This is a genomic window from Ignavibacteriota bacterium, assembly GCA_016713565.1.
In the GTDB taxonomy this organism is placed as follows: domain Bacteria; phylum Bacteroidota; class Ignavibacteria; order Ignavibacteriales; family Melioribacteraceae.
In genome coordinates, this window is sequence record JADJOX010000007.1 from 173,014 (window position 1) to 634,386 (window position 461,373).

Annotated in this window: 423 protein-coding genes, 16 tRNA genes, 1 other RNA gene and 12 pseudogenes (1 of these 452 only partly in view); 129 read left to right on the forward strand and 323 right to left on the reverse strand. The window is 31.3% G+C overall.

Annotated elements, in window-relative coordinates; genetic code table 11:
* The 6 genes from IPK06_07785 to IPK06_07810 all read right to left on the reverse strand — a co-directional run.
* On the reverse strand, nucleotides 1-700 hold the 5' portion of the coding sequence (locus IPK06_07785; GenBank protein ID MBK7979894.1) for a nodulation protein NfeD. It extends 533 nt beyond the left edge of the window; the window shows 700 of its 1,233 coding nt (coding positions 1-700); its start codon is at nucleotides 698-700; its stop codon lies beyond the left edge, outside the window.
* A gap of 235 nt (nucleotides 701-935) precedes the next feature.
* Nucleotides 936-1,250 (reverse strand): preprotein translocase subunit YajC, encoded by a 315-nt coding sequence (gene yajC, locus IPK06_07790; GenBank protein ID MBK7979895.1) that lies wholly within the window; start codon nucleotides 1,248-1,250, stop codon nucleotides 936-938.
* Complete coding sequence (gene tgt, locus IPK06_07795) at nucleotides 1,251-2,399, reverse strand: tRNA guanosine(34) transglycosylase Tgt (protein MBK7979896.1); 1,149 nt, start codon at nucleotides 2,397-2,399, stop codon at nucleotides 1,251-1,253.
* Between the two features lie 77 nt (nucleotides 2,400-2,476).
* Nucleotides 2,477-2,551 (reverse strand) — tRNA-Glu (locus IPK06_07800).
* A gap of 94 nt (nucleotides 2,552-2,645) precedes the next feature.
* Nucleotides 2,646-2,810 carry a GIY-YIG nuclease family protein gene (locus IPK06_07805; protein MBK7979897.1) on the reverse strand — a complete coding sequence of 55 codons (165 nt, stop codon included), beginning with the start codon at nucleotides 2,808-2,810 and terminating at the stop codon, nucleotides 2,646-2,648.
* Nucleotides 2,811-2,834: 24 nt separating this feature from the next.
* Nucleotides 2,835-2,924, reverse strand: a tRNA-Glu gene (locus IPK06_07810).
* A 109-nt stretch (nucleotides 2,925-3,033) separates the two neighbouring features.
* On the opposite strand from IPK06_07810, the gene IPK06_07815 reads away from it, so the two are divergent.
* The 16 genes from IPK06_07815 to IPK06_07890 all read left to right on the forward strand — a co-directional run bounded on the left by IPK06_07815 (nucleotide 3,034) and on the right by IPK06_07890 (nucleotide 16,343).
* Nucleotides 3,034-3,930 (forward strand): DUF2156 domain-containing protein, encoded by an 897-nt coding sequence (locus IPK06_07815; GenBank protein ID MBK7979898.1) that lies wholly within the window; start codon nucleotides 3,034-3,036, stop codon nucleotides 3,928-3,930.
* 67 nt (nucleotides 3,931-3,997) lie between these two features.
* The gene (locus tag IPK06_07820) at nucleotides 3,998-4,432 is read left to right on the forward strand and encodes an NADH-quinone oxidoreductase subunit A (protein MBK7979899.1); all 435 of its coding nucleotides are present in this window, start codon (nucleotides 3,998-4,000) and stop codon (nucleotides 4,430-4,432) included.
* A 2-nt stretch (nucleotides 4,433-4,434) separates the two neighbouring features.
* On the forward strand, nucleotides 4,435-4,923 hold the full coding sequence (locus tag IPK06_07825; GenBank protein ID MBK7979900.1) for an NADH-quinone oxidoreductase subunit B: 489 nt from the start codon (nucleotides 4,435-4,437) through the stop codon (nucleotides 4,921-4,923).
* Nucleotides 4,920-5,450, forward strand: a complete 531-nt coding sequence (locus tag IPK06_07830) for an NADH-quinone oxidoreductase subunit C (protein ID MBK7979901.1) — start codon at nucleotides 4,920-4,922, stop codon at nucleotides 5,448-5,450. Before IPK06_07825 ends, IPK06_07830 begins: the two co-directional genes overlap by 4 nt.
* Nucleotides 5,451-5,620: 170 nt before the next feature.
* The gene (locus IPK06_07835; GenBank protein ID MBK7979902.1) at nucleotides 5,621-6,736 is read left to right on the forward strand and encodes an NADH-quinone oxidoreductase subunit D; all 1,116 of its coding nucleotides are present in this window, start codon (nucleotides 5,621-5,623) and stop codon (nucleotides 6,734-6,736) included.
* Nucleotides 6,736-7,806 (forward strand): NADH-quinone oxidoreductase subunit NuoH, encoded by a 1,071-nt coding sequence (gene nuoH, locus IPK06_07840; GenBank protein MBK7979903.1) that lies wholly within the window; start codon nucleotides 6,736-6,738, stop codon nucleotides 7,804-7,806. Before IPK06_07835 ends, nuoH begins: the two co-directional genes overlap by 1 nt.
* Before the next feature lie 3 nt (nucleotides 7,807-7,809).
* A complete protein-coding gene (locus IPK06_07845) occupies nucleotides 7,810-8,403 on the forward strand; it encodes an NADH-quinone oxidoreductase subunit I (protein ID MBK7979904.1) in 594 nt (197 codons plus the stop codon).
* 8 nt (nucleotides 8,404-8,411) lie between these two features.
* On the forward strand, nucleotides 8,412-8,909 hold the full coding sequence (locus tag IPK06_07850; GenBank protein MBK7979905.1) for an NADH-quinone oxidoreductase subunit J: 498 nt from the start codon (nucleotides 8,412-8,414) through the stop codon (nucleotides 8,907-8,909).
* Nucleotide 8,910: 1 nt separating this feature from the next.
* Nucleotides 8,911-9,222, forward strand: a complete 312-nt coding sequence (gene nuoK / locus IPK06_07855) for an NADH-quinone oxidoreductase subunit NuoK (protein MBK7979906.1) — start codon at nucleotides 8,911-8,913, stop codon at nucleotides 9,220-9,222.
* Nucleotide 9,223: 1 nt separating this feature from the next.
* Nucleotides 9,224-11,320, forward strand: coding sequence for an NADH-quinone oxidoreductase subunit L (gene nuoL, locus IPK06_07860; GenBank protein ID MBK7979907.1), 2,097 nt, complete (start codon nucleotides 9,224-9,226; stop codon nucleotides 11,318-11,320).
* A gap of 32 nt (nucleotides 11,321-11,352) precedes the next feature.
* The gene (locus tag IPK06_07865; GenBank protein MBK7979908.1) at nucleotides 11,353-12,957 is read left to right on the forward strand and encodes an NADH-quinone oxidoreductase subunit M; all 1,605 of its coding nucleotides are present in this window, start codon (nucleotides 11,353-11,355) and stop codon (nucleotides 12,955-12,957) included.
* 36 nt (nucleotides 12,958-12,993) lie between these two features.
* Nucleotides 12,994-14,499: an NADH-quinone oxidoreductase subunit N gene (locus IPK06_07870; GenBank protein ID MBK7979909.1), complete on the forward strand. Its 1,506-nt coding sequence runs from the start codon at nucleotides 12,994-12,996 to the stop codon at nucleotides 14,497-14,499.
* A 66-nt stretch (nucleotides 14,500-14,565) separates the two neighbouring features.
* Nucleotides 14,566-14,973: an Rrf2 family transcriptional regulator gene (locus tag IPK06_07875; GenBank protein MBK7979910.1), complete on the forward strand. Its 408-nt coding sequence runs from the start codon at nucleotides 14,566-14,568 to the stop codon at nucleotides 14,971-14,973.
* Nucleotides 14,974-14,985: 12 nt separating this feature from the next.
* Nucleotides 14,986-15,300 carry a hypothetical protein gene (locus IPK06_07880; protein ID MBK7979911.1) on the forward strand — a complete coding sequence of 105 codons (315 nt, stop codon included), beginning with the start codon at nucleotides 14,986-14,988 and terminating at the stop codon, nucleotides 15,298-15,300.
* The gene (erpA, locus tag IPK06_07885; protein ID MBK7979912.1) at nucleotides 15,284-15,637 is read left to right on the forward strand and encodes an iron-sulfur cluster insertion protein ErpA; all 354 of its coding nucleotides are present in this window, start codon (nucleotides 15,284-15,286) and stop codon (nucleotides 15,635-15,637) included. Before IPK06_07880 ends, erpA begins: the two co-directional genes overlap by 17 nt.
* Before the next feature lie 97 nt (nucleotides 15,638-15,734).
* A complete protein-coding gene (locus IPK06_07890) occupies nucleotides 15,735-16,343 on the forward strand; it encodes a superoxide dismutase (protein MBK7979913.1) in 609 nt (202 codons plus the stop codon).
* 54 nt (nucleotides 16,344-16,397) lie between these two features.
* Here the strand turns inward: IPK06_07890 and IPK06_07895 are convergent, their stop codons facing one another.
* The 16 genes from IPK06_07895 to lipA form a co-directional block, all read right to left on the reverse strand.
* A complete protein-coding gene (locus IPK06_07895) occupies nucleotides 16,398-16,814 on the reverse strand; it encodes a F0F1 ATP synthase subunit epsilon (protein ID MBK7979914.1) in 417 nt (138 codons plus the stop codon).
* Nucleotides 16,815-18,221 (reverse strand): F0F1 ATP synthase subunit beta, encoded by a 1,407-nt coding sequence (gene atpD / locus IPK06_07900; protein MBK7979915.1) that lies wholly within the window; start codon nucleotides 18,219-18,221, stop codon nucleotides 16,815-16,817.
* Between the two features lie 76 nt (nucleotides 18,222-18,297).
* Nucleotides 18,298-19,536 carry a T9SS type A sorting domain-containing protein gene (locus IPK06_07905; protein MBK7979916.1) on the reverse strand — a complete coding sequence of 413 codons (1,239 nt, stop codon included), beginning with the start codon at nucleotides 19,534-19,536 and terminating at the stop codon, nucleotides 18,298-18,300.
* A gap of 2 nt (nucleotides 19,537-19,538) precedes the next feature.
* Entirely contained in the window at nucleotides 19,539-20,636 is a 1,098-nt protein-coding gene (locus tag IPK06_07910) for a hypothetical protein (protein MBK7979917.1), read from the reverse strand.
* A gap of 6 nt (nucleotides 20,637-20,642) precedes the next feature.
* Entirely contained in the window at nucleotides 20,643-21,623 is a 981-nt protein-coding gene (locus IPK06_07915; GenBank protein ID MBK7979918.1) for a PorV/PorQ family protein, read from the reverse strand.
* 46 nt (nucleotides 21,624-21,669) lie between these two features.
* A complete protein-coding gene (locus IPK06_07920) occupies nucleotides 21,670-24,474 on the reverse strand; it encodes a TonB-dependent receptor (protein ID MBK7979919.1) in 2,805 nt (934 codons plus the stop codon).
* Nucleotides 24,474-25,997 (reverse strand): hypothetical protein, encoded by a 1,524-nt coding sequence (locus tag IPK06_07925; GenBank protein ID MBK7979920.1) that lies wholly within the window; start codon nucleotides 25,995-25,997, stop codon nucleotides 24,474-24,476. The genes IPK06_07920 and IPK06_07925 overlap by 1 nt, the downstream gene beginning before the upstream one ends.
* Nucleotides 25,998-26,044: 47 nt before the next feature.
* A complete protein-coding gene (locus IPK06_07930; GenBank protein MBK7979921.1) occupies nucleotides 26,045-28,192 on the reverse strand; it encodes a T9SS type A sorting domain-containing protein in 2,148 nt (715 codons plus the stop codon).
* Nucleotides 28,193-28,202: 10 nt separating this feature from the next.
* On the reverse strand, nucleotides 28,203-30,281 hold the full coding sequence (locus IPK06_07935; GenBank protein MBK7979922.1) for a hypothetical protein: 2,079 nt from the start codon (nucleotides 30,279-30,281) through the stop codon (nucleotides 28,203-28,205).
* Between the two features lie 454 nt (nucleotides 30,282-30,735).
* Nucleotides 30,736-31,290, reverse strand: a complete 555-nt coding sequence (locus IPK06_07940) for a 2-oxoacid:acceptor oxidoreductase family protein (GenBank protein ID MBK7979923.1) — start codon at nucleotides 31,288-31,290, stop codon at nucleotides 30,736-30,738.
* Nucleotides 31,291-31,292: 2 nt separating this feature from the next.
* On the reverse strand, nucleotides 31,293-32,117 hold the full coding sequence (locus IPK06_07945) for a 2-oxoglutarate oxidoreductase (GenBank protein MBK7979924.1): 825 nt from the start codon (nucleotides 32,115-32,117) through the stop codon (nucleotides 31,293-31,295).
* Nucleotides 32,114-33,184 (reverse strand): 3-methyl-2-oxobutanoate dehydrogenase subunit VorB, encoded by a 1,071-nt coding sequence (locus IPK06_07950; protein ID MBK7979925.1) that lies wholly within the window; start codon nucleotides 33,182-33,184, stop codon nucleotides 32,114-32,116. Before IPK06_07950 ends, IPK06_07945 begins: the two co-directional genes overlap by 4 nt.
* A complete protein-coding gene (locus tag IPK06_07955; GenBank protein ID MBK7979926.1) occupies nucleotides 33,181-33,468 on the reverse strand; it encodes a ferredoxin family protein in 288 nt (95 codons plus the stop codon). The genes IPK06_07950 and IPK06_07955 overlap by 4 nt, the downstream gene beginning before the upstream one ends.
* Nucleotides 33,469-33,858: 390 nt before the next feature.
* Nucleotides 33,859-35,247: a Gfo/Idh/MocA family oxidoreductase gene (locus tag IPK06_07960; GenBank protein MBK7979927.1), complete on the reverse strand. Its 1,389-nt coding sequence runs from the start codon at nucleotides 35,245-35,247 to the stop codon at nucleotides 33,859-33,861.
* Nucleotides 35,248-35,270: 23 nt separating this feature from the next.
* On the reverse strand, nucleotides 35,271-36,386 hold the full coding sequence (locus tag IPK06_07965; GenBank protein ID MBK7979928.1) for a DUF5009 domain-containing protein: 1,116 nt from the start codon (nucleotides 36,384-36,386) through the stop codon (nucleotides 35,271-35,273).
* A gap of 220 nt (nucleotides 36,387-36,606) precedes the next feature.
* Nucleotides 36,607-37,506 (reverse strand): lipoyl synthase, encoded by a 900-nt coding sequence (lipA, locus tag IPK06_07970; protein ID MBK7979929.1) that lies wholly within the window; start codon nucleotides 37,504-37,506, stop codon nucleotides 36,607-36,609.
* A gap of 113 nt (nucleotides 37,507-37,619) precedes the next feature.
* Here lipA and IPK06_07975 point away from each other — a divergent pair, with 113 nt between their 5' ends.
* From IPK06_07975 to IPK06_07985, 3 genes are all read left to right on the forward strand, one after another.
* Nucleotides 37,620-38,015, forward strand: coding sequence for a zf-TFIIB domain-containing protein (locus IPK06_07975; protein MBK7979930.1), 396 nt, complete (start codon nucleotides 37,620-37,622; stop codon nucleotides 38,013-38,015).
* A gap of 120 nt (nucleotides 38,016-38,135) precedes the next feature.
* Nucleotides 38,136-38,690: a LemA family protein gene (locus IPK06_07980; protein ID MBK7979931.1), complete on the forward strand. Its 555-nt coding sequence runs from the start codon at nucleotides 38,136-38,138 to the stop codon at nucleotides 38,688-38,690.
* A 125-nt stretch (nucleotides 38,691-38,815) separates the two neighbouring features.
* Complete coding sequence (locus IPK06_07985) at nucleotides 38,816-40,030, forward strand: M48 family metallopeptidase (GenBank protein MBK7979932.1); 1,215 nt, start codon at nucleotides 38,816-38,818, stop codon at nucleotides 40,028-40,030.
* Here the strand turns inward: IPK06_07985 and IPK06_07990 are convergent.
* From IPK06_07990 to IPK06_08030, 9 genes are all read right to left on the reverse strand, one after another.
* Nucleotides 40,027-41,571 (reverse strand): 2-oxo acid dehydrogenase subunit E2, encoded by a 1,545-nt coding sequence (locus IPK06_07990; GenBank protein MBK7979933.1) that lies wholly within the window; start codon nucleotides 41,569-41,571, stop codon nucleotides 40,027-40,029. The genes IPK06_07985 and IPK06_07990 overlap by 4 nt on opposite strands.
* Before the next feature lie 176 nt (nucleotides 41,572-41,747).
* Nucleotides 41,748-43,802, reverse strand: a complete 2,055-nt coding sequence (locus IPK06_07995; protein MBK7979934.1) for a dehydrogenase E1 component subunit alpha/beta — start codon at nucleotides 43,800-43,802, stop codon at nucleotides 41,748-41,750.
* Between the two features lie 52 nt (nucleotides 43,803-43,854).
* Entirely contained in the window at nucleotides 43,855-44,559 is a 705-nt protein-coding gene (lipB, locus tag IPK06_08000; GenBank protein MBK7979935.1) for a lipoyl(octanoyl) transferase LipB, read from the reverse strand.
* 100 nt (nucleotides 44,560-44,659) lie between these two features.
* A complete protein-coding gene (locus tag IPK06_08005; protein ID MBK7979936.1) occupies nucleotides 44,660-45,364 on the reverse strand; it encodes an endonuclease III in 705 nt (234 codons plus the stop codon).
* A 66-nt stretch (nucleotides 45,365-45,430) separates the two neighbouring features.
* Nucleotides 45,431-46,465, reverse strand: a complete 1,035-nt coding sequence (locus tag IPK06_08010; protein ID MBK7979937.1) for a PorV/PorQ family protein — start codon at nucleotides 46,463-46,465, stop codon at nucleotides 45,431-45,433.
* A gap of 56 nt (nucleotides 46,466-46,521) precedes the next feature.
* Nucleotides 46,522-47,505, reverse strand: a complete 984-nt coding sequence (locus IPK06_08015; GenBank protein MBK7979938.1) for a hypothetical protein — start codon at nucleotides 47,503-47,505, stop codon at nucleotides 46,522-46,524.
* Entirely contained in the window at nucleotides 47,468-50,062 is a 2,595-nt protein-coding gene (locus tag IPK06_08020) for a hypothetical protein (GenBank protein MBK7979939.1), read from the reverse strand. The genes IPK06_08015 and IPK06_08020 overlap by 38 nt, the downstream gene beginning before the upstream one ends.
* Before the next feature lie 42 nt (nucleotides 50,063-50,104).
* On the reverse strand, nucleotides 50,105-52,945 hold the full coding sequence (locus IPK06_08025; protein MBK7979940.1) for a TonB-dependent receptor: 2,841 nt from the start codon (nucleotides 52,943-52,945) through the stop codon (nucleotides 50,105-50,107).
* 98 nt (nucleotides 52,946-53,043) lie between these two features.
* Nucleotides 53,044-55,038, reverse strand: a complete 1,995-nt coding sequence (locus tag IPK06_08030; protein ID MBK7979941.1) for a VCBS repeat-containing protein — start codon at nucleotides 55,036-55,038, stop codon at nucleotides 53,044-53,046.
* Between the two features lie 175 nt (nucleotides 55,039-55,213).
* On the opposite strand from IPK06_08030, the pseudogene glmM reads away from it, so the two are divergent.
* A pseudogene (gene glmM, locus IPK06_08035) lies at nucleotides 55,214-56,561 on the forward strand (phosphoglucosamine mutase).
* Between the two features lie 174 nt (nucleotides 56,562-56,735).
* Here the strand turns inward: glmM and IPK06_08040 are convergent.
* The 9 genes from IPK06_08040 to IPK06_08080 all read right to left on the reverse strand — a co-directional run bounded on the left by IPK06_08040 (nucleotide 56,736) and on the right by IPK06_08080 (nucleotide 62,080).
* Entirely contained in the window at nucleotides 56,736-57,641 is a 906-nt protein-coding gene (locus tag IPK06_08040) for a DUF58 domain-containing protein (protein MBK7979942.1), read from the reverse strand.
* Nucleotides 57,642-57,647: 6 nt separating this feature from the next.
* Nucleotides 57,648-58,151, reverse strand: coding sequence for a tetratricopeptide repeat protein (locus IPK06_08045; GenBank protein ID MBK7979943.1), 504 nt, complete (start codon nucleotides 58,149-58,151; stop codon nucleotides 57,648-57,650).
* Nucleotides 58,152-58,230: 79 nt separating this feature from the next.
* Nucleotides 58,231-59,187 carry a radical SAM protein gene (locus tag IPK06_08050; GenBank protein MBK7979944.1) on the reverse strand — a complete coding sequence of 319 codons (957 nt, stop codon included), beginning with the start codon at nucleotides 59,185-59,187 and terminating at the stop codon, nucleotides 58,231-58,233.
* Between the two features lie 430 nt (nucleotides 59,188-59,617).
* Nucleotides 59,618-60,559 (reverse strand): LD-carboxypeptidase, encoded by a 942-nt coding sequence (locus tag IPK06_08055; GenBank protein ID MBK7979945.1) that lies wholly within the window; start codon nucleotides 60,557-60,559, stop codon nucleotides 59,618-59,620.
* Between the two features lie 236 nt (nucleotides 60,560-60,795).
* Nucleotides 60,796-61,599: a 1-acyl-sn-glycerol-3-phosphate acyltransferase gene (locus IPK06_08060; GenBank protein MBK7979946.1), complete on the reverse strand. Its 804-nt coding sequence runs from the start codon at nucleotides 61,597-61,599 to the stop codon at nucleotides 60,796-60,798.
* Nucleotides 61,600-61,721: 122 nt separating this feature from the next.
* Nucleotides 61,722-61,793 (reverse strand) — tRNA-Glu (locus tag IPK06_08065).
* 13 nt (nucleotides 61,794-61,806) lie between these two features.
* Nucleotides 61,807-61,883: transfer RNA gene (locus tag IPK06_08070), tRNA-His, on the reverse strand.
* 37 nt (nucleotides 61,884-61,920) lie between these two features.
* Nucleotides 61,921-61,994, reverse strand: a tRNA-Arg gene (locus tag IPK06_08075).
* A gap of 8 nt (nucleotides 61,995-62,002) precedes the next feature.
* Nucleotides 62,003-62,080 (reverse strand) — tRNA-Pro (locus tag IPK06_08080).
* A 227-nt stretch (nucleotides 62,081-62,307) separates the two neighbouring features.
* Between IPK06_08080 and IPK06_08085 the strand changes: the two genes are divergently transcribed.
* From IPK06_08085 to IPK06_08095, 3 genes are read left to right on the forward strand one after another with little or no spacing between them, the layout of a single operon-like run.
* Nucleotides 62,308-63,528, forward strand: coding sequence for an ABC transporter permease (locus IPK06_08085; protein ID MBK7979947.1), 1,221 nt, complete (start codon nucleotides 62,308-62,310; stop codon nucleotides 63,526-63,528).
* Nucleotide 63,529: 1 nt separating this feature from the next.
* Nucleotides 63,530-64,756 carry an ABC transporter permease gene (locus IPK06_08090; protein MBK7979948.1) on the forward strand — a complete coding sequence of 409 codons (1,227 nt, stop codon included), beginning with the start codon at nucleotides 63,530-63,532 and terminating at the stop codon, nucleotides 64,754-64,756.
* Nucleotides 64,757-64,762: 6 nt separating this feature from the next.
* Nucleotides 64,763-65,434, forward strand: a complete 672-nt coding sequence (locus IPK06_08095) for an ABC transporter ATP-binding protein (protein MBK7979949.1) — start codon at nucleotides 64,763-64,765, stop codon at nucleotides 65,432-65,434.
* Between the two features lie 74 nt (nucleotides 65,435-65,508).
* Here IPK06_08095 and IPK06_08100 read toward each other — a convergent pair whose 3' ends face one another.
* From IPK06_08100 to IPK06_08130, 7 genes are all read right to left on the reverse strand, one after another.
* Complete coding sequence (locus IPK06_08100; protein ID MBK7979950.1) at nucleotides 65,509-67,173, reverse strand: T9SS type A sorting domain-containing protein; 1,665 nt, start codon at nucleotides 67,171-67,173, stop codon at nucleotides 65,509-65,511.
* Between the two features lie 141 nt (nucleotides 67,174-67,314).
* Entirely contained in the window at nucleotides 67,315-68,805 is a 1,491-nt protein-coding gene (locus IPK06_08105) for a leucyl aminopeptidase (protein ID MBK7979951.1), read from the reverse strand.
* Nucleotides 68,802-69,815, reverse strand: coding sequence for a bifunctional oligoribonuclease/PAP phosphatase NrnA (locus IPK06_08110; GenBank protein MBK7979952.1), 1,014 nt, complete (start codon nucleotides 69,813-69,815; stop codon nucleotides 68,802-68,804). The genes IPK06_08105 and IPK06_08110 overlap by 4 nt, the downstream gene beginning before the upstream one ends.
* A gap of 68 nt (nucleotides 69,816-69,883) precedes the next feature.
* On the reverse strand, nucleotides 69,884-70,924 hold the full coding sequence (locus IPK06_08115; GenBank protein MBK7979953.1) for a 2-oxoacid:ferredoxin oxidoreductase subunit beta: 1,041 nt from the start codon (nucleotides 70,922-70,924) through the stop codon (nucleotides 69,884-69,886).
* Nucleotides 70,917-72,767: a 2-oxoacid:acceptor oxidoreductase subunit alpha gene (locus tag IPK06_08120; GenBank protein MBK7979954.1), complete on the reverse strand. Its 1,851-nt coding sequence runs from the start codon at nucleotides 72,765-72,767 to the stop codon at nucleotides 70,917-70,919. Before IPK06_08120 ends, IPK06_08115 begins: the two co-directional genes overlap by 8 nt.
* 84 nt (nucleotides 72,768-72,851) lie before the next feature.
* Nucleotides 72,852-74,627 (reverse strand): protein-disulfide reductase DsbD, encoded by a 1,776-nt coding sequence (gene dsbD / locus IPK06_08125; protein MBK7979955.1) that lies wholly within the window; start codon nucleotides 74,625-74,627, stop codon nucleotides 72,852-72,854.
* Between the two features lie 15 nt (nucleotides 74,628-74,642).
* Nucleotides 74,643-76,280, reverse strand: a complete 1,638-nt coding sequence (locus tag IPK06_08130) for an NAD+ synthase (GenBank protein ID MBK7979956.1) — start codon at nucleotides 76,278-76,280, stop codon at nucleotides 74,643-74,645.
* A 279-nt stretch (nucleotides 76,281-76,559) separates the two neighbouring features.
* On the opposite strand from IPK06_08130, the gene IPK06_08135 reads away from it, so the two are divergent.
* Entirely contained in the window at nucleotides 76,560-77,039 is a 480-nt protein-coding gene (locus IPK06_08135) for a PspC domain-containing protein (GenBank protein MBK7979957.1), read from the forward strand.
* Nucleotides 77,036-77,944, forward strand: coding sequence for a hypothetical protein (locus tag IPK06_08140; GenBank protein ID MBK7979958.1), 909 nt, complete (start codon nucleotides 77,036-77,038; stop codon nucleotides 77,942-77,944). Before IPK06_08135 ends, IPK06_08140 begins: the two co-directional genes overlap by 4 nt.
* Nucleotides 77,945-78,012: 68 nt before the next feature.
* Here the strand turns inward: IPK06_08140 and IPK06_08145 are convergent, their stop codons facing one another.
* The 6 genes from IPK06_08145 to IPK06_08170 all read right to left on the reverse strand — a co-directional run bounded on the left by IPK06_08145 (nucleotide 78,013) and on the right by IPK06_08170 (nucleotide 82,846).
* Nucleotides 78,013-78,387, reverse strand: coding sequence for an MGMT family protein (locus IPK06_08145; protein MBK7979959.1), 375 nt, complete (start codon nucleotides 78,385-78,387; stop codon nucleotides 78,013-78,015).
* 31 nt (nucleotides 78,388-78,418) lie between these two features.
* Nucleotides 78,419-79,526 (reverse strand): peptide chain release factor 2 gene (gene prfB / locus IPK06_08150; protein ID MBK7979960.1). Its coding sequence is split into 2 segments (ribosomal slippage): nucleotides 78,419-79,462 and nucleotides 79,464-79,526, totalling 1,107 coding nucleotides; the frame shifts between segments, so codons are not numbered across the junction.
* 47 nt (nucleotides 79,527-79,573) lie between these two features.
* Nucleotides 79,574-79,888: a hypothetical protein gene (locus IPK06_08155; GenBank protein MBK7979961.1), complete on the reverse strand. Its 315-nt coding sequence runs from the start codon at nucleotides 79,886-79,888 to the stop codon at nucleotides 79,574-79,576.
* Nucleotides 79,889-81,256, reverse strand: a complete 1,368-nt coding sequence (locus IPK06_08160; GenBank protein ID MBK7979962.1) for a DUF1446 domain-containing protein — start codon at nucleotides 81,254-81,256, stop codon at nucleotides 79,889-79,891.
* Nucleotides 81,257-81,302: 46 nt separating this feature from the next.
* The gene (gene miaA, locus IPK06_08165) at nucleotides 81,303-82,223 is read right to left on the reverse strand and encodes a tRNA (adenosine(37)-N6)-dimethylallyltransferase MiaA (protein MBK7979963.1); all 921 of its coding nucleotides are present in this window, start codon (nucleotides 82,221-82,223) and stop codon (nucleotides 81,303-81,305) included.
* Nucleotides 82,214-82,846, reverse strand: coding sequence for a protein-L-isoaspartate(D-aspartate) O-methyltransferase (locus IPK06_08170; protein ID MBK7979964.1), 633 nt, complete (start codon nucleotides 82,844-82,846; stop codon nucleotides 82,214-82,216). Before IPK06_08170 ends, miaA begins: the two co-directional genes overlap by 10 nt.
* 117 nt (nucleotides 82,847-82,963) lie before the next feature.
* Between IPK06_08170 and IPK06_08175 the strand changes: the two genes are divergently transcribed.
* From IPK06_08175 to IPK06_08185, 3 genes are all read left to right on the forward strand, one after another.
* On the forward strand, nucleotides 82,964-83,482 hold the full coding sequence (locus tag IPK06_08175; protein MBK7979965.1) for a DUF2179 domain-containing protein: 519 nt from the start codon (nucleotides 82,964-82,966) through the stop codon (nucleotides 83,480-83,482).
* A gap of 64 nt (nucleotides 83,483-83,546) precedes the next feature.
* Nucleotides 83,547-83,619, forward strand: a tRNA-Gly gene (locus tag IPK06_08180).
* 119 nt (nucleotides 83,620-83,738) lie between these two features.
* Nucleotides 83,739-83,811: transfer RNA gene (locus IPK06_08185), tRNA-Cys, on the forward strand.
* A 343-nt stretch (nucleotides 83,812-84,154) separates the two neighbouring features.
* Here the strand turns inward: IPK06_08185 and IPK06_08190 are convergent.
* Together IPK06_08190 and IPK06_08195 are read right to left on the reverse strand one after the other, a co-directional pair.
* The gene (locus IPK06_08190; protein ID MBK7979966.1) at nucleotides 84,155-84,460 is read right to left on the reverse strand and encodes a hypothetical protein; all 306 of its coding nucleotides are present in this window, start codon (nucleotides 84,458-84,460) and stop codon (nucleotides 84,155-84,157) included.
* Nucleotides 84,461-84,752: 292 nt separating this feature from the next.
* On the reverse strand, nucleotides 84,753-86,267 hold the full coding sequence (locus IPK06_08195; GenBank protein ID MBK7979967.1) for a beta-N-acetylhexosaminidase: 1,515 nt from the start codon (nucleotides 86,265-86,267) through the stop codon (nucleotides 84,753-84,755).
* 455 nt (nucleotides 86,268-86,722) lie between these two features.
* On the opposite strand from IPK06_08195, the gene IPK06_08200 reads away from it, so the two are divergent.
* Nucleotides 86,723-86,920 (forward strand): hypothetical protein, encoded by a 198-nt coding sequence (locus tag IPK06_08200; protein MBK7979968.1) that lies wholly within the window; start codon nucleotides 86,723-86,725, stop codon nucleotides 86,918-86,920.
* Between the two features lie 61 nt (nucleotides 86,921-86,981).
* Nucleotides 86,982-87,884, forward strand: a complete 903-nt coding sequence (locus IPK06_08205; GenBank protein MBK7979969.1) for a metal-dependent hydrolase — start codon at nucleotides 86,982-86,984, stop codon at nucleotides 87,882-87,884.
* 16 nt (nucleotides 87,885-87,900) lie between these two features.
* On the opposite strand, the gene IPK06_08210 is transcribed toward IPK06_08205, so the two are convergent.
* The 5 genes from IPK06_08210 to IPK06_08230 all read right to left on the reverse strand — a co-directional run bounded on the left by IPK06_08210 (nucleotide 87,901) and on the right by IPK06_08230 (nucleotide 93,215).
* Nucleotides 87,901-88,164, reverse strand: a complete 264-nt coding sequence (locus IPK06_08210; GenBank protein MBK7979970.1) for a hypothetical protein — start codon at nucleotides 88,162-88,164, stop codon at nucleotides 87,901-87,903.
* 201 nt (nucleotides 88,165-88,365) lie between these two features.
* The gene (locus IPK06_08215) at nucleotides 88,366-90,069 is read right to left on the reverse strand and encodes an AMP-binding protein (protein MBK7979971.1); all 1,704 of its coding nucleotides are present in this window, start codon (nucleotides 90,067-90,069) and stop codon (nucleotides 88,366-88,368) included.
* A gap of 196 nt (nucleotides 90,070-90,265) precedes the next feature.
* On the reverse strand, nucleotides 90,266-91,720 hold the full coding sequence (locus IPK06_08220) for an aminoacyl-histidine dipeptidase (protein ID MBK7979972.1): 1,455 nt from the start codon (nucleotides 91,718-91,720) through the stop codon (nucleotides 90,266-90,268).
* A gap of 25 nt (nucleotides 91,721-91,745) precedes the next feature.
* Nucleotides 91,746-92,825 (reverse strand): redox-regulated ATPase YchF, encoded by a 1,080-nt coding sequence (gene ychF / locus IPK06_08225; GenBank protein ID MBK7979973.1) that lies wholly within the window; start codon nucleotides 92,823-92,825, stop codon nucleotides 91,746-91,748.
* A gap of 81 nt (nucleotides 92,826-92,906) precedes the next feature.
* On the reverse strand, nucleotides 92,907-93,215 hold the full coding sequence (locus IPK06_08230) for an ATP-dependent Clp protease adaptor ClpS (GenBank protein ID MBK7979974.1): 309 nt from the start codon (nucleotides 93,213-93,215) through the stop codon (nucleotides 92,907-92,909).
* Nucleotides 93,216-93,313: 98 nt separating this feature from the next.
* Here IPK06_08230 and IPK06_08235 point away from each other — a divergent pair, with 98 nt between their 5' ends.
* A complete protein-coding gene (locus IPK06_08235; GenBank protein MBK7979975.1) occupies nucleotides 93,314-93,916 on the forward strand; it encodes a bifunctional nuclease family protein in 603 nt (200 codons plus the stop codon).
* Here IPK06_08235 and IPK06_08240 read toward each other — a convergent pair.
* From IPK06_08240 to IPK06_08335, 20 genes are all read right to left on the reverse strand, one after another.
* A complete protein-coding gene (locus IPK06_08240) occupies nucleotides 93,913-95,379 on the reverse strand; it encodes a DUF2851 family protein (protein ID MBK7979976.1) in 1,467 nt (488 codons plus the stop codon). The two genes, IPK06_08235 and IPK06_08240, sit on opposite strands and share 4 nt — an antisense overlap.
* Before the next feature lie 72 nt (nucleotides 95,380-95,451).
* On the reverse strand, nucleotides 95,452-96,273 hold the full coding sequence (gene pyrF, locus IPK06_08245; protein ID MBK7979977.1) for an orotidine-5'-phosphate decarboxylase: 822 nt from the start codon (nucleotides 96,271-96,273) through the stop codon (nucleotides 95,452-95,454).
* A gap of 13 nt (nucleotides 96,274-96,286) precedes the next feature.
* Nucleotides 96,287-97,516 (reverse strand): rod shape-determining protein RodA, encoded by a 1,230-nt coding sequence (gene rodA, locus IPK06_08250; protein ID MBK7979978.1) that lies wholly within the window; start codon nucleotides 97,514-97,516, stop codon nucleotides 96,287-96,289.
* 2 nt (nucleotides 97,517-97,518) lie between these two features.
* Nucleotides 97,519-99,306: a penicillin-binding protein 2 gene (gene mrdA, locus IPK06_08255; GenBank protein MBK7979979.1), complete on the reverse strand. Its 1,788-nt coding sequence runs from the start codon at nucleotides 99,304-99,306 to the stop codon at nucleotides 97,519-97,521.
* A gap of 1 nt (nucleotide 99,307) precedes the next feature.
* On the reverse strand, nucleotides 99,308-99,793 hold the full coding sequence (mreD, locus tag IPK06_08260; GenBank protein MBK7979980.1) for a rod shape-determining protein MreD: 486 nt from the start codon (nucleotides 99,791-99,793) through the stop codon (nucleotides 99,308-99,310).
* Entirely contained in the window at nucleotides 99,790-100,626 is an 837-nt protein-coding gene (mreC, locus tag IPK06_08265) for a rod shape-determining protein MreC (protein ID MBK7979981.1), read from the reverse strand. The genes mreD and mreC overlap by 4 nt, the downstream gene beginning before the upstream one ends.
* The gene (locus IPK06_08270) at nucleotides 100,626-101,651 is read right to left on the reverse strand and encodes a rod shape-determining protein (GenBank protein ID MBK7979982.1); all 1,026 of its coding nucleotides are present in this window, start codon (nucleotides 101,649-101,651) and stop codon (nucleotides 100,626-100,628) included. Before IPK06_08270 ends, mreC begins: the two co-directional genes overlap by 1 nt.
* 8 nt (nucleotides 101,652-101,659) lie before the next feature.
* Complete coding sequence (purH, locus tag IPK06_08275) at nucleotides 101,660-103,180, reverse strand: bifunctional phosphoribosylaminoimidazolecarboxamide formyltransferase/IMP cyclohydrolase (GenBank protein ID MBK7979983.1); 1,521 nt, start codon at nucleotides 103,178-103,180, stop codon at nucleotides 101,660-101,662.
* The gene (locus IPK06_08280) at nucleotides 103,177-103,800 is read right to left on the reverse strand and encodes a phosphoribosylglycinamide formyltransferase (GenBank protein MBK7979984.1); all 624 of its coding nucleotides are present in this window, start codon (nucleotides 103,798-103,800) and stop codon (nucleotides 103,177-103,179) included. Before IPK06_08280 ends, purH begins: the two co-directional genes overlap by 4 nt.
* Before the next feature lie 73 nt (nucleotides 103,801-103,873).
* The gene (locus tag IPK06_08285) at nucleotides 103,874-105,361 is read right to left on the reverse strand and encodes a tetratricopeptide repeat protein (protein ID MBK7979985.1); all 1,488 of its coding nucleotides are present in this window, start codon (nucleotides 105,359-105,361) and stop codon (nucleotides 103,874-103,876) included.
* Nucleotides 105,358-106,986: a CTP synthase gene (locus tag IPK06_08290; protein ID MBK7979986.1), complete on the reverse strand. Its 1,629-nt coding sequence runs from the start codon at nucleotides 106,984-106,986 to the stop codon at nucleotides 105,358-105,360. Before IPK06_08290 ends, IPK06_08285 begins: the two co-directional genes overlap by 4 nt.
* Nucleotides 106,987-107,088: 102 nt before the next feature.
* Nucleotides 107,089-111,858, reverse strand: a complete 4,770-nt coding sequence (locus IPK06_08295) for an AMP-binding protein (GenBank protein MBK7979987.1) — start codon at nucleotides 111,856-111,858, stop codon at nucleotides 107,089-107,091.
* 91 nt (nucleotides 111,859-111,949) lie between these two features.
* On the reverse strand, nucleotides 111,950-113,269 hold the full coding sequence (locus IPK06_08300; protein ID MBK7979988.1) for a citrate (Si)-synthase: 1,320 nt from the start codon (nucleotides 113,267-113,269) through the stop codon (nucleotides 111,950-111,952).
* Nucleotides 113,270-113,381: 112 nt separating this feature from the next.
* Nucleotides 113,382-114,671 (reverse strand): oleate hydratase, encoded by a 1,290-nt coding sequence (locus IPK06_08305; GenBank protein ID MBK7979989.1) that lies wholly within the window; start codon nucleotides 114,669-114,671, stop codon nucleotides 113,382-113,384.
* On the reverse strand, nucleotides 114,656-115,510 hold the full coding sequence (locus tag IPK06_08310) for a phytoene/squalene synthase family protein (protein MBK7979990.1): 855 nt from the start codon (nucleotides 115,508-115,510) through the stop codon (nucleotides 114,656-114,658). The genes IPK06_08305 and IPK06_08310 overlap by 16 nt, the downstream gene beginning before the upstream one ends.
* 2 nt (nucleotides 115,511-115,512) lie before the next feature.
* Nucleotides 115,513-116,382: a squalene synthase HpnC gene (gene hpnC, locus IPK06_08315; protein ID MBK7979991.1), complete on the reverse strand. Its 870-nt coding sequence runs from the start codon at nucleotides 116,380-116,382 to the stop codon at nucleotides 115,513-115,515.
* Nucleotides 116,383-116,414: 32 nt separating this feature from the next.
* Nucleotides 116,415-116,498: transfer RNA gene (locus tag IPK06_08320), tRNA-Leu, on the reverse strand.
* A gap of 17 nt (nucleotides 116,499-116,515) precedes the next feature.
* Nucleotides 116,516-118,801 carry a PBP1A family penicillin-binding protein gene (locus tag IPK06_08325; protein MBK7979992.1) on the reverse strand — a complete coding sequence of 762 codons (2,286 nt, stop codon included), beginning with the start codon at nucleotides 118,799-118,801 and terminating at the stop codon, nucleotides 116,516-116,518.
* Nucleotides 118,801-119,523 carry a UDP-2,3-diacylglucosamine diphosphatase gene (locus IPK06_08330; protein ID MBK7979993.1) on the reverse strand — a complete coding sequence of 241 codons (723 nt, stop codon included), beginning with the start codon at nucleotides 119,521-119,523 and terminating at the stop codon, nucleotides 118,801-118,803. Before IPK06_08330 ends, IPK06_08325 begins: the two co-directional genes overlap by 1 nt.
* A gap of 64 nt (nucleotides 119,524-119,587) precedes the next feature.
* Complete coding sequence (locus IPK06_08335; GenBank protein ID MBK7979994.1) at nucleotides 119,588-121,297, reverse strand: M1 family metallopeptidase; 1,710 nt, start codon at nucleotides 121,295-121,297, stop codon at nucleotides 119,588-119,590.
* Between the two features lie 107 nt (nucleotides 121,298-121,404).
* Between IPK06_08335 and glgC the strand changes: the two genes are divergently transcribed.
* The 3 genes from glgC to IPK06_08350 all read left to right on the forward strand — a co-directional run bounded on the left by glgC (nucleotide 121,405) and on the right by IPK06_08350 (nucleotide 125,918).
* Nucleotides 121,405-122,640 carry a glucose-1-phosphate adenylyltransferase gene (gene glgC, locus IPK06_08340; GenBank protein ID MBK7979995.1) on the forward strand — a complete coding sequence of 412 codons (1,236 nt, stop codon included), beginning with the start codon at nucleotides 121,405-121,407 and terminating at the stop codon, nucleotides 122,638-122,640.
* A gap of 66 nt (nucleotides 122,641-122,706) precedes the next feature.
* Nucleotides 122,707-124,554: an excinuclease ABC subunit C gene (locus IPK06_08345; protein ID MBK7979996.1), complete on the forward strand. Its 1,848-nt coding sequence runs from the start codon at nucleotides 122,707-122,709 to the stop codon at nucleotides 124,552-124,554.
* Between the two features lie 101 nt (nucleotides 124,555-124,655).
* Nucleotides 124,656-125,918, forward strand: a complete 1,263-nt coding sequence (locus IPK06_08350) for a hypothetical protein (protein MBK7979997.1) — start codon at nucleotides 124,656-124,658, stop codon at nucleotides 125,916-125,918.
* A gap of 1 nt (nucleotide 125,919) precedes the next feature.
* Here the strand turns inward: IPK06_08350 and ffs are convergent.
* From ffs to IPK06_08420, 14 genes are all read right to left on the reverse strand, one after another.
* Nucleotides 125,920-126,016, reverse strand: an RNA gene (gene ffs / locus IPK06_08355) — signal recognition particle sRNA small type.
* A gap of 90 nt (nucleotides 126,017-126,106) precedes the next feature.
* The gene (locus tag IPK06_08360) at nucleotides 126,107-127,243 is read right to left on the reverse strand and encodes a glycosyltransferase (protein ID MBK7979998.1); all 1,137 of its coding nucleotides are present in this window, start codon (nucleotides 127,241-127,243) and stop codon (nucleotides 126,107-126,109) included.
* A gap of 57 nt (nucleotides 127,244-127,300) precedes the next feature.
* Nucleotides 127,301-128,260: a GNAT family N-acetyltransferase gene (locus tag IPK06_08365; protein ID MBK7979999.1), complete on the reverse strand. Its 960-nt coding sequence runs from the start codon at nucleotides 128,258-128,260 to the stop codon at nucleotides 127,301-127,303.
* A gap of 102 nt (nucleotides 128,261-128,362) precedes the next feature.
* A complete protein-coding gene (locus IPK06_08370) occupies nucleotides 128,363-129,259 on the reverse strand; it encodes a PorV/PorQ family protein (GenBank protein MBK7980000.1) in 897 nt (298 codons plus the stop codon).
* Nucleotides 129,260-129,297: 38 nt separating this feature from the next.
* Nucleotides 129,298-130,302, reverse strand: coding sequence for a hypothetical protein (locus tag IPK06_08375; protein ID MBK7980001.1), 1,005 nt, complete (start codon nucleotides 130,300-130,302; stop codon nucleotides 129,298-129,300).
* Entirely contained in the window at nucleotides 130,302-131,867 is a 1,566-nt protein-coding gene (locus IPK06_08380; GenBank protein MBK7980002.1) for a hypothetical protein, read from the reverse strand. Before IPK06_08380 ends, IPK06_08375 begins: the two co-directional genes overlap by 1 nt.
* 2 nt (nucleotides 131,868-131,869) lie before the next feature.
* Nucleotides 131,870-132,679: a hypothetical protein gene (locus IPK06_08385; protein MBK7980003.1), complete on the reverse strand. Its 810-nt coding sequence runs from the start codon at nucleotides 132,677-132,679 to the stop codon at nucleotides 131,870-131,872.
* A gap of 182 nt (nucleotides 132,680-132,861) precedes the next feature.
* Entirely contained in the window at nucleotides 132,862-133,716 is an 855-nt protein-coding gene (locus tag IPK06_08390; protein ID MBK7980004.1) for a site-2 protease family protein, read from the reverse strand.
* Nucleotides 133,717-133,838: 122 nt separating this feature from the next.
* Nucleotides 133,839-134,687 (reverse strand): DUF1207 domain-containing protein, encoded by an 849-nt coding sequence (locus IPK06_08395; protein MBK7980005.1) that lies wholly within the window; start codon nucleotides 134,685-134,687, stop codon nucleotides 133,839-133,841.
* Between the two features lie 62 nt (nucleotides 134,688-134,749).
* Nucleotides 134,750-135,739, reverse strand: a complete 990-nt coding sequence (locus tag IPK06_08400; GenBank protein ID MBK7980006.1) for a radical SAM protein — start codon at nucleotides 135,737-135,739, stop codon at nucleotides 134,750-134,752.
* A complete protein-coding gene (locus tag IPK06_08405; GenBank protein MBK7980007.1) occupies nucleotides 135,739-136,830 on the reverse strand; it encodes a glycosyltransferase in 1,092 nt (363 codons plus the stop codon). Before IPK06_08405 ends, IPK06_08400 begins: the two co-directional genes overlap by 1 nt.
* Nucleotides 136,809-137,453 (reverse strand): polysaccharide deacetylase family protein, encoded by a 645-nt coding sequence (locus IPK06_08410; GenBank protein MBK7980008.1) that lies wholly within the window; start codon nucleotides 137,451-137,453, stop codon nucleotides 136,809-136,811. The genes IPK06_08405 and IPK06_08410 overlap by 22 nt, the downstream gene beginning before the upstream one ends.
* Entirely contained in the window at nucleotides 137,450-138,580 is a 1,131-nt protein-coding gene (locus IPK06_08415; GenBank protein MBK7980009.1) for a glycosyltransferase, read from the reverse strand. The genes IPK06_08410 and IPK06_08415 overlap by 4 nt, the downstream gene beginning before the upstream one ends.
* Nucleotides 138,577-139,377: a flippase-like domain-containing protein gene (locus IPK06_08420; GenBank protein ID MBK7980010.1), complete on the reverse strand. Its 801-nt coding sequence runs from the start codon at nucleotides 139,375-139,377 to the stop codon at nucleotides 138,577-138,579. The genes IPK06_08415 and IPK06_08420 overlap by 4 nt, the downstream gene beginning before the upstream one ends.
* A gap of 294 nt (nucleotides 139,378-139,671) precedes the next feature.
* On the opposite strand from IPK06_08420, the gene bshC reads away from it, so the two are divergent.
* Both bshC and IPK06_08430 read left to right on the forward strand, forming a co-directional pair.
* Nucleotides 139,672-141,288 (forward strand): bacillithiol biosynthesis cysteine-adding enzyme BshC, encoded by a 1,617-nt coding sequence (gene bshC / locus IPK06_08425; protein ID MBK7980011.1) that lies wholly within the window; start codon nucleotides 139,672-139,674, stop codon nucleotides 141,286-141,288.
* A 2-nt stretch (nucleotides 141,289-141,290) separates the two neighbouring features.
* The gene (locus IPK06_08430) at nucleotides 141,291-141,953 is read left to right on the forward strand and encodes an alpha/beta hydrolase (GenBank protein ID MBK7980012.1); all 663 of its coding nucleotides are present in this window, start codon (nucleotides 141,291-141,293) and stop codon (nucleotides 141,951-141,953) included.
* A gap of 83 nt (nucleotides 141,954-142,036) precedes the next feature.
* On the opposite strand, the gene ettA is transcribed toward IPK06_08430, so the two are convergent.
* The 10 genes from ettA to IPK06_08480 form a co-directional block, all read right to left on the reverse strand.
* Nucleotides 142,037-143,719 (reverse strand): energy-dependent translational throttle protein EttA, encoded by a 1,683-nt coding sequence (ettA, locus tag IPK06_08435; protein ID MBK7980013.1) that lies wholly within the window; start codon nucleotides 143,717-143,719, stop codon nucleotides 142,037-142,039.
* A 104-nt stretch (nucleotides 143,720-143,823) separates the two neighbouring features.
* Nucleotides 143,824-145,101 carry a 3-phosphoshikimate 1-carboxyvinyltransferase gene (gene aroA / locus IPK06_08440; protein ID MBK7980014.1) on the reverse strand — a complete coding sequence of 426 codons (1,278 nt, stop codon included), beginning with the start codon at nucleotides 145,099-145,101 and terminating at the stop codon, nucleotides 143,824-143,826.
* Nucleotides 145,098-145,688: an RNA methyltransferase gene (locus IPK06_08445; protein ID MBK7980015.1), complete on the reverse strand. Its 591-nt coding sequence runs from the start codon at nucleotides 145,686-145,688 to the stop codon at nucleotides 145,098-145,100. Before IPK06_08445 ends, aroA begins: the two co-directional genes overlap by 4 nt.
* On the reverse strand, nucleotides 145,685-145,918 hold the full coding sequence (locus IPK06_08450) for a hypothetical protein (GenBank protein ID MBK7980016.1): 234 nt from the start codon (nucleotides 145,916-145,918) through the stop codon (nucleotides 145,685-145,687). Before IPK06_08450 ends, IPK06_08445 begins: the two co-directional genes overlap by 4 nt.
* Nucleotides 145,918-146,598: a deoxyribose-phosphate aldolase gene (deoC, locus tag IPK06_08455; protein MBK7980017.1), complete on the reverse strand. Its 681-nt coding sequence runs from the start codon at nucleotides 146,596-146,598 to the stop codon at nucleotides 145,918-145,920. The genes IPK06_08450 and deoC overlap by 1 nt, the downstream gene beginning before the upstream one ends.
* A gap of 197 nt (nucleotides 146,599-146,795) precedes the next feature.
* Nucleotides 146,796-147,674, reverse strand: a complete 879-nt coding sequence (gene folD / locus IPK06_08460; protein MBK7980018.1) for a bifunctional methylenetetrahydrofolate dehydrogenase/methenyltetrahydrofolate cyclohydrolase FolD — start codon at nucleotides 147,672-147,674, stop codon at nucleotides 146,796-146,798.
* 12 nt (nucleotides 147,675-147,686) lie between these two features.
* A complete protein-coding gene (locus tag IPK06_08465; protein MBK7980019.1) occupies nucleotides 147,687-148,673 on the reverse strand; it encodes a site-specific DNA-methyltransferase in 987 nt (328 codons plus the stop codon).
* The gene (locus IPK06_08470; GenBank protein ID MBK7980020.1) at nucleotides 148,670-149,476 is read right to left on the reverse strand and encodes a TIGR00282 family metallophosphoesterase; all 807 of its coding nucleotides are present in this window, start codon (nucleotides 149,474-149,476) and stop codon (nucleotides 148,670-148,672) included. The genes IPK06_08465 and IPK06_08470 overlap by 4 nt, the downstream gene beginning before the upstream one ends.
* 24 nt (nucleotides 149,477-149,500) lie before the next feature.
* Complete coding sequence (locus IPK06_08475) at nucleotides 149,501-149,770, reverse strand: hypothetical protein (protein ID MBK7980021.1); 270 nt, start codon at nucleotides 149,768-149,770, stop codon at nucleotides 149,501-149,503.
* Between the two features lie 284 nt (nucleotides 149,771-150,054).
* Complete coding sequence (locus IPK06_08480; protein ID MBK7980022.1) at nucleotides 150,055-150,303, reverse strand: hypothetical protein; 249 nt, start codon at nucleotides 150,301-150,303, stop codon at nucleotides 150,055-150,057.
* Nucleotides 150,304-150,386: 83 nt separating this feature from the next.
* On the opposite strand from IPK06_08480, the gene IPK06_08485 reads away from it, so the two are divergent.
* The gene (locus IPK06_08485) at nucleotides 150,387-152,048 is read left to right on the forward strand and encodes a GIY-YIG nuclease family protein (GenBank protein ID MBK7980023.1); all 1,662 of its coding nucleotides are present in this window, start codon (nucleotides 150,387-150,389) and stop codon (nucleotides 152,046-152,048) included.
* A 126-nt stretch (nucleotides 152,049-152,174) separates the two neighbouring features.
* On the opposite strand, the gene htpG is transcribed toward IPK06_08485, so the two are convergent.
* The 19 genes and pseudogenes from htpG to nth all read right to left on the reverse strand — a co-directional run bounded on the left by htpG (nucleotide 152,175) and on the right by nth (nucleotide 179,003).
* A complete protein-coding gene (gene htpG / locus IPK06_08490) occupies nucleotides 152,175-154,085 on the reverse strand; it encodes a molecular chaperone HtpG (protein ID MBK7980024.1) in 1,911 nt (636 codons plus the stop codon).
* Between the two features lie 139 nt (nucleotides 154,086-154,224).
* Nucleotides 154,225-155,874: a S41 family peptidase gene (locus tag IPK06_08495; protein ID MBK7980025.1), complete on the reverse strand. Its 1,650-nt coding sequence runs from the start codon at nucleotides 155,872-155,874 to the stop codon at nucleotides 154,225-154,227.
* Nucleotides 155,867-156,499 (reverse strand): dTMP kinase, encoded by a 633-nt coding sequence (locus tag IPK06_08500; protein ID MBK7980026.1) that lies wholly within the window; start codon nucleotides 156,497-156,499, stop codon nucleotides 155,867-155,869. The genes IPK06_08495 and IPK06_08500 overlap by 8 nt, the downstream gene beginning before the upstream one ends.
* A gap of 1 nt (nucleotide 156,500) precedes the next feature.
* Nucleotides 156,501-157,412 carry a YbbR-like domain-containing protein gene (locus tag IPK06_08505; GenBank protein ID MBK7980027.1) on the reverse strand — a complete coding sequence of 304 codons (912 nt, stop codon included), beginning with the start codon at nucleotides 157,410-157,412 and terminating at the stop codon, nucleotides 156,501-156,503.
* 71 nt (nucleotides 157,413-157,483) lie between these two features.
* Nucleotides 157,484-158,098, reverse strand: a complete 615-nt coding sequence (locus IPK06_08510) for a BMC domain-containing protein (GenBank protein MBK7980028.1) — start codon at nucleotides 158,096-158,098, stop codon at nucleotides 157,484-157,486.
* Nucleotides 158,099-158,106: 8 nt separating this feature from the next.
* Nucleotides 158,107-158,385 (reverse strand): ethanolamine utilization microcompartment protein EutM, encoded by a 279-nt coding sequence (gene eutM, locus IPK06_08515; GenBank protein ID MBK7980029.1) that lies wholly within the window; start codon nucleotides 158,383-158,385, stop codon nucleotides 158,107-158,109.
* Between the two features lie 94 nt (nucleotides 158,386-158,479).
* Complete coding sequence (ruvX, locus tag IPK06_08520; protein MBK7980030.1) at nucleotides 158,480-158,908, reverse strand: Holliday junction resolvase RuvX; 429 nt, start codon at nucleotides 158,906-158,908, stop codon at nucleotides 158,480-158,482.
* The gene (locus tag IPK06_08525; protein MBK7980031.1) at nucleotides 158,909-161,086 is read right to left on the reverse strand and encodes a bifunctional (p)ppGpp synthetase/guanosine-3',5'-bis(diphosphate) 3'-pyrophosphohydrolase; all 2,178 of its coding nucleotides are present in this window, start codon (nucleotides 161,084-161,086) and stop codon (nucleotides 158,909-158,911) included.
* Between the two features lie 3 nt (nucleotides 161,087-161,089).
* Nucleotides 161,090-162,115 (reverse strand): hypothetical protein, encoded by a 1,026-nt coding sequence (locus IPK06_08530; protein MBK7980032.1) that lies wholly within the window; start codon nucleotides 162,113-162,115, stop codon nucleotides 161,090-161,092.
* Nucleotides 162,102-162,728: a uracil phosphoribosyltransferase gene (upp, locus tag IPK06_08535; protein MBK7980033.1), complete on the reverse strand. Its 627-nt coding sequence runs from the start codon at nucleotides 162,726-162,728 to the stop codon at nucleotides 162,102-162,104. The genes IPK06_08530 and upp overlap by 14 nt, the downstream gene beginning before the upstream one ends.
* Entirely contained in the window at nucleotides 162,728-164,086 is a 1,359-nt protein-coding gene (locus tag IPK06_08540) for an FAD-dependent oxidoreductase (GenBank protein ID MBK7980034.1), read from the reverse strand. The genes upp and IPK06_08540 overlap by 1 nt, the downstream gene beginning before the upstream one ends.
* Nucleotides 164,087-164,122: 36 nt before the next feature.
* Nucleotides 164,123-165,436: pseudogene (der, locus tag IPK06_08545) on the reverse strand (ribosome biogenesis GTPase Der).
* Nucleotide 165,437: 1 nt separating this feature from the next.
* Nucleotides 165,438-166,304 carry a hypothetical protein gene (locus IPK06_08550; GenBank protein MBK7980035.1) on the reverse strand — a complete coding sequence of 289 codons (867 nt, stop codon included), beginning with the start codon at nucleotides 166,302-166,304 and terminating at the stop codon, nucleotides 165,438-165,440.
* An 8-nt stretch (nucleotides 166,305-166,312) separates the two neighbouring features.
* Nucleotides 166,313-169,396 (reverse strand): PD40 domain-containing protein, encoded by a 3,084-nt coding sequence (locus IPK06_08555; protein MBK7980036.1) that lies wholly within the window; start codon nucleotides 169,394-169,396, stop codon nucleotides 166,313-166,315.
* A gap of 11 nt (nucleotides 169,397-169,407) precedes the next feature.
* Nucleotides 169,408-172,353 (reverse strand): T9SS type A sorting domain-containing protein, encoded by a 2,946-nt coding sequence (locus IPK06_08560; protein MBK7980037.1) that lies wholly within the window; start codon nucleotides 172,351-172,353, stop codon nucleotides 169,408-169,410.
* An 8-nt stretch (nucleotides 172,354-172,361) separates the two neighbouring features.
* Entirely contained in the window at nucleotides 172,362-173,525 is a 1,164-nt protein-coding gene (locus tag IPK06_08565) for a PorV/PorQ family protein (protein ID MBK7980038.1), read from the reverse strand.
* 50 nt (nucleotides 173,526-173,575) lie between these two features.
* Nucleotides 173,576-177,547, reverse strand: coding sequence for a type IX secretion system sortase PorU (porU, locus tag IPK06_08570; GenBank protein MBK7980039.1), 3,972 nt, complete (start codon nucleotides 177,545-177,547; stop codon nucleotides 173,576-173,578).
* Nucleotides 177,548-177,801: 254 nt separating this feature from the next.
* Complete coding sequence (locus IPK06_08575; GenBank protein MBK7980040.1) at nucleotides 177,802-178,359, reverse strand: HDIG domain-containing protein; 558 nt, start codon at nucleotides 178,357-178,359, stop codon at nucleotides 177,802-177,804.
* Between the two features lie 2 nt (nucleotides 178,360-178,361).
* Nucleotides 178,362-179,003: an endonuclease III gene (gene nth / locus IPK06_08580; protein MBK7980041.1), complete on the reverse strand. Its 642-nt coding sequence runs from the start codon at nucleotides 179,001-179,003 to the stop codon at nucleotides 178,362-178,364.
* A gap of 63 nt (nucleotides 179,004-179,066) precedes the next feature.
* On the opposite strand from nth, the gene IPK06_08585 reads away from it, so the two are divergent.
* Genes IPK06_08585 through IPK06_08600 form a run of 4 tightly spaced genes read left to right on the forward strand, consistent with a single transcriptional unit; the run spans nucleotide 179,067 to nucleotide 181,175 of the window.
* Complete coding sequence (locus IPK06_08585) at nucleotides 179,067-179,903, forward strand: NHL repeat-containing protein (protein ID MBK7980042.1); 837 nt, start codon at nucleotides 179,067-179,069, stop codon at nucleotides 179,901-179,903.
* Nucleotides 179,904-179,905: 2 nt separating this feature from the next.
* Entirely contained in the window at nucleotides 179,906-180,367 is a 462-nt protein-coding gene (locus IPK06_08590) for a DUF2085 domain-containing protein (protein MBK7980043.1), read from the forward strand.
* A gap of 2 nt (nucleotides 180,368-180,369) precedes the next feature.
* Nucleotides 180,370-180,879 (forward strand): hypothetical protein, encoded by a 510-nt coding sequence (locus IPK06_08595; GenBank protein ID MBK7980044.1) that lies wholly within the window; start codon nucleotides 180,370-180,372, stop codon nucleotides 180,877-180,879.
* The gene (locus tag IPK06_08600) at nucleotides 180,876-181,175 is read left to right on the forward strand and encodes a hypothetical protein (protein MBK7980045.1); all 300 of its coding nucleotides are present in this window, start codon (nucleotides 180,876-180,878) and stop codon (nucleotides 181,173-181,175) included. Before IPK06_08595 ends, IPK06_08600 begins: the two co-directional genes overlap by 4 nt.
* Here IPK06_08600 and IPK06_08605 read toward each other — a convergent pair.
* The 11 genes from IPK06_08605 to IPK06_08655 form a co-directional block, all read right to left on the reverse strand.
* Nucleotides 181,150-181,839: an energy transducer TonB gene (locus IPK06_08605; protein MBK7980046.1), complete on the reverse strand. Its 690-nt coding sequence runs from the start codon at nucleotides 181,837-181,839 to the stop codon at nucleotides 181,150-181,152. The two genes, IPK06_08600 and IPK06_08605, sit on opposite strands and share 26 nt — an antisense overlap.
* Nucleotides 181,836-182,240: a biopolymer transporter ExbD gene (locus IPK06_08610; GenBank protein ID MBK7980047.1), complete on the reverse strand. Its 405-nt coding sequence runs from the start codon at nucleotides 182,238-182,240 to the stop codon at nucleotides 181,836-181,838. Before IPK06_08610 ends, IPK06_08605 begins: the two co-directional genes overlap by 4 nt.
* Nucleotides 182,241-182,247: 7 nt before the next feature.
* Nucleotides 182,248-182,904 (reverse strand): MotA/TolQ/ExbB proton channel family protein, encoded by a 657-nt coding sequence (locus IPK06_08615; protein ID MBK7980048.1) that lies wholly within the window; start codon nucleotides 182,902-182,904, stop codon nucleotides 182,248-182,250.
* Nucleotides 182,905-182,923: 19 nt separating this feature from the next.
* Complete coding sequence (locus IPK06_08620) at nucleotides 182,924-184,642, reverse strand: SPOR domain-containing protein (protein MBK7980049.1); 1,719 nt, start codon at nucleotides 184,640-184,642, stop codon at nucleotides 182,924-182,926.
* Between the two features lie 30 nt (nucleotides 184,643-184,672).
* Nucleotides 184,673-186,250: a hypothetical protein gene (locus IPK06_08625; GenBank protein MBK7980050.1), complete on the reverse strand. Its 1,578-nt coding sequence runs from the start codon at nucleotides 186,248-186,250 to the stop codon at nucleotides 184,673-184,675.
* Nucleotides 186,247-189,222: a tetratricopeptide repeat protein gene (locus IPK06_08630; protein ID MBK7980051.1), complete on the reverse strand. Its 2,976-nt coding sequence runs from the start codon at nucleotides 189,220-189,222 to the stop codon at nucleotides 186,247-186,249. The genes IPK06_08625 and IPK06_08630 overlap by 4 nt, the downstream gene beginning before the upstream one ends.
* 222 nt (nucleotides 189,223-189,444) lie before the next feature.
* Complete coding sequence (locus IPK06_08635) at nucleotides 189,445-190,215, reverse strand: hypothetical protein (protein ID MBK7980052.1); 771 nt, start codon at nucleotides 190,213-190,215, stop codon at nucleotides 189,445-189,447.
* Nucleotides 190,216-190,242: 27 nt separating this feature from the next.
* Nucleotides 190,243-190,329: transfer RNA gene (locus tag IPK06_08640), tRNA-Leu, on the reverse strand.
* A 126-nt stretch (nucleotides 190,330-190,455) separates the two neighbouring features.
* Nucleotides 190,456-190,935, reverse strand: coding sequence for a hypothetical protein (locus IPK06_08645; GenBank protein MBK7980053.1), 480 nt, complete (start codon nucleotides 190,933-190,935; stop codon nucleotides 190,456-190,458).
* Nucleotides 190,936-190,942: 7 nt separating this feature from the next.
* Nucleotides 190,943-191,551, reverse strand: a complete 609-nt coding sequence (locus tag IPK06_08650; protein MBK7980054.1) for a hypothetical protein — start codon at nucleotides 191,549-191,551, stop codon at nucleotides 190,943-190,945.
* Nucleotides 191,544-192,089 (reverse strand): sigma-70 family RNA polymerase sigma factor, encoded by a 546-nt coding sequence (locus IPK06_08655; GenBank protein ID MBK7980055.1) that lies wholly within the window; start codon nucleotides 192,087-192,089, stop codon nucleotides 191,544-191,546. The genes IPK06_08650 and IPK06_08655 overlap by 8 nt, the downstream gene beginning before the upstream one ends.
* Before the next feature lie 122 nt (nucleotides 192,090-192,211).
* On the opposite strand from IPK06_08655, the gene IPK06_08660 reads away from it, so the two are divergent.
* Nucleotides 192,212-192,739 carry a periplasmic heavy metal sensor gene (locus tag IPK06_08660; GenBank protein ID MBK7980056.1) on the forward strand — a complete coding sequence of 176 codons (528 nt, stop codon included), beginning with the start codon at nucleotides 192,212-192,214 and terminating at the stop codon, nucleotides 192,737-192,739.
* 52 nt (nucleotides 192,740-192,791) lie between these two features.
* On the opposite strand, the gene IPK06_08665 is transcribed toward IPK06_08660, so the two are convergent.
* From IPK06_08665 to IPK06_08695, 7 genes are all read right to left on the reverse strand, one after another.
* On the reverse strand, nucleotides 192,792-193,571 hold the full coding sequence (locus IPK06_08665) for a hypothetical protein (GenBank protein ID MBK7980057.1): 780 nt from the start codon (nucleotides 193,569-193,571) through the stop codon (nucleotides 192,792-192,794).
* Between the two features lie 78 nt (nucleotides 193,572-193,649).
* Nucleotides 193,650-194,351 (reverse strand): SDR family NAD(P)-dependent oxidoreductase, encoded by a 702-nt coding sequence (locus tag IPK06_08670; protein MBK7980058.1) that lies wholly within the window; start codon nucleotides 194,349-194,351, stop codon nucleotides 193,650-193,652.
* A 4-nt stretch (nucleotides 194,352-194,355) separates the two neighbouring features.
* Nucleotides 194,356-195,063, reverse strand: coding sequence for an SDR family oxidoreductase (locus IPK06_08675; protein ID MBK7980059.1), 708 nt, complete (start codon nucleotides 195,061-195,063; stop codon nucleotides 194,356-194,358).
* 2 nt (nucleotides 195,064-195,065) lie between these two features.
* Nucleotides 195,066-195,632: a GTP cyclohydrolase I FolE gene (gene folE / locus IPK06_08680; GenBank protein MBK7980060.1), complete on the reverse strand. Its 567-nt coding sequence runs from the start codon at nucleotides 195,630-195,632 to the stop codon at nucleotides 195,066-195,068.
* A gap of 5 nt (nucleotides 195,633-195,637) precedes the next feature.
* Nucleotides 195,638-196,045, reverse strand: a complete 408-nt coding sequence (locus IPK06_08685; GenBank protein ID MBK7980061.1) for a 6-carboxytetrahydropterin synthase — start codon at nucleotides 196,043-196,045, stop codon at nucleotides 195,638-195,640.
* Between the two features lies 1 nt (nucleotide 196,046).
* Nucleotides 196,047-196,508: a thioredoxin-dependent thiol peroxidase gene (bcp, locus tag IPK06_08690; protein ID MBK7980062.1), complete on the reverse strand. Its 462-nt coding sequence runs from the start codon at nucleotides 196,506-196,508 to the stop codon at nucleotides 196,047-196,049.
* 50 nt (nucleotides 196,509-196,558) lie between these two features.
* A complete protein-coding gene (locus IPK06_08695; protein ID MBK7980063.1) occupies nucleotides 196,559-196,756 on the reverse strand; it encodes a dodecin domain-containing protein in 198 nt (65 codons plus the stop codon).
* Nucleotides 196,757-196,894: 138 nt separating this feature from the next.
* Here IPK06_08695 and IPK06_08700 point away from each other — a divergent pair, with 138 nt between their 5' ends.
* Together IPK06_08700 and IPK06_08705 are read left to right on the forward strand one after the other, a co-directional pair.
* A complete protein-coding gene (locus IPK06_08700; protein MBK7980064.1) occupies nucleotides 196,895-197,344 on the forward strand; it encodes a transcriptional repressor in 450 nt (149 codons plus the stop codon).
* 16 nt (nucleotides 197,345-197,360) lie between these two features.
* The gene (locus tag IPK06_08705; protein MBK7980065.1) at nucleotides 197,361-198,083 is read left to right on the forward strand and encodes a ribonuclease Z; all 723 of its coding nucleotides are present in this window, start codon (nucleotides 197,361-197,363) and stop codon (nucleotides 198,081-198,083) included.
* On the opposite strand, the gene IPK06_08710 is transcribed toward IPK06_08705, so the two are convergent.
* The 9 genes from IPK06_08710 to IPK06_08750 all read right to left on the reverse strand — a co-directional run bounded on the left by IPK06_08710 (nucleotide 198,049) and on the right by IPK06_08750 (nucleotide 210,607).
* Nucleotides 198,049-199,326 (reverse strand): peptidoglycan DD-metalloendopeptidase family protein, encoded by a 1,278-nt coding sequence (locus IPK06_08710; GenBank protein ID MBK7980066.1) that lies wholly within the window; start codon nucleotides 199,324-199,326, stop codon nucleotides 198,049-198,051. The genes IPK06_08705 and IPK06_08710 overlap by 35 nt on opposite strands.
* 16 nt (nucleotides 199,327-199,342) lie before the next feature.
* Nucleotides 199,343-200,335, reverse strand: coding sequence for a MoxR family ATPase (locus IPK06_08715; GenBank protein ID MBK7980067.1), 993 nt, complete (start codon nucleotides 200,333-200,335; stop codon nucleotides 199,343-199,345).
* 2 nt (nucleotides 200,336-200,337) lie between these two features.
* On the reverse strand, nucleotides 200,338-201,609 hold the full coding sequence (locus tag IPK06_08720; protein MBK7980068.1) for a peptidylprolyl isomerase: 1,272 nt from the start codon (nucleotides 201,607-201,609) through the stop codon (nucleotides 200,338-200,340).
* Nucleotides 201,610-201,617: 8 nt separating this feature from the next.
* Entirely contained in the window at nucleotides 201,618-202,433 is an 816-nt protein-coding gene (locus IPK06_08725) for a peptidyl-prolyl cis-trans isomerase (protein ID MBK7980069.1), read from the reverse strand.
* Nucleotides 202,405-204,381: a peptidylprolyl isomerase gene (locus tag IPK06_08730; protein ID MBK7980070.1), complete on the reverse strand. Its 1,977-nt coding sequence runs from the start codon at nucleotides 204,379-204,381 to the stop codon at nucleotides 202,405-202,407. The genes IPK06_08725 and IPK06_08730 overlap by 29 nt, the downstream gene beginning before the upstream one ends.
* A 92-nt stretch (nucleotides 204,382-204,473) precedes the next feature.
* Nucleotides 204,474-205,415, reverse strand: a complete 942-nt coding sequence (locus IPK06_08735) for a site-specific DNA-methyltransferase (protein MBK7980071.1) — start codon at nucleotides 205,413-205,415, stop codon at nucleotides 204,474-204,476.
* 6 nt (nucleotides 205,416-205,421) lie between these two features.
* A complete protein-coding gene (metG, locus tag IPK06_08740; GenBank protein MBK7980072.1) occupies nucleotides 205,422-207,455 on the reverse strand; it encodes a methionine--tRNA ligase in 2,034 nt (677 codons plus the stop codon).
* A 138-nt stretch (nucleotides 207,456-207,593) separates the two neighbouring features.
* Nucleotides 207,594-209,411 carry a long-chain fatty acid--CoA ligase gene (locus IPK06_08745; GenBank protein ID MBK7980073.1) on the reverse strand — a complete coding sequence of 606 codons (1,818 nt, stop codon included), beginning with the start codon at nucleotides 209,409-209,411 and terminating at the stop codon, nucleotides 207,594-207,596.
* 83 nt (nucleotides 209,412-209,494) lie between these two features.
* Nucleotides 209,495-210,607, reverse strand: coding sequence for a DUF5009 domain-containing protein (locus tag IPK06_08750; protein ID MBK7980074.1), 1,113 nt, complete (start codon nucleotides 210,605-210,607; stop codon nucleotides 209,495-209,497).
* 141 nt (nucleotides 210,608-210,748) lie between these two features.
* Here IPK06_08750 and IPK06_08755 point away from each other — a divergent pair, with 141 nt between their 5' ends.
* On the forward strand, nucleotides 210,749-211,360 hold the full coding sequence (locus tag IPK06_08755; protein ID MBK7980075.1) for a DedA family protein: 612 nt from the start codon (nucleotides 210,749-210,751) through the stop codon (nucleotides 211,358-211,360).
* A 41-nt stretch (nucleotides 211,361-211,401) separates the two neighbouring features.
* Here IPK06_08755 and tkt read toward each other — a convergent pair whose 3' ends face one another.
* The 66 genes and pseudogenes from tkt to IPK06_09085 all read right to left on the reverse strand — a co-directional run bounded on the left by tkt (nucleotide 211,402) and on the right by IPK06_09085 (nucleotide 265,858).
* The gene (gene tkt / locus IPK06_08760) at nucleotides 211,402-213,402 is read right to left on the reverse strand and encodes a transketolase (protein ID MBK7980076.1); all 2,001 of its coding nucleotides are present in this window, start codon (nucleotides 213,400-213,402) and stop codon (nucleotides 211,402-211,404) included.
* Between the two features lie 127 nt (nucleotides 213,403-213,529).
* Complete coding sequence (gene fumC / locus IPK06_08765; GenBank protein ID MBK7980077.1) at nucleotides 213,530-214,921, reverse strand: class II fumarate hydratase; 1,392 nt, start codon at nucleotides 214,919-214,921, stop codon at nucleotides 213,530-213,532.
* Nucleotides 214,922-214,938: 17 nt separating this feature from the next.
* Nucleotides 214,939-215,571, reverse strand: coding sequence for a C40 family peptidase (locus tag IPK06_08770; GenBank protein MBK7980078.1), 633 nt, complete (start codon nucleotides 215,569-215,571; stop codon nucleotides 214,939-214,941).
* A 7-nt stretch (nucleotides 215,572-215,578) separates the two neighbouring features.
* The gene (locus IPK06_08775; protein ID MBK7980079.1) at nucleotides 215,579-216,433 is read right to left on the reverse strand and encodes a sigma-70 family RNA polymerase sigma factor; all 855 of its coding nucleotides are present in this window, start codon (nucleotides 216,431-216,433) and stop codon (nucleotides 215,579-215,581) included.
* 14 nt (nucleotides 216,434-216,447) lie between these two features.
* On the reverse strand, nucleotides 216,448-216,711 hold the full coding sequence (locus IPK06_08780; protein MBK7980080.1) for a EutN/CcmL family microcompartment protein: 264 nt from the start codon (nucleotides 216,709-216,711) through the stop codon (nucleotides 216,448-216,450).
* Nucleotides 216,712-216,713: 2 nt separating this feature from the next.
* Nucleotides 216,714-216,989, reverse strand: a complete 276-nt coding sequence (locus IPK06_08785; protein ID MBK7980081.1) for a EutN/CcmL family microcompartment protein — start codon at nucleotides 216,987-216,989, stop codon at nucleotides 216,714-216,716.
* Between the two features lie 95 nt (nucleotides 216,990-217,084).
* The gene (locus IPK06_08790; GenBank protein MBK7980082.1) at nucleotides 217,085-218,245 is read right to left on the reverse strand and encodes a phosphopentomutase; all 1,161 of its coding nucleotides are present in this window, start codon (nucleotides 218,243-218,245) and stop codon (nucleotides 217,085-217,087) included.
* A gap of 11 nt (nucleotides 218,246-218,256) precedes the next feature.
* Entirely contained in the window at nucleotides 218,257-220,134 is a 1,878-nt protein-coding gene (locus IPK06_08795; GenBank protein MBK7980083.1) for a GAF domain-containing protein, read from the reverse strand.
* 78 nt (nucleotides 220,135-220,212) lie between these two features.
* Nucleotides 220,213-220,794, reverse strand: coding sequence for a YihA family ribosome biogenesis GTP-binding protein (locus IPK06_08800; protein MBK7980084.1), 582 nt, complete (start codon nucleotides 220,792-220,794; stop codon nucleotides 220,213-220,215).
* A 51-nt stretch (nucleotides 220,795-220,845) separates the two neighbouring features.
* Nucleotides 220,846-221,604, reverse strand: a complete 759-nt coding sequence (rplQ, locus tag IPK06_08805; protein ID MBK7980085.1) for a 50S ribosomal protein L17 — start codon at nucleotides 221,602-221,604, stop codon at nucleotides 220,846-220,848.
* Between the two features lie 20 nt (nucleotides 221,605-221,624).
* Complete coding sequence (locus tag IPK06_08810) at nucleotides 221,625-222,620, reverse strand: DNA-directed RNA polymerase subunit alpha (protein ID MBK7980086.1); 996 nt, start codon at nucleotides 222,618-222,620, stop codon at nucleotides 221,625-221,627.
* 37 nt (nucleotides 222,621-222,657) lie between these two features.
* Nucleotides 222,658-223,269 (reverse strand): 30S ribosomal protein S4, encoded by a 612-nt coding sequence (rpsD, locus tag IPK06_08815; GenBank protein ID MBK7980087.1) that lies wholly within the window; start codon nucleotides 223,267-223,269, stop codon nucleotides 222,658-222,660.
* A gap of 19 nt (nucleotides 223,270-223,288) precedes the next feature.
* Entirely contained in the window at nucleotides 223,289-223,675 is a 387-nt protein-coding gene (gene rpsK / locus IPK06_08820; GenBank protein MBK7980088.1) for a 30S ribosomal protein S11, read from the reverse strand.
* 27 nt (nucleotides 223,676-223,702) lie between these two features.
* Nucleotides 223,703-224,083: a 30S ribosomal protein S13 gene (gene rpsM / locus IPK06_08825; protein MBK7980089.1), complete on the reverse strand. Its 381-nt coding sequence runs from the start codon at nucleotides 224,081-224,083 to the stop codon at nucleotides 223,703-223,705.
* A 24-nt stretch (nucleotides 224,084-224,107) separates the two neighbouring features.
* A complete protein-coding gene (rpmJ, locus tag IPK06_08830) occupies nucleotides 224,108-224,221 on the reverse strand; it encodes a 50S ribosomal protein L36 (GenBank protein MBK7980090.1) in 114 nt (37 codons plus the stop codon).
* Nucleotides 224,222-224,231: 10 nt separating this feature from the next.
* Nucleotides 224,232-224,450: a translation initiation factor IF-1 gene (gene infA / locus IPK06_08835; GenBank protein ID MBK7980091.1), complete on the reverse strand. Its 219-nt coding sequence runs from the start codon at nucleotides 224,448-224,450 to the stop codon at nucleotides 224,232-224,234.
* The gene (gene map / locus IPK06_08840; protein MBK7980092.1) at nucleotides 224,450-225,211 is read right to left on the reverse strand and encodes a type I methionyl aminopeptidase; all 762 of its coding nucleotides are present in this window, start codon (nucleotides 225,209-225,211) and stop codon (nucleotides 224,450-224,452) included. The genes infA and map overlap by 1 nt, the downstream gene beginning before the upstream one ends.
* Before the next feature lie 9 nt (nucleotides 225,212-225,220).
* Entirely contained in the window at nucleotides 225,221-226,558 is a 1,338-nt protein-coding gene (secY, locus tag IPK06_08845; GenBank protein MBK7980093.1) for a preprotein translocase subunit SecY, read from the reverse strand.
* The gene (gene rplO, locus IPK06_08850; protein ID MBK7980094.1) at nucleotides 226,558-227,019 is read right to left on the reverse strand and encodes a 50S ribosomal protein L15; all 462 of its coding nucleotides are present in this window, start codon (nucleotides 227,017-227,019) and stop codon (nucleotides 226,558-226,560) included. Before rplO ends, secY begins: the two co-directional genes overlap by 1 nt.
* Before the next feature lie 10 nt (nucleotides 227,020-227,029).
* A complete protein-coding gene (gene rpmD / locus IPK06_08855; protein MBK7980095.1) occupies nucleotides 227,030-227,215 on the reverse strand; it encodes a 50S ribosomal protein L30 in 186 nt (61 codons plus the stop codon).
* A 12-nt stretch (nucleotides 227,216-227,227) separates the two neighbouring features.
* A complete protein-coding gene (gene rpsE, locus IPK06_08860; protein MBK7980096.1) occupies nucleotides 227,228-227,734 on the reverse strand; it encodes a 30S ribosomal protein S5 in 507 nt (168 codons plus the stop codon).
* Between the two features lie 28 nt (nucleotides 227,735-227,762).
* Nucleotides 227,763-227,833: transfer RNA gene (locus IPK06_08865), tRNA-Gln, on the reverse strand.
* Between the two features lie 4 nt (nucleotides 227,834-227,837).
* On the reverse strand, nucleotides 227,838-228,191 hold the full coding sequence (locus IPK06_08870; protein ID MBK7980097.1) for a 50S ribosomal protein L18: 354 nt from the start codon (nucleotides 228,189-228,191) through the stop codon (nucleotides 227,838-227,840).
* A 15-nt stretch (nucleotides 228,192-228,206) separates the two neighbouring features.
* On the reverse strand, nucleotides 228,207-228,743 hold the full coding sequence (gene rplF / locus IPK06_08875) for a 50S ribosomal protein L6 (protein ID MBK7980098.1): 537 nt from the start codon (nucleotides 228,741-228,743) through the stop codon (nucleotides 228,207-228,209).
* Nucleotides 228,744-228,764: 21 nt separating this feature from the next.
* A complete protein-coding gene (gene rpsH, locus IPK06_08880; GenBank protein MBK7980099.1) occupies nucleotides 228,765-229,160 on the reverse strand; it encodes a 30S ribosomal protein S8 in 396 nt (131 codons plus the stop codon).
* A gap of 18 nt (nucleotides 229,161-229,178) precedes the next feature.
* A complete protein-coding gene (gene rpsN, locus IPK06_08885; GenBank protein ID MBK7980100.1) occupies nucleotides 229,179-229,448 on the reverse strand; it encodes a 30S ribosomal protein S14 in 270 nt (89 codons plus the stop codon).
* A 12-nt stretch (nucleotides 229,449-229,460) separates the two neighbouring features.
* Nucleotides 229,461-230,087 (reverse strand): 50S ribosomal protein L5, encoded by a 627-nt coding sequence (gene rplE, locus IPK06_08890; protein MBK7980101.1) that lies wholly within the window; start codon nucleotides 230,085-230,087, stop codon nucleotides 229,461-229,463.
* A 24-nt stretch (nucleotides 230,088-230,111) separates the two neighbouring features.
* Nucleotides 230,112-230,438 (reverse strand): 50S ribosomal protein L24, encoded by a 327-nt coding sequence (rplX, locus tag IPK06_08895; GenBank protein MBK7980102.1) that lies wholly within the window; start codon nucleotides 230,436-230,438, stop codon nucleotides 230,112-230,114.
* A gap of 11 nt (nucleotides 230,439-230,449) precedes the next feature.
* A complete protein-coding gene (rplN, locus tag IPK06_08900) occupies nucleotides 230,450-230,818 on the reverse strand; it encodes a 50S ribosomal protein L14 (GenBank protein ID MBK7980103.1) in 369 nt (122 codons plus the stop codon).
* Nucleotides 230,819-230,844: 26 nt separating this feature from the next.
* Nucleotides 230,845-231,102 (reverse strand): 30S ribosomal protein S17, encoded by a 258-nt coding sequence (rpsQ, locus tag IPK06_08905; GenBank protein MBK7980104.1) that lies wholly within the window; start codon nucleotides 231,100-231,102, stop codon nucleotides 230,845-230,847.
* A 26-nt stretch (nucleotides 231,103-231,128) separates the two neighbouring features.
* Nucleotides 231,129-231,335, reverse strand: coding sequence for a 50S ribosomal protein L29 (rpmC, locus tag IPK06_08910; protein ID MBK7980105.1), 207 nt, complete (start codon nucleotides 231,333-231,335; stop codon nucleotides 231,129-231,131).
* An 18-nt stretch (nucleotides 231,336-231,353) separates the two neighbouring features.
* Nucleotides 231,354-231,770 (reverse strand): 50S ribosomal protein L16, encoded by a 417-nt coding sequence (gene rplP, locus IPK06_08915; protein ID MBK7980106.1) that lies wholly within the window; start codon nucleotides 231,768-231,770, stop codon nucleotides 231,354-231,356.
* 21 nt (nucleotides 231,771-231,791) lie between these two features.
* Nucleotides 231,792-232,433, reverse strand: a complete 642-nt coding sequence (gene rpsC / locus IPK06_08920; protein MBK7980107.1) for a 30S ribosomal protein S3 — start codon at nucleotides 232,431-232,433, stop codon at nucleotides 231,792-231,794.
* On the reverse strand, nucleotides 232,434-232,793 hold the full coding sequence (rplV, locus tag IPK06_08925) for a 50S ribosomal protein L22 (protein MBK7980108.1): 360 nt from the start codon (nucleotides 232,791-232,793) through the stop codon (nucleotides 232,434-232,436). It abuts the gene before it with no gap.
* 17 nt (nucleotides 232,794-232,810) lie between these two features.
* On the reverse strand, nucleotides 232,811-233,101 hold the full coding sequence (rpsS, locus tag IPK06_08930) for a 30S ribosomal protein S19 (protein ID MBK7980109.1): 291 nt from the start codon (nucleotides 233,099-233,101) through the stop codon (nucleotides 232,811-232,813).
* 8 nt (nucleotides 233,102-233,109) lie between these two features.
* Nucleotides 233,110-233,937: a 50S ribosomal protein L2 gene (gene rplB / locus IPK06_08935; protein ID MBK7980110.1), complete on the reverse strand. Its 828-nt coding sequence runs from the start codon at nucleotides 233,935-233,937 to the stop codon at nucleotides 233,110-233,112.
* A gap of 23 nt (nucleotides 233,938-233,960) precedes the next feature.
* Nucleotides 233,961-234,254 carry a 50S ribosomal protein L23 gene (rplW, locus tag IPK06_08940; GenBank protein ID MBK7980111.1) on the reverse strand — a complete coding sequence of 98 codons (294 nt, stop codon included), beginning with the start codon at nucleotides 234,252-234,254 and terminating at the stop codon, nucleotides 233,961-233,963.
* Between the two features lie 15 nt (nucleotides 234,255-234,269).
* Nucleotides 234,270-234,896, reverse strand: coding sequence for a 50S ribosomal protein L4 (gene rplD / locus IPK06_08945; GenBank protein MBK7980112.1), 627 nt, complete (start codon nucleotides 234,894-234,896; stop codon nucleotides 234,270-234,272).
* Nucleotides 234,897-234,910: 14 nt separating this feature from the next.
* Nucleotides 234,911-235,534: a 50S ribosomal protein L3 gene (rplC, locus tag IPK06_08950; protein ID MBK7980113.1), complete on the reverse strand. Its 624-nt coding sequence runs from the start codon at nucleotides 235,532-235,534 to the stop codon at nucleotides 234,911-234,913.
* Nucleotides 235,535-235,546: 12 nt separating this feature from the next.
* Nucleotides 235,547-235,855, reverse strand: a complete 309-nt coding sequence (gene rpsJ, locus IPK06_08955) for a 30S ribosomal protein S10 (protein MBK7980114.1) — start codon at nucleotides 235,853-235,855, stop codon at nucleotides 235,547-235,549.
* Between the two features lie 59 nt (nucleotides 235,856-235,914).
* Nucleotides 235,915-237,123 (reverse strand): elongation factor Tu, encoded by a 1,209-nt coding sequence (gene tuf, locus IPK06_08960; protein MBK7980115.1) that lies wholly within the window; start codon nucleotides 237,121-237,123, stop codon nucleotides 235,915-235,917.
* Nucleotides 237,124-237,162: 39 nt separating this feature from the next.
* On the reverse strand, nucleotides 237,163-239,262 hold the full coding sequence (gene fusA, locus IPK06_08965) for an elongation factor G (GenBank protein ID MBK7980116.1): 2,100 nt from the start codon (nucleotides 239,260-239,262) through the stop codon (nucleotides 237,163-237,165).
* Between the two features lie 18 nt (nucleotides 239,263-239,280).
* Complete coding sequence (gene rpsG / locus IPK06_08970) at nucleotides 239,281-239,748, reverse strand: 30S ribosomal protein S7 (protein MBK7980117.1); 468 nt, start codon at nucleotides 239,746-239,748, stop codon at nucleotides 239,281-239,283.
* Nucleotides 239,749-239,751: 3 nt separating this feature from the next.
* Entirely contained in the window at nucleotides 239,752-240,129 is a 378-nt protein-coding gene (locus IPK06_08975; protein MBK7980118.1) for a 30S ribosomal protein S12, read from the reverse strand.
* 109 nt (nucleotides 240,130-240,238) lie between these two features.
* The gene (gene rpoC / locus IPK06_08980) at nucleotides 240,239-244,477 is read right to left on the reverse strand and encodes a DNA-directed RNA polymerase subunit beta' (GenBank protein MBK7980119.1); all 4,239 of its coding nucleotides are present in this window, start codon (nucleotides 244,475-244,477) and stop codon (nucleotides 240,239-240,241) included.
* 37 nt (nucleotides 244,478-244,514) lie between these two features.
* Nucleotides 244,515-248,291 (reverse strand): DNA-directed RNA polymerase subunit beta, encoded by a 3,777-nt coding sequence (gene rpoB / locus IPK06_08985; GenBank protein MBK7980120.1) that lies wholly within the window; start codon nucleotides 248,289-248,291, stop codon nucleotides 244,515-244,517.
* Between the two features lie 114 nt (nucleotides 248,292-248,405).
* The gene (gene rplL / locus IPK06_08990; GenBank protein MBK7980121.1) at nucleotides 248,406-248,789 is read right to left on the reverse strand and encodes a 50S ribosomal protein L7/L12; all 384 of its coding nucleotides are present in this window, start codon (nucleotides 248,787-248,789) and stop codon (nucleotides 248,406-248,408) included.
* A 41-nt stretch (nucleotides 248,790-248,830) separates the two neighbouring features.
* Nucleotides 248,831-249,352 (reverse strand): 50S ribosomal protein L10, encoded by a 522-nt coding sequence (locus IPK06_08995; GenBank protein MBK7980122.1) that lies wholly within the window; start codon nucleotides 249,350-249,352, stop codon nucleotides 248,831-248,833.
* 74 nt (nucleotides 249,353-249,426) lie between these two features.
* Nucleotides 249,427-250,128, reverse strand: coding sequence for a 50S ribosomal protein L1 (locus IPK06_09000; GenBank protein ID MBK7980123.1), 702 nt, complete (start codon nucleotides 250,126-250,128; stop codon nucleotides 249,427-249,429).
* A gap of 17 nt (nucleotides 250,129-250,145) precedes the next feature.
* Nucleotides 250,146-250,567: pseudogene (rplK, locus tag IPK06_09005) on the reverse strand (50S ribosomal protein L11).
* Nucleotides 250,568-250,581: 14 nt separating this feature from the next.
* Nucleotides 250,582-251,127, reverse strand: coding sequence for a transcription termination/antitermination factor NusG (nusG, locus tag IPK06_09010; protein ID MBK7980124.1), 546 nt, complete (start codon nucleotides 251,125-251,127; stop codon nucleotides 250,582-250,584).
* Nucleotides 251,128-251,129: 2 nt separating this feature from the next.
* A complete protein-coding gene (gene secE, locus IPK06_09015; GenBank protein ID MBK7980125.1) occupies nucleotides 251,130-251,312 on the reverse strand; it encodes a preprotein translocase subunit SecE in 183 nt (60 codons plus the stop codon).
* 20 nt (nucleotides 251,313-251,332) lie between these two features.
* Nucleotides 251,333-251,405 (reverse strand) — tRNA-Trp (locus IPK06_09020).
* Between the two features lies 1 nt (nucleotide 251,406).
* The gene (gene rpmG, locus IPK06_09025; protein MBK7980126.1) at nucleotides 251,407-251,574 is read right to left on the reverse strand and encodes a 50S ribosomal protein L33; all 168 of its coding nucleotides are present in this window, start codon (nucleotides 251,572-251,574) and stop codon (nucleotides 251,407-251,409) included.
* A 43-nt stretch (nucleotides 251,575-251,617) separates the two neighbouring features.
* Nucleotides 251,618-251,690 (reverse strand) — tRNA-Thr (locus IPK06_09030).
* 48 nt (nucleotides 251,691-251,738) lie between these two features.
* Nucleotides 251,739-251,811 (reverse strand) — tRNA-Gly (locus IPK06_09035).
* 21 nt (nucleotides 251,812-251,832) lie between these two features.
* Nucleotides 251,833-251,916 (reverse strand) — tRNA-Tyr (locus tag IPK06_09040).
* A gap of 164 nt (nucleotides 251,917-252,080) precedes the next feature.
* On the reverse strand, nucleotides 252,081-253,622 hold the full coding sequence (locus tag IPK06_09045) for a YifB family Mg chelatase-like AAA ATPase (protein MBK7980127.1): 1,542 nt from the start codon (nucleotides 253,620-253,622) through the stop codon (nucleotides 252,081-252,083).
* 46 nt (nucleotides 253,623-253,668) lie between these two features.
* Complete coding sequence (locus IPK06_09050) at nucleotides 253,669-255,330, reverse strand: T9SS type A sorting domain-containing protein (GenBank protein MBK7980128.1); 1,662 nt, start codon at nucleotides 255,328-255,330, stop codon at nucleotides 253,669-253,671.
* A 57-nt stretch (nucleotides 255,331-255,387) separates the two neighbouring features.
* The gene (locus tag IPK06_09055; GenBank protein ID MBK7980129.1) at nucleotides 255,388-256,626 is read right to left on the reverse strand and encodes an insulinase family protein; all 1,239 of its coding nucleotides are present in this window, start codon (nucleotides 256,624-256,626) and stop codon (nucleotides 255,388-255,390) included.
* A 76-nt stretch (nucleotides 256,627-256,702) separates the two neighbouring features.
* A complete protein-coding gene (locus IPK06_09060) occupies nucleotides 256,703-257,908 on the reverse strand; it encodes an aminotransferase class I/II-fold pyridoxal phosphate-dependent enzyme (protein ID MBK7980130.1) in 1,206 nt (401 codons plus the stop codon).
* A 129-nt stretch (nucleotides 257,909-258,037) separates the two neighbouring features.
* Entirely contained in the window at nucleotides 258,038-260,956 is a 2,919-nt protein-coding gene (locus IPK06_09065) for a histidine kinase (GenBank protein MBK7980131.1), read from the reverse strand.
* A 91-nt stretch (nucleotides 260,957-261,047) separates the two neighbouring features.
* Entirely contained in the window at nucleotides 261,048-262,388 is a 1,341-nt protein-coding gene (gene gdhA / locus IPK06_09070) for an NADP-specific glutamate dehydrogenase (GenBank protein ID MBK7980132.1), read from the reverse strand.
* 319 nt (nucleotides 262,389-262,707) lie between these two features.
* The gene (locus IPK06_09075) at nucleotides 262,708-264,036 is read right to left on the reverse strand and encodes a T9SS type A sorting domain-containing protein (GenBank protein ID MBK7980133.1); all 1,329 of its coding nucleotides are present in this window, start codon (nucleotides 264,034-264,036) and stop codon (nucleotides 262,708-262,710) included.
* A 192-nt stretch (nucleotides 264,037-264,228) separates the two neighbouring features.
* On the reverse strand, nucleotides 264,229-265,089 hold the full coding sequence (locus tag IPK06_09080) for a sugar transferase (GenBank protein ID MBK7980134.1): 861 nt from the start codon (nucleotides 265,087-265,089) through the stop codon (nucleotides 264,229-264,231).
* A gap of 7 nt (nucleotides 265,090-265,096) precedes the next feature.
* Nucleotides 265,097-265,858, reverse strand: a complete 762-nt coding sequence (locus IPK06_09085) for an ABC transporter permease (GenBank protein MBK7980135.1) — start codon at nucleotides 265,856-265,858, stop codon at nucleotides 265,097-265,099.
* A gap of 251 nt (nucleotides 265,859-266,109) precedes the next feature.
* On the opposite strand from IPK06_09085, the gene IPK06_09090 reads away from it, so the two are divergent.
* On the forward strand, nucleotides 266,110-267,177 hold the full coding sequence (locus tag IPK06_09090) for a branched-chain amino acid aminotransferase (protein ID MBK7980136.1): 1,068 nt from the start codon (nucleotides 266,110-266,112) through the stop codon (nucleotides 267,175-267,177).
* A 55-nt stretch (nucleotides 267,178-267,232) separates the two neighbouring features.
* Here IPK06_09090 and IPK06_09095 read toward each other — a convergent pair whose 3' ends face one another.
* The 5 genes and pseudogenes from IPK06_09095 to IPK06_09115 form a co-directional block, all read right to left on the reverse strand.
* Entirely contained in the window at nucleotides 267,233-268,477 is a 1,245-nt protein-coding gene (locus tag IPK06_09095) for a peptidase C1 (protein ID MBK7980137.1), read from the reverse strand.
* 273 nt (nucleotides 268,478-268,750) lie between these two features.
* Nucleotides 268,751-269,242 carry a GNAT family N-acetyltransferase gene (locus IPK06_09100; protein ID MBK7980138.1) on the reverse strand — a complete coding sequence of 164 codons (492 nt, stop codon included), beginning with the start codon at nucleotides 269,240-269,242 and terminating at the stop codon, nucleotides 268,751-268,753.
* A 53-nt stretch (nucleotides 269,243-269,295) separates the two neighbouring features.
* Nucleotides 269,296-270,264, reverse strand: coding sequence for an ATP-grasp domain-containing protein (locus tag IPK06_09105; GenBank protein MBK7980139.1), 969 nt, complete (start codon nucleotides 270,262-270,264; stop codon nucleotides 269,296-269,298).
* A gap of 13 nt (nucleotides 270,265-270,277) precedes the next feature.
* A pseudogene (locus tag IPK06_09110) lies at nucleotides 270,278-271,254 on the reverse strand (D-alanine--D-alanine ligase).
* Nucleotides 271,255-271,269: 15 nt separating this feature from the next.
* On the reverse strand, nucleotides 271,270-272,646 hold the full coding sequence (locus IPK06_09115; protein MBK7980140.1) for a KamA family radical SAM protein: 1,377 nt from the start codon (nucleotides 272,644-272,646) through the stop codon (nucleotides 271,270-271,272).
* 526 nt (nucleotides 272,647-273,172) lie between these two features.
* Between IPK06_09115 and lexA the strand changes: the two genes are divergently transcribed.
* The 18 genes from lexA (at nucleotide 273,173) to IPK06_09205 (ending at nucleotide 295,533) form a co-directional block, all read left to right on the forward strand.
* Nucleotides 273,173-273,799 carry a transcriptional repressor LexA gene (lexA, locus tag IPK06_09120; GenBank protein ID MBK7980141.1) on the forward strand — a complete coding sequence of 209 codons (627 nt, stop codon included), beginning with the start codon at nucleotides 273,173-273,175 and terminating at the stop codon, nucleotides 273,797-273,799.
* Between the two features lie 8 nt (nucleotides 273,800-273,807).
* Entirely contained in the window at nucleotides 273,808-274,047 is a 240-nt protein-coding gene (locus IPK06_09125; GenBank protein ID MBK7980142.1) for a hypothetical protein, read from the forward strand.
* Nucleotides 274,048-274,061: 14 nt separating this feature from the next.
* Nucleotides 274,062-274,460 (forward strand): hypothetical protein, encoded by a 399-nt coding sequence (locus IPK06_09130; GenBank protein ID MBK7980143.1) that lies wholly within the window; start codon nucleotides 274,062-274,064, stop codon nucleotides 274,458-274,460.
* 198 nt (nucleotides 274,461-274,658) lie between these two features.
* Nucleotides 274,659-275,453: an isoprenyl transferase gene (locus IPK06_09135; protein ID MBK7980144.1), complete on the forward strand. Its 795-nt coding sequence runs from the start codon at nucleotides 274,659-274,661 to the stop codon at nucleotides 275,451-275,453.
* Nucleotides 275,454-275,553: 100 nt separating this feature from the next.
* Nucleotides 275,554-277,944, forward strand: coding sequence for an outer membrane protein assembly factor BamA (gene bamA / locus IPK06_09140; GenBank protein MBK7980145.1), 2,391 nt, complete (start codon nucleotides 275,554-275,556; stop codon nucleotides 277,942-277,944).
* Nucleotides 277,908-278,492 carry an OmpH family outer membrane protein gene (locus IPK06_09145; GenBank protein MBK7980146.1) on the forward strand — a complete coding sequence of 195 codons (585 nt, stop codon included), beginning with the start codon at nucleotides 277,908-277,910 and terminating at the stop codon, nucleotides 278,490-278,492. The genes bamA and IPK06_09145 overlap by 37 nt, the downstream gene beginning before the upstream one ends.
* Nucleotides 278,493-278,597: 105 nt before the next feature.
* Nucleotides 278,598-279,110, forward strand: coding sequence for an OmpH family outer membrane protein (locus IPK06_09150; GenBank protein MBK7980147.1), 513 nt, complete (start codon nucleotides 278,598-278,600; stop codon nucleotides 279,108-279,110).
* A gap of 52 nt (nucleotides 279,111-279,162) precedes the next feature.
* Nucleotides 279,163-280,218 carry a UDP-3-O-(3-hydroxymyristoyl)glucosamine N-acyltransferase gene (lpxD, locus tag IPK06_09155; protein MBK7980148.1) on the forward strand — a complete coding sequence of 352 codons (1,056 nt, stop codon included), beginning with the start codon at nucleotides 279,163-279,165 and terminating at the stop codon, nucleotides 280,216-280,218.
* Nucleotides 280,218-281,618, forward strand: a complete 1,401-nt coding sequence (locus tag IPK06_09160; protein ID MBK7980149.1) for a bifunctional UDP-3-O-[3-hydroxymyristoyl] N-acetylglucosamine deacetylase/3-hydroxyacyl-ACP dehydratase — start codon at nucleotides 280,218-280,220, stop codon at nucleotides 281,616-281,618. Before lpxD ends, IPK06_09160 begins: the two co-directional genes overlap by 1 nt.
* 8 nt (nucleotides 281,619-281,626) lie before the next feature.
* On the forward strand, nucleotides 281,627-282,406 hold the full coding sequence (gene lpxA / locus IPK06_09165) for an acyl-ACP--UDP-N-acetylglucosamine O-acyltransferase (GenBank protein MBK7980150.1): 780 nt from the start codon (nucleotides 281,627-281,629) through the stop codon (nucleotides 282,404-282,406).
* The gene (locus IPK06_09170) at nucleotides 282,403-283,155 is read left to right on the forward strand and encodes a lipoate--protein ligase family protein (GenBank protein MBK7980151.1); all 753 of its coding nucleotides are present in this window, start codon (nucleotides 282,403-282,405) and stop codon (nucleotides 283,153-283,155) included. The genes lpxA and IPK06_09170 overlap by 4 nt, the downstream gene beginning before the upstream one ends.
* A gap of 12 nt (nucleotides 283,156-283,167) precedes the next feature.
* Entirely contained in the window at nucleotides 283,168-284,277 is a 1,110-nt protein-coding gene (locus tag IPK06_09175; GenBank protein MBK7980152.1) for a hypothetical protein, read from the forward strand.
* A 1-nt stretch (nucleotide 284,278) separates the two neighbouring features.
* Nucleotides 284,279-285,268, forward strand: coding sequence for a D-glycero-beta-D-manno-heptose-7-phosphate kinase (gene rfaE1 / locus IPK06_09180; protein MBK7980153.1), 990 nt, complete (start codon nucleotides 284,279-284,281; stop codon nucleotides 285,266-285,268).
* A complete protein-coding gene (gene rfaE2 / locus IPK06_09185; GenBank protein ID MBK7980154.1) occupies nucleotides 285,265-285,750 on the forward strand; it encodes a D-glycero-beta-D-manno-heptose 1-phosphate adenylyltransferase in 486 nt (161 codons plus the stop codon). Before rfaE1 ends, rfaE2 begins: the two co-directional genes overlap by 4 nt.
* Complete coding sequence (locus IPK06_09190; GenBank protein ID MBK7980155.1) at nucleotides 285,740-290,020, forward strand: hypothetical protein; 4,281 nt, start codon at nucleotides 285,740-285,742, stop codon at nucleotides 290,018-290,020. Before rfaE2 ends, IPK06_09190 begins: the two co-directional genes overlap by 11 nt.
* Nucleotides 290,021-290,057: 37 nt before the next feature.
* Entirely contained in the window at nucleotides 290,058-290,204 is a 147-nt protein-coding gene (locus IPK06_09195; protein ID MBK7980156.1) for a hypothetical protein, read from the forward strand.
* Complete coding sequence (rnr, locus tag IPK06_09200) at nucleotides 290,204-292,291, forward strand: ribonuclease R (protein MBK7980157.1); 2,088 nt, start codon at nucleotides 290,204-290,206, stop codon at nucleotides 292,289-292,291. The genes IPK06_09195 and rnr overlap by 1 nt, the downstream gene beginning before the upstream one ends.
* A 47-nt stretch (nucleotides 292,292-292,338) precedes the next feature.
* Entirely contained in the window at nucleotides 292,339-295,533 is a 3,195-nt protein-coding gene (locus IPK06_09205; GenBank protein MBK7980158.1) for a PD40 domain-containing protein, read from the forward strand.
* Here the strand turns inward: IPK06_09205 and IPK06_09210 are convergent.
* Nucleotides 295,530-295,799 carry a zinc ribbon domain-containing protein gene (locus tag IPK06_09210; GenBank protein ID MBK7980159.1) on the reverse strand — a complete coding sequence of 90 codons (270 nt, stop codon included), beginning with the start codon at nucleotides 295,797-295,799 and terminating at the stop codon, nucleotides 295,530-295,532. The genes IPK06_09205 and IPK06_09210 overlap by 4 nt on opposite strands.
* Nucleotides 295,800-295,902: 103 nt before the next feature.
* Between IPK06_09210 and IPK06_09215 the strand changes: the two genes are divergently transcribed.
* From IPK06_09215 to secD, 10 genes are all read left to right on the forward strand, one after another.
* Nucleotides 295,903-296,571 (forward strand): hypothetical protein, encoded by a 669-nt coding sequence (locus tag IPK06_09215; protein MBK7980160.1) that lies wholly within the window; start codon nucleotides 295,903-295,905, stop codon nucleotides 296,569-296,571.
* Nucleotides 296,572-296,654: 83 nt separating this feature from the next.
* A complete protein-coding gene (locus tag IPK06_09220) occupies nucleotides 296,655-297,602 on the forward strand; it encodes a ribose-phosphate pyrophosphokinase (protein MBK7980161.1) in 948 nt (315 codons plus the stop codon).
* Between the two features lie 32 nt (nucleotides 297,603-297,634).
* On the forward strand, nucleotides 297,635-298,276 hold the full coding sequence (locus IPK06_09225; protein MBK7980162.1) for a 50S ribosomal protein L25: 642 nt from the start codon (nucleotides 297,635-297,637) through the stop codon (nucleotides 298,274-298,276).
* Nucleotides 298,277-298,278: 2 nt separating this feature from the next.
* A complete protein-coding gene (locus tag IPK06_09230) occupies nucleotides 298,279-298,881 on the forward strand; it encodes an aminoacyl-tRNA hydrolase (GenBank protein MBK7980163.1) in 603 nt (200 codons plus the stop codon).
* Between the two features lie 4 nt (nucleotides 298,882-298,885).
* Nucleotides 298,886-300,952, forward strand: coding sequence for a sodium-translocating pyrophosphatase (locus IPK06_09235; GenBank protein MBK7980164.1), 2,067 nt, complete (start codon nucleotides 298,886-298,888; stop codon nucleotides 300,950-300,952).
* Nucleotides 300,953-301,026: 74 nt separating this feature from the next.
* Nucleotides 301,027-301,404 (forward strand): 30S ribosomal protein S6, encoded by a 378-nt coding sequence (rpsF, locus tag IPK06_09240; protein MBK7980165.1) that lies wholly within the window; start codon nucleotides 301,027-301,029, stop codon nucleotides 301,402-301,404.
* 35 nt (nucleotides 301,405-301,439) lie between these two features.
* Nucleotides 301,440-301,910, forward strand: a complete 471-nt coding sequence (locus tag IPK06_09245) for a single-stranded DNA-binding protein (GenBank protein ID MBK7980166.1) — start codon at nucleotides 301,440-301,442, stop codon at nucleotides 301,908-301,910.
* 11 nt (nucleotides 301,911-301,921) lie between these two features.
* Nucleotides 301,922-302,131 carry a 30S ribosomal protein S18 gene (locus IPK06_09250; GenBank protein MBK7980167.1) on the forward strand — a complete coding sequence of 70 codons (210 nt, stop codon included), beginning with the start codon at nucleotides 301,922-301,924 and terminating at the stop codon, nucleotides 302,129-302,131.
* Nucleotides 302,132-302,140: 9 nt separating this feature from the next.
* Nucleotides 302,141-302,584: a 50S ribosomal protein L9 gene (locus tag IPK06_09255; GenBank protein ID MBK7980168.1), complete on the forward strand. Its 444-nt coding sequence runs from the start codon at nucleotides 302,141-302,143 to the stop codon at nucleotides 302,582-302,584.
* Between the two features lie 124 nt (nucleotides 302,585-302,708).
* Nucleotides 302,709-305,738 carry a protein translocase subunit SecD gene (gene secD / locus IPK06_09260; protein MBK7980169.1) on the forward strand — a complete coding sequence of 1,010 codons (3,030 nt, stop codon included), beginning with the start codon at nucleotides 302,709-302,711 and terminating at the stop codon, nucleotides 305,736-305,738.
* Between the two features lie 84 nt (nucleotides 305,739-305,822).
* Here secD and IPK06_09265 read toward each other — a convergent pair whose 3' ends face one another.
* The 6 genes from IPK06_09265 to IPK06_09290 all read right to left on the reverse strand — a co-directional run bounded on the left by IPK06_09265 (nucleotide 305,823) and on the right by IPK06_09290 (nucleotide 313,552).
* Nucleotides 305,823-308,390, reverse strand: a complete 2,568-nt coding sequence (locus IPK06_09265) for a SpoIIE family protein phosphatase (GenBank protein ID MBK7980170.1) — start codon at nucleotides 308,388-308,390, stop codon at nucleotides 305,823-305,825.
* A 2-nt stretch (nucleotides 308,391-308,392) separates the two neighbouring features.
* Complete coding sequence (locus IPK06_09270) at nucleotides 308,393-310,057, reverse strand: PP2C family protein-serine/threonine phosphatase (protein MBK7980171.1); 1,665 nt, start codon at nucleotides 310,055-310,057, stop codon at nucleotides 308,393-308,395.
* A 2-nt stretch (nucleotides 310,058-310,059) separates the two neighbouring features.
* Nucleotides 310,060-310,497 carry an ATP-binding protein gene (locus tag IPK06_09275; GenBank protein ID MBK7980172.1) on the reverse strand — a complete coding sequence of 146 codons (438 nt, stop codon included), beginning with the start codon at nucleotides 310,495-310,497 and terminating at the stop codon, nucleotides 310,060-310,062.
* A gap of 2 nt (nucleotides 310,498-310,499) precedes the next feature.
* Nucleotides 310,500-310,853: an STAS domain-containing protein gene (locus tag IPK06_09280; GenBank protein ID MBK7980173.1), complete on the reverse strand. Its 354-nt coding sequence runs from the start codon at nucleotides 310,851-310,853 to the stop codon at nucleotides 310,500-310,502.
* Nucleotides 310,853-312,796: a SpoIIE family protein phosphatase gene (locus IPK06_09285; GenBank protein ID MBK7980174.1), complete on the reverse strand. Its 1,944-nt coding sequence runs from the start codon at nucleotides 312,794-312,796 to the stop codon at nucleotides 310,853-310,855. Before IPK06_09285 ends, IPK06_09280 begins: the two co-directional genes overlap by 1 nt.
* Before the next feature lie 171 nt (nucleotides 312,797-312,967).
* Nucleotides 312,968-313,552: a sigma-70 family RNA polymerase sigma factor gene (locus IPK06_09290; protein MBK7980175.1), complete on the reverse strand. Its 585-nt coding sequence runs from the start codon at nucleotides 313,550-313,552 to the stop codon at nucleotides 312,968-312,970.
* Between the two features lie 193 nt (nucleotides 313,553-313,745).
* Between IPK06_09290 and IPK06_09295 the strand changes: the two genes are divergently transcribed.
* From IPK06_09295 to ppk1, 5 genes are all read left to right on the forward strand, one after another.
* Nucleotides 313,746-314,081 (forward strand): STAS domain-containing protein, encoded by a 336-nt coding sequence (locus IPK06_09295; GenBank protein ID MBK7980176.1) that lies wholly within the window; start codon nucleotides 313,746-313,748, stop codon nucleotides 314,079-314,081.
* A gap of 124 nt (nucleotides 314,082-314,205) precedes the next feature.
* Nucleotides 314,206-315,474 (forward strand): adenylosuccinate synthase, encoded by a 1,269-nt coding sequence (locus tag IPK06_09300; protein ID MBK7980177.1) that lies wholly within the window; start codon nucleotides 314,206-314,208, stop codon nucleotides 315,472-315,474.
* Between the two features lie 94 nt (nucleotides 315,475-315,568).
* The gene (locus IPK06_09305) at nucleotides 315,569-316,789 is read left to right on the forward strand and encodes a HAMP domain-containing histidine kinase (GenBank protein ID MBK7980178.1); all 1,221 of its coding nucleotides are present in this window, start codon (nucleotides 315,569-315,571) and stop codon (nucleotides 316,787-316,789) included.
* Nucleotides 316,789-317,286: a dCMP deaminase gene (locus tag IPK06_09310; GenBank protein MBK7980179.1), complete on the forward strand. Its 498-nt coding sequence runs from the start codon at nucleotides 316,789-316,791 to the stop codon at nucleotides 317,284-317,286. The genes IPK06_09305 and IPK06_09310 overlap by 1 nt, the downstream gene beginning before the upstream one ends.
* Nucleotides 317,287-319,392, forward strand: a complete 2,106-nt coding sequence (ppk1, locus tag IPK06_09315; protein ID MBK7980180.1) for a polyphosphate kinase 1 — start codon at nucleotides 317,287-317,289, stop codon at nucleotides 319,390-319,392.
* Here ppk1 and IPK06_09320 read toward each other — a convergent pair.
* The 4 genes and pseudogenes from IPK06_09320 to IPK06_09335 all read right to left on the reverse strand — a co-directional run bounded on the left by IPK06_09320 (nucleotide 319,384) and on the right by IPK06_09335 (nucleotide 323,303).
* Nucleotides 319,384-320,811: a ferrous iron transporter B gene (locus tag IPK06_09320; GenBank protein MBK7980181.1), complete on the reverse strand. Its 1,428-nt coding sequence runs from the start codon at nucleotides 320,809-320,811 to the stop codon at nucleotides 319,384-319,386. The genes ppk1 and IPK06_09320 overlap by 9 nt on opposite strands.
* Nucleotides 320,808-321,610 (reverse strand): annotated as a pseudogene (locus tag IPK06_09325) (50S ribosome-binding GTPase). Before IPK06_09325 ends, IPK06_09320 begins: the two are co-directional and overlap by 4 nt.
* Nucleotides 321,611-321,612: 2 nt before the next feature.
* A complete protein-coding gene (locus IPK06_09330) occupies nucleotides 321,613-322,644 on the reverse strand; it encodes a metal-dependent transcriptional regulator (GenBank protein MBK7980182.1) in 1,032 nt (343 codons plus the stop codon).
* Nucleotides 322,641-323,303, reverse strand: a complete 663-nt coding sequence (locus tag IPK06_09335; GenBank protein MBK7980183.1) for a metal-dependent transcriptional regulator — start codon at nucleotides 323,301-323,303, stop codon at nucleotides 322,641-322,643. Before IPK06_09335 ends, IPK06_09330 begins: the two co-directional genes overlap by 4 nt.
* Before the next feature lie 139 nt (nucleotides 323,304-323,442).
* On the opposite strand from IPK06_09335, the gene IPK06_09340 reads away from it, so the two are divergent.
* The 16 genes and pseudogenes from IPK06_09340 to recG all read left to right on the forward strand — a co-directional run bounded on the left by IPK06_09340 (nucleotide 323,443) and on the right by recG (nucleotide 344,308).
* The gene (locus IPK06_09340) at nucleotides 323,443-324,294 is read left to right on the forward strand and encodes an Mrp/NBP35 family ATP-binding protein (GenBank protein ID MBK7980184.1); all 852 of its coding nucleotides are present in this window, start codon (nucleotides 323,443-323,445) and stop codon (nucleotides 324,292-324,294) included.
* A complete protein-coding gene (locus tag IPK06_09345) occupies nucleotides 324,294-324,530 on the forward strand; it encodes a NifU family protein (protein MBK7980185.1) in 237 nt (78 codons plus the stop codon). Before IPK06_09340 ends, IPK06_09345 begins: the two co-directional genes overlap by 1 nt.
* Before the next feature lie 11 nt (nucleotides 324,531-324,541).
* Nucleotides 324,542-325,297, forward strand: a complete 756-nt coding sequence (locus IPK06_09350) for a triose-phosphate isomerase (protein ID MBK7980186.1) — start codon at nucleotides 324,542-324,544, stop codon at nucleotides 325,295-325,297.
* A gap of 143 nt (nucleotides 325,298-325,440) precedes the next feature.
* Nucleotides 325,441-328,008: a hypothetical protein gene (locus IPK06_09355; protein ID MBK7980187.1), complete on the forward strand. Its 2,568-nt coding sequence runs from the start codon at nucleotides 325,441-325,443 to the stop codon at nucleotides 328,006-328,008.
* A gap of 12 nt (nucleotides 328,009-328,020) precedes the next feature.
* Nucleotides 328,021-331,607: pseudogene (gene smc / locus IPK06_09360) on the forward strand (chromosome segregation protein SMC).
* On the forward strand, nucleotides 331,607-332,338 hold the full coding sequence (locus IPK06_09365) for an MtnX-like HAD-IB family phosphatase (protein MBK7980188.1): 732 nt from the start codon (nucleotides 331,607-331,609) through the stop codon (nucleotides 332,336-332,338). Before smc ends, IPK06_09365 begins: the two are co-directional and overlap by 1 nt.
* A gap of 2 nt (nucleotides 332,339-332,340) precedes the next feature.
* Complete coding sequence (locus IPK06_09370; protein ID MBK7980189.1) at nucleotides 332,341-332,925, forward strand: isoprenylcysteine carboxylmethyltransferase family protein; 585 nt, start codon at nucleotides 332,341-332,343, stop codon at nucleotides 332,923-332,925.
* Nucleotide 332,926: 1 nt separating this feature from the next.
* On the forward strand, nucleotides 332,927-334,066 hold the full coding sequence (gene lpxB / locus IPK06_09375; protein MBK7980190.1) for a lipid-A-disaccharide synthase: 1,140 nt from the start codon (nucleotides 332,927-332,929) through the stop codon (nucleotides 334,064-334,066).
* A complete protein-coding gene (locus IPK06_09380; protein ID MBK7980191.1) occupies nucleotides 334,056-334,715 on the forward strand; it encodes a lysophospholipid acyltransferase family protein in 660 nt (219 codons plus the stop codon). Before lpxB ends, IPK06_09380 begins: the two co-directional genes overlap by 11 nt.
* A complete protein-coding gene (lpxK, locus tag IPK06_09385) occupies nucleotides 334,712-335,758 on the forward strand; it encodes a tetraacyldisaccharide 4'-kinase (protein MBK7980192.1) in 1,047 nt (348 codons plus the stop codon). The genes IPK06_09380 and lpxK overlap by 4 nt, the downstream gene beginning before the upstream one ends.
* Before the next feature lie 32 nt (nucleotides 335,759-335,790).
* Complete coding sequence (locus tag IPK06_09390; protein MBK7980193.1) at nucleotides 335,791-338,517, forward strand: pyruvate, phosphate dikinase; 2,727 nt, start codon at nucleotides 335,791-335,793, stop codon at nucleotides 338,515-338,517.
* A gap of 110 nt (nucleotides 338,518-338,627) precedes the next feature.
* Nucleotides 338,628-339,665, forward strand: a complete 1,038-nt coding sequence (queA, locus tag IPK06_09395) for a tRNA preQ1(34) S-adenosylmethionine ribosyltransferase-isomerase QueA (GenBank protein MBK7980194.1) — start codon at nucleotides 338,628-338,630, stop codon at nucleotides 339,663-339,665.
* Entirely contained in the window at nucleotides 339,665-340,342 is a 678-nt protein-coding gene (gene ispD, locus IPK06_09400; protein ID MBK7980195.1) for a 2-C-methyl-D-erythritol 4-phosphate cytidylyltransferase, read from the forward strand. The genes queA and ispD overlap by 1 nt, the downstream gene beginning before the upstream one ends.
* A gap of 87 nt (nucleotides 340,343-340,429) precedes the next feature.
* The gene (plsY, locus tag IPK06_09405; protein MBK7980196.1) at nucleotides 340,430-341,098 is read left to right on the forward strand and encodes a glycerol-3-phosphate 1-O-acyltransferase PlsY; all 669 of its coding nucleotides are present in this window, start codon (nucleotides 340,430-340,432) and stop codon (nucleotides 341,096-341,098) included.
* 2 nt (nucleotides 341,099-341,100) lie between these two features.
* Nucleotides 341,101-342,099, forward strand: a complete 999-nt coding sequence (locus IPK06_09410) for an NAD(P)H-dependent glycerol-3-phosphate dehydrogenase (GenBank protein ID MBK7980197.1) — start codon at nucleotides 341,101-341,103, stop codon at nucleotides 342,097-342,099.
* Nucleotides 342,100-342,127: 28 nt separating this feature from the next.
* On the forward strand, nucleotides 342,128-344,308 hold the full coding sequence (recG, locus tag IPK06_09415; protein MBK7980198.1) for an ATP-dependent DNA helicase RecG: 2,181 nt from the start codon (nucleotides 342,128-342,130) through the stop codon (nucleotides 344,306-344,308).
* Between the two features lie 3 nt (nucleotides 344,309-344,311).
* Here the strand turns inward: recG and IPK06_09420 are convergent, their stop codons facing one another.
* The 3 genes from IPK06_09420 to IPK06_09430 are packed head-to-tail and all read right to left on the reverse strand — an operon-like array spanning nucleotide 344,312 to nucleotide 347,604.
* On the reverse strand, nucleotides 344,312-344,803 hold the full coding sequence (locus IPK06_09420) for a thioredoxin family protein (protein ID MBK7980199.1): 492 nt from the start codon (nucleotides 344,801-344,803) through the stop codon (nucleotides 344,312-344,314).
* Nucleotides 344,804-344,820: 17 nt separating this feature from the next.
* The gene (locus IPK06_09425; GenBank protein MBK7980200.1) at nucleotides 344,821-345,705 is read right to left on the reverse strand and encodes an NAD(+)/NADH kinase; all 885 of its coding nucleotides are present in this window, start codon (nucleotides 345,703-345,705) and stop codon (nucleotides 344,821-344,823) included.
* Between the two features lie 39 nt (nucleotides 345,706-345,744).
* The gene (locus IPK06_09430) at nucleotides 345,745-347,604 is read right to left on the reverse strand and encodes an ABC transporter ATP-binding protein (GenBank protein MBK7980201.1); all 1,860 of its coding nucleotides are present in this window, start codon (nucleotides 347,602-347,604) and stop codon (nucleotides 345,745-345,747) included.
* Nucleotides 347,605-347,750: 146 nt separating this feature from the next.
* Between IPK06_09430 and IPK06_09435 the strand changes: the two genes are divergently transcribed.
* Complete coding sequence (locus tag IPK06_09435; GenBank protein MBK7980202.1) at nucleotides 347,751-348,752, forward strand: Stealth CR1 domain-containing protein; 1,002 nt, start codon at nucleotides 347,751-347,753, stop codon at nucleotides 348,750-348,752.
* Between the two features lie 3 nt (nucleotides 348,753-348,755).
* Here IPK06_09435 and IPK06_09440 read toward each other — a convergent pair whose 3' ends face one another.
* The 40 genes and pseudogenes from IPK06_09440 to infB all read right to left on the reverse strand — a co-directional run bounded on the left by IPK06_09440 (nucleotide 348,756) and on the right by infB (nucleotide 389,171).
* Entirely contained in the window at nucleotides 348,756-349,796 is a 1,041-nt protein-coding gene (locus tag IPK06_09440) for a CDP-glycerol glycerophosphotransferase family protein (protein ID MBK7980203.1), read from the reverse strand.
* Nucleotides 349,797-349,798: 2 nt separating this feature from the next.
* The gene (gene waaF / locus IPK06_09445) at nucleotides 349,799-350,860 is read right to left on the reverse strand and encodes a lipopolysaccharide heptosyltransferase II (protein ID MBK7980204.1); all 1,062 of its coding nucleotides are present in this window, start codon (nucleotides 350,858-350,860) and stop codon (nucleotides 349,799-349,801) included.
* A 2-nt stretch (nucleotides 350,861-350,862) separates the two neighbouring features.
* Complete coding sequence (locus tag IPK06_09450; protein MBK7980205.1) at nucleotides 350,863-351,312, reverse strand: glycosyltransferase family 4 protein; 450 nt, start codon at nucleotides 351,310-351,312, stop codon at nucleotides 350,863-350,865.
* Nucleotides 351,270-351,953: a glycosyltransferase gene (locus tag IPK06_09455; GenBank protein ID MBK7980206.1), complete on the reverse strand. Its 684-nt coding sequence runs from the start codon at nucleotides 351,951-351,953 to the stop codon at nucleotides 351,270-351,272. Before IPK06_09455 ends, IPK06_09450 begins: the two co-directional genes overlap by 43 nt.
* Nucleotides 351,934-352,698 carry a glycosyltransferase family 2 protein gene (locus IPK06_09460; GenBank protein ID MBK7980207.1) on the reverse strand — a complete coding sequence of 255 codons (765 nt, stop codon included), beginning with the start codon at nucleotides 352,696-352,698 and terminating at the stop codon, nucleotides 351,934-351,936. Before IPK06_09460 ends, IPK06_09455 begins: the two co-directional genes overlap by 20 nt.
* On the reverse strand, nucleotides 352,695-353,849 hold the full coding sequence (locus IPK06_09465; protein MBK7980208.1) for a glycosyltransferase: 1,155 nt from the start codon (nucleotides 353,847-353,849) through the stop codon (nucleotides 352,695-352,697). Before IPK06_09465 ends, IPK06_09460 begins: the two co-directional genes overlap by 4 nt.
* Nucleotides 353,850-354,566 (reverse strand): class I SAM-dependent methyltransferase, encoded by a 717-nt coding sequence (locus tag IPK06_09470; GenBank protein ID MBK7980209.1) that lies wholly within the window; start codon nucleotides 354,564-354,566, stop codon nucleotides 353,850-353,852. It abuts the gene before it with no gap.
* A complete protein-coding gene (locus IPK06_09475; GenBank protein MBK7980210.1) occupies nucleotides 354,559-355,572 on the reverse strand; it encodes a glycosyltransferase in 1,014 nt (337 codons plus the stop codon). The genes IPK06_09470 and IPK06_09475 overlap by 8 nt, the downstream gene beginning before the upstream one ends.
* A 222-nt stretch (nucleotides 355,573-355,794) precedes the next feature.
* Complete coding sequence (locus IPK06_09480) at nucleotides 355,795-356,739, reverse strand: hypothetical protein (protein ID MBK7980211.1); 945 nt, start codon at nucleotides 356,737-356,739, stop codon at nucleotides 355,795-355,797.
* A gap of 71 nt (nucleotides 356,740-356,810) precedes the next feature.
* Nucleotides 356,811-357,449, reverse strand: coding sequence for a site-2 protease family protein (locus tag IPK06_09485; protein MBK7980212.1), 639 nt, complete (start codon nucleotides 357,447-357,449; stop codon nucleotides 356,811-356,813).
* A 2-nt stretch (nucleotides 357,450-357,451) separates the two neighbouring features.
* Nucleotides 357,452-358,342, reverse strand: a complete 891-nt coding sequence (gene xerD / locus IPK06_09490; GenBank protein MBK7980213.1) for a site-specific tyrosine recombinase XerD — start codon at nucleotides 358,340-358,342, stop codon at nucleotides 357,452-357,454.
* A complete protein-coding gene (locus IPK06_09495; protein MBK7980214.1) occupies nucleotides 358,342-360,561 on the reverse strand; it encodes an HDIG domain-containing protein in 2,220 nt (739 codons plus the stop codon). The genes xerD and IPK06_09495 overlap by 1 nt, the downstream gene beginning before the upstream one ends.
* A complete protein-coding gene (locus tag IPK06_09500) occupies nucleotides 360,545-361,402 on the reverse strand; it encodes a Cof-type HAD-IIB family hydrolase (GenBank protein ID MBK7980215.1) in 858 nt (285 codons plus the stop codon). The genes IPK06_09495 and IPK06_09500 overlap by 17 nt, the downstream gene beginning before the upstream one ends.
* 25 nt (nucleotides 361,403-361,427) lie before the next feature.
* On the reverse strand, nucleotides 361,428-362,864 hold the full coding sequence (locus IPK06_09505; protein MBK7980216.1) for a sodium/solute symporter: 1,437 nt from the start codon (nucleotides 362,862-362,864) through the stop codon (nucleotides 361,428-361,430).
* 5 nt (nucleotides 362,865-362,869) lie between these two features.
* A complete protein-coding gene (locus tag IPK06_09510) occupies nucleotides 362,870-363,229 on the reverse strand; it encodes an STAS domain-containing protein (protein ID MBK7980217.1) in 360 nt (119 codons plus the stop codon).
* A gap of 29 nt (nucleotides 363,230-363,258) precedes the next feature.
* The gene (locus IPK06_09515) at nucleotides 363,259-363,789 is read right to left on the reverse strand and encodes a hypothetical protein (protein ID MBK7980218.1); all 531 of its coding nucleotides are present in this window, start codon (nucleotides 363,787-363,789) and stop codon (nucleotides 363,259-363,261) included.
* A complete protein-coding gene (gene ligA, locus IPK06_09520) occupies nucleotides 363,790-365,802 on the reverse strand; it encodes an NAD-dependent DNA ligase LigA (GenBank protein MBK7980219.1) in 2,013 nt (670 codons plus the stop codon).
* Nucleotides 365,792-366,775, reverse strand: a complete 984-nt coding sequence (locus IPK06_09525; protein ID MBK7980220.1) for a DUF4115 domain-containing protein — start codon at nucleotides 366,773-366,775, stop codon at nucleotides 365,792-365,794. Before IPK06_09525 ends, ligA begins: the two co-directional genes overlap by 11 nt.
* A 19-nt stretch (nucleotides 366,776-366,794) precedes the next feature.
* Nucleotides 366,795-368,159, reverse strand: a complete 1,365-nt coding sequence (gene rsmB, locus IPK06_09530) for a 16S rRNA (cytosine(967)-C(5))-methyltransferase RsmB (protein MBK7980221.1) — start codon at nucleotides 368,157-368,159, stop codon at nucleotides 366,795-366,797.
* A gap of 133 nt (nucleotides 368,160-368,292) precedes the next feature.
* A complete protein-coding gene (gene rpmE / locus IPK06_09535) occupies nucleotides 368,293-368,496 on the reverse strand; it encodes a 50S ribosomal protein L31 (GenBank protein ID MBK7980222.1) in 204 nt (67 codons plus the stop codon).
* Nucleotides 368,497-368,561: 65 nt separating this feature from the next.
* The gene (locus IPK06_09540) at nucleotides 368,562-369,236 is read right to left on the reverse strand and encodes a hypothetical protein (protein ID MBK7980223.1); all 675 of its coding nucleotides are present in this window, start codon (nucleotides 369,234-369,236) and stop codon (nucleotides 368,562-368,564) included.
* Between the two features lie 3 nt (nucleotides 369,237-369,239).
* Nucleotides 369,240-369,824, reverse strand: coding sequence for a sigma-70 family RNA polymerase sigma factor (locus tag IPK06_09545; GenBank protein ID MBK7980224.1), 585 nt, complete (start codon nucleotides 369,822-369,824; stop codon nucleotides 369,240-369,242).
* A gap of 66 nt (nucleotides 369,825-369,890) precedes the next feature.
* Nucleotides 369,891-370,910: a DNA polymerase III subunit delta gene (gene holA / locus IPK06_09550; GenBank protein MBK7980225.1), complete on the reverse strand. Its 1,020-nt coding sequence runs from the start codon at nucleotides 370,908-370,910 to the stop codon at nucleotides 369,891-369,893.
* 43 nt (nucleotides 370,911-370,953) lie between these two features.
* Nucleotides 370,954-371,457 carry a peptidylprolyl isomerase gene (locus tag IPK06_09555; protein ID MBK7980226.1) on the reverse strand — a complete coding sequence of 168 codons (504 nt, stop codon included), beginning with the start codon at nucleotides 371,455-371,457 and terminating at the stop codon, nucleotides 370,954-370,956.
* Nucleotides 371,458-371,586: 129 nt separating this feature from the next.
* On the reverse strand, nucleotides 371,587-372,435 hold the full coding sequence (gene uppP, locus IPK06_09560) for an undecaprenyl-diphosphatase UppP (GenBank protein MBK7980227.1): 849 nt from the start codon (nucleotides 372,433-372,435) through the stop codon (nucleotides 371,587-371,589).
* Between the two features lie 8 nt (nucleotides 372,436-372,443).
* Nucleotides 372,444-373,055, reverse strand: a complete 612-nt coding sequence (locus IPK06_09565) for a hypothetical protein (GenBank protein ID MBK7980228.1) — start codon at nucleotides 373,053-373,055, stop codon at nucleotides 372,444-372,446.
* Entirely contained in the window at nucleotides 373,052-374,149 is a 1,098-nt protein-coding gene (locus IPK06_09570; protein ID MBK7980229.1) for a flippase-like domain-containing protein, read from the reverse strand. The genes IPK06_09565 and IPK06_09570 overlap by 4 nt, the downstream gene beginning before the upstream one ends.
* On the reverse strand, nucleotides 374,112-374,696 hold the full coding sequence (locus tag IPK06_09575; GenBank protein ID MBK7980230.1) for an outer membrane lipoprotein carrier protein LolA: 585 nt from the start codon (nucleotides 374,694-374,696) through the stop codon (nucleotides 374,112-374,114). The genes IPK06_09570 and IPK06_09575 overlap by 38 nt, the downstream gene beginning before the upstream one ends.
* Nucleotides 374,693-377,152, reverse strand: coding sequence for a DNA translocase FtsK (locus IPK06_09580; protein ID MBK7980231.1), 2,460 nt, complete (start codon nucleotides 377,150-377,152; stop codon nucleotides 374,693-374,695). The genes IPK06_09575 and IPK06_09580 overlap by 4 nt, the downstream gene beginning before the upstream one ends.
* Nucleotides 377,153-377,878: a 2-phosphosulfolactate phosphatase gene (locus tag IPK06_09585; protein ID MBK7980232.1), complete on the reverse strand. Its 726-nt coding sequence runs from the start codon at nucleotides 377,876-377,878 to the stop codon at nucleotides 377,153-377,155.
* A complete protein-coding gene (gene gcvT, locus IPK06_09590; protein MBK7980233.1) occupies nucleotides 377,868-378,962 on the reverse strand; it encodes a glycine cleavage system aminomethyltransferase GcvT in 1,095 nt (364 codons plus the stop codon). Before gcvT ends, IPK06_09585 begins: the two co-directional genes overlap by 11 nt.
* Nucleotides 378,959-379,609: a fructose-6-phosphate aldolase gene (gene fsa, locus IPK06_09595; protein MBK7980234.1), complete on the reverse strand. Its 651-nt coding sequence runs from the start codon at nucleotides 379,607-379,609 to the stop codon at nucleotides 378,959-378,961. The genes gcvT and fsa overlap by 4 nt, the downstream gene beginning before the upstream one ends.
* 28 nt (nucleotides 379,610-379,637) lie before the next feature.
* Nucleotides 379,638-381,194: an Rne/Rng family ribonuclease gene (locus tag IPK06_09600; protein MBK7980235.1), complete on the reverse strand. Its 1,557-nt coding sequence runs from the start codon at nucleotides 381,192-381,194 to the stop codon at nucleotides 379,638-379,640.
* A gap of 191 nt (nucleotides 381,195-381,385) precedes the next feature.
* Complete coding sequence (dusB, locus tag IPK06_09605; protein ID MBK7980236.1) at nucleotides 381,386-382,438, reverse strand: tRNA dihydrouridine synthase DusB; 1,053 nt, start codon at nucleotides 382,436-382,438, stop codon at nucleotides 381,386-381,388.
* A gap of 44 nt (nucleotides 382,439-382,482) precedes the next feature.
* A pseudogene (gene pnp / locus IPK06_09610) lies at nucleotides 382,483-384,616 on the reverse strand (polyribonucleotide nucleotidyltransferase).
* An 11-nt stretch (nucleotides 384,617-384,627) separates the two neighbouring features.
* On the reverse strand, nucleotides 384,628-384,897 hold the full coding sequence (gene rpsO, locus IPK06_09615) for a 30S ribosomal protein S15 (GenBank protein ID MBK7980237.1): 270 nt from the start codon (nucleotides 384,895-384,897) through the stop codon (nucleotides 384,628-384,630).
* 52 nt (nucleotides 384,898-384,949) lie between these two features.
* Nucleotides 384,950-385,885 (reverse strand): bifunctional riboflavin kinase/FAD synthetase, encoded by a 936-nt coding sequence (locus IPK06_09620; GenBank protein ID MBK7980238.1) that lies wholly within the window; start codon nucleotides 385,883-385,885, stop codon nucleotides 384,950-384,952.
* Nucleotides 385,886-385,902: 17 nt separating this feature from the next.
* Nucleotides 385,903-386,610, reverse strand: coding sequence for a tRNA pseudouridine(55) synthase TruB (gene truB, locus IPK06_09625; protein MBK7980239.1), 708 nt, complete (start codon nucleotides 386,608-386,610; stop codon nucleotides 385,903-385,905).
* Complete coding sequence (gene rbfA / locus IPK06_09630) at nucleotides 386,579-387,013, reverse strand: 30S ribosome-binding factor RbfA (protein MBK7980240.1); 435 nt, start codon at nucleotides 387,011-387,013, stop codon at nucleotides 386,579-386,581. Before rbfA ends, truB begins: the two co-directional genes overlap by 32 nt.
* Nucleotides 386,943-389,171 carry a translation initiation factor IF-2 gene (gene infB, locus IPK06_09635; protein MBK7980241.1) on the reverse strand — a complete coding sequence of 743 codons (2,229 nt, stop codon included), beginning with the start codon at nucleotides 389,169-389,171 and terminating at the stop codon, nucleotides 386,943-386,945. The genes rbfA and infB overlap by 71 nt, the downstream gene beginning before the upstream one ends.
* Here infB and IPK06_09640 point away from each other — a divergent pair.
* Nucleotides 389,143-389,352 (forward strand): hypothetical protein, encoded by a 210-nt coding sequence (locus IPK06_09640; protein ID MBK7980242.1) that lies wholly within the window; start codon nucleotides 389,143-389,145, stop codon nucleotides 389,350-389,352. The two genes, infB and IPK06_09640, sit on opposite strands and share 29 nt — an antisense overlap.
* Before the next feature lie 11 nt (nucleotides 389,353-389,363).
* Here the strand turns inward: IPK06_09640 and IPK06_09645 are convergent.
* The 10 genes and pseudogenes from IPK06_09645 to IPK06_09690 all read right to left on the reverse strand — a co-directional run bounded on the left by IPK06_09645 (nucleotide 389,364) and on the right by IPK06_09690 (nucleotide 396,227).
* Nucleotides 389,364-389,612, reverse strand: a pseudogene (locus IPK06_09645) (translation initiation factor IF-2 N-terminal domain-containing protein).
* Between the two features lie 33 nt (nucleotides 389,613-389,645).
* Nucleotides 389,646-390,892 (reverse strand): annotated as a pseudogene (gene nusA / locus IPK06_09650) (transcription termination factor NusA).
* A 67-nt stretch (nucleotides 390,893-390,959) separates the two neighbouring features.
* Nucleotides 390,960-391,355 (reverse strand): hypothetical protein, encoded by a 396-nt coding sequence (locus IPK06_09655; GenBank protein ID MBK7980243.1) that lies wholly within the window; start codon nucleotides 391,353-391,355, stop codon nucleotides 390,960-390,962.
* 179 nt (nucleotides 391,356-391,534) lie between these two features.
* Nucleotides 391,535-392,354: pseudogene (gene proC, locus IPK06_09660) on the reverse strand (pyrroline-5-carboxylate reductase).
* 9 nt (nucleotides 392,355-392,363) lie between these two features.
* Entirely contained in the window at nucleotides 392,364-393,587 is a 1,224-nt protein-coding gene (locus tag IPK06_09665; protein MBK7980244.1) for a dicarboxylate/amino acid:cation symporter, read from the reverse strand.
* Nucleotides 393,588-393,592: 5 nt separating this feature from the next.
* Nucleotides 393,593-394,697 (reverse strand): annotated as a pseudogene (gene hemW / locus IPK06_09670) (radical SAM family heme chaperone HemW).
* A gap of 112 nt (nucleotides 394,698-394,809) precedes the next feature.
* Nucleotides 394,810-395,034, reverse strand: a complete 225-nt coding sequence (locus IPK06_09675) for a hypothetical protein (GenBank protein ID MBK7980245.1) — start codon at nucleotides 395,032-395,034, stop codon at nucleotides 394,810-394,812.
* Entirely contained in the window at nucleotides 395,031-395,318 is a 288-nt protein-coding gene (locus tag IPK06_09680) for a hypothetical protein (protein ID MBK7980246.1), read from the reverse strand. The genes IPK06_09675 and IPK06_09680 overlap by 4 nt, the downstream gene beginning before the upstream one ends.
* On the reverse strand, nucleotides 395,287-395,571 hold the full coding sequence (locus IPK06_09685; GenBank protein ID MBK7980247.1) for a hypothetical protein: 285 nt from the start codon (nucleotides 395,569-395,571) through the stop codon (nucleotides 395,287-395,289). The genes IPK06_09680 and IPK06_09685 overlap by 32 nt, the downstream gene beginning before the upstream one ends.
* The gene (locus IPK06_09690) at nucleotides 395,535-396,227 is read right to left on the reverse strand and encodes a hypothetical protein (protein MBK7980248.1); all 693 of its coding nucleotides are present in this window, start codon (nucleotides 396,225-396,227) and stop codon (nucleotides 395,535-395,537) included. The genes IPK06_09685 and IPK06_09690 overlap by 37 nt, the downstream gene beginning before the upstream one ends.
* 322 nt (nucleotides 396,228-396,549) lie before the next feature.
* Here IPK06_09690 and IPK06_09695 point away from each other — a divergent pair, with 322 nt between their 5' ends.
* The 3 genes from IPK06_09695 (at nucleotide 396,550) to IPK06_09705 (ending at nucleotide 398,065) form a co-directional block, all read left to right on the forward strand.
* Nucleotides 396,550-397,179, forward strand: a complete 630-nt coding sequence (locus tag IPK06_09695) for a hypothetical protein (GenBank protein ID MBK7980249.1) — start codon at nucleotides 396,550-396,552, stop codon at nucleotides 397,177-397,179.
* 68 nt (nucleotides 397,180-397,247) lie between these two features.
* On the forward strand, nucleotides 397,248-397,433 hold the full coding sequence (locus IPK06_09700; protein MBK7980250.1) for a hypothetical protein: 186 nt from the start codon (nucleotides 397,248-397,250) through the stop codon (nucleotides 397,431-397,433).
* A 17-nt stretch (nucleotides 397,434-397,450) separates the two neighbouring features.
* Nucleotides 397,451-398,065 carry a hypothetical protein gene (locus tag IPK06_09705; protein MBK7980251.1) on the forward strand — a complete coding sequence of 205 codons (615 nt, stop codon included), beginning with the start codon at nucleotides 397,451-397,453 and terminating at the stop codon, nucleotides 398,063-398,065.
* A gap of 22 nt (nucleotides 398,066-398,087) precedes the next feature.
* Here IPK06_09705 and recN read toward each other — a convergent pair.
* Nucleotides 398,088-399,801 (reverse strand): annotated as a pseudogene (gene recN, locus IPK06_09710) (DNA repair protein RecN).
* 141 nt (nucleotides 399,802-399,942) lie between these two features.
* Between recN and IPK06_09715 the strand changes: the two are divergent.
* Nucleotides 399,943-400,015, forward strand: a tRNA-Met gene (locus IPK06_09715).
* Between the two features lie 325 nt (nucleotides 400,016-400,340).
* On the opposite strand, the gene IPK06_09720 is transcribed toward IPK06_09715, so the two are convergent.
* The 10 genes from IPK06_09720 to IPK06_09765 form a co-directional block, all read right to left on the reverse strand.
* The gene (locus IPK06_09720; protein MBK7980252.1) at nucleotides 400,341-400,529 is read right to left on the reverse strand and encodes a helix-turn-helix domain-containing protein; all 189 of its coding nucleotides are present in this window, start codon (nucleotides 400,527-400,529) and stop codon (nucleotides 400,341-400,343) included.
* 1,333 nt (nucleotides 400,530-401,862) lie between these two features.
* On the reverse strand, nucleotides 401,863-403,206 hold the full coding sequence (locus tag IPK06_09725) for a right-handed parallel beta-helix repeat-containing protein (GenBank protein MBK7980253.1): 1,344 nt from the start codon (nucleotides 403,204-403,206) through the stop codon (nucleotides 401,863-401,865).
* Complete coding sequence (locus IPK06_09730) at nucleotides 403,197-404,963, reverse strand: hypothetical protein (GenBank protein ID MBK7980254.1); 1,767 nt, start codon at nucleotides 404,961-404,963, stop codon at nucleotides 403,197-403,199. Before IPK06_09730 ends, IPK06_09725 begins: the two co-directional genes overlap by 10 nt.
* A 26-nt stretch (nucleotides 404,964-404,989) precedes the next feature.
* Nucleotides 404,990-406,093, reverse strand: coding sequence for a T9SS type A sorting domain-containing protein (locus IPK06_09735; protein MBK7980255.1), 1,104 nt, complete (start codon nucleotides 406,091-406,093; stop codon nucleotides 404,990-404,992).
* 436 nt (nucleotides 406,094-406,529) lie between these two features.
* A complete protein-coding gene (locus IPK06_09740) occupies nucleotides 406,530-407,453 on the reverse strand; it encodes a hypothetical protein (GenBank protein MBK7980256.1) in 924 nt (307 codons plus the stop codon).
* 49 nt (nucleotides 407,454-407,502) lie between these two features.
* Nucleotides 407,503-408,258 carry a hypothetical protein gene (locus tag IPK06_09745; GenBank protein ID MBK7980257.1) on the reverse strand — a complete coding sequence of 252 codons (756 nt, stop codon included), beginning with the start codon at nucleotides 408,256-408,258 and terminating at the stop codon, nucleotides 407,503-407,505.
* Nucleotides 408,259-408,729: 471 nt separating this feature from the next.
* Complete coding sequence (locus tag IPK06_09750; protein MBK7980258.1) at nucleotides 408,730-409,200, reverse strand: hypothetical protein; 471 nt, start codon at nucleotides 409,198-409,200, stop codon at nucleotides 408,730-408,732.
* A gap of 178 nt (nucleotides 409,201-409,378) precedes the next feature.
* Entirely contained in the window at nucleotides 409,379-413,053 is a 3,675-nt protein-coding gene (locus tag IPK06_09755) for an RHS repeat-associated core domain-containing protein (GenBank protein ID MBK7980259.1), read from the reverse strand.
* A 6-nt stretch (nucleotides 413,054-413,059) separates the two neighbouring features.
* The gene (locus tag IPK06_09760; GenBank protein ID MBK7980260.1) at nucleotides 413,060-415,921 is read right to left on the reverse strand and encodes a hypothetical protein; all 2,862 of its coding nucleotides are present in this window, start codon (nucleotides 415,919-415,921) and stop codon (nucleotides 413,060-413,062) included.
* Nucleotides 415,922-416,080: 159 nt separating this feature from the next.
* Complete coding sequence (locus tag IPK06_09765; GenBank protein MBK7980261.1) at nucleotides 416,081-416,647, reverse strand: hypothetical protein; 567 nt, start codon at nucleotides 416,645-416,647, stop codon at nucleotides 416,081-416,083.
* Between the two features lie 697 nt (nucleotides 416,648-417,344).
* On the opposite strand from IPK06_09765, the gene IPK06_09770 reads away from it, so the two are divergent.
* Nucleotides 417,345-417,518 (forward strand): hypothetical protein, encoded by a 174-nt coding sequence (locus tag IPK06_09770; GenBank protein MBK7980262.1) that lies wholly within the window; start codon nucleotides 417,345-417,347, stop codon nucleotides 417,516-417,518.
* A 16-nt stretch (nucleotides 417,519-417,534) separates the two neighbouring features.
* Entirely contained in the window at nucleotides 417,535-417,780 is a 246-nt protein-coding gene (locus IPK06_09775) for a hypothetical protein (protein ID MBK7980263.1), read from the forward strand.
* A gap of 567 nt (nucleotides 417,781-418,347) precedes the next feature.
* Here the strand turns inward: IPK06_09775 and IPK06_09780 are convergent.
* Both IPK06_09780 and IPK06_09785 read right to left on the reverse strand, forming a co-directional pair.
* On the reverse strand, nucleotides 418,348-419,025 hold the full coding sequence (locus IPK06_09780; GenBank protein MBK7980264.1) for a response regulator transcription factor: 678 nt from the start codon (nucleotides 419,023-419,025) through the stop codon (nucleotides 418,348-418,350).
* A complete protein-coding gene (locus IPK06_09785) occupies nucleotides 419,015-420,133 on the reverse strand; it encodes a hypothetical protein (protein MBK7980265.1) in 1,119 nt (372 codons plus the stop codon). Before IPK06_09785 ends, IPK06_09780 begins: the two co-directional genes overlap by 11 nt.
* A 123-nt stretch (nucleotides 420,134-420,256) precedes the next feature.
* Here IPK06_09785 and IPK06_09790 point away from each other — a divergent pair, with 123 nt between their 5' ends.
* The 18 genes from IPK06_09790 to IPK06_09875 all read left to right on the forward strand — a co-directional run bounded on the left by IPK06_09790 (nucleotide 420,257) and on the right by IPK06_09875 (nucleotide 431,789).
* Nucleotides 420,257-420,538 carry a hypothetical protein gene (locus IPK06_09790; protein MBK7980266.1) on the forward strand — a complete coding sequence of 94 codons (282 nt, stop codon included), beginning with the start codon at nucleotides 420,257-420,259 and terminating at the stop codon, nucleotides 420,536-420,538.
* A 144-nt stretch (nucleotides 420,539-420,682) separates the two neighbouring features.
* Nucleotides 420,683-421,978, forward strand: a complete 1,296-nt coding sequence (locus IPK06_09795; protein MBK7980267.1) for a hypothetical protein — start codon at nucleotides 420,683-420,685, stop codon at nucleotides 421,976-421,978.
* Nucleotides 421,966-422,310: a type II secretion system protein gene (locus IPK06_09800; protein ID MBK7980268.1), complete on the forward strand. Its 345-nt coding sequence runs from the start codon at nucleotides 421,966-421,968 to the stop codon at nucleotides 422,308-422,310. Before IPK06_09795 ends, IPK06_09800 begins: the two co-directional genes overlap by 13 nt.
* A gap of 590 nt (nucleotides 422,311-422,900) precedes the next feature.
* Nucleotides 422,901-423,896, forward strand: a complete 996-nt coding sequence (locus tag IPK06_09805; protein MBK7980269.1) for a type II secretion system F family protein — start codon at nucleotides 422,901-422,903, stop codon at nucleotides 423,894-423,896.
* A 1-nt stretch (nucleotide 423,897) separates the two neighbouring features.
* Nucleotides 423,898-424,308 carry a prepilin-type N-terminal cleavage/methylation domain-containing protein gene (locus IPK06_09810; GenBank protein ID MBK7980270.1) on the forward strand — a complete coding sequence of 137 codons (411 nt, stop codon included), beginning with the start codon at nucleotides 423,898-423,900 and terminating at the stop codon, nucleotides 424,306-424,308.
* A gap of 2 nt (nucleotides 424,309-424,310) precedes the next feature.
* Nucleotides 424,311-424,571: a hypothetical protein gene (locus IPK06_09815; GenBank protein MBK7980271.1), complete on the forward strand. Its 261-nt coding sequence runs from the start codon at nucleotides 424,311-424,313 to the stop codon at nucleotides 424,569-424,571.
* 138 nt (nucleotides 424,572-424,709) lie between these two features.
* Nucleotides 424,710-424,877: a hypothetical protein gene (locus IPK06_09820; protein MBK7980272.1), complete on the forward strand. Its 168-nt coding sequence runs from the start codon at nucleotides 424,710-424,712 to the stop codon at nucleotides 424,875-424,877.
* Nucleotides 424,867-425,370, forward strand: a complete 504-nt coding sequence (locus IPK06_09825) for a prepilin peptidase (protein ID MBK7980273.1) — start codon at nucleotides 424,867-424,869, stop codon at nucleotides 425,368-425,370. Before IPK06_09820 ends, IPK06_09825 begins: the two co-directional genes overlap by 11 nt.
* Nucleotides 425,371-425,446: 76 nt before the next feature.
* Entirely contained in the window at nucleotides 425,447-426,853 is a 1,407-nt protein-coding gene (locus IPK06_09830) for a type II/IV secretion system protein (protein ID MBK7980274.1), read from the forward strand.
* A 28-nt stretch (nucleotides 426,854-426,881) separates the two neighbouring features.
* On the forward strand, nucleotides 426,882-427,256 hold the full coding sequence (locus IPK06_09835; GenBank protein ID MBK7980275.1) for a hypothetical protein: 375 nt from the start codon (nucleotides 426,882-426,884) through the stop codon (nucleotides 427,254-427,256).
* Nucleotides 427,241-427,756, forward strand: a complete 516-nt coding sequence (locus tag IPK06_09840; protein ID MBK7980276.1) for a hypothetical protein — start codon at nucleotides 427,241-427,243, stop codon at nucleotides 427,754-427,756. The genes IPK06_09835 and IPK06_09840 overlap by 16 nt, the downstream gene beginning before the upstream one ends.
* A gap of 20 nt (nucleotides 427,757-427,776) precedes the next feature.
* Nucleotides 427,777-428,397, forward strand: a complete 621-nt coding sequence (locus tag IPK06_09845; GenBank protein MBK7980277.1) for a hypothetical protein — start codon at nucleotides 427,777-427,779, stop codon at nucleotides 428,395-428,397.
* Nucleotides 428,331-428,753 carry a type II and III secretion system protein gene (locus IPK06_09850; protein ID MBK7980278.1) on the forward strand — a complete coding sequence of 141 codons (423 nt, stop codon included), beginning with the start codon at nucleotides 428,331-428,333 and terminating at the stop codon, nucleotides 428,751-428,753. The genes IPK06_09845 and IPK06_09850 overlap by 67 nt, the downstream gene beginning before the upstream one ends.
* A 20-nt stretch (nucleotides 428,754-428,773) precedes the next feature.
* Complete coding sequence (locus IPK06_09855) at nucleotides 428,774-429,796, forward strand: hypothetical protein (protein ID MBK7980279.1); 1,023 nt, start codon at nucleotides 428,774-428,776, stop codon at nucleotides 429,794-429,796.
* Between the two features lie 8 nt (nucleotides 429,797-429,804).
* Nucleotides 429,805-430,287, forward strand: a complete 483-nt coding sequence (locus IPK06_09860; GenBank protein MBK7980280.1) for a PilN domain-containing protein — start codon at nucleotides 429,805-429,807, stop codon at nucleotides 430,285-430,287.
* Nucleotides 430,277-430,807, forward strand: a complete 531-nt coding sequence (gene pilO / locus IPK06_09865; GenBank protein MBK7980281.1) for a type 4a pilus biogenesis protein PilO — start codon at nucleotides 430,277-430,279, stop codon at nucleotides 430,805-430,807. Before IPK06_09860 ends, pilO begins: the two co-directional genes overlap by 11 nt.
* A 301-nt stretch (nucleotides 430,808-431,108) precedes the next feature.
* The gene (locus tag IPK06_09870) at nucleotides 431,109-431,348 is read left to right on the forward strand and encodes a hypothetical protein (protein ID MBK7980282.1); all 240 of its coding nucleotides are present in this window, start codon (nucleotides 431,109-431,111) and stop codon (nucleotides 431,346-431,348) included.
* Nucleotides 431,349-431,495: 147 nt separating this feature from the next.
* Nucleotides 431,496-431,789, forward strand: a complete 294-nt coding sequence (locus IPK06_09875; GenBank protein ID MBK7980283.1) for a helix-turn-helix transcriptional regulator — start codon at nucleotides 431,496-431,498, stop codon at nucleotides 431,787-431,789.
* An 86-nt stretch (nucleotides 431,790-431,875) separates the two neighbouring features.
* Here IPK06_09875 and IPK06_09880 read toward each other — a convergent pair whose 3' ends face one another.
* The 5 genes from IPK06_09880 to IPK06_09900 all read right to left on the reverse strand — a co-directional run bounded on the left by IPK06_09880 (nucleotide 431,876) and on the right by IPK06_09900 (nucleotide 436,769).
* Nucleotides 431,876-432,307, reverse strand: a complete 432-nt coding sequence (locus IPK06_09880) for a hypothetical protein (GenBank protein MBK7980284.1) — start codon at nucleotides 432,305-432,307, stop codon at nucleotides 431,876-431,878.
* The gene (locus tag IPK06_09885; protein ID MBK7980285.1) at nucleotides 432,308-433,474 is read right to left on the reverse strand and encodes an RHS repeat-associated core domain-containing protein; all 1,167 of its coding nucleotides are present in this window, start codon (nucleotides 433,472-433,474) and stop codon (nucleotides 432,308-432,310) included.
* Nucleotides 433,475-433,794: 320 nt separating this feature from the next.
* The gene (locus IPK06_09890) at nucleotides 433,795-434,400 is read right to left on the reverse strand and encodes a hypothetical protein (protein MBK7980286.1); all 606 of its coding nucleotides are present in this window, start codon (nucleotides 434,398-434,400) and stop codon (nucleotides 433,795-433,797) included.
* A gap of 225 nt (nucleotides 434,401-434,625) precedes the next feature.
* Nucleotides 434,626-435,549: a hypothetical protein gene (locus IPK06_09895; protein ID MBK7980287.1), complete on the reverse strand. Its 924-nt coding sequence runs from the start codon at nucleotides 435,547-435,549 to the stop codon at nucleotides 434,626-434,628.
* Between the two features lie 512 nt (nucleotides 435,550-436,061).
* Nucleotides 436,062-436,769 (reverse strand): hypothetical protein, encoded by a 708-nt coding sequence (locus tag IPK06_09900; protein MBK7980288.1) that lies wholly within the window; start codon nucleotides 436,767-436,769, stop codon nucleotides 436,062-436,064.
* 248 nt (nucleotides 436,770-437,017) lie between these two features.
* Here IPK06_09900 and IPK06_09905 point away from each other — a divergent pair, with 248 nt between their 5' ends.
* Both IPK06_09905 and IPK06_09910 read left to right on the forward strand, forming a co-directional pair.
* The gene (locus IPK06_09905; protein MBK7980289.1) at nucleotides 437,018-437,176 is read left to right on the forward strand and encodes a hypothetical protein; all 159 of its coding nucleotides are present in this window, start codon (nucleotides 437,018-437,020) and stop codon (nucleotides 437,174-437,176) included.
* 151 nt (nucleotides 437,177-437,327) lie between these two features.
* Nucleotides 437,328-438,221, forward strand: coding sequence for a T9SS type A sorting domain-containing protein (locus tag IPK06_09910; protein MBK7980290.1), 894 nt, complete (start codon nucleotides 437,328-437,330; stop codon nucleotides 438,219-438,221).
* Nucleotides 438,222-438,277: 56 nt separating this feature from the next.
* On the opposite strand, the gene IPK06_09915 is transcribed toward IPK06_09910, so the two are convergent.
* The 7 genes from IPK06_09915 to IPK06_09945 form a co-directional block, all read right to left on the reverse strand.
* Entirely contained in the window at nucleotides 438,278-440,158 is a 1,881-nt protein-coding gene (locus IPK06_09915; protein MBK7980291.1) for an ABC-F family ATP-binding cassette domain-containing protein, read from the reverse strand.
* Nucleotides 440,159-440,259: 101 nt separating this feature from the next.
* Nucleotides 440,260-440,976 (reverse strand): monofunctional biosynthetic peptidoglycan transglycosylase, encoded by a 717-nt coding sequence (gene mtgA / locus IPK06_09920; GenBank protein ID MBK7980292.1) that lies wholly within the window; start codon nucleotides 440,974-440,976, stop codon nucleotides 440,260-440,262.
* 67 nt (nucleotides 440,977-441,043) lie between these two features.
* Nucleotides 441,044-442,009, reverse strand: a complete 966-nt coding sequence (locus IPK06_09925; protein MBK7980293.1) for an FAD binding domain-containing protein — start codon at nucleotides 442,007-442,009, stop codon at nucleotides 441,044-441,046.
* Between the two features lie 8 nt (nucleotides 442,010-442,017).
* On the reverse strand, nucleotides 442,018-444,303 hold the full coding sequence (locus IPK06_09930; GenBank protein ID MBK7980294.1) for a xanthine dehydrogenase family protein molybdopterin-binding subunit: 2,286 nt from the start codon (nucleotides 444,301-444,303) through the stop codon (nucleotides 442,018-442,020).
* Between the two features lie 13 nt (nucleotides 444,304-444,316).
* On the reverse strand, nucleotides 444,317-444,925 hold the full coding sequence (locus tag IPK06_09935) for a (2Fe-2S)-binding protein (protein ID MBK7980295.1): 609 nt from the start codon (nucleotides 444,923-444,925) through the stop codon (nucleotides 444,317-444,319).
* Between the two features lie 121 nt (nucleotides 444,926-445,046).
* Nucleotides 445,047-445,970: a M23 family metallopeptidase gene (locus IPK06_09940; protein ID MBK7980296.1), complete on the reverse strand. Its 924-nt coding sequence runs from the start codon at nucleotides 445,968-445,970 to the stop codon at nucleotides 445,047-445,049.
* Nucleotides 445,971-445,997: 27 nt separating this feature from the next.
* Nucleotides 445,998-446,297 (reverse strand): hypothetical protein, encoded by a 300-nt coding sequence (locus IPK06_09945; protein ID MBK7980297.1) that lies wholly within the window; start codon nucleotides 446,295-446,297, stop codon nucleotides 445,998-446,000.
* A gap of 392 nt (nucleotides 446,298-446,689) precedes the next feature.
* On the opposite strand from IPK06_09945, the gene IPK06_09950 reads away from it, so the two are divergent.
* From IPK06_09950 to IPK06_09960, 3 genes are all read left to right on the forward strand, one after another.
* Nucleotides 446,690-446,971, forward strand: coding sequence for a hypothetical protein (locus IPK06_09950; GenBank protein ID MBK7980298.1), 282 nt, complete (start codon nucleotides 446,690-446,692; stop codon nucleotides 446,969-446,971).
* Between the two features lie 100 nt (nucleotides 446,972-447,071).
* Nucleotides 447,072-449,036, forward strand: a complete 1,965-nt coding sequence (locus IPK06_09955; GenBank protein ID MBK7980299.1) for a phosphoribosylformylglycinamidine synthase subunit PurL — start codon at nucleotides 447,072-447,074, stop codon at nucleotides 449,034-449,036.
* 58 nt (nucleotides 449,037-449,094) lie between these two features.
* Complete coding sequence (locus tag IPK06_09960) at nucleotides 449,095-449,955, forward strand: YihY/virulence factor BrkB family protein (GenBank protein ID MBK7980300.1); 861 nt, start codon at nucleotides 449,095-449,097, stop codon at nucleotides 449,953-449,955.
* 10 nt (nucleotides 449,956-449,965) lie between these two features.
* Here IPK06_09960 and IPK06_09965 read toward each other — a convergent pair whose 3' ends face one another.
* Nucleotides 449,966-450,421 carry an STAS domain-containing protein gene (locus tag IPK06_09965; GenBank protein MBK7980301.1) on the reverse strand — a complete coding sequence of 152 codons (456 nt, stop codon included), beginning with the start codon at nucleotides 450,419-450,421 and terminating at the stop codon, nucleotides 449,966-449,968.
* Between the two features lie 17 nt (nucleotides 450,422-450,438).
* On the reverse strand, nucleotides 450,439-450,630 hold the full coding sequence (locus IPK06_09970) for a hypothetical protein (protein ID MBK7980302.1): 192 nt from the start codon (nucleotides 450,628-450,630) through the stop codon (nucleotides 450,439-450,441).
* Nucleotides 450,631-450,906: 276 nt separating this feature from the next.
* Here IPK06_09970 and IPK06_09975 point away from each other — a divergent pair, with 276 nt between their 5' ends.
* From IPK06_09975 to IPK06_09985, 3 genes are all read left to right on the forward strand, one after another.
* Nucleotides 450,907-451,098 carry a hypothetical protein gene (locus IPK06_09975; protein ID MBK7980303.1) on the forward strand — a complete coding sequence of 64 codons (192 nt, stop codon included), beginning with the start codon at nucleotides 450,907-450,909 and terminating at the stop codon, nucleotides 451,096-451,098.
* A gap of 89 nt (nucleotides 451,099-451,187) precedes the next feature.
* Nucleotides 451,188-451,934 carry an electron transfer flavoprotein subunit beta/FixA family protein gene (locus tag IPK06_09980; GenBank protein MBK7980304.1) on the forward strand — a complete coding sequence of 249 codons (747 nt, stop codon included), beginning with the start codon at nucleotides 451,188-451,190 and terminating at the stop codon, nucleotides 451,932-451,934.
* A gap of 8 nt (nucleotides 451,935-451,942) precedes the next feature.
* On the forward strand, nucleotides 451,943-452,902 hold the full coding sequence (locus tag IPK06_09985) for an electron transfer flavoprotein subunit alpha/FixB family protein (GenBank protein MBK7980305.1): 960 nt from the start codon (nucleotides 451,943-451,945) through the stop codon (nucleotides 452,900-452,902).
* 48 nt (nucleotides 452,903-452,950) lie between these two features.
* On the opposite strand, the gene IPK06_09990 is transcribed toward IPK06_09985, so the two are convergent.
* The 11 genes from IPK06_09990 to IPK06_10040 form a co-directional block, all read right to left on the reverse strand.
* On the reverse strand, nucleotides 452,951-453,637 hold the full coding sequence (locus IPK06_09990; GenBank protein MBK7980306.1) for a ribonuclease H-like domain-containing protein: 687 nt from the start codon (nucleotides 453,635-453,637) through the stop codon (nucleotides 452,951-452,953).
* Nucleotides 453,638-453,653: 16 nt separating this feature from the next.
* Nucleotides 453,654-454,103 (reverse strand): acyl-CoA thioesterase, encoded by a 450-nt coding sequence (locus IPK06_09995; GenBank protein ID MBK7980307.1) that lies wholly within the window; start codon nucleotides 454,101-454,103, stop codon nucleotides 453,654-453,656.
* 59 nt (nucleotides 454,104-454,162) lie between these two features.
* Nucleotides 454,163-455,191, reverse strand: coding sequence for an aminotransferase class I/II-fold pyridoxal phosphate-dependent enzyme (locus tag IPK06_10000; protein MBK7980308.1), 1,029 nt, complete (start codon nucleotides 455,189-455,191; stop codon nucleotides 454,163-454,165).
* A gap of 42 nt (nucleotides 455,192-455,233) precedes the next feature.
* Entirely contained in the window at nucleotides 455,234-456,871 is a 1,638-nt protein-coding gene (lnt, locus tag IPK06_10005) for an apolipoprotein N-acyltransferase (GenBank protein ID MBK7980309.1), read from the reverse strand.
* A complete protein-coding gene (locus IPK06_10010) occupies nucleotides 456,864-457,472 on the reverse strand; it encodes a DedA family protein (GenBank protein ID MBK7980310.1) in 609 nt (202 codons plus the stop codon). Before IPK06_10010 ends, lnt begins: the two co-directional genes overlap by 8 nt.
* On the reverse strand, nucleotides 457,472-457,960 hold the full coding sequence (locus tag IPK06_10015) for a 2-C-methyl-D-erythritol 2,4-cyclodiphosphate synthase (protein MBK7980311.1): 489 nt from the start codon (nucleotides 457,958-457,960) through the stop codon (nucleotides 457,472-457,474). Before IPK06_10015 ends, IPK06_10010 begins: the two co-directional genes overlap by 1 nt.
* Nucleotides 457,961-457,962: 2 nt before the next feature.
* Complete coding sequence (locus IPK06_10020) at nucleotides 457,963-458,247, reverse strand: acylphosphatase (GenBank protein MBK7980312.1); 285 nt, start codon at nucleotides 458,245-458,247, stop codon at nucleotides 457,963-457,965.
* Nucleotides 458,228-459,154 (reverse strand): DMT family transporter, encoded by a 927-nt coding sequence (locus IPK06_10025; GenBank protein MBK7980313.1) that lies wholly within the window; start codon nucleotides 459,152-459,154, stop codon nucleotides 458,228-458,230. Before IPK06_10025 ends, IPK06_10020 begins: the two co-directional genes overlap by 20 nt.
* Nucleotides 459,155-459,238: 84 nt before the next feature.
* Entirely contained in the window at nucleotides 459,239-460,138 is a 900-nt protein-coding gene (era, locus tag IPK06_10030) for a GTPase Era (GenBank protein MBK7980314.1), read from the reverse strand.
* A gap of 143 nt (nucleotides 460,139-460,281) precedes the next feature.
* Nucleotides 460,282-460,800, reverse strand: coding sequence for a hypothetical protein (locus IPK06_10035; GenBank protein MBK7980315.1), 519 nt, complete (start codon nucleotides 460,798-460,800; stop codon nucleotides 460,282-460,284).
* Nucleotides 460,797-461,363 (reverse strand): sigma-70 family RNA polymerase sigma factor, encoded by a 567-nt coding sequence (locus IPK06_10040; GenBank protein ID MBK7980316.1) that lies wholly within the window; start codon nucleotides 461,361-461,363, stop codon nucleotides 460,797-460,799. Before IPK06_10040 ends, IPK06_10035 begins: the two co-directional genes overlap by 4 nt.
* Between the last annotated feature and the right edge of the window lie 10 nt (nucleotides 461,364-461,373).

Below are 461,373 nucleotides of genomic sequence, written 5' to 3' on the forward strand. Positions count from 1 at the left end.
CAAAAAATAATGCCAAAGCAATTACAGCAGCGGTGCCCGGAAATCCCCAGCCGGGTGTTTTAATTTCTGTAAACAATCCAACTAATGCAACCATTAATAATAACGAAGTAATAATTGGATTATTTAAAAACCTAATAAAGTCTTCAGCCCAATTACTGTTGAAATTTACAATTTCAGCTTTTGCAAAATCTTCTGAATTCAAAAAGGTATTAAAATCGGAAAAAATTGAATCAGCAATTCCGTATTTAAGCGCTTCTGTGGAAGTCAATGTAATTAACTTTGTGCTGTCATCACCTAATTCGGAGACTACAATTCTTTCATCAACCATACCTTCAGCAATATCGGTTCTTCTGCCATTTTTTTCTGCAGTGGATCTCATTTCAGCGCGCATATAACTTTGTGCTTTTTCAGATTGTTTGCCGCCGGATTCATCAACAACGGTTGTTGCTCCTATTGATGATCCCGGGACCATAAAAATTTCTTCACAAGATAGTGAAATCAAAGCGCCGGCTGATATAGCTCTTTTATCAATAAAAGCAATTGTTTTAACTTTACTATTAATTATTGCATCTTTTATCTGCGTAGCCGCGTCTACTCTTCCGCCGAATGTGTTTATTTTAAAAATTATTGCATCCGCTGAATTATTTTCGGCTTCATGAACTACTCTCTTTACAAATGGCGCTAAACCTAAATCAATCATTCCATCAATTTCTGCCACATAAACTTTTTTTTGCGCAATATTTTCATTTGCAATAAACGCTAAAACAAAAAATAAGAATAATATCTTCTTCACTTTATCATCTCCGGAAAAAATTTAATGAAATATATAAAAAAGTTTGGAATGAATTTCAATGCGGTTGCATATGAATTAAAATTTGAATTGATTATTGAATAATTAAATCCCGATAAAAATCGGGATTTAAATTTATTGATGATTAACTTTCCTTTGAGGATACAACTTGACCAATTGCGCTTCTTTCCATTTTGATTTTTACGTTGTTGCCAACATCGACAAGAACTGTATTATCTTCAAGTCCGGCAACTGTTCCGTGAATTCCGCTTCCGGTAATTATTTTATCGCCTTTTTTCAAACTATTCAGCAGCGCGTCTCGTTCTTTTGCTTTTTTCTGCTGCGGTCTAATGATCATAAAATAAAAAATTGCGAAAATTGCACCAAACATAATTAAGGTGCTGATCATACTTCCGCCGCCGTTTTGTCCTTGAGGCGCCATGGCAAAAAGTAGGTTCATTTATTCCTCCATATTTGAATTTATATTTATTGATAATTTACTAATAATTTTTTCTTTCCACTTTAAAAAAGTACCTTCAATAATTTTTTCTCTGGCTGTATTTGTTAAATTTATATAAAAAGTTAAATTATGAATTGAAGCAAGCTCTAACGCTAAAATTTCTTTTGAAACAAATAAGTGTCGTAAATATGATTTTGAAAAATTTTGGCAAGTATAACAATTGCACTCTGGATCGATTATAGTAAAGTCATTTTTATGTATAGCGTTGCGCATGCTTAATATTCCTTGACTTGTAAACAAGTACGCATTTCTCGCGTTTCTTGTAGGCATTACGCAATCAAACATGTCAATTCCACGTTCAATTGATTCAAGAATATTTTCCGGTCTTCCAACACCCATTAGATATCTGGGTTTATTCTTAGGTAAAAAATCAGTGGTGAAATTTGTTATATCATACATTTGCTCAGCGGGTTCACCGACCGCCAAACCGCCGATGGCATAGCCGTCAAAACCTATATCTGTTAAATCTTTTGCTGATCTCTCTCTTAGATCTTTATATACACTGCCTTGCACAATTCCAAATAAGAATTGTTTATGTCCATATTTGGGATTTGAATTTACAAAAGCTTCTTTATTTAAAATTGCCCAATCAGAAGTAAGTTTGCACGATTTTTCGGCGTATTCATATTCACAAGGATAAGGAGTGCATTCATCCAAAACCATCATTATATCGGAACCGATTATTCTTTGTATCTCAATTACTTTTTGAGGTGTAAAAAAATGTTTAGAGCCATCCAAATGTGATTTAAACTCAACGCCATCATTTTTTAATTTCCGCAAATCTGACAAGCTAAATATCTGAAATCCTCCGCTATCGGTAAGCAAGGCATTTTGCCAGTTCATAAATTGATGAAGACCGCCGGCATTTTCAAGAATTTCCGTTCCTGGTCTTAAATAAAGATGATATGTATTTCCAAGAATTATTGATGCCTTAATTTCATCCTTTAAAATTCTTTGTGAAACAGCTTTAACGGTTCCCTGCGTTCCAACGGGCATAAATCGCGGAGTTTCAATAATTCCATGATCAGTTTCTAAATAACCGGCACGTGCTTTGGAGTTTTTATCTTCAGCTAGTAAAGTAAAATTCACTATTTTCCTAAAAATTTTTGTAAAAATAAGGAAATCTTAGATTAGATATTTATAGATAAAGAATTTATTTTAAGGAGTAGCGCGTACGGGATTCGAACCCGTGGTCTCCGCCTTGAGAGGGCGGCGTCCTAAGCCAACTAGACGAACGCGCCAAATTTTACTACAATTTCAAATTATTTTATTTTCCTTTAGCCACTTGTAACCATTTATCGTCTTAAAATATTTTTCCCTTTTCATTGCTTCTTTTCATGTCTCATATTTTTCAAAATAGTGTAAAACATATGGTCTATGCCCCTTTGTATATTTCACACTGCCAGAATTATGTACTAAAATTCTCGCATCTAAATTTTGAGTTGAACCATAATAAAACGTATTATCTTTTTGACTTTTTAAAATATATGTAAAGTACATATTTGAAAAATAATTTTTATTAACTTATGTACGGGATTCCTCCGAAGGAGTCCCTTTGGGAGAACTCGTGATCTCCGCCTTGAGAGGGCGGCGTCCTAAGCCAACTAGACGAACGCGCTAAATTTTATATAAGAAATATAATTATTATTGAAAATCATAACTACATTATTTTTGCATTTTAAATGCAATTTCTAAAATAAAAATTAATACTTATCTTCCAAATATGAATTATTTACCCTTAAGCTGGACAGTAAGCGAAAATTACTTATTTAATAATACAGTACAATCTACCAAATATTGCTGGTTAAGTGAAGTAAGTATTCAAAAAAACAAGGATATTACAACTTCATTTCAATCTATCTTTGAAAATTATTCCTCTAATGTTATTATAAAAGGATGCAATACAGAAATTAAAAATATTCTTGAAAAAAGAGGCTTTGCATCAATGCAATTAGGTTTAGAAGCAGTAATTGATACTAATTGTAATACTTTTGAAAAAAAGTCGCTACTAAAACTTGTAAACAGAGGATTAAAAAAAGGCGAAATTATCAAATTAAATTATTCTGAAGAAAACAAATCGCTTTTAAATGAATTTTTAAAAACATATCACCACGCAAAAGAGCCTCAGCTTAAAAATTTATTCATTACAAAATTCAACCCCGGAAATAAATTGTATGTTTTAAAGAAAGATAAACATTGGCTTGGCGCTGTTTTGGTTTCAAATAACTCAATTGATAAAATACATACTGAATTGATTTTACGTACGCACAATTCTCCAGTTGGCACAATTGAATCAATTATTTACGCAATATACAACGATACAGTCAAACAAAATATACGTTATCTAAGTCTTGGTGAAGTACCTTTCATAAATCAAATTAATTATTCAAGTGATAGCCTGTATACAATTCTTTCAACAATTAGCGGCCGATTTTTAAAATTTGCTTACAATTATAAAGGCTTGCAAAACTTCAAAGCAAAATTTAACCCAATGTGGGAACCTGTTTATATTTGTACGTCGAAAAAAATTTCATTTCGATTATTACTATTTTTATTGGTCGAATCAAATTTTCTACAATTAATTTATTATAAATTAGTTTCTAAAAATAACATATTTTAGATTTTTTTTTACAAACTTGACTTTAATAAGACCTAATTGTAATTTTATTTCAAAATTTATAAGTGATATGTTAACAGAATTTGGTAAAGTTTTTGTTTTTATTATATTGGCTGGTGCTTTCGTAGGTATTGCAATATTTGCCGCAATGTTAATCCGTCCAAAACGTCCTTCATATGAAAAAACTCAAATTTATGAATGCGGAGAAAACCCTGAAGGTTCGCCTTGGGTAAAGTTCAACATTAGGTTTTATGTCGTTGCCTTAATATTCTTAATTTTTGACGTAGAAATTGTTTTACTTTTTCCTTGGGCATTAACCTATAAAAATTTTGGATTTATTGGATTTGCTGCCGGTGCGGTATTTTTGCTTATTTTATTTTTGGGAATGATTTACGAGTGGAAAAAAGGTGATTTGGAATGGGCTCGTCCCAATATTGAAAGACTTGACCTTAAAAAGTTATTGGAAAATAAAGTTCAAAATACTTCTACAGAAAAAGAAATTTAATTATGGGTTTATTAGATCAAGAATTTAGCGACAGTAATATTGTAATTACGAAATCGGAAGATTTACTTAATTGGGCTCGTCTTTCCTCTCTATGGCAGTTAAGTTTTGGTTTAGCATGCTGTGCAATTGAAATGATGGCAACTTCCGCTTCTCATTATGATTTTGACAGATTTGGAGTTATTCCCCGACCTTCGCCGAGGCAAGCCGATGTAATTTTAATTTCCGGAACGGTTACGTTAAAAATGGCAACCAGAATAAAAAGATTATATGAACAAATGCCTGATCCAAAATATATAATTTCAATGGGAAGCTGCGCAAACTGCGGCGGACCATATTGGGAACATGGCTATCATGTGTTAAAAGGAATTGATAGAGTAATTCCCGTTGATGTTTACGTACCGGGATGCCCTCCAAGACCTGAAGCGCTATTGGAAGGTTTATTGAAGTTACAAGAAAAAATACGAAATGAAAGATTGAGAAAAACAGCATGACAACCGATGAAATTCTAGAGATGCTAAAAGCAAAATTTCCTGAATATTCTTTCAGTCTGGATAATTCTCTTCCTATCGATTCATTTATTATTGTTGAGGCATTAAACTTAAAGGAAGTTTGCAAATTTTTAAGAGATGATGAGAAATTACAATTTGATAACTTAATGAACTTATCGGGTGTAGATGATAACAATGCAAAAAAAGAGAAAGATGAAAACGGCATTGAAAAATTAGTAGGCAGAACCTTAAGTGTATATTATCATATTGAATCGATGCAGCTTAACCAAAAAGTTAATTTAAAAGTTTCGATGCCGATAGAAAAACCGGAAGTTGATTCAGTGGAATCTGTGTGGAAATGCGCCGATTGGCATGAAAGAGAAGCATTTGACATGTTTGGTATAATTTTCTTAAATCACCCTAATCTTATAAGAATTTTAATGCCTTATGACTGGGAAGAAGGAAGTTATCCACTTAGAAAAGATTTTGAAACGCCGGAATTTTACAACGGAATGAAAATACCGTATTAATTATAAAATTTAATTAAAGGCTTTGCAAAAGTTTAATAATGATTTTATAAAAAATAGATTTATAAAAATATTTAGGGCAAATTACTGAGATAAAAAATTGAAATGACTTTAAGGTTATAATTATCTTAAAATAAATATTTTCAGTCATTTATCTCACCTTTAACGAAAGAATGGCACTACGAACTGAAGAAATGGTTTTAAATATGGGACCTCAACACCCTTCAACACATGGGGTTTTGAGATTGGAACTTGAAATTGAAGGCGAACTTGTAAAAAACGTAATCCCTCATATTGGTTATCTGCATAGATGTTTCGAAAAGCATTGTGAAGTAATGACCTATCCTCAAGTTGTTCCTTATACAGATAGAATGGATTATTTGGCGTCAATGTATAATAATTTTGGATATGCCGTTGCCGTTGAAAGATTATTAGATATTAAAGTTCCCGATAGAGTTGAATATATTAGAGTAATTGTCGGTGAATTGCAGAGAATTGCATCGCATATGGTTGCACTCGGTACTTACGGCGTTGATATGGGGGCGTTTACTCCCTTCTTATTTTTATTTGCCGAACGTGAGAAAATACTTACAATATTTGAAGAAACCTGCGGCGCTCGACTTTTATATAACTACATTTGGGTTGGCGGACTATCACACGATATTCATCCTGATTTTGTTAGAAAGACAAAAGATTTTGTTAGAGATTTTAAACCAAGAATTGTTGAACTTAATAACTTATTATCTTATAACAAGATTTTTATTGAAAGAACTGCTAATATTGGAATTTTACCGGCAGATGTTGCAATTAATTACGGTATAACTGGTCCTAACTTAAGAGCCAGCGGAATAAAATGGGATCTGCGTAAAAACGATCCTTATTCAATTTACGATAAATTTGATTTTGAAATTCCGGTTGGTGAAGGTTTAAAAGGAACCGTTGGTGATTGCTGGGACAGATATTATATTCGTGTTCTTGAGATGGAACAAAGTTTAAAAATTATTGAACAAGCAATAGATAATATTCCTGAAGGAAATGTACAAGAAGCAATTCCCAAAAGGATTAAACCGCCTAAAGGTACAGTTTATTCAAGAGTTGAAAACCCAAAAGGTGAATTGGGTTATTTTATTATCAGCGATGGAAATGTAAATCCCTTTAGAGTAAAAGTACGTGCGCCTTCATTTGTTAATATGGAAGTTTTAGGCGAATTGTGTAAAGGTCATTTTGTTGCGGATGTAATTGCAATTTTAGGTAGTATTGATGTAGTATTAGGAGAAATAGACAGATAATGTACGATTTTTTAACTGATATTTTCGGAAATCAAATTTTAGCCTTTTTTATTGCAGCAGCTCTGCCGCTATTCTTATTTATTTTACCTTATGCTTTGTTGGCGGTTTTAGCTGAAAGAAAAGTTTCCGCACATATGCAGGATAGACTTGGACCCATGCGTACCGGTTATCATGGAATTCTTCAAACAGTTGCGGATATATTAAAACTAATTCAAAAAGAAGATATTGTAGCAAATTCTATTGATAAAAGATTATTCAACTTTGCACCCTACTTAGTTTTTATGGGAAGTTTTGCCGCTTTCGCAGTACTTCCTTTTTCAAGTTTCTTTATGGGCAGTTCAATTGATATTGGTCTTTTTTACTTTTTAGCTGTTTCAAGTTTTGTTGTTGCCGGAATTTTAATGGGCGGATGGTCATCCAATAATAAGTATTCTCTGCTCGGTTCAATGCGATCTGTCTCTCAAATTATCAGCTATGAAATTCCAACAGCCATTGTTGTACTTACTATGGTTATGCTTACAAGTACATTAAATTTAAATACAATTACAAATGAACAAACAGCTTATTTTTGGAATTGGAATATATTGGGCGGATCCCATCCGTTAATTGCAAAATTATTGTTAATTCCTTTAATGATAGGCGCTTTTATAATAATTTTTATTAGCACACTTGCTGAAGTTAATCGTACACCATTTGATATACCTGAAGCCGAATCTGAATTGGTGGCAGGATTTTTTACCGAATACAGCGGAATGAAATTCGCGATGTTTTTCTTGGCTGAATACGCCAATATGCTCGCTGTTTCATTTTTAATAACTGTATTATTTTTCGGCGGTTATCATTCTCCTTTTGGCTACCTTGGAAATACTTTGGGAGTTGAATGGTTAGTTCCTATTGAACAAGCATTTTGGTTCGCTTTTAAAGGATTAACATTTGTAATAGTTCAAATGTGGCTTAGATGGACTTTACCAAGATTAAGAGTTGATCAGTTAATGACAGTTTGCTGGAAATACCTAATTCCCTATTCAATTGCAATTTTATTACTAGTTGGTTTGATAACTTTAATTTAAGATATGAAAGAATATTTCAAAAATACGTTTGATGCAATTTACACCGTTTTGGTTGGAATGAAAATAACATTTAAACACCTTTTTGTTCCATCTGTAACAATTCAATATCCGGATGTAAAACCTCAAATGCCAGAAAGAGCAAGAAATAGACTTTTTGTTAATATGGATGATTGCATTGGCTGCGATCAATGCGCAAGAGCCTGTCCGGTAAATTGTATTTCAATAGAAACTTTAAAATCTACACCGGATGATAGTCCGGGCGAAACCTCACAAGGCAAGAAAAAAGCTTTATGGGTTACAAAATTTGATATTGATATTGCAAAATGCTGCTTCTGTTCACTTTGCGTCTATCCTTGTCCAACAGAGTGCATTAAAATGACTCAAGTTTATGAATTTTCCGAATTTGACAGAAATGATCTCTTATACAGATTCGCAGTAATGACACCTGAAGAAATTACAGATAAACAAAATAAATTTGACGTTTTTACCGCCGCAAAAGAAGCAGAAAAATTAGCCGCTGCCAAAGCAAAAGCTGATAAGCCGAAACCGGCAGCTGAAAAAAAGATTGAACCTAATACTGATAAAAAATCAGAGTAAATTATAGAATGGAATTATACGATTTAATTTTTTACTTATTTGCCATAATTACTATTGTATCGGCGGTAATTGTTGTTAATGCGCGCAATATCGTTCACGCGGCTTATAGTTTGCTGCTTACTTTTTTCGGAGTTTCGGGTATTTATGTTTTACTTGGCGCCGATTTTCTTGCCATAGTACAAATCATGGTTTATGTTGGCGGAATTCTTATTTTATTACTTTTTGGCGTAATGTTGACAAATAAAATTACAAATGTAGAGATCAGATCAGGATCGTTTCAAGTATTGCCAGCGGTTATTGGGTTGGCTGCTTTTGCCGCAATTTTATTCGGTGTTATGACATCAACTAATTGGAAATCGCAAAGTTTTGATATCCCAAATACAACATCTTTTGATTTAGGTAAATTACTTATTAGTGAATATATTCTTGTTTTTGAACTGCTTGGAATTTTACTTTTAGTTGCGCTTATCGGCGCAGCTTCAATCGCAAGAAGAGATAAGGAATAAAATAGTGGAAGTTGGATTAAATCATTTTTTAGCTGTTAGTGTTGCTTTGTTTTCTCTTGGACTTTACGGTGTTGTTACTAGGAAAAATGCCGTTATGGTTTTAATGGGAGTTGAGTTAATTCTAAATTCGGCAAATATTAATTTTGTTGCGTTTTCTAAGTTCGGAAATTTTAGTATTGACGGACAATTATATGCATTGTTTGTTATTATACTTGCCGCAGCCGAAGCCGCTATTGCTTTAGCAATTGTGCTTAATATTTATAAAAGATTTTCAAATGTTAATGTTGATGAAATAAATAACCTCAAAGAATAGTATGTCAGAATTTACAAATATTAATATTTCGCTAATTATACTTTTACTTCCACTTTTTGGATTTTTTATAGTCTTATTCTTTGGTAAAAGATTTCCAAAATTGTATTTAGCTGAAGTCGCTATAATAACATTAGCTTTCATTTTATCATTGGTTATAGGATTTTCTAAATTAACAACGTATCTGCACCAAGATATTTTGTTCTCTTTCACGTGGATCGATTTTGGAAACGTACCTAATATTGGAAAGCTTACATTTGATCTGGGAATTAAAATTGATAATCTGACCGTGATAATGCTGTTTGTCGTTAATTTGATAAGTATGCTCGTGCACGTATATTCAATGGAATATTTGAAGGGAGATAAAAGATATACAAGATATTTTGCATACTTGGGAATTTTTACATTTTCTATGTTGGGAATTGTCCTTACTGATAATTTACTTATGATGTACATATTCTGGGAATTAGTAGGATTATCTTCATATCTTTTAATTGGGTTCTGGTATGAAAAAAAATCCGCTTCAGACGCCGGAAAGAAAGCATTCCTTACGAATAGAATCGGTGATATTGGAATGTTCATTGGGATTTTAATTTTACTTACAAATTATCATACATTTTCTTTTGATAAAATATATGCGCAAATATCAAGCGGAATTTTACCTTTTGGTAGTGAATCTTGGTTAACTGCGGCGGGAATTTTAGTTTTCATGGGTGCGGTTGGAAAATCGGCTCAATTCCCTCTTCATGTTTGGCTTCCCGATGCAATGGAAGGTCCAACTCCAGTAAGCGCGCTAATTCATGCTGCAACAATGGTTGCGGCGGGCGTTTATTTGGTTGCAAGAATTTTTGTTATGTTAACTGCCGACGCTATGCTGGTAATTGCAGTGATTGGCGCGGTAACTTCTTTATTTGCGGCAACAATTGCATTAACTCAAAACGATATTAAAAAAGTTTTAGCTTATTCAACTGTAAGTCAGCTAGGTTACATGGTAATGTCTCTTGGCGTTGGAGCTTATACTTTCGCGTTTTTCCATTTAGTTACGCACGCATTCTTCAAAGCGTGTTTATTCTTGGGCTCAGGTTCTGTTATCCATGCAATGCATCATGAACAAGATATAAGAGAAATGGGCGGACTTAGAAAAAAGATGCCTATTACTTATTATACATTTTTAATTTCTACATTGGCTATTTCAGGTGTGCCTTTAACTTCAGGATTTTTAAGTAAAGACGGAATACTGGCGGGAACACTCGCTTTTGGTGAATTAACGGGACATTGGTTAATTCCTATTATGGGGTTTTTAGTTGCGTTCCTAACCGCATTTTATATGTTTAGATTGGTTATACTTACATTCCATGGCGAACCTAGGAATCATCATAAATACGATCATGCGCATGAATCGCCTTTTGTAATGGTTATGCCTCTTGTAGTTTTAAGCACATTGTCAATATTTTTCTGGTATACTCCAAATCCGGTTTCACCGGATACAGGATGGTTTGCAGGAAGTTGGATCACAACACCACATACAGTCGTTCCGGCTACTTCAAGTTTTGATTTTATGGTAAATGATACCGCAGAATCTGCAAGCATATCCGAGCACGGCAATATCATGCATTCGGAAAAATACATGCACGCGATGCACTGGGCACATTATCCAGCTATGATATTATCATTAGTGCTTGCATCACTCGGAATTCTATTAGCATTTACTATGTACCATTGGAATAAAATTTCTCCAGATAAAATTGCCGATAAAATTAAAAAACTTTATAACGGCTCGCTGCATAAATGGTATATAGATGAAATTTATAATGCCACATTCATAGGCGGAACTCTAAAATTAAGTGAAATCTTATCATGGTTTGATAAATGGATAATTGATGGGATTGTTAATGGTTCGGCTACCGTTACAAGATTTTTATCGAAACTAAGTAATTTATTTGATTCATATGTTGTTGACGGCTTGGTAAACGGTACCGCTTTATTTAGTGGTTTTATTGGATTTAATTTTAAGAAATTACAAACCGGAAAGGTTCAAACATATATCGTTTTGGTTGTTTTCTCAATTATACTTTTGTTTTTCATAATTGGACCTTTTTAGAAAAGTTTAAAAAAATAAGGTAACAAGTTATAATGAATGGAATTCCACTTTTATCATTAATTACTTTTCTACCAGTTATTGGAATGTTGATTATTTTATTCATTCCCGGAAAATTGGTAAAAGAAATTAAAATTACTTCATTGGTAATAACGTTTTTACAGATTATTATTGCCGTAATGTTGTTGGCAAATTTTAATTATTCTGCCGGCGGTGTTTATGACGCCAGTTCATTTCAATTCATTGAGAAGTTTAGATGGATTAAAATTACAGGATTATCATGGATTGGTACTGTAAAAGTTGATTATTTCTTAGGCGCAGATGGTCTTAGCATGCCGATGCTTCTTTTAACCGCGTTAGTATCTTTTATTGCTATAATATCTTCTTGGAATATTAATAAATCTGTTAAAGGTTTCTTTGCTCTTTTTTTACTGTTAGATACTGGAATGATGGGAGTTTTTGTCGCGCTAGACTTTTTCCTATTTTACATTTTCTGGGAATTAATGCTTCTTCCAATGTATTTCTTAATCGGAATTTGGGGCGGTCCAAGAAAAGAATATGCAGCTATAAAGTTCTTTATCTATACTTTATTCGGCAGTGTTTTTATGCTGTTGGTTATGATTGCTTTATATTTCAGCGCAAGCGAAACTTTAGCAGACGGAACAACTGTATTTACTTTCAACTTAATCGCTTTGATGGATCCGACAAATTATACAACAAATGGAATTTTATCTCCATTAAATCCAAACAATTTCCGATTCATTGCATATATCGCTTTGTTTGTGGGCTTTGCAATCAAAATACCAATGTTCCCTTTCCATACTTGGCTGCCTGATGCTCACGTTGAAGCTCCGACACCTATCAGCGTTATATTAGCCGGTGTTCTGCTTAAAATGGGAACTTATGGAATTTTAAGAATTAGTTATCCTATATTTCCAGAAATTACAAGAGAATTATCATTTTATATCGCCTTATTCGGTGTAATAAATATTATTTATGGCGCTCTTGTTGCTTTGGCTCAAAAAGATTTTAAAAAATTGATCGCATATTCATCTGTTTCTCATATGGGATATGTTTTACTTGGAATGGCATCAATGACAACTACAGGCATTACCGGAGCAATATTCCAAATGTTTAATCACGGTACAATAACAGCAATGTTATTCTTGATTGTTGGAGTAATTTATGATAGAGCTCATACGAGAGATATAAATGGATTCGGCGGATTGGCAAACAAAATGCCGGTATATACTTTTTTCGTAACTGTTGCATTCTTCGCGGCAATCGGTTTACCAAGTTTATCCGGATTTATTTCAGAAGCATTGGTATTCGTAGGCGCGTTTAGTGTTGCGGAATTAAGAGTTTTAACAATGATTGGTACATTGGGAATTTTGTTTGGCGCTGCTTATATGCTCTGGACATTGCAGCGAATTTTCTTTGGTGAGTTCAATAAAAAATGGGATGATGTTCTGACGGACATTACTTTTAGAGAATATGCAATGTTTATTCCTTTAACTATAATAATTGTGTTTTTAGGAATTTATCCTTCAGCAATGTTGGATATAATGAATACATCTGTTAATTCTCTTGTTCAATTTTTAAGCGAAAATTCGCGTGGATTTACATTAGGCGGAATGTAATAAATAAAATTATTTACTCAGAATTCTGATATAAAAATGTTTGAAAACTTATTTACAGATATTACGTTAATTAGACCTGAAGTAATTGTTTCAATTACTCTAATGGTATTAGTTTTAATCGATTTATTTTATCAAAAAGACAAATCCTTAATTCCATTGGTTGGAATGGTTGGCCTTATTTTAGCTCTATATTATTCGTTAACAGGAATCAATGTAAACTCTCATGCGTTTTTAACCAGTTCTGCAAATAATGATTACGGACTAATTTCAATAGATTCTTATGGAACATATTTTAAGATAATTATTCTGATAGCTTCAATACTTATTATATTGTTTGCCAAAAATTCAGCCGAAATTAAAAAGATTGAAGAAAGATCAGGTGAGTTTTATACTTTGATCTTTGGAATGATTCTAGGCATGTTATTTATGGTTTCTGCTACCGATTTAATTATGATCTATATTTCTGTTGAACTATTATCTTTATCATCTTATGTGTTAGCCGGATTTACTAAACTGCGCGATCGAGATACAGAAGCTTCTTTAAAATACCTTGTTTACGGAGCAACATCATCAGGTTTAATGCTTTTCGGCATTTCTATAATTTATGGGCTTACAGGCAGCACAAATTTGTTTATTATTAATGATATATTTAAATCAACCAGCGTAAATGTTTTAGCTTATTCTTTTTCAATGATTTTAATATTTACCGGAATCGGATTTAAAATATCTGCTGTTCCATTCCATTTTTGGACACCTGACGTTTATGAAGGAGCACCGATTTCAGTTACCGCTTTCCTATCCGTTGCCAGCAAAGCTGCGGGATTTGCGTTGCTGATAAGATTTATCAAAACCACTTTCATGCTCAAGGAAATTAATGGAGTTTGGGTTTTATTAGACGGATTTAACTGGCAGCATTTCATTATAGTTATTTCAATTTTGACAATGACTTTAGGTAATTTTGCCGCATTGTGGCAGGATAACGTAAAGAGGATGCTTGCCTATTCCAGTATTGCTCATGCCGGATATATGCTTTTAGGAATTGCAGTTCTATCCGATCAAGGCTTACTAGCTGTAATGATTTATTTTATGATTTATTTATTGATGAATATAGGTGCTTTTTATATTGTTATGCTTATCTCCAATAGAATTAATTCGGAAGACGTTAATGATTATAACCGTCTTGGTTATGCATCTCCTTTTTTGGGAATAGCTCTAACAATATTTTTAATTTCGCTTACCGGACTTCCGCCAACAGCAGGATTTATTTCAAAACTATATATTTTCTTGGCGCTGCTAGACGCAAAAATGATTTTTGTTGCTGTCATCGCCGTGTTGAATAGTGTTGTTTCGCTTTACTATTATATCAGAATTCTTAAACATATGTTTATTAGTGAATCTGAAAAAGAAATTCAAAAATTTACCATTTCACTTAATGAAATAGTTTTTATTGTAATTCTCTTAATCCCTACATTGCTCCTTGGAGTTTATTTTTCACCTATTGTGGATTTTGCCCAAAGCTGTTTAACTATGTTGGTTAGGTAATTTTTTTATCTCTTGCATAAACAATAATTCTTTGTTATTTTATATACGACAATTTTAGTCGTGTTTATGATAAAAATTTCAAAATCAGTTGAATATTCGATACTTGCGCTTAAATATATTTCCGATCATGGAGACGTTAAAATCAGCAGTTCTACTATTGCCAATGATCTGAATATCCCATATGATCTTTTAGCAAAACTACTTCAGAAGTTGGTTAAAAAAGGAATTATTAAATCAGAGCAAGGAAAGTACGGCGGTTACTCTTTAATTATACCGACTGATAAATTAACAATAATGGAAATCATTACCGCACTTGAAGAAAATATTCAATTAACAAATTGTTCTTTTCAAGAAGCGACAATTGAAAGCTGCGGAAGAATTAATAGTTGTAATATCAGATCCCCTTTTATGAATTTGCAAAACAGAATAAATGAAATGTTTGAGTCGATAACTTTATATGAAATTTCAAATTAACATAGAGACAGCATGAATCCTTTAGAGCATTTAAAAACAAACAAAAACGTTTTTTTCAATTTTATGAAAGAAGATTATCCTCTTTTCAAAAATTCAAATTTATTTTTAAGAGATCTTCAGTACGCGATTAAATCTTATTTTGATATGAAGGAAAACCCGATTAGCTATTCACAAGCGGAAAAAATTGCCAGAGAATTTATTAGTGAATTGAGCTTGACAAACGACTTGCAGCAGATTGACAACAAATCATGGAAATTAAATTTCGAGATTGGATCAAAACAAAAAATCAGTGAATTAGAAGGAAGGTTAAATGAACAACTTAACTGACACCAGTTCAACTATAACAATTTCAGAAAAAGCTCTTAAGCAAGTAAAACAAATTATGAGCGAAAACAATATTCCCCATAATTATGCGTTAAGAATTAGCATAAAAGGCGGAGGCTGTTCAGGATTTACATATAATCTTGGTTTCGACGGCGATGAAAAAGACGGTGATACATTTTTTGAGAATCAAGATCTTAGAATTGTTGTTGATGGAAAAAGCCTATTCTATTTAATGGGAACACAACTCGATTTCAGTGACGGTTTAAACGGAAGAGGTTTTATATTTAATAATCCTAACGCTGCAAAAACCTGCGGCTGCGGAGAATCTTTTGGAGTATAAAATGAAACGGAAACAATTTTTATTATCACTCGGCTTACTGCCATTTATAAATAAATTTTCAAGTAATAAAATGAATAATAAAATAAGGAGTAATAAAATGAGCAAATTTGAATTGCCTGCATTACCATATGATTTCAATGCACTTGAACCATATATTGATGCAAGAACAATGGAAATTCATCACGGAAAACATCACGCAGCTTATGTAAATAATTTAAATGCTGCTATTGCAGGTACAGATATGGAAGGCAAATCATTGGAAGATTTAATGTCGAATATTTCTAAATATCCTGCAGCAGTAAGAAATAACGGCGGCGGACATTTTAATCATTCATTATTTTGGACAATAATGGGAAAAGGCAAAGGCGGAGCGCCTTCAGGTAAATTATCAGAAGCTATTAATGCCGATTTTGGCTCATTCGATAGTTTCAAAGAAGCTTTTTCAAAAGCTGGCGCAACAAGATTCGGTTCGGGCTGGGCTTGGCTTATTGTATCAAATGGCAAATTAGTTGTTTCTTCTACTCCAAATCAAGATAATCCTTTGATGGATTTAGCAGAAGTTAAAGGAACTCCAATATTAGGTTTAGATGTTTGGGAACATGCTTATTATCTTCATTATCAAAATAGAAGACCTGATTATATAACTGCTTTTTGGAATGTTGTTGATTGGGATGCCGTTGCAAAACGTTTTAATGAAGCAAAGTAATTAGATTATTTATTTAAAGGGTTTAATTAAAAATTAAACCCTTTAATTTCATTCTTAATTTAACGAAAATTTGTTGGCTATCTTAAGTCTGTTTATTGCTCTTTTTAACGCAAATTCTGCTCTAAGCTCATCAATATTTTCACTTCTTTTGTTCTTTAACCTATTTTCCGCTCTTGATTTTGCGTCCTCAGCTCTTTTAACGTCAATATTATCAGAGCGTTCTAATGATTCAGCAAGTATAATTATTTTATTATTTGATAATTCTATTGTACCGCCGCTTGTTGAAAAATGAAGTTTCGAACCTTCGCTTTCTTCAATTTTAATTTCACCAATTTCTAAAGAGCTTATAATAGGCGCATGATTAAATAAAATTTGGAAATTACCATTTGTTCCCGGAACAGTAACTGAAATTACGTTTCCATTATAACCAATTTTGCTTGGCGTAATAATTTCTAAATGTAATTTTTCCATTTAAGCCATCTTCTTTGCTTTTTCAACGGCTTCTTCAATTGTACCGACATACATAAACGCCATTTCCGGAAGATTATCATGTTTCCCTTCAAGAATTTCTTTAAAGCTTCTTACTGTATCTTCCAATTTAACATATTTACCAGGAGTTCCGGTAAACTGTTCGGCAACATGAAATGGCTGACTTAAAAATCTTTGAATTCTTCTAGCGCGTCTAACAACTACTTTATCATCTTCAGATAATTCATCCATTCCTAAAATATTTATTATATCTTGTAAATCTTTATATGCCTGTAAAATTTCTTTAACTTGACTTGCAACTCTATAATGTTCATGACCAATAACACCCGGTTCAAGAATTCTTGAAGTAGAATCTAAAGGATCAACAGCGGGATAAATACCTAATTCAGAAATTTGTCGGCTTAATACGGTTGTTGCGTCCAAATGCGAAAAAGCTGTTGCCGGAGCAGGATCTGTTAAATCGTCTGCCGGTACATATATTGCTTGTACGGATGTAATTGAACCTTTATCGGTTGAAGTAATTCTTTCCTGCAATTCACCCATTTCCGAAGCTAAGTTTGGCTGATATCCAACTGCTGAAGGCATTCTTCCCAACAAAGCGCTAACTTCCGAACCAGCTTGTGTAAAACGGAAAATATTATCAATAAAAAGCAAAACATCTCTTTCTTCAACATCTCTAAAATATTCGGCAATTGTTAAACCGGTTAAACCAACTCTAAGTCTAGCACCTGGAGGTTCGTTCATTTGACCAAACACCAAAGCGGTTTTATCAAGAACTCCGGATTCTTTCATTTCACGCCAAAGATCATTGCCTTCTCTTGTTCTTTCACCAACTCCGGTAAATACCGAATAGCCTCCATGTTGAGAGGCAATATTATGTATAAGCTCCTGAATAATTACTGTTTTACCAACACCGGCACCGCCAAATAAACCTGTCTTTCCGCCTTTCGAATAGGGCTCTAACAAATCGATAACTTTAATTCCGGTTTCAAACATTTCCTGCGATGTGGTGAGTTTTGCAAAAGCCGGGGCATGATGGTGAATTGGAGCTTTTCTTTCTGTTTTAATTTCCCCTAATTCATCAATTCCTTCTCCTAGCACATTAATAAGTCTTCCTAATGTCTCCGGTCCAACTGGAACTGAGATTGGTTCCCCAGTATTAATTGCTTTCATTCCTCTTACCAAGCCATCGGTAATATCCATCGCAACGGCTCTTACTCTATTATCTCCAAGATGCTGTTGAACTTCAAGAGTTAAAATAGAATTTTCGCCATCTTTTTCAGTTGGAATTTGAATTGCATTATAGATTTCCGGAATCGTTCCGCCGGTAAAATCAATATCCACAACTGGTCCAATTACTCTGACAATTGTTCCTTCGTTGACTGCCATTTTTTTCCTAAATAATATATATCAATCTGTAAAATTAGTTATTATTGAAATATTTTTCAATTTATTTACAACTAATTTATTTTAATAATGTCATTTTTTTTATAATAATTTTATTATTCAATTTTAACACACAAAAATATATTCCTGTAGCGAGGTTTTCTGCATTGAATTGTACTTTATAATTTCCGGATGAATGAGTTTTATTCACCAGAGTTTCAATTTCTTTTCCAAGAATATTGTAAATTTTTATCGAAATATTCGAATTATGATCAATTTTCTCACTTGATACAGAATATTCTATTATAGTTGTTGCATTAAAAGGGTTCGGGTAATTTTGATATAATGTAATATCTTCGGGAATTTTGGTCGGATTTTTAATCGAAGTTAGGTTTTTAACCTCAAAATCCGCAAATACGGGTAAATGATCTGAAGAATAATAAAGCGCAACTGCAATTTCATCTGAAACATAGGAATTCGGCAGTTCATTTATTGCTTTGTTAAAATGATTTCCGTCATTCCCAAAAGATTTATAGGTTTTGGGAATATAAGATATTCCTCCGGAATCGATAACTGCTTGTGAAGCTAAAATCATATCAAATCTGTCATCTAATCCGCCTGTTGAGCCTTCATCGGAAAGATTTGACAATCTTGTAGATTGTGTATGAATGTCTCTATAAGTTGAACTGTTATGCCAGCTGCCAATTTTATTTAAAGGATCTATAAAATAACCACTTTGAGATTTGTTAATTAAACCTTGAAATGCGGGTTCATTAGAGTAATATAAATTTAAATCGCCAACTAATAAATAATATTTTCCAAGCGGCAATTTATTGGTAACTTCTCTCAACTTTTTAACTTCTTCAGATCTTTGAATTTCATTATCAGCGCCGTCACTTGCCTTTAAATGCGCCGAATAAATAATCAAAGTATCATTAGAATTTTTGTGCAATAGAGTAAGCTGCGAAATATTCCTTAAAGACGTTTTTATTGGTTGGTTATCGATAAAACTAAAAATTGAATCTTTATAAAAAAGAGCATTGTCCGTATCATATCCATCGACAAATTCTCCGGCAATATAATTTGAATCTAATACTTCATTCAAAAATAATTGAACACCGTATGCGCTTTCCATTTCTTGAACAACTAAAATATCAGGATCAATTTCTTTTATAACTTTTTTGAAATACGGATTTCGCGTAGTAGAAATTTTGCTTGGATAATTTAAAACATTGTATGTCATTACACGGAAAGTTTCTTGTGCAAAATAATTACTAATTAAAAGAAAAAACAAAATACCTAAAAACTTTTTATTCATTATTACTCAATTTCTGTTGAAAGTATGAAACGTAAAATTCTGTTGTTGTCAGTATCTAAAACATATAATGTCTTATCATAATGTGCTACAGCATGCGGAGATGACATTATTTCATTACCGCCGAACGATTCAAGTTCATCTCCAAACGTATTAAATTTATAAATGCTGTCCTTTTCAGCGTCGGCAACAAAAATATTATTTGCGTCATCAAACGCCACGTCTTCCGGTTTGCCGAATTTATTCACGTTCATTAAGTCGCAAGAAAATGCGCTTAACTTTGATAAATATCCTTCAAAATCTGAATTTGACACAAACTCAAGCCATTGCACCTTAAAACTGTTATTCCCTATTAAAGTTAAAACCACATCAGTATTTTTTTTATTAAATGATGTTAGTGAGCTTATTTGATTTGCGGATAAAATTCCGGTTCCTTCAGGTTCCAAACCGGGAATTTTACTTACTATCATTGAATCCTTTTCATTGAATTTAAGTTTGATTATTGTATTGTCTCTATCGACGGGATTTGAATTTGATGGACCTTTTCTGGATACATAAATTGAATTATCGTAAAAAGTACAAACGCCTGTATAAGCTCTGTCTATTCTATTAAATGCAAACGGATCAATTTTAGGATCCTGAGGTAAAAGTCTTTCCAATTTTGCATTTGTAATATTATGCACAGCTTCAACCATGTTAATTTTATACAAAGCGCTGAAAGCTAAATTCTGATCATTAATAAGTGTGTCAAATTCCGCTACAATAAAAAGATCAAGTTTATAGTTTTGAGCAACAGCTGTTGGACTTTTAATATTTATTTCACCTAAAATTTGTCCGGCAATATCAAGCATAACCAATCTATTATTGTCAGTATCTGCAACGTAAATAAATAAATCCTTTCCAATAATCATATCTTGAGGATTATTGAAACCTGTCCAATTTGGATACTGCGGAATATATGTAGTATCGCCTATATTGCTATTATCATCTTTATAATTTATGTCGTTTATATTAAATTTATTTGTACATGAAAAAGCAAAAATACAGATGAAAATTATTGTTAGTACCGCAATAAATTTAATTTTAAAGGAATTAAATATCATAATCTTTTAAATTCCAAGAATGATTGAAAATCTATGAGCCGAACCTAATCTTTCAAAATTTACAAAAGAATAATCCAAAGTAAATTCAGAAAAATCCAAATCCATTTTAACTCCAACGCCGAAAGATAAATCTTGTTCATCGGAGTTTATTTTATATCCGCCTCTAACAAAAAACATTTCATGCCAGGAATACTCGCTTCCGATTGAAACATTTTCGCTATTATCATTAGGATGATTAAGCTGAATTGAAGCCGTTATTCGATGATCTTCATTTTGATATGGTTCAAGAGCAAAACCGATTCTAAACATAGTAGGCGGCGAAAAAGACTGCCATTCACTTTTTTCTCTACCGCCGAATAAAATAACTTTACCATCGGGCGCAAGTTCATTTCCAAAATTTGAAATTGTAACTGCAAATCTGGTTGAGCCTAGTCCGGTCCAATAGAACGTTCCTAAATCGACCAATACTCCTCTCATTTTAAGTTTATCTAAAGTTTCTTCAATGTATCTAATTGTTGCACCAAAACTAAATTGTTCGGTCATCCTTCTTGAGTAAGACGCGGATACAGAAAAATCACCGAAAGAAAAATATTCTCCGGTTCCAAAAGGATTTACTTCAGTCGTAACTTTCATATCTTTCATATGAAGTGACATTAGTGAAAAACCCACCACATCATTATTAGAAATATGATAATTCGCACCTAAGAATTCATGTCCTATATCAACAATCCAATTATTATGCGAAAACATTATTTGGTCTTTATCAGATTGAACCAAGCCGGCAGGATTCCAATACAAAGATGACACATCATTGGCAACTGCAATATACGCGTCTCCCATTGCAGTTGCTCTACCGCCTACTCCAATTTTTAAGAATTGCGCCGTGGAAATGCCCGCTCTTTGTCCGCCCAAAGTTGGAAAAAGCTGAGCATTTGATTCAGCCGCGGAAAACGTTAATATTAAAATGAGAAAAATTATTTTATTCATAAACTTTTACAAAATCACGAAACTTTCTTTTAATAAATAACCCTAATTAAAATTTTAAACTAATTCCAAACTTTATATTTCTCCTGGTTAAATACCTTGCCGGATTATAAGGATATGGATTTAACGGAGCTTGAAGATCCGGATATTTCGGATCATTCCAAGAAGATGGTGTAGGATCTCCATTTTCATAAGCTTTTCCGGTTGTGGGATTAATAATGGCCGAATTTTTTGTATCAAGCAAATTATTTATTTCCGCAAATATCGAAAAATTCAAACCGGCAACTTTAAAATATTTTTCTATATTCATATCAATCCAAAACCAATTATCACCAATTCCTTCCAAAGCATTTTGTCTATCACTTATATATTCAGGTCTGCCGTCGGTATCATAATTTCCCGTAAATATATTTTCAGTATACCTTTTACCCGATTGATAAAACAATCTTCCGTAAATATTTATATCATCTAGAATTCCAGGCGCAAAACCAAATAATGGTTTACCCTTTTCTATATAAAAATTTAAACTGCTATTTAACGTAAAAGGTCTATCCCAAGACATATACTGCTCTTTAATTGATTCATCCAAATCGCCGCGCAATATTAAAACACCTTCTTCAGCCGAAGAACTCTTTCCCGTAACAATTGCATAAGAAATAGACAACATTCCGTTGAACCAATTTCCAATTCTTTTTTTATATTCCAATTCAAGTCCGCGGGATTTTGCATAATCTAAATTTGCATAAGTTGTAAATGATTGAGTGGCAAATCTTGGCGAAGTAATTTTTGCTGTTCTTGTTCTAACATAATCAAAGATATCTTTATAATCTGCCGTAACTGTGAGAACGTCATCTGTAGAAAACTGATTTTTCAATCCAAGCTCGTATGCGACCGTAGTTTCCGGATTTAAGTTCGGATTTCCAAAAGTTTGAAATGAAGATTTTGCATTTGTCGGATTAAGTTTTGCGTAAACATATTTAGGGTTTGGCCATTTACTAAAATGCCCGTAAGAAAAAAACAAAACTTGATTATCCGTAACAGGATGCGAAATACCCAGTCGCGGACTTAATCTGGCTTTGAATCTGTTTCCATTAAACCATTTAAATGTATCATCAATATATCTTTTTCTAATTTCATCGGGAATTGTTACAACATCAGGATTTTCAACAGCTCTATCCACATATTTCCCAGGGAACCAATAATCTAATCTTAGACCGAAATTTAATATCATTCCGCTGAAATTTATATTATCCTGTGCATAGAATGAACCTTTAGCAGGATGAACTTTATATATATCATTATTTAAGCCTAATTCGCCGATCCATGGTTTGTAAATATCTATGACCTGCATTTCTTGAAAAATTATATCAAACCCTGCTTTGAATTTATTCTTTTCGTCAAAAAAGTTTGTTACGTCGCCTTTAAAAGATAATTCATCAATGTAATGATCACGCCAAGTATAAGGATTTCCAATATCCCAAAATCCATCACCGGGAATTACGCCAATTGTATCAGTCTGCAGATTGTAATATTCGATTGGAAATGTGACAATATCTTTAGGCTCAATATATTCATTCCAATACTTGCCGTTTGCGTCCGCCCGCAGGTTGGAAAAGAATTTATTTATTTTCAATGTATAAAACGTACTTGAATTAAGGGTGTGTGTCCAAGTTATAGAATTATAAATGTTATTATGCGTAAATACGTTTGCTTCATCTAAATTATATTGAAACTCATATTGATAACCTGGACTTGGTTCAACATATTCTAAATTAGATTGTAATGATTGTGAATTTTGATTAATACCAATTGATTGATTGAACGAATAATCCAATTTCATTGTTGGCGAAATTGTATATGTCAATTTACCAAGCCAAAACCAGCTGTTCTCAGCACGCGGTGCGAATCTTGTACCATAAAATGTTGAAGAATAAAGCTGCTTTGCGGTTGGTTTAAAATATCCTTGCGTTATTCCATCGGTTATTCCCATATAAAAATTTGCAAAGAATGAGAGCCTTCCGGGAATCTGTAATCCCAATTGCGGAAGTAAATATGTCGTTATTGGTTCGGGTCCGCTCAAATTTGCTTCAGAAATATCAGTATTAAAAACATGCGGAGAAGATTTAAATCCAAAATTATCTCTTTTATAAGAAACCGCGCCGGAATATTTTTCACCGCCTTCACGTGTTTTTACATTTATTACTCCGGATGTTGCTTGCCCGTATTCAGCATTAAAACCACCGGTAATTACTTCAACTTCTTCAATTGCATTAGCACTTAATTGTAAGCCGAAACCTGTGCCGGCTAAAGGATCCTGTACCGAAACACCATCTAACAAAAATGCGTTTTCATAGGATCTGCCGCCTCTAATATGAATTGCATTATCTGACTGAACAACACCCGCTTGCTGTGTAACTATATCTTTAATGTTCTCTATTACGGCAACTTCCAAATCTTCTTTGCTTATCGATTTAATGCTTTGCGTTTCTTCCGCATCAACTAAAGGTTTATCGCCAATTACAACCACATCCTGCTCCATTGTTAAAACGGTTTCTTCCATTTTTATATCGAGACGTGTAGTTTTGTTGGGTAAAATTTCTATACCGGTAAAAACCATCTGTTTAAAACCAATTAGCGTTGCTTTAACAGTGTACTTGCCGGGTGTAATTTTATCGATTATAAAATTTCCATTATAATCAGTTGCAGCGCCGTAGTATGTTCCTTCAATAATAATATTAACACCCGGCAAAGGATCGTTTAAATTTTTATCTGTAATTTTACCTTGAATTTTTCCGGTATTCTGAGGTAAAACAATTGAATGAAATAATATGAAAATCAGTAGTATTTTTTTCATTATTCCATTCCAAACTCATTTACAAAAATTCGCTTTAATAATTCTGCGGCATTGCCGTTTGCGTCACATTGATGAATGGGAATTCCAATAAAGAATAAATTTTTTGTGTTGTTCATTAATGCAATGCTGCCATTGATTTGGCTGCTTGTAATATCGTAAGCTTTAGAAGCGGAAATTTCACTTACTTTAAATGTTCTCACAAAACCAATTGTGGAACTTGTTTTCAATAAAGGTAAATCATTGAACTTTGTGCCAGGTAATAAATTCGCGCCCGCAAACATAAATGTTAATGGTTTTTTATTGTCGAAGCTTTCAATCGGTAAAAATGTTTGTGCAATTTGATTTGAAAATTCAAAATTATCAGATGAATCTTGAAACGTCATTGAAAATGCTATTTTACCTCCGCTTTGTATATAATTTTGAGTTATTAAATTTGCAAGATCAATTCTTGGATTTGAACCCGAATACCAAAAGATATATTTAAATAAATTCAATGTACTTTTAAATGTAATTGCTTCATAAGGAAGCGATACACTTTCCAGATCAAGAATATTATACTTCTCATTAGCAAAGTTATTAAAACTGTTTTTGTAAAAATCAGCGGATTGTGTTCCTCCGGCAAAATTATCAATAATTAAAAGTTCCCCTTTTGGTTTTTCAATAAACCATTTTTTTTCCGAATCAGGTAACATTTCAAATTTTGATTTAGAACCGCTTATGTCAATACCTCTGACATAAAGTCTATTAAAATCATCTAATTTTAAATTCTTTAATTTATCTTGATGTATTTTATTTTCATCCGCATTTATAAAAATATTCATTTCATTGGATGATGAAGCAACAAGCGCAACCAATCTGGTTGAGCCGTTTAAGCTCACAAAATTTGTAGTATCATTGAGAGCAATTTGAATTTCTGTAATTGTTTCATTTCCGTCCAAGTCAAATGCGTTCCATCCAACTGTAATTGCCGGAAAAGTTTTTTCGGGAATTATACTGAGATCGTTCCAAGTAATTTCCGGAGGCGAGTTTTTTATCGGAAACTTCTGAATCGCCGGAGTTGCATCAATTGAACCAAAATCAATAAAAGGTTCAGATAAATCATATTTATTGTTTTTATTTAAGTCGGTAAATGGTTCATGGCCAATATTCACACCGTTGAGATAAACTTCATTGTCATAAATTCCATTACCTGAATTATCTATTGCCGATATATAAAAATTATATGATGTATCTACTGTTCCGATTGGAAGCGCAAAAACAGAATCATTTGATTTTGTAAATTCCCAATTATCATTTATTCCTTCCCACTTAAACAAATAGCCAATTACAAGTCCGTCTTTATCGTCACCCCACCAATGAACTTGGAGCTTACTTTTTTGCTGACTTACTAAAGAATCTGTATAGATAAATAAATGAGTTTCCGGAGGAAAATTTTCCACCGGATTGTCGTTTACTGTTTCATTACAACTTATAACAGAACTTACTATAATTATTAAAAGATATTTTAATATTTGTTTTTTCAATTTACATTTAACTCAAAGACTTAATTTATTACTTCTCCATTATTCAATTACTTTAATAGCATCATCTTCTTTGTTTGGAAAAATTCTCCTGCATTTAAAGTATAGAAATAAATTCCGGTTGATAGATTACTTCCGTCAAATCTTACTTCGTAGTTTCCCGGTGAATGAACTTTATTTACTAAAGTTATAACTTCTCTTCCAAGTACATCAAATATTTTAATAACTACTTTTGCATTTCTGCTTGAAATATTATTTGGAACCGAATAACTAATTAAAGTACTTGGATTGAATGGGTTAGGATAATTTTGTGACAGACTATAATTAACAGGAATTTCTAAATTGTTTTTTACATCGGTTTTAAATCCAGCAAAATCATCATTTTTTCTTGGCACTAATTTATAATTACTGAAAGAATAAAATAGAATTCCGGTAATACTTTCAAATGTGTTCCCGGTTTCAATTCTAATTCCTTTATTTTCCAATGATGTGTCCCAAAAATTATTATAATCATGAGTTCCGTCTTGAACTTCAACTCTCATTTGAACATTAGAAGTATCGGCGACAAACATTTCGCCAAAATTTCTATTTCCGCCGCTTCCCATATCAGGACCTGATTCTCCGTCTGCGTTATCATTTACCACAGTTACATTTTCCAATTTAACTAGAACACCTTCATAAGATTCGGCTGGTAGCAATCCGTCTCCCAAAGCGTTTATTTCCGAAGTTGAAATAACAGTTGGTTGAACACCTTCAAAATTATCCGCAAGAGATGTTTCAATTGTAACACCTTGATCTAATGTCCCTATTCTTGTAACACCAAAACTTTCATTAACAATACCGGTAACTTTAAGAATATCACCTCTTCTTACATCATTTGCCTCTACTCCGAATATTTGAATACCGCTCCAAGGACCGGTACCATTCTGAATATAAACTTGCGGTCCAATATTTGCGCCATCTCCTTGAATATCAGTTGTATCTGCCGAAACTTGTCCGCTTACTGTAACTTCATAACCATTATATCCGCTGTAACCGCTGCCAAATGGAGAATATTGAACATCTTGAATTTTAAGTTCTCTATCCAATGCTAAATAAAAGTAGCTTCTTTCAATATTTGAAGGACTGGTTGACGAAAAATTATTAGAGTCTACAGCGGAAATATAATATTTAATTAAGGATGAATCGCTGACAGATGGAATTGTTGCACTCCAAATAGAATCAGCCAAATTTGTTAAAGTCATATCTACGGCGACAAAATTCGCATTATTAATGCTATAATTTAGCTTAATGCTTTTTATTCCTGAAGTTTTATCTTCATCAACTACTTTTGCGCTAACCATAACTTCTTCATTAAATTTAACCACGCCTTTATCTCTAACAACATTACTAATATTTGGAGCGCTTTCACCATAAATAATATCATCAGGATAAACCGGATTCAACATAAACCAGCCGTATTGTCCGCCTGTTCTTGTTTCAATATAACCTCTAATTCTTGTAACACTTGTTCCCGCCGTTGGAGGAATAAATCCCGTTCGTATATAATTCCCTTTATTATAAATAACCATACTCGTATTGTTTTCATCAAAAATTTTAAATGTACCTGATCCTACAATTCCAGGATCAGAGGTATTTACATTTTGAATTTCTACATAAACACCTTCCCATTTTTCCGCTAAATAATTCGGCGTTGTTGTTCCTTTAACAAACAAAGAATCCAATGTAAGCACAACGGGTTTGGGTCTTGCAGAAATTCCAATCACATTTGAAGCGTCAAAGCTGATAACATCAGCTTCAGTTGTTGTAAAGTATTCAACTACTTCAACTGCGGCTTTTACTACCATTCCGGAATCTAAAACCGCAAAAACTTCATTTGTTAAAGAAGGATCTCTAAATAAAACACCGCCCCATTCAGGATTATTTTGATCTTGCAGAAATACTGAAGGTGCACCTGCGGCTAACATTTCTGCATTAGCCGGATCCGCATTGAAATATGGCGAATTCATTACTACGCCAGTAATAATAACAGTATCGCCGACAAGCAGAGATTTGGGTTCAGTATTCTTGCTCGCATAAAAAAGTAATGAATCGTTCGGCACAAAGTTTATATCTTTAATTGTAACTTCAGGATAGTTCTGCGCGAATAATTCAATGCTTAACATTAAAAGTAAAATGAGTAAATAATTAATTTTCATTTTATTCCCTTTATTTTATTACTAAAAATTTTCCTCTTTTTATATTACCGTTTTTATTATTCTTAACGGTAAACAAGTACATTCCAGTAGCAATTGCCTGATCATTGTCAGTAATTAGATCCCAAGCGTGTTCACCGCCTGACATTTTTTGCTTGCCGTCTTTTGAATAAGTCTCAAACCATCTCAAATCGGAGCCGTTACTGCTTGGATCATGATAAATTTTCTTTACAATATCTCCAGATAAAGTATAAATAATTATTTCACATTCTTCAGGTAGATTGAAAAAATAAATTTTCCTTAATCTTTCTGAATTTCCATCCCAATATGCTTCGCCATAATATGGATTTGGATAAACACCAATTTCAACATTTTCTTTATCAGTTGGAGCTGTTCCGGGTATAACTTTTTGCATATTTGCCAATGGACCGCTTTCCAAACTATTCAAACTATTCTCTTCATCACCTTGATCAAAAGCGGTAACAGAATAAATATATTGCCATCCATTTAATTGATTCTCAATTTCAAATTTATACCAATATTCTGTATCATCACCTTCGAACGTAATGGGAGATTCAAGTCTTATAAAATCAAAACCGGTATTAAAACCAATATTGTTGCCGGCACTATCAAATTCAGCTACTAAAACTAAAGATGAATTTATATTTTGCGATTCAGTAAGATCATAACCCGGATTTGTTCTATAAATCTTGTATCCTTCAAAATCCTTTTTTGCTGATATAGGATCTATTGAGTTTTCCGATCTTTTATCCCAATAAACTGCAACAGATTGATTTTGCGGAATTACTTTTATTTTCGGCGGCGTAGGCGGAGCCGGTAAAATATATCTTGTAATTTCTCCGTTGCCGTCTAAGTCTTCGTCTTGATCTAAAAAACCGTTTCCGTTTTTATCCTCACCGTTATAAGCTCTTAATGCCCAGCCGGCATTTAAATAAAATTCTGATTTTTGTTCTTCGGTATCAAATGACGGCAGATCATTTCCATATTTTTTTCCGGCAACAATCGCGTAAGTAACATTTACGGAATCCCCAGGAAGAAGTGAATTCTGAATTCCGGCAGAAATTAACATTGATCTGTTGCTCGGGGATTTTATTGTTTCTGGTTTAATTGCCTGATCTTTTCCAAATCTATTTGCACCGCCATAAAACCCAAGCATCTTTTGAAATCTTTGAATATCGTTTTGAGGGGCAAAGAAATTTGGATCGGTGGTATTTCGAAACTGCCAATTAACAAAATTTACTCTATCAATCTTCATATCAGAACCTAGATATTGTATTCCAATATAACTATCCGTAAATCCAACATCGCCCGCAGCATCAAATTCATAAGCTATTTTTAATGAATCGCTATAGCCGTTTCCTCCTTTGTTAAAAAATGCGCTTCCCGTTCGCGGTGAAGTAATATTGGTATTTCTAACAACGGTATCTGTCCAAAGTCCTACATGCAGACTATCTAATTTTTTATTAGAGGTGTTTTTAATCCAATAATTCATAATCACAAAAAAATCAGCAAATGGAAAATTCCATGCGTAAGTTTCCTGATGAATACTAATGCCAAGCGGATTGTGATCAACAATTAATTCTCCATTACTCAAAGTTCTGTTGGTATCAACAAAATTCATTACAAAATCTTGGTGTGATATTGCTTTCGGATCAAAAAATTTTGAATCAATTAAAGATGATCTTTCGGTTACAATTTCGCCGTCATTATTTGTAAATTCAAATCCGCCGCCTCTGGCAGAAACAGATGATGCGTCAACGGCTCCGGTCGTAACAAACGGACCTAATTTATTATTTCCATTTTCGTCACTAAGAAACGCTCCAACCCAAAGTCCGCCGTCAAAAATATTTTCAATACCGCTGCCAATTGGGTATTCGCAAGAAGGTTGTTCGGGCCATAAACTAAAGCCATGACCGTATGTTCCAAAATTTGTTATGGTAAGCGCAATATTGCCGATGTTGGTAAATTTTGAATTATCATCATCATTAATTTTATTAAGTGATTTTGTATCTGACTGGGATAAAATAATTGTGAAATTTAAAATAAAAAACAATAAAAGGGCTTTTTTCATAACATGTTTATTATAAAGGATTTTTTAAATGTGACTTAGATTTGACAACCTGAAAATAGTTTTTCCCATCTGATAAAAGTAGAAAATATTCACTTTTAAATACAGAAGAAATTTTTAAAAAATCCCAATAAGAAAAATTATATTTTATTTTAATGTTCAAAACAAATACTATTATGCCTAAACTTTAATTTACTTTAGCTAACATCTTATAACGAATTACAAAAAAAATTTTCAATACTAAACAACTACAACAAATTTTTCAACTTCAATTCATAAACAATTCATTTATTTATAAATTAAATTTTATTTACCATTTAGATATTCAAATAAATTTTTTAGTGAAAAACTTGTTTATTCAGATTTCAAGATACAATCAAACTTTATGAATTTCAAATTATAAATAAAAAACCCTTATTTTTCATAAGGGTTTAATTATTTTAATATAATAGTATATTTAAATTGAGATCGAACTTACTTCGGCCATTTCCATTCCGCGTTTTAATGCTTGTTCATTTAGCGGAATTAAATTATGATATCTTTCTGGAAGAACTTTTTTTAATCCTTCAAGAATATTTTTAATTTCAATAATTGGCCTTTTTTGTAGAAAACTTCCCAACATAATCATATTCATAATTTTTATGTTTTTCATCTTAGCGGCTTCTTTTGTCGCATCAATTCCAATAATCTCAATATCATTTCTTGTGGGAGGATGAATAACATTATTAGCTTCATAAAGAAGCAATCCGCCTTGTTTAACCGCTTTTTCAAATTTATCAACAGAAGGCTGATTAAGTGCAATAACCGTATCAAATTTTGAAATTATAGGAGAACTTATTTTTGTATCGCTGATAATGGCAATACAATTTGCGGTTCCGCCGCGCATTTCAGGTCCATATGAAGGCATCCAGCTTACTTCTTTATTTTCAATCATACCTGAATAACAAAGTATCATTCCCATTGAGAGCACGCCTTGACCGCCAAATCCTGCAATAATAATTTCTTCAGTCATAATTAACTCCTCCCATTTGGTAATTTAATATCGCCGAGCGGATAATACGGAAGCATATTTTCTTCAAGCCAATGATTAGATTCAATTGGAGTCATTTTCCAATTGGAAGGACAGTTACTAACTATTTCAATAAAACATGTGCCCTTATTATCTTTCTGAAATTCAAATGCTTTTTGAATTGCTTTTTTAGCCTTGCGTACATTACCGGGTTTATGAACCGATTGACGAGTAACATAGTAAGTTCCAGGAAGCATGGCAACTAATTCAGTCATCTTTAAAGGATTACCCATTGTATTAACATCTCTTCCAAATGGTGAAGTAGTTGATTTCATCCCGGGTAATGTTGTCGGAGCCATTTGTCCGCCCGTCATTCCGTAAATTCCGTTATTGATAAAAAGTATTAAAATATTTTCTCCTCTATTGCAAGTATGAATAGTTTCACCTGTTCCAATTGCGGCTAAATCTCCATCACCTTGATAAGAAAAAACATATTTATCCGGAAGAACTCTTTTAATTCCTGTAGCCGCTGCGGAAGCTCTGCCATGTGCGGCTTCCGAAAAATCAATATTCAAATAATTATAAGCAAGAACGGAACATCCAACCGGAGCAACACCAATAACATCAGATTGAATTCCCATTTCATCAATTACTTCCGCTAAAATTCTATGAACAACTCCATGTCCGCAACCCGGACAGTAATGCATATCGACATCCAACAAAGTACCGGGTTTTTCATAAACAATATTTTCAGGAGAAATTACTTCCGCGTGTTCACATCTTAAAGTATGTTCAAAATGTTCATCATCTATTAAAGCTTTTTCATTCATACGGCAACTCCTACTAATTTTTCTTCCAATGCTTTTAGAATTTCTTCTGGAGCGGGAACCACGCCGCCCATTCTTCCGTAAAATTCAACCGGAATTTTTCCATTTACAGCTAATCTTACATCTTCCACCATTTGTCCGGCATTCATTTCAACATCAAGAATACTTTTAATTTGACCGGCAAGTTTATTAATAATTTCATAAGGATATGGGAACAAAGTAATTGGTCTTAAAACGCCAACTTTAATTCCTTTTTCTCTTGCCAGGTGAGCTGCTTTTGTGCAAATTCTTGCAACCAATCCATAAGCCACAATTAAGTAATCTGCATCCTCACAGTCTATTAATTCATAAAGAATCTCATTTTTTTCTATTTCTTTGTATTTGTTTTGCAGATGAATATTTTGCATTTCCATTTCTTCTGCTTTAAGATTTAAAGAAGTTATAATATTATGATTTCTTGTTTGGGATTTTCCTGTTAAAGCCCAGTTGAATTCTTCAAATTTTCTCTCTTGCTGAGGAAATAATTCAACCTTTTCCATCATTTGCCCTAGTGCGCCGTCTGTAAGAATTAAAACCGGATTTCGATACTTAAATGCCAAATCAAAGCCGAATTTTACAAAATCAGCCATTTCTTGAACTGTAGCGGGAGCTAAAACTATTAATTTATAATCGCCATGACCACCGCCTTTCACGCTTTGGAAATAGTCACTTTGTCCAGGTTGAATTGTTCCTAATCCCGGACCGCCTCTATTAACATTAACGAGAAGGCAAGGCAATTCGGCACAAGCAATATACGAAATTCCTTCCTGCATTAAACTTATACCAGGACTTGAAGAAGAAGTCATAACTTTTTTTCCGGTGCCTGCGGCGCCATAAACCATATTTATTGAAGCAATTTCACTTTCAGCTTGAAGTACAACCATTCCGGTTCTGTTTTCGGCTTCGCGGCTTAAATACTCTAAAACTTCAGATTGAGGAGTTATTGGATAACCAAAATAAGCATCACAGCCGCAGCGTATTGCTGCTTCGGCTAATGCTTCATTGCCTTTCATTAATTGTAATTCTTTCATTCGTTCACCTCAATTGAAATATCGGAAGTGATATTTTTTACTTCGGCAATTTGCTTGTTGCCGCTATCTGTCTTTCTGTATACTGTTATTGCTCCTTCAGGACAAACAAGCGCACAGTTAACACAGCCTGTGCAATTATCAATAACTTTAACTATATACAAATAACCTTTATTATTTACTTGGCGGGCTCTTTGAAGAGAATCCTGAGGGCATGCTTCAACGCAAAGTTCGCATCCTTTGCATTTTTCAATATCAATAATGATATCGCCTTTAACTTTTGCCATAAATACTCCAATATATTCTATCAATAATTTTAATAGTATAATATTTATGCCAAAATATTTATAAAAATTCACAAAAAGAAGAAAAACAAAAAATTTGTTTAAGTTGTATAGGAGTAATTTAATATTAGATAATGGGTCTGTTTATTTTGATTTTATATTTATTCTTATCAGATTTGAGAATTATTAAACTTAAATGAGAAATGAAAATTTGTGTAAAGTGAAGTAAAAATGATTTCAAAATTGAAAGATATTAAAATGAAATGTAAACCCGATTTTGAATTATTTAAAAAGTTTGCAGTATGAAAAATTGGTTAAAAAAAAGATTCCATCTTTTTAATTATGGAATCTTTCGTAATAAAATGTGGATATATTACATCAAAAATCTAAAAATTACTCAATACCAAAAATTCGTTTATTTGTCATCCACTTGCCTCTAGTAAAATCCGGGAAATACTGGGGCATTCCATTATTTTGGATTGAAACTTCAGATAACGGAGTAATTACACTCCACGCGGCGGCATCATAAACATCAATAGGCGGTTCTTTTTCTTCTTTAACGGAATCAACAAATTGTTTTATTGTGAAATAATCAATTCCGCCATGACCGGCACCAACTGCATTTTTCTCTTCCTCACTCCATAAATGATGATCATACTTTTTCATATATTCATCAAACTTTTCATTTGATTCCCATTGATGTTGAGGTGACTTTCCTTCAATATAAATTCTTCGCCCTTCAAAATCACCGCACCAAACACCTTTTGAACCGTGCAAAGTAAATCCCCATGAATACGGTCGAGGCAAACTTGTATCATGATTTAAGATTATCGTTTCATCATTTGCCGTTTTAATTACAGAAGTAATAATATCGCCAAGTTTCCATTTTATTTTTGCATTCGGATGATCTTCTCCTCCTTGAGGATGATTAATTATATAATCTTTCAATCCAACGGCTTTTGTTGCTGTTGAAGTTAAAGTCACAAATCTATTTCCGCGGTTAATATCGAACCATGTAGCAACAGGTCCAAGTCCGTGCGTTGGATAAACATCGGCATTTTGATTTATATAATATTGAGTTCGCCATCTTGCTTCGCCCAACGAATTTTTACCGAATTCAACACCGCTATCGGATTGCTTTCCTCCATTAAAAAGCACTTCACGCAAATCATGTCGGTATCCGCAAGTCGCGTGTACAATTTCACCAAATAAACCTTCCCTTATCATTTTTAATATTGCCATCGATTCTCTTGCATAACATACATTTTCCAATATCATTAACGGAATTCCTGTTTCTTCATAAGTATTTACCAAATCCCAACATTCTTCCAAATTATTTGCGGCGGAAACTTCCACTCCGGTAAATTTTCCGGCTTTCATACTTGCAACCGACATTCTTGCGTGCCATACCCAAGGTGTTGCAATTATTACTCCGTCTACGTCATCTCGTTCCAATAATTTCATAAACGCGTAATCGTCGTTAGTATAAACAGCGGCTTCCTTTCGGTTATTTTCGCGTAATAGTTTTTGTGTTTTATCAATTGCTTCAGGATCAACATCGCAGATTGCTGTAATTTCGACATCTTGTCTTTGCGAAACTAATCCAACGTGAGAACGTCCTCTTCCGCCAACGCCGATAAAAGCAATATTTACTTTACCCGATGGTTTAGACCGCTTAAATTTAATTTTATCTTGCGACTTAATTAAATTTGGAGAAACGGCCAAACCCAAGCCGGCTACTGCAGCGGTTTTCAAGAAATCCCTTCTCTTAAATTGATTCATACAAACTCCTTTTAAAATTCACTTTATATTTTAAAGAATATCTTTCTTCTATATAGCCAATAACATAAATATAATTCCAATGAAAATACAACCAATGAATTTATAATATTAGAAAATTGAATTGGTACTGATAAAAATTGAGCGAAGCCGAATACAAAAATATTTACAAATTCATTAAACCATTGTCCACCTATCGACTGACTAAACAAATAAATAAATATTGAATTCATTCCAACGGCAACAATAATTGTAAATCCTTTATTTAATTTTTTAATATCTACTAAATAATAAAATATTGCCAAGGTTAATAAAGCCCATCCGCCCGATACAATTACAAATGAACTTGTGCAAATTCGTTTAATGACTGGTGTAATTCCTAACCAATCAAGACTATATCCGGTAATAATTCCAATAATTCCAGCAACGGCAATAATTTTAAATTTTTCTTGGTCAATTTTTTTACTGATTAAAATCTTACCTGCAATAACTCCCCAAATAGTATGTGCCGAAGTAGGAAGAAAATTTATCACAACCCATCCGCCGCCATTAATTTTATTCATTAAAATAAGGTCAATGTATGAACCAAAATTTTTTCCAATTACAAACGGTTGATCAAATCCGGCGATGTTAGTATATCTGTATAAAATTTCAGTTATAACTAATAACATTATTGAAAAAATAAATTGATATCTAATTCTTAAATTAAATAACGCATATGAAATTAAAATTGTAAATCCCAATTGAGTCAATACATTCCAAAGTTCCCAAACAAGTTTATGTGAATATCCGCAATGCAGAATAACACCAAGAAAAAAAAGCGTAATACTGCGGATTATAATATGTTTTGTTATTTGTGATTTTTCAACACCTTTATTTAATCTTTTATTAATTGAGAATACCATGGCAACGCCAACAATGAACATAAAATACGGCTGAATCAAATCCCAAAATCTTAAACCGTTCCATGGATGATGATGAAACTGCATAATAATATTATAGAAAAAACTTCCTTCCGTTGATGCTTCCTTAACGTAACCGTAAAATTCCGTCCCTTCCAAAACAAGAAAGAACATTGTTAAACCTCGAAATAAATCTAATGAAAGTAATCTTTCGCTATTGTGAGAATTAGTTGTCTTCATAAGTTGATTTTTTTTTTGTTGAAGTTTAGTTTAGAGAACCGTTAAATAAAAAATAGCTTTTAATTTTCTTGGGCTTAAAAAGATAATATTATTATCTATAAGTTTTCAAAAAAAATATAAAAAAAAGTTATTGTCTTTAAACTAATATTTTAAGAATTGATATATATTATAATTTATTTGAAATATACGCTATAAATAAAATTATTCATTAGATGAAAAATTATTTTGCGTGCTTTTCCGCATGATAAGAGCTTCTTACAAGCGGACCGGATTCAACAGCCGTAAATCCAAGTTTAGCACCTTCTTCTCTGTATAATTTGAATTCATCCAAAGTTACATATCTTTCAACGGGTAAATGATTTTTTGTCGGCTGCAAATATTGACCAATTGTCATAATATCACAATTATTATCCTTTAGATCTTTCATCAATTCCAGCACTTCTTCTTTCCGCTCACCAATTCCCACCATAATTCCGCTTTTAGTTTTCAATCCATTGTTTTTGAACCATTTAATCAAATCCAAGCTTCTTTGGTAATTTGCTTGCGGACGAACGGCGTGATATAATCTTTGAACTGTCTCCAAATTATGATTTAAAATATCAGGCGGGTTTTTCATAATTATTTCAAAAGAATTTTCATTTCCTTGAAAATCAGGAATTAAAATTTCAACGGTGCATTCGGAATTTTTTTCTCTAATTAATTCAACAGTTTTAGAAAAAATCGCAGCGCCGCCATCTTGTAATTCATCTCTGTTCACGGAAGTTATAACAACATGTTTTAATCCCAATTCAATTACTGAATCGGAAACCCGGTTCGGTTCGTCCCAATCCAAAAATGTTGGTCTTCCGCTTTTAACATCGCAAAAACCGCAAGTTCTTGTACATGTATCTCCAAGTATCATGTAAGTTGCGGTTCTATTATTCCAGCATTCGGCTAAATTAGGACATTTAGCTTCTTCGCAAACAGTATTCAGTTTTGATCTGCGCATCATAGAAAGAACTTCTCTATAATTATCACCGGAAGGTAATCTTACTTTTAACCAATCCGGTCTTCTTCCCAGATCAACTTTATCATTTTCAACTGTATCTTTATAATCTCTTTGATGTTTATTTAATTTCATTACAAATCTTTCAATAATTAAACTCAAAAAATACAAAAAAAATGAACGCTTTGTTAATAGATAAATGTTTCAACAATTTTGTTATATTTACTGATATTTGAATTGAGAAAATAATGTTTTGTCCCGTTTGCAATAATCCAATGATTGTGTTAGAATTTGAAGGAGTTGAAACCGACTACTGCACAAACTGCGAGGGCATTTGGTTAGATTCCGGTGAATTGGAACTTTTCCTTGATGATTCAAAAGATAAGCAGGAACTTTTGAATTCCTTTAAAAAAGGGAAAAAAGGAAGTGAGAAAAAAAGACGCTGCCCCATCTGTAATAAAAAAATGGGGAAAACCAGAGTAAGTGATGATAAAGATATTGTGCTTGATGAATGTAAAAACGGTCATGGTTTATGGTTTGATAAAGGTGAAATTTTAGAAGTAATTCGTGAAGGTTCAGTAGATAAAAATAATAGAATTATAAAAGTTCTTGAAGATATGTATCATAAAAAAATTAATGCCTGAATTTAATCATGGTTCTGACAAAAAATCTTTTTTGAGGAAACTATTTTTATTTTCAGATTATTTTTTGGTTCTAATTGATAAAGGTTAAATGATAAAATTTATATTTAAAATGGAGGATAAATGAGCGGATTTTTAATTTTTGTAATTGCAGTAGCCGTAATTGCAATGTACGTAGTTTCAATTTACAATTCATTAGTGAGAATGAGAAATCAAGTCAAAAACGCTTGGTCGCAAATAGACGTTCAATTAAAAAGGAGACATGATTTAATTCCAAATTTAATTGAAACCGTAAAAGGTTATATGAACCATGAAAAAAGTACATTGGAAAATATAACCAAAGCAAGAAGCGCTGCGGTTGACGCTTCTTCTGTTGCCGATAAATCCAAAGCTGAATCGGAATTAAGCGGCGCTTTACAAAAATTCAACTTAGTTGTTGAGAATTATCCAGATCTAAAAGCAAATCAAAATTTTCTTGCCCTTCAAGAAGAACTTACGGCAACAGAAAATAAGATCTCATTTTCAAGACAAAATTACAACGACCAAGTTTTATTTTATAATAATAAAGTGGATACTTTTCCATCCAATATTATTGCAGGAATGTTCAAATTTGTTAAAGAAACATTTTTCGAAATTCAAGTCGCGGCTGAAAGAGAAGTACCAAAGGTTCAGTTTTAATTTAATTCGTTCATTCAATTTTGATTTAGTAAAATTGCCGGTTTGGAGATACTTTATTTCTTTTAATCGGCAATTATTTTTTAATTAATTTTATTAAAAATTTTATTTCTTATTATTGATTTTATATGTGGGAATTAATTCAGGCAAATAAACGAAAATCTATAATCCTGTTTGTTGGAATGGGAACAATTCTTATTCTGCTTGGATTTTTCATTGGCGAAACATTTCTTGGAGAAGGCGGCGGTTCTTTAGGTATTTTAGCCGCATTTTTAATTTGGGTATTAATTTCTGCGGTAAGTTACTTTGCGGGAAGTTCAATTATACTTTCTATAAGTAATGCTACAGAAGTTACTAAAGAAGTTCAACCTCAACTTTACAACGTTGTTGAAGAAATGGCAATAGCCGCAAATCTTCCCAAAATTCCTAAAATTTTCATTGTAAATGAACAAGCGCCAAACGCGTTCGCAACCGGCAGAAAGCCTGAAAACAGCGTTGTTGCCGTTACGGCAGGATTATTAAGTCAGCTGAACAGAAATGAACTGCAAGGTGTAATTGCTCACGAAATTTCACACATTGTAAACAGAGACGTTTTATTTATGACTTTTGCTGGAATTATGCTCGGAATGATTGTAATAATTTCAGAAGTATTTACGAGAGGTTATTTTTACGGCGGCGGTTCATTAAACAGGTACAAAAATAAATCATCAAGCAATGGAAATGAGCAATTAATTTTAATTGTGTTTTCAATATTTTTTGCAATTACGGCGCCATTCTTGGCTCAGCTGCTTTATTTTGCAATTTCAAGAAAACGAGAATATCTTGCTGACGCAAGCGCGGTTAGGTTAACTCGTTACCCTGAAGGATTGGCAAACGCTTTGGAAAAATTGTCTCAAAACAGATTTAATTTAAATTCAGCTAATAAGGCAACAGCCGGAATGTACATCGTAAATCCATTGAAAAAAACGGGAATGCAAATTGAGGATTTAACTTCTACGCATCCGCCGATTTCAGAAAGAATTAAAATTTTACGCGGAATGATGCATGGCGCTGATTTTGCTGATTATCAAACTATTTACAATAAAATTAAAAATAATTCCGAGCAAATAATTCCTAATTCGGGATTAAAAAACAAAGCAAATATTCCAATAATTTCGCAACTGGAAGAATTGACTAAACAAAGTAAAGTTGAAGAAAAACGTAAACTTGGCGATATTGTAATGAACGTAAACGGATATAATTTTTATAATTGCAAATGCGGAGTTACAATAAAAGTTCCGCCAACATTTCAGGGTGATTCTGTGAAATGCCCTAGGTGCGGAGAAATTAACGTAAAAAATTAAACTTTACTTACATCATAATTTTCTAATGTATCTTTAATATATTTCAAAAACATTCCGCCTAACATTCCATCAACTAATCTGTGATCATGGCTTAATGTCAAATACATCATCGGCTTAATCGCAATTGTATCAATTCCATCTACTTCAATAACAACCGGTTTTTTAACAACTGCGCCGACTCCAAGAATCGCGACTTCCGGCTGATTAATAATCGGCGTTCCAAACAACGCGCCGAAAACTCCGTAATTTGTAATTGTAAATGTTCCTCCAATTATATCATCCGGTGTTAGTCCTTTGTTTCTTGCTTTCACGCTAATTTCAGAAATTGATTTTGCCAAACCTCTAACATTTTTTTCATCCGCGTTTTTTATATTTGGGACAACAAGTCCGTTTGGTTCCAATGCAACGGCAATTCCAAGATTTATATTATTTTTTAAAATAATGTTTTCACCTTCAATTGAAGAATTTACCAGAGGAAATTCATTTAATGCTCTAATTGCCGCGTCGGCGATAAATGATAAATAAGTTAGTTTTATATTTTCTTCCCTTTGAAATTTTTCTCTATTCTTATCAATAAAATTATGGATCTTCGTCATATCAATTTCCATCATTTCCGAAACGTGAACGGAAGTATCCCGACTGCTGATCATATGTTCCATTATTTTTTTTCTGATATTATCCATAGGAACAATTTCATCTTCTTCCTTAGTTGAAATATTTTTTTGAGTGAAAATTTTTGGCGCGGAAACGGTTGTTACAGTGCCTTTTGTTTTAATGTAATCAAGGATATCTTTTTTTGTTATACGTCCGTTTATTCCCGTTCCCGAAATTGAATTTAATTCGCTATGCGTAACGCCTTCTTTATTTGCAATTTGCATAACCACAGGAGATATAAAACTATTGGTATGTGTTTTCTGCGCGGACTTTCTTTCTATCTGAGAATTATCATTATCAATTGATACATCTTCTCTTATTGTTTCCTTATCGGCAATTTTTGTAATTCCGGTCTTTGTTGAAATTCTTGCAACAATATTTCCAACTTCCACAACATCATTTACTTTAAATAGAATTTCTGTAATTACACCGTCAACCGGAGAAGGCACTTCAGTATCAACTTTATCTGTACTTATCTCATAAATTATTTCATCTATTTTTACAGCATCGCCTACATTTTTATGCCATTTAATTATTGTACCCTCATTAATGCTTTCACCCATTTTTGGCATTGGTAATTCTATAATTGAACCGACTTGATCAGTAGAGTGATTGTCACTTTTATTTTCGATAATTGCTTCACTTTCGCCATTTGTTTCAATAACCGCAACAATTTCATTAATCGGAACAGTTTCATTTTCAAACGCTTTAATTTCAATCAATGTTCCATCGGAAGGAGAAGGAATCTCGGTATCAACTTTATCGGTACTAATCTCATAAATTATTTCATCTTTTTTAACTTTGTCGCCAACCTGTTTATACCATTTAATTATTGTACCTTCATTTATACTTTCTCCCATTTTCGGCATAATAATATTTACTTTCATTTCTTCTCCAATAATTGAGAATAATTATCTGAACGCTTAGATAAATTACTTTCTAAATTTTGCTTATAAATTCTCGTCTAAAGCGAATTCCCTAAACTTGTCCGGGATTACATTTGAGTTCTTAGAACGCAATTTTAATTTATAAAATTCTACTTCCGAAAAATATTTTATTAAAACTAATATTCTAATAATTTTTTTATTTCATTATATATTTTATTTCTTGATGGTAAAATTTCTCTTTCCAATTTTGGATGAAAAGCAATTGGCGTATCCAACGCCGCATAGCGTTTTACCGGACCATCTAAATATTCAAAACATTCTTCAGAAATTCTTGAGGCAATTTCCGCACCAAATCCGGCAGTTAATGTATCTTCATGAATCACAATAACTTTTCCGGTTTTTTTAACCGAATTAAAAATTGTTTCAGTATCCAAAGGATTTATTGTTCTAATATCTACAATCTCAACGGAATAACCTTCATCAGTCAATATTTTAGCCGCAAATTCAGTTTCATGAACCATCGCGCCGTAAGTTACAACCGTAAGATCATTACCTTCTCTTGTAATATTTGCCTTGCCAAAGGGAATTAAGTAATCAGCGTCGGGTTCAGGTTTTGTAGCGTAACTTTGTCTATATAATCCTTTATGCTCAAGAAATAAAACGGGATCATTTAATCTAAGTGATGTTTTAAGCAATCCTTTCGCGTCTGCCGCGTTTGATGGATAAGCAATCAGCAGTCCCGGCATATGCGCAAAGAAAGCTTCAATATTTTGGCTGTGATAAAGTCCGCCGTTAATATATCCGCCAACAGCAACGCGAATTACGACCGGCGCTTCAAATTTATTATTGGAACGATATCTCAGCATAACAAGTTCATCGCGTATCTGCATAAAAGCAGGCCAAATATAATCTCCGAATTGAATTTCAACACAAGGCTTTTTGCCCGCGATTGCCATTCCTATCGCAACTCCTAAAATACTTGCTTCGGCCAAAGGAGAATTAAAAACTCTTTCATTACCAAACTTTGTAGATAATCCTTTAGTCGCTGTAAAAACTCCACCTTTTCCATCAGCAACATCTTCACCGAAAATATAGATTTTATTGTTCCTCTCCATTTCTTCGCGCAAAGCATGATTTATTGCGTCAACCATTACTATTGGAATTCCAACTGATTTACTTTCATAATATTTCAATTTATTTTTTTTGCCGCTTTCATCATAAACATATTTTTTAACATTTTTCACATCAGGCTCTGGTCTAGAATATGCCCAATCAGCAGCATCATTTACTTTTTTTGAAATTTCCTTTTTTAAATTTTCAATATTTTCTTCCGTTATAATTCCATTTTTAATTAGATAATTTGAAAATTTATTTAACGGATCATTTTGTAAATCTTCTTCAAGAGAATCTTTGGGTCTATATTTACTTTGATCATCTGAAGTTGAATGAGAAAATAATCTTATAGTTTTTGCTTCAACTAAAACCGGACCTTTTCCGCTTCTGGCATATTCAAATGCTTGTTCAGCCGTTTCATGTGCTTTTAAAAAGTCAGTTCCGTCAATACAAAATTTTAACAAACTATCATATCCGTTCATCATAGCGGAAATAGAGGCATTTTTTCCCGCGGTTTGATTTTCTACAGGAACGGAGATTGCCCATTTATTGTTTTGAATGACAAAAATCACTGGAATTTTTTCTCTGCTTGCCCAGTTTACAGCTTCATGAAATTCACCTTCGCTCGTTGTTCCTTCACCGCCGCTAACATATGTAACAGAATTATTACCCGATTTTTTTTGAGCCAGTGCGGTTCCCACTGCTTGTAAAAACTGCGTGCCCGTCGGACTTGATTGAGTTGGAACATTATATTCTTTTGACGCCCAGTGACACGACATTTGTCTTCCTCCCGTCATTGGATCATCTTCTTTTGCTAATTGATGAAGTAATATATCTTCTATTTTAGTTCCAAGTCCAATCATAAAAGCCATATCTCTGTAATAAGGATACGCCCAATCAACTCCTTTATTCATCAGCATTCCGAAGGCAATTTGCGTGGCTTCGTGTCCGGATGACGGCAGATGAAAATATGATTTCCCTTGCTTCAACATATTCATAATTTTTATATCCATAGTTCTGGAAGTAATCATCATTTTAAGAACTTCAATCAAATTTTCGTCCGAAAGTTTTTTTGTTCCGTTATTATTTACCGATTGATTAACTTTATTTTCTTTCATTTTATTATCAACTGAAATTTTCACCTTAGTTTCGTTTTGCATTTTATACCTTTCAATTTTTAACTGAATTTTCTAATTCCTCATTCGAAATATTTTCAATTTGAGTATAAGAAAAAACCTGCTCAAAATTTTTTAGAATTTTTTGTTTAACTTCATTTATATCAAATTGCCTAACAATTTCTCTGCTTAATGATGTTACTTCTTTATCGGAAATTCCGCAAGGTATAATTCCGTCAAAATTACTTAAATCGGTATTTACATTAAAGGCAAATCCATGCATTGTTATCCATCGGCTAACCTTAATTCCAATAGCACAAATTTTTCTATCTTCAATCCAAACGCCGGTGTATTTTTCAATTCTAGAGGGAATCAAGCCATAATCAATGCAAGTCAGCATCAAAACTTCTTCCAATGCTCTTAAATATAAATGAGTGTCTTTTTTCCAATTGGCTAAATTAATTATCGGATATCCAACTATTTGTCCCGGTCCATGATAAGTAATATCCCCGCCTCGGTCAATTTCAAAAACGTCGATATTTTTTTCTTTCAACATTTTGTCATCGAGTAAAAGATTTTTTTTATCGGCAACTTTTCCTAAAGTGTAAGTATGCGGATGTTCGCAAATAAAAATAATATCTTTTATTTTCTCATGAGACCTTGCTTCAAAATATTTTTTTTGAATTTCCCATGCAGTTTGATATTTAATTAAACTTAAATCGCAAACCAATAATTTTCTTTCTGCGAAGTTATATTCCATATTATAAGTTCGAGAATTGTAACCGATAGTTGAATAATTGTTATCAAATATAATGAAGATTAACTACAAAACAAATTAGATGAAAAGACGTTTAAGTCCATTAAACATTGTCCAAAAGCATAAATGATCTGTCTTTAGATCTATTTTTTGGTAAAAATGACTTAGGTTCATATTTACATATTTTTTTAAGCGGACAAATTACGCAATTATAATTTTGGGGTTTACAAATTTCGCGTCCGAGCCTAATTAAATTTGTGTGCAAAGAATGAGCAATTCCTTCCGGCAGATTTTTATTAATTTCAAAAAATGTTTTATCGGGTGAAATGGTTTTAACAACACCGATTCTGTTTAACGTTCTGTTTACGTGCGTATCAACCGGACAAACATTTCTATCCATTGAAAAAAGCAAAACACAGCTAGCGGTTTTCACTCCAATTCCCTTAAATTTTGTTAAATAGTTTATCGAATCTTCAACGCTTAATTCAGCTAGCAATTTCATTTTATAATTGCTTTCACTTATATATAATTCTTCCAATAAATTTTTAATCGCTGATGCTTTTTGAAAGCCCAAGCCGGCAATCTTAATTGTATTTTCAATATTTGATATTTCCGAATTTCTAACTTCATTCCAACTATTAAAATTATTTTTCAAATTTTGAAATGCACGAAATGAATTTTTATCGTTTGTATTTTGTGAAAGAATTGTTGCGATTAAAAGATCAATTGTGGCAGGTAATTTTTTTGAGCGCGGTGGAACCCCAAAGTAATTAATTAAAAGTAAATTTATCTTTTCTAATAATTTCATTTTAAGTTTTATCAGACAAAAAAAATCCTCATTATTTTTTAATGAGGATTTTATTTAAAAACAATTTTAGAAAATCAAACCTATATCAAAATATTGAATATTTTTTAATCTTCCGTAATCTGCATAAGCATAATTAAATGTAAATTCCAAGTCCGAGGTAATACCGTAATTTATTCCAAACCCAAGTGTTAAACCCTGCTCGCTGTTTGGTAAGAACAATGACTTAAATCCTCCCCTTAAAAAGATCATGCTGTTATAAGAAAATTCAAGTCCGGTATTTAAATATTCTTTATTGTCGTTTGGATGAACAGCGTCGAGAGCGGCTTTAAGTCTGAAAAATCTTGTATCTACAACATTCATTGCTAAGCCTACTCTAAAATTCAAAGGAAGATCATTTTTTTCAGTTGAATATTCTCCGGGTATATTATTAGGTCCTGATTCCGGTAAATTTTCTGGATCAACATTTATTTGCAGATCTCTTCCATTAAGCTGCATTTTTGTCCCAAAATTGTTGAAGCTGGCGCCGATTACAAGATCATTGAAGGGTGTTACATAATAAGTTCCCACATCCATAGCAACTCCCGTTGCGGAAGAATTCCATATTGATTCTTGAATAAATTTAACTTGGAAACCTACTGAAAACCTATCCGTTAAACTTCTCGCATAACCTACACCTATAACCAACGAACTTGCGTCCCAAGTTCTTCCATCGCCTTCAGGATATTCAAATGTTCTAACCTCATCTTTTGGAACCTGAAGTGAGGAAAACGTCGCAAATAAAGTCCCAAGTCCATCAACATTTATAGAACCTGCCGCAAAATCATAATTTACATCAGCGAGCCATTCTGAATGATTGAAGGCAACCTGGCTGTTTCCCTTCGATCTGGTGATTCCAGCGGGGTTGAAATAAACGGAATAAATGTCGTCGCTAACGCCAACATAAGCGCTTCCCATACCAAGAGAACGGGCTCCGGGCGCAATTTTAAGTACTGAAGCAGCGGTTGTACCTACCCTGGAAATATCTTGATCAACTTGAGCAAATAATAAATTTGCGCAAAATACTAACGCCAGAAGTATTAAATTTTTTTTATTTATTGTCATTGTTTACTCCAACAATTCAGCATTATAAATTCTAACAGCTAATAATTTTTACCAATTTATTTTATTACACCAAATCTTCCAATTTTTTCTCCAACTCCTGGAGCGTCAATGTGGAAGATGTAAACACCATATGATATTCTCATACCTTCTGAACTCAATAGATCCCAATATGCAATACTTCCATTATCATCTTTTTCAATTGTATCTACCAATTCACCGGTTAAAGTATATATTCTGATAGTACATACAGGAGGCAGATTTCTAAATTGCAATTCGCGTTCACCGCGTTTTGTTAATGTTCTACCGGGATTTTCCGATTCGCTGTATGCTACATATGGATTTGGAACAACATAAACTTCATTTAATAATTTATCTGATTTATTAGCCGTAAATTCCGCCTTTTTGGAACTGAAAGTATATTCATCACCGGTTTCAAACGGTTTGTCTGTAACAAGTTTAAATATATCTCCGGCTTTAGGCAATATTTGCTCAGTAACATCAGACATTAATTTTAGATCTATTTGATATGTAGTTGTCGCATCAGTTACACCTTGCGGCTGCAGTGTAATTGCTTCTCCCCAATCCCATCGGCCATTAAAGTTTTCTTGATCTGTTACAAAAGTAGCATCCTCTTCCAAATAGTAATTGGGTTCTTTTTGAACAATATATTTTATTTTAAAAGGTGCAATTACAGGACCCAATAAAGTTTGAGTTGTATCTCCATGTGCCCAGCTTCCATCTGCTAATGTATCAGTATTGTTCCATCTTATTTCCCAATCAGCTCTAACTTTAATTTTATCACCACCAATTAATGGAGGATAAAGAATTTTACTATCAACAGTAATTGCCGAATTTGTAATAAATTTTGATTCACTTACGTTTGCGTTCAATTCATCTTCTTGAACAAAAATTCTCATTCCTTCAAAAACATTATTTCCATCTTCATTATTTATATAATTGCTTTCGTATATTGGATAATATTTATAACTTATAGTGTACACATTACCTTGCTGGAAGACTTTCTGCGGTGCTTCCGGCAATTTGTCCCTTTTCTGTACTAACCACATAATTGGAAGAAGGAATAATTGTTCCGCTTTTGTCTTTAACAACTATTGATTCCTCTACAATATTTTTATTTCTTAAAGCAACTAACACGGTTCCTTTAGAAGTAAAATCATAGCTGACTCCGGTTTCGTCTAAAACGCTGTATGAGTTTTCAGAGCCGAATTTCACTTTATAATTTTTATCCGGAACTGAAAGCTCATCCAATACTTCTATATTAATTTCACCGGTTGAATTACCAACAATTTGCGTTGGTTTGTTGCCGATTCCTACTTCCGATTCTTTAATTCCGCTTGCAATTGGACCTGGAATCACAGATAGTGTATTTACATCATAAATTAGTTCACCAGTTGTAGGATCCTGCTGAATAACTGCTTGAGATTCCGTTGGAGGAAGGTCTTCTGATCCTCTGTCATAAGCAACTACAGCGTAATAATATTTTATTCCGTTTTGAACGGTTGAATCCACATACTCATGAACCAGACCAGTATTGTTTCCAAGATTATATCTAATTCCTCTTCCAACATATTCTATTCCTGCAAGACCTGAATATTCATCAACCAAATCAAATTGTGCGGATTTTCCGGAATTAACGTCAAAAAGTGCCTGACCTAAATAAGGAATTCCATTTGCGTCAGTAATTGTAAATACATCAGAGAAATTATAATCACGGCTTCTATATATTTTATAACCTTCAAAATCTTTTTCTCCATTCAGCGGGTCAATTGATTCTTCAGATTTCGCGTCCCAATATAATGTAACTCTTCCGTCTCCGGGAACACCTGTTACTAACGGTTTATCAGGAGGTTGAGCGAATTGATAATCAGCTTCAAGAATTCTGACTGATGTACTTGCATTCAATAGAAGATCATTTAAATCTTCTCCAAGCAAAATTACCATTGAAAATCTTTGCGATTCTCCTTTTTCCAAATACATTGGTCCGGTTGAAAAACAAAAAATATTATCTCCTGCAGATTTTAAGAATTCCTGATTTGGATCAATCTCGGGTTTTGTAAGCCAGCTCCAAATAATTTCGTCATCTTTCGGGTCGACCAGTCCCCATCCGTTAACCGTAAAGCCAGTTAATCCTAACTGATCCGATTCGGATATATCTCTAAATCCAAAATTAGGTTCAGAACCCGCCCATTTTTTTCCATTGCTCCAATCATCTGTCAAAGTTCCGACTTCATCATCATCAAATAAACCATTGCTATTTAAATCTGAATACCAAGCTTGTGACGGAACTCCATCTCCTTCACCGTAATCTTTACCGGGATAATTTGGAGAATCAGGACCAATTCCATCAATACCAACGTCATTTTTTTCTGCATCCCAATCGCCGTCTTCATCACCCGACCATCTTGCTTTTGGCGCGCCATAAGTTTTTGTATATTGCTCAATATCGGAAACACCTGTGTTAAGCGGAACTATAGTGCCATCAATGTATTCGCCTTTATTATTAAACGGTGATTCGTCACTGACACCATCGTCGTCATTATCGACTAAATCATCATCAAGTGAAGGTGATTCAAGAAATTTCCAACCGAAATAGCCGGGTCTTTTTCCGCCTCTTCCTTTAAAATCTTGATCCCATCCGTAAACCATACTTCTTTCTCTTTGTTTAAATTTTTCGGCAAGTTCACCTTTAGGTGGAATAAAATATGCCATATCGTCACCTGTATCACTTGAACCGCCGATATGAGGATCGCCGAACATTCCCATATAAAATTTACCAAGATCATGATCGCTTGCGTTTGTAACCTGATAAACAGAGAAGATTAAATCTTCCGCTAATGGATTATTAAACTGTAGTATTCTTACATCGGCATCCAAGCCTAAACCGCCTTTTGTTTCATCTCCATTAAAGGGATGGTATTTTGTCAAAAATTCATAGTTTGAATAATCGTCAATGGCGAAATAAACTTCTTCATCGGGAGCCGTTGAAGCGTCGCCTAAAAATGCAGGCCACAAATATTTTCCGGCACCCGCGGAATACCAGCTTTCCGGCCATGAGTCAGGTTTTCCATCGCCGTCTTTATCTGCAGCCGTAAATGAAGCTACTTCATTTTGGTTGGGATCGCTGTAACCTGCTTTGGGCAGCCAACCCCATTTTTGTTTTCCTGAAGGATCGTAATCACCTTCCGATGGAGAAACATGGGAATCACTTATAATACTTACTGAATCTCCCTGCAAAGTGGGAACTCTTGCGCCAGAAATCAATCCAAATTCATAACCATAACCAAGACCGTTCCATACCAAATCTTCAATATCTGCCACACCGCCTGGTCTGCAAACAGAACCATAATTAAAAAGCTGAGTTTGAATTTTATTCCCTTTTATAATTATTGATTTTATTTCAGAGACCTCGCCAGTAATTTTGTTCAGCCTTGGGCCGAATAAATTTCCATAAAGTCTTTCAAATTCTTCAGGAGATGTTATCTTTGTCCTTGGCGCCTTTAGACTATCATTTGATTGAGCAAATAACTGAGCACACAAAAACAGCGTTAAAATGAAAACCAGCATTTTTATTTTCATTATTTTTCCTACGTTAAATTTCTTTATTCAAAACTTTTTATTCTAATTAAATATAATTGAAAAACCTATTCTTATTTCTCTCGGCAAACTTACTCTTTCTTCACGACTATAATAATTATTCAAATATGAAATATTGAACAATCCCGGATCTCTTAGAATTCTTTTTCTTAAGTCGTTAAATTGACTCGCATTAATTTTTTCTTCCGCATTATTCAGCGCTTCACCTGAGCTAGCCCAAACATACCTTTGATTTTCAACGTCAAATAAATTCATTACTTGAATGAATATTGAGAAATCAATTGGGTCAATTGTAAAAAATTTCTCAATTTTCATATCAACATTCCATTGGAACGGCTTAACGGATGAAGCCTGTTCATAAGTAATTGTTGACAAAGTTGGCGGCAGTGCCGGTGTATACGGAGTACCGGTCTGCAAAGTATAAACAATACCTGCTGACCAATCACGTGGTTCAGATAATGTAATAGTTCCATTTATCAAATGAGAACGGTCAAAACTTAAAGGAACTAAGTAAGTTTCAGTTTGCTTTCCCGCGGCTTCGCTGAAAAATAAGTCTTCGGTAGGTTCTGTTCTATTACCTTCAGCTGATTGGTATGTATAATCCAGAGTTGCTGAAAATAAACTTCCAGGTGATTGTCTTTTGATAAATGACAAAGTTATACCTTTAACATTTGCGTACGATAAATTAGTCAAAACCGCATATTCTCTGGCATTCAAAGAATATACTGTTTGAGTATAAATATAATCTCTAACATCTTTGTAAAATCCGGTTAAATCAAATTTGAAGTCGTCTGTTAATTGCTGCTGCAAACCAACTTCGTATTGAATTGATCTTTCAGGATTTACATTTGCGTTTCCAAATGTTGGAACCGTTGAAATATTTTCAACTTCCCAAATTAAATTTCTATATAAACTTGATAAAGAACCGATTTGATAAAAATGTCCGTAAGAAAATCTTATTACTCCTCTATCGGTAATTGGATATGATACGCTTAAACGAGGAGAGAACATATGTTTTGCTTCGGCATCGGTAATATATTGTTCCAAATTACCACTTTTTTGATCATCGATATTTTGGGAAAGATTATAGTTATATTTTGCTTTAGGATCAAAATATTCATAACGCAATCCTGCATTAAGAATTAACGTTTTTGCCAATTCAATTTTATCTTGTACGTATGCGGCAAATTGTGTAGGATCAACGTTAAAATTATCAACTTCAGGATCTAAAACTATTTGGTAATCAGTAACTCCGCCATAAATTAAATCGCTTCCGCTCAATGCGCTTCCGTCATTTTTCAAAAAGTCCAAGGTATAAGCGTATCTTTCCAACTTATGCAATCTTAATTCAAATCCAGCTTTTACTTCATGAACATTAAATAATTGTGAAACCAAATCGCCTTTTACACTATAAGTTTTTGTGGTTCTATCAGATCTGTAATTATCCGTTCCACCAGAATAATACAATGTTGTTCCAATAGTTTGACTGTAAAAATTTGGGAGATATCTTTTATCGTCATAATTTTCATACAAGTAATATTTTGAATTACTCCACGCGTAGGAAGCTTTTAATGTATAAAAAGTGCTGTTGCTAAGAGTATGTGTTAAATCTATTGACTGCACTAATCCGCTGCTGTAATCAGTTCCTAATCCATCGGGATTAAAAAGATATGATCTTCCTCTGGTTAAACTATAACCCGGACCAAATGCGCTTGAACGACCTTTATCATAAACTAATTCATACTTTACTTTTATTAGTGAACTAAAACTATGACTTAAATTTGCCTGAATATTCCAATCTTGAGAAGGATCCATAGCAACTAAGGCATTATCTCCGGTAGGCAAACCGTTAGAATTTGGAGAATAAGGATTAAACCAATAAGGTAAACTTGCGTCTCCGTGTCTTGGATCGGTACTTTCAAACGCCTCGGCAGTTAAATAGGAATCTGTCGGATTATAAATTCGTTGACCATAATAAAGTCCCTTATAATCTTCAAAAATTCCGGAAACAAAAAATTTCGTATCATTGCCTAAAGGAACTTTTCCGCCAAGGGTAAATTCCGCTCGTTTCCTATTTAATATGTCAAAATCCTCAACATTTCTAAATAATTCTTTGTTTGAAGATAAATATTCGCCTGTATAACCTCTTAAACTAAAACTTAACTTATCTCCGCCTTCTTTTGTAACATAATTTACAACGCCGCTTAAAGCGTTTCCGAATTCGGCGCTAAATGTACCTGTTGATACGGAAACTTCCTGTACCGCGTTTGTTGCAACTCCTACCGCTTTTGAATTTCCATATGGATCGTTTATTGAAAGTCCGTTTATTTGGTAAGCAACTTCATTTTCTCTTCCACCTCTTACATGAAGAGTACCGTCGTCATTCTGAACAACTCCCGCTTGAAGTTTGATTACTTCCGAAATATTATCGACCGGAAGAATATCCAAAGTTTCAGAGTTTATAGCAACCGTAGGGTTTGTTAAATCCTGCCGAATCAAGGGATTTCTTTCACCCTGAACAATTACTGCTTCCATTTCAATTGCACCTGAAGGAAGTGAAAAATCAATTGCCGTAGTAAAACCAACATTAACTCTCACATTTGTTCTTGTTACCTTTTGATAACCGATATACGAGGCAGTTACCGTATAAACAGCCGGCGGAACATTTAGAATTACAAAGTTGCCGTCAATATCGGTCGCGGCGCCAATTGAGGTTCCATCAATAAAAACATTAGCGAAAGGAATACCTTCACCGGTTGAGGCATCTAAAACTTTGCCCATAATTTTACCGGTAGACTGCGCAAAATTATTATTTAGAATTGAAATAAATAATAGTAGTAAAAAAAGTATGAATTTGTTTTTCATAGAATCTCCGGCTCAAGAAAAGTATAATTACTTTGAGTCTAGAAATAAAATTAAATAAAAATCCGCAACCAATAAAAATTCTGATTGCGGAACTTAATTTATTTTAAATACGTCATTTTAATTGATTTTGTAAAATCACCAAAAATTAATTTTGCAACATAATTTCCACTAGCTACAAAATTTCCGCTATTATTTCTTCCATCCCATATTACTTGATGATTTCCTTTTTTAAGATTCTGTAAATCAATGAGTGTTTTTATTTCTTGACCAAGCATGTCATAAACTTTTAAAGATATACGTTTATCAATTGGTAAAGAAAAATTGATAGTTGTAGATGGGTTAAATGGATTGGGATAATTTTGTTCTAATTTATAATCATCCGGTGTTACAATGTTATAATCTTTTTCTTTAAATCCTACAACATCGCCAGAATATTCAAGTAGCCTAATCGGTTGTCTGTAAGGGTTATAAATTTTATGAGACTGCTCTAAGTTAAGAATCCACTGTCCAACGCCTGATGTATCTATCCAATCGAAAATATTTACACTTACCGAATCATAGATACTTTGCTGAGCTAAAACTATTTCAAGGTTTCCATCTTTATCAAGGTCAACATTATCGGCAAAAATATAAGAAGTAAAAGGCGTTTCTTTTTTAATTGTATCAATTACGGAAGGATCAAATCCTATAGGAGTTTTTACGACTTCCATTGAGTCTGTTCCTTCATAAAGTGTATCTAATTTATATGTTACTTCTCCATTGTAAATTTCCCAAGTTGCAAATCCTTCATTGCCTTGTCCGTTATAAACAATGTTCATATCATATGAATTTCTATCAAGTAAACTTCCTTCACCTTTATATTGAATTGCAACCAAATTTAAACCCGTTCCGCCGCCGGTATAAAGTTCATCTTTCCCATCTTTATTCAAGTCGCCTTTCACAATTGGCCACAGTTCAACGGCTGTTTTACCTGCTAAAGCCGCAATTTCAGAACTCTTAATAATTTCCGCATAATTTTCTGTCTGCGACGTATTTGTCCATATATTTTGACCAGAAACAGTATCCGGAAAACTTATTACGGCAACTGCATGAGCGTTTCCGTATTGAGTTCCAAAAATTTCATCTTTGCCGTCACCGTCAACATCTGCGGCTCTTGCTCCAAAATAACTAACAGCATCTACTGCACAATATTCATGATAAACACCTTTAGCTTTAGCATCGGCATTATCAGCGGCAGTTGGATAATCATAAGAATTTGGACCGTTTACACCAATTGACCAAAATCCATAACTATTATACGTATGATTAACAATTTCTAATTTTCCGTCTCCGTTTATATCACAGGGCTCAGCATTCCAGAAAGATCCTCCGGCACCCCAATCTCCGCCATTTGCCTGAACTCCAGGTTTGCCGCCTTCAATTGAAATGTTAGCAAAACCAGGAAAAGAAAAAGTAACTCCGATAATTAAAACGTCTTGTCTTGGATCATTTCCATGAGGAATAATTTCAGTTCTACCGTCACCGTCAAAATCATAAACCGTTAAAACTTCTCTTGTAAATCTGGTGCCTTCTCTTCCGCCAGCTGCTTCAATCATTGTCGGCGTTATAGAAAAAGCTGGAGCGTCGCCCCAAGAAGTTCCATTCCATTCATAAATTGCAATTCTTCCTAAACTTCCGTCTTGATTTACAAAATTAGCTTGTTCAAAAATAATTTCTTTTTTACCGTCTCCGTCGCAATCACCTACTTGAATATATCTTGGTGTGGATCCACTGGAACTTGATGCGGCGGGTGAAGACCAAATTACTTCTAATAATGAATCTTGTGTTACTTGTAAAACATGAACTCTTCCGCCATTTATATAATCTGTAGCCAAAACTTCTTGAGTGCCATCACCATTGGCATCTGCAACAATTACTCTTCTAACACCAAGCTGACTGTTAATTCCAGGATATGGGTAATATGGCGATAATGTATCTTCTGAAGCAGCAACCGTATATATAGCAGTTTGTTTTGCAGCAATTGGAGTTGTTTGAGAATGAATCGATGAAAAAGTTAAGAAAATAAGTAAAATAGAGATAAAATATTTTTTCATATAGCCTCCGAAACTACTTTTTACATAAATAAATTTACTAAATAAGAAGATACAATCATTTATGTTTTTATGCAATATTAAAAACTTTTGTTGATTTAGAATATAAAATATTTTGAATTTTATTCGATATTCTCTTAATTAATATGCATAAAAAATATAATTACTAGGAGAATGAATGTCTACATTAATGGTAAGCGTTTCAGGCATAAGAGGTCTGGTCGGCAATGGATTGGATCCAAACACAATTGTTAAATATGTTTCAGCTTACGCGGATTTTTGTGGAATCGGTAAAATCGTAATCGGTTCAGATGGGAGAATTTCTGGCAATATGGTTAAGAACATTATTATTGGGACTTTAATTGCAAAAGGAAATGATATAATTGATATTGGAATTTGTCCAACTCCAACGGTTTTATATAATGTAAAAAAAACTCGGCGCGGTTGGAGGAATTCAAATTTCCGCAAGTCATAATCCTAACGAATGGAATGCGTTAAAATTGCTTAACGCAAACGGCGAATTTATGACTCCCGAAGAAAATAAAATAATGTTAAATAAACTTGAATCTTCAAGCAATTATAAAAAATGGAATGAACTTGGAAAACTTTCGACTTATGACGAAGGACTGAAAAATCATATTGAAAATGTATTGAAATTAGTCGACGTCGAATTAATAAAATCGAAAAAGTTTAAAGTTGTTTTAGATTGTGTTAATGGCGCCGGAAGTTATATGATGCCGAAATTCTTAAAAGATTTGGGCTGTGAAGTGATTGAATTAAACTGCGAGAAAACCGGAATATTCCCTCGTTTACCGGAACCGATCCCGGAAAACTTAATTGAAACAATGAAATTTGTTAAAGAAAAAAATGCTGATTTGGCAATTGTTGTCGATCCGGATGTTGATAGATTAGTATTGATCACCGATAAAGGCGAACCTTTTATTGAAGAAAATACAATCACACTTTCCGCTAAACACGTACTTTCAAAAACCAAAGGAAATGTTGTTGTAAATTTATCTACAACCAGAGCTGTAGATGATATAGCCAATGCGCAAAACTGCAAAGTATTTAGAGCGCCGGTCGGTGAAGCAAATGTTGTGAAACTAATGAAAGAAGTAAACGCCGTAATCGGAGGAGAAGGAAGCGGCGGCGTTATTTATCCTGAACTTCATTATGGACGTGATGCTTTGGTTGGAACGGTATTGACTCTTGAACATTTAGCAATGCAGAACAAAAAACTTTCTCAAATAAAAGACGAATTACCGCAATATTTTATCGCAAAGAAAAAAATTGAACTTAAAAATGTAAATCCGGATAAAATAATTGAGCAGGTTAAAGAAAAATATAAATCGGAAAAAATAAATACCGAAGACGGATTAAGAATTGATTTTGATAATCATTGGGTACATTTTAGAAAATCAAATACCGAACCAATTATCAGATGCATTGCCGAAGCCAAAACCGAAGCTGAAGCAAATTTATTTATTGACAAATATTTTAACGAAATAAAAGAATTGATGAAATAGTTTTTTTTAATATTAATTTTCAATCTTTGTGATTAACTTAAATGAAAATCACAAAGATTATATTGTTCAAATAATTTTGTAAATTACCAACTGAATTGTATGATTAAAATATGTTTTACAAACAAACGTTTATCATTATTGAATTTTAATCTTTCATTAAATCGTTTTACGTTCTCACTTCATTCTGCTTCGTTTCTTAAAAAAATTCATTAAAGCAATGTCATACGTAGAAGTTGTTTCAATTAAATTATAATCATAACCTAATTTGTTGCAGCCGTTTTTAATTGTTGTTAAATAATTTCGCATTGCTTCATAATATGATTTTTGTATTTGAATCGGCTGAGTGTTTAATTCTTCATTTGTTTCAAGATCAACAAATATCGAATCGTTCTTAAAGTTGAAATTAATTTCGGTGGGATCCAAAACGTGAAATATAATTACCTCATTTTTCTTGAAATAAAATTTTTTTAATGAATTAAGAATCTCCGCCGGCTCATCTAGAAGATCTGAAATAATTATCACTAATCCGCGTTTAGTAATTTTTTCCGCAATTGAATTTATTGATGTTGATGTTTTTGTTTCACTTTGCGCGTCAAACTTTTCAATTTCCGTAAGCAATTGTCTTAAATAAGTTCTTTTAGATTTGGGCTGCAAATAACTTTTCAATTCGCTTGAGTAAAGAGCCAAACCAACCGCGTCCTGCTGTTTTAAAAGCAGATAAATAAAACTGGCGGCAAGCACTTTAGAATATTCAAATTTTGAGACCGAGCCTTCATTTTTATATGACATTGATCTGCTAGTATCAAGTACGATGTGAGCTAATAGATTTGTTTCTTCTTCATACTGCTTAATAAAATATTTTTCGCTCTTTGCAAAAACTTTCCAATCTAAATTTTTTATTGAATCGCCCTGCATATAAGGCCGATGCTGACTAAATTCAACGCTAAAACCGTGGTATGGACTTTTATGATAACCAACCATAAATCCTTCCACAACGGTACTGGCTTTTAATTCAAGAGTCTTTAATTTCGCTATTACAGATGGATTTAAAATTTTTGTAAAATCATTCTGTTTTTTCATCAAATTTTAAAGAGTATTTTGATTTCTTAAAATATCTTCGGGTGATTTGCCCAAATTCTGCAATTCCATTTTCGCGTCATCAGCTAATTCACCGTTAGGATATTTTTCCAAATATAATTTGTAAGTCTTTTCGGCTAGCGGAAAATTTCTAATTTCATTTGCTAAAATAAAAGCCGACATGAACAAAGAACTTTCAGCTAACTTTGAGTTAGGATAGTTTTCATATATTTTCTTGTAAGAATCTACGGCTTTATTCAAACTTTCCATGTGTTTAACATTTTTTATAACTTGTCCTTGATACAATTTCGCAATTTCAAACAATGACGAATCGGCAACTGTACTTTTAGGATAATTATTTACGATTTCTTCAAACTTTACAACAGCTTCATCATACTTTCCGGATTTAATCAGATTTTTTGCTTCACTATAAATCATTTTCTCATCTTTACTGCTGCAATACGCTAAAGTTAGTAATACAATTAAGATTATAACATTTTTTAGATATTTCATATATTTCCTTAAAACAATTAATAATCGAAAAAATTACGGAATGAATTTTAATCAAGTTTTGAATTTTATGAAAGGAAAATCAATTTACAATTTTTCCTTTGGAAATTGAAGATTTCAAACTGGGATTTCCAGATTTGGTTTTATTTATAGAATGACCGGAATATTCCATTAGAAGCATATTTGCTCCAACATCGAACATTTGTCTTTTTTCATTTAAATTAAAAAAATCAACTGAGTCGGAAATTATAATATCTGATTTTTGCAGTAAAATTCTTGTAACTGCAATTATTTTCTTCATTAATGGAATTTCAACTTTAGAAGTATTTTGATATTTGCTGAAAAATCTTGGGACAAAGGGCGTGTTGAAAATCATTTCAGGTTCAAGAGATTTCAAAAAAAGAATGTCATCGGCTAATACATTTTTATTTTGATTTGGTAATCCGACAATATTTCCCGTGCAAATTTTATAACCGAGTCTTTTCAAATATTTAAGATGATTTATTCTATCGTCAAGTTTATTGTCTTTGTTAAAAAATGAAAAATTTTCTTTATTGGAAGAATTAAACTTTAGCAAATAATTATCGGCACCTGCAAATTTCCAAGCTCTGTATTCGTCAAAGCCGCGCTGCAAAAGATGTAAAGTAATTTGAATATCATGATCTTTTTTAATTCTGTAAATCAAGTAAGAAATCATATCGGTATCATAATAACTATCCGAACCGGATTGTAAAATAATGTTTGTAATGTTGTTCTTTATTATTTCCTTAATTTTTACTAGAATTTCATCTGGCGATAGTCTAAATCTTTCCGTTGAAATATTATCTTCTCTCAGTTCACAGTAAAGACAGTTATTTTCACAATTATTTGAGAATTGAAACGAGGCAATTTTATTATTGAATCTGCCGAAATAAAGTTCCTTAACCGCTTCAGATTTTTTAAAAAGGAGATTCAGATTTTCCATTTCTTCTATTTCTAAGAGAAATAAAATTTCTTCTTTCGTAAACTCTTGTTTATTTAATATTTCAGTTAAGTTCATTTATTAACAAATTTTTTCCTAAGTAAAAACAACAAGAAATATACCAGTTAAAGTTTTGTTTGTCATTATTTTAAAAATGGTAAAAATATGCTCAAAAGTAGCATAATGCATTTGAAATTGATTTTAGCAAACCGGCAGTAGAATTTAATTATTCTTTTTTTTCAGACTTTTCTATTAAGTGAAAATATCGATTTTAATTAAAAATGTTGATCTTATTTGCATTATTAAAATATTTTGACAAACAGATTGATTTTTGAAAAGATTTTTCAGTAATAATGAAATGAAATTTTAGATAAAGTAGAATGGAAAAATTAGAAAAATCTTCATTCCAAAAATTTTGAAAAACTCGAATTCATTTCCTAAAAAAGAGAATTTTAGACAGATAATCTTTTTTAATTAAGAAAATTAAGACATGTTTATACAAAAATAATTAAACTACCGCACTCTCTGTTAATTCAATAAATCCTCTTGACGCATTTAAATTACAATTTATACCAATAGGAATGGTTAAATTTTCTTTAATATGTCCGTGACTAACGCTGTAAATTACAGGAATTTTAAGCGTTCCGAAATAGTTCTCAATAACTTCATTTAATGTAATTGGGTTTTCTTCAGATTTTTTTTCGTAGCAATCCACAAATCTTCCCAAAATTACGCCTTTAACGTCTTTGAAGACTTTTGCCATTTTCAGCTGATTCAGCATCCTGTCAATTCTGTAAGGTTCTTCACTAATTTCTTCAATTAGAAGAATTGAATTCTTGAAAACCGGCAAATATTCTGTTCCCATTAAGGAAATAATCAAAGATAAATTTCCGCCGATTATTTTGCCCTCTGCTCTGCCTGAATTCAATATAAAAAATTTTTCATTTCGCGGATTGTAAATTTTACCAATTTTTCTGCTTGTAGTTAATACCTTCCAAAAATTTTCTTCTGCAAATTGATTTATTTCTTCAGAAAAATCGCTCGCAACCATTGGACCAGCAAAAGTTATTAATCCGGTTTTCTTGTAAATTGACATCTGAAGAGCAGTTATATCGCTATAACCAACAAATATTTTGGGATTATTCTTTATTAAATTAAAGTCAATTTTATCTAAAATTCTACCTGATCCATAACCGCCGCGTAGACAAAAAACAGCTTTTATTTCTTTATCGAAAAACGCATTGTGCAAATCATCCAATCGTTCATTATCGCTTCCCGCTAAATATCCATGCTTTTTACCAACATTTTTTCCGACTTTTGTTCTATATCCCAATTTTTCGAGATATTTAACTCCTCTTTCGATTTTATCTAAATCATTAGGTGTTGATGCCGGCGAAATTATACCAATTAAATCATTATTCTGCAGTTTTTTTGGTTTGATGTTTTTCATAAGTTGATTTTCATATAATTTTTTTCAAAAATTTTGCTGAATATATAAAAACTTGAATTTTAATGCAAAATTTGATTTCATTTATCTAAATAAAAGATACGAAATCCTTTAAAATTTCAGAATCTAAAGACAAAATAAGAGTTATCTGATCAAATTCGATAGAAAAATAAATTTGCTTAGAATTTATTGTCACTTGGAATTTTTATTTAAAATTTAATAGAAAACAGTAATTTTTCTTACAATACTAAATCCGCTCTTCCCCATTCTTTGAATTTGGTTTCAATAAAATTTAAAATAAATTCATGCTGATCATTTCCACTTCCTTCGACGGTAAGCGGTTTACCGAATTCAAAAAAAACTTTTTTCGAAACGTCTATTTTTCCCAATTCTTTGATGAGTTTTCCGTTTCCCCAAGCGTCGGTAATCAAAGCCAAAGGTATAACCGGAACGTTATTTCTTTTCGCTAATTTTACTCCCAGTGAATTGAAAGCAGATTTATCAAAAAATGAAGTTCTTGTTTTCTGCGGAAAAATTATTACGGATCTGCCTTTTTGCAGATTTTCCGAGCCTTCATCCATTACAATTTTCAAATCTTCTCTTGGATTTGTTCTGCCAACAATAATTGGATGCCGTGCCGCCGCAACTGGACCGAATAATGGAAAATCAACGAGTTCTTTTTTAATAACAAAAATCACGGATTTAATGGGCTGAATAAAAGAAGGCAGAAGCAGTGTTTCCATTGTACTCATATGATTTCCTATGATAACCGCCGGACCTTCAAAACCGGTGAGATTCTTCATACCTTTTACAGAAATTTTAATTCCTATGCTTTCAACGGCTCTCAGGACTGCAATGGAAGAAGCAACCCAATTATATCTGTCATATATATTTTTTTTTGTCTGTCCGTTTGCAAAGTTCACAATTTTAATTAGTTTGGCGTAAAATAAAAATGATTCAAAAAATGGTTTTTGAATTTTGGGATCTGTCTGATATCCATCATTATTTGCAAGAATTTCGGGATAGTTAGAATAGTTTTTCATTTTTGTTCCGTGAAAAAATAGAAATGAAATTACATAAAAAAATATGAAAATGAAAAGCAGATTTGTTGTGAATTCGTGAGTTTACAAAAACAAAAAAGCCTTGAAGTTATCAAGGCTTTTAGTGACCCCAAGGGGATTCGAACCCCTATTACCGCCGTGAAAGGGCGAGGTCCTAACCATTAGACGATGGGGCCAAAAAATTTATTTTGGGGTGAGCGAAGGGATTTGAACCCTTGACCTTCTGGGCCACAACCAGACGTTCTAACCAACTGAACTACGCCCACCATAAAATTTCCAAAGTATTTCAGTATGTATCTTAAGTACGCCCGAGTGGAATCGAACCACTAACCTACAGCTTAGAAGGCTGTTGCTCTATCCGATTGAGCTACGGGCGCATTAACTTTGGTCGGGGCGGCGGGATTCGAACCTGCGACCTCCTGCTCCCAAAGCAGGCGCGCTAACCGGACTACGCTACGCCCCGTTGTTGCCCAATATTAAAATTTTTTGCAAAATTTAAAGAACAATAAAAAAATAAGAAGATAAATTTATAAGTTTATTGCTTTAATGTCAATTATCTTAACAAATTTTTAGCAAATTTATCTAAAAATTATATCTATATTTAAGTGTTTTATTTCACTTTTTATTGATTTTATCAGCTTTTAATATTTTTTATTTAATTAAAAATCGAAACTCTTCAAAAATAATTTAATGAATTTTTCATTTCAAATCGCAAATAGATATATCAGATCTAAAAAAGGAGCAAAGTTTTTATCCTTAATTTCCGTAATAACAATTGCGGGAATTTCATTAGGTATTGCCGTTTTAATTATGGCAATTTCTATCTTAAGCGGTTTTGATAAAACTGTAAGCGAAAATATAATTAAATTCAATGCGCATATAAATATCAGCGGATTCAGTTCAAAGAATCTTCCTAATTATGATTCAAATTATAAAATCATTGAAAATGCATTGCGCGGTAAATATTCTTCAATTTCTCCTTATATTTCGCAAAAAGTGCTTATAACAAAAACAGATTTTACAGATGGAATTCTTTTAACCGGAATCGATTCCGGTTATGCAGAGCAATCTCTAAAAAAAATATTGGTCGAAGGAAATCTGAATTTAAATTCTAATGAATTTAATGTTATCATTGGTAAAAAATTAGCCGTAAATTTAAAGGTTATGGTTGGTGATTTCATTAATGTTATTTCAATGAGGAATGATGAAATTCCATCTTTATCAAATTTTCCAACTATTGAGCAATTTAAAATTACCGGAATTTATGAAAGCGGAATGGCAGAGTACGACGACATTTACGCATATGTAAATTTTGAAACCGCAAAATCAATATTCGAAATTAAAAATGAAGTAAGCGGATTTAATATAAATGTTAAGAATATTTCAGAGATAGATTCTTTAAAAGATAAACTTCAAAGTATTTTACCGTATCCGTATTATACAAGAGGTTACCGCGAAATAAATAAACACATTTTCACCTGGCTTGAACTGCAGCAAAAGCCAATTCCCATTGTACTTGGATTAATTATTATTGTTGCTATCTTTAATATTGTAGGTGCTTTGTTAATGTTGATTATCCAAAAAACAGAGGCAATCGGTGTTTTAAAATCAATGGGCGCAAATAGAAAACAAATAATTCAAATTTTTGTTTTTCAAGGTTTATTTCTTGCGGGAGTTGGAATTATTTTAGGAAACTTTTTAGCGTTTATACTCAGCTGGATACAAAACACTTATAAAATAATTTCACTTCCGTCACAAATTTATTATTTATCAAGCGTTCCGATTTTTATTGATGTAAAAGTGTATATATTAATTTCATTGCTTGGAATAATTTTAGCCTTTCTTGCTTCACTTATACCAAGTTTTATTGCGTCAAGAATTCAGCCTATTAAAGCAATTAAATTTAATTGATATGTTTGAATATTTTATAGCAAAAAAATACATACGAGCAAAACACAGCCTTAGTTTTATTTCGGTGATTTCAATTATATCAACAATTGGAGTAGCAATTGGTGTTGCCGCTTTGATTATTGTGCTTTCGGTATTTAATGGTTTTGGATCATTAGTGACAAAAATGTTAATAAATTTCGATCCGCAATTAAGAATTACAAGTACAAACGAAGATCAAACAAAATTAAAAGAAACTCAAAAATACTTGTCGAGTTTAAATTACATCAAATCATTCGCTCCTTATGCAGAAGGCAAAGTATTGTTGATGAATGACAGATCAATGGAAATTCTGAATTTAAAAGGAATTGATATTTCAGATTCTTCAAGTAAAAACAGAATTTTAGAGCAGGTAAAAATTGGTCATTTCGATTTAACAAAAGAAAATAATACCGATAAAATTATTTTAAGTCTGCCTATTGCGCTTCGTCTTTCGGCAAATATTGGTGATACTATATTTGCGACTTCGGCTAATCAAATAAAACGAACAATAACTAGAATGACAATTCCACAGACAAAAAAATTAATTGTCAGCGGAATTTATGAAATCAACAACAAACAATATGCATTGGAATATTCATTTTCTACTTTGGAATTTGCACAGCAAATTTTAAATATGAAAAAAAATATTTCCGGAATTGAAATAATTCTTGACGACTTAGATAAATCGGAAGAAATTAAAGAAAATATTATTTCAAAATTCGGCGAAGATAATTTAAATATATCTACCTGGTATGATATGCATAAAGATCTTTACAGAGTAATGCTGTTGGAAAGATGGGCAGCTTATTTACTTCTCTCGCTAATAATTGCAGTTGCTGTATTCAATATACTCAGCTCATTAACAATGTCTGTTTTTGAAAAGAAAAAAGATATAGGAATTTTACGCTCATTGGGAGCAACGAGTAATTCCATAAATAAAATATTTATGTTCGAAGGAATTTTAATTGGAATTGTTGGAACAACATTGGGATTAATTTTAGGTTTGTTCGTATGTTTTCTTCAAATAAATTTTAATTTATATACTCTCGACGCGAGTAAATTTGTAATTGATACACTTCCGGTTGAAATAAGAATCAGCGATATTTTTGCCGTATCGGTAATGTCTTTATTACTAACATATTTCGCTTCAAAATATCCGGCGAACAAAGCGTTAAAAACAAAAATAATTGACGCTCTAAAATGGGAATAATGATCAATGAAAATTTTAATTGCCGAACATTTATTTAAATATTTTAGAAAAGGTCAAGAAACCATAAAAGTTCTAAATGATGTTTCTTTATCTATAAATCAAAATGAAATTACGGTTATTGTAGGAGCTTCAGGCGCCGGGAAAAGTACATTGCTGCATATACTTAGCGGACTCGATAAACCGGACAGCGGTGAAGTTATAATTGATGCTAAAAATATTTTTGAATTTTCGGAAAATGAAGTTTCAAAATTTAGAAATACTTCAATCGGTTTTATTTATCAATTCCACCATCTTCTGCCTGAATTTACGGCGATTGAAAATGTTGCAATAGCATTAATGATAAATGGAACTCCTAAGAAAGAAGCATTACAAAAAAGTTTGGAATTTTTGAAATTGGTTGGTTTGGAAAACCGCAAGAATCATCAACCAGCAGAATTAAGCGGTGGAGAACAGCAACGAGTTGCGATTGCAAGAGCTTTGGTCAATAATCCGAAAATAATTTTTGCCGATGAACCAACGGGAAATTTAGATTCAAAAAATAGCGATATAATACATCAGCTTTTTCTAGAATTAAAAAATAAATTAAATATTACATTGTTAATAGTAACTCACAATCCGGAATTGGTTAAGCTTGCGAACAGAGTTTTGGAAATGAAAGACGGGAATATTACGGGTTGATGGTTGATATATAAAATTTAGAAATGAAAATTAAAATGCCGCCTATTATTACAGACGGCATTTAGTAAGTCTAATTATTTCAATAAAGTCATTTTCTTTATTTCAGAAAAATTGCCAACTTGAAGTTTGTAGAAATAAATTCCGCTTGGTAGATCTATCGCGTTAAAATTAACTTCATAATTTCCGGCAGGTTTTTGTTCATTAACCAATGTGGAAATTTCTTTTCCCAATACATCATAAACTACCAATTTAACGTTAGAATTATTTGTACTACCGTTGAATGGAATGGTATAACTTATTATTGTATTTGGATTGAAAGGATTAGGATAATTCTGATCCAGAGAATAATTATTCGAAATTATATTTTTTGGATTTTCTATTCCTACTGCAACATCGCTTTCAATCACCCAAAGATATTTATCTTCAGGCCAAACTGAAAAATCCGCGCTGTAATTTGTAAATACATATTCTGATTTTCCGTCTTTATCCATATCGCCGGCTGGCATGCCGTAAAACATTCTTGGAGTTAAAACAACAGTATCATTTGGTGAAAGCCCGCTTTCTTGCCAAATATCAAATAAAACATTTAACGTCCAGCTTGAAGAATCAGCAGGATCTCCGGTTCCATTATATTCCAAATCAAAAATTTGTCCGTTTCTTTCACCGCCAATCATCAAATCAATTTTATTGTCTTTATCGGGATCAGCGATATACATTGATTTTAAACCTCCATCTGCAACTGTCGGTATATGATAAAATGGTTTTATATCAGCTGGTGTAATCTGACTTACATCATTAATTCCGGTGATCATAAACATTGTATTATCTGATTCAGTTCCTGCCCAATATAATTCATTAACACCGTCATTATTTGCGTCGGCAACTCGCAAACCATCAACTGCGCCGTAATCTGTTGTTGACATACTATCTAAAGAAGTAACTAATTCGTATTGACTGTCTCCGTTGCATTCAAAAATTCGTAATGTCATGTTTGCCCAAACAGCTGCATAAATTTCTTTTTTACCGTCATTATCCAAGTCGCCTGTAGTAACGCTGTACAGTGATCCTTCAAATGATTCTTGATAGTTGAATTCAATTTTAAAACTACCGAATCCACTTAACGCGCCCGTTGCGGAAACAACAAAAATTTCCCTTCCTCTGTCACCTGATCTAACACCGCAAATCAATTCGTTTTTTCCGTCATTATCAATATCTTCAATAGTTAGTCCATAAGGACGAAAATCCAAACCATTATCCAAATTGAAATTCCACGTTTTATTTGCTGTTATAGAACCTAATTCTCCTTTCCCATATTTATTTTCACCAACAACACCGCTCCATTCAAAGAACCATAGCCTTTCAGGACTATCGTCGCCAACAACTGTAGGAGCAGTTATAACAATATCAACTTTATTATTATTATCTAAATCACCAACCGCAATACCATGAAATGTATTTGTTGCCAAAGGTACTTCGAAATACCAAACAAGATCATAAGTATTATCTCCTGTTGCTTCATACATTAAAACAAAGTTTCTTTCAAGGTCAGTCCAGCCGCACATAAATTCGCCCCAGCCGTCTTGGTCTGTGTCAAAGCCCGCTTTTACAATAGAGATTTCAGATGCGGCACCCGGACCGACAAATGGTTTTTCAGCTAACGACCAAACTACATCCCAATTATTCTGTGGATAAATATTTACTGCAAGAACGATTAAAAAAAAGAAAAAATATTTTTTCATAAACCCTCACTTATTGTTTTTGATTTTATTTAGCCAATCAATAAATAATTAGAATAACATTTGAAGTTAAGAAAAGAATCAATATAAATCAAAACCAATGATTTTATTTATGGGAGAAAATTTAGTTTAATTGCATAATATTTACTTTTTGCAAATATCCTTTAAATATTCATACATAAACCTAACTCCAAAGCCTGTGCAATAATCTTTTGTATAATTTGTAAGGTCGTGTTCAATGGCGGGACCGGCAATATCTATATGTGCGTAAGGAATATTTTCATCAACGAATCTTTCTAAAAATTTACCTGCGGAAATTGCTCCGCCCCAACGTGGACCGAGGTTACTGACATCCGCAATTTTACTATCCATCAAAGAATTAAATTCATCCCAAAATGGTAAACGCCAAAGATGTTCATAGGTTTCTTGCGAAGATTTAATTAATCTATCGGCAATATCATCAGACTTTGTAAAAATTCCGGCTGTGAATAGTCCTAACGCAACTGCAACAGCTCCTGTTAATGTTGCAAAGTCAATAATTTCATCCGGCTTTTGCTTCGACGCAAATTCAAGAGCATCGGCAAGTATTATTCTTCCTTCCGCGTCGGTGTCTTTCACTTCGATTGTTTTGCCCGAAGATGTAGAAATAATATCTCCCGGCTTATAAGAATTTCCCGAAATTGCATTTTCAACCGCTGGAACTATCCCAATAATTTCAATCGGCAAATTATTTTTCTCAACCGCTTTTATTATTCCGAATACTGCAGCTCCGCCAGCCATATCGGCTTTCATATTAAGCATTCCGGCTGTAGGTTTTATGGATAAGCCACCGGTATCGTATGTAACGCCTTTTCCAACCAAACAAATTTTAAGCTTAGCTTTTTCCTTAGGATTGTATTTTGCTATAATCATCACCGGTTTATTGGAACTTCCCTTTCCTACAGATAAAACGGCATTCATCTTTTGTTTTTTCAACGTTGCTTCATCAAAAACGCTAACTTTTACAGATGAGTTTTTAAATTCATTTTTTATTCTATTGGCAAATTCTATGGGAGTTAAAATGTTTGCCGGTTCGTTTACTAAATTTCTTGTAAAATAAACAGATTGAACGATGTTCTCATTTTCTTGAACAATTTTTTTTACTGTTTTTTGATCTTTAGTTTCTATTGTAACATTTAATATTTTTTTTCTATCAGTCTGCTTTATGTATTTTTTAAAATTATAATTACCAAGAAATATTCCTTCCAAAATTGTACGAAAGAAATATTCTTCCGATTTAAAATAAATTTCAAAGACTTTAAAATCAGGAAGATTTATATAAAGATTTTTTAGTTTTTGATTTTCCAAATATTGAACTATGCCGGCTAAATAATTTCTAAAAAAATCATTGCTAAATTTTTTATCGATTTTAATTTTTTTAAGAATTGTCAATTCGGGAACAGATGAATTCCATAATTTTATTTCAGAAATTTTTTCATCACAAAGCTGATCTTTTTGCGGTTCACTGATTAATAATTTATGCTTTTTTATAAAATCATTTAAATTTTCTGTATCATTAATAAATAAAACATGAGCAGAATTTTCTTTAAGATTATTTATTTGACTAACTGTACTTATTTTTATATCAAAGATCATGCTTTTTCCAAATAATTGTTTTCATATTCAGTTAAGATTTTATCTGCTTCGGTTAAAACTAAAGGAATTATCGCGTCAATCGTTACATCATAAAGTCTGGAACCGGCTGCGTTCAAATGACCTCCTCCTTTAAATCTTTCCGCAAGAATATTTACTGGAATTTTATCTTTTGATCTGAAACTTATTTTTACTCCGGTTTTCAATTCAAAAAATAATATTCCTATTTTCACTCCTCTTGTATTTAATGCAAAATTTACAAATCCGTCAACATCAGATTCAACGCCGTTTGCTTCTTTCAAATTTTTTTGAGTAATAACCATATATGAAATTTTTCCGGAATCCGAAATTTTTATTGTTGATAACGCGTCGCCCAACATTTTTATTCGGCTAAAATCATACTGAGAATAAATCTTATCATAAACTTCTTCAGTATTAAAACCAAATTCCAAAAGTTCCGCCGTTTTTCTATGGATTTCAGGAGTTGTTTTTGAAAATCTGAACGATCCTGTATCCGTCATAATTGCGGCATAAAGCGCAAGCGACATTTGATAATTAAAATTTAGAGTTTTTGTTGATTTAACAAAGTCAAAAAGAATTTCACCTGTAGAGGATTTTGATTCGTCAATAAAATTAAATTCCGTAAAATTTTCCGAGTTTGTGTGATGATCAATACAAATTATTTTTCCTTTAAAAGTTCTAAATGAATTTTCCATAATGGAAGTTCTGTTTAGATGATTTAAATCAAGGACAATTGCAGCTTCGGATTTTTCAAAAATTTGTTTGTGTTTTTCAGGATCAAAGACTTCAATAATATTATCATTATCCAAAAATTTTATATTATAAGGTGTTTCCGACCTATTAATGATCTTAAAATTTTTATTTAACTGTTTTAAAATTTCGGAAATTGCAATCTCAGAACCAATCGCATCCGGATCAGGATTTACATGAGTTGTTATAATGAATGAATTAAATTTTATCAGTAACTCAAGTAAGTTTGAAAAATTAAGCATATTCACGCTGCCAAAGAAATGTATATTAGGTTAGAATAAGGCGGGAATTACTTCCCGCCATTTTATTTTTAATTTTCAGAAACTTCCCAAGTATTGGATGCAAAAAGTAATTTTTCCAAATCACCTTTTCCCTTTTTCTTTGTTACCTGATTAATTTGTTCAACCATTGCTTCGTCGTATGTAGGTTTAAATACTTGTCTAAAAACACCAATCGGCGTAGGTAAATTTGGATCATCGGTTAAATGCGACAGAATAAACGCCCTTACCATTCCATGATCTTTTTCATCATGTACGATAACATCCTTAATTGAATGTTTATCGTCATTAAGATCAATCACAACAGGATTAAAACCGTCTAACATAATACCTTTATCTTTATTTTTTCCGAAAAGCATTGGTTTTCCGTGCTCCAAAATAACAACATTATCTTCTTTTGTTTCTTTTTCTGTCAATACAGAATAAGCGCCGTCATTAAAGATGTTACAGTTTTGATAAACTTCAATAAATGCCAATCCTTTATGATAAGCGGCTTTATCTATCATTTCTGCCATATGTTTTGGTTCACGGTCAATAGTTCTTGCTACAAAAGTTGCATTTGAACCAAGCGCCAAAGATAATGCGTTAAAGGGATAATCAACACTTCCGTATGGAGATGTTTTTGTTACTTTACCTTTTTCAGAAGTCGGTGAATACTGACCTTTTGTTAAACCGTAAATTCTATTATTGAACAAAATTATTTTTAGATCAATATTTTTTCTGCAGGCGTGAATAAAATGATTTCCGCCGATACTGAGTAAATCACCGTCTCCGGTCGCAACCCAAACTGTTAAATCAGGACGCGCAATTTTCAAACCTGTTGCAATTGCTGGAGCTCTTCCATGAATTCCATGAAATCCATATGTGCCCATGTAATAAGGAAATCTGCTCGAACATCCAATTCCGGAAACCCAAACAACTTTTTCTTTTACAATATTATCTATATTCGGCAAAGTTCTTTGTACTTGAGCAAGAATTGAATAATCTCCGCAACCGGGACACCATCTTACATCTTGACCGCTTGAAAAATCTTTTGCTGTATATTTTTCTGTATTTATTTCTGTACTACTCATTATTACCTCCTAAAACTTCCTTAATCTTATTTTCAATATCGCTGACTCTAAACGGCAAACCTCTTACTATATTAAACTGAATGATCGGAATGAGAAATTCGCTTTTTAATACTTTTGCAAACTGACCCAAATTGATTTCAGGTAATAGTATATTCTTATAACTTCTTAAAACTTGTTCAGTATTTTTCGGCATTGGGTTAATGTATTTAAAGTGAGCTTGCGCAACTTTAAAACCTTTCTTACGAGAGTGGCTAACTGCTTCTTTTATTGCGCCGTATGTTCCGCCCCATCCAATTACAATTAAATCCGCATCTTCGTCACCTTCAATTTCCAAATCTGGAATTGATTTGCTCATATTTTTAATTTTCTGTTCTCTTATTTTGATCATCTCAAAATGGTTATCGGGATCATAACTTACGTTTCCTGTAATATTAGCTTTTTCAAGTCCGCCTATTCTATGTTCTAATCCGGGCGTTCCGGGAATTGCCCATGGCCTTACTAAATTTTCATCCCTTGAATAAGGTTCGAAATTCTCAGCATCTGTATAAAATTTAACAGGAATTTCTGGAATAGAATCTACACTTGGAATTTTCCAAGGCTCGGAACCATTTGCTAAATATCCATCAGTCAATAAAATAACTGGGCTCATAAAAGTCAATGCCAATCTTGACGCCTCGATAGACATATCAAAACAATCACTTGGAGTTGACGCGGCAAGCACTGCAACCGGAGCTTCGCCATTTCTTCCATACAAAGCTTGAAGTAAATCAGCTTGTTCGGTTTTTGTGGGCAACCCTGTGCTTGGTCCGCCTCTTTGCACATTTACAATTACTAAAGGCAATTCTGTCATAACTGCTAAACCTGTAGCTTCTGTTTTAAGCGCCAAACCCGGACCGCTGGTTGTTGTAATTGCTAAACTTCCGCCGAACGCAGCACCAATAGCAGAAGCGATACCTGATATTTCATCTTCGGCTTGAAAAGTTTTAACGCCGAATTCTTTATACTTACTTAAATATTGTAAAATATCGGATGCGGGCGTTATTGGATATGAGCCTAAAAATAATGGCAAGCCGGCTTTTTCCGCCGCTACAACAAATCCTAATGCGGTAGCTTCATTACCGGAAATATTTCTATAAATACCTGATTTTAATTTTGCGGGTTCAATTGTATAACGAGTTGTAAATCTTTCAGTAATATCACCAAAATTATATCCAGCCATTAATGCTTTTTTGTTCGCATCAATAAAATCGGGATTATTTTTAAACTTTGCTTCAATCCAATTTATAGTTTGTTCAATTGGACGATTATATAACCAATACATTAAACCCAATGCAAAAAAGTTTTTACATCTGGATTTTTCCTTTTGGCTTAACGGACTTTCTTCCAATGCCGAAAAAGTTAATGATGTTATTGGAATATCCATAACTTCATAGCCGTCTAATGAATTATCTTCAAGTGGATTAGTTTCAAATTCAGCTAATTTTAAATTCTTTTTATCGAACGCGTCCGAATTAACAATTATTAATCCGTTTCGTTTAATTTCAGGTAAGTTTTTCTTTAGAGCAGCCGGATTCATTGCAACCAAAACATCCGGAATATCTCCAGGTGTATGAATTTCTTCACTGCTGAAATGCAATTGAAATCCGCTAACGCCATATAAGGTTCCGGCAGGAGCTCTGATTTCTGCAGGATAATCGGGTAATGTACTAAGATCATTACCAACTACCGCTGTTGTATCACTAAACTGAGTTCCGGTAAGCTGCATTCCATCGCCTGAATCTCCGGCAAAACGAACCGTAACTTCATCAATATGTTTTTCAATTTTTTCTTTTATATCTGACATTTGATTACCAATCAATTTATTTGAAATATTTTATAATCTAAAAAATATGAAAGGTCAAAAGATTAACCAAGTAAATAATTATCATTATTTTATGGTCTCAATTTTTTTTAGAAATTCTTCAGCATTTAAAAAACCCGTAATTCGTTCGACTTCATTTCCATTCGAATCGAAAATTAACACCGTCGGCATGCCTCTAATTTCAAATTTCTTTCTTAATATTTCAGTTTCATCCGACAATGTTTTGGTCATATCAACTTTAAAAGCCTTAAAAGTTTCTGAAGCATCAATAACTTTTTTATCTGCAAAAGTTAAAGCATCCAATTCTTTGCAGGGAATGCACCAATCGGCATAAAAGTCAATTATAATTTTTTCTTTATTTTTTAAAGCATTTTGATAATTATCTTCGGAATAATATTCCCAATTTAAAGATTGTTTTTCGGTTGGATACAATAAATAACCGGCTAAAACAATTAAGAATAAGCTGAAAATTATTTTGAATATTTTAAATCCAAGAATTTTATTTGCTTCCTTATCAAGGAAAAATAAGATTATACCGGCTATGACCATAAAAATAGGAAGAATATATTTTGATATTTCTTTAGGTAACAAAGGTTCCGCAAAATATATAGCCATTCCAAGTAAAATAAAGCCAAATATATGTTTTACCGCATCCATCCAAAATCCTGCGCGAGGCAAATTTTTAATTTTACCGGAAAACAATGCCAATATTAAATATGGCAGTCCTAATCCAACAGCCATAACAAAAAATAGTAAAAATCCATAAAACGGGTCGCCTTTTGCCGCAACGTAAGTTACCAATCCAATTACAAATGGTCCTATGCAAGGAGCGGCAACAATTCCCATCGTTAATCCCATAAAAAAAGCGCCATACATTCCCGATTTTGAACCGCCGGCTTTTGCTACAAGCGAATCGGGTAATTTGAATTCATAAACTCCGAACATGCTTAAAGAAAGAACAATAAAAATTAAAACAATAACAGAAATAACAATCGGATTTTGTAAAAGCGTTCCGAAAACAGCACCGCTTAACGCCGTTATAACTCCAACAACGGAATATGTTAATGCCATTCCAAGAACATATAATAATCCCATTAAAAACAACTTTGAGCTTTTCCCTTCACTTTGTCCGCCGAAAAATCCAATTGTTATTGGAATTAAAGGATAAACACATGGTGTCAAATTTAATGCTAATCCGCCGAGAAAAACTATCAACAGCGTTAGGAAAAGACCGCTGTTTTCCAATTTATTTGTTAAAGAACTTTCATCTTTTTGACTATTAATATTGGAATACTTAAGATTAATTTTGTCGAAAACTTCTGAATTTGTTTCACCAATCTGCACGGATTTATCAACAACTACTATATTCACCGTATCTATAATTGAATTTGGAGCCATACAAGTTGAGTTATTACATCCTTGATATGAAAGCTCGACTATAATTTTTTTAACTCCAAGTTCAGCATTTTGAGGTACTTTTAAAACAGTGCCGATATAAACTTCACCTTCAAATACCGAAATTGGTTTATCTGAAATTTCCAAATTTATTTCTTTGGATTTAGGATAAATTATTTTACCAATTTCAATATTAGATTCTGATTTTATTTTAAGTTCGGTGGGAATTAAAAAATCTTCATTAGGTTTATCTGAATTTATATGCCATTGTTTATCAATGTTTAATTTAACCGCAAGTTTAAATTCTCCGCCGGGCTGAATTTTATTGAAGGATATATAAGTTTCAGTTTTTAAAATTTCAACGTTTTTAAATCCAAACTGAGGATAAACATTTATAATTACAGTGAAAAAAAATACAAACGTAAAATAATATTTTAAATTTTTCATAATATTCCTTTAATACTAATTTCGCCACCCTTGAACAATCGGGAATCTTCGTCCATAACCGAAAGCCTTTTTTGTAACACGCAAGGCTGGAGCAGCTTGTTTTCTTTTAAATTCATTCCTGTCAACGAGATTTAAAATTTTCTTAACTAATTTTTCATCGCCAATAATTTCGGAAATCGCTTTCCATTCTTTATATTCTTCAAGATATAATTCAAGAATTTTATCCAGCAGTTCATATGGCGGAAGTGAATCTGTGTCTTTTTGGTTAGGACTTAATTCAGCTGAAGGCGCTTTCACAATTATTTCATTCGGAATAATTTCTTCATTTTTATTTATAAAGTTTGCGATTTCATAAACTTCAGTTTTGTATACGTCGGCAATAACTCCAATTGCGCCGTTCATATCACCATATAATGTCGCGTATCCGACCGCCATTTCCGATTTGTTTCCTGTTGTACAAAGTAAATATCCGAATTTATTGGATAACGCCATTAGCAGCAACCCTCTTATTCTTGATTGAATATTTTCTTCTGTTACATCCGGCTTTTTATTTTGGAACGAATTAGTTAAAACATTTTTAAACTCATTAAACAAAGAACTTATTGAAATTATTTCAGATGTGATGCCGAGATTTTGTATAAGTTTCTCAGAATCTTTAACACTGCCTTCACTTGAAAATTCAGAAGGCATCATAACAACGTGAACATTTTCCCTTCCAAAAGCTTTTACGGCTAAACACGTAACTAAAGCCGAATCAATTCCTCCGCTTAATCCAACCAGCGCTTTTTTAAAACCCGATTTTGACGCATAATCTTTCAAGCCTAAAACCAAAGAATTTATTACTTCTTCACCGTAAGTTCCTTCAATATTTTTAATTTCTGAATAAACTTCATTTGTATCATAAACCATAAAATCCTCTTCAAATGTTTTACCTATTTTTACCAATCTGCCGTCCTTATCAAAACATAAACTTGCACCGTCAAAAATTAAGTCTGTTTGTCCGCCCACACAAGAAACATAAGCCAATGGAAGTTTATTTGTTTTTGTAAGAACTGAAAGCATTTCTTTTCTTTCTTCTCTTCTGCCGTAATGATAAGGACTTGCGGAAATGTTGATTAAAATTGTAGAGCCTTTATCAACAAGTCGCTGCACAGGATCTTTTTCATATAGCCGGTGTTTCCAATAATCGGCATCGTTCCAAATATCTTCGCAAATAGAAATTCCTAACCGCTCTCCTTTGAAATTAAATATGTGAACATCCTTAGCGGATTCAAAATATCTCACTTCATCAAATACATCATAATTTGGAAGCAGAGTTTTATTCTGCACAAATTGTATTTTTCCTTCAAAGCTTAATATTGCGGAATTGTACAAACCCGTTCCAACAAAATCGAATTCTTCCGTAATTGAACCGAATATCAATCCAACTTCGTTTGTCTGTTCGGTAATTTCCAAAGCCGCTTTCATTACTGCATCTCTAAATTCTTCCTTTTCAATTAAATCCTGCGGCGGATAACCGCATAAAGATAATTCCGGACAAATAACTAAATCAACTCCTAATTCCTTTCCTTTTTTATAACCTTCTAATATTTTTGATTTGTTAAAATCAATATTTCCAATAATTGAATTTATTTGGCAGAGACCAATCTTCATAAAAAGAATTTCCTTTAATTTGAATTTGAAAAATATGGAACTCTGTTTTTTTATACAATTTCTTTTATTTTCTCTTAACACAAATGTGAAATTAAGTGCAAATGAATTGTTACTTGAAAATTCATATTTTGAGCAATAATTTTTTAATTGATGTTAAATTTTGCGAAATTTAGGTAAACAGCTCTATTTTATCGGTGAATTGACGTAATTTAAATGAAATTTATAAAACTTTTATTTTTTTGTTTCCGTCTAAAATTTTAGAAATTCGGAGATATTGATATGGAAAAAAAACTTTATCGTTCACGAAGTAAAAAAGTAATTGCCGGCATTGGCGGAGGATTGGGAGATTATATGGGTGTCGATCCGGTAATAATTAGAATCCTTCTAATTTTATTTACAATTTTTCATGGAATTGGGATTTTAGTATATATAATTCTTTGGATTGTAATTCAAGAAGAACCCTATCAAAATTTGAATAATGAAATCAATTCAGCTTCAAATGCAAATTATTCCGGTGAAGAAAAAAATACGGAATTTGAACTTAAGACTCCGCCGCCGCCGATTGCAACCGTAACTCCAAATTCATCCAACAAAGGAAGAATTATATTTGGCACGGTTTTAATTGGAATAGGTTTTATATTTTTATTCGATAGATTTATTCCTTCATTTGATTTTGAAGTTATTTTTATGTCGGGATTAATTTTATTGGGATTGTTTTTAATATTTAATTCAACTAATAAAGCAGAGAAAAAACCATGAAATCATCAAATTTATTTTGGGGCTTTTTTTTCATAACATTCGGCGCACTTTATTTATTGGGAAGATATACCGCAATTGATATTGATTGGTATGCCGCGTGGGATCTTTGGCCTATTGTTTTAATACTGATTGGAATTTCAATTATTCTGAAAGGTACAATATTCCGTCCTATTTTCAGCGTGATAATGGGAATCGTTTTAGCATTATTCATTTTTGGAATGATTAACGATACCTTTGATTTTTTTAATCGTGATAATTTTCACAGAAAACATTTTCATGATTATTCAGAGAATTCTTATATAATAGAATATCAAAATGATATTTCCGAAGTTAATTTAAATATTGCAGCCGGAGCGGGAAAATTCAACATTGAAAGAACAACAGAAGATTTAATCAAGGGTAATTCCGAAGGAAATGTAGGTAAATATAATTTCACCAAAAATCAAATTGATAGTATCATAAATGTAGATATTAAAATGGACGATACCGGAGATAAGATATTTGAAGGACATTTAACGAATGATTTTCAACTGAGCTTAAATGAAAATCCGGTTTACAATATTGATTTGCAAATCGGTGCGGCAAAATCTTATTTTAATTTAATTCCATTTAAAGTAAAGAATATTTCGCTTAAAACCGGCGCAACGGAAACAAAAATCAAACTGGGAAATAAAATTCAGGAAACAAATTTAAATGTTGAAATGGGAGCCGCTTCTCTGAAAATATATATCCCACAAACATCGGGCTGTAAAATTACCGGCGATATGGCTTTGGTTTCAAAGGATTTAGATGGATTTATAGTTAATGGATCAGATTATGTTACAGATAATTTTGATACTGCCACAGAAAAAATATTAATCCATGTTAATGGCGGATTATCTTCATTTACAGTAAATAAATATTAAAATTGATTTGAAAAACTCCCGGTTTTGATAAGTTTAATTAAACATAACAAATCGGGAGTTATAATATTTTATTTTCTTTTAGTTTTTACCTTCTCAGGCTTCCAAAAATGTTTCGCCATATTTACATTTCCGGCTTTATCAAATTCAATTCCCTCGCTGCGTAAAAGATCCTCCATTAAGTTGGGCTCGCCAAAATGAAGTTTTCCGGTTAATTCTCCATTTCGGTTTACTACTCTATGACAAGGAAGTCCGGAATCTTTGGCTCCGTTTATTGCCCAGCCGACAGTTCTTGCGGAGGATTTTATACCGCAAAATTCCGCAATTGCGCCGTATGTTGTAACCATTCCAAATGGAATTTCCGCAACAACTTTATAGACTTTATCGAAAAAATCATTTTTTTTATTTCTGTTATTTTTAACGTTCGATTTGATGGTTTTTGTCATTTTAGACTAATCTATTAATCCAAAAAAACTTTTAGGAATTATTTTGAGAAAATTCCAATAAAAACGCTTTCATAAACATGTTTAAATCTCCATCCATTACGGCTTGAGTATTGGAAGTTTCAACGTCGGTCCTATGATCTTTAACCATATTATACGGATGAAAAACATAAGATCTAATTTGGCTTCCCCATTCAATTTTCATTTTAGATTTTTCTGTTTCTTCATTTGCCGCTTCTTGTTTGGCAAGTTCCAATTGATATAATTTAGCTTTTAAAAGCTTCATTGCATTTGTTCTATTTTGCAATTGTGATCTTTCCGTTTGGCAGGCAACTACCGTATTTGTAGGCAAATGTGTTATACGAACTGCGGTTTCAACTTTATTTACATTTTGTCCGCCTTTTCCCCCAGAACGGTATGTGTCAATTCTAAGATCGGCAGGATTTATTTCGATTTCAATTGTATCATCAACTTCCGGAATTACAAAAACAGAAGCAAAAGAAGTGTGCCTTCTTTTATTTGAGTCGAATGGAGATATTCTTACCAAACGGTGAACGCCGATTTCAGCTTTTGCATAACCGAAAGCAAATTCACCGGTTATTTCTAGTGTGGCACTTTTTATTCCGGCTCCGTCGCCTTCCAATAAATCAATTAACTGTGTTTGAAAATTGTTTTGTTCAGCCCATCTTAAATACATTCTAAACAGCATTTCCGCCCAATCCTGAGCTTCTGTTCCGCCTGCGCCTGAATGTATTGTAAGTATGCAGTTTTTATCGTCATCCTTTCCGCTCAACATGCTTTGAAATTCAAGATCGGAAATTTTTTCTTCTAAATCGGAAAATTCCTTTTGAATTTCATCAAATAAAGATCCGTCGTTTTCCGTCTCGGCAAGCTCAATAAATTTATTAAGATTTTTTTGTTTATCTAAAAGTTCATCAAACTGGTCAACCCAAAATTCGAGTTTCTTTATTTCCTGCAGAACTGTTTGGGCTTTTTTCTGATCGTTCCAAAATCCGTCTTTTTCCGATTCATTTTTTAAATTGGTTATTTTTTCAACTTTCTTTGTGATGTCAAAGATAACCTCTTAATTTTTCTAGTTTATCTTTAAGTAAATTAGTCGATTTAAGTTCTTCTTCGTACATGTGTTCCTCAAAATTTAATATTTTATTAATTTTTCAAAATAAAATTTTTATTCAATTTCCAATTCCATTCTAAGCAAAGCCGCGGCAAGAGTTTTACCTTGCGCGTCGTGTTTCAAGGATACTGTTCCGCCTCCGCCAAGAGTATTATGTAGTATGAAATTAAGTGCTAGAATATTAGGCAGTTCATATCTTTCTACTTTGCCGAAACAAATACCTTTGAAATGTTCTTTCACTTTTTCTTCGGTCAGAATTTTCTTAATAATATCAAAACCTTTATTTTCATAGGCGATAATTCCAATATTTGCCGCATCGCCTTTATCTCCGCTTCGTCCGTGAGCAATATCTCTTAATTTAATTTTCATTTATAACTCAAAAATTTTGATTTTGGGTTCAACTAATTTTTTTGAAATTAAAGCGGGCCAATATGCAACTACTTCACTTGGTTTTGGTCTTCCGGCGGCAAAACCTGTAACACTTGGCGGTCCTGTTAAAATTAATGGCGCAATCTCTTTCCCAAATCGATCAACAGAATTATAATCTTTTGACCGAACAGATACTTTTAAAATTATTTCATTAATATCATTTTCATCTAATTCTTTGGATAATGGTCCGTGACAAGCATTATATCCTAAGAATTCTGTTTTTATTTCATCAAAAGTCAAATTAAGAGAATTAAGTCTTTCACGCAGTATTCTATCGGCGACTTTAGCTTTTGTTAAAGCTTGCGGCCATGAATATGTTAAATTTGCCGAAGAAGAAAAACCATCAGAATAAGAGCAAGAAACTTTAAATGTTTCCGTTTCTTTTTCCCCTTTTACATTATAGACTTTTACTTTATCATTACCCAAATCTTCTAATTTTATTGATGTAAAATCGGCAATACAGTCAGGAGTAATATATTTTTTGGGATCTCCAATTTCATAAACTAATTGTTCGGCAACGGTTTCAAAGGAAACTTTTCCGCCCGTATTTTTATGCTTTGTAATTATTACTTCACCGTTTGGAAATGCTTCCGCAATTGGGAATCCAATATTTGCCAAATCCCGAATTGATTCCCAATCACCTAAAAAATTACCGCCCGACGCTTGACCGCCGCATTCTAAAATATGGCCGGCGACGGTTCCCGCGGCTAAAAGGTCATAGTTTTGCTTATCCCAATTAAACTCATATATCATTGGAGCAAGTGTTAAACCGGTATCTGTTGTTCTTCCGGTAATTACTATATCCGCATTTTGTTTTAGCGCATCAACAATTGGAAAAGCGCCCAAATAAACATTTGCGCTAAGTAATTTATCCTTAACTTCAAAAATATTTTCACCGGTTTCCATATTTTTTAAATATTCACCTTTTGCAAATATTTCATCTATTCTATCTTTAATATTATCACCAATAACGACGGCAATTTTCAAATCATTTATTTTTAATTCTTCGGCAACTTTTAAAACAGCTTGAGCGCAGCTTTCCGGATTAACACCGCCGCCGTTTGTAATAACTTTAATTCCTTTTGATTTACATATTGGTAAAATTCTTCTCAACAGTTCAGGTATATCTCTTGCATATCCAAAATCAGGATTTTTATTTTTTTGTTTTTGCAGAATTGACATTGTTACTTCCGCAAGATAATCCATAACTAAATAATCAACTTCGCCTTTAGTTACTTGATTAAACGGAGCATCAATTAAATCACCCCAAAATCCTTGTCCGGATGCAATTCTTATTTTTTCTTTCATTTACTTTTTCTAATATTTAATAAAACAACTAGTTATGTAGAAACGATCAAAATACTGACTTAATTATTTTTTCACTTATAATATCAATATCATTTTCAGAATTTATCTTATGCCAAAAAATTCTTTCGTCCTTTCTAAACCATGTCATTTGACGTTTAGCATATCTTCTTGTATTTCTTTTAATAAGCTCAACAGCTCTTTCAAGAGAAATTTTACTTTCTAAATAATCAATTATTTCTTTATATCCAACAGTATTTAGTGAATTAAGATTTTTGTCGAAACCCATTTTCAAAAGTGATTGAACTTCATTTATAAGTCCATTTGAAATCATTGAGTCTACTCTTGACTCAATATTATTGTATAAAATTTCTCTATTCCATTCCAATCCGAATTGATAGAAATTAATTTCAAGGTTTCTATCTTGGTTTTGATGAAATTCCCAAATAGGTTTTCCGCTAAGATGAAAAACTTCTAATGCTCTAATTATTCTTTTCCAATTTTGAGGTAAAATATTTGAAGCGGTTTTAGGATCAACGTTTTTAAGCAAATCATAAAGATATTCATTGCCGAAGTTTTTACGTTTATCCATTAATTCACGTCTGTAATTTTCATCGGTATCAACATCATCAAAAATTCCGTCAACAATAGATCGAATATATAAACCGCTTCCGCCTACAATTATCGGAATTTTACTTTTTATCAGCAGTGAATTTATAACTTCAAGACTTTCCTTTTCAAATCTGCTTACATTGTAATTTTCGTCGGGTTCCAACTTATCAATAAAATGATGCTTGACCAAACTTAACTGAGAATCATTAGGTTTGGCAGTGCCAATATTTAAATATTTATATATTTGCCTACTGTCAGCAGAAATAACTTCACTGTTCAGTTTTTGCGCAAGTTGAATTCCTAAAGAAGTTTTTCCGCTGCAAGTTGGACCGACGATTACTAATACTTTTAATTCCAACCTTCTCTTCCAATCAATGGAACAAATGCGAAATTGGGAATTTCTTCCGAAATAAATTTTTCATCCGAAATTTTTTGAAGTATTTTAAGAGTTTGCACCGATTTATCACCAACCGGAATTACCAATCTTCCGCCAACAGCCAATTGCTTTTTTAAATTTTCCGGAATTGATGGGCTGCCAGCAGTAACAATAATTGCGTTAAACGGCGCATGTTCAAACCACCCAATTGTACCATCGCCGAATTTACAATGAACTCTTATTGATTTTTCATCAAACAGTTTTTGAACTTTTTTATAAATATGTTCATTTCTTTCAATACTGAAAACTTGCATTCCCATTTGCTTCAAAATTGCCGCTTGATAACCTGAACCAGTACCGATTTCCAATATTTTGTTATCCTGATTAAGTTTTAAAGCTTGTGTCATTACGGCAACGGTGTAAGGCTGAGAAATTGTTTGACCGTAACCGATAGGTAATGCAACGTCTTTGTATGAATGTGCTGCCATTATTTGCGGTACAAATTCGTGCCGAGGAACCGTTAAAATTGCGTTGAGTACAAAATTATCGATTATTCCCTTTTGTTTTAAACTTTCTACTAATTCTCTTCTTTCTGTTTCGTACATTTTATTAATTTATTTTGCGCACAAAGTTACAAAATATTTTTTTGTAAGAATGATTTTTGCAATTAAATTTTTACATTTGGTTATACAAAAAGTTACTTTATTTATAAAGGATTAAAAATGTGGGATTATGTTCTCGGCGCGTTATTTATTATGGCATTAAGAATGATGGATGTGTCATTCGGCACTTTTAGAACAATTATGGTAGTTCAAGCCAGAAAATATTTAGCCGGCTTAATCGGATTCTGCGAAGTATTAATTTGGATTTTTGGAATGCGTTATATTTTCCAGCATTTAGATAATACCTACAATATGATTGGCTATGCTTTAGGTTTTGCGTTCGGCAATGTTATTGGAATAACTTTAGAAGAAAAGGTCGCTATTGGCTATGTGCAAGTAAATATAATTTCTATGCATTTTGCGGAAAATATTGCAAATGAGCTTAGAAAAGCTAAATTTGGAGTAACAATTTTACCCGCGGAAGGCGGTTCGGGAGGCGTATCCTTAATTATTATTTTAATAAGACGACGTGATTTGCCGAAAGCGAAGAAAATTATTGAAGGAATTGATAAAAACAGTTTTATTTCTGTTCAGCACTCAAGACCGTATAGGGGATTTATTCACGGATCAAGAAAATGATTTTTCTATTGATTAAGAAACTAAACAATATTATATTTTAATCTAAGTTTTTTGAAAATAATATGCGGGAGTAGCTCAGTTGGTAGAGCGCAACCTTGCCAAGGTTGATGTCGCGAGTTCGAGTCTCGTCTCCCGCTCTAATCCACTTAGGTGGATTTTCTTTTTTATAGTGAAATTGCGGAAATACCTTAAGTTTATCCGTAATATATCAAAATAATTCAAAAATTTACTGATTTTCCGTTCCCAATTTAATTGCGGCGGCATGGCCAAGTGGCTAAGGCGAAGGTCTGCAAAACCTTTATTCATCGGTTCGAATCCGATTGCCGCCTCAAAATTTATAATTTATTGAATCAAATCACATTTTTTGCAAATTTCTCTTACCAATTGTGAATACTTTATAAAATTTGAGAGCGTCTTTTATATTAAGTCAATATAATCATTAATAAATAATTTATTATTTTATATTATAATTAATAATTATCAATATTTTAATTATTAAATTATTTCAATTCATAAACATGATTTGGTTCAAATGGATTTTCAAGCCAAAGTTATAACTAAAATAAATGAAATTAATTTATCTTTCATAATGTTTCATTGATATATTATAAACATTACGATTTGACAAATAGCTTTATTTTAATTTTCAATGTTTCTTAATTAGCAGTACTTTTACTTTGGTTCAATCATGCTCATCAAAACAATTCTTAACAATTGTCCTCTTTTGATATTGAACATTTCCGCTGCATAATCAAACTTTTCAGCAAATTGATCACTAAACTTTACTTGAAAAGGATATGTTTTTAGTCTATCAAATTCAAGACACTGCCAATATTCATTTTGTTTTTTTTTGTCTAGTTTTAGAAATTTATCAAATGATAATTCAACTAATTGAGCATTAGTCATATCTTTGGTTGACATTTTCTTTGATAATTTTTCATATTCCGATTTATATAGTCTTGCGATGAATGTTTTCAATGTTTATCTCACTTTTATTGCTGATTTTGTATACAATTTAAATTTACGCAAATATTATTACAATTGTAATAATTTGAATAATAATTTTTTTGTTTTCTTTTTTGTCATAGTTTTAATTATTTTTTTTATAATATTTTGATTTTATATAATGTATATTAATATATTTACGAGAATGTGATAGAAAAGATTACAGAATAATTAGCGGTTATATGTTTCAGATAGTTATGATTTTATAATGTTTATCCCGATTTAGCATTTTTAATTTCATTATAAATTCAATTATAATATTTCTTTACCAGGCGCCTTTTTCATATTCAAAGCCGTAATAGTCAAAATATGATTTTAAATGTATTACTCTATTTAAAAAGTATCGGTAATCTTTATGAGGTTTACTCCAAACTACTTCAGATAGGGCAAGTATTCTTGGGAATAATTGGTATTGAACGTCATTTTCAAGAACTAATTCCGTCCACAACGCGCATTCACTTCCCAAAATATACTTGTGCTTACTTTCATCCAAACTGTCAGGCGTTGGATCAAATGAATAAACCTTTTCCAAATTTAGAACGAGCATCCAATTCGGTTTATCATTTCTGGGATAACTTGGGTAATCAAAATATACAAACCAATTATCCGCGTTTACGGTAAATTGGTCATTATTTGCCGCTTCCCAAGAATCTCCCGGATGCCAGCCTTCAATTATTTGATTTGCTGGAACTCCTTCTTTAATGTTTTCAGCCCAGGCAAATGTTTTTACCCCTTTTGTTGTAATATAATCACATATTTCCTTCATAAAATAATTTTGAAGCATGTCCTCATTTTCCAATTTTGTTTTCTGTATCATAACATTGCAGTCAGGACATTTTTCCCAAATACCTTTTGGTCTTTCATCACCGCCTACATGAATTATTTCTGGATGAAAAATATCTAGAACTTCACCAATCAAATTTTTAATAAATTCGTAACTTTTTTCATTCCCGGCACAAAAAGTATTTCCGCCTTCATTGGTTTTGCAAAGTAGTTCCGGAAAACTTTTCATTATTGCCCTAGAATGTCCAGGCATTTCAATTTCGGGAATAATTTTTATATGGAGTTTCTCGGCATTCTCAATTATCTCTTTAATCTCGGAAATTTTATAGTATCCGTTCCTTTCCTTTGAATTTAACGAATCCTGATATGAACCAATTCTATTTAATTTTGGATATTTTATGCTTTCAATCCGCCAACCTTCGTCATCCGATAAATGCCAATGAAATATATTTAATTTTAAAACGGACATAATTTCCAGTATCCTTTTAATAAAATTTACTGATTGAAAATGACGGCTTGAATCCAACATAAATCCTCTATATGCATATCGAGGGAAATCGTAAATTTTACAACATTGGAAATAGATATTATCATTTTTTTTTAGAAGCATTTTTAAAGTCTGAACTGCGTAAAACGCTCCGTTTGAATTATTCGCTATAACTTTTATTATATCTTTCTTTATTTCAATTGAATAGCCGTCGGTTTCTTTAACGTTTAAACTGTCAATAAATATTTGAATTCCCGGTTTATTGGAATTAACACTTATCTTTAAATTTATTCCCGTTCGTTTAAAAATATTATCTTTCAGATGTTCGGCTGTCCGCAAATATATTTCTTCATTTTTTTCAATATAGATTGTTGTAATATCATTAATTACAAAATTTCCTTCTGCCAATTCTAAATTGACGGGCAATGGAATTATATTGATGTTTTGTGAATAAATAAAATTATTTATATTAACGAATATTAGAATCAGTATTAATATTAAGTTTTTCATTTTATCTTTTAATTTGTTGTTCAAAAAAAATATTTCAATCCATTTCTGCTTTGTCAACTAATTAAGCATTTTAAAATCTTTCCAAATTTAGAACTTATATTTTACAATTCCTTGAGTCTGGAATAAATATATTTTTTTTAATCTGATTATAAAATTTAACGGCAATTCAATATAAAATTATAGTTTAATAATGATTTACATCAATTTTTTCACAAATTTTATAGTTGACCTAAAAGTATTATTTTTCTAACTTACATGTAAATTAATTACTAAAATTCAGTTTACGATGAAGCTTAAAATTTCTATCGTAAAAATTTTTTCCCCCTTAACCGGTAAAGTATTTTATTTTGCCGAAGGAATTTTACATAAACTTTTATTCATAATATTACCTACTAATCATTCATACATCAATAGATTATCAAATTCAATTCACAATATTCATTCTGAGGTACAAAATGACTCATATTTGTTTTCACGCAACAGCCGATCATCATGATCAATTTGCGGATACTTTTGAAGAAGCAAAAAAAATGACGAACGAATGGTTTGAGGAAGGCGATTCTCATATTCAAATCTTTAAGTTATCTGCTGATGAAGTTACAGATTATATTGATCTTGATGAGGAATTAGTTTACACGGAAAAGGGTAAATAGTATTTCTATTTTGGCATTTAGATTTATAATTTTGTAAACAAATTCTAAATTATTTTTCTAAATGCCAAATACTCTCGTTCACATAGGAATAAACGGTTTTTTAACAAAAACTTTCAGTCGAAAAGCAAATATTTTTTGGATCTATTTGGGTTGTATAATTCCCGATATTCCGTGGATCTTAAAAAAAATTTTTGAAATTTTTGTACCTTATATAAACGGTTATGATCTTCAAGCTTTTTCGATTATACAATCCTCATTGTTTTTCTGTATTATTATAAGTTTAGCTGTCTCAGCAATAACGAAAAATTATCAATTAACATTTTTTACTCTCTTTTCAGGATCGGTACTTCATTTATTAACGGATTCAATTGAAACAAAATGGGCAAATGGAGTTCAGCTTTTTGCGCCTTTCAGTTGGCAGATTCTGAATTTTAGAATTATTTGGCCTGAACATTTTGTAATTCAATTTCTGGGATTTTTAGGATTAGTATTTTTTGTTTTTAACTGGAAGGATTTTAGGAACATTAAGTTTTATTTTACCTTTACTAAAATCCGATTGTTCATTTCTACAATTTTATTGCTTATTTATTTTTTATTGCCATTGCTTTTTTTTAATGATATTTATGAAAACGATTACCATTTTCTAAGTACATTAAAAAATAAATCGGAACGGACAGGTAAATTTGTTGAGTTAGATAGAAAATTAGTAGAATTTAACCAGAATACAAAAAGCTATTGGATAACTTCTTTCAATAATGATTTAATTGAATTAAAGAGCAAATATGATTTAAGCGGAAGAAAAATTTCCATAAAAGGTAGTTTTATAAATAATGATTTAATTGAAGTTACAGAATATCATCAAAATGCAAATTTAATAAGGGACGGCGCTTCTTATTTCGCACTTTTACTCATGCTTGTTTTCGGAGTGAAAACTTTTTATGTAAAGAAAATTAAAAAAGTCTAAATTTATTAAAACTGCGTTAATTTATTACTTGATCTAAGAAATTTTCTTCATTTTCCAAATCATAATCTTCAAAAAAGCTATGTGCTACATAATATTTAAGCAATTCTCTGGTTCTCTTTTCATTGTAGTTTGTTTCAATAATTCTTACACACTCGGAAATGATCTTCTTTGCATTCCCGTTCATAACACTTTTTTCCGGAATTTCATCAATAGATAATTTTTTAGATACTTCATTTATCAAAAAATAGGCAGAAATTGAAGGTTCAAAGTATGTTTCCATTTTTAGCCAAAGTTATTCGTAACATTATCGGCTATAATAAAAATTATTTAAGCAATAATCCAATATTTTGTCTTAGATCACAGTATCTGTTTCATTATTTTCATTTATTTGAACTGTCTTTAGAAATAAAGACTTAATAATAACTTCCTTTTGATTTGTTGGTCCTTAATGGCTCTAAAATAAAATTTAGAGCCATTTTTTTTAGCTAACCAAATATCTTTTAATCTTTTGCGTTGTTGTTTTAACAAATTCGTTTTCGCGGATATTGAATTTTACTATTTTTTTATGCGAAGCAAGGTTTTTATTTACTTTCGCCACTTCTTTTTCAATTGTTTCATTTATTAATTCATCTGTAATTTGAACATTATTTTCCTGCGAGAATAAAATAAAAGCTTCGGCATCTACTACAATTTGAGCGGCTATGATTTCGTCTTGTTTCTCGCTTTTTTCCCCGTAGACAAGACATTCTAAAATAAACGGACTGTGATTTAGCTGATCTTCAATTTCTTCCGGAAAAACATTTTTTCCGCTTTTTGATATTATTACATTTTTCTTTCTTCCGGAAATGTGAAGAAATCCATCAGAATCAATAAAACCTAAGTCGCCTGTTTTGAACCAACCATCAAAAAACGCGTCTTTTGTTTTGGCGGAATCCTTGTAATAACCCAACATAACATTATTTCCCTTTGCATAAATTTCACCGATTCCATCTTCATCTTTATCCATTATTTTAATCTGTACGTTAGGCAGCGGAATTCCTGCCGCATTATTTTTAAAATTTTCTGCTTGGTTCAATGCAAGAATAGGAGATGTTTCTGTTAATCCATAACCCTGTAAAAATGAGAAACCAAATCCCTGCAGACCTTCTGCAACAACCGGATCAGCTGCCGCGCCGCCCACAATAAATATTCTAATCGCACCGCCGAATTTATTTTGCAGCTCTTTAAATATTTTTTTCTTTAGATCTTTTATTCCAATTTTTTGAGTAAGATTTGTAAGTTTTATCAATTTAGGAACAAGAAACGACTTTTTCTTATCTTCGTTAATTGCCTTCATTACTTTTTTAAACATCTTATCAAACAATAACGGAACACCCAAAACAATTGTAGCTTTTACCTTCTGCATATCTTCGGCGACGGTTTTAAGCGAGCGGGCATAATGAATTGATGAACCTGCATAAAGCGGACACAGCATTCCGCAAGTGCATTCGTAAGTATGGTGAATTGGTAAAACTGATAAAAACCTGTCTTCAGGATACATCATTAACATACTTAACATATCAACCAAATTTGAAGCAAGATTCTTTTGGGAAAGCATTACTCCTTTAGCTCTGCCAAGTGAACCCGAAGTAAAAATAATTTCCGCTAAGTCTTCGGGATTAATTTTGGGTAATATTGTTGTGTCGCCTATTATCTGATTATCGATTATACTTTTCATGCTTAAAAATTGTCCGTCGGGATCTGCTTTGTCCATGTTTATTAAGATCCTTAATTTTTTTAAGACGGACTTATTTTCCGTTAGCGTATTTGTAAAAGTATCGGAAAAAATAATTGCTTCGGAATCAGATTCGTGAATAATATTTAGAATTTCATTTTCGGTAAGATTTTTATCAATGGGAACAACAACGTAGTTAAAGCACATTAATGTTAAATATGAAATTGACCATTGAACTCTATTCTCTCCAATTAAAGCAATATGTGTTCGTTCATTTAATCCGAGTGCTTTTAAAGCTTTCCCAAATCTTAATAGATTTTCTTTAAGCTGTGCAAACGTAACTTTTGATATGGGATAGTTTTGCAGATCTTCAAGCGCAAGCTTATCTCTGTAAACTTCCGATGATCGTAATATCATTTCTTGAATACTGGTAATTTGAGGAACATCGTATAATTTAACTTTACTTTTCATTTTCCCCTCAACAAATATTATGATTCTATTATCCGATTTTAATTTAGAACATTGTACATAAATTGTAAATGTTCATTTAATTACAGCTAAAAATATAAATATCTATAAAACAATTTCAAATTCTAAATAAATTGAAATTAAATTTGAGTTTTAATCCAAATCTGAATTATGTTAAACAAAATAATAATTATTTTTTCTAACTAAGCTCCTTTAAAATTCCTTTAAGCAAATTATAAAACTTTTCAACATCTTTTATATTTACTTTTTCATCCGGCGAATGAGCGCCTTGAATCGTTGGACCAAATGAAATCATATCGAGTCCCGGATATTTTGCACCCAAAAGACCGGTTTCCAATCCCGCATGAATTGCTTTTATTTGTGGTTCTTTATTAAACATCTTGGTGTAAACTTTATTTGATACTTTTAAAAGAAGAGATTCCATATTCGGTTTCCAACCGGGATATCCGTCACCTTCTGCTAACTCAGCCCCAGAAAGTTTAAATACCGCTTTAACTGTATTTGCTATTTTATTTTTAGCACTTTCTATAGAACTTCTTTGACTTGTTCCAATTGTAATTTTGTCTTTTTCCATTTTAATTGTTGCCAAATTTGTAGAAGTTTCGACCAAATTTGGAATATCCGGACTCATGGCAACAACGCCGTGAGGCAAAGCTAAAATAACATTTATCAATTTTTCAATCAGTTCGGTTTTAAATACCTTTGAAACTTTATTTTTAGATTTCTTAATCACAACATCAAGATTTGCGTCAACAGTTTTAAATTCCAATAAAGAATCAGAAATAAAATTCTTAGCAAATTTTTTAAGATTTGTAAGATCATTTGGATGAATTAAAATAACAACTTCAGCTTCTCGAGGAATTGCATTGCGTAACGATCCTCCGCTTAATTGTGCGATTTGGTATTTTATTTTCAATTGCGAAAGGAAATGTCCAAGCAGCTTTATAGAGTTTGCTCTTTGTAAAATAATATCCAAACCAGAATGTCCGCCTTTTAATCCTGTTATTAAAATTTCAATGGGAATAAAATCTTTTTTTGGTTTTGCAAATTCAATTAAAAATGTACCTGCGGTATCTTGTCCCCCGGAACAGCCGACATAAAATGCTCCGTCTTCTTCGGAATCCATATTTAATAATGTTTTGCCAGAAATAAATTTCGGCTGTAATTCATTTACTCCCGTCATTCCGGTTTCTTCATCAATTGTAAATAATAATTCCAACGGTCCATGAACCGCGTTTTTATCCAAAGCAACTGCCATTGCCGCAGCAACACCAATTCCGTTATCAGCACCGAGAGTAGTTCCATCAGCCTTTATCCATTCACCAATATTTAATAATTTTATTGGATCTTTATCAAAATCGTGTTTTGTACCTTTGTTCATTTCGCAAACCATATCAACATGACCTTGCAAAACAATTACAGGTGAATTTTCTTTTCCTTTGGAAGCGGGAACGGAAATAACAATATTCCCGACTTTATCTTCTTTATATTTAAAATTATTTCTATTGGCAAAATTCTTAACAAACTCAACTGCTTTGTATTCTCTTTTTGATGGTCTTGGAATTTGGCTTAATTCATAAAAATGCTGCCATAGTAATTCCGGTTTTAGTCCTTCTATTGCTTGCTTTGACATTTTATTCCCCAAATTTTTTATAAAATTAACTGTGTCTAATATTTAATATATCGCCGTCTTGAACAATATATTCTTTGCCTTCAAGTTTCCAAACACCGCCTTCTTTGCATTTGGCAAAAGTTTTGTATTTCATAAAATCATCGTAGCCAACAACTTCGGCTCTTATAAATTTGCTGTAAAAATCCGAATGTATAACGCCAGCCGCATCTTGTGCGGTATAATTTTTTTTGATTGTCCATGCTCTGTTCTCATCTTCACCAACAGTAAAAAAACTCTGCAAGCCTAAAGCTTCGTATGAAGATTTAAGAATCTTTGTTAACGCCGATTCTTTAATTCCATAATCTTCCATAAATAATTTTCTATCGGCATCATCAAGGTTAGCAAGTTCCAATTCCAACTTTGCGAAAAATGGAATTATTTTAACGTTTGTATCATTAATCAATTCGGCAGCTTTTTGAATTTCCGAATCGACCGAGCTCATCGATTCGTCGTCGAAATTTATTGCAATTACCAATGGTTTCAACGTCATTAATTGGTAGCCGGAAAGTAATTTTTTTTCATTTTCATCTAAAATCAAATTTCTTAAAGGTTTTTCTTTTTCAACATGATTAAAACATTTTTCTATAACTGGAATTTCCTTTTTTAATCTTTCATCTTTTGTTTTAAGCACATCTCTCTTTAGTTTTTCAATTCTATTTTCAAGAAAAGCAATATCATGAAATAAAAATTCGTTTTCCAAAAATGCTATATCTTCGCAAACGTCAATTTTATTCATTGGATGCGGAACGGAATCTTCTTGGAATTTTCTAATTACATAAAACAAAGCGTCATTATTTTTTACTTCGTTCAGAAATGTGGAGGTTATTCTTAATTTACCGTCATCTCCGGTTCGTAATCCGGGTATATCGTAAACTTCTATAGTCGCGTTTACGGTTTTTTTAGGTTTGAATATCTCGGTAAGCAAATCCAATCTTTCGTCCGGTACTTTTACAACTTCAATGGAAGCTTTATCTGAATTTACATTTTGAATGTTCTGGGTTCCGGAAAGAATATTGAATAACGTCGTTTTACCGGAATATTGTAATCCAACTAAACCAATCTGCATTTTTAACTAATCCTATTTTGTAATTTGGGAAACTTAAATTTAATAAATCGCTAAAGTAAATACGATATTTTTATAAATGTTTTATCCGACAATTTGAGTATGCAGACCAATTTCTTCAAGAATGGATGAAACTTTTAAACATTGTGCCATTTCACCGAAAAAAACCATTGCCTTGCCTTTAACATGCACTTCGAAAGCAAGTGATCTTGCTTTTTCAAAATTACATTGAATGGCTTTTATAAGCTGTGTTATAACTTCGTCAAATGTATGAATATCGTCATTGAATAAAAATACTCTGTAACCTGTCTCAATTCCAATATCCTCGTAAAATTCCGGTTTATTTTCCTTATTCGGCAATTCAAAGTCGTTTTTTTCTTCAAATGGTATCATTTGTCTATAAATATAGATAAAATATTATATTAAGTTGTTTTTTTTTATATTGCTAATACAAATTAGTAATTTTTCACATTTTAAGGTAATGATTCAATTTGGAAAAAGTACAAGTTGATATTTTGGGATTATCATCAAGTCCTTCTGCCGGCGGCGCTTATGCGTTATTGTTAAAAGAATCTTACGGCTCAAGAAGACTTCCAATTATAATTGGCTCGTTTGAAGCTCAGTCAATAGCTTTAGAAATTGAAGGTATAAAACCACCAAGACCATTGACACACGATTTAATGAAAAATTTAGTTGATGATTTGGGAGCAACTGTTTTAGAAGTTAATATAGATGAACTTAGAGACAATACTTTTTATGCAAAAATTGTTGTTGAAATGTCGACACTTACTAATACAATAGATGCCAGACCGAGTGACGCAATTGCGTTAGCTGTAAGAACCGGAGCACAAATTTTTGTAGCTGAAGAAGTTATGCGTGCGGCTTCTTTTGTTCCATCCAGCGAAGAAGGCGAAGAGTCAGAAGAATCCTTTGAAATTGCAAATGATTTTGAGGCAAAACAATTTCCGAAGCAGTCTTCTGAAACAAAAGTAGCTTCATTACAAGATCAATTGAGAGAAGCTTTGGAAAAAGAAGATTATGAACGTGCCGCAAAATTAAGAGATGAAATAAACAGATTAAAAGGCAATAATTAATTAAATATTTTCTTACCAATATCACATTCTAAGCATCTGTTTTTACTGCAATAATTTCGAAAGACTTCTATCATTCCCTGAGAAAAAATTGTCTTTTTTTCTAATCCGTCAATCTGTAAATTTTTTGCAACATCTCTAATAATTTTATTATCCGACTTTTGATCAAAATCATTATAAATTTTTATTACTTTTTTTGAAAGTTCATTTTTCCCGAATAGATTAAAATAAACCGACATAAATGGTAAAATTACATTTATGAAAATTTCATCAGCACGAGAAATTCCGATAAGATAATTTAGTTTTGCGTTTGTTTTTTTTCCGAAGATATAATGATCATGCCAATAATTATTTGCTTTTATAATAAACATTGATCTAACTGAATTAATTAAAATTTGATCTTTTTTTATTTCTGAAAATTTTTTGATTAACTGACCAATTAAATTCTTATGTAAAATTGCTTCAATTATTTTTATTCCGCCGGCTATTCGTATTGTTGGAAAATTCTGCGGTCTCTGTCCAAAAAAATACCATTGAGTTTCGTCAAAATATTTCCCGTCATAATTGTGTTTTTCAGTCTGCCAAATCTCATTCAATTCTTTTACGAATGAATCATCAGATTCAATTGAATCCGATAATAGTCCGGCAGTTTTAAATAAAACAGACTCCATTATTTTTTCAAATTCATCATTATGCGGATATTTCGATAAAAAATTAAGATTAACATTTTGTGCCAATTTCAGCATTATTTTTTTATTCTTTGAATATCCAAGCGCTTCAAAAATCAATTCATAAAGAAGCTGTTTCCAAATTTCTTTATCTCTAAAATCATTCTGCAAAAATGTTTTATTATTAAATTCCTTTGTCAATTCATATTTAATAACCGGTTCATTTGTTTTAAGTTCACTTAGAAATTTCAATTCCTTTAAACGGTTAAAAATCCTTAAACATTTATTCTCAAACCTTATTATGCCTTGTTTTAAAATTGTATTTTGAATCAATGATTTATCTACAGAGTCAATTTCAGAACTGCATTTTAATTCAAAATTATTACTGCTCTTTATTTTATCTTTAGTTTCATTTACATAAAGTTTTTCGGCAGGTACAATATTTTCTAAAAATAAAGAAGGAACTTTTCTTCCGTCACTTGTATATACGTAGCTTTGCTTCTGAGCATTTGTAAAGCAGATATGCAGAATTGTTTTATTGTAATTTCGATTAATATTATGTCCATGACGTTTCCAATCCGAATAATCGAGATCAATTTCAACATCACCGACAAAGGTGAAATTTCCTAATTTAATTCTTGCGTGTTTAAAATCTGGACCGGATTCACTTTCATTATATTCTCCGGGGAACAGAACATTTATATCTTCGCCTTGTTGAGTTTTAAGTTCTTGAATAAAATTTTGATTTTCCCAAATCTTATGGAATTGCTGTTCGGATATTTTTTGACGCGATTGCATTTATTAAAATTTTAGTAATTGAACAAATTGCAAATCTTTTGCTATTAAAATAATTTAATTTTGTAATAAATGCTATACTTTCAAATGTTCAATTTTATTTTTTACCTCAAAATTAAGCGAAGCTATTTTTTCTTCTATGCTTTTCTGAAAATTTATTGAATCGTCAATGAAAAGCAATCCTCTGCTTACATTAACAATAAAATTATTTTTTTTGATTTCATAAAACGCAGCCACAACATCTTCGAGACTTCCGCCTTGAGCACCGACGCCAGGCAAAAGAATGGGCATATTTTTAAATGATTGGATATTTTTATTCAGCTCCTCAATATTTGTCGCGCCGAATACGAGTCCGCAATTATTATTTATGTTCCACTCATTAACTTTATTAATAACTTCTTGATATAAGTATTTACCGTTTTCCAATTTAAGCTTTTCAAAATCCGCGGCGCTTTTGTTTGATGTTAATCCTAAAACAAAGCTTAGTTTATCTTTATAATTTAGAAATGGACTGATAGATTCCATTCCCATATACGGATGCAAAGTTACAGAATCGAATTTGAAATAATCAAAAATTGACTCGGCATATTTCTGAGAAGTATTTCCTATATCACCTCTTTTTGCGTCGGCAATAATTAGTGTTTCACCGCCGATTAGATCAACGGTCTTTTCAATTACTTCAAGTCCTTTTGTTCCGAACTTTTCATAGAAAGCAAAATTTATTTTATAAGCTGCGGCATAATTTAGCGTAGCATCAATAACCGCTTTATTAAATTCCAAAATTGAATTAATGGATTTGCTGAATTTTAAAGGAATTAATTCTAAATCAGTATCTAAACCGACACAAATATGTAATTGTTTATTTATTTTCGATGTAAGTTTATTTTGAGCGTTCATAAATTTCCGATAATTAAATTTGTTCTCTTCTGTTTTTATAAAAGTTAAGTGCTATTCCAATCAAAGTCATATTTACAATCAGGGAGCTTCCTCCGTAACTTAAAAATGGCAGAGGTAAACCAATAACCGGTGTTAAGCCGATATTCATTCCAATATTTATTGCAAAATGCGTAAATAAAAGCGCAAGAATTCCAACAACAATTGTACTTCCGAAAATATTTTTTGAATGTGTAGCAATGCTTACAAGTTTTATGAAAAGTATGATAAATAAGGAAATTGTTATAATACTGCCAATAAAGCCGAATTCTTCACCAATAACGCAGAAAATAAAATCCGTCCATTGTTCCGGAATAAATCTTAATTGTGTTTGATTTCCGTGTAAAAATCCTTTCCCGAAAATTCCACCTGAACCAATCGCGACTTTTGTCTGCATAACGTTATAACCAGCTCCAAGCGGATCAGCAGCCGGATTTACAAATGTTTCAATTCTTTTCTGCTGGTGAGGTTTTAAAAAATGAATTATATAATCCATTAAATATGCTGCTGAAAAATTCAAAACAACTACAGACACATTAATAAAAATGTTTTTCTTAAAGTAAAATAAAATTCCGATTACAAGAAACATTGCAATTATAAATGCAGCGACACCAAGAAGAGATGCAAAAATTACAACAATCGGTGAGATAAGAACGAACAATAAAAATAAATCCATACCGCTCCAAAAAACCATAATTGTTGCAATTATTAAATAAACAATTGCAGTTCCCATATCAGGCTGCATTAAAATGAGTCCTACCGGAACAAAAACTATTACGCTAATTTTAATCAAATCACTTAGGCTATTTGGATTCTTTCTTTTTTTTGTAAGATAATTTGCCAAAAATAATATCAAACCAATTTTTGCAAATTCTGAAGGTTGAAAACCAATTGGTCCTAAACTAACCCAACTTTTTGCGCCATAAACCGTTTTACCTATAAAAATTACAGAGGTTAAACTTAGTATTGATAAAATATAAATCGGCAGTGCAAAGAACCTGTATGTTTTATATGAAATAAAATATGCTATAAAGAAAAAAATTATGGCAACAACTCCGGAAAATAATTGTTTGTTAAAATTCCCGTATGCGGTTGGGTGTGTATATGTTGCACTGTAAATTGCAACTAATCCAATTGCCGAAAGAAGCGTTACGCAAATAAAAACAACAAAATCAAATTTATCGGATATTTTGCTTGATGGTTTGATTATCAATTTACACCTGCTACATTGTAATTATTTCCTTCCAGATTTTCTAAATATGCTTTAATAACTTTTTGAGCAATCGGTGCGGCGTGGGTCCCGCCAAATCCTACATTTTCAACTATAACTGCAATCGCAATTTTAGGATTTTCATAAGGTGCAAATCCAATAAATAATGCGTGGTCTTCACCGTGAGGATTTTGCGATGTACCAGTTTTACCCGCTATGTTAATATTTGGAAGTCGAATATGTCTTGCTGTTCCGTTACCGTTCACAACTTTAAACATTCCCTCTCTAACTAAATCAAAAGTCTTTTGTGAAACATTGACTGTTTTATCCTTATAAGCAACGTTGAATTCTGTATTTTTCATGCCTTCAATATAACCCTGAAGTACATGCGGAATTTTTGTTTTACCAGAATTTGCCAATAGCGCGGCGTATTGCGCTAACTGCAATGTAGTAACGCTGAACTCGCCTTGACCAATTCCCAAACTGACCAAAGTTCCTTTAGTCCATTTATTTTTACCAAACGCTCTGTCATAATAATCAGTATCAGGGACAATTCCTTTTGCTTCAAATCCTAAATCAAACCCTGTTTTATTCCCGAATCCAAACATTCTCAAATACTTTGCCCATCTATCTAAACCAATTTCAAGAATTAATTTATAAAAAAAAGTATTGCATGATTTTTCAATTGCGGTCTCAACATTTATTGATCCATGTCTTCCATGACATTTAAAGAATCTATTACCGAATTGAAAACCGCCGCCGCAATAAACCATAGTATTCTCATCTATCAAATGCTCTTCCAAACCGATAATTGCTCCTAGCATTTTATATGTTGAACCGGGTGGGTATATAGAATTTGCAGCTCTATCAAATAAAGGTTTCTGCGGATCGGAGCTTAACTTTTTAATTTCCTCTCTTGATGTAAACGCGGCAAAGGATGCCAGATCATACTCAGGAGCACTTACATAAGCTAAAATCTCACCTGTAGATGGTTCAATTGCAACTAGGGAACCGGTCTTACCAATAAATTCTTGTTCGGCGGTTTCCTGAGCAGTTTTATCTATTGTTAATATTAAATCTTTACCTTTTACGGGCTGAATATCATTCAAACCTTCAAGATATTTTCCAATTGTTTTTCGCCTAGAATCAACGAGAATAAATTCAAAACCTTTAGAACCTCTTAAGATATTTTCATAAGATCTTTCAATTCCGCTGATTCCAATAAAATCACCAAGATCATAAATTTTACTTTCTTTTTCCAATTGTATTGAATTTATTTCTCTCAAATATCCAAAAATATGTGAGCCTTTAACACCGTAATTATAATCTCTCTGCATTTCTACAATTATATCTAACCCTTTTAATAATTGGTTATGTTCTTCAAACCAAACAACTTCATTAAAATTCAGATCACGTTTAACAATTCTCGGTAAATATTTGGAGTAAATTTTATTTTTTTCAAAAATATTATTAATTGTTCCAGATTCCGAGTAAATTACTTTTTCAATTATTGAATTTTGAGTTGTATCGTAAATGGCAGGTGTAATTTCTAAATTATATGTAGGTTTATTGCTTACAAGAACATCTAAATTTCTATCGAAAAAAATTCCCCTTGGCGCCTGAATAGGTTTCTTTTTAATTGAATTATTATCTGATTGAGTAGAATATGCGGTAAAATCTAAAATCTGCATTTTAATAAGCTGAAACGAATATACTATTCCAACAATGCCAATTACGGCTGTTAAAATGTTTTTCCTAAGCCTAAAATCAAATATTTTTTCTATCATTTTATTTTAAGTTCTTATTAAAAATCATAAACGGGATGCTTATTGCAGACGTATATATTCCCGGAAGTATGCCGTTTTCAATAATTAAATAAGAAGCAGATAGTTCAATTTCTGTATTTGTCAGCAGTAAATAAAAGAAAGAATTAAATGTTGCCGAAATAAAAACAATAAATACAAAAAAAATTGTTTTTAAATTAAAATCAGTTTTATTCTCGTTATAAAAATATCCTGCAATAAATCCGGATAGTGTACCTGCAAACATTGCACTCCCAAGAATTCCGCCTGAAATTATATCAAAAACTAAACCATATATCGAGCCCAAAATTGTTCCTGTTATTTGTCCGAACTTCAAAGCATAGTAAGTCAGCAAAATAATTATGAGATTAGGAATTATTGAACCAATAGCAATCATAGGAACAAAAATAAATTGAATCAGTAATACCGGAAAAAATAAAATTAATGGCGATATAAATTTTAGAATTTTTATTTTACTTCTCCGCCAATTCTTGTTATTAACGAATCCAACTGAAGGTTTTTATTACTTTTCAGAATAAGAACATTTTTAACTTTGGTAATATTTACAAATGGTTTTACTTTTATATTGCTCAGTATTCCTGAAACAGTACTTTCCTTGTTTGAAATAATTCCAACTGGTATTGAAGGAGGAATTATTGTACTTAATTCGGAAACTAAAATTCTATCGCCGACTTCAACGTCTTCGGTAGTAGGAACGTTTTTAATCTGAAGATTTTTTCCATCCCAATTTAAAATTCCATCCACATTACTTCTTTGGTCTCGAACCGCGACTTTAAATAAACTATTTTCAATAGTTCTTACGGTTGAGTAATTTTGCGAAACATCCACTATCATTCCAACCAGACCTTTATCTGTAATTACAGGCAGGCCAACAGCAACGCTGTCGCTTAATCCCTTTGAAACAATAAAGTAACCGCTTACTTTAGAAACTAATCTGGAAACGACTTGAGCAAATATTAAATCATAATCGGATTTTGTTCTAAATTCGATTTGCCCTTTAATGTCATTTATTTCATATGCATAATCTCTTAACTCATTAACTTGCAGCATTAACTGGGCATTGTTTTTAAGCAGACTTTCAATATATTCGGTTTTTTCAAAAGAATTTTGAACATCATTAATTGCTTTGGTAACTGTTGCAAATATTCCCAAAGAAAATAATCTTACGTTTTTTACCTTTTGATTTTCATTTAAAGTAATTAGAAAAAGACTGATGATAAGAAGTGTAATTAATACAATGTATTCTTTAATATTCGCAAAGAATGATCTTACAAATTGTGGCATTAGTAACTTCTTTTTCGAATAAATACTTTGGAATATTTATTCATATTTTCAATAACTTTTCCGGCTCCGTTAACAACCGCCAACAAAGGGTTATCAGCAACATGAACCGGTAAATTTGTTTCCATTCTAATTCTTTCGTCCAACCCTTTAAGCAAAGCGCCTCCGCCCGTAATAATTAAACCTCTATCTAGAATATCAGCGGATAATTCAGGAGGTGTTCTTTCCAAAGATTGCTTTACTCCTTCAACTATTTGGGTTATATTTTCGTTCAAGGCATCTCTTATTTCTACGGAGCTTACTTCAACGGTTTTGGGAATACCGCCAACTAAATCTCGTCCTTTTACTTGAATCGTTATTTCTTCTTTTAAAGGAACTGCCGATCCAACTTCACATTTAATTTTTTCGCCGGTTCGTTCACCAATCAGTAAATTATAATTTTTCTTAAAAAATTGAATAATCGCATTATTCATTTCATCGCCGGCAATTCTCAAAGATTCTTCATTAACAATTCCATCGAGCGCGATGACCGCGATTTCAGTGGTTCCGCCGCCAATATCAAGAATCATATTTCCAACCGGTGCGCCAACATCAATTCCAACGCCAATTGCGGCAGCCATTGGTTCGGCAATTAAGTGGACTTCTTTTGCTCCTGCATGTTCCGCGCTGTCTCTTACAGCTCTCTTTTCAACTTCGGTAACGCCGCTAGGAACGGCAATAACAACTTTACGGCTTGAGAAAGCGCCTCTGTTAACTCTCTTAATAAATTCTCTTATCATACCTTCGGCAATTTCAAAATCAGCAATAACGCCGTCACGCATTGGTCTTGAAACTCTAATTTGACGATGTTCCCTTCCCTGCATTTCCTTTGCTTTATTACCAAGCGCAATTATTCGTTTTGTATTTCTATCAAATGCAACAATAGACGGTTCATTTAAAACTATACCTTTTCCTTTAACATAGATAACAGTATTTGCGGTTCCTAAATCAATTGCAATATCAGTTGATAGTAAATCAAAAATTCCCATAAATCCTCTTAATGTTTAAAATTTCTAATACCGGTAAATACCATTGAAATATTTTTATTATTTGCTGCATCAATTACTTCGTCATCTCTAACCGATCCGCCTGGCTGAACAATTGCCGTAATTCCGCTGTTTGCAATTTCTTCAACTCCGTCTGCAAATGGAAAAAAAGCGTCCGACGCGGCAACGGCTCCTTCTAAATTATGACCGTATAACTTTGCTTTTTCTACAGCAATTCGAGATGAATCAATTCTTGACATTTGTCCCGCTCCAACGCCAACCGCCATTTGATTCTTACAGAATACTATTGCATTGGACTTTGTATGTTTACAAATAACCCAGGCAAACTTCAGATCTTTCATTTGATCTTCGGAAATTTGCTTCTCCGTAACAGTTTTTAATTCATTTAACGGAAATGCACTATAATCCGGTTCCTGCGCAATTATTCCGTTTGGAATATTTCTAAATTGCAAGGTTTGCTTAATTCCGTCAGCTTTATATTGAATCACTCTTCTATTTTTTTTCTGCTTTAAAATTTCAAGCGCCTTTTCTTCAAACGAAGGCGAACAAACAACTTCAGTAAAAATTTCATTCAGCTTTTCTGCAGTTTCGGAATTTACTTCATTGTTAAACGCCACAATTCCGCCAAATGCGGATACCGGATCGCAGGATAAAGCTTTTACGTATGCATCTAAATTATTTTTTCCGGTTGCCGCTCCGCATGGATTTGTATGTTTAATAATTACACACGAATTATTATCGAGTTCATTTACCAATTCTACAGCGGCAATTAAATCAATTATATTATTATATGAAAGTTCCTTTCCGTGTAAAGGAATAAATTTATCGTATAAATTTCCGTATAAAAATGCTTTCTGATGAGGATTTTCACCATAACGAAGTTCACTGTTCAATGGGAAATTTATTCTCAAATTTTTCTGTTCTTTTGTTACTTCTCGTTCAAAAAAATCGGCAATAATTTTATCATATAACGCCGTATGAGAAAAAGCTTCGGCTGCAAGTTTACTTTTTGTTTCAATACTGATCTCAGCATTTTCAAGTTCATTGATGAACTCATTATATTGAGAAGGATTTGTTAAGACTGAAATAAATTTGAAATTTTTTGCGGCAGCTCGAATAAGACTCGGACCGCCGATATCAATATTTTCTATTTTAGTCTGCTGATCGACATCTTGAGTATCAACTTTTGCAAAAGGATATAAATTAACGCAAACGATATCTATCGGATCAATTTGATTTTCTTCGGCTTGCTGAATATCTGATTCAACATCCCGGTGGTATAAAATTCCGCCAAAAATTTTAGGATGAAGTGTTTTTAATCTTCCATGAAATATTTCAGGAGAACCTGTATACAATGAAATCTCAAAGCAATCAATATTATTTTCTTTTAAAATCTTAGCTGTATTTCCTGTGGCAAGAATTTCATAATTCATTTTAACCAAAGAACCCGCAAACTCAACTATTCCTGTTTTATCAGAAACACTAATTAAAGCTTTTTTATTCAAATTCAATTCCGGTCTATTATTACTCTATTATCAATTATTTTTATTTTTTCTTCTGCAAATTTTTGAATAACGTATGAAAGCAATTCATGTTCAATCTTTAATACTTTTCCGGCAATTTCTTCAGGCGAACTTACATTCGAAATATCAACAACTCTTTGATCTATAATCTTTCCGTTATCATAAACTTCATCTACAAAGTGAACGGTAGCGCCGCTTATTTTTGCCGAAGTTTCAAATACAGCTTTGTGAACGTTTATCCCGTACATCCCTTTTCCGCCAAATGCAGGAAGTAGAGCTGGATGAATATTTATTATTTTATTTTTGTAAATATTTATTAAAGAAGAAGGAATTTTCTTTAGAAATCCAGCTAAAACAATTAATTCAATTTTCCGATCTAAAAGAATTTTAGTTAAATCATTATAGGGAACTGAATTACTTTCTTCTATTTTTGAACTTAAAACAAATTTTTCAATATTCTCTTTTTCACAAATTTCAAAGGCTTTGCATTCGTTTTTATCGCTAATAACAATTAAAACCCTTGCATTTAAATTTCCGGCATTAATATTATTTAAAATTGCGGATAAATTTGAACCTCTTCCTGAAACAAAAACCGCCAAATTTAACATTAAAACCACTCAAAATTATTATTTAATTAAGCAATAATCAATTTATGTATTTAAGAAACTGTGAATTTCTGAATTATTTTCCCTTTATAGACAATTTAATATTATTTATATAAGATTTTATCAAATTTTTTCTTCTATAATTATTGATATCTGATGCAGCTTTTATATATTGTTTAACAGCGGCATAATTTTTTTCTGCCAAACTTATTTTTGCTAAATTTACATAAGCCATTGGTTTAATCCAAAAAGAACTTTGTAAATCGTATTTTTTTAAATTATTTGCAATTGATTTCGCTTCTTTGAAATTATTCTGTTCAATAAGTGATGAGGATTTAAAATTAAGCAAAAGCGATTTAACTTCCTGATCCTTAACGGAATCAATTATTTCGTTTACGGAATCAATCACTTTTTTATTATTTCCGGATAAATAATAGTTTTCAATTTTTATTTGATTTTCCCAATCCTTGCTCAATCCGTTTTCCAAAAATCTTAAACTTAAATCTTTAGCATAACTGTCTTCCTCAATATCTTGATTTCCATTTGACGCAAGTACCATATACTTTCTATATTCATTTGTATTATCTAAAAAATGATTACAAATTGCAGCCCTTAAAGATGCAATTCCCGTATAGTCTATTGTTTTTGATGTCTGTAAAAACTGTTGATAATAATCCAAAGCTTTTTCAAAATTATTTTGTCTGAAATAAACATCGCCCAGCAAGAATTTGGAATAAGAAATTGTTTGAGCAAATTTTGGATGACCATTTTTAATTACGTTTTCCAAATCGATTTTAGCTTTGTTTAAATTCTCCGATTTAATATACTCTATTGCCCTTTGGTAAACTAAAATATTATTTTTAGGAAAGTCTTCAATCAGTTCGTCGAGCAGATTTATTGATTTTCTATAATCTGCCAAATATTCATCATACAGTTTTGATAAATGAAATTGCATTTCGATTTTATCTTTTTTGCCTTTCTGATAAGCTTGTTTTACGTGCTCAAAACCACTGTTATCGTTGGCGGAAAGACCCGTAAATGTTAATGCCCATGAAAAAAAAGAAGGGACAAAAGTAAGTGCGTATTCAAAAATTCCAATTCCGCCTTGAGCGGAATAATATGTTGAATCTATATCCAAAACATCTTCATAATAACCGACTGAAGTCTTAGTCGCCCAAAATGCATCTAATGAATTGGAGTTCGCCGCACTCATCATTGCTTTGTATTTATAAATGTTGCCGAGCAGATATAAAATGTTAATATCTTTTTTATCATCAATAATATTGCCGCATTTTGCAACTACCGAGTCGGAATAATCATTAAAGAGTTTTAAGTCGGAGGGATTGCTGCTGCCTAAATAGTACCATAAATAAATTTTTGATAAAATTAAAAATGCTTCAGGTCTTTCGCGATGATTTTCAATTGCCGAATTCAGTAAATCCAGAGCTTTGTCGAATTCATAATTAAATATTAAATTATCACTTCTATCAACCAGATTTTGATAATTTTTAAGGCTTTGTCCATAAGTTAAAGTCGCAAATAAAAAGAATATAATTTTGATCAATTTTCTTTATTCCCTATAGAATATTCAACTGCGGCTTTTACAAAATCTCTAAAAAGGGGGTGGGCATTTGTAGCTCGGGATTTTAATTCCGGATGAAATTGACATCCAACAAACCAAGGATGATCATTAAGTTCAATCATTTCTACAAGTTCACCATCGGGAGAAACTCCGCTAATGAGCATTCCATTCTTTTCCAGATCCTCTCTATATTTATTATTTACTTCATAACGATGTCTATGTCTTTCATTAATTTTTTCTTTCTTATAAGCGCTTTTTGTTTTTGTACCTTTTGTAACAATACAAGGATATGATCCAAGTCGCATTGTTCCGCCTTTAGCCTTTATTTTAAGCTGTTCCGGCATAATGTGAATAACACTGAATTGATTTTTTACAAATTCCGCGCTGTTCGCTTTTTTAATGCCAAGTACATTTCTTGAAAATTCAATTACTGCGCATTGCATTCCAAGGCAAATCCCAAAAAATGGGATTTTATTTTCCCTAACGTATTGAATAGCAACTAACTTACCTTCAATTCCTCTTTCGCCAAAACCGCCGGGAACAAGCACACCGTCAACTTCCTTTAGTAAATTTTCAGGTTTTCTTTTTGTTAATTCTTCGGCACTAATATATTTAACTTTTACTTTAACATCATTTTCGGCGCCTGCATGAATAAAAGATTCAAGAATACTTTTATAAGCATCCTGGTATTCGGTATATTTCCCAACTACTGCAATGTTAACAGAACCGGTTGGATTTTTAACTTTTGAAACAAATTCTTCCCATTTTTCAAGATGTATATTTATGTCGGAAAGTTTCAATTTCTTGAGCACAAGTTTATCAAATTCTTGTCTATGTAAATTTAGCGGGACTTCATAAATTGTTGAACAATCATAAGCAGAAATTACAGCATTGCTATCAACATTACAAAAAAGTCCAATTTTTTTTCTAATATCCTGAGATAATTCCAATTCCGATCTGCAAACTAAAATATTTGGTTGAATTCCTAATTCAAGTAAAGCTTTAACACTATGCTGTGTAGGTTTGGTTTTTAATTCTCCTGCAGATTGAATATAAGGTACTAAAGTAACATGTATATTTATTGCATTCTTTCTTCCTAATTCAACCATTAATTGTCTCATTGCTTCCATAAACGGCAAACTTTCAATATCGCCTACTGTTCCGCCAATTTCAGTAATAATTATATCATATTTACCGGATTGTGAAAGATGCAGCATTCTTTTTTTTATTTCATCAGTTATGTGGGGAATTACTTGAACCGTTGCCCCAAGATAATCACCTTTTCTTTCTTTTTGAATTACTTCATAATATACTTGTCCGGTTGTAGTATTGTTAGCTTTTGACATATTCTCATCTAAAAATCTCTCATAATGACCGAGATCAAGATCTGTTTCGGCGCCGTCATCAGTAACATAAACTTCACCATGTTGAAACGGACTCATTGTGCCCGGATCAACATTTATATAAGGATCAAATTTTTGAATTGTTACTGAATATCCTCTTTGTTTAAGAAGTAGTCCAAGTGAGGCAGCGGTAATTCCTTTCCCAAGTGAAGAAACAACACCACCTGTAACAAAAACAAATTTCACTTTCTTTTTCAATTTCATCTTAAACAATTCCCAATTTTTTTAAAAATAAGTGTAAAAATATGAATTTTTATTATGCTTTAAAACTTGACACTGTACAAATATTAAAAAAGTAGCAAAATTTTACTTAAATAATTTTTTAACCAAGCCTGAATATTTCTTTTCTATTTTAAAATCGAATTTATAAAAATATTCGGGTCTGAAAAATCCGGTTGTAACGTAATTGAATCCTTCGTCCTTCATTCTGCTGAAAAATTCATTCATTAATGATTCACTTACGCCTTTTCTTCTAAATCTATTTGAAACAACAATTTTTTCCATGTGAACGGCTTCTTCTTCAAATTGATTGTAAAACAATCCGCCGATTATAAAACCTCTGTCGGAAATTGCCACTAAAAATTTATTTTCGGGCTTAAAACTTACCTGCATATTCGCTTCCAAAAATAATTGATAAAGCTTGGAAATTTCCTTTGGGCTGACCGGTTTTCTAATATAAAAAGGATTTCCTTCATGATCTTCCACTTGAACAACCAAATTTGCCGCATGTTCGCCTTCAGTTGTAAAATGCAGGAAAGAAGCTGAATCTGAAGGTTTTAAATGCGGATAGCTTAACCTTGTAAGAAAATAATTTTCTTTCTCGCTCAATTTAAATTCATTTTGTATTCTGGATAATTCTCTTACAATGTCGTCCTTTGTTATTTTACCTTCATGCTGAATCAAACATAATTCTCTAACAACGTTTTTAAATTCGTTTTCAGACTCTTTGAAAACCGTATGTAAAAAGAATCTTGTTCTTGTTTCAGGATAAATTTTTTCCAAGCCGTTTAAGTTATAGGTATCATACAATTCGTTTAGCATCTGCGCTTGGGCTTCAAATGAAGCTTCATTATTTAAATTGTTCCATCTCGCAAATCTTTTAATAGCAAAATACAACTGCTTTGGAATATAACCGTTCTTCTTTATGCTCAATAAAAATTTTTCCAATTGAAATATGATTTCTTGATTTTCCTCTGCATTATTTTTTAATTCTAATAAAAACAAACTCAGAATTTCAATGCCTTCATATTCGCCTTCCGCATTTATTAAACCCGGGAAAATATATTTCCACGATGAATCTTTTTTCAACCATGGATATTTTTCTTCAATCGGAATTATAAATTTTCTGTAAAAATTAAAAAATAGATTAGTGAAATCTTTAAACTCTGTTCTTTCGGATAATGATGTAAATCTTGTTCCAAGCTGATAGTCGTGAGAGGGAATGATTAATTTATCCGGAGTTGGATTTGTAAGCTGTAATTTTCCCGAAGTAAGCCGCCAAAAGTTAATATACGCGGCGGTTGCATTCCAAATGAAGAAAGGCCAAATGTAATAATATTTTTCCATAGCATTTTGTTCATCTTTCTTAACATCTCTAGCAAAAAGATTTTCTACGCTCAATCCGGACTGATATTTTTGTGTCCATATTTTATAGTCATCCCAATATCCGCCGAAATCTTCAACGAGTTCTGTAACAAAAAATCTTGATCCGGCAAGAATAAGCCAGTTTGCTTCCGATTTAATTTCAGATATAATTCTGTTTTTATTCTGATGAAAAATAATGTCAAAAGAACCTTGCAGCCTTGTTTGAATTGAAACTCTGAACAATGTATGATTTTCTTCATCTTTTATTTTACTAATCCAAATTCCACGCGGCAAAACATTATTCAGTCCAATTAAAATTCCTTTTGAAAATAAAAATACGGCTTCTTTTAAAATTTGTGTTTTTGAAATTATATTAAACAGCAAAGTTTTTTCTTCTTTTTTGATATCCTCTTCAAAAATTAAAACGTCGTTCCAATCGTATTCTTCGCCTGTTTCAATATCAACCGCTACGGTTTCTGTTATGCCTAACCATTTTCTAAAACCAATACGCATTTCTGTTCTGCATTTTTGCGCCATTTTACTTAATTCCGGCCAATCCTCAATCAATTGAATTTTAACCAATTTTCTGCGTAATTCTTCATATTTGGTCGGGTGTTTTATTCCAATTTGTGCGAAAATGTTTAATAATTTTGATATTACAGTTTCACTTAAATTTTCAATCTTATATTTGAACTGTACATATTCATCCAAAATTTCTTCAATTACATCGAGCGAATCCAAAACCTTTTTGGTATTTACTATATTTTCAATAACATAATCATCAAATAATGAGTAACCGTCTTTTAGATAAATTTCTAATATTTTTTTAATATTACTTTGTTTTGTATGCTTTATAGCTAAAAGTAAAAGCTGTTTTTTACTTTCCAGATTTGCGGCAAGGTTTGGCTTATCCAAAAAATAATTTGCAATTTTAAATATTTCCTGATGTTCATCATTAAGTAAAATACTTATATACTCAATTCCCAAACTTCCGTATTCAACGTTTTCCGATTGAATTAATAGAATTGCAAGATGCAGCCCAAAGAGTGATTTTTCGTCGGCTTCAATAATTTTTTTCAGGAGAAATTTCTCCAGTGAATTATCATGCTGAATTTTATTATTACTTATAAACTGAATATTCTCATCTTCTGAATTTTGTCTGTACCATTGAAGGATGGTGTCATCAGTAAAGTTTACAAATTCTTTGTTGCCGATCCAATAAATTGGATTTATTAAAAAATCGTGTAAATCAATAAACGGTTTAGTTATCTTAAAGTTAAAATCGCCGATCCTAAAAATATTTTTATCTATTTTTTTTATTGTAATACTTTTTTCATGCTTTGGAATTGCTATACCATTTTCCGATATTTTAATATCGCCGCTTAAACAGCCTCTCTCTCTTAAAAACCAATTGGGTATTTTAATTTCAGTATTATCAATATGCAGCGTGTAATAATCTTTTTTATAAAGCTGTTCAATTAAAAGTTTATAATTATCTTCAATTACTCTGCGTTTAAATGTGCCTTTGGGAGTAAGTTCACCTCTTTCCAAAGTAAATGGTTCATCTATAATTCTAAAATCAACAAGTCTTTCAAATGGAGCTAAGAATTTATTTATTGTAACAATCAAATTTGAAAAATATTCATTTTTCTGCTCTTCTTTCATATTTGCAAAAACTTGATTTTCAAAATCTGGATAGATCAAAACCGTATTAAATGGTCTGTGATCTCCAACGACAAAAACCTGTTTAACAATTTCAAAATCTCTGAACAGATTTTCAATCCTTTGAGGCGCAACAGTTTCGCCTTTTATATTTTTATAAATTTCTTTTTTTCTGTCAATTATTTCTATAAAACCATTTGAATCCATTTTCATAATATCGCCGGTTGGAAACCAGCCGTCAATAAAAGTTTCTTCTTTTGTTTGATCAAAATACCCGGGCATTACATAATCGCCTTTTACTAAAAGTTCGCCGTCATCGCCCAATTTTATTTCAATTCCAGGTAAAGATTTTCCAAGTGAATTGGGAATGTATTTCCCGGGCGGAGTCATTGTAATTCCTCCTGTCGCTTCGGTCATTCCAAATCCGCTCATTAATTGAACACCATTTTTCTGAAAGAATTGAAAAACTTCAGATGGTAAAAATCCTGCGGCTGATAATCCCCATTTTAAATTTCCGCCTGTTACATTTTTAACTTCGTTAAGTATTTTTTCATCGGGATCAGATTCAATATCAACTTTTGAAGCAATGAATTCATATAGTTGAATCCACTTTTTAGGAATGCTTATGAACACAGAAGGATGAATCAAATTCATATTTGCAATCATTGTTTCCGCGGATGGATTTTCCATAAACGAGTAAGCCGCACCCCAAAAAATACTTCCAATCATTTCCAGCCATCTTCCAAAAGTATGATATAACGGAAGAAATGCTAAAAAATTATCATTATCATTAATTTCAGGAAGAGCTATGGCGCGGCAGAATCTCTTAAACACAATATTTCTTTGTGAGAAAATAATTCCTTTTGGTTCACCCGTGGTTCCGGATGTATACATTAGTGTTGCCGGTTCGTCAATTCCAAGGTCATTGTATACAAGTCCGGATATTTCTTTTGGACTTAATGATAAAAATTGATTAAAAGATATCACCCAATCCTCGGCGCTTGTTCCGTCAATTAAAATACCTTTTTTTAAGAATGGTAACTCTCTTTTTATTGATTTCAATTTCATCAATTGTTTTTCATTCGCAACAAAAATAAAATCGCACTTTGTTTGATTAAGAATATAAGAAATATGTTGAGAAACAGAATTTGCGGGAATCATAACATTTATAATACCGCTGTTTAAACATGCAAGATCAAGCAAAGCCATCGTCAGACTGTTTTCCAATAAGAACGCAACTCTTGGTTTGGCAACATGTTCGCCTAAAAGAATGGAAAGAGACTGAGAATAATTGCCGATAATTTTATTTAGATCGGTCCAATTGTAATTTTGAATTTTTTCATTTTTGATAACCTTAAAAAGTATTTTTTTTCCGTATTGATTTAATCTTTGTTCAAACAATTTTCTAGTATTAAAATTTACAGCGCCTATCAGTCCGGAAATTAGAATTGTCCATTTTTTATCGTCAGAAATTTTGACCAGAAATTCAGAATTTCTAAAAAGATTTAAATATGCCGAAATTAAATTTTCTAAGGCAGGTTTTACCGGGCTATCAGATTTGTTATAACTTTCAAGTAATTGTGTTCCAAAATTGTAAAAATTATTTTCATCAAAATCGGAAATAAATAATTTTGAAAACTCTCCTTCGATAATTGAATTAAAAATATTCGCAAGTTCGGCAGAGTTAATTTCGCCGTCGTAAAATTCGGGTTCAATGTTTTGAATTAGCTCAATTGAATAGTGAATTAATAATTTTATTTCATCTCCGGAAAGCGCTGATTTACCTCCTTGAAATTTCTGTTTTAACTCAACTAACTGCTCGAATTTCATTTATAATTTATCCTTATATTTTTTCTAATAAAAAAGGGATGCGAATACATCCCTTTTATTCAGATCCGAAAATTAGAAGAATAATTTCCATTTATGATTTTGCATTCTTAATTCCAGCTGCTTCTTCCAACATTTCTGTGGTTACAGATTTTGGTCTTTCAATAGGATAACCAAGACCACGATCCCAAATAATATTTGCAACAACTCCTAAAGCTCTCCCAACTGCAAAAAGAACAGTATAGAAATCGTATTCTTTTAATCCGTAATACCATTGAATTACACCGGATTGAGCGTCAACATTCGGCCATGGATTTTTTGCTTTACCTTGTTCGAGCAAAATTGGAGGAACAACTTTATAAAGTAAATCAACATACTTGAATAATGGATCTTCAGGCAAATGTTTAAGGCAAAATTCTCTTTGCGCGGAATAACGAGGATCAGTTTTTCTTAAAACGGCATGCCCAAAACCAGGAATTACCTGACCGCCTTTTAATGTATCCCAAACAAATTTTTTCATTTCTTCTTCTGTAGGAACTTTACCGCCCAATTGATCGAAAACACCGTGAAGCCAAGCTAAAACTTCTTGATTTGCCAAACCATGCAAAGGTCCCGCAAGTCCGTTTGTCATTGCCGAAATTGAATAATATAGATCGGAAAGAGCGCTTGCAACCAAATGTCCTGTATGCGCACTTACATTTCCGCTTTCATGATCGCTGTGCAGAATGAAATACATTCTTGCAACATCATCATATGGTTTTGCAATCCCCATCATGTGAGCAAAATTTCCGCCAAGATCTAACTTCGAATCGGATTCGATTATTTCGCCGCTTTTATATTTAAGTCTATATATGAAAGCCGCGATTCCGGGAAGTTTTGCGAGTAGATTTAAACCGTCTTCGTAAGTTGGTGCCCAATAATCATTTTTCTTTAAGTGTCCCGAATTATATTCTTTAACAAATTCAGATTCTCTTTGCATTGCAAGAATAGCTGTTGAAAACATTACCATCGGATGGGAATCTTCGGGCATGGCTTTTAAAATATCAAATACATACTTTGGAACAACGTGCCTTTTACTAAATTCTTCTGCTACAGCTTGAACATCTTCTAAAGAAGGAAGATCCCCGGTTAGCAAAAAGTAAAAGAATCCTTCAACATAAGGCATTTCTGCTCCCGGTACTTTTGGAAGTCCGTCTAGAACTTCGGGAATAGTTAATCCTCTAAATCTAATGCCTTCAAATGGATCAAGATATGAAATATCCGTTACAAGACTTTTAATATCTCTTGCACCCCCAATTACTTGACCAATATCAACTTCATCAATTTTTACATTGCCAAACTCCTTTAATAATCTAGTCGTTCTTGGCCGCCATTCTTCAATTCTCTTAAACAATTTTTCTTTTAGATTTGACATAATAACCTCCGGGTTAAACTTCAAATAAAAATTGTAATTAAAATTACTTTATGCTATAAAAATACTTCTGTATCAAAATATAATATTTTCTTGATATAAAAAAAACATAAGATTATTTCTTAATGATTTTTTGGGCAGTTTTGTATCCGCTTTTTATTGCACTTTCAATGGTTTGAGGCAAATTTGTGTCTGTCCAATCTCCGGCGAAATAAAAATTCTTAACATTTTTATTATAACTATTTCTTTTATTCTCAAATTTTTGAATTGATTTTATCGTCGCACGTTTTTCTTTTATTACAAAACTGTTGATTATCATTTTCTCGTCAAAATTTTTGAAGAACATTTTAAGTTCTTTTATGCAAAGTTCAACTAACTTCTCTTGAGAGAATTCCAAATAATCATTTGCGTCGCTAATAACAATGGAAACATATTCGCCGTGATCAAATACCCAATGAATTTTTGAATCTATTAGTCCGATAAACTTCTCATTTAAAAATTTTTCTTTAAGTTTAAGGTTTACCGATATTATTCCTGAAGATTCAAATTCATTGAAATCAGTTAAGAGTAGTTTTTCATTTGAACTCAACTTACTTATTTGTGACGGTGGAATTGTCAAAACTACAAAATCAAAATCATTGATGGATCTTTTGTTTGTAATAATTTCCTTCACAATACTATTTTCAAATTTAATTTTTTCTAATTTTTCGTTAATTGAAATAACTGTTCTTTTACTTGTTAAAAATTGTACAGCCGGTTCAACAAAAACTTTACTTAGATTTACTTTAGGAATAATTATCCGCGCCGCGTTATTTCCGGTAAAAAATATTTTTATGAGCATTTGCTTAAATAAGCTCGCGGAAGCTTCTTTGATATTTGTATTAAGCGCACTTACAGCTAATATTTTCCAAAATGATTTAATCGAATTTTCAGTTTGACCGTTTTTCATCAGCCATTCATCGATTGTCAATTTTTCAAGATTCCTTTTATTCTGAAAAGGCAATGAAATGACAAACTTTATAAAATTATATTTTTCTTTGAAATTAATACAATTAAAATTTAATATTGCACTTAATAAATTTAAGGGATAAAAGAACTTTGAAGCATTAAGCGAATATTTATTTCCGGATTTATCAGCATAAACAGCCATCATACTTTTTTGAATTGTAAGTTTGTCAATTGACTTTATCAATTCCAAAAAATTTAACGTGTAATTATATGCGCCCATCAATAAATGCTGACCATTATCAAATTCCGTATTAAATTTTTTATTTACAAATGAGTATGTTCTTCCGCCAAGTTTTGGCGAGGCTTCAATTAATTCTACTTGGAAATTATTTTCCGCAAGATAAACTGCAGTTGATAAACCGGCTAAACCGCCGCCTATAATTATGCACTTAGCCATTTATATATTGTTTTATATTTTAGAAAAACCGCTAAAGAAATGAAAATTTTATTAAAATTTGAGATAATTATTTTCTGACCAAAAACGTTATATTTCTCATTTACAATATTATCTAAAAGTCTTTTATAAATATATTCCATCGCTCTTGCTGTATACATTGAATGCTTATCTTTACTAACTAAAAATTTATCGGCAGTGCTGTAAAAATATTTTGCTCTGTCAGTTTGATACTTCATTAATTCAAAAAATTTTGCGTTATATACCGAGTTATGTAATTCTTTTTCAGAATAATCAAACTTTATAATTTCATCTTGCGGAATATATATTCTATCATTCAACGCGTCAAATTTTACGTCGCGTATAATATTTGTAAGTTGTAAAGCAATTCCTAAATTTACCGCAAATTTCTCTGTGTCCTTGTTTTTATATCCGAATATTGGTATTGTCATTAAGCCGACAGTTGAGGCAACACCATAACAATATTTTTTCAATTCGTCAAAATTTTCATAACGGTTTTTGATTAAATCCATTTCAACGCCATCTATCAAATCTAAAAAAGGATGAACCGGAATTTTATACAAATCTATGACTTCCTTTAATTCGGCTAGAAGTAAATTTTCACTTTTTTTTACTAATGAATTTTGAAATTTTTCTTTCCAACCTTTTAATTTTTGCGACTTAATTTCTATAGACTCATTTTGATCGTCAACAATATCATCTGTCATTCTGCAAAATGCGTATACGGATTTTATTGCGTCTCTTTTACGTCTCGGTAAAAACGCGAAAGTATAATAAAAATTACTTTTACTTTTTTTCGATATTTCCTGTGAAGTTTCTATGGCTATTTTCCCAAAATAATTGATGAAGTAAAAATTTTAATCATGTCGAATTTATTTAATTTTGGCCTATTGTTTAACACATCGTATTCAATCTTTTCAATTTTTGTTAAAATTGTTTCACCGCCTTTTATTGTAACTAAAATTTGCAATCTTAACCTGAAAGGTAAAAATTTCAATAAATTTCTGCCTTCTTTGAACATACCTTTCGTTCGTTCAATTTGAAATTTCATTAACTCCTGAAAATTCTTTGTATTTGCCGAATGTAAAAAATCATCTTTATTAATTCTGAATTTTTCCATTTCATTTTTGGGAATGTATATTCTGCCCTTTTCAAAATCAATTTTTACATCTTGATAAAAATTTGCAAGTTGAAGTGCCGAACAAATTAAGTCAGAAAACTTTAACGCGTTTTTGTCTCTAATATCATAAATTTCTAAAACAATTCTTCCAACCGGATCAGCGCTATTTTTACAATATTCCAAAAGTTCGGTAAAATTATTATATCTTGTTTTAACTAAATCATGTTTAAATGCTTTTATGAGATTATTGAAATTTTCATGTGTTAATTTTTTTGAAGTAACAGTATCGTAAAAGACCATCCAAAATTCATTTTTGAAAATTTGTTTAAATGAATTATTAAGCTCATTTTCATAGTTGGAAAGTAAAGTTAATTTTTCTTCGTTTGAATTTAAGCCCTCGTCCGCAATATCATCGGCGCTGCGCGCAAATTGGTAGACAACGGCAATATATTTTCTTAAATCTTTTGGGATGAAAAATGAGAGAACGGGAAAATTTTCATAATGCGAGTTTGTAAATTCAATTGCTTTATTGTAGAGATTAGTAAGTTCCAAATCTGTAATTTGATCATTCAAAAATATTTAACCTTACTGAAAAATAATTTATGTGCCCGAAACAGGACTCGAACCTGCACAGGATTGCTCCCACTAGGACCTGAACCTAGCGCGTATACCAATTTCGCCATCCGGGCATATATTTCAATATTTATTATTCTTCAATTTCAACAGCTTCGTGCGATAAACTGTCTGGTTTATAAAATTTAGTGTATAAATTTACTTTATTATCCTTTCCCTTTACAAATGGATCCGGAATATCTTTAAGATTTATAAAATCAATTAGTTCACCTGACGAACAATCATTTGAGTATAATCTGGGATTCCCGTATTGATAAATAGATTCACGGCAGAATTTGACTGTTGTTATATTTCCATTTTCAGGAATTGTAAAAGATTCAAACGGAAAATCCATTTGATTATATACTTCTCTCATAAAATTGGACCAAATCGGATTTGCGGCTTGAGAGCCTTGTCCGTATTTACCTGTAAATGAAACTCTTCTATCGTCGAATCCAACCCACACTCCGGCCGCCAATTGAGGAGTGTATCCCATAAACCAAGCGTCGGCGTAATCCTGCGTTGTTCCGGTCTTACCGGCTGCCGGTCTATAAAATTTATGTATTGAACGCGTTCTTACTCCCGTTCCTTCATTAATAACTGTTTCAAGCATATCAGTAATAAGGAAAGATGTTTCGGCAGATAACGCTTCACGAGAGCTGTGTGAAAATTGATCAATTAAAATTCCATCTTTGTCTTCAATTTTTAAAATTGAGATTGGCTCATTGAAAATCCCTTTATCTGCTAAAGTCGCATATGCTGAAGTTAATTCCAACAATGTAACTTCAGAAGTACCGAGTGAAATTGAAGGCACCAAATCTAATTTTGATTTAATTCCTAATTTATGCGCAAGTCTGTCAATCTGCCAAAGTTCAACATGTCCTTCTATTATCAATCTGGCGCTTATAAGATTCTCGGAATTTTTAAGACCGTCTCTTAAGGTCATGAATCCGCCTGTGGAGTTATCAAAGTTATGAGGATTCCATCCGTTATAATTAAATTCCTGATTGATTATTGGATAAGCTGGATATAAGCCATTATCCAAAGCTGCAGTATAAACTATAGGTTTAAATGCAGAACCGGGCTGACGTCTTGTCTGGGTTGCATGATTTAATCCATAGCTGAAATCTTGATTCTTTCCGCCGATCATTGCTCTAATTTCACCGTTGGTAACATCCAAACAGACAAATCCAACTTCAATAGTCTGTGCAATTGTTTTAACAGAATCAATAAAGGAAGAAGAATTTTTTAATTTTCTGTAAACTTTTTTACGTTCCTCGCCTCTTGCTTCCAAATAACTTTTGTTGTTTTTGATTGCTTTATCAACCAAATCATCCAAAGTTGATTTATTGCTTGACCAATTCCAATACTTATCAAACAGTTTTTGATATTCCGCTAAATGATCAGTTGCAGCTTTGTTCGCAATTTTCTGCATTTTGCTGTGAATCGTTGTATAAATTTTCAAACCGTCTTCGTAAAGATTATATCCATACTTATCCGCCATTGATTCTAATTGTTTTCTAACATATTCCACAAAATGCGGAGCTATTGAGCTTTGCATTCCATCATTTAAATTTTCAGCTGTTAAATTAAGGGGAACGTTTTTCAACGAATCGTATTCTTCTTCAGACAGCTTACCGTTATCTACCATATTGTAAAGAACTACATTTCTTCGTTGAAGCGCATTTTCAGGTCTTCGGATTGGATTATAATAAACGTGAGATTTTAACAAACCAATAAAAACAGCAGCTTCCGGGAGAGTAAGATCTTTAGCGCTTTTTCCAAAATAATTCTGTGTAGCCATTTCAATTCCATAAGCACGATTGCCGAAAAAGGAATTGTTAAGATACATTTCCAGAATTTCTCTTTTTGTATATGTTTGCTCAATTTGAATTGCGGTAAACCATTCACGAATTTTTCTAACTCCGGTTTGAAATAAATTTTCGCGCGCGACTTTCAGATCGTATAAATTTTTTGCTAACTGCTGAGTTATTGTACTTGCTCCTTCTTTCTTGCCCAAAAATACGGTCTTGAACATAGCTTTAATAAATCTACCAAGATCTACGCCCCAATGATCATAAAATTTTCTGTCTTCAGTGGATATCAGAGCGTCAACAACAAATGAAGGAATACTATCAATGCTTATTTCTCTGCGGTTTTCTCTATAATATTGTCCTATTATTTCATTATCAATACTTATTACGCTGCTTGCCAAACTCTGCTTTGGGTTTTCCAGCTGGTCTAACGAAGGCAATCCGGAAACTATATGTCTATAGAACAGATATCCAAGCAAAAGAAAAATAAATAATGCACCTACTCCGATAACATACGCTGTCTGTTTGTTTTGTATTTTTTTTGATCTCGATTTCTTTTTAGCCATTAATTATTCCAATCAATAATCTCAAATTTCTGATTTTTAAAGAGTCCGTAGCAAGGTTTATCAAGCCAAGTTCCCAAATTTATATATTCGCCAATATTATGCTTTACAATTTTTCTTTCGTGTGAATGACCGAAAATTACATAATCATAACCATTATCAATAATTTTTTTTGCGGTTTTTAACAATCCGTCAATTTCACCATAAGATTTATGAGCCGTATAATTTCTGCTAGTTCTACTGGATGAACTCGCCAGCCAAATTCCAAAATCCGGATGAATTAAAGAATATATTTTTTGTATAGTTTTATTTCTTAAAATTTTTTTTAGAATTTTATAACCTAAATCGTTTTCAACCAAACCATCGCCGTGTGCAATGTAGAATTTCTTTCCTTCAATTTCGGTGATTAATTCATTTTCATACAAATTAACGCCAATTTCTTTTTCAAAAAAATCTCTGTGCATAAAATCGTGATTACCGATTAAGTAATGTACTTTTATTCCATTTTCAACTAAATCGGAAATTGCCGTTAATGTTCTGAAATAACCCTTTTGAATTACTCTCCTATATTCAAACCAATAATCAAAAAGATCCCCCAAAATAAAAAATTCATCACATTCATTTTTCGCAAATTTCAAAAATTCAACGAATTTTTTCTCACGAGTTTTTTCGTCTTCTTTTGAAAGCAATCCAAAGTGTAAATCCGAAACAAAAATAGATGCCAAGTAATTCTCTAAATTATCAAGATGTAAATTTAATATTTTTTATTTTAGAATATTCTTAGAAATGTCAATTTTCTTTCGAAATTTGTTTAAAACTGCAAGCCAGCCAGCCTTCAGGGTCAAATTGAATTTCCCGAATCTTTTTTTCAAAATTGAAAGTGAACGAATTATTTCTTTTTTCAATTTTTATTGTTGTCAATTCCTTTGTTCCATCGATAAAAATAAAATTTATATCTAAATTGAAATGATATTCATAATATTCTTTTTGAATTTGACTTAAGTTTAACAAAATCTCGTTGGGATTGTTTCCTTTTGGCTTGTATGAATATTCAAGTTCGATAATTCCACTACCGGAAAATACCCATTGGTTGAAAAAATCCGTCAAATCCTTTTTAGTTATATTTTCTGCAATTTTAATAAAATCGAAAGTCGACGCGTTTTTATATTTATAAGTTTCAAAGTAATTTCTTAAGATATTAAAAAAGTTATCGTCACCGACTTCGTTTCTCAGCATGTGCAAAACCCAAGCGCCTTTGTTATAAATAACTCTATCAAACAAATTAACTGGGTTGTAAAGTGTCGTTCCGCTAAAATCCGTTAAGAACGATTTCATTGTTGACTGTAATGATTTAACTCCACTTTGATTTTCATAATATAATGCTTCCGAATAAGTCGCAAAACCCTCATTAAGCCAAATATCTTTCCAATTTGATAAAGTTACTGCATTTCCCCACCATTGATGCGCTAGTTCGTGAACGAGCATGTCCGTAAAAAATTGCGAACCGCTAATAAAATTCTTACCGATTGCGGTAATTGTTTGATTTTCCATAGCTCCGAAACTCCAAAGAAATTCCGCAACGCCATATTTTTCATTTATAAACGGATATTCACCGAATGTTTGAGAAAAAAAATTTAATGCTTTTGGATGTATGCTGAAATCTCTTTTTGCCTTTTCTAAATCTTCCGGGAAAACATAATATTCAATTTTCATAGAATCGTTTTCCTTATTTACATAGTCATCGCTGAAAGTTTTATATTTCGCCGCCGAAAAATAAATTAAGTAAGTGGAAATAGGATAGTTGGTTTTCCAGTGGAATGTTTTTTTATTCTTCAATAATTCTACACTTTTTAGAATTCCATTTGAAACGGCGGTTAGCGATGAATCACAAGTAATTATAATATCAGCCAAAACTTTATCTTTTGGCAAATCATTGCAGGGAAACCAAGTGGAAGCATAAATTGGTTCATTTAAAGTATAAATGACCGGCATTTTTTTATTTTCGTCAAAACTAAATGAGCCGAAACCTAAACTATTTGGTCTACCTGAATAATTAACTTCAACTGAAAAAGAATCTTTTAAATTTATATCGACAGGTAGTTTTAGTTTATCATCTTCATAAATATATTCAATGAGTTTTCCATTTAGGAATAGAGATGAAATATCAAAATTATCATTAAAGTTTAATTCGATATTTTTAGGAATTGAATTTTTAAAAATTCCATTTATAATTGTTTTACCTAAAATGATTTTCCTTTTCGGGAAAACTTCAATGTTAATTATATAATGTAAAATGTCAATATTTTTTTGTTCGGAAGATATGTATTCTTCAATTTCAGGAATTTGTGAAGCGCTGAACCTAAACCCGTTTTCGATAAACGATTTGCTATGATTGGAGGAAATTTTATAAGCTTTTAATATTATGAAAAATAAAATTGAAAATCCTATAAATAATATGATTGAACAACCAAAAAAGAAATATTTTCTCTTGACTTTCATAATTAAAAAAAGTAATTATTGATTTGAAAGCACATATATTTTCTTGTTAAATTCAAATGACTATTCAATAATAGTAAATATATTTTGCAAAATAAAAAGAGCTTACTATGGCATTTAAAGGTTCGGCACTTCAAAGAGAAACATTAACGATGATCTTAGCCGGCGGACAAGGTGAAAGGCTTCATCCGCTTACCGGCATGAGAACAAAACCTTCCGTTCCATTCGGCGGGAAATACAGAATAATTGATTTTGCGTTATCAAACTGTCTCAATTCCGGTTTGAGAAAAATTTATGTTCTAACTCAATATAAATCAGATTCTCTTAATCAGCATTTATATGAAGCTTGGAATATTTTTAATCCCGAACTTGGTGAGTTTATTTATTCAATTCCGCCTCAGAAAAAGACTGGAAATGAATGGTACCAAGGAACCGCGGACGCAATTTTTCAAAATCTAAATTTAATGAGGCAACGCGATTATTCCTGGTGCTTAGTTTTGGGCGGCGACCATATTTATAAAATGGACTACATGAAATTGCTTCAATATCATATAGAGAAAAAAGCCGATCTTTCAATCGCGAATATTGTTACGCATAAGGAAGATGCGACAAGATTCGGCATAATTGAAATTGATGAAGATTATAATGTTAAATCATTTATCGAAAAACCGGCAGATCCACCTGAAATTCCCGGAAAACCCGGATTCTCTTTTGCTAATATGGGGATTTATGTTTTTAACGTTAAAGCTTTAACTGAAGTTTTAAATGAACTAATTGAACAAAATACAGCTAACTTGGATTTCGGCAAACACGTAATTCCATTAATGGTTGAAAAACATTATAACGTAAGAGCTTTCAGGTTCGACGATGAAAACAATCCCGACAGACCTTATTGGGTTGATGTAGGCACAATTGAAAGCTATTATAAAGCAAGTATGGATCTTCTAAGCGTTAATCCGGAATTTAACTTGTACGATTCAAATTGGCCTTTAAGGACCATGCAGAGACAAATGCCTCCCGCAAAAACACTTTCTCATGAAGGTGAAAGAGTTGGAAGAGCGATTAATTCTTTGGTTACGGATGGAACAATAATTTCCGGAGGATTGGTGGAAAGATCGATCATTGGTCCCAATGTTAAAGTAAACAGTTACACTTATATTACCGATTCAATTATAATGGATAACTGTAATATTGGACGGCACGCAAAAATTAGAGGAGCCATAATTGATAAGAATGTTCACGTACCTGAACGAGAAGAAATTGGTTTTGATCCCGATATTGACAGAAAAAGATTTACCGTCTCCGAAACCGGTATTGTTGTAATTCCAAAGAATTATAAGTTTTAATTTTTTTTGAAATAATAAATTTATTTGCGAATAGTTTGTAAAGAACTATTCGCTTTTTTTTTAATAATGAATAACGATTTAAAAAATAAAATTTCAGCAATTCCTTCATTACCTGGCGTTTACCAATTTTTTAATGATGAAGGGAAAATTATATACATTGGTAAAGCAATAAATTTAAGAAGCAGAGTACAATCTTATTTTCGATCTAAAGTAGATTCGCCAAAAACGCAAGCCCTTGTAAGTAAAGTCCATGACCTAGATATAATCGCGACCGAAAATGAAATTGAAGCATTAGTACTTGAAAATAATTTAATCAAAAAGCACAAACCGCGGTACAATGTCAATTTAAAAGATGATAAAACATATCCGTACATTAGAGTTACAAAAGAACCTTTTCCCCAAGTTTACCCTACAAGAGATATTGTTCAAGACGGGTCGAAATATTTTGGACCTTACACAGATGTAAAAAATATGAAAAATTCGCTGAGGATGATCAATAAATTATTTAAGATAAGAAGCTGTTCTTATTATATTGATCAAAATGTGATAGATCAAAAAAAAATAAAAGTATGTTTGGATTATCATATTAAAAAATGCGACGGACCTTGTGAAGGCTTAATTTCCGAAGAAGCATATTCTAAAATGGTAAACCAAGTAGTTAAAGTCTTACGAGGAAAAACTGCGGATCTGATTGATGAACTTAAATTGGAAATGACCGAATTAAGCTTAAAACTCCAGTTTGAAAAAGCGGCGGAAATTAGAGATAAAATTGAACAGCTTAAAGTTTACACCGAAAAACAAAAAATTGTTACAAATGATTTTGACGATAAAGATATTTTTGCCCTGGCAATTGAAGCAAAAGATGTTGCATGCACAATTTTAAACATCCGTTCAGGAAGATTAGTTGGTAAACGTCAATTAAAATTGAGTGTAGAAGTTGACGAGGAAATTGAGAAAATTTATAGTTCTGCATTAAAGTTTTATTACGGGGAATTTGTAGAAATACCGAAAACAATTATATTGGAAGTATTGCCAGATGACGATAAAGCATTGTTAGATTGGCTAAATGCAAAATCCGAAAAAAAAGTTAATTTTGTGATCCCGAAAATTCAAAGCGAAGCAAAGTCATTATTGACCATGTGCAAGCAGAACGCTATTCTTCAATTGAAAGATATACAGCTTCAAAAAATGAAAAAAGATGGAAATCTGCCTTATGTTCTGTCTTCATTAAAACGTGATTTACGACTAAAAGACCTTCCAAGAAAAATTGAATGCTTTGACATTTCTAATCTTCAAGGAACAGATATTGTTGCAAGCATGGTAGTTTTTGTAGATGGAAAAGCTAAAAAATCATTATATAGAAAATTTATAATTAAAACCGTTGATGGACCAAATGATTTTGCGAGCATGCAGGAAGTTATTGAAAGACGATACTCAAGACTAATAGAAGAAAACGAACAGCTGCCGGATCTGATAATGGTTGACGGAGGAAAAGGTCAGCTTTCAAGCGCGGTTGAAATATTGGATAATCTTGGAATAAAAAATTATCAGATAATCGGGTTGGCAAAACGATTGGAAGAAGTATTTTTTCCTGAAATATCCGAAGCACAATCAATTCCTAAAACATCCTCAAGTTTAAAATTACTGCAGCATTTAAGAGATGAAGCCCACCGATTCGCGATTTCTTTTCACAGGCAAAGACGCGACAGCCGAACACTTCAAACAGAACTGACAGAGATAAAAGGAATCGGTGATAAAGTTGCGGAAAAACTTTTAACAAACTTCAACAGCGTTAATGAAATTAGAAACGCGACCGAAATTGAATTAGCCAATGTAATTGGCAAAGCAAAAGCCAAGTTAGTTGCCGACTATTACTCCAACTCAAAAGAATTAGTTAAATCAGACTTCGAATAAAATTTAAAAAATTTTATAGTGATTAAATTATTGACCTATTATTAAGATTGTCAATAATACAAATTTGTCTTATCTTTTATTTAAACAATTTTGGGAAAAGTATGATATACTTAAGAATTATATTTATTATTTTTTTTATATCAACAAATATTTTAACAGCGCAAAACGGAGCTTTTTATACTTCAAATTTACAGCAGTCACCATTATTAATCGGCGCGGGTCAAATCGGAGCTTCTATTCCAAACGATGATGTTTTAGGATTTTATTACAACCCTGCAATTCTTGGCCATTCTTCAAGAAATAATCACGCTTCATTTTCATTTATGCCGGCACAAACTGAATGGTATTACTCGCCCCAAACTACCTTTAATAATTATGGATTAAATTTAGGATATAACTTTGATCCTTCCGTTTCAAAACTGCCGTTATCAATTGGGCTGGGTTATTTGCATAATAGTTTTTTTTTCGGAGAATATAATATCTATGATCCCAACACATCCGAATTTATCGAAAAAAGTAAAAGTTATGATGAGTTTGATTGTTTTAGTATTGGCGCTGAAATAGAATATTATTTAAAATTTGCCGTTGGTTTCTCTTTAAAATCATTTAATAGTAATTTAGGCAGTGCATATATTAATGGTGAACTTAAACCGTATTCTTCAAAAGGTACAATGTTTGACTATGGTATTTTGGTTACATTGCCGGTTTCAAATTTATATTTTCCAAATTGTGCAATTGAATTAAATGATGAAATAAATTTAAAACCATTATTCAATATTAGTTTAGGAAATTCATTTTTAAATTTTGGAGATGAAATTAGCTATTTCGATGAATCTCAGAAAGATCCGCTTGCGCGTACATCCAGGTTAGGTTATACTGTTGAATTTGGCTTTGACTTAAATCTTAAGGAAGTTAAAATTCCGTTAATTAATTACTCATTTACCGCAGAAACTGAAGATTTATTATTAACTGAACAAAATGAAAATAATTCTGTGTCAAGTTACCAGGCAATAAACAGCGATGTAAACTTTATAAAACACTTGATTAAATTAAATCCCGACAATAATATTGTAGTTCATAAAGGTCACATCTTTACATTTTTAAACTCATTTATTTATACTGTGGGAAGTTTTCAAGGCAGAGGATATAATACCGCGAGAAAATCAGACGGTATAGGTATTACTACAAACGGAATTTTCGGATTAATAAATACTATTTCTATAAATTCAACTATCAACTACATAACTAAACATTTTGAAATATATTATTTTGATTCTAACCTATTTTCTGAAAACTTTGACTTTGGAAATACAATATTAAACTTCGATGGGATTTCTATAAGTTTCAAGAATTTTGAATTATAAAAAAAGCCAAGCAGCAAATTACACAAATTGAATACTAACCGCTGCTTCCTTCCGGACCTCACGGAGTTGGGTAACAACTTGTTAACCTGTGCTTGGCAAATTTGAGGTGTAAATATAATTATTTATTGTTTTAGATAAAATTCTTTTCTGTCTAAAACTAATTATGTTTGGATGTAATAGTTTGTTCGTTATTTATTTTTGTCTAAATTTAGTTTTACAACAATTTTTTCAAATTCCTTTTCCCAGTTCAATTCTTCGCGCGCTGTCTTACAGTTTTGTTTGAAAACCATTAATAATCTTTCATCAGAAATTAAGTTATTTATCGTATTTATAATTTCACATTCATTATCTGCGTCAACATATTTACCGATTTTGTAATTATCTACAATGTTCTTCATTTGCGGCAGACTGCTGCATACAACTGGAACTTCAGCCATTATATATTCAAATATTTTATTTGGCAGGGCGTAATAATAACTTAAACTAATGTTCTCTATCAATGCTAATCCCAAATCTGCCGATACAGTATAATTCAGCAATGCGTTGTGATTAATAGATCCTAAAAAGTGTACTTTGTTTTGCATACCAAGCAGTTTGGCTTCAGTTTCAAATTTTGATTTAAATTCGCCGTCACCGATTATTACAAAATGTGCGTTATTAATTTTATCAAAAAGTTTTATCAGTTTTGATATTCCTCTTCCTTCTAATAAAACGCCTTGATACAATAATATTTTATCATTTATGCTAATGTCCAACATCTTTCTTAAATCAATTACTTCAAAATTATTTTTATACTTAGGAAGATTTCTTAAAACCAAAATATTTTTGAGTTGGTATTTTTCTTCAAGGAATTCTTTGTCCATATCTCCGGTTACAAAAACATTATCAACCTTTTTAATGAACGAACTTTCAATCTTTGCAATAATGCTCTGTACTTTGGATTTGTTTCGCAATCCGGCTAAATGCGCGTATATTTCTCTACTATTATAAAATATTTTACTTTTATTAAATTTTGCAAAAAAATACGTCACCGGAAGTGTATAAACATCTTCAGAAAAATATATATCAGCTTTATATTTTATTAAATCTCTAATCAATAAATAAAAAAATGTGAAATAAAATTTTAGACTTGAATTAGATTTTTCAAGCTTATATATATTTGTTTTTCCAACTCGAGGTTTAAAATTTTCAGTTTTCCAATCAAATGATATTGTTTGTACAGAATAGTTTAATTTTGAAAACGAGTCAATAAGATTCACAACGCGCGAATCTTGATCTGCGTTTCCAAGAAATGTAATAACGATTGATTTTTGCTTATGCGACATATAAATAAAACAAAAACTTCCTTAGTAATTTACTATCAGGAAGTTTAATATGATTGATTACAGTTTTATGTGAAGCGTATTTCTCATTATTGATTTTGCGTCAAATTTTTCCTTAAAATCAATAAGATTCATACTTGGTGTCATTGGATTTTCTGCCGATGTATCTTGAGAAACTCCGATATCAACATAATTATAACCTCGTTCAGTTGCATCTTTTACAACTTCGAACATAACTCTTTGTATAGGTTTGTATTCGGCATATTCATATAAAAGCATATTGTAAAAACAAATAGCGACGTTTTTATTGGCGTAAAACATTAATGAACCCGCAATAGGTTTATCATCCAAATAAACCATAAATAGCTTAAGCCTATCCGGCATCAATTGTTTTAATTTCTGCAAATCGTCAAATGAATGCGTTGGCTTAACATTGTGTCTTGCTTTGTTCTCTATTAATATCGGATAAAATTCATCATATTTTTCATTTACTTCAACTCTTATACCTTTGTTAAATGAATGACGAATATTTCTTCTCGTAGTTTGATTGAATCTAGAAATAATATCTATATTAGGATTTAATTTTATCGCGCTTGAAATGTAATGAAGCTGAAATTTGAATCCTTGCCAAAGCATTGAAAAATCCAAATTGTGATTTGGAAAAGTCTCATATATCATTGGAGCGGCGGTTAATGTTAATTCATTTATTCCATTTTTCTTTGAATATTCCAATAGCGTTGAAACAATATCCATTGTTTCTTTAAAAGTTATATCTGGAATAACAATTGAACCGTAGCTTGCGCCTATTGGTGATTCAAAATGTGTATTGTTAATTAAACTTCCGGGAAGAACAGCTTTAATTTTATTTTTTTCAGCAAAAATTAAATGATTAAAATTGAATTTTCCGGGAATGTGATAATCGAAAAATTTCTGCATATGAAACATTGTTCCATTGCTTGAATTAACCACAAAATCATCCCACTTATCTTTCCATTCGGGAGTATATTGAATAATTTCCATAATTACATACTATAAGTTGTTTGACGATTAAAAATACAAAATAAGATTTTGTTTCTCATATAAATATTTTTAGGACAAACAATTATTGAATTTGCTCAAAGTCTAGAACAAATATTGAAGTGAAATTGTATTTGCATTTCCAATTCCATAGCTGAACGGCGTAAACGCATAATCTAACATAAACCCTTTATAAAGCACTCCAAGTCCAAAAGAAATATTTCTTGATTCAACACCACTTACATAACCCAAACGTAAAAAAAAGTTATTATCATAAACTACTTCAGAACCAATGTGTATGTGAGCCAATTTTGACGCAAAATAATTTTGAATACCAAGAACCGGAAGAATTTTAAGCGACGCGGATTCTACTGAAATTACATAAGTCGCATTTAAAATAAAGTCGGAAGGCAATTTTGTTTTCTCAAGTCTCAATTTATTCATGCTTCCTAAATTCCTAACGGAAAACCCAAGATTTAAATTCTCGGCAACATTTGAATATATCAAACCAAGATCATAACCAATTCCGGTCGCATCGTCGGTAAAAAAACTCTCATACAAATACTTTAAAGAAAAACCAAAACTCAAATTTTCATATAAATCAAATCCGGAAGAAAGATTGCCATAAAAATAATTAACGTTAAATGTTGACTGCGGATTATCTGTCGGCTGAGTTCTGACTTCAAAACCTTTAATTTTTGTCGTATTTGCGCCGATAGATAAGGGAATTCCCCAGAGCTTAAAATTTGCTCCTACAAATTGACTTGATATATCTTGAATCCAAGCTTGGTGCGTAAATAATACGTTTGCCGAGTTATTTAAATTAACAGCTGCTGGATTATAATAAACCGAAGAAACACTGCCGTCTAAATATCCAATATCAGAAACAGCAATATTTTTTGCGCTTGTTCCGATTTTTAGAAAAGACAATCCGCTTTCGCCCGCATTTTGAGCAAATAAAGAAGTTGTTAAAAGTAATGCTGCAGTTAAAATTTTTTTCATTTTATTCTATTTAATTTCTAACAAAAATACACAAAAAATTAAAACAAAATATCAAGCCCAATAATATGATGATCATAAGACGAATAAGGTTCAATTGAATAAGCATAGTTAACGCTTATTAAAATTTCATTTATCATCTGCGAATATGAAAATCCTAATGCAGGTTTCATTGGAATATCAAAATTAGAAACGCTGATTCGGTCTATTCCTCCTCTTAAAAACAAGTTTTCATAAATATTATATTCTGTTCCCAACCTTATAAAATCGGTTTCTGCACTGCTGTGTTCGTATTCAATTGTAGCGACTAACTTAGGATCATTAAATTTATACGCTGAAGATATTTTCACTAAAAACGGAAATTCATTAAAAGTCGAATTGCCGTCTGTTCCATAAAGACCGCTTGTATCCCATTTATATTTTGAATTAATATCGGCAAGAACAATTCCAAAATTCAGCTTGTCGCTAAATTTATACAAGGCTCCAATATCAAAACCAAAGCCGGAAGAAGTAATATCTTCATAAAGTTTGTAGTAAAATAATTTTAATCCAATTCCCAATGACAACTTTTCAGAGAATCTGTTTGAAAAATTTAAAAAGAACTGATTTTCCGAAGTCGACAAATCTTTTATTTTTTCACCTTGGTTATCTCTCGCGTCAATATTGCTTACGCCGGCATTTATCAAACCAAAGCTAATTCCCGCAATTGAACGGGGTTTTCCATCGGAAGATTTATTTTTACCGAATTCCAATTTTCTTGTAAAGTTCAAGAAATTCAATGATCTGTCTAATGATAAAAACGAATATGAGGTTTGAAAATAATTTTTTTCCTGAAAAGCAGATAAAGCAGGATTGTAATAAGATACCATATTTCCTTCATCCAAAGCGGAAATAGAATTGCCCATTGCAATTCCGCGCGCTCCAAAACCCATTCTGCTGAATGCTCCGGCCATACTATTTAATTTGGAAAATTCCGGCTGTGCCATATTTACTGAGGAAAGGAATAATAAAATTCCAAAAATATTTATGGATAATTTTTTAATCATTACATCAGCACCATAATTTTGCCAAAAATCGGTTCGGTATCGCCAACATCAATCCTATAAAAATAAACACCATTGGGAACATATTTTGAATTTTCATCCCTGCCGTCCCAGTTATCAATAATTTCCTTTCCGCCGTTTCGGTTTGCATTTTGAATTACAGTTCTCACCAAATTCATACCAAAGTCAAAAATTCTAATTGTTACTTGCTGCGAGTTTCCACTAAACATATATTTGATATTTATTTGTTCGGTATCGGGTTTAAAAGGATTTGGAAAAGCAATAGCTTGTGTTCTGGAAGCAATATTTGGAGAAGAAAGAAACACTTTCCAGTTACCTGACCACATTCCGTTTGATTCAGTCAATTCAGCCGTTCCGGCTTCAGTACCAAACCAAATATTATTTATTGATGAATTATCCAACAAACAATTAACTGCCCTAAATTTTGTAGAGTTTAATTTAACTTCTGTTTCAGAATCTATAATTTGAGGTAAATTAATCCACGTCAATCCTAAATCATTTGAACGAAAAACACCATTATCGGTGGCAGCCATAACATCCGATTCTTCACCTGTTAAATTAAACGTAAAACCAATATCGTGAATATTTTCGCCGGTAAGATAAGTTTCCCAATTATTTCCCATATCGCTTGAAGAACTTAAGCCGTAAAATTCAGTTGTTCCTTCAGCTTTCCAAGTAGCTGCCCAAATAATTTTCCGTGAAAAATCATAGTCCAGTTTAAGCACAAAATTTCCGCTTATAGAATTATCTTGATTAGTGTGTGTAAATTTTTTCCAGCTTATTCCGCCGTCTGTACTTAAGTTAATTCCATTTGCGGTACCAACAAGAATTGTAGAATCATTAATTGCCTTTAACGAAAAGAATCTATGATTCAAATTATTTTCAAAACCTAAGGCTCCCGAAGATGGTGAAACCGTAAAATTTAATGTATCTGTCGGTTTTATTGAATTCAAATAATCGGGTGGAACAACAACTTTTTCCCACGTTTTGCCTAAATCGTTACTTTTCCTAAAACCGCCGTAAAACGAGGCGATCCAAATAATATTTTTTGTAAAGGCAATGCTTCTCGTAAAATTTCCTTCAACAACTGGAATTGGTAAAGCGCGAAGAGTATTTATGCCATATACAATTGATGAATCATCTTGAGCGTCAACAGGCTGAGGAATGTCTATCCAAGTTTCACCTTTATCGGGAGAATAATGCAATCCTGTACCAACAGGAACAACGTCATCGGAATTTTCCAAAGGATGCCACGTGGCACACCAAATTGTATCTTTATTAATTGCTAAGGCGGAAATCCCTTCTTCACCGAATTTATAATTTGTCCAACTTTCACCGCCGTCTGTCGATTTACTTAATCCAAGAGTAGTTGCAACCCAAATATCAGTTCCCATAAATTCAATATATTCAACGGCATTACCGCTCGGCGTTGGATCAGCAAGAATTTTACTTAAACTATTTTGTTCAATGCTAAAAGTATTCGGAAGCTTTTGCGCAAATGAATTTACTAAAAAAATTGTCAGAAATATTAAAATGCTTTTTTTCAAAATTAATTTACTTTTAGTGAAAAATTAATTGTATTGCTTACAGAACCGGATTTATCAACAGCGTAAAATGTAAAATGCCAAAGACCGGTTTGAGAGCTTGTGCCGAAACTGTTCTTTAGCGAAAAGATTCCATCATTTGGAGTTAAATCACCAGAGCCGCTTACATCGCCATTATCAAACATCGGAAACTTCTTATTAGTATTATTTGCATCGGAATAAACAATTGAACTATCGGGACGTAATAATTCAAAATAAACTTCCTTAACATCATTCAATCCGTTTGGATCATTAACTTTAATTGAAAATACAAAAGAAGTATTTCTATCTATCTGCGATGGAATATTAAGATCTGAAATAACCGGAGCTAAATTAGCAGCGTTACTTAAAAATTTAAATTTCTTTTCCGCGGCTTTTTTAATATTTGTGCCGTTTGGGTTTATGTTATCTTCAACATAAAAATCAATTACATAATTTCCTGTAAGTAAGTTTTCATCAAATGTATATTCCCCGGAATAAGTTTTCTTAACCGTTACATCTTTGGTATTCATAAAAATCAAATCGCTGATTTCTTCACTGCCGTCCAAATTGGAAATTACAAACCATACTTTCTCAATTGATTGAGTGTTTTTAATTGTAATAAAATTTTCCAAAACTTTATTTGATTCGGAATACGCGAATTCATTTGGAGAAGAAATACTTTCAACAATATATTCAGCGGATTTTGATTCAACAATATCGCTTGGAATTTCTTCACAGCCAATTATGAATAAAAATGCGAATAACAGCAATATTTTAATAAACTTAAATTTCATCTAGAATAAAAGATGTGATTGATTGAAGAATTTGACTGAAAGAAACCACATGAAAATTTACTTTCCTTTTTAGATTAAAATTGAAATAAAGTAGCAAATTTTTCTATGGTCACCTTTTGATATTTTCAAACTAAAAATTATAGAAGAACCTTTAAACTTACAAGTACATTTTTTACTGCCTACTAAAAGCTGAGATAAAATGGAGACGGTGAAAATGATATCAATAGAATAAATAAACTAAAATATCCCAATATCATTCTTTTCCAACCCAATTTTTCAAAATGCCTTACCGGAGGATGTTTTACTTTAATTATAAAAAAAAGAATAACTGCCCAAAAAAGCCAACCCGACCATCCAAAACCAATATTTAATTCTAATAATCCGTCAACAATTCCAGATATACCAAAGATTACCAGAAAAATCATTGAAATACTTGCAACAGCTTCCTGTAATTTTGATCCGAACATACTGTAAACAATATGACCACCATCTAATTGTCCGACCGGTATCATATTCATTGCCGTAATTAAAAGACCAAACCAGCCTGTCATAAGATACGGATAATGATATACTTCTGTCATTGGCGGAACAAATTGTTCTTTTGAGGTAAATAATTCTTTAAGAAAAATAAATAACAAATTATTTCCAAATTCAAGAGTCATTGAATTTTTTCCGTATTCCGGCGAAAAATAATCGGGGTGAATTGCCAAGAGATATTCGATTGAAGGCAAATGAGTGAACCCATAAATTAAAATTATCAATGAAGCTATAAATCCTGCAATCGGTCCCGCAATTCCAATATCGAACATTGCTTTATTTGTAGGAATTTCTGATTTTGTTCTTATTACAGCTCCCATAGTTCCAAAATTGAAAAATTCCGGAATCGGAGGAATTGGAATAAAATACGGAAGTGTTGCTTTAACTTTGTGGATCTTTGCGGCAAAATAATGTCCAAACTCATGCGTTGATAAAATAAAAAGCGCCGACAAAGAATATGGAAGTCCTATTGCCAATGATTCTAAATCATACGGACCCATCGTTCCAGTTATCCATTCAGTACCTGCAATTACAGTTGTTACAAATGTTACCAAAAAAAGCAGCAAATGAAAAAGCGGACTTTGAAAAAATTTATTTTTAGTCAAATGATATTCCTTAAAAACTATAAATCAACATTAAATCCTATGGAAGAAAATTTTTCTTTAACGTCAAAATATTCCCCATGAATATTGTATCCGTTAAAATATCTAAAATAAATGCTAAATCCTTTTCCTTTAGGATTTCCGATTTTAATTCCGGCTGATAAAGAATTATTTCCGGTGTAGCTGTATATGTTTATCAATCTAAAATCATAGGCTAAAAATGGCGAAATTTTACTGCTAATTAAATTAGTAAAAAAATAATCAAAACCGAGTTGATACTGATCCTGACCTAAATTATTAGGATCAACTTTGTAAATGTATGTGATCCCGGTGTAAATTCTTAGATCATGAAATCTCAGATAAGGCATTAACTCAAAAAACTCTCTGCTGTAGACTTTTGGCTTTCTGTTATCTCTCCATTGATTCAATTCTTTATCAAAATGACCGTCAACAAAATGCGCGCTGATGTGGCTAAATCTTAACCTTGAGCCAAATTCTACATCAACACAATTTGTTTTATATCCCAAATTAAATCCGAAAAGATAATCTACTGCGTCAACCGGAAAATGAAAATCATTCTGACTTCTTAACAATGTGTACGTAAATAAATCCGCACCAAACGAAAAATTATTTTTGTCATCCAATTTATAATGTAAAATGTCAATAGAATTTCCAACGTTAAGACTTAATTCATTTCTGTCTGTTTTAAATTCAAATCCCAATTTTGGTTCTAACGTATTTGCAATGTATGGCTGAACCAATAAATTTGAAGGAAAGAATTCAAGATTTTCCTGCGCTAATTGCACGGAAAATGTTGAAATGATGATTAATAAAATCAATAAATTTTTATTTCGCGATTGAGTTTTCATCAGCAAACATCCGGATATTTTTTAAGACAATAATTTCTGCAAATTTCTAAGAATCAAAATTATTACAATTTAGATCTTACAATTTTCTTTTTAATTTTTTGTTTAATTAACTTATTATAACCATACTTAAATTTAGAAGTAACGCTTGCTAATCCGTACAAATTTGTGGGGAAAGCAAACGAAGGTTCAAAATAACAATTTACAGTGCAGCCGCCGCAAAAATCAAATCTTCCTTCCATTGCTAAGAAATATTTATACTTTTCCGACTGCATAATTTCTTTAATCGGCTTATCAATTTTTATTTTATCATTTTCAAAATGATAACATGGAAGTATTATCTCATTAAACGGCGATATTACAATTACTCTAGAAACCGCTTTGCATAGCGGATCATCTATATTATTTCCACCGTTTCTGCGCAGTGTAAGAAATGACGGATTAATATAAATATCTAATTTGCCGTTAACATATTCTTCAATAAAATCCATTGCTTCATTTGTTAAACCGGGGTTACCGAAATAGGAAAAAACGGGGTTTACCAACAAAACCAAATCTCTCTTTGCGGCTAATTCATGCATTTGAGGAAGTTTCTTGTAAGTATCATTTGTAACGGTAAAAAGTATATCGGGAAACTCTCCAATACTTTTCGCAATTTCAACGCTTTCCAAAACCGAATTGTAGCAATCTATTTTTCTAATTTTATTATGTTCTTCTTCATCGGGTGAATCCAAAGAAAAATGCAAAAGATTTACTTTTCCGGCTAATGATTCGGCATATTTTTTATATAGAAGTGTGTTGGTTGTTATGCTTGTCTGCATTTTATAATTTTTAGCGAGCGTTACCATTTCGGAGATATCTTTATTTAACAATGGTTCTCCACCTGTTAAATCAATGAACTTAACTCCTAAATCATAAAGCTGAGAAATGTTATTCTTAAAATCTTCCAAACTTGCGTGTGGTGTATTTTTAAATTTACCATGTTCCGCAAAATGACAAAACTCGCAATAAGCATTGCATCTATATGTAACGTAGTAATTACATAAAAGCAGCATTAAAATTCCCTGCCTTTCCAAATAACTTTTTTGTTAAATAAAATATTGATCCCGGTTATAACAAAATATACCGGCAAATAAATTTCGAAAAACAAGAAATTCAGTATTTTAAGTTTTAGCTCAAGAGCTTTATAAATATTCGAGATCATAAAATAATCGGTGAATATTTTAAATAAGAATAAATAAAAAATTGTTGTTGAATAAAAAAACGGAATCAATAAAGTTAGAACAATTACAGAAATTGCCGTACCAATTACAAAAGCGCCGTCAAGTCTTACATTTAATCCGCCGACAGCCCAACGTTTTTTTTGCCTAAATAAAGTTGTTAAATCTTCACATGGTTTTGAAGTAACCAAACCGCCGGAATCAACAGGATAAATTATTTTATACTTTTTATCGTCGAAAATAGCCATAAGTAATTGAAAATCTTCTGTTACGGAAAACGGAATTTTTTCATATCCGCCGACTTCCAAATACGCGGATTTTCTGTACGACATATTATTTCCAATTGCGGAGATCGGTTTCCAAAAATTTATAGCGCCCGCCGCAACCGTAAGCAAATAAATAAAATCAATATCCTGAACGGCTTCAAAAATATTTTTAAACTTTTGATTTGTATAACCGCAAACCATGCCAACTTCTTTAGTGTAATAACTTGCCAATGTTTTTATCCAATTTGGATTTACAACACAATCCGCGTCGGTTGTAAAAATTATTTCACCTTTTGAAACATCGATGCCGTTTGCTATTGCTCTGGCTTTCCCTTTAATTTCACCAAAATTCTTTATCGGCTGTATAAGTTTGAAAATCGGTTTATCGGCAATAAAATTTTCTATAATATTTTTTGTTTGATCATCGGAAAAATCATCTACTAAAATTATTTCTAATTTATTTTTAGTATAAATCAACTCATCCAATGATTTTAAACATTCTAATATATTCTTCTCTTCATTTCTTGCCGCTACAATAACTGTGCATGTCGGAAAGTTGATTTCCTCAATTTTGGGAAACTTCTTTTTTGCACCAATTGAAAGTAAAACAGCTTGAATGAAATAAAGTGATATAGCAATTATGAAAAGTGTCTCAAACATTCAGACGGTTTTCCAATTTGATAATTTTTCTTTTCAGCATTTTCCAAAGTTAATTTAATAGAATCTACTATAATATCCTTAGATCTATTGCTGTCATGAAACACAATTATAGATTTTTCCATTAAATAATTTTCGATAGCAAATTTAACAATATTTAGATCATTTTTATAATCAAATGTTAATAATGACCAAAGTACATTTTGCAAATTAAATGAATTTAAAATTATATTTGTCCGCAAGTCAAATCGACCGTGAGGTGGTCTAAAATATTTTATTTTATAATTTAAATTTTCCAAAGCATAATTTTGAACAGAGCCGATTGATCGAAATATTTCATCTTTCTTTTGTTTTGTAATTTTTTGATGTTTTAAAGTATGATTTCCAATTTCATGCCCTTCTTCTATAATTTCACGCGCAATTGAACCGTATCTTTCAATATTTTCACCGACACAAAAGAAAATTGTTTTAACGTTATTTTTTTGTAATTCCTTTAAAATTTTTTCCGTTGTATTGGGATTTGGTCCGTCATCAAAAGTTAAAAGTATTTTCGGATTTTCAGATTCCCACTGAAAATTAGAAAATAATTTTTTGATTAATATCGGAGGATTATATTCCCATTTCATCTTTTAACTTTTCTGCCTTTCCATTCATAGTTACCGAACAATCCGGAAAATCCCGCTAAAATTATGTAAGGGATATGTAAAATTTCTGCGAGAAGAAATAATTTTAGGCTAACTTTTTTGAATAAGTCAGTTGATTCACGTCTTACAATTTGATTTTCGGTAAAAACTTTAAAAATAAAATTAAACATCAGGCTAACAAAAAATAGTTTATCGTAAAATATTCCAAGTAAAAACTGAATTAAAAAACTTAAATAAAAAATATAGATGAAAAGCAATTTTAACGTAATTGATTTTTTAACATAATAAAAACTTTTACTTGCCCAACGTTTTCTTTGATTTACAAATTCCTTAATTGTTTTATTCGGATGCGTATAAGAAACAGCATTTTTATCATAACAAAATTTTACTTTATAATCTGTACGGGTTGATATTTTCTGCATTAAAAATTCATCATCTCCGGATGATAGATTTAAATTATCTTCGTAACCGTTTACCAACTTAAAAACAGATTTTCTAAATCCTAAATTTGCCGCATTACAAATTATGGGTTCATTAATTCCAATTAATGCCGCTCCTACAATTATCAAACTTGAAAATTCCAATTTCTGCAATTTTGAGAATATTTTTCCGTCATCAACAAATTCTACCGGACCGGAAACAAATCCGGTTTCCATATCAAATTTTTTCACCATTGTTGATAGCCAATCACGTCTATGGAAACAATCGGCATCTGTAGTAATAATAATTTCACCTTTAGAATTTTCTATAGCGATTTTTAACGCAAGTTTTTTATGTGCTCTGTCATTAAAATTATTTTCGGATTTAATAATTCTAACATTATTGGAAGAAATATTATCTTCAATAACTTTAACCGAATTATCATCCGAATTATCATCAACGTAAATAATTTCATATCTATCTTTGGGAAATGACTGCGATTCAACACTTGCCAAATTTCTTTGTAAAATATTTTCTTCATTTCTAAAGGGAATGATCACACTTACAAATTCATTCAACGAATTACTGTCAAGATCATTTTTTACAATTTTCAACCCGTTAACAATTTTTATGAGGAATATTAAATAATAAAATGAAACAGCGGCAAAAATTAAAAATAATATTATCATTTTTGTTTTCTGATAAGAAGAGCCAAACCGATAATTGAAGGAATTAACACGTTAAATAAAAATAAAAATATTGCGGAGTTAAAACCAACGGCTTTTGATAAACCCATTTTTGAAAGCACAAATACCGAAGTACTTTCGCGAATGCCGAGATCAGCAAATGAAATAAATGACAAAACGCTTTTCACGAACATTACCAAAGTTCCCGACCAAAATGCATAAATAAAACTGCCGCCGTTGTTAAACGCTAGAACTAAAATTGAATACTGCGAAACATATATAAAATAAAAAACTATGGAATAAACAATTAACAAATTAAAACTGTTATGTTTAATTTCTTTTACGTATTTCAATTCAAGAAATAGATCATTAAAGAATTTGAATTTATCGGTCAGATATTTAACAAACTTTGTCGACTTTTTTATTCCTCTTAGAAAAAAAACAAATAAAACACTTATTATTATAAATAACAAACTTGCTAATCCGGCGTATGATAATGAAAAATATTTATACAAAAATAATATTCCGGTCAACGCTCCAATTACTAAAACCAAAAATAATGATGTAAATTTTTCAATAATTGTCGCAATTGTTATTTTCATCAGAGATGTATTTTCAAAGGGAAATTTTCTAGCAACGTATTCGCCGATTCTTGCCGGAGTTGCGATTCCTCCGCTAAATCCATAAAATAATGACAAAAATATTTTCTTTTTATCTTTTATTCCTAAAAGTGAATTGCAAACAACTTCCCACTTTAAAAATTGAACATAAATATTTAAAAACTTAATAAAAAAACTAATAAAACTAAAATTTTATTTGACGATTTGATAGCGTTTATAATTTCTTCATAGTTTACGTACTCAATTAAGTATATCAGTAAAATTACCGCAATTGAAATTTTTGCAAAAAACTCGATTCTATTTTTTATCATCATCAATTCAAATTTATTTTAAAAATTAGTCAAATCATTTTGAAAAATAAAGACTACAAATTTATAAATTAATCAAAGAATAGCCTTTAAGAAAAATTTATTCATGTAAACAATCTGTAAGATTTATATTTTTAGGAAGTGAATGTTGAAAAATGGAGTTAAAATGAATATAGATTTTAGTCAAATTCCCGGAATGAGTCAACTTTTTGTTGATTATGTAAATAATTTTGAAAAAGTAAAAAACTATTATGAAACCAATTTCCGGGATGAAAATACGTATGAAGAAATCTTTAGCAAAATTTCCAATGAAAATGGACCAAAACTTTATGATATTATAAAAAATCAGTACAAAAATCAGAAATTCTCCGAAAAGACAAAATCAAATATTGAATTGATAAAAAATGAAAATACTATCGCTGTTATTACAGGTCAGCAGCTTGGTTTGATGGGCGGACCGCTATATACAATTTACAAAATTTTTACGGCTGTCAAATTAAGCGAGTATTTAAACGAAAAATTTAAGAAATATAATTTCATTCCGGTTTTTTGGATGGCGGGTGATGATCATGATTTTGAAGAAATTTCAAACGTAAAATTACTTAACAATGACAATGAAATACAAACAATTTTATATAATGAAGAAATTCAAAAAGAAGAAAATTTAGGAAGTGTTGGTTCGCTTAAATTTACTGAGGCATTAATTGAATTTAAGCAGAAAATTTTTTCGTTTTTAAGAGATACCGAATTTAGAAGTGAACTTAATAATTTTGCTGATGAAGTTTTAGATTCAAACCTTACAATTGCGGAATCATTCTTCAAATTTACATTTAAAATTTTTGACGAAACCGGTTTGATAATTTTTAATCCGCAAGATAAAGAAGTTAAAAAATTATTAGTCCCGATCTTTAAAAAAGAGCTTAATAATTTTAAGTTACATACAAAAGATATATTGTTAACCAGCGTTGATCTGGATGAAAATTATCATTCGCAAGTAAAAGTAAAACCAATAAATTTATTTTTATCTGATGAAACAGGAAGACATTTAATTGAACCGGCGGATGATGAATTCAGACTTAAAGGCAAACGAAAAAAAATTACTTTGGCGGAAATATTCAACCTACTCGATGAGAAACCGGAAAGTTTTAGTCCCAATGTTTTACTAAGACCAATATGTGAAGACTTTCTATTCCCAACCGGATTTTATGTAGCCGGTCCAGGTGAAGTAAATTATTACGCGCAGGTAGTACCACTTTACAAACATTTTAACATTCAGCATCCTTTCGTTTTTCCAAGAGCTTCCGCAACAATTATTGAAAGCAATATTGCCAAAATTCTTATGAAATATAATTTAAGCACTCAGCAGTTTTTCGGTGATTTTGAAAAAATGAAAGAAACTACTCTTAACAGTATTTCGGATAACAATGTTGAACAAATTTTTGCCAATTGTTCGGCAAACATTACAAACGAATTAAATCAATTATCTAATTTATTGGAATCAATTGATAAAACTTTAATCGATCCGACAAAAAATACAAATGATAAAATTCTAAATCAGTTGGAAATATTAAAGACAAAAGCTTTGAAATTGCAGGAAACAAAATATGATGCTACAATTAGGCAACTTAAAAAAGCAAGAAACAGCATTTACCCGAATGATAATTTGCAGGAAAGAGAATTAGGCATTTTAAATTTTATAAATAAATATGGATTTGACTTTTTTGATTGGCTTTATAATGAATTAGATATTCATGAATACAAACATCAAATTCTTGAACTCTAAAAATGTACGACATTTATTTTATCCCAGGTTTATGTTTTGATCAAAGATTATTTGAAAACCTTAAGCTTAATTCCGGTAGTTTACATTTCTTAAATTGGCTTGAACCTGATGAAAATGAAAGTCTGGTTAACTATGTAAACAGATTTTCTAAATTAATAGAAGTTAAAGATAGAAAAATAATTTTAGTCGGTCATTCTTTTGGCGGAATTGTCGCTCAGGAAATTTCTAAAATTATAAAACCGGAAAAAGTTATTATTATTCCCAGCATAAAACACAGCAATGAAAATCCACTTTCTTTATTGATGTTCAAGCATTTTCCCATTTATAAATTATTTAATAGGAAATTAGTCTTAAAAACATTTCCCGTTTGGGCAAATTTATTCGGATATAATTCCGATAAAGGTAAAGCTATTTTTATTAATATGATAAATAACTGCACGGAAAATTATTTTAAATGGGCATTTCATCAAGTTGTTAATTGGGAAAATTTGACGAAAAATGAAACAAATTTATTTCATATTCATGGAACAAATGATAAAACATTTCCGATAAAATTAATTTCAGACTCAATTGTTATAAAAGACGGAAGTCATTTTATGATCCATTCAAAAGCGGAAGAAGTAGGAAATGTACTTAATGAATTAATTAGCGAAAAAGTCATTTAACAAAATTACATATCAATAATCTATCTTCGCAATTATATATTAACAATGAGATAAATTCAAAACGTCAGCCTTAGAATCAAAATTTATCTTATTAATTTTTTGTACTTTATTCTTTGGGGAATATCTGCAGCCGAACCCAATCTCTCTCTTCTATTTTCTTCATAATCGGAGAAATTTCCTTCAAACCAAACAACTTGGCTGTTGCCTTCAAACGCTAAAATATGTGTGCAAATCCTATCCAAAAACCATCTATCGTGACTAATAACCACTGAGCATCCGGCAAAATTAAGAAGACCTTCTTCCAATGCGCGCATTGTGTTTACATCCAAATCATTTGTAGGTTCATCCAGCAGAATCACATTTGCGCCTTCTTTTAAAACTCTTGCCAAGTGTACTCTATTTCTCTCTCCGCCGGAAAGCACGCTTACCTTCTTTTGCTGATCGCTGCCGGCAAAATTAAACTGACCAACGTAGGCACGCGAATTCATTTCTCTATTACCCAATTTTATTATGTCAGAACCTTCCGAAATAATTTCCCAAACTGATTTGTCAGATTTCAAAATATCTCTGCTTTGATCAACATATGCTAATTTAACAGTTTCACCTATTTTAAAATTTCCCGAATCCGCATTTTCCAGTTCAATTATCATTCTAAATAAAGTTGTTTTGCCCGCTCCATTTGGTCCAATTACGCCTACAATTCCACCCGGAGGAAGTGAAAAGTTTAAATTTTCAAAAAGTAATTTATCGCCGAAAGCTTTAGAAACATTTTCAGCTTGAATTACAACGTTACCCAATCTTGGTCCAGCAGGAATATAAATTTCCAATTCTTTTTGAACCTGTTCTTTTTCATCTTTCAGCATATTCTCATAAGATGTAATTCTTGCCTTGGATTTTGCCTGTCTTCCGCGAGGCGACATTTTAATCCAATCTAATTCACGCTGTAATGTTTTTTGTCTTTCCGTTTCTTTTTTCTCTTCAAGTTTTAATCTATTTTGTTTTTGCTCAAGCCAAGATGAATAATTTCCCTTCCAGGGAATTCCTTCACCTCTATCCAATTCCAATATCCATCCCGCTACATTATCCAGAAAATACCTATCGTGTGTTACAGCAATTACAGTTCCCGCATATCTGTTCAATTCCGACTCAAGCCATAAAACTGTTTCGGCATCTAAATGGTTTGTCGGTTCATCCAAAAGTAATATATCCGGTTTCTTTAACAGTAACCGGCACAAAGCAACTCTTCTTTTTTCACCGCCGGATAAAACTTTTACTGAAGTTTCTCCCGGAGGACAGCCTAGCGCATTCATCGCCATTTCCAATCTTGAATCTAAATCCCAAGCATTCATTGCGTCTAATTTATCTTGAACTTTTCCCTGCTTTTCAAGTAGGTTAGTCATTTCATCATCAGTCATTTCCTCAGCAAATTTTGCGTTTATTTCATCAAATTGTTTTAACACGTCAACTATTTCCTGAACTCCTTCTTCAACAATTTCCTTAACAGTTTTTGTTTCATCGAGCTGAGGTTCTTGTTCCAAATAACCAATTGTATATCCTGGAGATACGGCGGTTTCGCCATTAAATTCTTTATCTACTCCGGCTAGAATTTTTAGTAATGAGCTTTTCCCTGAACCGTTTAAGCCAAGCACTCCAATCTTCGCGCCATAGAAATAGGAAAGATAAATATCTTTTAATATAACTTTTTTATCATAGTATTTACTAACACCGATCATTGAGTAAATTACTTTTTTATCATCAACACTCATTTTATCTCCAAAACATTTTTATTTTCATAAATCATTCAATAAACATCAATTGATTAATTTTATATGATTAAGTAATTCCCTAATTCTATTACACCGATAAAGTATTAAATTGTAATACTCTTCAATTGATTTAAGAAATCGGGATTTGAAACAGCGACGCAATCAAAATTATTTATTTTAAAATCACCTTCAATTATTGAAGCCAATATTGAAAAAGACATTGCAATTCTATGATCACCATAACTTTCGAAGACAGCTGAGTTTTTTGTTATATTACCTCGAACCGCAAAGCCATCTTCAAATTCATCAACTTGTAATCCCAACTTTTCCAAATTTCTACAAATTGAATTTATTCTATCACTTTCTTTGGTGCGCAGTTCTTTTACTCCCGATATTTCAAATTCACCGTTCGCAAATATTCCTGCAATCGATAAAATTGGAATTTCATCAATAATATTTGGAATTATTTCTTCGTCAAACTCAACGTTAGTAAGCTCAGCACTTTTAATTATTAAATCGCCTCTTAATTCACCATTATATTCATGTACATTTTCGGCAGAAATATCTGCACCCATCGCGTCTAAAACCGAAATAATTCCGGTACGTGTTTCATTTAATGAAACTCCGGTAATTTTAATTTCAGAATTTTTTACCAAGCTTGCGAGAACCATAAAAAAAGCTGAGGTTGAAATATCAGACGGAACTCTATATTCTGACGCAATCGGATAATAACTAAGTGAAGAATAAATTGTTTTTGTATTTCCTTCCTCAATAACTTTTAATCCCAACATTTTTTCAGTATGATTTCTGGTTTCAACGCTCTCAACAACAACAGTTTCTTCGTCAAGATAAAGTCCTGCTAATAAAATGCAGCTTTTAACTTGAGCGCTTGGAATTGGTAGTTCATAATGGATAGGTCTCAAGTAATCTGTTGGTTTAATTATTAATGGCAGACAATTATTATTTCCAGATATATTTGCGCCCATTTGTCTTAAAGGTGTAATTATCCTTTTCATCGGTCGTTTTGACAATGATTCATCGCCAATAATAGTTGTGGGAAATTTTTGAGCAGCCAATATACCGGAAATGAGTCTTGTCGTTGTTCCGGAATTTGCCAAATCCAACTCGCGTTCAGGTTCTGTTAAACCGCTAAAACCATTTCCCCATACAATTATTTTCTCTTTTTCGATGTCAAATTTAGTTCCCATATTTCTGAATGCGTTAATTGTTGCGTTAACATCTTCAGACATTAAACAATTATAAATTTCCGACTCGCCATCGGCAATCGCAGAAAACATAACTGCCCTATGCGATATTGATTTATCGCCGGGCAATTCTAAAATTCCTTTAATACTATTTACTTTTTTAATTTGCTGAATCATTTGTTACACCAAACATTAATTAAGTTTACTAACTGATTATTTGAAAGCTCGCTTTTTTCATACATTTTTTTATTTAATCTTTGCCGCTGCGCTTCATAAAGAATTACAGCCGCCGCGACAGATACATTTAAACTTTGTATCATTCCGTGCATAGGAATATATATTTGTTTATCAACTAAGTTTGTTATTTCCTCTGAAATTCCCCTATGTTCGTTCCCCATTATTATCGCTATTTTCTTCGTGAAATCAACATCATAAATACTTTCCGCACTTTCGGATAAAATACTTCCGTATATTTCAAAACCTTCTGATTTAAGATTATTAACACAGTCCAAAACGGAATCGTATTTATTTTGTTCAATCCATTTTTTTGATGACGCAGATGTTATTTTACTTATTTGAGGAAATGTTTCAAAAGTATAAATCAAATCAACAGCCGGAACTCCAACCGCATCACAAGTTCTAAAAATTGCGCTAACGTTGTGAGGATCGTGAATATTTTCCAGTACCATACGTAATGAAAACTGTCTTTCCGTAAGGACTTTTTCAATCCTTTTTAATCTTCTTTCTGTTTTGAATTCTTTCACGGAAGGTCTTTATTAAATACTAATTTGTATATAGTTTTAAAATTTTCTTTTCGGGCTCTATCAATATTTATTTTAGAATCATCTTCAAGATTTAAATAATATTTTAACAGTTCAATTGATTTTTCAACCGCTTCATCTTCTTTATGCGCCCAGCAATCACATCCTTTTATAGAAGGAATTTCGGCATTAAATCCATCATCGGATTTTGAAATAATTAAATCTAAAACCACTAATATCCTTCAGATTTTGATTTATCGCCGGAAACAATTTTAACGCTCGCGCTTGCACCAATTCTATCGGCACCGCTTTTTATCATCAGTTCGGCATCTTCAAGGGTTCTTACTCCGCCTGATGCTTTAACTCCAACCGACGAACCAACAACGTAGCGCATTAATGCAACATCCGCTGCGGTAGCGCCGCCTTTACTAAAACCGGTAGATGTTTTTACAAAATCCGCTTTTGCCTGCTTACTTAAAATGCAAGCTTTAATCTTTTCTTCATCTGTTAAAAGCGCGGTTTCCAAAATAACTTTTAACACGGCATTTTTACTTTTCGCGACAGTCGCTATTTGATTTATATCATTAAAAACATAATCATAATCGCCGGCTTTTAGTTTTCCGATATTAATTACCATATCCACTTCTTCCGCGCCATTGATTAAAGCTTCTTCGGCTTCTAATCGTTTTACCGCCGTTGTTGTTGCTCCAAGCGGGAAACCTATTACAGTGCAAACTTTTACTTGAGTACCTATTAATAATTGACGGCACAATTGCACATAACTTGGATTGACACAAACAGACGCAAAATTATAAGTTTTTGCTTCTTCACATAACGTGGTAATTTCTTGAGGTGTAGCTTCCGGCTTCAGCATTGTGTGATCAATCATTCTTGCTAAAGATATATCATTTATTTCATTCCCAACACCTTTACCGGCTGAAATTCGTTCAGCACCGCTTTCTACAATTTTATTAATTGCAGTCGGCTGATCAACAACGTTTCTTTCCCAACCTTTGCAAGTTTCACCAACGCAATAAAAATCATGTAAAGCTTTTTCGGTAAAAACTTGATTTACAATTTTTTCAATAACATTTTCCATAGAATCTATTTTTATTTTTCTTTCAAAGTATACGCTTTAAATGTATTGCTCAATAACATTGCTATTGTCATTGGTCCAACACCGCCCGGAACCGGAGTAATAAAAGAAGCTTTTTCCGAAACTCCTGTAAAATCAACGTCTCCAACCAATCTATATCCGTTCTTACTATTTGGATCTTCAATTCTATTTATACCGACATCAATTACAACCACATTTTCTTTTACCATGTCCTTCGTAATAAAATTTGCTTTACCAATTGCCGCAATTAAAATGTCTGCTTGTTTGGTATAAACCGAAATATCCTTTGCGGCTGAATGACAAATTGTAACAATAGAGTTTGCTCCATCTTCTTTCTGCAGCATTAAATTTGCTATCGGTTTACCAACAATATTACTTCTTCCAACAACAACAACGTGTTTTCCCTTTGTTTCAATTCCGTATCGTTTTATTAATTCGGTAATTCCAAACGGCGTACACGATTTAAATGTATCTTTTCCAATTACCAATTTCCCCACGCTGCTCGGATGAAATCCATCAACATCTTTTTGAGGATTAATTGCCTCAATAATTTTATCTTCATCAATGTGTTTTGGCAGAGGAAGCTGTACTAGTATTCCATTAAAATAATCATCATTGTTGTAATTTTCAATAATTTTCAGAAGCTCGTCTTCACTTATATTTTCATCAAGTTTTTCAAGTTTTGAGTTCATTCCGATTTCTGCGCAGGCTTTAATCTTGCTGTTAACGTAAACCTTTGAAGCGGGATTTTCTCCAACCAAAATTGTAACTAAACCTGGAGCACATTTACCATTTTCTTTTAAAGAATTAATTTTTACTTTTAATTCTTCTTTAATTTCAGCGGATATCTTTTTGCCGTCAATTATCTGCATTACCAAACCAATTTATTCTTTAAATTCTAAATTATATTTTTCAATTAAATATTCTTTTAATTCGGTATTTGATAAAATTTCATTTTCAAAAGGATTTGAATTCTGCCATCCTAATTTACCAGTCTTTCTAAATCTTTCCAATCTCCTTATCGTAATTTCACAATAAATTGGATCTATATCAACAGAAAATGACCTTCTGTTTAACTTTTCGGCGGCTAAAACAGTTGTACCGGAATGCGCAAAAAAATCAATTACATTATCATTTTCCTGACTAGAAACTTCAATTATTCTTTCATATGCTTTCAAAGGTTTTTGGACAAAACATCCGTTTACATTTTCTTCACGCAAGTAAAATACTTGTTGCACATCAATCCATACATTGCCTGCACGGATTTTATCCGATTTGCTGCGTTCTAAATTTTCCGTAACATTTCCATTTATTTCTTTATAGTAGCCTTTAACCGCTTTAGGAATATCGGTATAAACTTTATCAATATTAAAAATGGGATTCCCTTTTACGTAATATAAAAGTTCTTGTCTAACTGACATCCAATTTTTTTGGGTTCCATAGCCTCTTTGATTCCGCATTGTAATAAAACTTTTTGAATCAAATCCGGAATTTTTCATCATCAAAATAAATTCCGCAAATGGTTCAAAATGATTTTTCTGATCGGCGCCAAGCCAAATGTAAAGCGAGGAATTTTCACTTAATATTTTGTTTGAAATATCGATCCATTGTTTGCACCAATTAACAAATGTATTTGAATCAAAAGTTTCAAATGCAATCATATTATAAGGCGGATCGTGAACCGCGAGCTGAAATTTATTATCTTCGGTAAAATTTAAAATTGAATTTTCATCGGCTGCGTCGAAACAACCGACTTTATGCTTAAATAAAGAATCATTCCATATTTCACCGTTTTGAATTCGGCAATATTTTTGGAGATAATTTTTTAAGACCGGATCTTTATCAATTCTTGGAAGAGGAAAATTTTTCATTCCCTTGAGGATTTTGTTTCAAATTCTGGAATTAAAATTCTTTCAATTTCTACGGTTTTTCCTGTATCCATATCTACTTTTGTAAAAACTCCGCATAGATGATTATTATCTGTTGCGGTTTGATATTTTTGAGGCGTTTGCAAAATAAATCTATTTATTGCGGCTTCGGTTTTCATACCAATTACCGAGTCGTAAGGGCCTGTCATACCTGAATCTGTAATATAACCCAAACCTTTAGGAAAAATTCTTTCATCGGCTGTTTGAATATGAGTATGCGTGCCTACAAACACGCTGGCTTTTCCATCAATATAATTTGCAAGAGCTAATTTTTCCGCCGTTGCTTCCGCGTGAAAATCTATGAAAATAACTTTGGTCTCTTGGGCAATTTTCGACAAAATCCATTCCGATGATCTGAATGGACAATCAATTGTTGACATGAACGTTCTGCCTTGAAGATTTACAACTGCTGCTTTGCCTTTTTTAGTTTCTACAATAATATAACCGTTTCCATATGTCCCTTTGGGATAATTCAAAGGGCGAAGCACTCTTTTATCAGTTTTCAAATATTCTTGCGATTGGTGTTTATCCCATGTATGATTACCGCCGGTTAAAACATGAGCTCCTAAATTAAAAAGTATTTTTCCTTCAGTTTCCGTACAGCCTTTTCCATCAGACGCGTTTTCGGCGTTAACTATAACAAGATCGGCTTTATACTTTTTGATTAAGCTTGGAAGCCACATTGTTGTAATATCCATTCCCGGTTTTCCAACAACATCGCCAATAAATAAAATATTTAAATCCATTATATTATTTTTTTTGAAATGGTTTTATTTTCTTAAATTAATTTCCGCTAAAGCGTGTAATTTATATTCTCTTATTTTATCATTCAATGATTGAGAAATCTCTCTTTTTCTTACTTCAATTTCAGAATAGCTCATTTCCTCTATCCCGCTTTCACTTGCTTGTCTATACACTTGTTTCTCAACCTCAAAATCCAACAAAACGCGTAATAATGCATTATTATCTATTAATTGCTGTAATACAGCTTTATTATATTCTCCAATATTTTCAAATTCCAATGGAATATTATCTGCCATAATTTCTCCGAAAGATATTTTTAATTATGAATATAATTATAATAAAAGATGAGTGAAATTTGAAATTTTTCTCTTATTGTAATTAAATATTTTTTCGGTTTTTTTTAATAATATACTTTAAAAAAGATTATTAAATCAATAGAAAATAATAAATTAGAAAAAGCTTAAATCAATGGATTTACTTTATAAAAATTATGTTTCTGAGTTGCTCTTTACTTTTCTGAATTTGTAAATAAAAATTCTTTTTTTTAAATGTTCGTTTTTGAAATAAAAAATTATCCGTTTTATTTTTGTCTTTTTCTTAAATAATTAACAATACCTATTAAACTTATTACTATCCAAAATGCTTCTATAATAAATGCAGAAAAATTAAAATTATTTAAAAGCGAAATTATTACAAAAGCCGCACCGATAAGATTCATAATAGAATAATAAACATTTTCACTTTTTATTTTGTTCAACTGCAAAAGTAAAAACGCGATTATTATAAAAAATACACCAATGTTTCCAATAAAATCATAAATTGTATACATTTTAATCCTTATTATTATCAACAGACTTTAATACATTCAAAGTTTATTTATAGATTTGCTTAGAAAAATATTATTATTGTTTGATGAATCAAAAAGAAAAAAATTTTTCCGAAGCCGTTTATTCAGTAATCGATTTTGAAACCACGGGAACTTCTCCTCCTAGAAGCCGTGCGATTGAAATTGGAATTGTACGAATTGAAAATGGGAAAATTACGGATAGCTACCATTCATTGATTAACCCAGGGCAATATTTGCCTCCGTTTATTACTTCCTTAACGGGAATAACAAACGAAGATCTAATTGAGGCGCCTGCATTTGAGAATATTTGCCAAAATGTTAAGGATTTTATTGATGGTTCAATTTTGGTCGGACATAATCTGCCGTTTGATTTTGCGTTTCTAAAATCTGAGTTTGAAATGGCCGATATTCAGCTTCCTAAGTTAGATCAAATTTGCACTTTGAAAATTTCTCGGAAAATATTTCCTGAATTGAAAAGCAAATCACTCGGAAGTATGATTTCACATTTTAATATTATTCATAAAAACGCACACAGAGCTTTGGGAGACGCAACCGCAACCGCAAAACTTTTTCTAAAACTTATAGAAAAACTAAAGGATGATTATAATTACGAAAACATTTCCGATCTTTTGGATTTTCAAGTCAATCAGCAAATTTCAAAAAGTTTCAGATTGGTCAAGAAAAAGTTAGTCGGCGATTTGGCAAGTTTACCGGATTCTCCTGGTGTATACTTTTTTAAAGACGCAAAAGAAAACATAATTTATATTGGGAAAGCGAAATCACTTAAAAGTAGAGTTAAAAATTACTTTTCAAGTTCGGCGCCAAGAAAAACACGAAAAATAGTTAGAAAGGCAAATCGACTTGGATTTCAAAAAACAAACTCTGAATTAAACGCGTTGGTTTTGGAAGCAGAATTAATTAAACTGCATAAGCCGCCTTTAAATACGTTACTTAAAAAATTTTCTCAAAATTATTTTTTAAGAATTAATCTCAATCATGATTTTCCGGATATTAAAGTTGAAACGGATTTTGACTTTGACGGGAATGATTATTTTGGACCTTATTCAAATAGAGTAACCGCAAATTCTTTGCGTGAAATTGTTGATAAGACTTTTACACTAAGAGAATGCACCGACAAAGAATTAAATAAAAACAAAAAATGTTATTTGCTGGATATTAAAAGATGTTCTGCGCCTTGTATTTCTGAAGTCAATTCTACTGAATACAAAATTGAGCTTGAAAATGTTTACGAATTTTTATCGGGGAAAAACCAAAATGCCGTAAACAGACTGTTAAATAAAATGAAGGATTTTTCAGAAAAGAAAAAGTATGAAGAAGCTGCCGAAATGCGAGATACGGTGAATTTAATTCTTAATCAGTTGACAAGAACTTCTATACTTGCTGAACCAATAAATAAAGTTAACGCTCTTATAGAAATTAAAGATTCGGAATTCAATGATTACATTTTATTTTTGGAAGGTAGAGTTTATATCAAAGATTACTTTTTAAAGGATCAAGATTTTTTTGATGCCGCTCTTGATGATTATTATGACAATACTTTTCAGCTTTTATCCGGAATGGAAGAAAGAGATCTCGAAAAAATAAAAATTTCTTTGAGCTGGCTTGTTAAAAACAGAAATAAGATCAAAGTGCATTATCTAAAAGATTATAACACCAAGGAAAATCTTTTCAGAAATATGAAATTTCCAGCTTTCATTAACAAATAAATATTTTATTTTTTTGGTATTCCAAATCTGCGTTTTATGAAATTTCAATTTTATAAGCAGATAGATTGAACAAAAAAACCCGCTTAAATTATTAGCGGGTTTTTAATTATTCAACTTAAATTTAAATTAAAGTTTTTTATAATCGGCATACCAATCGCTGGAATTTTCCAATAATTCATTTACTCTGTTTACCAATTTATGCGGATCATATAAAAATCCTTCAAGTAAAAGCGATGATTCATAAAGCTGTTCAACAACAGTTGTTATATATACGTCATTATCATTTGCCTTAAAAACTTTTAACAGATTTCTTATTAGTTTATGGTCTTTATTTACTTCCATAACTTTCTGCGGAACAGTAGAAGTTTTTCCGGTTATGTTCATCAACTTCTGCATTGTTGAAGTCATTCCGCCTTCAGGATTTACAAGTACAATCGGACTTCCGCTCAATCTATCCGACTCTGTTACGTCTTTTACTCTATCACCCAAAATGTCTTTCATTTTTTTCAGCAAACTTGAAAAATGTTTTTTATCATCTTTTGAAAGTTCATCAACTTTATCTTTTTTATTTTCTTCAACATTTTCAAATTTATTCAACTTTTTAACATCAGCTTGTTCGGTTGATTTAAGATCAAAATCCTTATATTTTCTCAATGAATCCATAACAAATTCATCCATAGGATCATACAAATACAGAACTTCAATTCCCTTTGTTTTGAAAATTTCAAGTTGAGGATCAAGAATAATTGATTCTCTTGAATTTCCGGTTAAGTAATAAATTTCTTTTTGATCATTTTTCATTCTTTCGACATACTGATCAAAGCTAAACAGCTCTTCGGCATCTTTCGATTTTGATGTATTGAATCTTAATAATCTGCCGAACTTTTCATGATTTGGAAAATCCATATAACCCATTTTAAATGTTTTTCCATGCTCTTTCCAAAACGTTTTAAATTTATCTTCCTCTTTTTCGGACAATGTTTGAAGATGTGATAAAATTTGAGTCGTTACACTTCCGGCAATCTTTGTAAAAATTATATTTTCCTGCAAAGTTTCTCTTGAAATGTTTAATGGAAGATCTTCTGAATCAACAACTCCTTTTACAAAGTTTAAATATTCAGGCAAAAGATCTTTGTTTTGATGTTGAATTAAAACTCTTCTTACATAAAGATCCAATCCATATTCTTCACGATTATATCCCCAAATATCCATATTCCTTTTTGGAATAAATAATAAACTTGTAAATTGGATTGGTGCGTCAACTGTTCTATGAATTGTTGTTAACGGCTCATCTTGATCATAAGTTAAAAATTTATAAAACTCTGCATACTGCTCAGGTTTAATATTTGATTTTGGTTCGCGCCACAAAGCTGAAACCGTATTTACTCTTTCATTTTCAACTTTAATCGGATAACCTATAAAACTCGAATGTTTTTTAACAACTGATTCTAATCTGTATTTTTCCAAAAATTCATCCATTTCATCTTTTAGATGAACTTCTATAATTGTTCCTCTTTTTATTGGTTCGCCCAATTCAGAAATTGAATAAGTTCCTAAACCATCGGAGACCCATTTCATTGCCGGCGAATCTTTTTTGTAAGATTTGGTTTTAATAACAACTTCTTTTGCCACCATAAAAACCGAATAAAATCCAATCCCAAATCTTCCAATGATATTGCTTGAATCTTCCTTATTTTCTTTTAAAACTTTTAGAAAGTCGGAAGTCCCGGATTTTGCTATAGTGCCAATATTTTGAATTATTTCATCGTGCGTCATTCCAATTCCGGAATCTGAAATTGTAATTATTTTTTTATCTTTATTCGCGGAAATATTTATTTCCAAATCCAAGCCGCTGTCGGTAATTTCTGTTCCTTTATTTGATTCAAACCGTAATTTATCCATTGCGTCTGAAGCGTTTGAAATTAATTCGCGCAAGAATATTTCTTTGTGTGTATAAAGCGAGTGAACCAAAATATCTAAAAGCTGCTTTACCTCGGCTTTAAATTCAAGAGTTTCGTTTACTTGTGTTTCAGGCATTATTCCTCCATATTTTATTCATATTTTCTTTTAATCTCTAATTTGATGCAGAAAAGCAAAAAAGGTTTAATTCGATAAGTAAATTTAACATCTTACCAAAATAAATGTTTCTTAATAAAATAATTTTAAAAGTAAAAACTTAATTTTTAATGCTTAATAAATTATTAAAAACTTTATTTTTATTCAAAATTTCTAAAGCTGTCGCAAATTGATTATCATATTTTAATGATTCGGTAATTCTGCCTTTTCTGCCTTCGTTTCTAGCAGATAATTCCTGTTTAATTTCCGAAATTATATCTGATTTGTATTTATTCAATTCTTTCTTTTTAACATCGTCAAATTTTAGATCCAATTTTGAAACTTCATCAATTAAATTTGAATTATATCCTTCTTTCTTTATTGACTCTTTCAATTCCGAAATTAATAATTCCGATTGAGTCTGATAATTAAAATCTTCCTTCTCCAAATATTTTTCAAACGCGTTAAATAAATTGTCATCGTTTGAACTGCTGATATTAACATTAGAAGAAGTATTAAAATAGTTTGTGGCAAATTTAAAAAACATACCCTTTGCCAATAAACTTCTTACCAAATGAGATTCAGATGAATTTACAACAATAGTATCAGGTGTAATTCCGCCTTTGCCGTGAACCTCTCTTTTATTATCCGTGAAAAATGATTTATTATCATCATTTACGTTATCGCCAAAAATTTCTTTTTCATTGGAGTATTCAATTTCTTGAATACATCTTCCGCTTGGAGTATAATATCTTGCTGTCGTCATTTTCAAAGAAGTGTTGAATGAAAGAGGAATTACTGTTTGTACCAATCCTTTACCATAAGATTTTGTACCTAAAATTACTCCGCGGTCATGATCTTGAATAGCGCCTGCAACAATTTCAGATGCTGAAGCTGATCCATTATCTACAAGCAGAATTAATTTTGCCTTTCCGGCAATCGGTTCTTCCTGCGCATTAAAAATCTGTTCTTTTGATTCATCTCTGCCTTTAATGGAAACAACTTTTTGTCCTTTATTTAGGAATTTTTCGCTAACATCAATCGCGGCGTCTAAAAGTCCGCCGGGATTTCCCCGCAAATCCAATATTATAGAATTTATATCTTTCTGAATTTTTAATTCATGCAGAGCTTTTCTAATTTCATCACCAGCGCTTCTTGAAAAACTGCTGAGTTTCAAATAAGCATTATTGCTATTTTCGGGAACAAATCCGTAAAATGTTAAATTTTTTATTTCAATTTCTTCACTGACTAAATTAAAAATAATATCACCTTTAACACCTTCTCTTTCTATAGTTAATGATATTTCTGTTCCGGGTTCGCGTTTTAAATAATTTCCCAATTCGTCATAATTTTCTTTTGTAATATCCACAGAATCGACTTTTTTAATAACGTCGCCGATTCTAATTCCCTGCCTTTGTGCCGAATATCCTTCAATCAGATCAACAATTGTTATTTTATCATTATATAACCCGACTGTAGCTCCTATACCGCCGTATTTACCTTTGGTAATAAGTTCAATATCCTTTTGGTGTTTTTCATCAATATAAACAGTATAAGGATCTAAAGCATCGAGCATGCCTTTTATTCCTTGCAGCATAAATGGTTCCGGGTTAACTTCATCTACATAATTTAGCGCAACCTCTTTATATACTCTGCCGTATATATCTATTGCTTTGGACATTTTAAAATATATATCCGAATCGCTGTTAACAAAACCGCCCAATACAATTATAGATAAAACAGCAAATAATTTATATATACTTTTAACCATTATTATTTTTATCCTTTAGTAAATTTTCTACAATAACTTTTATTTTTTCATGAATTTTTTCCACTGACATTAAACCATCAATTGTTATAAACCGTTCCTCGTTTTCAGAAATATTTTTATAACCGTTTCTTACTTTTTCATAAAATGAATTCTTTGAAATCTCAATTCTGTCAAGTTCTGAATTTTGAACATTGGATTTCCTTCTGTTAACTTCTTCAACAGGAATATCGAGAAAGAAAGTTAAATCGGGAACAGCGTTTCCAATTGCAAATTTCTGCAAATCGGATACAAAATTAACATTTAATTCTCTTCCAAAACCTTGGTACGCAATGGAAGAATCATGAAATCTATCGGAAATAACTATAAATCCTTCTTCCAATTTTGGTATTATTACTTCTCTTACTAATTGTGCGCGGCTAGCCGAAAATAATAATAGTTCTGTTTCAAAAAACATTTCTTCATTATTTCTATCTAGAATAATATTTCTGATCTTTTCAGAAATTTTTACACCACCAGGTTCTCTTATAAGAGACACTTGTAAATTACGTGATGTCAAATATTCTTGTAAAAGTTTAACTTGTGTGGACTTTCCGCAAAAATCCAAGCCTTCAAATGTTATAAACATATCAGTATTTTTTAATTATATAATCTAAACGTTTTGGTTTAACGTCAACAATAGATGTGAATTTTGGCAATTCAATTGTCGGCTCTATCGAGCCGGTTGTATCATTCAACGCTTGCTGAAATCTAACATATGCATTAATGTCTTCATTTTTAATTTTGCTTAGCAAATTAATTCCACCGCGAACTACAACTGTAATGTTTTCAGGCGATAAATTTAATTCATATTTGTCGGGAATATTTTTTCTCTCTACTAAAACATTTTCAAAAGTTTTATCTACAATTTTTTGAACGTTCAGTAATATTTTACATTCTGTAATATTGCAATCAACAAATTCCGGACTTTGCAGTTGTACTTTTACAGCGGTTTCTTTTTCTAAATTATTTAGCTGCAATCCCGCCGTATTTATAATCGAATACTCGTTTACAATACTTTCCGGACCTGATATAGTTACGGAATCAGGCAATATTTTAGCTTGTGAAACTAAGTCGTATCCCGGTTTAAATGATAAAACCAAAACGGGAAGTATTTCAACTTTTTTAGTTATTTTCTTTTCCAACTTCAGGGTAATTTTTTCAGGACTGAGTTCGGCTAATTGAAGCGTAGACGAAATCCATGTATTTGCATTAAGCATATTTTTTGTGGGAATAACCGTTTCACCAATTTCCTGAGGAGATTGAATTAAAAATTTTGGATCTCTGCCTAATGTATGTTGTGCGAGCTGCCAGCCTTGTCCTTTCAAACTTAAAATAATTTCTTTAGCTGAAATATGACTGACCGCTAAATTTTCGGGCACATCTAAAACTTTTGGCGGAAGATTTAAAGTTATTGAAAACTCCCCTGAAAATGATACAAAAACCCAAAGCAGAATTGAGAAAGTTAAAATGAATAGAATTGTTATTATCTTTTTTTTCATAATACAAATATAAAAAACTCCACTATTATGTGGAGTTAAGAAACAAATTTATTAAGTTCAAAAACTTATTTCTATAAATTTTTGAAATAATCTAAAAGCTGATTTCTATTTGCTTTAGAAATTTCTCTGCCTTTTATTGGAAAATTAGAAAACTCTCGTGCACGTTTTCTAAGTAAATGAACATTTAAACTTTCCAACTCTTTTAAATTTGCCGAATCTGATTTTTTAAGTGATGTGGAACTGGAACTACTTGCTGAAACAATTTTTTCTTCCTTTGGCTTAATTTTAACTTCAACTGCGGATTTGGAAATTTGCTCTGAAGTTATAATATTTTCAGATTTAACTGTTTCAGGCAGTTCTGTTTCGTTTACTACGAGATCTGTTATTGGAGCATTATCAATTTCTGTAAAATTAATATTCTCCATCACAATTTTATCAATTTCATCGTCGGGTCTTGGAATAACGTGTACGGAAACCAATTCCCCAACTCTTTGCGCGGCGGCTGCACCTGCATCAGTTGCTGCTTTAACTGCGGCAGTTTCGCCGATTACTTTTATTAAAATTAAGGCACCGGTAACCTTTTCTTTCCCAATTATTTTAACGTCCGCGGCTTTAACCATCGCGTCCGCAGCTTCAATTGCGGCAACCAATCCTTTGGTTTCTATCAATCCTAATGCTTGATCCATAGTTTTAATTATTTACGTTTAGGTAAAATTATTTCAACGTCTGAATGTGGTCTTGGAATTACATGAACGGAAACTAATTCGCCTACTCTTTGCGCTGCGGCTGCACCTGCATCGGTTGCTGCTTTAACTGCTCCAACATCTCCTCTAACCATTACCGTTACATATCCACCGCCAATAATCTCTTTTCCTAATAATTCAACTTTAGCAGCTTTTACCATTGCATCTGCGGCTTCAATTGCGCCAACCAAACCTTTTGTTTCTATCATTCCAAGTGCGTCAAGTGTCATAAAAATGCTCCCAAATTGGTTAAAATTTATGTGAAAAATAGCTTATATATTTAATAATGTCAATTATATTTCTACCAACCGCTTTTAATTATTATTAACTCTTGATTGTTTTCAAATAATCTTCCAAAATTACAGCCGCGGCTTTTCTATCGATCAATGATTTATCTTTACGTTTCTTCTTTGAGTTAACCGAAGTTTTAATATGCTCCCAGGCAATTGCCGATGAATATCGTTCATCCACAAATTCTACAGGAATCTTAAATTGATTTTCTACAACTATTTTAAATTTTTCTACATCTTCAGTTAATTTTGTTTTTGTTCCATCTTCTTTTAACGGATACCCGATAATAATTTCGGTAAAATTATATTCATCAAACATTTTTTTTATTTTATTCAAAAGCGCATGATCATTTTCTAAAGTTACTAAGGGAATCGCAAATATTTTTAAAGGATCGGATATGGCAAAGCCAATTCTTTTTTCACCATAATCAATTGCTAAAATTCTTTCTATTTCGTCTTTCATTTATTGCGGATTAGGAGAATCAAAACGTTCTACTAAATAAACTCCTTTTATTTTTTTTAATCTTTCTATCAAACGATTTAAATTATTTACGTCTTGAATATGCACAGCAATTTGTCCGCTGAACATAGATTCATTTGTATTTATTGTCACAGATTTTATATTTGTATTTTGGAATCCCGCAATTGTATTAGAAATATCTTTTAAAATTCCAGGTCTGTCTTCGCCTTTAATTGTAATACCGGCTAAGAAAAATGAATTTGCGTCTCCAGGCCACTCAACGGGAACAAGTCTATTTTCATTATTTTCTGAAAGCGACAATAAATTTTTACAATTTTTCCTATGGATTTTAATTCCTTCTCCAATTGTTATATAACCTACAATCGGATCGCCGGGAATTGGGTTACAGCATTTCGCGTAATTGTAAACAAATCCTTTATGAGCACCATCAACAACAACTTCGCCAATACTTTCGCGAGCAAATTTAGCAAAGCTGTCAAATTTTAAATCATTTAGTTCTTCTTCTTTAATTTCTTCGGGATTTAATATATTTTCAAGATCAACTTCATCTTCGGCAACGGCAACAAAAAACTTTGAAGGATTTTCATATTTTAATTTTTTAATTAATTTGTTTATATCATCCTGATTAAAAACAAGTTTATATTTTTTAAGTTTGCGTTCCCAAATTTCCTTTCCCGTCTCAACTATTCTATCTTCTTCTTTCTGTATGAATTTTCTAATATTTGATTTTGCTTTATGCGTTTTAACAAATTGAAGCCAGCTTTTATTCGGATGCTGATTTTTTGAAGTAAGAATTTCCACCTGGTCACCGCTCTGCAAAGGACTGCTTAGCGGAACAATTTTTCCGTTTACTTTTGCGCCGATGCAATGATAACCGACTTTACTGTGAATTTCATACGCGAAATCAACTGCCGTTGAATCTAAAGGAAGAATCTTCAAATCTCCTTTTGGAGTAAAAACATAAATTTCATCCTGATATAAATTCAGCTTAAAACTTGCTAAAATTTCATTACTTGCTTCGTCTCTTGAAACACTTTCAAAAATATCACGTATCCAATTAACCCAATCTTCCAGATCTCTGTTTGTCGAAGACATATTTTCTTTATATTTCCAATGCGCCGCAACACCTTTTTCCGCAATTTCATGCATCGCTCTGGTTCGTATTTGGATTTCAACAAGCTTGCCTTCAGGACCAATAACCGTGTTATGAATTGACTGATAATTATTCTTTTTTGGGATTGAAATAAAATCTTTAAATCGATCAGGTATTGGTCTGAACAATTGGTTAATAATTCCCAAAACGTAATAGCAGTCATTCTGATCATTATTTTCAAGGATAATCCTAATTGCGGAAAGATCATAAATATCTTCAAGAGGTTTATTTTGCTTTATCATCTTTTTATAAATGCTGTATAAGTGTTTCGGTCTTCCCCCAATTTCATAAACAAGTTCATGCTCATCCAACCGCTTTTTAATTGGTTCGGTTACAACTTTTATATAAGATTCTCTTTCCCTTCTTGTTTCGTTCAGTTTTTTGGCAATTTCGTTATAAGCATCTTTATTAAGATATTTGAATGCAAGATCTTCAAGTTCCCATTTAACTTTTGCGAGTCCGAACCTATGCGCAAACGGCGCGTATATTTCCAACGTTTCAGTTGCAATTCTTCTTTGTTTATGAAGCGGCACAAATTCAAGTGTTCGCATGTTATGAAGACGATCGGCAAATTTTACTAAAATTACCCTAACATCATTTACCATAGAAAGCAATAATTTTCTATAGTTTTCAGCTTGAGTAATATTATGTCCTCTAAAGACTCCGCTAATTTTTGTAACGCCGTCAACAATTTCTGCAACTTCTTTTCCGAATTCGCGCTCAATAAATTCTAAACTTATATCAGTATCTTCTACAACATCATGAAGCAAAGCGCTAACAATTGAAATATCATCCAATGGAATTTCTTTTGCTACAATCATTGTTACATTATAAGGATGAAGAAAATACGGTTCTCCTGAAGCTCTAAAATGATTTTTATGTGCTTCGTAGCTTAACTTAAATGCTTTGGTAATTAATTCTTCATTAAAAGAATGCAGATTTTTTCTGCAGAGAGATAATAAGTCCGCGAGCAAAGTATCTAACTGTATGTCGTCTAAAATTATCATTATCTATTTATTACCGGATATATTTTCTATTTCATTCTTTAATTCTGCAACTCTGTCAATTCTATCTTCTAGCCTATCTTTAATTTCTTCAGAATTAAATTCAAAATCAAGTATTTCGTTGCATAATTGATAAGCTTTATCATATTTTTTAAGATCAAAGTATAACATTGCGATCTTATGCATTAAAACAATGTCATTGTAAAAGTTTCTATTTTTTAATTTTTGCACAGATGTCAAAATTTGCTGATAAATTTCAATTGACTTTTCTTTAGATATATCTTGATAAGCTCTTGCCAATGCCCATTTGAAAAATCTGGAATCTTTATAATTAACCAACATTTTATTTGCCAATTCAACGGCTTTTTCGCTTTTACCGTAATCAATATAAATCCACAACAAAGAATTTATTGCCAAATATTGATTATAGGTATCAAATTTAATTGAGCTTTCCAATTGTTTTACAGCTTCACTTCTATCATCATTTACAAACGGGAGCCAATTTAAAGTTTTGGTCTGCGCGCTTCTCCAATATTTATAAATCCATTTAGCAATTTTAGCTTCTTCGAAATCATTATCAATTGCCTGACATTTTTGAAAATATTGAAGCGAGAAAACTCCATCGGCAAATGCCGGAATTAAATTGGAACCTATTGAATTATAATACGCGCGGTAGGCATAGATTACTGCTTGGAAATAATTGTACCACAAATTTTCGGCATCGGACTTTAATAATACTTCGGTTTGTTTATCGGCTGAATTTAATAAAGAATCAACATAATTTTCATTTATAAATTTTTCATAATCTACTGATTCAGCAATGTGAACTGCTGACAAATATATTTTCCCTAAAGGTAAATTTGGAAATTCAGCATCTAAATTTTTGAATGTTTTTTTTGCGGAGCCGTAATCTTCCAATAATATTTTATCAATACCGTATTTAAGCAAGGAATCTACTTTTTGATCAGGATATTGCTGCGCAAAATTTTGATACGCGATAAACAGAAAAATTAAAAATTTATAACGTACCAAATGTTCTGTCTCCGGCGTCTCCCAATCCAGGAAGAATAAAACCATGTTCGTTAAGTTCTCTATCTAAAACGGCGGTATAAATCGGAACATCGGGATGATCACCGCTTAATCTAACCACGCCTTCAGGAGCCGCGATCAATGATGCCATTACACAATCATTTGCTCCTCTATGCTTTAAAAATGAAATTGCGGCCGATGAACTTCCTCCGGTTGCCAGCATTGGATCCAAAACAATTACTTTTGATATTTCTAAATTTTTCGGAGCTTTATAATAATAATCAATGGGTTTCAATGTCTTTTCATCTCTTTGCAATCCGATATGTCCGACTTTCGCGCTTGGAATCATTTCAATGAAAGAATTTACTAAACTTAATCCAGCGCGCAAAACGGGAACCAATACAATTTGTTTTGCCAAATTGTAACCTTTGGTTATTTCAAGTGGAGTTTCGACATCAATTTCAATTGTTTCAAATTCTTTGCTAATTTCAATTGCCAGCGCGTAGGCAATTCTCCTTACTGCTAATCTAAATTGATATTCCCTTGTTTCCTTATTTCGCAAATAAGTTATATCTCTGCTAATTAAAGGATTTGATACAATTTTAAGATTTTTCATTAATAGTTCTCCTCAAGCTTTCTCCCAATAATGGAAAGCAGATTAATAAATGGTGATAAAGGCGGCGTATAATTGTAATAATTTTTTGCCAAATTGTTCGCTGAAATTTTATTATAAATATATGTTGAAATTAAATCTGCATAACCGGAGATCTCTTCCGAACCTACAAACGACGCGCCTAAGATCAATCTGCTCGTACCATCATAAATAATTTTTCCGAAAACTTTACTGGAACCAGGCATAATCTTGACTTTGTTATTAGCAACCGCGTTAACAAATTTTACTTTATTAAAAAATTGTGATGCGTGCCCTGAGTTCAATCCAACTTGAGCAATATATTTGTCAAAGAATTTAAATGTTGAATTTAGAAAAACCGGCTCGGCAAACTTATTTCCGCCTGCGGCATTCTCACCGGCAATATGTCCAAATTGATGAGCAAACGTTGCCTGAGGGAAATAATCGTTGCGATTTGTGATTTTATTTATGAATTCAATATTATCACCCGCGGCAAAAATATTTTGATCTGAAGTTTTTAATTTTGTATCGACAATTAATCCGCCAAACTTTCCAATTTTTAACTTAGCCGATTCAGCGAGAAAATTGTTTGGTTTAATTCCTATTGATACTATTGCGGCGTCAAAATCTAAAAATCTTCCTTCGTTTTTTAACTGAATAAATTTATTACCATTTTTAATAAACTTTGTATCATTATCAACTGAAAGAAAATTAATTTTATTTTTAGAAAGTAAATCTTTAACCAAATACTGCAGTTCAATTTCCGAATTTGGCAGCGGTAGTTTTTCTTTTTCTAGAACCGTAATTTCATATCCTTTGGATTTTAATGATTCAGCTACCTCCAATCCAATATATCCTGAACCTATAATTAAAATTTTCTCTACTTTATTCCTTTCAAAATATGATTTAAGTTTTAAATAATCCGAAATAGTTTTATAACTGAAAACATTTTCCAAAGTAAATGATAATTCGGGCAATTCTTTGGCAATGGAACCAGTTGTTAAAATTAATTTGTCATAAATCAAATGGTGGGACTTGTCATTTTTTTTATCAAAAATTTCTAAAGATTTATTTTTCGCGTCAATTTTTTTTACAAAATGATTTATAAAAACCTTTACATTTTTTTCTTCGCAAAATTTTTCAGGGGAATAGAAAATTAATTTATTGTGATCGTTTAGCTGTCCTGAAAGTAAATACGGCAGCTCACACGTTCCGGTTGAGATAAATTCGCCGGCTTCAATTAAAATTACATCGGCAGAAGGATTAGTTCTTTTAGCTTTTGCGGCGGCGCTTGGACCCGCGGCATTTCCTCCAACAACAATAATTCTTTTTGAAGTTTGCATTTATAGGAATTGAAAATTATTTGAGGTTAAATATAGCTATTTTTCTTTAAAACTTACTGTTATAGGTACACCCCAAAAACCAAATTTTTCCCTGATCTTATTTTCTAAAAATTTACGATAATGTTCAGGTGCTTCCTTACTGTTGCTGCAGAAAAATAAAAAGATGGGATATTTTTCGCCAACCTGTGAAATAAATTTTATGTTAATTTCTTTTCCTCTTTTTGTGGCAGGCGGAGGATTTTTTCTTATTTCCTCAATCATAATTTCATTCAATTCGCCGGTAGGAATTTTCTTTAATCTATCGGTTTGAATGGTTTTCGCCAAATCAATTAGCTTATAAATTCTTTGTTTTGTAAGTGCGGATATAAAAATTATAGGTAAATAATTTATACTTCCGAGTGAATGATATATTTCATCTTCAAATTTCTTTGCGGTGTTTGTTTCTTTTTCTACCAGATCCCATTTATTTACCGCAAGAATAATTCCTTTTCTTCTTTGTATAGCTTCATCAATAATTTTTTGATCTTGATTTTCCAATCCAGCTTGCGCGTCAATCATAATAATTGCGACATCACAATTGCTTAACGCTCTTCATGTTCTGACTGTAGAAAAAAATTCAATATTTTCTTTAACTTTGGTTCTTTTCCTTAAACCGGCGGTATCCACTAAAATAATTTCTTCACCATAATATTTTAATATTGAATCCAAACTATCGCGAGTTGTTCCCGGAATATCCGTAACTATACTTCTGTCATAACCTAAAAGCGCGTTGGTTAAAGAAGATTTTCCTACGTTTGGCTTTCCGAGAATGGCAATTTTTAGTCTATCATCATTTTCATTATATGAATCTGGAAAGTTTAATTGATTAACAAGATCATCAAGTACATCGCCGATATTTCTTCCGTTTAAAGCCGAAATATCATAAACATTGTCCAATCCGAATTTATAAAATTCTAATTTATCGTTTTCAAAATTTGCTGTATCAGCTTTATTAACTAAAACATAAATTGGTTTTTTAGAAGTTCTTAACAATGAAGCAACTTCATTATCGTGATGAGTAAGTCCAAGTCTGCCGTCATTAACAAATAATATCGCATCCGCTTCTTCTATTGCAATTTCAACTTGTTCTTTAATTGCTTGTTCAAATTTATCATCGCTGGATTTTACATATCCGCCCGTATCCATTACTCTAAAAATCTTACCGTTCCATTCAACGTCACCGCTGATTCTATCGCGCGTAACACCGCTTTGATCATCAACGATAGAAATTTTACTCTTCGTTAATCTGTTAAACAAAGTTGATTTACCAACGTTCGGTCTGCCGACAATTACAACTAAAGGTTGAGCCATATTAGAAATTTATTTTAATATTTAATTGTGGATTATATTCTTTATAAAATCCGATTTGTTCTTCTTTTAATGAAACATTAAGTTTAAGACTTTTATTATATCTGCTTGCCGTCCACGCCGCATCTAAAGCGCTAATAAAATGATTTGTTACAACTGCAATAACAGCCCATTTTGAAATATTATAAAAATCATTTGCCTTGCCTCTTTCAATCGAATAATAATCAAATTGATCGACAAGAACATCTCCGAAAACATATGGTTTTACCGGATCATCTCCAAATTCTTTCCACCCGACATTAAATTGAGAATACTTTCCGATCATTTCATAATATTGCTGTTCGCCATAATGAGCCAAGCGGTGAGAGTAATAATTTCCAATGTCACCTTCAAGCTTATTCAGTTCATTCCAATTAACATTATTTTGATCGTCGATAACATTATAATTACCTGGGTCAACTTCCGGATTTATCGTTGAAGCATTGTGCAATGTCCAATTTGCGTAACGATAAACGCTCCAATTTTCATTTGCGTAGTTTTCAAAAAAATCTGTTTGATCATCGCCCTTATTATCGTAAGTTACCGCCAAAATTATTGCGCCTACTTCTATTGCGGCAAAAATTCCAGCTTTTAAATAACTTTCAGAATAGAATTCACCGGCACCCGGAAGCGCAAATGACATTAAAGCCGCCAAAATTGGGGTTTTCTTATTATTTACATTAGTTTCGGTATTTTTATCATCCAAATAAATTAATTTTTGATTTACAAACTTTGTATCATTAATCAAGGAACCCGATAAGTTTATATTTTCATTATTCTGAGCATATAAAAATGAACTAACAGAAATAAAAATCAAAAATAATTTTTTCATAAATATTCCTAAAAACTAAATTCGAATAAAATACCGCCGTAAAAATTCCATTCTTTTCCATACATTATTTTTTCATCTCTGACAATTTTTTCGTATTCGTCAAATGCGTAAGATGCATTAAAAAATAAACTGGTAGGGAATAAATAAAATGAAATCATTTTTAATCTCAACTCAGCTCCGGCGCCTTTTTTAAAATCATTAAATTTCGGAAAATCATCATTCCAAGCATTTCCTAAATCACCATTAAGAGAGAAAAATAATTTATCAATGTATAAATGTCCAAGTCTATAATCAATATGATTAAAAACAGGTAAACGATAAGTCAAATTTACCCAGGCAAGTTCATTTCCGCTTATTGCATAAAAAGGATATCCTTTCATTCCCACTAAACCGCCGAGATAAAAATCAAAAAAATCCGGTACTTGCGGACCTAATATTGTACCCAATCTAAATCGGGTTGAAAGTGTATGATTATCAAATACCTGCCAATAATTTTTTAAATTAAGTTCAAATCTGTGAAAACTGAAATTTTTATATACGGGTACTAAAATTCCATCTTTATTATCATATTGTCCATCGGGGTTATATTTGTTCATTTCGTAATTATATCTTGCTTCAATTTCCATTCCCACCGGATTTATATCGGAATCAATTGTTGGATAAATTGAACTGAATGAATACGTCAGTTGTAAATTTCTGCCAATAAAATAATTATCGCTGCTGCTTGGATATAAGGTTGATGTATTTGGAAATATAAAACTTCCTAATGCGGCAGAATATTGGCTGTAAATAAATCTGAGTTCCAAATTGTGCATTGGATTAAAAATTTTATGTTTTGCCGCAAAATCTACTTCAAATAAATTATAGGTTACATCAGCATTAACTTTGCTGTCAAATGTTGGAACACCGTTTATAGTATCCGCGCCAAAAAAAATGTCAACATCCGCTTTTCTGCTGATTGAATAAACATCCGCTGATAATTCAGGTTTTAATCCTAAATTATATAATAAAGGAACTTTATTTTTATAAATAAAAGTTAAGAACAAATCTCTTTCAAATCTTGCGTTAATTGAACCGCCGGCAAAGAATGAATATCTATTAAGCATATCGGAAGATGTTAGGTAAAGTCCGGGTTTTATTTTATCTAATGCGGAATTTGACGTGCTGTAATTATCAAATCTAATAAACGGAAGAATTGTAAGTTTTGTAAATGCGCTTGAATAGTTTTTTTCTTGAACTTTGGCTATTCCATAATCGTTGAAATTTTTCAGTTTGTCAAAAACTTCTTCGGAAATATCTCCTTTTGATTTATCTTTATCTAAAGGCGGATTTAAAACTTTAACATATTTCATATTTGGATCAACTGAATTTTTATCGTCGTAATCCGTTTCAAAAATTTTATAACCTGAAGATGTGTAACCAGAATAAACAATTTTATTATTTTTAATAAACGGCATGAACGCGCCGCCGATAACATTTGTAAGCTGTGTTTTCTTTTTTGTGATTAAATCGTACTCATATAAATTGAAAATTCCTGTTTCATCGGAACAGTATATTATTTTATCATTTTCGGAATATAAGGGATTTCTTTCATCATATTTTTCGTTTAAGATAAATTCAAAATTGTTTCCGTCAATATTTACTTTTGCAATGTCTCTTCCATTATGATATGAATAACCAAAAATTACTGAATTACCGTCTTTAGAAAATTTCGGATTATATACTTGTTCGCCGTCTTGGAATGAAGTCAATTGCTTGAAATTCTTTCCGTCTATATCTACAATTCCAATATTAGATGTTCCGTCTTTTTGAAAAAGGAAACATATTTTATCGCCAATATCAGATACATTCGGATTATTGGCTCTTAATCCAAAAGTTATTCTGGTTTCATCTTCTTCGTTAATATCATAAATATATAGATCATGAATGTTAGTCCATTTAGGATTGTCTTCACTTAATTTTGCGTAAATAATTTTATTGGAATTTTTAATAAAGTTAAATGTAGATCTAATTCCCGATTTAACGAGTTCTTTTTCCTGAGTATCTAAATTAAGTTTATAAATACCTGAAGTGGCAAAATAATTTCCGTTTGCATTTGATATAAAATAAATCTCTTTATTATCAGGTGAAAAAATCGGATAAAAATTACCAAATCCATCGTTAACTATTTGCTTACCTTTTACTTCATTAGATTTTACTTCTTTAATTCTTTCATTATAATTTTTTGTTAAAAAATCTTTCCACTCGTCATAAATTTCATTTCCGTCTTTTCCCAATACATCTTCAAACGCGGCATCGATAGTAAAATTAGTAATTTTACCAAGTTTATAGGTAATATCTTTTAACTTTTCTTCACCGTATTTTTGAGAGATATATCTTGTAAGCGCAAAGCCGGAATTATAAACTGATTCATTTCCTAAACTCGTTTTACTGAACACGCCCATTTCGTTCCAACTTAACATTTTTCCGTCTAGCGCATAAGAACGTAAGATCATATCTCTATGCGAATCCCAATTATCATAATCAAATTCTTTGCGCATATATTGCGCGGTACCTTCGGCAAACCAAGCCGGCATATTAATAGTCGCTATTGGATATGAAGCAATAAAATTAGGAAAACCATAAAGTATATCGGGACGTCGTTTATCTTCGTAATTCAAATATTGAAGATAGAAAGCTGGAATTGATCGGCTTAATTTCATTGAAGCTTGAATTTGAACCATGTGTGTAAATTCATGTGAAATTACATTTCTTAGCCAATTATGTGAACCACGTAAATCAAAGTCCAATGCGGAAGCCCAAATTTCAATTTTATTGTCGAAAAAATATGTGGCACCGTTCGAGTAATCATCAATATCTTTTATAATATAGTGGACTTTATCAGGTTCGTAATTGTAAAGACTTGTTATTGGTCCCCATACATCTTCGGCAATCTTCAAAACTGTTCGTGCAGATCTTTCCGATTCAGTATGAAAATGAACTGCAACATGTTCGCCTTCTATTGTGTACCAATTATAATCGGGATCAAAATCTTCAATTTGACCAAAGATATTTAATGAAAATAAGAACGAAAGAAATATGATTTTTTTCATACGTGAAGTGATTATTTTACTACTGCAATTTTAATGATTTTATTTTCGGTTTTCCCGCTGTTGGATTTTACCTCTACGCGAGCTAAGTAAGCGCCGCTTTGTATATTTGAAACATTCCATGAAACCTCGGAATCAATTCCTCCGACAGCATTAAAGTTAAGCTCTTCTACAAAATCTCCGGCTATATCAAATATTTTAACATTTACTTTAGAATCTTCCGAAACATAAGTCCTAATGTATGTCTCATTTCCATAAACCGGATTAGGCCAGTTATAAGTTCTGTTCTGCGGGAAAAAGGTTGAAATAAAATTATCATTTTTAGCAGAATTTATGGAAGAGGAATTAAGGTTATTGCCAAATTCGCTTCCCCAGTTTACATTTCCTGAAGAGTTTAAATTCCATGTGTACACAGTATTCAAATTTGTAAGGGCTGAATATGATAAAGCAGTTTCAGTATTTGAAATGATTTGTTTACCGCTGTACTTGCCGCCTAAAGTTATTGGAAATCCTGGAACAATCTTACCGTCTTTACCTGATACGGCATAGATATTTCCATTTTCCGAAACAGAAATTAAATCCGCGAGATTATCACCATTCACATCAGCCGAAACTGATATTCCAGTAAAATCATCATTATCATTTAAAATAAATGGGAAACTATCAGCAATATTTCCGGCAATATTTAAGGCATAGATTTTATTCTTTTGATTAAAAATTATATAATTCTCACCGTCATTCTTTAAATCAGCTAAAGAAATATTTTTAATGTTTTCTTCATTTGAAAATATTTTTTCGGAACTGCCGCTATTTCTCCTAAATAAATAAATGGAGTTATTGCTTAAAATTATTGAAATAAAATTTCCGTTTTTATCTTTTGTTAGAATAACTTTATCTATTTCATCTGGAAAACTAATTTCCCTCCCATCATTATCTTTTATTTTATTTGAACCGGCTGAAACAAAATAATCAGCAAGTACCGATATTTGACTTAGTTTACCAATGTCAGTTTGGTAAGTATTTTTCAGTGTTGCCGAATCAGAGGAAAGCACGTTATAAGAATAAACATAAACTTTTCCATCTTCAGTTCCATAAAACAAATCGAATTCATTATCTGAAATTGGGTTTGCAATAATTGGAGAAGTGCATTTTCCGATTATCTTGTTTTGCTTTTTAATAAAGACTGTATCAAATATTCCGATGTTTAAATTATTTTCATATATTCCGAAAAAGTACGAAGTTTCATTATTTCCAGCAGTACAAAAATTACTATTTGAAAAATTTGGAATAATTGCATTTGTACCAATTATGGATAAATTATTTTGCGAAATTCCAAAAGTCTTTCCATTTACAGTTTTAAATTCATCAATATTTTGCGGTAATTGATTGACACTTTTAAGTTTTAAAAATTCATTCCCGAATTTCACGCTAAATTTCATTTGGTTTGAAATATCGCTGAAATTATAAATTGAGATTAAACTTTTACCTCTACTGTTTGTATTAGTGTTTGGTTTTGTATCATCCGAGAATTTGTTTTGATATAATTCGGAAGAATTGGATGAATACCAATAATCGTATTCGCCGCCTTCCGCAATTACCAAATCACCAAAAATTGTTTGAAATTCTTCGCCAATATCTTGAATTCCGTCGGCTTCTTCTAAATCAACACCTCTGTTTTTCCCAACATTTATTTTATTTGAATCTAAATTATCGTTAATAATTTTTTCATCGATGTGCCAAATCAAAATACCGTTTCCAGGAGTTGCCCAGTCAAATTCATCTACGTCAATAACAACGCCGTTCAATGTATCAATAACGGAGCTGTTAAAATTATCTAAATCTTCCGGAAAAGAAATTGAACGAACGGAGCCGCCCAATTTATATGTAATTTTTATTCCGTCTTTAAAAACATCTCGTTGTCTATTTTCAATCAAATAATATTCTGTTGAGTTGATTGGAATTTTTGCAATTTTAATTTGTTCTTGATTTAGAGCGAATTCCAATCTTGGAACAATATTAATGTCAGTTCTATCCATGTTTATAACAGTTGGTTCTTCCCATCCAAGAAAAACTTTCTCCCAAGCTGAAGGTTCTGGCGGAAATAATCCGCTGAATGCCAAAAGTGATTGACCGTCCATCAAACCAAATCTGCCAATGGCACTTTTACCGGTTTCTGAATCAAATAAATCAGGTAATCCTAAATAACTGGCAATATTAGAGACTAACAACCCATTTATAGAAAGTTCTATTAGTACAGTTCCGCCAAATCCACTTTCTTCTCTTGATTCTGTTTCGGGAAGAATTGCGGTATTTGTAATTTTAAATCCATTTGATAAAGTTATGCCATCAAAGTTATTACCATAATATTTTTTCATTGAATTAAGACTTAAATAAATAGACGGCAAATCTCTTGGTTCACCAAGCAAAGTAGAAGTTGAAATATCTTTTCCAACACCGGCATGAAAAATTACAAACATATCGAATTGAGAAAAATCCAAATTAGGGTTCTGTTGTTCGGCAAGGGTCCAAACTTCAGAAGCAAAATCTCCTAAAATTTTAAATCCGCCTTTTTCATCGGGCGAATATTCCCGCATCACTTTTGAGACTTTTACAACTTCAGGAATAACTTCATAATTTATTTTTACAATTCCATTGGAAGATTTTTCAAAATAATTTTGGGAAAATTTCAAATGATCTTCAAAATAATTTTTATCATGCGGCAAAGGATCAATAATTGTATTGCCGTAATCTTTTGAGTAAATTGAGCCGAATGTTCCGTCGCCATAGGTCAATTCAAATTTATCCGGTTGAAATTCTACCATTACGGCTAAAACATTAATTGTTTGATTGCCTTGTTTAACAATATTTTTCTCATCGGATAAAATTTTGGCAGAAAACTTCTGGGCAGATAAACTGCCCAAACAAATAAGAAAGAAAACACCTATATATTTAAGATTCATAAAATTTATTATATACCTCGGGGAAATCCTTTTCCAATGCTTGCAGTAGTTGCGCCCCATCCGATTGATAACGTAAATCTTAAGGTATCCGAAAGCGGATGTTGTTCACCATCTTTAAATAAATCTGTAGTTATATAACTGAAATCAAAACCATAAAGATCATAACGGATTCCGGCACCGATTGTCACAAATTTTCTGTTTCCATAACTTGGATCTTCATAAAAGAAACCGGTTCTTAAAGCAAATTTAAAATCTTCGTCACCGTACCAATATTCTAATCCAAGCGAAGTTACTAAATCTCTTAATTCTGTTTTAAAGTCATCATCAAACCAAGAAGTAAAAATAGCTTCGTAAAATTCTTTTCTCTGTGAAGCGCTATCGGCTCTATCAACTAAAAGTTTACTTACATCTGTAGTTAATGTTAATGAATTAAATTCGTCTTCCATCAATCTAAAAGCTAAACCAAGTCTAAAGTTTGTTGGAATAGGGTCTGCCTGCGATTGATCGATATAATAAATTTTTGGACCAATATTGCTTAAGTTCATTCCCAAACTGAATTTATTTCCAATATTGCCAATGAGCGGTAATGTAAGATCTGCGGGACGCCACATTGTTGCAATATCAAAACTTATTGTTGTTGATACTCCTTCACCTTTTTCCTGCGCTGTTGGTTTATCTGAAAGACGGCTGTGAATTACTCTAAAATTCAATCCTAATCCCCAATCAGCATGAAGCTTTGTAGCATATCCTAAAGTCAATGCTGCATCAAATGATCTGAATTCGCCGAGAGGAGTTGGAGAATCTTCGCCGGTTCTAATGAAAGTTCCGTAATTCATAAATGTAATACTAGAAGTGATACTACCGTCAACTTCTTCAACGTATTGTCTGTAAGTTAAATAGTCATAAAATAAATCATCCAATCCAAATTGAGGAAGCCATTTACTATGAGTAATGCTCGCTTCTGCGCCGGTTAAAAACGCAATTCCTGCGGGGTTCCAAAAGATAGCCGCAGAATTATCTGCAAGTCCGCCGCCTGATTCACCAACGCCGCCAGCTCTGGAATCCGGTGCAAGCAATAGAAACGGAACTGCCGCTTCTCCTTGAGCATTAATTTCATTTGTAAAAAAGATTAACATTGGCAAAAACGCCAATATTATTAATGATTTTTTCATTTAAATGTACCTCCAAATTGATAAAAATTTTAAACAAGGTAAACTTAATTTTACCTAATAACCGCCATTTTTCCAAGAATATTCTCATTATACTTACCATCTATACTTTCAACTATCAGTTTATAAAGATAAGTACCGTTACCGATTTTATTGTTGTCATCGTCTTTTCCGTCCCACTCCAATTTCACAAATTTGTCTTCCACATTCGACGCATTAATTTCTTTAATTGCTCTTCCGGCAACCGTATAAATTTTAATTTTAACATTAACTGCATTACTTAAATTATGCTGAAAAGTAAAATATGTGTTTGAACTAAAAGGATTGGGATAATTGTATACTTCTCTAATAACTAATTTATTTCCGTCAACAACGGTAAAATTATTTTCTTCTGATGAGAAATTATTAAAAACGTCCCAAGCATTAACTTTAATGCTGTATTCACCAGGTTGCAATGATGAAAAATTATAAATTACTTCGCCTGATTTGCCGCCTGAATTCAAATCACCAATAAAATAATTTGTTAGATCAATTGAATTTTGCTCGTCATTATTTAAAACTGCCTCAAGCTTATGCCCAATTCCCGTGCCGGTTGTATTCAGTCCCGTTTCATCAAATAATTTTATGTGTAATTTAAAATTAGGATTTACTAAATAAGAATTTCCTTGTTCGTCATCATAAAGTATTTTAATTTCAGGACCTTTTCCATCATTTACATTTGTTGTATCAGTCCCGCCAATAGTTATATTATCTGTATAACCGATTCCGTCAAACTCATCGTTAAAAAAATATGCGACAATTTTTCCGTTTTTATTTTCGTAAGAAATATCTTTAGGAACAATAAAGCTAGTGGAAAAATCACCGTTATTTACTGATACTCTGCCTCTAAAAATAACGCCCCCCTGATCTTCCATATCATAATTAATATCTTCAAGATGTATTGTTCTTTTTGAATCAAAAACCGTTATAATTCCTTCGCCGTCAAAACCTTCTGAAGTTGAATCAACATTAAAGACTTTTCCAGATATATTTACCGAACTTAAAGCAGAAATGTTTATTGTTTGAGTCAAGTTAGAACCATTTACCGAAGTAATTTTAAGCGGCAGTTTGGGAATATTCAACCTCAATGCAGGATCACAGAAGAGATGATATTTCTCATCATTTGAATCAAAATTTTCATTTTTTAATCTGTAAAAAGCATTCCCGATTCTTATAGGCAAACCAAGGGAATCTGTTGTATATAACATGTGTGAATAAAATGAAACCGCTAGCTGATAATTATTACTTGAGTAAACGGGTCTGTCTGCAGAAATTCCACCAATCATTCCGGCATTTTCCATGAGAATCATTTCTTCAGTTGCGCTCTGTAAATTAGGGTCATCATATTTTCCAAAATCGCATGTAGCTGCGGTAAGGAAAAATAGTTCTCTATTCTTCAATTGCGGAATTGATACAGCCCTTTCAAAAACTTGCTCGTGCGCCCAAAGATCCGGACTTCCGTGACCGAAATAATTAAAGATTAATGTCCCGTTATTTATTGCATTAATGATCTCTGTATTACACGTCGGTTTTCTTCTTCCAAGACCAGTATTAATAGTTTGGAAATTTGACAAGTATATTTTTTTTCTATCAAAACTCTTAGGAATTTTTAATTTTGAAAGACTTTCAGATTGACCGGTATGCAATGAACCGTCATCTTGAATGCTGCCTTTACTAGAGTTATATCCGGCCAAACCATCATCCGCCAATAAGGTAATTCTATTTCGCCATAAGCCATAATCAAGATTAGTTTCGTAATCAATAATTTTATCGACAACAATTTTTGCTTCACTTAAATTCGTAGCGCTCAATCTGCCAATTCCCAAATCTGCTTTTTTATCATTCCCCGAAATACGAGAATAATAATCATCATACGGAAATGAGTAAATCTCAAAGAGGGATTCAAGCTGTTGATAAGTCGGAATAAAATTTTTGCCTATTCCTTCAATATTTAAATAATCATAATCACCATCGCCAAAAAGCAAAATATACTCAGGTTTTATTTGCCAATTTTCATAAGCATATTTTAAAAAATCTCTTATGGCGGTTGGATCTAGAGATCCGCCAGAAAATTCCTTATAAATATCTTCTACATAAACTGTTTTAGAACTTATTGGAAACTGAGCTTCAATTGATCGGTAATTTTTTAATCTTTCTGCTTGTTCTTTAAATATCAACGGAGAAATAATAATATAATTTGCGCCTAACTGTTCGCCTCTTAAATTAGTATTTGTTTCTTTTTCACCTTTGTTTGGTATTTTATATTTTCCGGAATGAACCGCAATATATTTTGAACTATAAGCAGAATTTTCCGAATTAGTAAATGTAAAACTTCCGCCATTTATATCGGCATTAACAATTTTCGGGTTTGAATAATTACTGATGTTTAAAATTTTAAAATCACTTCCGCTGAAATTATTTCCCTGATATTGAATATTTCCATCAACTAACTTTGAAAAAAATATTAGACTATTATCAGTCGCCGTTAGATTTTTATAATATTCTATTTCAAAGTAGTCCAAGTGACCTTTATCAGAAAGTACAGAAGGAGTAAATGTAAATTTCAAAATTGATTGATTGTTTGGCAAACTACCTTTATAACTGAAAAAATCTCTTTTCAAATTTCCATATCTGTATTCTTGATCCGATGTTGCTGCACCGGGAATTAATTTTGAATAAACTCTAGTCGAATTTTCATCTATTGTTAGAGAATTTTGCTGTTTTGCACCATTTACAAATTGGAAAGTATAATTTATTGTGCTGTCTGAATTCAGTTCATTTAATGTGTTAGTATAAGTTTTAGTTTTACTGCTTGAATTATAATTATCTTCTACAAATAGAAGTCCCATACCCATTAAATTTTGTTTATCCAAATCTCTAAATTGGTATGCGATTGTAGAATTTTGTACAAAATCATACTGGCTAGAAGAATTACTCTGCGTTGTCATTCTTTTACCCGAACTTCCGCCGTATGTAATCCAATAATAATTTTTATTGGAGTAATAATTTTTATTTCTTGTTATTTTATCGGAGATATCGTTGAATTCCCAAAAATCAACACCTCTTCCGTAAAATAAGATATAATCATTGTCACCAAAACTGCCGTCACCTTCTCCACTTACGTAAATAGCGTTTTCAACCAAATCTACGGGTCTATTTGTAGTTACAACACTTGGCAGACTGTAACCGCCGTTATTATATATTTTAATAGTTCTTGGATCAATTGAATTTACAGGAACACCAAGTTCGGAAAGATAAGATTTATCAATTTTATAAATTCCTTCTTCGGGTGCCTCAAATTTATACCATTCGCCTTCGGCTAAAACAGAATTTTGAGCTGAAATTTTACTTAAACTTTTTTGGTCACCCCATAATTTTGCGGCATCTTTATTTATTAGAATATCTGCGGCAAATTCAGAAATATTATTTCTACTTTTATTGGTATTCGGCGCATAAGTTAATTGGAAAACAACTTTTGTATAAAATTTAATTTCCGAAGCAACAGGATCAAAAAGAACCGGATTGATTTTTATATCCTGAACTTGCGCATCTCTAATTTTTCCATAATCACCAAACTCAATTAAATCGGGCTGTTTATAATTTATGTAATCATCAGATTTATTATAAATGAAATCCGTAATTCCATTATTTTTATCAAAATTCGGAATTGGTTTTAAATTCCCATGAAGAATTTTATAATCCGAACTGATTACTCTTACATTATTACCAAGTTCTTGTGGAACTCCCAAAGTAAAAATTCTATTTGGAATTTCCGGCATTCCTTCGGCATTTCCTGAATATGAGCCATTTAATAAAATTGCATTTCTAAACTGTTCAGAATTTAATTTAGTTAGTGATGTATCAATAAAAATCGGAGAATATTCAATGGTAATAGAGCTTGATGTAGAAGATAAAACCGTAAAGTCTTTTTGTGCGGAAACAAATGCAGAAAAAAATAGGAACCCTATTGCAAAGTATTTGTACACTAACTGATCTCCAAAATAATTAAGTTTAAAAATAAAAAAATCTTAGGTAATTAATTATTTGTAAAATTCAAATGGTAACAAATACTCTATAGATTTCCTTTTCTATACATTCTAAATATTTAATGGGACAAATTAGAAAACTTTGGACCAAATTGTCAAGTCAAATTCTTAATTAATAAAACTTGAAAAATGCACAATTCCCAAGATATTTTCGATACAAAGTAAATAAAATTAAATTAAAAATTAGTGCAAAATTAAAGACCTAAATCATTTTTAATACTCTTCATTGCGTTTATACAGAATAATATGTGCTCATCCAGGGGGATATTAAGGTCTTCTGCGCCTTTTATTATGTCTTCTCTACTTACAGCTTTTGCAAAAGCCTTATCTTTCATTTTCTTTTTAACTGAACTCACTTCAACTTCTTCAATATTTTTATTTGGTCTAACTAAAGTTACAGCCGTTATAAATCCCGATAACTCATCACACGCAAATAGCGTTTTTTCGAGTAAAGTTTCACGTTTTAAACCAGCATGATCAGCATGAGACATTATTGCTCGTCTAAAGCTTTCTGAAAATCCTTTTTCTTTTAGAATTTTTTCACCTTGAAATGGATGGTCATCCATTGTTGGGTATTTTTCATAATCGAAATCGTGTAAAAGCGCCGCGTTTCCCCAAAACTCAACGTCTTCATTGAACTTTTTAGCATATTCCTTTACGCAGACTTCCACCGAATATGCGTGTTTAAGCAAACTTTCGTTTTTAGTATATTCTTTTAACAACTTTAAACATAATTCACGATTTCGCTCCATTTTCATCCTCTTTTTAATTTTGAACTAACGCAGTATTTTTCAACAACGCAATTTTCACATTTTGGTCTGTTCGCGACACATATTTTTCTTCCATGGTTAATAAACCAGTGAGTAGAATTTATCCAATCTTCTTTCGGTAAAAGTTCCTTAAGCTTCATTTCAATAATTTCCGGATTTTTAGAATTTACAATTCCCAATAAATTTGAAATTCTATTTACGTGAGTATCAACCGCAATTGCCGGAATTTGAAATGCGTGTCCGGAAACAACTGAAGCGGTTTTTCTTCCAACGCCGGGAAGTTTAATCAATTCATCAAATTTATCTGGCACTTTTGAATTGTATTTTTCTACCAATATTTTGCAGCAATTTATTATACTTTTTGTCTTTTGTTTATAAAATCCAGTTGAAAAAATCAATTTTTCCAATTCATTTTGATCTGCGGCGGCAAATTCTTCCGCAGTTTTATAATTTTTAAATAGATCTTTTGTTACGATATTAACTCTTGCATCCGTGCATTGCGCGCTTAAAATTGTCGCTATTAGCAATTCCAAAGGATTGGTAAATTCTAGCTTCGGTTTAGTATTTGGATATTCTTTTTTTAATATCTCAAATATTTTATTTATTCTCTTAGATTCGTTAAGCATTAATTTATTTTCCGTAAATAATATTCACTTTTCTAAAAATAACATTTTACCTAATTTTATTTTATGAAAATTCTTTTAGCAATATTCGTTATACCATCCATTATTATTTCACAATCTTTACAGTTTGTAAACGATTTCGGAAATTTTGAAAATGCGACTTCATTTGATATCGATTTATCTCAAAACTTTTACATTTCAGATGATAGAACAAATAATATAATTAAAATTGATTCTAATGGAAACCAACTTAACAGCATTGGTGGTTACGGCTGGGAACCTTCTACTTTCGATGAACCAATTGATATTGTTACAAATACGCTCAGTTTGTACGTTGCGGATAAAAATAATCACAGAATTCAGCGTTTTGATAAAGATCTTAATTTCCTATCGGAATATTCGGGAACAAATTCCAATAATGAAATTATGTTTGGTTATCCCATCTGTATTAACATTTCCAATATCGGTGATTTATACATTTTGGATTCTGATAATAATAAAATTCTAAAATTTAATTTAAACGGAGAATTTCTGCAGGAAATTGGCGGAAATGATGCCGGAATTGTTGCAATAAATAATCCCAAAAGTTTTGCAATTGATAATTCCAACAATATAATTGTTTTGGATGAAGCTTATATAAAAGTATTCGATCAATATGGGAATGATCTTTTTTACTTTAAGACAAACGGCATTGTAAATAAACTAAAATTCAGTTCGGGCTTACTGATTTTCTTAAATGAAAATGAAATTAAATTATTTGATCTAATTAATAGAAAAATGATAAGCGAATTTTCTAATCTTCCTAATTTTGACAAAGATAAAATTGTCGATGCTGAAATTGTAGCGGATAATTTATTCGTACTTACGCAAAACCGAATTTTAAAATATTTCATCATAAAATAGATTTGCAATTTAAAAACCAAAATTCAATAAATCTAATTTTATTCCTTATAATTTTACTTTGGTGTATTGGAATTTTTTCTGAATATTTAATAAATATATTTCCAACAATTTTTTATGTTTTTCCATTTTTAAAATATAACTATTCGATTGTTTGTCATACACAACCGGAAAAGCTTATAAATTATTTTGGATTTCACACGTTGGTTTGCGCAAGATGTACTGGGATTTACATCGGATCTTTAATAAGCATAATTTTAGTAATTCTTGGTTTTAAAAAGAACGTTTCAACAAAAACTTTAATATATTTTTCATTACCGTTGTTTCTTGATGTATTTTTTACTTCATTTAGCTTTTATCAATACTTGCCTTTTATCGCATTTGTGAGCGGCTTACTTTTAGGTTCAGTCGGATTTTCATATATTCACAAACAAATTTTAGTTTTATTCAGTAAAGAAAAGGAATAATTTTGAAAAAATATTTACCGGCTTTAGTTACGGGATTTTCTGCTGGAGTTTTACACGTGGTTCCGATTGCAAAATCTTTAACGTGTTGTTTAATTGTACCGATTGCAGCTTTCATTTCAATAACACTTGCGGCAAAATCTGAAAATATTTTGGGGAATTTCAGTATAAAGCGCGGAGCGTATTTAGGATTTTTAACCGGAATTTTTGCGGCTTTCTTCGGAAGTTTTTTTGATATTTTTATAACATTTTTAACTAAAAATAACGACATTCTAAATGCTTTCGGTGAGTTGAGCAATATGGTTGATAATTTTCCGGTTACACAAGAAATTAAAAATGAAGTTTTATCTTTACTACAAAATGTTGCCGATTCAATTAGACAAAAAGGTTTTTCATCAATTTATGCATTTTCAATTATTATAAATAACTTTATCGTCGATTCTGTTTTCGGATTGATAGGCGGATTGGTTGGAACAAAATTTTTTAATTCAAAGAATTCAGGAGTGCAATTATGATTATTGTTTTCATTTTTTTATTGCACATAATTTTCACCATTTACATTTTTATAAATAAGTTAAAGACAGAATCATTAAGTTCGGCGTTAATAAATTTAGCTTTTATAATAATATTTTTCAGTATTGGATGGTCGCTTGCAACTATGCTGATTAAGATATTTATTGACGCTGAAGGTTTTGGTAAATTCTTTGACAGAGATACTATAGCTTTGACGATTTTATCCGTTGCGGAATATTTCTTCTATAAATTTTACTACAAAGATTTAAAATCTATCTCAAGCGGAAAGGGAAAATAATAACCGCGGTTTGTTCAACATTTTTTGCTCTTTCCGGTAAAGGTTCAAAGCGCCACTGCCTTAATGAATTTATTGCTGCCAATTCAAGCTTTGTATCCGCTTTGATGAGTGGTAAGATTTTGCCTACACTTCCATCTGATAAAATTGTAAATCTCAATTTAACATCTATTTCTTTTGAAACACCTTCCGGATAAGGCGGAAGCGAATAACTATAAATCTTTCTTTTCCCTTTTCCTCCAAAGTCTATTTCAAATCCAAAATTAGCGTTACCTTCTCCCGTTTCATCTTTACCGTTTCCCGCTTCTTCTTCTACGGTCTCAATCGGCTCAACTTCCTCTGGTTTGGTAACTTTATCACTTTTCTTTTTATCAGAACCTATAACAACGTCATTAGTTTCATCGGGATTAACAACCTTTGGCAATTCAACTTCTTTAACTTCTTCTTTTTTAATTTCTTTTTGTTCTTCGGGTTCTTTGGTTTGTTTCTCCTGAGTAGGATTCTCAGCCAAAACTCCTGCCGAACTTAAATTACCTATAGAGCCAAATCCAATGGTTACAAACTCCTCTTCTTCCGGTTCAAGATTGATTTTTATTAAAAACAAAATCAATAACAGAATTAGATGAAAGGCTACAGACATTAAATATGGATAATTTCTTTTTTTCAAAATGACTGCTTCTCGGTTTCAATTGTAAATTTTTCTATTCCAACTGCTTTAGCCGCGTCTATTACTTGAATAACAAGATCAATATCAACTGATTTATCCGCACGGATTACTAAATTATTTTCCGTTATATCCTGCATCAAATTGCCTAATTTTAACGCAAGTGATGACAAATCTGTTTTTTCACTACCAACATATACTTCTTTCTCTTCAGTAATGGATACAATTAGTTTTGTGGGCATACTTTGTTCGTTCATTTTAGATGCCGGCAATTTTACTTTTACTCCGGTTTGAATTACAAATTGCGAAGAAAGCAAAAAGAAAATCAACAATAGAAATACAATATCCGTCAACGATGAAAAGTTGAATGCACTTAATGGTTTTTCTTTTGTTTCAAATTTCATTTTAAGCCTATAATTCTATTTCAATATCTTCTTGAATAACTTTATTTCCTCGGCTTGTTTCTTCAATAATATCAAGAACATCGTTGGAAACTACTTCCATATCACGAATTAATTTGCTTATGCCGGTTGTAAGATAATTATAGAAAGCCAGCGCAACAATACCAATTGCCAAACCAACAGCGGTTGTAATAAGAGCTTCCCAAATACCGCCTGCTAAATCACTTGGGTTTGCGGAACCTTGTAAATCTTGAATCCTCATAAACGCTTGAATCATTCCGGTAACCGTTCCCAAAAACCCTAATAATGGCGCAATTCCTGAAATTGTAGCAACCATAGAAAGACCTTTTTCTAATTTTGCCACTTCTTGTCTTCCTGCGTTTTCTATTGATTCTTTTACTCTTTCATGACCTAAATGATATTTTTTCAAACCGCTTTTAATTATATTGGCCGCAGGCGATTTTTCTTCAATGCAATAACTGATTGCACCTGAAATATCTTCTTTAATTAGCATTCCTCTTATCTTGACCAAAAATGCCGGTACATTTAGTTTTGATTTTTTAATAACAATATATCTTTCAATAATAATTCCTACGGCTATAACCGAGCTAATGAATAACGGAATCATCAGCCATCCGCCTTTTGAAAGCATTGATAAAATTGACATGTTTATTCCTTAAATTCTGTTATAATTTAGATTGATTTTTTTGTGCTTCTTCTAAAGTTGAGTATGGACCAATTCTAACTCTGTGCCAAGTCCCATTTAATTTCTGAATGAAAACTTTTATAACATATGCGTCAAATCCTCTACTCTTTAATTTATTTGCTTCTCTTTCGGCAATTGACTGCTGTTTCCAAGATGAAATTTGTACAGAATAATTTTTACCATCCGAGTAAATGTTGTTACTTACTTCTTCTTCTTTCTGATTTTGTTCTTTGAATATTACTCCCTTTTCTGCATCGATTTCTTTTTTATTTTTTGTTTCACTATCAACGCTGGATAATACTTCTTCATTTTTTAATTTTGATATTTCTGGTGGAAATGACTTCGCATTTCCTTGATTATTTTGGTTTTTCAAAACAGAATCTTGTTTATCAGCATCAATCGTATTTGAAAGTAAAATTTCATTTCCAGGTATTGTTTTATTAGTATCCGAATTTCCAATTGTTTCATTTAAATTTTTATCGTTTTCTATATTCAATTTTGCTTCTTTATCATCTTTTGAGGACAAATTAATAAAAAACAAATAATAAACAGAAAATGCTAAAATCATAAAAATTAATAGTGTAACTATTACATAGCCATTTTTTTTCCCCTTGGGGGATTCTGATTTAGTATAATTTTTATTCTTCAACTGATTCTCATAATTTGAATCATTATTATTTTGCAGATCAATTTGTTCCAACTTTAAAACTGTTGAATCAAATTCCTCATCATTTTCTTCATTTTCATTTTGATCATTTTCAATCAATTCAAACGAATTTACATTGTTTGCTTGATTTTCGTCTGTTTTTTCAGTTTCAAATTCTTCAGATATGGGATTATTAATGTTATTATCAGTTAAAGAAAATTTATCTTCTAAATTTGGGAATTTTTCTCCAATTATCTGAATATTTTCTTTATTGTTTTCATCATGGTCTTCAAATTCATCTAATTTTGTTTTTTCAACATTATCAAGTAGATCATTTTCTAAAATCTCGTCTTCCATATCTTCTGTTTCTTCATCAATTTTCTCATTTGATGTCAGTTCATTTATTTCTTCATTATCCAAGCTTCCGTCTTCAAAAATATTATTTAATATTTCATCATCATTTAATTCTTCAAAATCATTCTCAAACAATTGTTTACTTTTCAAATCGATATCATCATCAAAATATGAATCCAATTCATCATTAATTTCATCTTCATTAAATATACTTTGTGCTTCTTTACCTTCAAAATAATCTTCCCAAATATCATAGTTTGAAATTTTTTCTGACTGCTGAATTAATTCATCAATTTTTGTTTCAATTTGTTGGGCCCTAACATCGCTGGTGTCTTTTGAACCGTCGTCTTCCAATGATATCATTGGTTTGCCAATTCCCAACTGAAATATTTTCTCGTCAAATTCAACAGTATCGGTAAATTTTTGTTGAATATCTAAAGTTAAAAAAGGTGATGATTCAACTGAAATTTCACTTGCCGGAGAGAACAATAGAGTTTTTTTTCTGTTTTTTGTTTTATTTATTTCTTCACTTAATTGTTCTTTAATTTGGAATACACCCAAACCTTTTATTTTGAGTGCATCGCCGACAAATATTGAATCAACAATTTTATCTTTAAACTTGTTGAACGCAAAAACACTTTCGTTTTCGTTTAATCCTAATAGTTCGGCAAACTTTTTTTCTAAATTTTCTTTATCCATTTCATCCTCTACGGAATGATTTAAATTCATTTACCATCTAAACTCTATACCGGCAATTAAATCAAATGGTTTTGCTTTGTAATTTCTAAAATAATAATATTTATCATTAAGCAGATTCTGCAATGAAAATGTCAAATCAAAATTTTCAAATAGTTTATACTTAAAATTTGCATTTAAATTTATTGCGTCTGGAATTTCGCTAGTATTTTGATAATCGGAATATGATTTTCCAAAATAGTTAAGTGTTAAATTTAATCCAAAATTTGCCCAATTATAAGAATAACTCAAATCAGCTAAAAATTCCGAATTATACGGCAAATTTTTTGAACCGTTACCGGAAATATTCTGGACAATTATGTTTCCGTAAAATTCACCCAAAGGACCTTTACGGAATAAAAGATTTAGAAATGCAAAAGATTTTTCCGAATCAGTTTTATGAATTGCAAAGATTCCGTTTAACGAATCGTCTTCAAAATAAAAATTATTATCAGTATTTACATAGCCAAATCCACCGCTAATTTCAAAATATTTTTCATATTCATATTTAGCGGCTAACTTAATATTAAATTTATTTTCAATAAACAAATCAACAAAGTTATTTAATTGGTAATATCTATTCGCGTTTCTAAAATCTTTTAATGTAACAAATTCTGTGAATGGTGCAAATTCGCCGTAAACCGAAAACCTTTTGCTCATTTTTAAACTTGCATACGCGTTGGGGGCAAAAAATGTATTGCCTTCGCTTTCAGCATAAGATATTCCGCCGCGAACATAAAGAAAAGAAAACGGATAAATTGCAAGACTTGCATTTGTTACAAAAAAGGAGTTGTTTCCTTCCGAATACTTTTTGGAATTTATTGCTTGATTTTTAAAACCACCGTTGAGTAAAAAATCAAATTGTTGCAATTTTAAGTTTACGTAAGCATTAGCGGAAAATATATTTTCACTTATGGAATTATCCTTTTGATTATAATATTCATTGTCAAAGGAAATTCCAAAATTTCTATAAGAATCAGATGCAAAATTAAATGATAATGAAATATTTCCTTCGTCAGTTTTTCTTTCCAAACTTCTTTTATCGGAACCATAGAAATTATAAGATTCGTATAAATAATTTCCATTTAAATCAATTTCTAGCCCGGGCAGAAAATCAGCTTCATGATTTACAAAATATTTACTTCCTAATCCAATCCCCGCATAGCTCATTCCGGCATATTTAATATATTCAAGTTCATTCAAACCGTATAAATGCGCGTTGTAACTTAAGTTCCCTGTCCAATCGTTATAGTAAAATTCACCGGAAGGCCAAGTATAAATTCCCGCATTTAATCTCAAAAGTGCTTTTGTCATTTGTCGATAATTAGGAATGCTAACTACCTGATTATCAATTTTGGGAAGTGAAATACTTGTTTGATCATCACTAATATTCGATGGAGTAAAAAAATCTTTTGATAATAGAGGTATTAAATTCGGCTGAGATTTTTCCATTTTCGGAACAGTTACATTTTCGTTGCCCGTAATAACAAAATCCGGAAGTTCAATTCCTCCGCCTTCTTGAGCGAATAATAATGAAAAGCTTAAAAGAAAAATTGATATTATTTTTTTCATAATTGATTTAGTTTCTCGTTAGCTTCTTGAGCAAATTGATTTTTTTTATGTCTTTTCAAAACTGCTTTATACATTTCTGCTGCTTTTACTTTATCATTATTGGCAACATAACAATCGCCGAGCAGTAATAAAGATTTTGTGTACCATTCTTCGTACATTGTATAAACTGAACGTAATTTTATTAACTCAGTTATTGCTTCGGGAATTTTCTTCTGCATATAATAATTCTGACCAACATAATACAATGCTTCAGCAGCAATATCATCTTTTCTATTATCCGAAACATCGCGGAAAAGATTCATAGAATTTTCAAAATTATTCCTAGACAGTTCTAATATTCCCAATTCAATTTCTGCTTTATGATAGAATAAAGATCCATCTCGGCTATCAACAATTTCTTGCAATTCTTTGTATGCTTCGGGAATTTGTTCGCTGGAGATATAAGCCTGTGCTTTATTAAATTTTATTTCTGAAATTCTTTTTGAATCTTTTACTTTTCCTAAAATTTCATTATATAAACCAATTTCGGCATTCAAATTTTTTTGGTTTCTATAAATTGTGCCAATTTCCAAAACAGCACTGAATCCTTCGTCGGAATTCAAAGAATTATTTTTTACATATTCAAAATATTGAATCGCCTTGTCTGTATTATTCGATAATGCAGCACTTTTTCCCATCCAGTAATAAGCTTGCGGAATTTGAGAACTTTGAGGATAATTTTTAACAACTTTTTCGTATTCTGAAATTGCCTGTTCATATTGGCCAGCACTATAATATATCTCTCCGGTTTTCATTTGAATTTTATCGAGAAAATCTAAACTAGGATGATCAGCAATAAAGTTCTGCAAATAATTAACGGCTTCAGGCTGTTTATCTTGAACAACATAACAATATTGAATTCCGTTAACGGCATCATAAACATATTGTGTGTTTGGATATTGAGAAATAACTCTATTATAATATAAAACCGCTTTATCGTATTCGCCTTTATTAAAATGCGAATCGCCAATAGAATATAAAGCAATTGGAAGTAAATTTGATTGAGGATATTTTTCGAACAAAGCTGAATAATTTTCTATAGCTGCGTCAAATTCATTTCTCTGAAATTTGATCCAGCCAATTAAGTATTGTGAATCATCCGCATAATTTGAAGCTGGAAATTTTATCTGGATTTGATTCAAAACATCAATTGCATTTTGCGCATCACCCGATTTGAATAAACTCTGAGCATAATTAAAAAATGCTCTTTCATCATTTCCGAATTTTGCCGAATTAATTAAAGCTCTTTGATAATAAGTGCTAGCCTTCGAATAATCCTTTTGTGCATAATAACAATCGGCTAATCTTAATTGGCATTCACTAAATCTTGAATCACTTGAATAATTTTTATTAAACTCATTAAAGTAATACGCGGCTTTTGAAAAATCCGGAAGATCAAAATATGAATATGCCAAACCATATACTACGTCATCTTTGAATTCATTATTTTCTATATTTACTTTGTTGTAGTCTGCAATTGATTTATTGTAATTCCCTAAAACAAAATTTGCTTCGGCTCTGTAAAAAAACAATTTGTTTTTTTCAATTTCGGTTTCGTTTTCATTTATAGAATTAAAATTCTTTAAAGCTTCAACATTATTTTTTAAATAAAAATTTGAAACTCCAAGTCCCAAAAAACATCTGTCTTTCAGTTGAACGGGTATTTGAGAAATATTCAAACCATATTGAAAATATTCTTTTGCTTTTTGATATTCTTTTCTTCTTAAACTTATTTCTCCAAGCAATGTATATGATTTTGATCTTGTAAAAGGATCTGAGCTGTTTAATGATTGCAACAGTGAAGTTTCAGATTCATCAAAACTTTTTTCACTGAATTTACTTATTCCGATATTAAGTTTTACTCTTTGGGTTAAATAATGATTGGGATATTTTTCGGCAAATTTTTTATGGATTGCGATTGCCTCATCGTTGTTACCGGCATAGCGTTGTGCTTCGCCGCTCCAATACAAAGATTTTATGGCAATTGAATCGTCTTTGCTAGTTGAAAGCAGATTGAAAAGCTTATACGCGCTATCAAAATCATTTTGCTGGAAATTTATCCAAGCCAATCCGTATCTAATTTTATTAAGCATATCTTCTGTAGGCGAATTATTTAATATTCTTTTATATGCTTCCGACGCATTGTTGTATTCCTTCAAACGATAATACGAGTTTGCTAAAATATAATCTGCATTATTTTTATCATCTGAGTTTAGTTCCTCGATCAACGGATCGGACAATTCCAAAATCACATTGTCATATTCCTTAAGCTCAAAATAACAAACTCCAATTCTAAATTGAGCTTGAGACGAAAGTTCGCTGTTTCTGTGAAATCCTAAAAGTTTATCATAATATTCAACCGCTTTACGGTACTCGCCTTTTTTTTCATAAACATTAGCCAACGCAAAAATGCTACGATCAACAAAGGTATTGTTGTATTTAGAGTTTACTGCAGAATTAAAGAATTGTTCGGCTTTGTTCAAATCGTTTTCTTCGATAAAAGTCTCGCCAATCAAATGAAAAGCTGAACCGGAATATTCCGATGTAGGATATTTATTAACCAAGATGGTTAAAAATTCTCTGCTTTTATCGTAAATTTTTTTATTGAAATACAAATTCCCCAACCTGTAAAGCGCTATTTCTCGTAAATTTGAATTAGGATATTTTTCGACGAATTCTTCAAAATTGGTAATTGCACCGTCGTATTGATCAAGTCCTAAAAGACTTTCACCAATATACAATTTAGCGCTTGAAAACAAATTTTCATCGACTTCGGATTGTGAGAGATATAAATTCAAATTTTTTATTGCTAAAGAATAGTTGCCATCGTAAAAATTTTTCATTCCCTCGGAATAAAAAGAAACATCTTTTTGAGCAATTTGATAATTTGAAAATATGAACAGCATAATAAAAAAGATGATGGCATTTTTCATAGGGCTCTAATCTTATTATATTTTAATAAATCATTAAACCTGAATTTTCAAAAAATAGTTTCAGTTTTTTTTAATAAAAATATTTCTAAAATATAAGCAATTAGTAGAATAAGTTAAAGATAATTATCTTTAATCTTGGTTAAGTTATTAAATTTATATGTGTTATAAAAGAAAACCCAATTAAAAAACATTAATTGGGTTTGAAATAGATTGGTACTATGCCTAGTTCAGATATTTAAGTTCATGATTGCAGCGATCTTTGTAAAGTTTATCTGTACTAGCAATCTTAAAATTTTCTTTAGCTTTATCAATTTGGTTCAATCCTTTAAATGCGAGAGCCTTATAAAAATAAGCGGCTCCTTTTGGTGCTTCAGATTTTGTGCCGCGAGAATTTATAGCATTATCAGCAGCCTTAAGCGCTTCATCATATTTCGCTGTTTCAACATACATATCTGCTAATTTTAAATATGCCGCATCATATTGATAATTTGAAACCGCATTATTTAAGTATTCCGCTGCTTTTTCATAATTTTTTTCTCGTAACGCAATTTCACCAAGCTTTGTATATGAAAGTCCAATATATTTTGCAGCTTGTTCTTGGTTCTTTTTGTCCTTACTTAATTCTTTAAATTTTGCAAAATTCTGAATTGCCAAATCAAATTTTTCCCAAGAATAATAATTTGTTCCCATAGCGTTGTAGGCAATAGCAAAATTAGGATTTATTGCTACACAATTTTTTAGCGCGTCTTCAGCTTTATCAAAACTTCTTTGCTTCTTATATACAGTACTCATTTGATAATAGATTCTATAATCTTTGTCAATTCCCAAAGCTTTGTTATAATTTTCTAATGCGCCGTTATAATTTCCGGCTTTCATTTGTTTGTTACCTTCATTATAAAGTTTAGCTGCTTCAACATTCATTTCTGCTTCTTGTGAATGAATAGTAGCAAAAGAGAACAGTAGAGAAAATAGTATGCTTAAAAATTTCTTCATTAATCTCACCTTTCTTTTAGTTTAACATGGTGCGGAAGACGGGACTTGAACCCGTATGCTCTTACGAGCACTACCCCCTCAAGATAGCGTGTATACCAATTTCACCACTTCCGCAAAATAGATTTTAAAGATAAAATTATATAAATAAAAATGCAATAACTTTAATGAATACTATTTTGCAAAAGTTTAATTGGTTTACAGCTTTACTTAATTTTTGTTCCAAAGATATAAGTTTTAATGTTATTCTTCTCTTTCTCTTTGAATTCTTTTTTTACCTTTCTCCAATAAAATATCTCTTACATCTCGCCTGAATTTTCTTTCAAAAATAATTACTTTTGCTATTTGTTCGCTTGTTAAGATATCTTTTAAAGATTCAATGAAATTATTTTTTTCTTCTGTTATTTTAATTTCATAAGACATGCATTTATCAATGTAATCGGAATAGTTCTTATCTTTTTTATCCGAGTTCAATAATTTTTCCATTTTATCAAGCTCTGTATCAAAATCGCGCATTACATCCATAATTTTATCTCTATTTTTATTCCTTCTCGTTATGAATTTAACTGCGGTATCTTCATCCAAATTTAGAATCTCAAGTAGTTTCAGTTGTTCGAGCTGTTCAAATTTTTTGTTTGGCGGACCCATTGGAGGTTTATCCATTTCCTGACAATATATATTTCCTGCCATAAAAATTGCGATTAGTAGAATTTTAATTTTCATTTTTTGCCTATAGAATTTTTTTATTAATTATTTCATTATAAACTAAATTGTAATCATCTTCGGATATGTTATTTATGACACTTTCATTAAGTTCAAAAATATGATTATTCTCTTTCAAATAATTTAATATAATATTTTCATATTCGTCTTCACTATGTGTAAGTGAATAAATTTCTGAGTCGTAGTTTTCAATTATTTTGTAATGACTTGTTTCATCAAGTAATTCTGTAATTAATTCATTGTTATCGCTAAACGCATATGTAAAATTCTTCACATCAATAGCACTTTTAATATTACTATTATAAGTATTTAATAAAAATATTACTACCGCGGCAATTAAAATAACTGGAAAAAGGTATGCATATTTTGGTATCAGATTAAAATAAAAAGAAAATTTCTTCTTTGCGGAAATTCGCTCTTTTACTCTTGGCAATAATGTAATAAAGTAATCTTCTTCTGCTTTAACTTCTGAATTTAGGTTTTTGTAATTCATTTGATATTTTTCAAATTCTTTCCTTAGATTATGATTAAGTGAAAGATTTTTTTCGAAATTACTTTTTTCTTCTTCACTAAAATCATTTTCTAAATATTTAATAAATTGTAATGTCTTATTCATAGTCATCCAATTTTGTTAAAATTTTATTTAATGCGTGAAAATAGTTAGCTTTTAGTCCGCCAATGCTTTTACCTGTTATTTCAGAAATTTCCTCATAACTTAATTCATCAAATTTTCTTAGAATAAACACTTCTTTTTGTTTAATCGGTAGTTCATCAAGAACGTTGTTTAGTCTTTCCAATTTTTCCCTATTTTCTAAATTTTTAACGATATCATTTTCATTTTTGAAATCTGCAGTCGGTTCATCAATGCTAAAAAGATTTTTAATTTTATTCTTTTTAATCAAATTCAAACTTCGAGTAAATGTAATTTTATAAATCCACGTTTTTAATGATGAATTAAATTTGAATGTTTTCAATTTATTATAAAGAACAATAATAACTTGCTGTGTAATCTCATCGGCATCATAATGATTACCCAACATTCTTCTGGCATTCCAATAAATTAATTTTTGATACTCAGTAACAATTTTATTAAAGGACTTTTCATCGCCATTAATAAAATTTTTTACGAGTTCAAACTCCTTCTCATCGGCCATAGTTTTCCTTGAACAATAATTTAGACAAAAATTATATGTTCATGGTTTAAATTTTTCTCTTTAAACCGTGGTTCGGTCAATCGTGTCAAATAAGCAAAACCAAAAACAATTTAGGAGGAAAAATGAAAAGGATTTTCAAAATATTTATCGCATTATCTGTTTTACTTATTTCCCAAAATATGTTTGCTCAAAAAGAACGAATGTTCAAAAACGATATGTTTGGAATTAAAAAATTAAATTTAACAGATGAACAAAAGAAAAAATTTGATCAAATTCAATTTACGCATGAAGAAAAAAGGATTGATTTGTGGGCAAAATTGAATAAAAACCGATTGGAAATTAAAAAATTGTTCAATGCCGAAAATTTTGACGAAAACGAATTTGTTAATTTGACTCAGAATGGCGAAAAACTAAGAAATGAGCAATCCCAATTGAGAACACAAATGTGGCTTGATGTTTATAGAATTTTAGACAAAGATCAAAAGAATGAATGGAAAGCTCATTTTGCCGAAATGCCGGAAAACTTTAGAGAAAGAATGAATGACTCCAAAAAAATGCACAGAAATTTTGACGATAAAAGAGAAAAAAATTTAATGCCTCCACCGCCTCCGATGGATAGTGACAACGATGAACCACAACCTGAAAATTAAATTAAATCTTTGATCAAAAATGTTCTACAAACCGGAAACTTTTCCGGTTTTTTTATTTCTCATTTGCTTTCAGTTTTTCAATTCCGCGCATATATCTTTGATAACCTTCCGGAATTTTTGGACCTGTAAGATTCATTTTTGACGAAGCAGATTTTTCAACAAACATGGGTTCCCCGCTTTCTGAAATAAAGTAATGTGAAACTATTGAAAAAATTTCATCATAACCTTTTACTTTCAGAAGCTGCAAACCGTAAAGTTGGTCAAAGAAATAAATCAAATCTTCCTTAGAACCTTTCCAAACAATTTTTCTTTGTTTTTCTTTAAGTTCTCTTATAGAAGTGGAATTCTCCATTTGATTTGGCTTTTCATCTTTAAATTTAGACTGCTGTTCTTCAATTTCATCTTGAAAATTTTCTTGTTCTCGCATTGTTGATTCTCTTAATGTGTTTTTATTATTTTCTTTTTCCCGCTGTTCAATCCAATATGTAATTTCGGCATCAATAAGTCTTACAAACTTTTTATAGTTTAAAACTTCCTCACGTAGATGCCTTTTTAATATTTCATCGCTTAAAAATCTATTTGAATATAAAGGTGAATTATAAAATCCCGCGACTTTTTGAAGAAATTCGGTTAATTCATCACACCCATCATCGGTAAATTTATTTTTTGTTATATAGTTTCTTAAAGGCTGAAACTTTGTTTGAACAAAGCATTGAATAACCTTGTTTACTTCAATCTTTACCTCGAATAGAAAACTTAATTTTTCTTCAATTTTCAAATATGTTTCAAGCGTAAATAATATTTGATGATAATTAAATTTTCCAACAACCATAAAATCTCGTTTAAAGCGTAATTTGCCTATTCAATAATCGGTTGAGATAAGTAAATGTTAAGAGAATTTTATTTCTTTTTACGGATTGTTTGGTCTGATTTCTATATCACTTACAAGTGCGTTTTGAGGAAGGTTAACTATAGAATAAGTAATTTCCGCAACATCTTTAGGTGATAAAAATTGTTTATTGTTTTTATGGATGGGTGAATTTTTGATCATTTCTGTATCGGTTGAACCGGGACAAACCGTTATTATTCTTATGTCAAATTTTCTGACTTCAAGCATTAAAGATTTTGAAAAGCCCATAACCGCGTGTTTGGTTGCGGAATATGTGGTTCCAAAATCAAAGCCATTTTTTCCGGCTTGCGATACTATATTAATAACTGTACCATTTTTATTTTCAATCATATTTTCAATAACGGCTTTAGTAAAATTAAATACGCCAATAACATTTGCATTAATTTGATTTTTAAAATCTTCTAGGGATGTATCGATAAATTTTTTAAATATTGCAATTCCAGCATTGTTTATCAAAACGTCAATTTTTTCTTCTTTTGTTAAAATTTGCTCAATGGAATTTTTAACAAAAGTCAGATCAGCTACATCTCCAATAAAATATTCGCAATATGCATTATTTTTTTCAATTTCACTTTTTACTTTTTTTAATTCGTTTTCATCTCTTCCAAAAATAAAAACATTGAAATTTTCTTTTGAAAATCTTAATGCAATTGATTTGCCGATTCCTCTGCTGGCTCCGGTGATAATAACGTTTTTTCTCAATTTATCATAAATCTCCGGTAATTGGTCGCAATAGAATTTCTTCAGGAACCATATTTCCGTTAATTTTTAATATGTTTGAAATAAAATCAGCTATATTTTCCGCTTGCATCATTTTTGACGAATATTTGGCTAACACTTTTTCCGGCCAAATTTCCGTGGAAGTAGCACCGGGGAAAATATTAATAATTTTAATATTATGTTCCCTAACTTCTTCGCGTAAATCTTTTGAAAAATAATCCAAGCCGGATTTTGAAGCCGCGTAAACGCTGCTGTTTTTTAGAGTCTTTTTGGCTGCAACTGAAAGAATATTTATTATTGTTCCGGATTTGTTTAGAATCATTTCCGGTAAAACTAATTTTACAGTATAAATTGAACCAAGTAGATTAACCTTAATTATTTGATCAATTTCTTCAATCGAATTTTCCGCAAAAGGTTTGAAAGAGGATATGCCGGCATTATTAATCAAACAATTTATATTATATTCATTTTTTACTTTGGAAATTTTTTCACTTAAATCTGCAAAATCGGAAATATCATTTTGTATGGCCAATATTTTTGAAGATAAATTAAATTCATTATTTATTTCCTCAATTGGCTTAATTCTTCTTGCAGAAGCGATAATGTTATAATCGGATTGACTTAATTTTTTAGTTATTGCCAATCCAATGCCGGAACTTGCGCCGGTAATCCAAACAGCATCTTTTTTCCCCACAATTAAATCCTTTTGTGAGATATTAAATCAAGAAATTCTTCCCTTGTTCTCGCGTCGTTTTTGAATCCGCCGAGCATTGCGCTTGTAACTGTGTATGAGTTTTGTTTTTCTACACCGCGCATCATCATACACATATGGTAAGCTTCCGCAACAACTGCAACGCCAATGGGTTTAAGATATTTATTAATTGTGCTGGCAATTTCTTGTGTCATTCTTTCCTGAACTTGAAGTCTTCTGGCAAATACTTCAACAATTCTTGGTATCTTACTCAAACCAACAATTTTTCCGTTTGGAATATATGCAACATGAACTTTTCCGTAAAATGGTAAAAGATGATGTTCGCACATACTGAAAAAATCTATGTCTTTTACAATTACCATTTCGTCATATTTTTCTTCAAACACAGCGTCGTTTAATACTTTTTCAATATCCTTCTCATATCCCGAAGTTAAATATTGATATGCTTTTGCTACTCGTTCCGGTGTTCTTTTAAGTCCTTCACGTTCCGGGTTTTCACCCAATTCTTGTAATAAAGAATAAATATTTTTTTCAATTTTATCTTGATTCAAAATTTTTACTTTCCTTTGTATTCTACAAAATTATTTTCAGTTTCCCGTAAAATTACCGAATGCAGTTTTCCCGATGGTATTTTATCAGCAAGCTCATCCCAAATTTTAACTACAAAATTTTCAGTCGTGGGATTTATTCCCTCCATAAAGTCAACGTCATAATTAAGATGTTTATGATCTACTTTGCTTATGATATTATCAATAATAATTGTTTTAAGTTTCTTAAGATCAATTACATATCCGGTCTTTTCATCTATTTCTCCGGCAATAACAACTTCTAAAATATAATTATGTCCGTGTCCGTTCGGATTATTGCATTTTCCATATAAATTAAGATTTTCTTCATCGCTTAATTTTTCATTATGAAGTCTATGCGATGTACTGAATACTTCCCTTCTGGTTACATAAATCATTTTATATTTCTTTCAAGTCATTATAAACTTGCTCAACATGACCCGGAACTTTAACTTTTTCATATATTTTTTTTAAGGTTCCTTTAGCATCTATTAAAAAAGTTGTTCTTTCAACTCCCATATATTTTTTACCATACATATTTTTTTCTTTCCAAACACCGTATTTTTCTATCACTTCTTTTTCTTCATCGCTTAATAAAATAAAGGGCAAATTATGATGTTCCATAAATTTTTTATGACTTTCGACAGAATCGGGACTAACACCAATAATTACAGCGTCTAAATTTTCATATTGCAAAAAGGAATCTCTAAAATCACAAGCTTCTGTTGTGCAGCCGGGTGTTTCGTCTTTTGGATAAAAATATAAAATTACATTTTTACCCAAAAATTCTTTAAGAGTTCTTTTAGTTCCAAAGGAATCTTTTAATGAAATTGCGGGAGCTTTTTTTCCAACTTCAACCATCATTTTCTCCGATCTTACAAATAATTAATAATATGAAATTTAAATTAAATTTAAAGTTTACGTCCAATTTTTACAGTTACTTGAAATTCAATTTTATCATCGTTTGTTACTCGTCCTCTTTGTTCAACTACTTCAAACCAGGAAACTCCGCCGTCGTTTTTAGCCTCATCAAGCGCATTTTTAACTGCATCAGAAATGCTTTGATTCGAAATGCCAACTCTATTAATTATTTCAAATGATTTGTTCATATTTATCCTTTATTTTTAGAATATATTTTTTTAAAAATTAGTCAATTTATAATTGGAATTAAAGCTAAAATTTATTTCTAAAGCTATTCTAAATTAAATATTTTTTTTTATCTTTGATTTAAAAGTTATTGGCAAAAATTGAAAAACGAAACTGCCCACGAAAAATTCAAAATATTTTTAAAGCACGAAAATCATCGGATTACTCCTGAAAGATTCGAAGTGCTTGATTATGCTTTGGAATACAAAGGTCATTTTGGAGCAGACGATCTTTTTATTCAAATGAAAAATAAAAAGTCCAATGTTTCACGAGCTACGGTTTACAATACTTTGGAGTTATTGGATAAATGTAATTTATTGGCAAAGAGAAATTTCGGTGATGGAATTACAAGATATGAATCCAGTTATAACAGGAAAAATCACGATCATCTGATCTGCATTAATTGTGGAAATATTACCGAGTTTACTTCCCCAAATATTCAAGAAAGTGTTAAAAAAATTTGTGATGAATTGGGATTTGAAAGCGTCGGTTATAGTTTTAATATTTTCGGCAAATGCAAAAATGAAAAAAATTGCAAAAATTTAAAGTAGTGTAAAGAAATAATTGATGTCAAAAATAAATAATCAAAAATATCCACTTGTTTGGGAAAAAAATAATTTTTTCATTAAAATTTTTTGCTCTATACCAAACATTGCAACCGGAATAATAATTACAACAAAGAATTCAACTTTAATTGTTGATCCCGGAGACGGAATTTTACGAGATTTAAATAAAGATTATTCTGCAAAAAAAATATTGGAGATTTCCGATATTTTTATTTCTCACGGACATCATGATCACATCGGAGGTGTTTGGTCACTTTTAACATATCTTTCTGTAATGAAAAAGAAAACTCCGCTAAATATTTATTATCCTCAGGGCTGTTTGGAAATTGAAAGTATATACAAAGCATTTAATGAAGTATATTCGCACGAATTAAAGTATAAAATAATTTTAAAACCAATCAATAACAGTAGAATCATTAAACGAAAAGATATTATAATAAAACCATTCAAAGTAAACCACCGCGAACCGTCGGAAATTATGGGTGAATCCGTTGAAGTACCTTCACTTGGCTTTAAATTTTTCAACAATGATCTCAGCATTTGTTATGGCGGCGATACGGCGTATTGTGATAATTTGGTCAAAATGTCGAAAGATTCTGATTTAGCAATTATAGAAGCGGGAGCGGAAACTGAAAAGGAAACTGATTTACACTTAACGATTGAGCAAGCTACAAAAATAGGTAAAACCGCTAATGAGTATTTTCTGGTGCATGTTCCAGAGTAACAGCTGTACTAATTATTTTCATCCTATCAATTTTAGCATTTAGATTATCTTTTAATAAATTAAATTCTGGAAAATTTTCCACCAAAATAGATTTTGATGAAAAGAATTTTTGCGTAAGATAATTTACAAGTATACCGTTTTTCCAAAATCTGAAATCCAAATGCGGACCAGTTGATCTTCCCGTTGTACCAACAAAACCAATAACTTGTCCTTGCTGAACTCTTGTACCTTTTCTAATTCCTTTGCCATATTTTGATAAATGCATATATCCTGATGAATAATTTTCATTATGCTTTATTTTTACATAATTTCCTGCAGCTCCGTTTCTTCGAGCTTCCAAAATAATTCCGTCACCGATTGCTTGAACAGGAGTCCCGACCGCAGCAGCATAATCAATCCCTAAATGAGGTTTATATGTTCGCAGAATTGGATGTAATCTGCTTCGTGAAAAATTTGAACTTATTCTTTTGAATTTAAGCGGTGCTTTTAAAAATGCTTTCACCAAACTTTTACCATTTTCATCAAAATATTCATATTTGCCGTCTTGATTAAACATAAAAGCATTAAATTCTTCAGAGTTGTGAATAAACTTTGCGGCTTTAATTTCACCAACATCAATAACTTCATCACCAAGTTTTTCTACTTCAAAAACTATAAAATAACAATCGTTTTTTTGGATTGTGTAAAAATCAATCTGCCAAGCAAATATATCTGCAAGTTTTGCGGCTAAAATTGGAGAAATATTATTATCATAAAATGTTTGATATAAAGAAGATGTGATTACTCCTGAAATGGTTCTTTCTTCAATCCGGGTTTCTCGTTTTACATAATTCACATCAATTGAATCTGAAATGCCAACCGTTACAAACTCCTTTGGATTTATTTCATATACAAAAGAGTTTAGAGAATTCGAAGAGTCATTATTTATATAAAATCTATATTTGTTTCCCGGCTTAATTTTTTTAAAATCAAAAAATGATTTCGCCTTAGTGTAAATTTCATTGATTTTCGATGAAGAAATGTTGGTTGATGTAAGTATATCCGACAAAAATTGGTTTTTCTTTATCTCACCTTTAACAACATTAAATGAATCTATAGGAAATCCAAATCTGTCATATTCAATATTTACAGCATCGGACTTTATGTAAGGACTTTTTTCGTCATTATCTGTGCAACCGCTGATAATAATTACGATTAAAAAATAAGCAAATAAATATTTGATTTTTTCTCGAATAAAATTCACGATAATTAATTTTGAATTATTGTTTACCGTTTAATAATTTATCTATTATCTCCACAGATGAAATACCTTCTGCTTCAGCGTTGAAACTTGGAATAATTCTATGACGTAACACCGGAAGCAATGCTCGTTTAACGTCACTAATTTCAGGCGTAAATCTTCCATCCAATATTGAATAAGTCTTTGCCGCTAAAATTAAATATTGCGAAGCTCTTGGTCCTGCACCCCAGCTTACCAAGTTACTTAAACCATTTGAAGTTTCATTCGGTCGCGTACTTTTAACAAAATTTACGGCATATTGAATTACATTATCCGAAACCGGAACTCGTCTAACTAAATTCTGAAATATTAATATTTCTTCATTTGTTATTTTTTTTTCTAATTCAATATTGAAACTGCTCGTTGTCTGTTTAATGATATCAACTTCCTCTTCAAACTTTGGATAATCTAGCCATAAATTGAACATGAATCTATCGAGCTGAGCTTCGGGCAGTGGATAAGTACCTTCCTGTTCTATTGGATTCTGAGTAGCTAAAACAAAAAATGGATTTGGTAAAACGTATTTTCTTCCGGCCGCAGTAACGTTATTTTCCTGCATTGCTTCTAACAAAGCAGATTGTGTCTTAGGCGGTGTTCTATTTATTTCATCGGCTAATATTATATTTGCAAAAATGGGACCTTTAATAAATCTGAATTCTCTTTTTTTTGTTGTTTGATCTTCTTCAAGAATTTCTGTTCCGGTTATATCACTCGGCATTAAATCAGGCGTAAATTGAATTCTGCTGAATTGAAGATCCAAAACTTGCGCCAAAGTTTTTATTAATAAAGTTTTTGCTAAGCCGGGAACACCGACTAAAAGGCAATGCCCTTTTGAAAATAACGAAGTTAATAGATTATCAACTGTTTCACTTTGACCAATTATAACTTTTCCAACTTCAGATTTTATTTCCTTAAATATTTTCTGAAGTTCTTGAACTAATTCTACGTCATTTGAAATAACTTTATTTTCCAAAATTAAATCCTAATTTCCAAGTAAACTTTTTCTTTGATTTCTTCAATCCATTCTTTATTTAATTTTTCTCTCTTTCTAAATTCGGTAATTTTTTTTATTTCATTATAATCTGTTTCAAGATTTGGTTTATGTTCAGAAATTCTTTTAATCAATTTAATAATGTGAAACCCATATTCATTTCCGCTTATTTCTAATCTTTTTGGAAAACTTATTTCACCATCGTGTAGTTTATAAATTTGATCGAGCAGAGGTTTTTCCAGCTGCCCAGCTTCAAAAGTTCCTAATAATCCGCCGAATTTTGCGGTTTCTTTATCATTGCTGTATTTAGCGGCATAATAATCAAAAGTATTTTTATTACTTAAAATACTATCACGAATTTCTGTTAACTGTTCAATTGCTTTAATGTCTGCCGCGTCGTCGCTTTTGGGTTTAATAAGAATATGTCTTGCTCTAATTGATTCTCCTCGTTTTTCTATTAATTCAATAATATGAAATCCTACGGGAGATTCTATAACATTTGACAATTCTCCTTCTTTAAGTCCAAATGCTGCCGATTCAAATTCAGGATAAAAAACACCGCGTTTAACAAAACCAAGATCGCCGCCGGCTTTTGCGCTTCCGGGGTCATCCGAATTTTTTTTAGCAAGCTCGGCGAAATCCGCGCCTTTACTTATTGAATCTCTAAGCGATTGGGCAAAATCTCGTGCTTTCTTTTTAAGCTTTTCTGTTGATTTAGGATTTATGAAAATGTGCGCAATTTCATATTTTTCGGCAATTACACCTAACGAATCCTGATAAGTATCAAAAAACTCTTGAACTTCTCTTCTTGTAACATCAATTTTTGCAAATTTCTGATTTTTCAACATTTCAGCCATTAAATTTTTTCGAGTATCGTCCCGCATTTCCCTTTTAATTTTTTCAACACTCATTCCGTAAGCTTGTTCAAGTTTTTCCTGCGATCCGTATTGATGAGTATAATACGCAATTACTTGTTCAAGCTGCCTGTTGACATCATCATCAGAGACTTCAATTGAATCTATAATGCTTTGAGCATACATTAATTTATCTTCAATCATCTTGTTCAGCAATACTTTTCTGATTTCAGGATCATTAGGATCCAATTTGCGCTGGGATGCATACATTTGGGCTTGAAATTCAAGTTCGGAATTCAAAATTATTTCGTCTCCGACAATTGCTATTATTTTATCAACAACTTCTTGAGCATTTAAATTGCATGCTAATATAATTACAAATAAAAAAATAATTTTTTTCATCAATGTTCCTAAAATACTTTTGCTTTTTTTTCCAACTTTAAACTATCCAATAAATGGCTTAAAATTTCTTTTTGTTTATTAAGAATAAAACTTTCTTTAACTCTATCTTTTACATAATCAAATTGCGGAATTGCGCTTTGATCTATTTTATCAATCATCTGAACTACAACATAGTCGTTAGGTTCGTTTTCCACAACAATGCTTATATCATCTTGAAAAAGTTCCGCTAATAGTCTAAGAAGCTTTTGAGAATGTATTTGAGATGATCGGTAAATTTTATTCGAATAATTTTCATTTAATTCTTGATCATCCCCATATTTTTTTAAGGCTTCGCTCCAATTAGTTTCAACCGCAAAATTTCTAAAATTAATTGCCGATTCTTCATTTTTAAATGATATAACATTCAGAATGAAAGCATCTGAAGTAAAAACATAATCTTCTTTTTTTGAATTATAAAACTCAACCAAATCACTGTCGCTGAATTGAATCGGATGTTCAAACAGCAATTTATCAAGTGCAATTGAAGATGCTAATTCTTTTTCGGAATCTTTGATTATTCTATAATAATTTTCCGAATTCAATAATTTTCCTTCAATTGCCATTTCGTATAAAATTTCTGTCTCAATCCAATTTTTAATAAATTCTTCTCTATACTTTTGAGAATATTTTTTACTTCCCAAAATATTTGTCAATTCATTTTCGGTTAATTTACTTGAACCGACTTGCGCGACAATTACTTCTTTATCTTTTATTTCTTCTTCACAGCTGACGAATGAAATTGAAAAAAGTATAAAACTAATCTTTAAAAGCTTTTGATAATTCATCATAGAAAATCTTTGGTTTATAAGTATTTTTTAATCGTGTAATATATTCATTTTCCAACTGAGCACTTTCAATATCTTGGTAAGTGCTTGTGACTTCCGGCTTTGCTTCATCAAATGATTTTAATCTGGATGTTTCTTTGTTTACTAATTTTAGAATGCTTTTGCCTTTTTCATCGGAAACGATTTCGGAAATGTCCCCATTTTTTTTCAATTCGAAAGCTGCTTTTGCAAATTTATTATTTCCTACTTCTTTTAGTTCATTGGCATAGAGGGCATTTTCCGGTCTAACTTTTAATTTATGTGCAACTAATACTTCATCAAAACTTTTACCGGATAAAACTTCCTTTCTACAAACGTCGAGAAGTGAATCTGATACTGTGTATAATTCCTTAAACTGAACCCTATCAGGGAAAAAATAGTTGTCTTTTGATTTTTCATAAAGATTTTTTATTTCGGTAGAATCCATTTTCATTTTATTCCAAACTTCATCTTCATGCAATTTAAATATTACAATACCGTGTTTGTAATCATCCATTAGATCATTAAATGCAACGTCGTTAGTTAATTTTTTTGCAATTTCAATTTCCAATAATTTCTGTTCTTTAAAACTATTTATAAAACTGTTTATTGATTTTTCATCTAAAATTACGTTTGTATTTTTTGGGTTCTGCTGCAAGTAACTAATAAGTTTATCAAATTCAAATGATTGATCGTCGATTATCAAAATTGTTTTATCGCCAAAATTTTGATGAAGGTTTGAATCCCAATATTCATCATTAACTAAAGCAGAATCGCTGTTCAAAATAATTTCCTTAATAACCTGATCATTGGTAATTATTTTTGCTTCTTTGCTGAAGGTATCCAATAATTTTTGATAGTCCGCTTTTCTTCTTGATTTTTCATAAATATTACGAAGATTCTGTTTTTCATCTTCAAAACTTGGGTATTCGGTTTTACCTAAAACTTTAATAATATGATAACCATATTGGGATTCAACGATATCTGAAACTTCATTAACATTCAAATTAAAAGCGGCTTCATCGAAAGGTTGAACCATTTGTCTTCTTTCAAAAAACCCTAACTCACCACCGTTGCTTTTTGAACCGGGATCATCCGAATATTCTTTTGCGAGTGCCGCAAAATCTTCGCCTTTTTTAATTCTTTCCAAAACTTCTTTTGCTTTTGCCAATTGAGCTGTATTTAGTGAATCGTTATTTCCTTTTTTAGCAAACAAAATGTGACTTGCTCTTAATTGTGGTATTCTTTTTCTTTTGTCAGTAACTTTAATTATATGATATCCGTATTGAGTATGCAGAGGAGTTAAATTTACCGAATCGACTTTTGTGTCGTAAACAACATTTTCAAATTCGGGAATTACTGTTCCTGCAGTAATATAATAAATATCGCCGCCTCTATTTTTTGAAAACTGATCATCCGAATTTGCCAAAACTTCGTCTTCAAACTTGGCGCCGTTTTTAATTCTTTCAGCTATTTCATAGGCTTTTTTCCTTGCTTCTTCATCAGAAATTTTATCATTTCTAACCAAAAGATGACTTACGCGAAGTTCATATTTTCTTTTATCATATAAATCTTTAATTCCTTTTTCAACAAGTTCTTTTTCCAAATAATACGAAACACCGATATTATTTTTATATGTTTCCAATTCTTCTAAAATTTTCGGATCATTTTGTAAACCTCTTACCTTTGCGTCTCTTAATTTCATATTGAAGTTAACGAAAAGATCCAAGAATTTATTATAATTTGCTATGGAATCTTTTTTCGCCAGTTCAATTCCGCCGACATTCTTCGCGTACGCTTTTTCAAATTCATCCATTTTAATTTTATAATCACCATATTCAGCAACTATGATTTCAGAATGTTTTGGTGAACACGATGCAACGAATATTAAAATTAACCCGAAAATTAACAATCTCATTTTGTTAAACATTAAAGAACCTCCAGTAAAGTTTTATATTTAATCTTAAATTTTAATTATTGCTATAGATAAATGCAAGGCAACAAAAAATTCAAATAGAATTCTTATTTTTTCTGCAAACTGAATGTATTTCTTTCCCAAAAAACACCATCATTATACCCTTGAATTGACCTATTAAGTTCCGCTTCTTCAATTCTTTTTAAAGAAATTGCCGCATATTTTTTATCTATTTCTATTCCGCAATACTTGCGCGATAATTTTTTTGCCACGACGGCAGTTGTTCCTGAACCTACAAACGGATCCAAAACCAAATCTCCGGTTTTACTGCTGGCAAGAATTAACTTCGCAAGCAATTTCTCCGGCTTTTGTGTCGGATGCTCGGTGTTTTCGGGCATAGACCAAAATGGAATTGTAATATCCGTCCAAATGTTTGCCGGATGTGTCAACCGGAAATTTCCGTTTTCATCATTTGCCCAATCTTTAGGTTTCCCGTTTTCTTTATAGGGAGCTATAACCTTTCGCTTTAATTTTACATCTTCTAAATTAAAATGATAATTATTGGAACATGTACAAAACCAAATATCTTCCGATGAATTTTTCCAATTTTGTTTTGCGCCTCTTCCCTTATCTCTTTCCCAAGTGATCCTGTTTCTCACTTTAAAATATTTATTTAATACAAGATGTATTGATGTGGACGAAAGCCAATCACCGCAAACGTAAATTGAACTTGTAGGTTTTAATGTATGTAAAAGTTTTTTTATTAAATTTTCCAGCCAATTAGTGTAATCGTCAATTGAAAGTTTACTGAACTTATTTGTATTAAAAGTTTTGCTTAAATTGTAAGGCGGATCGATTATGAGTAAATCGACAAATTTTTCCGGTAAAAATTCTGCAATTTCAAAATAATTTTGATTAATGATCTTATCTTCAATTTCGTCTTTAGTAACTTTAGAATTTATTGAAATTAATTTATCTGCAAATTTTTTTTCTTCAGTTTCTAAAATTCTAAGCGTTCTGTTTTTATCAGAAAAATTTTTATTATCCATTAATACTTACTTTACTTCCGATCCGGATTTAACATTGTCGCTAACCTCAATAACGTTTAATTTTCCTTCATTATCCTCAACTGCCAAGATCATTCCTTCCGAAACTTCACCAAAAAGTTTTGTGGGTTTTAAGTTATTAACAATTACAACTTTCTTATTTATCAAATCATTTGGGGAATAGCTTTGTGCAATTCCCGCAATAATCTGTTTTTTTACATCTCCAATTTCAACTTGAAGTTTCAGTAATTTATTACTTTTATTTACATTTTCAGCGTGAACTATCTTAGCAACTTTCAACTTTGTTTTAATAAACTCATCATACGTTATTTCTAAATCTTTTTTTACTTCAATATTTTTCGGCAGTTTATCAATTTCTTTTTGAATCTCTTCATCTTCTATTTTTGTAAATAGAATTTCAGATGTGTTTAATTTATGCCCACTAGTGAGATTACTTTTTCCCGAATTCATCCAATCTGTAGAATCAACATTTAGCATTTTAAATATTTTTTCAGAAGAGAATGGAATTACAGGTGAAAAAATTTCGGCCAAAGTATAAATTGCCTGTAGACAAATATTTATTGTAGTTCCGCATTCGTCTTTATTCGTTTTAACTTTCTTCCAGGGTTCGGAATCATTAAAGTATTTATTTGCGTTTCTGGCTAAGTTCATCATCTCCAAAACTGAGTCTTTTACTTTATATTTTTCAAGCAAATCAGAAATTTTCTTTGGATAAGATTCTAATAAACTCAGCATTTCCGCATCCAGCTTAGATAATTCTTTTCTTTCAGGAACCGTACTATCAAAATGTTTTGCAGCAAAAATAAAAGTTCTGTTAATGAAATTCCCCAGAATGTCTGCAAGTTCGTTATTATTTTTTGCTTGAAATTCTTTCCAATAAAAATCGGTGTCTTTGTTTTCAGGTAGATTGCTTGCTAAAGTATAACGCAAAGGATCGGCAGGAAATAACTTTAAGAATTCGTCAACATCAATTCCCCATCCTCGAGATTTTGAAAATTTCTTTCCTTCGAAATTGAGGAATTCATTTGCAGGAACATTTTGAGGCAAAATATATTTATCGTCGCTAAAATCATTCCATGCTTTTAACATTGCCGGAAAAATTATTGTATGGAAAACAACATTATCTTTTCCTATAAACGCTACGTATTTTGTTTTTTCATTCTGCCAATATTCTTTCCACAAGTTTGGTTCATTTCTGAGTTCGCCCAACTTTTTTGTTGCTGAGATATAACCTAGGACTGCTTCAAACCAAACATAAATAACTTTTCCATCCGCATTTTCAATCGGGACTTTAATTCCCCAATCCAAATCTCTAGTTACCGCTCTGTCTTTTAAACCATCTTTGAACCAACCTTTACAATACTGAAGCACATTTTCTTTCCAGCCGTATTTTTTGTTCACTTCATCGATGTATTTTTCTAGAAATTCCTGATACTTGCCTAAAGGGAAATACCAATGCGAGGTTTCTTTAAGAACCGGCGTATCCCCAGTAATCTTACTTTTAGGATTTATTAATTCATTTGGTTCATATAATGAGCCGCAGCTTTCACATTCATCTGATCTTGCTTCTAAAAATCCACATCGCGGACAAGTGCCTTCGACATATCTATCAGGTAAAAACATTTTTGCTTTATTATCATAAAATTGAAGAGATTTCTTTTCTATAAGTAAATTATTGTCATAAAATTTAAGAAAGAAATCTTTTCCGGTTTGGTGATGAATATCTAAACTTGTTCTTGAATAAATGTCAAAACTCATTCCGAATTTTTCAAATGCGGCTTTATTCAATTCATGATATCTATCAATTATAACTTTTGGCTTTACTTTTTCTTTGTCAGCAGAAATTGTAATTGGAACTCCGTGTTCATCTGATCCACAGATATAAATAATATCATCACCTTTTAATCTTTTATATCTAACATAAATATCCGCAGGTAAATAAGCACCGCTTAAATGACCGAGATGAATAGGTCCGTTTGCGTAAGGTAATGCAGAAGTAACAAGAACTTTTTCTTTATCCAATATTGCCTCAAGAATTGAAAAATGAATTGTAAATATACATAAAATTTGTTTTTCTAAGCGGGTTAAAATGGTATGAATGAAGATTAAAAACGCAGCTTTGGAGGAAATTTTGCTTGAAATTTCCTCCAAAAATTTAATCTAATTTTGAATTCCTTTATACATATCTTCGATCAAATCTTTATAACGTTCTTCAATGACTTTTCTTTTCAATTTTAACGATGGTGTCATTTCGCCGCTTTCAATAGTAAATGGTGTATTTAATAAAGTGAATTTTCTTATTTTTTCATAGCTTGCAAGCTGTTTCTGGAATTGTGAAAAATCTTTTTCCATCATTTCTTCAATTTGCTTTAATTTTATAAGATCTTCATTTGTTTTATACGGAATTCTATGCGCGTCAGCATATTCTCTCAATGCTTCAAAATCAGGAACAACTAACGCACTTATGAACATTCTTTTATCGCCGATAATTATGAATTGATCGATATATTTGCTTCCGAGAAATAGATTTTCAATTGGAGTTGGCGCGACATACTTGCCTCCTGAAGTTTTAAATAAACTTTTCTTTCTATCTGTGATAATTAAAAATCCTTCAGCATCAAAAACTCCAATATCTCCAGTATGCAGCCATCCGTCAATTATCATTTCCTGCGTTTCTTTTTTCTTTTTATAATATCCCTGCATAATATTTGGACCATAAGCTAAAATTTCACCATCTTTGGCAATTTTAACCTCAACTCCGGGTATTGGTTTTCCAACGCTTCCAAATTTATAATCATTTTCTCTATTCACGGTTATAACGGGAGAAGATTCAGTTAATCCGTAACCTTCTAAAACTAAAATACCAACGGCTTCAAAAAATATTCCCAATTCACGAGCCAAAGCAGCTCCGCCGGAAATAAAGAATCTCAAATTGCCTCCGGTAACGTGTTTGAGTTTGGCAAAAACCAATTTTTCCGCAAGTTTATGTTTTATATTTAACGTAAAAGGAACAGATTTCCCATTTCGTTTAAATTCTCTAAATTCCTGACCGACCGCAACGCCCCACTCAAATATTTTTTGTTTTTTCTCCGGTTGTTTTTCAAGATTTTTTTTAATCTTGCTGTACATTCTTTCAAATAATCTTGGAACTCCTGTCATAACTGTTGGCTTTATTTCACCCATGTTCTGTGCAACTTTTTCAATGCCTTCAGCAAACGCTACAGTTGATCCGCACGAAAAAGCGAGATAATAACCTGCCATTCTTTCGAAAATGTGACTAAGGGGAAGAAATGATAAAAATGTATCCTGATCGGTAACATTAATAATTTCACACGCACTTTTTACATTTGATAAAATATTTTTATGCGTTAACATAACGCCTTTCGGTTCGCCTGTTGTTCCCGAAGTATAAATTATTGTACAAAGATCATTTTCGTTTGCCAATTCAACACTGTTAGAAAAATGAGATGGATTTTCGCGCTTAAAAAACTTACCTTTTTCAATTGTTTTGTTGAAAGTATAAACTCCAGTTTCTCCGGCAGGGTCATCATTGCTTATATTAATTATAAAACTAAGATTCTTACATTTTGATTTTATTTTTAATACTTTATTTAATTGAAAAGTAGTAGAAACAATTACGCCTACAGATTCAGAATTATTTAGAATATATTCAATAGAATCAGAAGTAGAATTTGGGTAGATTGGAACGTCGATTGCGCCTAAACCAAGAATAGCAAAATCTGAATAGTACCATTCGGGTCTATTCTCGGAAATTATAGCCACTTTGTCTCCACGCTTAACACCGAATGAAGCTAAACCCAAAGCAAGATTTTCGGTAATCTCACTTACTTGATGATAATTAATATCTACATATTTTCCGTCAATTTTATGTTTGATATAGGTTTTTGATGTTCCATATTTTGTTGTAACCCCAATAAACATCTCAGGAATTGTTTTAAAATTCTTAATCGGCGGCATAATTTCTCCTTGGAAAAATTTCTTAAAATACTTTGAAATGTAAAAAAAAGTAAATCAATATATATGAAATTTTCAGATTTTCATTAAACTTTTATGAAAATCTTTTTAGTATAAAGAATCCACATTAAGCCTAACCAAATTAAAACATAAACAATTGCCCATAGCAAAGATGCGTTTATTGGCTCAAGCCAAGAGAGAAAATAATTGTTAAACGCATATTCGGAAATTGATATTTTATTTCCGCTTTCATCATAAACTTTTATTAAATACAATAATCTTCCTACTACGCCGGATAGGAAAAATACAGTAATCGCGTTCATTCCGTATACTTGAAATGGTTTAATCCACCAAGTAATTTTTTTAACATCGATCAGCCAATAACATATCGCTAAGAAATTTAATGCTAATCCGCCGACATAAAGAACATAGGAGCTTGTCCAGATACTTTTATTCATCGGAAACCAGCCATTCCAAACATAACCTAAAAACATTAAAATACTGGAAGCGACAAATAATCCAATTGTAACTTTTTGCTTGTCAGTATTTTTAAGCCAATGACCTGCCAAAACGCCAATTAAGCTTGTGGAAATTGCAGGAATTGTACTTAAAATTCCTGCAGGATCCCAAGTCTTTGTTACTGACCACATATGACCCATTAAAATTTTACTATCCAGCCAGGCGGCTAAATTTGTTTCCACATTATAATTAGCTGGACCAATACCAGGAACTGGTATAAAGGTCATTAAAAACCAATAGAAGACAAGAAAAAATACTGTCAAAAATATCTGCGTATTTAATTTTGTTTTAAGAAAAAGTAACGAAGTTATTAAATAAACAACCGCAATACGCTGAAGGACTCCCGGTATTCGTATCGATTCAAAATTAAATTCGGGAAATCCATTAAGAAATAAACCAAGTAAAAATAAAATTGCACTTCTTCTAAAAATATTAAGAATAAGTTTTGTTTGATTGTCACCGCTATCTTTTCTTTTAGTTAAAGATAAAGTAATAGCAACGCCAACAATAAATAGGAAAAAAGGAAAAACCAAATCTGTAGGTGTACATCCGTTCCATTCAGCATGCTCCAAAGGCGCATAAATATGTTCCCATGATCCAGGATTATTCACTAAAACCATTCCAGCAATAGTAATTCCTCTAAAAACATCCAACGATATTAATCTGTCTTGTTTCTGCATAATTCACACAAAGTTGTTAATAATAAGTTAGCGATAAAATACAAATAATTAATATGATCTGGCGCACTAATATTTGCTTATAAGTCATTTTATCTATTACTTTATGCTTTAATTTTTATTCAATTGTTTAAGTCGGATTTTATGAAAATTATCAGAAAATTATATGATTGGGTTTTACATTGGTCGGAAACACCTTATGGTCCAGCTGCATTATTTATTTTAGCATTTGCCGAATCCTCGTTTTTCCCAATTCCGCCTGACGCATTATTAATTGCTTTGGCACTTGGCGCTAAAACTAAATCTTTTAGATTTGCTCTAATTTGTACTATTGGCTCGGTATTGGGTGCCATTTTAGGTTATGCAATTGGACATTTTGTATGGTGGAACGGCAACGAATTTTCACAACTTGCCAACTTCTTTTTTGAAAGAATTCCGGGTTTTAGTCATGAAATTTTTTACAAAGTAAAAGAGCTTTATGATGAATGGAATTTTTGGATTGTTTTTACTGCCGGATTTACCCCAATTCCTTACAAAGTATTTACAATTACAGGCGGTGCGTTGAATGTAAATATTTTTCTATTTTTAATTGCGTCAATTATCAGCAGAGCCGGAAGATTTTTTCTTGTAGCATTTTTAATTTGGAAATTTGGTCCGCAGATAAAAGGATTTATTGATAAGTATTTTAACTGGCTCGCAATTGCCTTTACTGTATTACTAATTGGCGGATTTGTTGGTATTAAATATCTGTTTTAAATGAGCCGAAGAAATTAACTCTTCAGCTCATTCTTGAATTATTATAAAATACTTTTAGCATTATTTATTACGTTCTCAACCGTAAAGCCGTATTTTTCAAAAATAATATTTTGCGGAGCAGATGCGCCGTATTTATTATCAATTGCAATTGTTTTGCCATCCAAGCCAACATATTTTTCCCAACCTTGACTAACTCCCGCTTCAATAGAAATCCTTGCTCTAATCGATCTGGGAAAAACTGATTCTTTGTATTCTTCGGATTGTTTTTCAAAAATTTCCCAACTTGGAAAACTAACCACTCTAGTATTAATATTTTCTTTTTCTAAAGCTTCTGCTGATTTTAACGCCAGATCAACTTCGGAACCGCTTGCCATAATTATCAACTGAGGTGTTTCTTTGGAATCTTTTAAAATATATGCGCCTTTTTGAAGTCCTTCTTCTGAGCCCAATATTGTTCTATCAACAATCTTTAAATTTTGTCTTGTTAAGGCTAAGGCAACTGGGCTTCCTTTATGTTCAAGTGCAAACTTCCAAGCTTGTGAAGTTTCATTTGCGTCGCACGGACGAATTAAAATTAAACCCGGAATTGCGCGTAATGAAGCAATTTGTTCAATCGGTTGATGAGTTGGTCCATCTTCCCCAACACCAATACTATCATGAGTAAAAACATAAATTGGTTTAATTTTAGAAATTGAAGCAATTCTTATTGAAGGTCTTAAATAATCCGCAAAAACTAAAAATGTACCGCCATATGGAATTAAACCTCCATAAACTGCAATGCCGTTCATAATTCCCGCCATAGCATGTTCCCTTACTCCATATCTTACATATCTGCCATCAGGTGTTTTTGTACTGAAGTCCGAATAACCTTTAAGCTCGGTATTGTTAGACGGTGTAAGATCTGCCGAACCGCCAAATAGAGAAGGCAATTCTGAAACAACCGCATTTAACACTTTTCCGGATGCCGATCTTGTTGCCATTGATTCGCCGTAATTTTGAAACTTCGGAAGTTTTTGTTTCCACGTTTTACCTAAATTTCCATTAATCATATTCATCAATAAATTAGAATCTTCAGGAAATTTTGCAGAGTATTTTTTAAATAGTTCATTCCATTTTTGTTCTTCTTTTTTACCTTTAACTTTTACGCAGCCAACATGTTTGTAGACTTCATCCGAAACGTAGAATTTCTTCGTTTCATCAAAGCCTAAATTTTTCTTTGTTAATATTAATTCATTTTCTCCCAATGGCGAGCCATGAACTTCAGAAGTATTACTTTTATTAGGGCTACCAAAACCAATTATAGTTTTCATAATAATTATTGATGGTTTTTCGGTCTCATTTTGTGCTTCTTTAACTGCTGCTTCTAAACTTTTTAAATCATTTATATTATTTACTTTTTGCACATGCCAGTTATAGCTTTCAAATCTTTTTTTCACGTTATCGGAGTATGATAATGAAGTCGGACCGTCAATTGAAATTCCATTATCATCATAGAAAGCAATAATTTTGCCTAATTTATTATGTCCTGCAAATGAAGCCGCTTCATGCGAAATTCCTTCCATTAAGTCACCATCGCCAACTTCGACATAAATATAATGATTAAAAATATTAAAACCCTTTTTATTAAATTTTGCAGATAAATGCTTTTGGGCAACCGCCATGCCAACCGCATTTGTAAAACCTTGACCCAAAGGACCGGTTGTTGTTTCAACTCCCGGAGTCAAGTCAAATTCAGGATGACCCGGTGTAATGCTATTCCATTGTCTAAAATTTTTTAAATCATCTAACGATATCTTATAACCTGATAAATGCAATATACTGTACAATAATGTGCTTCCATGTCCTCCGGAAAGAATAAATCGGTCACGATTTAACCATTTTGGATTTTCCGGATTATGTCTCATAATTTTTAAGATAAGAAGATAAGCGAGAGGCGCAATTCCCATAGGCATACCCGGATGACCTGAATTTGCTTTTTGAACAGCATCGGCTGCCAACAATCTAATTGTATTTATGCTTCTCTCTTGAATTGATGTTAACATCTTTCCCTCTGAATATGTTAGAATTTACCAAATGTAAAATTACCAATTTAGAGATAAATAAATATTATAATTTAACAGGAATATAAGAGATAAAAAAAGAGCTGCTCTTTATAAGCAGCTCATAATTTTATGATTTTGGTCCTATCATACTTTCCGGACGAACAAATTGTTTAAATTGCTCGGAAGTTAAAAGTCCCAGGGCAACTGCAGCTTCTTCTAATGTTGAATTTTCGGCATGTGCTTTTTTTGCTATCTTTGCCGCATTATCATATCCTACGTGCGGATTAAGCGCGGTTACCAGCATTAGCGAATTAGTTAGATGTTTTTGAATATTAACAATATTAGCTTCAATTCCAACTACACAATGATCGGTAAAACTTTCGCAAGCATCTGAAAGTAATTTTATTGATTGTAGTAAATTATAAATCATTACTGGTTTAAAAACGTTAAGCTCAAAATTACCGCTAGCGCCGCTGAAATTTATAGTTGTATCATTTCCCATTACTTGAGCGCAAACCATGGTCATTGCTTCGGACTGAGTTGGATTAACTTTTCCCGGCATAATTGAACTTCCCGGTTCATTCTCCGGTAATGATAATTCACCAATTCCGCATCTTGGACCTGAACCAAGCCAGCGAATATCATTTGCGATTTTCATTAAAGAAGAGGCTAAGGTTTTTAAAACTCCGCTTGTTTCAACTATTGCATCATGAGCAGCCAATGCTTCAAATTTATTTGGCGCGGAAGTAAATTTATTTCCGGAAATTTCTGTAATTTTTTTAGCTGCCAAATCAGCAAATTTAACGTGGGTGTTTAATCCTGTTCCTACCGCGGTTCCGCCTAATGCCAATTCAGATAATCTTGGCAAACAGCCATCAATTCTATCAAGACCATAACTTAGCTGCTGCACATATCCTGAAAATTCTTGGCCAAGTGTTAATGGAACAGCATCCATTAAATGCGTTCTTCCGATTTTTATTACTCCCATAAATTCTTCGGATTTAAGTTTTAATGCGTCTCTAAGTTTTGTAACCATTGGAATTAATCTTCTGTTAATTTCTTCTACAGCTGCTATGTGCATTGCCGTTGGAAAAGTATCATTTGATGATTGAGCCTTATTTACATCATCGTTAGGATGAATTGGTTTCTTACTGCCGATTATTCCACCAGCTAATTCAATAGCCCTATTTGATATCACTTCATTAGCATTCATATTTGTTTGTGTACCACTTCCGGTTTGCCAAACAACAAGCGGGAAATGCTCGTCTAATTTTCCTTCAATTACTTCTTGTGCGGCTTGAGAAATTAAACTTGCTTTTTCCTCGCTTAGCATTCCCAATTCTTGATTTACTAATGCAGCAGCTTTTTTTAAAATTCCCAAAGCTCTTATCATTTCTCTTGGAAATCTTTCTCCGCCAATTTTAAAGTTCATAGTTGATCGCGCGGTCTGAGCTCCATAATATTTATCAGACGGGACTTGGACTTCGCCCATTGTGTCAGTTTCAATTCTAAATTCCATAAAAACTCCAATATTAATTATTTTTTTATTGTTACTCTGTTTGCACCAACGTATCTTTTAAAGTAATACTCTTCGTTTAATGAAGAAATAATAACTCCACTTGATGTACTTGCATGAGCAAACAAATCATCGTTTAAATATATTCCAACGTGTCCTGGAAAATTTTTTCTCGAGGTATTAAAATAAACCAAATCGCCAAATTTTAACAACGTTTTATCGCTAAATACTTCATTGATTTTATATTGTTCTCTCGCGGTTCGCGGAAGTTCAACATTCAAGGAATTAAAATAAACTGTTTTCGTAAATCCTGAGCAATCGAATCCATCTTGCGAAGTACCTCCTCTGCGATACGGAGAATTTAAATATTTAACAATTTCGTCTAAAAATTTTTCTTTTTTATTATTCGATTCAATACTTGAGTAAAGTTTATCGATTAAAGATTTTTCGTCATATTCTGCTTTATTTGTTGAAATCTTAGGTATGTCTTCTTCTTCAATTTCTTGATTTATACGCGGCAGATCAGAAGGTTTGTTAATTTTTACAACTTTGGGAATATCTTTTTTTTCTAAATTTATTGATGCACAAGAACTAAATATTATTGCGAATATTATAATTAGAAATAGTTTTAATTTTTCTAAATTCTTCTGCATTATTTAATTAACCAAGATAGGCTCTCAAATTTTTACTTCTTGATGTATGCCTTAATCTTCTTATGGCTTTTTCTTTTATTTGTCTTACTCTTTCTCTTGTTAAATTAAATTGTTCGCCGATTTCTTCTAAGGTAAGAGCATGTTCACCGTCAAAACCAAAATATAAACGAATTACTTCGGATTCTCTTTCCGTTAATGTCGATAAAGCTCGTTCAATCTCATTCTTTAACGAATCGGACATTAATGAATTATCCGGTAACGGATTTTCATCGCTTTCTAAAATATCAAGTAAACTATTTTCTTCGCCTTGCGTAAACGGCGCATCCATTGAAACATGTCTGTTAGACATCTTCAATGTTTCCGATACTTCTTCCAAATCCATTTCCAATTCATTCGCTATTTCAGCAGCGGTTGGTTCACGCTCATATTCTTGTTCTAGGCTGTTATAAGCTTTCCCAATTTTATTTAGCGCTCCGACTCTATTAAGCGGGAGTCTAACAATTCTTGATTGTTCTGCCAATGCTTGAAGAATTGATTGTCTTATCCACCAAACTGCATAAGAAATAAATTTAAAACCTCTTGTTTCGTCAAATCTTTTTGCGGCTTTAATTAATCCCAAATTACCTTCATTTATTAAATCACCTAAGGATAATCCTTGATTCTGATACTGTTTGGCAACACTAACGACAAATCTTAAATTTGCTTTTACCAATTTTTCCAACGCAACTTGATCGCCGTGTTTTATCCTAATTGAATAATCAATTTCTTCATCAGCATTTAACAATTCTACTTTCCCGATTTCCTGCAAATATTTATCGAGAGAATGGCTGTCACGGTTTGTAAATTGCTTAGAGATCTTCAAAGGTTTTTCCTAATTTATTCAACATGTATTGTATCAACTATTCCAACAATAGCCGCATCAACGGGACCTTTTACAGGCAATGGAATAATTGCTTCACTAGAAGTAGCATAAAAAATCACTTCGCCAGGTCCAGCGCCAATTGTATCAACGGCAATAATGGGATCCCCTATTTTTTCCATCATTGAATTTATGGGCTGAACTAGCTGCATTTTAAAACTTTTCAAAGTCTCGTATTTACGAGTTGCCCAAATTGTTCCTATTACTTTTCCCAATAACATTTTTATTCTTTAACTGAAACGTCTAATTTATCAACAATTGCCATAATAACTGCGTCAACCGGTTTATCCTTTGTTTGAGCTGTAGCTCTTGCAGAACTTCCCGTTGCATATAAAACAGTTTCACCAACACCGGCGCCAACAGAATCAACGGCTACAATAAAATTATTTTTTGGCTTATATTCTAAATCTAATTCTTTAACAATAAGAAATTTTGAACCGACTAATTTTTCATCCTTTCTAGTTGACCAAACTGTACCAATTACCTTTCCCAATACCACAATTAATTTCCTATATTTTATGAATATACAATAATAATATTAACTTCTTTATTTAAATTTTTCAAGCCTGATAAATTATTCAAAGATTTTTCTTTTTAAATTAAAAAACTTTCTCCCGGAAAATTATTTTTTATCTTATAAAAATCTGCGATTGTTTTAGCCGCATCCGCAAAAGTTTTCCTAATTCCTAAATCTTCAGATCTTTTATTTTTACCAAAAAACAATAATGGGACATATTCTCTGCTATGATCTGTGCTTACAGTTGTCGGGTCATTTCCATGATCCGCAGTAATAATCAATCTATCCGTTTCATCTAATTGATCAATAATTTTAGGCAGGAAATTATCAAAATCAATTAATGCGTTGTGAAAACCAATCGGATCATTTCGATGTCCGTAATAAACGTCAAAATCAACTAGGTTAATAAAAATTAAGCTGTTTTTTTCATTTCTTAAAGCTTCAATAATTTTTTCCATTCCTTCTTTATTTGATTTGGATTTAACTTGCTTTCTAATTCCACTGTAATTAAAAAGGTCGTTTACTTTTCCTATAGCAACCGTGTTTATATCATTATTATAAAGTAAGTTAAGAATTGTATCCGAAGGCGGATTTAATGAAAAGTCTTTTCTATTTGTTGTTCTGGTAAAATTACCAACATTGCCTATAAAAGGTCGAGCAATAATCCTTCCTACAGCATGTTCATTGATACAGATCTTTTTTCTTGTGGATTCACAAATTTCATATAATCTTTTTATCGGAATTACTTCTTCGTGCGCGGCAATTTGAAACACAGAATCTGCTGAAGTATATACAATTGGATATCCGGTTTTTAAATGTTCTGCTCCAAATTCATCAATAATTTGTGTTCCTGAAGCCGGTTTATTTGAAAGATAACCTTTTAAATTATTTTCAGATAAAAACTTTTTCATTACGTCATCCGGAAAACCGTTGGGGTAAGTCGGAAATTCAAAATCAATAATCAAACCGCCAATTTCCCAATGTCCGGTTGTTGAATCTTTTCCGGTTGAAACTTCTTTCATTTTGCCGAAAGATGCAATTGGGTTTTTAACCGAAGGGAATTTTGCAATTTCAATTATATTCGCCAAACCAAATTTTTGCAGATTGGGTAGGTTTAATCCTTCAACAATTTTCGAAATATTACCAAGTGTATTACTTCCTTTATCACCAAATTTTTCGGCATCCGGTAATTCGCCAATTCCAACACCATCTAAAATTACCAATAAAAAATTATTCAAATTTTTTCCAATCAGTTTATACTTTTGACTGTATTGCCGCCTTTTTGAATTGCTTTATTTAACGCTAATTCAGCATTTTTCAAAACTTCTTCAACTTCCGTTTTCTTATGCGCGGAAGCAACTCCTATTGAAACCGTAAATGTTGTTTGTTTTGAAACAACAGAAATTGGTTTACGGGCAATTTTAATTCGTAATTTTTCCGCCCAAAGAAAAACATCTTTTGTTGATGCATTAAAGAAAAATACGCCGAATAATTTTTCATTTAATCTTCCAATAATGTTTAGCGGACTAATTTCAGATCTAATAGCTTCATTTATTGATGTTAACACTTTAGGAAAAGGATCAGTTTCAAACAATGAGCGTTCTTCTAAAAATTCATCGATTTGAATTAATGCCAATGCGCTTGGAGCATCAAATTCTCTTGCTTTAATTAAGTCCGATTCAATATTTTTTACAAATGCATCGTAAGTAAAGGCTCTTGTCTCAACATCAACGCTTAATAATTTTTTCAAAATTGTATGTGTGGAATATGTATATACGAAAAATGAAAAGATTTTAACGGCATTTCTTAAAAACTTAATATCTGAATTTGTATATATTTTTTTCTTCAAACTTTCAAAACATAATACGCCAAAATTCTGACTGTCATAAACTAAAGGTAGGGCGAGGAATGAGCCTCCTAAGCCGACATCTTCATTTTTAATAAATCTAGTAAATTGATTTGCCGCTGTATCCTCAATGTTGACGGGCATTCCGCTCAATATTGCTTTACCTATAATTGTTCCTTCAAGTTCTATTTCCAAATTTTCGCCAATATATTTTAATGACGTTTTGTTATCAACTTTTGTAACAATAAATTTTTGTTTAGTTGGTTCAAAATAGACAAAACTGAAAGCATCATAGTGTATTAGATTTTTTATTGTCGAGTCAATTGTTTCTATTATATCTTTTTCATTATCAAATTTCCTTTCGGATTTGAGAATGTTCAATAACGTTTCCAATCTTTGTTCTGCCGTTGTTCCAGAGAATTTTTCATCAAACAAAGAAATGATAATTGCAATAATTCTTACAAAGCGACCTAATGAATAAACCGTTTCAATTCCAAATGCGTCCGGTGCTTTTGAATCAACAACTAAAACTCCAGCAAGTGATTTTGCGTAGAAAAGCGGGACACCTACTAAACTTTTTATTCCCTGTGGATTATCATAATATCTAATAACGTCCATTTCTGCATTTGGAGAAATTTCTGTTAAGTGAACGGGTTCTTCATTGTTAACAATTTTACTTATGATGTCATCTTCAAGCGGAAAATTCTTTTTTGTTATTGAATCGGCAGAATTGCTGAAGAATTTTTGTAAAGTTAAATCCTGCCTAGTTTCATTATACCAAAAGAAAATAACGGTATTTGCTAAATATGCATCCTTAATTACATTTAAAATTTTCTCTAATACAAATAAAAATTGTTCATCGCTGTTAATATCGGTTGGCAGTTCTTCTTTTATTATTTTACCGAATTGTTCTTTAACTTCTTCAGGATCAATAGCATTCTTCAATCCGGTATTTAAAACTTGTTTGTAATTTTCTTCTGTAATTACAGAGCCGGTTGTTTTTTTCGAAATGATTTTAACATCGTCGTTGTAATCAGATTCGTATGAACTATCAGAATATTTTTCGTTTTCTTCCTCGCTGTTCGAATAATTGTCATCCTCTGCAAGAATGTCTCTTATTCTTACTGAATCTCTTAAAAAAATGATAAATGCGACATATACAACAAGAATTCCCGCAGATATAGATTTAATTATTATATCTTCGGATAATAGCGGAATTATTGCCAGAAGCGGAATAATTGAAAATATTAAAATTCTTTTTTTATTTCTTGAACTAAACATTGTTTACATTTACTCACAAGACGGAAAAACAAAATTTTATTTATCCAATAATAATAATAAAAGTTTTTATAAATAGCATTACAGGAATAATTTAGACAGCCTTATTTCAACTTCTTTCTTACCTATATTTTTTAGAGCCGAATAAAAAAAGAGATTATCTCCTAAACTCAACTCTGGGAATGCCGCAACCACATTTTTAACTGCTTTAGATTTTTCCGATTGATTTAATTTATCAACTTTTGACAAAATGACAATATTCGGTATTTCTCTTTCAAGAAGCAATGAATTTAATAAAATATCAAGTTCGGTTGGTTTATGTCTGCTGTCAATCAAATGCAAAGCAAGAGAAATATTCCTGCTATTATTTAAAAACTCATTTATTAATTTCTGCCATTTATTTTTTTCGGCAATTGAAATTTTTGCATAACCATAACCCGGCAGATCTACCATATAAAATTTATTTTCCACAAAATAGTAATTTATTGATCTGGTCTTTCCCGGAGTTGAACTGGTTTTGGCAATATTCTTTTGCTTAGCCAAAGAATTAATGAACGAAGATTTTCCAACATTAGAACGCCCGCATAAAACTATTTCGGGGATACTATCTTTTGGAAGATGTTTAATTTCAAAAATTGAATAAGTAAATTTTATATCAAGCATAAATAAAAAGAGCAGCCAGAAGCTGCTCTCAAAATTAAAATTTTTTATAAGTTAACTTTTAGCTTTTCCGCCAATTAATTCATCCTGCAGTTTTTTTAGTTCATCCCATTTACCATCTGCGGCTAATTTGGATTGTACAGGCCATGTTTCAGGATCATGAGATTTGAATTTACTTCCTGCATCATAAAGAATTTCTCTTAATTTAACAACTTCGGTATCTGCCAATTGCGCAAAAGTTGTTATTCCAGCATTAACTAACAATTCGGAGATTTTAGGACCGATTCCTTCTACCTTTGTTAAATCGTCTGAATTTTTACTATCAGCGGTATTTTCTTCAACTACTTCTGCGTCAACTTCTTCAACATGTGCAGGAGCAGCTTTAGCTTCTACTTTAGCTTTTTGTTTAGGCTCTGATTTTTTCTTTGGTGATTTAGCTTTAGCGGTATTAATATCGTTATAATCAACTAATTCAATAATCGCCATTTCCGATGCATCGCCCAATCTATTGCCTAATTTAACAATTCTGGTATAACCGCCGGGCCTGTCAGCAACCTTTTTAGCAACTTCAACAAACAATTCTTTAATTATTTCTTTATCATTAATATGCCTGGCAACTAATCTTCTTGAATGAACGGTATCATCTTTTGCTTTGGTAATTAATGGTTCAACAAATAATCTTGCTTGTTTAGCTTTAGCAAGTGTTGTAGTAATTTTCTTATGTTTAATCAAAGCAGATGCTAATGAACGCAAAGTTGCGGTTCTGTGAGAAGCAGTTCTACCAAGTTTATTTCCTTTAACTTTATGTCTCATCTATCAACCTTTTACAGAAATTAATTATTATCAGATTTATCGTTAATATATTTGTCTACATCCATTCCAAATTCTAAATTATACTGTTCGACAATTTCCATCAACTCTGCAAGTGATTTTCTTCCAAAGTTTCTGAATTTCAACATTTCACTTTCATCTTTACGAACCAGATCGCCCATTGTTTTAATATTTGCTGCTTTCAAACAATTATGAGATCTTACGCTCAATTCCAAGTCATCTACATTTGTTGTAAGAATTTTTCTAATTCTTTCAAATTCAAGATCTTTTTCGTTATCAACTTTGTCTTCTTCTTGTTCAACGTCAAAATTGATAAACATATTTATATGATCTCTAAGAATTACACCGGCACCTGACATTGCTTCTTCTGGAGTGATAGAGCCGTCTGTCAGTACTTCTAATGTTAATTTTTCGTATTCATTGCTTTCACCGATTCTAACATTTTCAATGTCATATTTAACATTTTCAATTGGCGAAAAAATTGAGTCAATTGGAATAATACCTATTGTTTGATCGGGAATAACTTGTTTGGATGCCGGAACATATCCTTTGCCATATCCAAATCTTACTTCCATAATTAATTTTGCACCATCGCTCAATGTAGCAATATGTTCATCCGGATTTAAGATTTCAATATCTGGACAGCTTTTTAATAAATCTCCGGCTTTAAATTCGCATGGACCGGTTAATGTTATATCAAGCTTGTTTGTCTGTTTATTAATAACGGTTATTCTTACTTTTTTTAAGTTCAATATAATTTCAGCAACATCTTCAACAACACCCGGAACAGTCGTAAATTCGTGCAATACTCCATCAATCTTAATTGCTGTAATTGCTGCACCTGTTAAAGAAGAGAGTAAAACTCTTCTAAACGCGGTTCCCAATGTAACTCCAAAACCTCGTTCTAAAGGCTGTATAGTAAATTTGCCGTATTTCTGAGATGATGAAGTTTCATCTAAAATAACACCATCAGGCATTTTAATAAAGGGATAACTCATTTAATATCCTCTAATTTGAATTTCAATTTAATTACAATTATTTTGAGTATAACTCAACAATCAATTGTTCGTTTACATTTATTGGAATTTCACTTCTTTCAGGTAAGTTTAATAATTTGCCGGAAAGATTTGCTTTTTCAACTTCAACCCATTCATATGGATTAGATTTTCTTATCCTTAAAGCATTGTGAAAAACATCCATTTTTTTACTTTGGTCTTTAACACTTATTACATCGCCCACTTTTAACGTATATGATGGAATATTAACAAGTTTACCATTTACATTAAAATGTCTGTGTAAAACCAATTGACGAGCTTGAGCTCTTGAATTTGCAAATCCTAATCTAAATACCGTATTATCAAGTCTTCTTTCTAATAATTGCAATAAATTTTCACCAGTAATACCACGCATTCTTTCAGCTTTTTTGAAAAGATTTCTAAATTGTCTTTCAAAAAGTCCGTACATGATTTTCAATTTTTGTTTTTCTTTAAGCTGTAAACCGTAATCAGAAACTCTCTTTCTACCGGCACCATGTTGACCGGGGCCATATGGTTTATTGCTTAAAACTTTATCAAATTTAGGGTTACCGAAAATATTCTCGCCAAACTTTCTTACCAATTTAGCTTTTGGACCAGTATATCTTGCCATCTATATTGTTTCCTTTTAATTAAACTCTTCTACGTTTTGGTGGTCTACATCCATTATGAGGAATTGGTGTTATATCTTTAATTGACATAATATGCAATCCAGCTGTATTAAGTGCTCTTATTGCAGCGTCTCTACCAGAACCAGGACCTTTAATAAATACATCAACTCTCTTCAATCCAAGATCATAAGCTTCTTTGGCAGCAACTTCGGATGTAACTTGTGCGGCAAAAGGAGTATTTTTTCTTGATCCTTTAAATCCATTTTTACCGGCAGATGACCAAGAAATTGTATTTCCGTATACATCTGTAATTGTTACAATAACATTGTTAAAAGATGCTTTAATATGCGCTACACCAACCGCATCAACATGAATTTTTTTCTTTGATTTCCTTGTAACTTTAGCCAAGTCTTAAACTCCTTAAAAATAAATTATTTACTTAAGAGCCGGTTTTTTCTTGCCAGCAACTGTACGCTTTTTACCTTTTCTGGTTCTTGCGTTTGTTTTTGTTCGCTGACCTCTAACTGGTAAACCTCTTCTGTGTCTTATTCCTCTGTAACTACCAATATCCATCAATCTTTTAATGTTTTGTTGAACCTCGCTTCGTAAAGCGCCTTCTACTTTAAGTTCAGCTGTCATTATAGATCTTATTTTTGCGACTTCTTCTTCTGTTAAGTCAGCAATTCTTTTGTGTGGATCAACTTTTGCTTTTTCCAAAATTGATAAGGAAGTATGTCTTCCAATACCATAGATGTAAGTTAATCCTATAAAAGTTTTTTTCTGTTTTGGTAAATCAATTCCTGCGATACGAGCCAAACTATTTATCTCCTAAAATTTGGTTTAACCTTGTCTTTGTTTATGTTTTGGATTCTTGCAAATTACTCTTACAGATCCATTTCTTTTAATAATTTTACAATTATCGCACATTTTCTTTACAGATGCTCGAACTTTCATTATAGCTCCGTTATTTATACCTGTATGTTATTCTACCCTTGTTCAAATCATAAGGTGATAATTCAATTGCTACTTTATCACCAACTAAAATTTTAATAAAATGCATTCTCATTTTGCCGGAAATATGTGCTAAAATTTCATGACCATTTTCAAGCTTAACCTTAAAATGAGCATTAGGCAATGTTTCTGTAATAATTCCGTCTACTTTAATTGAATCTTGTTTTGCCATTAACACACTGATAATATTTCTGGAAATCCGTTTGTTATTGCTATTGTATGTTCAAAATGAGCCGATGCTTTTCCGTTTTTTGTAACTACGGTCCATCCATCCGGTTTTACTCTAACTTCATAAGTTCCAATATTAATCATTGGTTCTATTGCCAGAGTCATTCCATTCTTTATTTTTGCACCGCTATTTAACTTTCCGAAATTTGGTATTTGGGGATCTTCATGTAAATATTTCCCAACACCATGTCCGCATAAATCTCTAACAATAAAAAAACCGTTTCCTTCAACATAATCTTGAATTGCAAAAGAAATATCGCCAATTCTATTATTTTCTTTTGCCTGCTCAATCCCTATATATAAGGATTTTTCAGATACATCTAGCAGTGATTTTATTTCATACGATATTTTGCCAACAGCAACTGTTAAAGCTGCGTCTCCAAAATATCCGTTCTTTTTAACACCAACATCAATTGATAAAATATCACCATCGGATAATGTTTTATTGCTCGGAATACCGTGCACTACTTCATCATTAATTGAAGAACAAATTGTTCCCGGAAAATCTATTGATCCGGCTTGTGAATACCCTTTAAATGCCGGTATTGCATTGTTGCTTAATATATAATCTTCAGCAATTTTATCTAACTCTAAAGTTGTTTTACCAACTTTCGCATAACTTTTTACTAACTGCAAAGTTTCAGCAACTAACTTTGAACTTTCCCTAATAAAATCGATTTCTTTTTTGCTTTTAATTAAAATCACTAATTAAAATTACCTTCTGCCCTTAATTTTACCCGATTTCATAAATCCATCATAATGACGCATCAATAAGTGTGACTCAATTTGCTGCAAAGTATCTAAAGCAACGCCAACTAATATAAGCAAACTCGTTCCGCCAAAAAATGATGCAAATGATCCTGAAACACCTAACTTAGAAATAAATGCCGGCAAAATAGCGATGATAGCTAAAAATATTGAACCAGGTAAAGTTATTTTTGTTAAAATATTATCAATAAACTCCGAAGTATGTTTGCCTGGTCTAATGCCCGGAACAAACCCGCCTTGCTTTTTCATTGTTTCAGCAACTTCTTGCGGATTAAATGCAATAGCAGTATAAAAATAAGTAAAGAACACAATAATTATTGCATAAATTATTGAATATGTAAATGAAGTATAGTGAAAATATTCTACTACACCTTGTATAAATTCATTATCCGGAAAAAATGATAATATTGTACTTGGGATAAACATAATTGCTTGCGCAAAAATAATTGGCATTACTCCGGCCGTATTTACACGTAATGGAATATATTGTGTTACTCCTCCGTATACTTTTCTTCCAACAACTCTTTTAGCATATTGAACAGGAATTCTTCGTGTACCTTGAGTTACTAAAACAATTCCAGCAATAATAAAAACCATAAACGTAATAATAGCAATTTCAACGATTATATTTCTTGTTCCAGCACTAATTAACCTAAATTCATCTAATATTGCGAATGGTAACCTATTTATAATATTAATAAATATTATTAGCGATATACCGTTTCCAATTCCCTTTTCAGTTATTTGTTCACCCATCCACATCATAAATATTGTACCGGCAACCAAAATAATGACCGAAGAAAATACAAATCCAAAACCTCGAATTTCTTCAGGAACAACTGAAACACCGTTAAATGATAAATTTAGAATAACTCCGGTAACAACTCCAATTGCTTGGAATAATGAAATAATTACGGTTCCATAACGAGTTAACTGCGTTATTTTCTTTCGACCTTCTTCGCCTTCTTTTTGTAATTTTTGGAAATATGGTATTACAGCTCCACCTAACTGAATAATGATTGAAGCTGAAATGTACGGCATAATTCCTAATGCAAAAATTGCGGCGTTTGAAAATGCACCACCGGCAAACATATCATATAAACCGAGCAAATTATCTGAGGTTTTATTTGCCATTGCTTCAGATAAAAGATATGAATCTATACCCGGTAAAGTAATATGTGCGCCAACTCTAACAATAATTAATAATCCTAAAGTATAGAGAATACGATCTCTCAGTTCATGGATTTTAAAAATGTTACGGAAAGTATCCTGAATTTTGCTCATTAATCTTTAATCTCGTTTAGTTTTCCACCAGCAGCTTCAATTTTTTCTTTTGCAGATTTGCTGAAATATTTTGCATCAACGCTCAATTTTGCTGTTAACTGGCCATTACCTAAAATTTTGTAGGGTTCATTAATATTTTTAATTAAACCATTCTTATGCAGAATTTCTGCATTTACAGAATCTTTTATTTTCTTTGAATCAAAAAGCTTTTGTAAAACTTCAACATTTACAGGTTGGTAATAAATTTTAAATATGTTTTTAAAACCTCTTTTTGGAACGCGTCTTTGAAGAGGCATTTGTCCGCCCTCAAACCAGGATCTATATTTACTTCCTGAACGAGATTTTTGTCCGTTCATACCTCTAGTTGCAGTTCCACCGTGTCCGCTACCTTGACCTCTACCAACTCTCTTTCTCTTTTTAACTGAACCATCTGCGTGTTTAAGATTACTTAAAATATCCATTATATAATCCTTAATCTTCTATTTCTTCGAACTTTAATAAATGTTTTACTTTATTTACCATTCCTCTAATTTGAGGAGTATCCTTATGGATTTTACTATAGTTAGGTCGTCCTAATCCTAAAGCTTTAATTGTATCTTTTTGATCTTTTGGTCGATCAATAACACTTTTTGTTTGCGTAATCTTTATTTTCATCAAAATGATTCCCTATTAAACAGTAAATAACTGATTAATTTCCATATTTCTTTTTGCGGCCATTGTTCTTGCATCAATAAGATTTAATAATCCGTACAAAGTTGCTTTAACTTGATTATGAGGATTACTTGATCCTAATGATTTTGTAAGAATATCTTGAGCTCCGGCCATTTCTAAAACCGCTCTAACTCCACCGCCGGCAATTAAGCCTGTACCTGGAGAAGCCGGTTTAAGTAAAACTTTTCCCGCACCGAATTTTCCAATAATAGTATGTGGAATTGTACCTTTGTGTAAAGAAACTCTATAAACATTTTTCTTTGCATCATCTATTCCTTTTGAAATAGCATCAGTAACTTCATTAGCTTTACCAAGACCTATTCCTACGTGTCCATCTCCATCACCAACAACTACAATTGCGTTAAAGCTAAATCTTCTACCGCCTTTAACAACTTTAGCAACTCGATTGATATGAACGACCTTTTCTTTTAGTCCTTCTAATCCACTTACTTTCTTATACTTCAATTTTTAACTCCTTAATTTCAAAATTTTGTTGCCGGAAGAGGATTCGAACCTCTACAGACGGCGTCAAAGACCGTTGTCCTACCGTTAGACGATCCGGCATTTGTTAAAATTTTAATCCGCCTTCTCTTGCACCTTCGGCAACTGCCTGAATTCTACCATGATATCTGTAGCCTGATCTATCAAATACAACGGTACTTATGCCTTTTTCTATTGCTTTCTGTGCTAAATATTTACCAACTAATTTACTTTTGGAAATTTTAGTCTTTGATTTACCAATTTCTTCTTTAATTTCTTTAGATAAAGAAGACGCAGAAACTAAAGTTGTTCTGTTAACATCGTCAATAATTTGAGCATAAATTTGATTTAAACTTCTAAAGACAGCTACTCTTGGTCTTTCCGTAGTTCCGGAAATTTTTTTACTGATTCTAATTTTATTTTTTAATCTTTTTTCTTTCATTTTAATTCCTAAACCTTATTTACCGGCAGTTTTACCAGCTTTTCTAATAATAGTTTCGTTAGAATATTTAATACCTTTTCCTTTATAAGGTTCCGGCTTTCTAATTGATCTTATTTTTGCGGCTATTTGACCAACTAATTCTTTATCACATCCGGAAATTTTTATTTGAGTAGGTGTTACAACTTCAAGTTTAATTCCATCCGGGGGAATAAAAAGTATTGGGTGCGAATATCCGATTGTTATAAGAACATTCTTTTCTTTTTGTTCTGACTTGTATCCAACACCAACAATATCCAATGTTTTTGAAAACCCTTGTGTAACTCCTTCAACCATATTGTTAAGAAGTGCTCGAGTAAGACCATGTAATGCTCTATTTTCTCTCAAATCGTTTGGTCTTGTTACAATTAATTCAGAACCTTCTATATCAATTTTTAAATTTGGATGAAATGATTTTTCAAGTTCACCTAATTTTCCTTTAACTTTAATTGAATTTCCTTTTCTCGAAATTTCAATATCACTAATATTTATTGGTTTTTTACCAATTCTTGACACTTTATTTCTCCGTAACTTAAATTACCAAATATGACAAATTATTTCGCCGCCAACAGATTCTTTTTTAGCTTGCTTATCAGACAATAATCCTTTCGAAGTGGAAATTATTGCCAATCCTAATCCATTTAATACTCTCGGAATATCATCCTTCTCACAGTAAATTCTTAATCCCGGTGTGCTGATTTTTTTCAATCCGGTAATTGCGGGTTGTCCGCCGCTGTATTTCAAGAGAATTCTAATTGAATTTTGTTTGTTATCTTCAACAACATTAAAATCCTTAATAAAATTTGTTTCCTTTAAGATTTCACTCATTCTTACTTTCATTTTAGAAGAAGGAATATCAACAAATTTCTTTTTTGCGTTGATAGCATTTCTTACTCTTGTCAAAAAATCTGATATCGGATCTGTAACTGCCATTAAACTTATCTCCTTCTTTTACCAACTTGCTTTTTTAATTCCAGGAATTTCGCCTCTTAGAGCCATCTCTCTAAACACCAATCTGGATATTCCAAATTTTCTTGAGTATGCTCTTGGTCTGCCAGTAATAACACATCTATTTCTTAATCTTATTGGTGATGAGTTTCTGGGTAACTTTTGAAGTTCATCCCATTCACCTTTTTCCTTCAATTCTTTTCTTAATGCCGCGTATTGTTCAACTAACTTTTTTCTTTTGTTTTCTCTGGCTAATAGACCTTTTCTTGCCATAAAATTCCCTAATTATGCGTTATTAATTTCTTTTTTCTTAAATGGAAATCCAAATGATTTCAACAATTCATATGCTTCTTGATCATTTTTTGATTTTATTACAAAAGTTATATCCATTCCAAGTACTCTTGTAACCCTATCAATATTGATTTCAGGAAAGATAATTTGTTCTTTAATACCTAAAGTATAATTACCTCTTCCGTCAAACGATTTATCTGATACGCCTCTAAAGTCTCTAATTCTTGGCATTGCAATAGTCAACAGACGATCTAAAAATTCATACATTCTATCACGTCTTAAAGTAACTTTTGCGCCTATTTTCATGCCTTGTCTTAACTTAAAGTTAGAGATAGCTTTTTTAGCGGATCTAACACTGGCTTTTTGACCGGTTATTGTTTCAAGATCTTTTACAGCTTCTTCTAAAACTTTAGAATCTTGTACGGCTGCCCCAAGTCCCATATTAACAACTATTTTTTCAAGTTTTGGAACCTGCATAATGCTTTTAAAGGAATATTGTTTGAATAAAGCGGGAACAATTTCACTTTTATATTTTTCATAAAGTCTAGGCGAAACCTTGGTTTCAACTGCTTTTTCTTTTACTTCTTCTTTTTTTGCTGCTTTTTTAGTTTTTTCTGCCATTTTTTTCTCAATAGTCATTTAAGTTTATGACAACATTTCTCCACTTGATTTACTTACTCTAGCTGATCTTTTTTTACCGGTTTTATCGTCAATTATAATTTTTTTGCCAATACGAGATGGTTTGTTTGTTTTTGGATCCAAAAACATAACATTAGAAGAATGAATTGGCGCTTCTTTTTCAATAATTCCACCTTGTGGATTTTTCTGGTTTGCTTTAGTATGACGTTTTCTCAAATTAACGCCTTCTACAATCACTCTGTCTTTTTTTGGAAATACTTTGAGAACTTTACCGGTTTTGCCTTTAAAGTTACCAGAAATTACAATTACATTATCTTCTTTTTTAACTCTCATTAAAATCCTCTTTATAATACTTCAGGTGCTAATGAAATAATTTTCATAAATTTTTTATCTCTTAATTCTCTGGCAACAGGACCAAAAATTCTAGTTCCTCTTGGTTCATCTTGCGCATTTAGTAAAACAGCCGCATTTTCGTCAAATCTAATATAAGATCCATCGGGGCGTTTAACTTCTTTTTTTGTTCTAACTATTACGGCTTTAGAGACTTCGCCTTTTTTAACGCCGGCATTAGGTAACGCAGTTTTAACAGAAACCACAATAAGATCACCAACGCTTGCATATCTTCTATTGCTGCCGCCTAAAACTCTAATACATCTTACTTTTTTTGCACCGGAGTTATCAGCAACTACTAAATTTGTTTCTTCTTGTACCATTTGAAATTAAATCCCCTATACAAACCTTATTTAGCTTTTTCAATTATTTCTACTAGACGCCATTTTTTTTTCTTACTTAATGGTCTTGTTTCCATTATTTTTACTGTATCACCAATTCCGCATTCATTTTTTTCATCATGAGCCATATACTTCGCAGTTTTCTTAAAATATTTCTTGTAAAGTGGATGAGCAACTTTTCTTTCCATTGAAACAATAATGCTTTTGTCCATTTTAGAACTGACAACTATTCCAACTTTTGTTTTTCTTAAATTGCGATTTTCCATTTATTAAAAATTACTCCCTAATTATTTTATTTTTTTTCTGATGCTTTTAGTTGTCTTTCTCTTAAGAGAGTTTTCATTTTTGCAATGTCTTTTTTTACAGATTTTAATTTAGATGTATTTGTTAAATTTTTAAGCTCATGTTGGAACTTTAAATCAACTAAATTATTTTCTTCTTCTTTGATTCTTTTTACTATTTCTTCTTCAGACATTTCAGCTATTTCATACATTTTCATTTTATATACGCCTTACATTTATTCAAAATCTGGTCTAGAAACAACTTTTGTTTTTATTGGCAATTTATGTGATGCAACACTTAATGCTTCAATAGCTAATTCTTTTGAAACGCCGCCAACTTCAAACATAATTCTACCGGGTTCAACTGGTGCAACCCAAAATTCAGGAGCGCCTTTACCTTTACCCATGCTTGTTTCAAGAGGTTTTTTAGAAACTGGTTTTGTTGGAAAAATTTTAATCCACACTTTTCCGTCTCTTTTCATTTTTCTAGTTATTGCAATTCTGCATGCTTCTATCTGTCTGCTTGTTATCCAAGCCGGTTCAAGTGCTTTTAAGCCCATATCTCCAAAAGCTACACGAGCGCCTCTGGTTGCTTTTCCCTTCATTTTATTGCGTTGGGCTTTTCTAAATTTTACTCTTTTTGGCATTAACATAAAATAAAACTCCTAATTATCTTATTCGGTTACTCTTTTACCTAAAATTTCACCGCGACAAATCCAAACTTTAACTCCAATTGCGCCGTAAATTGTATGAGCAGTTGTTGAAGCATAATCAATATCTGCTCTAATTGTATGCAAAGGAATTCTTCCTTCTTTATATTGCTCTGTACGAGCCATTTCAGCACCACCCAATCTTCCAGAACACATTACTCTTATTCCTTCGGCACCCATTCTCATAGATGAAGTAATAGCTTGTTTCATTGCTCTTCTAAAAGAAACTCTTCCTTTTAATTGTGTCGCAATATTTTCTCCCACCAAATAAGCATCTAATTCTGGTCTCTTAATCTCATTTATCTGAACTTTAACATCTTTATTTATAACTTTTTTCAATTCTTGTTCTAACTGCGAAATTTCTTTACCGCTTTTACCAATCACAACTCCAGGTCTTGAAGTGTGTATAGTAAGAATAACATTTTTTGAAGTTCTACTAATAATAATTCTCGAAACACCAGCTTTTGTTAATCTCTGTTTTATATATGATCTTATTTCTTTATCTTCCTTTAATTTGGAAGCGTAGCTTTTACTTTCATACCAGTTCGATTCCCAACCACGAATTTTTCCTACCCTTAGACCTATTGGATTTGTTTTCTGACCCAATTAACCCTCCTGCACTTGATTTTTTAAAGCTACAACAATTGTAACGTGATTAGATCTTTTTATTTTTCTGTAAGCTCTACCCATAGGAGCCGGTAAAATTCTCTTAATTGAAGGTCCTTCATTTACATAAGCTTCTTTAACATATAAATCACTCGGTTCATGTTTAGACTGCTCATCTTTATTAAATAAGTTTGATATAGCTGATCTTAATACCTTTTCGGCATCTTTTGAAGGATGCTTCGGATTGAAATGCAATAATTCAATTGCCTTATCAACAGATTTTCCTCGAATAAGATCAATTACTAATCTCATCTTTCTTGGCGATGTGCCAATGTATTTGTGCGTAGCTTTTGCTTCCATTAAAATTTTCCTCAAACCTATTTTTTCATTTTTGAAGCTTTTTCAGCTTTAGTTCCCGGGTGACCTCTAAATATTCTTGTTGGAGAAAATTCACCCAACTTATGTCCAACCATATTTTCAGATATATAAACAGGAATCATCTTATTTCCATTGTGTACTGCTATTGTATGACCAACAAACTCTGGAGAAATTGTACTTGATCGAGACCAAGTTTTGATGATTTTCTTTTGTCCGGATTGATTCATTGTTTGAACTTTTGCAAGTAATTTTAAGTCAATAAATGGACCTTTTTTAACCGATCTTGGCATAGTTTACTCTAGCTTTTTCTTCTTTTTATAATAAATTTATTTGAACTATTTACAACTTTTCTAGTTTTCAAACCCTTAGCTTTTTGTCCCCATGGTGAAACCGGATGACCGCCGCCTGAAGTTTTTCCTTCACCACCGCCCATTGGATGATCTACTGGGTTCATGGCAACACCTCTAACTTTTGATCTTCTTCCAAGCCATCTTGTTCTTCCTGCTTTACCAAGACTAATATTCTCATGCGATGAATTTCCAACAGTACCATAGGTAGCTTTACATTCAACGCTTACCAATCTAATTTCGCCGGAAGGCATTTTTAACTGAGCGTAATTTCCTTCTCTAGCAGTCAATTGAATTTCTGCACCAGCCGATCTTCCGAGCTGACCACCTTTTCCAGGTTTCAATTCAACATTATGAATAACACTACCTAATGGAAGGTCTTTTAATTTTAACGCATTGCCAATTCTAATTTCGCTGCCTTCACCCGATTGTACGGTGCTTCCAACAGTTAAACCATTTGGAGCTAAGATATATCTTTTTTCGCCATCAATGTAATGCAGCAAAGCAATTCTTGCAGATCTATTCGGATCATATTCTATTGAAAATACTTTTGCAGGAATTCCATCTTTATCGCGCTTAAAATCAATTATTCTATATTTTCTTTTATGTCCGCCACCAATATGACGTGATGTTACTCTACCAAGATTATTTCTTCCTCCAGATTTATTTAACGAAGAAGTTAAAGATTTTTCCGGACTGGTTTTTGTGATTTCCTCAAAATTGGAAACCGACATAAATCTTGTTCCTGGTGTATTTGGTTTATATTTTCTAATAGCCATTATTAAGTTACTCCGATACTAAACTATGCTTCACCAAACAAATCAATAGTTTGACCTTCTTTTAAAGTTATAATTGCTTTTTTATATTCTGCAGTTCTGCCTTCAAATCTACCTTTTCTGGTAAATTGAGTTTTTCTTTTACCTTTGTATTTAATTGTATTTACTTTTTCAACATCAACATTAAATTTTGTTTTAATTGCTTTGGCAATTTCAATTTTATTTGCATTAACATTTACAACAAAACCGTATTGTTTTTTCTCTTCGGTTAAAGCGTTCATCTTTTCTGTTATTAAAGGTCTTATAAGTACGTTTCTCATTTTTTACCAAAATTTTTAATTTAAAATCTTTTCTATTTTTTCAATAGCGCCTTTTTGAACCAATAAAATCTGATTGTTCAAAAGATCGTATGTTGATGCATTTATTGCTTCTAAAATCTGAACTTTATTTAAATTTCTACCTGACTTATAAACGTTTTCCAAATTATCGTTAGTAAGTAGTAATGTTTTTTTGCCGTTTACATTCAAAGATTTCAAAATAGTTAAAAATTCTTTTGTCTTTGGAGCATCAAAATTGAAATCTTCGACAATAATAATTTGTTCAGCTTTGGCTTTGTAAGACAATGCTGATTTTCTCGCCAATTTATTCACTTTTTTGTTTACTGACTGTGAATAATTTCTTGGTTTAGGTCCAAATATTGAACCGCCGCCAACCCATAAAGGTGATCTAGATGAACCGGCACGAGCACCGCCTCTTCCTTTTTGTTTCCAAGGTTTTTTACCTCCGCCGTTTACTTCACTTCTTTCTTTAGCTTTGTGAGTTCCTTGTCTCTTGTTAGCAAGATGCGCCTTTACCGATAAGTAAATAACATGATCGTTAGGCTCAATTGCGAAAATATTATCATTCAAACTGATTTGTTCACCAGTTTTTGAGCCATCTATTTTATAAACATCTAAATTCATCTGAATACCAAAAATTACTTATTAATTTCTATTAGAGAGTTAATTGCACCAGGAATTGAACCTTTTACCAAAATTAAATTTTTATCTGAAATAATTTTTATAATCTTAACGCTTTTCAAAGTTTTTTTGCTGTTTCCAGTTCTACCGGCCATTCTTTGTCCCTTAAATACTCTTGAAGGGAACGAGCTTGCGCCAATTGAACCGGGAGCTCTTAATCTGTCGCTTTGTCCGTGAGTTGTTCCGCCAACACCGCCAAATCCATGTCTTTTCATTACACCTTGAAAACCTTTTCCTTTGGTATAGCCTGTAACAGTAACTTTATCTCCTTCGTTAAACAAGGTAGTGTTAAGTTCATCGCCAATATTTAATTCATCGATATTAGAGTAATTCTTAAATTCTCTTAAAATTTGAACAGGCTCAGCATCAATTTTTGCATAAAATACTTTTTGTGCATTTGCAATATTTTTTATTTTTCTTTTTCCAAATCCAATTTGAATTGACTTATAACCGTCTTTTTCAATAGTCTTTTTTGCGAATATTTTACAAGGACCAACCTCAAGAACTGTAACAGGTAAAAAGTTACCATCTTGACTAAAGACATTAGTCATTCCAATTTTTTTTCCTAACAAACCTGGCATTTTAATTTCCTATTATAACTTAATCTCTATATCTACTCCCGCCGGTATATCTAATTTACTTAAAGAATCGACGGTTTTATTATTTGAGTTATGAATATCAATTATTCTTTTATGAGATCTAATTTCAAACTGATCTCTAGATTTTTTATCAACGTGTGGCGATCTTAAAACTGTATATATTGTTCTATCGGTTGGAAGAGGAATTGGACCAGAAACAACCGCACCCGTACTTTTAACAGTTTTAATAATTTTATCCGTAGATTTATCAATCAAAATATGATCATATGATTTTAATCTTATTCTAATTTTTTGTCCAGCCACTTTGTCTCCATTTTAACTTGGCTTGAATTTTTTATCCAAGCCAAATTTAATAATATTTATTATTGATAAATTTTTGTTACTAATCCAGCACCAACTGTTCTGCCGCCTTCACGAATAGCGAATCTTAAACCTTCATCCATAGCAATTTCAGTAATTAATTCAACTTTCAAGTTTACTTTATCGCCAGGCATAACCATTTCAGTTCCTTCAGGTAATGTAGCAACTCCTGTTACGTCAGTGGTTCTGAAATAAAATTGAGGTCTATAACCGTTAAAGAAAGGAGTATGTCTTCCACCTTCTTCTTTTGAAAGAATATAAACTTCGCCTTCAAAAATTTTATGAGGAGTAATTGAACCAGTTTTAGCTAAAACCATACCTCTTTGAATTTCATTTTTATCAACACCGCGCATTAAAATACCGGCATTATCACCAGCCATTGCAGCATCTAATTCTTTTCTGAACATTTCAATACCGGTAACAACTGTTTTCTTGTGAACGCCTAGACCAATCAATTCAACTTCTTCACCTAATCTAACTTGTCCTCTTTCAACTCTTCCGGTAGCAACTGTACCTCTACCTGTAATAGAGAAAACATCTTCAACAGGCATAATGAAAGGTTTATCAACGTCTCTTGCAGGTATTGGAACATAAGAGTCAACTGCGTCCATAAGTTCCCAAATACAATTCATTCTTTCATCTGTAGCTGGAATTGAATCGTCACTTGAAGCCTCTAAAGCTTTTAATGCAGAACCTTTAATAATAGGAATATCATCACCAGGGAATTCATATTGTGTCAAAAGTTCTCTTAATTCCATTTCAACTAAATCAATTAATTCTGGGTCATCTACCATGTCTACTTTATTCATAAAAACAACAATTTTCGGTACACCAACTTGGCGAGCTAATAGAATATGTTCTCTAGTTTGCGGCATAGGTCCATCAGTAGCAGCTACAACAAGAATTGCTCCGTCCATTTGAGCGGCACCGGTGATCATGTTCTTTACATAATCTGCGTGACCAGGACAATCAACATGTGCATAGTGTCTATTTGCGGTTGAATATTCAACGTGAGCAGTTGCAATTGTAATACCCCTTTCTCTTTCTTCAGGTGCATTATCAATACTGTCAAAAGTTCTTTTTTCTGAAAGACCTTTTTTTGATAAAGACATTGTAATTGCAGCTGTAAGAGTAGTTTTTCCATGATCAACATGTCCTATAGTACCAATATTGACGTGAGGCTTACTCCTATCAAATTTTTCTTTTGCCATTGATTCTCTCCTTGTTGTTTTCTCTTTTCTAAATTTATATTAACTTGCAGTATTTTTTTTTGATTGTGTTTTTTCTATAATTTCTTGAGCAACCGATTTAGGCACTTCAGAATATCTTGAAAATTGCATCGTATAAATTGCTCTTCCTTGAGTCATTGATCTAACTGTTGTTGCATATCCAAACATTTCGGCCAAAGGAGCAGTTGCTTTAATAACTTGGGCATCTTTTCTGGATATAAATCCTTCTATTTTCCCTCGTCTTGAATTAAGATCGCCCATTACATCACCCAAATATTCTTCAGGTGTTGTTACTTCAACACTCATTAATGGTTCAAGAATTACTGGATTTGCTTTTTTCGCGGCGGCCTTAAATCCCATGGATCCGGCAACTTTGAAAGAAATTTCATCAGAATCCACATCATGATAAGAACCATCAAACAATTTAACTTTAACATCCACTACTTGATAACCAGCTAATACACCATTTTTCATTGCTTCTTGTACACCATTAAGAACAGGATTTATATATTCTTTTGGTACAACACCACCAACAATAGCGTTTTCAAATTCAAAACCTTTTCCGGCTTCATTAGGTGAAACTTCGAGCCAAACGTGACCGTATTTACCTCTACCGCCGCTTTGTTTTACAAATTTACCTTCTGCCTGAACAGTAGAAGAAATTGTTTCTCTATAAGCTACTTGCGGTTTACCAACATTTGCATCAACCTTAAATTCTCTTTTCATTCTGTCAACTAGAATTTCCAAATGCAACTCGCCCATACCGCTAATAAGAGTCTGGTTTGTTTCATCATCAACATTAACTTTAAATGTTGGATCTTCATCTGATAATTTTTGCAATGCTTCCGATAATTTATCTTGATCGGCTTTTGTTTTTGGTTCAATGGCAATTTGAATTACAGGTTCAGGAAATGCCATTTTTTCAAGCATAACCGGATCATCTTCAGAGCATAATGTATCTCCGGTTCTTGTATTTTTAAGTCCAACAAATGCAGCGATGTCACCGGCTCTTACTTCGTCAATATCTACTCTATGATTTGCATGCATTTCTAAAATTCTACCAACTCTTTCTTTTCTATCACTTACAGAATTATATACATATGATCCGGCTTTTAATATACCTGTATAAACTCTTATAAATGTTAACTTTCCAACATAAGGATCAGTCATTATTTTAAAAGCCAGAGCAGTAAATTTCGATTTTTCATCAACTTTTCTTACAACTTTATCATCTTTATGCATATGATGCGCAACTATTTCCGGAGTATCAATTGGTGATGGTAAAAAGTCAACCACCGTATCTAACAATTTTTGAACTCCTTTATTTTTAAAAGATGAACCACATAATACTGGAATTATCTTTAATTCAATTGTAGCGCGTCTTAAAACATTTTTAATTTCAGTTTCAGTAATTTCTTTTCCTTCAAGATATTTTTCAAGCAATGAATCATCAACGTCTGAAACTGCTTCAAGCATTAAAGTTCTATATTTATTTGTCATACCCATTAAATCGGTAGGTATTTCAATATCTTCAAATGTTGCACCTAAAGTATCCTCATTATACATTCTGGCTTTCATTGCTACCAAATCAATAACTCCAGCGAACAAATCTCCTTCGCCAATTGGCAGAGCGATTGGAACTGCATTAGCTCCCAGCCTTTCTTTCATCATATCAACCGCATGATAAAAATCTGCACCGACTCTATCCATTTTATTAACAAATGCTATTCTGGGTACTTTGTATTTATCAGCTTGTCTCCATACAGTTTCTGATTGCGGTTCAACACCTCCAACGGCACAGAACAAAGCAATAGCTCCATCTAAAACTCTTAATGATCTTTCAACTTCAACTGTAAAATCTACGTGGCCAGGTGTATCAATAATATTAATTTGATGCCCTCTCCATTCTGTTGAAGTCGCGGCACTTGTTATAGTAATACCACGTTCTTTTTCCTGCTCCATCCAGTCCATTGTTGCAGCGCCATCATGTACTTCTCCAATTTTATGAACTCTACCGGTATAGTATAGTATTCTTTCTGTTGTTGTAGTTTTACCGGCGTCAATGTGAGCCATGATGCCAATATTTCTAACTTTCGATATTTCTACTCTTTTTGCAGCCATTTAATCTTTATTTATCCTTTACCATTTGAAATGTGCAAATGCTTTATTTGCATCAGCCATTCTATGAACATCTTCTTTTTTCTTTACAGCAGAACCTTCACCATTAGAGGCTGCTAATAATTCGGCAGCTAATTTTGCTGTCATTGTTTTGTCTTTTCTATCTCTTGAATAATTTTTCAACCATCTGAATGCTAAAGCAACTCTTCGTTCAGGTCTAACTTCCATAGGAACCTGATAAGTTGCACCACCAACTCTTCTACTTCTAACCTCAACATAAGGTTGAACATTTGATACCGCTTTCTTAAAAACTTCCAAAGCAGGTTTTTTTGTCTTTTCTTCTAATAGTTCAAAACTTCCATATACAACTTTTCGGGCAACAGTTTTTTTACCATCCCACATAATGTAATTAATAAATTTAGCAACCAATAAATCATTATACTTAGGATCTGGTTTAATGTATCTTTTTTCTGCGCGTCTTTTTCTCATAGTTTATTTCGCTTTTGGTTTTTTAGTACCGTATTTTGATCTTCCTTTTTTTCTTTCATCAACACCGCTTGTATCCAGTGCTCCACGAATAATGTGGTATCTTACTCCAGGTAAATCTTTAATTCTTCCGCCTCTAATAAGAACGATTGAATGTTCTTGTAAATTGTGTCCTTCTCCAGGAATATATGCTGTAACTTCGTTACCATTTGTTAATCTTACTCTTGCAACTTTTCTTAATGCAGAATTTGGTTTTTTAGGAGTAGTTGTATATACTCTTGTGCAAACTCCGCGTTTTTGTGGACAGGCATTTAATGCTGGTGCCTTATTTTTTGCAAGAATTTGTGTTCTACCTTTTCTAACCAACTGACTTATTGTTGGCACTTATCCTCCATTTGCTATGCACTTATAAAAAATTCAGATTCAAAATATAAAAATATCCCTTGGTATTAGCAAGGGATATTGTATTATTTTTATATATTTTTAAATAATTTTACACTTCTAATTGCTCTTTTTCCACCGTGTTTTCTGTTTCAATATTTTCTTGTTCAACTGTTAGAATAATATTATCGTATTTCTTCAATCCGGTTCCTGCAGGTATAATATGACCCATGATAACATTTTCTTTTAATCCACCTAAAGTATCGACTTTAGCAGAAATTGCAGCATTTGTGAGCACTTTGGTTGTTTCTTGGAAAGATGCCGCTGATAAGAAGCTTTCTGTTGATAATGCTGCTTGCGTAATTCCTAATAAAATATTTCCAAATGTAGCTGGTTCAGCTTCTCTTATTTCTATTTTACCTTTGTCTTTACGCGTTAATTCCGTATTTAATTCTCTTAATTTACTCTTTGTTAATAAATCGCCAGTCATTAAACTTGAATCACCAGGATTCTCTACAACAACCATAGATTTCACTTTATCATTTTCTTCAATAAATTTGATTCTGTTGACTAAATCTTCTTCAATAAACAATGTATCACCTGAAGAAATAACTTGCAGTTTCTGCAACATTTGTTTTACTATAACTTCAATGTGCTTATCATTGATTTTAACACCCTGAAGCCTGTAAACGTCCTGAATTTCATTTACTAAATATTCCTGAACCGCATTTGTTCCTTTAATTTTCAAAATATCATGCGGATCAATTGGACCATCGGTAATTTTTTCACCTGCAGGTATTTCATCGCCTTCTTGAACCAAAATATGTTTTCCATAAGAAACATTATAAACTTTTTGAATAGATCCGTCAAAAGATTCTACTATTATTTCTCTTGATCCTTTTTTTCTTGCTCCGAATTTTACAATACCTTCAATTTCCGAAACTACTGCCGGATCATGCGGACTTCTTGCTTCGAAAAGTTCTGTTACTCTTGGTAAACCGCCTGTGATATCTCTTGATTTTGAAGTTGATTTAGAAATTTTTGCCAATATTGTACCGGCTTCAACTTTTTCACCTTCATCTATTGCCAAATATGCATTGGTCGGTAAGTTAAATAACTTTTCACTTCCGTCTTCAGCAGTAATTTTAATACTTGGTGTTAAATTTTTATCCTTTGACTCGATTACAACTTTTTGAACGTGACCGGTTTGTTCATCGGCAACCTGCTGTATTGTAATGTTATCTACAAAATCTGAAAAAGAAACTCTACCGGCAACGTCAGTCAAAATTACAGCATTATACGGATCGTGATTGTACAGAGCTACTCTTTTCTTAACAACTTGACCTTCATTAACGAGCAGTTCTGAACCGTACGGAATATCATATTTCTTTATTTGACGGTTATCATCATCGTAAATTCCGATTGAGCCTCTACGACCGGTAACAACTTTAACAACTCCTCTAAAATCTTGCTTTTCAACGTAACTAATTCTATCAAATTGAACTTTTCCATCAACACTTGATTCAACTTGCGATTGACTTGCAATACGTGATGAAGTACCGCCAAGGTGGAAAGTTCTTAATGTAAGCTGGGTACCCGGTTCACCGATTGACTGAGCCGCAACTATTCCAACAGCTTCGCCGATATCGGCAATATTTCCCGTTGTTAAATTTCTTCCGTAACATTTTGCACAAACACCGCGTTTAGATTCACATGTTAATACAGTTCTTATATATACAGAATCAATGTTTGCTTCATCTATTTTTTCAGCTATTTCTTCAGAAATTAATTCGCCAGCTTCAATCAACAATTCATCCGTTTTGGGATCATAAACATCTTCTTGAGTTGTTCTACCAATAATTCTTTCTGCTAATGGTTCTCGTTCAAGTTCAACATCTTTTAATGCTGAAACATAAACGCCTCTAATAGTACCGCAATCTAGTTCAGAAATAATAACGTCTTGAGCTACGTCGCAAAGTCTTCTTGTCAAATAACCCGCGTCAGCAGTTTTTAATGCAGTATCTGCCAAACCTTTTCTAGCTCCGTGGGTAGAAATAAAGTACTCGAGAACGGATAGTCCTTCTTTAAAATTTGCTACAATTGGATTTTCAATAATTTCACCAGACTGCCCCGTTAAGCTTTTTTGAGGTTTCATCATCAAACCTCTCATTCCAGCCAACTGACGAACCTGTTCTTGAGAACCTCTCGCACCGGAATCAACCATCATATGAAGAGAATTAAATCCATGCTGATCTACTTTGATTTTTTCCATCAACAATTTACTTACATCGTTTGTAGTATGCGTCCAAACGTCGATAATTTTATTATATCTTTCAGCATCAGTTATCAAACCTTGTTCATGTTCATCTAAAATAGATGTAACTTTTTTATTAGAATCATTTATCAAAGTTTTCTTTTCATCCGGTACAATCATATCGCTAAAGCTAATTGAAATTCCTGCTTTTGTTGCATACTTAAATCCTAAATCTTTCAAGTTATCAAGGAATTTTGATGTTACTTCATTTCCTAACCTAATAAACATTTTATAAATAAAACCGCTGAATACTTTTTTAATCAATAATTCATTGAAAAACTGCATTTCTTTTGGAACAATTTGATTAAAGATTACACGTCCGGTTGTTGTTTCAATAAACTTACCGTCAAATTTATATTTGATCTTTGCATGCAGATCCAATTCTCCGGCATTGTAAGCAATAATTACTTCTTTTTCACTGCTATACATTGAGCCTTCACCTTTTGCTCCGGCTCTAACTTTTGTAAGATAGTAACATCCTAAAACGATATCCTGCGTTGGAACAACAATCGGACTTCCGTTTTGAGGAGATAAAATATTATGACTTGAAAGCATTAAAACTGAAGCTTCCAATTGAGCTTCATAAGAAAGCGGAACATGCACGGCCATTTGATCACCATCAAAATCCGCATTGAAAGCAGTACAAACCATAGGGTGAAGCTGAATGGCTTTACCATCTATTAATTTTGGCTGGAATGCTTGAATTCCAAGTCTATGCAATGTTGGAGCACGGTTTAATAATATTGGATGACCAACAATTAATTTTTCCAAAATATCCCATACAATCGATTCTTTTCTATCAACAGCTTTTCTAGCACTTTTTACCGTTTTATAATATCCTCTATCAAGCAGTTTTCTAATAATGAATGGTTTAAATAATTCAACCGCCATATCTTTAGGAAGACCGCATTCGTGCAGTTTTAGTTCAGGCCCAACTACAATAACTGAACGGCCCGAATAATCAACTCTCTTACCAAGAAGGTTCTGTCTAAATCTTCCTTGTTTCCCTTTTAGCATATCGCTTAAGGACTTTAAAGGACGATTTCCATCGCTTCTTACAGCGCTTGAACGTCTTGAATTATCGAACAAAGCATCAACTGATTCTTGAAGCATTCTTTTTTCATTTCGCAAAATCACTTCTGGAGCTTTAATATCGATTAATCTCTTAAGACGGTTATTTCTAATAATAACTCTTCTATAAAGATCATTTAGATCACTTGTAGCAAATCTTCCGCCTTCCAATGGAACTAATGGTCTTAATTCCGGAGGAATAACAGGAATTACACTCAATACCATCCATTCAGGTTTATTTGGAACTTTGCCTTCATATTCTCTAAAAGCTTCTAAAACTCTTAGTCTTTTTAAAATATCCGCACTTTTTTGCTGTGATGTTTCGGTTTTAAGCTCAGCTTTTAATTCTCTAAATGTTTTTTCAACATCCACGCCTCGCAGCAAATGTCTGACTCCGTCACCACCAATTTTTGCAACAAACTTCTTAGGATCATCATCTTCTAATGAATCATTATCATGCGGTAAAGAATTAAGAATTTCAAAATATTGGTCTTCAGAAATCAAATCCTTATGATTTAATCCTGTTACGCCGGGGTTAATTACGGCATATGACTCGTAATAAATGATTTTTTCTAAATCTTTAGTTTTCATTCCAATAATATTTCCAATTTTGGAAGGCAATGATTTGAAAAACCATATATGAACAACCGGAACCGCAAGACTAATATGACCCATTCTTTCGCGTCTAACACTTTTAAGAATTACTTCAACACCGCAGCGATCGCAAACTATTCCTTTATATCTAATACCTTTATATTTTCCGCAAGCACATTCCCAATCCTTAACAGGTCCAAAAATTTTCTCGCAGAAAAGTCCATCTTTTTCGGGTCTAAACGATCTATAATTTATTGTTTCCGGTTTAGTTACTTCTCCATGTGAACGAGATAGTATATCGTCCGGACTTGCTAAACTTACTGTTAGTTGATCAATATGCTTTATTTTAGCTTCTTGATTTCTAAATCTCATTAAACTTTCTCCTTAAAACACAAATAATTAGTTTTAATTAGTTCACTTTAATATCAAGGCCAAGACCTTGAAGCTCTTTAATTAACACATTAAATGATTCAGGCACATTTGGTTTGCCTAAATTTTCACCTTTAACAATTGCTTCATAGGTTTTTGCTCTACCTGAAACATCATCACTCTTAACAGTCAAAATTTCCTGCAAGATATGAGCAGCGCCGTAACCTTCAAGCGCCCAAACTTCCATTTCACCAAATCTTTGACCACCGAATTGTGCTTTACCGCCAAGTGGCTGTTGTGTAATTAATGAATATGGTCCAATTGATCTTGCGTGTAATTTGTCTTCAACCATATGACCTAATTTTAGCATATAAATAAATCCGCAGGTAACTTTTTGGTCAAATTTTTCGCCTGTTCTTCCGTCACAAAGAGTAGCCTTACTTCCAACAGGTAAATTAGCTTTTTGTAAAAACTCGTCAACGTCTGTATAATTTGCTCCATCGAAAATCGGAGTTTCAAATTTAAGACCTAATCTTTTACCAACCCAGCCTAAGGCTGTTTCATAAAGCTGACCAAGGTTCATACGAGATGGTACGCCGAGAGGGTTTAGAACTATATCTACAGGAGTTCCATCTTCATGATAAGGCATATCCTCTACAGGTACTATTTTAGCTACAACACCTTTGTTACCGTGTCGTCCGGCCATTTTATCACCAACTGAAAGTTTTCTCTTTTTAGCAACGTAAACTTTTGCTAATTGAACAATTCCTGGAGGTAATTCATCGCCGCTTTGGATATTTGTTTTTTCTCTTTTAAATTCTTCATTTATATCTGAAAGCACATTAAAATAATTTACAAATACTTTCTTAACTAATTTATTGTCTTTTGTATCTTTATACCAATCTTGTGTATAATCTAATTTTGCTACATCAGCAATTCCCGGGAAAGTAGAATCTTTAATTGCTGTTCCACTTCTAAGAACTACAGATCCATCAAGATCTCTAATACCAATAGTGGTTTTACCTTCACCAATTTTAGTAAGTTTTGCAACTAATTTATTGTAATGATTCTCAGTTGCGTCTTGATTTTTTCTTTCGAGCATTTCAATTTCTTTTTTCTCTATCTTTTTTGCTTCTGCATCTTTTTTCTTTCTGCTGAAAAGACGAGTTTTAATTACAATACCTTTTAATCCGGGAGGCGCTTTCAATGATGCATCTTTTACATCGCCGGCTTTATCACCAAATATTGCTTTAAGCAGTTTTTCTTCTGGCGTTGGGTCGGATTCACCTTTAGGTGTAATTTTACCAATTAGAATTTCGCCTTCTTGAACAATTGCACCTTCTCTAATAATTCCATTTTCATCCAAATTTCTTGTTGCTTCTTCGCTCACGTTTGGAATATCACGAGTTAATTCTTCTTCACCTCGTTTTGTTTCTCTTACTTGAAGTTCAAATTCTTCAATGTGTACTGAAGTAAACGCGTCTTCAGAAACTAATTTTTCACTTATAATGATAGCATCTTCAAAGTTATATCCATTCCAAGGCATGAACGCAACTGATACGTTTCTGCCGAGTGCAAGTTCACCACCTTGAATTGCAGGTCCATCAGCAAGAACGTCTCCTTTTTTAACTTTTTGACCAATCTTTACAACTGGTATTTGGTTAAAACAAGTTTCCTGGTTAGTACCTGTAAACTTTGTCAATATATATTCAATTCTTCTTTCATCATCAAAATTTGTTATTGCTTCTTCACTATCAGGGTCAATTTCATATTTTACAATAATTTTTTTTGCATCAACATAATCAACAGTACCGGTATCTTCGGCTACAACAACTGATCTTGAATCATGAGCTACAATTTGCTCCATTCCAGTACCAACAATTGGCGCTTGAGGTTTCAATAACGGAACTGCTTGACGCTGCATGTTAGAACCCATTAACGCACGGTTAGCATCATCATGTTCCAAGAATGGAATTAAAGCCGCACCAGCGCTCACTATTTGAGAAGGGGCAACGTCCATAAAGTGTACTTGGTCAGGAACTACAACAGGAAATTCACCTTTATAACGGCATTTTACTCTTGGATTTACAAATTCGCCTTTCTCAGTAATCGGTGCATTAGCCTGAGCAATAGTAAATGCATCTTCTTCATCAGCATTCAAATAATGAACTTCTTTTGAAACTTTACCATCTTTAACTTTTCTGTATGGTGTTTCCAAAAAGCCATAACTGTTAACTCTTGAATAAATTGTCAACGAAGATATAAGACCAATATTCGGACCTTCAGGAGTTTCAATAGGACATAATCTTCCATAATGTGAATGATGAACGTCACGGACTTCAAATCCGGCTCTTTCTCTTGTCAATCCACCGGGACCTAAAGCCGAAACTCTTCTTTTATGTGTAAGTTCGGACAATGGATTTGTTTGATCCATAAATTGTGAAAGCTGGTTGGTGCCAAAAAAAGCATTAATAACACTGCTCATAGTTCTAGCGTTTACCAAATCCTGAGGCTGCATGTTTTCGGTATCGCGCATATTCATACGTTCTTTAATTGTACGAGCCATTCTTGCCAAGCCAACATTATATTGCTGCATTAACTGCTCGCCAACTGTTCTTACTCTTCTGTTTCCCAAATGATCAATATCATCAACATTTACATTACCGCTTTTTAGTTTAATGATACTCGCCATAATAGCAACAATATCTTCTGGTGTAAGCACGGTAATGTTAAGCGCTATATTTAAATTCAATTTATCATTCATTCTAAATCTGCCAACTTCGCCTAAATCATATCTCTTTTCATTGAAAAATAATTTATCTATCAAAGCTTCAGCAGTATCAATATCTGGTGCTTCACCGGATCTTAATTGTCTATAAATAGCAAAAAGAGCTTCTTCTTTTGTTTTGGAAGTATCTTTTCTCAATGTATTAAGAACTAAATTTTGATCTTGATTAGTAACAAGATTAATCAACTTAATATTTTTTATTCCTGAATCTTTTAGATTTTCTATAATTTCTTCGGTTAATTCATCATCTTTAGCGACAAAAATTTCACCAGTCGATGTATCAATTAAATCTTCAGCGGATAATCTTCCAACATAAGATTCATCCAGTTCACTAATTTTTGTTTCAACAACAAGATTAAATAAGTTTAGAATTTCTTCATCTGTTGTATAATTAATTGCTCTTAACAATGTTGTTGCAGGAAATTTTTTCCTTCTATCAATATAAACATACATTACATGATTTATATCAGTTGCAAATTCAACCCATGAACCTCTGAAAGGAATAATTCTTGCAGAGTAAATTGGTGTTCCATTAGGGTGAACTGATTGAGAAAAAGCAACGCCAGGTGACCTATGTAATTGGCTTACAATTACACGTTCAGCACCATTTATGATAAATGTTCCGCTTTCGGTTAAAAATGGTAAATTGCCCAAATAAACGTCTTGTTCTACTGAATTTACATATTCCTCTGTTTCATCGTCTTTTGTTGATAATCTTAGCTTAGCTTTTAACGGCGCAGCATAAGTTAAACCTCTTTCTTCACATTCATTAATGGAATATCTTGGTTTCTCTATATTATAACTGATAAAATCAAGACGATAAAATTCTTTATTGTCAAAAATCGGAAAATTTGAAATAAATGTTGCCTGCAACCCTTTGTTCTCTCTTTTTTCAGAAGGAATACCCAATTGCAGAAACTCTTCAAATGAATCTAATTGAACATTTAATAAATCGGGAATTTCAACCGTAGGAGCAATGGAGGCAAATGTTATACGATTATTTTTCTTGTTAATTTTGTGTTTCTCCAAGCCGATACCTCTCAAAAGAATTAAACTAAAAATTTGTTTTTAAATGCACGAAAGTGGTAATGCGATTTTCCACATTACCACTTCGAATATTTTGGAATAATTTGTTAAGAAATTTTACTTAAGCTCAACAGTTGCACCTGATTCTTCCAGTTCTTTCTTAATTTTTTCAGCTTCATCTTTTGAAACACCTTCTTTTACCACACCTGGTACAGCTTCAACTAAATCTTTAGCTTCTTTTAATCCAAGTCCGGTATGAGCTCTAACAACTTTAATAACATTAATTTTTTTATCGCCAAAACCTGTTAATACAACATTAAATTCGGTTTTTTCTTCAACCACAGCAGCCGCATCACCAGCTGGAGCAGCACCGGCTGCCATCATCATTGGAGCAGCAGCTGTAACTCCAAATTCATCTTCCAATGCTTTCTTTAATTCTGATGCTTCTACTAATGTAAGTGCTTTAATTTTTTCAACAATTTCAGCTATTTTCTCAGACATTTTTTTATCTCCTATCGATTTCTATCTTTAATTTCAAATAATTATGCAGCTTTTTTCTTGCTTATTTCGTCAACAACGCTGACTAAATCTCTTAATACTGCGTTAATTGCGCCAACAATACCGGATGCAGGAGCAGCTATACTTCCAATAATAGAAGCCATAGTTTCTTCTTTTGTCGGCATGGATGCAAGATTTTCTAATTGTTCTGCACCATAAAACTGTGTTTCAATATAACATCCTTTGAACGAAAATTTGTTCTTATCTTTGCTATATTTTTTAATGATTTTTGCCGGAGCAACATAGTTATCACTTGCAAAAGCAATCCCTATCATTCCAATTAAAAGCGGTTCGAATTTTTCATATCCGCCTTTTTCTTTAAGAACACGTTTTACAAATGTATTTTTAAATACTTTGTATGTTACGTTTTCTTTTCGAAATTCTCGTCTAAGATGATTTATGTCTTCCACGTTTACCCCGGAATAATCAACGAGGTACATTGCAGTCGACTTTTCTAATAGATTTGAAATTTCGGACATGCTTTCTAGTTTTTGATTCTTATCCATCTTTTACCTAATTCAATAATTCAAAAATAAACAATGAAGCGATTGTTTATATCTATTTTTTGAGTGCGTAATTCTTATTTATAATTTGCTAATACTTCATCTTTTGCAATTTGAAGTCCGGGACCCATAGTACTACTTAAGAATAAACTCTTAACATAAGTTCCTTTTGCCGATGATGGTTTTAGCTTAATAATTGTTTTTAAAAATTCTTTTACATTATCAACTAGCTGATCTTCAGTAAATGATAATTTGCCTAATGATGCGTGTACAATTCCAGTTTTATCAACTCTAAAATCAATTTTACCGGCTTTTACTTCCTTAACAGCCTTTGCTACATCAGGTGTTACCGTTCCAGTTTTCGGGTTCGGCATAAGTCCTCTTGGGCCCAAAATTCTTCCCAATTTTCCCAATTCTGCCATAGCGTCCGGTGAGGCAATTATAACATCAACGTCTGTCCAACCTTCTTTAATCTTTTCTAAATATTCTTCAAACCCTGCATATTCTGCACCTGCATCCAAAGCTTCTTTTGCTTTAGGTTCTTTGGTAATCACAAGTACTCTTACTTTTTTACCTGTACCGTGAGGCAGAGAAACCGTTCCTCTAACCATTTGATCTGCATGCTTAGGATCAACGCCAAGTCTTATTGCACAATCTAAAGATTCAGTAAACTTAACACTGCTAACCTCTTTAAGAGCTTTAATGGCATCTTCCAAAGAATATTCTTTAGCAATTTTTACATTTTCTTTTATTTTTTTTACTCTTTTAGATACTTTCATTGTAGTCCAACGTTTAATTATTTTACTGTTATACCCATACTTCTTGCCGTACCGGCGATCATACTTTTGCATGTTCAACGTCATTTGCATTAAGGTCAGCCATTTTTGTTTCTGCTATTTCCTGTACTTGAGCATCAGTAACAGTTGCGACTTTAGTTTTATTTGGTTCGGCAGATCCTCTTTCAATTTTTGCAGCTTTTTTCAATAAAACTGCAGCGGGAGGAGTTTTGGTAACAAAAGTAAAACTTTTATCGGAAAATACAGTAATAACAACAGGAATAATTAACCCGGATTTATCAGCAGTTCTTGCATTAAACTGCTTACAAAATTCCATGATATTAACACCTTTTTGACCTAATGCTGGTCCTACAGGCGGTGAAGGGTTTGCCGCACCAGCCGGGATCTGCAATTTAATATAACTATCAATTTTCTTAGCCATTTTTTAAACCTAATTTATTTTTCTAATTCTGCTTGAACAAAATCAATTTCAACAGGAGTTTTTCTGCCAAATATTGAAACTAATACTTTAATTTTCAATCTATCTTCGTTAACTTCTTCAATAACGCCAGAGAAGTTATTAAACGGACCATCAATAATTTTAACGTAATCTCCAGATCTAAAAATGGTGTCTGTTCTTTCAGTTTCTTCATCCTTAGAAATTCTACCTACAATTCTTTTAACTTCGTCCGGTTGTAAAGGATTTGGTTTTTTCTGTCCTCCTAAAAATCCCATTACGGAAGGAGTATTTGAAATAAAATCTAAAACCTTATTATCCAGTTCGGCTTTAATTAGAATGTAGCCAGGAAAAAAGTTTTTTGTTTTTGTTCGTTTCTTTCCGTCTTTAACTTCAAAAACTTTTTCAACAGGAACAAGAACTTCTTCAATTCTAGCTTTCAACTCAGAATTATCAGCTAATTCTAAATCGATTATAGATTTTACTTTGTTCTCATGTCCGGAAAAAGTTCTAACAACGTACCATTTTGAGTTCGTATTTTCCAATACTAAAATATCCCTTGAAATAACTTAATAACACCCATATCAACAATATAAGTAAACAATGCTATGATCAAACAAACAACGATTACAATTGTGGTTGACTCTTTCAACTCTTGCTGAGTCGGCCAAGTAACTTTTTTCATTTCTTTAACTACACCGTTGAAAAACTCTATTATTTTCTCTTTCATATCGCAATTTTATTTGGTTGCACGTCAGGAGGGACTCGAACCCCCAGCCTGCGGTTTTGGAGACCGCTGCTCTACCAATTGAGCCACTGACGTATTATTTAGTTTCCTTGAAAATTACATGTTTTCTAACAACAGGGTCATATTTTTTAAATTCAACACGACCGGGATGATTTCTTTTATTCTTTGTGGTGGTATATCTGTATCCGGTTTTAGCTGTACTTTCTAAAATAATATTTTGTCTAGCATTTTTAGTCTTTGCCATTTTTTCCTCAAAAATAACTACTTATACAAATTTTTGTCTGTAGAGCTGACGACCGGGATTGAACCGGTGACCTCATCCTTACCAAGGATGTGCTCTACCAACTGAGCTACGTCAGCTTGAAAAAGTAGAGAAAATTTAAAAAACAAAAATCCCCAGATCGCTTGAGCGGGGGACGAGGTTCGAACTCGCAACCAACAGCTTGGAAGGCTGTGACTCTGCCAATTGAGTTACCCCCGCTTAAAAAATAATGGGGAAAAGTGGGCGGCGAGGGATTCGAACCCCCAAAGGCGTTCGCCAACGGATTTACAGTCCGCCCCGGCTCTCCAACTCCGGCGTCCGCCCAAATTCATCAGTACATTTTTTTCAAGTCTATAAACTTATGATTCCTTTTTTTAAAAAGCAAGAATTCTGCCAAAAGAAAATACTATTTTTTTCTAAAAATTGATAAAATTTCATAATAATTTTTATTTTTGCCCAATTTTTTTGTAAAATTTGATATTTCTTTGCTAATGATTCCATAATTCCCTGTCTAAACTTCTGTACTGAATTGCCTCGCTAACGTGATTAGCTAAAATGTTTTCTGATCCTTCAATATCCGCGATTGTTCTGCTTACTTTCAAAATCCTATCATATGCTCTTGCCGATAGACCTAATTTGGTCATTGCCATTTTCAACAGATTTGCTCCGCTTTCATCCAAATTGCAATATTTTCTGACTTCTTTTGATCCCATATCAGCATTATTAAAAATAAAACTATTGGATTCAAATCTTTGATTTTGTTTTTTCCGCGCGTCTACAACACGTTCTCTAATTTTTGTGGATTTTTCGCCATTATCATCAGATGACAATTCTTTATACTTTACTGCGGGGACTTCAATGTGTATATCAATTCTATCTAATAATGGACCTGAGATTTTTGACATATATTTTTGAATCATACCCGTATTACATGTACATTCCTTATTTGGATCAGTGAAATATCCGCACGGGCAAGGATTCATAGCCGCGACCAACGTTACATTTGCCGGAAATTCCAAAGACATTTTTGATCTGCTAATTGTAACATTTGAATCTTCTAATGGCTGGCGCAGTACTTCTAAAACATTTTTTTTAAATTCGGGTAATTCATCTAAAAATAAAACTCCATGATGGGCAAATGAAACTTCACCTGGTTTGGGAAATGATCCTCCACCAATTAATGCAGCATCGGAAACCGTATGATGCGGGCTTCTGAACGGTCTTTCGGTAATGAGTGCTTTTTCTTTTGACAGAATTCCAGCAATTGAATGTATTTTTGTCGTTTCCAAAGCCTCTTCAAATGTTAGGGGAGGTAGAATTGTAGGAAATCTTTTTGCGAGCATTGTTTTACCTGAACCGGGAGGTCCGATCATTAAAATATTATGTCCGCCGGCAGCGGCAATCTCTAATGCCCTTTTTACATTTTGCTGCCCTTTCACATCAGAAAAATCTAAATGATATGAATTTACTTCAGAGAATATTTCATCTAAATTAGTTTTTACCGGTTCAAATTTTTTTTCGGAATTTAAAAATTCTACAACTTCCGTTAGGCTATTAAAACCATAAACATCCAGATCATTAACAATTGAACATTCCTTAACTGAATCTAAAGGAACAATTAAATTTTTAAAGCCTCTTTTTTTTGCTTCAACCGCAATTGAAAGTCCTCCTTTTATTCTGCGAAGTGTACCATCCAAAGCCAATTCGCCTAAAATTATTGAAGAAGTAATTTTTTCTTCATCATTTATGCTGCCGAAAGCGGCAAGTAAACCAACCGCAATCGGTAGATCAAAAGAACTGCCTTCTTTTTTTATATCTGCAGGAGCAAGGTTAATTGTGATTTTTTTCAACGGAAATTCAAATCCGCTGTTTTTTATTGCAGCAGAAACTCTTTCTCTGCTTTCTTTAACCGCGTTATCGGGTAAGCCTACAATTGTAAAAGAAGGAATTTGCTTTTCACAATTTGTTTCCACTTCCAAAATAAAAGCGTCAATTCCGTATGTAGCGGCTGAAAATACTTTAGATAACATTTTGTCAGTTTGATATTGTTAAAATTTAAATTTATACAATTTAGATTTATTTTGCCAATATCATTTTTTTTGCGGCATGAGTTTGAGCAGATTTTACTTCATAAAAATATATTCCGGAAGGCAAATTTACTGCTTTAAATTCAAATGAGTGCAAACCTTTTGTTAAATAACCTTTGTGCAATTGTGCAATTTTATTGCCTACCAAATCAAAAACATTAACTTCAAATTCAGAGGGAATTACAACATCAACATAAATGGTTGTAACAGGGTTAAATGGATTTGGATAATTCTGCTTTAATTTAAATTCCTCTATGTTTTTATTTCCGATTTTTACTTCACCCGAATAGACTTCCGTACCGTCTTTGTTTATTTGTTTCACTCTGTAAAACGCAACGTCATTTTGCAATAACAGATCATCAGTATAATAATAAATCTTAAGGGGATCATCATCAGCCATTATTTTATAAATACTTTTAAAACCGCTTTTATTTGTGGATTTCTCAACGATAAATTCTTTTGCAACATAATATTCCTGAACGTACCAAACTATTGAATTATATGATGAACCTATTGTAACGGTTAATTTGGGTGATTTGGAAAAAATCGGCGCGGTAGATCTTTTAAAATCATAAGCGGTTGTTTGAATTTTATATTGAGAATTTTTATTATTGTTGGTTATTTCCGAACTACTATCAAAATTTAATTTTAAAATAAAGTTAGAACTGTCCGCGTCGTAATTAAGAAAATGTTTATTGTCAAATGCTTCACTAAGACTATTGTTAAATTTTGATAATCTTATTCTATCAATTTCCAATACATTAACTGAATTTTGATTTTCAAATTTGAATGCATAAGTCTCTTTGAATTTAATATTCGGAATAAATTTAGAAATCATAAGCTTTGAATTAATGTATGAGTTAACTTTAACTCCTCCATTTTTTTTGCTTATTTCAATAACAAAATAATTCCAAGTTGAATTAGGAATGAAAATATCATTTTTCGCAATATCGTTTTTATCATAAACAGTTGAAGCAAATCCTAGATCGCTTTTACTTAGTTCAAATAAATTGTAATTATTAGATAAATTTTTAATTGTAAAAATGTTATCTGATTTTGAATTTGCTTTCATCCAAAACTCAAATAAAATTGGAATTTCTTCTTCAGTATTTATAAAATCTATTTCAAAACTTGTCGAACTTCTTAACGAAAGACAATTTCCGGCAACTTCTTGAACTTCGTAAAAATTTAAGGGATGTTCATTTTGCAATTTTTTCTTAAATGAATTGCTGCTCTTAACAATATTGCCTTTGTAAAAAATTATTTCATCATTAATTGTGCTTTTTCCGGAAATTTTACATTCAAAAACTATCTGATAAGGAAGATTTGCCTTTATAGGATTGTTTTTTGTGTTTATTAAAACAGAAAAATCATTTTGGTTTGAGTTCGAGTAACTCAATTTTAATGGAATTCTTACATCGTTAGAAATTAAATAGCCGAAAGAAATATCCACATAATCTAATTTGCCGAAATTTAACTTTATAGAGTTTTGAGGTTTTTCATTAAACTTAAAAATAGCGGAAGTTTCAAATGAATTTCCGGCAACAACAAATTCAGGATAATCAATTCTTAACATCGATGGTTCTGATTGTCCAAAAATTTGAAGTATGGAAATATTTAATAAAATAAAAAAACGTAAAATTTTTATCATAGGCACAAAAAATCTTAATAAAATTTAATAATTAGCAATTTATAAATCTACTTTTAATTAAATATTTATGTTTTTAGAAGATATGAGGACCGAAGATAAATTTTCGGGATTTAGTAAAATTTGAGAATAGTTCAAAATATCATTTTTTGAAACGGCGTCAATTTCCGCGATAGATTCTTCAAGAGTTTTTATTTTGTCAAAATACATTAAAGAATTTCCCATTCTCATCATTCTGTTGGATGTACTTTCCAAACTCATTTGAACATGACCTTTAATATATTCTTTTGCGCTCTGCAGTTCTTTATCAGTTACGCCTTTTTGAAGCAATTTATCAAATTCAATTTCGACTATCTTTTTGGCTTTTTTCAATGAACTTTCATTCGTTGAAAAATAAACTCCAAATGTAGATATATCGTAAAAGGAATTCATAAATGAATTTATTTGATATGCGATTCCATTTCTTTCACGCAGACTTAAAAATAATCTTGAACTGCTGCCTTCACCTAAAATGTTAGTTATCAGATTACTTATTGCTCTGTCTGTATTTACATATCCATAAGTAATTCCGCCAAAAATTAAGTGTGCCTGGTTAATATCTTTTTGGACAAAAAGATCATTTACTTTTTTAGGATTAAATGACTTTCTTATTTTCCTTTTTCCGGATTTTAACTTATAAATATATTTATTTGTTAGTTTAATAAGCTGTTCATGATCAATATTTCCCGAAGCAATAATATAAAAATTATTAATTGAGTAATGTTCATCAATATATTTAAGTAAATCGTTTTGTTTAAATTTGGAAATGTTTTCTTCTGTTCCAATAATCGGGAACTCCAATTTATTTCCCGCAAAAATATTTGTTTCGAACTTATCAAAAATCAATTCTTCGGGAGAATCTTCAATATCATATAATTCATCAATTACTACTTTCGATTCTTTCGCCAATTCTTTTGGAAGAAATAATGAATCTTGGATCATGTCTGATAATACTGAAAATGTTTTTTCAATATTTTTAGTCATTCCCCGTCCGTAAAAGCAAGTATGTTCTTTTGATGTAAAGGCATTTAAATAACCACCGAGAGATTCAATATCCTTGGATATTCGGCTCGCGCTTCGTTTTTTGGTACCTTTAAAAAACATATGTTCTATAAGGTGACTAATTCCATTCGTATCTTTTGTTTCATCTCTTGAACCAACATTAAACCAAAAACCTAAAGAAAAAGAATTTACGTGTTCAATTTTTTCGGAAGCGATTCTAATTCCGTTGGATAATTTGGTAACGTTATAAATATTCAATAATTTCCTCTTTATAGTTATATACATTGAAGCCGGAAATAATCCGGCTTGAAGTTAAAATTTATTTAATGAAAATTTAATTTTCAAATTTATCAATATATTTTTGAAAAAATTCTCCGATGGCGTTATAAGCTTTTTCTAATATTTGCTCATTCGGAAGGAAAACTAATCTGAAATGATTCGTGCCGGGCACTTGTCCAAAACCCGTGCCGGGCACTACAACAACACCTGTTTCTTTAATCAACTCAGCAACAAAATGATTATCTGAATTTGTAATCTCCAATTTTGGGAAAGCATAAAAAGCACCTTCAGGTTTTACACAAGAAATTCCCGGAATTGCATTAAGCATTTCAACAGTCATATTTCTTCTGCTTGTAAGCTTTTTCATAGCGGTTTCTAAATGATCTTGAGGACCTTCCAATGCTCCAACAATTGAATATTGTTCGGGATGATTTGCCGATAACCGCGAACGAAGAATTTTGTTTATTGCTTCTATATAATCTTTTAATCTATCTTTATTCCCGGAAATAATTCCCCAGCCGATTCTAAATCCCGGAACCATATAATTTTTAGACAAGCCGCCGAAAGTAATTACCGGAACTTCATTGTTTAACGATGCAATTGATGTGTGTTTGACTCCATCCATCAAAAGTTTATCATAAATTTCATCCGCAAAAATTACGAGATTGTGTTCAAGCGCTAAATCAACAATTTGTTTTAACGCTTCCAAACTATAATTTGATCCGGTAGGATTATTTGGATTGATCAAAACGATAGCTTTTGTTTTATCATTTATTTTACTTTTTATATCTTCAACATCAGGCTGCCAATTATTTTTTTCATCTAAATAATATGGGTTTTCAAACATTTGAAGTTTGCTTTGAATTGCCGTATACAACGGATATCCGGGCGTTGGAGTAAGAATATTTTCTCCTTGATTTACCAATGAAGTAAGACAAATATCAATTGCTTCACTCGCGCCGGTAGTAATAAAGACATCTTGAATATTAGTGATGCCTTTTTTCTCCGCATTTTTAATAATTGCGTCTAAAGCCGGTTTAATTCCCGATGATGGAGAATAGCCGTTATGATTAGCGAGCATTGCTTTATAAGTATCTTCAATCATATGGCGAGGTGGTTCAAAATCATAAATATTCGGATCGCCAATATTTAGATACAACATTTCTTTCCCGGTTTTGGCAACTTCATTTGCAACCAAAAGAATATCTCTTACTGCGTATGTAATATTATTTGTTCTAACAGCGGCAGCTATTTTATTCATCCCAATTTCCCAAATTTTAAAAATCAACTATGTCAAATTACTTTATTGGCAACTTTTAATCAATTGATAAAGATAAACAAAAAATCCCATCGAATTGATGGGATTAAAGTTAATTTTTATTGCAGCTTATTATAAATTTGCTTTCGGTTTATATATGACACCTTTATTTTTTTGTCCGCTAATTTTTGTTACTAACGGCAAATCGAATCTTAAATGTCTTGTAAATGTATATTCCTCAATTGATTCTTTTAGCGCAAGCCATTCCCAATCAATAAAACATTCGGTTGAAGTTTCACCTATTGTAAAATATCCGACTCCAAAAGAAGTAATATTATGGAAAAAATGTGAACCTTGCGAAGGTGTTACGCTAAAATCTTTAAACCCGGCTTCAATAATTACCGAAGCTCCGGAAATTTGATCCCACGTAACCGGAATACCAAGCCAAGGATCGGTACTTCCCCATCTGCCCACTCCGATTAAAATATATGGTCTTTTTGCCGACACGAGTTTTTCATTTATTTTGGCAATTTCATATGCAATTTCTTTGCTTTTACTTCTTTCAAATTTTTCTCTGTCTACTACAACAATATCTTTAATATTATCATAAATTCCATCGCCAAGAACCTGCTTGGTTGAACAAAGCATTTCATCTTTGTTAACTTCTTGGAATTCTATATTGCTGGCTTCGCGCGTCATTACCATTGGTCTCATCTGTAGAATTGCAAACTCTTTAAGTTCTCCTTTAGGCAGCGACATATTTAACGCAAATTCAATTTCAACTTGTGTTCCCATACCGTAAGTTCCGAAATTTAAGATAAGCTCTAGAATTTGCGGAAGCGGAAATATATTATGTTTGAGAATTGGCGCGAATGTTACAACTCTTGTTCCGGGTCGAGAAATTCCATCATAAACTGCTTCATTTTCGGGTGAATATGTTGATCCTGTGTAAAACAATGTATTATCTTTTTCTGCTATTTCTAAATCATATTGATGCACCAAGTTATTCGGAATTTCGTTTGCTCCGGCATATAATTTCCCATTGGCATTTAATGCATAAAAATTTTGCTGAGCATTTTTAATTGTCTCCCTCGTTGTAAAATACTGCATCAAATGCTTAGGATATTTTGGACAAAATCTAACAGTGTTTCCGCCCTCAACAACTGTTTTGCCAAGCCCCAACGCAACCAATGCTATTCCATCCTGCGATTTTTGCGGACCTATAGGATAAAAATTGTATGATTTCGCGACTCCAGAAATATCGGGATAAAATCTTTGATTATGCTGAGAGCCGACTAACTTTTGAATAATTACAGCCATTTTTTCTTCTTCTAAACGATATGAAGTGGCTTTTAAGTAATCCTTTGCCTTTTTCAAGAATGTTGACGCGTAAACTAATTTTATAGTTTGAATAAGCTCATCCAATCTTGTGTCAAGATCATTATCTTTATTTGGAATCATGTATGTTTGATAAACACCGGCAAAAGGCTGAAATTGCGAATCTTCGAGCAGGCTTGAAGATCTTACCGCAAGCGGAGTTTTGATTAAACTTAAAACTTCAATTAACTTAAGAATTACTTCGCTCGGAAATTTTTCAGATTCTAGAAATCTTGCAATAATTTTCTGATCATCTGTTTCATTTATTGCAAAATTTAACAAATCATTTTCTTCCAAAAAACTATCAAATACATCCGTAGCAAGAACAACAGCGCTTGGAACGTAAATTTCAACACCTTCAAATTTATTTTCTATATCGTAATTAACAATAAGAGAATTTATAAATCCCAATCCGCGCGCTTTTCCGCCAAGCGATCCGCTTCCAATTCTTGCAAAACTATTTTTGGGATCAAAGGTTTCGCGGTCAAATTCAGTTACTGTTCCTCTTTGCCTAAGTTCTTGATATGTTTTTATAGTTGAAATAAGATCATTTCGTAATTCCGTTATAGAGCTGAAATCCGTTATTTTTTTCGGCCTGAAGTGCTGTGCCAGCCAAAATTCAGTTCTTGCTTTTAACCAATTTGAAAAATGATTTCTTTCCGAATGAAACATTACACATTCATCGGGCACAACGGCTAATTGCTCTTCCAATGATTTTAAGTTTTTTGCTCTACCGACTTCGGTTCCATCCGGCATTTTGAAAATAAAATCGCCGAATCCGAAATGTGTCATTAAAAATTTCTTTAAATCGGCAAGAAGTGTAGGTGACGTTTTTTGAAGGAAAGATGCTTGAATTTCTTTTGCCATTGAAGCGTGATCCGCTTGACTTGACTGTAATAATATCGGAATATCTTCCTGAAGTTCTTTTACTTTCTTCGCGAACTTTAAACCTGCTTCGGGATCTTTAACTCCATTGTGAGGAAAGTTTACATCGGAAATTATTCCTAGAATATATTTTTGATATTTAACAAAATAATCCCATGCTTCTTCATAAGTTGTACACAAAAGGATTTTAGGACGCGCGCGCATTCTTAAAAATCTATGCGATGTATTTACGCCTTCGGAAATCAATCTTTGGGATTGCTTAAATACTTGTGTATAAATCAAAGGTAAAAAAGTAGAATAAAACTTTACGTCATCTTCAACTAAAATTATTGCCTGTACGCCAACAACAGAAGTATCATTTTCAATATTTTTCTTATCTTCAATATATTTTATTATTCCCATCAATAATCTGTAATCACCCTGCCAAATAAAAAATCTGTCAAAGATATGTGAATCCGGAGTATGTTTAATTTCCTTTCTTTCCTGATTATCATAAGCTAATAAGACAATTGGTATTTCGGTGTTTACTTTTTTCACGCGTTTTGCAAATTCAATGCAATGCATATCTTCTATGTGCATAGTAGTAATTACAAGATCGAAACTTCCTTTTGTCGAGACTAACTCAATTCCTTCAACACCGGTTGTAACGTGAATTATTTCCGGAGTATGACTTAAATTCAAAGAATGATATTCTTCACGAATTAATTCATAAAGTCTGCCGTCTTCTTCAAACAAATAATTATCATATAAACTAGAGACAAGCAGTATGTCTCTAATTTTATATTTCATAAGTTTTTGGAATTTTTTTAACCTGCTTCCAAAAACGTCTCTAACTTCACCACTTGTAATTTCTGTGTTTTCCATATTACTTTCTATAAAGTTATACTAAACCTTGGTCTAACATAGCGTCGGCTACTTTTAAGAATCCAGCAATATTTGCGCCGTTTACATAATTTCCAGGTGTTCCAAATCTATCAGCTGTAGTTATACAGGTATCGTGAATACGAACCATAATTTCGTGTAATCTTTTATCAACTTCTTCTCTTGACCATGGAAGTCTCATACTGTTCTGTGACATTTCCAAACCGGAAGTTGCAACACCGCCAGCATTTGATGCTTTTCCTGGAGCGTATAAAATTCCCGCTTCGGAAAATACTTTATATCCGCCAATAGTTGTCGGCATATTCGCGCCTTCGCAAACACACAAACAATTGTTATTAACTAAATTTTTAGCGTCCTGTTCATCAATTTCATTTTGGGTGGCGCATGGTAAAGCAACGTCCACTTTTACTTCCCATGGTCTTTTTCCAGCATGAAATTCAGCGCCGAATTCTTTTGCGTAATCTTCTACAATATCTTTATTGCTTGATCTCAGTTTTAACATATAATCAACCTTTTCACCGCTTACACCGTCTTTATCATAAATGAATCCATCAGGTCCGCTAAGCGTTACAACTTTTCCGCCTAATTCATTTACTTTTTGAACCGCTCCCCAAGCGACATTTCCAAATCCTGAAACAGCGACAGTTTTTCCGTCAAAAGTTGTATTTTTTGTTTTAAGCATTTCTTGCGCAAAATATACAACGCCAAATCCGGTTGCTTCGGGTCTAACCAACGAACCTCCCCAATTTAATCCTTTTCCGGTAAGAACGCCCGTAAATTCATTTTTCAATCTTTTGTACTGTCCGAAGAGAAATCCTATTTCTCTAGTTCCAACTCCAATGTCTCCTGCGGGAACATCTGTATTAGAGCCAATATGTCGGAATAGCTCAGTCATAAAACTTTGACAGAATCTCATAATTTCATTTTCACTTTTACCTTTGGGATTAAAATCGGAACCGCCTTTTCCTCCGCCCATAGGCAAAGTTGTTAAACTATTTTTAAATACTTGTTCAAATGCCAAAAACTTTAATATTCCCAAAGTTACAGAAGGGTGAAAACGTAAACCGCCCTTGTAGGGACCAATTGCACTGTTCATTTCAATTCTAAATCCGCGATTCACATGGATTTCACCTTGATCATCCATCCAAGGAACTCTGAACATTATTACTCTTTCAGGTTCAACCATTCTTTCTAATATTTTTGCTGATTGGTACTCCGGATGTCTTTCCAATACTAAATCTAAAGATTCTGTTACTTCTTCAATTGCTTGATGAAATTCAGGTTCGCTTGGATTTTTTGCTTTAACTTCGGCAATTATTTTTTTTACATATTCTGACATAAATCTCTCGCTAATATTTTTAAAATTTGTAATTAAAATATAGTTAGAATGCATATCCGTTCATTTTGAAAATCAAATTAATAATTTATTGAAATAGTAAGATTAGTATTTTGATTATTAATCGACATTTTATCCAAAAATAAATTTGATGCTTAGACTACCTATATCGGATATCTTAGTATGTTAAACTTAAGTGCATAAAATATGATTCGCAAGTATTTTTTATAAGTTCTAATGGTAAAAGTATAATTATATTTTTGCAGAAATGTATAAAAAAAACCCGCTATGCGGGTTTATAAATTGTGAAAAAATGTAAACATTATTTTGTTAAAATCATTTTTTTTATTTGACTAAATTTACCAACCGTTAATTTATAAAAATATATTCCGCTTGTATATTTACTTCCGTCAAATTCAATTTTATAAATACCCGGCAGTTTTTCCTCGTTTACCAAAGTCGAAATTTTCTGACCTAAAACATTATAAACATCAATGACAGCTTTTTGCGGTCGAACTAAATTATTTTCAGGAATTGTAAATTTTATCATTGTGATTGGGTTAAATGGATTTGGATAATTTTGTTCCAAACTAAAAATCTTAGGAATTTCTATATTAACTTCAATTTCTTTAGAATATTCAAATTTTCCATCAATATCAATTTGTTTTAATCTGTACCAATATTTTCCTGAATTTAATGATGAAATATCTTTGTAAAAATAATTTTTTGGCGAATTGCTGTTTCCATGCCCGTTTATAAAATCGATTTTTTTCCAATTACTGTTCAAAGAACTAACAGCCGTCTCAGCGGAAAACGCATTTTTTCTTTCTATTTCAAAACCATAATTATTCATTTCGGTTGCGGTTTGCCATTGTAATTCTACCGTGCTTTCATTTGCCGTTGCAGTAAATGATGTAAGTTCAACCGGAAGCGGTGCTTGACCCCAACTTGTTGCAATTCTAAGTCCATCTAATATAACATCAAATGAAGAATTGCCTTGTCTTAAAGCTATACCTCCAACTTCAGATAAATCGGTAGCATTGTCAGAGGTAACTAAATCAGCTGATGGTTCACTACCACTTAAATCAGGATTTATGAATAACTCAATTACATCGTTTGATGATCCGGAATTAATAGTGTACTTTAAAACAAGTAAATATGTTGTATTAGTAGAATATGAAAATGGTGTATATTCTGTCTCACTTAAATTTGTTCCTGCTTTACTTATTCCAAATGCAAAATTGCTTGTATCACGTTTAATGAATAATCTTCCCTTCATTGTCCCAGAAGTTGAGTTTACAATGCCAACAAAATACTCACCATCTATGGCATTAGTGACAGAATTAAAATTAACCAGAAAAGAGAAGTAAACCGAACCCGAAGTTTGTGCCGTAAAAGTTTTTTTTACATCTTCACTAGTTGAAACTTGTCCTATTATTTCTATTGAGTTACCAATATTCGATGAAACATAATCCGGATATTCTAAATTCCCAGAAACAATATAAATAGGTGTTCCGGTTTCGCCGCTGTATGCTACCCAACCATTATCAGAAAGCTTTTCGCCGACGGTATAATTAAATTCTTCTACTAACAGTTGGGGGTAAATATTAGAAAATAATAACAATAATAAGAATGTAATAGTTTTTTTCATTACACCTCCTATGATTTATGTTAAATTATGCTTAATGTTTGATTATATAAAAATCCAAAAAATTTTAATCATTTGAACTTTTATTAATGATAATAAATAATTCTGATAATATCAAATGAATTTTTAACTATTTTTAATTCATTAATTTTAGTTTCAATTAATATTTAAGAAGTGAAATTTTGGCGCGGATATTTAATTATTTTTTTTTGTCAGTGTTATCTGAGGGTTTTTATACATTACAAGTTCAGCTTTATTATTCTTCGCTGTTTTGTAACTATCGCTTACATACCACCAATCTGATGGAATTTCAATTGTATATTTACCTTCGGTTTTATTCACTTTTTCAATAATGAATTTTGCGATACTTTCAGGCATATTTAGTACTACTTTTAAATTGCTTGAATTACTAAAGTAAGTTTCAACTCGCATTCCATTGGCTCTTGGTGTGTAAAAAATGGAATCCGAGTTTTTTGCTTGGAGAACAACAGTGAATGTATATAAGATAAGTTTTAAATCTAAAAATGGCGAGGAAACTCTTTCATACAGAGATTCTAATGCCAGCATTCCAATAATACCTTCATTTCTATTTCCGAATAGCTGCCATAAACCAGAAATACCCGGTTTACAATTTAATTTTTCTCTTTTATTATACAGCTCAGGTGATATTTTTTGTATGGTTTCCAAATCTTCAAGCATTAATGGCCGTGGACCTATTAAATCCATATCGCCGATAATTACATTCAGCATTTGGGGTAATTCGTCAAGACCTGTTGTTCTAAGCCATTTTGCAAATGCCGTAATGTCACTCCGAAGATTAGATTTTATAAAAATATCTTCTTCTGTATATTGCTTTATTTTTTCAAATGAGTTTTTAATTGTTCTGATTTTATAAATTTTAAATCTATGTTTTGTTAATGTCAATCCACGTTCTTGAATAAATATTGGGAAACTTCTGAATTCAATCATAATAATTAGACATACCAATAATAAGAATGGCAAAGTAATTATTAAAATAAGCGAGGCAAAAGCGATATTGAAAATTCTTTTCAGCATATTTTGATTAAAAAACGATTGACCATAATAAGTAATCCAAAATTAAAATTACTGCAGATGAAACCACAAATGACCTAATTGTTGATTTGCCCACTCCTTCAGCGCCGCCTTCTGTTCTAAATCCTATATGACAACCCAATAATGCGGTTACACCGCCAAATATCATTCCTTTAAACATTCCGAATAAAAAATCTCCCATAGTAAAGAATCGTGTTACCGATTCGAAAAAGACAGCATAACTGACATTTAAGTAAAAATTGGATACAAGATAAGCACCCAAAACTGCAATAACATTTGCAAATATGATTAAAATTGGAAGCATTATAATTGAAGCAAAAAATCTTGGCATCGCCAAATATCTTACCTGACTAATTCCCATAGTTTCCAAAGCATCCAATTGTTCTGTTACTTTCATAGAACCCAACTCTGCGGCAATTGATGCTCCAACTCTTCCCGCAATAATAATTCCGGTTAAAACCGGACCTAGTTCAGTTATTATTGCTCTGCTTGTTGCAGTTCCCAAAAATGAAATTGGCGCCAAACCTTTTAATTGATATGCGGCTTGCCAAGCTGCAACCGCTCCGGTAAAAATTGCAATAATAATCACCAAGGGCAGTGAACCGACTCCAATATGCTCCATTTGTGAAAAAACTAATTTTCTATTTTTAAATATTTTCGGAAAAAATCCGATTACTTTGAGTAAAAGAATTGAGACTTGTCCAAATTCTTGAAAGAAATTAATGATTTTTCTGCCAATATATGAAAACATTATTTCCAATAAACTTAAATTCAAATTTATATGCACTAAAAGATATTGATTTATTTGTAAAGTATTTAATTAAAGTTTAAATATCGAGCAAAGCTAATATTATTTTATCTATTCTCTAAAATAATAGAATTAAATTGACATATGTTTAAAATCGAACAGAATAGTGCATTTTTTTAAGTTGATATAGACAATATTTCTTTTATATTGTACATTTAGTATACAAATTTATGAAAAATTTATCGGGTTAAATTATGTCACCAATTAACTTTGTTGAAATTGAAGAAACCACAAATGTAAAAATTCCGGAGAATCTTGTTTTCGGAAAAAATTTTACAACACATTATTTTGAAATGGATTACGAAACTGGAAAAGGTTGGTATAATCCTACAATTAAAAAATTCGGCAATTTTCAAATTTCACCGGCTGCTTTAGTATTTCATTATGGACAAGCGATTTTTGAAGGTTTGAAAGCTTATAAACATACCGACGGGAAAATTGCACTTTTCCGCCCGGATGAAAATATTAAAAGAATGAACAGATCCGCGGCAAGATTATGCATGCCTGAACTTGATATGGATTTAGCTATTACCGCTCTAAAAGAATTAGTTAAATTAGAACACGAATGGATTCCAACAAAACCGGGTCATTCTCTCTATATTCGTCCATTAATGTTCGCATGCGATCCTTATATTGGAGTTAAAGCCGGAGATCAATTTAAGTTTATGGTTATGCTAAGTCCGGTTGGACCATATTATCCGGAAGGATTTAAACCAGTTCCAATTTTAACTACGGATAAATATGTCAGAGCCGTTAGAAAAGGAGTTGGTGATTGCAAAACAGCTGGAAATTATGCGGCAAGTTTATTGGCTCAGCGCGAAGCAAAAAAAGAAGGCTACTCACAAGTGCTTTGGTTGGATGCCATAGAACAAAAATATATTGAAGAAGTCGGAACCATGAATATTTTCATGCAGTTTAAAAATGAAGTTGTTACTCCAAATTTAAGCGGATCAATACTTCCAGGTGTTACAAGAATGTCTGTCATTGATATTCTGAAAGACTGGGGCTATAACATGAATGAGAGACAAATTTCAATTGATGAAGTTGTGAAGGAATACAATAACGGTAATTTATTGGAAATTTTCGGAACCGGAACCGCGGCAATTATTTCTTCAATAAGTAAATTAAAATACAATGATGCAATTATGAAATTCAGTGATGAAACAGCAGGCGAACTTGGTACAAAATTATACGAAGAAATTCTTGGCATTCAGTATGGCGAAAGAGAAGATAAATTCGGTTGGATGAATTATATAGATTAAATTTAAGTAATGAAATGACAACAAATGGTTGTCATTTCATTTTTATTAAAATACATCACTTTACTTCTTTGTTCAGCAATTCTTTAACAATATCTTTATGGACAGTAAAATCAAGCATTTTTAATTTTACATAATCTTCGCTGAAAATGTAATACCCCTTTAGTTTTCCATTTCTCGCGCCTGAACCCGAATCCTTAATTAAATACCAATCATTTCCGTCCTTTTCCAAATAACCGACAATGTGAATCCCATGATCATCTGTCGTAGTATTATTGCTGAACCTAAATTGTCTTGAATCCTCATCAATATATTCTGATGGAATATCAAAAGTTGGAACTACAAAAATATCCAATTCACTATTTTTGCCCGGCTCAGATACGTCACCGCCAATACAGATTGTGTATCCTTTCCTAATCCCATCTTTAATCGTTTTCATAAAATCATCAAGCGGAACATTATAATAATCTTTATTATGCCACCAATTATCTTCAACTTTATATTCAACATATTTATAATTTGGTTCCTGCTTCAAAGATAAAATTTCAATATAATCGCTCAAATTAATTTTTAAATAATCTTTTAAATATTGTTGTGGCGTTATAGTTTTTCCATCTAATGTAAATGTTTGAGGCGGAGTTCCAATCCAGTGATTCATAATTGATTTAACCGTAGTTAAAACTTCTTCTTCATTCCACAAACTATGAGCTTTAACAAATTGAAGATATTTTTCCATTTCATCAAACATATCACTAGTGTTTAAATATTTTTGTCCGGGTAATAATCCGGTAAAAACTTCACCGGGAACAATTCCGTATTTTTGCCAAATTCTCTTAACCGCATTTGATTCAGATCCGTCTCGAAAAAAATACTCACCTCTGGTTTGAACAAATCCTCTGGCTTTTTCAACAAATTCCCAGTAAACTGTCCACATTTCCGAAAGTTTTACTTTTTTCCCGAATTGCCTAAAAATTTCCGATTCATAAAAAGATGTTGTGGAAAATGACCAGCATGAATTTGTGTTTGCCTGCGGAACGGGGTCATTATGCCAAAATTTTGTGAATTTTGATTCGGCATTCGGCAAGTTATAATTTGATAAATCAATTACAAATTCCTTTGGTTTTTCGGTCTTTTTGGTATTGAAACTATCTATAGATTCTATTATCAAAGACCAGAATTCATTTTTATTTTCAGATAAAATTCCCTTATCGCGTTTCTTATCCTGAGCGAAATTTTGATTAAAATTAAAAATTGAAATAATAATTAAAATTGCAAAAAGACTTTTTTTCACAAACTCCTCCATTGAAAGCAGATTAAACTTATAATTTTAGATTGGTGTGCAAAAAGAAAAAAATAAAGTAAAAATAACTTTTAACTTATTCTAATTGAATAAACAAAATTATGAAAAGAATTTATTTTTTTATCTTTTAAATTTCACTTTCAATAATCAATACCGTTTCAAGTAAATAGTTTTGATGAATTTTATTTACATCTAATGTAAAAAATTTGAGGTATTTTTTTTCGGGTAATAATAAAAATTATTTATTTATTAGCAACCAACTGCTTAGATGATTATTTAAATAACCTTTAAATAAAGATACTTTGCGTCTCCGGGAGCGTAAAAATCTTCTAATACTGCTTCTTCTTTATAGTCACAAGCGATATAAAATTTACGTGTTGAAATGTATTGTTCTCTTCCGGATGTTTCAACGTAAATTCTATTTCCGCCTAGTTTACTAATTGCAATTTCACTTTCATTTAGTAATATTTTTCCCAAGCCCAAATTTTGATTTTCTTTATGAACAGCGATCCAATAAAGATCATAACTGAATTTTGTTGCCGGTATTGGTCCGAAACAAGAATAGCCAACGGTTTTATCATCAATTTCCAAAAATAAAAAATGGTAACCGCTTTCTAATCCTTTGCTTAAGCGTTCTTCCGCTAACTCAACCGCAATATCTACTTCTTCATCATTAAAAAAACCGGTTGATGAAACTATTTTTTTAATGTTTTCCGGATCTTCAGGTTTAATGTTTTCTCTTAAAAAATATTTTTTTAATTCTGACATGATTTCACTTATTCAATTTTGGTTTGTTGCTTAATAATTTTTTTAATTTTCAATCAAGTTGCGAATGATAAGATTGCCTCAACCATTTTTGTATAATTCCATCCGTACTTTTCACATGCCGCAAAAAATCCGCTGTCGGGTGAAATGCACGGATTTACATTAATTTCCAAAGCAAAAATATTTTCATTTTCATCAACTCTATAATCAACTCTAACATAACCTTTCAGCTCAAACTTATTCCAAATTTCTAAAGTTGTTTTTTTAAGTTCATTTAGTAGTTTCTCATCATTCTTATTAAAATCAAAATTCCTAACAGTGTTATGATACTCAAAAGTATCTTCATTCCATTTTGCATCATAGCTAATAATTTTTGGTTTATCTTTTGGGTAATTTTCGAATCTAATTTCCGCAATCGGCAAAACTAAAGGACCATCTTTGGTTTCGATAACAGATATATTAAATTCTCTGCCGTCAATAAATTCTTCAACGAAACACTCACCATATTTTTCAGTTCTTTTATTTAGTTCATCTTTTAATTTTTCTATAGCATATATTATGGATGAGTCATCAAGTCCGACTGAAGCATCAACGTTAACAGGTTTAATAATACATGGCACAGAAAAAGAAATCGCATTAAAAGTATTTTTTGTTGAAAACCATTTTGGCGTTAAGATATTATATTGATCGAACAGTTTTTTTGTTAAAACTTTATTTGTTGTAATAAACAGAGATTGACTTGTTCCGCCCGTAAAAGACACATTTTTACTTTCCAGAATTTGAGGAATAAAATGCATATAAGCTTCAGTTCCATTTAGAGCTTCAACCAAATTAAAAACCATATCAGGATTTATATCTTCTATTTGTTTTTTGAACAAATTTAAATTAAGATCAGCTCCAAATTCAATTACAGAATGGTTTAATTCAATTAAAGATTTTTTAACAGCTTCAACTTGAGTTAGAACATCTAAATCATCTGCTGAATTTTTATCTGTGGGAAGGTTGTAAACAATTATGATTTTCATCAAATTATAGAAATTATTTTTTCAATCTTTCACTTGCGCTTTCAACTATCCATTCTATCAATGTTTTATATTGGATATTTTTCATATTACAAATAATGGGCAAGTCGGAATGAGTCGGATGAATACCCGCAAGCGGATTCAATTCAATTATATTTGGAATTCCGTTTCTATCAACTCGAATATCAATTCTACCCGCGTCTCTGCAGCCTAAACCCTTCCAAGCCGCCAAAGCAAATTTCTCTGCTTTCTTTACAACTGAATCCTTAACAATCTTATACTCAATTTTCCCTATCCATTCATCTTTATTCGCGTATGAATAAACATCAGGTTCGGCATTTTCTAATAATATAACTTCCATTGATCCAATAACTTTAGCTTTTTCACCGGTTCCAATAATTCCTGTTGTAAATTCTCGTCCGGGTAAAAATTCTTCAACTAAAACCGGCTGTTTAAAAGTTCTAATTAAATATTCACAAACCTCAAAAAGCTCTTTTTTATTTCTAATTTTGGATTTGGCTGTTATACCTTTTCCAGTACCTTCGGCATTAGGTTTTGCGAATAGCGGAAATTTCAATTTTACATTTTTTAAATCATCAACTGAGTAAACTTCAAAAAAATTCGGAGTTGGAATTTGAAGATCGCGCAGTACTCTTTTTGTCATTCCTTTATGAAGCGATAATGCTAAAACTAAAGGATCGGAAAAGTATAAGGAATATTATAAGCATCAAGTATGGCAGGGACTTGAGCTTCCCTGCCAATTCCTCTTAAACCTTCAGCAATGTTAAATACTAAATCCCAAGTTTTACCTTTATTTAGTTTTTTTGTAAGATCCCAAATATTCCCGATTCTCTCAGTAGAATGACCAAGCTCTTTCAAAGTATTATCGATTGCATCGATTGTGCTCTTTTTATCGAACTCGGCAGTCTCTTCTTCACTAAATCCAAGTTTTAAATATTTTTCTCTAAGGTCAAAAGTAATTCCGATATGCATCAATTGAGTCCCTTTTTACTTCCTTTCTAAATTATTTGACTCATCTATTGTTTCATCATAATATTTAAATATTTCGCCTTCATAATTTTTAAGAAGGACATATTTTCCATCTCTTCCTTGATAATATTCAGGTAGCAATGGAATTTTTCCGCCTCCGCCGGGTGCATCAACAATATACTGAGGAACAGCATATCCTGAAGTATGCCCTCGCAAACCCTGAATCATTTCCAATCCTTTGGAAATTGGAGTTCTGAAATGTGCTGTACCCTGAACCGGATCGCATTGATAAAGATAATAAGGTTTCACTCTTATTTTTAAAAGGCCTTGATAAAGTGGTTTTAAAATATCCACCGAATCATTAACGCCTTTTAATAATACGGTTTGACTTCCTAAAGGAATACCAGCATCAGCTAATCTAGCACACGCTTCTTGTACTTCCGGGGTTAATTCATCCGGATGTGTAAAATGAATGCTCATCCAAAGAGGATGATATTTCTTTAAAATTTTAGTTAATGCAGGTGTTATTCTTTGTGGAAGAACAACCGGGACTTTAGTCCCCATTCTAATAAATTCAACATGAGGAATTTTTCTCAAGTTGGAAAGCAACCACTCAATTTTTTCATTTGATAAAGTCAATGGGTCACCGCCGGAAATTAAAACATCTCTTACTTCCGGATGAGCTTTTATATAATCAATAGCATTTTCCCATTGTTTCATATCATGTTTATATTCACCGCCAACATTTCCAACCATTCTTGAACGTGTACAATATCTGCAGTATACTGAACAAAAACCAGTTGCTAAAAATAAAACTCTATCAGGATAACGATGAACTAAGCCAGGAACAGGTGAATCACCATCTTCATTTAATGGATCAGCCGCTTCACCAGGAGATAAAATTTCTTCATCTTTAACCATTATTACGGTTCTTCGTAAAGGTTGGTTTTCATCCATTCCATCAATTAGGCTAGCGTAATATGGAGTAATGGCAAATGGTAATGGACCGCGGTGTGCTAAAATTCCTTCTTTTTCCGAATTAGAAAGTTTAATAAATCTTTCTAATTTTTCTATAGTTCTAATTCTATTGCTTACTTGCCAATGCCAGTCATTCCATTGTTCATTTGTAACTGTTGGATAGAATTTTTTACGAAATGTCTGACTTTTTTTGCTAATTGGAAACAGTAGCTTACTAACAACACTAAGCGTTGTTTCTTCGCTTTTAGATTTTTGTTTTTGGTTTAATTTGCTATTTAGCTTTTCCGATAAGGTGCTAAAGTTAGTTGATGGAGTTTTTAATTGAGTTTTGTTGTTTGAAACTTCCACTGAAGTTTCGAGAGAATAAGTCGAACTCGGAGGTTCTTCTTTCTCCCCAAAAAGTTGCAATTCTTCCATTGATGGTATCTTTCCTCTCTGAAAATTTGTTTAAGAAAAAGTTGTTATTTGATGAAATATAAATCATTTTAAAAAATAATTAGTTGTAAAAAATTGCTGCGATACATAACATAAAAAAATTGAATTTGTCAATGCAAATTATTGATTTAGTGTAAAAAATATAATAATAATTTTTTTTTGACAATTCATTATAAACCATATTTTACTAATGGTTCCAATAGTTGTTATACTTTTTTCAATTTGAGTTTTTTTTCAAAAACTTATTTATAACGAATAATCAATTACCATAAAATTTGTTTAAATAATCGCTAAAAGGACGTTAAATGTTAATTAAACAATATTTTTATGCAACATGAGATAACATATTGCTTTTTATAAATCTTGTCAAGAGTATTTTTTTTGATATTCGAATATTATCATTTCCACGAAGCGAAAATTAATTACTGAAAAAAATTTTATTATTTACTTGACAAGTGAACTTTTGTGCACTATTTTTATAGTGTACAAATTTTCACTAGAGGTTGAATTGACAGAAAGACAAAATAATATCTTAAACTTCATTAAAGAGTTTGTTGACACTAATGGTTTTCCGCCTTCATATCGGGAAATTGGAAATCATTTTAATATTAGCAGCACATTTGGTGTAAAACGTCATCTGGACGCTTTAGTTAAAAAAGGATATTTAAATGTATTTTCAAATTCTAATAGATCTATTACATTAACAGAGAAATCGGAAATTTTATTTAATGAAAAAAAGGAAAATAATTCCATAAAAATTCCTATTCTTGGAAAAGTTGCCGCCGGATATCCAGTTCTTTCCAACCAAAATTATGATGGAACCTTGTATGTGGATACAAGTCTAATTAAAAAAGGTTTTAACTACTTTGGTTTAAAAGTGCGTGGTGAAAGTATGATTGATGATGGAATACTTGAAGGCGATACAGTAATTGTAAAAGCGCAAAGTGAAGCCTCAAACAATGATATTATTATTGCCTTAGTTGATAACGATACTACAGTAAAAAGATATTTTAGAAAAAAAGACTCAATTGAGCTTATTCCAGCAAATAAAAATTTTGAAACAATTGTAGTTAAAAACAATAACGAATTTTCAATATTAGGCAAAGTTGTTGCCGTATTTAGAATTTATAATTAGGAGTAAATGTGAAAACTGAAATTTTTGAAAAAGCCATAACTCAAAGACAAAGAATTAAATTTTTATACAATCTAAATTCTATTGAAGTGGAACCATATTATTTATCCAAAAACAAAAACGGGAACAAAGTTATTTATGGAAGAGTAAACTCTTCTAACGAAATAAAAATGTTTGAGTTCAATAAAATTTTCAACATAAAAATACTTTTTAACACAAAATTTTCTCCCATTATTCCAATTTTAAATTAAAATTGAGAGCGAAAATGAAAGAGAATTTAAGACAAAAAAAAGTTGATGATTTAGTTAATCATTTTTGGCGGAACGGATATCTTACCGTAAGCAGAAAATACGGAAAGTATTTACCCGAACCAAACAACATCGGAAATTATGAAGTTGATGCCATTGGAAAGCTGAAAAAAAAATTTGTAATAGGCTTAACACTAACCGAAGATGAATTGAATGAACCAAAAATCTATTCTAAATTGGAATTTTTAGCAACACGCCATACGAAGTTCTCTAATAATAAAGTCACTTTATTTGTCGGTGTTCCAAAAGAACTTTTTAACAAAGTGAAAATTTGCATGACAAACCTTACCGCTGAAGCTCAAAAAAACATAAAAATTGTTGCAATCAGCAATGAAAATAAACTTAATAGTAATTAACTACACCAATTTTCAATTTTATTGCTCTCATCACTAAATTTTTGACTTAAAAAATTCACAAATTTTTGAGAACTTATTTCAGTTACATTTGTAAAAAACTTTTGAAATGAGTTACTTATTAGAATTTATGAACCTTGACATTTAGTTTACGGCGGGTTATTTTGGAAATTCGGATTTAAAATAAGTCGTGAGATTCTTTTGTCCAAATCACTTAGTTCAAAAGACTTAGCTCTAATAGAAGAGATAAAAAATAAAGGAAATATTCCAAAGCATATTGCCATTATAATGGATGGCAATGGCAGATGGGCTGAAAACAAAAGGCTGCCGAGAGCTGCGGGCCACAAAAAAGGTGTGGAAACCGTTAGAACCATGGTGCAGTCTTGTATTAGTTTGGGTGTAAAATATCTTACTTTATATACTTTTTCTACAGAGAATTGGAAAAGACCTCAAGATGAAATTTCTACATTAATGAGATTAATGGTAAGAAGTCTTAAAAACGAAACGGATGAGTTAAACAAAAATAATGTGAAAATTATCACCATTGGAAATTCGGAAAGTTTACCTCATATAGTTCAAAAAGAATTAGAACAGGCAAAACAAAAAACAGAAACTAATAATAAGCTTGTTTTGAATCTTGCTTTAAGTTACAGCGGACGTTGGGAAATTATTGAAGCTGTAAAAAAAATTGCAAAAAATGTATCAGAAGGTTACAATTCATTAGATGATATAAATGAAGCATTATTTTCACAAAATTTAACAACCGCAGGAATTCCGGATCCGGATTTAATGATCAGAAGCGGCGGTGAACATAGAATTAGTAATTTTTTAATTTGGCAAATTGCCTATTCTGAACTTTTTGTTTCGAAAGTACTTTGGCCAGATTTTACATGCAAAAATTTAATCGAAGCAATTGAAGATTATCAACATAGAGAGAGAAGATTTGGACTTATCAGTAAACAGGTTTCTGATACCCGCAAAAAAATTCAGACTTAAAATTCACAGCCTAAACAACCTGTTTATTCGTCTGTTTGTTGTACTTTTAATTTTTAACTCTTTAACTTATGCACAATTTGAAAGAGTTAATTATAAAATTTTGGGCATTTCTGTGGAAGGAAACAAAACTGCCGATGCCGGTACTATTATTGCGAACAGCGGACTAAAAGAAGGCGGGGAATTGGAATTGCCGGGCGATGCTACCAATAATGCCATTAAAAGATTATGGGGCTTGGGAATTTTCGATGATGTTCAAATTTTTATTGACAAAAAAATTGATAACGGTGTTTTTTTACTTATTAAAGTGAAAGAATTCCAAAGAATGGAAAAAGTTATTTTTAGAGGTAACGATGAGATTGATGATGATGATATCAATAAAGAAATCTCATTTATGAGCGGACAAACTCTAAAACCTCAGGAAATTAAAAAAATTATTACCAAAACAAAAGACCTATATATTGAAGACGGATATCTTAATGTTAAAATCAATCCTTTAAAATTTTCATTTCTAAAAGCTGATACTTCTGACGACGAAATAACGGTAACTTGGGTTAACAATAATGATGAGAACGATCTTGAAGAAACAATATACGAATATAACCAAGATAGAAGATCAAATACTATTGGCAGATTAAAAGACAGATTACTTCTTGTTTTGGATATTGTTGAGGGCGATGAAGTAACAGTTGAGAAAATTTCCTTTTCCGGAAACAATGCCTTTGATGATGATGATTTACGATCTGAGCTTGATGAAACTGTGCAAGATGCATGGTGGAGATTCTGGAGCTCGGCAAATTTTAAAAAAGAAGATTTTGAAGAAGATAAAAAACTATTGGTTACCTTTTACCAAAAAAACGGTTACAGAGATTTTGAAATTTTATCAGATTCAATTCAACTTACTAACGATAAAAAGTTAATGGATATTACAATTAATGTTTATGAGGGTCCTCAATATAAAATCAGAAACATTGAATGGAACGGAAATACGGTTTATCCAAGTCAACTTTTAACAGAAAGACTAGGATTTCAAAAAGGCGATATTTATAATTTGGAATTATTCAATCAGAACTTATTCGGCAATCAGGCACAAACAGACGTTGCCTCTCTATATTTAGATAACGGATATCTTACTTATCATCAAGAAGCTACAGAAAATAAAGTCGGCAAAGATTCCATAGATATTTCAATAAAAGTTATAGAAAATAATCAATTTCGTATAGGTAAAGTTGATATAAGCGGAAATGATAGAACAAAAGACAAAGTAATTAGAAGAGAGCTTTATACAATTCCGGGAGATTATTTTAGAAGAAGCAATATTTTCAGAAGCATTCAGCAGTTGGCAAATTTAAATTACTTTAATGTTGAAAAACTTTATCAAAAAGGTGTTGACTACAGACCGGCAACAGACAGTATTGTTAACCTAATTTATAATGTTGAAGAAAAGTCGAGCGATTTTATTAACGCTTCAGTCGGCTACAGCGAATCTTACGGATTCAGCGGTTCGGTTGGCGTTACATTGACAAACTTTTCTATTACGGAACCATTTAGACTTGGCGGCGGACAAATAGTAAATTTCAGTTGGCAATTCGGTGTTGGCAATTATTATAGAACTTTTACTTTAGGATTTACAGAACCCTGGTTTATGGATTCGCCAACTTCTCTAGGATTTGATCTTTTTGATACAAGGCAACAATACATTTATTACTTACGACAAAGTGGTATCTCACTTAGAGCAGGAAGAAGATTAACCTGGCCTGATGATAGATTTTATATTCAAGGATTGTTAAGATTCCAATATAACGATGTAATTGATGGAAGAAATTATTATGCAGAGGGAATTTCACGCCAATATACTTCCGGTTTGAATATATCGAGAAATGATATTGATAATCCTATTTTTCCATCCATCGGTTCAAAAATTTTATTGAGCGGAGAATTATCAGGCGGACCAATTTTACCCGGAGATGTAGATTATTACAAAATAGAATTTACCGCCGATTGGTATAGAAGATTATTTAATTCAAACCGTCTTACATTTTACAGCAATGTTGATATAGGTTATATTCACGAGATTGTAGCAGGAACAACCATCCAGCCGTTTGAATTTTTCTATATGGGCGGAAACGGTTTAGTTATTGCGACAACACCTTTGAGAGGTTATGCAGATAGAACTGTTGGTCCCAAAAGCAGTTCGGGTTTAACAATCGGAGGCAGAGTTAAAACAAAATATACGGCTGAAATAAGAGCCGCGTTAACATTAGAACCAATGCCAATTTATATTTTAACATTTGCCGAAGCCGGAAATACATTTGAAGATTTGCCAACCGCCGATTTATTTAATTTAAGAAAATCCGCAGGTATTGGCGCAAGAATTTTAATAAATCCGATAGGCTTAATTGGATTTGATTATGGTTATGGATTTGACAGAAAAGCTGTGGATGGCGAAGATCCGAAATGGGAATTTCACTTCCAATTTGGAAAAGGCTTTTAATTATATATCAAACAAAAAAAGAGGTTAAATTGAGAACAACAACGATTCTACTTTTATTTTTCATATCGGCTTCAATATTTGCACAATCTGTGCAGAAAATCGGCTGGGTCGATTCAGGAATAATATTGCAGCAATATCCTCCTGCAATTAAAGCTCAGAGCGATTTGGATGCGTTAACAGCGAAATGGTCAAAATCTGTTGATAGCATGACTACAGATTTACAAACCGCTTATGCAGAAGCACAAAAACAGTTTACTAACATGACACCAGACAAACAACGCGAAGTTCAACAGGATTTAGTAAGAAAAGAACAAAATATTCAGCAATTTCGTCAACAGAAATTTGCCCAACCTAATGGCGAGCTTTTCTTAAAGCAGGATGAATTATTAAAACCAATTAAAGCAAAAATTCTTGATGCAATTGATAAAGTAAGACAACAAGAAGGTATGAGTTTTATATTCGATAAAACAGGCGACGTATTATTGCTTTTTGCTGATCCGCAGTTTGATATTACGAACGTTGTTTTGGATAAGTTGAAAAGAGGATAAATTTATTTTCAATCTTTTTGTAGAGGTTTGAACTGTAAATAAATAAAATTAGCATGTTTCAAACCTCTATATTATTTTAAACAATCCATTTAGGAGAGATTAGTTATGAAACTAATTAAAAATCTTTTTTTGTTCTTCATTCTTATAACTTCAACAAATTTGTTTGCTCAATTAAAAATCGGATATGTTGATTCAGAAGCAATTATTAATCAGCTGCCTGATGCTCAAGACGCTCAAAAAAAAATTGATAATCAAATTGCGGAATGGCAAAAAGAACTTGATGTATTAAAAAAAGAATGGAAAGATAAATATGATGATTATGAAAAACGCAAACTAATTATGGGAAATCAGAAAAAAGCCGAAACCGAAAAAGAATTAGTAGCTATGGAAGAAAAGGTTGAATCATACAGACAAAGTAAATTTGGCGTAAACGGCGAACTTTACAAAAAACAGGAAGAACTGATGAAACCAATTCAAAATAAAGTATTTGCCATTATTGAAGAAGTTGCTGTTGAAAAAGAATTGGATTTTGTATTTGACAGAAGCGGCGATCTTATTTTTCTTTACGCAAAAGAAGAACATGATATAACTCCTGAAGTTTTGCGAAAATTACAATAAAACAAATCAACTTTCTTAGATAAAAATATTTATTTTGTGCGGAATCATCACAATGAAACTTAAAATAACTGAAATTGCTGAACTTGTTAATGGAAAAATTATTGGCGATTCTAATTTGGAAATTTCTAGACTTTCTAATATTCAAGATGCACAAGAAGGTGATTTAACATTTTTATATATGACAAGCTATAATCATTTTCTATCATCCACCAAAGCTTCTGCAATTTTAATAAATAAAGATATTGAACAGATAAACAAAAATTTAACCTATATTATTGTTGATAAACCTAATATCGCATTTCAAAATATCATCATAAAATATTTTAGTCCGGAATTTAGTTTAAGCGGAATTCATCCTACGGCAGTTTTTGATGAAAATGTAAAATTGGGCAATAATACCGCTGTTGGAGTAAATGTTTACATTGGTAAAAATTCTTGTGTTGGCGAAAATTCTAAAATTTATCATAATACGGTTGTTTTGGAAAACTGCATTATTGGAAAAAACGTAATGATATTTCCAAATGTAACAATTAGAGAAAATTCTGTTATTGGAAACAATGTAATAATTCACTCAGGCACTGTAATTGGTTCCGACGGTTTTGGATTTACTCCTGACGACAATGGCGTTTATCATAAAATTCCGCAAATTGGAAATGTTGTAATTGAAGACGACGTAGAGATTGGCTCTAACGTATCAATCGATAGAGCTGCAATTGGCTCAACAATAATTTCAAAAGGTGTTAAATTAGATAATTTAATTCAAATTGCGCATAACGTTAAAATTGGAAAGAATACAGTAATGTCTGCTCAAAGCGGCGTATCTGGCAGTACAAAAATAGGTGAAAATTGTATTTTCGGCGGACAAGCAGGAGCCACAGGTCATATCGAAATAGCCGATAAGGTTTTAGTTGGTGCACAAACCGGAATTTCAAAATCAATTACCAAACCTGGAACTTATTTTGGTTCGCCCGCTCAAGATATTAAAACAACACTAAAACTTGCGGCACATAATCGAATGCTTCCCGAATATGCCGAAAGAATAAAAAAATTGGAAGAAAAAATTGCTATGTTAGAAAATGAATCAATACAAACTAAGGGAATTAAATAATGCTGGATCTTCAAACAACTATAAATAAACCAGTTTCTATTTCCGGTATTGGACTTCATACAGGAACTGCATGTACAATTACATTTAAGCCCGCTCCGGAAAATTACGGAATAAAATTTATTAGAACTGATTTAGCTGAAAATGTTGAAATTCCAGCTTTGGCAGAATATGTTGTTGATATATCAAGAGGAACTACAATTGGAATAGGCGATATAAAAGTTCACACAGTAGAACATGTACTTGCGGCTGTTGCCGGGTTACAAATTGATAATGTGATTATAGAAATAAATGGAATCGAGACTCCTATTGCAGATGGAAGTTCCAAACCGTTTGTAGATAAACTTTTAGAAGCAGGAATTTTAAAACAAACATCTCCCAAGAATTACTTAATAATTGATGAAACAATTATGTTTCATAACGAAGATGATCAAGTTGACATTGTTGCCCTTCCGCTTGACGGTTTCAGAATGACTGTAATGGTGGATTATCATAATCCGGCGTTGGGAAGCCAGCATACAGGTTTATTTGATTTGGAAAAAGAATTTATTTCCGAATTTGCACCAACACGAACATTCTGTTTCTTAAGCGAAGTTGAATCGCTTGCCGACAAAGGATTAATTAAAGGCGGCAACATAGATAATGCCGTTGTAATTGTAGATAAAAAAGTTGATGATGATTATCTTGAAGAACTTACTAAAAAATTGGGTTTGAAAGAAAAAATAACCGTTGGTACAAACGGTTTTTTAAATGAATACAGTCTTAGGTTTAAAAATGAACCGGTAAGACATAAATTGCTGGATATGATTGGAGATTTGGCATTAATTGGAGTTCCCATTAAAGCTCAAATACTCGCGGCAAGACCAGGACATAAATCAAACGTTGAGTTCGCGAAAAAAATTAGAAAATTATATCAGCAAAAACAACTTGAGAAAAAATATCAGCATGTTAAGAAAGAAGGAGTTGTTTTCGATTCAATAGCAATTCAGAAAATACTTCCCCATAGATATCCGTTCTTACTCATTGACAAAATCACACATCTTGAATTGGATAAAAAAGTAATCGGAATCAAATCAGTTACTGTAAATGAACCATTTTTTCCGGGTCATTTTCCAGGAAGACCTGTTATGCCTGGTGTTTTAATTATTGAAGCTATGGCACAGACGGGTGGAATTTTAATGCTGAATTCCCTCCCTAACCCTGATGAAAAATTAGTTTTATTTATGGGTATAGATAAAGCTAAGTTTAGGAAGCAAGTTGTTCCCGGTGACCAATTGGTTATTGAAGTTTATTTAATTAATAAAAGAAATAGTATAATCGTTTTTAGCGCAAAAGCATATGTAAATGATAATTTAGTTGCTGAAGCGGAATTGAAAGCGGCTGTAGTTGACAGAGACGTTTAGGAGAAAATATGGAAATTAATATTCACAATACTGCTATCGTTAGTTCCAAAGCTCAAATTGGCAACGGTACTTCCATCGGTCCATATTCAATTGTTGAAGATAATGTAATAATCGGTGAGAATTGTAAAATTGGTCCCCACGTTGGAATTTATGATGGATCTCGAATTGGAAATCGTGTAAAAATTTATCAAGGTGTTTCTTTTTCAAACCATCCTCAAGATTTGAAATTTGACAATGAAGAATCAACATGTGAAGTTGGAGATGATACTGTAATTCGCGAATTTGTTACCTTGCATCGCGGAACAAAAGAATCAAGAATAACAAAAGTAGGCAAAAATTGTTTGCTTATGGCTTACTCGCATATTGCACATGATGTTATTATCGGAAATAATTGTATATTGGCAAATATTGTTCAATTGGGCGGACACGTTGAATTGGAAGATTGGGTGATTTTAGGTGGAAATGCTTTAGTTCATCAATTTGGCAAAGTCGGACAACATTCAATGGTCGGTGCAGGTTATAGAGTTGTTGTTGATGTTCCGCCTTATGTTTTAGCGGCTGGAGATCCATTGAAATATGAAGGATTAAATGTTATCGGGCTCAGACGCAGAGGATTTTCAAATGACGAAATTGCAACTTTGAAATATATTTATAATATAATTTTCAGACAGGAACTAAATCATTCGCAAGCAATAGAAAAAATCCTTAAGGAATTTCCAAACGATAAATATGCCGATTCAGTTTTGGCTTTCTTAAATAAAAGCAAAAGGGGCATAATTAAAAAGTGATTTGGAATCTGATCGAATATCAAAAATACTCCGGTAAATTCAATATGGATTTTGATATTCATTTGGTTAGAAATTGTAAAGACGGCGAAGCTTATTTAAGATTTTACGGTTGGAACCCGGCTTGCATTTCAATTGGTGCGAATCAGTCATTTGAAGAAATAAACAAAGCAGCTGCCGATAAAAATTATATTGAACTAGTAAAAAGACCGACAGGTGGAAGAGCAATATTACATTCTCGGGAATTAACATATTCCGTTGTTATTTCAAATCAAGAAAATATTAGCGGAAGACATTTATATGAAAAAATTTCTGAAGCTATTGTGTATGGTTTGAGAAATTTCGACCCGAATTTAGCTGATATTTCATTGGAAAACATGCAACCGAATTTTTCAAAATTATTGACTGAACCATCCGGATCATTATGTTTTGCAAGTACGGCAAAAAGTGAAATAAAATTTAACGGAAAAAAAATTGTCGGTAGCGCGCAAAGAAAAATCGGAAATAATATTCTTCAGCACGGCTCAATTCTAATAGATACTGATCATAAAAATATTGTTGATTATCTTAATGTGGATGATAGTTTTAAAAACGATCTTAAAAATGAAATGGAAAACAAAACAACAGAACTTTCTACAATTTTGAAAAGTTCAATAGATATTATTGAATTGCAAAATAATATAATTTTAGGATTCGAAAATATTTTCCAAAATGATTTTGTTAAAGAACTCCCTACTTTATTACAAATCTAAAGTTACTTGGTTATGAACAATTTAACATATGTGAATAAATTTAATAAAATTATTCATTTACTTTTTGCCGTTATCTTTTTTTCTTCATTTTCTATTTATGCTCAAAAAGATTCAGTTGAAAAGTATTTGGATGGGAAAATTGTTACGGATATAAAAAGTGACGGCGGCGATTTATGGGTAGCAACCGAGGGAAATGGAATTTATAAGTACAATAAATTAAAAAATAACTGGGCAAATTTTTCTTCAGATAATAAAAAATTAAAACAGGATTTTTTTTATTGCATTGAGTTTAGTCCAAGATTTATTTGGGCAGGCTCGGCTGATGGGTTATACATTTACGATAAAAGACGGAATAGATGGGACAAAAGAAAATTTTCACTCGGCGGACAGTTTGGCAATTGGATAAGAAGTTTGGAATATGATAAGGATGAAAATATTTTATGGATAGGGAGATTTAAATATTTAACTCAATATAATCTTACAACTCAGCAGTATAAAGATTTTGACCTTACCGTAAACAATAACGATCAGACAAATACCATAAAAAGTTTGGCTTTGGACGGTGACAGTTTATTATGGATTGGTGTTGAAGCCGGTTTGCATAAATTAGTCAAATCTTTTAATAACTCTCCTGATAATCCAAAAATAATATACTTTGATAATAATGACGATTATTTTCTCGGAGAAGGAAAACAAGTTTCCGTTTCAAAAATATTACCTGATAATGAATTAATTTGGTTCGGTACAGATGAATTCGTAACAGAAAAAAATCCGGAATTTAACGTCGGCGGATTATTTCTTTTTGACAGAAAAATAAATTGGATAAAATTTAGTGAATTGAATAAACTTGATGCCAACGGTATTTTTTCTGTTGAAAAATCAGGTAAATATATTTGGACTTCAATTTATAGTTTTAATCCTAAAACAAAAGAAGCAATGGGTAAAGGCATTTACTTAATTGACAGAAATAAATTTACTGTAAAAAAATTAAATTCCGATTTTATTCCTGAAACAATTTTATCAATCCATTTTGATGGAAATAATATTTGGCTTGGAACCAGCAGCGGATTATTCAAAATTAATCTTGTGACTGATTTCATGCCGGATTTTTCAAAGAAATAGAATGATTACTTTAAAAAGATTAATTGAACTTGAAAAAATAATCAGTAATCATAAAATAGCCGTAATGGGAGATATGATGCTCGACGGTTATTATTGGGGAGACGTTTCCAGAGTTTCGCCGGAAGCGCCGGTTCCCGTTGTTGAAATTGAAAAAGAATTTTTCCGTTTTGGAGGAGCCGCAAACGTAGCTTTGAATATTAAAAAACTTGGCGGAAATGCTATTCCAATTGGAATAATCGGCAATGATTCTGATGGAAAAATTTTTAGCAAATTATTAAAAAACGAAAATATAGATGATTCGGGTATCTTTATTGATCATACTAGACCGACAACAACAAAGACAAGAGTAATTGCAGATAAACAGCATGTTGTTAGAATTGATAAAGAAAGTAAAAACTATATCGGCAATAAATTTGAAAAAAGAATTTTAAATTTCCTTCAAAAGAATATTGCTTCAGTATCTGCTATAATTTTGCAGGATTATAACAAAGGCGTTTTAACAGAATTTTTAATTGACGAAATTATTAAGCTTGCAAATGAAAATAAAAAAATTATTACCGTTGATCCTAAATTTATAAATTTTAAAAACTATAAAAATGTTACAGTTTTTAAACCTAACAGGAAAGAAACGGAAAATATTTTGGGAATTAGAATTCAGTCTGATAACGATATCAGCATTGCCGGAAATAATTTACTGAATATGTTAAATGCAAAATATATTCTATTAACTTTGGGTGATAAAGGACTAACACTTTTTGAAAAAGGCAAAAGTGAAATTAAAATACCGACCAAAGCCAGAAAAGTTGCGGATGTTTCCGGTGCAGGCGATACTGTAATTTCAACGCTGACTTTAGCACTTTCATGCGGCGCAACAATTGAAGAATCTGCATATATAGCAAATTATGCCGCGGGTATCGTTTGTGGTGAAATTGGAATTGTTCCAATTGAGAAAGAAAAACTTTTTACAATTATGAAAGATCAATTAAAATGATAAACGGTTTAACTAACATAGAAGAATTTTTACCAATTAGAAAAAATTTAAAACTTCAAAATAAAAAAGTAGTTTTTACCAACGGTTGTTTTGATATTGTTCATTCCGGACATGTTGATTATTTGAATAAAGCAAAAGATTTGGGTGATATTCTTGTAATTGGACTAAACAGCGACAGATCAGTAAGAGAAATAAAAGGTGAAAAAAGACCGATAGTAAATCAAGAAGAACGCGCTTTTGTTTTAAAAAATTTAAAATGCGTTGATTACGTGATTTTATTCGATGAACCGACGCCGAAAGAAATTATAGATCAAATAATTCCCGATATTTTAATTAAGGGCGGAGATTGGGCTATTGAAAATATTGTTGGAAGAGAAGTAGTTGAAGCAAATGGCGGAGAAGTAAAAACTATTCAGTTTGTCACATTTCAGTCGACAACTAACATAATTAAAAAAGTTTTAGAAACATATAATGAGCAATAAAAAAAAAGAGAAAGTTGTTTTCAAGAGAACGTTATTACACAAAGTAATTAATGTTTTCATTGGATTCTTTGCGGTAATTCTTTTTTTGCTGATTGCCTTTTTCGGAATATCGCAAACAAAAACATTTCGCGAATTTTTGCGAAACCAAATAATTTCTCAAGTTAATTCAAGCATAAACGGAAAACTATACATTAAAGAAATTGACGGTTCTATTCTTTCTTCTTTAATTCTGCATAATACAATAATTGCATCAGATAGTGACACTTTATTAAAAGCAGATGAAATAGTTATTAAATCAAGCCCTGTTCATTTATTATTAAAAAGAATTTTAGTAAGACAAATTGCCATTAAAAACACTTATATTAATCTTTTGCAGGATAAAGAAGGTAATTGGAACGCTGACAAAATTTTTCAAAGCAACGAGCCGGAAGACACTACAAAAAGCGATTTCCCTTTTTCTATTCAAGTCAACAATTTGAGTTTTATGAACTTGAATTTTACAAGACAGACATTCGAAAATTTGAATTCTGAAAAATTTTATGACCACGCCAATATTGATGATCTTAAATTGAATGGAATAGCATTGGATGCAAAAGTTTTCGCAAACATAAAATCATCTTTGGTAAGATTATACTTAAACAATTTTTCGCTTAATCCTAATTTCAACACATTCGGTCTAAAAAAGTTTTCGGGAGAATTTGAATTAACGGAAAACTTTGCGCAAATCAGAAACTTGCGATTGCAGACGGACAGCTCAAATATTTCTATTAATGCTAAGATTGATAAATTGAATTTATTAGGTAATGTTGAACTTAAAGAATTTAACGATTACCCGTTAGAAGTAGAACTTTCAGCAAAACCATTTAACTTTGCGGATCTTTCCACATTTATCAGCGCCACTGATTTTATTAGAGGAAGCGTTGATATGCAGATGAAAGCAAAAGGATTTTTCGGGGATTTTGATATTAGTAAACTAAGCATGAACTATAAAAATACGTTTCTAAATATGCGTGGAAATGTTAAGAATCTTCATACACCCGGAAATTTGTCATTAGACGTAGAAGTTTATAATTCATCCGTTGTTGAATCTGAAATATATTATTTGGTAAAAGGATTGGAGATTCCCAAATACGACAATTTGGTTGCAAAAGACATTAACATTAAGTACAAAGGAGAGCCAACAAAATTCAATGCCGAACTGAACGGTAAAATTAATGACGGTGAAGTTTATATTAAATCATTTCTTAATTTGCAAAAATCTAGAATGGAATATGATATTGATTTCACCACAAAAAATATTGACGTATTCCCTATTATCGGCTATAATTCTTCTTTAAACAGCGAAGGAAAAATTAAAGGAATTGGTACTGATCCTAAAAATATGAATGCAGATTTTTTTGTTAATCTGAATTCATCTGTCTTTAATAATATTGAGTTAGATTCGTTGAATCTTGAAAGCAAAATTAATTCCAAAATATTTAATTTGAATTTAAATTCACTCGTCAACAATTCCAAAATATCAACATATGGATTGCTTGATTTGACTGATGCTAAAAGTCCTTCTTATGATCTTTCAGGAACCTTGAGAAATTTTGACTTGCAGACATTTACTCATGAAAAAAACGACTCGTCAAATTTAAATCTAAATTTTTCCGCTAAAGGCAATAATTTGGATCTGGAAAACTTAACCGGAAATTTTAACATAAAACTTGAACCTTCAAATTTGAGAGATATAAAACTAGATCAAACAAATATAAATATCCTACTTACTAAAAATGAAAATGAAAGAAAAATCAACTTGGTTTCCGACTTTGTTGATTTTAACATTAACGGAAATTTTTCACTTGAGAAAGCAGTTAACCTTCTTGTATATGAATCGCAAACAATTACTAACTTAATATCTAATAAAATTGATGAGCTTAACCCAATTTCCGAGAAAAAGAATATCTCCAAAAATAACACGGTAATTCTTGATCCAATTGTAAATGAAGAAATTGAATTTAATTATGATTTCAAGTTCAAGGATTTTAAGCTAATCGCTTTGTTCTTAAAGAATGATGAGCTTGATGTTTCCGGAACCGGCAAAGGTTTAGTTAAAAATGATTCTTTGAATTTTACAATTACTACCGATATTAGTATTGAAAATTTATTAAATAAAAGAGACAGTCTTTTACTTTATCTTTCTAATTCTGCAGTGAGCTTTAATTTTAACCGTGATAACCAAGAGATTAATTTTAATAAAATTTTTGGTACGATTTCAGTCGAAGGCGAAAAAATTTATGCGGGAGCTGAATTGAATGATGTCCAAGCGGATTTTATTTTTAATCAAAATTCATTATTCTTCAATTCATCGCTTGGAATAGGAAATGATTTTACGATTGATTTTGAAGGAAAGTTTGACACTTATTTTACAAATCAAATGGTTGATTTTTACAATATAAATCTAAACTACAAAAATATTCCATGGAAAAGTTTGGATACAAGTTCAGTTAATTTTACAAAAAGCGGAATTCAGCTTTCCAACTTGATATTAGAAAATACGGGTGCAACCGTAAATGTAAACGGACAAATAAATAACGACAAAAGTCATAATTTTTTTATTGATGTAGAAAATCTTCCAGCGGAAATTTTATCTACATATTTTATTAGCGAAACAAGCAAGCCAATTGAAGGCGATGTTAATATCAAGTTTTCTTCGTCCGGATTTTTAACACAACCGGATATCGATACGGAGATTTCCATTAATGATATATCTTACAATAATTCAAAATTCGGAAGTTTAGTCGGTTCTATAAATCATTATAAGAATCTTTCCAGAATCGCAATATTTTTCAACGGCAGTGATGAAAATTCAATTGAACCGCTTTTGACTCTAACCGCACAGCTTCCAATAAACATCAATTATATGGGAAATGAAGATCTAATTGTACCGGAATCCGAAATTGAAATCAATTTGAACTCGGAAGATTTCAACGTTGGAGCGCTCGGTAATCTTATTCCTTATGCAAAAGATCAAAGCGGAAACATAAATTCACAAGTTAATATTTCTGGAACATATGCTCATCCAATAACAAGCGGATATTTAAATCTTGACAACGGAATATTTACATTTACCGAAAATAATTTGGAATACGCGCTTACTTCAAAAATAATTTTTAGAGATCAATACGCAACAATTGATAACATGGAGCTTACAAACCATGCAGGTTCATTGTATAACGGCAAAATCAGCGCTAACGGTATAATCGAACTAAGAGAATTCCCTTTTAACAAATTAGATATTTCAATTAATGGGGATTTGGCATTGCTTGGAAGCCGTTCAAAAACCAAAGATGCAAACATTTACGGGGATCTGTTCATTAGGACTGATAATAATTGGAAACTTGAGTATGAGAATGACAAATATACCTTTAACGGAAATATTCTGGTCGATAAAGCTGATTTAGTTTATGCTTCAAAAAATGAAAAAGACGCAAGATACAATAATAGATTAGTTTATAAATTTGTTGAAGACAGTTCAAAAATAAATTGGAAAACACAAAAGTTTATCAGAATATTAAATGAAAGTAACGGAAAGAAAAAAATAGTAAAGGCAAACCAAACAAAATTTGATTTTAAGACAAATATCATAATTAAAAATATCGCTACATTTAATTTTTTAATAAATCCTGAATTGAATCAGAAACTAAATGTAGAAACAACCGGACAGCTTGAATTTGAAACACTTTCTAGCGGATTAAAAACACAAGGTACACTTGCTCTTTTAGATGGTTCAAGATTGGAGTTTTTCAAGACATTCGACGCGAAAGGAACAATTAGATTTGAATCTGATGTTACCGATCCGCATTTAAATATTGTAGCGACATACATAGGAGAAATAGATAATTTTGAACAGCCTGGCAGAACTGAAGAAGTAGCTGTAAAACTTAAAATAAATTCACCTCTTTCAAAATTAGGTGAAAATCTAACAGGTGAAAATGAGAATTTATCTGTTTATGTTGGAAGATCTGCAATTGAAAATGATATACCGGATTCAAAGTATGACGCTTCAAATGCATTGACTTTTATTTTATTAAACCAATTAAGTATGGATATCACCGACGAACAAAGAACAACATTAATGGACGTTGCTGAAAATACGGCATATTCATTTCTTGGCTCGCAATTAACAAGTTATTTTTCATCAGCGTTGGGAGGATTAGTCAGCAATATTAGACTAAACAAATATTCAAGCGATTACTACAAATTACTTTTTTTCCGGAAAATATAATAACATCCGTTATTCATTCGGCGGAAACACAAAATACATGGAATGGAATAAAACAGATATTAAACTGGAATATTTGTTTAATCCAAGTTTTCTAATTCGCTTGGAACAAAAGGATCCGATTGTTGAAACAACAACCGGAGAAAAAATTCAAGAATTAGGATTAAAATATAAATTCGAGTTCTAATGAAAAATTTAATTAAAGAATACTTTACCACAAATCCGAATACAGTCGCAAATTCTAAAATTCTTGCAAAGATCCTAAAAATTAAAAATAAGGATTATGAATTTTTTAAGCAGGAACTAAACGCCTTATTAAAAGAAGGTATTCTAAAAAAAAGCGGGAAACGTTATAAAATGAATAGCGAGGCAAAAAAGAAATTGGTTGGAGAACTGCAGCTTGTTAACGGACAAAATTATGGTTTTGTGATATTTAAAGATAAAAATTTAAGCGACGTTTATGTTTCGGAAAAAAATCTTAATACGGCATTTGACGGAGATAAAGTTGAAGTAGCATTATTTGCTAAAAGAACCGGGAAAAATTTAGAAGGTGAAATCACTAAGATTGTTGAACGGAAAAGAAAAGAAATAGTAGGAGTTCTCAGAAAATCTAAATCATTTTATTTTGTTGAACCCGACGATTCAAAAATTCATAGAGATTTTTATATTACCTCAAAAAAAATCAATAATGCTAAAGAAGGCGATAAAGTTGTAGTTTCTAAAATTGAATGGGATAACGCACATTTAAATCCCGAAGGAACAATTTCTGAAGTGCTGGGCAAATCAGGCTCGTACGATGCGGAAATTGCTTCAATTGCAAGAGAGTTTGGAATAAAATATAAATTCCCAAATTCAGTTTTAAAAGAAGCAAAAGGACTTTCTGATGAAATTTCCGAAGAAGAAATTTTAAAAAGAACCGACTTCAGGAATGTAAATGTTTTTACAATTGATCCTAAAACCGCAAAAGATTTTGATGACGCGGTTTCAATACAAAAATTGGAAAATGGAAATTCGCTTATAGGAATTCATATTGCCGATGTGAGTAATTTTGTTAAACCTGGAACTCACATTTTTAAAGAAGCCGAAAGCCGAGGAACAAGTGTTTACATTGTTGGAAAAGTAATCCCAATGCTTCCGGAAAATCTCTCAAATAAAATTTGCTCTTTGGTACCGAACGAAGACCGGCTTACTTTCAGTATTTTGGTAGAATTCGATAGTTCCTTTAAGCAGAAAAATTATCAAATTGTAAAAACCGTTATCAACAGCAAACGTCGATTTACTTATGATGAAGTTCAAGAAATAATAGATACATCTAAGGGTGATTTTGCAAATGAAATTATAAATATAAATGAAATCGCAAGATATTTACGAAACGAACGAACGAAAAACGGAAGTATAAACTTTACAACACCGGACATTGAATTTGATCTTGATAAAAATGGAATTCCAATATCTATAAAAATCAAGGAAAGCAATGAAAGTCACCAATTAATTGAAGAATTTATGCTTCTCGCGAACAGAATAATTTCTGAACACATAAGTAAAACGAAGAAGAAAGAAAAAAATCCATTTGTTTATAGAATTCACGATTTGCCGAGTGAAGAAAAAATTTTGGAATTTGCTAAATTTGTTCAATCATTAGGCTATTCTTTTAATCCTCAGGTTACAAATAAAAGCAGGGAACTTCAGAAACTTTTAGAAAAAGTTAAAGGAACGGAAGAAGAAGCCGTAATTAATGAAATTGCAATCCGCTCAATGGCAAAAGCAGTTTACTCGACAAAAAATATCGGTCATTACGGTTTAGGCTTTAAATATTATTCTCATTTTACTTCGCCAATTAGACGATTTCCTGATTTGATAGCTCATCTTCTAATTTTTGATTATTTAAATGAAGAAAAACCACAATTTACCTGGAGACAGTTGGATGAATTCTGCGAACATTCTTCTTTCATGGAAAGAAATGCGGCAAGTGCGGAAAGGCTTTCGGTAAAATTGAAACAAATTGAGTTTCTGCAGGATAAAATAGGTCAAACTTTCAGCGGAATTATTTCGGGTGTAGCACATTTCGGAATCTTTGTGGAACTAAATGAAAATTTAGCCGAAGGTTTAATTTCGATGAGAGATTTGGAAGATGATTTTTACATTCTTGACGAAAAAACTTATTCAATCCGCGGCAAAAACAATGGAAAACAGTTTAGATTAGGCGATAAAGTAACTGTTAAGTTAAAAAAAGTTAATGAAGAAAAAAGAGAGATTGATTTTACTCTTTCTTAAAAATTATTTTATTTTTATAATATCACGGATTTGATTCGGAACTTAAGATGAAAATAAAAATTTTATTATTTAGTATAATATTTTCAAATTTGATACTTGCTCAATTTGGAAAAAACCGCGTTCAATATAGAGATCATGATTGGTATTATATTCAAACTAAACATTTTGATATTTATTTTTCTCAAGAAGGCGACGATGCCGCAGAATTTACGGCACAAGCTGCAGAACAATCTTTAGAAGATATTCAAAAAAAATTGAATTATCAGTTGAACAACAGAATATCACTAGTTGTTTATAATTCTCATAATGAATTTCAAGAAACAAATACTACCGATGGTTACTTATCCCAAGGAATTGGCGGATTTACAGAACCTTTTAAAAACAGAGTTGTCTTCCCTTTTGAAGGCTCATATAGCAAATATAAACATGTAATTCATCATGAACTGGTCCACGCGGTAATGCGCGATATGCTTTACGGCGGAACTATTCAAAATATAATAGCAAAAGGAATTACGCTTCAATTACCTACTTGGTATCATGAAGGCATGGCTGAATATTTGTCAAGCGGTTGGGAAACAAATTCCGATATGTTTATACGAGACGCAATTATTAATGAATATCTTCCCGATATAAATAGACTTGACGGATATTTTGCGTATCGAGGCGGACAAGCTTTATTCAAATATATTGCTGATACCTACGGCGAAGAAAAAATTGCTGACTTGCTTCAAAATATTAAAGGAAAAGGCAATGTTGTTGCGGGCTTTAAATCTTCTATAGGCATTGATCTAGAAGAATTAAACGATAAATGGAAAAAAGAAGTAAAAAGAAATTTCTGGCCAGAAATCGCTTCAAGAAAAGATCCCGATGAATTTGCCAAAAGATTGACTGATAATAAAAAACTTGGCGGATTTTATAATATAAGCCCGGCTATTTCCCCTCAAGGTGATAAAATTGTTTTTATTTCCGACCGAAATATTTATTTCGATGTTTATTTAATGAATTCATTTGACGGCGAAGAAATTAAGAAAGTAATTGAAAGCGGAAGAACTGAAGATCTTGAAGAATTAAATGTTTTATTTCCGGCATTGACTTGGTCGCCTGATAACATTAGAATTGCTCTTTCCAGTAAGTCCGATGGATACGACATGATTAAAATAATAAATACAGAAAATGATGAAGAGGAAAATTTACCGTTCAAACTTCATGGAATTGAATCCGTTAGTTGGTCGCCAGATGGGAAAAAAATTGCTTTTCTTGGCTGTAGCGCAAAACAATCTGATATTTATGTTTATAATTTTGAAACAAAAGAACTCGCAAACATTACTGATGATATTTTCAGCGAATATGTTCCAAGCTGGTCACCAGACAGTAAGAAAATAATTTTTTCCTCCGATAGAAACGGTTTAACAAAAAATAATTTTGCGCAGGACGGACTTTCTATGTCCACACTCCAAAATTTTCAAATGGATCTTTATATTTATGGTGTAGAATCACAGAAAATTGAACGGGTAACCGATTGGCAATACAGCGATGAAAAACAAGCCGTATTTTCATCAAATGGAGATGAAATTATATTCATTTCAGATTATAATGGAATTGATAATCTTTATAAAAAAAGAATTACTCTGACAAAAAATGATTCAGTAGGCACAATTTTAGATACAAAATGTATCCCGTTAACAAATTCGTTAAATAAAATTGAAAGTATTTCACTTTCACAAGATTCTAAAAAGTTAGTTTTCTCGGCATTTTATAACGCCGGATTTAACATATTTTTAATTAATAATCCTTTTGAAATGGAAGAGATAAAGGATATTCAATTCACAAAATACATGAACCAGTTTTATGAAGAAGATATTCCGCAAGAAACTTTAACCGAAAATGCAGATCTTCCGGAAGAAGAAACTAAATTTGTTCTTTCCGATAATGCAAAAAAAGATTCTTCTTCGGAAAATAATTCAAAAATATTTGTTGGTCAAATTATTGACAACAAAGAAGAAGTGAAAGATTCAATCCGAACTGATTACACAGATTTTGTTTTTGCAAAAAATGATGTGTTTGCTAAAGATGCTGCGGAGAAAAAACCGGAATTATTGTTTAGAGAAAAGTTGGATAATAACGGAGATTTTTTAGTAAATAAATACAAAGTTGATTTCTCTCCTGATTTAATTTACGCAAATGCTGGTTACAGTTCCTTATATGGCGTTCTGGGAACAACAATTTTATCTTTCAGTGATGTTTTAGGAAATCATAGATTAGTCGGCACAACTAGCTTACAAATAGATTTAAAGAACAGTGATTACGGTTTGGCTTATTATTACTTACCGGAAAGAATAAACTTTGGAATTGCAGCATACCATACAGCAAGATTTGTTTATCTTTCAGGATTTTTCGGAAGCGATTTATACAGGTTTAGAAGTTATGGCGGAAATCTTTTTGCGAGTTATCCATTAAATACATTTCATAGGGTTGAAACTACTTTAAGCATTTTAAGAGTTTCGAAAGAAAATTTAGATTTTATTGAAGACCCGATTGAAAAAGCAACTTTTATTATTCCTTCAATTAGTTATATTAAAGACAATGTACTTTGGGGCTATACTTCGCCTATTGAAGGTGAAAGATACAATTTAACATTATTGGGAAATCCAGGATTTGGAAAATCAGATGAAAGCTTCGGAACTTTAACTTGGGATTATAGAAAATATTTCAGATTTTTTTATGATAACGGTTTTGCGATGAGATTTTCAGGCGGCTATTCGTTTGGAATTAATGCACAAAGATTTTTTATCGGCGGTACAGAAAGTTGGATAAACAGAACTTTTTCAACACAAGATATTCCATTAAGTTCAGCATCCGACTTTGTATTCCTAACTCCTGCTCTTCCATTAAGAGGTTTTAATTATGCTGAACAAATAGGCACAAAATACTCGTTAGTAAACTTAGAATTACGAATTCCTCTAATAAGATATTTATTAACGGGCGGCATTCCATTGTTTTTCCAAAACATATTAGGAACCGCATTTATTGATGCCGGAAGTGCATGGGATGATAATTCAAGCTTAAAATTCTTCAAAAAGTCGGAAGAAGGAAAAACAATCACTAATGATCTATTACTAGGCGGAGGCTTTGGCGCAAGGTTGTATTTCTTATTCTTATGGAAATTTGATGTCGCGTGGTCTTATGACGCACAAAATTTTTCAAAACCAAAGTACTATATTTCTTTAGGTTTAGATTTTTAATTATCTTTTTTTGTTTTTGTTTCTTTTACCTGATCCTTTACTGAACCGCTTTCTGTTTTAGTCTTACTTTCAGTTGGTTTGGTAGATTTTTTATAATCCGTTTGGTAAAATCCTGATCCTTTAAAAATCGGAGCAGAACCAGATCCAATAAGTCTAATTACTTTTCCTTTACATTTAGGACAAACTTTTAAGGGCTCATCGGTCATTTTTTGAAATTCTTCAAAAGTGTAATTACACTCAGAACATTTATAATCATATGTTGGCATAATACCTCTAAAATTTGAACGGCAAATTTATAGATTTTATTTGTAAAATAAAATTTAATTTACAAAATCAAATTTACTAAGTTTTGTAAAAATACTTTTAATTATGAAGCGCATAAAATTATTCCTATCAATTATTATAACTGTCTTTTTATTAACTTCATGCTTAAACTATAATCAGGTTACAACATTAAAGACTGATAATTCCGGTAAAATGTTTATACATTACTGGATTAAAATGGAACCGGAATTTGATTCCCTACTAATTAAGAAAATAGGAATATTCAATAAAGAAAGTATTGAAGAAAATTTTACCGCAAGTTTTACTAAAATAAATTATATAACCATTTTCAACGATTTTGAAGATAGCACTCTTCACGCACAAATTGAATTTGAGTTTACTAGTTTCGATTCTTTGAATTTACTAAATTTTTTCAAGCATGCAGAGCTTTCAATTATAGATGGTCCTGACGAAACAAAAATTTTCTCTCAATTTATTCAGCCGATAACTACAACTTTCGGATTTTCTGAAAAAAACTATTCAATTGTTTATACTTATTATCTTCCCGGCAATATAATTAGACATAACGCAAATTCTTTATCAAGAAATAAACTTGAATGGAGTTTCAGTTCCGACGCAATTGGGAATGGTAAAGTTATTTCCGCTACATATATTCCATTTAGGTTAAAAGAGACTCCTACATGGATTTACGGACTTGCAAGTCTTGTAATTATTATAGTTTTAGTATTTCTTCTCAAAAAAAGTAAAAAGTAGTTTATGCAAATAACAAGATTGACATAACTTGCAGTTTTACTTATATTTATAGTTTGTATTAAAAATATCTCAAAAAATAAGTTATGGCTGCAGGCGGTCCCAAAATTTTTTCAGGTTCTTCCAATCCAGAATTAGCTCAAAAAATAGCTAATTATATTGGTATTCCTTTGGGTGGAATTGATCTTAAAAAATTTAAAGATGGTGAAATATGGGTTAAGTTTAAAGAGAATATTCGCGGTAGCGATGTGTATTTAGTTCAGTCGACTCATCAACCTGCTGAAAATCTTTTAGAATTATTAATTATGATCGATGCGGCAAAACGATCATCTGTTGCAACCGTAACGACCGTTATTCCTTATTTTGGTTATGCAAGACAAGATAGAAAAGATCAGCCGAGAGTTGCAATTACAGCAAAACTTATAGCAAATTTAATTTCGGTTGCCGGAGCTGATAGAGTAATTACTATGGATCTCCACGCCGCCCAAATTCAGGGATTTTTTGATATTCCATCGGATCATTTATATGCTTCGCCGGTATTTTTGGATATCTTTAAAAATTATCCAAACGATTTAGTTATAGTTTCTGCCGATGTTGGCGGAATTAAACTTGCAAGATCATATGCAAAAAGACTAAACGCAAACTTAGTAGTTATAGATAAAAGAAGACCAAAGCAAAATCAAGCAGAAGTAATGAATATTATTGGTGACGTAAAAGATAAAGATGTTCTGCTTGTAGATGATTTAATAGATACGGGAGGAACGTTTATTTCAGCTATCAACGCACTTAAAGCAAATGGAGCAAATGCAATATACGGTGCTGTAACACATCCTGTACTGTCTAGCGATGCAATAGAAAAAATTGAGAATTCTGAAATAACAAAACTATATGTTACAGATTCAATTCCGCTGAAGAATAAAGAAAATCTTAAAAAGATATTTGTTCGTTCAGCTTCAGTTCTATTAGCGGAAGCAATTAGAAGAACACATAATCACGAATCAATTAGCTCGCTATTTGATATTGATAAAGGTTAGAATTTAGAGTAATAATTGGAGTAAATAAAATTATGTCAGACATCAACATAACAGCGAAAAAAAGGACCAAATCAACTAAAGGAGCTGTTAATAAAATTAGAAGAGAAGGAAATGTTCCAGGTATTCTTTATTCAAAAGGGTCCGAACCTGTTAATATTTTCGTAGAAGAACTTTCACTTAAACCTGTTGTTTATACTTCGGAAGTTCATTTAGTTAATTTAAAAATTGAAGATCAAGATAGTGTGAGATCTATTCTTAAGGATATACAGTTTGATCCGCTGACAGATAGAATTGTGCATGTGGATTTTCAAGCAGTTACATTAGGGAAAGCAATTCAGCTACAATTGCCAATTTCTTTTATCGGTTCTGCTGTTGGCGTAAAAGAAGGCGGAAAACTTCAACAAAATTTACACAAGCTCGATATTCAATGTTTGCCAAAAGATATTCCACAGCATCTTGAAGTAGATATCACTAATCTCCATATAGGCAATTCTATTCTCGTTGGTGATTTATCTTTTGAAAATATTGAAATTTTAAGCGCAGCAGATACAGTTGTTGTTTCAGTAACAACAATTAAAGAAACAACAGATGAAAAGACTGATGAATTACAAGATACTCCAAAAGAACCTGAACTAATTAGCAGAGGAAAAGCTCAAGAAGATTCTGAAGGATAGTTTTGAGGGTATTGGTTGGAATTGGAAATCCAGGACGAAATTATGTTGGTACTCGTCATAATATTGGATTTTACATTTTAGATAATTTTGCACATAAACTTAATCTTGATTTTTCTCCGGCAAAAAGTGATTTTTGGCAAGTGGAAAGTAGCTTTGATACTTTCCATTTTTTGTTAATAAAACCGACTACTTATGTAAATAATTCCGGACTTGTAATTAAATATTTGTTAGAAAAATATGATATCAAGTCTGACGATATATTAGTAATTTATGACGACGTTAACTTAGATTTAGGCAATATTAGAATTAGACAATCTGGCAGCGACGGCGGACATAATGGAATTAAATCCATAATCTATAATTTACAAAATGACAAATTTCCTCGAATCAGATTCGGAATTAATGCTGAAGAAAATGATTCCGATTTGGCGGATTTTGTTTTAAGTAAATTTTCTAATGATGAAATTAAAATAATAGACAATAAACTTCCGCTTATTTACGATCTTTTAAAAGAGTTTATATTTAATGGATACGGAAAAATGTTAGATTGTTATAGTAAACAGACAAAAAATAAAACTTCCAATTTATCTCAAAATGAGGATTAAATTTATGGAATTATTGATCTACATTATACCTTTTCTTGGTTTATCTGCTCTAGCTTATTCATTTTATAAAAATATCTGGATCTCAAAAAAGAGTACCGGTTCCGAAAAAATGACAAAAATCTCAGAATATATTAGAGATGGAGCCATCGCCTTTTTAAAGACTGAATATAAAGTTTTATTTTGGGTTATAATTGTTGTTGCATTACTACTTGCATTTTCAAACGCCGGAAATTCTGATTCGTCATGGCTGATTGCTGTTTCATTTATTATTGGAGCTTTCAGTTCGGGTTTAGCCGGTTATTTGGGAATGAATGCGGCAACAAAAGCCAATGTCAGAACCACCGAAGCAGCAAAAATTGGTTTAGGACAAGCATTGGAAATTGCTTTTTCTGGCGGTACCATTATGGGTATGAACGTTGTTGGATTGGGTGTATTTGGGTTAGGAACTTTATTTATTATTTATTCCAATTTAAATTGGGACATTGTTAAAATTATAAATGTATTGTCTGGTTTTTCGCTTGGAGCCTCCTCAATTGCACTTTTTGCAAGAGTAGGAGGAGGAATTTATACAAAAGCCGCGGATGTCGGCGCAGACCTTGCCGGTAAAGTTTATGAAGGTATTCCTGAAGACGATCATAGAAATCCGGCAACCATTGCAGATAATGTTGGTGATAATGTTGGTGATGTTGCTGGAATGGGCGCGGATTTATTTGAAAGCTATGTTGGTGCAATTATCGGTACTATGGTTTTAGGAGCAGTTTTTGTAACACCTGATGTACCTGAATTAAAATTGGAAGCAGTTATTTTACCGCTGGTTTTAGCCGGAGCAGGTATAATATTTTCCATTTTAGGATCGCTTTTAGTTAAGGTTAAAGAAGGCGGAAATCCTCAAAAAGCTTTAAATTTAGGTGAATTTGGCGCAGCTGGAATGATGTTAGTTGCCTCATATTTTATTATCACCGCAATGCTTCCAGAATCTTGGAATTACAATAATTTTGAATACACAAGTTTGGGAGTATTTTTTTCAACATTAATTGGATTGGTAGCAGGAACTTTAATTGGAATTATAACCGAATATTATACAGGAACTGATTACAAACCGGTTCATAAAATTGCTTATCAGTCTTTAACTGGCTCCGCAACCACAATTATTTCAGGATTGGGCGTCGGAATGAGTTCAACCGCATTGCCGGTGATCATCATTTCATTAGGAATTATTGGCGCTTATGAATTTGCAAATTTATACGGAATTGCAATAGCGGCGCTCGGAATGCTTTCTACTACAGGAATACAATTGGCAGTTGATGCTTACGGACCAATTTCTGATAATGCTGGCGGAATTGCGGAAATGGCTGAACTACCTAAAGAAGTTAGAGAAAGAACAGATAAATTAGATGCCGTTGGAAATACAACTGCTGCAATTGGAAAAGGTTTTGCCATTGGCTCGGCTGCTTTAACCGCATTGGCGTTATTTTCGGCTTTTATGCATCAAGCTGAAATTGAAGTTATTGACATTTCCAAACCCATAATAATGGGCGGTCTGTTTATCGGAGCAATGCTTCCCTTTTTGTTTTCTTCTATGGCAATGGGAGCGGTTGGAAGAGCGGCACGAGAAATGATTATTGAAGTAGGAAGACAATTTAGAGAAATACCCGGATTACGAGAAGGAACTGCCGAAGCTGAATATTCAAAATGTGTCGAAATCTCAACTAAAGCAGCCATAAAAGAGATGAAATTACCGGGGTTAATGGCAATTTTAGTCCCTGTTGTAATTGGTTTTATTTCTAAAGAAATGCTTGCAGGATTATTAGCTGGAGTTACAGTTTCAGGCGTTTTAATGGCAATTTTTCAATCAAATGCCGGAGGCGCTTGGGATAATGCAAAAAAACTTATTGAAGGAAATTTAAACATAGACGGAAAAATCTACGGAAAAGGATCAGAACCTCATAAAGCATCTGTTGTTGGAGATACGGTTGGTGATCCTCTAAAGGATACATCCGGTCCATCATTAAATATTTTAATCAAATTAATGTCTGTAGTTTCTTTGGTAATTGCGCCATTAATTAAGTAAATTTACAGACAATTTTTTATCAACCCTGCTATTAAATAAAATTTTAATAGCCAAAAGGCCAAAGGGAGGAATCAATGGCAACACGAAACTACGAGAGTGTTGTAATCTTGAATGCAACGCTTGAAGATCCCCAAATTGAAGAAATCACTAAATCAATTCATCATACCATCAAAACAAATGGCGGTGAAATAACTGATGTTGAAAATTGGGGTAGAAAAAGACTTGCTTACGCAATCAACAATTCAAAAAGTGGTTACTACTTAATAACTAGATTCATAGCAGCTCCATCAATGATTTCTGAATTTGAGAGATCGTTAAAACTCGATGAAAATGTTATAAGGTATTTGACCATTTCTTTAGACAAAAAAGCTTTAGAATACTTAAAAACTGCTGCAAACAAAAAAGATGAACCAGAAGCAGAACAAGTTGCAGAAAAAACAACAGTAGAATAAGCAAAGTATAACAAACGATTAGATGGAGGAAAGAAATGGCTGAATTGAAAATGCCTGAATTAAACAATGTAATTGTAGCTGGTAACTTAACAAAAGATCCAATATTTAGAGAAACATCGAACAATACCCCAGTCGCCAATTTTCATGTTGCTGCAAATAGAAGATATAAAGACAGCAATAATCAATGGCAGGAAGATGTTTGTTATGTTGGTGTTGTTGCTTGGAATAAATTAGCCGACAGTTGTAAAGATAGATTAAAAAAAGGAAGCGCGGTTCTTGTCGACGGCGAATTACAAAGCAGAACTTTCAAAACAGAAGACGGAAAAAACAGAACAATAGTAGAAATTAAAGCTAAAAGAATACAATTTTTAAATAAGTTGGGTAAATCAAACGAAGACTTTCCAGATACAGCAAGTGAAGATTCGGATGACAGCCTAATTGAAGATACATCATTTGATAAATTTTTAAATGATGAAGAATCAAATCTTATCAATGATGATAAATAATTGAGGGAAAAATGAAAAATAAAAAAGCTCGCAGAGTTATTGATGAATACATCGATTACAAAGATGGAAAAAAATTAATAAAATTTATTTCTGATCAAGGTAAAATTATTCCAAGAAGAATTACAGGATTAAGCGCTAAACAACACAGAGAACTTGTTAGAGCTGTTAAAAGAGCAAGACAAGTTGCAATTTTACCATTCGTTTCAGAAGCAGTTAAGTAGGAGTTTATCATGAAAGTAATACTAAGAAAAAATTATGACCAATTAGGTAAAATTGGCGATCTTGTTGATGTAAAAGACGGATTTGCCAGAAATTTTTTACTTCCAAGACAAATTGCATACATAGCAACACAAGGTAACATTAGATCTTTGGAAGAAGAAAAACAGCAAATTGCTAAAAAAGAAGTTAAAGAACTTGAAGCTGCAAAATTGCTTGCAGTCGATTTGGAAAAAATTTCTATCACAATTCCTGTAAAAGTTGGTGAAGAAGATAGGATTTTTGGTTCCGTTACAAACCAAATGATTGCAGACGCTCTTAAAGAAAAAAAATATGATATTGATAAAAGAAAAATTGATTTGGATGAACCAATTAAAGCTTTGGGAATTTACAGCATTAGTATAAAACTTCATCCCGATGTTAATGCGGTAGTAAAAACATGGGTTGTTAGAGAATAATTACAAAATAAAAACCTTCAATACAAGTGAAGGTTTTTTGTTTTTATAATTGATATTATAATTCAATTGAATTAAATGTTCAATTCAAATTTTTAAATAACTAAAACAATTTACACTGGGCATTATGAAAGAGTTAAGATTTAGGTCAGCATTAGTAGTTGCAGCTGTAGCACTTTGTGTTTACTTGCTGTATCCTACTTTTCAAGATTATAATAATAATAAACAAATTTCGAAAATTATTAATAATCTTAAAGATAGCTTAAAAACATCAAATTCAAATTTATCTGACGAGCAAATTAAAAGTCTTCTTGAATATAAAGAAGATAGTATTCGTGTATCTAATCCCGACATAAAAGCTGCCAGAGAAAAAAGAATTAAATTAGGTTTAGATTTACAAGGCGGAATGTATCTTGTAATGGAAGTAAATACCGGAAAGCTATTGGAGCGTTTAGCTAAAGATCCGGATACTCAGTTTCAAAATTTGCTAAAAGAATCTATTGAAATTGCTAAAACTTCAGATCAAAATTTCGTTTCTATTTTTGCGGGAAAATTAGCTGAGAAAAATATAAGGCTAAGCAGATATTTTGGATCAATAAGACAGGAAGATTCCGAAATTATTTCTCAATTGAATGAGCAGGAATCTGATGCCGTTACAAGAGCGATAGAAATTATAAGAAACAGAATTGACCAATATGGTGTTTCGGAACCTTCAATCCAAAAACAAGGCGCAAGAAGAATTATAATTGAATTGCCGGGCGTAGCTAAAAAAGAAGAAGCAAAGAACCTTCTTCAAGGAAGAGCAATGCTTGAATTCAAATTAGTTAAAGATCCCGAATTCACTTTCCCAATAATGAATAAGATAGATGAAGTATTGGCAAATCTTAACAAAGATTCAAGCGAAGTAGTTAAAAAAGATTCATTACTTTCTGATGCAGAACTTTCTGCAGAAGAAAACGCAAAAAAACATCCATTTTTCTCAATTGCCAAATTAATTTCGCAAAACAGCGCCGATGCAATTGTTGAAGAAGGAAAAAAAGATCTATTAAATAATTACTTGAATAGACCAGAAGTTAAAAAAGTAATTCCGGATAATGTTGAATTCTTATATTCGGCAAAACCGTATACTGTTCAAGACGGGATTACTTATTATAATTTGTACTTGGTAAACAAACAGCCGGAACTAACCGGAGGTGTAATAGTTGACGCTCAATCAAATATTAGTCAGCAAACTACTGCCCCTGTTGTTAATATGCAGATGAATTCTGAAGGTGCAAGAGAATGGGCTAGAATTACGGGCGCCAACGTTGATAAAAGATGCGCCATTGTTTTGGATGGATATGTTTATACTGCTCCGCATATAAATGAAAAAATTCCTTCAGGAAATTCGCAAATTACCGGAATGGATAATTTAGAAGAAGCAAAACTTATTGAAATTGTTCTTAAAGCAGGCGCATTACCGGCTCCGGTTGATATAATTGAAGAAAGAACAGTTGGTCCGTCTTTAGGACAAGATTCAATTTCACAAGGCTTTAATTCAACAATCATTGCATTTGTGATTATAGCTTTTTTTATGTTTAGTTATTATAAAAAATCCGGTGCTTTTGCGGATTTAGCGTTATTTTTTACAATTTTATTTATACTTGGCGTTTTAGCAGCTTTCAGCGCAACTTTAACACTTCCCGGTATTGCCGGTATTATTTTAACAATCGGTATGGCAGTTGACGCTAATGTACTTATTTTTGAAAGAATTAGAGAAGAACTGGCAACAGGAAAAACAGTGAAAGCCGCGGTTCAAGGAGGATTTTCTCATTCTTATTCAGCAATATTTGACTCAAATATTACTTCATTTTTTACAGCTATAATACTTTATCAATTCGGAAGCGGTCCAATTCAAGGCTTCGCATTAACATTGATGATTGGTATTTTAGCAAGTTTGTTCAGTGCTTTGGTAATTACCAAACTTTTATTTGAATTTATGTTGGCAAAAGGTTATTCAGTTAATATTGGAAGCAGATCGAAAGTATTTGAAAAAATAAATTACAACTTCCTCGGCAACAGAAAAATAGGTTATATGGTTTCCGGTACTTTATTAGTTATTGCAATTTTAAGTATTCTTATCAGAGGAGTTCAATTTGGTATTGATTTCAAAGGCGGTTCTGAGATAGCTGTTAAATTTAACAAACCGATTGAAATTACGGAAATTAGAGATGAATTGGGAAAAATTGGAATTGGCAATGTTGAAGTTAAAACATTCGGAGATAATACCGGAGTTTTAATACGTACAGAATTACAAGAAATTCCTAAAGCAGTAATTCCAAATGTTGTTAAAACTTTAGAAAATGGAATTAATAAATATTATCCAAATGTGGAAAAATTAATTATTGACTCATCTTCTAATGCAATCACTTTTGAGTTTCCGAATCATGAAATAACAAATTCGTTAATAGACAAATTATTTAACGACGGATTCCAAACTTCTAGAACAACAATGGATATTGAAAATAAACGAATGACAGTAAATCTTACAATTGCTGATTGGATTAAAGAAAATCTAATTCAAAAACATGCTGATAATCCTTTCCAGGTTTTGAAGGAAGAAAAAGTCGGACCAAAAATTGGAGAAGAATTAAAATTTGACGCTATGATTGCCGTATTTCTATCCTTAATTGTTATTTTAGTTTATCTTGGCTTCCGATTTAAATTTGCATTTGCACTTGGTGCTGTTATAGCTCTTTTCCACGACGTATTAATTACACTCGGTGCGTTTTCTCTTTTATACGGTTTAATACCTGGCTTGAACTTAGAAATATCAGTAAGCGTGGTAGCGGCATTTTTAACGTTGGTTGGATATTCAATTAACGATACAGTGGTTGTATTCGATAGAATTAGAGAGGAAATTAAAATTCATAAAACTGGCGATATTGAGGAGATTATGAACAAAGCCATTAATAGAACATTATCAAGAACATTAATTACAAGCTTAACAACATTATTTGCTGTTATTGTAATTTTATTATTTGCAGGTGAAGTGCTAAGAGGATTTGCATTTTCATTAGTCTTTGGTATTGTAATTGGAACTTACTCTTCTATATTTGTTGCAAGCGCATTTGTTTTGGAGTATGTTAAGAGACGCGGACAAAAAATTCAGTTTTAATTTGTGAATAAGTATAATACAGAAAAAGGCAGCTGATTTAGCTGCCTTTTTTATTTTAATAAACTAAAATATTATTTCTCTAATCTATAAAACCTTAAGAACTACCATAGTAATATCATCGTTCGGATCTATTTTACCTCTGAAAACCTCTAAACTCTGAAGCGTAGAATTTAATATTTCTTTGGCACTGTGTCCTGCTTTCTCTTTAACTACAGAAATCACTTTTTCATAACCGAATAATTCACTATTTGAATTCATCGCCTCATTAACTCCGTCGGAAGAAAAAATGTAAATATCTCGAGGAGAAAGATTCAATTCTAATTCTTCCAAATTATTTTTAAACAAATCGCCGCTTTCCAAACCGATTCCAATTCCTTTCGGTTTTATATACTGCACAACTCCGTCAGAAAATTTTAAAGTAGGTGTATGCCCTGCTCTGCAAATTTTAATTTTCCTAGTTGCCAAATCAACAAATGCAATCGTTAATGTTATAAACCATTGTTTATCAATTGTGCCCGTAATTCTTTTGTTCAGTTCAAATAATACTTCTTTAGGTGATCTGGATTCCGTACAAAAAAGTTGAATCATTGTTTGAAGCTTTGACATATAAAAGGATGCCGAAAGACCTTTTCCCGAAACATCTCCAACAACAATAAACATTTGAGTATCTGAAATTTTTATTACATCATAATAATCTCCGCCGACATGCATAGCGGGAATCATTATACCTGAAACATCAAGATTATTTATTTTGGGAATGTTTACCGGCAGCAAACCTTCCTGTATCTGTCTTGCTACAATCAATTCCCTTTCCAATTTTATTTTCTTTGTTTCTTCTTCATAAAGTCTCGCATTTTCCAACGAAACTGCTGTTTGGTTAGCGGCAGCTATCAACAATTCTATATCTTTTCCGGCAAATTGCGCGCCTGAGTGTTTCAATCCGAATAATAAAAGTCCGACAATTTTCTTTTTAATATATAATGGGATAATTGTATAAATGCCTTCTTCCTTTAATTCTTTGTTATTATCCGGAAAAACATTTTCAAATTCAGCTTGATCAAAAGAAATTGGACGTTTAAGTTCTAACTTTTCGTTAATTTTTTCGGTAATAATATTTTCACAATTGGTTAGAATAAGATTTGCATTTTTAATGCCGTCTTCCCTTTTTAGAATAAATTCATTAGTGTCAAAATCTTTTATTGCAATACCGAACTTTTCAACTTTTAAAGAATCAACAAAAGTTTCTAAAACCGAATCAAGTATTTTATCTAAGCCTACAATTGTGGATATTTCATTACTGAATTTCATTAATACATTTTGATATGCAAATTGTTCGGGATAAAAATATTTTGTTATTATATTTTGAAAGCGATCTTTGGTAGATTGAAAAATTAACGCAAAAATAATAAATACAGCTCCGGCAACAACTCCTTGATATTCAGAAGTTACAGCTTCACTTATATATTGACCTAATACATAAATTAAAAGAAAATATCCTCCGGCAATTGTAATTGTAGCAGTTCCATATAAAATTGTATTTTTTAATACTTCGCTCACATCCAGCAATGAATATCTAAAAATAGAATATCCGAAACTTAGAGGAAGTAGAATTATTAAAAATATTGGTAAATAATATTCCGGATTATTAAATATTGATTCAGCCAAAACATTAGCAAATGTATTAACATATATTATTGATGCCAAACCTACAGTATATCCCAATAAAACAATAAAAATGGGCGCCCGTTCGGTTGGATCTTTTAACTTAAAGAAACTTTTAAATAATGAAATTAATCCAATAATAAGTGCAATGATTGTCAATAAATTTATAAATCCAATTAGAGCAAAGGTCGGCTTATTATCAAAACTATTTGTTGAAGCCGCTGGGTAATAAATGAAATAAACTCTAGATATTATTGCCAAAATTGAAAATACTAGCGGCATATAAAATAACAACTTTGCAGTGTACTTCTTTTTTATAATTTTTTTTTCTAGCGGGAAAGCCCAGAAAAAATAAACAAAAACAAATGGAAGGAAAATTGATGAAACTACCCAGCATAAATCAACAATTGTTGTAATCAGCGGATATTCATAAACTGGATTTAAGGTAAAATTGCCGGAAAATAAATTTACCGTATTGGAAAGAATAAATAAGATTCCAATTCTATAAAATAAAATTTGAGGAAATCCGTATGGTTTGGATGAAAGAACGACAAATCCTACTGCAAGCCAAATTAAACCGAGTATGGAAAAAGCTAAACCCCAAATATTTATTATTTTCTTTACTTTAATAGTTGTGTCAAATACTTTTCCTTCTCTTGAAACTGTAAATATCAGAGAATCTCCTGTAGCTTTTCTATCTGCCAAATAGGAGGCGTGATATAAATTTCTAAGTTTTTTCCCATCTATTTTTAAAAAAATATCTCCGTCGCGAATTCCCGCGTTCCAAGTTACACCTTTGTACTTAACCAAGTCAAAATAAATTACCAAACTATCCGAGTCAACTTTTTTAGGTTTCCAAATACACTCATCGTTTGTTCTTGTTGTAACATTGAGTATAAAATAAATATTAATAAATCCAATTATGCCTACTATTATGGTAACCGGCACAATAAGTTTTTTACGATATTTTGTTAAAAATTTGTTTAACATAATTATTTGATTTTTAATACCAGACAAGTAATATCATCTGATTGTTCTGTATTAACCGTATGTTTATTAATATCTTCCATTATATTATGAAGTATCATTTTCGAATTATGTTTAAAACTCTTTAACACCAAATCTTCCAATCTTTCATCCGTAAATTCATTATTTTCATAATCCATCGCTTCAGTAATTCCATCGGTAAATAATAAAATTACATCATCAGTTTTTAGTTTTACGGTTTCCATTTCATAAGGAATAATTGTTTTCATTACTCCAAGTATCATTCCGCCTTTATTTAACTTTCTAATTCCTTGATCATCTACAAGAAGCGGCGGATTATGTCCCATATTTACATAAGAAAATTCATTGCTTTCAGTATCCAATATTCCCCAAAAAAAAGTAATAAAACTTCCATTTGTAGTATTCTCAGAAACAACATCATTCAGAAAATTAGACGCTTCTTGCAACTTATAGTTCTGCTTATATATTGCCTTTAAAAATGCTTGAAGGTTTGCCATAAGCAAAGAAGCCTGAATTCCTTTTCCGGAAACATCCGCAATTGCAATAAGCAGTTTTTTATCTGTTAATTGAACAACGTCATAAAAATCTCCGCCAACCATTTTTGCTGTTTTGTTAATTGCTTCAATTTCAAATTTGTCTGATTTAGGCAGAGTTCTTGGAAGTAAATTTCTCTGAATATTCCGAGCAATTTCCAGATCTTTTTCAATTTTCTGCTTTTCCAATGCCTGCTGAAACAACATGCTGTTTTCAATTGAAATGATAGCCAAACTTGCTACCGATGATAAATACTCCAAATCGGATTGAGAGTAATTTTTTTTTGACAATCTTTTACCCAGGAAAATAAAGCCTTTTGTTACATTTTTTATAACCATCGGGACAATAACGTCAATACCGATTTTATTTAATTCCTCTAACTCATAGGAATTGTTCGTTAGGATAGATGTATTAATGGATTTGCAATTGCAACCGGACAACAAATCATTAAGTTGTTTAGGATTATATTTTGTTTCCAATATTTTAAAATTATCTTCTTGGATTAAAACAATTGCAAACTTTGAAACAAGCATTTGAGCGCTTATCGCAAAAATCAAAAGTTTGGAAACTCTATCGATTTCCAAAATACTGCTGAATTCTTTACCAAGATCGAACAATGAATTAAGCTGATTGATTTTGCTATCCAACTGTTTGTTCAGTTCATCTAATTTTTCAAAATTCTGAATGTTTTTTATCGCAGCGCTTCCAATTTGAGTAATAGTAGATAAAAACATTTTATCTTCGTTTTCATATAATTGCCCGGAAAGTTTTCCGCCAAGAAAAATAAACCCTATTGTTTTATCGGAAGAAATTAATTTTTCATATATCTTAATATTTTCTTCGGTTAATAAATAAGAAAAATTTTCTTCATCATTAGTTTCAATAATTTCTATAATTCTTTCAGCATCCTTTGGTGAAAATCCTTTGAGTAATTTTATATTAAGAATTTCATTTTCGTATAATGCAATAATACCTTTTGTTGTATGCAGTTTTCCAAAACAAGTTAGCAGCAAATTATTAAGCGCAAAATCTAAATTAAGATTTGAATTTATATTGTTTGAAAAATCAACTAATGCGGATAGATTACGTAACGCGGTGTTGTTCGTTAAATTCATATTTATTGGGAAAGATATTTAACAAGTGTTACTTTGTTTTTCTTATCTTCCGGTTGAGAATATTTTATTTCGTCCATTAGCTTTTTCATTAAAAACATTCCCAATCCGCCAACTTTTCTTTCTTGGTAATATTTCTTTAAATCAGGTTCCGGAATTGAAGATGAATTAAAATGAGCTCCGTTATCGGTGATAGCAATTATAAACTTATTACTTTTTACAGAAATATTAATTCCAATTTTACCTTTGTTTGAATATTTATATGCGTGTTTTATAATATTTGTACAAGCTTCATCTGCAGCTAAAACAATTTTTCCCGAAGCGTCATTATCAAAGCCTGCTTCAATTGCGGCAGTGCGAATAAAATTCCTTATAACGGATAAGTTATCTGTACTGCTGTTAACAGTTATTTTTTTTGCAGTATTTTTCTTTGAAGTATTCAAAATTATTTTACCAATTCGAATTTTTCTACAGCTTCTTTTTCTTCTTTATAAAATTCGTACAATAATGGAAACCCTAATAAATCAAATATGTTGAAAACTTCATCTTTTAAGTTGCTGAATTTAATATCGCCGTTATTCTCACGCATAGTTTCTACATAAGCCATAAAAACACCCAAACCCGCACTGCTTATGTATTGAAGGTCTCGAAAATTTACAACAACTTTAAATTGCTTATTATCTATAAGCGAATTAAAAGCATTTTCAAGCTCGGGCGCAGTATGTGCATCCAAAAATCCTTTAACATTAAGCACGCTAACTTTACCAACCCCTTCTTTACGAACATAAAAATCTGCCATCAAATTTCTCCCTTAATTTTGTGGGAATTCCACTTTAATAAAACTAAAGTAATATCATCATGCTGAGAATTATTTTTTGAAAAAGTAGTTACAGACCGCATAATTTGATTTGATAACTCGTCAACCGACAAATGGGAATTTTTATAAATTACTTCTTCCAACCTATTATATCCGAACTCTTCTTTATTTTCATTTAAAGCTTCATTAATTCCGTCTGTAAACAATATCAAAATATCGTTATTATTTAATTTAATTTCCATTTCTTTTATATTGTTTTCAAATTTTTCGGAAAAATCCAAACCCAATCCTATTCCTTCCGGAATTAATTTATCAACGTTTTCACCGTTAAAATAAAATAATGGCGAGTGCCCAGCTCTTACAAAATTAAAGACCCCGTTTTTGGTATCAATAATTCCGTAAATTGCCGTTACAAAGCTTTTCTTGGTCAAACAATTTTCCAAAATTGAATTTGCCTTTACTAAAATTTCTTTTGGGTTTTTAATCAATTTACTTAATGAAGAAAAAACGCCTTTAACTTCTGCCATTATAAAGGCGGCTTCAATTCCCTTCCCAGAAACATCAGCAATTACAATTCCCAATTTTGAATCGTCAATTTTGAAAAAGTCGTAATAATCACCTCCGACTTCAAACGCGGGAACGAACAACGCGGAAATTTCTAAACTTTCACACCGTGGAGTTTGCTGCGGAAGTATTTTATACTGAACATCTCTTGCAACGTCTAATTCTTTTTCCAATCGTTCTTTTTCTAAAGATTCTTCTAAAAGTTTGGCGTTTTCAATTACAACCGCGGCAATTCCCGCAAATGTGCTTACCGATTTTGTATCTTCTTCTTCAAAAACTCTGCTTGATTTTCTGGCGGAGAACAAATATCCGTTATTTTTATTTTGAATTAAAAGCGGTGCGGAAACAACATATTTTATTGTTTGAGGAAGTTTATGATTTTTATCATAAATTTGCATATCGGTAATTTTAACATCGCTTTCATTCAACAAATTGTTATAGATTAAAAATTCGGAAATATGATTTGCATCAACTAATCCAATTCCTGAAATCGAATGTATATCAAAACCGTTTGATTTTTTTATTACTATCCAAGCAGCATCAGAATTGCTTACCTTAATTGTTGTTGAGGTTATTGTTTCAGATAGTTCCTCAAAATCAAAAACCTGGCTCATCAAAATACTTATATCTTTTAAACTCGTAAGTTCTTCTGATTTCCGGTCAATTGCTTCTGCGGTAGGAAGATGAAAAAGTGTTGTAAAGAAAATTATACTAAAATAAATTCCGCCGAAAATCATAACAAGACTAACAAACTGTTCCAAAGCCGGTGAGAAATTTCTAACAACATTAAAATCTTCACCCTGCATAATTGAAAAGTTCATCCAGGAAAGTGTGGTTAAAATAATTGAGATAATAAGTAAGTAATATTTTTGCTTTTTATTTATGAAAGCAATCCATGCAACTCTTAAAGCATTTGCAAAAATTAAGATTATTGATATTACATAAAACGCGTTGAAAAGAAAGTCATTGCTGTCATCTAAAGTAATTGAAAAACCTTCTACGGTTTTATGTGATTTTAAGAATGATGCCGATATGGATGTTAAAATAAAAAATATAATTAACGTATTAAAATAAAGTTGAGGATCTTTCTTCTGACGATGATAACATAATTTTTTATAAACGGAGAAAATGTAAGCCAATGAGCCGATGAAAATAAATACAATCAGAGTTGAAAATAATACATAAACAAGTCCGCTTGTAAATCCTGATCCGCTTTCGTTAAATAACCAAGATGTAACGGAAATTATAAAAAATATAAGTGCATTTAAAATACCAACGTTTACAATTAGAGATAATGGTTTACTCAATTTGGGATCAATAAATTCAATAACATAATTAACCCAGGCAAAAATACTTATCATCACCAGCAACTCATTTATAATAAGTAACGGTAATGTGCCACTGATTGGGAAAATAATTTTGTAAATAAAAAATATAACCGATATAAAAACGGCATTTTCCAATTTTTTATTTCTAAAGGTTTGGGAATTATTGAACTGCAAAATAATTTGCCTAATATTTATTTAGAATGACTAATAATTTTTTATTTCATCCTTGTAAGGCTCAAGCATAATTTTAAGACTTTCTCGCGCTCTAAATATTCTGGATTTTATTGTTCCAACTTCGCACTCAAGTTTTTCGGCAATTTCCTGATAACTAAATCCGTCAATATCTCTAAGAATTAAAGGGATTTTTAATTTATCAGGTAACTTTAATATAGCTTTCTGTACAATTTTTTGCAGATCAAAATTATCTTCATCGTATTTGCCGTGTTTTTCGTAATCGTCTTCATCAATTGAAGTAAAAATACTTCTAACTTTTTTCTTTCGTAGATAATCTCTGCATTTATTTACAGTAATTCTGTAAAGCCAAGTCGTAAATTTTGATTCAAATCTAAATTCTTTCAACTTATGATAAACATTAATAAAAACATCCTGAGAAATATCATCAACATAGTCTACATCGCCTAAAGTTAAAAATACAAGATTCCTAACTTTATCTTTATGTTTTTGAATCAATTCCGTAAAAGCTCTTTCATCACCTTGCTTAAATTTCTCAATAATTGGGAAATCATCATCAAGAGCATTATTTAGTTCATTTTCTTCAGTGTTCAAAATTTAGACGAAATTTATTGTTATAAAGTTCAAAATAAAAATGGATTTTATTAATAATTTATAAATATATAAAAATGTACACTTAAAAAACTTTTTTAGATTTAACAATCTATATTGTTTTTAGGTTTTTTATTAAAGAAATCTTGATTTAAAAATTAGTTATAACTAATTTACGGTAAAATAATTAGGAGCTATGATGAGAATTAAAACTTCTGAAAAATATTCAGCAGTTATTGTTGAACTTAAAGGAAATGTTATCGGCGGACCTGAAACAGAAGAATTCAGCAAACTTTTACATAGTTATTTAGACGAAGGTAAAAAAAATATTGTAGTTGATTTAAGCAATGTAAAATTTATGAATAGTTCTGGTCTTGGAATGCTTATAAGCGGATTTGCAACAATGAAAAACGGCGGCGGTTCACTTAAACTTGCCGGTGCTACCGAAAAAATAAATAGTTTGTTGGTTATTACTAAACTGATTACAATTTTCGAAAACTTTGATTCTATTGATGAAGCAGTAAAAAGTTTTTAATTAAACTTTTCTTATATATTGCCCAAATTATTTATTATAATTTGGGTTATTTTTTGTCTGCAATTCATTAACGTTAATAATCATTCAACTCTCTTAATCATTTTTATATTATTCTGAGGAATTTATGAGTGTGTCAATTGTTGTTGGAAGCCAATGGGGCGATGAAGGTAAAGGTAAAGTTGTTGATCTGCTAAGTTCAAAAATTGATATTGTTGTAAGATATCAGGGCGGCGCAAATGCAGGACACACAATTAAAATCGGCGATAAACAATATATTTTTCATTTAATTCCTTCAGGAATTCTGCATCCAAATGTTATTTGTGTAATTGGAAACGGTGTTGTTATTGAACCAAAGGCTTTGTTGGACGAATTGGATATGCTGCAGCAAAACGGAATTGATTTTGAAGGAAGGCTATTTATTAGTCATAACGCACATCTAATAATGCCTTATCATAAATTACTCGATTCGATCAACGAACAAGGAAATTCTAAAATTGGAACAACTGGACGAGGAATTGGTCCTTGCTACATTGATAAATATGCAAGACGAGGAATCAGAATTGCCGATCTTTTAGATGAAAAAGAACTTAAGGTAAAGATTAAAAAAAGTCTTGAAGAAAAAAATAATCTGCTGAAAAAATTATATCAGCACGAAGAATTAAAGGTTGATGAAATAATTGACGAATGCATAGCATTTGACAAAAAAATTGATAAATATATTACGGATACTTCCGCATATTTAAATGACGCCATTCTTCAAAATAAAAATATTTTATTGGAAGGAGCACAAGGCGCATTATTGGATGTTGACCATGGTACCTATCCTTATGTAACATCCTCAAATCCAACTTCCGGAGGCGCTTGCACCGGAACAGGAATTCCACCTACGAAAATCACTGATATAATCGGAATTGTAAAAGCTTATACAACCCGAGTTGGATTAGGACCATTCCCAACTGAATTGTTTGAAGAAAACGGTGAAAAATTAAGAAAGATTGGTGCTGAATTTGGAGCAACGACCGGCAGACCCAGAAGATGCGGATGGTTTGATGCTTTTCTTGTTAATTATTCTACAAAAATTAATGGAATTGAAAGAGTTGTTATTACAAAACTTGATGTTCTCGGAAATTTTGATGAAATTAAAGTCTGCACAGGTTATGAAATTAATGGAAAAAAATTGAAATACTTTCCAACATCATCAGCTGAACTAAATTCCGTAAATCCAATTTATACCACACTAAAAGGCTGGAATAGCGACATTTCTGAAGTTAAGACATACGACGAACTTCCTATTGAAGCTAAAGAATATTTAACTTTTATTTCAATTCAATGCGGATTTGAAATCAAATATATATCGGTTGGACCAAAAAGATCTCAAACCATTGAGCTTTAAGTGTATTTCGGATTATCTTTTAAAACTTCTTCTTATTTAGTAGATTTCAGCGGAAATATTTTAAACAATAAATTTTGCTTCATAAGAATTTTTAATGAACCTTAAACTTTTTTTACTTGTAATTGCTTTGTCAATTGCAGCCGGCACATTTTACTATACTCAATATCTGGTTACGGAACTCCAAAAACGTGAAATTCAAGTCGCGGAACTTTATGCCAATACTCTTGAATTTATAGCAAATCCAAATTCAGACAATAATGTTGATTTGACATTTGTGTTTGAAAATATAATTAAAAGAATCAATTTTCCCTTAATTTTAACTGATACAAATGGAATTCCAATAAGCAGAAATACAGATACCGGAATTAAAAATATTGAAATAGATTCAACTTTGACACAATCCGAGACTGATTCTTTTTTAGTCAATAAAGTAAAAGAATTGGCAACCGTTCATGATCCAATAAACGTGTCTTATAAGGATTTTAACGGGAAAGAAAAAATAGTAAGTAAAATATATTTTGGTAATTCAGAGTTAATTCAGAAACTAAAATATTATCCATTTTTACAGGTTATTTCGGCATTTCTATTTTTGTCAATTTTATACATTAGCTTTAGTTACGTGAAGAAAACCGAACAAAGCAATATTTGGGTAGGAATGGCAAAAGAAATCGCTCATCAGTTAGGTACACCAATATCAAGCTTAATGGGCTGGGTTGAACTTCTGAAATTGAAATATCAAAATCCGGACGAAGTTGTAAACGTCGCGGATGAAATGTCGAGTGATTTAACAAGATTGGATAAAATTACAAACAGATTTTCCAAAATTGGCTCAAAACCGATACTTAAGAAAAATGATCTGAATGACGTAATAAATTCAGTAATAAAATATTTTGAAAAAAGACTTCCGCAAACGGGAAAAGACGTTGAATTGATTTACGTTAAAAATAAATCTATATTTCTAAATCTTAACGCGTCACTGTTTGAATGGGTAATTGAAAATTTGATTAAAAACGCAATTGATGCAATTGGAAGTAAAAAAGGTAAAATTCAAATTACCGTTACTGAAAAGGAAAAAACAATTGAAATTGAAGTAATAGATAATGGTAAAGGCATAAATCCAAAAAATAAAAAGAACGTTTTCAAGCCGGGTTTCAGCACAAAAAGCAGAGGCTGGGGATTGGGTTTAAGTTTATCCAAAAGAATTGTAGAAGATTATCATAATGGAAAACTATTATTGAAATCTTCAGTACTTAATGAAGGAACAACTTTTTTAATAATTTTAAACAAAAAATTAATGAAACTTAAGGAAGAATAATGAGTGATTTAAGACCATCATGGGATGAATATTTTCTTAAACTTGCCATGCTTGTTTCTGAAAGAGCTACTTGCCCAAGAATGCATTGCGGATGTGTTTTGGTTAGAAATAAAAGGATTCTTGCGACCGGATATAACGGCTCAATTCCCGGAGATGCTCATTGTGAAGATGACGGATGTATGATAGTTGACAATCACTGCGTAAGAACAATTCACGCCGAAATGAACGCAATTATTCAATGTTCAATTCACGGCGTAAGCACACAAGGATCAACAGCATATATTACAAATATGCCTTGTACAAATTGTTCAAAAGCTTTAATAGCGGCCGGCATTAAGGAAATTGTTATATTTTCCGATTATCATGATACAAAGGCTGAAGAGTTCTTCAAGATTGCAAATGTTGAAATTAGGAGATTGGAAAAACCAAAAAATTCTATTAATTATGATTTGAAAAATTATTCTTCTGCTAAAGAAATTATTAAGGAAGAGTTATAAATGCCCAAGGACAACTTTCAGAAATATTACAAACCGGAAAATTTTATTAATAGAGATTTAAGCTGGCTCGAATTCAACAAACGCGTGTTGGAAGAAGCTTTGAATCCAAAATTGCCTTTACTTGATAAAATAAAATTCATTTCTATTTTCTTTACAAATCTTGATGAATTTTACATGATTCGTGTTTCCGGACTGAAAGAACAAATAAGAGCTAACATTATTACCGCAACAATTGACGGCTTAACGCCGTTTCAAGAATTAAGAGCTATTGATAAAGAAGTTAAAAGTCTATTAATCCAAATTGATGATTTATGGAAAAATTCTATTGTACCGGATTTAACTGAGAATAATGTAATAATTTCGAAAGTGAGTGAATTACCGGATAACGAACAAGTTGCCTTAAGTCAATATTTTCATAAAGAAATTTTTCCCGTTTTAACTCCTCTGGCTTTTGACCCGGGCAGACCGTTTCCATATATTTCAAATTTAAGTTTAAGTTTTGCGGTTTTGATTTCAACGTCAAAAAAAGAAAAGCACTTTGCCAGAATAAAAATCCCAAGTATTTTACCAAGACTTTTACGGGTTGATAAAATATTATATCCAAATCAACCAAAGAAAAATGGCAAACTTTCCGCCAAATTTGTTTGGATTGACGATTTAATTAAGCAAAACTTAAATTATCTTTTTCCTGGTGTACACATTGAATGCGCGCATCTTTTTAGAATTACTAGAAATACAGATATTAGTATTCAAGAAGACGAAGCTGATGATCTGCTTCAAATGATTGAAGAAAATATTAAACAAAGAAAATTCGGTTCAGTTGTAAGACTTGAAGTTGAAAAAGATATTCCCAAATTCATGATTGAAACATTTGTAGAGAATTTAAATATTTATCCAACAGATATTCATTTTATAGATGGTCCACTTGGTTTAAGCAATATAATGGAACTCTACAGTTTACCTTTTCATCATTTGAAGGAAACACCGCATCAGCCAAAACCGTTTGTTAACATTGATGAAAACGAGAACATTTTTTCTTTAATCAGAAAAGGCGATATTTTACTGCATCATCCATATGATTCTTTTGTTCCCGTTATTGATTTTATTAAAGTCGCCTCTCAAGATCCTGACGTTCTTGCGATTAAACAAACATTGTATAGAGTTGGACCCGATTCGCCCATTGTAAAATATTTAATTGAAGCCGCCGAAAGAAGAAAACAGGTTGCAGTACTTGTTGAACTAAAAGCTAGGTTTGACGAGGAGAATAATATTTTCTGGGCAAGGGAGCTTGAAAAGGCCGGTGTTCATGTAGTTTACGGCTTAGTAGGATTAAAGACTCACGCAAAAATGACAATGGTTGTTAGAAAAGAAAGCGATGGTGTAAAGAGATATGTGCATCTCGGTACAGGAAATTACAACGCTTCAACTGCAAAACTTTATACGGACCTTGGACTTTTTACTTCAGATAAAGAGATTTGCGAGGATGTTTCTGAATTGTTTAATTACTTGACCGGCTATTCTGAGAAAAACGAATTCAGAAAACTTTTTGTTTCGCCAATAAACACTCGTGATAAAATTATAGGTTTAATAAATAGAGAAATTGAGAATGTTAAAAAAGGCGGTATCGGACATTTAATTTTCAAATTCAATTCTTTGGTAGATAACGCAATAATAGCGGCACTTTACGAAGCTTCTCAATGCGGAGTAAAGGTTGATTTAATAATAAGAGGAATTTGCTGCTTAAAACCTCAAGTTAAAGGATTAAGCGAAAATATTTACGTTAGGAGTATTATAGGAAGATTTTTGGAACACAGCAGAATTTATTATTTCTTTAATAATGGCGAAAAAGATATTTACTTAAGCAGTGCCGATCTTATGCCCAGGAATTTGGATAGAAGAGTTGAAATTACTTTCCCAATAGAGAATAGCCAAATTAAGGAAAGTATTTTGAAAAATATATTGCAAATATTCTTAAGTGATAACAGTAAAGCAAGAATTTTAAACTCAGACGGAGAATATTATAGAGTTTATCCTTCAACTGAAGAAGAGGAATTGTCTGTTCAAGATCATTTAATGAAAGCTCCTTCACTTTATTCGTTAAAATAAATTGTAAATTTGTGCGACAAAGAAACAAGCCATTAAACCAAGCAATATTGGGGCAAATGTTGAAAACATTGTCCATTTAATGCTTCCTGTTTCCTTATAAATAGTATATATAGTAGTTGAACATGGATTATGTAATAAGCTGAACAGCATTAAGTTGATTCCGGTTAAAACAGTCCAGCCGCCGGCTCTTAAAATTTCACCAGTTTCAGTAATCGAATCAAGTTCAAACATAACTCCTGAGCCAGAACCCGCGTGTATTCCCGTACTCATTACAGTTAACATTAAAATTGTAGGAATTACAATTTCATTTGCGGGTATTGCAATAATATACGCCAGCAGAATTACTCCATTAAGCCCGATAAATAAAGCATATGGATTAGTGAAATTAATAAAATATTCTGCTATGGAAATATTATTTATGTCTATATTGGCAACTAACCAAATAACAATACCGGCGGGTACGGCAAAAACAATTGCACGCCATAAAACAAAAATTGTTCTATCAATAAGAGAAGTGTATAATGTTTGTAAAACTCGCGGAGGTCTATACGGCGGCAGTTCCAAACTGAAAGCGGAAGCTTCTCCTTTTAATAAAGTTTTTGATAATCCCCATGACACAACTAAACTTAAAAAAATTCCCAATAATGCTACACTTACTACTGCTGCAGCAGAAACCAGACTGGCTAATTTAGGAGAAACAAGACTTCCGATAAATATTGACGAAATTAATATTTGAGTCGGCCATCTTCCATTGCAAAGTGAAAAGTTATTAGTAATAATCGCAATTAATCTTTCTCTTGGACTATCAATAACTCTTGCTGCAATAACACCGGCGGCGTTGCATCCAAATCCCATGCTCATTGTTAAAGCTTGCTTGCCGTGCGCTCCTGCTTTTTGAAATAATCTATCCATATTAAATGCGACTCTTGGCAAATACCCAAAATCTTCCAGCAAAGTAAACAGCGGGAAAAAAATTGCCATTGGCGGAAGCATCACACTAACAACCCAAGCCATTGCAAGATAAGCTCCGTCAATTAATATTCCGTCAATAAAATGTGGAATACCAATTGACTGAGAAAATGATTTTAATATTGGATGAAATTTATCAATAAGTAAATCAGAAATTAAGGATGAAGGATAATTTGCCCCCTGAATTGTAAGCCAAAATACAATTGCTAAAAGAAAAAACATTATCGGAAAACCGAATAATCTGCTGGTTACAACTTTATCAAGCGAAACTTCCCATTCGGTTCTAACTTTTTTCTTTTCGGAAATGATGGTTTTAGATGAAATTATATTTGCGTCTTTAAAAATTGACTCCGTAATTGAATCGTGTAAATTTTCTTTTAATTCCCAACGAAGCGAATCGGCAAAATTTAATAATTCGATGTTTTTATTTTTTATGTCATTTCTTTTCATATTACTTCAGCCATTTGTTTTGATTGAACCGTGCCAATAGTTCCGATTTCACCGGATTTTACGGCGTCAATTATAGTTTGATCTCCTTCCAATAATCTTACAGCAACCCACCTTACATTTGGCAATTCAGGAAAAGTCTCTTTAATTTTCTCAGTTAATTGATCAACGATTTTATTAATTTTTTTTGAAAAATTTTTTATTCTGTGGGGAACACATATGTATTCTTTTGTTGCAACTTGGTGTATGTAATCAAGTAGTTTGTCAATACCCTTTTTATTTCTTGCCGAAGTTGATACGACAGGAATTCCTAATTGTTTGGATAATTCTCTTTCGTCAATTTTAATATTTTTCTTGCGGCTTCATCAATTAAATTCAAACAAAGCACAGCTCTGTCTGTAATTTCCAATATCTGCAAAACCAAATTCAAATTTCGTTCAAGCTTTGTTGAATCAACAACAATTACAGTTACATCCGGTTGTCCGAATAAAATAAAATTTCTTGCTACCTCTTCATCGGTGCTTGTAGATAATAAAGAATAAGTTCCTGGTAAATCGACAATCTTATATTTGCTGTCTCTATATTCATAACCGCCTTCTGCACGCGCAACAGTTTTACCCGGCCAATTTCCTGTATGCTGTCTTAAACCTGTGAGACTGTTGAAAATTGTACTTTTCCCGGTATTGGGATTTCCCGCTAAAGCAATTACATAATTAAAACCATGCATATCCACACCCAATTTTACGAGATTATTAATATTGTGTGCCGGACAATTTTCACATTCACTTTTTTGATTAATCATTTTCAACCAACTTTCCTTAAAATTACTTGTTTTGCCTGATCTCTTCTTAATGCAACAATTGTATCTTTAACAACAAATGCAACAGGGTCATTTAAAGGACTTTTCATAAGCAAAGTGATTTTCGCACCTGGTACAATTCCAAAATCCAATAATCTTCTTCTCTGCTGACCGCGGCATTCCGGAAGAATTTGTAAAATTTCACCAACTTCGCCATACCGCAAATTTAAAATATTTTTATGAACATGATCAATAAATTCCCCTTGTTCAACTACTTCAACCTGCACATTTTCGGCTAAAAGCGGACTTAAACTTTTACTTTTTCCATCGGATATTATATCTAATTCTTTAGTTGATTTATTTACAACTTTAATAACTTTCCCGGGAAATAATTTTTCCTTTACCAAATTGATATAAATCGATTTCGGCTCATCTTCAATATGTAATATTTTTACAACTGAATTTTCTTCAGCTTCATTTAACGATACTCCAATTTTCTCCGGTAATATACCTTCGTTTGTGGGAATTGGATCACCGTGCGGATCAAATTTAGGATTGCCAATTTTTGCAGAAAGAACATCGGCTTCTTCGGGAGACATTAAATGTTCTATAAGCTCTGCTTCATCATGCCAGTCCTCTTCATTAGTTCCGATTTCATCCGCAAGATAACTTTCCCATAATCTGTGAACTCTAATTACCCGCAAAGCATAATTTTTTCCGGAATTCGTTAATGAAATTCCGTTATCTACAATTACAACAAGATTAAATTTTTTTAATTTCGCAACAATTTTTGAAGCATTATCAACTGAAATCTCCAAAATGCCGGCAATGCTGCCAAGTGTAGGTTTAAGTTTTCTATATTCATAATCAAAGATATGTTTTAATGCGTCTTCAAGCTGAATTCTTTGATCAGATACTTTTATTTTTTTATATCTTGATAGTATTCCGTATCTCGGATAAAAAATTATTAATACTAAAACTAGGATAAAAATAAAGACCATTATAGAACTAATTGGTGTAAAGATAAATAATGTCATTTTACTTCTCTCACAAAAACATTTTCAATTATTTTTTCGCTTAGCATAATTTTGGAATTATTGTATTTGACAAAAAGCGATCCGTCAAAATCAATTTTTTCACTTATTATTATTTCTATATTTAATGCAAAATTAATTTTCGATAAATATTTCATCAGGTCATCAGATCTGTCATTTACTCTAACAACTTTGTATTTTTTATTTATTGCGCATTCTTTCATTGAGAAATCATTTTTAACGGCTCTAAATTCGCCGTTTTTATTTGGTATTGGTTCGCCGTGCGGATCATAAATTGGAAAATTTAATTGTTCATCAATTTTATCAATTAAGTTTTCTGTAGTATAATGTTCAAGTTTTTCAGCTTCTGCGTGCACTTCATCCCAAGAAAGATTCAAAGTTTTCATTAAAAATAATTCCCATAATCTATGCTTTCTTATTACATCGACGGCAATTTTTTTTCCTTTGCTCAATAATTTAATTCCTTTGAACTTTTTATATTCAATAAATCCTTGTTTGGATAACTTATTCGCCATTTCCGAAATTGCTGCTTTTGAAACGTTTAATTCCTTCGCAAGTTCAGCAGAGGTTATCATTTTTCCGTTATTTGAATTCTGCAGAAAAATTGTTTTTAAATAATTTTCTTTTGATATAGTCGCCATGATGTTACAAAGTTAAGTATACTTAACTTATTTGTCAAGTATATTTTATTTATACATGGTAAGATTTTATGTATCTTGGTTATAAATGTCTTAATTCATATTTTTACTTAATATTTTTAATAATTAATGAAAGATTATCATGGCAGAGAATTTTAGTGGTCATGCGGGTTCACCGCATTCAAAACTTTTACCAGGAGTTAAATATACAATAGCTGTTGCAAGCGGAAAAGGCGGTGTAGGTAAAAGCACTGTTTCAGTAAATCTTGCTTTAGCATTATCTAAACTAGGTGCCAAAGTCGGTTTATTAGATGCTGATATTTACGGTCCAAGTATTCCATTAATGATGGGGATTAATGGAAAACCGAAAATATATCAAAATGAGGGTACAAACAAAATGGCCCCGCTTGAAAATTACGGAATTAAGTTAATGTCAATAGGTTTTTTAATTGATGACGATAATCCGGTGATATGGCGCGGACCAATGGCAAGCGGCGCGTTAAAGCAATTTATGTCTGATGTTGATTGGGGAGAATTAGACTATTTAATATACGACCTTCCTCCCGGAACCGGTGACATTCAATTGACTTTGGTTCAAACTATTCCTTTAACCGGCGCTATTATAGTTACAACTCCACAAGAAGTTTCTCTTATAGATGCTAAAAAGGGACTTAAAATGTTTGAAAAAGTTAATGTTCCGGTTTATGGAATAATTGAAAATATGAGTTATTTTATTGCTCCTGATACGGGAAACAGATATAATATTTTTGGAACAGGCGGCGGTAAAAATTTAGCCGATCAATTAAATTCAAGATTGCTGGGCGGAATTCCAATTGACCCAAGAATTTGCGAAGGCGGAGACAGTGGGAAACCAATTGTAGAAAGTTTGCCCGAAAGTGAAGAATCCAAATTAATTATTGAAATTGCTCAAAATTTAATTCAAGCGGTTGAAAGTAATAATGCCGGTAATTCGGAAATTGAAATCGAGCTGTAATGATTGCAATTGATAAAAATAGTGTTGAGAACATTTTAGAATCAATTAGACCTTTCCTTAAAGAAGATAAAGGAGATATCGAATTGGTAAATATAACAGAAGACGGAATTGTTGAAGTTAAACTGTTGGGAGCTTGCGCAGATTGCCCAATGTCGACTATGACATTAAGAGCAGGTGTGGAAAAAGCTTTACAAAAAGAGATTCCGAAAATTAAAAGAGTTGAATCAATAAATTAAATTGGAGAAAAATGAGAAAGTATATTATTGCCGGTAATTGGAAAATGAACAAAAATTTATCTGAAGCCATTCAGTTGGTTTCCGATTTAAAAATTGAGTTGAATGGTAAAAATTTAAATGCTGAAGTTGTTGTTGCCCCGCCGTTTATTTCGCTCGAAGCCGTGAAAACTTTAATTAAAGATACCGATATAAAATTAGGCGCTCAAAATATGCATTCAGTTGATTCAGGCGCATTTACCGGTGAAGTTTCTGCAGATATGTTGAAAAGTGTCGGCTGCGAATATGTAATTCTCGGACATTCCGAAAGAAGAACAATTTTTGGAGAAAGCGATGAATTCATTAATCAAAAAGTTAAACAAGCTTTAAAAAATAATTTAACACCAATCCTGTGCTGCGGCGAATCTTTAGAAGAAAGAGAAAACGGAACTACTTTTAAAGTCGTTGAACAGCAAATTAAAACTTGTTTGAATAATTTATCCGAAGAAGAAATTAAAAATACTGTTATTGCATATGAACCAATATGGGCAATAGGAACGGGAAAAACCGCAACACCCGAACAGGCGCAGGAAGTCCATGAATTCATTAGAAACCTTTTGGTAAAATTAACTTCTGTTGAAACCGCACAAGAAATAACTATTCAATACGGCGGAAGTGTTAACGCAAAAAATGCAAAAGATTTGCTTTCCAAACCGGATATCGATGGAGCTTTGGTTGGCGGTGCTTGTTTAAAAGCAGATTCTTTTAGAGAAATTATCTTAAGTGTTTAGCAAAATTAAAGGGGTAAGCCAATTTTACCCCTTATTCTGTTAACTTGTTTAATAACAATAAGTTAACAAATTTTTATCAAATTGATTTCGCGTCTTTTTTTTAGTATATTTTCAGATTATTTTATTAAAAATAACTTATTTAAATGCTAAAAAAATATCTTCCCTTAATCTTAATAATAATTCTACAAAATAATTTATTTGCACAATTTAAAATTGATCAACTACCATCTGATATTGAGAATTTAAAAGATTCTTTGTTTTTGGGAATTTCAAAAACTAGATCAATTCAATATTTTAATAAGAATTGGAAAATATTTTTTGTAGATGAACCTGAAAAATTCAGCCAAGTTTCTTTTCCGCTTAAATTCACGTCAAAGAAAATCGTAATCTTTGAAAAAGAATTTTCAATTGCCGGCGATAAACTTACTAAAAATATTGTTCAACTTAATTTTCTCGGGCTAAATTATTCAGCGGAAATATTTTTAAACAACGCTACAATTTACAAACATGCCGGCGGCGAAATTCCGTTCGAAATTGAACTTCCCGAAAGCATATTAAATTATGATTCACCGAATACTTTACGAATTAAAATTCAATATGATTTAAATTCCGAAACAACAATTCCATTAATGCAGAGATTTTTATTTCCAACAAACTTCGGCGGAATATTTAGAGATGTTTACTTATCATTTAAACCTAAATTAGGCGTTAAAGATGTTACTTACAATTTAGTAAGAAATGGAAGCGGCGGTAATTTAAATTTTTCCGTATTTCTGCAGAACTTTTCTAAAATTAAAGTCGATTCAACAAATCCAAATTTTGATGGAAACTTTAAGATCCAAGCATCAATTAAATTTAATTTTGATACTTCTGCTGTTTACAACAATACTTGGAATATCAATTCGCAAACAAATAAATCTGAATTTTCCGTACCATTAGCCAAAATTGTAAATTGGAAACCCAATTCTCCAAAATCTTACATTGTTAAAATTATTCTTACCAATGGCAGCGGCGTTGTACTTGATGAATTATCTAAAAACATTGCTTTGGTTGATATTAAAAAATCCGAAAGAATGTTAAAAGTCGATGGCAATGATTTTTTAATAAATGGAGTAACATACATCCGCTCAAACTTAGCATCTATTTCCAGTTTTAGAAAAATTGAATTAGATATAAAGAAAATTAAAGAAGCCGGATTTAATACTGTCAGATTCAGTAAAACAATTCCCCACCCTTATGCTATTTACCTTTGTGAGAAATACGGGCTTTTCTCCTTAATTGAATTACCACTAAACTCTGTACCGGAAAAGTTTACATCAGATGTAAATTTTAGAAGCAGAGTAAGTTCGTTTTTAAACAGAGTTATTAAGTACTATGATAAATATAATACAGTTATTGGTTTAGGCGCCGGCGGTTCATTTATAAGATCATCTCAAACTCACGGCGAGTTTATTGTATATATAAATAAAATTATTAAATCTTCCTCGCCAGATAAATTAACATACGCTTCTTTCTTTGGTAATTACAGCAACAACATTATCGATGGTTTGGATTTATACGGAATTGAAGTTTACGGAGTAGAACCTTCAATTTTCTTTAACAATTATCTAGATAAGACAAGCGAAGATTCTTCATTTTATTTTATCAGTGAAGCTACTTATCCGACATACAATGGTGGTACTAACGGATATTTAAATGAAAATTCATACGAAGGACAGGCAAAATTTTTTGACGGAATAATTGATATTACTAACGAATCAAATCTTAAAGGATTTGTACTAAATTCTATGTTTGATTATCAAGGCGACTTTGCTCCTTTGTTTTCCGGCTACAGCAGCGTTGATAATTATGCAATTGGAATTCTGCCTCAAAATGTTGAAGATACAAGATTGAGTTTTAACGTTATAAAATCACGATTGAATAACGGCACAAAGACCTCAATCCCAATTGGAAACAGCAGCGACGATGCTCCGATAATTTTCATTATTGCCGCTTTATTGAATTCTATAATTATTGCTCTGCTAATTAACTCAAAAAGGAAATTTAGAGAAGATACAATGAGAGCTTTACTTCGTCCCTACAATTTTTATTCGGATATTAGGGATCAAAGAATTCTTAATGGATTTCATTCAAATATATTAATGTTTTTATTGTCAGGCTCTAATGCGTTATTGGTTTCAATTATTTTATACCACCTTAAATCCAATATTCTTTTCGAAAAAATTATTATTGCTTTCGGCAATTATAAATTAAGCTCAATTATTTCCTATTTAGCGTGGAATCCAATCGAATCATTTCTTTACATTTATGTTGCTACTATAATTTTATTTTTTGTTATCAGTATTCTTTTCCACTTATCATCATTTTTTGTAAAGAACAGAATCTTATTCTCTAGCGTATATTCGGTTGCAATATGGGCATTTTTACCAATGGCATTGCTTGTTCCAATTGAAACAATATTATATAAAATTCTGGAACTGAACTTGTATAATATTATCATATATTTCGTTTTATTTTTGTTTATTATCTGGATAATTCAAAGATTTTTAAAAGGGATTTACGTCATTTTTGATGTCAGACCATTTTTAGTTTATCTGTACAGTTACTTATTGATTATCATTATAGCAGTATCCGCAATTTTCTATTTACAATATTTTTCTAACACTATTGATTATATAACATTAGCGTTAAGACAATTTTCGCTGATATAGAGGAAAAATTATTTGCATCTATCCAAAGTTGAAATATTCGGTTTCAAATCATTTGCTAATAAAACAGTAGTTGATTTTACAAGAGGTATTACCGGAATTGTCGGTCCAAACGGCTGCGGCAAAACAAATATTGTTGATGCCATTAGATGGTGTTTGGGAGAACAAAAAAGCAGTACTTTAAGAAGTGATAAAATGGAAAATGTAATTTTTAATGGAACGAGGACCAAAAAACCAATGGGTATGGCTGAAGTTTCATTAACAATTATGAATGATAAAGGAATTTTGCCGACAGATTTTTCCGAAGTTACTATTACACGCAGAATATTTCGTTCAGGCGAAAGTGAATATTTGCTTAATAAAAATATTTGCCGATTAAAAGATATTACAAATCTTTTTATGGATACCGGAATGGGAACAAACGCCTATTCGGTTATTGAATTAAAAATGATTGAAACAATATTAAGCAACAAAGCTGAAGAACGTAGAAGAATGTTTGAAGAAGCCGCTGGCGTAAATAAATATAAGTTAAGAAGAAGACTTTCGCTTAATAAACTTGATGAAGTAAAAAAAGATTTAACTAGAGTAAATGATATTGTTTCTGAAGTTGATAAAAATGTTAAGTCATTAGAACGACAGGCAAAAAAAGCTGATAGATATAATCAGCTGCAGACAGAATTAAAAGAATTAGAACTTGGTTTGTCCGAAAGAGAATATTTTTTATTTACAAGTCAGCTTGAAAATTTTAGAAATGAATCTACAGTACTTCAAAACCAAAAAGAAGAAATTGATAATCAGCGAAGAGAGATTGAAGGAAAATTGATTGAACTTCGCCAGCAAATAAGTTCAGTTGAAAGTTCCTATCGCGAAAAATCAAATTTTATTTCTCAACTCACTGAAAAATTATTTACACTTAATAAAAATATTTCCGTTTCTCAAGAAAGAACAAAATCGCTAAATAATAATATCGAAAGATTTGAAAGAAATATAGAAGATTATATAATTGAAAAAGAAGACGCAGACGAAAATATAATAAATTATACGCAGAAAATAGATAAGATTACAATTGACCTAAACGATAAAGAAAAACTTGTTGCCGATAATAAAATTCTGCTCGATTCAAAAAGAACAGAATTACTGAAGAATAAAGAAATCTATAAATCAAAGTTTGATGAATTTAACAATTCGCAAAAAGAAATTACTTCTCTCGAAAATAAAATTTCAAACAATACAAAATCGGTTGAACAGCACAATCAGACTTTGTTGAAGCTGAATAATAACATTCAAAACATTACTTCCAATGTTGCTAAAAGCGTTGGTTATCTTGAGGATTTAGAAAATGAAAAAGCGCAAGTTGAATTAAAATTAAAAGAATCTGAACATGTTTATTCAAAAAATCTTCAAGAAAAAGAAAATTTAGAAAAAGAAATTTCTGAATTGCGCATTAAAGAATTTGACGAGAAAAGTAAGATAAATAATGTTAAGAATAAAATTGAGTTCTTTCAAAATTTAATAAATAATTTAGAAGGCGTTTCTAAAGGTTCAAAAGCTTTAATTGAAAGCGAAGGCTGGACGACAAAGATAAATTCATCCTTGCGGATGTTGGGCTTCCCAAAGAAGAATATAGATCTGTTGTTGAAACAATTTTGAAAAATGTTTTAAATAATATTATTATTGTAAATTTTGATGAATTGAAATCGACAATTAATTATCTAAAAAAAAATCCGTTGGGAAAAGCTTACTTTTTATTGAAAGAAAATACTTCGGAAAAAGGGCTGTTAAAAAAAATCAACAGTTATTCAATTTCCAGAAAAATAAAAAAGATTGAAAAGACCGATGATTTTATAAGCTGGACAGATAACCTTATTGAAGTTGAACCAAAATGGAAAGAATTCTTCAGCAAAAGCTTAGAGAAAACCGCAATTGTAAAATCATTGGAAAGCGCATTCAACTTAATAAAAATTTATCCCGATTTTAATTTTATTACTTTGGATGGCGATTACATTACTAATAATGGTATTGTAGAAGCCGGTTCGGCGGATAATTTGGAAGATTCACTTTTCGGTAGAAGAAAATTACTTGAAGAGCTTAAAAATGAATATCCGAAGTTAGAAAATAGTCTGCTTTCTTTAAGAAACATCATAGATGGAAAAGAAGAAAGCGCTTCAAAAATAAATTTGAAAGTTATTTCGGATCAAGGAAAAATTCTCATAAACGAAATTAACAATATTGAAAAGCAAATTTCTCAATTGGAATACGAAAAGAGTAAAGCTGCCAACGATATTGAAAATATTCAAAATGATATCCAGGAAAACGTTTCCGAATTAAATTCAACCGAAACCGAATTGACAAATTTTATATCGTTATTTGAAGTTAAGAAAAATGAAATAGAAAATTTTCGAAATGAGCTGAATGATTTTGAAGGAATTCTAAATACGGAAGAAGATGATTTTTCAAAATTCCAAAGCGAATACAATTCGTTGCGTATTGAGCTTGAAAGATTAAAAGGCGAAAATAAAAATTTAAATAACCTACTTAACAAAGCCCGTGAAACCAGCGAATCACTTTCCAAAACAATTGAAAAACTTCATAAAGAAATTGAAAATTCGAAAAATGAAATTACTTCTATTGAATCAGCAATAGAAGATTCTCAACTTGAGCACGATGAAATTAATTCTGATAAAATTACAAACTCCGAAGCATTGGTAAAAATTGAACAGGAACTTATTTCAAAGAAAAATATTTCTAGTGAACTTGAACACAATTTGAACTCCGTTAGAAATGAAAGACAAAATATTTCGGATAGAATTCATCATATTCAAGTAAAGGAAAATGAAATTTCTATAAGACTTGAAAATCTTGTAAATCATATTAAAGATGAATATGCCGTTCAGCTTGAAAGAAAAGAATTTGAGGATATTGAAACTTATAACTTCAACTCAATTTCTGCGGAAGTTCATTCATTCAAAGAAAAATTGAAAAACCTGGGTCCAATAAATCTTTTAGCTTATTCAGAGTATGAAGAAGAAAACGAAAGACTTAAATTTTTAGAACAGCAAAGAACCGATCTTGTTAATTCCGAAAAAGATTTGATAAATACTATCAAGGAAATTAATGAAAGCGCGGAAAAAGTTTTTATGGAAACATTTTCGGTAATTAAAGATAATTTCATAAAAATATTTCAGTCAGTTTTTAATCCAGGAGATGAAGCTGATTTAATTCTTGAAGAAGGTGTCGATCCTTTAGAAGCAAAAATAGAAATTATCGCAAAACCTAAAGGTAAACGTCCAACCGGAATAGAACTTTTATCCGGAGGAGAAAAAACACTTACCGCTACAGCATTATTATTTGCGATCTATTTAGTTAAACCAAGTCCGTTTTGTATAATGGATGAAGTTGACGCTCCACTTGATGATGCAAACATTGATCGATTTACAAAATTGCTGAAAGATTTCAGCGATAATACTCAGTTTATTATTGTTACGCATAACAAAAGAACAATGGAAGCCGCGGAAAATATGTACGGAGTTACAATTCAAGAAGAAGGAATTTCAAAATTAGTTGGAGTTCAATTTAACCAAGAAATAAGTGTATCGGCTTAATGCAATTTGATGTAAGAAATAAATTTAATATATATATTGATTTTGACGGCACAATTACAAACATAGACGTTGGAGAACAAATGTTTGTAAAATTCGGTGATCCGGAAAAATGTAAAAATGTTATTGATGAATGGGTTGATGGAAAAACAAGTTCCAGAACTGTTTGGATAGAACTTTGTAAAACTGTTTCTGATTTTAATGAAAATGATTTTGATAAATTTATTGATGAAGTTGAACTGGATCCATACTTTTTGGAATTTATTGAATATTGTAAATCAAACAATTTTGCGGTCACAATTTTGAGCGATGGTTTAGATTATTATATAAATAAAATTGCGTCAAAAAATAAATTTGATGATTTAAAGATTTTTTCAAATACTTTGAAAGTTGAAAAGGATAAACAGCTGGTTCCATCATTTCCTTTCGGAGATGAAGAATGCAGCAATTGCGCAAACTGTAAAAGAAATCATATTTTGAATTCGTCACGCGATGATGAAATAAATATTTATATCGGCGACGGATATTCTGATACTTGTGCGGCTCAGTACTGCGATTATATTTTTGCGAAAAGATCATTGTTGAAATATTGTGAAAAAAATCGCATACCGTATTATCCGTTCAACAATTTTTCAGATGTAAAAAAAATAGTCGAACAATTATCAGCAAAAAGAAAAATTAAAAAAAGACATCAAGCATCACTCAAACGACGAGATGCGTATATGCAAGGGTAACAATGAATAAAAAATTAGGGAAATTTCTTTTTAAGAATCGAAGCTATACACCGATACCATTTGTAATATTAATGATCATATTTCAAAACGCAAATTTGGCAAGCATAATTATTGGATTGATGATAGTATTAACCGGCGAATTTTTCAGATACTGGGGAGTTGTTTACGCTGGAAGCGCGACAAGAACTACATCTGGAGTTGGAGCAAATCAGTTAATTGTAAGCGGAGCTTTTGCGCATTTAAGAAATCCACTTTATTTAGGCAATATACTAATTTATCTGGGATTCGGAGTTATGTCCATGGCTTTATTTCCCTACCTTCAAATTATCGCATTGCTTTTTTTTGTTTTTCAATACCATTTAATAATCGCGGAAGAGGAAGAATTTCTGTTAAAAACTTTTGGCAAAAAATATGAAGATTATAAAGCTGCAGTTCCAAAATTATTTCCCAGTATTTCAGCTTATAAATCCGATGATTCTAAAAATCAGCCATTAAAAATGCATGCCGGTTTGAAATCAGAAAGAAGAACTCTGCAGGCAATTATTGTTATATCTTTAATAATTATTTTGACATTTATTTTTAGTTAATGTGAATAAAAAAATTATGATTATCGCTGGTGAAGCATCAGGAGATTTGCATGGTTCATCTTTAATTGATGAACTCTTAAAAATTGATCCGACATTAGAAATTTCCGGAATAGGCGGCGATAAAATGATAAATAGCGGACTGAAAAAACTACATCATATTAAGGAAATGTCATTCTTGGGTTTTGTGGAAGTAATTAAGCATTTACCGTTTATTAAAAAAGTAAAGTCAGATCTTATTGAACATTTAAAATCAGAAAATATAAAAACCGCGGTTCTTATTGACTATCCCGGTTTCAACTTGAGCATAGCAAAAAGTTTTAAAGCACTTGGTGTTAAAAACATATATTATATTTCTCCTCAAATCTGGGCATGGGGAAAAGGCAGAATAAAAAAAATTAAAAAGTTGATCACCCGAATGATAGTTTTGTTTCCTTTTGAAAAAAAAATGTATGACGAATTTGAAATTCATTCGGATTTTGTGGGACATCCATTGATCAGCAAAATTGAAAACTATAATTTTTTGGATAAAGATTCGCTGTTTGGAAAATATAATTTTGACCCTTCTAAAGAATTATTGGTTATACTGCCAGGAAGCAGAAAGCAGGAAATTGAAATGTTCTTTACAGATCTGTTTCAAGGGGCAAAGAAAATTTCACAAGAATTTAATTTACAAATTGCCATTGCTTGTGCTGATAATATTGATGAGAATTTTATCGGCTCATTTATGCCGAATGAAAATTTCTTTTTAATAAAAAATGATACTTATAATTTACTGAAACATGCGAGTTTTGCAATTGTAAAATCCGGTACATCTACGCTTGAAACTGCAATAATTGGCACTCCTTTTATTGTAGTGTATAAAACAAATTTTTTAACATACTTGATTGTTAAGAGTTTGATCAAAATCAATAACATTGCACTCGTTAATATTGTAGCCGGTAAAACGGTCGTTAAAGAATTAATTCAAAATGATGTTAATTCTGAGAACATATTTAATCAAATAAAAGAAATTTTAAGCAGCACGGAAAATTTAAATAATTTAAAAAGTGAACTTAATTCGGTTAAACGCAATCTGCATACGGAAGGCAATCCAAGTAAAAAAGCAGCTGAAATAATTTACTCGGAATTAAATGCAATTTAAAAGTATTAGAAAAAGTTCTTTGAATTTTATTGGAAATCATTTTGCCGAATTTGCGATCAGGCTTCTTTGTCATTCTTTAAGTATTGTAGAGACTAATAAGGAAGTTTTATTAGATCTTAAAAATGAAAACCGGAATTTTATTCTCGCGTTTTGGCATGGTAAAATGTTAATACCATGGTTTATGTTTAAGGACTCAAATGCTTCCGCAATTGTTAGCACGAGCAAAGATGGCGGTATTCTAACAAATATATTGAAAAAATGGAATTACAATGTTCAGCGCGGATCAAGCAGTAAAGGCGGAAAGGAAGTTCTGGAAAATTTGTTGGCGGAAGCTGAAAATAAAAAAAATATTCTTATTACTCCCGATGGTCCGAAAGGTCCTATTTATAAAATGAAAGCGGGCGCGGTTATAGTTGCAAAAAAAAGGGGAATTCCAATTGTTCTTGCTGGTGTTTATAATTATAAAAAAATAAAATTAAAGAGCTGGGATCATTTTGAAATACCTTGGTTCTTTAGTAAATCAACTATAAAATATTCACAGCCTTATTTTGTTGATAATGAATTATCCTATGAAGAAACGGATAGTATGATAAAATTTATTGAATCAGAATTAATACAATTAGAAAATAACTTGGAGAACGCGGCTTGAAATTTATTCGCATAATGCTCTCTCCATTGACAATTTTATACAAATTCATTATTGAAATTAGAAATAAACTATTTGATAGGAACATTTTTAAACAAACAAAAGTTGATTGCAAAGTTGTTTCAGTTGGTAATATAACCGTTGGCGGATCGGGAAAAACTCCATTTGTAATAATGTTAACAAAATATTTAAAGAGCAAAAATAATAAAGTCGGCGTATTAAGCCGCGGCTATGGAAGAAATAGCAAAGGCTACCATTTGGTTTCAAAAAATGGAGAGCCTCTGTTAAATGTAAGTCAATCCGGCGATGAGATCCTGCTAATTTCAAATGAATGTAAAGTATCAACTGCCGTAAGTGAAAAACGTGTTGAAGGTGCACAAAAATTTCTTAAAGACGTTGAATTGAAAACAATAATCCTTGATGACGCTTTTCAGCACAGATGGATTAAAAGAGATTTAGACGTTGTTATAATTGATCAAAAATTTTTAAGCAACGTTAATGATATTGAGCAAAATATACTTCCGCTTGGAAATATGAGAGAACCTTTTGATTCGTTAAATAGAGCCGACATAGTTATTATCAACAGAAAATTTTCGCCTAAAATAAATATCCCGACAAAATTGAAAAATTATTTTTTAAATAAAGATGTCTTTTACTCTTTCTATAAAGCTGAAGGCATATATGATGTAAAGAATAATAAAAAATATTCAATTGCCGAATTTGAAGGTCAAAAAAGTCTTGTTGTATGCGGTATTGCAAGACCATTTTCATTTCTTAGAGTTCTTGAAGAAAATAACATAAATATTAAAAATAAATTGATCTTTACTGATCACAAAAATTATACTTTAAAGGAAATTGAACAGATAAGAAAAGAATTTTATTCAACCAATTCGTACTCTGTTTTAACAACTCAAAAAGATGCAGTAAAGTTAATGGAGTTCAACAAAGAGTTAGATGATATTGATATTTATTTTCTCAAAATTGAGTTGCTAATGGAAGATGAGGAAAACTTTTTCACAATTATAGATAAACAAATTTTTAACTAATTATTCTACAATAATAGATTCGAGGAAAAACAATGGCAAAGAAACAAAACTCAAAATTCGTTTATTTCTTCGGTGGTAAAAAAGCTGATGGAAAAGCTGAAATGAAAGCTTTACTTGGCGGAAAAGGTGCTAACCTTGCCGAAATGGTTAACATCGGCTTACCGGTTCCAGCCGGCTTCACAATAACAACCGAAGTATGTACTTATTATTACGACAATAAGAAAAAATATCCAAAAGAATTGGAAAAACAAGTTCTTGATAATTTAGCAAAAATAGAAAAAGAAATGGGCGCTAAATTCGGTGATAAGACTAACCCATTATTATTATCTGTAAGAAGCGGCGCTAGAGCATCAATGCCAGGAATGATGGATACTATATTAAACTTAGGCTTAAATGATACTACAGTAGAAGCTTTAATTGCCCGTACAAATAATCCAAGATTCGCATATGATTCTTACAGAAGATTCGTTCAAATGTACGGCGATGTTGTTTTAGGATTAAAACCAAAAGACAAACATGATCATGATCCATTTGAAGTAATTCTAGATAAAAAGAAAACAGATAACAATATTACTAAAGACACTGATCTAACTGCTGAACAATTAAAAGAATTAGTTGCCGAATTTAAAGCTGAAATTAAAAAAATTACTGGATATGATTTCCCAACAGATCCTATGAAACAATTATGGGGAGCTATTGGCGCTGTATTCAGTTCATGGATGAACGAAAGAGCAATAGTTTACAGAAAATTAAACAGCATTCCAGCAAGTTGGGGAACCGCAGTTAATGTTCAATCAATGGTATTTGGTAACATGGGTGAAGACTCCGGTACCGGTGTTGCTTTCACACGAGATCCTGCTTCAGGTGAAAACTTATTTTATGGAGAATATTTATTTAATGCTCAGGGCGAAGATGTTGTTGCCGGAATTAGAACTCCTCACAAAATTGAAGAATTGAAAAAAGACAATGCAAAAGTTTATAAACAATTAGATGATATTAGAAAGAAATTAGAAAAACATTATAAAGATATGATGGATATTGAATTTACAATTCAGCAAGGTAAGTTATGGATGCTTCAAGCAAGAGTTGGAAAACGTACCGGTTTTGCCGCTGTTCAAATTGCGGTTGATATGGTTAGAGAAAAATTAATTTCTAAAAATGAAGCTTTATTAAGAATTGACCCTGAACAATTAAATCAATTATTACGACCAATATTTGATACAAAACAAAAAACACAAGCAATTGCTCAAGGCAAATTATTGGCAAAAGGTTTGAATGCGGGTCCTGGCGCAGCTGCAGGTAAAATTGCTTTCTCGGCTCAAGATGCGGAAGAGATGGCTAAAAAAGGCGATAAAGTAATACTTGTTAGAATTGAAACTTCACCCGAAGATATAAAAGGAATGAATGCAAGTGAAGGTATTTTAACGGCAAAAGGCGGAATGACTTCACACGCCGCATTGGTAGCCAGACAAATGGGTAAAGTATGCGTTGCCGGATGCGGAGCTTTGGAAATCGATTATAAAAAAGGAACATTGAAAGTTGCCAATTCTGATTTAGTTGTTAAAGAAGGTGAATATATTTCTATCGATGGTTCAACTGGTGAAGTTATTCAAGGAGAAATTCAAACGAAACCATCAGAAGTCGTTCAAGTATTAATTACAAAAGAATTGGATCCAAAAGATTCAAAAGTTTTTAAAACTTACAAAGATTTAATGAGCTGGGCTGATGCAGCAAGAACACTTGGAATTAGAACCAATGCCGATCAACCTGATCAATCGGCAAATGCAATTGCATTTGGCGCAGAAGGAATTGGATTGTGCAGAACCGAGCACATGTTCTTTGGTGGCGATAGAATTCTTGCTGTTAGAGAAATGATACTTGCTGAAACCGAAGCAGGAAGAAAGAAAGCTCTTGAAAAATTATTACCTCTTCAAAGAAAAGACTTTACAGAAATTTTTGAAGTTATGAAAGGTAAACCTGTTACAATAAGAACTCTTGATCCTCCGCTGCACGAATTTTTACCTCATTCAGAAAAAGAACAAAAAGAAGTTGCGGATGCATTGAATGTAACAGTAGAAAAACTAAAAACTAAAATGGAATCATTGGCGGAATTTAACCCAATGCTTGGATTCAGAGGATGCCGTTTGGGAATCAGTTATCCTGAAATTACGGAAATGCAGGCCCGCGCTATATTTGAAGCCGCAGTTGACGTGGCTAAAAAAGGCATAAAAGTTAAACCTGAAATTATGATCCCGTTGGTTGCTACTCTTGAAGAATTAAAACTTCAGGAAGCAATTGTAAGAAAAGTAGCTGCTGATGTATTCAAAGAAAAAGGTAAAAAAGTTGAGTATTTAGTCGGAACAATGATCGAACTTCCAAGAGCTGCGTTGATTGCCGATGAAATTGCAAAAGTTGCACAGTTCTTCAGCTTTGGAACAAACGACTTAACTCAAACAACTTTTGGTTTATCTAGAGATGACGCCGGTAAGTTCTTGCCTCTCTATGTTGATAGAGAAATTTTACCACGCGATCCATTCGAAAGTATAGATCAAAACGGTGTTGGTCAATTAGTTCAAATAGGAACACAAAAAGGAAGAAAAGTTAATAAATCTCTTAAAGTTGGAATTTGCGGCGAACACGGCGGCGAACCTGAATCTGTAGAATTCTTCCATAGAACAGGTTTAAATTATGTTAGCTGTTCACCTTTTAGAGTTCCAATTGCAAGACTTGCAGCGGCAAGAGCGGCATTACGAAAATAAACTAAATAATAAAACCAAGTTTATTTTTATAAACTTGGTTTTCTTTGTCTTGGCAAATTCTTCAAATTGCATTTAAGAATGAGCCATATTAAAAGATAATAGGAGAATAAATGAAATTATCTGATTTCAAATATACTTTACCTAAAACTTCAATTGCTAAATTTCCCGTTAAACCAAGAGATAACGCAAAGCTAATGGTTTTTAAACGGGAAACTACTAACGTTGACCACAAAAAATTCAAAGACGTTGCCGATTATATGGAAAAGGGCGACGTATTAGTCGTTAACAACACTAAAGTAATGCAGGCAAGACTATTCGGTCAAAAAGAAAGAACAAATGCAAAAATTGAAGTTTTTGTGTTACGCGAATTAAACAAGGAAGAAAAAATATGGGATGTTATTGTTGATCCCGCAAGAAAAGTTAGAATAGGTAATAGAATTTATTTTAATGATAAATTATGGTGTGAAGTTATTGATAACACAACATCGCGCGGAAGAACTGTTAGAATAAATTATGAGGGTGATGATATTTTTAAAGCAATTGAAAAAATCGGACAAACTCCCCTTCCGCCTTATATAAAAAGACCAACGGAAAAATCAGATAGAGAAGATTATCAAACTTTATTTGCAGAAACAGATGGTTCTGTTGCTGCGCCAACCGCAGGCTTGCACTTTACACCTGAATTGATAAAGAAAATTAAGAAAAAAGGCGTGGGCATTGTTCCTGTTACTCTCCATATTGGATTAGGAACTTTTAGACCGGTTGAAGTTGAAGACTTAACAAAACACAAAATGGATTCTGAATATTTTGATATTCCGGATGAAACCGCTAAAACAATAAACGAAGCATTAAAAGCCAAGAAGAATATTTTTGTAGTTGGAACAAGCGCAACTCGAGCATTGGAAAGCAGCGTAACCGCTGAGGGTTTTGTTAAACCTAATTTCGGATGGACTGATAAATTTATTTTTCCGCCATATGATTTTAAAATAACTAAAAAGTTGATCACCAATTTTCACCAGCCTGAATCTACTTTGTTAATGCTGGCAGCTGCCTTTGGCGGTTATGATGAAGTAATGAAAAATTACAAAAAAGCATTAAAGGAAAAATATAGATTCTTAAGTTACGGTGACGCGATGCTGATTTTATAATGAGCAAAATTGCAATAATTCCATCTGCCGGAAGCGGCTCAAGATTTAATTCCCCAATTCCAAAACAATATGTTAAGGTTTTGGGGAAAGAGCTTATCGTCCACACTATCTCCGTATTTCAAAATTCAAATGAAATTGATGAAATAATTATTCCGGCTGATACGAATTATTTTGATCTGCTCAACAAACTAAAAAACAAATATAATCTTAACAAAATTACTAAGATCATTGAAGGTGGGAAAGAACGGCAAGATTCAGTTTATAACGGCTTAAAAGCAAAGCTATTCAATGACAATGATCTGATTCTTGTCCATGATGCCGCGAGACCTTTACTATCTCAAGACTTATTAAAAGCATCTTTAAAAGAAGCCGAAAAATTCGATAGTGTTGTTGTTGCGATTAAAGCCCGTGATACTTTGATCTCAGGTAACGAATTTGTGGAGAAATATGAAGACAGATCAAAAATTTTTTATGCTCAAACTCCGCAAATTTTCAGATATAATATTTTGCTTAAATCATTTGAATTTGCATTAAAACATAAATTTATTGCAACAGATGAATCTATGATAGTTAAAAATGCCGGTTACAAAGTAAAAATTGTTAACGGAGATTTTACAAATTTTAAGATAACTGAAAGCGGTGATTTAATTATTTTGGAAAAATTGCTTAATAAATAATTTTCAATTCTGCTAATTTTTTCTGTTAATTTTATCATTGAAAATAATTCGATAATTCAATATTTTGGATAAAATTTTGAGGAGAATATGCCAAATCTTCTGTTTATAATTGTTTTATCTTATTTAGTAGGTTCAATCCCGACTAGCATTATTCTGTCAAAACTTATTAAAGGCGTTGATATACGTAATTTCGGCAGTGGAAATGCCGGAGGAACAAATGTATCCAGAGTTCTTGGAAAAAAATATGGAATTTTAACAATTCTTCTCGACGCGCTTAAAGGCGTAATCGCCGTAATTTTTGTTTCTAGACTTTATTTAGGCGATTTCCCGTTTCCTAATAATACACCTTTTGATGATTTTACTTTAGTACAAATTATTGCAGGTATTTCTGCAGTAATTGGACATATTTGGACGATCTTTGCCGGATTTAAAGGCGGTAAAGGTATTGCTACCGGATTAGGTGTTTTAGTTTCTATCGTAACTTTAGATATGATTATGGCTTTAGGGGTTTTCATTATTGTTGTATATTTTTCTAAATATATTTCTTTGGCATCCATATCTGCTGCAGTTTCTGTACCTCTTATTATGATAATTAGAGAAAATATATTTGGCGTTGATATTCCAAGTTATCATAATATATTGCCTTTTGTTATTGCGTTGGCATTACTCGTTATATATACACATAGATCAAATGTAGAAAGATTATTAAACGGTAACGAAAATAAAATATCCCTCTTCAAAAAAAAGAATAAATAATAATGCGAATTTCTGTTTTAGGAGCCGGCAGCTGGGGAACGGCTCTTTCAATTATTCTTCAATCCAATGGTCACGATGTTACTCTGTGGGAATATAAAAGAGGTTATTATAAAACATTAAAAAAATCTCGTGAGAATAAAATTTATCTCCCCAAAATTAAAATTCCTCATGAAATTGAAATTACAAATTCGCTTAGTGATGCTTGCAATGATCAACATATGATTGTGTTGGCTGTTCCTTCTCAATTTATTAGAAACGTATTGAAGAATATAAAAAGTTTTAATTTTGGCAATACAACATTTATAAGTGTCGCAAAAGGAATTGAACAAAAATCTTTATTTACAGTTTCACAAATTATTAAAGATGAAATTCCAAAAGTTGAATCAAAAAATATTGGTGTTCTTTCAGGCCCGAGTCATGCTGAAGAAGTAGCGTTGAAAATTCCAACTGCGGTTGTATCCGCGTCAAGCGATTTGGAAACGGCGCAGCAAATACAAGCCGCATTTATGACATCATATTTCAGAGTTTATCATTCCACTGATATTATTGGAGTTGAGCTCGGCGGTGCTTTAAAAAATGTTATAGCTATTGGAGCCGGAATGGTTGACGGCGCTAAATTCGGCGATAATACCAAAGCCGCTATTATGACGCGAGGTATTGCTGAAATTTCAAGAATTGGAATTGAAATGGGCGCAAGACCTGAAACATTTGCCGGACTTTCAGGTGTTGGCGATTTAATTGTTACTTGCATGAGTAAACACAGCAGAAATAGATATGTCGGCGAACAAATTGGAGCCGGAAGAAAATTGAAATCTATCTTAAGTTCAATGCAGATGGTTGCCGAAGGTGTCGCTACATGCCAATCTACTTATGAATTGGCTAGAAAACATGACGTGGCAACTCCTATTGTTGACGCAGTTTACAGCGCGCTCTTTTTAGATAAAGATCCAAGAAAAGCGACTTATGAACTAATGGCAAGAGACATGAAATCTGAACATTAATTTTTTTTATAACTTTCCTACCAATGATATGCATACCAAACAAATATCAGATTCAATTCAATTTTTAAGCGGCGTAGGACCAAAGCGGACTGAATCTTTTAATCAGCTTGGTATTAAAACAATTGAAAATATTTTATTTTATTTTCCAACCAAATATTTAGACAGATCAAAAATTTTCAGCGCGGTTAAAGTTTCACAATTAGTTATTAACGGCTTTGACGGCGAAGTAACGATTGTTGGAAAAGTTTTAGATACTGAAATGATAAATTACGGAAAGAAACAAATTTTTAAAGTAATTTTTAAAGATAACAGCGGTCTGTTTGAAGGCGTTTGGTTTAAAGGTATAAAATATTTTAAAACATATTTTAAAGTTGATGAATATTATGCCGTTTCCTCCAAACCAATTTTAACTAAATACGGCAATCTTCAATTCACACATCCAGATTTTGATAAGTTCAGCATTGATGAAACTAACGATTTTATCAATACCGGTAAGATAATTCCATATTACTCTATACCCAAAGAATTAAAAAATAAAAACATCGGTGATATTGGTCTAAGAAAAATAATTAAGCATGCGCTGGATGAATATAGGGAAATGATATCCGAAACACTTCCGGCAGAATTGATCTCTAAAAACAATTTATTATCATTAAAAGAATCAGTTCAAAATATTCACTTCCCAGATAATATGGAAATGCTTGAACAAGCTAAAAGCAGATTTAAATATGAAGAATTATTTTATATCGAATCACTCGTTGCGCTTAAAAAATATAAATTTGTGAATAATTTTAAAGGCATACAATTTTCACTTCATTCTGATATAATAAAAAATTTTCATTCATCTCTTCCTTTTGAACTGACAAAAGATCAGCTTAAAGTTTTAAGCGAAATTAAAAGTGATATGACAAGTTCTAAACCAATGAACCGTTTATTGCAGGGAGACGTTGGAAGCGGAAAGACCATCGTTGCTGTTATTGCAATGCTTATTGCCGTAAGCAATAATTACCAAGCGATAATAATGGCACCGACAGAAATATTAGCGCAGCAGCATTTCATAAACATTAGTGAATTATTAAGAAATTTAAATGTTGATGTTGAACTACTAATCGGAAGCACAAAAAAAAATGAAAGACAAAATATTCTTGAATCAATTAAAAATGGAAAATGTAAAATTATAATTGGGACACACGCGCTAATTGAAGAAAATGTAGAATTTAAAAATGTTGGGTTAATTATTATTGATGAACAGCATAGATTTGGCGTCGCTCATCGAGGCAAACTAATAAGCAAAGGTGTTTCGCCGGATGTTTTAATTATGACCGCGACTCCAATACCAAGAACATTAACGATGACATTATACGGTGATTTAGATTTATCAATAATAAGTGAGATGCCTAAAAATAGAATCCCGATTAAAACAGTTTTAAGAGGAGAAGAAAGTTTACCTGAAATTTATAAATTTATTATTGATAAAAATAAAGAAGGATATCAATCATTTATTGTTTTTCCGCTTGTTGAAGAATCTGAAAAAATAGATTTGAAAGCGGCGGAAGTTTATTATGAAAAATTAAAATCAACTTATCTTCAAAATCTAAAATTAGGATTAATGCACGGAAGAATGAACTGGAAAGAAAAAGATGAAACCATGCACCGATTCAAAAACAAAGATTTTGATGTTCTAATTTCAACAACTGTGATCGAAGTAGGAATCGATATTCCAAACGCGAACATTATAATAATAAACGACGCGGAAAGATTTGGATTATCTCAACTGCACCAACTAAGAGGAAGAGTTGGCAGAAGCAACATCCAAGCTTATTGTATTTTGGTTACTAAAAATGAACTTTCGGCTAAAACAAGAAATTTCAATTTTAATTTTGAATATTTGTCAAAAGCTCAAATAGAATTTCACAAATCTAAAATAAGATTAAACGCGATGGTGAAATATTCCAGCGGGTTTGAATTATCTGAAGTCGATCTGAAATTAAGGGGACCGGGTGATATTTTTGGTAAAATGCAAAGCGGTTTTCCTAATCTGGTTTTTGCCGATTTAACAACCGATCAGGAAATATTAATAAACGCAAAAAATGACGCATTTACAATAATTGAAAAAGACCACAATTTAAATAATGCGCACAACTATATGATCAAGAAAAAGCTTAAAGATTACTATTCGGAAAATTTGAGATATGCTGCAATAGGATAAAAATTATTCCACAATGTTTAATAAATCCATTTCTAAAGTTTCTTCGGGAGTTTCAACAATTCTGCCAATTTCTTCATCATTTTCATAAATTATAAATGTAGGAACAAGTTCAATTTCCAAATCTTCGGTTTCGTTCGCAATTCCATTTTTGGTTCTATCTACATTAATCAATTTCAAATTATCATCGCAAAAACCAATGTTATCCAATACTTTTAAAAATCTTGGAACTTCCCTTCTGCTGTCACTGCACCATGTACCCAAAACAATTGTAATTTTTTTATCAACAATTTTTGGCATTAGTTCTTTAGCGGCTGAGGAATCAACGTTATAATTATCATATTCTTCGTTAAACCAAATTTTGAAATTCAGATCATGATATGCGTCTCTGGAGGTAATACCGATCAGCATTGGATTATTTGTTTTGGGATCTTCAATTAATTTTGATTCTTGTCCAAAAAGAATAACTGAAATAAAAAATAATAAAATGATTTTCATATATAAAATTTTAATTGTTAATTGTTATTGTTTCTTATATCAAGTCCCCAATAAAGTTTTTTCCTAAGAATTTCAAAATAACGTTTATGAATATTGTGAACTAAATTTAAATCATATTCACTTTTTACTATTTCGATTACCGCAGAAGTTTTTAAGTAGCTGACTCTTTGACCGTCACAAATAACTTGCACATTTTGATACGGCGAAAATGCCTTAATTACAACTTTTTGATCACTTGAAATTACTAATGGGCGCATGGTTAATGTATGCGGTGAAATTGGACTTAATGTAATTGCTTGAGTTCTGGGATTAACTATTGGTCCACCGGTTGAAAGTGAATATCCGGTTGAACCGGTTGGAGTAGAAATTATAATTCCGTCCGCCGAAAAAGTACTTACGTATTCATTATCCACCTCAATTGTAATTTCAATCATTTTAGGATATTTACCGCGATCAATTACAATATCGTTTACGGCATAAAATGTATCTGATTCTTCAGATAAACATTTTCCCTGAAGCGTAATTCTTTTTTCAATTATTAAATTACCTTTTGTTAGATTGGTAATTACTTCATCAATTCTATCAGTATCGTATTCGGCTAAAAATCCAAGTTTGCCGAAATTAACACCAATCAAAGGTGTTTGAGTTAATCTGGCATGAAAAGCCGTATTAAGCAAAGTACCGTCGCCGCCTATTGAAATAATAACATCACAATTTTGAGATAAGATTTCGTCTTTGATTAACTTTATGTTTTTCCAATCAATTTCAGAATTATTTTCCGATTTAAGAACGGAATCACTAACAACGAAACTGATTTCTGCTGAAATTAATTTTCTTATTAATTCTTTAAGAAAAGGAATGATTTCTTTTTTTTGAAAATTAGTTGTTATCCCAACAATCATTTTAATGTCTTTTTTTTATAAATTTTACATTTCAAAATTTTATTCCAAATTCCTGAACTGAAGTTCATACAGTTTTCTATATAAACCTTTTTCATCATTAAGCAATTCTTGATGATTTCCCTGCTGAACTATTTTGCCTTTATCTAAAACTAAAATTCTGTTTGCGTTTCTAATTGTACTTAATCTATGAGCAATAACAAATGTTGTTCTATCGGCCATAAGTCTTTCAATTGCTTCCTGCACAAGCATTTCAGATTCATTATCCAAAGCCGAAGTCGCTTCATCAAAAATCATTATCGGCGGATTTTTTAATAATGCACGCGCGATTGATAATCTTTGCCGCTGTCCTCCTGATATTTTTGTTCCATGCTCGCCAATTATTGTGTCATAACCATGCGGCATTTCCAAAATAAAATTATGCGCGTTTGCAATTTTTGCCGCTTCCACAACCTTTTCAAATGGAAAATTTTCCAATCCATACGCGATGTTGCTTGTAACCGTTTCGTTAAATAATACGGTTTCCTGTGTAACTATTCCCATTAATTTACGCAGACTTTCTAATGAAACTTCTTTTGTATCTATTCCATCAATTAAAATTTGACCTGATGTAGGATCATAAAATCTCGGAATTAAATCAACAAATGTAGTTTTTCCCGCACCGCTTCCGCCAACCAAAGCAATTATTTCACCTTTATTTACTTTTAACGAAATGTTATCCAATATTAGTTCATCCGAATCGTCATATTTAAAGTACATATTCTTAAATTCTATACCTTGTGTAAAACTTCCAATGGTTTTTGCGTTTTTTATATTTTTGATTTTTGGTTCGGTATCAATAACTTCAAAAATTCTATCGCCCGCTGCTATAGCTTCTTGAATTCGATTATTTACAGTTGCCAAAGTTTTCATCGGAGGAATCATTTGAAAAACAGCAAGCAAAAATCCTAAAAATTCACTCGCCTTCATTGATTTATCGATTAGCACCAAAACTCCGCCGTAATAGATGATAACAACTCCGACCAATACTGCAATAAATTCTGTGCTGGGTGAAGATATTGATTGGATTCGTATTTTCTTTATTGCCGTTTTAAAGTAATTATTTGTAAAGTTCATAAACTTTTTATTTTCATAAGCTTCCATTCCGAACGCTTTTACAATTTTAACACCGGAAATAGACTCCTGTAATATCGCGGTTATATTTCCCATTTCTCTTTGCAACTGTTTTGTCTGCCTTCGTAATTTAATACCAATTGTGCCAATAATCGCGCCGGAAACCGGAAGTATTACAAGTGAAACCAAAAACAATTTCCAACTAATGGAAATTGCGATTCCCATGAAAACAATTATTGTTACTGGTTCCCTGAATAAACTTAGAAATACAATTGAAAAGCTGTTTTGAACAACGTTTACGTCATTAGTAATTCTTGAAATTAAATCGCCTGTTCTTTCGTTTTTGAAGTAACTCATCGGCAATTTATGCAAATGATTATAAGCAGTATCTCTTATTCTTTTTATTGCTCCCTGCTGAACATATGACAAAAAATAATCCTGCAGATAATCAAATATTCCTTTGGCAAAAAAAGCTATAATAATAAGTAAGCAAATTTTAAGAAGAATTTGAGTTATTCCTCCGTCGAAAATAAAATTATGAAATGCTAATGAAATTGTATTGATGAAATCCGTAATAAATTGAGGAACGAAACTATTTTTGATATTTTCATTTATTGAATTTACTTTTGGTACTGTTTCGGATTGGTTAAATAAAGTATCCAACAACGGGATTGTCAAATATACCGAAGCACCGTGCATCAACGAATATAAAAAAGTAAATAATACGGCTAAAATAAGGTGTTTCCAAAACGGAAGGACAAAAGTTAATATACGCCTGTATGTGTTCAAATTTATTTAAGAATTAATGAATAATATGTAAAAATAGTCATTGCTTAATCTGTAATCAAATTGAATAATTATTATGTTTCTGTGATGAATAGATCAAATTAATTTTTATTATTGTTAAGTTCAATTAAATAAATAATCTAATATAAATGAAAATTGATATTGTTTTTACTTGGGTTGATGGTTCCGATAAAAATTGGCTGGAAAAAAGAAATTTTCAGGCGAAAAAAGCCGGGAAAATTTTAAATAGTTCAATCAGCGAAGCACTTTTTACAGACAACGATGAATTAAAATATTCATTAAGATCAATAAATGAATATGCTCCGTGGATAAATAACATTTTTATTGTAACCGATAACCAAATTCCTAAATGGTTGAATACAAATAATCCAAAGATAAATATTATTGATCATTCCGATATAATTGACAAAGAATTTTTACCTACTTTCAACTCATGTGTTATAGAAAACCATCTTCATAAAATAAAAAAACTTTCGGAACATTTTTTATATTTCAATGATGATATGTTTTTGGGAAACATAACTGAGGTAAATGATTTTTTTTCATCCACCGGAAAACCTCGTGTTTTTGTTTCCGAACTTATTCCTGTTCCGAATAAAAAACTGATTGATATTAACCTTAGACCAATTGAAAAAAGAAATTCATACCAATATAATATGGTAAATTGCAGAAAATTAATTTTTGAGAAGTTTGGTAAAATTACTTACAGAAGTATCAGACACAGCGTAAAACCATTCTCGAAATCGAATTTAACTGAATTGGAAAATATATTAACTGAAAAAGTTAATGAAACAAATAAAAATAAATTCAGAACAAATGACGATATAATTTTGACTTACTTATTTGAATTTTATTCTATTGTAAGTAAAAACGGTATGCCAAAGTATTTAATGACTACTGATACTAATAAAGGTTTCTATAATTTATTGAATAAAATTTATAAAAAATTTACATTTGGATTTATCAATATGCATGAAAAAGACGCGGAGGAACACTTGATGAGAATTAAATCGGCAAAGCCATTTACATTTTGTATAAACCAAACTCCTGAAACACCTGCGGATAATTTGCCAAAATTAAAATTATTTTTTGAAGATTATTTTCCGAAGAAATCACCTTACGAAATTTAAGTTTTAAACTTTCTCCAAATATTTCATTATTATATTTGCAGCTCTTTCCCCGGCTTTCCCATCTAATTTATAAAACAAAATTTGATTTGCCTTTTGTCTCTCATCGGCTTTTAAATTTGGATTCTGTAAATAGGAATTAATTGCATCATAAATTTCATCAAAATTTTCTATTTGAACGCTTATCTTTTTTATTAGTTCTACAACTTCAGGAATTGCTCTATCGGAAGAAGGAACTTTGAAGCTAATAATCGGTTTATTAAAAGCACAAAATTCTCCCATGAGTGAATTGTAATCCCCGACAAAATAATCCGCAATCATTAAATATGGAGTTATATCAAAATCTTCCAAATAAAATGCATTTTTTACTTCTTTTAATTTGGTAAGATAATTTTTTGCAGTCCAAGTATGAGCGGTTAATAAAATATTGTATTTGTCGGTTAACGTATGTACTTTATCAATCCATTTATGAATTTGGGATAATCCGTCAACATTCCAAGTGGAAGTAAAAATAATAGTTTTTTTATTTGGATCAATTTTTACTTTTCTTTTTATTAATTCCAAATATTCTTTGTCATATACTCCATTAAAAGCGTTATCTAATTTGGGATAACCAACAGCCACTGTTGAATTTATTCCTCTTGCTTTAGCTTTGTTAACTTGGTCTTGGCTTGATACAAAATAAGTATTAAACCCATTATAATTTTTTGATGATGTCCATCTTTTAAATTGATACAATCCATGATCGAATCCAATCTTCACAATTTGTTCAACCGGAAATTTATAATGCTCATGTCTTCCCATTATAACCACCTTTGGAAAAACCGGCATTGTTTTATATTCAATTTTTTTTTCTCTCAAATAATCTTTAGTCTTTTTATTCTTTGCAATAACGGTAATTTTCAATAGATATTTTTGAATCGGAAGGAACATTTCGTAATCAAGCGGATCGGCGCAGTAAAATATAATTTCTTCTAATTTAAAGATTTTTTTTAAATGCCAAATAAATTTATACGGATACTTATACAGATAATATGAAAATACCATATTTATTCTACTGTAAATTTTAATTTAATTTCATTCAAAACAATGCTTGGCTCAATTAGTTTCATACAATTATGGTGACCTAACGGACAAGAATTTGATCCGTGACTGCTGCATGGACGGCAATCTAAATCAATTTCCATAACTTTGTCATTTTCTCTAAATGGAAAATATCCAATCTTTTTTACAGTTGGACCGAAAAAAACTATCACATCGGTTTTAACAGCATTTGCAATATGCATTGCTCCGCTGTCATTGCAAATCAAAACGTCACATTTTTCAACAACCGCGGCAGATTCCAACAATGATAATTTTCCGGCAAGATTGATAGAATTTATTACGGGTGAAACTTCTTCGCATAAATCAATTTCATCTTTGCTGCCTATGAATATTATTCCAAATCCTAATTTTGTTAATTCTTCCGCTAATGTTTTGTAGTGTTCTTTAAGCCATCTTTTTGTGAACCAATTTGAACCAGGAGCAATTGCGACTAATTTGACTTCTTGAGAAATATTATTAGACTTTTTAAAATCCAAAAGAATATTTTCAGCTTTTTGCTTCATTTCATTTGAAGGAAATAATTCCGTTTGAATTGAAAATTTTTCATCTGAAAACGGCGAGAGCAAAAATAAATTTTTCTCAATTTTATATACATTCTGCAAATGCGGAATTCGTTTTGTTAAAAACCATCTCGCTATCCATCTATCAAAACCAATTCTAATTTTAACAAAACCCAAATAAACTAAAAGAACAGAAGTCAGCGAACTATGCGGCAGTATTGCGATGTCATATTTATTGGAATATATTTTCTTTAATATCCGTAAAAACGACTTTAACTTACTTTCCTTTTTATTGAAAATAATTATTGAATTTATATTTGGATTATTCTCTAAAATATTTGCTGTTTGAGGTATCGCAATTATATCAAGTAGAGCATTTGGGAACAGCTCTTTTGCGGCTTTAATCAATGGCGTAATAAGAATTACATCGCCAATAAACGCGGTTTGAATTAGTAAAATTCGCTTTATACTTTTTTTATCTTCTTCGCTTGGTAATAATTTCGGCATTATCAATTCATTTGCAATTCGTTATACAATTCAATGTATTTATCAATATTTTTTTCTATAGAAAAATTTGCAGAATCCTTTTTTGCATTTTCAGATATTTTCAGTCTCAGTTCATTATTTGAAATTGCTTCAATTACCGCGCTTGATAATTGATCAGGATCTTTGGGTTCAACTAAAATTCCATTGTGATAACTCTTTATTAATTCCGGAATTCCTCCGGTATTTGTCGCAACTATTGGAAGTCCTACAGACATTGCGTCAATAATAGATGTTCCAAGTCCTTCTTTTTTTGACGCAAGCACAAAAATATCAAACGTCTTTAAGTATTTTCCAATTTCACTTTGAAAACCCGCAAATATAATATCATCATAAATACTGAGTTCTTTCGCTAAATTTTCAATATCATATTTTAACGGACCATCGCCAACAATGCATAATTTTGTATTCGGCATTTTTCTTTAATCAATTTAAATGCTTTCAGTAAATTGGGAAAATCTTTATGTCCGGCAAATGCCGCTATAGTTCCAATCAAAATTGTATTTGGGTTTTGCTTAAACGAATTTTGAAATATTTTATCGACATTAACATCATCAAACTTATTTACATTGGTTCCGCTTCTGATTGTAATTAACTTATTTTTATTAACTCCGTCTTCCAACAAAACTTTTTTAATGAATTCGGAAATGCACACAATTCTATCAATTTTCTTTGTGCCGTATTTTAATTTACTTAACATATTTTTATTTATATGGAAGTCAACTCGTCTTACCGCAATAAGTTTTAATTTCGAAACCAAGAATTTTACGAATATGGCTATTGTTTGAGAATGTGCCGAATGTGCTTGTATAATATCAATGTTATTTGATTTGCAGATCCTTGATATCTTTATAGCCGATAAAAAATCCAGTTCGCCGAGGATATTTATTTCATGATATGGAAGTTTTTTTTCCATACATCTTTTTTTTAATTCAGAGTTTTTTTCGCAAACCAACAAAGAATTAATTCCGCGTTTAACTAAACCTTCATGAAGGTAAAAAACTTGCTGCTGTCCCCCGCGCCAATATTTTTCACTATCAATGTGAAGAATTTTCATTATTCTTCTGCCATATTTTTATATACTTTAGATAAACGCCAAAAGCTGAATGTACGCAAAGCAAAAATCCAATTTTACCATCTAAAAATCCTTTTTGTAAAACGTACATTTTTAAGAATTTATTTATTCCAAAAAACATTGAAGCTAAAATAGAATATTTTTTATTTTCGATATTTTTACTTTGCGCAAGCTCAGAGTAACGATTCATTTTGCTTATGTGAAGATTAATTGTCGGATAAGTATAATGAAGTAATGGCTCACTAATTTTAGATTTCTGTTCTTTTAATACAACAGATTCATGAACCAAATCTTCATTGAAATTTCCATATTTTCTGTTGAACAATCTCAAAGGAAAATCTTTATCCCAACCGCAATGTTTTATTTCCCTGCCAAGATAAAACGATCTCCTTCTAATCTTATATCCGTTGAATCCAGGCTTTGATAAAATATCTTCAATTTTATTTTTTAATTCAACCGTAACGACTTCATCAGAATCAATTGATAGTATCCAGTCATTTGAGGCATTATCGACTGCAAACTTTTTTGTTATGCCAAAACCTTTCCATTCGGTTTGAAATATTTTGCAGTTATATTTTCTGCAGATATCGATTGTTTTATCCGTTGAAAATGAATCGACAACGACAATTTCATCAACCCATAATAATGACTTTAAGCACCTTTCAATATTGGCTTCTTCATTATTTGTAATAATAGCCGCAGATATTTTATTCGCTCTTTTATTCATTCAATTAAATTTGATTTGCTGTTTAAATTAAAGATTTTTTTTAATTCCTTCGCTCGATTTATCCATAAAAATTTCTGTGCATATTCTTGAATATTGTTCCTCATTTCATCTATTATACAATTGCTTAACAACAATTCATCAATTTTATCCGCCAAATCACTAACACTTCCGAAAAATAATCCGGTTTTAGCTTCGATAATTAATTCCCTTGTTGAAGGTAAATCGCTCGCAATTACCGGAATACAGAAACTGTAATAATCAAATAATTTTAAAGGCGATGTTAAATATTTATTAAAAAATGTATTTTCCAAGGGAATAATTCCAATGGCGGTTTTCGCTAAATATTCACTCATTTCTTTCTTATTTATCCAGCCTGTAATTTTAACATAATCCGGGTTATAATAATTACTAATTATATTTTTCGTTTCTTCAACTTCAAATTCTGTTTTTCCGCCTATAATTAAAATTTCCGGTTTTGATCTTGATTGAGCTGCCGCTTGTATTAGTTGATCTACACCTTTATGTTTGTCTAATGAACCTATGTAAGTTACATATTTTTTTTCATGATTAATATTTTCAATATCACGCAATCCGGTTCTCGTAACAAAGATGTTCACGTTAGGAAAATGTTCTTCATACAATTCCTTTTGCGAATTCTGAAGACAAATCACTCCGTCAATTCGGGGAATAAATTTATTTTCAATTTTTTCAATTTTTCTTTTTTTACTATGATTGATATCATCGCGTAATTTTAAATTGGCATAAAAATCATGAGTTTCGAAATAAACTTTAATTTTGAATTTTAATTTAATTTTAATAAGATATTTGAGAAAAGTGGGATTTCGAGTAATTACTATATCGACATTATTTTGTCTAATTAACTTTTTTAATGTTTTGAATACATTCCTATAGTAAAAATAATTTGTATTAATAATAGAATTATTGGCGAATCTTATTATTGTAAGATTTTTAGGAAATGAAATATTGAGTTCATTATTAATTATTTCATCAGAAGTTTTTTCTGAATTATTTTTCACAAATAAAAAACATTCTTCAAATTCTTGAGCAAGAGCAACCGCGTTGTTTGTTGCAAAAGTAAAGCTTGGAGAATTGGACGGCCATTTGCCGGTATGTACGTAAGCAATTTTCATTTATTTTTTTTTACATAATACAGCTAAATAAGTTGCTTTATACGGAAATAGCGCGTTGAATATTTTATCAATTTGAAGTGTAAAGATGTTTACCGGAATATTAAATTTGGCGAAAAATTTGTTTGTTCTTTTATTCACCAATAAATATGTTTTGATTAATTCAAAACCACAGTTATCAATACTTTTTTCCAATTTCTCTTTTGTAAAACTATGCAGGTGACCAACTTTATGAATTTTATTACCTGTTACAGGATCTTCGATCATTTTAGCATTTAGGTTTTCATTATACGGAACGCAAAATAAACCAATACCATTTTTCTTAATAAATTGATTCATTTTAGAAATTGCCGATTCATAATTTTCTAAATGTTCCAGAACTTCTTGAGAAATAACTAAATCAAAATTCTCTAGAGTGACGTTAAATAGATTTTCATGAATTTGAGTAATCCCAAATTCTTCCGCTTTCTGTTTGAATAAATCCAAACTATTTTTAGATAAATCAACACCAGTAATTTTTATGCCTTCTCTCGATAAAAGAAAATCTAAATATCCTGTTCCACAGCCAATATCAATTATTGATTTAACGTTTGGACAGCTTTTAATAATTTCGCAGAGATGCTTATTTCTCAGCATTTCATTTTTAAATAATTTTGTCGACTTATCCGCCTGCCAAATATTATATAATTTATCACCGCCAATTATGGTATAATCACTCATTTTTTCCCGCTGTAATTTTTTGAAATAATTTAAATAGTTGTTCTGCCTGCTTCTTTCTTTGAAATGAGTCAATAAAATTTTTATCTACTTTAACTTTCAGTTTATCATTTTTAAAATCCGCTAAAATTTTTAAAATGCCTAATTGAATTTGTTCGATGTCAGATTCAATTGCAATTAAAGAATTATGATATTCATTAACTGTATCACTTAATTCGCCCAATGAAGAAATAATAGCGAACACATATTTTTCCAATCTAAAATATTCAAACATCTTTGCGGGAAACAATTCCGTTGTATTCATATTGGTTGCCAGCAAGAGCATAACATCCGCCTCATTTAATTTTAACAACATTTTATCATGCTGCAAATATTGAATAAACGTTACAATTTCATTTAATTCCGGAAATTCATTAAGCCACTTATCGTTTCCGGAACCGCCAATAAATGTAAAAGATATTTCTTCCGGATTGATCTTTTGGCTTTTAAATAAATTAGACAATGCGGCAAATAAATTTTTCGGTGAGTGAAGTTCGTTCAATCTTCCCGCATAAGCAAATTTTAATTTTCTGTTTTTAGATTCAATTTCTTTTATTTTAATTTCAGTAAAATCATCTTCGTCATAACCATTGCGAATTACCGAAATTTTATCATTAGAAATTCTTTGTGAAAAATTTTGCTTTGCTTTATTCGTTATTGTTGTTATATGTGAACAATCATTTAAAACACTCAACTCTAATTTTGTTTCGTTTTCTTTCAATTTTGATCTGTGAAACAATGAATTGTCTATCCATTCGTCTCGAAAATCGGCTATCCACTTAACGCCGGAATGTTTGGAAACTGCTTGTGCAATTAAGTGTGTTGAATGCGGCGGAGATGTGGAAAAAATTATATCAATTTTTTGTTCACTAATAATTTGCAATCCTTTTTTAAGCGCAGTTAATTTCCATAAAGATGATTTATCTGGAATAAAAAAATGTTTTAAAATTTTTTTAAAATCGCCGCTCAAAATATTTCCCAAATCATAAGTCGCATAAACATTACAATTCTTAATTTCATCTAATAATGAATTATCAATTATTTTATTCCTTTTTTTTCGCGGTTAAAACAAAAACGTTGGCGCCAAACTGAGAAAGATATTTTATAAATTTAGAAATTCTTTGAACAGCGGGTCCGCCTTCCGGAGGAAAATTATATGTTATAAATAAAATATTCACTAATAATTCAATTTCTACTTATCTAATAATATATAATTTTTAAAGCCGCCTATCGCGTTGCCGTTATTAAAAATTTTTTCAATCAATGAAATAAATCTGTACTTTATTGTTTCGTGTTTATGCGGTTCTCTGTATTTATTTGGTTTACCAGAATATTGAAGTTTGCTTTTCCAAGTAAAATTATTGATCATGTCTTGCATAACTTTTGGATGCGTTTCTTTAAATTCACCGATTAAGTTTAAAGGGCCGTAGTCAAATTCTTTCGGACCTTTTTCATAATAATCTTTGGCACGGTTCAGACCCCAATGAACAGAATCTAAAGCCTTTTTTTTATTCTGCATTAAATGCGGAGGACGAACCCAGCCGTAATGATAAACTTCAGCGTCAACTTTCGCAACTTTTAATTTACAATGTCCATCGTTCTGCCGTGGATTGTCATAGTATTCAAATTTTCTAAATGATTGTGCGCTTTGCCATGAATGTATATCCGGTAGATTTCGTACGATCCTAATCTCATTCGGATACCATCCGTGTCCATTTTGAAAATGATTATAATCACCCCAAAAATGTTTGTATCTAAAAAGTAAACCTTCAACATCTTTATCATTCAATAATTCTTCGCAGCGATTATAGATATTGTTTAAGTATTTTTCGTGAATTACTTCATCGGCTTGTAGATAAAACAGCCAGTCGCCGCTGCATTGTTTCATTGCGATATCGGTTTGTAAAGAATTTATTATTCCTTTCTTAAAATATTTTTCTTCCCAAACAGTATCGATGATCTTAACTTTAGGATTATTAATACTTTCAATTTTATCGCGCGTATTGTCACCTTCGCTGCTTTTTCCAACGGCAATTATAAATTCGTCAACAATCGGCAGAATAGACTTAATAGATTCAACAATTGGATAATAAAGTGAAACACCGTTACGAACAAAAGAAAAACCGCTAATTTTCATAAATGTAAATTTTATCTTAATGTTTAGTTTGGAAAAATAATAACAAGTATTTGCATCTCAAAATTCATTATTTACATAACGAAAAATCCGTTAATCCAATCCACCAAATTCATAAAAATTTTCCACAAAGGCGAATAAATGAATAGGAACAAAATTATTGTTCCGTAAATTCCTAAGTTCAAAAGTTTTGCCGTATATTGATTTGGGAAAAGATCAAAAAGAATATGCGACCCGTCAAGCGGCGGAAATGGAAGTAAGTTAAAGCAAAAAAGAAAAACGTTAAAAATTACAGTCAAACGAAATATATTATATAATGTATTACTGATTTCAATATCAAAATTTGCCAAAACATTAAAAATAAAATAAACTAAAACTGCCAAGATTAAATTTGAAAATGGTCCTGCAAACGATACAAATGCATCATCTCTATTTTGATTTCTTAACTTATTTCTGTTAACCGGAACGGGTTTTGCCCAGCCGATTAACATGAATCCGGAAGTAAAAGCCAAAATTGGCATAACAATGCTTCCAATTAAATCTATGTGTTTTAATGGATTTAATGTTAATCTTCCTTGCGATTTTGCGGTATCATCTCCTAATTTATTGGCTACAAATGCATGCGCAAATTCATGGATGCTTAATGAAACCAGAAAAATTGGAAGGAAATAAAACATTAATATTAACTTTTGACTTATTTGAATATCTGGCAAAATTAACCTCTCGGATGAAAATCTTTGTGAACTTGTTTTACATATTCTCTGTCTATATGCGTGTAAATTTGTGTCGTTGAAATATCAGAATGACCAAGCATTTCTTGAACCGCTCTCAAGTCAGCTCCGCCTTCAAGTAAATGAGTTGCAAATGAATGTCTGAATGTATGAGGATGCACTTCTCTATTAATTTCCGCTTCATCGCAATATCTTTTAACTATTTTCCATATTGCCATTCTTGAAAGTTTAGTCCCTTTTGAATTTAAAAAAACAATATTTTCGCTTTTCATATTTTTTTCAAGCATCGGTCTTAACTTAATCAAGTATTCTTTTACCCATTTTCTCGCGCTTGAGCCAATAGGTACAATCCTTTGTTTTGAACCTTTGCCAAAAACTCTAATTACTTCATCATCAAAAAAAAGATCGGACAATTTTAAATTTGTGGCTTCGGAAACACGCAGACCAGAAGAATATAAAATTTCTAGAATTGCCTTATCTCTTAAACCGAATTTTTCTTCAACATTTGGTTTATCCAAAATTTTTTCAATTTCGTTGAAAGATAAAACACTCGGTAATTTTCGAGATAATCTGATTGAGTTTAAGTTCGTTGTGGGATTTGTTTCAATATAATTTTGATTTTTTAAATATAAAAAAAAACCTTTAAGGGATGAGGAATATCTTCCAACTGTAGCAGAAGTAATTCCCGTTTTTCTTTGTTCGGAAAAAAAATCAGTGATTTGCTTGAATGTAATTAAATTAAGATCTGATATTTTATTCAGTTCTATAAATTCAAGAAATTTTGTTAAATCATTTCTATATGAGGAAATAGAATTCACCGAAAGATTTTTTTCAATTTGCAGCAATGTCAAATATTCTTTTACAAACTCATGCATTACTTTTCTTTATCTTCACTTATTTCACTTTCCATTTCATCTTGTTTAGGGTATCGTATTCTCTTATGATGTAAAGCTACCAACGTAGCCAAAAATGATTTTCTAATCTTTGACAAATCTGAGAATGTTAATGGAGAGTCTTCAAGCTGTCCGTCTTTCAAACGACTGCTGATAATATTGGAAATAATGTTTTCAATTTTTTCCGGAGTAGGTTCAGCCATTGCCCTCACAGCTGACTCACAGGCATCGGCAAGCATTAACAAAGCTGTTTCTTTTGTAAATGGTTTTGGTCCGGGATAACGGTATTTTTGTTCTTCGATATTTGTATTAGCGTTTTCTTCAATTGCCTTATCATAAAAATATGAAACTAAAAGTGTTCCGTGGTGAGTCTTAATGAAATCTATAATTTCAACGGGCAGATTTTCCTCTTCAGCCATCTGAACTCCTTGCGGAACATGGTCAATTATCATTGCGGCACTTTGATCAGGCGTTAGCTGGTCATGAATATTATAGTTGTCAATCTGATTTTCAACAAATGCGCTTGGATTCTGTGATTTGCCTATATCATGATATAATGCGCCTACTCTAACTAGCAAGGGATTCGCACCAATATCAGCAGCGGCACTTTCTACCATATTTCCCATTGTTAATGAGTGGTTAAATGTGCCTTGTGCATTTCTTGCCAATTCTTTCAACAAGGGATGATTGAAATCCGTTAGCTCCAGCAATGTTATGTCTGTAGTAATTTTAAATAATTTTTCAAAAAATATTATTAGTCCGTATGTTAAAACAGGACTAAACAAAGCATTTGAGGCGGCAAATCCGCACTGAATTAAAACTTCTTCCCAAGGCGCAAATCTTTCCAAACCAAAGGCAAGAATGCTTGCTATATAGCCAATTAAAATAAATAAAAATGATCTGAAAATTTGATTTCGATTTTTAATATCTCTAACTGTATAAGCAGCCAAACCACCTGCTACAATATTCATAACGGCTAATGAATAATCATTTCCTCTTAATCCACCAACAATTAACGAAATAACTATTGTGCCGTAAAAGCCTATTCTGGAATCGAAAAATATTGTGAGTAGCATTGAAACTACAGGAACCAAAATCAGCAGTTCTATTGGCGCGTTAACATTGATCCTATTAATTGAGAATGCGATAAAGCTTATTAGAAGAATTATAAATGTTATTAAAAATATTTTAGAATTATCATTATAAATTTTGGGTCTGAATAAATAAACATATAGACTAAATAACGATATGATCACCAACACGTGCAAAATTTTTCCTAGTGCCTGCAAAATTCTCGACCAAATACCTCTTTCTTCTCCGCGCGCAATTCTATAAGAATCAATTTTTTGTTTTATATCAGGAGTAATTCTGTTATGCTTTGCAACAATTCGCTCGTTTTCTTCTACTAAACCGATATTCTTCGAAACTCTTTCTTGAGCTAATTTAATTTCATTATTAGTTAAATTTTCATTAAATGAAATTGTGGATTTTAAAAAATGCTGGATATACTCAAAATAAATTGACATTTGTTCAGGATCAGTGGTAGAATAAGAAGCGATTAGATTATCAATCCTTTTTTCATTTTCACTTTTATCCAAAAATTTATTTTTGGGCAGAAGATTTTCAAATTTTCCGTCGCGTAAAGCAATTGAGTCTTTCTCAATTTCATCAAAATTGACATCCAAAAAATCTTTATCATATATCTTATTGAAAATTTCGACAATGTTGCTGAATAACTTTTCAGTTGTAATTGGATATCTGACCGAAAGCATATTTTCATATTTTCTAATTTCTTTAATTTTGTTTACGCTTTCGGAACTTAAAAATTTAAATTTGCTGTTTGTTGAATTTTGTTCTAATTCTTTATCAACTTTGGAAATAAGTAACTTATTGAATATTTCAACAGAATCTAAAACCTGTTCTTTCACATTGTGTTTTTTTTCAAACACAGAAAAAACTCCCTGCGATGCTCTTAATTTTTCAATTCGATATGATTCAGGATCCTTAAGAATTTCAAACGGCATAGTTGCAATTAGATCATCCTGAATCCAAATTGATCCTACGGATACATCAAATTCGAGAGCTTCTCCTCTTGGAAACATTGCGGCAATTAATATTGATCCGATAAGAATTATTAGTATTTTAAGATTTTTATTTTTCTTTAAATTCTCTAATGAATTTGAATTAAATAATTTTGCCATTTTTAGCTCTTAATAACATTTCCAAAAATTCTGCTGTTCCGTCTTCTTCATTAGTTTTCGACGTAACATAATCCGCCATATTCTTAATATCATCAACCGCGTTTGCAATGGCAATTTTCAAAGCATTTGTTCTAAACAGTGATCTGTCATTGTACCAATCACCCATTACGGCGGTATTTTTAATATTTATATTTAAGTGTTTTATCAATTTTAATAGACCATCGCCTTTTGAACAATTTTTATTTCTTATTTCTAAAAAATAAACCCCATCTTGATCTTGAGATTTATAAAACGATGTCTTTAATCCAAATGCATATGGAAATTTCATTTTATTTTCAATCGCTTTAATCGAGTTTTTAAAATCTCCGGTAACAATTACTTCCAACGTACTGTCAACTAAATCATCATATGAATTGATTTCTTCAAAGACGGCTTCATATTTTTCCATTAGTCTTGGAATTAGAGAATTTTGCTCTGTATAATAAATAGCTTCATTATGACTTAAAGCGGATTTTAATAAAAAGTTATCCGCCATTTCAAGCGCTCTATTAACATATTTTGCTTTTATAAATGATTCGAAAATTGTTTCATTTGCAGGGTAACTTTTTATAACCGCGCCATCTAAAGAAATTAATGGAGTCTTAAGATCCAAAATTTTCGCGTATGCAATCATTGAATGATGTATTCTGCCGGTTGCAAACGTAAACCGCACACCTAATTTTTTTAATTCATTGACCAATTCAATTGATTTAATTCCAATTTCTGAATCACCGTTGAGCAGTGTCCCATCAAGGTCAAAAACAACTAAATCAATATTTTCTAATATTTTAGGATTTATCATATTTTAGATTAAAGGAATTAAAGATTTATTTTTTATTTAAGAAAGATAAAAAAGTTCCAAGTAGTATGGTAGCTGTAACACCTATAATTGTGTACCAAGTCCACGCGGTTAATTTTAATGAAATTACCGTAACCATTATAAAAATTCCGCCGGTAAATGCCGCAATTGCATCTTCCTGCTTTGCGCGTTTAACAAACAATCCTAGCATAAAAGTGCCTAATAGTCCGCCATAAGTAAATGATGCTATGCTTAGTGCTAATTCTACAACTGTCTGCGGTGAATTCATAAAAATTAGCGCCGCAAAAATCAGCATAACCGCCCAGAATATTGTAAAAAGTCTTGAAATTTTTAAATCATTTTTAACAACTCTATTTTTTTTAAATGCCTGATAAATATCCAACATTGTTGATGAAGAAAGTGCGCTTATTGATCCCGCCAAAGTTGACATAGCTGCGGCAAATAATCCGGCAATAATAACTCCGGAAAAGGGCGAAGGAATATTTTCTATTATAAATTTAGGAAATATTTCATCCGATCTTATATTCAATTTACCGTAATACGCAAACAATGCGGCACCGACTAACATAAAAATTACAAACTGCAATATTACAACAATTCCACTTCCAACAATTGCTTTCCGCGCTTCTTTTAAATTCTTTATGCTCAGCAGCCTTTGCACAATTAACTGATCCGTACCGTGCGAAGCCATTGATAGAAATGCTCCTCCTAAAATTCCGCTTGGCAAAGTATAAGGCTGACTGAAAAACTCAGCTAAGGAATTACTAAAATTCAAATTTATAACATTAAGTTTATTTTCCGGCTGAGCAGCAAAGATAATGCTGTTAAAACTATCGGGTAAAAATTGATATAATAAAAAATATAAAGAAAGCAATGCCCCGCCTAAATAAATGAACATTAAGAGAACATCAACCCAAATAATTCCTTTCATTCCACCCGTAATTGTATACATTAAGGAAATTACAGCAATTATTATTATAGCGTAAGAATAGTCGATTCCAAGCATTAATTTTAATGGAATTGCTGTTGCAAATAATCTAACACCATCAGCTGCTGTTCTTGTAAACATAAATACAATTGATGAAAACGACCTTGTTTTATAGCCAAATCGTTTTTCTAAAAACTCATAAGCAGTGCTTAGTTCGCCATTGAAGTAACTTGGGAGAAAATATTTTGCGATAATTATTCTTCCGATCAAATAACCGAACGTTACCTGAAGGAAATTTAGATTTGCCAAATATGCCAAACCGGGAATTGAAATAAATGTTAGAGTGCTGGTTTCAGCTGCAACTATTGAAAAACAAACTGCCCACCATGGTATATTTTTTGAACCTAGGAAATAATCTTCAACAGTTCTTTGTTTTCCGCCTTTAAAAATTCCAAATAAGGCAACACCAATGAGAAATAGAATAATAATTAAATAGTCAAAAGTTTTATCCACAATAAAACCTAAATTGCTTTTAACTCATTGACGGCTTCTTCAACTGTATCTTTTATTGGAAGTACTCTATTTAATTGTGAAATTTCTATCAATGTTTTAACACTTTTTTGAGGAGCTGCAAGTCTTATGTGACCGTCGTTTGTTTGAAGAATTCTAAATGAAAGTAATATGGCGCTTAAACCGGAACTATCACAATACTCAATTTCCGAAAGATCAAAAACTAATTTTTGAATATCTTCGGAAGAAAGTAAAATTGTCAATTCACCTTTTACCAAGCCTGCAATTGATGCATCGAATGTTTTTTCATTTAATTTAAAAACTGCAACATCGCCAGTCTTTTTGAATTCAAAATTTACATTTTCGTTCATATTAGTATTATTTTGTGAATAAAATTAAATCAAAACATCTTTAATGAATTTAACAAATTTCTATATGATATTTCGGAATTTATTTTCGAATTAACAAGCTGAAAATTGTAAAGATTTTCAACGGCATTTTTTTTGAAACCCACTTTAAATTTTGCTTTCATCAAACTCACAACCGAAACTAAAAATAAATTATCTTCACGCTCCAAATCAATTAGTACATCAAACTTTTGATTAAGCAATTTTTCTTTTAATGGTTTATTCGGCAAGCCAAGCCTTGAAATATCTTCCAAAGAATAACTTATAGTTTCATAATTGCCGGAAAGCCTAATTAAATTTTTTCTATGTTCGGGTAAAAAAAGGGTTACATTTTTTTTATGAATTTGAAAATATTTCGCTACGTCAAAACTGTTATTGAAATCTAAATCGTTAAGTGGAAGTATCAAAAGGTAATTTACCGATTCTTCAACAAAATTATTGAACGTAAATTTATCGTCAAAATTTTTCAGCATTTTCTTTTTGAAAATGAAATAGCCGATTCTATTTTTAAATTCTTCAAACAATTAATGTTTCTCTAACATTTTTTCAAAATTTTCTTCGTCAATAATTTTGATATTTAATTTTTGAGCTTTGTCCAGTTTTGAACCCGCGCTTTCACCTGCTAAAACATAATCAGTTTTAGAACTTATTGATGAACTTACTTTACCGCCATTCCGCTCAATTATATTTTTTGCTTCGTCTCTAGTATATTTTGATAATGTTCCCGTAAGAACAAAAGTCAATCCTTCAAAGATAATATTTCTTTGGGATATTTTTTCTATTTCAAAATTTAAACCGGCAGCTTTTAATTTATTGATAATTTCTAAGTTTTTAGAATTATTGAAAAACTTTGTTACGCTTTCGGAAATTTTAGGACCAATTTCCGGCACGGCTTCAATTTCTTCTGAAGATGCATTAATAATATTTTCAATATTTTGAAAATGGGCCGCCAATTTTTTTGCAACTCCCGCGCCAACAAATCTTATCCCAATTGCAAAAAGAACTTTTTCAAAGGGTTTGGACTTACTTTTCTCAATTGCATTAAGCAAATTTAAAACACTTTTTTCACCAAATCTATCAATGGATATTAACTCATCTTTCCGTTCTTTAAGATTATAGATATCGACATAAGAATTCAAGAAATTCATATCTACTAAAATATTTATAATAGATTCTCCCAATCCTTCAATATCCATTGCTCCGCGCGACCCAAAATGCTCTATGCTGCCTTTTATTTGAGCGGGACATAAATTATTTACACAGTATATTGCCACTTCTTCTTCCGGGTAAAATAAGCTTTCGCCGCAGACCGGACATTTTTTTGGTATCTCGGTTTTCTTAACTTCACTTACGCGTTTTTCCAAAACAACTTCTGAGATTTTTGGAATTACGTCACCGCCTTTTTCTATAATTACAATATCGCCAATTCTGATATCTTTTCTTTCAATTTCATCTTTATTGTGCAGAGTTGCTCTGCTGATTGTTGAGCCGGCTAAAAATACAGGTTCAAGCTCTGCAACCGGTGTAACAGCTCCAGTTCTTCCCACCTGCCATGTTATTGAAAGTAATTTTGTTGATATTTTTTTTGCAGTGAATTTAAAGGCAATTGCCCATCTTGGTGATTTTGCAACATTACCCAATTTTTTTTGAAGTTCAATACTGTTTACTTTTATAACAACGCCGTCGGTTTCATAAGAAAGTTTTTCCCTTTCTGTATCCCAATGTTCGCAGTATTTTATTACTTCGGCAATATTTTTACATACTTTATATGATTCATTTACTTTTAATCCGAATGATTTTAAAAGTTTTAAATTATTTTCTTGTGATACTAACTCAATATCGTCGGAAAATAAATAATAGGTGAATATATCCAATGGTCTTGATGCTACAATTTTCGGATCTTGTAATTTCAATGTTCCTGCGGAAGAATTTCGAGGATTTGCAAATAGCTTAAGATTTTCGGATTCACGCTGTTTGTTCAATTTTTTAAAATCCTCAATTCCCATAAAAACTTCACCTCTGACTTCAAAAAGACTTGGAATGTTAGATTTATTTATAAGTTTTAAAGGAACTGTTTTTATAGTTTTTACATTTGCAGTAACGTCTTCGCCAATAATCCCGTCGCCTCTTGTCGCCGCTTTTTTAAGAGTTCCATTTTCATAAATTACACTAATTGAGACACCGTCAATTTTCAATTCGCATACATATTCTATATCAGCTTCGCTTTTCAGAAAATTTTTAATTCTTTTATCGAATTCAAAAAGCTCTTGTTCGCTGTATGAATTGGCTAAACTTAACATTGGAATTTTATGCTCTACGGGTAAAAATTCTTTTGTTAAATCTGAACCGACACGTTGGGTTGGAGAATCAGGTGTAATAAATTGAGGATTTTCGTTTTCTAATTTTTGTAGTTCTTTAACAAGTTGATCATATTCATAATCGCTTATTTTACTTTCCGCTAAAATATAATAACTATAATCATAAACTCTGATTTTGTCTCTAAGTTCTTCAATATATTTTATTATATCAGCCTTCATTTTGAACGGTATTCTTTAAAGATAAATATTGAATTCCATTTTTGTTTATTATCATTTTTCTGGATCTTCCCGGGGCTTTATTGAATTCCAACTCTTTGTTGTTTAGATAAAGTTTTATAGACCCAGAATTTCCGATGTGAAGTAAAAATTGATCCTTTGCGTTAAAACTTCTTGTCATATCTTTTGACAATATGAATTCATTATTATCTTTTTCATCTGTTACAACTCTAACCCAAGCTTTATCGTCGCAGGTTATTTTCAGTTCCAGTCCCGAATTAAAAACCTGAGTTTTTCCAATATCTTCATGCTCATTAACAATTTGATTTGTAGAATCTTTTGAAGAACTATCCGTTTTAACCGCTTCAGTAGTTGAATCAATTTTATTTGAATTCAAAATTTCATTGGTCGTAAGCGTTTCTTCAAAAGGTTTTTCCGTAATAAAGGAATTGTCAGGATCCCTTAAAAATGTATTGTAAACGACAAAAATAACAAGTAATAACACAATCGCAAAAAGAGCATAATACAATGAATTATTTTTTTGTAATTGCTTGGTAATATTATGATTTACGGATTCTTCGCCGATCACTTTCGGTTCTTCAACAACGTTTTCTTTGACGGGTAAAGTATCTTTTTTGGCAGCTATTGTTTCTTTCTTGGTAGATTTAGACTCACTTTTTTTAGGCTTTTCAGTTTCGGATTTTGGTTCACTAACTTCATTTTCAAAATTTAATCCTTGTTTTGCCAATTCATATTTTGAAATCATTTCATCAGTATTTAAACCGATAAAATTGCAGTATTCTTTCAAAAAAGCTTTCATATAAACTTCCGGCATCAATGAAAAATTACCTTCTTCTAATGCTTCCAGAAATTTCTTATCTATTCTAGTTTTTGAATGGATTTGATCGAGTGTAATTTTTTTAGCTAATCTCTTGGACTTTAATTGTTCAGAAAATTTTCTTAAAATTTCACTCATAAATACCCCCAAAAGAATTTTATGATTTCTTTCTTAATTTCGCAACGAATGCGCCGTCCATATTATTTTTACTAGGTAGTGTTTGAATACACCCATTTTCATCAATTACTTCAGAGTTAAAAATCCCATTTAAAATAATTAATTCAAAATTAGTGTCTGAAGATAAGAATTTATTTACAATTTCAATATTTTCTTCAGGTTCAGTAGTGCATGTGCTGTATACTAGGATTCCGTTCACTTTTACCAAAGTGGAAGCTTTTTGAAGAAGTTTTAACTGAATTTCATTTAATTTTCTAATGTCACCAAGATCTTTTTTCCATTTAATATCAGGTTTTTTTGTTAATGTTCCTAAACCGCTGCAAGGCACATCGGCTAAAACTCTGTCAAATTCATTCTCATTAAATTTCAGCGAATCAACTGCTACAGTTCGAATATTTGTAATTCCCATTCTTTCAATGTTTTTCTTTAATACATCCAGCCTGTTTTCAAATTTATCAACAGCAACAATTTCCCCTGTGTTTTGCATTTCATCCGCAATAAAAGCCGTTTTTCCGCCGGGTGCTGCACAAAGATCAAGAACTTTCATTCCGGGATTTACATCTAAAGCTTTAACCGCAAATCCGGTACTTTCATCTTGAATTGAGAAAAAACCCTTATGAAAATATTCCCAGCTATTTATATTTGTTAATGATGAAAGTTCAAGATATTCTTGAAGATACTTTCCATCTTTATATTTTAAATCAACCGAATCCAAAAGTGACTTAAGCTCATTTAAATTTGTTTTCAATTTATTTACGCGCAATGTGTGTTTGGGACGGTTATTGTTTGCGATCAATAATTCTTTAGTATCTTCCTCGCCAAATCGTTTAAGCCATCTTTTTACCAACCATGTTGGATGCGAATAAACAACGGAATAATAAGCAACAATATCTTCATCTTTATTTGGATATCTAATTGAATCTTTACTTCTAATAATATTCCTGAGAACCGCATTTGTTAAATTAGCAGATTTTTCGCCTTGTATTTTTTTTACAAATTCAACCGATTCATTTACCGCCGCGTGTTCGGGAATTTTATCTAAAAATAAAATTTGATAAAGAGCAACTCTCATCGAATTCTTTACATTGGGAATACATTTGGAAAACTGACCTTTGTAAAATCCGTTTAAAATCCAGTCAATTTTTGACAGCCATCTAATTACTCCATGAACAATCTCAAAAAGCAATGCTTTATCTTTTCCGCTGAGCTCTGAGTTTTTTATTTCAATATCCAACAGTTTTTCGAGGTAAGCATCAGTTCGGTCAATTCGATTAAGTAATTTTACCGCAATTCCTCTTACACCGGAATATAAATTTAATTCAGAACCTATAACGACTTGCTGCATAATTTTAAAATATTTTAATTATAAAAAGTGAGTTAAATTTACTAAAAAGAAAAGAAAAAACTTATTTGGATATTAAGAAATGAAAAGCTTTCATAAAATAAACAAAAATTGAATATTTTTTGAAAGCTTTAGATTATTTTTTTAAACCGTATTTTTTGTTGAATCTGTCAACTCTACCCGTTGAATCCAATAATTTTTGTTTTCCGGTAAAGAAAGGATGACATTCTGAACAGATTTCTAATTTTATATGATCTGTTGTTGATCTTGTAGTAAAAGTATTTCCGCAAACACAAGTTACTTCACAATTTTGGTAAGTTGGATGAATTCCTTTTTTCATATCTAATCCGTTAAATTTTAGCTTATAAAGATATTAAAACTTTATAAAAAATTCAATTATGTTAATTATCTTCTTTCTTTTTCGTAAAATTCTCTTTTTAATGAATCTAATCTGGCTTTTAAAGTTTCAACGTACTTCTTATCTACCTTTTCTCTCATAAAAAAACCATCAAAAAATTCTGTATTACCGCCGCTTGTTAATGTAGCTCTATTGTCTATATCTTTAACATTATTTTCATTATGCAAGGCTTCGTCTAAATTTGTTGAGCTGGATTCTTTAAATGGGAAAGCTATTTTAGCGGTAATTTCATTATTATTATTTACATCGCTCATACTTATTGTTTTGGATTTCGTTACTACTTTCTTTTTTTTCAAAATTACATCGTTGGAACTTATAACTCCATCCGTAATATTTTTTTTAGAATTAAGTAAATTGCTGCTTACGCTAGTTCTTAAGCGTGGAGATATCTGAAATGGATTTTCAAAATTTTCTTGTGAATTACTCATAAAAAACAGTGTAATCACCAAAGCAGCAGTCGTAAAACTTCCTATAGGCACTAATATTTTCCAAGGAAAAATTGAATTTTTTTGCTCTGTTTTTAACTCAAAGTTTTTATTTTCAATTCTAACTTTAAGATTATATTCAAAATTATTTTCTGCTTTAACTTTGGGAAGTTCCCTAAGTAAGTTTACTACATGCTTGTATTGCTCATCATTAGAATTGTAGAGTTTTTGCTCCATAAATTACCCACTGTAAATATTTTTTAATAATTCTTGAAGATGTCTTCTTCCTCTATTTATTCTTGATTTAACCGTTCCGATAGATAAATTAGTTATTTCTGCAATTTCTTCATATGAAAGTCCGTCAATATCTCTTAAAATAACAACTTCTCTATAAACCGGCTTAACTTTTAACAATGCTTTTTGTATTATTTCTCCTTTCATTTCGCTATCGGTAGCTCTTTCAGGAGAAACAAATGAATTATCTTCTATTTGAATTTTCTTTTCGTCATCGTCATTATCAATAGAAAAAATTTGTCTTCTTTTTCTTCTTTTCAATTCATTACGGGCTAAATTTCCGGCAATTGTATAAATCCATGTGGAAAATTTTGCAAAGGATTTATAAGAGTCTTTATGCAGATAAAATTTGATCATTGTATCTTGAACAATATCCGTACAAAGATCTTTATCACCTAAAAATCTGTAAACGTAATTTGTCAACGGATCTTTAAATCTATTAACTAATGTTTCATAAGCTTCAAGCGTGTTATTTTCTTGAAACTCTTGGATTAACTCTTCGTCCGTTAAGTCTTTTAGTTGCTTATCCAATGATGTTTATACTTTTTAGTTATAAAAAGGTTTCAAAAATTAATCAAATCTAGAATAAAAATTTTGTTATTCGTTAAAAATTTCCGTTAATAAAATTGTTGCCAATGTTTTTTGGTCAATTCCGGATGTTTTTAGTGAAAGATCCGCATTAAATAATGCAAAAAATGCATTATAGACTTTTTTTTCACTGTTAAAATAAACCGCATTTTTACAATTTATATAGTAATATTTTGAAATCCCAATCGCTTGTGAAGCTTCCACATCGTTTAAGCCTCTTTGTTTAAGTTCAAAGGATTGGGCAATAACGGTAAAATATTTTATCAGCATTGAAATTATAAAGATCATATCTTTACCGGTATCCAGCAGATTAAATATCACTTTTAGTGAATTGCTTTTATTCCCTTTTCCAATTGCATTCAGTAGATCAAAAATAGAATATTCTTTAGTTGCCGAAGCTAAATTTTTTATTTCTTCGGCAGTTATTTCTTTTTTATCATTAAGGAAACTTTTGATTTTCTGAAACTGCATATCGAGTAAAGATTTATCTTCACCTACAATTTCAATCAGCATTTTTATATTTTCCGAAGAAATCTCAATCTCCAACTGAGAACAACGTGATTTTACCCAGTTTTCTAAATCGGCTCCTTTAAGCTCTTTAGCTTCAAACAAACATTTTTTTTCTGAAAGCAGTTTATATGGATCAGAAGTTAAATTTGAGATAGAACCATAATTTGCTATTACAAGAATTGTTGTTTCAACCGGATTTTTAACGTATGATGTCAGTTGTTTTTTATTGCCTAAGTTTTCAAAATTTTTAACTATTAGCAATTTCTTGCCTGACCCGAAAGGAAAAGTTAAAGCTAAATCAATAACATTTGAAATTGAATCCTTTTTCTCCGCGTCAATAACTTCTTTATCAAAGTCACTTGAAATATACTCGGAAGCTTTTATTTCAATTAACTTTAAAGCGTTATTAATTGTAAAATTATCTTCGCCAAAAAAGAAATAAATAGGTTTTAAATCGGATTTTGGCAAGTCGGATATTAAAGAATATATAGATGGTGTATTTTCTTTATTTCTATACATTTTAAAGAATTTTCACCATCAAAATAATTGATGGTGAAATTAATTATTTAGATCTCTTTTCAATTGTAACACTTTGCATTACAACATCTTTAAGCGGTTTATCAAACGGTTTGGAAGTTTGAACTTTGCCAATATTTTTTACAACATCCAATCCATTTATTACTTGACCGAAAACAGAATGTTTTCCATCAAGCCAAGGTGTTGGTACCAATGTAATAAAAAATTGACTTCCGTTTGTATTTGGTCCGGCATTTGCCATTGATAAAACGCCAGGTCCAAAATGTTTTAAATCTTTATGAAACTCATCAGCAAATGCTTTGCCGAAATAACTCTCTCCTCCGGAACCTGTTGCTGTAGGATCACCGCCTTGAATCATAAAATTATCTATTACTCTGTGAAAAATTACCCCATTGTAATAATTTTGCTCAGCTAAACCCACAAAATTTTCTACAGTTTTTGGAGCTTTATGCGCAAATAATTCAATTTCAATGTCACCCATGTTTGTGCTAATTTTTGCAACTAGCATTTCGTTTTCATTTAGTGTCATTAATTCTTTCACTTTAACCTCAATTGGATTTTGTTTTGTAATTTCAACTTTTGATAATGATTGTTTTTCTTTACAATTTATAATTGCCATACTAAGCAATAAAATTACTAAATATTTCATTTACACCTCTTATGGTTGAATAACATTGTTCAGAATTAAAATAATTATAACAACTCCTATCACAATTCTGTAAACAATAAAAACAAATGTAGAATTTTTTCTTAAAAATTTAAGCAAAAATTCTATTGTTAAATATCCGCTTACGGCAGATGTTATTGTTGCAATTATCAGTGTTAAAATTCCCGACGTATCAATAAAAGCAAGTGCTTTGTACAATTGTAAAAGACCGCTTCCCAAAATTGCGGGGACACTTAATAAAAATGAAAATCTTGCTGCGGTTTCACGTTTAAATCCTAAAAATATGCCGGCAGTAATGGTTGTTCCTGATCTTGATGAACCGGGAATTAAGGCTAATGACTGAGCAAATCCTATAATTAACGCATCGTACCACTTTATTTCTTTTAATTCTTTTTTGAATTTTCCAAATTTTTCTGCAAATGCTAAAATTATTCCCAACAAAATTAAACTTGCCCCAATTACATATAAATTTTTGGTTAATGATCCTTCAATTAAATCTTTAAATACTAATCCAATAAATACAACCGGTATTGATCCAAGTATAATGTACCAACCCATTTTAGAATTTTCAGATTGATTGTTAAAACTTTTTCTTTTCAATAAGTTATCGTTAATAAAATCAATTGTTATCCTCCATAGATCATTCCAGAAATAAATTAGTATTGCTACTAAAGTTCCCAATTGAATAACAGCAATGAAAGAAGTCCATTGTTCCGGATGTTCTTCAGAAATCAATCCCATTAATTTTCCGGCTACAGTTAAATGACCCGTACTGCTTATGGGTAAAAATTCTGTCAATCCTTGAATTATTCCTAAAATTATAGCTTCAATTATATTCATTTAATTTCCTAATAATAATAAATTACACCTAATTTTAATCCAACTCCAAAAGAACCTAAATCGAAACTATTATTTGTCAAAGTTTTTATTTCTCCGGGTAAATCATAATTTAATTCACATGCGATAAGCGCGTAAAAATTACTGCTTAATTTAGTATCGCCTTGTGCTTTTGCAATAAATCCGATTCCGGTAGTATTATATTTTTCAACACTTCCGTAAAGTTCTTCTTCGGCTTGACAAATTCTTAAGCCCAAACCTCCGCCTAATTTTAATTTAAAACCATTGCCCGCGTAATAGTAGTATCCTAAAATTGAAGGTTTATGATGCAGCAGCTGCAAATCATATCTGCCAATTGCAATTTCTGAATTATAGGAATAAATATTAAAATCATATTCAAATCCCAATTGGTATTTTGAAGAGATATTATAATTCACCAGAATAAAAAAATCAGCAGAAGTTGAAAATGAAGGTAGTTGGCTTCCGTTTGAAAATTTCATATTTAGGTAATCATTCAAATCAGGCTTATTAGAAAATGATAAACCCATTCCCCCGCCAATTTCATATTGCGCAAAAATATTCGAAATCGAAAAAAGAAATATTATTAAAAAGATTTTTTTCATTGTAATTTTTCTTTACTTCTAAATGCCGTTAAAAAATTGGCTACAGGCATTCCTTTTCTTTTTTGGTTATTGTTAATTATAATTGTAAGAATAACTGTAGAAAGTATAAACAGAATGTATGTAGAAGTATGTGTCAGAATTGCAAATGCTCCGCTAATTTCATTATTAAAATTATATAAGTTTACCAGCACAGAAATAACTATTAAATGATACGAGCCAGTTGCGCCAGGAGTTGGAATTATAATTCCAAAAGCACTAATTGTCATTATAATCCAGGCCATTGAATAAGAAACCGGTTGATATTTATCCATGTGAAGACTTAATAATGAAAAATACGCTGTTAATCCATACAGATACATAATAAATACCGATAAAAGAACTACCATTGTAATATTTTTCGTGCCTTTCAAACTCGAAAATCCTTCTGTTAGCAAATGAAATCCTTTTGCTAAAAGATCGGCTAATTTATGAGAAAATTTTCCTACAAATTTTAAAATTGCATTATAGAAATTTTCTTTAAAGCGAACAATTAGAATTAAAAATACAATAATTCCTATAATTACCGTAAAACCCACATAAACCGTAGATTTAAGCCAGCTAATTTGCGTGAAAAGATTTCCCGAATAAACTGCTACACTAATTAAAACAGAAATTCCAAGAACCAGTATATCAATAACGCGCTCAACGACAATCGTTCCGACCATAGACGAGCGCGAAATATTTTCCCAACGACCTAAAAATAATCCGCGATATAACTCGCCGAGTCTTGGCACAACACAGTTAACTCCGTAACCAACCATTACCGCGCTAAATAAATTAAACATAGACGTATTTTCTTTTACAGATTTTATAATAATTTTCCAGCGGTATGCTCTAATAACATGTGAAAAAAACCAAACCAGTAAATAGATAACAAACCAATAAACCGACATATTCCCGATTAGACTAAATACTTCTGAAAAATTAATGTTACTGAATGCCATATAAAGAAATATCAGCATAAGAAGAACCGGAAACGAATAACTGAATATCTTTTTAATTTTACCAATGAACATATTATCTGAGGTCAATAATTTTATATTCCTTATTTTCATTATATTGAAAGAACGATTTAGACAAATTGATATTTATATCAATATTAGAAAAAGCAAATTCTAATTTACTGTTGCTTAAATCTTCGACCAAAATCTTTGTAATAAGATATTGTTCATTAACCCAGAGTTTTGCCTGCTTAAAATTTAAATCGGAATTTGCGGCATCCAAAGTAATCAAATAATTATTCGCGTCAATCTTTTCTTCACTTACTTTACATTTTGATGGATAGCTGTAAATATATTCTCTTAATGAAAACGCCAATGGATCATCTTCAATATTTGAGATAATAACTTTCTTTTTTGATTTATCAATATTCCAAATTGTTTTTCCGTTGCAGATTATTTCATTTTTTTCCAACTCAATTTTATAATTGTTCTTTTGGAAAAAATAAAATTTACCTTTCATAACATTTACATTATTAGACGATTGAACAAAATCAGATTTCAGATCTTTCGTATCTTCAAATTTCTGCTGAATTTTTGAAATAATTGTATCGTTTTGAAAAGTAATAAAATGTAATAATACCGCAAGCATTAAAAATTTCATATGGACCTTAAAAGAGTTTCTAACTGTTCTTCATTTTCAATAATTACTTCTCGAGCTTTGCTTCCTTCAGATGGACCAACAACTCCCGCTTCTTCAAGTTGATCTACAATTCTTGCTGCTCGCGAATATCCAAGCTTAAGTCTTCTTTGTAATAAAGATACAGATCCTTGCTGATGACGTACAATAACTCGTGCGGCATCCTCAAACATTGGATCTTTATCTTCAAGAAAATTGCCTGATTCAGAACTTTTTTTATCATACATTGAAGGAAGAAAATATCTTTTGGAATAACCTCCCTGCGCATATATGAAATTTGTTATCTTTTCAACTTCATCAGTAGAAACAAAAGCATTTTGCATTCTTATAGGTTTAGGAACTCCACCAGGTAAAAATAACATATCCCCGCGGCCTAATAACTGTTCAGCACCGTTCATATCTAGAATTGTTCGCGAATCAATTTTTGTCGCAACTTGATATGCAATTCTAGCCGGGAAATTTGCTTTAATTACACCGGTAATAACATTTACCGATGGTCTTTGAGTGGCAACAACAAGGTGAATACCAACGGCTCTTGCCAATTGAGCCAATCTTGTTATAGGTGCTTCAACTTCCTTTCCAGAAGTCATCATTAAATCTGCTAATTCATCAATAATTACAATTATATATGGCAATTTATAATGTTTCATATTATCCGTATCAAGCGGTCGCTGTTTAGGATTTGCGATTTTTTTGTTATAATCTACAATGTTTCTAACACCCAATTTTGCAAGTTTATCGTATCGTTTTTCCATTTCGCTTTCAACGGCTTTCAATACCAATAAAGCATTTTGAGGATTAGTAATAATTTCCTCATTTAGGTCGGGAGAAATTGCCAAATAATGCTTATTCAGTTTTCCGTAAAAAGACAATTCAATTTTCTTTGGATCAATAATTACAAATTTTATATCCGATGGATGTTTGGCATAAATTAAACTTGTAAGAAGCATATTAATACCGACACTTTTTCCTGAGCCGGTGGAACCGGCAATTAATAAATGCGGCATAACCGAAAGATCAGTTATATAAACTTCTCCTGTAATTGTTTTACCCAATGCAATCGGCAGTTCTGCTTTTGATTTGCCAACATGAGCCAATACAGCGCGGGCACTTACTAACTGCGATTTTTCATTTGGGATTTCTACACCAATCGCACTTTTGCCGGGAATTGGGGCTATAATTCTTATTCCTCTCGCGGCAAGAGCTAACGCAATATCGTGTTCCAAACTTACTATTCTGCTTATCTTTACTCCAGGCGCTGGAACGATTTCATAAAGCGTTACAACTGGTCCGGGTGTAACGGAAATATCCTCAATATCTATATCAAAAAGTTTTAGCTTTTCTTTTAACTGTTCGGCGTTTTGTTTTAATTCTTTTTCCGAAACTTCAATTGATTCGTCTTCAGAATATTCAAGCAATTCCAAAGAAGGAGGAATAAACTTTATATTTTCTTCCCACTGATCCGGTAGATCAGCTTCAATCTTATAATCTATGGCGGGAATTATTTCTTCAGAGTCTTTATTTTTGCTAGATGTTACAATTACTTCCGGCTCAACTTGAGGCTTAGTTACTTTAACTTCTTCTTCCGTTCTAACAATTCTAATTTTTGTTTCCGGAATTTCTTCTTCTCTATCTTCTGCATCAACTTCTACTTCAGGTTTTTCTGACTTAAATAATTTCTTTTTAGGTATTGTGATCTTTTTAATTTTTTCGATGCTTTCAGAAAACTTATCTTTTTCTTCAACATTTATTTTAATTTTATCTTCGCCTTTATCGCGATTTAAAAATTCATTTATATAATTTCTAATTGTTCTGAATCTTACATCAAATGAAATGAACAAAGCAATGAACATTCCGGCTAAAAGAACAATCATACCTCCAAGCATTCCAAATATTCTGCTTATAGCGGCGCCGAAAAAGTCTCCTATATTTCCTGAAAGAACAATACTGTTTAATAAAAAGTCTTGATCGCTGTTTAATCTAATAACTCCGAAAAACGAAGCCAAAAGAATTCCAAATATCAAAAGAAAATTTGAAATATTTAACGATAGTTTTTTATCCGTTTCTTTAAGTATGGTGTATCCCCAAAGAAACAAAATTAATGGGATAACAATTGAGAATATTCCAATAGTGGAATGAATTAAAAAATGCGCGGAGTATGCTCCAAATATTCCAAGCCAATTATGAGTAAATTGTGTTCGATGAACATAATCCGGATCGGAAGAAAATACTTTGAAAAAATCAGTAAAATTAAAATGCAGTCTTGCTTGATCATAACTTGAGTATGAAAGAATACTAAGCAGAATCAATACCGCTGATATTACCAAAAATAGTCCAAGCAATTTCTTCTTTTTTTCTAAAGAAATTATAAAGTATGAATGTTCTTCGGTATTTTTATTATTTCTGTTTTGTTTTGGCATCTACTTTAAAATTGGTTTGATAACACCAGTTTGATAGAAAGGAACAAAATCGGCAATATTTTGCTGAGCTGCAAAATCCAAATCATCTATAAATCCGCTTTCAATTAATTTTTTGCCGTGTTCGGTTTCTTTAAGCATTTTCTTAATGCTCTTTTTGTGCTTTTCATAAATTAACTTACAAATTTTACTTGCGTCGTCAAGCTCTATGTTTTTATCAGCATTGTGAATTAATGAGATCAGCATGCCGGCACAAGCCGAATCCTCATAAGAAAATCTGCCGTTATTTCCCGAGCATAAAATTTCCCAATCTTCATTAATTTCCAACATTTTTTCTTTTATTGCAGATGCATTCAAGAAAGATAGAATAAATAAATTTGATGCATATTTCGCTTTAACAATTGCCCTTGAACCATTGGTTGTAAATAAAACAATTGATTTGCCTTCTACAATTTCTCTTTTGTATTCAAGTGGAGAATTGCCAAGCGCAAAACCCTCAATTTTAATATTATTTCTTTCACCACCCAATAAAGTATGGCCCTTAAAGGAATTGCCGGAAACAGCCATTGCAAATTCCACGGAACTAACGGGAATTATTTCTTTTGCACCATTATGCAAAGCAGTAACAATTGTTGAAGTCGCTCTAAGTACATCAATAACTACAACATTCTTTTTTGTAAAATAGAGTTCTTCAGCGCTTAACGGAGTAAGTAAAGTATTAATTTTCATTTTTGTTCTTTATAAATGGTAAATTAGTTATTGTTGCAAATACCCCTTTCCCTCTTATACTTGCTTGAATAATTGAACCCATTTCAGAAAATTCCTTTTCCACATAAGCCAAAGCAATTGGTTTATCTATAATTGGACTTACCGTTCCACTAGTAATTTTACCGATTATTTTACCATCCTTCAATATTTCATAACCTTTTCTTGGAAAAACTTTATCATCAAAAATTATGGGAACTAATTTTCTTTTCAAACCGTTTTCCTTAATTTTTTCTAATGCTAACCTGCCAATAAATTCACCTTTTTTCATTTTCGTTATCCAGCCTAATCCGGCTTCAAGAGTATTAGTGGTTTCATCAATATCATTTCCATAAAGACAAAATCCCATTTCCAATCTAAGTGAATCTCTGCAGCCTAAACCTGCGGGCTGAATACTAAATTCTTTGCCGGCTTCAAACAATCCTTCCCATATTTTTTCCGCCAATTCTTTAGAGCCTTTAAAATAAAGTTCATACCCTAATTCACCGGTATATCCGGTTCTTGAAACAATAATTTCATTTTGTTCAAATTGGGTTTTTAAAAATGAATAATATTCTAGTTCTATCGTTTGATTTAAAAGTTTTTCAACAACCTTTTTTGAATTTGGTCCTTGAACTGCAAGCAATGAATAATCATCCGATTCGTCACTTAGTTCTGCATTGTTTTTGTTGTTTTGTTTCATCCATTCAAAATCTTTTTCTTTGTTGGCGCCATTTACTACAAGCATATATTCAGTTTCAGAAATTTTATAAACTAAAAGATCATCAACAATTCCGCCGTCTTCATAACACATTGCAGAATATTGAACTTTACCATTTACTAAATTTGCGGCATTGTTCACGGTAATGTTCTGAATAAAATCCAAAGCATTTTTTCCTCTTACAAATATTTCACCCATGTGTGAAACGTCAAATACCCCAACAGAATTTCTTACGGCTTTGTGTTCCGCAATAATTGATGAATACTGAATAGGCATTTCAAAGCCCGCAAATTCAACTAGTTTTGCTCCATATTTTTTGTGAGCGTCAATAAATTTTGTTTGTTTCATTTCTTATCCGTTAATTTTTTCCAGTCATTTAAGAAAGTTTCCAACCCGCTTTCAGTAAGCGGATGATTAAATAATTTTTTTATAACATTAAAAGGAATGGTTGCAACGTGTGCGCCGAGTTCCGCAGCTTCAACCAAATGTATTGGATGTCGGATACTTGCAACTAAAACTTGTGTTTGGTAATTATAATTTTTATATATTTTTACGATTTGACTTATCAACTGCATTCCGGAATGACTTATATCATCCAATCTTCCTACAAAAGGACTAATATATGTCGCGCCTGCTTTTGCGGCAATTAAAGCTTGTGAGGCTGAAAAACATAATGTTACATTTGTTTTAATATTTCTTTTAGATAAAGTATTAACCGCTTTAATACCTTCTAAAATTAATGGAATTTTAATAACAATATTAGGATGTATTGATGATAATTCTTCAGCTTCTTTCAGCATTCCGTTGTAATCGGTTGATACAACTTCCGCACTTATTGGACCATCAATAATCTTAACTATTTCATTTAATAATTCTTTAAAATCCCTGCCTTCTTTTGCGACTAATGACGGGTTTGTTGTTACTCCATCCAATAATCCCATTGAAGACGCTTCTTTTATTTCATCTATATTTGCCGTATCTATAAAAAATTTCATCTAAACTCCTTTTATTTCAGTTAGAAAATCACCCCAATTTTTCTCCGTTTTTCTTAGATTTAACTTCAAAATCTTGCGGGTTTAAATGTTCATTTTCTTCTAATTTAATTCTGTAAAAGTGTTTAAGTTGAATTTTATTCAAAGTGGAAAACAATCCAATTTTAAGGTCATTTCTTAAGGATGGATGAACAATTAAAATAAAACTTCTAAATTTACCTTGAGATTTGTACCTTTTGAACCAGCCTTCAATATCATGAATTATGCTTGATCTTTTTGTTAATAATCCCGAACCGTTACAATAAGGACAAACCTCATTAATCGATTGAATAATATTTTGTCTTACTCTTTGTCGTGTAATTTGAACAATTCCAAAATCGGTCATAGGAAGCAGCGCAATTTTAGCTCTGTCCTTTTTAAATTCTTTCTTAAGCTCGTCGTAAATTTTCTTTCTATTCTTTTCTTCTTCCAAATCAATAAAATCTATAACTATTAATCCGCCGATATCTCTTAATCTTAATTGTCTTACAATTTCTCGTGATGCTTCGAGATCTGTTTTTAACGAATTAAGTTCTTGTTCTTTTTTTGCAGCGTAACGTCCGCTGTTAACGTCAATAACTGTCATCGCTTCAGTATGTTCAATTACTATATGTCCGCCGTTGGGAAGCGGCACTTTTCTGCCCATTAATGTTTTTATCTGCTCTTCAATTTTGAAGGTTTCAAAAACCGGCATTCGTGATTTATAAAACTCAACCTTAGAAACCAGCTCCGGCTGAACTAGTTGAATATAATCTCTAATTTCTCTAAATAAGCTTTTTGAATCGATAAAAACTTTTGAAACATCCGGCGTAAATAAATCTCTAATAACGCTCGTTGTTGTTGATAGGTCATTATATAGTAATGTTGGAGGTTTAGATTCTTTAACTTTTGCTTGAATACTTTTCCAACTATTCACTAAATATTTCAAATCACCTTCTAATGTATTTTCTTCCTGTTCTTTTGCGGCGGTTCTAATTATGAGTCCACAGTTATCGGGAAGTATACTTCTGGCTAAAGTTCTGAGTCTTTTTCGTTCCTTAAAATCAGCAATTTTTTTTGAAATTCCGATTTTATTATCAAAAGGTAGCAAAACACAAAATCTTCCAGGGATTGAAATTGAAGAAGTAATTCTTACTCCTTTATTTGCTACAGGTTCTTTAATTATTTGTACAAGTATATCCTGACCTTTATGAAGTTTAGGAACTTGCGGAACTTTTTTTTCTACTTCAACTACTTTATTTTGTTCGGGTTGGTCTTCATCGTCAATACCAATTTCCGTAGTTTCATCATCATCATCAAGCACGTTTTGAAACTCGCGAAATTGATCACCGATATCGGAAAAATGAAGGAAGGCATCGTGCTTCAATCCGATATCAATAAATGCGGCTCTAATACCGGGAAGAACTCTTGCAACTTTACCGAAGTAAATGTTGCCAACCATTCTGCCTTTTTCTGCACTATCCACAAAAAAATCAATTAAAGTTCCATCTTCTGTAATGGCAACTCTATTTTGCGTTGTGGATGAGTTAATTATAATTTCTTTCTGCATACTAACTCGTTTTGCAAAAGTTCTTAATGCACTGCAAACGAAAACAAATTACACATAACTATATCAAATATGGAATAAAATCAATCATTTTAAAATTTCATTGAGTTAAGAATTCATTTAAAGGAATTTTCTTAAGCAAAATGTTTATCAAAAATGCTGAATTTTCTTTTACATATTTCATAATAAGTTACTTAAATCTTTTCTTCCTCTTTTGCCAGCCAAAATAGAACTTTATTATTAAATTTTCTGTTTATGTCTTCCACATCAATTTGTGGATAAAAATTTTCATGTAATTTGTCGATATGCATTTTTAAAACTTCTTTAATTCCGGTAAAAGTATTTTGCGCATAAAGTTGATCGATCAATTCCCAAATACCATTTTGATCTTTAAAATACCAAATTACATTTTTTTTCGCTTTGTCTAAACTTTTTGTAAAACCTTGTTCTTTTTCAAGTAATTCTACATGTTGATAAGCAACGTTGTAAATTTCAGTAATATCCGGATTATATTTAATTCCTTTTAATAATGATTCAATTTGCTTAAAAACAAATGGATTTCCAAGTGCACCTCTTCCAACCAAAATTGCGTCACACTTTGTAGATTCAATCATTTTTACTGCGTCTTCCGCCGAAAATACTGAACCGTTTCCAACAACCGGAATACTAACGGCTTCTTTAACTTTAGCAATCCATTCCCAATCCGGAACGGCAGCATATCTATCATTTCTAGTTCTGGCATGAACTGTAATTACGGAAGCACCGTTATCTTCAATAACTTTTGCATTGTCAAGCACGTTAACTTTATCTTTTGGTCCCAATCTTATTTTTACTGATATTGGTACACCTTCCGAATTTCTTACCATTTGCTTAACAATCTTGCCCAAATGTTCGGGCTGCGAAAGTAAATAAGATCCCATCTTACTACTGTAAACTTTATCAACCGGACAGCCTGAATTAAGATCAATAACATCAGGTTTGTACTTAACAATTTCTTTTACAGCTTTACCTAAAATTTCCGGCTCATTACCTAATAACTGTACACCGATAGGTTTTTCAGAGCGGCTGAAGGTGAATAATCTTAATGTTTCAAAATTATTTTTAATAACTCCTTCAGCACTCACCATTTGAGTATAGGTTAATCCGGCGCCGTAATCTTTGGCAATTTTTCTAAATACGAAATCGGTAACTTCAGCCATTGGAGCTAAAAATGCTCTGCTGTTCACATTTAAATTACCAATTTGCATTTGGTCTTCCTTTCTTAAAACAATAAAAAATAAAAGAACAATTTTTAATTAGTTTCTGCTAAATCCGTTTTTTCCGCGGTATTATTTTGTTCTACTTCGGGTTCTTTCAATAATGCCTTTCTTGATAAACTGAACTTTCCGTTTTCAACTTTCAAGAGTTTTACTTTTATTATTTCACCTTCTTTTAGAACATCTTCAACTTTGTTTACTCTGTTAATATCAATTTGCGAAATATGAAGCAAGCCCTGTTGATTTGGTAAAAATTCGACAAATGCTCCAAACTCGGCAATTTTAACTACTCTGCCTTTGTAAACTTTTCCTACTTCAGGTTCGGCAACCAATCCAATTATTTTTTCTCTGGCAAGTTTTACATTTTCTGTAAGTTGACCGGAAATAAACACATTTCCGTTTTCTTCAATGTTAATAACAACTCCGAATTCTTTTTGTATTCCTTGAATAACTTTTCCACCTGGACCAATAACAGTTCCAATCTTTTCAGGATTGATTTGTGTTGTTAACTGTTTAGGAGCGTAAACGGATAATTCTTTATTTGGTTCTGGCAGAACGCTGTTCATTTTTCCCAATATTTCAAGTCTGCCAATCTTTGCTTGTCTTAAAGCATTTTCCATAATTTCAAGGGATAAACCTTGAATTTTAATATCCATTTGTATAGCTGTTATTCCATTAGCCGAACCGGCAACTTTAAAATCCATATCGCCGAGATGATCTTCATTTCCGGAAATATCCGATAAGATTGAGTATTTATCATCTTCTTTAATTAAACCCATTGCAATTCCTTGCAATCGCGCATTTTGAAGGAACACCGCCATCCATTAAAGCTAATGAACCTGCGCAAACCGTTGCCATTGATGAGGAACCGTTTGATTCTAAAATGTCTGAGTTCAATCTGATTGAATACGGGAATACTGTTTCAGCTGGAATTACATATTTAAGCGCGCGTTCAGCTAAATTTCCATGACCAATTTCTCTTCTGCCAGCTCCGCCGAATTTTCCGACTTCACCAACACTGAATGGAGGAAAGTTATAGTGAAGAATAAATCTTTTTGAATATTCTTCATCCAATCCGTCAATAATTTGTTCATCAGATTTGGTTCCCAAAGTTAAAGTTGTTAAACTTTGTGTTTCACCTCTTGTGAACAAAGATGAGCCGTGAGTTCTTTTAAGAATTCCATGTTCAACTGTGATAGGACGAATTTGCGTTGTTGCTCTTCCATCCAATCTTTGTCCGCCATTAAGAACTTGTTTTCTCATTAAATCTTTTTCAAGATCGTGCAGAATCTCTTTAATGTTTTTTTCCTGATCAGGATATTTTTCAGCTAATGATTCGAGAACAAATTTATTTAATTCACTATTCTTATTTGCTCTTTCTTCTTTGCCCAATGTTGTTCCAACAATTTCCGAATATTTATTAAAAGCCAAAGTATTTACATCATTTAATAATTGTTGATCAATTACTTTCTCTGAAAATTCATATTTAGGTTTACCGCATTCGGCTCTAAATTCGTTTTGTATCTTTACAATTTTCTTTATCTCACCATGCGCAATTCTTAATGCTTCCAAAAATTCTTCTTCACTTATTTCATGAGCTTCGCCTTCAACCATTACAATAGAACTTTCAGTTCCGGCAACAGTTAATTCCAAATCGGAAACTGCCGTTTGAGATTTAAAAGGATTTACTATAAACTTACCATCATTTCTTGCAACTCTAACTTCTCCAATAGGTTCCAAAAACGGAATATCGGAAATTGTAAGCGCTGCGGAAGCGCCAATTGCAGATAACACATCTGGATCATTTTGACCATCATAAGAATAAACTTGAGCAATAATCTGAACTTCATTTTTAAATGAACTTGAAAATAAAGGTCTGATTGGTCTGTCTATTAATCTGCCCGAAAGAATTTCTCTTTCAGTCGGTCGGCCTTCTCTTTTAATAAAGCCGCCTGGATATTTACCGGCTGCAAATGCCTTTTCTCTATATTCTACTGAAAGTGGAAAAAAGTCTTGATCTTCTTTTGGTTCTTGAGCCATAGTTGCAACAACTAAAACCATTGTTTCTCCGGAGGTAACCATAACCGCTGCATTTGATTGTTTAGCATATCTTCCATATTCGATGATAATTTTTTTACCATCTATTTCAACTTCTTTGGTGTATATCATTAATTGCCCCATTATTTTCTAATATTTAATTCTTGAATTAAAGTTCTGTATCTTGCCACATCTTTTCTCTTAATATAATCCAATAATCTTCTTCTTTTACCAACCATTTTCATCAAACCTCTTCTTGAAGCATGATCTTTTGAATGACTTGAAAAATGATCTTTCAAATCGTTAATTCTTTCTGTTAAAATTGCAACTTGAACTTCCGCTTTTCCGCTGTCTTTTTCGCTAACACCAAATTTCTTAATTAATTCAAGTTTTTTTTCTTTTGTAACCGACATTTTTTACTCCTTTATTATTATTCGATTGAGTTCCAGTTTTTACCGGAACTAATTAATTAGTTTTACTTATTAAGCTTTTTGAATACTCAACATCTTTTTTTATTTGAATTTCTAATTCTTCAATTGAATTAAATTTTACTTCATCGCGAATTTTTTTAATAAATTCGATACAAATATTTTCGCCGTAAATATCTTTATTAAAATCAAAAATATAAACTTCCGTAATCGGTTCTTTTACATTATTGAAAGTTGGACGTAACCCAATATTTGCCACGCCAAAATATTGCTTTTGATCATACTTAATTCTAACAAAATAAACACCGTTCGGCGGAACTAATTTATTGTTTTCAGAAGGTTTCAAATTAGCGGTAGGATAACCTATTGTTCGTCCTCTTTTTGCGCCTTCAACAACAACTCCTTCAATAAAATAATAATGCCCAAGCATTTTATTTGCAAAATCAAGATTATTGCTTTTTAAAGCTTCGCGTATTTTTGTACTGCTTGCAGCATTTTCCTCACTTTTTTCCGGACCAACAATCATCATATCTAAATCTTTTTCTTTAAGGTATTCTTTCAATTTTGTTATGTCGCCTTCTCTGTTTTTGCCGAATTTATGGTCATAACCAATAATTAAAAATTTTGCTTTTACTTTATCAATAACAATTTCATTCAGAAATTCTTGATAAGTTTTTTTCGCAAATTCCTTGCTGAATGGAACAACAAGTAAAAAGTCTATACCAAAATTCTCGAAAAGTTTTACTTTTTCTTCAATTGGAGTAAGTAACTTTATATCATTTCTATCACCCAAAACTACTCGCGGGTGCGGATAAAAAGTAATTACAACACTTTTCAAATTCAACTGCTTCGACTTTTCCATGAGCAGTTTAATTATTTTTTGATGTCCAATATGCAGACCATCGAAAGTGCCAATTGTAGCAACACTGCCGGAAATTTTTAATTCTTTGCTTATATCTCTAATTATTTCCATTTACAGAAATTCTATATTCAATTGTTTTGAATAAATTCTATTTCTTTTAATTCATCAATGTTTAAGGCATCATTAATCCCAAATTCACCGATTTTTATTCTTTGCAACTCGCTTAAGTATCCGCCGAAACCAGTTTTAATTCCAAAGTCATTTGCAATTACTCTAATATAAGTACCTTTTGAACATTCAATTTCAAAACTAATTTGAGGCAAATTTATTTCTTTAATTTCGAAATTATAAACTGTAACTTTTCTTGGTTCGCGTTTAATTTCAATTCCTTTTCGCGCGTATTTATAAAGCGATTTGCCCTTGTATTTCAACGCTGAGAACATTGGCGGAATTTGCTCAATTTCGCCAATAAATGAATTTTTAATTTCATGAATTTTTTTTTCTTCCAAAAAAACATTCTCACTAATTTGCTGTAATTCTGTTTCGCTATCCATCGAAATTGTTGTCGCGCCTAAGGTAATTTTTCCGGAATAAACTTTATGCATCTCTTGAAACCTGGAAATTTCTTTTGTTTTTTTTCCAATGCAAATTATAAGTAAGCCGGTCGCTACGGGATCTAATGTTCCTGCATGTCCGACTTTTTTTATTCCAAATTTCTTTTTTACTTCATTAACAATAAAAAAAGAAGATTTGTTTTTTGGCTTATCAATTAAAAGAACAGCTCCATCCAACAATTCGGAAAGATTAATTTTCTTCGTTTCTTTCTTTATCAGCATTTTTCAGTGAATTCAAAATTTCATTCATTTTATCTACATAATCCTGCGTATCATCCAAGAAAAAATTCAATTCGGGTGTAATTCTTAAATTTACTCTTTTAGCTAATTCGGATCTCAAGAATCCTTTGATAGATTCTATATGTTTCATTACATATTCGCGTTTTTCCTTTTCATAAACGGAAATGTATATATTTGCGATTTTTAGATCCGGACTTACTTTAGCGCGTAAAATTGTAATAAATCCTAAACCAGGATCTTTAACTTTCTGCAGAAAAATTAAGCCTAAGGTTTCTTTAACAAGATTCGATATTTTTCTTGACGTAATGACATTATTATGATTCAAGTTTTTGTTTTGTTTCAACAAGTTCAAAAGATTCAATAATATCACCGACTTTAATATCATTAAAATTATGAATATTAAGACCGCACTCATAACCAGCGTCAACTTCACGAACGTCGTCTTTAAATCTCTTCAATGATGCCAAAGAACCTTCATATATTTTTACACCGTCTCTAAATAATCTAATTTTATTATTCCTTATAACTTTACCGTCTTGTACATAGCATCCGGCAATAGTTCCAACTTTTGGAACTTTGAAAGTGTCTCTTACTTCCAATGTAGCAACGAGTTTTTCAGAAATAATAGGAGCAAGCATTCCTTCCAAAGCGGATTTAACTTCAGTGATTGCGTCGTAAATAATATTATATAATCTAATATCTACTTTCTCGGCTTCGGCTAATTTTCTTGCATTTGTGTTTGGTCTAACGTGGAACCCGATGATAATAGCATCTGAAGCTGTTGCCAAAAGTACATCACCTTCAGAAATAGCGCCAACACCTTTGTGTATAACCTGTACTCTTACTTCACTGTTTGATAATTTCATTAAGGAATCAGAAAGAGCTTCAACAGAACCGTCAACATCACCTTTAACAATAATCGGAAGATCTTTTAATTCACCTTTACCTATTCGACTGGCAATATCATCCAAAGTTACCATTCTAACCTGTCGCTGATCTTGTTCGCGCTGAAGCTGCTGACGTTTAATCGCAACTTCTCTTGCTTCTCTTTCAGATTCAACAACTACAAATGTATCACCTGCTTGAGGCGCGCCTTCAAATCCTAAAACCAATACAGGAGTAGAGGGTCCTGCAAAATCCATTTTGGAATTTCTTTCATCGAACATCGCTCTAACTCTTCCATGATAATTACCGGCAACGAAGGGATCGCCAATTCTCATTGTTCCTTTTTGAATTAGAATTGTTGAAGTAATTCCTCTGCCTTTATCAAGCTGAGTTTCAATTACGGTTCCTCTTGCTAATCTTTTATGATTGGCTTTAAGTTCAAGAATTTCAGCTTCAAGAAGAATTTTTTCAAGAAGTAAATCAATGTTTAATCCGGTTTTTGCCGAAATTTCAACACATTGGTATTTACCGCCCCAATCTTCAACTAAAACTTTTCTATCCGCCAATTGCTGTTTTATTTTATCAATATTTGCGCCTGGCTTATCTACTTTATTTATTGCAATAATTATTGGAACACCGGCGGCAAGCGAGTGATTTATGGCTTCAACAGTTTGCGGCATTACCGCATCATCTGCTGCAACAATAAGAATTACAATATCAGTTACTCTTGCTCCTCTTGCTCTCATCGCTGTAAATGCCTCATGACCAGGAGTATCCAAAAACGTAATCTCTTTTCCTTCGCTAAATTCTACTTTATAAGCTCCAATGTGCTGTGTAATTCCGCCAGCTTCACCCGCAACTACGTTGGTTTTTCTTATATAATCCAGCAAAGAAGTTTTTCCATGATCAACGTGTCCCATAATTGTTACTATTGGAGGACGCGGTTCCAATGTCTCTTCATCATCTTTAGAATCTTCCAGAACATCTGAGGTATATTCTTCTTGAAATTCAACTTCAAAACCAAAATCATCAGCAATCAATGTAATTGTTTCAACATCTAATCTTTGATTAATAGAAACCATTAATCCTAAGCCAATGCATTTTGATATTACTTCGCTCACCGATACTTTCATTAAATTTGCTAATTCATTAACGGCAATAAACTCAGTTACCGATAATTTTGTATTTTTTTCGAACTGTTTCTGTTCAAAAATTTCTTCCTGCATTTCATGTTTTTCTTTTCTTTTTTTCTTACGAACCGCGGCTCTTTCACCTAAGCCCGTATTGCCTACTCCCTGCAGTGTTCTTTTAATTGAAGCATCAACTTCTCTTTTATCTATAGTGAACTTTTTAACTTTTTTATTCTTCTTGGCTTTAATTGATTCTTCACTAATCTCAATCGATTTAGATTTATTTTTTACTTTAAGTTTCTTTTTCCTTTTTTTACCATCGGCATCTACTTCAAATTCATCATCCGCAGCTTGAGAAACTGCCTCGGTGGTTTTAGCTTTAGGTACTATATTTTCTTTTTCTTTAACCGGTTTAGTTTGTTTCCGTTCAGTCAGATCCATTTTTCCGACAATTTTTAATCCGGATTTTCTCTTCTGCAATTCAATTTCAGATTGCGTCTTGAAATTTCCATTTTTATCTTCAACAATTGCTACCGGTTCAACTTCTAGTTTTTCTTCTACTTTTTCTTCAGTATCTTCTTCTTTTCAACTAAATCGTCGGCAGAGATTTCTTGAACTTCTTCAACAACTTCCGCACCTTTTTCTTCTTGTGCTTCTTCAACTGATTCTGCAACTTCAGTTTGCGCAGAAACATCTTCCGCTTCACTAACTTCAGTCTCCTTAGCCGAAGCAGCTTCCTCTTCTTTTTAACGTTTCCAAGACTTTTTGGAATTCTGAAATCTTTCTGTAATGATGTTCTGATTTTTCAATGTCCTTTTTAAAATGAACTCTGATATCATCAATCATTTCATCCGTTAAAATAGAAGAATGCGATTTCACGTTATAATTTTTAGCCTGCAGGAATTCGAGCAATGAATCCGTAGATAAATTATATTCAGCAGCAAATTTATAAAGTCTTAATTTTTTTGTTTGTTATCATCAGACATAATTTATGTACCGTTTTTATTCTTCTTCTTCAAATTGACTTTTAATGATCTCAATTATTTCTTTAGCTTTTGCTTCATCTATTTCAACAATCTCTTTCAGTTTATCAACTCCGGCTGAAAGAACTTCAACAGCAGTATCATATCTGTTGTTAATAAGCAGATCAACTATATCAGTTCCTAATTCTTCTCTTAGGCTTACCAATTCTATATCATCTTCATATTCGTCGTAATGTTTTTCTTCTCTTATTATATCAATTTCGTAACCGGTTAATTTTATAGCGAGTCTTATGTTAACGCCGTTTCTACCGACCAGCAATGAAACTTGGTCACTATCCGCGGTAACTGTACACGTTTTTCATCTTCATCTAATTCAAGTTGTTTTATTTTTGCGGGTGCAATTGCTCTTTGAATATAAATGATCGGATCATCTGAATAATTGATAACATCAATGTTTTCATTGCTTAATTCTCTTACAATTGCATGAATTCTAACGCCCTTCATTCCAACACATGCGCCAACGGCGTCAATTCTTGCATCGTGAGAAATAACCGAAACTTTGGCTCTTTCTCCAGGCTCACGTGCTATATCTTTAATTTCAATAATCCCGTCATAAATTTCAGGTATTTCAATTTCAAATAATCTTTTCAAGAATAAATTATCCGCTCTGGAAATAACAATTACGGGGCCGTTTGGTGTTTTCTTAATTTCTTTGATAACGGCGCGAATAGTATCGCCTTTTCTGTATTTTTCTCTTAAGATCTGTTCCGATCTTGGGAGTATCAATTCATTTTTATTATGGTTCACGAGAATATCATTTTTTCTAACCTGATAGATATCTCCGACAACAATTTCGCCAATCATTTCTGCGTATTCTTTATAAACAATTTCCTTTTCAATTTCTCTAATTCTTTGATTTAAATTTTGACGGGCAAGATTTATGTGTCTTGTGCCAAAGGCGCTCAAATCTATTTTTTCTATAAAATCTTCACCAATTTCTAGTTCATCTTCGTTTCCTTTTTAATTTACTTCATCAATAGTTATTTCCATGTTGGGATCATTAACAACTTCTACAATTTCCCTTTCCAAGAAAATTTCAATATCGCCTTTGTCCATATTTACCACAACTTCATATTTAGCGTCTTGACCGTATTGTTTTTTAACCAATACGCCAAAAACATCTTCAATAATTCCGCCAAGAACGTCTTTATCTAAGCCTTTTTCTCTTACCATATAGGAAAACGATTCAACAATAGAACTATTCATTTGTTAAGCCTCCATCATCAAAAACTTGTTTTTACTTTTGCTTTTTTAAGATTTTTATAATTTATTTTTAACTCTTCTTTTTAAAGGTGAATGTTAAATCTTCACCATTTATACCTACTAATTTTGCTTCAATACTTTGAATTGCTTGTCCGTCATCAAACGAAATTTTAAATTCTCTGTTAAGATGCTTGTGGAACTGGTCAAGATATTTAAGAGGTTCGTCAACTCCCGGAGATGAAACAATTAGAAAATAATCGTTTTCAGAAAATTCAGTTGATTCAATTCTGCTTTTAACTTCTCTGCTAAATTCAGCACAAATATCAGTAGTAATACCTTCTTTGTTATCAATATAGATTTCAAAGCTGGGTTTTCTGTTACTTCCTCTTACTAATAAGTTTACAAGATATAAACCTTTTTCATCGGCAATATCCTGAGCAATTTTTTTACGTATTCTTTCATAAATTCATTGAAACAAAAATCGCCCTTACGGGCGAAAATTAGATTTATAAATTTAATATTAATGTTACATAATTACAACAACATATTTAGTGTTGCCGTTATGAAACTATTTTTGAGTATAATAAAAATACTTTATCGTCTCTTGATTAAAATTAAATCAGAACAATTTACTTTTTTAAATTTTTATTCATTATTCGCGTAGATTTTTTGTGCCTTTTCAGCTGCCGTAACAATTCCTTTTATCATAGAAGAACTGAATCCATTATGTTCCATTTGATTTAATCCGGATATTGTAATTCCTTGCGGCGTTGTAACTTTATCAATTTCTCTTTCAGGATGTTTGCCTTCTTTAAGCAGCATTGAAGCGGCGCCTTTTGCGGTTTGCGCTGCCATAACCAATGCTTCCTGAGCATGAAATCCAATTTCAATTCCACCTTGAGAAGCTGCACGAACGGCGCGTAAGAAAAAAGCGGTTCCGCAAGCACAAAGCGCGGTTGCGGCTCCCATCAGTTCTTCATTTATTTGAATTGTTTTTCCAACCGAATCAAAAATTTCTTTTCGCAATTTTTACCGATTCCGAATCTTTTTCATCTGAAGCAATACACGTCATTGACTCTTGAATTGCGATGGCTGTATTAGGCATTACTCTTACAACGGAAACATCCGACTGTAAATGCTTTTTGATTTGTTTAACTGTCGCACCGGAAACAACCGACATAATAACATGCTTTTCCGGTTCGATAACTGACTTAATATCTTCGAGAACAGCGTTTAATTGCTGAGGTGTAACCGCAATTATAATAATTTCAGATTTTGATATTGCGGATTTATTGTCCGTCGTTGTATTAAATCCCAACTTAGTAAATTCTTCAAATTCGTCTGATTTTCTTTTTGTTAAAAAAATATTTTGCGGCTTATAATTTGACTTAATTAAACCGTTCGCGATTGCCGAACCAATATTTCCACATCCAATTATTGTAATTGTCTTTTTAGAAGTATTCATTTATTTTCCTTAAACATTTAAAATTTCACCTTCACTTTTAGCTATTATAACTGCACCGCAGCTGTCGCTCCAAACATTAATAACTGTTCTGCTCATATCCAAAATTCTATCAACAGCTAAAATTAGCCCAATACCTTCTAGAGGCAAACCAATAGCAGTTAATATAATTGTAATCATAACCAAGCCCGCCATTGGAACGCTGGCTGCACCAATTGACGCAAGCAACGAAGTAAATATAACAATTATTTGTTGAGTAACAGTTAAATCTATCCCATAAGCTTGTGCAATAAAAATTGCTGCAACACATTCATAAAGCGCAGTTCCATCCATATTTATTGTAGCGCCCAAAGGTAATGTAAAACTCGTTATTTTATTTGAAACACCCGAATTATACTCGACGGCTTCCATTGTTAATGGCAGTGTTGCGCCAGATGAAGATGTAGAAAATGCGGTTAACAAAGGGATTCTCATCGCTCTAAAATGCTTTAAAGGATTTACTTTTCCGATTAACCTTAATAAAATAGGTAAAGTTACAGAACCATGAATTATTAACCCAAGCAAAACCGCAATTGAATAAATCCCAAGACGACTAAAAATTGATATAAGTGCGTCTATATCGCCGGCCTGTTCGGCAACAATTCCCGAGACTAATCCTAAAATACCTAATGGAGTAAATTTTATGATGAACATTGTCAATTTCATCATAACTTCAAATGTTGAATTGAAGAAATCCGTTAGATTATTTCTATATTTTTCATCGGCCTTTGTTATAAAAAAACCGAATAATAGTGAGAAAAAAATTATGGACAGCATTTTTCCTTCTATAAAAGCTTTGAATAAATTTGAAGGAATTATGTTAATTAGAGTTTCACCCAAAGATTCGCCGGAAGATTTTAAGCCTTCAACTTCTTTTACAAAGCCCAAATCAGCTCCAACTCCTGGTTTTAGAAGGTTTACTAATAATAATCCAACCAAAATTGCTAAAAGACTAGTTGACATATAATATGAAAATGTTTTAAGGCCTAGTCTTCCTAAATTATCTCCGCCGCCAATATTCGCGACTCCGGAAATAATTGAGCTTAAAAGTAGAGGAATAACAATCATATTTAACGCTCTTAAAAAAACTTTTCCCATCCAACTTATCAAGAAAACATATTCTGTCAAATATATTCCAAATAGTACTGCAATAATTAAAGCCGCAAAAATTTGCCAATGTAATTCTATTTTTCTCATAACAGTTAAATTAATTTTGATATTATTTCATCACAAATCAAATAGCCTTTTGATGTGCAGCTTATTATACCAGCTTTTTGAATAAGATATCTTTCCTTTATAAAGGTATTAATATTTTCTTTATTTTCAAAATACCAATTATCCGAAAATATTTTAATACTATTCAAATCAATTCCTTTGCTTCTTAATCCGAGCATGATCATCTCTTCAAGTTTTTGTTCAACTGTTAAAATTTCAAAATCTCTTACGGCGGATTTATGTTTATCAATTTCTAAAATATATTTTGACAAACTTGAATAATTCCACCATCTTTTCCCGTTTACAAACGAATGCGCGGCGGTTCCAAATCCAAAGTAATCTTTATATTCCCAGTAGTATTTGTTATGTAAACATTCAAATCCGCTTTTGGAAAAATTTGAAACTTCATATTGAATAAAATTTTCCTTTTCTAAAAATTCCATTGTGAATTGATAAAGCTCGGCGTCGTAATTTTCCGATGCCATATTAACTTTTCCATCAAGCACTAATTTATTTAAGATTGTACCTTTTTCTAAAATTAAACTGTATGCGGAAATATGCTTGATGGGAAGTTCAACGGCTGTTTTTAAATTTTCACTCCACGTTTGTTTTGTTTGATTTGGCAGACTGAAAATCAGATCAATATTTATATTTTCAATTCCAATTTCCGCAGCATTATCTACTGTTTTAATTGCGGTTTTCTTATCATGAATTCGCGTCAAAAATTTCAATTCATCTTCATCAAAAGTTTGAATTCCAATACTTAGTCTATTTATACCGCTGTTTTTAAATTCAAGTAATTTTGATTTATCGACTGTTCCAGGATTTGTTTCAAGAGTGATTTCAGCGTTTTATCAACTGAAAAATTCTTTGAAATGCAATTAATTATTTCACCGATATAATTTGGTGTCATAAAAGACGGAGTTCCGCCGCCAAAAAAATTGTGTTAATCACTCTTTCTTTAGAATATTCTTGAGCATAATGCTGAATTTCCATTTTAAGTGATTTTAAATATGTCTCAACATTCTGATAGTTAATAAGCGAGTAAAAATCACAATAAATACATTTGTGATCACAGAAAGGTATGTGAATATAAACGGCTGTTTTTTTCCAATGGTAAAATCAATAAATTATTTTAGGTAAGTATAATAAACTTTGCGGAAAGTTATGTAAGAAAAAGAGGACTTTGAAAGTCCTCTTTTATTTAAAGTTCTACATCAGCTTCTATTACAATCTCAACTCTTCCAACTAATTGATAAGGAGTTGATGTACCGGAAATATCGGATATTGTAATGCTTGCATTAAAGCATTGGTCGTTGCCGTTTTCAGAAATTGAGCCAAGATAAGTGTTTAACGCTTGAATTTGGGCTTCACTTAATTCCAAAGTAAAAGGTTTATCGATATTATCGGAAGCTTTGAAATTATTCAAAGTAACCGAAAAAGTGTATTTCCAAATTGATCGGAAAGATTAACATTTATATCTCCTTGCAATCCGGCTGATGTGCTTTCAGTCCAGTAAGCCGCACTAACAAAAGTTGCTGATTTTAATTTTTCCTGATTCTCTTGCCATTTATCATAGTCCGAAAGGCAAAAACTTTGTGATTCGGAAATCGTTGTATTGTTTCCCGAAGTCGAAAAATTTACAACAATTGGAATATTAAGCGGCAGATTGTTCAACTCGTCACAGCCGCCTGAAAAAAGAAATTCCTGCAAAAATTGCCAACATTAAAAATTTGCTAATTATTTTATTCATCTTTTTCTCCTTTAAAATACAAAATTTAATCCAGCAACAAATGCTGTTTGAGATCCAATGTTCGCGTCGGCATTTAAAACAAATACCGCTTAACTTCAATGCTGCGCCCAACGTTAATCTTACATGATTTTCACCTTCTAAATTGACTTTCAATTTATCATTTTCAAAAACACCTTCTAATTCATCACCGGTAAAGGTATATTCAATATCCATAGTTGTTTTTCATACTGAAGTCCGCCGTAAAGAATAGCGAGACCAAAAGATTTACTGACATGCGCGTTTATCGCAAAGTTTGTAGTGGAAATATCCAAATCAGGCGAGCCTATTGATAATTTATTGTACATTGCCTGTACCGCAATATCAACCGGGCAAAGCGGTATATACTGACTAATGCTGTGTTTAACAGCTCCGCCAAGCAAATCAATACTTACATCTTCAATTACCGTTTCGGGAACAAATCTTGCCATAAGTTCAGTTCCAAGCGCGCTGAATGCAACTTGCGGAATTGCAGCGGGAACCGATGTTTGATTAACTCCGGGAGGATAAACTAGATAGCCTTCGGTTTCCGGCACAGCGGCGCCTTTTTCTCCAAAGAATGTTGCGGTTTCTGTACCGTCACTTAATTTAAAAGTTCTTTGATCCTCTGGAATCATTATCATCATTCCAACTAAGCTTAATTTAAACCCAAAAGTTTTTGAAACACCTGCGGTAAAATATCCGCCGGAATTCAAATATGTTCCGGTCCAAGTTGCTAAAGGCGTAGTATATCCTTTCTGCAGATCCTCGGAAAGCTCATTAATTCGATCTTCAAATTGTGCATTTAATTGTATAGTGAAAATAATGAAAAGTAAAAGAAATATTTTTTTCATCTATAACCCCCTTTTGATTTTTTTGCAGTGTAAATTAATAATAACTTCGGAATTATAATTCTAAATAAAAGAAATATTATAAAATGGCAATACTAAACCGTGACTATAATCGAATATTTTAATAATTATTTAATAAAACTTTTAAAAATTTCTTGAATATTCTTATCACTTATAAATTTTATAAACGTAAATTATGTTGAGTGTGTATAAATATTTATTTATCTTAGTTCACTTATCATTTGTCATATATCAATTTCTGTTCTTTTTACCGTTAATCTTTTTTTGATTATTACTCTTGTAATGAATAAATAAGGAGGTAATTATGCGGAAATTTCAAAGATTGTTATTAATCACTCTGTTTTTTTTCTTCAAAACATTTTATGCTCAAGATTTTAAAGATTACATTTCAGCCTATACCGGTGAAAATGGCAAAGGCTATCTTCAGCCGCTTGCCGATGCATTTAGCGCAGATGTTAATAGCGGATTTTACCAAACAGCATATATTCCAGAAAAAGGTATTTCTGTTTATTTGGGCGTAGTTGCGATGACAGCCATAATTCCAAACGATTCAAGATTATTTAAGGCAAAAACCGGAAAATTTTTCACGCCTGAAACAACCTTAGACGCACCAACAATATTCGGTCCTACAAACTCTGTTAATGTTGATGGAAACAACGGTCTACAATATACTTTCCCCGGAGGACTTGATATTAAAAAATTACCAATCGCAGTTCCGCAATTAACAATTGGATCAATTAAAGGAACTGATCTTACAATTAGATACATTCAATTAAATGTGAATAAAGATTTTGGGGAAATTAACGTATTTGGAATTGGAGTAAGACACAACATAAATCAGTATTTTATTGATTTACCGTTAATATTGCCGCAGGTCTGTATTATCAAAAATTTAAAATTGGAAATATTATATCGGCAAATTCAATTGCTGTAAATCTACAAACTAGTTATTCTTATTCCTTAATTACCTTATACGGCGGTTTAGGATATGAAAATTCACTAATGAATGTTTCATATAAAATTGAAACCGATACTGATTCCGAAAAAGTAAATTTTGACATTAATGCTGCAAATTCAATAAGACTCACATTGGGTTTAGCATTCAATTTAAGCTTTTTCAAAATTTTTACTGATTACAGTTTAGCTTCGCAGAATGTATGGACAGTCGGCTTAGGATTCTATTTTTAAAATTAGGAGAATTACTAATGAATAAAAGAATACTAATTTACATATTGGTATCATTACCAATTTTGATGGGAGGAAGCTGCGAAAAAAGAAAATATAATTTTTTAAGCAAAGTTAAAATGAATAAAATATATACTTTTGACAATAATGGATCATATGAAAAATTTGCATATATATCTGAAAGCGACACAAGAAAATTTCTTGATGATTTGCCCAAAGACGCAAAAGTTACTGATGTAAAAATAAATTCATTAAGCCTAAAAATTATCCCCGGGAATGGAAATGATGTAGGAATAGTTAAGTTAAGCGGTCAATTAACCGAAAACACAGATGACAATAATCCTCAGTTTATATTTACGGGTAATAACTATCCCGTGCCGGTTTCCGGTACCGCAGCTATGTTTGTAAATATTAATGATTTAATTGAAGCTGGAATAAATAAAGCCAAAAAGAAAATTAAAAATTACATATTGAAAAATGAATTCGGATTTTTTATTCTAGGAATTCAAGCGCAACCGGTTTCAGGTAACCGTTTGGTTTTAGATATTACGCTTAATATTGATATACAAATAGAGTATGAACAATGTATTGAAGTTTGGGATTACGTAAGCGGTGGAGAAAAATGTAATCAATAAAATATTTAATAAATTATTTTAACTAATTATCGGATGCGGCAAAATTTATTAGTTCTTTTGCCGCGTCTATATTACTTTGCGTAATATTTTCGCCGCTGAGTAATTTTGCCACTTCTTTGATTTTTGTTTCCTCGTCGAGCTTTATTATTTTGCTAATAACTCTTTCACCTTTCAATTCCTTAGAAATAGAAAAATGATGATTTGCATAAGCGGCAATTTGTGCCAAATGAGTAATTGAAATAATTTGATGTGACTTAGATAAATCGCTTAAAACTTTACCCACTTTCTGAGCAATTCTTCCGCTTACGCCGGTATCAATTTCATCAAAAATTAACAACGGTAGTTTTTCAGTTTTGGCAAGAACTGATTTAATTGCTAGCATAACTCTAGAAATTTCCCCGCCAGAAGCAATTTTGGATAGAGGTTTTAAATCTTCGCCTAAATTTGTAGAAATGTAAAACTCCACAACATCAATTCCATTGTTGTGAAGACTTATATTTTTTGAATCAATAATTATATAATTCTCTGTATTGACGCTTTGTTCAAAAGAAAAATTTATTTTAAACTTGGAATCATTTATCCCAAGGAAGCTAAGCATTTTGATAATTTCCTTTTCTACTTTCGTGGATTCTTTCTTTCTTTTATCGCTTAAAATAACTGCTATTTCCTTAATTTTTTCTCTAACTTTATTAGATTCACTTAATAAGCCTTCTAATCTATCTGAAAAATTTTCCGCAATATTTAATTCATCTTCAATTTTTGCTTTATGCTTAAGAACATTTTCTAATGTTCCGCCGTATTTTTTCTTCAGCAGATGAATTGCGCCCGCCCTGTTTCTTAATTCTTCTATTTTATCGGGATCAATATCAATTTTATCTTTATAATCTCTGGTAAAATACGCTATATCCTTTAATATCTCCAAAGCAGAATTCGCGTCGTCAAATTTTTGATTAAAGCATTCATCAATTCTTTTTAGTTCCGCGATATTATTTTGAATTTGCGTCAATGTTTCAAATACTGAATTTTCGTCATCGTAAAGTGTGGAATATATCTGGGAAGAAATTTCAAAAAGTTTTTCCGAATTTTCTAAAATCAACAGTTCTTTTTCAATATTTACATCTTCGTTCTCAACGGGCGAAACCGCGTTTATTTCCTTTAATTGAAATTGATAAAGTTCTGACTTTTCCTTTAAACTTTTTTCATTTGCTTTAAGCAAACTTATTTGCGATAAAATTTCATTTAACTGTTTTTTAAGTTCGGTATATTTCGCAAGGTCATTCTCCAAATCGCAAAACTCATCAAGAAATTCAATATGAGTTTCATTTCTAAGCAGAGATTGGTGATCATGCTGACCATGAAGATCAATCAGTAAATTTCCAATCTGCTTAACTAAAGTAAGCTGCACCGGAGTATCATTTACAAAGCATCTGTTAGTGCCTTTAATTGAAATTTCCCTTCTTAATATCAGTTCCGGGTTCACTTCAAGTTCATTCTCTTTCAATAACTGTGATACTTTTTATTATTGCCAATTTCAAAATACCTTCAATTACGGATTTATCAGCGCCTTTGCGTACTGTTTCCGTAGACGCTCTTTCACCGAGCAGCAAACCCAGCGCGCCAATTAAAATTGATTTACCTGCTCCGGTTTCACCGGTAATAATATTCAATCCGCTGTTAAATTTAACATGGATTTTTTCAATTAGCGCGTAATCTTTAATTTCAAGTGAAGTTAGCATATGCAATAATATAACTTGTTAATAACTCTTCAAAATTAGTGATTTGGTAATAATATTAAAAGTTTCTTGCATTTAAAGCTAAAAGGAATTAAGTTAGTAATCCAATTTAGAAATAACTTGTTCTTAAAAATAAATTTTGATCGCGGGATGGAGCAATTGGTAGCTCGTCGGGCTCATAACCCGAAGGTTCTAGGTTCAAGTCCTAGTCCCGCTACTAAAGCCCTTATTTTATAAGGGCTTATTTTTTATCTACACAATTACTACACACAATTTTTCAAAATTTTAATATTTTTCCTTTTATATCCATCCAACAATTATTTTAATTTGATCATAAACTGATTTTTAATTTGCTTATTATTAAAATAAACCATGATTTTTTTGTTTTCAACAACTCACAACAACGATAAAAAATCAATAATTGAAAATATTTTTTAAATAATTTTTATTTTTGAAAAGAAAATTTAGTTAGCAATTTTTTTATTGTTATAAAAATTAAGGATAATTTGAAGTTCGAGAAGGGAGATATGAAAATTATTATGTCAATTATATTGACTGTAATCTATTTTTATTTTATAGTAATTGGATGATTTAAGAGAGTTTAGTATTTCTTCTCTTTGAAAAAATATTCTTTTACCAAGTCTTTTATAAGGGATTTTATTATTTGCTTTCCATTTATTTAACGTAGATGGATGAATTCCCAAAAAATCACAAGTTTCCTTGAAATTCATTAGTACTTTTATATTTGTTATTTTTCTTTTTCGCTTAAGACTTCATTCAAGGCTTGTTTAATTAGAGAATAAAGTGAATCTTTTCAATTAGTATTATTTTATTTTCCACCTGACATTCCACTTAAATTTCTTCTAAATTTGAAGTTCATTCAAGTTGACTGTGGTAGAAATGTAAATTTTGTTTCATAAACTAAATTAATATCGAAAATATTATTAAAAGTGTACATAAAAAATTATTTATTATTATTATTACGTTCGATAAAGTATTAAATTTTATAGGATAGTAAAATTTCTATTAAATTGGTCGGAGGTTCAAGCCACGAACACTGGTATACTTTATAAAGTATGTTAATTTTAAGGGAACATTTTACTCCTTATAAAAGTTATTGATAGTTATTCAAGATTCATCCTCCATTATAGGTTAAGAATGAGCATGCAAGAGTATGATGTCCATATCGCTATTTGGAGAGTATTAGAGAAATACCTGAAGGCTGTACCACAACTAATTTGGGAGATTGCTCAAATATATTTCCAAAGATTTTGCTGAATTTATTAGTCTTGCCTATGTCCAGTATATTAAAACTTCTATTGCTTATCCTTAAGTTATTCGTAAAATCGAATTATCCCATAAGTCCTTTAAGAATAATACTTAAGGACTATTGCTTCGATTGACCTTGACGACACCTAAAACAAATTGCAGTCTTTATTAAAAAATACACTTCATAAAAAGTTGCATAGTTTATTGTTTTATCTTACCCAAGAATATTTTTTATTCCGAAGGATTAATGAAATATTGAGGTAATATTGTTAATTAAATCATGCAAAATTAACTAGATATGCGGTGAGAATTATTCCTAATTTTTTCCTTCTAACCCTTATCTCTATTTCTCGAAATTCTATTTCTCCTTGAATCATTGCACCTAATTTAACTATCGAATCACTTGAGAGAGATTATGTCATAGTTATAATTTTCACTAAAGTTTTATATTTATTTACTTTTAAATAAAACTAGTAAACCTGAGAAATTACCTTAATCTTAACCTATGCTATCATACATTCATATATGATAGCACAGGATTTAATTTTTAAAGTTTATTTTAATAGCGTGAGTTTTAATGTTTTTGAATAGGTTTTATTATTTCCTTCAGTTGAACTAGCTCTAAATTTCAAGAGATAAATGCCACTTGATACTTTTCGCCGTAATTATTTGTCCCGTTCCATTCTTGTACGTAGCTTCCTGTAGTGTTTGAAATATCGCTTAAACTTTTTTACTTTCTTCCCATAATATCGTAAATGGTTATTTCCACTTTTGAATTATATGGTAAATTGTATTTTATTTTGTCGCTGGGTTAAATGGGTTGGGATAATTGCTAAATAGTTCGTATTTGTTAATTATTGGTTCAGTACCTATTTCTATATCCTTTGCAAGATTTTGAATATTTTTTAAGTTATTTTCAGAATAATTTGACATTTCTTTTATAACGTTTATTGTATAATCAATATCATCCGATTTATTGTATTTTAAAATATCATTAAAAACTTCTTCTGCTTTTTCTTTTTCATTGTATAAGTTTAGTAAATCATTTGCATAGTTTAGTCTAATCTCAGTTCCTATTGTTTCTTCCGGAGATGTTAATTGAACTATATTTTCTGCTTCTTTAACTTCTCCAGCTTCGGAATGAAGTGTTTCTAACCACAGTAATGAATTTTCCCTTACTAATTTATTTTCATGTTTTATATTATTCATTAGATATTCTTTTTGTGAATAAAGATTTCCTTCCGATTTATTTAATGACATATCCCAAGCAATTGCTAGACCGGCATATTTTGATTCGGGATATTCAGCTATCAATTGCTTGAATTTTTCAGAGCTGCTTACTAATGATTTCATATCGCTCAATTCAGTGGCCTCTGCTAGTAACAATTTATCTGATTCAACTCCTAAATTTTTGTCTAAGGTTGATCCCGCTGATGAATTGGCAGATGAAAGATATGGATCGTAGGAAATACTTCCTGCAAACCAAGATGTTTGTGGTGTTCCGTTCCAATAATTTTTCTCGGCAAGGATTTCATTTGCTGTAGAATTAGCTATTACCGGAGTGGAATTTTTTATAAAATTATTTTGTCCTTCCAAATATGAAGAATAGCCATATTCTCCTAAATCTGCTGTTCCGCCAGTAACGTAAAGTATTTTATCAGAGTAATAATTTTGAATTAGATTTAGTCCATAAGAGTAACCAGAATAACCTCTTAATTTTATTGATTGGTTACCATAAGCATATATGCCACCATGGCAATAACTTAGAGTATTTTTTCTAATAAATGTATTTGTTGAGCCATTTATTGTTATTCCATAACCGGCAATATTGTATATATAATTATCAGTAATTTTGGGTGTACCTTGATATGAATAGATACCATAAGAATTGTCGTATATTTTGTTTGTTTCTATTGTAGGCGTATTATAATTTGTCTTTATACCGTAAGTACAATTATGTATTTTACAATTTGTTATTGTGGATGCCGAATTATCTAAATATATCCCATTATATGCATTTTTTATTTCTGCATAATTAATATTTGATATACCAGTAGAATTTATTTTTATGGAATTTGAGGATGTTTGATTAATAAAATCAAATATTACATTAGATGTTGAAGTTCCATTTACGTACAATGACCCATCAATAATAAGTGATGATCCATTTTAAATGTAATATAAGTATTTGGTAGAATATCTATAGTCCCATTAAAATTAACAGTTATATCCCCTGTAACATATATATTTCCAGACCATTCTACGTAATAAGGTATTAATCCCGACCACTGATAATAGAAACCTCTATTATTAAAAACTGAAACTAATGCCGCCAAATGTATACCATTATATATATCTCTATCAGCTTGTAAAATTGCAGCAACATGTTCCAAAACAGGTGAATATTGGGTAATATAAGAGAAAGACTTTAATAGTAATTTTGTAATAACAGTTCTTCCTATCGAAGTATTTAATTCCATATCCATCATTGTGGATGCCCAGAGTGTTCCACAACGATATCTGTCACTTGTCCAATCATTTGGATAAATATAACTTGATTCTAATGAACGTCCATTCCATGTTTCACCATTCCCATCCCACAAAAAAAGTTTATTAGACTGAAATGTTGATAATGTCTTTCTGTAACTAAGCGCAAAATAGTCCCCGATTCCTTCTGTTATTTTTGATTGATCGTAATAATAACCAACTCCAATCATTAATGCGTCATGCAATGCATGTCCATATTCGTGCAATATACAATCCTGATCTTCTCCATCATCAATTCCACCATCACCAACTGCAATAAAAGGAATTGATGGGACATAGTTAATATTGTCATAACCATTATTAGCATGAGCATCAAATCGAAGATAGTCTAAATTATTCCACTTTGGTGAAAAACCAAGTGTTTCAACAAATGTTCTATAGGTATCAATAATGTAGTATATGTTAACTTCTTCAAATCCCGGCTGACTTCGATTAAAATTGAAAACTGGAGAAGATGAAGAAACTATTGGAATAGAAGGTGGTTCAAGAGACTCTGATTTAGCGTATTTGCCCTGTAAATAATAAAGTCCACCTATAGGATCATTGAGGTTTTTGAGAGTCACATTTTTATACGCAAGTTGTAATGCAGGATAATCTGAATCATTCTGATCAGTTAGGGATATATTTGCAAGAGCAGCAATTGGATTTGGATTAAATACTTTTCCTGATCCATCTGAATAATTCACTTGTATGTTAAATATTTTAATTAAATTAGAATTAATTGCATCAACGAAAACTAACCAATCTCCTCGTGGTTTATATGAAACAAAACTTACTTTCCAAGTTAAATAATCTACATTAAGTGAATCTTGAAATATTGTTAATTCTGTTTCAGGTAATTTAATAAGCGACTTTTCGTCAACAATTAGCTTATCTAAAGCAATTCTAATTGCATTTTCATTTGAGATATTAACCGAGTTACTAAGCTTATTTATATTGATATTTTTATTTCCATTTACAACCATTGATATTCTATTTTCTTTATTTATGCTTACAACTGATTCAGTACCCCAAACTGGTATTCCATCAACAGTTTGAATAAATCCAACGTGTTTTACTCCATGAGATTCATTTGTCGCAATATATTTTAATTCTGATACATTAGCTATTCCTAAATCCATTTTTTTTTCATTTAAAAATTGACGGGCTATTTGTTCAGGACTACCATTATATACTTTTGAATTTACATTATACATTGCTGCAATTTTGTTGGTAAGAGTATTTATTTTTTTGTTTTCTAAATAAATAAATTTTTCAGAACTTTCTGATTGGGCTTGAAATCTAATATTTAGAATAAATAAAACAAGTAATAAAATTACAAAAATTTGCTTGGTAACAATATTTTTCATGGATTACCTCGAATTATATTAAAAAGTTATTTGAGTAAAATCATCTTCTTCACTTCATTATTCAAGTCTGTCATTATACTATAAAAATAAATTCCTGATGTAACTTCATCCCCCTGATTGTTTTTTCCATTCCATTCTATTTCATAATTCCCTGGAAATAATTCTTCATTTATAAGTGTCGTCACCTCCTTTCCTAAAAAATTATATATTTTTAGTTGAACATGTCTATTTCGATTAAGATTAAAATAAATACTTGTAATTGAATTGAATGGATTTGGATAATTTTGCGACAATGATAATTCATTTGAAATTATTTCTTTATTCTTTATATCTGAGATTGTGCTTAGATCTGCTTTAAGAAGTGTATGGGTTCTATTGTTAAAATCATCTCCAAAAATATATGCTACTTTTTCTTCCTTTAGGATTTGTATTTTATTTAGATTTGTAAGTAATCCTTCTATTTGTGTTTCCCAAGACACACCACCATCAATAGTTTTTAATATTTTTCCAACTCCGGTAATCCAACCATTTTTTACATCAAGAAATCCAACATCCCAAAACGCTTTTGCCCCTATATATTGTTCTATTTGCCATGTATCTCCGGCATTTTCTGTGTGGTAAATAAATCCAGTTCCAAAATTCCAGTTTGTTCCAACAGCATAACCAATATTAGAATTAATAAAATCTATACCATACAATAACATTGTTCTTGAATCGATAATTTCCCAGGATTCACCTCCATTTATAGTTTTAGCTAAAAAACCAGCATCCGTAGCATAATAACTTGAATTACCAACTATCCATCCGATTGAATCATTTATAAAAAATATTTCACAAGGAGGTGGAAATAGATTTAATGCATTATTTTTTTTTCCCCATTCATTACCGCCATCATTTGTTTGCCAAATTACATTATTAAAAGCAATTCCATATTTATCATTAACCATATAGATTGTAGTAATAAATTCTTGATAAATTCCACGATTGTCTGTATTATTTAATTCCCACGTGGCTCCATTATCATTTGTTATTATTGAATGCAGTGAAGAATCTTTTTGAGATATATATAATGCAATTAAATTGTTACTACTAAGTGAATATACTTTTGGTATATAAAATTCTTCTGACAATTCAGTTTTTTTAATAATCCAATTATTACCACCATCTTCAGTTTTATATATTTTTTTGTAAAATTCTCTTATTGGGCCATCTGCCTCGTAAACTTGGATTAACCACCCATGTTCTTTATCAGCAAAAGTAATTTCTACTTTACCAATTAATGAATCGCCATCAGAGAAAGTGGGATTTATTATTTCCCATGTTTGGGCTAGTAAATTAATATTTAATAAAAATTACTTACAAGAAATATTTTGGAGATTTTAATTAAATATTTTATTGCATTTAGATTTAAATTGTTAGATAACATATAGGAATAATTTATTTTAATTAAATCGTTTTTTAATAGTTCCTAGTATTTTAAAAAAGATTCATTATAGTATATAATTATTGTAAAATTTTTATTGATAAAATTGCTATGTTGTTTACATTTAATAATCATTTTTATTCTTAGTTGTAATTGCAGAAAAGATAATCTTTATATTTTCTGTCATTGGTAATTTGTAATAATTCTTTCGTTAATAAATTATATTTGAAGACATCAAATGCATCTTGAATTTGGTGTTTATAACTTGCAATAATAATAAGCTCCTTTTCATTTAAGAACTTACATTTGATTGGTTTAATAATTTTATCGTTATTTTTAACTGTAACGTTTTTATAAATATTATTTTCAATATTAAATATTGTAATTGCACTATCCAAATAACAAATATTTTTATTATTTGGTGAAAAATTGCCAATCTCTGTACCAAGAGATTTTGGAGAAATTTTTACTAGCACCGAATCTTTTTCAAGTGAATAAATCATTATACCTGTATCATTCCAATCATTTTCATTAGAATATTGGATTAAAAATAACTTATTATTATAATTGCAATTAAAATTATCAATATGATAATTGTTGTTAATAACAAATAGTTCAATCATCTTTTTATCAATGAAATCATATTGGAATATTTTTCCATATGTTGAGAATAAAATATTTCCATTATTGTTATAATTTATATGGTTTATTCTTGTAGAAACGTTATTTTTATTTAAATCTTCCTTTTCAATTAAACAGATCCATTGTTTAATTTCTAATGAATACTCATAAAAGAATAAATCAGCTCCAACGCCTTGAATTTTTTGAAGTATAGGATCATTGTTTATAGCACTCAGTAATGTAATTTTATTTAAATCATTTGATATGATTCCTTCCTTTGTCAAACTATTTCCGTCCGATAAATATATTCTTTCGCCTTTACTTAAATCATAAAGTACTAGTTTATCATATTTATAATTTTCATTTTTATCATTATTATCTTGTGCTTCAGAATAAATTAACTTATTAGAAAGGTTTTCCAAAATTGGAAATTCTTTGGACAGCATGTTAGAACATCCAATAGCTATAAATATTACAATAATTAAAATATAATATTTAATAATATACACTTTTTAATTCTTTAACTGATTTTGTATTTGTAATTTGTTCAATTTTATTTGTGTTCAAATTTAATAAATACAGATTTGTTGTTTCAAAGCGATCGGTTCCTTTTTTATATCCAGAAAAAATTATTTCATCTTCTCCAATAAAACGTATCAAACCAAAAATTTCTAATGAATCTCTTTCTATGGCGCCAATTGAATGAACTTCCATAGAAGGATAATCCATTATTTTTGGACCTTCTGAATTAAATAAAAGTTTTTGTTTGTTTTTGGATAAATCATTAAAAAGTGCATAGTACGGAAATACTTTGTAACTATTTCTTATAAAATCTTTAAGATAAATATAACTAGGTCGAATGCCATTATTTACTTCATCAAAAATACTATAATTAAATGCAATTAGATTTTCATTATAAACGATAAATTGATTAAGTAATGAATCTACAACATATTCTTTTTGTAATTTAAAATCATTTAATGAATAAGAAAATATTTTGTTTTGGCTTGCATAATAAAAATGGTTCTTTATAATGTTAATACTATTAAATTCAGACATCCCATTTCTACTTTTATCGATATCATATTGGCTATTATTTTCAATATCGTAAATAAATACCTCCCCAGTTGAATTATATGATTCTACAAAAATATTTTTACCCCCTTTAAAAAGTATAAAATTACTTCTTTCAATTTCTTTAAATTTATCAAATATTAAATTCTTTTTAGTATCAAGGTTTATAAGAATCAATTTAATATCAGAATTGATTTCACTACTATAGAGCACCAACCTTCCAGTAAAATCGTATTTGATACTTTGCTTATTACATTTAATAAGAAAAATATAATAAATGCCGTTGTTACTAAAATCATAATTTTATTTAATTTCAACATCATAATTATTCTCCCAAGTCCGTCTTTGGATCTAAAAATTCATTGCAGTTTTAAGTGCGATAATAAAAAAGTTGTATTATTTAAACTTGTTTCAATTAATAAATAATTTAACAAAAGAACCATATTTTTAAGTCTTGAAATTATGAAAATTACATAGTGATATTGCATAACCGTCATTAAAAATAGGATTTTCTATATTAAATAAAATAACTACTTAATGATCCATCCTTTTGTATAATTGAATCTGCAGCTACGATATAATTGTTTTCAGGTGTATAACTTACAGATAAAATTAAATGCGCAAATTTAGTTTTTGAAAAAATATTTTCTAGTTCGCAGTATAAATTTTCTTTAACAACACAAAAATTTCTCTTGTCTCTTGGTCAAATATTGAAGTTAGTACCTTTTTATTATTAACTTGAAATTCTTCTTTCGTCATAAAAGATTCTGTAACATATGCTCTTAATTCTTTAGAAAATTTTAATCCTTTTCGAACCATTGTTTTCATAGTCGTATCAGGTTTAGTGAAAGTTGCGTCTAGATCAATTTTATATTCCCCTTTATTATTATAGACAAAGAAAGTAAAAGTTTCATCTATAGAGTTAAATACTCCTAAAGAATATTTTTTCGTTACAACTTCAACTATTACTTCATTTTCATTTACAACTTCTTCTGCTAATCTTATATCTTGATAACGTTTGGGTAGTACTTTAGCTAAGTCTTCAAGACCATTTATACGTAAGTATTTACTATCTTTTCTTACATAATTTAATTTATTTTGTAAATTTTTCTCGTTCAAAAAAGTCTTTAACTGTTTGAATGGCTTCGGATTTACAACTTGACAATAAAATTGATAAAAAAATCAGGCTCAATAAAATTATTTTTTTCAATTTTTACCTTTGTTATTAGTTTCGCAAATATTTTATGATTTATTCTATAAATTATTCTTTTATTTATAATCAATCGATTGATTTAAATCATTTTTTTCCATATTCATCAATAAACTTATTCAGCGCCTTAGCTGCTCTTCTTTCTTCATCCTCTTGTTTTTGTCTTTGTAAAATAATTGATTTCATTGCATCATGGACATTACCATTATAAAACATATTTACATAATGTGGATTTAACATTAAGCTTAAACCATCCTCACTTGGTTCAAATAATGGTTCACCAGTTCTATTGTTTATTCCAATTATTTCGCCTTTGAGAAATGCTGATATTCCTTCACGATTATATTCACTTAGTTGCCTAAATAAATACTCATCATAAATAAAATTAGGTTTAATCTCTTTCCATTTAGAAAAACCACTTAAAAAAGTCATTGTTTTACTTACACGATTTCCTAACTCGTGTGAATAGATAGTGTTATCTCCGACATATGATGCTCCTAATGAAAATAAACGTTCGCCTATTGTTTGAACTTCATAACTAGGATCTCTTGGAAAATATTGTTCCTTTACTATTATTCCTAATTGAACTAGAGTAGGTAAAAAGCCTTCTATAAATGTTGCAAATTTTGCTGTATTTATTGACTCTCTATGTAAATAATAAGTATTTTTAATAAATTTTAGTGTAAATTCTCCATTGGGATCTATACCATTTAGTGGGTTAGATAAAATATAATTATAAGGACTCCAGTCAGGATATTTATCTGCTAGCGGATCCACACTTAACCATCTGGCAATTTTACTATCGTAATAACGTGCTCCAAAGTAGTCAAGTCCGGTTTCTAAATCTCTTTCCTTACTTGTATATTTATAATTAACTTCTGTTCCAGTATTATTACTTCTACCGTTCATTATCATTCCAAATGGGTAGTAGTCATCATATCCAACAACAGAACCGCTTTCATTGACTCTTACCTTAATATTACCCAGATGGTCTTTTAGATAGTAAGTTTTTGTTTCAACATAATTTGTATACACTTCTTTTTCAAATGTACCGGCTAAATCATTACCCCAAATATTATGTTTTATTAAAACCGGAGGATTACTGTTTTCTTTAATTCTTGCTTCGGTATTTCCATTAATCCCATTAGCATAATTCCAATGTATTAAATCATTTACTACTTTTTTAGTAACTCTATTTCCATATGCATCATAAATATACTCAACAACATCACCATTAATATAATATTGCTTAATTGGTAAATTATCAGAATTATATAAGATATATCCAATTCCTTGCTGAGCGTCCTGAACCATGCTTCCATTACCATCATACAAATAATTACCACTGCTCTGGTTATCAACATCATTAACTGAAATAGAACTTGTGCCAGAATCATAAACGTAATTTAATTGATTTTTTCCACTCAAATAATAAAAAGTCTGGTTATCAAATATCTGACCATTATTCCAATATCTTCTTATTGTATTTAAGTTACCATTATTATCATATGTTATATTATTTACATCATAATTACTTGTCGCCTGCCAACTTGAAATATAATAACCAAAATTGGATGATAATAGTCTATTTGCATTATCATATGAATAAGTATTACCAACTAAACCGCTTGGAAACGTAGCACCAGACATATTATACATCATCCAACTGATATTTCCATTCCATTGTGCTGTTGCACTTTGGGTACTGCCAATATCTGAAATATTATTATAACCGATTACCATACCAAATTTGTCAACTTGTGGTTTTCCATTTAATCCGTTATCACTACCTGGATCTTGAGATGAGTTAATATTTTGATGATTAATTTGTGATAACCATCCTCGTGTATTGTACAAATAATCAAGACCTTGAGCTTTACTGCCTTCAGCACCAAGTTCCATTCGTTTTAAAGAGTTATCCGGATTATAGATATAAGTTATTTCTTTAAGTTTAGTTGCTCCAGAAGCAGAATTTTTGTCAGTGTATACATTAACTAATCTACCTAATTTATCATATTCAAAGAATTTGTAATAGTTATAAAAGCTCTGATCACCAGTAAACTCTTGTTTAGTTATATTTCTTTGTAAATCATATGAATATTTAATTTTATTATTTTTACCTGTTACCCATTTATTTAAAATCCATTCAATATTTCCTATATCATCATATGAATAAAAAGAAGTATATTCTAGATCATTCATTATATATGATTTTGTGTATGATAATCTACCTTTTAAATTTCTTTGTCCAACAGCAAGTATGTCTGTTGATTGTATATCATAAATAAAATCTTTGTTAATAAACTTCCCAGAACTAGGAAACGATATATTATCAGCATTTGATTGTTGGAAATAACTCGAAGAAGCATAATTGTAATAATTTTCGCCAGATTGTATTAATCTGTTAAAATTATCATAGTTATGATACTCAAACTGCATATTATTTCTGCTATCAACGTAAAAGTTAAATTGACTATTTGAAGCCCCAGTTGTTGTAACTTCCCACTTGAAACTTCCTTTAGGAAGTCTAAATGATTTAGTTACAATTAAACTACCATTATCTTCTGCAATAAGTTCAACAATAGTAACAACACTCGTGGTTGTATTTTTAATTTTTAAAATGATTTTCTCATTTATTGAACTATTTGTATTAAAGGATTGAGCATATAATTGCATAAGACTTGGTTTAACTAAAGTAAAAGTACCAGACCAAGAACCAACTCCAATTTTATTTTGATTTGTGTAAAATGAATTTATTGAAGTTGTGTTATGTTCCGAGGTTTGATAAAATCTCATGTTACTATTTTGATCGTATAAATAACGTACACTTCCCCTATCTGGTGTTGACTTTGTTTTTAACAGTTTAAGTGTATTAAAATCCATTGTTGATATAAATCCTTTTGGATCGGTTTTTTTTGTTTGATTTCCTAAGATATCAAAAGTATAAAATGTTTTTAAATTTAATCCAGTTGGGTTAGTTTTTTGAGCAATTAAATTACCAAAAATATCATTATAAAATTGTGTAACAATTCCGTTTTCATTAGTTAATTCATTTTTAAATAATGAATTGGCACTATAAGTTCCTGTCCCTAATGGAATTTGATCATTTGCAACATTTCCGCCATAAGTATAATTAATTAACTTATTGTTACTAAACCATTGTAAACCTTCAGGTATTTCCTGTATTTTTCTTTGAATCGGATCAGAAGAATATTTTATTTCATAATAAGGCCTATTTCCTGTTGCAGAATAAGTCCCATAATTCCCTAATCCACTTGTATAATAGTTATCAGAGTTAACTAAATAGTTATTATCATAACTAAAGGTTGTACCGTTCTTTGGATAAGGTTTATATAATTTTGATATACTTCCTAACGCATTATATTCCAATGTATTTCCAACAATTATATTATCAATTTCCAAATACTGATCTTGCATTTTTTTATTAAAACCATCATAAAAATCGCATTTACTTATTTTATCTGTTACATTAAAATAATTCTCTGATTCGAGTCTATTAGGATCATTAGAATTAAATACATCACCATTACCACTTCTACTTAAATAGTAATTTGTATGGTCAATGCGATTTTTATCCCCATTTAATAAAACATCTTTATTTATCATTCTTCCAAAATTATCATATTCATGGTATGTGGAATTGTTATTTTCATCAGTCTCTTCAGTAATATTCAAGGTAATTGGATCATAGGCATAACCTTTTTGCAAGTGCTGTATTGGGATAAACTCTAAAATTATCAAATTGGGTTATCGAGCTATATGCATACAAAGCAACATAACCAGTTGGAATAGGCAACTCACTATTGTAATCAATAATTTTTTTCCATCAACAAAAATTTTGATGTTATTTTGATTAACACTAACTGATAACTTTCTATTTTTTTGAAATGGAGTTAATCCAGTGCTCGCTAGTGCCAAATAATTACCAGTTGAATAAAGAATTACATCACCATTTTTTCTATACTGTGCTGTATATCCATAACCATAGTTTGCCGTTGTTGTTGCAAAATGAATTCCCGCCCAATATGTATCTGAACTAGCTGAATTTATATTCAATTGTACATCAGCATTAAATGACTGATATTGTTGTCCTTGAACATTTGCGTAAACTGTTGAGGAACTATTCGGGGACTGTAATTTACCACTTGTTACACTCCAACCAGAAGATTTTGTCCATGTATATGGATCTGAATCATCAATTGAATTATCATTAAAATTATCGACAATAATAGCAGATGTTCCAGTATTAACAACTTTCCCTATTAACTTGGAATTTTTATGTCCATATACGAATTTTGTTTTGTTTCCACGTCCGTCAGTTTCTTCAATTAAATTGCCATAATCATTAAAAACTCTTTGACTTGTAAGTAAATAATCGGGGTCATTTTCACCTGAATAATTCTTTGAGCTTATATCTTCTCTCCAGACTAAAGTACTACATGGAAAAAATCTATAAAACCCATCATTACCATTGTTAGCATCTACCCAAATTTGTTTTGTTGAACTATATGCATTGCTGTTACTTTCAGTATTCAAATAACTTGTTGAAGAATATATTTGTGACATCATGTTTATATTTTTCATATCATCATAATTTTCAAAGGCATATTTTACAACATCAATTTTCTTAGTCCCATTATTATTATCAGCATACTCTTCCGTTTTATAAGCTAAAAAATTACTTTGATCATAGGGTTTATAAGAATAGTTTTTAGTTGATGAAACCCCATCTTTATTTTTATTGGTTGATATTAATTTAATCCAAGTTGTCTTAGCTGGAAAATTATTCCCATTAAGAGTTTGCTGGCTTGAATGCCCGTAATTATCTTCATAAGTATAATTATCATTTATTGTCTCAACTGGTTGGTCCTGTTGATTTTTAATTATTTTTTTCCAAGTATTTCCTCTCTTAGCTGAATTATCTCGCCATACCCATGTATTATTATTTAGATTATATATTTTATGATCAGGAAATGCTTCTGAAATTACTGGAACATCAGTTGGTCCCGAAGAGTTATATAATAAATATTTACCACTAGTATTAACACTAGTTGTAAAATAATTTGTAACTGAACCAGAACTTTCCGGTAAATTTGTTTTTATCCACCTATAACCAACTTCTCCATTATAGCTTTTAGTAAAACCAGCATCAAAACTAAAATCCCTGTTTGAGGTTGTAAGCGGATTATTTAAAACACCCTCACCATATTGGTAACTATAAGTCTGGATGTTGTCCATTCCATTATCAATTAAGATTTGATTAATTCTATAACCAGCGGTATTTATTGCAGAACTATAATATATAGTATCTTTAGTAAGTGAGGAATTAAAGAAATTATAAAACCAACTATACGTATCAGGTTCAAATTGATAGCTTATTTTGCCTCCTTCTGGAAATTGAATAGTTTTGAGAGTCCAAGGAGCTGGAATGCCTGAAAACAACGAATAAGTTCTGGAATAATCAATTAAATTTGGGTTACTATCATATTCAAATTTATACCCTGGTAATTCATTAGAAAGACTATTTCCATAAATTTTTACTCCAACTAATGTAAGACAATTATTTTTAAGTTTTTCATTCTGTACCCAATTATTACCACTTGAGTTAACATTTTGTGCATACTTAAACTCCAAAATTTTGATTGTATTATTGTTATTATCTCTTAAAATAATTTTATCCAATTTTTTGGCACCTTGTAAATCGTCTCTAGCTGAAGTAACAAATTCAGCAGTATGGGTTGGTGTTTTAATATATTTAACATTTGAATAATCATATAACAAACTACAGTATCTATTTGATGCACCACATGCATTTGAAGATTGATTAAAATTCCCATAAAATTTTGACTCGCCCATAGGTAATAACTGTTGTAATGACAAGTTTAAAGCATTATTATTAACAGCATAATCGTCATATTCAATTTTAATCCAGCTCCCTTTATCAGTTGCATCTGCACCATTACTATTTTCATCAATATAATCTGATGAAAATATTTCTGTTAAATCCCAACTAATTGGGAATTTAACATTAATATCACATACTTGTTGATCATAATACACTTTCAGATCACTTCTATGGTTAAATTGATAATTTGTTCCATTTTCAGCGATAATTGAAAAATTCTCTAAAAATCCTCCAATAAATTCAGGAGGAGAATAACTAATTAACTTTGAAGTCCTTTTTTCAGATACAAAATCAACATATCCATATTCATTATATAAAGGAATTAATCTATCTGTAATATTTGATAATTGCAAAGTGTATAAATCCCATTCTTCATATTCGTTATCATGATATAACAAACCACTATGTTCGTCAAAAACATTTGCTTCATATTCATCAGAAGAGCCTAAGTTAAAATTTTCACCGCTTGAAGAATTGAAAATATAAGAATCTTGATCATCTGGTCTTTTAACTACTTGTCTTGAAATTCCTCCAATCTGCAGATTAAATCCTAGTCCAACCCAAGAACTCCTTTGCCTTGTTCGAATTGCGCCGTTATAGTCTAAGTATAGCGTATAATCAAGACCATTTCTTCCAGGAATTGTTAAAATAGGTTGTGAAAATGTTAAATCACCAGTAAAAGGTATTTCTGTAAAACTATTCATATTAAAGGTATTATATGTTAAGTAATTCACATTACCAGGTTCATTTTCGCCAGAATTCTGACAATAAATTTTGGTTGTAATGTTTATAAATATAAAAGTCAAACCTATAATAAAATAATTTTTAATTTTCATGATAATCTCCAAATAATCAGTTCAATTTTAATTTATTTCAAATAAACTTGTTTTTTTATTCCACTTAATTTTAGGTTCAATATCATTCCAGTACTTAATTTTTTTCTCCTTAGTAATTTTTTCAAAACTTATTTTATCATCAACAACAATTAACTTTTCATCTTGAAAATCTCCAAAATCTTTTCCAATCCAATTTTTAATGCCATTTTTACTTATCCTATCTAATTTCGTCCCATAATAATTTATAAATGTTGAATCCTCTAAATAATCAATAAAGTATTTAATTAATTCCTTTTTAGGTTCAATATCGTCTTCAATAATTTTCTGTTTGTATTCAGAATCAAGAAGTGTTAATGATATTGCTTTTAAATTTATATCATCTGATTTATTTAGTACTTTAAAAAGTATATCAAATGCATCAAAGCTGTTTATTCTCCCTAAAGCAAGTAAAGCATACTCCTTATTTGCATTTACTACAAAATTAGAAGCCTTTACTTTTTCACCATCAATTCCTATTAATTCCGGTAAATTTGGTTTTATATTATCTGAAAAGATTAAATTATCAATTCCATTAATACAGGCATTTCCCAGCAATTCTATTTCATTTAATACATCATAAAGATCAAATTTTCCAGTTTCTACTAAATAAAAACCATCCGCAAATTCTTGTGCTGTTGGTTTCTCAAAAAAAATTGCTTATCAGTTTCCTTAGCCCAACCATTACTAATTATAACATTTAAAAAAAATAACATTACAAGAACGACAATTTTCTTTATCATTTCATCACCCTTAAATTTTAGAATTAATAATTATTTTGTCAAAATTATTATTAGCTGTTAATACTTTCTTTTTATATAGATAAGTTTTTCATCGTTAAAGTTTTTTTGGTCGAGTTAATGCTTCCAAATAATTAAATATTTTTTAAATATTTTCTATTGGATATAAAATAATATAAAACTTGCTAATTGAAATCAGTAGTACTACTGAGGTTATTATTTATAGTAGAGGAAATTGAAATTAGGTTAGTTTTAAATCATTTTTTGAATGGTTAATACTTAAAATTTTAAATAAAATTTTGTTACCTGACAATCTTTTCTCAGTAGTACTACTGAGTTTTGTTGAGGCGATATATATAAAAATGAAAAATAAATAAGTTCTTTTTAACTGAAACAAACAATAATTAAAGATTTTAAATAATTATGTAAAAATCCGTAGAACTACTGATGTTTTTTAGATCCTTTTAGAGTTAGATTTGGGTGATTTTTTTATTCACAAAAAAAGGAGTAATATCATGTTATACAAAAAAAATTCATTTTTTTTTGTCATTTTTATATTATTAATTAATTCAACTTATGGACAAGAAATTGGTAAAATTTTTACAGCAAATGAAGCAAATTCATTATTTGGAAAAGTACTTGAAAGCAAAACTGTTTCAAGTTCAATTTTAAAAAGAATGGTTGAATAATACATTAGATAAAGTTATGTTTAAATTAGAAAATGATAAATTGACTGTATTGGGTGATCAAAGAAAAGTAATTTCTCCAAATACAATTGCTATTGAATCAAGCGAAGTATTTCATATGTATAGTAAGAGTAAAGTTATAGAGATTTTAATTAAGGGTGGTAACACACAAACTTATTTTGAAAATAGAAAAAATGTATTTTCAATAACTAATGGAAATTATACGTTGGAATATTCAACCCCGTGTCCACCTTATTGTAACTAAATGATTACTTATCACATAATAACCTTAACGTCGATTACGTTTTCTATTATTCTTGCTGTTTTATATATAAGAAATAATTTTAAATATTACTTTTTCTTGCTTGCAGTAAATGATTGTTTAGGTATAATAATATGGTATTTTTTTCATTCATCAGGCCAATTTTATTGGATTCCGATAAATTATTTTCTGATTTTTTCAATTAATAAAGATTTTTTTAATCGATGGAAATCAAAGATAATACTAGGATTTTTTTTTATATTAATTTTTAATTACCATTCAACTTCAACACTTCAACAATATTTTGTTTTATTTGTAAACATTATTTTAATCTTTTTATTTCTTCGTATATTAGTTAGGAAAATTGTACATCAAGATGTTTTGGATTTTATAACTATTGGATTGATACTTTATGAAGTGATAATAATTATTAATTTTACTGCCTTAATTAAGAATGTGAATATTGGAATAGCAATTTATTTTGCAGGCATGATTGCGGAGATTATAATTAAAATATTTTTAATAATTGCAAAAAAAGGTGTTTCAATCAATATAAAGAGAATTAATAAATTATAAATTTACTGAATTTTGTTCTCTAACAAAATCGCGGGCAAACATAATAAATCCGGGTAATGATTTTAATTGCAATTTTGCCATTATACTCATTCTGTGAGAATCAACTGTCCGAATTGATACTTTTAATTTTTCTGCGATTGCCTTACTTGAGTTGTTTTCACCCACCAAAATCAATACTTCTTTTTCCTTTTTCGTTAAAACATCTGTGTTTTCTTTAGATTTTTTATTACTGAGTAAATTAAACCTATTCATTATTGCATCTAATTCTTTTTGAGTTTTTCCTAAAAAATATTTTTCTCCCTTCATCACTGTATTAATTGCTAAAATCAATTCCGATTTCATACAATTTTTACTTAATAAACCATTACCTCCTGACTGAATTACTGCAAAAATGTAATCATCACTTGTATGTTGTGAGAGAAACAAAACTTTAATCTCCTTATTCCCATTTTTAATTGATTTTACTGCTTCTGGTCCATTCTTACCTGGCATTGAAATGTCAGCTAAAAGAATATCCGGCTTTTTCTCATTGTAATGAGCTATCAAAGAAAATCCGTCTTCAGCCTCTCCTACTATAATAATATCATTTTGTTTCTCTAAAAGTGTAATAATACCCTCTCTAAATAAATTATGATCATCAGCAATAAATACTCTTATAGTTTTATTTTTCATTAAAATTAAACTCCAAGTTTATAGTAGTTCCCATATTAATTATTGAGTCTATTTCGAATGTGCCTCCAAAGGATTCGGCTCTTTCTTTCATATTAAGCAAACCTAAAGAAGGTACTTTCATTTCATAATCTGATTCTATATCAAAGCCATTCCCATTATCTGAAATAGATATTTGTAAAAAATTATCTTTAAAATAGAAATCAATGTTAAATTCAGAACAACATGAGTGCTTCTCAATATTGTTCAATGCTTCTTGGCAAATTCTGTATATTTGTAATTCTATATCCTGATACTCAATTCTAAATTTTGTATTATAGGTTACATAACCTTGAATACTCGTTTTATTATTTATCCTATCGACTAAAGATTGAATTGCAGCTAAAAGTCCAAATTCATATAATATTGGAGGTTTTAATTCGTGAGAAATATCTCGAACTTCCTTGGCTAATTCATCCATTGAATGAAATATTTCCTTAAATTCATTTCGACTAATACTAATATTCTCAGAGTCTAGTATGTTTTGTAAATCAAGTTTCAAAAGTGAAATACTATGCCCAACACTATCATGCAATTCTTTTCCAAGTTTCTTTTTTTCCTCTTCATTAACCGTGTCAACTTTTGTTCTTAACATTTTCAAGTTGTCTTGATAATTTTTAATTTTTTCTTCATAATTAATTCTTAGAGTTATATCATGTAAATAAATGTGTTTAAACTCCAATTCTTCAATTTCTTTTATTGTTGAAGTGTAAAAATTTTCTTTAATTTTTACAATATTATTACTCTGATCGTTTAAATTTTCTTTAAATTTATTTATTAATATTGCAATTGAGTTTTTATCACTACCAAAAATATTTTTAGCTGAATTATTCATATCAATTAATTTCCAAGTGTTATCTATCCGAATTACTGGATCTGGATCAACTTCTGAGTACAATGCAGCTAGTTTTGCATTTTCAAATTCAAGTTTCCTTTTTCTAACAGTGAGTGGATGTATAAACTCTCGTTTAATCAAGAATACTAAAATCAAAATCATTGTAATGAAAACAAGAGCATACATGGCTGGATTTTCTAAACTAAAAAATATGTCAAATATATGATCTGGTTTCAATTTCGTTTACGCTGATTACTCATTAATATTTATTATTAATAAAAATATAGAAAATTTTTTTTTATTAAATCAGTAGTACTACTGATTCGTATCTTAACAATTGTTTGTATATTATTTCTAAAAATGAGTAAAAATACTTTGGAACGAGAAGTTATTAAAATTGAAAGGAATCAACGAGGTGAGATTGTCACCCTAAGGAATCAATTTATGGGTTGGTCACCTGTTGCTGTTGATTATGCTATCAAACATATAGAAGGTGGTTTATATAAATACTTTGTAAATATTCAAAATGTCGGGAAAATATATTTAACTGTAATAAATGAAAATGATAAAAAAATTATTAGAACAGACCCATCTGTAGTTTCAAGGAATTTACTTGAGGTTTTACCTTCATATGTTAGTTAACAAATCAATATTGAATTAAATATTTTCCTATTTATTTAATGAAAAATCATAACTGGATTTAAGCTAATTGAACTTAATCAAAGTACATACAAAACATAATTCTATTTTAAAAGTAATTCGGGTTTTGTTTTACCTTCAATTCTAATGATTGTATTACTAGTAACAATTATGCTGTTCGGTATTCTTACAATTATATTCTTTTATAATTCTACCATTCAAAAAGAAATTAATAAAAGTAAACTCGATCTAGCTTGTTTCTCAGCTTTACAAACTTTTATTTCTAAAAAAATATCATTTACAAATTCAGAATTATTTATAAAAATAGATTCAATAAATGTTAGTATTAGTCCAAGTTACAAAGGTTTATTCAGCGAAATAGTTGTGACGGCAAAAGACAATAATGATTCCTCAAAAATAAAATATTTACTTGCCGATAAGATTGATGAACAATTTCAATTTGGACTAATAATTTCTAAAGAAAATCTGCGTGCTTCAGTTGCAGGTAATACTAAAATAAACGGTGATTTATTGCTCACATCTGATAAAATTAAAATCGGAAGAATATCTGGTAAAAGTACCGCCTCTAGAGATTTTCAAAATGGTAAAATCATTGTTCAAGAAAATATAAATCCAAAACTTTTCAACGAAAACTTAATTCTTCAACAATTTTCAAAAAATACTTCTGACAGCATAATTTATAAATTTATTGATGGCAATTTTGAACTTAACGAATATACTTTCTCAGATTTAACCAACATACCTAATATAAATGTTAGCCAAAATCTAATACTTTCAGGTAAATTAACATCACTTAAAAACGTTAAATTAAATTTTTCTGTTTATGGTGAAGTTGTTATTAGTTCCTCAACTTATTCAAATATTGATCTTAATATCAGAACAGATTCTTCAATAACAATAGAAAGTAATTCTCAGCTTGAAAACATCATTCTTTCTGCAGAAAAAAAAATTATAATTAAAGAAGGATCAGAATTCAAGAACATTCAGCTATTTTCAAAAAAAGGAATTGAAACTACTGGGGTTCAATTTAAATATCCTTCTATTTTAGCTCTTTATTCAGATCTTTCTGAAGAAACGAATCTAAAAAATGAAATTAAAATTAATTCAAGTATTATTAACGGTGCTATACTTCTTGTCAATTCCACAACTGGATTATCTAACAATAAAAATATAATTGAAATTGATGATGTTTCAACAGTTCAAGGACTTGTTTACAGCGAAAATTATGCTACAATTTCCGGTAATATTTATGGTTTAATCTACACTTATGCTTTCTGGTATTATAAGGAACCTACGGAATATATAAACTGGCTTGTTGATGTCAAAATCGATAGAGAAAAGCTTGATAAGGATTTTTTAATTCCAGTTGGTTTCGAAAAGACGGACGATTTTAGGATATTAAAACAAACATGGATAAACTAAAGAATCAAAAAGGATATATAATTTTGGAAGCATTAGTTGGAATTATCATACTTGGTTTAGTAGTGACATTTTCAGTAATGTTTTTTAACCAGATTTTTGCAAATTCCAAAATTTTATTAAAAAGCGATGCGCTGTTGCTTGCTAAGCAAGAAATTGACACATCAATAAATTTCAGAACAACTACAGATACAAGTTATTTTAATCAGAAAGGTAATTTGAAAGTTATTAGAAATATTAAAGCGGAATCAAATATTTATAAAGCCGTTGTTACAGTCGCGAGTGATTCCGGGAAGAAAGAAATTTTATCATTATCAGTTTTATATATTAAATGAAACAGAACAACAACATAAACGGATTTACAATCATTGAAATTATTGTAGGAATAAACATAAGTTTTATGCTATTTACTGTTCTAGTAACCTTTTTCTATTTGCTTCCAAATTTGTTTCATCAACTACGAAAAATTTGGATGAACGACAAACTGTCAATGAATTCTTATTAAAACTGGAAACAACATTAAATAAAGCCGATCATTATTATTTTGAAAAAAAGAAAATTTATACTTATGCGTAGTTGATGATCATGATACTGTTTTAATAAATCAAGATTCGTGTTCACTTCGCAAAGTATATTCAATCAAGAATATAAATGATTACGATCTTGTTTTTAATATGCAAGACGGAAGAATTATTAAAATAAATAAGGACAATGTTGAAGGATTTAATTTTAATGAGCAGCAAAATACTATTTCTTCTAAAGATATACTGGAGTTAACTATTGATATTATGAAAAATCACAATACTTTTAGTTTGTATTATGTTAATCCAAATATAGGTATTAATAGGTTTAGGAATATTACAATTTGAATTTGTTCAAAAAAATATCAAATAAAGAATTTATTGAATTTAACAGAGTACTGAGCTTGTTGCTAATCTCAAAACTTTCTGTCATTGATGCTTTGCAACTTATTAATCAACAAATTCAAAATGAAAACTTCAAAGAAATTATTAAAAAAATTATACATGATGTAAAAACTGGAAATTCTTTATCAAAAAGCTTTTCAAAATACCCTGAAATATTTTCAGACATCTACATAGCAAATCTTAAAGTTGCTGAAGAAACCGGCTATATGGCAGAGGTAATTTCCGATTTTACTGTCTATCAAGAAAAATTTGTGAACTTAAAGAAAAAAATAGTACAGGCGGTTAGATATCCTATTTTCGTAATTGTTATTTCAATTGGTGTAATATTTTTTATGTTATTTTTCCTAATACCTACTTTTGAATCTTTATTCGTATCAGTAAAAGCAAAAATTCCAGCATTAACAAAATTCTTGCTTGATATCAGCAAATTTATGATTGACAATTATTTCATTCTTATTGTAACACTGATACTTTCTGCATTTGGTATTCGTTCATTATTAAAATCTTATGCTTTCAGACGAAATTACATTGACATATTAATTCTAAAAATTCCTCTTGTATCTAGTTTATATAAAATGAATTTACTTGCCCGTTTTTCTTTAAGCATGTCAATATTACTTAAGAGCAAAGTAACTCTTGTTGACTCATTAAAAATTTCAAAAAACGTAACTTCAAATTCTCAATTCCAGTTAGAAATATCAAAGCTGTTAAAAAAATTAATCAAAGGTGAAAGTTTCACGGATAATATAAAAAATTCAAAATTTTTTGATTTTACATTTACAAAACTATTAGCTGCCGGTGAAGCAAGTGCAGAACTGACTAATGTATTTCAACTCATTAGTGAATATTATAGCGAAGAATTTGATCATAAGCTTGATAATTTGACATCGTTTATAGAACCGGTTCTAATTTTATTTGTCGGAGGTATTATTGCTGTTGTTTTAGTTGCGATGTATTTACCAATGTTTGAGATAATTAATTACCTGGGAGTTTAATATGTTCAAAAATATTTATAAAAAACAAGATGGCTTTTCATTAACTGAATTGATGGTTGTTTTAGTAATAATTGGTGTTCTTGTACTTCTAGCTCTGCCACGTCTCATGCCAGTTGTTAATAAAGCAAAAGCTACAGAGGCAAAACTTAGTCTTAAACAAGTTTATATGCTTGAGAAAGCATATAAATTCGAATACGATAAATATTCAAATGATCTTAGTCAAATAGGTTTTGAACAAGAAAAATTGATTACAGAAAATGGAACAGCTCGATATATTGTTGAGATTAAAAATGCTGAAATTGGTTCTTTTTTAGCTACGGCTACTTCAGTAGTTGATTTTGATGGAGACGGCGGATATAATGTTTGGGAAGTAAAGGAGGATGGTATTATTATGGAAACAACCCCGGATTAAATATGAAAAAAATATTTGTAATAATAATTAGCTTACTTTTTATGATATTGCTTCAATACTGCAGTATCTTTTCTTCTTATAACATTGAATCACCTGATATTAAATTAACAGCACGGATTGATAGTGTGAATATTGCAGTCCTTCCATTTTCAAAACAAGGTCCTTTTCTACCATCTTTTTCGGGAAGTTTATTCTCTGAAAAATTATCAGATGAACTTTTTTTAGATAAAGATTATTTCATTGTTGATAAATCAAAAAATTAAAGAAGCATTTCATGAACTAGAAATAAAAATCCAACAAATCTTACTTTTTCAGAAATAAATAAACTTAGTTCACTATTAAATGCAAAATATATTATTACTGGAAGAATCCAACAATATTCAAATACTGAACTAATTGGAATGGAAACAGAGTACAAAATTAATGTAGCCTGCAGAATAATATCTTCAGAAACCGGAGATGTGGTTGGTCTCATAAATATTCTAGGTAAATCAAAAAAAGTAAATGTAATTGATGTCCTAGATTCAATAGCAAAAAAAATAGTTAAAGGATTAAATGATGGCTGTTGAGTTGATTATTTTTATTTCGGGATTGGCTTTTGGAAGTTTTGGAAATAATGTTATTTCATATTTTATTAATAATCAGAAATTTGATTTCGGAAGATCGTATTGTTTTTGTGGTGAAAAAAAATTGAAACTATTTGAAATTATTCCAGTAGCAAGTTTTTTATACCAAAGAGGTAAATGCAATAAATGTGATAAGAAGATTTCAACAAGATACTTTATTGTTGAGTTATTTACCGGATTATTAGCAGTAATACTTTACTTAAAATTCGGATTAACTTTTTTATTTATTACTAATTTTTTTGTTTTCTTTATTATGTTCCTTATTGCAGTCATTGATTTAATAAAATTTATAATTCCAAATTTACTTTTAGGAATTCTACTATTCATAACCATTATAAATCTTATTTATTTACAAGATGAGATTGTATTAAAAATGATTTTATCCACTGGTGTAGTAAAAGGTATGAACAAAAAATTCCATTTGGAACCTTTATAAGCCTAGGATATTTTTTATTAATGCTAATAGATGACAGCTTAATCAATATTTACAAACAATATTTTATGAGTATTTAATGCCGGAATCAATAACAATTACCGAAGATTTAAGTTCTATATTATCTCAAAAATTTGCTTTTGAGAATTGTGTTTTGCCGTTAAAAATAGAGGCCAATAAACTTCATTTGGCAGTACCAAGTAAATTTAATATTAAATTAATAAATGATGTTTCCTTTGAAACCGGTTATGAAATAAAAGCAATTGAATATCCTACTGAAAGTATCTTGAGCAAATTAAAAATATTATACCCGAACAAAAATGGTAATGGGAATGAAATTGTAACTGAAACTCTTGACTCAGAACACTCAAATGTTGAGTATGTAAACCAAGCTATTTCTAATGCAATTAGCCTTAAAGCAAGCGATATTCATTTTGAATCATTAGAAAAACTTTTTAGAATAAGGTATCGTATTGATGGACAACTAAGAGAGGTTTCCAGTTTACCAAATAATAGAAGCTTACCAATTGCAAGTAGATTAAAGATTATGGCTAACCTTGATATTTCTGAAAAAAGAAGGCCTCAAGACGGCAGGATTAAATTTAATTTTAAAGGAACCATTATTGATATAAGAGTTTCTTCGATTCCGACAAGTTTTGGTGAGAAAATTGTTTTAAGAATATTGGATAAATCGCAACTTAATTTAGATTTGAGAACACTTGGTTTGTCAGATCATCAATATAATATTTTAACAAACACCATCGTTGCTCCTTATGGAATGGTTCTAGTTACCGGACCAACCGGTAGCGGTAAAACAACTACTTTATATGCAGCATTGAAACATATCCATACTTCAGAAAAAAATATAATTACCATAGAAGATCCAATAGAATATAATATTGACGGCATAAATCAATGTAATGTAAAACATGACATTGGATTTGATTTTGCTAACGCTCTCCGTTCATTTTTAAGACAAGATCCAAATGTAATTATGGTTGGTGAGATAAGAGATAAAGAAACTGCTGAAATCGCTATTCGTGCTTCACTTACCGGGCATCTCGTATTCAGTACATTACATACCAATGATTCATTATCAGCAATTACAAGGTTGATTGATATGGGTGTTGAACCATTCTTAGTCTCAGCTTCAGTTAAATTGATAGTTGCTCAAAGACTGGTAAGGAAACTTTGCAGATGTAAAGAGATAAAAAAAAGTGATGCAAATAATTTTGAAGACGTTGTTGTTCCATCAATTGACGGTTGTGAAAAATGTAATTATGTCGGTTATAAAGGTAGAACTGCGATATATGAATTGTTGGAAATAAATGATGACTTAAGAGAATTAATTACCGAAAGAGCATCTTCTAAAAAAGTTAAAGAAATAGCTTTAAAAAATGGATTGATAACACTAAGACAATCCGGAATGGAAAAAATTAAAAACGGAATTACATCTTATGAAGAAGTCTTACGTGAAACAACATAAACACTTAGTTATATTCATAATTCTATTTTTGTATTCTTCAATCAATGCGAATGAAACGGATTCCTTAAAGATTCCGCCGAATAGTTATTCTATAATACCGGCATTAAATTTTAAAGATACAGATATAAGAGATATTTTTCGCGGGATTGCCTTAGAATATGAAACTAACATTATGCTGGATAATCAAATCAACAAAAGAGCCTCTGTTGCATTATTTAAAATTTGTGTGTTTGATGCAGTTAAAATAATAGCTGAAGATAATGATTTAGAATTTGCATTTGACGAGAACAGATTTTTTGTTAAGACAAAAGTAATTATTCCACCAAAACCACCGGAACCTCTAAACTTCCTGAACCAATTGTTATATATGATGAAATTAATGAAGAGATGGATGTTATTCTAAAAGAAGCAGAAATTAGTAAATTTATTGAAAAATTAAGAGAAGCAACCGGAAGGAATTTTTTAATTTCAAATGGAACTTCAGGCAAAATTAGTGGTGAGTTAAACAAAGTAAAATTTAAAATCGGACTTAAAAATTTATTGCAAAACAACGGGTTTTATATTTCTGAAAAGGATTCAATATTTTATATAACAAGGTCATCCTATTTTTCCAGTCTAGATCCAAATTTGAATAATCGAAATTCACCTTATTGGGTTAGTGCCGTAAATAAAAAAATCACACTTGATGTAAGCAATGCCAGTTTGGATAAAATACTTGATGATATTACTTATCAATTAAATTTGCAGATGATAAAATTGATTAAGCCGGAAGCGAACGTTACAATTAAATGTAGAGAAGTTCCTATTGAGTCTGCAATGTACTATTTATTTAAAGGAACGGAATTTACTTTTAAGTTGGAAAATGGAACTTATATAATTGGAAAAAAGATGTTAAAAATCTAGATAATGTTAAGCTGGTAAAATTGGAACATATTAGAGCTGATGAACTAATTAAAAATCTTCCTAAAAACTTATTCCCAACTGTAACAGTAAGTCTTTCAATTGAACACAACGGTTTAGTGCTGATGGGCAATAATGATGACATTTATTCAATGATGGATTATATAAAATCAATTGATCAACCAGTTCCTCAAGTAATGATTGAAGCTTTGGTAGTGGATTATAATCTAGACGATTTGTTTGAACTTGGAGTTACATTAGGGCGTGGAGATTCTACAAAACTAATGCAGCAGGATTCTTGGTTTCCCGGAATAAATGCTACTGCCGGTGGGAATAGAATAAATAAATTTTTAACTGATGTTGCAAGTTTGAAAATATTCGGACTGGACCTTGATATAGGTAAATTGGGAAAATTACCAGGAGATTTCTTTGCAAATATAAAAATGCTGGAAGAAAATGGTATTGCAAATATAAAATCAAGACCATTACTTTCAACACTTAATGGTCATACAGCATCTCTCAAAATTGGAACGACTCAAAATTATATTTTCAATGAAATAATGCCGGTCACGAATCAATTAAGCTCAACATTTTTGGAAAGGAATCATTACAAAAAATTGAAGCTTTTATTTCATTTGAAATAACACCTTGGGTTGGTCCGGATAACCAATTAACTGTAGAAATTAAACCGGATTTTCAAACTCCTTCCGGTGAATTTTCTCCGGATAAAAACAAAATTCCTTCGATTAATACGAGAACCTTGGAATCAACTGTTAGATTAAAGGACGGAGAAACAATTGTTTTAGGAGGTTTAATACAGGAAACCGAAAATACAACTATCAGCAAAGTTCCCCTACTTGGAGATATTCCAATACTAGGTGAATTATTTACAACCAGAAGTAAACAAACCGGGAAATCAGAATTAATGATATATCTAACACCGCATATATTTTATGCCGATGAATTTGGTGTGGAATATGTTAACTATGGCATGAATTAATAAACTCACAAAGTTGACTTATGCCTAATAATGTTTTTACAAAATATATAAAAAATCTAAGCTTCTTCAGAATTTCCGGAATTAGAAAATTTATAGTACTGGATATACATAAAGATGTTGCAGAACTATATTATGTGCAAATAAAAGAACCGCTTTACCGAATTAATAAATCGAAGTTGATTGAATCTATTAACTTATTATTTTCTGAAAATATTTATTTCGGAAATGATTTATCTCTTGTAACCGAACATCTGAAGCAATTTGTTAAAAAATATGAACTATATGAAACTTATATAATCATTGGAATAAATGATTTTCGATTTAAAACAATTAAATTACCTAAAGATGCTGAGGATAATGAATTATGGTTTGAAGAAAATACTGATAAGTTTTTACCTGAAGGAAGAGTAAGTGATGACTTTATTTTTTCTTATGAAAAATATTTTGAAGATGAAGATAATGATTATTATTACTTAGTCATTGCCAGAAGAAATTATATAGAATCGTTAACAAAGGTTTGCCAGGTTACTGGAATAACAATTATTAAAATTTCCCCTATCCCTCTTCAACTTCACTTAATTGAAATTATTAAAGATAAATATAAGTTATTTCTAAGTTTTCGAGAGGAGAAAATTATTTATACTTTTTCTGACAATAAACATAATTTAATATTTGGTGAAACTTTTTTATCAAATATTAATTCAGTCATTAAAGGAATTGAACTTAAAAATAATTCAATATCAAATGGATTAACAGAAATAAAACAGAATTTATCATCATTTATAAATGAATACGAAAGCGAGCTGAATATTTTTACTGTCTCTAATAATAAAGATAATGATAATTATAAATCAATTGTGAAATCAGTATTTTTTACTGAAAATGTAAATCCAGATATATTAAATATTGAAAAATTAAAGCTTGCAATTGCACTAAATAATACTTTTACAGGAAAGGATGATTCTATCAATCTACTACCTCCGGATATTTCTTCCAATAACTATGAATTATTAGAAAAGAAGACCAGTTTAAGAATTGTCTAACTTTCGGTGTGGCTCTAATTATTCTTCTACTTTCAATTTATTTGGGAGAGAATATTATAAACAAAGTAATAGAAAACAATGAAAATGACTTAGTGGAAGTAGAGTCGAAAACAAAGATGCTTGAAAATTATAAAAATGAGAATGCAAAATTAATCAGTAACCTCTCAATGCTTAATAAGTTAAAAAGTAAAAGAGTGGTTTTTTCAAAGATATTAAACTCGTTAAATGATGGAATAAACGATAAAAGTTGCCTTACAAATCTAACTATAAATGAAATTGAAAAAGGATTGGATATAAAGATAGAAGGTATAGCTTATTCACAAACTGATGTTGCTGAAATTATAAAAAAAATGGAAGAAATAAAAAACTTTACAAATGTATCTCTTGAATATGCAAACTCAAAAGATAGAACTAATTATAAAAATAATGTTAGGCTTCCAAATAATAATATGGTTGATTTTTCATTTTCGTCTAAGTACAATGAAAATTAGAAATAAAAAATGGAAAAATATTAATATCAGTATTATTGGTTTTACTGTTTTTGTAATTGTAATTGAATTTATGCCTAGATTTTTGAATTTAGGCTCACAAACTTTTAACGTGATAAGTGATAAGATTAAACTTAAAGAGACAAGTAGTATTGATAACAACATAAAGGAGCAATCCTTAATAAATAAAAATCTTGTAAGCCAGTTAAAACAAATTGTTTCTAATTACGAAGACGATAAAAATATTTCAACTGTAATGCAGTATCTCAATAATATTGCAAATAAATCCAATATTAAAATATCATCAATAAAAGCTCTTAAATTAAAACAAGAAGATAAGTTATGGCTGCAGCCTGTTGAAATTGAAATTACTTCTAATTATGAACAGCTTTATAATTTCACCAGATTTTTAGAATATTCATCAAAAGTAATTTTAGTAAATAAATTAACAAGTATCCCTAAAACAGCAACAAAAGAAACGTTGAACACAAAATTATTATTAGACGTTTACCTAAACTTATGAAATTCACCAAAGCAAAAGATCCAGTTTTCTTGTTATTACTTGTTGTTGTTCTTGTAATTTGGTCTTTAATATTTTAAAGTGATAAATCATTTTAGTAATGATGAAGAGCAACCTGTTGAAATCGTTGAAGATACTGCATTGCTATCTTTAAATAAAAAAACCTCTAATATTAATTCAAATGATAAAATTACATATGAAAAATTAGAGAGAGACCCATTTGTTTTAAAACCCAATTCAAGTTGTAAAAGTAGAAAGAAAGTTACCTCCAAAACCGGTTGAACCAAAAGAAACTCTTAATTTTATGGTTAATGGAGTTCTAATTAACAATAACAGTAAAACTTTGGTAATTGTTGATCAAACGGATAATCAAACAGTATTTCTTAAAGAAGGAATGGATTACAAGTCAATAAAAATTTTGAATATTACTCCTTCAGATATAAAAATCAAAGAGAATAATGAAATAAAAACTATATCAGTTAATAATTCTTCACAAACAAATAACCAAAACACTTTTCAAAATGATAATGTTCCAATGCCTTAGATTTAATCAAACATAAGCTTTCTAAAGTCTCTCTCTTAATTGATAGGCAAAACTGAAGTTAAGTTGGATAAATCCATTATTTTTTCAGCTGTCGAGATTCCTTCCTTTTTTACCCATTTCCCAGAAGTCGAGAACCATTTCTCGACTTTGAATCTTAAACTTTCTCAAGCTGATGTTGGGAAGCTTTCCGGCATTAATGGTGATATTATTGGTAAGTACGAACGTGATGAGATGAAGCCAAGTATTGATACTGCTAGGAAGTTAGCTGATGCCTTAAGGGTGTCTCTGGATTATTTGGTTTCTGATGGTGAGTTAAAAATTTTAGATAAAAAAACTCTTAAAAGATTAGAAGATATTGACAAGCTGCCAGATGAAGACAAAAATAATATTTTCTACACTCTTGATAACCTTATTAAAGCCGCCAAACTTAAAGCTATTTAATTCTTCTAAATAAAAACCATTATAAAAACAAAACCCCTGCCTTTAATAAAAAAGTAGGGGTAAATTCTCGCTGCTTATGTTACTTACTATTTCAGTATTTCAACTTTTCTAAAAGTACTCTTTAATAATTCAATTATTAGTTCATCTTTGGAAAATACCGTCCAATAACTAGAGTCAATTGCTTCAATAACAACATCAAATTTTTCTTCTAAATCTTTTATTTCAATTAATTCATTATTGAAATTTCCTTTGAATGCAATAAATTTTCCATCGATAACTTGATTAAATTTACTAGACAAATTTAACATATCAATAAAATTAATCTTAAAAAGTTCATTCTTAGCGTTAACTTCATTTTCAAATTCTAATACATTCAAATTACTATTATTCTTAGAGGTTAAATAAATATCTAAAATTGCCCAATTATAATTACTCCCAACATCTTTAATGCAGTTAAGTATATCAACTAAATCAAAAGTAAGTAATTCACCCCCATCTGTAATTTTTATCTTTTTCATTTAATTATCCTTTTTGAGTGGTTCCCATTTTCCACGTACAGGATTTTGGGGATCGCTGTTATTATACTTATGTTCATGTGGTCCATGTCTTTTATCGAATGGAGATACTTCACTTTCAAGTTGTCCTTCTTTATTAAAAGTATGTCCTTGTTTTTCTCCATTCCTTGTACTTAACGTTGAATGAGGTCCTTGTGCTTCAGGATCTGCTTGAGGTCTTCCTTGTTCATTCCTACTAGCTGGTTGATCATAACCACCACCATTATTACCTTCCATCATATTATTAAGAGCAACTGCACCTACACCAATCGCATCAGCAATTACGGCTACTCCTGCTGCCGTGGTTGCAATTCCTGCTGGAGCTAATACTAATTCACCTGGCCCAGTAGCAGCCCCTCCAATTGTAAGTGCACCTCCACCACCAACCATTGTTCCACCAGTAAGAAATTCAGCACCGCTTTGGACAAGAGATAATACATTTCCTATTTGTTCACCAATCCTACCATGACTTGAATTTTCATAATTGGCATTTGCTCTGGCTTTAGTCAATCCCATTGTATTATTATCTGAAAGAGAATTGCTGACTCCTGAAACAATATCCCAGAAACCTCTTCCATCGGGATCGACTCCTCTTATTGGATTATTTAAACAGTAATGATAAGGACTCCATCCCGGGTATTTATCCGCTAGCGGATCAACACTTAACCATCTGCCAATTTTGCTATCATATTGTCTTGCTCCAAAGTAATCTAATCCGGTTTCTGTGTCCCTTTCCTTTCCCGTAAATTTATATTCTTCAGTAGATCCAGTACTACTGCTTCTTCCATTCAATATCATTCCAAATGGATAGTAATCATCATAACCGGCTACAGTTCCATCTTCGAATAAACGCATTTTTATAGAACCCAAATGATCTTTTAAGAAATAATATTTTTCATCAGTTGATGATGAGATAGATTCTGTTATTCCCAACAAATCATTACCCCATAAATTATGCTTAATTAAATCTTGGCTATCTTGTATTCTTGCCTCTGTTTTTCCATTTGCGCCGTACGCATAATTCCATACAGTATTGCCACTTTCAATTTTGCTTACTCTATTTCCATTAGCATCGTAAATATACTCAAATACATTATTATTCTTATATATTCTTACTGGTAAATTTTGCAAATCATAAAGTATCAAACCTATACCTTGTTGAGTATCCTTTATCATATTACCCATGTCATCATATTCGTAGTTATTCTCTACTTGCATGTCAATATCAGTAGAACTATAAGAACTATTTCCTATATCATAAATATATTTTAGTTTATTACCGCCAGAGAAGTAATTAAATGTTTGTATATCAAATAATTGACTGTCCTTATTATATCTGTTGATTGCGGTTATGTCACCGTTATTATCATAATTTATATTTGTTACATCAAATCTGTTCGTTGATATCCAACTTCCACTATTATACCCAAAATCCGACTTTTTCAAACGATTTACATTATCATAAGTATATGTATTTCAACTAAACTTCCACCAGTGGTCACACCATACATTTTGTACATCAACCAACTAATATTTCCATTCCACTGAGCAGTTGCATTTTGTGCGCTAGCTATATTGCCCGATACATTATTATATCCAATTACCATTCCATATTTATCCAAAGGTAAACCATTTGTTCCATCTCCCCCCGGATCATCTGTGGAAGTAAGATTCTGATGATTTATCTGAGCTATCCATCCTCGTTCATTGTATTGATAATCTACTCCTTGTACTTTATCACCTTCTGGACCTAATTCTAAGCGTTTAACTGTACCATCAGCAAAATATTCATATTCAGCGACTTTTTCTTTATCAATTCCACTGGAATTATCCGCTGTATAAACATTTAATAATCTACCAATATCATCATATTCAAAAAATTTATAATAATTATAAATACTTTGATCTCCAAGAAAATCAATTTGGGTTATTCTTTTCTGCAAATCATATTTGTATTTTATTGTGTTATATTTACCGTCAACCCATTTGTTAATTATCCATTCTATTTCTCCCAAATCATTGTAAGAATAGTATGTAGTAAAAGCTAAACTATTCATATGGTAAGAGTAGCTATATGATAATTTTCCATATACATTTCTTTGGATTACAGCAATTACATCCGTAGTTTCTTCATCATAAATATACTTTTTATTAAGGTGCTGCCCACTAGTTGGAAAATCTCTATTGTTTGCATTTGTTTGTGTAAAGCATCACTGTTACTATAATAATAATAGTGTTCACCATTTTCTACTATTCTGTTCAATTCATCATATTTATTGTATTCAAATTCCATATATATATCTTGTATCCACATCGTAGAAAAATGTAATTGGTCCACTACCAGCTGTAATTGTTTCCCACTTATAGCTGCCTTTAGGAAGTCTTATGTATTTGGTGACATCCGTATTTCCATTTGATTCTGCTTTTACTTCTAAGAATTGGTACAAACCATCACTATTTTTTATTTTCACAGTTGTAGTAGCATAAAATCCTGTACTTGTAGCTAAAGCTCTAACTTTTAACATAGTCGGAGTTACTAGCGAAAATGTACCGGTTACAGTTGTTGGACTATACATATAGCTCGAAGATCTATATGTATTATTTGATGTTGTAATTTGATCCGCATGTCTTTTAAATCTTATATTTCCATTCTTATCATATAAGTATCTAGTTGTTCCAGCATCTGGTGAAGTTTGTTCTATAAGTTGTTTGATAGGATTATATTTATAATTTATTATTAAACTTGACGGATCCTTTTTCTCTATTTGATTTCCTAAAATATCATATTTAAATTGTGTTTTTAAATTCAATCCTGTTGGATTTTCAACTGTCAAAATCAAATTATTGAACTTATCAGTGTAATTCCAATTAATGATCCCATTTTCATTCGTTAGGATATTTTTATAAAGTGAATTTTGTGTATAATAGGTACCCGTAGCATATTGAATATAATTGGACTCATTGCCTGCATAGTCATGTGAAATCTTATGACTTGCCCAACTTGTTCCTTCAGGAGTTTCTTCATCAGTTCTATGTAATGGATCATCAAAATATTTCATTTCATAATATGGTCTGCCGTTCGTTGCACAATAATTATCATAAGCCCCTAGACCACCGGTATAATAATTATTTGAATTGGTTAAATAATTCGGATCGTAATTATAATTTGTTCCGCTTAATAAATATGGTTTATAATTTTTTACCACATTCCCGAAAATATCGTATTCTATATTTTTTGAAACTATAACGTTATTATCTAATGCTAATTTTTCCTGAATTGGTCTGTTTAGTCCATCTAGAAAGTTTATATTTTGAGTGTAATAATAATCATCATTGTATAAATAACTGGTTATTTTATTAGGATATGTAGGATTAAAATTTGTATAAGTATCTCTACTCAGAAAATAGTCTCGTGCTGCAACAAGTTTTTTAATACCGTAATATAAATATGAAACATTATCAATTCTGCCATTATCGTCGTATCCATAATATGTTGAATTATTATTTTCATCATTTACCTCTGTTATATTGCCGGTGATTGGATCATAAGCAAAACTCTGAGCAATAGCTCCTATTGGATAAACTCTAAAATTATCAAATGAGGATTGAGTTTTGTAAGAATATAATGAAACATATCCAGTAGCAATTGTTGTGCTAGCTGTTTCATTTATAAACTCTGTCCCATCAATAAAAACTTTTATATTATTTCCCTCAACACTTACAGAAATCTTTCTTTTTTATTTGGGAGAAGGTAAGTATTAACATATGCTAAATTGACTCCATTTTGATACAACGCCAAATAACCATTATCTCTATAATAAACTAGATATCCTCCAGTTGTATAAGCAGTTGAAGTTGTACCAAAAAGAATCCCGACCCAATAAGTTGTCAAGCCTCCATTATTATTTATCTTAGCTTGAACATCTGCTTTAAATGATTGGAATTGGTAATTTTGTATTCTAGCATAACTAATGCTATTCAATGGAGATTGTAATTCACCATCACTTACACTCCAACCTGAAGATGTTGTCCAAGTAAAAGGATCAGAATCACTAAAAGAATTATCATTGAAATTATCAGCAACAATATTTCCTGTGCCTGTATTGGTGGCTTTAAGTATTAAATTTGATTTTCCGTCAGCATATAGATACTTTGATATAACTCCGTTGGCATCCGTCTCAGAGAGAATATTTCCAACGTTGTCATATGCATTATAAGTATTTAGAGTAAAACTTTCAGAGGCACTTGGATCCTCATCTGCTGTTTGATCATTTGTTGTTCCATCACCTTTCCAAACATCTTCTTCTCTTGGTCTCCAATTGCCATCAGTGTTGCTCCAAATTGACCAATTTTTTGCTTCAACATCATTTGTTCCTATTTTTATTGTTGTAGAATATATGGGTGAGAGAATGTTTGAAGTTTTCATGCTTGCATTTTCTTGATAAGCATACCCAATTTCCGTGTTTGTCCCACTACAACTAAAGCTTTAATTTAACAAAATTGAGGCTTTTTTATTTTAGCTAAATAAATTTAGCCATTAACAACATTTTTTCCATCGTTATAAATAATATTATTTTTTGTTTTAAAATTTTCAATAATTATATCTGAAAATTATTTATTTTTATAAAATTATTAAAAATCTCCAAGTCATTTCATTTTACTTTCGGGGGTATTGTGGATCGGCTTTCTGAAGAATTAAATACGATTAAAACCAACAATTGGAAATATTTCCTAATTTTACTTTTCTTCATTGTTGTTTATTCCGCTTTCATAATTTATAATGCTCATATTGCGTATCATTTATTTTTTATTTTCGGCGCGGATTTTGGATGAAATTGATCTGTAAATATTAGACATTGTATTATTTGCTTCATCTATCTTAATTATTTTGTCTCGACATTAACGGAATAGAAATCGATTCTTCTTACATATAAATTGTTTAAGAATTTGTAAATTTAGTCTTCGACTTTTTAAGGAAAAAAATATGAAAAAAACTTACATTTTATTTTCAATTTTCATTTTCACTTTTTTAGCAAATTCAAATATTTATTCACAATTATTGAATGCAAGTTTTGAAGATTGGAATGACTTAGGTCCGAATTTTTGGACAACTTCAAATGTTCCCGGATATTTTGTCGGCATAACAAAATCTTCTGATGCGCACAGCGGTTCATCATCCGCAAAAATTGAATTAATTAGTTATTTAAATTTCCCATATCCTTCCAGCTTAACTTCAATTAATGATGATAATAGTTATGGTCATCCGGTTTCTGCAAAATATACTTCTTTAACAGGTTATTTAAAAAGTGATTTTAAATCATCCGGAATAATGGTGATAAGCGTTTATATGGCAGATGAAAATGACAATTATTTGGGCTTTGGCGGAATTAGTGTTAATAAAGATTATTCATCTTGGACAGAATTTAATATTCCAATTGAATACGCTTTAGATTCAACACCGAAAAATTGTTATGTTCAGTTTTTAATTTCAGATTCAGCAGATACTCCTGACGCAAATTCAATTGGATCTTATGTACTTGTCGATGATCTTTCTTTAGGTAATATTACTTCAGTTGAAACAAATGAAAAGATTTCGGACGATTTTTTATTGTATCAAAATTATCCAAATCCGTTTAATCCTAGTACGATTGTAAGTTTTTCAAATCCGGAAAAAAGCAAAATTAAAATCGAAATTTACAATGCTATTGGTCAGTTTATTAAAGTTCTTTCTAACAAGGAATATAATTCAGGTAAACATGAACTGATGTGGAACGCCGAAAATTTGCCGAGCGGAGTTTATTTTGTTAGAATTGAAGCAAAATCATCAGAATCTTCAAGAACTTTTTTAAATATTAAAAAAGCAATTTTAATGCGTTAAAAATTAATAAAACAGTTGAAGTACGGATCATAAATGATTCGTACTTCTAAAAAATTTTATTCCTTCCCTATTTTCTCTAATTCTTCCCATCTGTTATAAAGATTCTTAACTTTTTCTTTAGCAAAATTAAAATCATTATTTAATTCATTTGTTTTAGCGGCATACTTTTCATAAAAATCTTCAGATGAAAATATTTGTTCTATTTTATTTACTTCTTCTTCGGCTTTAATAATTTCTTCTTCTATTGATTCTAATTCTTTTTTCTCTTTCCAAGTTAATTTTCTCGGCTTAGGCTTTTCAATCGCCGTTTCTTTTTCATTTTTTTTAACAATTTTATTTTCTACTAAATTTCGCTGTGTTCTTTTTTCAATATAATAATCATAATTTCCTTCGCTAAAGTGAATTTTACCATCTTCTTCAAATGCCAGAATTCCGTTGCAGACCCTATTTAAAAAATATCTGTCGTGACTAACAACCACAACGCAGCCGTTAAAAGCTAACAGTGCTTCTTCAAGAATTCGTAAAGTCGGCAAATCCAAATCGTTTGTCGGTTCATCCAATATTAAAAAATTTCCGCCTCTTTGCAGAATTCGGGCAAGCGTTAATCGGCTTTTCTCACCTCCTGAAAGTCTTCCGACCAATGTATTAATTCTATCATCTGTAAATAAAAATCGTTTTAAATATGACCAAACAGTTATTTGCTGATCTCCAAATTTTATAAAATTATTTCCTTCACTTATGGCTTCAATAACGGAATCTTCATCATTTAGCAGTAGTCTAGACTGATCGATATAATTAATTTTTGTTTTCTCACCTAGTTGTATTTTGCCATTATCAGGCTGATTTTCACCTAGAATAATTTTTAATAATGATGTTTTGCCTACTCCGTTTTTACCAATAATACCTAATTTTCTATCCGGAGTGAAAATAAAATTTAGGTCATTAATCAGAAATTTATTATCAATAGAAAAACTGATATTATTTAATTCAAGAATTGTATTGCCTAATTTTTCGGGCGGGGGAATTATTAAATCTACATCTAATTCAACTTCCAAATTCTGCTGAGACGCAATTTCGTAATAAGCATCTAATCTGCTTTTAGCTTTTGTTCTTCTGGCTCTTGGTCCTCGTACAACCCAATCCAATTCTCTTCGTAAATAATTTTGACGTTTTCTTTCTTCAACTTCTTTTATTGCCTGCCTTTCCGCTTTGTTCAGCAAAAAGTCTGTATAATTTCCAATATGTGAAATAAATTCACCCTGACTTAATTCAACGATACGGTTTGCGATTCTATCAAGAAAATATCTATCATGAGTTACAAAAATACAAGTACCTTTATAATTGCTTAAGAAATTTTCAATCCATTCAATTGATTCCGTGTCCAAATGATTTGTCGGTTCATCCAAAATTAATAAATCCGGCTGCGCCACAATTGAACGGGCTAATGCAACTCTTCTTTTTTCTCCGCCCGATAATGTTTCTATGTTTCTGTTTCCATCTGGAACATTTAAAGATTGAAGAATTTTATTAATTTTAATTTCTAAATTCCATCCATCCAAATACTTAATTTTTTCTTCCAGTAAATTTTTCTTAGAAGAATCATAATGCAACGATTCATATTCTTTTATTAAGTTCAAAACATTTTCAGCGGCGGCTAAAACATTTTGGTACACATTTTTCGAATTATCTAAGGTAAATTCTTGGGTTAAAAATCCAACCACTAACTCTTTCTTTTTTGCCACATTTCCGGAATCAGGCTTTAATTGATCCGCAATAATTTTTAGAAATGTAGATTTCCCGGCTCCGTTGCGTCCAACTAATCCAATTCTATCGCCTTCATGAATACTAAGCGAAGCCTTGTTCAAAACTATTTGTTCACCGTAATGGACTTCAAGATCCATTGCGGTCAGTATTACCGGATTTATATTATTTTCCATCAACGATTTTAATAAAATTAGTTATCAAATATACTTAATTGTAAAAATTAAATTGACTAAAGATCAGTTTATTGTGATTTATGAAATGCTTTTTAAGTAATTTACTTTCTATTTTTAACTTCTTCGTTTGATTTATTCTCTAAAATTCCCTCGCCCAATTGGCGCATTTGTTTTTGAATCCAAAAAACTCTGCGCTGTCTGTAATTTGTCAATGAATTAACTTTGTACTTTTTGGGATTTGGTAAAACCGCCGCCAACATTGCCGCATTTTGATATGTTAATTTATTTGCGTCGCGATTAAAGAATTTTCTTGATGAAGCTTGAACTCCATAAACATTTTCGCCGAACTCAGCAATGTTTAAATAAACTTCTAAAATCCTTTTCTTGGACCAAAGTGTTTCCAAAAGTAAAGAAAAATAGACTTCCAAACCCTTCCTTACATAACTTTTATCAGACCATAAAAATAAATTTTTTGCGGTCTGCTGCGTAATTGTACTTGCTCCGCGAGTTATTTTACTTCTTTTATTTCTCTTAAGCGCTTTTTCAATTGATTCAAAATCAAAACCGTAATGATCAAAAAATTTCTGATCTTCTGCCGCGATCATGGCTAATTTAGCTGAATTTGATATTTCATTATAATTCACCCAATCATAATTTATTGAGTTAAAATTACCGTCAATTAAATTTGTAATTCTTTGCTGAAGCATAAATGACGAAGTTGGAATTGGAAGAAATCTAAATATTAAAACAACCAGAATTGTAAAAATGAAAAAAAACAATGTCAATGAAACAAATATTTTCCAGATTTTTTTTAGCATATCAATATTCAATTTTTATATCTGAAAAATAGTGTTTTCAAAAATCAAATTTCAAAAAAGTTCAAAATTAAATATCTAGCAATATTTTTTTTATCAAATTTTTTGCCAAAATAATTTTATATGAATTCATGTCCAAAGCTTCTGCTTTTGCAAATACTGAATTTGAAAGTTTATTTATATTTTCATCATCAATTTTAAAATTGATTAATTCTTTGTTTATTCCTTCTTCTTCCCAAGGAATTGGCGCAACACCGCCGAAAGTAATTTTACCGGACTTAATAATTTTATCTTTGATATCAAATATTCCTGCTATACTTAACAGTGCAAAATCCCAAGCGCCTCGTTCTTTAATTTTAATAAATTTAGAAATTTTATTCCCTGAATTTGGAATTATTATTTCGGTCAATATTTCACCGCTTTTCAATATATTTTCTTTTTGATCATCAACTACCGGTAAAATAAAAAAATCTTTTGCGGAAACTACTTTTTCATTTTTTCCGTCATTGATTTTAAATTTTGCGTTTAATGCCAACAGAGCAACCGCTGAATCTGATGGATGTACAATGTAGCAAGGTCCTCCCCCAATAATACAGTGATATTTATTATTTCCCATCACCGCAAAACATGTATCACCGCCTTTTCTTATGCAGTTATATTCGCCACGGAAGTAAAAACAACGTGGTCGCTGACAAATATTTCCGCCGATTGTAGCAGCATTTCTTAATTGAGGAGTCGCGATTTCTTTTACCGACAACTGTAATAATTCTGCATATTTTTTTACAGTTTCATTTTTTTCAATTTCACTAAGTTTTGTCAATGCTCCAATTTTAAGTCCAACATTTTCGTCATATTTAATATAATTTAATGACTCAATATTTTTAAGATTAACAAGTTGAGTGTAATTAAAAATATCATCTTTCATTAAACCTAATATATCCGTTCCGCCGGCGTATAGAATTGATTTACTGTTTTTTGATAAATAATTAGATGCTTTTTCAACTGATTGTGGCTGCAAATATTCAAAATCATTCATTTTGTTCCTCAATTTTTGTACAGTGCATTTAATATTTTATCCGGAGTAATTGGCAGGCTTTTTATTCTAACACCAATTGCGTTATAAACCGCATTTGCTATTGCTGCCGCAGTTGGAATGATTGCTGGTTCGCCAATTCCTTTAACACCCATATTATTCGCCTGATCGTCCATTTCATTAACAATTATTATTTCTATTTCATCCGGGGCATCCAACATTGTTGGAATTTTATAATCATGCATATTCGCATTTAACATTTTCCCATGATCTTCATCCATAATTCTTTCTTCTGTTAGCGCAAATCCTAATCCCTGCATTATTCCACCGTGGAATTGACTTTCCAAAGTTTGCCTGTTTAATGTTCTTCCGGTATCGTGAGCGGCAACAATTTTTTTTACTTTCACATTGCCTGTCAGAATATCTACTTCAACTTTAGCGAACTGTGCTCCAAAAGTCTGAACCGCAATTCCTTTTATATTTTCTTCTCGTGAACCTTTTGTAAATAAAATTTCGGGATCAACTTGTTTTGCTATATCTTCAATTGACATTATTGTTTTACTATCAGAGTAAAAAATTCCGCTTGAATACTTTATTTCATCTTCATTTTTATTTATGACGGCAGAAACTGCTGAAATTAATTTTTTCTTCATTTTTTCCGCCGCATCCCTAACCGCGGGAGAAATTGAAGGAGCCGTTGTACTTCCTCCGCTTGAAGGTCCAAATGGATAATCTGTATTTCCTAAGTGTACTTTAATTTTACTTAAAGGTAATTCCAAAATTTCAGCGGCTATTTGAGACATAAATGTATAAGTACCTGTTCCAATATCCTGGGTTCCGGAATAGATATTCACCAAACCATCTTTAGAAATTTTCATATTCGCGTGAGCCGGAGGTCCGCCACCTCCCCACCAAATTTGAGAAGCCATTCCAATTCCGGTTTTAATATAGTTGTTTCCATCTCCTGGAATTTTATTACGTTCACTCCAACCTATTTTTTCCGCTCCAATTTTATAAGCTTCCTTCAACATTTTTGAACTATAACTTGCGCCCCAAACTTGATCCTTATCGGCATAATTTTTCAACCTAATTTCCAATGGATCCATTCCTATTTTTTCTGCTGCTTCATCAATTATGGAGTCAAGAGCAAAAGTTCCCTGAACATGTCCCGGAGCTCTGAAAGCTCTTGCTCTGCCGGTGTTTGTGAAAACACTATAATCAATTGTTTTAACATTAGGAATTTGATACATACTTCTAGCCGGCCAACTGCACCCGCCGCCGCTAGGATATGAACCAACATTTGCGATAGAATTATGGCTCAATGCAGTAATTGTTCCATCTTTTTTTAGTCCGATCTTTAATGTTTGTTTTGAGTCAGGTCTGTTACCGACAGAAAGATTCATCTCTTTTCTATCCAAAACTATTTTTACCGGTTTGTTAAATTTTTTCGATAGTATTGCTGCCATTAAAGTATATTTTCCGGCTTCAAGTTTACCGCCAAAACCTCCGCCCATAAATTCTTTTATAACTTGAACATTTTCTTCATTCATACCCAAGGATTTTGCTATGTTGTTTCTAACTTCAAAAACCGCTTGCGTTGAATCCCAAATTTTTAATTTTCCGCCTTCCCAATTAACAACGCTGCAGTGAACTTCTGTTGGATTATGAATTGCAATTTGTGTTGTATATGTATCTTCAATAATAATTTCAGATTGTTCAAAACCTTGATCAATATTTCCTCTTGAATATTCATCCGGTTTTTCTCTGCTGATATTTCCGCTTTCATGAATTTTTAGATTCTCTGATTTTAGAGATTTTTCCGCATCAATTTCAAAAGGTAATTTTTCATATGAAACGATTATTTTCTTTGCCGCTTCTTCAGCAATTTTTTGCGTTATTGCACAAACACAAGCAATTTCATCACCTTCATATCTAACAGTCTGATCAAATAATTTACTGCTTTCACCATACCAATTATATTCTTGTGTGTTTTCAAAAGTTAAAATTTCCAAAACACCATCTGTATTTTTCGCTTTTGATAAATCCAAACTTTTTATTTTTGCGTGAGGAATTGTTGAACGCAGAATTTTTCCAAATACCATATCCGGTAAATTTATATCGTAGGTATAAATTGCTTTTCCGCTTACCTTTTTATATCCGTCGTATCTTGGAATTTTTTTTCCAATAAATTTCAAATCTTTATTTGGAGGAAGTTGTTTATAATTTTCGTCCGAAACTTCGCCAACTTTTTCTATAAAATCTTCTTCGAAAAAAAACTTTGATCTTTTTATTGACATTTTTTCTCCTTGATCAAATTTTACTGCCAATTGCATTTTTTACGGAATCAAAAATTTTGGGATACGCACCGCATCTGCATAAATTACCCGACATGCCGTTTTTTATTTCTTCATCAGTAGGATTTGGATTATTTTTTAATAATGCAACAGCTGAAATTATTTGTCCCGGTGTACAAAATCCGCATTGTAATCCATCATGCTCAATAAATGATTTTTGAACCGTGTGTAACTCATCATTATTCAATAATCCTTCAACTGTAATTATTTCCGAAGCATCCGCATCTAAAGCCAATAAATGACAAGAATAAATTGCTTCATCATTCATTAAAACAGAACAGCTTCCGCATTCTCCTTGATTGCAAACTAATTTTGTTCCTGTCAATTTTAGTTCGTCACGTAAAAATTCTGCTAAGGTTGTATTAGGTTTTATATTTGTTGAAATTTTTTCACCGTTTACAACTAAGGATAACTTGACCTTTCCTTCCATAGATTCTTTTAAATCCTTAGGAAGATTCTTTGCATTTAAATTTGGACTAATTGAATACGCGCCAACTAAACCAACGCTTACTTCTTTAATAAACTTTCTTCGGGATGAGTCTTTAGGATTGTCAGATTTTTTCATATTTCCTCAGTAGCTAACTTTGAAATGCTATGAGAAAATTAAAAATGTAAAGGCTAAATTGCAATATAAATAGTGAAGTAAAAGATGAAATTTGTGAGGAATTTTTAAATTATCGGGTGAGCTATATTTCGTTGAATATTTCTAAATCTTCAAAAATAAAATTTCGCGGATTTAATGAAACTCCTTTATGTCTTACTTCATAATGAAGATGTGGTCCAGTTGTCAATGTGCCCGTATTTCCGCTTAGAGCAATTAGTTCGCCTCGTTTTACGGTTTGTCCAATTTTAACATTAAATTCGGATAAATGACCATATAATGTTTCATAACCAAAACCGTGCGTAATTTTTATAACTTTGCCATAACCGCCGAGTTGACCAACAAAAGTTATTTTCCCGCTACCCGGTGCATAAACCTTTTCACCGATATTTGCTATAAAATCTAAGCCGTAATGCATTTTATTCTGCATCAAAATTGGGTGAAGTCTCATCCCAAATCTATCACCGATGGGACAATTAACGGGACGAACTGCAGGAATTGTTTTATATAAATTCTGATTTTCTTTGTACTTGTTTTCTATTTCTCCAAAGTTTATTCTTTCAATCTTTAATCCGGTTTCAATTTTATTAACAACATCAAGAATAGAACTTAATTTTAGATTATTCCTTTTCACTGAAGCAAATTCACTCTCAAATTCCGATCCGCCGATTCCGTAATTTTTATAATCTTGATTTAACTCGGGTAAATTTACAGCAATCCGTAAATTGCTTGATTCGTCTGCTAATTTATCAAGTTTTGATGACAATGCGATGTACTTCTTTTGAAGAAGTTCAAATTCATTTTCCAACAAATTATCATCCGTAAAATTTTTTAAACGATCATTATTACTCGAATAATTAAGAACGATTTTGCTGCTAGTAAAAAAAGTTATTGTTGCAGTCAAGAATACGATAAAAATTATAAACAACGCAGCTTTAGAAAAAACATTTTCAACATTCACCAGTTTTTGTTTTTCTGATGAATAATAATAAATTTTATTTATCTTCATTTTTAGCGCGTGATTAAAATTTGCTTTTTAATTAATTACGGAAAGATTTCTCTTTTCCATTTCGTTCAGAAGAGTGTTGTAAATTTTAGAATCTTCCAACCATTTTTGCGGACTGCAATTTCTAAGATAATTTTTTTTGTTTTTTATATCTTGAAAAAGGGAGATATCGTAAATAATTGCTCGCTTTTCCTGCTTATCTAACTTTCTCAACTTCTCTTTATATAAATAGTTAAAAGTATTTTTCAGAAAATAATATGAACATACAAGCTGCGCATTATCGAATTTCGAAATATCCTTTGATGTTTTTTCTAATTCAACCAAATACATTTTGTCTCTGAAATTTATTTTATCATTTTACATTTAAGCATAATTTGTGCCAAAAATCACATTATCCTAAAAACAATGTGCTTTGAACAATTGTTTACAACATATTGCTTTTCATAGATGGATAAATTGGTGCAAATATTATTTACAGAAATTATAAATTGTTGGTAATTTATTTATTATTAGGGAGTTACGAGGTTTAATAAATAATTCTTTTGCAATTTTTTTTTCATTGTTTAATATGTAGCAATTTAATAAATCATAATTGCTTGTTTGTGATTGGCATCATTTCATTGAGTTTTTATTTCAATAGATTTGAGTCAAGAAATATGTTTCATTTAAAAACTTAACGTGTATTAAGAAAAAACATTTTTTTGAAACAAATTAAAACACTTATGCAAAATAAAGAAATAAATACAAAACAAATTGAAGCAAAAACAGAGAGTTTTACTCAAAAAATTTCTTCAATTACAACCGAAAGAAAAATTATCAACTCATTTAAAAGCGGAATATTTGCTTTTAGCGTTGTTCTAGTACTTTGCTCAATGTTTAAAGTTTTAGCTGTAACTGCCAAATCTACTTCTAATTTTGAAATTACCGGAAATGATCTAATTTTTTCATTTTGGGCATTTATTGTCATTTCATTTATAGAAATCTCACATTATTTTAAATCGTAAATAAATTTATTCATTTTCCCAAGTCCGTTTTTTCTTCATCTAAGCTAAAAAAAATTTATCTTTACACTTTAATTCTAATCAAATCTAAAAAAATCATTTTATGAATGAACCAAAAGTAACTTTAGAGCTTGCAAAAGAGCATGGCTTAACAAAAGAAGAATTTAATAAAATTTGTGAAATATTAGGCAGAACTCCAAATTATACCGAATTAGGAATTTTCAGCGTAATGTGGAGTGAACATTGCAGTTATAAAAATTCAATTGCTTTGCTGAAAACATTGCCAAGAAGCGGAAAAAAATTACTCGTTGGCGCTGGCGAAGAAAATGCCGGACTTGTAGATATCGGAGATGGTCAGGCAATTGCTTTTAAAATAGAAAGCCATAATCATCCTTCCGCAGTTGAACCTTACCAAGGCGCAGCAACCGGTGTAGGCGGAATTTTGCGCGATATTTTTACAATGGGAGCCAGACCAATTGCGGCTTTAAATTCATTAAGATTTGGAAAACTTACAAATCCAAGAACCAAATTTTTATTTGAAGGAGTTGTTAAGGGAATTGCGGACTATGGAAACTGTTTTGGTGTACCAACAGTCGGCGGCGAAGTTTATTTTGATGAAGTTTATCAAGGAAATCCCTTAGTAAATGCTATGGCAGTAGGGATTGTTGATACTGATAAAACTGTTTCGGCAATAGCAAAAGGAAAGAATAATCCTGTAATGATCGTTGGCTCCGCAACTGGTAGAGATGGCATTCACGGAGCAACATTCGCTTCGGAAGAAATAAGTGAAAAATCTGAAGCTAAAAGACCTTCTGTTCAAGTTGGGGATCCATTCACAGAGAAATTACTTTTAGAAGCTACTTTGGAAATTATCAAAAAAGATTTGGTTATTGGAATTCAAGATATGGGTGCCGCGGGAATTTCCTGCTCAACTTCAGAAATGAGCGAAAAGGGAAAATCCGGAATGAATATTAATTTGAATAAAGTCCCTCTGCGTGAAAAAACTATGACAGCTTATGAAATTATGTTGTCTGAAAGTCAAGAAAGAATGCTGTTACAAGAAACATTCCTTAAGGTATTTTCATCACCAAATATTGCGTCAAAAAAATGGGTCTATCAGCAATATGATTACATGGTTAGAACAAATACTGCTGTTGGTCCGGGCTGTGATTCGGCAATTGTTAGAATTAAGGATACTAAAAAAGCTATAGCTATGCAGACAGATTGCAACGGCAGATATGTTTATTTAAATCCAAAAAATGGAGCAAAAATTGCAGTTGCAGAATCCGCAAGAAATATAGTTTGTTCAGGCGGTAATCCCCTGGCAATTACAAATTGTCTAAATTTCGGAAATCCTTACGATCCTGAAATTTATTGGACATTCAAAGAATCAATTGAAGGAATGGGCGAAGCATGCAGATTTTTTGATACTCCGGTAACAGGCGGAAACGTAAGTTTTTACAATGAAAGTCCAGAAACAACCGTTTATCCTACTCCAGTAATTGGAATGATTGGTTTAATAGAAGATGTTGATAAAATAATGACTTCATATTTTAAGAATGTAGGCGATAAAATTTATGTGATTGGTGAAGATTTTGAAGAAATTGGCGGCAGTGAATATTTAAGTGTAATTCATGGATTGGTAAAGGGAGATTCACCAAAAATAAATTTAGAAATTGAAAAAGAATTACATAGCACAGTTTTAAAATTGATTGATGAAAAATTGATAAATTCCGCACATGACATTTCTGATGGAGGAATTATTTCTGCATTGGCTGAATGTTGTATTATCAATAATCCCAAATTAATTGGCGCAAAAATTAATATCCCAATTAAAACAAGAGCCGACTTTTCACTTTTTTCAGAGTCGCAAGGTCGAATAATTGTATCGGTAAATCCAAATTTTGAAAATGAATTTTTAGAAATTATAAAAAAATCAAATTTACATTTTAATCTTTTGGGGATAACAGTGGAAAAGAATTTTGCTGTTAATTCAATTATTGATGTTAAAATTGAAGAACTCGCAAAGCTTTACTATGAATCAATACCTAGATTGATGAATGAGTAAATTCAAATTTTTGCGATTGATTGGAAATTATTTCACATTCAATCGTTATAGAAAAATTTTGCAATTTCTAAACCATTATGTTATTGGTTTATTAAAAAGATTAGATGAGCACCATATTTTTTTGGCTGGAGCCGGAATAGCATTTTCACTAATACTATCAACAATTCCAATTTTACTTTTACTTTTTGCTTTACTCGGAAAATTCATCGATCCTTTGACAATTCAGGATAATATTTCCAAAATTATTACTACAATGATTCCATATCCCGAATACGCAGAATTTATTAAAATTGCTATTTTAAAAAGAGTTCCGGAAGTTTATCAATATAGTACTACCGCATTTTTTCTTGGGGTAATTGGTTTGTTCTTTACTTCAACTTGGATTTTCAGCAGTATGAGAACCATATTGAACGAAATTTTCGGTTATGATAAAACAAAGGGAATTATTTTCGGATTGTTAAGAGATTTTGGAATGGTTTTACTAGTAATTGTAATGATTTTGGTTTCCACATTTGTTTTACCGTCAATCAACATATTTATAACAGCTACTGAGAATCTGAATTTTCTTGTAAATTTTAAGGTCGATAAAATTGTTCATGCCATATACTCGTTAACTTCCGTAATTGTTGTTTTATTTCTTTTCTTCTTATTTTATTTATTAATCCCATATTCAAAATTGAATAAAAAAGCTGTTTTTATCGGTGCGTTATGGGCAACAATTTTTTGGGAATTGGCAAGATTTTTATTCGGTTATTACGTAGAGAATTTTTTACAAACAAATCAATTTTACCAAGCGTTTTTGCTTGTTATTGTTTTATTGTTTTGGCTTTTTTACGCTTCAATCTTATTCTTAGTAGGAGCAGAAATAGCACAACTTTATATAGAAAGAATGAAACTGGGGGGAGATCAAACTTTCTAATTTTCTTAAATTATGCCTTTTCTGCTTCGCTTATTGAGTTAAAGACCTTAAAAACTTTATCCAAGCCGGTTGCTGAAAATATTGGCAATCTGTTTTGATTATTATAGACTATATAGAATTTTTTCCCCATAGCTTTAGTTCTTTTAACTCCGGCAACTAAAACACCAAAAAAAGAAGAATCCACAAATTCACAAATATTTAGATCAACAATTATACTTTTATTATCTTCTGCAATTGTTTTGTCTAAAAAGGATTTAAAACTGGACGCTTCACGTAAAGTCGCCCTTTCAAAAAGAATTTTAACAATTGTAAACTCGAAAGAAGATTTAGAATCTTTTTCAAAGAAATTTGAAAATTCTAATTTATTTCCAAGCAATGAACTGCCCTCTATAATAAATCTGTTCTTTAATCTATTTTGAAATTGGTCTAACGAATTGTTTTCGTTTTTCTCCTGGAAATTCACCATTTCTTCCTCTAATTTAATTAAATTTTTTCTAGTTCTCTTAATTTCTGAATTACCATTATTCTATCATCTTGATCTTCGATAGAATCTGCTATAACATGAACTTTACTTTCGCCAGTTTGATTTCCGGTTTTATCTAACTTAACTTCTAAAATGCTGAATTCATTTCTAATTAAGTAATCTCCAGCATTTCCTTTAATTGTTATACTCATTTTTGCTCCATTTTTACTTGCAATAAGTAGAAAATGGGTAGACCTCACAGTGATTTAAAACAATATTTTACTTATCCCTTTCTCTTTATTCGCTTAAAAACGTATAGGTATTAATCGGATTTTTTTTGATAAAGTTAAGTTTATAAATGTGATACAAAACACAAAATAAAAAACTTAGTCCTATTACTTTGAAACATTAAGAAACAGATCGTAAAAGTAGATTTTATTCAATTGCATATTGATTCAAATTTTAATATCTTTGATTAGGAGGAAATGGTGTCACAATATATTAAAAATCCAATCTCACATCCTGAATGGGATCCTTCAATGGGAGACTTTTTTTCAAAGCGGGTTTTTGAAGAAGATAAAATTCATTTAAAAAACCTAAATAAAAAAAGAATCTTTATTAGCTCTTTAGTTGTTGCACACTTTTTATTGCTAACAATCGTAGTCGTTTATTTTTCATAAATACTTTTTTTATTTTTCTAAATCTATTACTTTATTAGTACCAAAATTTATACTATTTTTGGAACATTTCGGTATAAATTGGAGGTACAATGAAAATAGCTGTCTGCGTAAGTCATGTTCCTGATACAGCAACAAAAATTAAAATTGGAAACGACGGAAAATCGATCGATCCCACCGATGTAACTTACATTTTAAATCCATATGATGAATTTGCTATTGAAGAAGCATTAAAGACAAAAGAAAAAGTCGGAGGTGAAGTTGTGATAATTTCACTTGGACAAGATTCATCAAAAGAAACAATTAGAAAAGCACTTGCTATGGGTGCCGATAGCGGAATATTATTAAAGGACGAAGGAAATAGAGATTCTTTAAGTTTAGCAAATGCACTGGCATCAGAAATTAAAGCTCAAGGCGCTGAATTAGTTTTCTTTGGAAAACAAGCCGTTGATTTTGATAATTCCATAACCGGTCAACTAACCGCTGAAATTCTAGGTTACAATAGTGTAAGCGTTGTAATTTCTTTTAATTTGGATGGAAATAAAATAATTGCGGAAAGAGAAATTGAAGGCGGAAAAGAAGTTGTTGAAACTTCAGTTCCCGCGGTTATTACTTGCCAAAAAGGTTTAAACGAACCAAGATATGCCTCATTGAAAGGAATAATGGCGGCAAAGAAAAAAGTAATTGAAGAAAAAAATGCTGCAAATTTTGAAAATAAATCAGAAATAATTCAAATGAATAAGCCTCTTGGAAAGCAAGCCGGTAAAATCCTTGGCAATGACTCAAGTGCCGTAAAGGAATTAGTTAGATTGCTGAAAGAAGAAGCTAAGGTTATATAGGAGGCGAAATGGCAAACAAAATTTTAGTTGTATTAGAACAAAGAAATGACGAAATAAAGAAAATTTCTTTTGAAGCCGCAAAAGCAGGTGCTGACCTTGCGTTAAAATTGGGCTGTGATGTTGAAGCAGTAATATGTGGAAATGAAATTTCTGATTTAAGTAAAATTGGAAATTTTGGCGTTAAAAAAGTTACATTGCTTAAGAATGAATCACTAATTAATTATTCTACCTCAGCTTACACAAAAGCAATTTATGAATTTGCAAATGAAATTAACGCCGATATATTAATTTTAGGAAATACTTCATTAGGAAAAGATCTTGCTCCACATTTATGCGTTAAATTAAATGCCGGAATTTCAATGGACTGCATTTCTTTAGATTTTAAAGAAGGAAATATTATTGCTACACGACCAGTATACGCCGGAAAAGCTTTGGTTGAAGTTAAAATAAATTCCGATAAAAAAGTATTTGTGCTTAGACCAAACGTATTTAATCCCGGAGAACCGAGTAACGATACTTCTGAAGTTAATGTTAAAAATATTGATTCACCAGATTTATCAGTAAAAGTTATTGAAATTAAAAAAGCCGAAGGTAAACTTGATGTTGCCGAAGCTTCAATAATTGTTTCCGGCGGAAGAGGAATGAAAGAAGCCGCAAACTTCAAATTGGTTGAAGATTTAGCTGAAGTTTTAGGTGCCGCCGTAGGAGCTTCGCGTGCGGTTGTTGATGTGGGCTGGAGACCACATTCAGAGCAAGTAGGTCAAACCGGGAAAACCGTTTCACCAAATCTTTATGTTGCTTTGGGAATTTCCGGTGCAATTCAGCATTTAGCTGGAATGCGATCATCAAAATGTATTGTCGCTATAAATAAAGATGCCGATGCGCCAATTTTCCAAGTAGCCGATTATGGTATAACCGGAGATGTTTTTGAAGTTGTTCCTGCATTGATTGAAGAATTGAAAAAATAATTAATACAAACCTCCAAGGTTTTAAAACCTCGGAGGTTTTTAATTTAACTAAATATTCAAATACTCATCCCAAATTTTATAAATTTCAAAAGTAGCTTTTACATCTTCACTACAATAAACAGCAATATCCTTTATCTTACCGGCTTTGTATAATTCCTTTATTTCCATGCCCGTTATTCCTTTTGATTTTGGTGATGTAATTCCAAATGCATGGCAATAAAAGTCTAAATTAAATTTTCTAGTAATGCCGTAAAAAGTGAATTGGTCAAGTAAATCAATATGATTTGTAATATTATATCGGTTACTTATTAAATTTATTGATGGTTTAATATTCAGCATTGCCGATCGAAGCATTAGAAAAGGAATATCAAAATTTCTACCGTTAAAAGTTATTACTTTATCAGTTTTTGTAATGTATTTCCAAAATAATTTTATCAGTTCGGTTTCAGCTAATCCTTGATAAGTAACTTTCTTTTCTATATTCGTCCAAATTTCTACATCGTTCGAATTATATAAAATAAGCGTACCTTCTGTAATTGTATTTAGCAACCCTATTGATATTATTTTTGCAGTAAATGGGTAAAGACTTAGATAACGCTCAGCTTCTTCAGTCTTTACTTTTTTTATGTGATCGTCATGTTCTTTTTCAGCGTATCTTAACAAAAATTCCTGCTGTGATTCCGAAAGATTATCTATATCAAAACCAACTGTTTCAATATCAATTACGATCCCCATTGCGCCCTCCTAGTATTTAGGAATTATTGATTTCTTTTTCCCCCTCAAAATTTTGAACTGCATTATGAAATTCTTCCGGTAATAAAATACTTTTCTTTGTGTTCTTATTTATATGAACCAAAACTCCGCGTCCTTCAGCAATATTTGTTTTGTCTTTTTCCCTATAAATAAAATGCTCAAAAGAAAAACTGCTTTTAGAAACATTTTCAATTTTTGAATAAACTGTCAACTCATCATCAAGGTAAGAAGGACTTAAATAATTTATTTCGTTTCTTGCTATAATAACGAAAGAATCCCCGACTAAAAAAGAATTAAACTTATACTCTGACGATAAACATTGCAAATATTTAATTCTTGCATCTTCAAAATAATTTAAATAAACTGCATTGTTGCAAACACCAAGCATATCAACTTCATGGAATTTTACAACTTCAAAAATTTTGTGTTTATAGTTTTTTCCATTCATGTTATAAATTTTTATAAAATCTAATAAAAAAATTTATCTAGTAACTGACCTAGAACAAATTAAAAAACTTTATCAATAATTTTGCATGCTTCATAAATATCATCAAAACTTACATCCAAATGAGTAACTGCACGCAATGTTCCAATTTGTCCGACAGAGAAAAGTAAATTATTTTCTTGGCAAATTTGCAAAGATTGTTCCACGCTTTTCTCTAATGGTTTAAATATAATAATATTTGTTTCAACTTCTTTATTTATTAATTCAAACTTTCCGGTTTTAACTAAATGTTCAGATAGGATTTTTGCTTTTTTATGATATTCAGCTAAACGTTCAATATTATTTTGCAGAGCGTAAAGTCCCGCCGCAGCTAATATACCTGCTTGACGCATTCCTCCACCCCACGCTTTTCTTACTCTAAAAGCTTCATCAATAAATGCTCGTGTACCAGCAATAACCGAACCTACAGGTGAGCCCAATCCTTTAGAAAGACAAACCGATACTGAATCAAAATATTTTGTATAGTCGGAAACTTTTATCCCGGATGCAACAGACGCATTCCATAATCTTGCGCCATCTAAATGGAATTTCAAATTATATTTTTTTACGAGTAACTGAATGTTTTCAATTTCTTCCAAAGTATAAACTGTTCCGCCGGCTCTGTTGTGCGTATTCTCAACTTCAATAACTTTTGATCTCGGCATATAATAGGCACTGAGGGGTCTAATTAAAGGTTCTACCAATTCAGGTTTTAGAATACCTCTTTCTGCTTTAATTGGATAAAGTTGAATTCCGCTTAATGCCGCGGGTGAACCGGATTCGTATTGAAAAATATGGGCATCCGCTTCACATATTACTTCATCTCCAGGATTTGTATGAACATTGAGACAAATTTGGTTCCCCATTACTCCGCTAGGTACATATAATGCGGATTCTTTGCCCAGTATTTCGGCTGCAAATTCCTGTAGTTTATTTAAAGTCGGATCTTCTTTAAAAACATCATCGCCAACTTCAGCTTCGTACATGGCTTTTCTCATTCCTTCAGTAGGACGAGTTACTGTGTCGCTTCTTAAATCAATATTTTTTTTCATAATTGTTTTAATATTCCAAAATATATTTAATAAAGAATAAATTTATTTTTTTCTTAAAATAAGCCTTGCAGTTATAGAATAAATGAGTGCAAAAATTGATAATGCAATACTAATGAAAGGCATAATTAATGGATGCTGCGTAAAAAATGTTTTATCATTTCTTAATTCAACATCACCGACTAAAACTGTTTTAGTAAACATTTTTGTTTTAGAAAGAGTTTTACCTATTGGATTTATAATGCAACTAATTCCACCATTTGCTGCCCTAACTAGCGATCTTTTATTTTCAACCGCGCGTAAAACATGTATCTCTTTATGCTGATAAGGTCCGCTAGAATTTCCATACCAACTGTCATTTGTAACAACGCTTATAAATTCAGCGCCTTTATCTACAAAAGACGAAATAAAATCGGGATATATTGCTTCAATACAAATTACACCGCCAATATTAATTTTCTTATCATTTATTTTTGCCGCATATACTAACGTATCTGTTCCGGTATTCCAGCTTGATATTCCAACATTCCATTTTATCCAATTACCAAGAATCGGCAAGATTTCTATCAGCGGAACTTTTTCACCAAAAGGAACTAGTTTAATTTTTCCATATTGTTCAACTTTTTTATTCGGTGAAAAAAATAAAATAGAATTATAACTTGTATAAAAATATTTACTGTTCTTAATCGGTTTGGCATCTTTAGGAGCCTTAAGCGAATCATTATAAAAGTTTGCGTGCGGCATACCCGATATTATTGGAACATTAATGCTGTCAACAAAATTCTGTACGCGGAGTGCTTCTGCTTTATAGTTGTCCGTCATTAAATAAACGGGTAAAGCCGTTTCCGGCCAAAATATTATTTCCGCACCATTTTCAATTGCTTGTTTGGTTAGATCGAAATATAAATCAATTTGAGTATTTAAATTTCCAATTTCCCACTTTTTATTAGGATTCAGGTTTGGTTGAATTAGACCGACTTTTACGCGATTTGTACTTTCTTGATAATTATTAACTTTTAACATTCCATAGATAATTGGGATTAACAGAATCAATAAAAACAGAATCGCATATTTACAACTGCATTTTTTATTTTCGCTGTATTTAACAAAAAACTTATAAGCAAAAATATTTGTATAAATAATTATTACTGTGAGACCATATGACCCAACGATATCAGAAATTTGAATATATGAATTAAAATATGGAACGGCATTACTAATTGAAAGCCATGGAAATTTAAAATCAGTTATGGAATAAATATATTCATAAAAGAGCCAAAACCATGGCAGCAAAAAAAGTGCATAATTTTTATTTATGTATTTTCTTGATAAATAATAAAGCGTTGAAGGAATTAAAAAAGTTATTGGATTAAAAAACATGAGTATCGAACCGGAAAGCATTAAAAATGGATCCGCGTCTTTTGTCCAGCTTCCAACCCAATAAATTGTTCCTAGATTAAAAAAGAAAATAGTAAAGTAAGTAAATCTGTTTACCTCGGCTAGAGTTTTTCTTTTCTCAATAACAAATAAATATGGAACAAAACCAATAAATATTAAAAAGGTTAATGGAACCGGAGGAAAAGATAACGCAAGTAATATTCCCGATAATAAACCCAGCAACAGTTCTATTTTATTTTTCTTCCTTTGTTCTGGAGTTTTGTATGATCTAAAAAGTTTAAGCATTTTTCTTTTTTCGTAAAAAATATCTTATAACAAAAAATAATATTACAACAACAGTTAATGCCATTCCAACATTTGAATAAGTAGTTAAATAATAATCAATTAACGGAATATTATTACCTAATGTCATTCCTAAAGAAATTATAATTAAATTCCAGGCAAAAGCACTAATCAAAGCATATATAAAAGTTTTGAAAACATGAAGTTCGTGAACCCCGGAAAAAAAACTAATTACCGATCTAGTTCCGGGCATGAATCTATTTGCAAGAATTATTTTATAACCGTATTTAGTAAACCATTCGTCAGTTTTCTGAATTGCTTCCGGACTTATAAATTTCAATTTGCCCGACCTAATTACTTTTTCGCTTAAAAAATATCCAACATAATACATAAGAATAAAACCCAACGCGCTGCCAAAACTGGTAATTATTAGCAGCGGAACAAAACCCAATGCTGTTGAAGCAATAAGCGAGGCGCCAACCACAACAACAACATCGCTTGGAGATGGCGGAAATACATTTTCAATAAATGAAAAAAAGAATAAAATTATATAGAGCCAAGAAGCGTCTAATGTACTGAGATAAGCAATAATTTCTTCTAACATCAATCACCTAAATTGTTGTAGATCAAAACAGTTGAATAAGCTTGCGCGCCTTTTTCCTGACCAACAAATCCTAATTTTTCCGAGGTTGTTGCTTTTACTGATATTTGATCAATATTTACATTCAAAATTTCCGCGATTCTTTTCCTTATCGTCAAAATATGATCTTTCAATTTCGGTTTTTCCATAACAACTGTTGAATCTATATTGGAAATTTTATAACCTTTTTCTTCTAATAGTTGGTTTACATTTCTTAACAATATTTTACTGTCAATATTTTTGTAAGCGGGATCAGTATCCGGAAAATGCATGCCGATATCGCCCAAAGCCAATGCGCCTAGTAAAGCATCGCAAACTGCATGCAGCAATACATCCGCGTCTGAATGACCGAGTAATCCTTTTTCAGACGGAATTTGAACTCCGCCCAAAAATAATTTTCTATTTTCAGAAAACGCGTGAACATCATATCCAAAGCCTGTTCTGAATTTCATCATTATCTCCTAATTTCAAAAGTGGAAAATTCACCGGTAAAACTTTGCCAAGAAATTTTAATATCTCTAACATCAGCGTGCATTGGTCCGACTTTTAATTTATTATATAGCGCTTCAATTTGATATTTCTCACCTTCCGCAACAGTTAAGACCGATCCATCATATTGATTTTTCGTATAGCCGACCAAATCTAAATCCAAGGCATTTCTTAAAACAAAGTATCTGAAACCAACACCTTGTACTAATCCGGTTACTATTATTTGAGCGCTAAACTTTTGATTTGCCATTTTTCATAATTAAATTTTCATACAATTCAGAAACAAACAAACCCAGCATAATCAAAGCGGCTCCCAAATATCCAAAATTAGTTATTTTTTCTTCTAATATAAAGAAAGCAAAAATTGCGGAAAAGATCGGTTCAAATGAAAAAATAATTCCAGCCTTTGCCGGTGTAACGTCTTTTTGATATTTTGTTTGAAGCGCCGTAGTTATCAATGTAGCAAAAATGGAAGTATATAATATTCCTCCAAGTAAATTTTTTGTAATATTAATTTTTAACGGCTCTAAATTTAATCCCGAAAATATAATCGAAAACGCTAAACCTAAAACAGCGGTGGTAATAATTTGAAGAAATAACAAAATCCAGAATTCATGTTTAACAGTTTCAATATCCAAATAAATTATATAAATGGCAAAAAAGAACGCGCAAATCAAAGTCAATCCATCACCTAAATTAAAATTTGTGGCGACATCATTGAACAAATTAAATATTGAATTTCCCCCGCTTGATAAAAACGCTATTCCTATCATAACCAATATTGAGCCAATAATTACCCCGTTCGTTGGCCTTTTCTTTTCGATTATTGTTTGAAGAATTGGAATCATAATTACCGTTGTGCCGGTAAAAAATCCGGATTTAGTTGCGGAAGTATATTTCAATCCAACCGTTTGAACGGCAAAACCTATAAACAACAAAATTCCAAGTAAAGTACCGGCTTTAAAATTAAGCTTTGTAATTTTTTTATTAATTACAAATGGAAGCAAAATAACTCCGGCAATAAAAAAACGAATTGAAATAAAAACCATAGAAGAGATATCTTTTAAGGATTCTTTAACAATTACAAATGTCGCGCCCCAAAGAAGTGTTATAAGCAGTAAAATCAATTCTGATTTATATTTTTGTTTGGAGTTCATAAATTAAAATAATTGGGGTGTCAATTTATGCTAAATATGATTTATTTGTACCTATTAAGAGTTTTATGATTTTTCAAAATATATTTAATTTGTATATCCAAAATTCTTCAGCATATTTTCATCCTTACGCCAATTTGCTTTTACTTTTACGTTTAATTCTAAAAATATTTCTCTCATTAAAAATTCTTCTATGGATTTTCTTGAAAGTGCGCCTAATCTTTTAATTGACGCGCCTTTTTTTCCCAATATTATTGGTTTTTGCGATTCTCTTTCTACAATAATTGAAGCGGAAATAAAGTCTTTTCTGTTTTCCCTTTCCAAGAATTGATCAATAACAACTTCAACAGAGTAAGGAATTTCATCTTGAAAAAGCTCGAAAACTTTTTCCCTAATTTTTTCTGTAACAAAAAATCTTTCATGTTCGTCAGTCAATTGATCTTCAGGATAAAACTTAGGATGTTCCGGTAAAATTTCTATAATTTTTTTTATTAAAAGATCTACATTATAATTTTCTATTGCAGAAATAGGGATTACGCAATCAAATATATTTTCTTTTTCAAAAATCGCAATTGAACTTTTTATCTTCTCTTCGTTTGATAAATCAATTTTATTCAACACAAGAATTTTATTCTGCTTTTTATTAGAGATAAATTTCTTAATATTTTCTTTTTCAAATGATTTTAACTCACTATCAATATTTTGGGAGTCTATCATAAAAACAATTACATCAGCTTCTTTAACCGAAATATCAATGTAATCAAGAAGTTTTTCTTGAAGCAAATATTTTGGTTCTAGAATTCCGGGTGTATCAAGAAACACTATTTGAAAATCTTTTTCGTCTAAAATCCCCAATATTCTTTTACGCGTTGTTTGAGGTTTATTCGTAATAATTGAAAGATCCTCGCCAATCAGTTTATTCATTAAGGTTGATTTACCAACATTCGGTTTACCGACTATTGTTACAAACCCGGATTTAGTTTTCATAATTGATTTTTAAATTTGATTTGTAAAGATAAGCAAAATTGTTTTGGAAATATTCCAAATAAGGCGGGAAGTTTTCTAATTATTTGTTTACTCAGCTAAACAATAAATCCATAATATTTTTAAATAATAAAATTGCACATTCTTTATAGCTGATTTATTCTGTTTCGGAAATCTTTAAATGAATTAAAAGTAAAATAAAATCCTAATAAAATTATGAAACCAATTGCAGCTGAAACCGTTTTAAAAATATTGGTACTTAAAACTTGTTTCAATTTTATAAAAAACGGTTTTATCAAATTCTGAGATTCCTCCAAACCCGAAATTGAGTTTTGTACAACCGGTAAGTTTAAGGCATAAAAAAAGAATAAAAATAGAATTACAAAGAGCATAACGGTTAAAACAGAAATAATTCCCCTAAAGAAATAACTTTTTTTATACTTAACGGAAATTGAACTCAAAATCCTACTCATTAACTTTTCAGCAAAATTATCGGATACATAATGAACAGGAAGATCAATTAAATTTTCATGTACGTATTTATGCGTTGCAAAATTTAATTTAAAATCGGCATCTTCTTTTATGAGATCATTAATATTGTTTACTTCCGCTAAATTCAATTCATTATCTAAAAATTTATTAATTAGCTCATCATACTTTTTCATAATATTTCCTCTTTATAATTGTGCAGCAAAAGTAAATCTTTAAGTAAATTTCTTGATCTGTGCAAAAGTACTTTTGTATTAACCAGACTTAAATCCATTACTTCGCTAATTTCATTTATGGAAAAATTATCCATATAATATAAAATTAGAACCAGCGAATTTCTAATTGGCAATTTGTCAACCATTTTTAACAAATATTGTTTCTTATTTTCTGATAAAGCATAAACTTCCGAATCTTCATCTTTAAGGTATTCCATATCATCAATTGAATTCATCTGCATTTCAATTTTTCTCTTTTGAGCCGATAAAATTGTCAATCCGGTATTATAGGTAATTTTATAAAACCATGTGGAAAACTGTGCTTCACTTCTAAAATTATTTAATGAATTGAATGCTTTAATAAAAGCATCCTGCAAAGCTTCTTCAGCGTCCATTTTATTCTTCAGCATATTTACCAATAACGAAAATGCCTTATGTTTATACCGGTCAATTATAAGCGTATAATCATTTACATTTCCTTTTAAAACAGAATCTATTATTTCTTTGTCAGTTAGCTTTTTCATCTTATTCTTT

What these genes read in the sequence shown, in the direction of transcription:
- IPK06_07975 (MBK7979930.1), top strand. Translation starts at nt 37,620, where the DNA reads ATGTTTTGTCCCGTTTGCAATAATCCAATGATTGTGTTAGAATTTGAA.
- IPK06_09810 (MBK7980270.1), top strand. Translation starts at nt 423,898, where the DNA reads ATGTTCAAAAATATTTATAAAAAACAAGATGGCTTTTCATTAACTGAA.
- recG (MBK7980198.1), top strand. Translation starts at nt 342,128, where the DNA reads ATGCATACCAAACAAATATCAGATTCAATTCAATTTTTAAGCGGCGTA.
- IPK06_08555 (MBK7980036.1), bottom strand. Translation starts at nt 169,396, where the DNA reads ATGAAAAAAATCATATTTCTTTCGTTCTTATTTTCATTAAATATCTTT.
- IPK06_08270 (MBK7979982.1), bottom strand. Translation starts at nt 101,651, where the DNA reads ATGGGAATTTTTGATTTACTATCAACTGATATTGCAATTGATTTAGGA.
- IPK06_08735 (MBK7980071.1), bottom strand. Translation starts at nt 205,415, where the DNA reads ATGGATAATAAAAATTTTTCTGATAAAAACAGAACGCTTAGAATTTTA.
- IPK06_08045 (MBK7979943.1), bottom strand. Translation starts at nt 58,151, where the DNA reads ATGAAATATCTAAAAAATGTTATAATCTTAATTGTATTACTAACTTTA.
- plsY (MBK7980196.1), top strand. Translation starts at nt 340,430, where the DNA reads ATGCCAAATCTTCTGTTTATAATTGTTTTATCTTATTTAGTAGGTTCA.
- IPK06_09220 (MBK7980161.1), top strand. Translation starts at nt 296,655, where the DNA reads ATGGCTGCAGGCGGTCCCAAAATTTTTTCAGGTTCTTCCAATCCAGAA.
- IPK06_09690 (MBK7980248.1), bottom strand. Translation starts at nt 396,227, where the DNA reads ATGAAAAAAATATTTCTTTTACTTTTCATTATTTTCACTATACAATTA.
- IPK06_08230 (MBK7979974.1), bottom strand. Translation starts at nt 93,215, where the DNA reads ATGATACCATTTGAAGAAAAAAACGACTTTGAATTGCCGAATAAGGAA.
- IPK06_08170 (MBK7979964.1), bottom strand. Translation starts at nt 82,846, where the DNA reads ATGTACGAAACAGAAAGAAGAGAATTAGTAGAAAGTTTAAAACAAAAG.
- IPK06_08745 (MBK7980073.1), bottom strand. Translation starts at nt 209,411, where the DNA reads ATGCCGCCGATTAAGAATTTTAAAACAATTCCTGAGATGTTTATTGGG.
- IPK06_08220 (MBK7979972.1), bottom strand. Translation starts at nt 91,720, where the DNA reads ATGTCAAAGCAAGCAATAGAAGGACTAAAACCGGAATTACTATGGCAG.
- IPK06_08205 (MBK7979969.1), top strand. Translation starts at nt 86,982, where the DNA reads ATGCCAAATACTCTCGTTCACATAGGAATAAACGGTTTTTTAACAAAA.
- IPK06_07920 (MBK7979919.1), bottom strand. Translation starts at nt 24,474, where the DNA reads ATGAAAAAAATACTACTGATTTTCATATTATTTCATTCAATTGTTTTA.
- IPK06_08135 (MBK7979957.1), top strand. Translation starts at nt 76,560, where the DNA reads ATGGAAAAAAAACTTTATCGTTCACGAAGTAAAAAAGTAATTGCCGGC.
- IPK06_08730 (MBK7980070.1), bottom strand. Translation starts at nt 204,381, where the DNA reads ATGTTTAACAAAATGAGATTGTTAATTTTCGGGTTAATTTTAATATTC.
- IPK06_09970 (MBK7980302.1), bottom strand. Translation starts at nt 450,630, where the DNA reads ATGAGTATAACAATTAAAGGAAATGCTGGAGATTACTTAATTAGAAAT.
- IPK06_09150 (MBK7980147.1), top strand. Translation starts at nt 278,598, where the DNA reads ATGAAACTAATTAAAAATCTTTTTTTGTTCTTCATTCTTATAACTTCA.
- IPK06_09945 (MBK7980297.1), bottom strand. Translation starts at nt 446,297, where the DNA reads ATGTATTTGGTTGAATTAGAAAAAACATCAAAGGATATTTCGAAATTC.
- rpsN (MBK7980100.1), bottom strand. Translation starts at nt 229,448, where the DNA reads ATGGCAAGAAAAGGTCTATTAGCCAGAGAAAACAAAAGAAAAAAGTTA.
- IPK06_09235 (MBK7980164.1), top strand. Translation starts at nt 298,886, where the DNA reads ATGGAATTATTGATCTACATTATACCTTTTCTTGGTTTATCTGCTCTA.
- IPK06_08350 (MBK7979997.1), top strand. Translation starts at nt 124,656, where the DNA reads ATGATATACTTAAGAATTATATTTATTATTTTTTTTATATCAACAAAT.
- IPK06_08725 (MBK7980069.1), bottom strand. Translation starts at nt 202,433, where the DNA reads ATGAATTATCAAAAGCTTTTAAAGATTAGTTTTATACTTTTTTCAATT.
- IPK06_09900 (MBK7980288.1), bottom strand. Translation starts at nt 436,769, where the DNA reads ATGAAAACTTCAAACATTCTCTCACCCATATATTCTACAACAATAAAA.
- IPK06_08575 (MBK7980040.1), bottom strand. Translation starts at nt 178,359, where the DNA reads ATGGAGCGAAATCGTGAATTATGTTTAAAGTTGTTAAAAGAATATACT.
- rplP (MBK7980106.1), bottom strand. Translation starts at nt 231,770, where the DNA reads ATGTTAATGCCAAAAAGAGTAAAATTTAGAAAAGCCCAACGCAATAAA.
- IPK06_09345 (MBK7980185.1), top strand. Translation starts at nt 324,294, where the DNA reads ATGATTGCAATTGATAAAAATAGTGTTGAGAACATTTTAGAATCAATT.
- IPK06_08650 (MBK7980054.1), bottom strand. Translation starts at nt 191,551, where the DNA reads ATGAATAAGACATTACAATTTATTAAATATTTAGAAAATGATTTTAGT.
- IPK06_09955 (MBK7980299.1), top strand. Translation starts at nt 447,072, where the DNA reads ATGAATGAACCAAAAGTAACTTTAGAGCTTGCAAAAGAGCATGGCTTA.
- IPK06_08585 (MBK7980042.1), top strand. Translation starts at nt 179,067, where the DNA reads ATGAAAATTCTTTTAGCAATATTCGTTATACCATCCATTATTATTTCA.
- IPK06_08560 (MBK7980037.1), bottom strand. Translation starts at nt 172,353, where the DNA reads ATGAATCTTAAATATATAGGTGTTTTCTTTCTTATTTGTTTGGGCAGT.
- IPK06_08095 (MBK7979949.1), top strand. Translation starts at nt 64,763, where the DNA reads ATGAAAATTTTAATTGCCGAACATTTATTTAAATATTTTAGAAAAGGT.
- IPK06_09950 (MBK7980298.1), top strand. Translation starts at nt 446,690, where the DNA reads ATGCAAAATAAAGAAATAAATACAAAACAAATTGAAGCAAAAACAGAG.
- IPK06_09455 (MBK7980206.1), bottom strand. Translation starts at nt 351,953, where the DNA reads ATGAAAATTCTTCACATTGATAGTGAAAAATATTGGCGCGGGGGACAG.
- nuoL (MBK7979907.1), top strand. Translation starts at nt 9,224, where the DNA reads ATGTCAGAATTTACAAATATTAATATTTCGCTAATTATACTTTTACTT.
- IPK06_07805 (MBK7979897.1), bottom strand. Translation starts at nt 2,810, where the DNA reads ATGTACTTTACATATATTTTAAAAAGTCAAAAAGATAATACGTTTTAT.
- IPK06_09300 (MBK7980177.1), top strand. Translation starts at nt 314,206, where the DNA reads ATGAGTGTGTCAATTGTTGTTGGAAGCCAATGGGGCGATGAAGGTAAA.
- IPK06_08540 (MBK7980034.1), bottom strand. Translation starts at nt 164,086, where the DNA reads ATGCAAACTTCAAAAAGAATTATTGTTGTTGGAGGAAATGCCGCGGGT.
- IPK06_09265 (MBK7980170.1), bottom strand. Translation starts at nt 308,390, where the DNA reads ATGTTAAACAAATTTTTAACAAAATATCGTAAAAAACTTATTGTGCCG.
- IPK06_09770 (MBK7980262.1), top strand. Translation starts at nt 417,345, where the DNA reads ATGTTATACAAAAAAAATTCATTTTTTTTTGTCATTTTTATATTATTA.
- mrdA (MBK7979979.1), bottom strand. Translation starts at nt 99,306, where the DNA reads ATGATAGAAAAAATATTTGATTTTAGGCTTAGGAAAAACATTTTAACA.
- queA (MBK7980194.1), top strand. Translation starts at nt 338,628, where the DNA reads ATGAAATTATCTGATTTCAAATATACTTTACCTAAAACTTCAATTGCT.
- IPK06_08140 (MBK7979958.1), top strand. Translation starts at nt 77,036, where the DNA reads ATGAAATCATCAAATTTATTTTGGGGCTTTTTTTTCATAACATTCGGC.
- IPK06_08345 (MBK7979996.1), top strand. Translation starts at nt 122,707, where the DNA reads ATGAATAACGATTTAAAAAATAAAATTTCAGCAATTCCTTCATTACCT.
- IPK06_07935 (MBK7979922.1), bottom strand. Translation starts at nt 30,281, where the DNA reads ATGAAAAAAGCCCTTTTATTGTTTTTTATTTTAAATTTCACAATTATT.
- IPK06_09410 (MBK7980197.1), top strand. Translation starts at nt 341,101, where the DNA reads ATGCGAATTTCTGTTTTAGGAGCCGGCAGCTGGGGAACGGCTCTTTCA.
- IPK06_09870 (MBK7980282.1), top strand. Translation starts at nt 431,109, where the DNA reads ATGGTTAATGGAGTTCTAATTAACAATAACAGTAAAACTTTGGTAATT.
- IPK06_07845 (MBK7979904.1), top strand. Translation starts at nt 7,810, where the DNA reads ATGAAAGAATATTTCAAAAATACGTTTGATGCAATTTACACCGTTTTG.
- IPK06_08770 (MBK7980078.1), bottom strand. Translation starts at nt 215,571, where the DNA reads ATGCAGAAGAATTTAGAAAAATTAAAACTATTTCTAATTATAATATTC.
- IPK06_07825 (MBK7979900.1), top strand. Translation starts at nt 4,435, where the DNA reads ATGGGTTTATTAGATCAAGAATTTAGCGACAGTAATATTGTAATTACG.
- nuoH (MBK7979903.1), top strand. Translation starts at nt 6,736, where the DNA reads ATGTACGATTTTTTAACTGATATTTTCGGAAATCAAATTTTAGCCTTT.
- IPK06_08480 (MBK7980022.1), bottom strand. Translation starts at nt 150,303, where the DNA reads ATGTATACAATTTATGATTTTATTGGAAACATTGGTGTATTTTTTATA.
- IPK06_09095 (MBK7980137.1), bottom strand. Translation starts at nt 268,477, where the DNA reads ATGGAGGAGTTTGTGAAAAAAAGTCTTTTTGCAATTTTAATTATTATT.
- IPK06_09075 (MBK7980133.1), bottom strand. Translation starts at nt 264,036, where the DNA reads ATGAAAAAAACTATTACATTCTTATTATTGTTATTATTTTCTAATATT.
- IPK06_07940 (MBK7979923.1), bottom strand. Translation starts at nt 31,290, where the DNA reads ATGACTGAAGAAATTATTATTGCAGGATTTGGCGGTCAAGGCGTGCTC.
- holA (MBK7980225.1), bottom strand. Translation starts at nt 370,910, where the DNA reads ATGTATAGAAATAAAGAAAATACACCATCTATATATTCTTTAATATCC.
- IPK06_09510 (MBK7980217.1), bottom strand. Translation starts at nt 363,229, where the DNA reads ATGAACGAAAATGTAAATTTTGAATTCAAAAAGACTGGCGATGTTGCA.
- IPK06_09195 (MBK7980156.1), top strand. Translation starts at nt 290,058, where the DNA reads ATGGAATGGAATAAAACAGATATTAAACTGGAATATTTGTTTAATCCA.
- IPK06_08120 (MBK7979954.1), bottom strand. Translation starts at nt 72,767, where the DNA reads ATGTCAGATATAAAAGAAAAAATTGAAAAACATATTGATGAAGTTACG.
- IPK06_08085 (MBK7979947.1), top strand. Translation starts at nt 62,308, where the DNA reads ATGAATTTTTCATTTCAAATCGCAAATAGATATATCAGATCTAAAAAA.
- IPK06_09495 (MBK7980214.1), bottom strand. Translation starts at nt 360,561, where the DNA reads ATGGCAAAATTATTTAATTCAAATTCATTAGAGAATTTAAAGAAAAAT.
- bcp (MBK7980062.1), bottom strand. Translation starts at nt 196,508, where the DNA reads ATGGTTGAAGTTGGAAAAAAAGCTCCCGCAATTTCATTAAAAGATTCC.
- IPK06_07815 (MBK7979898.1), top strand. Translation starts at nt 3,034, where the DNA reads ATGAATTATTTACCCTTAAGCTGGACAGTAAGCGAAAATTACTTATTT.
- IPK06_07875 (MBK7979910.1), top strand. Translation starts at nt 14,566, where the DNA reads ATGATAAAAATTTCAAAATCAGTTGAATATTCGATACTTGCGCTTAAA.
- IPK06_09205 (MBK7980158.1), top strand. Translation starts at nt 292,339, where the DNA reads ATGAAAATAAAAATTTTATTATTTAGTATAATATTTTCAAATTTGATA.
- IPK06_09915 (MBK7980291.1), bottom strand. Translation starts at nt 440,158, where the DNA reads ATGGAAAATAATATAAATCCGGTAATACTGACCGCAATGGATCTTGAA.
- IPK06_07880 (MBK7979911.1), top strand. Translation starts at nt 14,986, where the DNA reads ATGAATCCTTTAGAGCATTTAAAAACAAACAAAAACGTTTTTTTCAAT.
- IPK06_09355 (MBK7980187.1), top strand. Translation starts at nt 325,441, where the DNA reads ATGCTAAAAAAATATCTTCCCTTAATCTTAATAATAATTCTACAAAAT.
- era (MBK7980314.1), bottom strand. Translation starts at nt 460,138, where the DNA reads ATGAAAACTAAATCCGGGTTTGTAACAATAGTCGGTAAACCGAATGTT.
- IPK06_08565 (MBK7980038.1), bottom strand. Translation starts at nt 173,525, where the DNA reads ATGAAAAAATCATTAATAATATTGGCGTTTTTGCCAATGTTAATCTTT.
- IPK06_09980 (MBK7980304.1), top strand. Translation starts at nt 451,188, where the DNA reads ATGAAAATAGCTGTCTGCGTAAGTCATGTTCCTGATACAGCAACAAAA.
- IPK06_09115 (MBK7980140.1), bottom strand. Translation starts at nt 272,646, where the DNA reads ATGGAAGAATTGCAACTTTTTGGGGAGAAAGAAGAACCTCCGAGTTCG.
- IPK06_08030 (MBK7979941.1), bottom strand. Translation starts at nt 55,038, where the DNA reads ATGAAAAAATATTTTATCTCTATTTTACTTATTTTCTTAACTTTTTCA.
- IPK06_09930 (MBK7980294.1), bottom strand. Translation starts at nt 444,303, where the DNA reads ATGTCAATAAAAAGATCAAAGTTTTTTTTCGAAGAAGATTTTATAGAA.
- IPK06_08705 (MBK7980065.1), top strand. Translation starts at nt 197,361, where the DNA reads ATGTCAAAAATAAATAATCAAAAATATCCACTTGTTTGGGAAAAAAAT.
- IPK06_09255 (MBK7980168.1), top strand. Translation starts at nt 302,141, where the DNA reads ATGAAAGTAATACTAAGAAAAAATTATGACCAATTAGGTAAAATTGGC.
- IPK06_08620 (MBK7980049.1), bottom strand. Translation starts at nt 184,642, where the DNA reads ATGGATAAAGAAAATTTAGAAAAAAAGTTTGCCGAACTATTAGGATTA.
- IPK06_09225 (MBK7980162.1), top strand. Translation starts at nt 297,635, where the DNA reads ATGTCAGACATCAACATAACAGCGAAAAAAAGGACCAAATCAACTAAA.
- IPK06_10010 (MBK7980310.1), bottom strand. Translation starts at nt 457,472, where the DNA reads ATGTTAGAAGAAATTATTGCTTATCTCAGTACATTAGACGCTTCTTGG.
- lnt (MBK7980309.1), bottom strand. Translation starts at nt 456,871, where the DNA reads ATGCTTAAACTTTTTAGATCATACAAAACTCCAGAACAAAGGAAGAAA.
- yajC (MBK7979895.1), bottom strand. Translation starts at nt 1,250, where the DNA reads ATGAACCTACTTTTTGCCATGGCGCCTCAAGGACAAAACGGCGGCGGA.
- IPK06_08390 (MBK7980004.1), bottom strand. Translation starts at nt 133,716, where the DNA reads ATGGGTCCGTATGATTTAGAATCATTGGCAATAGGACTTCCATATTCT.
- IPK06_09340 (MBK7980184.1), top strand. Translation starts at nt 323,443, where the DNA reads ATGGCAGAGAATTTTAGTGGTCATGCGGGTTCACCGCATTCAAAACTT.
- rplV (MBK7980108.1), bottom strand. Translation starts at nt 232,793, where the DNA reads ATGGAAGCAAAAGCTACGCACAAATACATTGGCACATCGCCAAGAAAG.
- fusA (MBK7980116.1), bottom strand. Translation starts at nt 239,262, where the DNA reads ATGGCTGCAAAAAGAGTAGAAATATCGAAAGTTAGAAATATTGGCATC.
- IPK06_09555 (MBK7980226.1), bottom strand. Translation starts at nt 371,457, where the DNA reads ATGACACTAAATGAAAACGAAATGCTAGTTGCAAAAATTAGCACAAAC.
- IPK06_09935 (MBK7980295.1), bottom strand. Translation starts at nt 444,925, where the DNA reads ATGAAAAAATCTGACAATCCTAAAGACTCATCCCGAAGAAAGTTTATT.
- IPK06_09600 (MBK7980235.1), bottom strand. Translation starts at nt 381,194, where the DNA reads ATGCAGAAAGAAATTATAATTAACTCATCCACAACGCAAAATAGAGTT.
- IPK06_08410 (MBK7980008.1), bottom strand. Translation starts at nt 137,453, where the DNA reads ATGAAATGGGAATATAATCCTCCGATATTAATCAAAAAATTATTTTCT.
- IPK06_08145 (MBK7979959.1), bottom strand. Translation starts at nt 78,387, where the DNA reads ATGACAAAAACCATCAAATCGAACGTTAAAAATAACAGAAATAAAAAA.
- IPK06_09365 (MBK7980188.1), top strand. Translation starts at nt 331,607, where the DNA reads ATGCAATTTGATGTAAGAAATAAATTTAATATATATATTGATTTTGAC.
- IPK06_08405 (MBK7980007.1), bottom strand. Translation starts at nt 136,830, where the DNA reads ATGTTTGAGACACTTTTCATAATTGCTATATCACTTTATTTCATTCAA.
- IPK06_08525 (MBK7980031.1), bottom strand. Translation starts at nt 161,086, where the DNA reads ATGATAATTTTAGACGACATACAGTTAGATACTTTGCTCGCGGACTTA.
- ligA (MBK7980219.1), bottom strand. Translation starts at nt 365,802, where the DNA reads ATGAAGGCTGATATAATAAAATATATTGAAGAACTTAGAGACAAAATC.
- IPK06_08195 (MBK7979967.1), bottom strand. Translation starts at nt 86,267, where the DNA reads ATGAAAAACTTAATATTAATACTGATTCTAATATTCGTTAATATAAAT.
- IPK06_08290 (MBK7979986.1), bottom strand. Translation starts at nt 106,986, where the DNA reads ATGAAATTGAAAAAGAAAGTGAAATTTGTTTTTGTTACAGGTGGTGTT.
- IPK06_08665 (MBK7980057.1), bottom strand. Translation starts at nt 193,571, where the DNA reads ATGGTTGTTGGAAAATTTAATTATCATCAAATATTATTTACGCTTGAA.
- IPK06_07830 (MBK7979901.1), top strand. Translation starts at nt 4,920, where the DNA reads ATGACAACCGATGAAATTCTAGAGATGCTAAAAGCAAAATTTCCTGAA.
- IPK06_09990 (MBK7980306.1), bottom strand. Translation starts at nt 453,637, where the DNA reads ATGGGGATCGTAATTGATATTGAAACAGTTGGTTTTGATATAGATAAT.
- IPK06_09065 (MBK7980131.1), bottom strand. Translation starts at nt 260,956, where the DNA reads ATGAAATATAAAATTAGAGACATACTGCTTGTCTCTAGTTTATATGAT.
- IPK06_09790 (MBK7980266.1), top strand. Translation starts at nt 420,257, where the DNA reads ATGAGTAAAAATACTTTGGAACGAGAAGTTATTAAAATTGAAAGGAAT.
- IPK06_08375 (MBK7980001.1), bottom strand. Translation starts at nt 130,302, where the DNA reads ATGATTAAAAAATTATCCATAAATATTTTTGGAATTTTATTATTCCTT.
- mtgA (MBK7980292.1), bottom strand. Translation starts at nt 440,976, where the DNA reads ATGCTAAAAAAAATCTGGAAAATATTTGTTTCATTGACATTGTTTTTT.
- ruvX (MBK7980030.1), bottom strand. Translation starts at nt 158,908, where the DNA reads ATGAAAGACGAAATAGAAAGAATTTTAGCAATTGATTATGGTGAAAAA.
- rnr (MBK7980157.1), top strand. Translation starts at nt 290,204, where the DNA reads ATGAAAAATTTAATTAAAGAATACTTTACCACAAATCCGAATACAGTC.
- IPK06_08610 (MBK7980047.1), bottom strand. Translation starts at nt 182,240, where the DNA reads ATGAAATTTGAAACAAAAGAAAAACCATTAAGTGCATTCAACTTTTCA.
- uppP (MBK7980227.1), bottom strand. Translation starts at nt 372,435, where the DNA reads ATGAATATAATTGAAGCTATAATTTTAGGAATAATTCAAGGATTGACA.
- IPK06_09310 (MBK7980179.1), top strand. Translation starts at nt 316,789, where the DNA reads ATGAGTGATTTAAGACCATCATGGGATGAATATTTTCTTAAACTTGCC.
- IPK06_08385 (MBK7980003.1), bottom strand. Translation starts at nt 132,679, where the DNA reads ATGAAATTTAAGTTTATTAAAATATTGCTGTTATTCGCATTTTTATTC.
- IPK06_09420 (MBK7980199.1), bottom strand. Translation starts at nt 344,803, where the DNA reads ATGAAAATCATTTTATTATTTTTTATTTCAGTTATTCTTTTTGGACAA.
- IPK06_08300 (MBK7979988.1), bottom strand. Translation starts at nt 113,269, where the DNA reads ATGTCAAATCTAAAAGAAAAATTGTTTAAGAGAATTGAAGAATGGCGG.
- IPK06_09565 (MBK7980228.1), bottom strand. Translation starts at nt 373,055, where the DNA reads ATGAAAAAAATCTTTTTAATAATATTTCTTTTTTCGATTTCGAATATT.
- IPK06_09160 (MBK7980149.1), top strand. Translation starts at nt 280,218, where the DNA reads ATGCTGGATCTTCAAACAACTATAAATAAACCAGTTTCTATTTCCGGT.
- IPK06_09700 (MBK7980250.1), top strand. Translation starts at nt 397,248, where the DNA reads ATGAATGTTTCATATAAAATTGAAACCGATACTGATTCCGAAAAAGTA.
- truB (MBK7980239.1), bottom strand. Translation starts at nt 386,610, where the DNA reads ATGCTGATAAAGAAAGAAACGAAGAAAATTAATCTTTCCGAATTGTTG.
- rpmJ (MBK7980090.1), bottom strand. Translation starts at nt 224,221, where the DNA reads ATGAAAGTTCGAGCATCTGTAAAGAAAATGTGCGATAATTGTAAAATT.
- IPK06_07945 (MBK7979924.1), bottom strand. Translation starts at nt 32,117, where the DNA reads ATGAATGAAAAAGCTTTAATAGATGATGAACATTTTGAACATACTTTA.
- IPK06_09210 (MBK7980159.1), bottom strand. Translation starts at nt 295,799, where the DNA reads ATGCCAACATATGATTATAAATGTTCTGAGTGTAATTACACTTTTGAA.
- rpsS (MBK7980109.1), bottom strand. Translation starts at nt 233,101, where the DNA reads ATGCCAAGATCGGTTAAAAAAGGTCCATTTATTGACTTAAAATTACTT.
- IPK06_08240 (MBK7979976.1), bottom strand. Translation starts at nt 95,379, where the DNA reads ATGCAATCGCGTCAAAAAATATCCGAACAGCAATTCCATAAGATTTGG.
- IPK06_09985 (MBK7980305.1), top strand. Translation starts at nt 451,943, where the DNA reads ATGGCAAACAAAATTTTAGTTGTATTAGAACAAAGAAATGACGAAATA.
- rpsQ (MBK7980104.1), bottom strand. Translation starts at nt 231,102, where the DNA reads ATGGAAAATCGCAATTTAAGAAAAACAAAAGTTGGAATAGTTGTCAGT.
- IPK06_08720 (MBK7980068.1), bottom strand. Translation starts at nt 201,609, where the DNA reads ATGAAAAAAATTATTTTTTTATTTGTAATTATATTAGCATGCAATTTA.
- rplX (MBK7980102.1), bottom strand. Translation starts at nt 230,438, where the DNA reads ATGAGAGTTAAAAAAGAAGATAATGTAATTGTAATTTCTGGTAACTTT.
- IPK06_08115 (MBK7979953.1), bottom strand. Translation starts at nt 70,924, where the DNA reads ATGAGTAGTACAGAAATAAATACAGAAAAATATACAGCAAAAGATTTT.
- IPK06_09285 (MBK7980174.1), bottom strand. Translation starts at nt 312,796, where the DNA reads ATGATAAGTATTTTTGCCTGGGTTAATTATGTTATTGAATTTATTGAT.
- IPK06_07915 (MBK7979918.1), bottom strand. Translation starts at nt 21,623, where the DNA reads ATGAATAAAATAATTTTTCTCATTTTAATATTAACGTTTTCCGCGGCT.
- IPK06_08625 (MBK7980050.1), bottom strand. Translation starts at nt 186,250, where the DNA reads ATGAAAAAAATAATATCAATTTTTCTTTTAAGCTTTTCATTATTATTC.
- IPK06_08510 (MBK7980028.1), bottom strand. Translation starts at nt 158,098, where the DNA reads ATGGATCAAGCATTAGGATTGATAGAAACCAAAGGATTGGTTGCCGCA.
- IPK06_08630 (MBK7980051.1), bottom strand. Translation starts at nt 189,222, where the DNA reads ATGAAAAATGCCATCATCTTTTTTATTATGCTGTTCATATTTTCAAAT.
- gdhA (MBK7980132.1), bottom strand. Translation starts at nt 262,388, where the DNA reads ATGTCAGAATATGTAAAAAAAATAATTGCCGAAGTTAAAGCAAAAAAT.
- IPK06_09880 (MBK7980284.1), bottom strand. Translation starts at nt 432,307, where the DNA reads ATGAAAAAGATAAAAATTACAGATGGGGGTGAATTACTTACTTTTGAT.
- rplW (MBK7980111.1), bottom strand. Translation starts at nt 234,254, where the DNA reads ATGAGAAACGTACTTATAAGACCTTTAATAACAGAAAAGATGAACGCT.
- waaF (MBK7980204.1), bottom strand. Translation starts at nt 350,860, where the DNA reads ATGCCGAAATTATTACCAAGCGAAGAAGATAAAAAAAGTATAAAGCGA.
- IPK06_09190 (MBK7980155.1), top strand. Translation starts at nt 285,740, where the DNA reads ATGAGCAATAAAAAAAAAGAGAAAGTTGTTTTCAAGAGAACGTTATTA.
- eutM (MBK7980029.1), bottom strand. Translation starts at nt 158,385, where the DNA reads ATGACACTTGACGCACTTGGAATGATAGAAACAAAAGGTTTGGTTGGC.
- IPK06_09470 (MBK7980209.1), bottom strand. Translation starts at nt 354,566, where the DNA reads ATGAGTGATTATACCATAATTGGCGGTGATAAATTATATAATATTTGG.
- rfaE1 (MBK7980153.1), top strand. Translation starts at nt 284,279, where the DNA reads ATGATTACTTTAAAAAGATTAATTGAACTTGAAAAAATAATCAGTAAT.
- IPK06_08050 (MBK7979944.1), bottom strand. Translation starts at nt 59,187, where the DNA reads ATGAACTTAACTGAAATATTAAATAAACAAGAGTTTACGAAAGAAGAA.
- IPK06_08755 (MBK7980075.1), top strand. Translation starts at nt 210,749, where the DNA reads ATGAAAATTATCAGAAAATTATATGATTGGGTTTTACATTGGTCGGAA.
- IPK06_09060 (MBK7980130.1), bottom strand. Translation starts at nt 257,908, where the DNA reads ATGAATAAAATAGCTGCCGCTGTTAGAACAAATAATATTACATACGCA.
- IPK06_09350 (MBK7980186.1), top strand. Translation starts at nt 324,542, where the DNA reads ATGAGAAAGTATATTATTGCCGGTAATTGGAAAATGAACAAAAATTTA.
- IPK06_08280 (MBK7979984.1), bottom strand. Translation starts at nt 103,800, where the DNA reads ATGTTAAATTTGGCGGTTTTTGTTTCAGGAAGAGGTTCAAATTTATCC.
- IPK06_09450 (MBK7980205.1), bottom strand. Translation starts at nt 351,312, where the DNA reads ATGCCGAATACAAAATTATGCATTGTTGGCGATGGTCCGTTAAAATAT.
- ettA (MBK7980013.1), bottom strand. Translation starts at nt 143,719, where the DNA reads ATGAGTGTTGATGATAAAAAAGTAATTTACTCAATGATCGGTGTTAGT.
- IPK06_10020 (MBK7980312.1), bottom strand. Translation starts at nt 458,247, where the DNA reads ATGGCAAATCAAAAGTTTAGCGCTCAAATAATAGTAACCGGATTAGTA.
- rpsF (MBK7980165.1), top strand. Translation starts at nt 301,027, where the DNA reads ATGGCAACACGAAACTACGAGAGTGTTGTAATCTTGAATGCAACGCTT.
- IPK06_08160 (MBK7979962.1), bottom strand. Translation starts at nt 81,256, where the DNA reads ATGAAAGAAAAAATAAGAATTGCATCCGGACAAGGATTTTGGGGTGAT.
- IPK06_08550 (MBK7980035.1), bottom strand. Translation starts at nt 166,304, where the DNA reads ATGAAAAAATTATTTTTGATTTTTATTTCTGTTAGTTCATTTTTATAT.
- IPK06_07990 (MBK7979933.1), bottom strand. Translation starts at nt 41,571, where the DNA reads ATGAAAGTAAATATTATTATGCCGAAAATGGGAGAAAGTATAAATGAA.
- xerD (MBK7980213.1), bottom strand. Translation starts at nt 358,342, where the DNA reads ATGCATGAGTTTGTAAAAGAATATTTGACATTGCTGCAAATTGAAAAA.
- atpD (MBK7979915.1), bottom strand. Translation starts at nt 18,221, where the DNA reads ATGGCAGTCAACGAAGGAACAATTGTCAGAGTAATTGGACCAGTTGTG.
- IPK06_08400 (MBK7980006.1), bottom strand. Translation starts at nt 135,739, where the DNA reads ATGCTGCTTTTATGTAATTACTACGTTACATATAGATGCAATGCTTAT.
- IPK06_08655 (MBK7980055.1), bottom strand. Translation starts at nt 192,089, where the DNA reads ATGGCCGATGAGAAGGAGTTTGAACTCGTAAAAAATTTTATTAATGGC.
- IPK06_09720 (MBK7980252.1), bottom strand. Translation starts at nt 400,529, where the DNA reads ATGAATTTCAAGGAAACTTGTGATTTTTTGGGAATTCATCCATCTACG.
- IPK06_08870 (MBK7980097.1), bottom strand. Translation starts at nt 228,191, where the DNA reads ATGAAAGAAAAAAGATTAAAAAATAAAATTAGAATCAGTAAAAAAATT.
- pilO (MBK7980281.1), top strand. Translation starts at nt 430,277, where the DNA reads ATGAAAATTAGAAATAAAAAATGGAAAAATATTAATATCAGTATTATT.
- folD (MBK7980018.1), bottom strand. Translation starts at nt 147,674, where the DNA reads ATGCAGATAATTGACGGCAAAAAGATATCCGCTGAAATTAAAGAAGAA.
- IPK06_09295 (MBK7980176.1), top strand. Translation starts at nt 313,746, where the DNA reads ATGAGAATTAAAACTTCTGAAAAATATTCAGCAGTTATTGTTGAACTT.
- IPK06_08615 (MBK7980048.1), bottom strand. Translation starts at nt 182,904, where the DNA reads ATGTCAATTTTATCAATGCTTTCAAAAGGCGGATGGCTGATGATTCCG.
- rbfA (MBK7980240.1), bottom strand. Translation starts at nt 387,013, where the DNA reads ATGATATTAAAGTCGGTGATATTATTGAATCTTTTGAACTTGTTGAAA.
- IPK06_09465 (MBK7980208.1), bottom strand. Translation starts at nt 353,849, where the DNA reads ATGAAAATTGCTTACGTACATACCGGCAAATGGCCGTCCAATTCTCCA.
- IPK06_09105 (MBK7980139.1), bottom strand. Translation starts at nt 270,264, where the DNA reads ATGAAAATCATAATTGTTTACAACCTTCCCACAGATAAAAATTCAGCA.
- IPK06_08470 (MBK7980020.1), bottom strand. Translation starts at nt 149,476, where the DNA reads ATGGATTTAAATATTTTATTTATTGGCGATGTTGTTGGAAAACCGGGA.
- IPK06_08485 (MBK7980023.1), top strand. Translation starts at nt 150,387, where the DNA reads ATGAATCAAAAAGAAAAAAATTTTTCCGAAGCCGTTTATTCAGTAATC.
- IPK06_09775 (MBK7980263.1), top strand. Translation starts at nt 417,535, where the DNA reads ATGTTTAAATTAGAAAATGATAAATTGACTGTATTGGGTGATCAAAGA.
- IPK06_08415 (MBK7980009.1), bottom strand. Translation starts at nt 138,580, where the DNA reads ATGATAATATTATTTTTAATTTTTGCCGCTGTTTCATTTTATTATTTA.
- rpmC (MBK7980105.1), bottom strand. Translation starts at nt 231,335, where the DNA reads ATGAAAATGTATGAAATAGCTGAAATGTCTGAAGAAGAAATAGTAAAA.
- IPK06_09080 (MBK7980134.1), bottom strand. Translation starts at nt 265,089, where the DNA reads ATGCTGAAAAGAATTTTCAATATCGCTTTTGCCTCGCTTATTTTAATA.
- IPK06_10015 (MBK7980311.1), bottom strand. Translation starts at nt 457,960, where the DNA reads ATGAAATTCAGAACAGGCTTTGGATATGATGTTCACGCGTTTTCTGAA.
- IPK06_08090 (MBK7979948.1), top strand. Translation starts at nt 63,530, where the DNA reads ATGTTTGAATATTTTATAGCAAAAAAATACATACGAGCAAAACACAGC.
- nth (MBK7980041.1), bottom strand. Translation starts at nt 179,003, where the DNA reads ATGCTTAACGAATCTAAGAGAATAAATAAAATATTTGAGATATTAAAA.
- IPK06_09840 (MBK7980276.1), top strand. Translation starts at nt 427,241, where the DNA reads ATGGATGTTATTCTAAAAGAAGCAGAAATTAGTAAATTTATTGAAAAA.
- IPK06_09250 (MBK7980167.1), top strand. Translation starts at nt 301,922, where the DNA reads ATGAAAAATAAAAAAGCTCGCAGAGTTATTGATGAATACATCGATTAC.
- rplQ (MBK7980085.1), bottom strand. Translation starts at nt 221,604, where the DNA reads ATGAGACATAAAGTTAAAGGAAATAAACTTGGTAGAACTGCTTCTCAC.
- IPK06_09815 (MBK7980271.1), top strand. Translation starts at nt 424,311, where the DNA reads ATGAAAAAAATATTTGTAATAATAATTAGCTTACTTTTTATGATATTG.
- ychF (MBK7979973.1), bottom strand. Translation starts at nt 92,825, where the DNA reads ATGCAGATTGGTTTAGTTGGATTACAATATTCCGGTAAAACGACGTTA.
- IPK06_08370 (MBK7980000.1), bottom strand. Translation starts at nt 129,259, where the DNA reads ATGAAAAAAATTTTAACTGCAGCATTACTTTTAACAACTTCTTTATTT.
- IPK06_08465 (MBK7980019.1), bottom strand. Translation starts at nt 148,673, where the DNA reads ATGAAAAATTTTCCTCTTCCAAGAATTGATAAAGATCCGGTCTTAAAA.
- IPK06_07895 (MBK7979914.1), bottom strand. Translation starts at nt 16,814, where the DNA reads ATGGAAAAATTACATTTAGAAATTATTACGCCAAGCAAAATTGGTTAT.
- IPK06_09320 (MBK7980181.1), bottom strand. Translation starts at nt 320,811, where the DNA reads ATGAAAAGAAATGACATAAAAAATAAAAACATCGAATTATTAAATTTT.
- IPK06_09665 (MBK7980244.1), bottom strand. Translation starts at nt 393,587, where the DNA reads ATGAGAAAAATAGAATTACATTGGCAAATTTTTGCGGCTTTAATTATT.
- IPK06_08600 (MBK7980045.1), top strand. Translation starts at nt 180,876, where the DNA reads ATGATTATTGTTTTCATTTTTTTATTGCACATAATTTTCACCATTTAC.
- IPK06_07960 (MBK7979927.1), bottom strand. Translation starts at nt 35,247, where the DNA reads ATGAATCAATTTAAGAGAAGGGATTTCTTGAAAACCGCTGCAGTAGCC.
- IPK06_07890 (MBK7979913.1), top strand. Translation starts at nt 15,735, where the DNA reads ATGAGCAAATTTGAATTGCCTGCATTACCATATGATTTCAATGCACTT.
- IPK06_08430 (MBK7980012.1), top strand. Translation starts at nt 141,291, where the DNA reads ATGTACGACATTTATTTTATCCCAGGTTTATGTTTTGATCAAAGATTA.
- rpoC (MBK7980119.1), bottom strand. Translation starts at nt 244,477, where the DNA reads ATGAGATTTAGAAATCAAGAAGCTAAAATAAAGCATATTGATCAACTA.
- IPK06_09090 (MBK7980136.1), top strand. Translation starts at nt 266,110, where the DNA reads ATGTCACCAATTAACTTTGTTGAAATTGAAGAAACCACAAATGTAAAA.
- IPK06_07820 (MBK7979899.1), top strand. Translation starts at nt 3,998, where the DNA reads ATGTTAACAGAATTTGGTAAAGTTTTTGTTTTTATTATATTGGCTGGT.
- IPK06_09425 (MBK7980200.1), bottom strand. Translation starts at nt 345,705, where the DNA reads ATGATTGTTGGGATAACAACTAATTTTCAAAAAAAAGAAATCATTCCT.
- IPK06_08795 (MBK7980083.1), bottom strand. Translation starts at nt 220,134, where the DNA reads ATGTTTAGTTCAAGAAATAAAAAAAGAATTTTAATATTTTCAATTATT.
- erpA (MBK7979912.1), top strand. Translation starts at nt 15,284, where the DNA reads ATGAACAACTTAACTGACACCAGTTCAACTATAACAATTTCAGAAAAA.
- IPK06_07950 (MBK7979925.1), bottom strand. Translation starts at nt 33,184, where the DNA reads ATGAAAGAATTACAATTAATGAAAGGCAATGAAGCATTAGCCGAAGCA.
- IPK06_08005 (MBK7979936.1), bottom strand. Translation starts at nt 45,364, where the DNA reads ATGAAATTATTAGAAAAGATAAATTTACTTTTAATTAATTACTTTGGG.
- IPK06_08335 (MBK7979994.1), bottom strand. Translation starts at nt 121,297, where the DNA reads ATGAAAGTCAAGAGAAAATATTTCTTTTTTGGTTGTTCAATCATATTA.
- IPK06_08360 (MBK7979998.1), bottom strand. Translation starts at nt 127,243, where the DNA reads ATGTCGCATAAGCAAAAATCAATCGTTATTACATTTCTTGGAAACGCA.
- rplL (MBK7980121.1), bottom strand. Translation starts at nt 248,789, where the DNA reads ATGTCTGAGAAAATAGCTGAAATTGTTGAAAAAATTAAAGCACTTACA.
- IPK06_08365 (MBK7979999.1), bottom strand. Translation starts at nt 128,260, where the DNA reads ATGGAAATTATTCAATATACTCCCGAATGGAAAGATAAGTGGGATGAT.
- IPK06_08500 (MBK7980026.1), bottom strand. Translation starts at nt 156,499, where the DNA reads ATGTTTATAACATTTGAAGGCTTGGATTTTTGCGGAAAGTCCACACAA.
- IPK06_08100 (MBK7979950.1), bottom strand. Translation starts at nt 67,173, where the DNA reads ATGAAAAAATATTTTTTCTTTTTTTTAATCGTTCTTGCAGTAAATATT.
- IPK06_09500 (MBK7980215.1), bottom strand. Translation starts at nt 361,402, where the DNA reads ATGATAAATCCTAAAATATTAGAAAATATTGATTTAGTTGTTTTTGAC.
- IPK06_08685 (MBK7980061.1), bottom strand. Translation starts at nt 196,045, where the DNA reads ATGATTTATGTAACCAGAAGGGAAGTATTCAGTACATCGCATAGACTT.
- IPK06_08695 (MBK7980063.1), bottom strand. Translation starts at nt 196,756, where the DNA reads ATGAACAAATCATTTGAAATAATTAATAGAGTTGGCATTTCGAATCAA.
- IPK06_08395 (MBK7980005.1), bottom strand. Translation starts at nt 134,687, where the DNA reads ATGAAAACTCAATCGCGAAATAAAAATTTATTGATTTTATTAATCATC.
- lipA (MBK7979929.1), bottom strand. Translation starts at nt 37,506, where the DNA reads ATGAAATTAAATAAACATCAAAGAGATTATAAAGATACAGTTGAAAAT.
- IPK06_09480 (MBK7980211.1), bottom strand. Translation starts at nt 356,739, where the DNA reads ATGAAAATTAGCGGTTTTTCTTTTGTTCGTAACGGTGTTTCACTTTAT.
- IPK06_09830 (MBK7980274.1), top strand. Translation starts at nt 425,447, where the DNA reads ATGCCGGAATCAATAACAATTACCGAAGATTTAAGTTCTATATTATCT.
- IPK06_08155 (MBK7979961.1), bottom strand. Translation starts at nt 79,888, where the DNA reads ATGAAAATTAAATTAAGAGATATTGCTCACGGACGAAGCGGAGATAAA.
- IPK06_09820 (MBK7980272.1), top strand. Translation starts at nt 424,710, where the DNA reads ATGGAAACAGAGTACAAAATTAATGTAGCCTGCAGAATAATATCTTCA.
- IPK06_09890 (MBK7980286.1), bottom strand. Translation starts at nt 434,400, where the DNA reads ATGAATAGTTTAGCTTTTACTACATACTATTCTTACAATGATTTGGGA.
- IPK06_09685 (MBK7980247.1), bottom strand. Translation starts at nt 395,571, where the DNA reads ATGGATATTGAATATACCTTTACCGGTGATGAATTAGAAGGTGTTTTT.
- IPK06_09965 (MBK7980301.1), bottom strand. Translation starts at nt 450,421, where the DNA reads ATGGTGAATTTCCAGGAGAAAAACGAAAACAATTCGTTAGACCAATTT.
- IPK06_09130 (MBK7980143.1), top strand. Translation starts at nt 274,062, where the DNA reads ATGAAAGAGAATTTAAGACAAAAAAAAGTTGATGATTTAGTTAATCAT.
- rplN (MBK7980103.1), bottom strand. Translation starts at nt 230,818, where the DNA reads ATGGTACAAGAAGAAACAAATTTAGTAGTTGCTGATAACTCCGGTGCA.
- ppk1 (MBK7980180.1), top strand. Translation starts at nt 317,287, where the DNA reads ATGCCCAAGGACAACTTTCAGAAATATTACAAACCGGAAAATTTTATT.
- upp (MBK7980033.1), bottom strand. Translation starts at nt 162,728, where the DNA reads ATGAAAAATCTTAAAATTGTATCAAATCCTTTAATTAGCAGAGATATA.
- IPK06_07955 (MBK7979926.1), bottom strand. Translation starts at nt 33,468, where the DNA reads ATGGCAAAAGTTAAAGGCGATATCATTATTGATATTGAAAAATGCAAA.
- IPK06_09855 (MBK7980279.1), top strand. Translation starts at nt 428,774, where the DNA reads ATGCCTAATAATGTTTTTACAAAATATATAAAAAATCTAAGCTTCTTC.
- IPK06_08505 (MBK7980027.1), bottom strand. Translation starts at nt 157,412, where the DNA reads ATGAAAAAAAAGATAATAACAATTCTATTCATTTTAACTTTCTCAATT.
- lpxA (MBK7980150.1), top strand. Translation starts at nt 281,627, where the DNA reads ATGGAAATTAATATTCACAATACTGCTATCGTTAGTTCCAAAGCTCAA.
- IPK06_08010 (MBK7979937.1), bottom strand. Translation starts at nt 46,465, where the DNA reads ATGACAATAAATAAAAAAAATTTAATACTTCTGGCGTTAGTATTTTGC.
- fsa (MBK7980234.1), bottom strand. Translation starts at nt 379,609, where the DNA reads ATGAAATTTTTTATAGATACGGCAAATATAGATGAAATAAAAGAAGCG.
- IPK06_08635 (MBK7980052.1), bottom strand. Translation starts at nt 190,215, where the DNA reads ATGAAGAAATTTTTAAGCATACTATTTTCTCTACTGTTCTCTTTTGCT.
- gcvT (MBK7980233.1), bottom strand. Translation starts at nt 378,962, where the DNA reads ATGAAACAAACAAAATTTATTGACGCTCACAAAAAATATGGAGCAAAA.
- IPK06_09910 (MBK7980290.1), top strand. Translation starts at nt 437,328, where the DNA reads ATGAAAAAAACTTACATTTTATTTTCAATTTTCATTTTCACTTTTTTA.
- IPK06_09145 (MBK7980146.1), top strand. Translation starts at nt 277,908, where the DNA reads ATGGGAATTTCACTTCCAATTTGGAAAAGGCTTTTAATTATATATCAA.
- aroA (MBK7980014.1), bottom strand. Translation starts at nt 145,101, where the DNA reads ATGATTCAGCAAATTAAAAAAGTAAATAGTATTAAAGGAATTTTAGAA.
- rpmG (MBK7980126.1), bottom strand. Translation starts at nt 251,574, where the DNA reads ATGGCAAAGACTAAAAATGCTAGACAAAATATTATTTTAGAAAGTACA.
- IPK06_07835 (MBK7979902.1), top strand. Translation starts at nt 5,621, where the DNA reads ATGGCACTACGAACTGAAGAAATGGTTTTAAATATGGGACCTCAACAC.
- IPK06_09695 (MBK7980249.1), top strand. Translation starts at nt 396,550, where the DNA reads ATGCGGAAATTTCAAAGATTGTTATTAATCACTCTGTTTTTTTTCTTC.
- secD (MBK7980169.1), top strand. Translation starts at nt 302,709, where the DNA reads ATGAAAGAGTTAAGATTTAGGTCAGCATTAGTAGTTGCAGCTGTAGCA.
- rplE (MBK7980101.1), bottom strand. Translation starts at nt 230,087, where the DNA reads ATGGCAGAAAAAACTAAAAAAGCAGCAAAAAAAGAAGAAGTAAAAGAA.
- ispD (MBK7980195.1), top strand. Translation starts at nt 339,665, where the DNA reads ATGAGCAAAATTGCAATAATTCCATCTGCCGGAAGCGGCTCAAGATTT.
- IPK06_08800 (MBK7980084.1), bottom strand. Translation starts at nt 220,794, where the DNA reads ATGCTTGATATAAAATTTACTTATTCAATTTTTGAAATTAAACATCTT.
- IPK06_08750 (MBK7980074.1), bottom strand. Translation starts at nt 210,607, where the DNA reads ATGCAGAAACAAGACAGATTAATATCGTTGGATGTTTTTAGAGGAATT.
- IPK06_08110 (MBK7979952.1), bottom strand. Translation starts at nt 69,815, where the DNA reads ATGCTTAATTTTTCAAACTTACTTGAGTTACTGATAAAATTTAATTCA.
- rpsO (MBK7980237.1), bottom strand. Translation starts at nt 384,897, where the DNA reads ATGTCGGTTACAAAAGAAAAAAAACTTGAATTAATTAAGAAATTTGGT.
- tuf (MBK7980115.1), bottom strand. Translation starts at nt 237,123, where the DNA reads ATGGCAAAAGAAAAATTTGATAGGAGTAAGCCTCACGTCAATATTGGT.
- IPK06_07985 (MBK7979932.1), top strand. Translation starts at nt 38,816, where the DNA reads ATGTGGGAATTAATTCAGGCAAATAAACGAAAATCTATAATCCTGTTT.
- IPK06_09585 (MBK7980232.1), bottom strand. Translation starts at nt 377,878, where the DNA reads ATGAAAATTAATACTTTACTTACTCCGTTAAGCGCTGAAGAACTCTAT.
- IPK06_09740 (MBK7980256.1), bottom strand. Translation starts at nt 407,453, where the DNA reads ATGCTGTCCAAAGAATTTCCAATTTTGGAAAACCTTTCTAATAAGTTA.
- IPK06_09370 (MBK7980189.1), top strand. Translation starts at nt 332,341, where the DNA reads ATGAATAAAAAATTAGGGAAATTTCTTTTTAAGAATCGAAGCTATACA.
- htpG (MBK7980024.1), bottom strand. Translation starts at nt 154,085, where the DNA reads ATGCCTGAAACACAAGTAAACGAAACTCTTGAATTTAAAGCCGAGGTA.
- IPK06_08105 (MBK7979951.1), bottom strand. Translation starts at nt 68,805, where the DNA reads ATGATCTTTGATATAAAAATAAGTACAGTTAGTCAAATAAATAATCTT.
- IPK06_09380 (MBK7980191.1), top strand. Translation starts at nt 334,056, where the DNA reads ATGCAATTTAAAAGTATTAGAAAAAGTTCTTTGAATTTTATTGGAAAT.
- lpxD (MBK7980148.1), top strand. Translation starts at nt 279,163, where the DNA reads ATGAAACTTAAAATAACTGAAATTGCTGAACTTGTTAATGGAAAAATT.
- IPK06_09570 (MBK7980229.1), bottom strand. Translation starts at nt 374,149, where the DNA reads ATGAAAATAAGGAATATAAAATTATTGACCTCAGATAATATGTTCATT.
- IPK06_09305 (MBK7980178.1), top strand. Translation starts at nt 315,569, where the DNA reads ATGAACCTTAAACTTTTTTTACTTGTAATTGCTTTGTCAATTGCAGCC.
- IPK06_07905 (MBK7979916.1), bottom strand. Translation starts at nt 19,536, where the DNA reads ATGAATAAAAAGTTTTTAGGTATTTTGTTTTTTCTTTTAATTAGTAAT.
- IPK06_07995 (MBK7979934.1), bottom strand. Translation starts at nt 43,802, where the DNA reads ATGAAAGAAAATAAAGTTAATCAATCGGTAAATAATAACGGAACAAAA.
- bshC (MBK7980011.1), top strand. Translation starts at nt 139,672, where the DNA reads ATGAATATAGATTTTAGTCAAATTCCCGGAATGAGTCAACTTTTTGTT.
- IPK06_09245 (MBK7980166.1), top strand. Translation starts at nt 301,440, where the DNA reads ATGGCTGAATTGAAAATGCCTGAATTAAACAATGTAATTGTAGCTGGT.
- IPK06_09390 (MBK7980193.1), top strand. Translation starts at nt 335,791, where the DNA reads ATGGCAAAGAAACAAAACTCAAAATTCGTTTATTTCTTCGGTGGTAAA.
- IPK06_08060 (MBK7979946.1), bottom strand. Translation starts at nt 61,599, where the DNA reads ATGAAAAACTATTCTAACTATCCCGAAATTCTTGCAAATAATGATGGA.
- IPK06_09085 (MBK7980135.1), bottom strand. Translation starts at nt 265,858, where the DNA reads ATGTTTTCATATATTGGCAGAAAAATCATTAATTTCTTTCAAGAATTT.
- IPK06_09050 (MBK7980128.1), bottom strand. Translation starts at nt 255,330, where the DNA reads ATGATAAAAATTTTACGTTTTTTTATTTTATTAAATATTTCCATACTT.
- IPK06_09460 (MBK7980207.1), bottom strand. Translation starts at nt 352,698, where the DNA reads ATGAATAAAAGAGCGAATAAAATATCTGCGGCTATTATTACAAATAAT.
- IPK06_09825 (MBK7980273.1), top strand. Translation starts at nt 424,867, where the DNA reads ATGGCTGTTGAGTTGATTATTTTTATTTCGGGATTGGCTTTTGGAAGT.
- IPK06_09940 (MBK7980296.1), bottom strand. Translation starts at nt 445,970, where the DNA reads ATGAAGATAAATAAAATTTATTATTATTCATCAGAAAAACAAAAACTG.
- secE (MBK7980125.1), bottom strand. Translation starts at nt 251,312, where the DNA reads ATGAAAGAGAAAATAATAGAGTTTTTCAACGGTGTAGTTAAAGAAATG.
- IPK06_08215 (MBK7979971.1), bottom strand. Translation starts at nt 90,069, where the DNA reads ATGAAAAGTAAAGTTAAATTATACGATGTTCCTCAAATTACCAGTATT.
- rplO (MBK7980094.1), bottom strand. Translation starts at nt 227,019, where the DNA reads ATGGATATTTTAAGTAATCTTAAACACGCAGATGGTTCAGTTAAAAAG.
- IPK06_07930 (MBK7979921.1), bottom strand. Translation starts at nt 28,192, where the DNA reads ATGAAAATTAATTATTTACTCATTTTACTTTTAATGTTAAGCATTGAA.
- IPK06_09175 (MBK7980152.1), top strand. Translation starts at nt 283,168, where the DNA reads ATGAACAATTTAACATATGTGAATAAATTTAATAAAATTATTCATTTA.
- IPK06_09540 (MBK7980223.1), bottom strand. Translation starts at nt 369,236, where the DNA reads ATGGAGCAAAAACTCTACAATTCTAATGATGAGCAATACAAGCATGTA.
- IPK06_09620 (MBK7980238.1), bottom strand. Translation starts at nt 385,885, where the DNA reads ATGGAAATAATTAGAGATATAAGCAAAGAATTAAAAATTTCCGGCAGT.
- IPK06_10000 (MBK7980308.1), bottom strand. Translation starts at nt 455,191, where the DNA reads ATGAAAAAAAATATTGATTTAAGAAGCGACACAGTAACTCGTCCTACT.
- rpmE (MBK7980222.1), bottom strand. Translation starts at nt 368,496, where the DNA reads ATGAAAAAAGGAATTCATCCAACTTACCAAAATTGTGAAGTAACTTGT.
- IPK06_08325 (MBK7979992.1), bottom strand. Translation starts at nt 118,801, where the DNA reads ATGGCTAAAAAGAAATCGAGATCAAAAAAAATACAAAACAAACAGACA.
- IPK06_07910 (MBK7979917.1), bottom strand. Translation starts at nt 20,636, where the DNA reads ATGATATTTAATTCCTTTAAAATTAAATTTATTGCGGTACTAACAATA.
- IPK06_10035 (MBK7980315.1), bottom strand. Translation starts at nt 460,800, where the DNA reads ATGAAAAAGTATGATGAGCTAATTAATAAATTTTTAGATAATGAATTG.
- IPK06_08040 (MBK7979942.1), bottom strand. Translation starts at nt 57,641, where the DNA reads ATGAAAAAACAGAATGATTTTACAAAAATTTTAAATCCATCTGTAATA.
- IPK06_09440 (MBK7980203.1), bottom strand. Translation starts at nt 349,796, where the DNA reads ATGGTATTTTCATATTATCTGTATAAGTATCCGTATAAATTTATTTGG.
- IPK06_08210 (MBK7979970.1), bottom strand. Translation starts at nt 88,164, where the DNA reads ATGGAAACATACTTTGAACCTTCAATTTCTGCCTATTTTTTGATAAAT.
- IPK06_09705 (MBK7980251.1), top strand. Translation starts at nt 397,451, where the DNA reads ATGAATAAAAGAATACTAATTTACATATTGGTATCATTACCAATTTTG.
- IPK06_09280 (MBK7980173.1), bottom strand. Translation starts at nt 310,853, where the DNA reads ATGGCAGATTTTTATGTTCGTAAAGAAGGGGTTGGTAAAGTTAGCGTG.
- rpsD (MBK7980087.1), bottom strand. Translation starts at nt 223,269, where the DNA reads ATGGCAAGATATACTGGTCCAAAAGCTAAATTGGTAAGAAAGTTTGGC.
- rpsH (MBK7980099.1), bottom strand. Translation starts at nt 229,160, where the DNA reads ATGGCAGTTACAGATCCGATATCAGATTTTTTGACAAGAGTAAGAAAT.
- IPK06_09045 (MBK7980127.1), bottom strand. Translation starts at nt 253,622, where the DNA reads ATGTTATCTAAAGTATTTTCAGCCGCTACATACGGAATTGACGCTTTT.
- dusB (MBK7980236.1), bottom strand. Translation starts at nt 382,438, where the DNA reads ATGCAAATTGGTAATTTAAATGTGAACAGCAGAGCATTTTTAGCTCCA.
- tkt (MBK7980076.1), bottom strand. Translation starts at nt 213,402, where the DNA reads ATGTTAACATCAATTCAAGAGAGAAGCATAAATACAATTAGATTGTTG.
- IPK06_09270 (MBK7980171.1), bottom strand. Translation starts at nt 310,057, where the DNA reads ATGAATTTAACGAACAACACCGCGTTACGTAATCTATCCGCATTAGTT.
- IPK06_09580 (MBK7980231.1), bottom strand. Translation starts at nt 377,152, where the DNA reads ATGCCAAAACAAAACAGAAATAATAAAAATACCGAAGAACATTCATAC.
- rsmB (MBK7980221.1), bottom strand. Translation starts at nt 368,159, where the DNA reads ATGCAGCAAGTCGTTATAGGTTCTGAATTAAATTTATATTCCGGTGTA.
- rplB (MBK7980110.1), bottom strand. Translation starts at nt 233,937, where the DNA reads ATGGCTATTAGAAAATATAAACCAAATACACCAGGAACAAGATTTATG.
- IPK06_08645 (MBK7980053.1), bottom strand. Translation starts at nt 190,935, where the DNA reads ATGAAAATTAAAATTCTACTAATCGCAATTTTTATGGCAGGAAATATA.
- IPK06_08200 (MBK7979968.1), top strand. Translation starts at nt 86,723, where the DNA reads ATGACTCATATTTGTTTTCACGCAACAGCCGATCATCATGATCAATTT.
- rpsG (MBK7980117.1), bottom strand. Translation starts at nt 239,748, where the DNA reads ATGAGAAAAAGACGCGCAGAAAAAAGATACATTAAACCAGATCCTAAG.
- IPK06_08020 (MBK7979939.1), bottom strand. Translation starts at nt 50,062, where the DNA reads ATGAAAATAAAAATGCTGGTTTTCATTTTAACGCTGTTTTTGTGTGCT.
- glgC (MBK7979995.1), top strand. Translation starts at nt 121,405, where the DNA reads ATGGCATTTAAAGGTTCGGCACTTCAAAGAGAAACATTAACGATGATC.
- rplD (MBK7980112.1), bottom strand. Translation starts at nt 234,896, where the DNA reads ATGAATTTAGATGTTTATAAAATAGATGGCTCAAAAACTGGTGAACAA.
- IPK06_08495 (MBK7980025.1), bottom strand. Translation starts at nt 155,874, where the DNA reads ATGGTTAAAAGTATATATAAATTATTTGCTGTTTTATCTATAATTGTA.
- IPK06_09000 (MBK7980123.1), bottom strand. Translation starts at nt 250,128, where the DNA reads ATGAAAGTATCTAAAAGAGTAAAAAAAATAAAAGAAAATGTAAAAATT.
- IPK06_09330 (MBK7980182.1), bottom strand. Translation starts at nt 322,644, where the DNA reads ATGACATTATTTATCTTTACACCAATTAGTTCTATAATGGTCTTTATT.
- infA (MBK7980091.1), bottom strand. Translation starts at nt 224,450, where the DNA reads ATGGCAAAACAAGATTCAATTAAAGTAGACGGAATTATTACAGAAACA.
- IPK06_09435 (MBK7980202.1), top strand. Translation starts at nt 347,751, where the DNA reads ATGAAAATTGATATTGTTTTTACTTGGGTTGATGGTTCCGATAAAAAT.
- mreC (MBK7979981.1), bottom strand. Translation starts at nt 100,626, where the DNA reads ATGCCACAATTTGTAAGATCATTCTTTGCGAATATTAAAGAATACATT.
- IPK06_08130 (MBK7979956.1), bottom strand. Translation starts at nt 76,280, where the DNA reads ATGAAGATTGGTCTCTGCCAAATAAATTCAATTATTGGAAATATTGAT.
- fumC (MBK7980077.1), bottom strand. Translation starts at nt 214,921, where the DNA reads ATGGAATTTAGAATTGAAACTGACACAATGGGCGAAGTCCAAGTCCCG.
- IPK06_09925 (MBK7980293.1), bottom strand. Translation starts at nt 442,009, where the DNA reads ATGAATGATTTTGAATATTTGCAGCCACAATCAGTTGAAAAAGCATCT.
- IPK06_09215 (MBK7980160.1), top strand. Translation starts at nt 295,903, where the DNA reads ATGAAGCGCATAAAATTATTCCTATCAATTATTATAACTGTCTTTTTA.
- IPK06_09730 (MBK7980254.1), bottom strand. Translation starts at nt 404,963, where the DNA reads ATGAAAAATATTGTTACCAAGCAAATTTTTGTAATTTTATTACTTGTT.
- IPK06_07870 (MBK7979909.1), top strand. Translation starts at nt 12,994, where the DNA reads ATGTTTGAAAACTTATTTACAGATATTACGTTAATTAGACCTGAAGTA.
- IPK06_07850 (MBK7979905.1), top strand. Translation starts at nt 8,412, where the DNA reads ATGGAATTATACGATTTAATTTTTTACTTATTTGCCATAATTACTATT.
- IPK06_08175 (MBK7979965.1), top strand. Translation starts at nt 82,964, where the DNA reads ATGTGGGATTATGTTCTCGGCGCGTTATTTATTATGGCATTAAGAATG.
- IPK06_08810 (MBK7980086.1), bottom strand. Translation starts at nt 222,620, where the DNA reads ATGAGTTATCCCTTTATTAAAATGCCTGATGGTGTTATTTTAGATGAA.
- IPK06_09525 (MBK7980220.1), bottom strand. Translation starts at nt 366,775, where the DNA reads ATGAGTGAAATTTTAAGAAAATTTTCTGAACAATTAAAGTCCAAGAGA.
- IPK06_08780 (MBK7980080.1), bottom strand. Translation starts at nt 216,711, where the DNA reads ATGTTATTGGGAAAAGTAATAGGAACAATTTGGGCAACTCGTAAATAC.
- rplC (MBK7980113.1), bottom strand. Translation starts at nt 235,534, where the DNA reads ATGCCAGGTTTGTTAGGAAAAAAAATTGGAATGACTAATGTCTTTAGT.
- IPK06_08660 (MBK7980056.1), top strand. Translation starts at nt 192,212, where the DNA reads ATGAAAAGGATTTTCAAAATATTTATCGCATTATCTGTTTTACTTATT.
- IPK06_09760 (MBK7980260.1), bottom strand. Translation starts at nt 415,921, where the DNA reads ATGAATAGTTTTACAGAAATACCTTTTACTGGTGATTTAACATTTTCA.
- IPK06_08025 (MBK7979940.1), bottom strand. Translation starts at nt 52,945, where the DNA reads ATGAAAAACAAATTCATACTTTTTTTACTACTATTATTTATTTCAATT.
- IPK06_08475 (MBK7980021.1), bottom strand. Translation starts at nt 149,770, where the DNA reads ATGGCAGATAATATTCCATTGGAATTTGAAAATATTGGAGAATATAAT.
- IPK06_09100 (MBK7980138.1), bottom strand. Translation starts at nt 269,242, where the DNA reads ATGTCAGAATTAAAAAAATATTTTTTAAGAGAAAACATTAAACCTGAA.
- IPK06_08995 (MBK7980122.1), bottom strand. Translation starts at nt 249,352, where the DNA reads ATGGATAAGAATCAAAAACTAGAAAGCATGTCCGAAATTTCAAATCTA.
- pyrF (MBK7979977.1), bottom strand. Translation starts at nt 96,273, where the DNA reads ATGAACGCTCAAAATAAACTTACATCGAAAATAAATAAACAATTACAT.
- IPK06_08055 (MBK7979945.1), bottom strand. Translation starts at nt 60,559, where the DNA reads ATGAAAAACATCAAACCAAAAAAACTGCAGAATAATGATTTAATTGGT.
- lipB (MBK7979935.1), bottom strand. Translation starts at nt 44,559, where the DNA reads ATGGAATATAACTTCGCAGAAAGAAAATTATTGGTTTGCGATTTAAGT.
- IPK06_09335 (MBK7980183.1), bottom strand. Translation starts at nt 323,303, where the DNA reads ATGGCGACTATATCAAAAGAAAATTATTTAAAAACAATTTTTCTGCAG.
- IPK06_08295 (MBK7979987.1), bottom strand. Translation starts at nt 111,858, where the DNA reads ATGAAATTCGAGCAGTTAGTTGAGTTAAAACAGAAATTTCAAGGAGGT.
- IPK06_09575 (MBK7980230.1), bottom strand. Translation starts at nt 374,696, where the DNA reads ATGAAATTTTTAATGCTTGCGGTATTATTACATTTTATTACTTTTCAA.
- IPK06_07965 (MBK7979928.1), bottom strand. Translation starts at nt 36,386, where the DNA reads ATGAAGACAACTAATTCTCACAATAGCGAAAGATTACTTTCATTAGAT.
- IPK06_08305 (MBK7979989.1), bottom strand. Translation starts at nt 114,671, where the DNA reads ATGGCTAAGTGCATAATTATAGGCGGCGGTTTAGCCGGTTTATCAACT.
- IPK06_09780 (MBK7980264.1), bottom strand. Translation starts at nt 419,025, where the DNA reads ATGAAAAATAAAACTATAAGAGTATTTATTGCTGATGATCATAATTTA.
- secY (MBK7980093.1), bottom strand. Translation starts at nt 226,558, where the DNA reads ATGAGCAAAATTCAGGATACTTTCCGTAACATTTTTAAAATCCATGAA.
- IPK06_07865 (MBK7979908.1), top strand. Translation starts at nt 11,353, where the DNA reads ATGAATGGAATTCCACTTTTATCATTAATTACTTTTCTACCAGTTATT.
- IPK06_09795 (MBK7980267.1), top strand. Translation starts at nt 420,683, where the DNA reads ATGATTGTATTACTAGTAACAATTATGCTGTTCGGTATTCTTACAATT.
- rfaE2 (MBK7980154.1), top strand. Translation starts at nt 285,265, where the DNA reads ATGATAAACGGTTTAACTAACATAGAAGAATTTTTACCAATTAGAAAA.
- IPK06_10040 (MBK7980316.1), bottom strand. Translation starts at nt 461,363, where the DNA reads ATGAAAAAGCTAACTGACAAAGAAATAATAGATTCTGTTTTAAAAGGA.
- IPK06_10025 (MBK7980313.1), bottom strand. Translation starts at nt 459,154, where the DNA reads ATGAACTCCAAACAAAAATATAAATCAGAATTGATTTTACTGCTTATA.
- IPK06_09995 (MBK7980307.1), bottom strand. Translation starts at nt 454,103, where the DNA reads ATGAATGGAAAAAACTATAAACACAAAATTTTTGAAGTTGTAAAATTC.
- dsbD (MBK7979955.1), bottom strand. Translation starts at nt 74,627, where the DNA reads ATGAAAAATTTAAAATATTATTTTACGTTTGTATTTTTTTTCACTGTA.
- IPK06_07980 (MBK7979931.1), top strand. Translation starts at nt 38,136, where the DNA reads ATGAGCGGATTTTTAATTTTTGTAATTGCAGTAGCCGTAATTGCAATG.
- IPK06_09800 (MBK7980268.1), top strand. Translation starts at nt 421,966, where the DNA reads ATGGATAAACTAAAGAATCAAAAAGGATATATAATTTTGGAAGCATTA.